The organism is Streptomyces sp. DSM 118878 (genome assembly GCF_052936595.1).
In genome coordinates this window covers 4,256,678-4,711,662 of the sequence record NZ_CP193622.1, presented here as the reverse complement: position 1 = coordinate 4,711,662, position 454,985 = coordinate 4,256,678, and the positions used below count along the sequence as shown (strand labels likewise).

Below are 454,985 nucleotides of genomic sequence, written 5' to 3'. Positions count from 1 at the left end.
TACCCGGGGCCTTACATGGGCATACGGGACCAATGGCCCGCGACTCCGGAGTCGTTCTCCAGGTTCTCCAGGGCGTGCGACGGATGGGCGGCGCCCCGCTCGACGGCACCGCCCGTCACCCCGTCAGGGCCGCCCTCGGCCTGGTCGCGGTCGTGCTCTTCGGCGCCTGGCTCGGCCTGCTGATCGTCGGCAGCGTGCGCGCGCCCGTGGGCCCGATGGACACCCGCATGACGCTGCGGCCCTCCCTGTCCGGCGGCACGAAGATCAACGTCTCGCCGCTCGGCGCCCTGGAACTGCGCTCGCACACCGCGCCGATCCGGCTCGACGTGGACGTGGACCAGCTCGACCCGGTCCGCTCCCAGGCCCTGGTCGACCACCCCGAGCGGCTCGCCGGGCTCCAGGACGAGGTCGCGCGTGACGTCGGCCACGGCACGCTCGACCTGGCCGCGCGCTCCTGCGTCGCCGTCGTCTCGGGGGCCACCGCGCTCGGCCTCGCCGTCTACCGCCGCCCGCGCCGCGCCCTCGCGGCCGGCGGTCTCGCGCTGGCGCTCCTCGCGGCGTCGGGCGGAGCCGCGTACGCCACCTGGAACCCCAAGTCGGTCCTCGAACCGAAGTTCTCCGGGCTGCTCAGCAGCGCCCCCTCGGTGGTGGGCAACGCCCGCAGCATCGTCAGCGAGTTCGACGTCTACCAGCAGGAGCTGGCGCGTCTGGTCACCAACGTGACCAAGCTCTACGACGTCACGTCCACGCTCCCCGCCTATCGGCCGGACCCGACCACGATGCGGGTCCTGCACGTCTCCGACATCCACCTCAACCCGGCGAGCTGGAAGATCATCGCCTCGCTCGTCGAGCAGTACGACATCGACGTCATCGTCGACTCCGGCGACACCATGGACCACGGCTCGGCCGCCGAGAACGCCTTCCTCGACCCGATCGAGGACCTGGGCGCCCCCTACGTCTGGGTCCGCGGCAACCACGACTCGCGCACCACCCAGCGCTACCTGGAGCGCTTCAAGAACGTCCACGTGCTCGACGACGGCCGGGCCGAGACCGTGGCGGGGCTGCGCTTCGCCGGGATCGGCGACCCGCAGTACACCCCCGACCGCTCGGCGAAGAGGTCCGGCTCCGTCCAGCACCTGGCGGGCATCCGGCTCGCCTCGGCCCTGCGCGCCGAGCGTGCGGCGGGCACCCCGGTGGACGTGGCCATCGCGCACGAACCCGAGGCGGCGCGCGAGACGGACGGCGAGGTCCCGCTGGTCCTCGCGGGCCATCTGCACCACCAGGAGATGGAGGTCATGGACGGGGGCACGCGGCTGCGCGTCGAGGGGTCGACGGGCGGCAGCGGGCTGCGCGCCGTCGAGGGCAAGTACCCCGACCCGGTCGAGGCGTCCGTGCTCTATCTGGACCGTACGAGCAAGCGTCTACAGGCCTGGGACGAGATCAGGCTGGGCGGGCTCGGCCTGACGAAGGCGGAGGTCAGCCGCCATCTGCCCAAGGAGAACCGGCCCGGGGCCACCCCGTCGCCGACCGCCCCGAGCCCCTCCGGTTAAACCGTTTTGGCGATAGCTCCCCGCATCCCATATGCTTCTCACGTCCCCGACGCGCTGCAAAGCGCCCAGGCGGGCCCTTAGCCCTCATCGTCTAGTGGCCCAGGACGCCGCCCTTTCAAGGCGGTAGCACGGGTTCGAATCCCGTTGGGGGCACGCAACACCTTGTGCGAGACTAGTGCTCGCACAATGCTTGGTCCTGTGGAGCAGTTTGGAGTGCTCGCCACCCTGTCAAGGTGGAGGCCGCGGGTTCAAATCCCGTCAGGACCGCTTGCGATTCCACGCGGATCGCGTGGCTGGGTAGCTCAGTTGGTACGAGCGATCGCCTGAAAAGCGATAGGTCGCCGGTTCGATCCCGGCCCCAGCCACTCTCACCGAAGGCCCCGTCCACTGGACGGGGCCTTCGTCGTGTCACCGGCAGGATCTCGGGAGTGTCAGGTCCGTACGAGCGTCATCCGTACGAGCGTCAGGGGCTCAGGCGATCGTGGCGCCCGATGCCGCCGCGTGCGCCGGGGCGTGCGCGCGTCCGCCGTTCCTGCCACCCGGATGGCGGTGCCGCCACACCCAGAAGACGGCGCAGGCGAGCAGCGCCCAGCCCCCGAGGACCAAAAACGGGAACGCGTGCTGGTGTCCGCCGAAGTAGACGGCCGTGTGCTGCGCGTTGACCGAGGCCCCCGGCGGCAGCCACTGGCCGATGTGTCCGAGCACCGAGGGGAGCAGCGGCCACGACACGGCTCCGCCGGACGACGGGTTGCCGAGCAGCACCATGAGGCCCCAGGTCGGGAGCATCGCCCACCGCCCGAAGAGGGTGTTGAACATCGTGAAGACCATCCCCGACGTGAACAGCGTCAGCGCCAGGATCAGCCACGACTCCACGAACGGCAGGTCCAGCGCGCCCAGCCACCAGTCCACGACCGCCGCGATGACGAACGCCCCGAGGAGCGCGTAGAGCACCGTGAAGCCGATCCGTTCCGCCGGGTTCAGGCCCCGGGCGTGGACGCTGAGCTGGATCGCGCCCACGAAGCCGATGATCACCGCCGCCAGCGAGATGTAGAAGATCGCGAGGCCCCGCGGGTCGCCCTCCTGGAGCGGCTTGATGTCCTTGACCGTGACCGGGACGCCGGCCTCCTCGCCCACCTTCGGCGCGGTCTCGGCGAGTACCTGGGCGACCGAGGCGCCCGAGGCCCCGGAGAGGTTCAGCGTCACCCCGTCGGCGCCGCCGCGCCTGACGTCCACGATCGCGAACACCCGCTGCTCGTCCACGTCCCCCCGCGCCCCGGTGAAGGAGGCGTACTCCTTCACCTCCAGCGAGGCGTTCAGGGCCTTCTCCATGCCGTCGAGGAAGGCCTTGCCGTGTTCGGACTCCTGGTCGCCGACGACCGCGACGGGTACGTGGTGGGGCGTCGGCTTGGCCATGGAGTACGTGTACGAGCCCGCGAAGAGCCCGGCGGCCGCCGCCAGGATGAAGACCAGCACGAGCGCGGGCAGGAACGGTGACTCCTTGAACGAGGACCACCGCTCTCCGATGGTGGGAACCCGCCCGTGCGCGCCGTGCTGTTCGGACGACTGGGGTGGCTGGGGTGGCTCAGGTGGCTGGGGTGATTCGGGTGCCGGGTGAGACATACGAACCACGCTAAACCACCTAAAACGGACTCACCCCTGCTCAGCCTCGACCGAGCCGGAAGCCGAGCCCGAACGGGAGCCCGAACGGGAGTCCGAGCGGGAGCGGGAGCGTCCCCGCAGCCACCCCCGCACCACGAGCACCGCCGCCACCAGCACCACGACCCCGACGAGCAGCACCGAGTCGGGCACGGCCCTGCCGAGGCCCCCCGCCCACTGCTCCACCGCGAAGGAGTCGTCCACGTCCAGGAGACCGGGCAGGGCGGTCGTCCCGTCGTACGCGAGGAAGAGCGCGCCGAGGCCGATGAAGAAGAGGCCGGACAGCAGCGAGGTCGTGTGCAGCTCGAACCGCCCGAGCCGGAAAGTCCGCCCCCGCAGCCACCGGCGCCGCCCCAGGTCGAAGCGGTCCCAGAGCAGGGCCAGCAGGAAGAGCGGCACGGCCATGCCAAGGGCGTAGACCGCGAGCAGCAGGCCTCCGTAGACCGGGCTGCCGCTGACCGCCGCCACCGTCAGGACACTGCCGAGGATCGGCCCCGCGCAGAAGCCCGCGAGGCCGTAGACCGCCCCCAGCGCGTACACCGAGAACGCGGTGGTCGGCCTGATCCGCCCCGAGAGCTCCGCCATCTTCCGCGAGGCGAAGCCCATGCCGAGGATCTGGAGCAGACCGAGGCCGATGATCAGCCACCCGGCGGCGAGCACGAGCTGGTCGCGGTGGCCGAAGAAGAACCGCCCGGCGACGGACCCGGCCGCGCCGAGCGGCACCAGGGTCGTCGCGAGTCCCGCGTAGAAGATGCCGGTGCGCGCGACGAGGCGGGAGGTGGAGTCGATCGAGTACGCGAAGAAGGCGGGCAGCAGCAGGGCGCTGCACGGGCTGACGAGGGCGAGCAGGCCGCCGAGGAACGCGGCGAAGTACCCGACGTCGGCGGTCACCGCGAGCCGCCCGCGCTCTTCCCGCCGGACTCCGAGGTCTTCGCCGACTTGGCGGCGGCCTCGATCGCCTGGGCGAAGACGTGGTCCGGCTGGGCGCCCGATACGGGCCGCCCGTTGATCACGAACGACGGCGTGGAGGTGGCCCCGAGGCCGTAGGCCTCCTCCTGGTCCTTCTTGACGGCCGCCTCGGCCCCGGCGCTGCCCGCGTCCTTCGCGAAGCGCCCGACGTCCTTGACCCCTGCCTGCCCGGCGAGTTCCTTCAGGCGGTCGTCCCCGAAGCCCTTCTCCTTGCTGCCCTTGGCGTACGCGGCCTGGTGGAACTGCCAGAAGCGGCCCTGGCGCCCCGCGGCCCAGGCGCCGCGCGCGGCGCGCTCGGAGTCCTCGCCGAAGATGGGGAAGTTGCGCCATTCGATGCGCAGGGTGCCCTCATCGACGTACTTCTTGACGAGGGCGGGCTCGGTGTCGCGGGCGAACTTCCCGCAGAAGCCGCACTTGAAGTCGGCGTACTCCACCATCACCACGGGCGCGTCCGCGTCGCCCTGCGCGAGCGGGTCCCCGGCGTCGCGCCTGGCGAGCTTCTCCAGCTCGGGGTAGACGCCGGCCTGCGCGTCCGCCTCGGTGGGCCCGGCGCCCGCGGCCTCCTCGGTCACGGTGCTGCCGGAGGAGTCGTCGGGCTTGGTCGCCGTGTACGAGGCGACGCCGAGCAGCACCGCGGCGACGGCGACGCCCGCGCCGATGGCGATGTTGCGGCTCTTCTTGTTGTCACTACCGGGCTTGGTGCCGTTCTTGGGCATGGCTGTGTTCTCTCGTTCCGTGTACGTCGATGAAGGGCCCCTGGATCAGGGGCCTCCTATACGCGCAGGACCGAGAGGTCGAAGGGGGAGAGCGGTATCGGCTCGGGCGGCCCCCGCACCGGAGTCAGATCGAGAACCGCCTGGTCACCGCCCCAGGAGCCGCTGCCGCCGTGCGCCTCGTGCAGAGCGGGCAGCAGCTCGTGCGAGGTGCTGGGGCGCGGCGGCTGCGCGGGGTCGTCCAGGCCGTCCTGCCCGCCTCGCCCGCAGCCGGGCCGGTCCTGGCCGGACCCGTCGTGGCCGGAACCGGAAACAGAAGCGATAGCCGAAGCAGAATCGGAAGCGGAGAAGGATGCGGACGCGGAAGCGGAGACAGAAGCGGACACGGCGGTCACCGGCGCCGACGCGACCCCGAGCACGGCGAGGAGCAGCACCACCAGGGGGCTCCGGAGCGTGCGTACGCGGGTCGGCATGTCCGGAATCGTAACGGCCGGGCCGCGCCCCGCGGGAAATCGGTTCGCCACCGCCGAGCGGCGGGTGAGATCCTGGGGGCCGTATGTCTACGCAGCCCGCCCTCACCCTCGACACCCTCGCCCCCCGTCTGTCCGAGCTCTCGCTGCGCGACGAGCACCGGATCGGCCGGCGGCTGGAGGGTGCGCGCCGGATCCGTAAGCCCGAGGCTCGCGCCGCCGTCCTCGCCGAGATCTCGGCGGACGTGGAGAAGGGCGAGGCCCGGATGGCCGAGCGCCGCTCCCGCGTGCCGGCGATCACGTACCCCGAACAGCTCCCTGTCAGCCAGAAGAAGGACGAGATCGCCGAGGCGATACGCGACCACCAGGTCGTGATCGTCGCGGGCGAGACCGGCTCGGGCAAGACCACGCAGATCCCCAAGATCTGCCTGGAGCTCGGCCGTGGCGTGCGCGGCATGATCGGCCACACGCAGCCGCGCCGCATCGCCGCGCGCACGGTCGCCGAGCGCGTGGCCGAGGAGATGGACACGCCGCTGGGCGAGGCCGTCGGCTGGAAGGTCCGCTTCACCGATCAGGTGAATCCGGACGGGACGTTCATCAAGCTGATGACGGACGGCATCCTGCTGGCCGAGATCCAGACGGACCGCGAGCTGCGCGCGTACGACACGATCATCATCGACGAGGCCCACGAGCGCTCGCTCAACATCGACTTCCTGCTCGGCTATCTGGCGCAGCTGCTGCCCAAGCGTCCGGATCTGAAGGTCGTCATCACGTCCGCGACCATCGACCCCGAGCGTTTCTCCCGGCACTTCGGGGAAGCGCCGATCGTCGAGGTCAGCGGGCGTACGTATCCGGTGGAGGTCCGTTACCGCCCGCTCCTCGAAGAGGACGGCGACGATACCGACCGGGACCAGATCACCGCGATCACCGACGCCGTCGAGGAGCTCCAGGCCGAGGGCAAGGGCGACATCCTCGTCTTCCTCTCCGGGGAGCGCGAGATCCGCGACACCGCGGACGCGCTGAACAAGAAGAACTACCGGTTCACCGAGGTCCTTCCCCTCTACGCCCGGCTCTCGCACGCCGAGCAGCACCGCGTCTTCCAGCAGCACACGGGCAGACGGATCGTCCTCGCGACGAACGTCGCGGAGACGTCCCTGACCGTCCCCGGCATCAAGTACGTGATCGACCCGGGCATGGCCCGCATCTCCCGCTACAGCCACCGTACGAAGGTCCAGCGGCTGCCCATCGAGGCGATCAGCCAGGCCAGCGCCAACCAGCGCAAGGGCCGCTGCGGGCGTACGTCGGACGGCGTCTGCATCCGCCTCTACAGCGAGGACGACTTCGTCTCGCGCCCGGAGTTCACGGACCCGGAGATCCTCCGCACGAACCTCGCCTCCGTCATCCTCCAGATGACCGCGGCCGGTCTGGGCGACATCGAGAAGTTCCCCTTCCTCGACCCGCCGGACCACCGCAACATCCGCGACGGCGTCCAGCTCCTCCAGGAGCTGGGTGCGCTGGACCCCACCCAGAAGGACCCGAAGAAGCGGCTCACGCAGCAGGGGCGCAAGCTCAGCCAGCTCCCCGTCGACCCGCGCCTGGCCCGCATGGTCCTTGAGGCCGACAAGAACGGCTGCGTGCGCGAGGTCATGGTGATCGCGGCGGCGCTCTCCATCCAGGACCCGCGCGAGCGCCCGGCCGAGAAGCAGGCACAGGCCGACCAGCAGCACGCCCGCTTCAAGGACGAGACGAGCGACTTCCTCGCCTTCCTCAACCTGTGGCGGTACATCCGCGAGCAGCAGAAGGAGCGCGGCTCGTCGTCCTTCCGCCGCATGTGCAAGGCGGAGTACCTCAACTTCCTGCGCATTCGCGAATGGCAGGACATCTACTCGCAGCTCCGTACGGTCGCCAAGCAGATGGGCATCCACCTCAACGAGGAAGACGCCCCCGAGCAGCACGTGCACATCTCCCTCCTCGCGGGTCTGCTGTCCCACATCGGGATGAAGGACGTGAAGGAGTCCAAGGAGTCCAAGCCCGCCAGGGACGGCGACTCCAAGCAGCGCGGCGGCGGGCGCAACGAGTACATCGGCGCGCGCAACGCGAAGTTCGCGGTCTTCCCCGGTTCGGCGCTCTTCAAGAAGCCCCCGCGCTTCCTCATGTCCGCCGAGCTTGTCGAGACGTCCCGCCTCTGGGCGCGGGTCAACGCGCGCATCGAGCCGGAGTGGGTCGAGCCGCTCGCCGAGCACCTCGTGAAGCGCACGTACAGCGAGCCGCACTGGGAGAAGGACCAGGCGGCGGTCATGGCGGTCGAGAAGGTGACGCTGTACGGCGTCCCGATCGTCACCGACCGCAAGGTGAACTACGGCCGCATCGACCCCGAGGTCTCCCGCGACCTGTTCATCCGCAACGCGCTGGTCGAGGGCGACTGGCGCACGCACCACAAGTTCTTCGCCGCGAATCGCAAACTCCTGACCGAGGTCGAGGAGCTCGAACACCGCGCCCGGCGCCGCGACATCCTCGTCGACGACGAGACGCTCTTCGACTTCTACGACCAGCGGGTGCCCGAAGACATCGTCTCCGGGGCGCACTTCGACGCCTGGTGGAAGAAGCGGCAGCGCGAGGAGCCCGAACTGCTCGACTTCGAGCGGTCGATGCTGATCAACGAGAAGGCGGGGGACGTCTCCAAGGACGACTACCCCGACTCGTGGCGGCAGGGCGCGCTGAAGTTCCGGGTGACGTACCAGTTCGAGCCGGGCGCCGACGCGGACGGCGTGACCGTCCACATCCCGCTCCAGGTGCTGAACCAGGTCACGGACGAGGGCTTCGACTGGCAGATCCCCGGCCTGCGCGAGGACGTCGTCATCGAGCTGATCCGCTCCCTGCCGAAGCCGATCCGCCGCAACTACGTGCCGGCGCCGAACTTCGCGAAGGCCTTCCTGGACCGCGCCGTGCCCCTCCAGGAGCCGCTGCACGTCACGCTCGCCCGGGAGCTCCAGCGGATGGTGGGCGTGCCGGTCGCGCCCGGCGACTTCGACCTGACGCGCGTACCGGACCACCTGAAGATCACGTTCCGGATCACCGACGAGCGGCGCAAGAAGCTCGCCGAGGACAAGGACCTGGAGGCGCTCAAGCTCCGCCTGAAGCCGAAGGCCCGTAAAGCCCTCTCCCAGGCGGCCGCCGCGACGGCGGAGCGCTCGGGCGGCGCGGCGGTCGAGCGCTCCGGGCTCACGGACTGGAGCATCGGCTCCCTCTCGCGGGTCTTCGAGACCCGGCGGGCGGGCCAGCCGGTCAAGGCCTATCCGGCGCTCGTGGACGACGGCGACACCGTGTCCGTACGCCTCTTCGACACCGAGGCGGAGCAGCAGCAGGCCATGTGGCGCGGCATGCGGCGCCTCATCCTCCTGAACATCCCGGTCAACCCGGGCAAGTTCGCCTCGGACAAGCTGACGAACCAGCAGAAGATCGCCCTGTCCGCCAATCCGCACGGCTCCATCCAGGCGCTCTTCGACGACTGCGCGATGGCCGCGGCGGACAAGCTGATCGGTGACTTCGGGGGGCCCGTCTGGGACGAGGAGCCCTACCGCAAGCTCTTCGACAAGGTGCGCGCCGACATCGTCGACACGACGGTACGGGCGGTCGGCCAGGTCCAGGAGGTCCTCGCGGCCTGGCAGGCGTGCGAGCGGCGCCTGAAGTCGACGAAGAGCCCGACGCTTCTCGCCAATCTCTCCGATGTGCGGGAGCAGTTGAACTTCCTCATCAAGCCGGGGTTCGTGACGGAGACGGGGCTGCGGCGGCTGCCGGACCTGATGCGGTACATGGTGGCCGCGGACCGGCGGCTCCAGCAGATGCCGACCAATGTCCAGCGGGACACCAGCCGCATGGAGAAGGTCCACGAGATGCGGGACGAATACCTGTGGCTCCTGGAGCAGTTGCCGCAGGGCAGGCCCGTGCCCCGGGAGGTCCTGGACATCCGCTGGATGATCGAGGAGCTCCGCGTCAGCTACTTCGCGCACGCCCTCGGCACGGCGTACCCCGTCTCGGACAAGCGCATCGTCAAGGCCATCGACGCCGCCGCCCCGTGACGGCCCGGCCACCAGGGGTGAGTTCGACCGCCGGGCCTGCACTGCTGTAGAGTCCTGTCTCGCAGCGCAACGCACGAACAAGCACTGCGAGCAAGGTCCTGTGGAGCAGTTTGGAGTGCTCGCCACCCTGTCAAGGTGGAGGCCGCGGGTTCAAATCCCGTCAGGACCGCAGCATCGAAGCGGGTCGCATCCGAAAGGAAGCGGCCCGCTTCTCGCATACCCACCTCCCCAAGGCCGCGCCCACCAAGACCGCGCCCACCGAGGGCCGCGCCCGCCCCCCCCCCGAAGAAGTGCCCGACTCCCCCGAGGCCGCGCCCGCGGCGAAGCCGCAATCAGACACAGCAAATCCCGTCAGGACCGCAGCATCGAAGCGGGCCGCATCCGAAAGGAAGCGGCCCGCTTCTCGCATACCCACCTCCCCAAAGCCGCGCCCACCAAGGCCGCGCCCACCAAGGCCGCGCCCACCGAGGCCGCGCCCGCCTCCCCGAAGAAGTGCCCGCCTCCCCCAGAGGCACCAACAGCCCCTACGGGACGGTGGCCCCGTCATAGGACCGTCGCGGCCCGAAGACGTGCCCGTGGCCGGCCGGCAGGGCCCCCGCATCTTGACTCCGTCACATTCCGCCGGTACCCAGGCAGCAGGGAGCCGCGGGAGGCCCCCACGGAGGTGACGCATGTCCGCTTCTTCTGCGTCCGCTCGGCACGAGACGCGCGCCCTGCTCCGCGCGCACCTCGCGGCAGCCACCGGCTACCGCCACCTGACGCGGCACTGCCCCATCTGCCACCGGCTCCTCAGGCTCGCCCTGGAGCCCTCTCAGGCGGGCTCCGACGGGTGTGAGGCTCCGGGAACCGGTTTCGTCCGCCAGGAGGCCGCACGCGAAGACCAGGGCGAGAAGCAGGGGCAGGGGCAAGGGCAGGAGCAGGAGCCGCCCGCGGAGAAGTCCGGGGAGTCGAGCGGGGAGCCGAGCGGGAAGTCGAGCGGGGACGAAAGTCCTCCCGACGTATGACCAAAGCCGGCGCGCGGCCCACCCGCACGGTGGGAGGCTGGAGGCGGAGGCCTCACCGGACCGCTCAAATCCCTTTAGCGCAGCGGCATCGCGCGCAACAAGACACGCGGTGTGTGACGGGTGTCACCGAACCAGTTTTACCAACACCCGAACTTACACCCTTCATACAACAGGCCAATTTAATATGTGCAATTGCACCATCCGGAGAACCATCCGGAGAGCGGCCCCCGCACCCCCTCCCCAGGGACCCCGGGGGCAACTCCCCCGCGGGCCGGGGAGGCCTCGCCGAAGGCCCCCACAGAGACCAACAAGGCCGCTCACGGCCACGCCGGCCCACACCCCCGGGCGCACAAAAAAGATCGCGCTGGACCCGGCGGAGTCCAGCGCGATCGAACGACTCACCCAAGTTCAGGCGTGGCTCCCGTTGGGGCGGGACCCGCGTCGCGTGTAGCCATATGTCGGACGTACGACCAGGTTGGGGGACCCGGCAGTAGTGGTGCTCTTCGCCCGAGTTGTACGAGTTACTGCTGGTTGAACCTTGGTTCAGGCCTCGCTGCGCTGCTGCGGAATACCCGCGAGCAGTGCGCGGACCTCAGCCTCGCGGTACCGGCGGTGTCCGCCGAGTGTGCGAATCGACGTGAGCTTGCCAGCCTTGGCCCAGCGCGTCACCGTCTTCGGGTCGACGCGGAACATCGTGGCGACCTCAGCCGGGGTCAGCAGCGGCTCGGCATCAGGGGTGCGAGCGGTCATGAGCGGCCTCCTCGGGAGAACCGAACCTTCTCGGTTCATTCCTCTAAATTCTGCACCTTGACCCGCGTTGCCCGAAATGGCGGACGCGAGTCGAGTCGGTTATAGGACGAACGGCTTGTCCTCGGCACTACAACTACACCATCCGTCCAGCCACGTCGGCCAAACCGATGGAATTGCCCTCCCAGGTGTTCATCACCGACGGAAGCCGATGGACCATGCCATAGCGGACAGTCACGCAGCCGTGACGATCAGTCACAGAGCGATCAGGAGTCAACAGGACCCCCCATAGCGTGCAATGCAGAGTAATCCGCCCACACTTGGGCGGATGGAGACCTCCCCGGACTCCTTGTCCTATTTTGGCACGAGGAAGGGTGATCGGCGCAAGAGCCCCGTAAGTGCGGTCCATCACGCTTGAGGCAAAGGCCCGGATCGGGACCTACGTCCCGCGGTCGGGTCCGGCCGAACGGTCAGTTCGCGAACTGGAGGTGCCGGATCGCCCGCCACCGCTCCACGAGCCTCGCATACGCCTCGCCGGCCACCTCCCCGTCGCCCTTGCGCAGCGCCTCGATCCCCTCGGCCACATCGGCCGCCGAGTGGTCCTCGTCCAGCTCGTCGGCGGGGACGGCGTGCACGAGCCCTCCGTAGTCCACCTCGACCAGGGAGCGCGGGTGGAACTCCTCCAGCCACCGGCCCACGTCCATGAGCCCCTCGACGAGCGGCGCGTCGTCCAGGGCGTCCCGCAGCGCCCGCAGGCCGCGGGCGACCCGGCGGCGGGCCTCGACCATCGGGGTGCGGTAGCGGAGCACGGGCGGGCGGCCCTGCCCCGCGCACGGCTCGTAGTCCCGCTCCTCGTCCGCGACGAGGACGAACCAGTGCAGGGGCACCTGCCACGTGGAGGTACGGATCCAGGGCCGGGCGTCGGGGTTGCGGACCCGCCACTCCTCGTAGTCCGCGGCCGTCTGGCGGCGCAGCACCGGGGGCAGCACCGCGTCGAGGACCGGGGTCGGCAACTGATCGGGCAGGTCCCCCATCGCCTGCCAGCCCCGCAGCCGGGTCCGCCACGGGCAGACGCAGACCACCCCGTCGATCTCCAGTACGAACGCGTCGCCGCTCTCGTGCACCGGCACGGGCACGGGCGGCGTGGACACGAGGTCCGCCAGCGAACGGCGGAGTTCGTCCTGGTACGAGGGGCGGTCGGCGCGCCGCGCATAGCGGACCCAGTGGCCGCGTTCCGGTTCGGGGAAGGCGGCCAGTGGCTCATAGACACGCAAGTAGGACGCGTACGGGACCGTCACCGATGACACCTTGGGCACTGCTGCTCTCTCCCCCGCGTACAGGCCGGAAAACCCGGGTGATCGTGCCAACGCCGATCAGGCTCTAGTCTCATGCCCATCGGGCCCCGCCACCCGTCCGGGAGCCCGCCCACCGCCGCTACTCGACCGGGAGTCACCACAGTGACCGATGCAGACAACGGCGTCCTGCGCACCCTGTTCCACTCGGACCAGGGCGGCCATGAGCAAGTAGTGCTCTGCCAGGACCGTGCAAGTGGCCTCAAGGCCGTCATCGCCCTCCACTCCACCGCCCTGGGCCCGGCCCTCGGCGGCACCCGCTTCTACCCGTACGCGAGCGAGGAGGAGGCCGTCGCCGACGCGCTGAACCTCGCCCGCGGCATGTCGTACAAGAACGCCATGGCCGGGCTCGACCACGGCGGCGGCAAGGCAGTGATCATCGGCGACCCCGAGCAGCTCAAGAGCGAGGAGCTGCTCCTCGCCTACGGCCGCTTCGTCGCCTCGCTGGGTGGCCGGTACGTGACGGCCTGCGACGTCGGTACGTACGTCGCGGACATGGACGTCGTCGCCCGTGAGTGCCGCTGGACCACCGGGCGCTCCCCCGAGAACGGCGGCGCCGGCGACTCCTCGGTGCTCACCGCGTTCGGCGTCTTCCAGGGCATGCGCGCCTCGGCCCAGCACGTGTGGGGCGACCCGACCCTGCGCGGCCGCAAGGTCGGCGTCGCGGGCGTCGGCAAGGTCGGGCACCACCTCGTCGAGCACCTCCTGTCGGACGGCGCCGAGGTCGTCGTCACGGACGTGCGCGAGGAGTCGGTGAACCGAATCCTCGACAGGCACCCGTCGGTGACGGCGGTGGCCGACACCGACGCGCTGATCCGCACCGAGGGCCTCGACATCTACGCGCCCTGCGCCCTCGGCGGCGCCCTGAACGACGACTCCGTACCCGTTCTGACCGCGAAGGTGGTGTGCGGCGCGGCCAACAACCAGCTCGCGCACCCGGGCGTCGAGAAGGACCTCGCCGACCGGGCGATCCTCTACGCGCCGGACTACGTGGTGAACGCGGGGGGCGTGATCCAGGTCGCCGACGAGCTGCACGGGTTCGACTTCGACCGGTGCAAGGCGAAGGCATCGAAGATCTTCGACACCACGCTCGCCATATTCGCTCGCGCAAAGAAGGACGGCATTCCGCCGGCCGCCGCGGCCGACAGGATCGCCGAGCAGCGGATGGCTGACGCCCGCTGAGACTGCCCCGCCGACGGGAGCGAGAGACAAGACTCACCCCCGTCGGCGGGTCGCCCGGCAAGAAGAGGTTAAAATCGCAGTTGACCAGCGAGGACGGGGCTCCTCGATGGTTCTGCGCCGAGGCGCGTCCTGCGGGCGACGTACCGTATGGCCGCAGGAGCAGGTACCGTGGAAGCCCTACGGACCGGTCTCTCCGAGGAGAGACCGTTCTAGATCATGAACGCGTGTCAAGACTCTGGGGCCGTCGAGCCCCGTATCCGAGGGGGTCGAGCCATGGGGCGCGGCCGGGCAAAGGCCAAGCAGACGAAGGTCGCCCGCCAGCTGAAGTACAGCAGCGGCGGGACTGACCTCTCGCGTCTGGCCAATGAGCTGGGCGCTTCGACTTCGCAACAGCCGCCGAATGGCGAGCCGTTCGAAGACGACGACGACGAGGAAGACGACCCGTACGCCCAGTACGCGGATCTGTATAACGACGACGCGGACGAGGACGAAGAGTCCGGTCCGTCGTCGCAGCGCCGCGGCGCTTGACCTCGTTGCTCGAAGCAGCAATTGCACAAGCAGTAGTCGCGCAAGCGGCGTTCGCGGTTCGCCTGTAGGCCGTCCGCGCTTCACCCGGTCCGGGGTGGTCACCACACCGGACCGGGTTTTGTGCTGCCTCGGGGGCGACCCGTCCGGGCCGCCCCACCGGCTTACTTCGCGTAGTCACCGATCAGGGCCGCGCCCGTGGTGTGCTCGCCGCGCTCGGTGATCTCACCGGCGACCCAGGCGTCCAGGCCGCGGTCGGCGAGGGTGGTGAGCGCCGCGTCCGCCGACTCCTCGGGGACGATCGCGATCATGCCGACGCCCATGTTCAGCGTCTTCTCCAGCTCCAGGCGCTCCACCCCGCCCGCCTTGCCGACCACGTCGAAGACCGCGCCCGGCGCCCACGTGCCGCGGTCGACGACCGCGTGCAGGCCGTCCGGGATCACGCGGGCGAGGTTCGCCGCGAGGCCGCCGCCGGTGATGTGGCTGAAGGCGTGGACGTCCGTGGTGCGGGTGAGCGCCAGGCAGTCCAGGGAGTAGATCTTGGTGGGCTCCAGGAGCTCCTCGCCGAGCGTGCGGCCGAACTCCTCGACCTCGCGGTCCAGGGTCCAGCCCGCGCGGTCGAAGACCACATGCCGGACGAGCGAGTACCCGTTCGAGTGAAGACCGGAGGCCGCCATGGCGATGACCGCGTCACCCGTACGGATGCGGTCCGCGCCGAGCAGGCGGTCGGCCTCGACCGCGCCCGTGCCGGCGCCCGCGACGTCGAAGTCGTCCGGGCCGAGCAGGCCCGGGTGCTCCGCCGTCTCGCCGCCGACCAGCGAGCAGCCCGCGAGGACGCAGCCCTCGGCGATGCCCTTCACGATGGCGGCGACGCGCTCGGGGTGGACCTTGCCGACGCAGATGTAGTCGGTCATGAAGAGCGGCTCGGCACCGCAGACGACGATGTCGTCCATGACCATCGCGACGAGGTCGTGGCCGATCGTGTCGTAGACACCCATCTGACGGGCGATGTCGACCTTGGTGCCGACGCCGTCGGTGGCGGAGGCCAGGAGGGGGCGCTCGAAGCGCTTGAGGGCGGAGGCGTCGAAGAGCCCGGCGAAGCCGCCGAGGCCGCCGAGGCCCGCGACCTCCGGCCGCTGGGTCTTCTTGACCCACTCCTTCATCAGCTCGACGGCGCGGTCGCCCGCCTCGATGTCTACGCCTGCGGCTGCGTAGCTGGCACCAGTGGTCTCGGGCATGGTGAATGAGAGCTTTCGTGTCGTTACTACGTGGGCTTACGGGCGACGGATCGCGTCGGCCGCTGCCGTGGACGCCGGACCGGCGGCCAGCTCCGTCTCCAGGAGCTGCTTGCCGAGCAGCTCGGGATCGGGCAGGTCCATCGGGTACTCACCGTCGAAGCAGGCACGGCAGAGGTTCGGCTTGTCGATGGTCGTGGCCTCGATCATGCCGTCGATGGAGATGTACGAGAGGGAGTCGGCGCCCATCGACTTGGCGATCTCGTCGATCGTCATGCCGTTGGCGATGAGCTCGGCGCGGGTCGCGAAGTCGATGCCGAAGAAGCAGGGCCACTTCACGGGCGGCGAGGAGATCCGGATGTGGATCTCGGCGGCGCCGGCCTCGCGGAGCATCTTGACCAGGGCGCGCTGGGTGTTGCCGCGGACGATCGAGTCGTCGACGACCACCAGGCGCTTGCCCTTGATGACTTCCTTGAGGGGGTTCAGCTTGAGGCGGATGCCGAGCTGGCGGATCGTCTGCGAGGGCTGGATGAAGGTCCGGCCGACATAGGCGTTCTTCACCAGGCCGACACCGAAGGGGATGCCGGAGGCTTCCGCGTAACCGACCGCGGCGGGGGTGCCGGATTCGGGGGTCGCTATGACCAGGTCGGCGTCGGCGGGGGCCTCGGCGGCGAGCTTGCGGCCCATCTCGACGCGCGAGAGGTAGACGTTCCGGCCGGCGATGTCCGTGTCGGGACGCGCCAGGTAGACGTACTCGAAGACACAGCCCTTGGGCTTCGCTTCCGCGAATCGGGACGTTCGCAGGCCGTTCTCGTCGATCGCGACGAACTCACCGGGCTCGATCTCGCGGACGAAGCTTGCGCCGCAGATGTCGAGCGCGGCGGACTCCGAGGCGACGACCCAGCCGCGCTCCAGGCGGCCGAGGACCAGCGGGCGGATGCCCTGCGGGTCGCGGGCCGCGTACAGCGTGTGCTCGTTCATGAAGACGAGGGAGAAGGCGCCCCGCACGTCCGGGAGGACCTTGGGGGCCGCTTCCTCGATCGTCAGCGGCTTGCCGTCCTCGTCCACCTGGCCCGCGAGGAGAGCCGTCACCAGGTCGGTGTCGTTGGTCGCGGCGACCTGGGTCGCCCGGCCGTTCTCCTTCGGCAGCGCGGCGACCAGCTCGGCGAGCTGGGCCGTGTTGACGAGGTTGCCGTTGTGCCCGAGCGCGATGGAGCCGTGCGCGGTGGCACGGAACGTCGGCTGGGCGTTCTCCCATACGGAGGCTCCGGTGGTCGAGTAGCGGGCGTGACCGACCGCGATATGACCCTGGAGCGAACTGAGAGACGTTTCGTCGAAGACCTGGGAGACGAGCCCCATGTCCTTGAAGACAAGGATCTGGGAGCCGTTGCTGACCGCGATTCCCGCGGACTCCTGGCCTCGATGCTGGAGGGCGTACAGCCCGAAGTAAGTGAGCTTGGCGACCTCTTCACCCGGAGCCCAGACCCCGAAGACGCCACAAGCGTCCTGGGGGCCTTTCTCGCCGGGGAGCAGATCGTGATTGAGTCGACCGTCACCACGTGGCACGTCATCGAGTGTAGGCGAGATCGACCACGGGTCCGAATTGGGGATACGTACCCTGCACGGACCGTAATCACGGTGGCCGCCCCAAGAGCCTGTGTGACACAGGCTCTTACTTCTTCCCGGGCTTGTCCTTCGCGGAGTCGCCGGCGCTCGCGTCGACGACCGTGCCGTCGGCCGCGGTCAGCTTCAGGGTGTCCTGGCTCACCTCGTAGCGCGCCGTGCCGTCGAAGAGCTTCAGCAGCCTGCGCTCGGTCTTCATCGCCTCGCCGGGGCACATCTTGCGCGTGGTCACGGGGGCGCCGAAGGTGATGCGGCCGTCCTTGGCCTCGGCCGTGGCGGAGACGGTGTTGCAGCCGAGGTTGCCGCGGACCTTGCCGTCCTTGCCGAAGGTGAGGTGGACCTTGTCGGTCAGGTCCTTGGGCAGGGACGCCGTCGTACGGCCGTCGCCGACGCCGTTCACCGTCCACTTGGTGCCGGTCAGCGGGGCGTCGGGCTCCTCGGCGCGCGAGGTGAGGTCCACGTGGTCTCCCTTGGCGGAGGTCAGGGTCATCCGGTCGCCGTCGACCTTCGCCGTCAGCTTCTGCTTGCCCAAGGTGTCGGCGAGGCTCTTCTCGAACGCCATGCGGTCGCCGTCCGTGCAGGCCATGTCCGTCATCTGCGTCTCGGAGAAGGCCAACTGGTCGCCGTCGATCTTCACGTCGGCGCCGGCGTGGTTGCAGCCGAAGCTGCCGCCGGCCCGGCCGTCCTTGCCGATCTTGAGGTGGGCGCCGTCCGGTGCCTCGTGCTTCTTGCCGCCCACGGTCACGCTGTCGACGTTCCACCGGATGCCGGTGATGGCCGGCGCGCTCCCCGCGGACCGGTCGGCGGAGCCGCCGTCGGAGCCGGCTCCGGACTCGGTGCCGCATGCGGTGAGCAGCAGCCCGGCGGAGGCCAGCGCGGTCAGGGTCAGGGTCAGACGCTGCGTGTGCATGACGATGTGACGGGACAAGTGGGGGACTTGGTTCCATCCGGCTTCCGCACGGTCCTCGGCCCGTGCCCGGCGGCTCCGGTCTAGCCCATGAGCGGCAGCAGCTCCGAGAGGTCCGCCCGTTCCCCGCTCGCGCTGACCTTCGCCGCGTCCAGCGCCGTCTTCCAGTCGGTACGGCCCGTCGCGAGCCGGATCCAGGTCAGCGGGTCGGTCTCGACGACGTTCGGCGGGGTACCGCGGGTGTGGCGGGGCCCCTGCACGCACTGCACCACCGCGTACGGCGGGACGCGGACCTCGGTCGAGGCGCCGGGGGCCTTCACCGCGAGGGCGTCGGCGAGCAGCCGGGCGCAGGCGGCGAGGGCCTGGCGGTCGTGGGGGACGTCGAGGCCGGGCACCGCGTCGTTGAGGTCGTCCGTGTGGACGGTCAGCTCGACGGTACGGGTGACCAGGAAGTCGCCGAGGGTCATGACGCCGACGCGGGAGGGCACGAGGCGCGCGTCCGGCGCGGCGGCCAGGGACTCCTCGATGCCGGTGAGCGTGCGCGCGAACAGCTCGTCGAGGCCCGCGCCCGTGCGCGCGGCCTCCGCGATGGCGCGGGTGTCCTCGTCGACCTGGGTGGCCTTGCCGACCGTGGCGAAGGGCCAGTCCATGAGCGGCACTTCGTGCCGTGCCGGTTCCGGCAGGCCGAGGTAGCGGTGGACGGTGCCGAGCACCAGGGCGATATGGGCGGCCAGTTCGTGCACGGTCCAGTCGCCGAGGCGGGTCGGCCGGGCGAGCTGGTCGGGGGTGAGGGTGCCCACCGCGTCCCGTACGGCGCCGGACTGCGCGAGCACGGCCTTGCGGATCTTGGCGGAGTCGTACGTACGCGTGCGCTTCTTGGCCGGTGGCATGGTGCTGACTCTAGGCTCTGCCGGGGTAGCCCTGAAGTCCCTTTTCGACCAGGTCGAAGGCGCGCTCGGCGAGGGCCGCGCAGTCGGCCGCCATGGCGTCGGCGCGCTCGCCCGCGAGCAGCCTGCGGTGGTTCTCGATGACCACCGCGTCGCGTGCGGCGACGAGTTGGTGGGCGGCGATGCCCGCCGTCAGCCGGTCGCCCGTCTCCTCGGCCAGCACATCGGTGAGGAGGCCGATGCCGCGCATCTGGAAGAGCATGACGCGGCGGGCCAGCGCGGGCGTATCGCTGATGAGCCGGTGCAGTTGCACCACGGCCGCGTCGTCGCTGAGGCCGATGGAGGGGTCGCGTTCGGCGATCTTGGCCAGGAACTGCCGGCGCAGCGCGGTGACCGCGGACTCGCCGGGGCCGCGGTCGCGCACCGCGTCGGCGGCGTCGGCGACGTGCTCCTCCATCGGGGCGAGGAGCATGTCTTCCTTGGTGCCGAAGTAGTTGAAGACCGTCATCTTCGAGACGTCCGCGGCGTCGGCGATCTCCGCCACGGAGACCTTGTCGAAGCCTCGCTCCAGGAAGAGGTCCAGCGCGGTCCGCCAGATCCGGTGCGCGGTCTGCCGCTTCTTGCGCTCGCGCAGCCCCAGGGATTCCTCAGCCATGGCGGCACTGTACCAGGATGAATATTTGACCAGGTAATTATATTTACTCGGTAACCCTGGCTTCGGCGGCCACCGTGAAGACCTCGCGGTTCGCCGGCACGCCGATCCCTCGCCAGACGAACGGCACGCCGCGCGCCGTGTCCAGGTCGGGGCCGTCCATCAGCTGGAAGTGCACATGCGGTTCGGTGGAGTTGCCGGAGTTCCCGCAGCGGCCGATCCGCTGCCCGGCGACGACCTCGTCCCCCGCCCGGACGTCCAGCGAGCCCCGCTGGACGTGGGCGTACATGGCGTACGTGCCCTCGCCGAGGTCGAGGACGACGTGGTTGCCCACCACGCGGCGGGTGCCGCCGACGCTGCGGCCGACGCCCTCGACCAGCCAGAAGTACAGCACCCCGAGGAGCGAGCTGCGGCTGAGGTGGTCGCGTTGGCCGTCCTCCGCGTGCACGACGGTGGCGTCGGCCACCGCGCGCAGCGGCGCCCCGAAGGCGGGGTAGGCCGCGCCGGGCCGGGCGACGGGCCAGAACCAGACGGGGGCGGGGCGGGTGCCCTCCTCCGGCTCGGCCGTGATGTCGATGGCGTAGGTCTGCCCGAAGCCGTGCGTGCCGTGGCTCGGCACCTTGCTCGCCGGGCTGTTGAGGGCGGACCAGCGGCCGGTGACCGGCGCCTCGACCTCGACGGGCGCCGGGGGCCGCGTCTCGATCCGCCGCCGGGCGGAGCGGGAGTTCACCAGACCGATGGCGATGGCGCCGATCGCCGGCAGCCAGCTCAGCCAGTAGTTGTACGGCAGTTCCACGAAGAACCCGGCGATCACCTGGGCGAAGAAGATCAGCCACAGCAGGCGCTGGGCCAGGGCGGCGAGCTTGCGTTGACGTACGGACACGGCACTTCCCCCTCGTACGGGTGAACGATCACCGAACACCCCCGGTGCTGCTGGTCAGGGGACAACACTGGCCGTCGCCCAGAGAGGAGTGCAACATGACGGTCATGGCAGAACGCACGCCGCAGGCCCAGATGTCGGTCGAGGACTTCGAGGAGCTGGCTCGGCTCACGGAAGCGCGGTTCGAGGGCATCAGGTTGGAGTTCATCGGCGGGCGGATCGGGGTCAAGAACGTGCCGGACGGAGATCACGTCGAGATGGTGACGTGGCTGCAGGAGCAGTGCATGCGGCACAGGCCGGACCTCAGCCTGTACAGCGCGGAGCACGGGCTGACGATCGAGACGTACCACAAAGGCCGGTCCCGCCCGGACGCCTCGCTCGCCCCGCGGGGCTACTTCAGGGGCCGCCGCGACTGGGCCGACGCCAGCGGTGTGCTGATGACGGTCGAGGTCACCTCGTACGACACCGACACGCACAAGCGGGACCGCGAGGAGAAGCCCGCCGCCTACGCGGCCGCCGGCATTCCGGTGTACCTGCTCATCGACCGCGAGTTCGGCAAGATCGTGGTCCACAGCAGGCCGGACGCGGCGACCAGCGCCTACACCGACGTCCACGAGGTACGCCTCGGCGCCGCCGTGGAGCTGCCGGACCCGGTCGCCTTCAAGCTCGACACCGCCGCACTCCTGGACTTCCTGGGCTGAGGACCTGAGGGCCTGACGAAGCCCCCGCCCGGATCGCGTCCGGGCGGGGGCTTCGCGGCGATGGCCGTCAGGCGAAGAGCCCCGGAAGGGTTCCCTCGTGGGCCTCGCGCAGCTCGCTCAGCGGCAGCGTGAACTCGCCCTGGACGTCCACGGCGTCACCGTCGACGACACCGACGCGGGTGACGGGCAGGCCCCGCGCCCCGCACATGTCCGTGAACCGCAGTTCCTCGCTGCGCGGCACGGCGACCACCGCGCGCCCCGCCGACTCCGAGAAGAGGAACGTGAACGCGTCCAGGCCGTCCGGCACGACAAGCCGGGCACCGCGGCCGCCGCGCAGGCAGGACTCGGTGACCGCCTGCACGAGACCGCCGTCGGACAGGTCGTGCGCGGCGTCGATCATGCCGTCGCGGGAGGCGGAGATGAGGATCTCGCCGAGCAGCCTCTCGCGGGCCAGGTCGACCTTGGGCGGCAGCCCGCCGAGGTGGTCGTGGATGACCTGCGACCAGGCCGAGCCGCCGAACTCCTCGCGGGTCTCGCCGAGCAGGTAGAGGAGCTGGCCCTCTTCCGTGAAGGCCATCGGCGTGCGGCGGGCCACGTCGTCGATCACGCCGAGGACGGCGACGACCGGCGTCGGGTGGATGGCCGCCTCGCCCGTCTGGTTGTACAGCGAGACGTTGCCGCCGGTCACCGGGGTGCCCAGCTCCAGGCAGCCGTCCGCGAGGCCGCGGATGGCCTCGGCGAACTGCCACATGACGTCCGGGTCCTCGGGCGAACCGAAGTTCAGGCAGTCCGAGATCGCGAGCGGCTTGGCGCCCGAGGCCGCCACGTTGCGGTACGACTCCGCGAGGGCGAGCTGCGCGCCCGTGTACGGGTCGAGCTTCGCGAAGCGGCCGTTGCCGTCGGTGGCGATGGCGACGCCGAGGCCCGTCTCCTCGTTGATCCGGATCATCCCGGAGTCCTCGGGCATGGCGAGCACGGTGTTGCCCTGCACGAAGTGGTCGTACTGCTCGGTGACCCAGGACTTGGCGGCCTGGTTCGGGGCGGCGACCAGCTTGAGGACCTGCTCGCGCAGCTCGTCGGCGTTCGCCGGGCGGGCCAGCTTGTTCGCGTCGTCGGCCTGGAGGGCGTCCTGCCAGGACGGGCGGGCGTAGGGGCGCTCGTAGACCGGGCCGTCGTGCGCGACCGTGCGCGGGTCGACGTCGACGATCTTCTCGCCGTGCCAGAAGATCTCCAGGCGGTCGCCGTCGGTCACCTCACCGACGACGGTGGCGATGACGTCCCACTTGTCGCAGATCTCCAGGAAGCGGGCGACCTTGTCGGGCTCGACGACCGCGCACATGCGTTCCTGCGACTCACTCATGAGGATTTCCTCGGGCGTGAGCGTGGAGTCGCGCAGCGGTACGTCGTCCAGCTCGACGCGCATACCGCCGGAGCCGTTGGACGCCAGCTCGGAGGTCGCGCAGGAGAGGCCCGCGGCACCGAGGTCCTGGATGCCGACGACGAGCTTCTCGGCGAAGGCCTCCAGGGTGCACTCGATGAGCAGCTTCTCCTGGAAGGGGTCACCGACCTGCACGGCGGGACGCTTCGACGGCTTGGTGTCGTCGAAGGTCTCGGAGGCCAGGATCGAGGCGCCGCCGATGCCGTCGCCGCCGGTGCGGGCCCCGTACAGGATGACCTTGTTGCCGGGTCCCGACGCCTTGGCGAGGTGGATGTCCTCGTGCCGCATGACCCCGATGGCACCGGCGTTGACCAGCGGGTTGCCCTGGTAGCAGGCGTCGAAGACCAGCTCGCCGCCGATGTTGGGCAGGCCCAGGCAGTTGCCGTAGCCACCGATGCCCGCGACGACGCCGGGGAGCACCCGCTTGGTGTCGGGGTGGTGGGCGTCACCCATGCGCAGCGGGTCCACGACCGCGACCGGCCGCGCGCCCATCGCGATGATGTCGCGCACGATGCCGCCCACACCCGTGGCCGCGCCCTGGTAGGGCTCCACGTAGGAGGGGTGGTTGTGCGACTCGACCTTGAAGGTGACCGCGTAGCCCTGGCCGACGTCGACCACACCGGCGTTCTCGCCGATGCCGACGAGCATGGCGTCGTTCTGGGGCACCTTCTCGCCGAACTGGCGCAGGTGGACCTTGCTGCTCTTGTACGAGCAGTGCTCCGACCACATCACCGAGTACATGGCGAGCTCGGCACCGGTCGGACGGCGGCCCAGGATCTCCCTGACGCGCGCGTACTCGTCTTCCTTCAGGCCCAGTTCGGCCCAGGGCAGCTTGACGTCGGGCGTCTGTGCCGCGTGCTTGACGGTGTCCAGAGTCATGCGTTGACCAGCTTCTTCAGGATCGAGGTGAAGAATCCGAGGCCGTCGGTGCGGCCGGTCCCGACGAGCGGCTCCACCGCGTACTCGGGGTGCGGCATCAGACCGACGACGTTGCCCGCCTCGTTCGTGATGCCGGCGATGTCGCGGAGCGAGCCGTTGGGGTTGCCCTCCAGGTACCGGAAGGCGACGCGGCCCTCGGCCTCCAGCATGTCCAGGGTCCGCTCGTCGGCGGTGTACTGCCCGTCGATGTTCTTCAGCGGGATCCGGATCTCCTGGCCGGCCGTGTAGTCGGCGGTCCAGGCGGTCTCCGCGTTCTCCACGCGCAGCTTCTGCTCACGGCAGATGAAGTGCAGGTGGTTGTTGCGCAGCATCGCGCCCGGCAGGAGGTGCGTCTCGGTGAGCACCTGGAAGCCGTTGCAGACGCCGAGCACCGGCATTCCGGCCTTCGCCTGCTCGATGACGGACTCCATCACCGGCGAGAAACGCGCGATGGCGCCGGCCCGCAGATAGTCGCCGTAGGAGAACCCGCCGGGCAGGACCACGGCGTCGACCTGCTTGAGGTCCTTGTCCTTGTGCCACAGCGGCACGGCCTCGGCGCCGGCCACGCGGACGGCGCGCTGGGCGTCGCGGTCGTCGAGCGTTCCGGGGAAAGTGACGACTCCAATTCGAGCGGTCACTTCTCTTCCTCCACCTTTACGACGAAGTCCTCGATCACGGTGTTGGCGAGGAAGGTTTCCGCCATCTCGTGGATACGGGCGAGGGCGGTCTCGTCGACCGGCCCGTCCACCTCGAGTTCGAAGCGCTTTCCCTGACGTACGTCGGAGATGCCCTCGAAACCGAGGCGCGGCAGTGCACGCTGCACCGCCTGGCCCTGGGGGTCGAGGATCTCCGGCTTGAGCATGACGTCGACTACGACGCGTGCCACTGGCACTCCCGGTGTGTGGTGCTGGCGTGTGCTGCTCGCCTGGTGCTGAAGCAGGTTCCTTCAGACTACCGGCACAAAATTTCTACTCGCGTAGATTGGTAGATTCCTACGTGATGACGGTCACGTTCCCCTACCCAAACAGGTTTCGAACGGGGCACCTTCACAGAGAATCCAGGAAAAGATCACCGGTCGGCATTACGCCCGGACACGCGGAGATATTCGGACGGGCTTCACAATGCATTGCCAAGCACTGTACAAAGGAAATGGCAATAGCAGATACTCGCCCCAAAACAGCCGGACAGTCGGCGTCACCGCACGTCAACGCGGTGCGGCCGCACGAAGGGACCGATATTCGTGGCGCAGCGTGTCGTAGTCACTCTCTTTGACGACATGGATGGCGGGGAAGCGGCAGAAACGGTCGCGTTCGGTCTTGACGGCAAGTCGTACGAGATCGACCTCAACCAAACCAATGCCAAGAAACTTCGCACGGCGCTCGCCCCGTACCTGGAGGCGGCCCGCAAGCAGACGAGATCCGGGAAGGCGTTCCGGCACACCGCGGTGACCCCCGCGCCCTCCGCGGTCCGGGCCTGGGCCCGCTCGCGGCATATGGACCTGCCGCCGCGCGGCCGCATCCCGAAGAAGGTCTACGAGGCCTTCGAGGCGTTCGAGGCGGCCAACTGACCTCGGACTCCACGCGGCTCCGGAGCCCCTCGCGGCAACGTCCTCGAACCCCTCGCGGCCACGTTCCCGAAGCCCTCGCGGCAACCGACTTGCGTTGCACCCCTGCTGGTCAGCTAGAGTCTGGAGCACGCCGAGGGGCAAGGCCGAAAAGCCGGGTCCCAAGGAGTCGTGCGGGTGTAGTTCAGTAGTAGAACATCCCCCTTCCAGGGGGAAGGCGCAGTGTGCAATTCCTGTCACCCGCTCCGCATCGCCTACGAACCAGTCTTCTGGTTGCGGTAAGCTGATGCACGCGCCGATCAGTGAGAGCTGGTCGGAGGCAATGCGAACGTAGCTCAGTTGGTAGAGCGCAACCTTGCCAAGGTTGAGGTCGCGAGTTCGAACCTCGTCGTTCGCTCCAGTTGATAAGGCCCCGGTCCATGCGATCGGGGCCTTCTTCGTGTCCCGCCCCACTCACCACCCGGTCACGGCACGGCCCCGCCCCTCCGCTGCTTTCTGACATTTGTCACACGGGCCGGTGACAGCGCGCACTGCCGCCGCATCGCCGCGCGGGAGAGGCTCTGACCATGACTGACCAAGTGATCGACGTGACCGATCTCCGGCGCGTGTACGGGGGCGGTTTCGAGGCGGTGCGGGGGATCTCCTTCAGCGTGGGCCGCGGCGAACTGTTCGCGCTCCTCGGCACCAACGGCGCGGGCAAGACGTCCGCCGTAGAGCTCATCGAAGGCCTCGCCGCGCCCGCCGGCGGGCGCGTACGGGTCCTCGGGCACGACCCGTACACCGAGCGGGCTGCGGTGCGGCCCCGCATCGGCGTCATGTTGCAGGAGGGCGGCTTCCCCGCCGAACTGACGGTCACGGAGACCGTACGGATGTGGGCCGGGTGCACCAGCGGGGCCAGGCCCGTCGCGGAGGCCCTCGATGTCGTCGGCCTCACCAAGCGGGCCGGCGTACGCGTGAAACAGCTCTCCGGCGGCGAGAAACGGCGGCTCGACCTGGCCATGGCGCTCATCGGGCGCCCCGAGGTGCTCTTCCTCGACGAACCCACCACGGGCCTCGACGCCGAGGGGCGCCGCGAGACCTGGGAGCTGGTCCAGGAGCTGCGGGACAACGGCACGACCGTGCTGCTCACCACGCACTACCTCGAAGAGGCCGAAGTGCTCGCCGACCGCCTCGCGATCCTGCACGAGGGCCGGATCGCCGCCGAGGGCAGCGTCGCCGACGTGGTCGCCGCGCAGCCCTCGCACGTCTCCTTCGAGCTGCCCGAGGGGTACCTCGTCGGCGACCTGCCGCCGCTCGCCGAGATCGGCGTGACGGGCCATGAGACCGAGGGGCGCCTGGTGCGGCTGCGGACCAACGAACTCCAGCGGACGGCCACGGAGCTGCTGGTGTGGGCCAGGGACGCACGGATCGGCCTCGGCTCGCTCGACGTACGGGCCGCCTCCCTGGAGGAGGCGTTCCTGCGCATCGCGCGGGAAGCGGGGTCCGGCGGGCACTCCGCCGGGCGCTCCACCGAGAAGGAGGTGGCGGCATGAGCACCGTGACGATGTCGACCCCCGCGGGGCGCATGGGGTCCCTGGCCCGCGCCGAGCTGACGCTGCTCGCGCGGAGCAAGGGCACGCTGTTCGCGGCGCTGTTCGTACCGATGGTCCTGCCGCTCAGCGTCGCGTCGGCGGTGGACGAGGCCGACCTGAAGGAGGCGGGGCTCTCCGTCGGCACCATGCTGCTGCCGTCCTCGGTCGGCTTCTCGCTGATCTTCGCCGTCTACGGCTCGCTGATCGGCGTCTTCGTCGCCCGCCGCGAGGAGCTCGTACTGAAGCGGCTGCGCACCGGTGAGCTGCGGGACCACGAGATCCTGGTCGGCGCATCGCTGCCGGCCGCCGCCATCGGCCTCGCGCAGAGCGTGGTGCTCTGCGTGGGCTGCGTGGCCTTCCTGGACGCGGGCGCGCCCGACGCGGTCGCGTACGCCGTTCTCGGAGTGCTCCTCGGCATCGTGATGTTCGGCGCGCTCGCCGCCGTCACGGCGAGCTTCAGCAGGACCTCGGAGACCGCCCAGGTCATGAGCATGCCGCTGATCTTCGTGTCGATGCTCGGCTCCGGGCTCGTCATACCGTTCGAGGTCATGCCCGACGGCCTCGCCTCGGTCTGTGAGCGCCTGCCGCTCTCCCCCGTCATCCAGCTCGTGCGCGGCGGCTGGACCGGCAGTCTCTCGGCAGGGGACGCGCTCGACGCGGCCATCACCGCGGTGGTCTGGACCCTGCTCGCGGTGTCCGCTGTGCGACGGTGGTTCCGCTGGGAGCCGAGGCGCTGAGAGGGGGGAGCGGGATGGTGGGCCGGATGCGGGGCTGGCAGCGCGGCTGGCACGCGCGGAGCAAGATCGAGAAAGTGGAGTTCCAGAGCGTCGCCATGTGGCACGCCCTGCCGTGGGTCTTCTACCTGAGCTGGGGCTCGCTGCCGCTGGGCCTGAGCCTGCGCTCGGAGCCCGCGGCGCAGTTCACCGGCTGGGCGCTGATCGTGGTGGGCGCGGCGCAGTGCGTGCACACGAACCGCTCGCTGCGGCGGGCGCTCGACCACTTCCTGAAGCGGCGGGAACTGCCACGCCGCGACCTCGCCGTGGCGGGCGCCCTGATGGCCACCGCCTACGCGCTGGCGGTCGCCCTTGAGGCCATGGACGGGGTCGAGGACGGCCTGCTCGCCCTCACCGTCATGTACTTGATGGTGCCGTTCTGCCAGGCCCTGTCCTTCGCCCTGCCCGTACGGACCTACCTGGCCCGCGTCGCCGTCCTGGACGTCGTCCTCGTGGCCGCGTTCGCCGCGGCAGGGGCGCGGGACGGCCGGCTCCTCGCCCTCGCCGGCCTCATCGCCTTCGGCGGGCTCCTTACCCTGCTGTCCTCGCGCTGCGGCGCCTGGACGCTCTCCGTGATGTGGGAGGCCGACCGCGCCCGTGAGGTAGAGGCGCGGCTCGCGGTCGCCGAGGAGCGGCTGCGCTTCGGGCGGGACCTGCACGACGTGCTGGGCCGCAACCTCGCCGTCATCGCCCTCAAGAGCGAACTGGCCGTACAGCTCGCACGGCGCGGGCGCCCCGAAGCCGTGGACCAGATGGTCGAGGTGCAGCGCATCGCGCAGGAGTCGCAGCGCGAGGTGCGCGAGGTCGTCCGCGGCTACCGCGAGGCCGACCTCGGCGTCGAGCTCATCGGCGCCCAAGGGGTGCTCGAAGCCGCCGGGATCACCTGCCGGGTGACCGGGTCGGCGGCGGGGCTCCCGGCCGCCGTGCAGTCCGCGCTGGGCTGGGTCGTCCGCGAGGCGGCCACCAACGTGCTGCGGCACGGCGACGCCGGGCGCTGCGACATCACCCTGGCGGTGACCCCGGACCGTACGACGCTGACCGTGGAGAACGACGGGGCGCCCACCGCGACGGAGCCGGACCCGGCGCCCACCGGCGGCTCCGGGCTCGCCGGACTGCGGGAGCGGCTCGCCGAGGTGGGCGGGACGCTGGATTCGGCCTGCGAGGCGGGCCGGTTCCGCCTCACGGCCCAGGTGCCGTCGCCACTCACCGGAACGGGCAGCTCCACCGCGGTCGCGGACCCGCCCGAGGATGAGGCCCGGGGAGAGGTCCGGGGAGAGGTCGGGAAAGCGATCCGGAAACGGACCGAGGCACAGGAAGAAGCCCTGCTGTGACGCTGCGTGTGCTGCTCGCCGATGACGAGCACCTCATCCGGGGCGCGCTCGCCGCGCTGCTCGCCCTGGAGGACGACCTCGTCGTCGTCGCCGAAGCGGCGACCGGGCCCGAGGCGCTCGCCATGGCACGCGCCCACCGGCCCGACGTGGCCGTGCTCGACCTTCAGATGCCGGGCGCCGACGGTGTGAGCGTGGCCACATCGCTGCGGGACGAACTCCCGCGGTGCCGCACCATGATCGTGACGAGTCACGGCAGACCGGGACATCTCAAACGAGCCCTCGCGGTGGGGGTGCGCGCCTTCGTGCCGAAGACCGTGAGCGCCCAGCGGCTCGCCGAGATCATCCGCTCCGTGCACGCCGGAAACCGTTACGTGGACCCGGAGTTGGCCGCGGACGCGATCTCCGCCGGCGACTCCCCGCTCACCGACCGCGAGGCCGAGGTGCTCGAACTCGCCGCCGACGGCGCCCCCGTCGCGGAGATCGCCGAACGCGCCTCGCTCTCCCAGGGAACCGTACGCAACTACCTCTCCTCCGCGGCCACCAAGATCGGGGCGGAGAACCGTCATGCCGCGGTGCGTCTCGCACGGGAGCGCGGTTGGGTATAGTTGTTCTCGCGCCACGGCGCAGCGCGGACGTAGCTCAGTTGGTAGAGCGCAACCTTGCCAAGGTTGAGGTCGCCAGTTCGAACCTGGTCGTCCGCTCAGAAGAGGTACAGAGAAGAAGGCCCCGCTCCGAGGAGCGGGGCCTTCTTCTCTGTACCGGACCGGCTACCAGGCGGTGCCGGTCAGTCGCTCGTACGCCTCGATGTACTTGGCGCGGGTGGCATCCACCACGTCCTGCGGCAGCGCGGGCGGCGGCTGCTCGCTCTTCCGGTCCCAGCCGGAGGCCGGTGAGGTCAGCCAGTCGCGGACGAACTGCTTGTCGTAGCTGGGCTGGGCGTGGCCCGGCTCCCACTGGTCGGCGGGCCAGAAGCGCGACGAGTCCGGCGTCAGGACCTCGTCGCCGAGGATCAGCGCCTCGCCGTCGAAGCCGAACTCGAACTTCGTGTCGGCGAGGATCAGACCGCGCTCGCGGGCGGTGTCCCGCGCCCTGCTGTAGACGGCGAGGGTCGACTGGCGCAGCTTGGCCGCCGTGTCGGCGCCGACCTGGCGGGCGACCTCCTCGTAGCTCACGTTCTCGTCGTGCTCGCCGACGGCGGCCTTCGCGGCAGGCGTGAAGATCGGCGCGGGCAGCTCGGAGCCGTCGGTGAGGCCCTCGGGCAGCGCGAGGCCGCAGACCGTGCGGGAGTCGTTGTACTCCAGGAGGCCAGAACCGGTGAGGTAGCCGCGGGCGACGCACTCGACCGGGACCATCCGCAGGGACTTGCAGACCAGGGTGCGGCCCGCCCAGTCGGCGGGGGCGCCTTCGGGCACGTCCGTGGAGATGACGTGGTTGGGGACCAGGTCGGCGAGCTGGTCGAACCACCACAGGGAGAGCTGGGTGAGCACGCGGCCCTTGTCGGGGATCTCCGAGGGCAGCACCCAGTCATAGGCGGAGAGCCGGTCGCTCGCGACCATGACGAGCTCGCCCGCCTCGTTCTGGTACAGGTCGCGCACCTTGCCGGTGTGGAGGTGCACCAGGCCCGGCACATCGAGAGGCTCGGGCTTTTCTACGAATCCGGACACGGTTCCTCCCGGTGGTTCTGGCCAAGTGCTGTCGATTCTCCCGTATCGGAACCGTGGTCTCGGCCAGGGGTGGCCCAGGGTGGGGCCAGAGGTCGGCCGTGGTGGGGCCCAGGGTGGGGCCAGGGGGCTCAGTCCCGCTTGCAGATGCGGTCGAGGAGATTGGCCGTGGCGCGCTGCACGCGGGTGTCCACATGGCCCGGCCGGTCGAGCGCCGGGGACCAGGCGAAGGTGCCGGAGGCGAAGACGAGGGCGCCGGAGGGCGCGCGGTAGAGCGACGACTCCTGGTGGCGCTTGGCGCCCTCCGCGTCCGTGTACGGGGAGTGGGCGAGCAGGATGCGGCCCTGGTGCTCGGGGAGCGGCGTCCGCGGGAAGTAGCGGTCGGCCTCGCCCGCGACCAGGCCATCCAGCTCGTCGCCCTCGTGCGCCCCCGTCGCCTCCCAGAGCCAGTGGTCGGCGTTGCGCACGACCAGGGGGTGCGGCTCGGGGACCCGGCCCGCGTACTGGATGCCGATCAGTTGCTGCTCGGCGGTCTTGTCGCCGTCCCGCTCGCGCCAGAGGGCGGGCCTGCCGGGGCCCCGGCGCTTGCGGCAGGTCAGCAGGCGGTCGGGGACGCCGGACGGGGAGGGGGCCAGCTCCACCTGCCAGTACATGGTATTGGCGGAGAGGAAGACCAGGGAGGTGCCGCCGTCGCGGGCCAGCTCCGCGGTGCGGCGCATGGCCGGTGACCAGTACTCGTCGTGGCCGGGGAAGACCAGGCCGCGGTAGCGCGAGGGGTCGACGCGGCCCGCGTGCAGGTCGCGGGCGTCCGCGTACGCGATGTCGTACCCGTACCGCTCGGCCCAGCGGATGAAGTCGTAGGCGTGGCCCACGTGGAGCGGCAGCCCCGCCCCGGCGAACGGCCGGTCGAAGGAGACCGTGACGGCGGCCTCGCTCTCGCCGAGGAGCCGGCCCTGCTCGTCCCACGCGTGGTAGAGACTCGCGCCCGTGCGGCCGTCCTCGGGGTAGAGGTTGTACGCCTGCCACGTGACGTCCGGCAGGAGCAGCAGGAGGTCGGCGGGATGGTGGTCGCGGACCGTGAAGGGGACGTGCGAGCGGTACCCGTCGGCGGTGGTCAGGACCGCCACATACGCCCCGACGCTCCAGAAGCTCGGGATCTGGAGCCGCCAGGAGAGCCACCAGTGGTGGCAGGAGACGGTGCGGTCCGCGGTGAGCGGGGCGGGCTGGACGATGCCGGAGAGGCGGGGGCTTGTGGTGATCTTCGACGCCCCGTCGCCGCCGTAGTGGCCGATGCGGTAGATGTCGACGCTGAACTGCTGGGGCGGGTCGACCGTGACGTGGAAGTCGATGGCCTCGCCGGGGGCGGCGGCTCCGGTGGAGGTGAAACCCTTGATCTGGCGGCGCACGTCGTCGGCGTTCAGGGTGCCGCCGGTGCGGGCCGCGGGGATGTGGACGCCGGGGGCCGACGCGGCCGACGCCGCCGACGCGGGGTCGACGTACCAGGGCACGACCTGGCCCGTGTCGTCGAAGTAGTGCTCTGAGCCGCGGAGCCAGGGCAACGGGCCCTGCCCGAAAGGGTCCGACACGGCGTGCGCGAGCGCCCCCGATTCCCAGCGGCGGATCGGCTCCTGCCCCATGTCTCTCCCTCCCTCGCTCCCCCGAGTCCGGCTCCACCGGTCAGTACGTACGACCGGCACCGGCCCAAGCACATCACATTACGCACTCACCCCGTCACCGTTCGTCGTGAATTGACGGGATCGGAACGCTGTCTTCCGGTTTCTCGCGCTCCGGCGCCACGCTCCGGCGCCGTGGGCGCGTGCGCCGGAGGGGGGCTGGGGCGTGGCTGCGACACGGCTGGGGCGCGGCTGGGGCGTGGCTGGGGCGTGGACGGCTCGCGGCTGGCACTCACGGCTCGCGGCGCGCGCTCGCGGCGTGCTCAGGCCAGGCGGACCGGCTTCTCCGGGCGGATGCCGAGGCGGGTGAGCCAGTCCCGCAGGGGTACGGGGTCGCCCTGCTCCACCAGGCTGCGGACGCTCGGCGTGAGGTCGGCCGCGCGCTCGCCGTCGATCAGCAGGGCGGGGCCGTCGAGCCAGTCGAGGCCGGGGGCGGCTCCCGCGGTGTCCACGGCGGCGCAGCACACCATCGCCGTGACGTGGTCGGCGAGGAGCTCACGTCCGGTGCGGGGCGGCTGGAGCGGGAAGAGGGGCAGGGCCCCGTCGACCCAGAGCGCCTCGTCCGGCCCCTGGCCCGCGGGGGCCGGCCGGGGCGGAGCCTCGGCCTCCTCACGGGCCAACTCAGCAGTGAGCGAGGCGGCGAGCACGCCACGGGGTCCTTCGTCCGGGGCGTCGTCGTCCTCGGGGGCGTCGTGGCGATCGAGGGCTGCCTGCGAGGGGGGCGCGACCGCGGAACCGGGAGCGGGAGCGGGGGCAGCGGCGGCTGCGGGGGCGGTGCCTGGAGCGGGGCCGGGCGACGCCTCCCAGCGGCCCGCAGGCGTCGTAGGTGGAGTCGTAGGAGCCGCAGGAGTCGTAGGACCCGCAGGCGTCATAGGAGGAGTCATAGGACCCGCAGGAGCCGTCAGGTGGGCGAGGACGCGGCCGAGGGTCGGTCCCTCGGGGCCCGCGGCGGCCGGGTCCGCGGAGTCGGAGTGGCCCACGCCGAGGGAGTCCAGGACCCGGTGCAGCCGCGCGGCATCCGTACGCCACTTGCGGTCCACGACCTCGTCCGGATACTCCTGCCACGCCACCGGCGCCCAGTCCGGGCCCGGCTCGGCCGGACCTCCGTGAAAGAGGCGGGCGGCCAGGAGCGACGTGGCCTCGTCCACCACGCCAGGCTCCTCCAGCAGGTCACAGGCGGGGCGCTCGCCCAGACGCGAGGCGAAGCCCTCCGCGAGGCGGTCCCTGCGCGAGAGCTCGGTCAGCGCGGCGACCACGCCCGCGTCCAGCCGGGACGGCCAGCGGCCCATCCGCCAGGCGGGCAGCGCGACCCGCGTGAGCAGGCGGTCCCACCCCGCGTACGCGAGGCCGACCTGCTCCTGGGCGACGATCCGCACGCCGTAGTCCACGGCCTGGGCACGCTCGGCGGCGGCCGCAGCGACGCCGCGCTCCATCTCGGCGGCGTGCACACGGCAGTTGCGCAGCAGCAGCCGGGCGACCCAGCCGACGCCGACGAGCAGAGGGCGGACCAGGGCGCCGCGGCCGGGCGCCGAGGCGTCGGCCACCGCCGCGTCGAGCCCGCGCACGAAGCGCCGGGCGGCGGCTATGTCGGGGTGCGCGGAGGGCCCCGTGCCCGCCACCACGGGGGCGAGCACCGCGCGCAGTTCGCCGACCCGCATCCACCACAGGAACGGGGAGCCGATGACGAGCACGGGCGCGGTGAAGGACGGGCGGTGCGGGGCGCGGGCGCCCCCGGAGGCGGGCTCCTCGGCGGGCGGGCCGTGCGCGGGGTGGGTGCGGTCCTCCAGCCAGCTGTCGCAGTCGGGGGTGAGCGCTATCGCCGAGGGCGCGGGCACGTCGAGCCGGTCGGCGAGGTCGCGGACCAGGCGGTACAGATCGGGGGCGGAGTCCTCGGGCACGGGGACCGTGGGGCTCAGGGCGGGCCTCGCCCTGGCCACGACCAGGGCGACGGCCCCCGCCGCGAGCAGGACGAGCAGGGCGAGGGCCGTGACGACCCAGCGCGCGATGTCCCAGCCCCGGCCGCCCATGTGGCCCGTGACGCCGCCGGCGATGAGTACGACGGCGACGGCCGCGGGCAGCAGGGCGACGGCCAGCGCCCTGCTGCGCAACCGCAGCACGGCGAGAGCCCGTGAACGCGCGGCCTGCGCGCCCAGCTCCACTCCCGAACCTGACACGACCGATGGCACCCCCTGCTGCCTACTGCTCGGCCATCGGCCGGGGCCGGTGGCACACGTCAATGGCGTTGGCCTTGCTCATTCCCCCACTGTTGCACCCGGCGCCGACACCGCAATGCCGGTGGTCTGTTTGGCTCTGGGCGCTTGGAACGCTTTCGCCGCACCCTAGTTGGGGTGCCGGGTGCCGTCAGCCGGATAGGTCAGCGGTCACTCGATGGAATGGCTTTGGCTAAAGGTGGACGCCGCACGGGTGCCGAATGGACACCGAGGGGACTTCGAGGGGACACCGAGGGGACGTCGAAAGGGATACCGGAGGGACACCAGAGCGACACCGAAGAGAACAGGCCCCGGATCCGGGACCGGATCCAGGGCCTGAACTTGGCCGAAAGTCACGTACGACGTGGCACGTTCACGCGATCGAGCGACTTGCAGCGGGGCCTCACGCCTCGGCCGCCGCCTTCGCGGCGATGTCCGTACGGTGCTGTGAGCCGTCGAGACGGATGCGGGACAGCGCGGCGTACGCACGCTGCCGGGCCTCGGTGAGGCCGGTCCCTGTCGCCGTCACGGACAGCACCCGGCCGCCCGCGCTGACCACGGCGTCGCCGTCCCGCCGGGTGCCGGCGTGCAGGACGTACGCGTCGGGGGCGTCCTGGGCCGCCACCTCGTCGAGCCCCTCGATGGGGTCACCGGTGCGCGGCGTGCCGGGGTAGTTGTGCGAGGCGACGACCACGGTCACCGCGGCGTCGTCGCTCCAGCGCAGCGGGGGCAGATCGGCGAGGTTGCCGGTCGCCGCGGCCATCAGGAGTCCGCCGAGCGGCGTCTTCAGGCGGGCGAGGACCACCTGGGTCTCGGGGTCCCCGAAGCGGGCGTTGAACTCGATGACGCGTACGCCGCGGCTCGTGATCGCCAGGCCCGCGTACAGCAGCCCCGCGAACGGGGTGCCCCGGCGGCGCAGTTCGTCGACCGTCGGCTGGAGCACCGTCCGCATGACCTCGTCGACCAGGTTCGGGTCGGCCCAGGGCAGCGGCGAGTAGGCACCCATGCCGCCCGTGTTCGGGCCCTCGTCGCCGTCGAGCGCGCGCTTGAAGTCCTGGGCGGGCTGGAGCGGGACGACCGTCTCGCCGTCGGTGATCGCGAAGAGGGAGACCTCGGGGCCGTCGAGGAACTCCTCGATGACCACGCGGTCGCAGGCGATGGCGTGGGCGCGGGCCGCCTCGATGTCGTCCGTCACGACGACGCCCTTGCCCGCGGCGAGCCCGTCGTCCTTGACGACGTACGGCGCCCCGAAGGCGTCGAGGGCCTTGTCGATCTGATCAGGGGTGGTGCAGACGTAGGAACGGGCGGTCGGCACGCTCGCGCCGGCCATCACGTCCTTGGCGAACGCCTTGGAGCCCTCCAGCTCCGCGGCCTCCTTGGACGGGCCGAAGCAGGGGATGCCCGCGGCGCGCACGGCGTCGGCGACGCCCGCGACGAGCGGGGCCTCCGGGCCCACGATCACCAGGCCCGCGCCGAGCCGCTCGGCGAGGGCGGTCACGGCGGTGCCGTCGTGGGCGTCGACCCGGTGGGTCTCGGCCACCTCTGCGATGCCGGCGTTGCCGGGGGCGCAGTGCAGCTCGGAGACGTCGGGGTCGAGGGACAGAGAGCGGCACAGGGCGTGTTCGCGGGCACCACTGCCGATGACAAGGACCTTCACGGTGGTCAGCCTAGCTGGTGGCTTCGTATGCCTCCCCGAGGTCCGCCTCCCAAGCCTTTTGTACGTTCATCCAGTCCTGCCCGCCTGCGCACGCTCCGCAAGGCCCTGCCCGCCCGGCGGCCCGAGACTCCGACCAGCGCCCCGAAGCCGTCTCCCTGAGTTGTCTCCCTGAGCCATCTCCTTGAGCCGTCTCCCGAGCCGTCTCCCGAGCCGTCTCCCCGACCCGTCTCGCCGCCATCGCCGCCGGACAGCCGGTCAGATGTTGGGGTACTCCTCCACCACCGTCGCGCCCAGCTCCCGCATGATCAGGTCGTGGCCCGAGAGGGCCGATTCGACCAGGTCGGGGTCGTCGTCCTCGGGGGTGTCGTCCTCGGGGGACACGTGTTCCGGGGCCGGGGCCGGGGCCGAGCGGGGCGGAGGTGTCGGCTCCGGGGCCGCGGCGGGGGCCGGGGCCGGCGCGGCCTGCTGGGGCGGGCTCTGCGGCCGCGGGGCCGCGGGGGCACCGCCACCGCCGAAGTTGCCGCCGGAGCCGAAGTTGCCGCCGGAGCCACTGGAGCCTCCGGAATTGCCGGAATTGCCGCCGTAGCCGCCCGTGGCACCGCCGCCGCCGCCGAAGTTGCCCGCGGCCGGCGGGGGCGCGGAGCCGCCCGAGGGGTCGACGATCGCCTCGACCTTCCACTGCACGCCGAACTGCTCGGACAGTGCCTGGCGCAGCACGTCCTCGCTGCCGCTGGTGGCGAAGTTGTCCCGCGCCCCCGCGTTGACGAAGCCGATCTGCAGGGTCGTGCCGTCGAAGCCGGCCACCTGGGCGTTCTGGCTGAGCAGGATCCAGGTGAAGCGGCGGCGGTTCTTCACCGCCTCCAGGATGTTCGGCCACAGGGTGCGGGGGTCGGGACCGCCGCCGCCCGCAGGGGCCTGGGCGGTCGTCGGCGCGGGGGCGGGCGCGGGCGTGGGGGCCGCCGGGGCGGGGGCCTGCGGGGCTCCGCCGGAGGGGGCCGCCGTGGGCCAGCCGCCGGGGCGCGGGGGCGCGGGAGCTTCCGGAGCGGCGGGCGCGGGCGCGGGGCCGCTGCCGGGGGCGGATGCCGTGGGCCAGCCGCCGGGACGCCGCTCACCGGCCGGGGCGGCCGCGGGGGCGGGGGCAGCGGCGGCGGGAGACGGAGTCGGGGCCGCGGGGGGTGCCGTCTGCGGGGCGGGAGCCGGGGCCTCCGGGGCGGCGTCGCCCTGCGGTGCGCCTGACCCTCGTACGGCCGCGCGCGCGGCGGCGGGACCGCCTCCGGGCGCCACGGGCGGGCCCTGCGGAACATGCGGAGGCCCGGCGGGAGACATGGCGGGAGGCATGGCCACGCCCGGCTGCCCCGCGCCCGCGTGGGCCTCGGGGCCGGGGGCGTACCCCATGGCGGGGCCGGGGCCCTGGCCAGCGGGGACGAAGTTCCCGCCGCGCTCCAGGCGGTCGAGGCGGGCCATGACGGAACGCTCGTCGTCATACGCCGCCGGGAGCAGCACGCGCGCGCAGATCAGCTCGAGCTGGAGCCGCGGCGAGGTGGCGCCGCGCATCTCGGTCAGTCCTTCGTTGACCAGGTCGGCGGCGCGGCTGAGCTCGGCGCCGCCGAAGACACCGGCCTGGGCCTGCATGCGCTCCACGACGTCACTGGGGGCGTCGATGAGCCCCTTCTCCGCGGCGTCGGGGACGGCCGCGAGGATGACGAGGTCACGCAGCCGCTCAAGCAGATCGGCGACGAAGCGCCGTGGGTCGTTGCCGCCCTCGATGACGCGGTCCACGACCTCGAAGGCCGCGGCGCCGTCCCCGGAGGCGAAGGCCTCGACCACGGAGTCGAGCAGCGAACCGTCCGTGTACCCGAGCAGGGACGTCGCCATGGCGTATGTCACACCGTCGTCGGCGGCGCTGGCGAGGAGCTGGTCCATCACGGACATGGAGTCACGCACGGAACCGGCGCCGGCCCGCACGACCAGCGGCAGCACCCCCTCTTCGACGGGCATGTTCTCCCGCCCGCATACCTCGCCCAGATAGTCGCGGAGCGTGCCGGGGGGCACGAGACGGAAGGGGTAGTGGTGCGTGCGCGAGCGGATCGTGCCGATGACCTTCTCGGGCTCGGTCGTCGCGAAGATGAACTTGAGGTGCTCCGGCGGCTCCTCGACCACCTTCAGGAGGGCGTTGAAGCCCGCCGAGGTGACCATGTGGGCCTCGTCGATGATGTAGATCTTGTACCGGCTGCTCGCCGGGCCGAAGAATGCCTTCTCGCGCAGGTCACGGGCGTCGTCCACACCACCGTGCGACGCGGCGTCGATCTCGATGACGTCGATCGATCCCGGGCCGTTCCTCGCCAGGTCACGGCAGGACTGGCACTCGCCGCAGGGCGTCGGGGTGGGACCTTGCTCACAGTTGAGACAGCGGGCCAGGATGCGCGCGCTCGTCGTCTTGCCGCAGCCGCGCGGGCCACTGAACAGGTAGGCATGATTGACCCGGTTGTTGCGCAGCGCCTGCTGCAGCGGGTCGGTTACATGCTCCTGCCCGATGACCTCGGCGAACGACTCCGGGCGATAGCGGCGGTACAACGCGAGAGACGACACACATACGAGGTTAATGGCGACCACTGACAACCTGGACCGCCCCAACGCAAAGCGCCCCCCACGCACCCGCCAGAGCCAACCTACCCTTGCTGCCTTCCGGCCCTGGGGGAGTTCAGTCAGATAGCGCCGCGTGAGGGGCTGACGCCCACCCTAGCGGATCCCCGGCCCCGGAAGCGACGCCGGCAACCACCGATCCACCCTCGCGATGCCACCGCCGGGATCGTGTTCGCGAGCACTCCCCAACGTCTTGTATTGTTTGCGGCGGAGGATTCGCCTAGTGGCCTAGGGCGCACGCTTGGAAAGCGTGTTGGGGGCAACCCCTCACGAGTTCGAATCTCGTATCCTCCGCACCCGCCCGCAAGGGCAGACGAAGGCCCCCGCAGCTCGCTGCGGGGGCCTTCGTCGTACGTGCCCAGGAAACGACGGCTGGGGCGGGATTCGGCCGGGTGGTGATCTCGGCGACCACATTGGTGTCGAGTAGATAGATCACTCGCCGTCCGCCGAATCGTCGTAGGACCGTCGCCCGAACTCCAGGCCCTCGAACGGGGCCGCCGTAAGCCGCTCAAGGAATCCGTCGCTGCCCAGGGTCGCCCAGCGGTGAAGCATCTGAGGCAGGGCATCGATGTCGGTGTCCGCCAGCTCGGCATCGAAGTGCCCCAGCTGGTGCTCCGGGAGAGCCTCCCGGATCTCCCGGATCGTTCGTAGCGGGTGCGGCTGAGGATGGGACTGCTCAGGTCTGCGCGGCGGGAGCGGCAGATTCGGTGCAGTGCTCACGATCGGCTCCAACACGCTGTGGTCACGGGCACATACCTCAAGACCACCCTAGGCCGAGCGGCCCTGACGAGGACCGAAACGGCCCGAATTCGAACTTTGACGGGACCGTCCGCCGGGTTGCCGCCAGTTGGTCGGGCAACCGCTGTCTACCAGCCTGCTCCAACACGGTCCGCACCTCCGCCGACAGGCCAGGCCGGCCCCTGAGCCCCACCACCCCGTCCGTAGCGGAGTCGAGCTGCTCCGCCGTGCCGCCCAGGTGCTCGGCACCAGCGGCCACCAGGAGACCTTCATCGCCGGCCTACCGGGACCGTGGCAGGACGGCAGCAGACCGCTTGCCCGGCTGCGAGAGCAGATTTGGGACGCATTGCTGCCATCGCGAGGCAAGCCTTCCAAGGCCGGCGTCACGGAGATTCGCGCCCCGGCACCGACGACGTGCCGTCCGTTGCCGAGGAAAGCTCGTGCGTCGCGTAGTAGGCGTGCAGCGCGGTCTCGCTGCCTGAGCCCATGGCGGTCATGATTCGTTGGAAGCGGGCGGAGCGTAGGTCGCCGGCCACGAGGACGCGGGGGTGCTGGGCGGTCGGCGGGCAGTAGCCGTCGGCGTCCCGGACGAGGTCGCCGGGCGGAGCGGTGGGTGCGTTTCCGATGCTCGAGTACGCGGCGTCCGCGCTGACCGTGTGCCTCCCGCCGTCCCGGCTCACCATGTCGGCCCTCACCGCTCCCCCTTCAGAGGGGGTCAGGGCCACGTGCTCGACGGGCAGGAGCGTGACGCGGGGGTCGTCCCGTACCTCCTCGACCTTGTACGCGTCCGCCTCCGGGTAGGCGACCAGCAGCCGGGTTCCGGTGGCCGGATGGGCGCGGAGGAAGGTGCCGATCGGGCGGTCGCCGCCGAGGACGAGGAGCGTGCGGCCTTCGGTGTCGTCCGCGTCGGCCTGCCAGAGCGGGACCAGGGTGAGGCCGCCGGGAGCGGTGATCCAGGGGGCGTCGCGGGGCTGAAGGGGGCCGACGCCGGTGGCGACGACCGCGTACGGGGAGGTCAGGGAAGCACCGTTGTCCAGGGTGACGGTCACGTGGTCGTCGACTGCCCGGAGTTCGACGACGCGGCGGCCGAGTTCCAGGCGGCACAGTTCCGTGCTCCGCACCTCCGTGGCGATGGCCTCGGCGAGCGCCGTACCGTTGGTGTGACCGCCGAGGACGTTGTTCAGGGCCCCGATGCGGTAGAGATTGCGACACAAGACGTCCGGCTCGATCAGGACCGAGCGCATACCGACACCGGCGGCCATGCGGGCGGCGGCACAGCCGGCCGGTCCGCCTCCGACGACGATCAGGTCGGTGCTGTGGGCCGCGGACGAGCCGGTGCCGGACGAGGTGTCGACCATGGGGCCATTCCAGCACCTCCTGCGGCTCACTACGATCGCCGCCATGGACTGGGTCGAGCGCGCCGCGCGGTTGAGGCAGTGGACGAGGGGCGGGACGCGCGCTCCGCACAAGCCGTTGCTGTTCCTGTACGCGCTCAGCCGGTTTCAGCAGGGCGCCGATGACGAACTCCGGTACAGCGCCGTGGAGGAGGACCTCCGGGGACTGCTCACCGAATACGGTCCCGGTAACCGGACGACGCCCGCCTACCCCTTCCATCACCTCGTGAGTGACGGCGTGTGGGAGGTGCGCACCGAGCGCGGGCCGGGCAGCCCCGGGCCCGGGGTCAGGGAACTGCGCGCGACCGGTGCCGCCGGGCGGCTGTCACCGGAGCTGCGGGCTGCGCTGCGGCGGGAGCCGTCCCTGCTCGGCCGGATAGCGCGGGTGCTGCTCGATCTGAACTTCCCGCCCTCCCTCCACGGCGAGCTGTGCGAAGCCGTCGGCCTGGAGCCGGAGGAGGCCGAGACCGGACTCCTCTCCGCCGCGCGAAGGCAGCGGGACCGGCGGATGCGGGAGATGGTCCTGACGGCGTACGAGTACCAGTGCGCCTTCTGCGGGTACGACGGCAGGATCGGTGCGGCGCCGGTCGGGCTTGAGGCCGCCCATGTGCGCTGGTGGGCGTTCGACGGACCGGATGTCGTCGAGAACGGGCTGTGCCTGTGCTCCTTGCATCACAAGCTGTTCGACAAGGGCGTACTTGGTCTCGGCGAGGGCCACAGTCAGGGTCCGGGTCCGGGCCACGGTCAGGGTCCGGGCCAAGGCAAGGGCCAAGGCCAGGGCGAGAGCCATCGCATCCTTGTCTCGCAGAGCTTCGTCGGGCACAGCGCCGCCGCCCGCGAGCATGTCATCACGCTCGCCGGGCGTCCGCTCATCGGCCCCCAGCCGGGTGTCCGCCCCATCGCCGCCGCCCACCGTTCCTGGCACACCAGCCAGGTCTTTCACGGCAGCCCACGCCCCGCCACGGCGAGCGTCTGATCATCGCCCGGCGCCACCTCCACGGCACCGGTGGCGACCGTCAAGACGTCAGGAAGCCGCGTATGTACCCGGCCACAGTGTCCAGGTGGCTTTCGAGCAGGAAGTGTCCGCCGCCGGGAACCACGTGGATCTCCGCGTCCGGCAGGTCCCGCGTGAAGGCGCGCGCGCCGGCCGGGCCGAAGATCTCGTCGCCCGCGCCCCAGACCGCGAGGAGCGGGACCTGGCGTTCCCGGAAGTAGGCGTGCAGTCGGGGGTAGAGGGGGCGGTTGTTGATGTAGTCGCGGAACAGGGCGAGCTGTACGAGGTCCATGCCCTGCCGGTTGACCTCGCGGTGGTCGGCGGCCCACGTGTCGGGGTCGACCAGCTCGGGCCGGTCCACTCCGTGCAGGTACTGCCACCGGATGGCGTCGAGCGAGAGGGCGGCGCGGGCGGCGGGTTCGGTCTCGGCGCCTGGGTTCTCGCCGTACGCCCACACGGGCTTCCAGAACTCCGGTACGAAGCCGTCCTCGTAGGCGTTGCCGCTCTGCGTGATCACCGCGGTGACCGCGTCCGGGGTGCGCAGGGCCAGCCGCCAGCCGATGGGGGCGCCGTAGTCCTGGACGTACATGGCGTAGCGGGTGACGCCGAGCTGGGTCAGAAGGCCTTCGGTGATGTCGGTCAGGGAGTCGAAGGTATACGTGAACGCGTCCACGGGCGGGGCATCCGAGTTGCCGAAGCCGAGGTGGTCCGGGGCGATGACGTGGAATCGGTCGGCCAGCGCCGGGATGAGGTGGCGGAACATGCGTGAGCTGGACGGGAATCCGTGCAGGAGCACGAGCGTGGGCGCCTCGACGGGCCCTGCCTCGCGGTAGAAGACGCGATGTCCCCGGACTGTCGCGTACTGGTGGCGGACCTCGACCATGACTAACCCCTTCGGAGTGTTATTGCGGTTACCTCGTCGGCGCCAAGTAGACCGGCGCCGGGGTAACCTGTCAAGCCACTTGATAGAGTTAGCGGGGAAGTGATGTCCATGCTCGACGACCAAGCTCTGATGCAGGCGCTGAACAGCACCCCTGTGGTGGATGGCCGACGCCAGGACCTGTGGCGTGAGGACCACGAGGTGGACAAGTGGGCGCTGGAGCACGGGGGTTCCGGCGGCGACGAGGAGCGCCGGTGGCTGCGCACCGCCCGGGACGCGCTCCAGACGGTGGAGTCGGGCCGGTCTGCCGAGGCCTCGGAGAGCGCAGAGGCCTCAGAGACCGCAGAGACCGCAGAGACCGCAGAGGCCCCGGAGGCCACGGAGACCGCCCAAGCCACGGAGGCTGCCAAGACCGCAGAGGCCGCCGAAGCCACGAAGGCTGCCGAGGCCCCGAAGGCCGCAGACGCCACCAAAGCCGCAGACGCCGCCACCACCGCTCTGCGTCAAGTCCTCGCCGGTGTTCACAGAGTCCCCCGGCCCAGCGCGTCGGGCATCGAGTGGCGCATGGAGGTGCCGCCGGAGCGCAGGCTCGCCGTAGAGCTCGTACTCGCGTGGGCGGACGTCAAGGAGCGCATGCCCGGCCGTCTGCGGCCCTGCGGCAACCCCGAATGCCGCCTCTTCCTCCTGGACCGCAGCCGCGCCAACGCCGCCCGGTGGTGCTCGATGAAGACCTGCGGGAACCGCCTCAAAGCCCGTCGGCACCAGGCTCGGGTACGGGCACAGCCACAGCCACAGCCATAGCCATAGCCATAGCCATAGGTACGGGACACCGCGCAGCCCGGGGCCGAGTAGAGGGACGGCCGCCGCCGGGCTCACGGTCCCGGCGGCGGCCATCGGCGAGGACGGCGCGGCTCCCCTCCGGTGCCGGCCTCGCATCTGACGTCCTCATCGGCCCATCCGGGACGAGCGGGAGTACGTCCCGGCCGCTGTACGGGGCCGGAGGACGAGGCACTGGTCAGTGCGTGCTCGGTGCGGTGGCACGGGCCCGGGGACAGGGGGCTCGGTGTGCGCGCGGCCCCGGCGTCGTACGCCGGAAGCGCGGCAGAGGCGGACATGCAGACGGACATGCATTCGGGCATGCATACGGACATGCATACAGGCATGGCCAGATGGACGAGACGGGCAGGTGGATGCCCGTCTCGGTGCCGCCTTCCCCCGCAGTACAGCTCAGTTCACCGGGCCGCGCCAGGGTGCGATTCGGCCGGAGCGGGGCAGCCGCTCGGGGCGCCCGCTCGGGGCACCCGCCGATCCCCCCGGATATGCCCTCTTTCTTCCGTATGCCCCTATGCCCCTATTTCGCTACCTCCCTGGCGAGTGCGGTACGGGAACAGGGGTACCCGGGCGGCCACCTGTTCGCGGCATCGAGCGCTGTTGAGCGCAAGAATCGGAGCGCCATGACAGAGCAGTTCACGGCGGCGGACCTGGTTCTCTCCGCCGCGGCCGACGACGACGAGAATCTGCCGCAGCGCCTGTGCGAGGCGCTGTGCGAGGGGCTGCCGGTCGACGGCGCCAGCCTGTCCTTCCTGACCGACACCCCGTACCGCCAGTTGCTGTGCGCCTCGGGCGTGCTGTCGCTCCGCCTGGAGGAGCTCCAGTTCCTCGCGGCCGAGGGGCCCTGCGTGACGGCCGTCACCAGCGGTGAGCCCGTACTCGTCAGCGACTTCAGCGGGCCGCTGACGCGCTGGCCGCTGTTCGAGGCCGCCATGCAGAGCGAGCTGCGTCAGGTCGGAGCCGTGTACGCCTTTCCGCTCGCCTTCGACGACAAGGTCTTCGGCTCGGTGGAGCTGCTCCGGCACGAGCCGCTGGTCCTGGACGAGGAGACGGCCGAGCAGGCCGAGACGGCCACGCGCGCCATCGCCAAGGTCATGCTTCCCGCCTTCTGGCAGTTGCTCGCCCACGGTGAGCTGCCGCTCTGGGAACCCGCGGAGCAGATCGACACCCACTGGGGGACCACGCACGAGGCCACCGGCAGCCTCGCCCACCGCCTGGACATCACCCCCGAGGAGGCCCTCGCCCACCTGCGGGCCTCCGCCTTCGTGACCGGGCGCCCGCTGCCCGAGATCTCCCAGGAGGTCATCGACCGGCGCTCCTAGAACCTCCGCGGAGCCGGAGCCGGAGCCGGAGCCGGAGCCGAGGCCGGGCCGGAGCCCGAAGCCAGAAGCCCGACCGGCCGCGCTTCGGCCCGGCGGCGGCGTCCGCCTCGTACAACCCTCACGCCCCATCGCGAGTCTCTTGATCGCCGACGTGACGTATTGCCGCGTCCCGGCGCGTGCCCCGGCCCCGTGCCCGCGGCCGCCCGAACGCCCGCACGGCACCCCATTCGCAGCGGAATGCCCGTGCCTGCCCCTGGCTGTCCCTGGCGTCCCGCACCGCCGCAGGAGACCCGCATGCCCAAGAAGTTCCGTACGGCCCTGGCCTGCGCCGCCACGGCCGCCCTGACCGGTTCGCTGCTCGCCGCCGGTTCCGCGCCGGCCGGCGCCGCGCCCGCGGCCGGTGAGGACCGGATACGCGCCGACTTCAACGGGGACGGCTACGGAGACCTCGCCGTAGCCGCCCCGACCGCCAAGGTCTCGGGGAAGTCGGGCGCCGGTTACGTCGCCGTCGTCTACGGCACCGCACGGGGCCTCGACACCGCCAAGCGCACGCTGATCAGCCAGGCGACCTCCGGCATCCCGGGCACCCCCGAGAGCAGCGAGTACTTCGGTGACCAGATGACCACCGGCGACCTCGACGACGACGGCTACACGGACCTGGTCGTCGGTGTGCACGCCGAGCAGATCGGCGACGACATCGACGAGTCCGGCGCGCTCACCGTCATCTGGGGCGGCGCGAGCGGCCTCAAGAAGGCGACGGACGTCACCTCGCCCCTGCCGGAGAACCGTCACGAGCTGGGCTGGTCCGTGGCCACCGGCGACTTCGACGGGGACGGCAGGACGGACCTGGCCGCCGCCAACCTCGCCTCGCCCGAGCTGAACATCTTCAAGGGCCCGGTCTCGCGGACCGGCAAGGCCGTGAAGCGCACGGGCATCGACACGTACGCGGCGACCGGCATCAACACGGACAAGATCATCACCGGCGACGTGAACGGTGACGCCGCCACCGACCTGTTGGTCATGGGCCAGGAGGAGCACGGCGACGGCTACCGCACCCGCAGCGTGCTCTACAAGGGCGGTACGACGCCCAAGCCCGCGGGCAAGGTCGCGGGCGGTTACGCCGCGACGATCGCCGACGTGGACAAGGACGGCTACGGGGACATCGTCACCGGCAACTTCATGGAGAAGTCGGCCGACGAGCCCAACGGCGGCACGGGCGGCGCGGTCACCGTGACGTACGGCGCGGCGGCCGGCCTGAGCACCCGCACCCCCGTGCGCGTCACCCAGGCCACCTCGGGCGTTCCCGGTGCCGCCGAGAAGGGTGACGCCTTCGGCTGGAGCCTCTCCGCGGGTGACACCAACGGCGACGAGTACGCCGACGTCGCGGTCGGCGCGGAGTCGGAGACCATCGGCTCCGCGTCCAAGGCGGGCAGCGTCGTCGTGCTGCGCGGCTCGGCGGGCGGTCTCACCGGCACGGGCGCAAAGGCCTTCTCCCAGAGCACCGCGGGCGTGCCCGGCACGGCGGAGAAGCTGGACAACTTCGGGGGCGCCGTCCAGCTCACGGACGCCGACGGCAACGGCCGCGCCGAACTCGTGGCCGCCGCGCAGAGCGAGAACAAGGGCGCCGGTGCCGTCTGGCTCTTCAAGTCCACCGCTTCGGGGATCACGGCGACGGGCTCGAAGTCGTTCGACGCCGGCACGGTCGGCGGCCCCTCGGGCCTGGCCTACTTCGGCGCGGTGCTGCGGGGTTAGGACATCCGCGGGGGGGGCGACCGCCGGGGGCATCCGTCGGGGCGACCGCCGGGGCCGGGAGGTATCGGTAGGCCGGACAGGGGGCCTGGCACCACCCCCGAGACACCTGGTCACCGTATGCCTTCGGCGGCGCGGATACGCGAGCGTTGGAGGTGCCGGAAGGCACGTCCCCGCGCTCCCCACCGCAACGATCCGAGGCCGCCATGAGCACCGACACCCTGCCGCACACCACCCGCCCGTACGCCGGCCGTCCGCACACGGACGCTCTGCCACCGGGGGTCGCTCCGGGGGTCTCTCCGGGGGCCGCTCCCCTCGGTGCCGAGAGGTCCGTCGGGTTCTGGCGGGCGCCGTTCGCCGCCGGTACGTTCCGGGAGATCGGCCATGTGCTGGTCTCGCTGCCCGTGGCGATCGCGGGGTTCAGCTTCGCCGTCGCCGGATTCGCGTCGGGGGCGGGGCTGCTGGTCACCGTGCTCGGGCTGCCCGTACTGGCCGTGGTCCTCGCGGGGGCGCGTGGGCTCGGGGCCGCCGAGCGTGGCCGGGCGCGCAGGGGGCTCGGGCTGGCCGTCGAAGGCCCGGCCCCGCTCGAAGTGCCCGGAGGCCGGGGCCTGTGGGCGTGGACGCGGGCGCGCCTCGCGGACGCCTCGGGGTGGAAGGCGCTGCTGTTCCAGGCCGTCATGTTCCCCTGGCGGGTGTTCAGCTTCGTCCTGACGGTGACGGTCTTCGCGATCGGCTGGGCGCTCGCGCTCTTCCCGACGTACTCCTGGGTCTTCCACCGTTACGTCGGCTGGCCGGGCTACCGCGTCTACGACTACATGTCCGGCGGCGAGCGGCACCAGTACTACATCACCTCGCCCGCCCAGATCACCGCCGTGGCGCTCATCGGCGCCGCCATCGTCTTCCTCACCCCGAAGCTGGTCCGCGCCCTGACGAACGTCGACCGCTCGGCAGTGCGGTCACTGCTGGGCTGAGGTGCGGTCACTGCCGGGCCGACATGCGGGGTCACCGCTGGGTGGTCGCCAGGGTCAGTCCTCCGAAGGCGCCGCATAGCAGCGCAGGGTGACTCGCTGGCCCGGCTGCCACTCCTGCTCGACGACGTCGAGGAGCTGCCAGCCGAGGCGTTCGTAGAGCGCGGCGGCCGAGGCGTCGGAGGAGACCACGTCCAGTACGGGATGGAGCTCGCGCGCCCGGGCCTCCCTGGTCACGCGCCCCATCAGCAACGCCCCTATCCCGTGGCCGCGGGCGTCCGGCGCGACGAAGAGACGGCTGACCACGGCTGTCGCCGCCACGTCCACGTCCGCACGCGCGCCCCACAGCCCGGGCGCCACGTCCCCCTCCGCGCTGGGGGACAGCGATACGTGACCCACGACCCGCCCGTCGAGCTCGGCCACCCAGGCGCCGAGCGAGGCGGTCCCGGCGAGCCACGCGCCGGGCTCGGCGGGCCAGTTGACGGGGTAGCCGTCGGCCTTGTGCACCTGCGCGAGCGCACCGACGCACGCCTCCAGATCACGCTCACCGTCCCGTTCCCGCACGAGGAGGACAGGGTGGCCGTCGGCCGCGTCTGCGGCATGCTCTCGTCTCATCGGAGCATGGAAACACAGGCCGCCGACCGGCTTCCGGAGACCCCTGGGCCCCCTAGGCCCCTCACACCGCCCGGCACCAGCCCGCGCCGCCGGAACGCTCCGTTCCGGCCGCCGCCCTTGCCACTGGCACAGACCCGTTCGGGGGATTCCCGCTCGCCGATGTGGACGGAATCGGTCGGCTCCAGCCCACTTCGGAGCCTGCTCCCGGTTTGAGACTTCCCGGTTTGACCCGGTTTCCGGTGGCATTTCCCGGAGTCGCACTCGGTCACCATGGCTGCGCCCGGAGAGCCTTGCCCGGTAGGCTTTCCGTGTGATCTTCAAGCGCATCGGAAACGGCCGGCCGTACCCCGACCACGGCCGGGAAAGCACCCGGCAGTGGGCGGACGTCGCGCCGCGCCCGGTCCGCCTCGATCAGCTCGTGACGACCAAGGGGCAGCTCGACCTCGAGACGCTGCTCGCCGAGGACTCCACGTTCTACGGCGACCTCTTCGCGCACGTCGTGAAGTGGCAGGGCGACCTCTATCTGGAGGACGGGCTGCACCGCGCGGTCCGCGCCGCGCTCCAGCAGCGCCAGGTCCTCCACGCCCGCGTACTCGAACTGGGCTGACGCGCCCCAGCCCAAGGCGCCACCGCAGACCCGCGTTGACCCTTTCGGGTTGCCCTGGCGCAAGTGAATGATCATTTAGTAGGCATCGCCGCCACGCCGCACTACGCTGCGCCCATGAGCATGCTCACTCCCCCCGGCATGGGCGGCGAATACCGCATCACGGGGGACAAATACCCTCGAATGCGCCGCACCGGCGGGCACCGCAGGATCGTGCTCGCGGTCGTCGCGTCCGCCGCGACCCTGGCCCTGATCAGCTGGGGCACATTGCAGCTCATCCACGTCTTCTCCGGCGGCGCCAAGGCCTCGGCCGCGGGCGGTGCCGCCGACTGCGACCGGGGGAAGGACTCGTCCGCCGCCCAGGCCAAGAAGGCGAAGGCGAAGGCGCTCCTCAAGCCCGGCCAGATCAAGGTCAACGTCTTCAACGCCACGCCCCGCGGCGGCCTCGCCAAGAAGACCGCCGACGAGCTGAAGAAGCGCGGCTTCACCATCGGCGAGGTCGGCAACGCGACGAAGGCCTACGACAAGAAGGTCAAGGGCACCGGGCTGCTGCTCGGCGCCCCGGCGGCGACGGACACCGCGCTCCCCGTGCTCGGCGCGCAGCTCGCGGGCGCCGAACGGAGGACGGACGCCCGCAAGGGCGGCGAGGTCGATCTGATCATCGGCGCGGAGTTCAAGGACCTCGCCAAGAAAGAGGACGCCGACAAGGCCTTGGCGGCACTCGCCAAACCCGAGCCGACGTCCGATCCGTCAGGCAAGAACTGCTGACCTCAGGCCGCTACTCCGCCGTCCCGTACATGCGGTCCCCGGCGTCGCCGAGGCCCGGCACGATGTAACCCTGCTCGTTGAGCCGCTCGTCGACCGAGGCCGTCACGACCGTCACCGGCGTACCCGCCAGCTCGCGCTCCATGATCTCGACGCCCTCGGGGGCGGCGAGCAGCACCACGGCGGTCACGTCGTCGGCGCCGCGCTTGATGAGCTCCCGGATCGCCGCGACCAGCGTGCCGCCCGTGGCGAGCATCGGGTCGAGCACGTACACCTGACGCCCGGAGAGGTCCTCCGGCATGCGCGTCGCGTACGTGGAGGCCTCCAGGGTCTCCTCGTTGCGGATCATGCCGAGGAAGCCGACCTCGGCGGTCGGCAGCAGCCGGACCATGCCGTCGAGCATGCCGAGACCGGCGCGCAGGATCGGCACCACCAACGGGCGCGGATGCGACAGCTTCACGCCCGTCGTCCCGACCACCGGGGTCTCGATGTCGACCTGCTCGGTGCGCACATCCCGGGTGGCCTCGTACGCGAGCAGGGTGACCAGCTCGTCGGCGAGGCGCCGGAAGGTCGGGGAGTCGGTGCGCTTGTCGCGCAGCGTGGTGAGTTTGTGCGCCACCAGCGGGTGGTCGACGACGTGGATCCGCATGACATCAACAGTAACCGGGGCCCGGCCCCGCCCGGTGCTGGCATCAATACCGCCGACCGGGGGAAGGTGGGGACGTACGACGTGAGGCGGGTGTGGCCATGGCAGAACGCAAAGCGGACGACGAGACCGACGCCGAGCGCCGCAGGCGCCGAGCCCAGTTCCTCCGCGAGCGCGACGAGGCCATCGAGCTCCGCGCCCGCGTGAAGCCGCGCCGCGCCCGGGCGGCACGGATGCGTCAGCAGATGCGCATGCGCACATTCCGCTGGTGACCGGCCCGCCCAGCGCCGGGTGTGAGGGGGTCGGGGAAAAAAACCCGACGCGGACACAGCGGGCGGAAGACCTCTCCTGACGGCGCTGTTTCTGCCACGATTCCGAATGGGCGGGGCTCGGCACCGCAACCCCCGCTCCCCGACCTCGCCGGGGGGACTCCTAACCGCCAACCGGCACCGCTTATGACCAGTGGGAGAGTCACGGTGTACTTCGCCGCACTGCTCGCGCGCACCGAAGACGGGTGGGAAGCGAGCGACACGGAGCTCGACGATGTGGAGACCTTGGCGGACCTGGCCGATCTGGCCCGAGAAGCCATCGCCGACCACGACGACGACACAGTGCTCGTCTTCATCGAACAGGAAGACGCGTGGTTCGGCGTCGTCCGCGTGGACGGCGAGGAGGACCCTCGTATCTACGTCTCGGACGCTGCCGCGGCCGCCCGTAGCTCGTACGGGGAGATCCTGCTCACCGACGAGATGCTCGGCCGCGATCCGGACGCGGCCGACGACCTGGAAGCCCTCGACCTGGACGGAACGGAGGACGGCGAGCCGGAGGACTCCGCCGAGGACGAGGAGGACGACCTGCCCGCCGACGCCGGTGAAGCGATGCCCGCGGGTCCGCTCGGCGACACGGAGATCCTCGCCGACCTCGGAGTGCCGGAGAAGGCACTGCTCGTCCTGGAGGCGGGTGACGCCCTCAGCGACATCGCCGAGACCCTCGGGGCGGCGGAGGTGCTCGAAACGGTCCGCTAGGTTCCCCGTGTGAACGATCCGACCGAACACCGCACCGCCGCCGATCCCGTACGGGACCGCTGGCGGGCCCCCATGCGGCTCGCGCTGGCCGAGGCCGGGCTGGCCGTCGGGGGCGGCGACGTCCCCGTGGGCGCCGTCGTGCTGTCCCCGGACGGCACGACGGTGCTCGCCACGGGCCACAACGAACGCGAGGCGACCGGCGACCCCACCGCGCACGCGGAGGTGCTCGCCATCCGGCGGGCCGCCGTCGAACTGGGCGAGTGGCGCCTCACCGGCTGCACGCTCGTCGTGACGCTGGAGCCCTGCACGATGTGCGCGGGTGCGATCGTGCAGTCCCGTGTCGACCGCGTCGTCTACGGAGCGCGGGACGACAAGGCGGGCGCGGCCGGCTCCCTCTGGGACGTCGTGCGCGACCGCAGACTCAACCACCGCCCCGAAGTCGTCCACGGCGTACTCGCCGAGGAGGCCGCCGGACTTCTCACCGGTTTCTTCCGGGAGGGCCGCCGGGGGCGGTGAACCGGGGCGGAACGGCCCGTTCGAAACCTCTCCCCAAACCGATTTCTGACCACGGCCCATCTTGGGCTAGAGTTCCTCTCGGTAGCGTGTCCGAGCGGCCGAAGGAGCTCGCCTCGAAAGCGAGTGTGGGGAAACTCACCGTGGGTTCAAATCCCACCGCTACCGCTCTTGATGCGAAGGGCCCGTCCGAATGGACGGGCCCTTCGTCGTACGTGCGGGGCCCAGGGGCCTGCGTTCACCGAAGAGGGGCCGTCGTTCATCGAAGATCCGGTGAGTACGGTCCGGGTTAGACTCACCGCCGTCACAGGGGTCGCACGGAGCACGGGTAAGGGGAGACCAGATCGTGGCAGTGCAGTGGAAGAAGCTCAGCCTCTTCGTCGTGGTCGTCTTCGTGCTCTACGTGATCATCACCGACCCCGAAAAGGCCGCGGACTACGTGCAGATAGGCTTCGAAGGTGTTTCGAGCGCCGCTCAGAGCGTCGGCGACTTCATGACGTGGGTGGCCAACGGAGGCAAGGACTGAGCGGCTGTCCGAGCCGTCAGGCCCAAGCCCTCTCCAAGGAGTGCCCGTGATCCGCCATCTGGTCCTCTTCAAGCTCAACGACGGCGTACGGCGCGACGAGCCGCGCGTGGTCGAGGGCGTCAAGGCCTTCCGCGCGCTCGGCGGCCAGATCCCGGAACTGGCGTTCTGGGAATGTGACTGGAACATCACCGACCGCCCCATCGCCTACGACTTCGCGATCAACTCCGCAGTCGAGGACACCGACGCCCTGAAGCGGTACATCGAGCACCCGGCCCACCAGGCGGGCGTCGCGCTCTGGCGCGAGTTCTCCACCTGGGTGATCGCCGACTACGAGTTCTGAGCCGACCGCCGCCCCACAGCTCCTCACGGTTCCTCACAGCCGCCCCGCGACTCCTCGCGACCCCTCGCGGCTCCTCGTGACTCCCCGAACGGCCCTGCACCGCACTGGTGTGGGGCCATTTCGTTACCCAACACGTCGTTATCGGGTGCTTGCACACAGTGCACATGTCTTGTGATGCTATGACCGCTTTTGAGGGATGAGTTGACTGAGGTTGATCGACGTACTGGCCAAGGCCGACTGATCTCGACCGGGCTTGACTGAGAAGGGGTGGCGTTGACCGTGCCGGCCAGTACTGCGCCTGAAGCTCCACCCGCGAGAACCACGTCGAGCGGCGGGAGCTCCCGCGGCGCGGACACCCGGGCCCTCACCCAGGTCCTCTTCGGCCGGCTCAAGGACCTCGAACCCGGCACCGCGGAGCACGGCCGCGTGCGCGGTGCCCTCATCGAGGCCAACCTGCCCCTCGTGCGGTACGCCGCCGCGCGCTTCCGCAGCCGCAACGAGCCGATGGAGGACGTCGTCCAGGTCGGGACCATCGGGCTGATCAACGCCATCGACCGGTTCGACCCCGAGCGCGGGGTGCAGTTCCCCACCTTCGCCATGCCCACCGTCGTCGGTGAGATCAAGCGGTACTTCCGCGACAACGTCCGCACGGTCCATGTCCCGCGCCGGCTGCACGAGCTGTGGGTGCAGGTCACCGGGGCGACCGAGGACCTCACCACCGCCTTCGGGCGCTCTCCGACGACCGCGGAGATCGCCGAGCGGCTGCGCATCACCGAGGACGAGGTGCTCGCCTGCATCGAGGCCGGGCGCTCGTACCACGCGACGTCACTGGAGGCGGCCCAGGAGGGCGACGGGCTGCCGGGGCTGCTCGACCGGCTCGGCTACGAGGACCCCGCGCTCGACGGCGTCGAGCACCGCGACCTCGTACGCCATCTCCTCGTACAACTGCCGGAGCGTGAACAGCGCATCCTGCTTCTGCGCTACTACAGCAATCTGACGCAATCACAGATCAGTGCCGAATTGGGCGTTTCCCAGATGCATGTGTCCCGGCTCCTGGCCCGAAGCTTCGCGCGGCTTCGGTCCGCAAATCGGATCGAGGCGTAACCGTATCGAGTGGAGTGCCGTCGGGGCTGTTCCCGACGGCACTCTTTGCTGAAAAGCCCCAGACCCCCTCTTTCCTGCACGGATGTCACTCTTTTTTGTCGACAAGTAACTACAGCGCGTTGCCGACATGTGACATTCTGCTGGAACCGCGTTTGCCGTAGCCCCACCTCCGGTATTCAGGTGGAGGCTGCGTTCCTCCGACGGGAGCGCCCATCGCGACCGTCCGCGACCTCAAGGGGGTGGCATGTCCGCAGACCAGGGCAGCTCGAAGGTGCTCACGCTCACGCTCACCAAGAGCCCGAGCGAATCCGCGCCCGACGCGCTTCACGGCTCACCGGCTCCGGAAGCCATCGACACCCGGACTCTGTCCCGCTCCCTGTTCCTGCGGCTCGCCGCGCTCGACCAGGACAGCCCGGAGCGCGGCTATGTACGCGACACGCTCATCGAGCTCAACCTCCCCCTCGTGCGGTACGCCGCGGCACGCTTCCGCAGCCGCAACGAACCGATGGAGGACATCGTCCAGGTCGGAACGATCGGCCTGATCAAGGCGATCGACCGTTTCGACTGCGAACGCGGCGTGGAATTCCCGACGTTCGCGATGCCGACGGTCGTCGGTGAGATCAAGCGCTTCTTCCGGGACACCAGTTGGTCGGTGCGCGTCCCGCGCCGCCTCCAGGAGCTGCGGCTCGCGCTGACCAAGACCAGCGACGAGCTCGCCCAGCGGCTCGACCGCTCGCCGACCGTGCCCGAACTGGCCACGGCGCTCGGGGTCTCCGAGGAGGACGTGGTCGACGGGCTCGCGGTGGGCAATGCCTACACCGCCTCCTCCCTCGACTCCGCCGCGCCCGAGGACGACGGCGGCGAGGGCTCCCTCGCGGACCGCCTGGGGTACGAGGACTCGGCCCTGGAAGGCGTGGAGTACCGCGAGTCGCTCAAGCCGCTGCTCGCCAAGCTGCCGCCGCGCGAGCGCCGCATCATCATGCTGCGCTTCTTCGCCAACATGACGCAGTCACAGATCGGCGAGGAGGTCGGCATCTCGCAGATGCACGTCTCGCGGCTCCTCACGAGGACGCTGGCCCAGCTCCGGGACGGCCTCATCTCCGACTGACAAGTACGCGGTGCGTGGCCGGTGTTGCTGACGGGGTTCCTAAATGACGGCCCGTCAGCCACACTGCGGCGATGCGACGTGGTGTGCGTGACGTGCTCGGAGCGTCCGCTGCCGTGCTGTGCCTGGGCGCTCTGTTCGCCTCGTGCGGCGGCGGGAGCGGCGACGGCTACGTGGCCACCGGGGCGGCCGGAGCCTCCCCGGAGCGGGCCCCCGGCAAAGCGGTGGCCCCGACCGGCGACGTGCGCCTGATCCCCCTGGACGGCGACCGCGACACGCGGCGCCCCGCCGGGTCCGCCGGGCCCGCGAAGAACGGCCGAGGTGCCCCTACGGGCCCGCCATCCGGCCCCAAAGCCGCCGCCGACGGTGACTCGGAGGGGAAGTCACCCGGCGGCACAAACGCCCCGCCCCCGGAGGCCTCGCCCTCACCGGGCGGCGGCACGGCCGACCCCCCGCCGAAGCGGTCACCCGGCCCCGCCGAGCTCCGGGTCGGCGAACCGCTCCGCGAGCCCACGGCCAAGCGCTGGTGCGAGAAGGTGACGCTCACCTTCCACAACACCGGGGGCTCCCCGGTCTGCTCCGGCAAGATCACCTTCGGCACCCACATCATCGGTGCCCTGGGCGTCGACTGGGCCACGGCCAACTCCACGAGACCTCTGCCGGCGCCGATAGCCGCGGGCGAGCGCGTAAAGAAGAAATGGCTGATTTGCACAGCCAAGTGGCGAGTCCCCCTGGGCATGCACACAGAAACCCAGGACATCCACACAACCTGGACGTGAGGCCCCCCGGGGACCGGAAAACTTGGGGGGGCCGACAGCGAAGCCCCGTCAGGGGCGCGGGGAACCGCGCGCCCAGCCACGTCCGGCCGGCACCCGAAAAACAGAGGCCAGCCCGGCATCAGGGGCGCGGGGAACCGCGCGACCAGCCACAACCAGCCCGCACAGAGAACAGACGACCAAAGCCCGCCCCCAGGCCAGAGGCCTACGACCAGCCCCGCCCCGCGGTCAAAGCCCCCGGTCAGCCCACCCCGAGGTCAAAGGCCTACGGCCAGCCCCGGCTCACGCCAAGGCCAGCCAAGCCACCCCCGCCACGACGGCGATCGCCAGGATCACGCCGACGATGAGCCCGACCCGCGGCCCGGAAGAGGCCGCGACCTGCTGCCGGGCCCCCGGCGGAGCCTCGTCGACGAACGCCCGGAACATCTGCGTGCTGCCGGCGGGATCGGGGTTGCCCTGGTGACCCTGGGGGTTGTGTGCCATGAGGCAGGACCCTAGCGAATGCACGGCCCCCGGCCCAACCCCCACTGGCCAGGGGCTTTACATTCCGGCCCACATACCTTTGCCGAGACTTTAAGGCGTTGGTCCGGTTTTAGTTTGCCTGCGGCAACCAACTGCTTCTATCGTTGCCCTAAGCAACAAAAAAGGAGGTGCCGTGGCCGCGCAGCGTCAGTACGAGGAGCTGGCCCGTCAGCTCAGTGCCATCGGTGCCGTGAAGCGTGGTCTCGGACGGGGCCTGCCCCACGACTGTCCGGGCGGATCCGCCGCCGTACTCATCCTCCTCGACCGCCACGGCGCGATGCGGATGAGCAGGCTCGCGGAGCTGCTCGCCGTCGACATGTCGGTGACCAGCCGGCACGTCGCCCACGTCGCGGACAAGGAGTGGATCCACCGGGATCCCGACCCCGCCGACAAGCGCTCCCGGATCCTGCGGCTCACGCCCGAGGGCAAGGCCAAGGTCGACGAGCTCACCGAGCTCTCCATCCGGACGCTCACCCACTACTTGAACGACTGGACCGACGACGAAGTCGTCCAGCTCAGCACGTTGCTCGCGCGACTGCGTGACAGCTTCGGGGACTGCCGTGCGGCTTCGGCCCGGCTTCCCCACGACGTGCAGACCCACGACGTGCAGATCACGTCAGAGACCACCCGTACACCCGCGTAAGAAAAGGAATTCCATGGCAACAACCACACCAGCCGGTGTGCGGGGCAGCCATGCCAAGCACGGAGCGCAGCACGACGAGAACGCTCCGATGACGCACCGGCAGATCATGGAAGCGCTGTCCGGGCTGCTGCTCGGCATGTTCGTCGCGATCCTGTCGTCGACGATCGTCTCCAACGCCCTGCCCGAAATCATCGGCGACCTCGGAGGCGGCCAGTCCGCCTACACCTGGGTCGTCACCGCCTCACTCCTCGCGATGACGGCGACCACCCCCCTGTGGGGCAAGCTCTCGGACCTCTTCAGCAAGAAGGCCCTGGTCCAGATAGCCCTGATCATCTACGTCGGCGGTTCCGTCGTCGCCGGTCTCTCGCAGAGCTCCGGCATGCTGATCGCCTGCCGTGTCGTGCAGGGCATCGGCGTCGGCGGTCTCTCCGCCCTGGCGCAGATCGTCATGGCCGCGATGATCTCCCCGCGTGAGCGCGGGCGTTACTCCGGCTACCTCGGCGCCACCTTCGCGGTCGCCACCGTCGGCGGCCCGCTGCTCGGCGGTGTCATCACCGACACGTCCTGGCTCGGCTGGCGCTGGTGCTTCTACGTCGGCGTGCCCTTCGCGATCATCGCGCTGATCGTTCTCCAGAAGACCCTGAAGCTTCCCGTCGTCAAGCGCGACGTGAAGGTCGACTGGACCGGTGCGTTCTTCATCAGCGCCGCCGTCTGCCTGCTGCTCGTCTGGGTCACCTTCGCCGGTGACAAGTACGACTGGATGTCCTGGCAGACCGGCGCCATGGTCGCGGGTTCGATCATCCTCGGCCTGCTCTTCGTGCTCGTCGAGTCCAAGGCCGCCGAGCCGATCATCCCGCTGCGGCTCTTCCGCAACCCCACCATCACGCTCGCCTCGCTCGCCTCGCTCTTCGTGGGTGTCGCGATGTTCGCGGGCACGGTCTTCTTCAGCCAGTACTTCCAGTTGGCGCGGGGCGAGTCCCCGACGATGTCCGGTGTCATGACGATCCCGATGATCGGCGGCCTGTTCGTCTCGTCGACCGTCTCGGGCCAGGTCATCACCAAGACCGGCAAGTGGAAGGCCTGGCTGGTCAGCGGTGGCTTCCTGGTGACGGCGGGCCTCGGCCTGCTCGGCACCATCCGGTACGACACCGAGTACTGGCACATCGCGATCTTCATGGCCCTGATGGGCCTCGGCATCGGCATGATGATGCAGAACCTGGTCCTCTGCACGCAGAACCAGGTCTCCCCCGAGGACCTCGGCTCCGCCAGCTCCACCGTCACCTTCTTCCGCTCCCTGGGCGGTGCGATGGGTGTCTCGGCGCTCGGCGCGATCATGGCCACGCGGATCAGCGACTACGTCAAGGACGGCGTCAACGACCTCGGCCCGAAGGCCGCGGCCCAGTTCGGCCACGGCGGTACCGGTGGCGGCGGCATCCCCGACCTGTCCAAGATCCCCGAGCCGTTCCGCACGGTGACGGAGAGCGCGTACGGGCACGGCATCGCCGACGTCTTCCTGATCGCCGCGCCGCTGGCGCTGATCGCCTTCGTGATCACCATCTTCATCAAGGAGGTCCCGCTGCGTACGTCGGGCGCCCTCGCCCAGGCCGCCGGTGAGACGGCCGGCTCCGCCGACGCGGTGGCTCCGGCCGCGGCGACGGCGACCGCCGAGCAGCCCGTGCTCGCCTCCGTCGCCTCGCACACCGAGGCCGGCCCCGAGGGCACCCAGCGGCTCGCCGCCGTGGCGTCCGCCGCCCGGCCGGGCTCCGGTGAACTCCCGCAGATCACCGGCGGCATCCCGGTCCACGGCTACGTCCGTGGCGCCGAGAGCGCGCCCGTGCCGCAGGCCGCCGTCACGCTGATCTCCCTCGGGGGACGGCAGCTCGGCCGGTCGGTCGCGCAGGGCGACGGCTCGTACGCGGTCGACGCCCCCGGCGCCGGTTCGTACGTGCTCATCGCGTCCGCCGACGGGTTCCAGCCGCAGGCCTCGACGGTCGTCGTGGGCGAGGACGCCCTCGCGTACGACATCCTGCTCAGCGGCACCAGCGGGCTCAGTGGTCTGGTGCGGGACGCGGACAGCAAGCTGCCCGTCTCCGGCGCCATGGTCATCGTGACGGACGTGCGCGGTGACGTCCTGGCCACCGGGCTCTCCGGCGAGCAGGGCGAGTTCACCTTCGCCGAGCTGGTGCCCGGCACCGTGACCATCGCGGTGAACGCCGCGGGTCACCGGCCGATGGCCCTGCCCGTCGAGGTCGGCGGCGCCGGGGTCACCCGGGTCGAGGTCGAGCTCAGCTCCGGCGCCCAGGTGCTCGGCACCGTGCGTGCGGGCGGCTCGGCGCTGAACGACGCCCGCGTCACCCTGGTGGACGCCGCGGGCAACGTCGTCGCCACCGCGACCACGGGGTCCGACGGAGCCTACGGCTTCACCGACCTGGACAGCGGTGAGTACACGGTCATCGCGACCGGCTACCCGCCGGTGGCCACCGGCCTGACGGTGACCGGCAGCGGCGTCGACGGCCACGACATCGAGCTCGCCCACCCGGGCGAGTGACGGCCCCGGCCCGTGGCCGCGCCCCGAGCGGAGGCGCGGCCACGGGCCGGTTGCGGAACGGGCCCCCGGGCCGGTGGTGGCATTCACGGCAGGGGACGGCCGGCCACCACCGGCCCGGGGGCTCTCCGCGAGGGGCCTCACCGATCCGCGGGGGTCGGCCTCGCGAGACTTGATCTTTCTTGATCTTTTTATGGCCTCCTTCGACGGAGGCCCGGCAAGGAGTGAACGGGATGGGACTCAACGCTCGGATCCGGACGCGTGACGGGTGGGCCGTGCCCCACGCCGTCGTCACGGTGACCGACATGACCGGGGCGCAGGTGCTGCGGGCCGCGACGGACGAAGAGGGACTCGTACGGGACGCGACGGCGCTGCCGCCCGGCCCCTACACGGTCATCGTCACCGCCGTCGGCTACGCGCCCGTCGCCTCGACCGCCCTCGTCACCGCCAGTGGGCGGGCCGACGTGGGCAACGTCGTCCTCGCCCGGCAGGGCGGCACCGAGCTGCCGCCGCCCGGACCGTGGACCGTGGACCCCGCGCACTCGACCGTCGCCGCCGTCGCGCAGCACCTGGGGATCACCAGCGTGCACGGGCGGTTCCTGGAGTTCGGCGGGCGGGTCGAGATCGCCGAGGACGTGGAGAAGTCGCGCGTCGAGGCGGTCATCCGCGCGGCCTCGATCGACACGGGCAACGGGATGCGGGACGGGCACCTGAAGTCGGCGGACTTCCTGGACGTCGAGCAGTACCCGGAGATCACCTACCGCTCGACCGGCCTGACGCCCGCGGGCCCGGACCGCTGGACGGTCCAGGGCGAGCTGGGCATGCACGGCGTCGTACGCCCCGTCGACCTGGAGCTCAGCTACCTCGGCACCGGGGCGGACCCGTGGGGCGGCACGCGCGCCGCGTTCCGCGCGACGGCGGAGCTGCGCCGCGAGGACTTCGCCATGAACTACAACCAGGTGGTCCAGGCGGGGATCTCGGCGATCGGCACGACGCTGCGGGTGGAGCTGGACATCCAGGCCGTCCAGGGCGAGGGCCTGCCGCAGGCCTGAGACCCAGGCTCCGACGCGCCGACGCACCTCTTCTCGGGGCCGGCCGGGCAACCGGCTATCCCCGGGAGAGCAGTGCCTCGATCCCGGCGATCATGAGGTCCAGCGCGACCGTGAAGTCCCGGTGCCACATCTCCTGGACGGTGTCACTGCCCCGCGCCTCGATCAGCTCGCTCGCGCTCTCCAGGACCTCGTGCTCCGCCAGCTCGTGGTGGACGGTGCCGATGGCCTCCCGGTAGTACTCGTCCTGCGACATCCCGGCCTCCGCGCACCGCGCGATGTAGTGGCCCTCGATGGTCCCGAAGCCGTACACGAACTGGAAGACCGCCGAGATCGCCCCGTTCTGCGCGTACGCGGGAAGCCCGCTGTTCCGTACGGTCTTCTGGATCGCGACGGCGAAGGCCAGCCAGTTCGGGCCGATGTTGAGGAAGCGGCCGACCAGCGGCGACACCCACGCGTGGCGGATCAGCAGCGCCCGGTACTCCTCCGCGAGGGCCCGCAGTTGGTCCCGCCAGGCGTCGGGGGCCTGCTGCGGGTCGGGGATCCGCATCTCGCCGCACACCGCGTCCAGGGCGAGTTCAAGCAGGTCGTCCTTGGTGTCCACGTACCAGTAGACGGACATCGCCGTGACGTTCAGCTCGGTCGCGAGCCTGCGCATGGAGAACTTCGCGAAGCCCTCCGCGTCCAGGAGCCGCACCGTGGCCCCGGTGATCCGCTCCCGGTCGAGCCCGCTCGGCTGGTCGCCCTTGCGGGTGCCGCCTCGGGATGCCTTGCCCTGCAGCCAGACGCTGGTCCGCGCCGTGCTCGCCGTGCGGCCGGCCGCGTTGACCATGGCGCACCTTCCTGATCGGTTCCGGAGCCCCCACCAGGATGCTATGCCGCCGTCGTCCCCACGGAGTCCGCCTGCTCCCCCCTCTCCCCCTTCTCCCCCTTCTCCGCCTTCTCCGCCCGCTCCGCCCTGCGCAGCAGCGCCGCCGCCAGGACGCCGCCGAGGAACACCGCGACCGCGCCCACCAGCTGGCTCGTCTCAAGGCCCGAGGAGAACGCGTCGGCGATCCGCTGCCGCTCCCCCGCGGACTCCGCCGCGGCCATGGCCGCCGGGAAGGACGCCGCGGAGACCGCCACGAGCGAGGCGAAGCGGGAGTTGAGGACCGCGCCGAGCACGGCGACGCCCAGGCCGTTGCCGAACTCCGCGAGCGTGCCGTTGACGCCCGCGCCCACGCCCGCCTTCTCCACGGGAATCGCGCTCATGATGGCGTTGGCCATGGCGGGCATGGCGATCGCGATGCCCGCGCCCATGATCACGAGCCCCGCCAGCATGCCGTTGTAGGCGTCGCCGCCGAGGAGCGCGACCACCGCGAGTCCGGCCGCGAGGGAGCTCATGCCGGCCAGGATCGTCACGGGCGTGCCCAGCTTCGCGTGGAGCTTCGCGCCGACGCCCGTCAGGTTGAGGGCCACGATGGTCACCGCGAGCGGCGCCGTCCGCAGCCCCGCCTCCAGTGGCTCGTACCCGAGGACGAACTGGAGGTGCTGGGTGAGCAGGAAGAGCGAGCCGCTGAGCCCGAAGGCGACCAGGATCGCGCCCGCCACCGCCCCGATGAAGCGCTGGTTGCGGAAGAAGTGCATGTCCAGCATCGGATACGGGATGCGCAGCTCCCAGAGCGCGAAGGCCCCGAGAACCAGTACGCCGAAGACCGCCGACACCAGGACCTGCGCCGACGTCCAGCCGTGCTCGGGCCCCGAGATGATCGCGTAGACGACCGAGGCCATGCCGATCGTGGAAAGCAGCGCGCCCAGGAGGTCGGGGCGGTCGCCCCGGACGTTCTTCGACTCCGGCACCAGCTTGGCGACCGCGGCCAGGCCGAGCAGCGCCACGGGGATGTTGACCAGGAAGATCGAGCCCCACCAGAAGTGGTTCAGCATGAAGCCGCCGAGCAGCGGCCCCGCCGCGAAGCCGAGGGAGCTGACGGTCGACCAGAGGCCGATCGCCTTCACCCGCTCGGAGTCGTCGAAGATCTGCACGACGACCGCGAGCGTCGTGGTCATCAGGAGCGCCCCGCCGACGCCCATGCCCGCGCGGGCGGCGATGAGCTGCGCCGACGACTGCGCGAACGCCGCGACCAGCGAACCCACGCCGAAGAGCGCGAGGCCCCCCATGAGCATCTTCTTGCGGCCGTAGCGGTCGGCGGAGCTGCCCGCGGTGAGCAGCAGGCCGGACTGCACGAGCGAGTACGCGTTGATCATCCACTGGATGTCGGACGTGGACGCGTCCAGCTCCCGGGTGAGGGAGGGGATGGCGACGCTCAGGACGGTGTTGTCGAGCAGCACGGTGAGCTGGGCGAGGCAGATGACGCCGAGGATCAGCCAGCGCTGCGGGTGCCGGGGCGGGGCGGCCGATGTCTCGGCGGTCGTCGCCGTCATGGGGGCTCCTTCGGGGGACGGGGCAGCGGAGGGGGATCACGACTGCTCTACGGTGTACGGGACCTTTCCCGTACACCGTAGAGCTACTCCCGTACACCGTACAAGGCGTTTGTTTCCCGCGGTCGATCGATCCGCTGCCGTCAGTCCGTTCCCGCGTGCCGTTCCCGCGTGCTACTTCTTCGGCTGCGTCAGGTCGTAGAAGGTCGCGCTGCCCGCCGTCACCTTCTTGAACGTCGACTCCACCCAGGAGGTGATCGCCGAGGACGTGCCCTTGCCGCCGCCCATGCCGCCACCGCCCATGCCGCCGCCCGCGACGAAGTAGTGGACCTCGCCGTCAGCCACGTACTGCTTGAACTGCGCGAGCGTCGGGGACGGGTCGCTTCCGTTGAAGCCGCCGATGGCCATCACCGGCTCGCCGGTGGCGAGTTGGTAGCTCGCCGCGTTCTGCGAACCGATGGCCGCCGCGGCCCAGGTGTACCGCCCCGCGTCCGTCTCCAGGAGCTTCTTCGCCTTGGCGGAGACCTGGGCGCCGTCGAGCAGACCGCCCATGCCGCCGCCCACGACGACCTCGCGCGAGCCGCCACCGGGGAATCCGCCCTGCCTGCCCTGCTGCGCCTGCCCGTTGCCGCCGGGGCTGCCGTTGCCGCCGGGGCCGCCGGGGCTGCCGTTGCCGCCCGTCGGAGGCTGGCCCGTTCCCTGGCCGCCCTGACCGCCCTGACCGCCCTGGCCCGGCATGCGCATGCCGCCGTCGCCGCCGGGTCGGCCGCCGCCGGGGCCGCCGCCCGGTCCCATCCGTCCGGCGGACGCCGGACCTGCCGTGACGATGGAGCCGGTGTGCGCGCTGTCCACCGTCGACAGCGTGTACGCCACCGGGCCCGCCAGGGACGCCGCGAGGCTCACGCCGACCGTGGTGAGGGCGAGGCGGCGGCCGAACCGCCCGGCGAGCAGCAGGCCCACCGCGCCCACGAGGCCCGCGGACAGCACCGCCCAGCGCAGCCACGGCAGGTGGTCGGGGACCCGGCCGAGCAGGACGTATGCCCAGACCGCCGTGGCCGCGACCGTCACGCCGAGCGCCGCGCGCGCCGGCCACGAGGCCCGCTCCTCCCACAGGACCGTGGCGCCCATGCCGATCAGCGCCGCGAGGTAGGGCGCGAGTGCCACCGTGTAGTACTGGTGGAAGATCCCCGCCATGAAGCTGAAGACCGCCGCGGTCATCAGGAGCGAAGCACCCCAGGCCACGAACGCCGCCCGCGCGGTGTCCGTGCGGCGCGCCTTGCGGGTGAGCACGAGACCGGCCACCAGGAGGATCAGCGCGGCGGGCAGCAGCCACGAGATCTGGCTGCCGACCTCGGAGTTGAACATCCGCCCGATGCCGGTCTCACCCCACTGACCGCCACCTCCACCGCCACCGGGACCGCCGCCACCGCCGACGCTGCCGGTCTCCTCACCGTTGATGCGGCCGAGCCCGTTGTAGCCGAAGGTCAGCTCCAGGAAGGAGTTGTTCTGCGAGCCGCCGATGTACGGGCGCGAGGACGCGGGCCAGAGCTGGACGATCGCGACCCACCAGCCGCCGGACACGACCATCGCGACCGCGGAGAGGGCGAGCTGGCCGAAGCGCCTGCGCGGCCGTACCGGCGCGCACACCGCGTACAGGACGGCCAGCGGCGGCAGGATCAGGAACGCCTGGAGCGTCTTCGTCAGGAAGGCGAGGCCCACCGCGACGCCCGCCCACGCCAGCCACTTGGTGCGCCCGTGCTCCAGGGCGCGCAGCACGCAGTACACCGTGACGGTCATCAGGAGGGCGAGCAGCGCGTCGGGGTTGTTGAAGCGGAACATCAGCGCGGCCACGGGCGTGAGCGCCAGGACCGCGCCCGCGATCAGCCCGGCCGCCGGGCTGAACCGCCGCCGCACGGCCGCGTACAGCACGCCGACCGTCGCGACCCCCATCAGCACCTGCGGGGCGAGAATCGCCCAGGAGTTGAGCCCGAAGAGCCGTACGGACAGCGCCATGGGCCAGAGCGAGGCCGGGGGCTTGTCCACGGTGATCGCGTTGCCCGCGTCGAGGGAGCCGAAGAACATGGCCTTCCAGCTCTGGCTGCCCGCCTGGACGGCCGCGGAGTAGAAGGAGTTGGCGTAACCGGACGCGCTGAGGTTGAAGAGGTAGAGGGCCGCCGTGGAGAGGAGCAGGCCGAGCAGCGCGGGGCGCGCCCAGCGGGGGTCGTCGGGGCGCCCGCGCCAGAGGCGGGCGGGCAGGGGCGCCCGAGGTTCGTGCGGACCCGGGTGCGGCGCGGAGTGCGGAGCCGGGTGCGGCACGGCGGCGGGAGTCGGGGCGGTCATCGGGCGTTCCTCGTCTCGGCGGGGGTGTCGGCGGGGGCATTGGCGTCGTACGTGGGCTCCGTCGGCCCCTGGTCGGGGAAGACCCAAGCCCGCAGCAGCAGGAACCGCAGGACCGTCGCCGCGAGGTTCGCCGCGATGAGGACCGCCAGTTCCGTGGAGTGCGCAGGGTCGCCGGATGCCGCGCCGAGCGCCGCGAGCGAGCCGCTGGTCAGGGCGAGGCCGATCGCGAAGACGACGAGGCCCTGGGCCTGGTGGCGCACCGCGCGGTCTCTGCCGCGTACTCCGAAGGTGAGCCTCCGGTTGGCCGCGGTGTTGGCCACGGCCGACACCAGCAGGGCGAGCGCGTTGGCCGCCTGGGACCCCGTGAACGTACGGAAGCCGCTGTAGAGCAACAGGTAGAAGAGGGTCGAAAGGGCGCCGACCACACAGAAGCCGACGAGCTGGCGGGCGAGGCCGCGCGGGACGCCGGCCAGTTCCCGGTCCCTGGGGTCGTCCCCGAAGGGGCGGGCGAGCCGGTCGAGCGGCAGCGCGCCGACCGCGAGCGCACGGCCCACCCGCCACACGCCCTTGAGGTCGTCCGTGGCCGTCTTCACCAGGTGGACCGTGGAGTCCGGGTCGTCGACCCAGTCGACCGGCACCTCGTGGATGCGCAGCCCGGCGCGCTCGGCGAGCACCAGCATCTCGGTGTCGAAGAACCACCCGGTGTCCTCGACCAGCGGCAGCAGCACGCGCGCCACGTCACCGCGGATCGCCTTGAACCCGCACTGGGCGTCGGAGAACCGGGCGTGCAGGGAGCCGCGCAGGATGAGGTTGTAGGCCCGCGAGATGAACTCCCGCTTCGGGCCCCGCACCACCCGTGAGCTGCGCGCGAGGCGCGAACCGATCGCCAGGTCCGAGTGGCCCGAGATCAGCGGGGCGACGAGCGGCAGCAGCGCGTTGAGGTCGGTGGAGAGGTCCACGTCCATGTACGCGAGGACCGGCGCGTCGGAGGCGGACCAGACGGCCCGCAGCGCCCGGCCACGCCCCTTCTGGTCCAGCCGGACGTGGCGCACCTCGGCCATGGAGCCGGCGAGCTCGGCGGCGACCGCAGGGGTGCGGTCCGTGGAGGCGTTGTCGGCGACCGTGATGCGGAAGGGGTAGGGGAAGGTGCGGACGAGGTGGTCGCGGAGCCGCCGGACGCACGGTCCGAGGTCCTTCTGCTCGTTGTGGACGGGGATCACGACATCGAGGACGGGGACCTCGCGCCACGCGGCGGGGAGGTGCTCCCGGGCCGGCAGGACGCCCTGCGCCCGAGCGGGGACGGCTCGCGTGGCCGCCGGGGCGGGCGCGGCCGGGGCGGGCGCGGCCGGGGCGGGCGCGGCCGTTGAAGGGTCGGTTCGCATGCCACCGACGGTCGCCAAGCGGTCTGTCAGGGGTGTGTGGTGAGGCTGTGGTCCGCCTGTGAGGCACGCGGCGGCGAGGGGGGCTCAAGGGCTGGCACGACGCCTGGCCCGGGGGCTGCGGCGGGGGCTGCGGCGGGGGCTGCGGCGGGGAGCTCGATGGTGAAGGCCGTCCGCCCCGGCACGCTCTCCACGGTGACCGTGCCGCCGTGCGCCGTCACGATGGCGCGTACGAGGGCCAGACCGAGGCCCGTGGAACCGGCCTTCCGGGAGCGGGAGGCGTCGCCGCGGGCGAACCGTTCGAAGACGGAGGGCAGCAGCTCGGCGGGGATGCCCGGCCCGTCGTCCCGCACCTCGACGCGGACGCGGGCCCCGGCCGTGCGCACCCGGACGGTGACCTCCGTGCCCGGCGGGGTGTGCGTACGGGCGTTGGCGAGGAGGTTGGCCAAGGCCTGGTGCAGCCGGTCGGTGTCGGCGCGGACCAGGGCGGGCTCGTCGGGGCCCGGAAGTTCGAGCCGCCAGAGGTGGCCGGGTCCTGCGGCACGGGCGTCGCTGACGGCGTCGACGACGAGCGGGGCGAGGTCACCGCTCCGGTACGCCGACGCGCGCACGCCCCCGCCGCCCGCGAGCCCCGCCCCCTCCTGCTGCTCGGCGTCGAGCCGCGCGAGCAGCAGGAGGTCCTCGACGAGCCCGGTCATCCGCTCGGCCTCGGACTCGATCCGCCCGAGGGCGTGCCGTGTGTCGGGCCCGGCGGACTCGCGCCCACGGCGGGTCAGTTCGGCGTAGCCGCGGATGGAGGCGAGCGGCGTACGCAGCTCATGGCTCGCGTCCGCGACGAACTGGCGTACCCGTGTCTCGCTGCGCTGACGGGCGTCGAGCGCGGAGTGGACGTGGTCGAGCATGCGGTTGAGCGCGGCGCCGACCTGGCCGACCTCGGTGTGCGGATCGGCGTACGGGACCCGCTCGGCCAGGTCGACCTCGCCGCTGTGCAGCGGCAGTTCGGAGACGCGGGTGGCGGTGGCGGCGATCCTGCGCAGCGGGCGGAGGGCCACCCCAACCATGGCGGCGCCCGCGAGCGAGGCGGCGGCGAGGCCCGCGACGGTGACGCTGACCTCGACGACGACCAGCGTCCTGAGGGTGTTGGCCACCTTGGCGGTCGGAACGCCGACGACGAAGTCGCCGATGACGCCGGACGCGTACGTGACGCGGTACTCGCCGAGGCCCGCAATGTCGACATTGTGCTCGTCGCCGTCCCGGGGCACGGAGGCGAGCGCGTCGACCTGGTCCGCGTCGAGCCGCGTCGCGTCGGGCAGTTCGCCGACGCTCTCCGCCTCGGTGCTGACCAGCGCGCGCCCGAGGGAACCGCCGTGCACCTCGGCGCCGATCGTGCCGATCTCCTGCGGGCCGCGCGACACGAACTCCAGCGGGTCACGTGACGTCGGGGGGCCGTCCGCGTGCTTGCCGGGAAGGTCGCCGCCGGGCGGCACGGAGGGCCCGGCGGCGCGGGCCGTCACCTGGGCGAGCGCGCCGTCGAGCTGCTCGTACAGGTGCGACTTCAGGGCGATGGTCGTGACAGTACCGATCACCGCGCAGACGACGGCGATCAGCGCGACGGCGGAGAACACGAGCCGCGTGCGCAGGGTGCGCCTCCGGGGCCGTGCCCGTATCCGTGTCCGTATCCGTGCCCGTATCCGTGTCCGTCTCACGTAGGTACGGGCACGGCGGACTTGATCAGATACCCCGCGCCGCGCCGCGTGTGGATCATCGGCTCCCGGCCCGCGTCGATCTTCCTGCGCAGGTACGAGATGTAGAGCTCGACGACGTTGGCCTGGCCCCCGAAGTCGTAGTTCCACACCCGGTCGAGGATCTGTGCCTTGCTGAGCACGCGCCGCGGGTTGCGCATGAGGTAGCGCAGCAGCTCGAACTCGGTGGCGGTGAGGTGGATGGAATCCCCGCCACGCGTCACCTCGTGGCTGTCCTCGTCGAGGGTCAGGTCGCCCACGACCAGCGTCGACTCACTGCGCTTGTCGGCGGCCCCGGCCCGCCGGATGAGCCCGCGCAGCCGGGCCACCACTTCCTCCAGGCTGAAGGGCTTGGTGACGTAGTCGTCGCCGCCGGCCGTGAGCCCGGCGATGCGGTCCTCCACCGCGTCCTTCGCGGTCAGGAACAGCACGGGCACGTCCGGCATCTCGCGGCGCAGTCTGCCGAGGAGGGACAGGCCGTCCATGTCGGGCAGCATCATGTCGAGAACCACGGCATCGGGCCGGAAGGCACGCGCGACCCGCACCGCACCCACCCCGTCGCCCGCGCTGCGGATCTGCCAGCCCTCGTAGCGCAGGGCCATGGACAGCAGCTCGGTGAGCGACACCTCGTCGTCCACCACGAGTACGCGGACGGGGCTCCCGTCCGGCCTGAGCAGTGCGGAGTGCGCGTGCGCCTGGGGCGAGATCGTGGTCATACCCCACACTTTGGGCCGCGCCCGTGAGAGGTCCCTTGCGTGAACCTGTGAAATCCCTGAGAAAGCCACGGCTAGAGACCGCCGGCAGCGAAGGGAAGTGAAGCGAGGCGAGACGAGACGAAGGGAAGTGGAGCGAAGGGAGGCGAAGGGAAGCGGGCCCGCGTCAGAAGAGCCCCTCCTGCTCCGCACCGCCCACCGCCTCCTCACCCCCGACCTCCCGCACCGGCACGCTGACGCCGCCCCCCGCGTCCGCCCGCACCAGGGTCCACCCCACGAGCACCCGCGTATCAACGACCAGGAGGCCGCGCACGCCCGCCACGTCCAGGTGGAGGTCCGGCCCGGCGGCCGCCACGAGCCGCCCCCCGACGCTTCCGTCGGCGACCAGCTCCCGCACCACTCCGGTGGCTTCGCCCTCCAGGGCCGCGAGGCCGAACGCCGGGGCGTGGTCGACCGCCTCGAAGTCCAGCCGCCGCAACGCCTCGGCCCAGCCATCCAGGGCCACGGCCCGCCCGTACAGCTCCTCCAACTCCCTGGCGCGCTCGCCCCACTCAGGCAGTGCCGCCCGTACCGCCCGCTTGCGCGCGTACGGCACCCGGTCCGGCACCCCCAGTGCCGCCCGCAACAACTCCTCCGTCCGCCGAGCCGCCATCAGCGGCCCGTGCCCGAGCCAGCAGAACGCCACGGCACCCTGTTCGAGCAGCCGCACGGAACCCCGTTGCTCCGCGGTGATACCGACCTTGACCAGCCCCGGCCCGAACCACGCCAGGTACACCCGGTACGTACGCGGATCGTCGGGCACCCCGTCCGCGGCCACGGAGAACGCCCGGTCGAGCCGTGCGCACTCCGGGCACCGCGCCTGCGTGGCCCGGCCGGGCACGACGGCCCGCAGCGGGCAGGCGTTCCCCCGCGCCCCCACGCACCGCCGCTCACCCACGGCCCGGAACCCGACCGCCTGCCCGTACGCGAGCGAACTGGTCCGGCCCCCCGCCCACCGCAGCACGGGCACCCCCTCCGGCCACCCGAGCCCCACACAACGCCACTCCACCGCCGCACTCCTTCCACCGAGCGGTACACCCGCCACGCCGACCACAGCGCATGCCGCTCCTCCGGCCACCCCGAACCAGTTATATGCGGACCAGCTAAAGGGCACCGGCCGCCGCGGTGCCGAAAGCCGATCGAGAAGGGCCGCAACGATGCAGTGGAAAATCCACAGGGAACGTCCGATCTACGAGAGCAGTTGGGTGAACCTGTGCTGCCTCACCGACGTCGAGACCCCGGACGGCAGCCGCTGGGAGCACCACGTCGTCAAGCTCCGGCGGCTGGCCGTGGCCGCCGTGGTCAATGAGCGGCGCGAGGTCCTGATGATGTGGCGGCACCGCTTCATCACCGACACCTGGGCATGGGAGCTGCCGATGGGCCTGATCGAGGAGAGCGAGACGCCGGCCGACGCGGCGGCCCGTGAGGTCCTGGAGGGGACCGGCTGGCGTCCCGGTCCCCTCACGCCACTGATCTACGCCGAGCCGGCCAACAGCATCACCGACTCCCGGCACCACATCTTCCGGGCCGACGGAGCGACGTACGAGGGACCGCCGACCGAGCAGAACGAGTCGGACCGGATCGAGTGGATCCCGCTGACCGACGTGCGAGCCATGATCGACCGTCGCTCCATCGTCAGCAGCGGCTCCCTGGTGGGGCTGCTCGACACACTGATGGACGAGGCACCCCACTGACCTGCCGACGTGGCACTGCCGGGTGCGGGATCTAGGCAGCGGGGCGGGCGACCACGTTGATGTTGAACGTGTGAGAACCCAGACCGCCCGCGATGCCCATGAAGAGTAGGGCGAAATGTTCCTGTCCACGTGCGGTGGTGATGCCGCCGATGTCCAGCTGGGACGAGGCGGGCCAGCCGATGTCGGTGAGCAGTCGGCCGGTGGTCCGTTTGGCTTCGGCGTCGTCACCCGAGAGGAAGACGGTGCTCGGGCCCTCCAGACCGTCCGGGGCAGTCATCACGGTGGAGTCCATGGTGCACAGCGTCTTGACGACGGGGGTCAGGGGGAAGGCTTCCTGGATCTGTTCACTCAGGCTGCTGTTGGGGTGCGAGAGCTCGGTGAAGTCGTCGGAGAGGCCGACCCCGACATCGATCAGCAGGGTGCCGGCCAGCGCCGGTGCCCCGATGGAGTGCAGCAGTTCCACGGAGACGGCCCCCGGGGTGGCGTTGACGAGTACCTCCGCGTGGGCGGCTGTCTCGTTCAGGCTCGCCACGGGGAGACCGAGGTCCGTCCGTTCCTCGGGTCGACGTGAACCGAGGAGCACATCGTGGCCCGCGGCGCTCCAGCCGTGGGCCAGTGCTCGGGCGACGTTTCCGGTGCCAAGTAGTCCTAAGCGCATGGTGGCGACGCTAACTGTTGCCGAGGCGCCGCGGATCGGACCTCGGGTCAGGGTGGCCCGGCACCAAAGACCTAGTTCCATGGTCGCGAACAGGGAGCCGAGAGCCGCCGCCCGCATGCCCACGGAAGTCCTCAGCCACCTGAACCGACCCCCGGCAGACAGTTGCCGTCAATCACTGCCGTCAGACGCTGCCGTCAGACGCAAAAGCCAGAGGCCCCGTGGATTCCTCCACAGGGCCTCTGGTCTGCTGTGCACTCGGCAGGATTCGAACCTGCAACCTTCTGATCCGTAGTCAGATGCTCTATCCGTTAAGCTACGAGTGCTTGTGCTTCCGGGGTTTTTTCTGCCCCGTCGGCGTTGCGAGAACAACATTACATGACCTGCGCCGTGAGGCGAAATCCGATTCCCGCAGCCGCCCTGAGCCCGCCCTGAGCTGGGCAGATACCTCCAGGAGCTCTCCCCGGCAGCGCTTCCAGCAGCTCTCCCCGGCAGCCAGCCGTGGGCCACACCCGCCGGCCCCGGGGTCCGGGTCCGGGAACGACCGAAGCCCCGGTCGCGGACGACCGGGGCTTCGGGCTTGCAGCGGAGGCGGAGGGATTTGAACCCTCGATGGGATTTAAGTCCCAAACCGCATTAGCAGTGCGGCGCCATAGACCGGACTAGGCGACGCCTCCAGCTTGCACACCGCCGCGAGCGCGGGGGTGCGTGCAGATGATGACACAGCCAGGCGGCGTGTCACCAATCGCGGCCTCCACGGTACTAGGAGCGCGCCCCGCAGAGCAAAGCGATTCACCCGGTCCCGCGACGTCCCGCGATGTCCCGCAACGTCCCGCGACGGGCGGCGTTAGAAGAAGCGGTAGAGCCACCCGTGTACCTTCCGCCGACCTCCGTGGAGTTCCCATGCTGCGCCGTCTCCTCCTCACCGCCGCCGCCTCCGCCGCCGCGCTGTCCGCCGTGCCGTCCGCGGCGCAGGCCGCCGCGCACCCCGTGGCCCCGACCGACCGGCTCACCGTCACCGTCACCGACTCGGGGAGCGCCGACGGTACGTACGTACTCGACTGTCATCGCACGGGCGGCACGCACGCGGATGCCGGCACGCACCCGAATGCCGAGAAGGCGTGTGCGCGCCTCGACGAGGTCACGGTCCACGGAAAGGACCCGTTCGCCAAGACGCCGCGCGGCGCGATGTGCACCATGCAGTACGGCGGGCCCGCCACCGCGCGCGTGACGGGGACCTGGCAGGGGCGGCCCGTCGACGCGACGTACGACCGCCGCGACGGCTGCGAGATCTCCCGCTGGAACCACCTCGTCCCCGTGCTCCCCGACACCTCCGGGCGGGCGTGACCTCATGACGTACCGGCGCGTCGGCCGCCCGTCGTGCGAGGGCGGCCGACGACCCCTCCGTGACCTGGCGGTACGGAAAACTCACATGTTCTGCGTGCGACCTCCCTCTCATCCGGCGTCGCGCCCGCAACCACTCCCCGTAGACTCCCTCCCGTGACACGCCACGGACCGAGGGGCAAGATGGTCTGAGCGAGTCGGCAAGCAGCGGTAACCAGGGAGGAAGCGTCGTCGTGAGCAGCAGGCCATCCCGAGGCGCTGCTCGCCTCGCAGCCATACTCGACGCGCTCCCGGACGCCCTGGTGCTCGTCAACGCCAACGGCACCGTGGTGAACGCCAACGCGATCGCCCTTGAGGCGTTCGAAACGCCGGGCACGGCCCTGGTGGGCCGCGGACTGCTCGATCTGCTGCCGGAGTTCGACTCCCGGCTCATCCCCGGGTCCATGCGGCGCCCCGACACCATCGACGACCGCGGCAGGACCAAGCCCACCCGGATGACCGCGCGCCGCACCGACGGCGTCGAGTTCCCCGTCGAGGTGACCAGCTCCCCGCTGGAGGACGGCAGGGACGCGTACGACCAGTACGGATACACCGGCGACGAGCTGCTGATGCTCGTCGTACGGGACCTTTCGGGCACCGTGGACACCGAGGCCGAGCTGGCGCGTTCGCAGCGGCAGACCGAGATGATCCTGCGGGCCGCGGCCGAGGGCGTCGTCGGCACGGACACCGAGGGGCGCGTCGTCCTGGTCAACCCGGCCGCCGCGCAGATACTGGGCTTCCGGGCGAGCGATCTCGGCGGGCAGGAACTGCACCCGCTGGTCCTGCACTCGCGCGCCGACGGCGAGCCGTTCCCGTACGAGGAGTCCCCGCTCGCCGACACCCTGCGCTCCGGGCGCAAGCATCGGGTGCGCGGGCAGGTCCTGTGGTCCAAGAGCGGCGCCCAGGTGCCGGTCGACCTGACGACGTCGCCGGTGCGTGACGGGGACCAACTGGTCGGCGCGGTGATGACGTTCACCGACCGCAGGCCCTACGACGAGCTGGCCGAGAAGCACGAGGCCGCCCTCGCCCGGCACGCGGAGGAGCTGCGTGCCGCCGCCGAGGAGCGCGCGGCCGAGATCAAGGCCGCCGAGGAGCAGCGGGCCGAGGAGCTCGCCGCCGAACAGGAGCGGTACGCGGCGCTCGCCGAGCGCGAGAAGGACCGCTTCGAGGAACTGGCCGAACGCGAGAAGGCGCGGTACGAGGCGCTGTCCGCGCGGCACGAGCAACTGCTCGCCGTCCTCGGCTCCTCGCTGCGCGGTCCCCTGGACGAGCTCCGCCAGGAGCTCGCCGCCCTCGCCTCGGACGACGCGGGCCAGCTCTGGCCCGAGGCCAACCAGGTCCTGCACCACCTCTCCGCCGGGTACGCCCGGATGACCACGCTCGTCGACAACGTCCTCGGCTTCCAGCGCCTCGACGCGGGTGACGAGCGGCTTTCCCGTACGCCCGTCATGCTCGACGCGGTCGTCGCCACCGGTGTGGAGGGCGCGGTCGAGCTGATCGGGCCCGGGCGCGCGCAGTTCGCGGTGCACGCGCCGCCGATCGAGATCACGGTCGACGCGGGGCGGCTCGCCACGGCCGTGGCCCATCTCGTCGCGGACGTGGCCGGAATCGACGCCACCGGCAACACGCGCGCGGGTGTCGCCTCCGGCGCGGCCGGTGGCTACGTCGACTCGACCATCGTCGTGGCCGCCGCGCAGCGGGGCGAGGTCGTCCGCATCGAGGTGCGGGGGCCGTACGCCGGTGGCGATCCGGTGCACGAGCCGATCGTGCGGGGCATCGTGCGGGCGCACGGCGGTGTGTTGCAGACGCACGAGGTGCCGGGCATGAGCGGCAGCGCGTACGTACTCGAAGTGCCGATCGGGGCGGGCTCCACGGAGAGGGCCGTTTCCGTTTCCGGGGCGGGCGCCACGGAGACGTCGGTTTCCGTGGCCGGGGCTCCCGGAGCGGCTGCGGCCGCGCCCGGCGGTGCTGTCGCCGTGCCCGAGCAGGCTACGGGCGGCGGGCGTCGGCGGGCTCGGCGTCCCTCCGTGGACTCCTTCCTGGAGAGCGGCGTCCCGGAAACGGCATCCAGTGGTCCTGCGGCCGGGGCGCCCGCCGCGCCGACCGGTACGGGGCGGCGCAGGGGACGGCGTGCCGCGGAGGCCTCGCCGGACACCCTCGGCGGTTCGGTGACGACCGCTACGGGCGCCGGGCCGGTGACCAGGCCGGGCGGAATCGGTGCGCAGACGCGGGCTTCGGAGACGTCCGGCGGGGCTGCCGGTGCCATGGGTGATGTGGCTGACGGCGCTCCCGGTAACGGTGCTCCCGGTGACGGTGCTCCCGGTGAGGGCGCTTCGGGCGGGACCGGGCGGCGACGTGGGCGGCCCAGTGCCGCCGAGATTTCTCAGGGCGGTACGGGGGCCGCGGGGCCTGCGGGGCCTGCGGGGCCTGCGGGGGCCACTGTGCCTTCCGGCTCGGCGGGCTCCGGCGGTGCCGGCGGCCCCATCGGCTCCGGCGGTTCCGTCGGCTCCGTGGTGACCGCGGCCGAGCATGCCGCCGGGTCCGCCGCGCTGGGTCAGGCGGTGCCGCCGCAGGGCGTGCCCGTGCCCGCGGGCGGTACGGGGCGTCGTGCACGGCGGGGCGGTGAGCAGCACGCGCTGCCCGCGCTCGCCTCGGGTCCTTCGGAGGCGTCCGGCGCCCCCGGTACCGAACTCGCCGCGGTGGAGGCCGCGCACGGCGATGCCGCGCGGCCCACGGGGCGTCGGGCACGGCGTGCGCTGGCCGCGGCCAAGGAGCGTGCGGCGGCCGAGGAGACGAACAGCGGGCGTGTCTTCGCCCTGCCGCCCGCCACAGCCGACCGCGCGCCGGGCCAGGAGCCCGGCGGCCAGGATCTCGCCGGTCAGGAAATCACCGGGCAGGAAATCACCGGGCAGGACACCGGCAGGCAGGACATCGGCGGGCAGGGCGTAGCGGGCCACGCGGGCGTGGACCGGCCTGGGGCCGGTCGGACCGGCGTGGGCCATGCCGTGGTGAACCAAGGCGCCGTCGCGGTGAGCCAGGGAGCCCGGAGTGGCGCTGCCCAGGGGGGTGGCGCTGCCCAGGGGAGTGGCGCTGCCCAGGGAAGTGGCGCTGCCCAGGGTGGTGTCGACCCGAGCGGTCTCGGCCACGCCGTGCTGAACCAGGCGGCGGCCGGCCGTGCCGCGGTCGGCGAGGCTCCGCTGCCCGGCGGGTTCGCGGGCGCCGGGGCACCGGGCCCCCAGCGGTATCCGGGCGCCCGGGGTGAAGGCACCGGGCAGCACGCCGCCGCGGGGCACGTCCCGGGCGACGACCACACTCCGCCGCAGCCGCATCCCTCGCAGGTTCCTACGGGGCGTCGGCACTCCCGGCAGGCCCCCTCGGACCCGGGGGCGACCCAGGGCGGTGCCGCGGGGGCGCCGGTTCCTCCGCGGCAGACCGCTCCTCAGGGCCCGGCGGCCCCGGGCAACCCGGCGGCCACAGGCACCCCCACCGCACCGGCAGCCCCTGCCGCCCCCGCGGCCCCCGGCCCGCTCCCCGACCCGCAGCCGTGGCCCGAGGGCGCCACCCCGGCGGCCGGTGTTCCGGCGCAGGGCGACCCGCGCTCCACGGGCACCCCTGCGCAGGGCACCTCGGCGCAGAGCACCCCGGCGCAGGGAACCCCGGCGCAGGGAACCCCGTACCCCACGGCCACGCCCACGCAAGGCGTTCCGCATCCCACGGGCACCCCGGCGCACGGCGTTCCCGCATCCGCCCCCCAGAGCACCGCTCTGCCGCCGGAGCGCGGTACGCAGGCGCGCGCCGCTCAGCCGCTGCCCGCGGAGTCCGCGCCGGCCGACCCCAACTCGACGCAGGGGCGCGCGTTCAGCGTGCGCACGCTCGGGCAGGGCGTGCCGTTCGGCCGGCAGATCGCCGAGCAGCAGCGCGGCCCGCAGGACGAGGCGGCCGTGCCGGCCCAGGACCGCCGCCCGACGCGCAGCCCACGTATCCCGCAGGCGCCGCAGCCTCCCCTGCCGCCCGAGGCAGGCCCTGAGCAGCCGCAAGGACCTGCCCCGCAGCAGCCTTCGAGCGGTTCCGGGCGTCGGCGCAGGCTGGGCACGCCGCCGGACCCCGCCGCCGACGAGCGCCCCGAGGCTTCGGCGCGCCCGCATCCGCACCCGCAGTCCCACACTTCTGCCCCCGCGCTGCCCCAGTCCCGTATCGCCGCCCCGTCGGAGGGCGCAGGACGTTCGTACGCGATCGGCGCCCCGGACCAGGACGCCGACGAGGGCCCGGAGCCGCTGGACGGTCCCGGCGGCGCGGTCGAGGTCTCCAACCGGCCCCAGCCCCAGCCGATGGACGACGAACTGCCGCCCGAGCCGCTGGACAACCCGCGCCGCCTCCTGGTGTGGCCCGCGCCCGACGTCACCACCCAGCAGGCGCTCAGCGACCGGGGCTACCGCCCCGTGATCGTGCACTCCCGCGAGGAGGTCGACGCGCAGATCGCGGCGTTCCCCGCGGCCCTGTTCGTGGACCCGCTGACCGGACCGATCACCCGCACGGCCCTCCAGTCGCTGCGCCAGGCCGCGGTGGCCGCCGAGGTGCCCGTGCTCGTGACGGCCGGCCTCGGCCAGGCGACGCGGGAGGCGGCGTACGGCGCCGATCCCGCCGTACTCCTGAAGGCCCTCGCGCCCCGCGACAGTGAGCAGCACCCGCCGCGGGTCCTGCTCATCGAGGAGCACGAGGAGATCGCGCTCGCCCTGACCGCCACGCTGGAGCGGCGCGGCATGCAGGTGGCGCGGGCCGCGAGCGACGCGGACGCGGTGACGCTGGCGGCGCAGATGCGGCCGAACCTCGTGGTGATGGACCTGCACCAGGTGCGCCGCCGCAGGGCCGGGATCATCGACTGGCTGCGGGCGAACGGGCGGTTGAACCGCACTCCGCTGGTCGTCTACACCGCCGCCGTCGACGAGACGGAGCTGCCGCGTCTCGCCGCCGGTGAGACGGTGCTCTTCCTCGCGGAGCGTTCGACGAGCACCGAGGTGCAGAGCCGCATCGTGGACCTGCTGGCGAAGATCGGTACGAACTGAGCCACCGGGCCACCGGGCCACGGGGCCCGTGGGGTCAGAGCTGGGTGACGTCCAGTTCCCCGTCGGCGTACTGCCTGCGCAGGACCTTCTTGTCGAACTTGCCGACGCTGGTCTTGGGGACGGCGGCGATGGTGGCCCAGCGCTCGGGGAGCTGCCACTTGGCGACGGTGCCGGCGAGGAAGTCGCGGAGAGCGGCGTAGTCGGCGGTGGCGTCCTCCTTCAGGACGACCGTGGCGAGCGGGCGTTCGCCCCACTTGTCGTCGGGGACGGCCACCACGGCGGCCTCCGCGATGTCGGGGTGGGCCATCAGGGCGTTCTCCAGCTCGACCGACGAGATCCACTCGCCGCCCGACTTGATGACGTCCTTCGCCCGGTCGGTGAGGGTGAGGAAGCCGTCGGAGCTGATCACGCCGACGTCACCGGTCTTCAGCCAGCCGTCCTCGCTGAACTTGTCGTCCGGCCTGAGGCTCTCGCCGCCCGCGCCGCCGTAGTAGGCGCCCGCGATCCAGGGGCCGCGCACCTCCAGCTCACCGGCCGACTCGCCGTCCCAGGGGAGGCGTTCACCGCCGGGGCCGACCAGGCGGGCTTCGACGGACGCGGGGAAGCGGCCCTGGGTGAGCCGGTAGCCGAACTCCTCGTCGGTGCCGATCGCGTGGGCCGGCGGCCGGGCGATCGTGCCGAGCGGTGACGTCTCCGTCATGCCCCAGGCGTGGCAGACCCGCATGCCGAGGCCGTCGAAGGCCTCCATCAGGGACGGCGGGCAGGCCGATCCGCCGATGGTGACCTGACGGAGGGAGCTGACGTCGCGCGGCTTCGCGGTGAGCTCGGCGAGCAGGCCCTGCCAGATGGTGGGGACGGCGGCGGCGTGGGTGGGCCGCTCGGCCTCGATCATCTCGGCGAGCGGTGCGGGCTGGAGGAAGCGGTCCGGCATCAGCATGTTGACGCCGGTCATGAGGGTGGCGTGCGGCAGCCCCCAGGCGTTCACGTGGAACTGCGGGACGACGACCAGGGAGGTGTCCGTGTCGGACAGGCCCATCGACTGGGCCATGTTGACCTGCATGGAGTGCAGGTAGATGGAGCGGTGGGAGTAGACGACGCCCTTGGGGTCACCGGTGGTGCCGGAGGTGTAGCACATGGCGGCGGCCGCGCGTTCGTCCAGCTCGGGCCAGTCGTAGCCGGTGGGCTTCCCGGCGAGCAGCTCCTCGTACTCGTGGACCTGGGCCCGCGCGCCCGCCAGGAGGGAGCGGTCGCCGGGCCCGGAGACCACGATGTGCTCGACGCCCGGCATCTGGGGGAGCAGCGGCGCGAGGAGGCCGAGGAGGGAGCCGTTGACGATGATGACGCGGTCCGCGGCGTGGTCGACGATCCACGTGAGCTGGTCCGCGGGCAGCCGCAGATTGAGGGTGTGCAGGACGGCGCCCATGCAGGGCACGGCGTAATAGGCCTCGACGTGCTCGGCGTTGTTCCACATGAACGTCGCCACGCGCTCGTCGTCCGTGACGCCGAGGTCCTCGCGCAGGGCGTGGGCGAGCTGTGCGGTGCGTTCGCCTATCTCGCGGAAGCTGCGGCGCTGCGGGGCGCCGTCGCCGGTCCAGGTGATGACCTGGGACGTCCCGTGCACGGTCGACCCGTGACGGAGGATGCGGGTGACGGTCAGCGGTACGTCCTGCATCGTGCTCAGCACGGCGTCCTCCTGGGGCGACATTGCCTACGCGGCAGTAGGGGCTGCGCTGATTCTGCGCGCATACCGGTCGGTATGTCACTACTCAAGGGAATGATCGATCATCGGCTCGGCCGTGCGGGGTCAGCGGACCGGGGTGAGCTCCGGGTCGTCGCGGAGTTTGCCGAGGGCGCGCGACACCGCGCTCTTCACCGTGCCGATGGAGACGCCGAGCACCTCCGCGGTCTGGGCCTCGCTGAGGTCCTCGTAGTACCTGAGGACGACCATCGCCCGCTGCCGCGTCGGCAGCTTCATGATCGCCTGCCACATCGCGTCGCGGAGCACCTGCTGCTCGGCCGGGTCCCCGACCGGCGTCACATCGGGCTCCGGCAGCTCGTCGCACGCGAACTCGTCGACCTTGCGCTTGCGCCACTGCGAGGTGCGCGTGTTCAGCAGGGCGCGGCGCACGTAACCGTCGAGCGCGCGATGGTCCTCGATCCGGTCCCACGCCACATACGTCTTGGTCAGAGCGGTCTGGAGCAGGTCCTCGGCATCGCTCGGGTTCGCGGTCAGCGAGCGGGCGGTGCGCAGCAGTACGGGCTGGCGGGCCCGTACGTAGGACGCGAACGACGGGTAGGCGAAGGGCCCCGCGGCCCGTGCCGAACCCGTCCCCCGCGCCGCGGCCTTCGATGCGCTGGTGCACACGGACACCATGGATGCGGTCATGGCTCCACGCTAGAAGCGCCCCCTACTTCAGCGGATCGGCCCCAGGTCCCGAAGCGCTGTCCGCCTCAGGTTGTACGAGTGGGGTCTGCCCCACCTCCTACAGGTGGAGGAGGCGGAGCACACCCCTGAGGGTTCACCCCTGAGAGCCGCCCCGGCGCGCGGGCACCGGGGCCGGCGCGGGCGGCTACCGGAAGCGCGCCACGGGGGCGTGCACCAGGTTGCGGTCGATCAACAGCGTGCGCCCGCCGTGCCGCTCCCTGACGTTCCCCGCGTACTGGTGGATGCGGCGCGCGGGCCGCCAGGCGTTGTCCCCGAGAGCCGGCTCACCGTACAGGCGCGGCGTGGTGCGCCAGCGCGCGAACCACATCACCGACGGGAGGTCCTTCTTGCCCGCCCGCCGGGCCACGTCCATGTGCCGCACGCCGGAGTCGGCGCTGCTGTAGAAGCCGGGCAGGTAGCCGCTCGCGCGCACCGCGCGGTTCCAGGCCTGGATGAAGGCGAGCGTGGTGCGGCCGCACGCCTTCTGCTTGTACGCGTACGCCTCCATGTCCAGGTACAGCGCGCTGCCCGCCTGGATGCCGTACGCCTTGGCCCTGCGGACCGCGTCGCGGCCCTCGTTCTTGCCCTGGGTCGTCGGGTACCGGCCGATGGGTACCCCCTTCTTGTTCTTCGCGCTGACGCAGGGCGACTGCGAGCCCACGTACACCGGAAGGACCCGCCACCCGGCGGCGTGCACCGCGCGCATCCAGCTCCGGCTCAGGTTCGGCTGGTTCTTGCAGGCACGGCCGCGGCCCGCGTAGTAGACGCCGACGGCGCGGTACTTGGAGTTCTTCCAGCGGCGCATGGTGTCGACGGTGGGCGCGATGCAGGTGTCGAATGCGTAGCCACGGAAGGTGGACACCTTGGCCGGCGCCTTGACGGGTGCGTTGTCGGGCTCCTTGACGGGCTCCCTGACCGGCTGCTTGACGGGCTCCTTGGCCGGCTCTGTGGCGGGCGTCTTGGCGGGCGTCTTGGCGGGCGCCGCGGTGGAAGCCGTGGTGGGCGCCGCGGGAGGCTCCGTGGTGGGCGCCTCGGCGGCTGCCGTGGTGGGCGCCTTGCCGGGTGCCGTGGCGGATACGGTGCCGGGTGCCGTGCCGGGTGCCGTGGCGGATGCCGTGGTGTCGGACGCCGCGGCCGTCGCGTCGCTGTCGGTGGGGATGGCCGAGGCGCGCGGCGGGGACGCGGTCATGTCGAGGGAGAGTGCGGCAAGGACCAGGACAAGTCCAATGATCATTTTTCGGAAACGCATACGCCGTAGTGAACGGCCCGGGCCCCGCCACGGCCCGAGGACACGCGCGCGTTCAGCCGTCCGACCCCAATATCAGCCCCGATGTGGGGACACCCGTGCCGGCCGTGACCAGCGTGCGCGCGGCACCTTGAATCTGGTTCACGGATGTGCCGCGCACCTGCCGGACGGCCTCGGCTATGCCGTTCATCCCGTGGAGGTACGCCTCGCCGAGCTGGCCGCCGTGGGTGTTGAGCGGCAGCCGCTCCTCGGCGACGAACCCCGCCGCCTCACCCGGGCCGCAGAACCCGAACTCCTCCAGCTGCGTCAGCACGAACGGCGTGAAGTGGTCGTAGAGGATGCCGACGTCGATGTCGGCCGGCCCGAGCCCCGACGTCCGCCAGAGCTGCGCCGCCACGACGCTCATCTCCGGGAGCCCGGTCAGGTCGTCGCGGTAGAAGCTGGTCATCTGCTCCTGAGCCCGGCCCGCGCCCTGCGCCGCCGCCGTGATCACGGCAGGGGGGTGCGGCAGATCGCGGGCCCGTTCGACGCTGGTCACGACGATCGCCTGGCCGCCGTCCGTCTCCTGGCAGCAGTCCAGGAGCCGCAGGGGTTCGACGATCCAGCGGGAGGCGGCGTGGTCCGCGAGGGTGATCGGCTTCCCGTGGAAGTACGCCGCCGGGTTGGTCGCCGCGTACTTCCTGTCCGTCACCGCCACGGGTCCGAAGGCGTCCGGCGTGAGCCCGTACGCGTGGAGATAGCGCTGGGCCGCCATCGCCACCCAGGAGGCGGGGGTCAGCAGGCCGAACGGCAGGGCCCAGCCGAGCGCGGCTCCCTCGGCGGACGCCTCGCGCCGCTGCACCCCGGAGCCGAACCTCCGCCCCGAGCGCTCATTGAACGCCCGGTAGCAGACCACGACTTCGGCCACGCCCGACGCCACCGCGAGCGCCGCCTGCTGCACGGTGGCGCAGGCCGCGCCGCCGCCATAGTGGACGCGGGAGAAGAAGGACAGCTCGCCGATGCCCGCCGCCTGGGCCACCGTGATCTCCGGGCTGGTGTCCATGGTGAAGGTGACCATGCCGTCGACGTCGGCGGGAGCGAGCCCCGCGTCGTCGAGCGCCGCCCGCACGGCCTCCACCGCCAGCTTCAGCTCACTGCGCCCGGAGTCCTTGGAGAACTCCGTCGCCCCGATGCCGGCGATCGCCGCCCTGCCGCCGAGGCTGTCGCGCGTACGGACACTCATGCGGCGCCTCCCGCCGGGGCCGGGACGGTCACGGTCACGGTGCCGGTGACGTGTCTGCCGATGCCGTTGGCCCCGACGACCCTGACGGTGGCCGTCTCGCCCGCGGGCGATGCGTCGACCCGCTCGACGACGCCGGTCAGGACCATGGTGTCGCCGGGGTGATTGGGCGCGCCGAGCCGTATCGCCACCTTGCGCAGGATCGCCGTGGGGCCGAAGTGGTCGGTGATGTAGCGGCCGACGAGACCGTTCGTCGTCAGGATGTTCATGAAGATGTCGGGCGATCCCTTCGCCCGCGCGAGCTCCGCGTCGTGGTGCACGTCCTGGTAGTCGCGGGAGGCGATGGCCCCGGCGACGATCAGGGTGCGCGTGATCGGCACCTTCAGTGGCGGCAGCGCCTCACCTGGCCTCATACGACCCTTCCCGCCGGCGGCTCCACCGGGGTTCATATGCTCGGGGCCCCGTTGCCGCGCGGGGCGCCGCCGTCGACCGGGGTACCGCCGTCACCCGTGGCGCCGCCTTCACCCGTGGCGCAGCCGTCGACCGTGGCGCGGAACACCGGCAGTTCGAGCTCCTCGTCCACCCGCTGGAACTCCAGCCGCACCGGCATCCCGATCCGTACCTCGTCGTACGGCACCCCGACGACGTTGCTGATGATCCGCACGCCTTCCGCCAGTTCGACGAGCCCCACCGCGTAGGGAGGATCGAAGGCAGGGAAGGGCGGATGGTGCATCACGACGTACGAGTAGACCGTGCCCTCGCCGCTCGCCGCCACCGTGTCCCACTCGGCACAGCCGCAGGCGTTGCACCCCGGCGACCAGGGGAAACGCAGCAAACCGCAGCCGCCGCAGCGCTGGATCAGCAGACGGTGGGCGGCGACTCCCTCCCAGAACCCGGCGTTGTCCCGGTTGACCACCGGCCGAGGCCGCTCGGCCCCGGGCCCGACTCCGGCCCCGGGCCCGACTCCGGGCCCGGGCCGCCCGGCCACCGGCCCAGGTCGCTCGGCCACCGGCCCAGGCCGCTCCGCCACCGGCTCCCGGCGCCCGGCGGGGGCGTACTTGAGGATGCGGAAGCGGTGCGTGCCGGCGAGCTCACCGTCCGCCCTGACGTCCATCCGCGTGGTGACGAAGTGGCCCGTGCCGAGCTTGGTCGTCTTGCGCTCGGACACCGACTCGATCACCGCGTCGAAGGTGATCAGGTCACCGGGCCGCAGCGCCCGTACGTACTCCTGCTCGCAGTCGGTGGCGACGACCGAGGTGTAGCCAGCCCCGTCGAGCAGGGCGAGCAACGTGTCGTACGCGTCCGAACGCCCCTCGTGCCCGGAGAGCCCACCCATCGTCCACGCCTGCAACATCGTCGGGGGCGCCACCTGATCCGGGCCCACGTACGCCGGGTTGGCGTCGCCCATGGCCTCGCACCAGTGCCTGATCATGGGCGCGTTGACCGGGTCCTTGCCGCGCCCCGCCACGGCGGCGGCCCGCCCCTCGAACGCCTTCAGCTCCGCGTACGGGACCCCCTCGCCCACCGCCTCCCCACCCCTCACCCGCTCCCCACCCCTCACCGGCTTCCCCTGCGGACTCCTGACGGTTTCTGACTGTCCGTCAGTTATCACATAGCTGTCAAGACATCGCGCCCCCACACACGGCTGTGCGGCGGCACACGCGGCTGCGCGACGGCACACACGACTGTGCGGCGACGCCGAAGCGTCGCCGCACAGGACCCACTACCCCTCACACCCCTGAGCGCTGGTCGCGCCCACCCCGCGGAGCCGTACCGAGCGGCTCCGCGGGGTTCCGGCTCACCAGAGCTCGGTGAAGTTGACGGTGACGTTCGAGTTGGACTGGTAGATCGGGGTCCACGCCGAGTCGTCCACCTGCGCGTTGTTGTTCTGGTTCGAGGCATTGCTGCCGACGGCCTGCTGCTGCGTGGTGGACGAGTTGCCGTGGTTGTTGCCCCCGACGCCACTGCCGTTGACGGTCGCCACCCCGGCGTTCGACCCGTTGCCCGCGATGGCGCCGTTGTCCGCCGTCGCGACGCCCGTGAAGAGGGCGGCGGCCAGGGGCAGCGCCGCGGCGGCGGCGATGACGCGGGCGGTACGGATGCTTGCCATGTCTTATTCCTCCGGAACAGGAGTACGCACCGGCGAAGAGCCGGAGGTACCGAAAAGTACGGCTTGGCCAAAACAGTCGGCCGACGGCCTGAAGTACCGGTCGACCGCCCTGAAGTACCGGCCGACCGCCCTGAGGATCCGGTCGACCGCCTTGAAGTGCTGCACGACGTCGCGGGATCAGAGTCGCCCACCGAATCCCCGTCGAACCACCCCGGGAGCATGGAATCCCCCTCAAGCGTGAGGGCTTGCCGATAAACACCCGGTGCGCACTTCGGGGCGCGGGACTGTCCCAAAACCCCCGCTCACGCGCGGGCGCCCATGCCACCCGCTCCAGGTCTCCCAAGGGGCGAAGCGTTACGGCGACCGCGCGCAGGAGGGGCTTGTTCTGGCGCGCGAAACGCCCCTCCGGACCCGTCCCGGACGGCAACCTCTTCCCTTCTTCGAACGTACGTACGAAACTAATCGCATGGCCATCACCGACCGCCATGCCGCCGCCCTCGCGCTCGCGCACGCCCTGTCCGCCGCCGAGCGCGGGCTCGCGGTGATCCCGCTGTCCCGTACGAAACTGCCGGCGGTGCGCTCTCCGCACCCCCTGTCCCCGGCCGAGCCGATGACCGGCCACCGCCCCTGTCACGGCGAGTGCGGCCGCCCCGGTCACGGGGTGTACGACGCGTCGAGCGACCCGCGGCGCATCCGCGAGCTCTTCGCCGCCGCCCCCCGGGCCACCGGCTACGGCATCGCCTGCGGGCTGCCCCCGCACCATCTGATCGGCATCGACCTGGACACCAAGTCCGGCAACGACGCCTCCGCGGCCCTGCGTGAGATCGCGCTGCGGCACCTCTTCACGATCCCCGAGACCGTCGTCGTCACCACGCCGAGCGGTGGCCGCCACATCTGGCTGGCCGGGCCGCCGGGCACCGTGGTGCCGAACTCGGCGGGGAGGCTGGCCCCCGGCATCGACATCCGAGGCGCCGGCGGCTACCTCGTGGGCCCCGGCTCCCACACCGAACACGGCGTCTACGGCACCGCCCCCGGCACGGCCCACCTGCCGCCCGCGCCCTGCCCGCCGGCCCTGCTGCGCCTGCTCACCCCACCGCCGCGCCCGCCGCACCGCACCAGGCCCCGCGCGAACGGGCCCGGCGGCGCACAACAAGGCCAAGGCCTCGTCCAGTTCGTACTGGCGGCGCACGAGGGACAGCGCAACACCCGCCTCTTCTGGGCCGCATGCCGTGCCTACGAGAACGACTTCGGCGAGGCCCTGGCCCCCCACCTCGTGGCCGCCGCCCTCCGCGTGGGCCTCACGGAACACGAGGCCCACGCGACGATCGCGTCGGCGGCACGGCTGACGGGGCACGCGTAGAGCAACGGGGCCGGAAGCCGGAGCGGCGGAGAGAACGGAATCACCCGTTTGCCCTAATGCCCGCGGTGATCCGCACAGCCCCGGTAAATGGGCGCAGCCGCACTTCAGGAGGGGGTTTTGGGCCCTCCGGAGTTGCGCGGCCCCCCGGCGTCACGCGCCATGGGGTGCGAGACCCCGTCGTGGGTCATGCAAGGAGGAACTATGCGTCGCACGACTATCGGTGCTCTCCTGACCGCCGCTCTCCTCGCGGGACCCGCTGTCGCCACCGCGGAAGCGCAGACTCCGGCGATGGCCCAGGCAACCGTGGCACAGGCCACCGTGGCGCAGGCCGCCCCGGTCCAGGCGCCGGACGACGACGACAAGGATGACGACAACGGAGGATGGGGCCTCTGGGGCCTCGCCGGTCTTCTTGGTCTGCTCGGTCTCATCCCGCGTCGGCGGAAGACACCCGACACGGGCAGCCATCGCGGCACCGGAGCCGGCGCCCACCCCGACGACCGTCTGTGACACGGACGCGGCCCCCGACCGGTCCACCTGGTCAGGGGCCGTTCCCCCACGCGGCCTGAGCCTGCCCCGGACCCGAATCAGCTCAGTCTCAGCCTCAGTCTCAGTCTCAGCCTCAGTCTCAGGAGGGTTTCGGACGAAGGGTGGTGTGGGAGTTCGGCGCCTTCAACAGGAGGTCGGTTCCCCGGGGATCGGTGAGGATCTGCTCGGCGAGAACGGACAACAGCTGCTGACGATGGCGGGCTGTGTCGCGCAGGAGCCTGAAGGCTTCTTCGGGGCCGATGGAGAGGCGGGCCTTCATGAAGCCCTTCGCCTGCTGGATCCGGTGGTGGCTCTCCAGAGCCCGGTGGAGCTGTCCGTTGAGCTTTACGCCCTCCGCGATGGCCCGCTGCTGGAGCAGGCCGATGGCTGCCATGTTCGCCAGACTCTGCGCCAGATACACATCCCGGGCGGATATGGGACGGTCATGGAAGAGGCACAGTCCACCAACCGTCTCCTCGCGCAGCCGCATGGGCAGCGTGGTGATGCGCGGATGCCCCAGCGCCTGAAGGTCTGCCGCCGCGGCGGGCCAGCGGCGCTCCACTTCTTCCCAGCCGGCTGCCAGAACCGGCTGATCGGTACGCAAGCAGTCCAGCCAGGGCCCTTCCTCGTGGTGGCGCAGCATGTCCAGCAGCTCGGCGTTGTCGTCAGAGGCGGCCACCGGTAAGGGCGCGGACCCTTTGCTCTTGAGTACGATTCCGGCCTTCGGCACCTCCAGCAGCACAGCCGTCTGATCCGCCAGGTTCATCAGGAAGTCGACGGGGTCGAAGTCCTCGACGAGGGTGTCCGCCGCGTCGAGGAACAAGCGCAGCAGAATGTGTTCACGGTCCTCGGACACAACCACTCGTTCCCGGACTGACATCAGGACATGCGACGGGTGGAACCCACCCGCGATCGGCCTCCCGGCCCTCAGCCGCTTCTGCCCCCCCCCACCCTGCCACTGATGCCGCCCTTGCGAACCGAAACACCCAAAGTTGGTACGCATGGCACTGGGAAACAGACGACCCGCAACTCCTGCGCTCCATCCACGCGATCGCGATCTCGACCAGCCCCACGCCCCGGCCACCGCGACGGAACCGGCCACGGTGACGTCAAAGACGACGGCCCCGGCGGGAGAAGCCTCAGTTCGTCCCCGGAATGCCGACCGGCGCCAGCTCCGGAGGGGACACCGCGCACTCGAAGTGCGTGCCGATGTGGCAGGCAGCCGATCGATAGGGCGTCAGCGGCGCACCCGTGGTGTGGTTACGTCGTCGAGAGGACATCAGCGCACCGCCAGAAGAACCGACCGAGGAAGCGCCTCTACTCGGCATCCAGAAGGCCGCACTCGTCACGCACATCCGGCGGACGTACTACAGCGACCAGGGACGGCCGGTCGAAACGGCGGACATCATCGTGCCCGCCGCTCACTCCGAGATCGTCTACGAGATTCCGATCAACCGGTAGACGTGGACACGGCGACGGCCCCCGACCGTCTTGCCTGGTCAGGGGCCGTCAATCACTGCGGTGGGTGTGGGATTTGAACCCACGGTGACTCGCGCCACGACGGTTTTCAAGAACGTGCGCGCTTTCGGTGGGGCCGGCACTCTGACCTGCCAAAATCCGGCCTGTCGCCAGTGAGGCGCGCCCCGGTGGTCCACACCTGGTCCACTGGCTCCGGTCCGGCGCTACTCGGCCAGTCCCGAACGCTTGGCCATGGCGAGCAGATCGGGCCGCGCTCGCTGATGAAGCACGAAGAGGACACGGAGAACTTCTCGGCTCATGGGATGGATCTCCGCCATCTGGGGGGCCACCTCGAACGCCTTCTTCAGGGCCTCCTCGGCGCCTTGAATGTCGTTCTTCCCCAGGCGGGCGCGCGCGACGTCGATGAAGAGGCGGCCGAGCCTGTTCGGCGTTAGTGCGGATGGGGGTTCGACCATGAGCGGATCGGACATCGTCACGGCGTCGTCGAGCTTCTCAAGCTCGATATGTGCGGCCAGTTCGTAGAGCGCCGTGTTCCCCTTGCCGAAGGTCAGATTGTGGAGGATCACATCGTTCGAGACCGTTTCGGTGTGACGTTTCGCCCCGCGAAGGTGGTCAGCGGTGGCGTTCTTGTCCCTGTGGCGAGATGCCAGCACGATCCCACGCAAGTGGAGCGAGCCCAGCATTATGGCTGCCTCGCGGCCCTCTCCGGGCGCCTGCTCGTACCGGGAGATTGCTCGCTCGATGATGGCTAGTCCGTCATCGTACTGGCCTGCGGATTGGTAGGTGCCCGCTTCGTTCCAAGCTGCGGCTGCCTCCGCGTCAGGGTTCCAGGTCTGCTGTGCAGCCCACGACTGGCGGGAGACGATCATGTCCGCAAGGTCAGGCTGTCCGAGCCGGTGAGCAACCGCATATGCGCACCCGTACACGTCGGACACGTACCCCCAGGCGGTTGCGTCACCGCCTGCGGTGAAAGCGGTGGCCGTCACCTCTCCTAGCAGCTTGGGGAGAATCCTCAGAAGTTCGAGGTAGCGGGCCTCCTCGCGCAGGTGTGACGCCTTCGCTAGCTGCTCCTGCAAGGTGGTCGGCTCGGGTACGTCCTCGCGCGGGAGGGTGTGACGACGCACCGCCGTGCGAAGGTCATTGAGCCGATCGGACTGCTCCGAGGGGTCACTGAACGGCTGGCCGTAGATGCGCGCCGTCGTGACATGGAGAGCCCTCGCGGCAGCCGCAGCGACAGGCGGAGTGACCGGACGCTGGCACGTCTCGATCTTGGACAAGTACGACAGCGAGATGTTCATCTCTCGGGCCATCTTGGTCTGCCCGATGCCCCGCACCTTGCGCAAGACCGAAATGTTTTCGCCTGCTGAGGGTGTGCTCTCCATGTAGTCACTCTTCCACGGCAAGGTTGACGGCGGCACCAACTCACCCTTGGCGCAATGTAGTTGTGCAGGCTGTGTGCGAACTGATCTTGTCCCTGAGCAGTTTCATCATTACTGACAGCTAGACCACGACGACAGAGGGGCAACTCCCATGACGGCTTGGTGGATTCTCGCAGGCAACCCCCAGGACGACAGTGACAGCGGCAACAAGCACGGCGGCGGCGGCTCGGACGAAGGGGGCAACTCCAGCGACGGTCAGGGCCCGGCGGACGGTAAGTGAACGTGTCGAGCCAAGAGGAAGCCGCGCTTGAAGCCTCCCCGGACACGCTCGCCGTCAAGCTGCTTGAAAGCGGCGTGCTGCCGTCGGACTGGCTTCCCGCATATAGGGCCAACCCTCGAGAGGGATTCGTCCCTGACGACATCTGGCCTGGCAATGCCGGGGGCAACCGTCAGGGGGCGCGGGTCCGACGTTCCAACGACCCGATGGCCTGGTACCGCGTCGTCTACAGCGATGTACCGATCACCACGCAATGGGACGACGGCAGGTATGACGGTCCCGATAAGGGGCGTACTCCGACCTCGTCAATCTCCATGCCGACGATCGTGTTCACCATGCTCGGCGCGCTCGACCTTCAGCACGGCCACAAAGTGCTCGAAATCGGCACCGGGCGGGGATGGAACACCGCGCTCCTCAGCTACCGAGCTGGGGACAAGAACGTGACCAGCATCGAGAAAGACGGCGTCCTCGTCGAGGATGCGCGAGGGCGCCTCAACTGCTCAGGGTTCAGCCCGGATCTGATCATCGGGGACGGTGAGCGCGGCTACGGCACGAACAGTCCTTACGACCGGATCATCGCAACCTGTTCAGTCGGGGCGATCCCTTCGCAGTGGATTGGTCAGGCTCAATCCGGGTCGGTCATCGTCGCCCCCTGGGGACCCCAGTACGGCGGCGAAGCCATCGTGCGTCTGGAGATCGATGAGCGGGGGACCGCGTCCGGGAACTTCGTGGGCTCGTCGGCATTCATGCGGATGTCCGGGCACAGGAAATCGTTCACGGCACCCTGTAGGCGCCTGAACGTTGCGGATTGGCCGGGCGGCGCCCCGCTCACGTCCACGTCGCTCTCACCGGATGACGTGGGGGACTGGATCCACATGTTCGCCATCGGCATCCAGGTACCCGACCTGTATTGCAAGGTCGAGTTCACCGTGAAGGACTCCTACCGGTTCTGGCTGGCAGACACGTCTACGGATAGCTGGGCCTCGGCTGATTACGCCAGCGGCCTGGACGAATACGTGGTTGCCCAGGATGGGCCTCGCCGCCTCTGGGACGAGTTGGAGGCTGCTTGGAGACGAGTTGGAGGCTGCTTGGAGATGGTGGGACAGCCAAGGGCGACCGGGTTTCAACCGGTTCGGAATGACGACCACCGGGGCCGAGAACTACACGATCTGGCTCGACTCCCCCGACAACCCAGTGCCGACACAGGTTGGGACAGAACACGATGCTCGCCACTAGGAGATCAAGCCGGAACGAGCCCACGAGTCTTCCGAAGTGCGCGAACTGCACAGCGATCATCCTGTGGGACGCGCGAGAAGGAAGTGACTGCATCTGGTGCAACAAGCCGATCAATAAGAAAGAGCTCACCCCGACCGACGGAAACCCTGGCAGGTCGATCGATCGGGGCGAGTCCACCCACCCCCAGCAAAGGGAGTAGGCATGTTGAGAGTACAGCCGCTCGCCACCACGCCGCCTTGCCCGCCGAACCCGGACCCGGTCCCACCAGGCGGCCCACTGCGGCTTTCAATCGAGACGCCTCACGGCGCACTGATCGAGTCAGAGAAGCGATGAGTCATCGAGAGAGGCCACAGAGACGAGCCTTGCGAGGCTGGAGGGTCACCTCCGATGGCTGGGGTATGGGCCTGGTGCTCGGCTTCGCGATCTGGGCATCTGTCATGGCGATCCCGCTGTCTCTGGTCTGTGACGCGCGCCCATGAGTTGCGCACCCTCCTACGGGATTTCGTTCCCCTACGGCCCCGTGGGAGGGCTTCCCTCCACCATGAACTCCCGTCCCGTATCGGTGGCTTTCCCCCGTAACCCGGTGCAGGGCGGGCTCTACCCCTCGTAACTCAAGAACGACGTCTGCCCCGGCGGTCTGACCTCGACCAGGTTGGACCGCCGGGGCTTTGCCGTTTGCTGGCCCGGTGAGTCCTCGCCACGGTCACGCCCCGACTGGTCAAGGACAAACGCGGGGCCTGGACGCTGACGGCAAGTGGAACCGTCGCATGGATGTGGTGGAGCCCCCGGAGAACATCACGGCGGCGCTCGACTGGACAGACATCAAGTAGCTGAACTCAAGTGTGTGTACCGCACGGGACGCCGTTCTCAATCGACGGGCGGCGCCCCGCCAGGTCAATCCATGGCCTCCGCCACCACGGTCCATCAACCTGGTCCGCTCAGATGACGTTACCTCGCGCATCCCTTTGTTTACTCGGGCCATCGAGGGTGAGGCCAACGATCCCGAAGAAGACGAAGAAGCCTCCACCTACGGCGAGCCACCATCCGCTATAGACGGCAAAGGCCCAAAACAGGCAGCCCCCAGCGATCAGGAAGAGGCCTCCAAGGACGATGCCGAAGGGGTCACGCCGTTCTGAATCTTCAACCTTGATGATGTGTTGGATAGTCTCATCGATGTGATCACGTAGGTTCTCACGAACTGTGCTGTCCTCGGGCAGGAGGGCCAACAGCTCCAGATCGGCCTTCGCTCGATCACGACCTCGCGCTCTGGTATAGCGGCGCTGCAGCACAACGCCGCCCAATCCCACTAGGCCAACTGCAATAGTGGCAAGTGCGCCCCAGTCCATCCCGTGCCCCTCTCGTGCCCGATCCACCGGGGAACAGCGGGGTCCCCCGGACGCTCGCAGCGAGTTGCGACGCCAACGGCCCCCGACCAATTCTGCTGGTCAAGGGCCGTTCTCACTGGCGGTGGGTGTGGGATTTGAACCCACGGTGACTCGCGCCACGACGGTTTTCAAGACCGTTCCCTTAGGCCGCTCGGGCAACCCACCTACGCACCGCCCACCAGGGACGGAGCGGGTACAGCGTACCGGTCCAGGGCGTCTCGCGGGATTCGTGGTCCACATGGGGCCCGCTGCCGACACCGGCGCTCTGCTCGGGCCTCTCCGGTCGCGCGCCCAAGTGGCTGGCGTCACACTGGAAACGTGGCGGATTTGTCTACCCGCATTCCTGGATGAACGCCGATCGCGGAGGAGCCATGACAGCGACGAGGCGGAGCGATGCTCCCGTGGCGATCGAAGGCGATGGCGTTGAGCTGCGCACGCAGGCGGTCGGGGGAAACATGACCGCCGCGTTCGTGCGGCTTCCTCAAGGCGCGAACCTGGCGCCCGCCCTTGTGGGGCAGCCCGATGATCTGTGCCAGTGCCCTCACTGGGGTTACCTGCTCAAGGGTCGGCTGAAGATGCGGACGAAGGCCGGCGACGAGATCTACGAGGCCGGACAGGCCTTCTACTGGGCGCCCGGCCACGCCCCGGAAGCGGTCGAGGACTGTGAGTACGTGGACTTCTCGCCGTCCAAGGAGTTCGACGAGGTCATCGACCACGTCAAGTCCCACATGGGGTGACGGACTTGGGGTGACGGACTTGGGGTGACGCACCGAGCCCTCTCGCCTCTTCGACCGCCCGTGATTATCCGGATCATCCGGTTCATCCGGTTCATCCGGACCAGCGGGCTCCGCAGACTTTCCCAAGAGGTGTTGGACCATGAGCGGCATAGACGCAACTGCTCTCGACAGCTTGCGCGCGACCCTGCGGGGACGCGTGGTCTCGCCGCGGGATGCCGACTACGACCAGACCCGCAGCATCTACAACGCCATGATCGACCGGCGTCCGGCCGCTGTCGCCCAGTGCATGGGCGCGGCGGACGTGCGGACGACCATCGCCTTCGCCCAAGAGGCAGGAGTCCCCCTGGCGGTTCGCGGTGGCGGTCACAGCGGGCCGGGGCTGTGTCTGATCGACGACGGGCTCACCCTCGACCTGTCCCCGATGCGCTGGGTACGCGTCGACCCCGAGGCCCGAACCGTGCAGGTGGGCGGAGGCAGTCAGCTCGGCGAACTGGACCACGAGACACACGCCTTCGGTCTCGGTGTGCCGGCCGGAATCATGTCGACCACCGGGGTGGGCGGTCTCACCCTCGGCGGCGGACACGGCCACCTGACCCGCAAGTACGGGCTGACGATCGACAGCCTGATCGCCGCGGATGTCGTCCTGGCCGACGGCAGCCTCGTCACGGCCTCGGCGGAGGAACACCCGGATCTCTTCTGGGCGCTGCGGGGCGGCGGCGGCAACTTCGGCGTGGTCACCTCGTTCACCTACCGGCTGCATCCGGTGGACACGGTCGGGGTCGCGGTGACCGTATGGCCGGTCGACCGCACGAGAGACGTGCTGCGGTGGTACAGGCAGTTCCTGCCCGCCGCGCCGGAGGATCTCACCGGCTTCTTCGCAGTCCTGGTCATACCGCCCGGGCCGCCCTTCCCTGAGCCGATCCACGGGCAGAAGATGTGCGGCGTGATCTGGTGTTACACGGGCGACCTGGAGGCCGACCGCCTGGAGGAAGTGCTGTCCGTGGTCAACGACCCGGCGCCGCCGGCCTTCCACTTCACCACGCCCATGCCCTACCCCGCCTTGCAGACCATGTTCGACGAGCTGATCCCCAAAGGGCTCCAGTGGTACTGGCGCGGCGACTTCTTCGACAGCATCTCCGACGACGCCATCGCGGTGCACGAGAGGTACGGGCAGGGCCTCCCCACCGGCTTGTCGACCATGCACCTGTACCCGGTGGACGGGGCGGCCCATCGAGTCGGCGCCGACGAAACGGCCTGGGCCTACCGGGACGCGGTGTGGTCCGGCGTCATCGGCGGCATCGACCCTGATCCGGCGAACGCCGATCTGATCCGGCAGTGGTGCGTCGACTACTGGACCGACCTGCACCCGCTCTCCATGGGCGGTTCGTACGTCAACTTCCTCGGGGAGGCGGAGAGCCCCGAACGGGTCCGGTCCACCTACCGCGGCAACTACGACCGGCTGGCCTCGGTCAAACGCGCCTACGACCCGGACAACTTCTTCAGCGCCAACCAGAACATCCCGCCGGCCGCCGCCTGATCCGCGGGGCGCCCCGTCCGCCGCCTGATCGGCGGGACGCCCGGAAGCGGTGGTTCAGCTGTCGCCCTTGCGCTGGCCCAGGGTGACGTCGACCGTGTGCTCCTTGCCGTCGCGCTCGTACGTGATCTTGACCGTGTCGCCCGGCTTGTGGGTCCAGATCTGGCCGATCAGGGTCGGGCCGCTGTCGATGACCAAGCCGTCCAGCTTCGTGATGACGTCGCCGGGCTTGAGGCCCGCCTTGTCCGCCGGGCCGTTCGGGGTGACCGCCTCGGAACCGCTCGCGCCCTCCTCGGAGATGGTCGCGCCGCCGGCGCCCTCCTGCTGGAGGGAGACCGAGGCGCCGATCACGGGGTAGACGGGCTGACCGGTCTTGATGAGCTGCTGCGCGACGTTCTTCGCCTGGTTGACCGGGATCGCGAAGCCGAGGCCGATGGAGCCCGACTGGCCGGTTCCGCCGAGGCCGCCGCCGCTGTCGGCGGGCTTGATCGCGGAGTTGATGCCGATGACCGCGCCACGGCCGTCCAGGAGCGGGCCGCCGGAGTTGCCGGGGTTGATCGAGGCGTCGGTCTGCAGCGCGCTCATGTACGAGCTCTTGCCGCTCTGCCCGCCGTCGCTGGAGGTGACCGGGCGGTTCTTGGCGCTGATGATGCCCGTCGTGACGGTGTTGGAGAGGCCGAAGGGGGCGCCGATCGCGATCGTCGAGTCGCCGACGGCCACGCGGTCGGAGTTGCCGAGCGGCAGCGGCTTCAGGTTGTCGGGGCGGTTCTTGAGCTTGATGACCGCCACGTCGTAGCCCTCGGCGCGGCCGATGACCTCGGCGGCGTACTTCTTGCCGTTCGAGAACGTCGCCTGGAGCTTGCCGCCCTCGGCGGCCGACGCCACCACGTGGTTGTTGGTGAGGATGTGGCCCTGCGTGTCGTAGACGAAGCCGGTGCCCGTGCCGCCCTCGCCGCTGCCGCTCTGCGCCTCTATGGTGACGACGCTGGGCAGCGCGTCGTTCGCGATCTTGGCGACCGATCCGGGGTCGCGCTTCAGGTCGGCCGGGGTGTCCGCGGCGGCGACCGTCGTCGAGCCCGTGTCGTTGTCGTTCCGCTCCGCGGCCCAGTAGCCGACGCCACCGCCGACGCCGCCCGCGACCAGCGCGGCCGCAAGCACCCCGGCGACGAGACCACCGCGCCGCCTGCCCGGCTTCGGCTCCTGCGGGTGGTACGAGGCGCCCCAGCCGGAACCGGAACCTCCACCACCGGCGTACGGAGGCGCGGCCGGCGGCTGCGGAGGCGGCCACGCCTCGCCCGCAGCGCCCCCGGCGCCCACAGCGGCCCCGGCGCCCACCGCACCGCCGGTACCGCCGGTACCACCCGCACCGACCTCGCCCCCGGCAGCTTGCGGACCACCGGCCACACCAGCACCGCCAGCACTACCGGCACCACCACCAGCACCCGCACTACCGGCACCACCAGCACCCGCACCGGAAGCCGCGCCCGCGGAGTCGGCGGAAACAGTGGGAGCGTCCACCGGCACAGGAGGTGCGGACGGGGCCTGAGGTACAGCGTTGCCCTCGTTCTCGGTGTTCACAGCTCTACTCCTCGGTCCATGCTGTCGTAGCTGTCCTGGCTCGGCGTTCGTTCACGGCCCGGCTGTGCCAACTGTGCAGCTGTCTGCAGACAGCTTTTCCCATGGGCCGTCAGGGCACCATAAGCCGAGCCTGTGTGTCCGGCGCTCCGCGACGCCGCCCTCCGGCGAGCCTTCACGTACCCCGTGATGGCACCATGACGCGGTGACCCTCGCACGACAGCACCAGATCCAGGTCGTCGCCCACCGCGGAGCCTCCGAGGAGGCCCCCGAGCACACGCTGGCCGCGTACAGGAAAGCGGTCGAGGACGGGGCGGACGCCCTCGAATGCGATGTGCGGCTCACCGCGGACGGCCACCTCGTCTGCGTCCACGACCGCCGCGTCAACCGCACCTCGAACGGCAGAGGAGCCGTCTCGGCCCTGGAACTGGCCGACCTCGCCGCCCTCGACTTCGGCTCCTGGAAGCGGAACCACGACGAGGCCCTGGAGGGCGAGGGCCCCGACTGGGAGGGCTCCGCCCTGGAGGGCCGCCGCACGGAGGACACCTCCGTCCTGACCCTTGAGCGCCTCCTCGAACTCGTGGCCGAGAGCAACGCCTCGGGCCGCCGGGTGCGCCTCGCCATCGAGACCAAGCACCCCACGCGCTGGGCGGGCCAGGTGGAGGAGCGCCTCCTGCTGCTCCTCAAGCGCTTCGGCCTCGACACGCCGTCCTCCGACGAGCAGTCGCCGGTACGGGTCATGAGCTTCTCGGCGCGTTCGCTGCTCCGCGTGCGCGCCGCCGCCCCGACGCTGCCGACGGTCTACCTGATGCAGTTCGTCTCGCCCCGCCACCGCGACGGACGCCTCCCCGCGGGCGTACGGGCCGCGGGCCCCTCCCTGCGGATCGTGCGGAGCCACCCCGGGTACGTGGCGAAGCTGAAACGGGCGGGCCACCAGGTGCACGTATGGACCGTGAACGAACCCGAGGACGTCGAGCTCTGCGCCGAGCTCGGCGTGGACGCGATCATCACCAATCGCCCCAAGCAGGTACTGACCCAGCTCGATCGTCTCGGACTGCGGTAATTCCCCTCACAGGGAGTGCACCGGCGCGTTCGGTCCGTATTCGATCGTCACGAGTGCGTCACCGCACACGTATTGGCCGGTTTCCGGTCCAGGCCATTGGGGCATCCACACCGTGGCGTGGGGCAAAGGAGGTCTCGGGGGTGGCGTTGGTGGTGGCACGGGAGGTGCCCACGTCGTCGAGCATGGCCGTACCCCATGGCCCTGCGGGCGTGGGGGAAGCAAGGCACCGGATGCGTGATCAGTTGCGTGTCGGCGGAGTGTCCGAGTCGGTCATCGACGATGCCGTACTGATTCTGTCGGAACTGCTCAGCAATGCCTGCCGGCACGGCAGGCCGCTGGGCCGCGGAATGGTCGGGGACGGTGACGTGCGGGCGGCCTGGCACGTCGACAAGACGGGCCGGCTCACGGTCGAGGTGACGGACGGCGGCGGCCCGACCCGCCCGGTTCCGGCCACACCCTCGGTCACGGCGCACGGCGGCCGCGGGCTCAACATCATCACGGCGCTCGCCGACACCTGGGGCGTGCGCGACGACGTGCACGGCGAGGTCACGGTCTGGGCCGTCGTCCACTCGGGGCACCGCCACGAGGACTTCGCGACGCGCATCGCCGCCCCGTCGGCGGCCGCGCTCTCGGAGCTCGCCTTCGCGGACCCCTACGACGACATGGACTGAGGGGCCCCAGCGGCTAGGCTCGCGCCCGTACGCGAAAGAGCACGAGAGCCGCAGCCGGGAGACACCCAGATGGCCAAGAAGCGCCCCCAGACCAAGGGCAAGCAGCAGCCGCAGCCGAACGGGGACGAGATCCCCGTGGTCGGCGCCCGCGAGCCCTGCCCCTGCGGCTCGGGCCGCCGCTACAAGGCCTGTCACGGCCGTGCGGCGTCCCACGCGGTGACGGAGCTGGTGCAGCGCCCCTTCGAGGGCCTGCCCGGCGAGTGCGACTGGGTCGCGCTGCGCGAGCTGGTGCCCGCGGCCACCGTCGAACTGACGCTCAAGGACGGCCTGCCCGACGGGGTCCCCTCGGTCGCCCTCGCCACCGTCCTGCCGATGGCGTGGCCCGCGCTGCGCCGCGAGGACGGCTCGGTCCTGCTCGGCCTGCAGAACGACACCTCGTCCGGTGACATCAGCCGCGACCTGGCGGACACCCTCGCACGCGCCCTCGACGCCGAGCCGGGTACGCCGGTGCAGGGCCGCAGGGCTCCCGCGGAGGGGCCGCGTCTTCAGGACCTGCTCGCTCCCGAGGGTCCGTTCGAGCCGGCTGTGCACGCGGGCTTCGAATTCTGGGTGCCGGACGCGGAGAACGCGACGGCGGAGGTCTCCGCCTCCCTGGAGCGGGCGAACGCCGCCGCCATCCCGACCGTGCGGCTCACCGGCGTGGACGCCGCGTACTGGTGCGAGACGCCCGAGAAGAACCACCTGCGCTGGGTCATGCCGCACGCCGAGGAGAAGCTTCTGGACGCGCTGGCCCGGCTGCACGCGGCCGGTACGTCGAGCCTCGGCGAGGGCACCCGCCTGGTCGGTTCCTTCCGCGCCCACGGTCTGACCGTGCCGGTGTGGGACCTGCCGAGCGGCGTCGGCGCCGATGACGTGGAGAAGCCCGCCGCGGAGTTCGCCGAGCGGCTGGCGGCGGCGCTCGCCTCGGATGCTCCGCTGACCCCGGACGAGCGCCGGGCGCGCGGCGGCCTCACCAACCGCCAGGTCACTCTGAGCTGACCTCAGGGCTGTGAGCCGACCTCAGGGCTGTGAGCCGACCTCAAGGCCCTGAGTCGACCTCAAGGCCATTTCGTACGAAATGCGTGACTCCTGTCACAACTTCCCGTACCCACAGGTAAATCCCTGTCCGGATAACTGAGATCGAATTTGCCAGGGGCCGATCTCTTGTTACCGTTCAGGTAGCCCGGTTGCTGGTGCATCCCCCGTCGCCAGCAACCGGGCCTTTTGCATGTCCGGGACCGGTTCGGGGCTCAACTGCCCCGAGGTGCGGCGGAGTTGCTGCCCGAGCGCAACATCAGCGCTCCCGACTCCCCCGCGGCGAACTCCGCCACCGCCGAGTAGGCGGCCGGCTCGCCCGCCGAGCGCTCCCGCGGCGTCTCGCACACGCCCGGCTCGTCCCCCGCACCCACCGCGCAGTGCATCTGCACGGTGCGCGCGCGGGGGCCCATCGCCGTGAGTACGGCAGTCAGCTCCTCGCCGGTGACGTTGCGGTAGTACGTCCGCGCCCAGGTCTCGGCGCCCTCGGTGAGGACGCAGGTCTGGGCCTCGACGCCGTCGGGGGAGGAGAGTTCGGGGCCGCACCGAGAGGTCCTGACGGGATCTTCGGCGGGTGCTCCGGCGGGAGCCTCGGCCGGAGCTCCGGCGGGAGCCTCGGCGGGGGAGGAGAGGGGCGACTTCGCGTCACCGTCACCCACCGGGCCCGCCGCGGCGCCGGCGAGGGGCAGGAGAGCCGCGGCGGCCACGGCGCCCAGGAGCACGATGAGGCGGGGTTGCATGGCCCGAAGATAACGACAGTTGACGCGCGGCCCGACCGCCGCGCGCCCATTTCCCCTACATCTCGGGCGCGCTCACACCCGTACGAGTGAGGGCGTCGACGACGGCGTCCACGACGGCCTCGACGTCGGGCACCCAGGGGGCGGCCGAGCCGGGCAGCGGGGCGCGCTCCCAGTGGACCGTGCCCTGGCCCGTCCCGGAGGGGGGCAGGGCGAGATAGCCGCCCTCGCCGTGGAAGCGGAGGGAGCCCGGCACGTAGTCCTGCGCGTGGAGAAGCTCGCCCAGCTGGGCCAGGGAGTAGGGAGCGACGAGGAGGAAGACGCGGCTCTCGGTGGCGACCACCGGGCCGAGCCTGATGCCCGCCTCGTCGAGCGCGGCGAGGGCGCGCTCACCGGCCTCCACGGGGAGGCTGACGGCGCACGGGGCGCGGCCTCCGGTGGCGAGCACCACGGGCGCGGCGGGGCGGTTCGTCCACCACCAGCGCACCATGCGCTCATCGGTGCTCGCGGCCAGGAGGCCGGGGTCGAGGGGGTGCGCGCCCGGCACCACGCATTCGGGGTCGGGGCAGGCGCACCGGCCGCCGCCGCGCCGGTCGAGGCCGACTCCGGGCAGGACGGGCCACCGCCAGGCGGTGGCGAAGGTCAGGGCCGCGCCGAGCTGTCCGGCGCCGCGGCCGGACCTTCTTCCGATTCGCCAGGACAGAAGCCTGCGTCGCCTACCGAGGATCTCGCGCATGAGCGCTCGTTCCTTTCCGTTGCACGCCGGTGTGAGCCGGAAGGACTGCGGGCCACATCGCACCATGGGTGGATCACTTCGCTGAACACACGAGCTGAGCGCACGAGCTGGCACATCTGACCCCAGCCTGCGGCATGGGGGACCACTCTGAACCGAGCGTTGACGTGGCGTGGGGTGGCGGCGCCTGGCGTTTTGCCGTCACGCGATATTGCTGGCCGCCTCCCCCACGGGAGGATGGGGCACGGTCGTCGTCAGTTATGACGTCCGGGTCCTCCGCGAGGTTCCGGAAGGTCTCCAACTGCCCCTTGCCATCACTGAGTACGTACCCAGCCCGACCGATGCAACGCTCTACCGAACGCCCTCAGTCGATCGTAATATGCCCTACCCAGCGCTGTTTTCGGCCAAATTTTCAAGATCAATTCTTGGCCCCAGAATTCCCACGGACACCAGGAATCCCAGCAGGACAATGCTGGACATCTCCTCATCAGTGCGTGTACATCTGGAGACATTGCTAGCGGCGCATAACGACATGGGGGTTTGCGATGCTATTGAGCAATACGCACCGGCCGGAAAGCCGTCAGCCATGAACGCTCCGCATCTTCCGAAAGTGGCCGGAATCGACTCCACAGTTCCGTCACCCGCCCACACTGTCGCGCCGCCCGCACCGACCGCGTCCGCACCGCCGGGCTCCCCCGCCCCCAGCGCCCCCGGCGCCGTGCTCCAGGACCGCCTAGCGGGCTGGGTCTCCGACCTCACCACGCTGCACGAACTCACCGAGCGGCTGTCCCGTACGGACACCCTGGACGACGCCGTGCGCGAGCTGCTGCGCGCCGGCGCCGCCCTGGTCGGCGCCCGGCGTGGACTCGTCGCCCTGGAGCCCGCCGACGGGCTGGGCCCCGACTCCACGACCGGCCTCGGCCTCACGCGCGCGGACCTCGGGCACATCGAGACGGTGCCGCGCGCCGCGACGAGCCACGGGCGCCTCCTGGACGACCCGAAGGCCGGCGTGCCCGGCCGCGAGACCGAGCTCGTCAGGCCCGACCTCCTCGCCGAGGACGGCCTCGACCCCCGGCACCACGAGGTCGCCGCCCGCCTGGGCTGCGCGGCGAGCTACGCACTGCCGCTCGCCACCGAGGCCGGGGGGCTGCTCGGCGCCACCGTCTGGCTGTACGACGAGCCCGCCGAACCGGCCGAGCGCCGCCGCCACCTCACCAAGCTCTACGCGCGCTACGCCTCCGACCACCTGGCCCGCCTGGTCGAACTGCACCGCGCCCGCGTGGCCGCGGCGACCCTGCGCGAGGAGCTGATGCCCTCGCGGCTGCCCCGGATCGCTGGAGTGCGGCTCGCCGTACGGCACCGCACCGGGCCGCGCGGGGGCGGCGACTGGCACGACGCGCTGCCGTTGCCCGAGGCCGCGCTCGGCCTCTCGGTGGGGTCGGTCACCGGGGCGGGGCCCAGCGCCGTCGCCGCGATGGGGCGACTGCGGGCCTCCCTGCGGGCGTACGCCGTGATGGAGGGCGAGGACCCCGTCGCCGTACTCTCCGATCTGGAGCTGCTGCTGCGGCTGACCGAGCCCGCGCGGTCGGCCACGGCTCTCTTCGCGTACTGCGAGCCGGCCCTGCGCAAGATCGTGCTCGCCGGTGCAGGGCACAGCCCGCCGCTGATCATCGGGGAGCGGCGCACGGAGTTCGTCGAGACCACCCTCTCCGCGCCGCTCGGCATGCTCGCCTGCTGGGAGGCGCCAAGCGTGGAGTTCTCGCCGGAGCCCGGAGAAACGGTGCTGCTCTACACCGACGGCCTGCTGCACCGCACCGGAGAGGCGGTGGACCGGGCCTTCGCGCGGCTGCACGCGGCGGCGGCGTGCGTGCCCAAGGGCATCCGCGAGGACCCCGGGGCCATCGCCGACCACATCCTGCGCTCCGTGCTGCCCGAAGGGCCCGAGGACGAGGACAGCGAGGAGGACGTGGTGCTCCTCGCGGCCCGCTTCGAGTGAGACCGCTCGCCATGGGCCACGCGCGCGTGGGTCACGTTCACCACCAGGCACCAGGCACCAGGCACGCACGCGTGGACCATGTTTTCGCGCGAGGCACCGGGCACGCTCGGTAAGAGGTCTTACGGCCCTGGGCCCCCTTCCGTACAGCCGTACGATGGAGGGTGGTCCAGTGTCGTACATAGGAGGCAGATCGTGTCGGACGCTCTCAACGCGGAGATCCCGGAGATCCCGGAGGAGACCGAGGAAGAGCCGATCAAGCAGCGCAAGAACGGCTTGTACCCGGGGGTCTCCGACGAGCTCGCCGAGAACATGAAGTCCGGCTGGGCCGACACGGAGCTGCACGACCTGCGGCCGATCGCCCAGGCCGGCAACACCGCGGCCCGCCGTGCCGCGCTCTCCGCGCGCTTCCCCGGCGAGCGTCTCGTCATTCCCGCGGGCAACCTCAAGACCCGCTCGAACGACACCGAGTACGCCTTCCGCGCCTCCGTCGAGTACGCCTACCTCACCGGCAACCAGACCGAGGACGGCGTCCTGGTCATGGAGCCGACCGACGGCGGCCACGACGCGACGATCTACCTGCTGCCGCGCTCCGACCGCGAGAACGGCGAGTTCTGGCTGAACGGCCAGGGCGAGCTCTGGGTCGGCCGCCGCCACTCCCTCACCGAGGCCGAGAAGCTGTACGGCATCCCCGCCTCCGACGTCCGGAAGCTGGCCGACGCGCTGCGCGAGGCCACAGGACCCGTCCGTGTCGTACGCGGCTACGACGCCGGCATCGAGGCCGCGCTGACCGACAAGGTCACCGCCGAGCGCGACGAGGAGCTGCGGGTCTTCCTCTCCGAGGCCCGCCTCGTCAAGGACGACTTCGAGATCGCCGAGCTGCAGAAGGCCGTCGACTCCACCGCGCGCGGCTTCGAGGACGTCGTCAAGGTCCTCGACAAGGCCGAGGCGACGAGCGAGCGCTACATCGAAGGAACGTTCTTCCTGCGCGCCCGTGTCGAGGGCAACGACATCGGCTACGGCTCGATCTGCGCCGCCGGCCCGCACGCCACCACCCTGCACTGGGTGCGCAACGACGGCGCCGTCCGCTCCGGCGAGCTGCTCCTGCTGGACGCCGGCGTGGAGACGCACACGTACTACACCGCGGACGTCACGCGCACGCTGCCGATCAACGGCCGCTTCAGCGAGCTTCAGAAGAAGATCTACGACGCCGTGTACGAGGCCCAGGAGGCCGGCATCGCGGCGGTGAAGCCGGGTGGCAAGTTCCGCGACTTCCACGACGCGTCGCAGCGCGTGCTCGCCGAGAAGCTGGTGGAGTGGGGCCTCGTCGAGGGCCCGGTCGAGCGCGTCCTGGAGCTCGGCCTCCAGCGCCGCTGGACCCTGCACGGCACCGGCCACATGCTCGGCATGGACGTCCACGACTGCGCCGCCGCGCGCCAGGAGACCTACGTCGACGGCACGCTGGAGCCGGGCATGTGCCTGACCGTCGAGCCGGGCCTGTACTTCCAGGCCGACGACCTGACCGTGCCGGAGGAGTACCGCGGCATCGGCGTCCGGATCGAGGACGACATCCTCGTGACGGAGGACGGCAACCGGAACCTCTCGAAGGCGCTGCCGCGGCGCTCGGACGAGGTCGAGTCCTGGATGGCGGAGCTCAAGGGCTGAGCGGTCCCCCGGGCAGTGACGGCCGGACCCCGCGGTTTCCGCGGGGTCCGGCCGTCGTCGTACGCGCGGACCCCGACCTCAGTGGGCCGTGGGCCGTGCGCTCGTCCTCGCCCGCGGTCTTGCCGGTGCTCAGGGCGATGCGGTTCCAGGTGTTGATGGCGAAGATCAGGGCGAGCAGGCGGGCCAGCTCCGCCTCGTCGAAGTGCGGGACGGCCCGCGCGTAGACGTCGTCGGGGACCCCGCCGCGGGCGACCAGCGTGACCGCCTCGGTCAGCGCGAGTGCCGCCTGCTCCTTCTCCGTGAAGAAGTTCCGTGCCTCGCGCCATACGCCGATCATGTGCAGCCGCGCCTCGTCCTCGCCGGCCTTGCGGGCGTCGGAGGTGTGCATGTGGAGGCAGTAGGCGCAGCCGTTGAGGAGCGAGGCGCGGATCTGGACCAGCTCGACCAGGGCCGGGTCGAGGCCGTCCCTGGCGGCGGCGTCGAAGCCTATGAGGGCCTTGAAGGCCTTGGGGGCGGCCTTGGCGAAGTCGAGCCGAGGGGTGGCGGTCCGCGTCTGCGGGGTGGTCTGAGTCCGGGGCGCGGTCTGAGTCTGCGGGGTGGTCTGAGTCTGCGGGGTGGTCGCGTTGTTCGTCATGACCATGAATCTAGGCACCGAAAAGACCTCGGATAAGGTGCATTCACATGCGGGAATCATGGGTCAATCTGGCGGAGCGCATCGGCAGTGACCTGCACCTGGAGCTGTCCGGAGCGGGCAGCCGCCGGGCTGTGCTGATCCGGGCGCTGCGGGACGCCGTGCGTGAGGGCAGGCTGGCTCCCGGCACCCGCTTGCCGCCCTACCGCTCGCTCGCCGCCGACCTCGGCCTCGCCAGGAACACGGTCGCCGACGCCTACGCCGAGCTGGTCGCCGAGGGCTGGCTGACCGCGCGCCAGGGCTCCGGGACCCGCGTGGCCGAACGGGCGGCGCCGCCCGAGCGCACCCGGGTGCCGAAGCCCGCCCCCGCCAGGCCCGCGGCCCCCGCGCACGATCTGCGCCAGGGCCGGCCGGACCCCGCGTCCTTCCCGCGCGCGGCCTGGCTCACCGCCGCCCGGCGGGCCCTGGCCGCCGCCCCCAACGAGGCCTTCGGGCCGGGCGACCCCCGCGGCCGGATCGAGCTGCGGCGGGCGCTCGCCGACTATCTGGCAAGAGCGCGCGGTGTGCGCGCCGACCCCGAGCGCATCGTGGTCTGCTCCGGCTTCGCGCACGGGCTGCGGCTGCTCTTCGCCGGCTCGGACGGCGCGGGCGGCGCGGTGCTGCGCGGCCCCTTCGCCGTGGAGTCGTACGGGCTCGGCTTCCACCGGGAGATCCTGGAGAGCGCGGGTGTACGGACGGTTCCGCTGGGCCTCGACGAGCAGGGTGCCCGTACCGAGGAGTTGCCGGGGCGCGGCGGACGGGTCAGGGGAGTGCTGCTCACCCCCGCACACCAGTTCCCCACGGGTGGCCCGCTGCATCCGGCGAGGCGCGCCGCGGTCGTCGACTGGGCCCGCTCCAGCGGCGGACTGCTCCTGGAGGACGACTACGACGGGGAGTTCCGCTACGACCGTGAGCCCGTCGGCGCCGTGCAGGGCCTCGATCCCGAACGGGTCGTCCACCTCGGCTCGGTCAGCAAGAGCCTGTCGCCCGCGGTGCGCCTCGGCTGGATGGTGCTTCCGGAGCGGCTCGTCGAGGGCGTACTCGCCGCCAAGGGGGAGCGGGAGGCGTGGGCGAGCGTCCTCGACCAGCTCACGCTCGCCGAGTTCATCGCCTCCGGGCAGTACGACCGGCACATCCGCCGGATGCGGCAGCGCTACCGCCGCCGTCGCGACCAGCTCGTCGCCACTCTCGCCGAGCGGGCCCCGCACATCACCGCCACCGGTATCGCCGCGGGACTGCACGCGGTACTGCGGCTGCCGCCGGGGACCGAGGCCTCCGCGGTGAAGGCGGCGGCCTGGCAGGGGGTCGCGCTCGACGGCCTCGCGGAGTTCCGCCATCCGGGGGCCACGATGCCGGTGGCCGACGGTCTGGTGGTGGGGTACTCGACGCCTGCCGAACACGCGTACGGGGCGGCGGTCGAGGCGCTGGTGCGCGCGTTGCCGCCGGGGGCGGAGTGAGGCCAGGCCCGCCTACGGAGGCCTTCCCGTAGAGGGATGCCTTCCCGTAGAGGGGGGAGGGGGTTCAGGCCGTCGCGAGGGGCGCGTCCTCGCGGGGTGCGTCCTCGCGCCACTTGAGGATCTTGTCGAAGCTGATCACCGCTCCTCTGCCGGGCCTGTTTCCGCAGTGGACGTGGTCGGCCAGCTCCCTGATCAGGTACAGGCCCCGGCCGTGCTCATCGGTGTGTGCGGCCGCCGTCTGCCGTGCCGCCGTACGGCCGCGTGACGCCTTCGGGAAGCCGGGGCCGGAGTCGGCCACCTCGATACGGCACTTCTCGCCGTCCAGATAGGCCGTGACGCGGTACGCGCCGGCCGTGCCCCCGGTCGCCACGGCGGCGCCCCCGTGCTCCACGGCGTTGGCGCACGCCTCGGTGAGGGCGAGCGACAGGTCGAAGGAGACGTCCGGGTCCACGCCCGCTGTCTCCATCGTGCCGATCAACAGGCGGCGGGCGAGCGGAACGCTCGCAGCCTCGCGCCGCAAATGGAGAGACCACCAGATGCTCATGCTCCAGCCTCCTGGCTGCGGCTCGACATACCGATACGTATTGCCGCGAGTGAACACGAATAAGCACCGCGCACACGTGAAGCCGCCCATACGGCGGACGCGCGACCCGCCCCCGTTCCTGTAGCTGGACGGGCCTGTGGCTGGACAGGCCTGTAGCTGGACGGGCCTGTAGCTGGACGGGCCTGTAGCTGGTCGGGCCTCTGGCTGGACGGGCCTGTAGCTGGACGGGCCTCTGGCTGGACGGAACAGGACCTTCCGGACCTGCCGTGTGCGGAGGAGGGGCCCAGTGCGATGATGACCCCGCCATGACTGCCCCCCACCAGCGCCAGCCGCGTGACGGAGTCGATCTCCGGCTGCTCAGGGCCGCGATGTTCGCCGCGGTCTGTGTCGTGCTGTCCGCCGGGGGCCATGTACTCGCCTCCTGCGTCGCCGTCCCGCTGTGGACGCTCGCCGCGGGTTTCGCCGCCGTCCTCGCGGTGGCGCTGCCGCTCGCCGGACGGGCGCGTTCGCTGCCCGGCATCGCGACGCTGCTCGCAGTGGGACAGCTCGGGCTGCACGCCCTGTTCGGGCTCGGCCAGCACGGCACGGCCGCCGTCCAGGGCGCCGGTGACGCCACCCTGGTGGAGCGGGCCGCGCGCCTGGTCTGCGGGGCGGGCGCGGCCACGATCACTCCGGCGCAGGCCCACCGCATCCTCAACACGGCGGGGCTCGGCCCGGGCGGCAGCGGCGGAGCGGGACACTCCGCCATGCATCAGCACGGCCAGTCCGCCGCCTCGGCCGCGAACACCGCGCTCGGCTCCATGCCGACGGGTGCGGCAGGTCCGACGGGTGCGACGGGTGCGACGGATGCGACCGGCTCGATGGGCTCGATGGGCTCGATGGGCAGCGAGGCGCTCCTGCCGTCCCTGCCCATGCTCGTCGCCCACCTCCTCGCGGCCCTCGCCGCCGGCTGGCTGCTGCGGCGCGGCGACCTCGCACTGCTCCGGCTCGTCCGGCTCGCGCACGGGGCCCACGGGGTCGCGGAAGGGGCGCTCGTACGTTCCCTGCGCTCGGCCCTGACCCTCGTACGCGCCCTGCGGGCCGGTCTGCCCGGAGCGCCCGAGACGGCCGGGCCGCCGGTTCCGCGGACCGCCCTCCTGGCACCGCCGAAGCCGCGCACGGTCGCGCTCAAGGACACGGTGATCAGGCGCGGACCGCCGGCCGGCGCCTCCGACGTCGAACTCGCCGCCTGACGCGACGCACTCCACCCATCGGTACGGACCGGTACGGAGAGGGTCGCCCTCAGCGGCACGCACGCGCGCGTGCACATCCTCCGGTCATCCGGGCCGCGCGCTTCCCCTCGTACCGAGTCCTGAGTCCTGAATCCTGAGTCCTGAGTGCCGGATACCGCTCGCCACGTACGGCTGAGCGTGTACCGGTCACCGCTCTCGAAAGTGGAGTGTTCCTCATGAAGATGTCCCGCATCGCCGCCGCCGGCACCGTCGCCGCCTCGGCCGTTCTCGTCCTCTCCGCCCCCGCGTTCGCGCACGTGAGCGTCTCGCCGGAGGGCGCTGCCGCCAAGGGCGGCTACGCGACCGTCAACTTCAAGGTGCCGAACGAGATGGACGACGCCTCGACCAACAAGCTCGAGGTCACGTTCCCCGCCGACCACCCGCTCGCCTCCGTGATGACGCAGCCCGTCCCCGGCTGGAGCGTGAAGGCCACCAAGTCCAAGCTCGACAAGCCGCTGGAGATCCACGGCGAGAAGATCGACGAGGCCATCACCAAGGTCACCTGGACCGCCGACGGCAAGGGCGGCATCAAGCCCGGCACCTTCCAGAAGTTCCCGGTCTCCATGGGCCAGCTCCCCGAGGACGCCGACGAACTCGTCTTCAAGGCCGTCCAGACGTACGACAACAAGGAAGTCGTGCGCTGGATCGAGCCGCAGCAGAAGGGCCAGGAGGAGCCGGAGCACCCCGCGCCCACCCTCGCGCTGACCGCCGCCTCCGACGACCACGGCGGTGGCGCGGCCGACGACGCCAAGGCTGACGCCAAGGACGCCAAGGACGCCAAAACCGAGAGCGCCGCCGACTCCTCGGACAGCAGCGACACCATCGCCCGTGTCCTCGGCATCGTCGGCATCGTCGTCGGCGCCGCGGGCGTCGCGTTCGGCGTGCTCGCGGGCCGCCGCCGCGTCACCGGCTGAGCCACCGGCCGAGCCATCCCTCGGGGTGCGCCGCGACGGCGCCACACCGCCCCCGGTGCACCCCGACCCCCTCACATCTGGGACATTTTCGTATGCGCACCAAGAGTTCGAAGAGCACTGTCAGTTCCATCGGCGCGGGCAAGAAGCTCGCGGCCGCCGCCCTGCTCACCGTGGCCGCGTTCACGCTGACCGCCTGCGGCGGCGGTGACGACGACGGCGGCAAGAAGCCGGTGGCCGACGTCTCCACCGAGGCCGACTCGGGCAAGGCGGCGACCGTCCTGGACAAGGCGTTCGAGAAGCCGAACCTCGTCCTGAAGGACACGCACGGCGCCAAGTACGACCTGCGCGAGGAGACCAAGGGCAAGCCCACGCTGGTCTACTTCGGCTACACGCACTGCCCCGACGTCTGCCCGCTGACGATGAACAACATCGCGGTCGCCAAGAAGGCCCTGCCCAAGGCCGACCAGGACAAGCTCAAGGTCGTCTTCGTCACCACCGACCCCGAGCGGGACACCTCCGCCGAGCTCGGCAAGTGGCTGAAGGGCGTGGACGCCAACTTCACCGGCCTGACCGGCGACTTCGCCACCATCCAGGCCGGCGCACGCCAGCTCGGCATCAGCATCGAGCCGTCCAAGAAGGACAAGAACGGCAAGGTCGTCTCGATGCACGGCACGCAGGTCATCGCCTTCTCGCCGAAGACCGACGGGGGCTACGTCCTCTACGGCGAGGAAGCCACCGCCGCCGACTACACCAAGGACCTCCCCAAGCTCCTCAAGGGAGAGACCCCGTGAACCACCGCACCACCGGCCGACGCCGTACGACCGGCCAACGCCGTACGACCGGCCGACGCCCTACGACCGGACGCCGGCGCGCGCTCGCGGGCGGGGCCCTGGCGCTGGCCGGCACGCTCGCCCTCGCGGGGTGCGGGGACTCCGGTTCGGGTACCGCCGAGACCTCGAAGAAGCCCGAGCTCAACGTCACCGCGGCCTACATCCCCGAGCCGACCGCGGACGACATGGCGGCCGGATTCCTCACGGTCACCAACAAGGGCGGCGCCGCCGACAGCCTCACCTCCGCCACCAGCGACATCGCGGGCTCCGTCACGCTGCACAGCACCAAGGGCGGCGTCATGGAGGAGGAGAAGTCCTTCGACGTACCGGCGGGCGGTGAGCTGAAGTTCGCGAGCGGCGCCAACCACCTGATGCTCGAAAAGCTGAAGCGCAAGCCGAAGCGGGGCGAGAAGGTGGCCATGACGCTGCACTTCCGGACGTCGGACCCGGTCACGATCGAGGTGCCGGTCAAGGAGGCCACGTACAGCCCCGACGGCTCTGACGGCCGTGAGAAGGGCGGCGGTACCGACACCTCGCACGACACCCACATGTCGCACGGCACCCACATGTCGCACACGTCGCACGTGACGCACGCGTCGCACTGACTGACGGACGGACGGACTGTTGACAGAGACCATCGCTCCCCGCTCCAGGAGCACCGCCGCCCTCTGGCGGCTCGTACTCGTGCTCATCGCCGCGACCGGTGCCTTCCTCGCCGGTGCCGCGCCGGCCTCCGCGCACGCCGCGCTGACCGGCAGCGACCCGAAGCAGGGAGCGGTGGTCGACAAGGCTCCCGCCCAGGTGAAGCTCACCTTCTCGGAGAAGGTCGCCATGTCGGACGGCTCGGTGCGGGTGCTCGACCCGGCCGGCAAGCGCGTCGACACGGGGAAGACCACCGACCTGGGCGCCAACACCTACGGCGTGAAACTGCGCCCGGGCCTGCCCGACGGCACCTTCACCGTCGCCTACCAAGTGGTGTCCGCCGACAGCCACCCCGTCGCCGGCGCCTTCACGTTCTCCATCGGCGCGCCCTCGGACACCAAGGCGGCCCTGCCCGACCAGGAGGCGGGCGGCGGCCTGGTCGGCGTGCTCTACGACATCGCGCGCTACTTCTCCTACGCCGGGTTCATCCTGGTCGTCGGCGGTGCCGCCTTCGTACTCGGCTGCTGGCCGCGCGGCGCGGGCGTGCGGCCCGTACAGCGGCTCGTGACGTACGGCTGGGTCACCCTCACCGCCTCCACGCTGGCGCTGCTCCTGCTGCGCGCCCCCTACACCGGCTCCGGGAAGCTCGCCGACGTCTTCGACATGGGCAAGCTCGGCGACGTCCTGAACACCAAGACCGGCGCGGCCCTGGTCTCCAGGCTGCTGCTGCTCGCCGCCGCCGCGCTGTTCATCGCGGTGCTATTCGGGGCGTACGAGAAGCGCGAGGACCCCAGGGAGAAGAAGGACCTCACCTTCGGGCTCGCCATCGGCGGCACGGTCGTCGCCATCGGGATCGCGGCGACCTGGGCCATGGCTGAGCACGCCTCGACCGGCATCCAGGCGGGCATCGCGATGCCCGTCGACGTACTGCACCTGCTGGCCGTCGCCGCCTGGCTCGGCGGGCTCGCGGCCCTGGTCGTGGCGCTCTACCGCACCTCTTCGGTGGAGGCGACGGCCGTGCGGCGGTTCTCGCGCGTGGCGTTCACGAGTGTCGTCGTGCTGGCCGCGACCGGGCTCTACCAATCGTGGCGGCAGGTCGGTTCGTGGTCGGCGCTGACCGACACGCGGTACGGGCAGCTCCTCCTCGTCAAGATCGGCCTGGTCGTCGTCCTGGTGGGCGTCGCGGCGATCTCGCGGCGCTGGACGGGGCGCATCGTCGCCGAAGCGGGCGGCGGCGCGCCGGAGGCCAAGGCGGCCACTGCCGTGGAGCGGCGCGCGGAGCGGAAGGGTGCCAAGGCGGCGGCCGAGGAGACGGCAGGCGCGAAGTCCTCGGAGTCCTCGGAGTCCTCGGAGTCCTCAGAGTTCTCGGAGTTCTCGGAGAAGCAGAAACAGCAGCAGAAACAGCCGGTCACGGTCCCCGCGGGTGCCGCGAGCGCGGACGGCTCCGCCGAGCGCTCCGCCCAGCTCGCGCGCCAGCGGGCTGCCATGGCCACCGCCCGCGAGAAGCGCGTGCGCGACGCCGATCCGCACCGCTCCGGCCTGCGCCGCTCGGTGCTCACCGAGGCGGGCGTCGCCGTCGCCCTGCTGGCCGTCACGACGATCCTGACGACCACCGAGCCCGGCCGCACCGAGGAGGAGGCCGCCAAGGCCACGTCCGCCGCCGCGGCCCAGCGCTCGGGCCCGCTCGTCGTCACGTTGCCCTTCGACACGGGCGCCAAGGACGGCAAGGGCACGGTGCAGCTCGAACTCGACCCGGGCCGCACCGGCAGCAACGACCTCCACGTGTACGTGAAGCGGCCCAACGGCAGCGCCTTCGACATCCCCGAGGTGAAGATCTCCCTGACCCTCAAGGAGAAGGACGTGGGCCCGCTGCCCGTGGCCCCGGACCGCATCGCCACCGGACACTGGACCGCGAGCGGGGTGCAGATCCCGATGGCGGGCGACTGGGAGATCAAGGTGACGGTACGGACCTCCGACATCGACCAGGTCACGGTCGACAAGAACGCGCAGATCGGCTGAACGGAAACACCATGGCGGACAACGGGCCCACGGGCACTGACGGGGCTACGGGTACTTGCAGGGCTATGGGCGCTGACGGGGCTACGGGTACTGGCAGGGCTTCGGATACTGGCGGGACCACAGGCACTGGCGGAGCCGGACGCACTGGCAAAGCCGAAGGCACTGGCAAAGCCGGGGCTCCTGACGGGGCCCCCGGGCCCGGCCGGTTCTCCAGGCGTCGGCTGCTCGGCACGGCAGGCGCGTCCGGCCTCACGATGGGCGCCGCCGGTCTCGCGATCGGCGCGGCCGGCGGCGGCATCGCCGGATACGCGACGGGCTCCTCCTCCGGACCGTCCTCCTCGTCCGGCTCGGCAGGATCGGGGGAGGCCGGTCCGACGGAGCTGGTCTCGATCGGCGCGGAGCAGGTGATGTTTCACGGGAAACATCAGCCCGGCATCACCACGCCCATGCAGTCCCGCGGCCACCTCATCGCCTTCGACCTGAAGGCGGGCGCGCGCCGCAAGGAGGCGGCGGCGCTGCTGCGCCGCTGGTCGAACGCGGCCGAGCGGCTGATGGCCGGCGAACCGGTCGACGGCGACACCGCGGTGGCCCGGGACGCGGGCCCGTCCTCGCTCTCGGTCACCTTCGGCTTCGGCGCCTCCTTCTTCGCCCGTACGGGGCTCGAAAAGCAGCGCCCGGCCGCCCTGGAACCGCTCCCGGACTTCTCCTCGGACCACCTGGACAAGGCACGCGGCAACGGCGACCTGTGGGTGCAGATCGGCGCAAACGACCCGCTGGTGGCGTTCCACGCCCTGCGGGCGCTCCAGCGGGAGGCCTCCGGTGTGGCGCGCGTGCGCTGGCAGATGAACGGCTTCAACCGCTCGCCGGGGGCCACCGCGCACCCGATGACGACCCGCAACCTCATGGGCCAGATCGACGGCACGAACAATCCGAAGCCCTCGGAGAAGGACTTCGACGAGCGGATCTTCGTGCCCGCCGACGGTGACCCCGCCTGGATGGCGGGCGGCTCCTACGTCGTCGTACGCCGTATCCGGATGCTGCTCGACGACTGGGAGAAGCTCGGCCTGAAGGCGCAGGAGGCGGTGATCGGGCGGCGCAAGTCGGATGGTGCGCCGCTGACCGGCGGCACGGAGACGACCGAGCCGAAGCTGGAGAAGACGGGGCCCGACGGCAAGGTCGTCATCCCCGTCAACGCGCACGCCCGCATCACGCGGCCGGATCAGAACGGGGGCGCCGCGATGTTGCGCCGCCCGTTCTCGTACCACGACGGCTTCGACTCCCACGGTGAACCGGACGCGGGCCTGCTCTTCGTCTGCTGGCAGGCGGACCCCATGCGCGGCTTCGTCCCGGTGCAGCGCAAGCTCGACCGGGGCGATGCCCTCTCGGAGTTCATCCGCCACGAGGCGAGCGGGCTCTACGCGGTGCCGGGCGGGGCGGCCGAGGGCGAGTACGTGGGGCAGCGACTGCTGGAGGCGTGACCCGTGCCTTCCGGGGCGAAGCCGCTTCGGTACGCGCGCGCGGCAGGGTCACTCCGAGGCGGCCGCGGGCGTTCGGCCTGGTGAGCGTGAGGGCAGCCACAGGGGCGCGGCAGGGTCACGCCGGGGGCGAGGGTCGGCGCGTGAGACGCGTGAGCCGTGCCACGTACGGCGCATTAGGGTGACGGTATGTCGGCGACGCGCTACACCTATCTCGGCCCCGAGGGCACCTTCACCGAGGCCGCTCTCCGCACGCTGCCCGAAGCGGCCACCCGGGAGCTCGTCCCGATGGTGTCCGTGCCCGCCGCGCTGGACGCGGTCCGCAACGGCGAGGCGGCGGCGGCGCTCGTGCCGATCGAGAACTCGGTCGAGGGCGGCGTCACGACCACCGTCGACGAACTCGCCAAGGGCGAGCCGTTGATGATCTACCGCGAGGTGGTCCTGCCGATCACCTTCGCCCTCCTCGTTCGCCCCGGCACCGCACTCAAGGACATCAAGACGGTGACCGGCCACCCGGTGGCCCAGCCGCAGGTGCGCAACTGGCTCGCGGCCCACCTGCCGGACGCCCTGTGGGAGTCGGCGGCCTCGAACGCGGACGGCGCGCGTCTCGTCCAGGAGGGCCGCTTCGACGCCGCCTTCGCCGGGGAGTTCGCCGCGGCGACGTACGGCCTCGAACCGCTGGTCAGCGAGATCCACGACGCGGCGAACGCCGCCACCCGTTTCGTCCTGACCGGCCGCCCCGCCCGACCGGCCGCGCCGACCGGCGCCGACAAGACCTCGGTCGTCATCTGGCTGGGTGACGACCACCCCGGTGCCCTGCTCGAACTGCTCCAGGAATTCGCCGTACGGGGCGTCAACCTGATGCGCATCGAGTCCCGCCCGACCGGCCAGGGCATCGGCAACTACTGCTTCTCGGTGGACGCCGAGGGGCACATCACCGACCGCCGCGTCGGCGAGGCGCTGATGGGCCTCAAGCGCATCTGCCCCCAGGTGCGCTTCCTCGGCTCGTACCCGCGGGCCGGGATGACCTCGGCGGACGTACGTGAACTGCGGCCCGGGACGTCGGACGTGGAGTTCGCGGCGGCGTCCGACTGGTTGACGCACTGCCAGGACGGCCGTTTTTAGCCACCGACGGCCGGCAGGCGCTCCGGAAACCGTCCCGGACGCCATTCCTACCTGCAGATTTACGTTGTCCACAGAAGTTATCCACAGGCGCGCATCTCGACCTGGGGACAAGTCGACAACGAGGTGCGACATGGTCGACAAATCGGTCCACAGGCCCCAAGTCCAACCCCCGTCCCGCACATCACCCCTCGTCCATCCTTTTCCATTGATCAACTCTTTGGAGCGAACCTTTTCCACTCGAAAGTGGTTGAGAGGGTGGTTTGGGAAGGGATTCCTTCGTCGCACCCGCAGCTTTCGGAATACCTTCTTCCGGCATCCACAGATCTTTCGCACACCCTGTGGATAACTTTCCCGAGGCGCCCATTCCTGTGGACAACCGAGGCGGACGGAGTCCCCAAGTCCCGCTTCCCGCACGGCCGTCAGGTCAAGGCCACGTAAGCGTTCTGCCCCATTTCAGGGAGGGCGCCCCTTTTATTGACCATGCGCCGACGCGCGTACGAGGGCGCGCTCCGGCGAGCTTTTTCGGCCGCTCCCGCCCATCCGAAAACCGGCGAACCCGCAACCGGTAACCGGGGTCGCGCAACCGGTGACCGGGGTCGGCAACCGGGCCGGCGACCGGGCCGGCGACCGGTGTCGACAACCGACAAAGCGGCCATAACGCACGGACGGGAATATGGAGTCGTGGGCCCGAACCGCACGACGGTAGCCTTGAGGGGTGATTGACCTTCGCCTGCTCCGTGAGGACCCCGACCGTGTTCGCGCCTCCCAGCGCGCCCGTGGAGAGGACGTCGCGCTCGTCGACGCCCTGCTCTCCGCCGATGAGCGGCGCAGGTCGTCCGGCGTGCGCTTCGACGAACTGCGCTCCGAGCAGAAGGCGCTCGGCAAGCTGATCCCCAAGGCGTCGCCGGAGGAGAAGCAGGAGCTCCTGAAGAAGGCGGGCGAGCTCTCCGCCGCCGTCAAGGCCGCCGACGCCGCGCAGAACGAGGCCGACGAGGAGACCAAGCGCCTCCTCGGACAGCTCGGCAACATCGTCCACGCGGACGTCCCGGTCGGCGGCGAGGAGGACTTCGTCGTCCTCGACACGATCGGCACCCCGCGTGACTTCGCGGCCGAGGGCTTCGAGCCGAAGGACCACCTGGAGCTCGGCGAGGCGCTCGGCGCCATCGACGTCGAGCGCGGCGCGAAGGTCTCAGGATCGCGCTTCTACTACCTGACGGGTGTCGGCGCGCTGCTCGAACTGGCCCTGGTGAACGCGGCGATCGCGCAGGCGACGGAGGCCGGGTTCATCCCGATGCTGACGCCCGCCCTGGTCCGCCCGCGCGCCATGGAGGGCACGGGCTTCCTCGGCCAGGCCGCCGAGAACGTCTACCACCTGGAGAAGGACGACTACTACCTGGTCGGCACCTCTGAGGTCGCGCTCGCCGGTTACCACATGGACGAGATCATCGACGCCGACAAGCTGCCCCTGCGGTACGCGGGCTTCTCGCCCTGCTTCCGCCGTGAGGCGGGTACGTACGGCAAGGACACCCGCGGCATCTTCCGCGTGCACCAGTTCGACAAGGTCGAGATGTTCTCGTACGTCGACCCGGCCGACGCCGAGAACGAGCACAAGCGCCTCCTGGAGTGGGAGAAGCAGTGGCTGACCGGTCTCGGCCTGCCCTTCCAGGTGATCGACGTGGCGACGGGTGACCTCGGCTCCTCGGCCTCGCGCAAGTTCGACTGTGAGGCCTGGATCCCCACCCAGGGCAAGTACCGCGAGCTGACCTCCGCGTCGAACTGCGACGGCTTCCAGGCCCGCCGCCTCTCGATCCGGTACCGCGACGGCAAGAAGGTCCAGCCGCTCTCGACGCTGAACGGCACGCTCTGCGCCGTCCCGCGCACGATCGTGGCGCTCCTGGAGAACCACCAGCAGGCCGACGGCTCCGTGGTGGTGCCCGAGGTCCTGCGTCCGTACCTCGGGGGCCGAGAGATCCTGGAGCCCGTCGCCAAGTGAGCCAGCCAGCTCCGGTCACGCCGTCCTTCCCGTACAAGCTGGTCGCCACCGACCTCGACGGGACGCTGCTGCGGTCCGATGACACGGTGTCGGACCGCACGCGTGACGCCCTCACCGCCGCCACCGCGGCGGGCGCGGCGCACATCGTCGTCACCGGCCGTGCGGTCCCGTGGACGCGGCACATCCTCGACGACCTCGGTTACGACGGCATAGCGGTGTGCGGGCAGGGCGCGCAGGTCTACCACGCGGGTGAGCACCGGCTGCTCACCTCGGTCACGCTCGACCGGCAGCTCGCGGGGCTGGCGCTGGCGAAGATCGAGGCGGAGATCGGCCCGCTGGCCCTCGCCGCGAGCCGCGACGGCATCGACGGCGAGGTCCTGGCCGGCCCGGGGTACGCGGTCCAGGAGGGCCCCCTCCCCGTCATCTCCCTGACGGACCCGTCCGACCTGTGGTCGGCCCCGCTGAACAAGGTGTACATCCAGCACCCCGGCCTCGGTGACGACGCCCTCGCGGCCGTGGCGCACCAGGTGGCAGGGGATCTCGTCGGCGTGACGATGGCCGGCGAGGGCATCGTCGAACTGCTCCCGCTCGGCCTCACCAAGGCCACCGGCCTCTCCCTCGCGGCCCGCCGCCTGGGCGCGAAGGCCGTGGACACGATCGCCTTCGGCGACATGCCGAACGACATCCCGATGTTCGCCTGGGCGGCCCACGGCGTGGCCATGTCCAACGCCCACGAAGAGCTCAAGGCAGTGGCCGACGAACTGACGACGTCCAACGAGGCGGACGGCATCGCGGTGGTCCTCGAACGGCTGCTCGGCCGATAGGGCCGACAGGGTCGACGATCCCGTCCTGGCCCCTGTCCCGTCTTCCCCTACTCCTCCCCGGCCAGCTTCAGTGACCTGAGCTTCTGGCCCGCGTACCAGGTGGCCGCCGCCGTGACGATCACCAGGAGAGCCGTCGCCGCCGGCAGCCCCACGTCGGACGTGATCAGGTCGCCCTTGCCGACCTTCTGGGCGACCGCGAGGGACCACTGCTGCACGCTGAGCGTGCGCGCACCGGCCACCAGCGACCCGAACAGGGTCTCCCAGACCAGGGCGTAGACGAGCCCGAAGACCACCGCGTGCCGGGTGATCGTGCCGAGGAGCAGGAAGATCGCGGCGTACGTGATGGAGGCGACCAGCGCCGCGATCGTGTAGGCCACGGCGATCTGCTGGCCGTTGCCGTTGAGGATCATGCCCGCGATGAACGTGGGTATCGCGGAGAAGGCCATGGTCACGGCGACGGCGACGATCAGCTTGGTGAAGATGATCGTGGGCCGCTTGACCGGCTTGGAGAGCAGATAGACGACGGAGCCGTCGTCTATCTCGGGGCCGATGGCGCCGGTGCCCGCGATGACACCGATGATCGGCACCATGGTGGCGAGCGCGAAGCCGCCCAGGACGTCGACGGCCACCTGGTCGTCGGCGCCGCTGAAGCCGCGCACCGCGCCGGCGATGACGACCAGCAGGACGGGCAGGGCGAAGAGGATCAGTGCCCGGCGGCGGCCGAGCAGGGCCCGGTAGGTGAGCCGGGCGACAGTGGGGTCATACATGAGGCTCCCTTTCAGGCCGCGACGAGGTAGGAGAAGACCGACTCGAGGGACTCGTCCGATGGCGAGACCGTGAGGAGCCGGATGCCGTGCTCGCGGGCGACGCGCGGCAGCAGCGTGGTGAACCGGCCGAAGTCGACCGCCTGGATGCGCAACGCGCCCTCCTTGAGATCGACTTCGATCCCGGCCGTCGACGGGTCGGAGATCAGCGCGGCGGCCAGGGCGCGGTCGTCGCTGGAGCGGATCAGATAGCGGTGGGGCCGGTCGGTCATCAGGCGGCGGATTTTGCGGAAGTCGCCGCTCGCCGCGTGCCGTCCGGCGACGATCACCTCGATGTGCGAGGCCAGTTGCTCGACCTCTTCCAGGATGTGCGAGGAGAACAGGACGGTGCGGCCCTGGTCGCCCATGGTCCGCAGGAGCTCCATGAGCTGCATGCGCTGACGGGGGTCCATGCCGTTGAACGGCTCGTCGAGCAGCAGCACGGAGGGGTCGTGGACCAGGGCGGAGGCCATCTTCACGCGCTGGCGCATGCCCTTGCTGTACGTGGAGATCTTCCGGTCCTGCGCGTACTCCATGTCGACGGTCGCGAGCGCCTTCTTGGCGGCCCGCTCGTCCAGGCCGTGCAGCTCGGCGTTGGCGACGACGAACTCGCGGCCGGTGAGGAAGTCGTACATCGCCTCGCGCTCGGGGACGATGCCGATGTCCTTGTATATCTGTTCGTTGCGCCAGATCGGCCTGGCGTCGAGCGTGACGCTGCCCGTGGAGGGGGCGAGGAAGCCGCCCATCATGTTGATGAGGGTCGACTTGCCCGCGCCGTTCGGGCCGAGGAGCCCTGTGACTCCCGGACCGACGTTCATGGTGATGTCGTTGACCGCCACCACATTGCCGAACCAGCGGGACGTGTGGTCGATGCTGATGGTGGTCATTAGAGGCCGACCCTTCGGTAGCGGCGCATCAGCGCGCCGTAGCAGCCGGCGATGAGGCCGAGCACGACGAGTACGTAGACGACGCCGACGCCGGACGAGGGTCCGTCCGCGCCGGGGAAGGCGGAGGTCGCGCCGAGGAACGCCGTCTGCACGCCGTCGATGAGCGTGATGGGCGAGAACAGTCCGAGCCAGGCGATGGCGCCCGTGCTGCCCTGCTCGTAGGCGATGGCCTGGACCGTGGAGACCGCTCCATAGGTGATCGTCAGGACGGCGATGACGGCCGCGATGCCGAAGCCGCGGCGGGGCGTGACCGCCGAGACGACGAGGGCGATGCCGGAGAAGAGGAGCGAGAGCAGCGCCACGGAGACCAGTCCCTGGCCGAAGCCCTCCGTCTGGTCCAGGAAGTCGAGCTTGGCCAGCAGCGCCCCTATGTAGAGCACGAGCAGCGGCGCGGCGGTGAGGACGAAGAGGGCGGAGGTCATGGCGGCGAACTTCGCGAGGACGTAGTCACCGCGCTCGATGGGCCGCGAGAAGTACAGGGGCACCGTCTTGAAGCGCAGATCGCGGGAGACCGTCTGCGGCGCCTGGGCGGCGAGGAAGAGGCTGATGACGGCCTGCATCACGATCGCGTAGCGCGTGTAGTCGACGGGGAGGTCATCGGCCTTCGTCGCCACGGCGACGGCCACCATGATCGCGGCCGGCAGGCACATCACCGCGAAGAGGATCATGGGCAGGACCTTGGACTTGGCGGAGCGCCCGAGTCCGTACGCGCCGCGCAGGCTCTGGGAGAAGAGCGAGCGGCGGGCATACGCACGGCCGAGCCGCGGTCCGTCGTAGTCGCGGTAGCCGATGTTGTGGATCTGGGTGGAATCAACGCTCATCGCGCCCGCCTCCTGTCTGCTGTGCGGCCGCGGTGGTGGCCGGGACCGCCACGGGCTCGGGGGCGGGCCCCGGCCGTGCCGCGTCCTGGTCCGTGAAGACCTCCGCGATGTGGTGCCTGCGCTGTTCCATCCGGACCAGGCCGAGGCCGAGGTCGGCGACGAGGTCACGCACGAGGTCGTACGTCTCCTCGCCGTCGGCGGTGAGCAGGATCGTGTGGCCGGCGCCGGGCAGTTCGCCGCCGGCCTCGGTCTCTATGCCGCGCCCGCGCAGGGCTTCGCGCAACGCTCCCGTGCCGTCGGGGCGTTCGTCGGAATCGGTGACCTCGACGGCCAGCGTCGTGGTGGTCTGGGTGAAGTCGGTGGTGGAGCTCGACCGCAGCAGCTTGCCGCCGTCGACGACGACGACGTGGTCACACGTGCGCTCCAGCTCGCCGAGGAGGTGCGAGGTGACGAGGACCGAGATGCCGAAGTCGGTGTGGACGCGGCGGATCAGTCCGAGCATCTCGTCGCGCCCGACCGGGTCGAGGCCGTTGGTCGGCTCGTCGAGGAAGACCAGCTGGGGGTCGTGCACGAGTGCTTGGGCGAGCTTGACGCGCTGCTTCATGCCCGTCGAATAGCCGCCTATCGGGCGGTACCTCTCTTCGTAGAGCCCGACGTGCCGCAGGGTGTCTGCGGTGCGCTCGCGGGCCGCGGTGGGCGGGAGTCCGGACATGCGCGCCATGTGGACGACGAACTCGGTGGCCGAGACGTCGGGCGGCAGGCAGTCGTGCTCGGGCATGTACCCGACGCGCTCGCGGATCTGGCCGCCATGGGTGGCGACATCGAGGCCGAGCACGGCGGCGCGGCCCTCCGTGGCGGGGGACAGACCCAGCAGGATCTTGATCAGTGTGGACTTGCCGGCTCCGTTGGCCCCGACGAGTCCGGTCACACCGGGCCCGATATCCATGGAGAGCCGGTCAAGCGCGGTCACCCTCGGGAACCGCTTGCTCAGGCTTTCTGTCGCGATCACAGTCACGATTCGAAGGTAGTGGCGCGGGCCACACCGGTCGTCAACCCACGGTCTTGCGCTGTCCTCACTCTGGAGTATTACGGGCCCGTAAGGGTCGTCCTGGAGTCGCCCCCTGGGGGAACTTCCGGACCTGTCCCGGAGGCTTCGGCGCAACTCTTGACGTAGCCGCCGCGCATTGTCACATTCGTCAGTGTCAAGTTACGAACACGTACAGCGACGAGGGCGCGTTCTCGCTGGACGATGACGACGATGACCTGCCGCATGTGCGGCGCCGGGCTGAGGAGAGGGCCGCCGCATGACGATCGGAGCAGGCACTGAGGGACTGAAGGGCGCGCGCGAGCGTCGGGTGCGCACGGGCGGCGTGGAGTTGTGCGTCGCGGAGCTGGGCGACCCGGAGCGGCCCACGGTCGTGCTCGTCCATGGTTATCCGGACTCCAAGGAGGTCTGGACCGAGGTCGCCGGGCGCCTCGCGGCCGGCGGCGACTTTCACGTGGTGCTGTACGACGTGCGCGGACACGGCAGGTCGACCGCGCCGAAGCCGCTGCGCGGCGGCTTCACCCTGGAGAAGCTGACCGACGACTTCGTGGCGGTGATCGACGCGGTCAGCCCGGACGGGCCGGTGCATGTCGTCGGGCACGACTGGGGTTCGGTGCAGGCGTGGGAGTTCGTCACGGTGAAGCGCACGGAGGGCCGCATCGCCTCCTTCACGTCGATATCGGGCCCCTCGCTCGACCACTTCGGGCACTGGATCAAGAAGCGCGTGTCCCGGCCGACTCCGCGCAGGGTGGGCCAACTGCTCGGCCAGGGCGCCAAGTCCTGGTACGTGTACATGCTGCACACGCCGGTCCTGCCGGAGCTGGCCTGGCGTGGTCCTCTCGGCAAGCGGTGGCCGAAGATCCTGGAGCGCGTGGAGAAGGTCCCGGCGGGCGACTATCCGACGCCGTCGCTCCCCCAGGACGCCGCGCACGGAGCCTGGCTCTACCGCGACAACGTCCGTGCGAGGCTGCGCAGGCCGCGCGCCGATGCCTATGCCCACGCGCCCGTGCAGCTCATCACGCCCTCGGGGGACATGTTCCTCTCCGAGCGGCTCTACGACGATCTGGGCCTCTGGGCCCCGCGACTGGTCCGCCGCACCCTGTCGGCCAAGCACTGGGTGCCCCGCACCCGCCCGGACCAGCTCTCGGCGTGGATCTCCGAGTTCGTGACGGCCCACGAAGGCGGCGAAGACGGCGGGGCCTCGCGGGACCGCATGGCCACGGGGAAGCATGCCGACCGGTTCAGCGGCCGGCTCGTCCTGGTCACGGGCGCGGGCAGCGGCATCGGGCGGGCCACGGCCTGCGCGTTCGCCGAGGCCGGGGCGCGTGTGGTGGCCGTCGACCGGGACGCGGAGAGCGCGGCCCGTACGGCGGAGCTGGCGCGGCTGGTCGGCGCCCCCGAGGCCTGGGGCGAGACGGTCGACGTCTCCGACGAGCAGGCCATGGAGAAGCTCGCCGAGAAGGTCGCCGGGGAGTACGGCGTCGTCGACGTCCTGGTGAACAACGCGGGCATCGGCCTCTCCGGCTCCATCCTCGACACCAGCACCGAGGACTGGAAGAAGGTCCTCGACGTCAACCTCTGGGGTGTCATCCACGGCTGCCGGCTCTTCGGCCGGCAGATGGCGGAGCGCGGTCAGGGCGGCCACATCGTCAACACGGCGTCGGCGGCCGCGTTCCAGCCCTCCAGGGCGCTGCCCGCCTACAGCACCTCCAAGGCCGCGGTCCTCATGCTCAGCGAGTGCCTGCGCGCGGAGCTGGCGGGCCAGGACATCGGGGTCTCGGCGATCTGCCCCGGCATCGTCGACACCAACATCGCGTCGACCGCGCGCTTCGCCGGTGTCGACGCCGAGGAGGAGAAGCGCCGCCAGAAGCGGAGCTCCCGGCTCTACGGCCTGCGCAACTACCCGCCGGAGAAGGTCGCCGACGCGGTCCTGCGTGCCGTCGCCAAGAACCAGGCGGTGGTGCCGGTCACCCCGGAGGCCCGGGGCGCCCAGCTCCTGTCCCGCTTCGCTCCCAGGGCCCTGCGCGCGATCGCCCGGCTGGAGCCGCCGCTATGAGCACCGAGAAGCATCCGGAACCGACGGAACTCACGGAACTCACGGAACCCGCGGAACCCACAGAACCCGCGGAACCGACGGAGCACCGGGTCGAGTACCGCATAGAGGACCTGGCCCACCACAGCGGGGCGACGGTCCGCACGATCCGTGCCTACCAGGACCGCGGACTGCTCCCCCGCCCGGAGCGCCGCGGCCGGTCCAACGTGTACGGCGATGCCCACCTGGCGCGGCTGCGGCAGATCGCCGGCCTGCTGGACCGCGGGTACACCCTGGCCTCCATCAAGGAGCTTCTGGAGGCCTGGGACGCGGGGCGGGGCCTCGGCGGGGTGCTCGGCCTGGCCGTGGAGGTCGACGGGCCCTGGACGGACGAGAAGGCCGACCGGATCTCCCGTGCCGACCTGTACGCCGCCTTCGGTGGCGTACCGGACGAGGAGGCGGTCGCGGACGCGGTCGCGCTGGGCGTGCTGGAACCGATACCGGGGCGCGAGGACGAGTTTCTGGTGCCGAGCCCGCAAGAGCTGGCGGTGGCCATGGAGTTGCACGCCTCCGGAGTACCATTGTCGGCGATTTCCGCCCATTTGCGGGAGTTGCGGGGGCAGGTCGAGCACATAGCCTCCCGTTTCCTGGAGTTCACGACGGAGCACGTTTTCGCGCGCTACCTCGGCAACCGGCCGCCGACCGAGGCGGACGCGGCCGAAGCCGCCGAGCTCGTACGCCGCCTTCGGCCGCTCGCGCAGCAGTCGGTCGACGCGGAACTGGCGCGGGCCATGCGGTTGTTCGCCACCCGGCACCTCCGGCGGCACCTGGACCCCGGGCAGCCGGTACAGCGGCCGGAGGGGACAGTCGCCGTCAGCCTGCCCGCTGCCACAATGCGGGCCGTCGAGGCGTTGGTTGGCGTTGAACGGGCGGCGGAGTTCATTGGTGCGGCCGCTGAACGGGAGGTTCAGGCGCGGCGCTTGGACTCCTTGGCGGCAACACCGCGACAAGAAGCACAAGTTACTCAAACACCTTAATTGGTGCGGCGGTTATCCACAGAACCGCCAAATTGCCTGTGGATAAGGGGACTTACTTGTGGATCAAACCTTCGGGCAAAAATTCATGGGTGAAAAGTCGGTGGACGGGGGCCGAGCGTGCGGGAAACCACCGTCCCGGGCCTCGCCGAGCACCCGAGCCGCGCCGTACCGTCCGCTCCGACCAGGCATGATCGTCACCATGGAGCACCTGCACAGCACCGAGGCGGCCGTCAACGCCCTGCGCGAGTACCACCGCGAGATCGAGGTCACGCACGACATCGGCGCCGACCGGACGACGCGCCGCTCCGCCGCGGGACTCGGCGTGACGACGGACCCGGACGGATCGCTGCCGCACGAGGCGTTCGCCGAGTTCGGCGGCTCGCCCCGGGTATCGGTGCGGCTCTACCCCGAGGACGACGGTGCCGCCGACGCCCTCATCACCGTCGAGGACGTCGAGTGCCACGACGTCCCGCGCGACCAGGTGCCCGCCTTCGTGCGCTCGGTCTTCGGCGGCCTCGCCCACGTCCGGGCCAAGCGCTTCCCGCCCGGCTACCGCCTGGTCGTGCCGCTGCCCGGCGACAAGACGTACAAGGAGTACATCCCGATGGTGCTGCTCACGCCCTGGCTCAGCTCCCGGGTCCGCTGAGCCGGCGGCCGACGGACGGACTTACGCTCGGACACATGAACCTGCGTCTGAGCACCGTGATCCTCCCCGTCCGCCGCTGGCACGAGGGCGGCAGGGAGCGCTGGCAGCGCGCGGAGGAGCTCGGGTTCCACACCGCGTACACCTACGATCACCTCTCCTGGCGGACCTTCCGTGACGGTCCCTGGTTCGGGGCGGTACCCACGCTGACCGCCGCCGCGGCCGCCACCGAGCGGCTCCGCCTCGGCACCCTCGTCACCTCGCCCAACTTCCGGCACCCCGTGACGCTCGCCAAGGAGCTGATCACCCTCGACGACGTGTCGAACGGCCGGATCACCCTCGGCATCGGCGCGGGCGGCAACGGCTTCGACGCGACGGCGCTGCGGGCGAGCGACGAGGAGCCCTGGACGCCCCGCGAGCGGGCCGACCACTTCGGCGAGTTCCTGCCCCTTCTCGACCGGCTCCTGACCGAGGACGTCGTCTCGTACGAGGGGAAGCACTACTCCGCCACCGAGGTGCGGAACATCCCCGGCTGTGTGCAGCGCCCACGGCTGCCCTTCGCGGTGGCGGCGACCGGGCCGCGCGGGCTGCGGCTCGCCGCGCGCCACGGACAGGCGTGGGTCACCACCGGCGACCCGAAGCTCTTCGAGTCCGGCACCCCGGAGCAGTCACTTCAAGCCATCCGCGGGCAGGCCGAGAAGCTCGCCGCGGCCTGTGACGAGATCGGCCGGGATGTCGCCGAAGTCGACAAGATCCTGCTGACCGGGTTCACTCCCGACCGGCCCCTGGACTCCTTCGACGCCTTCATCGACTTCGCCGGTCATCACGCCGACCTGGGCTTCAACGAGATCGTTCTGCACTGGCCGCTGCCGGACACCTACTTCGCGGCGGACGAGAAGGTCTTCGAGCGGATCGCCCTGGAGGCGCCGGGTCAGTTGAACACGAGCACGATCAAGTCCTGACGGCTCTCAGATGTGCGCCCCAGCGCACGCCCGTGCACGTTTGTGCGGGACAATCGATGGCGTGACCTCAGCTACCCCAGGGCCCGAGACCCCCGCCACGAACGCCCCGGCCACGGACGCCCCCGCCACGAACGCCCCGGCCACGACGGACGGAACCGGCAGGACCGAGCCGTGTCCGAGCCCGCGGCTGATCGCCACGGATCTGGACGGCACGCTTCTGCGTGACGACAAGACGGTCTCCGACCGCACGATCGCCGCGCTCGCCGCGGCCGAGGCCGCCGGGATCGAGGTCTTCTTCGTGACCGGCCGCCCGGCCCGCTGGATGGACGTCGTCAGCGCCCACGTCCACGGTCACGGCCTCGCCATCTGCGGAAACGGCGCGGCGGTGGTCGATCTGCACGGCGGCCCCGGCGCCCACAGCTTCGTCAAGATCCGCGAGCTGGAGCGGGAGCGCGCCCTCGACGTCGTCCGCAGGGTGCGTGCCGCGTCGCCGGGTACGTCCTTCGCGGTGGAGCGGACCGGGGGACTGCACCACGAGGAAACGTATCCGCCGCTGCACATGGAGCCCGGTGAGAGCGTCGCGCCCGCCGAGAAGCTCCTCGCGGAGGCCCCCGCGGACCCCGCGGTGGCCGAGCAGCCCGTACTCAAGATCCTCGCCTACCACCCGGAGCTCGCGCCCGACGACTTCCTGATGGTGGCGAGGGCGGCCGTCGGGGACCGGGCCACGATCACCCGGTCCAGCCCCAGCGCGCTCCTGGAGATCAGCGGCCCCGGTGTCTCCAAGGCCAGCACGCTGGAGCTGTACTGCGCCGAGCGCGGCATCACGTCCGCCGAGGTCGTCGCGTTCGGGGACATGCCCAACGACATAGAGATGCTGACCTGGGCGGGTACGTCGTACGCCATGGGCAACGCCCACCCGGACGTCATCGCCGCCGCCTCCGGCCGCACGGTCGCCAACAACGACGACGGCGTGGCCGTGGTGATCGAACAGATCCTGGCCGAGCGTCGCGAGCCGAGGCCCTAGTACGGAGCCTGCCAGACCACCGTCGTGCCGCTGCCGGCCTCGCCGGTGCCCGGGCCGTACCAGCTGTCGCCGCCCAGGGACTCGGCCCGCCGTTTGAGGTTCCGCAGGCCGCTGCGCCGGCCGCCCTCGGCGATGCCCACACCGTCGTCCGCGACGGTCAGGCGTACGCCCTGCCGCCCGTCCGGCAGGATCACCGTCGCGTCGACGACGACGTCGATACGGGCGGCCCGCGCATGGCGGAACGCGTTGGAGAGGGCCTCACGCAGGGCCGCGATGAGGTTCTTGCCGGTCAGTTCGCCGACCACGGTGTCGACAGGTCCCACGAAGTGGTGCGAGGGCTTGAAGCCGAGCGGCACGGCAGCCATGTTGATCTCCCGCAGCACACGGGTGCGCAACCCCGACGGCGCCTCGGCCGGCCCCTGATGCAGCGCGAAGATCGCCGTACGGATCTCCTGGATGGTCACGTCCAGTTCGTCGACGGCCTTGCCGACGCCGGCCTGCACCTCCGGCACGACCGACCTGCGCTGGGCGCTCTCCAGCATCATGCCGGTGGCGAAGAGCCGCTGGATGACGAGGTCGTGCAGGTCCCTGGCGATCCGGTCGCGGTCCTCGTAGACCGCGAGACGCTCCCGGTCGCGCTGCGCGTCGGCCATCATCAGCGCAAGCGCGGCCTGCGAGGCGAACTGTATGCCGAGCGTCCGCTCGGCCTCGCTGAAAGGGCGTTCCCCACGCGCGCGTGGCGTGACGAGGGTGCCAAGGACACGGCCGTCGCTCTGCAGCGGAAGGAGCATGACGGGGCCGTAGCGGCGGGCCAGTTCCGTCATGACGCGCGGGTCGCCCGCCGCGTCGTCCATGAACACGGGCTCTCCGTCGAGCAGCTGGGCGACGATGCGGCTCTCCGGGGGGACGACCATGCCAAGCGCCCCGGTGGGCTCCTCCGAGGAGACCGCGACGACCTCCATGCCGCCCTCCCTGTCGGGCAGCAGCACGATCCCGGCGTCCGAGTCGGCGAGGTGCCTGGCCTGTTCGGCCACGACGGCGAGCGCCTCGTCCGCGTCGCTGCCGGAGAGCAGGGCCGTGGTGACCGCGACCGAGCCGTCGATCCAGCGTTCGCGCTGCTTGGCGGCCTCGTACAGACGGGCGTTCCCGATGGCGATGCCCGCCTCCGCGGCGAGGACGCGCACGATGTGCACGTCGTCGTCGTTGAACTCGGCCCCGTTCCGCTTCTCCGTCAGGTAGAGGTTGCCGAAGATCTCCCCCTGTACGTGGATGGGGACCCCGAGGAAGGTCCGCATCGGCGGGTGATGGGCCGGGAAACCGCAGGAACGGGGGTCGGCGGAGAGGTCGGACAGACGCAGCGTCCTCGGCTGGTGGATCAGCGCGCCGAGCAGGCCCTTGTGACCGTCGGGCAGGCGTCCGATGCGTTCGGCGGTCTCCTCGTCGATGCCGTGGTGGACGAAGTCGGAGAGCCCTTGGCCGTCCTCGGCGACCACGCCGATCGCCGCGTAGCGGGCGTCCGCGAGCTCGGCTGCGGTCTCGCAGATGCGGTCCAGGGTGACGTGCAGCTCCAGCCCGGTGCCCACCGACCGCATGGCTTCGAGGAGCTGCGGCACCCGCGAGGCCAGCTCGGGCGAGAGCCCCTGGAGGCCGCGCGTCGCCCGCGCCTCCGTCTGCCCCGGGCGGGATGTGCCGCCGGGGGGCGGTGAACCGGCGGAGGCCGGAGGTACGGACATGCCTTCGAGCGTAGTAAGCCCTCTTTGCAGGGGAAAGTCGAAGCCGTTTTCGACGGGGCCGGCGGCCTCGGTGAGGCTGCGGGGGGGCGGCCTCGGTGAGGCTGCCACGGGGGCCGGCCTCGGTGAGGCTGCGGGGTGGGGGCGAGCCGCAGCCCGGGGGTGCCCGCCTCGCACGCTTCACCCCACCGCCAGCAGGTCCGCCGCCCGTTCCACGTCCAGCATGCGCCGGAGTGGGCCCTCCACCGCCGCCAGTTCCGCGTACGTGCCGCGCTGCGCCACCCGGCCCCCGTCGAGGACGATCACCTCGTCCACCGCGTCGAGCCCGGCGAGCCGGTGCGTGATGAGCAGCGTCGTACGTCCCTCCGTCGCGGCCAGCAGGTCGGCGGTGAGGGCGTCCGCGGTCGGCAGGTCGAGGTGCTCGGCCGGCTCGTCGAGGACGAGTACGGGGAAGTCGGCGAGCAGCGCGCGAGCCAGCGCGAGCCGCTGCCGCTGGCCCCCGGAGAGCCGGGCTCCGTGCTCGCCGACCATCGTGTCGAGCCCCCGGGGCAGCGAGTCGGCCCAGCCGTCGAGCCGCGCCCGCGCGAGAGCGGCCCGCAGCTCCGCGTCCGTGGCGTCCTTCTTGGCGAGCAGCAGGTTCTCGCGGACGGAGCTGTCGAAGATGTGCGCGTCCTGGGCGCAGAGCCCGACCATGCGGCGCACGGTGTCGCCGTCCAGCGTCGCCGCGTCCGTACCGCCCAGCGAGTACGTCCCCTCGTACGCGCCGAGGAACCGCAGGAGCACCTGCGCGAGCGTCGTCTTGCCCGAGCCCGAAGGGCCCACGACGGCGATCCGCCGGCCCCGCTCCAGGGTCAGGCTCACGCCCGCGAGCGCGGAGGCGTCCGGCGACTGGCCCGCGTGGCGGGCGTGCAGCGCCTCGACCCGCAGCGGGAAGGGCGACGCCGGGGCCTCGGCGGGGACGGCGGGCTCCGGGACCGGCTCGGCGGCGTCGAGCACCTCGTACACGCGCTCCGCGCTCCTCCTGACCCGCTGCCGGTACTGCACGGCGAGGGGCAGGCCGATGACCGCCTCGAAGGCGGCGAGCGGGGTGAGCACGACGACGGCCAGGGCGATACCGCCGAGCCGCCCGTCCTGCACCGCCTGGACACCGACGAGCGCGGCCGCGGCCACCGTGAGCCCGGTGGCGAGCGCGCCGAGCCCGTTGCCGAGCGCGGTGGCCCCGGCCTGCCGGGAGGCGATACGCGTCAGCTCGGCGTCGGCCTCCCTGGCCTTGGCCGTACGTCGGTTCAGCGCACCGGCGACGGTCAGCTCGGCGGTTCCGGTGAGCAGATCGGCCACGCGCGAGGCGAGCGCCCCGCGTGCGGGCGCCAGCCTCCGCTCGGCGCGCCGCGCCACGGCACCGCTCAGCAGCGGCACCCCGACACCCGCGACGAGCAGCCCGGCGGCGAGCACGGCACCGGCCTCCGGCAGCAGCCAGGCGGTGAACCCGACGGCACCGGTGCCCACGAGCGCCGCGGCGGACACGGGCAGGAGCCAGCGCAGCCAGTAGTCCTGCAAGGCGTCGACGTCGGCGACCAGGCGGGAGAGAAGGTCACCCCGGCGGGCCGTACGCAGGCCGGCGGGCGCCAGCCGTTCGAGGCGCCGGTAGACCGCGACCCGCGTGTCGGCGAGCATGCGGAGCACGGCGTCGTGCGAGACGAGCCGCTCGGCGTAGCGGAAGACGGCACGGCCGATGCCGAAGGCACGGGTCGCCGTCACGGCGATCATCAGGTACATCACGGGCGGCTGCTCCGAGGCACGCGAGATCAGCCACCCCGAGGTCGCCATGAGCCCCACGGCACTGCCGAGCGCGAGGCTGCCGAGCAGCAACGCGAGCCCGAGCTGCGGCCGCCGCTCGTGAGCGGCCTCCCTCACCCGGGCGAGCACCCCACGAGACGCCACCGAACCCGAGCCCGAGCCCCTGCCGGAGCCCTGCCCCTGCCGCTGTGCCTGCGCCTGCCCGTGCCCGTGCCCGTGCCCGTGCCCCGAGGCCAAGCCCAGGCCCAAGCCCTCACCCTCGCCCTCGCCCCTGTCCCTGTCCCGGGCCCGGTCCCGGTCCCGGTCCTGGGCGGCTCGGTCGTCCGCCATCACGTCACCACCGGTGCCCTCGGGCCGCCCGGAGACGGAGGCCCCGCTCACACCCGCCCGCACCTCGGCCGCGGGCAACCGCACCACCCGGTCCGCGAGAGCGAGCAGCGCCGGCCGATGCACGACCAACAACACCGTTCGCCCCACGGCCAGCCGTCGAACCGCCTCCACGACCTCCGCCTCGGTTCCCCCGTCGAGCGCCGCCGTGGGCTCATCGAGGAGCACCACGGGGCGGTCCGCGAGGAACGCCCGCGCCAGCGCGAGCCGCTGCCGCTGCCCCGCCGAGAGCCCGCCCCCGTCCTCCCCGAGGACCGTCTCCGCCCCGAGGGGCAGCGCGTCCACGAAGGACAGGGCACCGGCGGCCCGCAGCGCGTCCCGTAGCTGTTCCGGGGTCGCCGAGGGCTTCGCGAGCCGTACGTTCTCCGCGATGGACCCGGCGAAGAGGTGCGGCCGCTGCGGCACCCACGCGATCCGCTCGCGCCAGAGGTCGGGCGAAACGTCCGCCAGGTCGACGCCCCCGACACGGACCCGGCCCTCGGCGGTGCCCACGAACCCGAGCACCACGTTCAGGAGGGTCGACTTGCCCGCCCCGCTCGGCCCGACGAGGGCCACCGTCTCTCCGTCCCCCACCGTGAAGGACACCCCGGAGACCGCGTCGGCGCCCCGCCCCGGGTACCGCACCGTCACGTCCTCCACGCTCAGCGCCCCCGAGGGAGCCGGCCCGCTCCCGGCGGCCGGCACGGGCGTCTCCAGCACCTCGAAGATCTCCTCGGCGGCTGCCAGGCCCTCCGCCGCCGCGTGGTACTGCGCCCCGACCTGGCGCAGCGGCAGATAGGCCTCGGGCGCCAGGACGAGGATGACCAGACCCACGTACAAATCCATCTCACCGTGGACGAGCCGCATGCCGATGGTCACCGCGACCAGCGCGACCGAGATCGTGGCGAGGAGCTCCAGGGCGAAGGAGGAGAGGAAGGCGATGCGCAGGGTCCGCATCGTCGCCTGCCGGTACTCGCCGGTTATCTTCCTGATCGACTCGGCCTGGGTCTTGGCGCGGCCGAACACCTTCAGGGTGGGCAGGCCCGCGACGACGTCCAGGAAGTGCCCGGAGAGCCGCGAGAGCAGCCGCCACTGACGGTCCATCCGGTTCTGGGTCGCCCAGCCGATGAGGATCATGAAGACCGGGATCAGCGGGAGCGTCACGACGATGATCGCCGCCGACACCCAGTCCTCGGTCACGATGCGGGCGAGCACCGCCACCGGCACGACCACCGCAAGGCCGAGCTGCGGCAGATAACGCGAGAAATAGTCGTCCAGGGCGTCCACGCCCCGCGTCGCGAGCGAGATCAGCGAGCCGGTGCGCTGACCGCTCAGCCAGCCGGGACCCAGCTCGGCCGCCCTTTCGAGGAGACGCCCCCGCAGTTCCGACTTGACCGCCGCACTCGCCCGGTGCGCCGCGAGCTCGGTCAGCCAGGAGACCAGGCCCCGGCCCACCGCGACCAGGGCGAGCAGCAGCAGCGGCGTGCCCAGGTCTGCGGCGGACAAGCCCTTCTGGAAGGCGCCCACCACGATCTCGGCGATGAGCATCGCCTGGCCGATGACCAGCCCCGCCCCCACCAGGCCCAGAACCACGACGGCGACGAGAAAGAAGCGCGTGGCACGGGCGTACCGCAGCAGACGCGGGTCGATTGGTTTCACGTGAAACACACCCTCCGGGGGGCCGGCAGGAAGGCCAGGGGCCAGGGAGCCTCTGATGGATCTCCGCGGCGAGGCGGCTCAGTGCGCGGCATCAGCGATGTGCTGCGTCCCGATCCGCTTGCTGAACACCCAGTAGGTCCAGCCTTGGTAGAGCAGCACGACGGGGGTCGCGATGAGCGCGCACCAGGTCATGATCCGTAGCGTGTACGGGCTCGACGAGGCGTTGGTGACCGTGAGGCTCCACTCCGCGTTCAGCGACGACGGCATGACGTTCGGGAAGAGGGTCAGGAAGAGCATCGCGAAGGACGCCGCGATCGTGACGCCCGACAGTGCGAACGACCAGCCCTCGCGCCCGGCCCCGATGGCACCGATCGCCCCGAGCAGCGCGAGGACCGCCACAATCATCGCGATCAGGCTCTTGCCGTCGCCCTTGTCGGCCTGGGTCCAGAGCAGGAATCCGAGCGCGAGCACCCCCGTGACCAGCCCGAGGCCCAGCGCCATCCTGCGGGCCCGCACCCGGATGTCGCCCACGGTCTTGAGCGAGGCGAACACCGCGCCGTGGAAGGTGAACAGCGTCAGCGTGACGAGGCCGCCCAGGATCGCGTACGGGTTGAGCAGGTCGACGAAGGAACCCACGTACTCCTTGTGGGCGTCGATCTTCACGCCGCGCACGATGTTCCCGAAGGCGACGCCCCACATGACCGCGGGGATCAGCGAGGTCCAGAAGATCGCGTGCTCCCAGTTGGTCTGCCAGCGCTCCTCGGGCCTCTTCGCGCGGTACTCGAAGGCCACGCCGCGCACGATCAGGCAGATCAGGATGAGCAGCAGCGGCAGGTAGAAGCCGGAGAAGAGCGTCGCGTACCACTCGGGGAAGGCGGCGAAGGTCGCGCCGGCCGCCGAGAGCAGCCACACCTCGTTGCCGTCCCAGACGGGGCCGATGGTGTTGATGAGGACCCGCTTCTCCACCCGGTCCCGGGCGAGCAGCTTGGTCAGGACCCCGATCCCGAAGTCGAATCCCTCCAGGAAGAAGTAGCCGATCCACAGGACGGCGATCAGTACGAACCATATGTCGTGAAGTTGCATGGCCTGGTCGCTCCTTCCTTCAGTACGAGAAGGCCATGGGCCGGTCGGCGTCGGCGTCGGAATCCGCGTCCGGGCCCTTGCCGGAGCCGGGTCCCGTGATCTTGGTGGGCGGGTTCAGATCCGCCTCCGTCAGTTCGGGCGGCCCCTGCCTGACGTACTTGAGCAGCAGCTTCACCTCGATCACGGCGAGTACCGCGTAGATGAGCGTGAACCCGATCAGCGAGGTGAGCACCTCGCCCTGGGAGACGCCGGGCGACACCGCGTCCCGGGTGCGCAGGACGCCGTAGACCACCCAGGGCTGGCGGCCCGTCTCGGTGAAGATCCAGCCCCAGGCCGTGCCGATGAGGGGGAAGATCAGCGTCCACTGCGAGAGCCGCCACCACCACTTGCCGAACCTGGGGGCCAGCTCGGTGTTCTTGGTGAGCATCAGCTTGGGCACCTCGTCCGCCCCGGTGCGGTGCTCCGGCGCCAGCCAGAACCTCTTCCGCGTCAGCCAGAGGCCCGCGGTGCACAGGGCCATCGAGACCCCGCCGAAGCCGATCATCCAGCGGTAGGACCAGTAGGCGGTGGGGATGTTGGGCCGGTAGTCGCCGGGCCCGAACTTCTCCTGCGCATCCTTGTTGAGGTCGTTGATGCCGGGGATCTCGGCGTTGAAGTTGTTCTTGGCGAGGAAGGACAGGACGCCGGGGACCTCGATGGCGACATCGTTGTGCCCCTTGGAGACGTCTCCGTACGCGAAGAGCGAGAAGGGCGCCGGCTTCTCCGACTCCCACAGCGCCTCGGCCGCCGACATCTTCATCGGCTGCTGCTCGTACATGACCTTGCCGAGGGTGTCGGCGCTGACCACGGTGAGCAGCGTGCCCGCGAAGGCCGCGACCAGGCCGAGCCGCAGCGACGTGCGCATGGTGCGGATGTGCCGCTTCTTGCGCAGGTGGGAGATGGCGATGCCGGTCATGAAGGCGCCGCCGACCAGGATGGCCGCCGAGATGACGTGGAAGAAGTTGACCAGCGCCGTCTCCTGGAAGAGCACCTTCGCGAAGTCCGTGAGCTCCGCGCGCTTGGTGCCGTCCCGCTCCACGATCCGGTAGCCGACCGGGTGCTGCATAAAGGCGTTGGCGGCCATGATGAAGTACGCCGACAGGATCGTGCCGATGGAGACGATCCAGATGGTGGCGCAGTGCAGCTTCTTGGGGAGCTTGTCCCAGCCGAAGATCCACAGGCCGATGAAGGTCGACTCGAAGAAGAAGGCGATCAGCGCCTCGAAGGCCAGCGGCGCCCCGAAGACGTCACCGACGAAGCGCGAGTAGTCGGACCAGTTCATGCCGAACTGGAACTCCTGGACGATGCCGGTGACGACGCCCATCGCGATGTTGATCAGGAACAGCTTTCCCCAGAACTTGGTCGCCCTGAGGTAGTGCTCCTTGCCCGTGCGCACCCACGCGGTCTCCAGGATCGCCGTGAGTGCGGCGAGGGAGATCGTCAGAGGGACGAACAGAAAGTGGTAGACGGTGGTGATGCCGAACTGCCATCGCGCCAACGTTTCCGGCGCCAGAGCCAGGTCCACTGCGTCATCTCCTTACTCGCCGTGGTCGAAGCGGCAGTTTGCACCCGCTTGTCCCACCGATCTCCGGAAGAACCGGGCGCGCTTGTGAACGCGTTCACATTCACAAGCATTATGTCGTACTGGATTCACGCACCCATAGGGGGGTCCCTGTCTCGCTCGTCACATGGCGGGCCGGCACCGGGACGGGACGCGGAAAAGCCCCGGACCTCGCGAACGAGTCCGGGGCCTTCACCTGCGGCGGAGAGGTACACGTCGACACGGGCGGGCCTCCCTGGTCAGGTGGACACGGGCGGGCCTCCCCGACGACGGCCGGTCAGCTCGGCTAGAACTCCTTGCGGAACTCTTCGGCCGCCCGCAGGAAGATGTCGTTGGCCTCGGTCTCGCCGATCGTGGCCCGCATCCCCTCGCCGGCGAACGGCCGCACCACCACGCCCGCCTTCTCACAGGCGGCGGCGAAGTCGGCCGTACGGTCCCCGAGGCGCAGCCAGACGAAGTTCGCCTGGGTCTCGGGAACCGTCCAGCCCTGGCCGCGCAGCGCCTCGACCACCCGCGTCCGCTCGGTGACCAGCGCACCGACGCGGCCCATCAGCTCGTCCTCGGCCCGCAGCGACGCCACGGCCGCGTCCTGCGCGAGCTGGCTCACGCCAAAGGGCACCGCCGTCTTGCGCAGCGCGGCGGCCACCGGCTCATGGGCCACCGCGAAGCCGACGCGCAGGCCCGCGAGGCCGTACGCCTTGGAGAACGTACGCAGTACGCAGACGTTGGGGCGGTCGCGGTAGATCTCGATGCCGTCCGGCACCTCGGGATCGCGGATGAACTCGCGGTACGCCTCGTCCAGCACCACCAGGACGTCGCTCGGCACCCGGTCGAGGAAGCGCTCCAGCTCGGCCCTGCGGACCACGGTGCCAGTGGGGTTGTTGGGGTTGCAGACGAAGATGAGGCGGGTGCGGTCGGTGATGGCGGCGGCCATCGCGTCCAGATCGTGCACCTCGCCCTCCGTCAGCGGCACCCGAACCGACTTCGCCCCGCTGACCTGCGTGATGATCGGGTACGCCTCGAAGGACCGCCAGGCGTAGATGACCTCGTCACCCGGGCCCGCGGTGGCCTGCAAGAGCTGCTGGGCGACGCCGACGGAACCGGTGCCGGTCGCGATGTGCGACGCGGGCACCCCGAAGCGGTCGGCCAGCTCGCTCATCAGGGCCGTGCAGGCCATGTCGGGGTAGCGGTTGAAGGACGCGGCGGCGGCGAGCGTGCTCTCCATGACGCCGGGGAGCGGGGGGTAGGGGTTCTCGTTGGAGGACAGCTTGTAGGCCGCCGGGCCGTCTGCCGCGGCGGCGGGCTTGCCGGGCTTGTACGTGGGAATACCCTCCAGCTCGGCGCGCAGCCTCGGGCTCGTCTCGCTCACCGCAGTCCTCCTCGTACCGGTGCCAATACAGTTCGAATACTGCTCACCTTATGAGGATTCGGCGCCGCTGCGAATGGCCTGCCCGGATCCGCTTCACGAGCGGCCGTGTCCGCTTCACGAGCGCCCGCGCCGCGGCGCGGGACGGCGGTGGCCACGGGGGCCCAGGAGCGCCCGTGCTCCCCCGTGCGCCGGTGGCTCGCTCCGTGGCGCGCGTCCCCCGTGAAGGTGAGTTGATACCTCCCCGAGACCTGACGCATCGATCAGGGCCAGCGAGACGATCAGCGATAGTCGCCTCTGATCGGTCCAACTGCCTTGCTTTCGCAGGCCATTGGCCAGCAGACGCCTTGCAGAAACGTACCTGTCAACGACTGCATATGCACCCGCGCTACCCATGCCTATGAGCCCTACTATCAGCTCGCCATGACAGCAGCAGGTAAATACCAGGTGAGCCGAGCGGAGACCGCCCGCCGGGGGAACCGGCAGAGCCGCGCGGGCATCAGAGATGTCGCCGCCGCCGCCGGTGTCTCCATCACGACTGTCTCCGATGCCCTCAACGGCAAGGGCCGTCTGCCGGACGCCACCCGACGCCACGTCCGCGAGGTCGCCGAACGGCTGGGCTACCGCCCCTCCGCCGCCGCCCGCACCCTCCGTACCGGCAAGTCCGGCCTCATCGGCCTGACCGTGACCACGTACGGGGATGAACCTTTCACCTTCACCGAGTTCGCCTACTTCGCGGAGATGGCCAGAGCCGCCACCTCCGCCGCCCTCGCCCGGGGCTACGCCCTGGTCATCCTCCCCGCCACCTCCCGCCGCAGCCCCGTGGACGTGTGGTCGAACGTCGCGCTCGACGGGACGGTCGTCGTCGACCCCTCCGACCACGATCCGGTGGTCAGCGAGCTGGTCCGCCAGGGCCTCCCCGTGGTCTCCGACGGCCGCCCGGCCGGCTCCCTGCCGGTCACCGCCTGGGTCGACAACGACCACGAGACGGCGGTCCTGGAGATCCTCGACCACCTCGCGGCCGCCGGCGCCCGCCGGATCGGCCTGCTCACGGGCACCACCACGGATACGTACACCCATCTGTCCACGACCGCCTATCTGAACTGGTGCGAACGCATCGGCCAGGACCCCGTCTACGAGTCCTACCCCGCCCACGACCCATGCGCGGGCGCAGTCGCCGCCGACCGGTTGCTCGCCAGACCCGACCGCCCCGACGCCGTCTACGGCCTCTTCGATCCCAACGGCACCGACCTCCTCGCCGCCGCCAGGCGGTACGGTCTGCGGGTCCCCGACGACCTGCTGCTCGTCTGCTGCAGCGAGTCCACGGTGTACGCCACCACCGAGCCGCCGATCACCACGCTCTCGCTCAAGCCCCGGCGCATCGGGACGGCCGTCGTCCAGCTCCTCATCGACGCCATCGAGGGCCTGGACTCGGGCGGCCCGGTCGAGCAGGTGATACCGACCGAGTTGATCGTGCGGACCTCGTCCGAGCGACGCCCGCCGCGCACGACGATCAGCCCGCCACGCTCGTCGGGCTCGGGCTGACGCGAAGGCTTGTCCGAAGATTCACGAGGGCTTGTCCGAAGATTTACGGGGCAGGGGCGGATGAACGGCCCGCCATCAACACGGAAACCCCTGCCCAATTCGGGAGAAAACCACGGTGATCCCGGGTCAAGGACCGATTCACCACCCCTGGTGCACCACACAGCGGGAGCCGCATTCCTATGATGGGCGGACGACACCGCGGGCCGCTGCGACCAGGCAGTCCGATCTCGGTGCAGATGCGGCGCAATGGTGGTGGAGGGGTCGATGACTCAGGGGGCCGGTCAGGGACCCGATGTGCGGACGGCGACGCTGCGCGACTTCCGCGTACCGGCGTACGTCCATGAGATGACCGGACCCGCCGAGGCGGGCCCCGGAGCACCCGGCGAGCCGGAGGTCGACGGGTACACGCCGACGCAGCGCGACCTGCCCGTCATCAACCGCGGGGACACCGTGCAGGTGCAGGTCATGCCGGAGCCCCCGCAGCCGCGGGCGAGCGAGGAGCACGGCCCGCTGTTCGTGGTGGGTGACGTGCACGGTTATCTCGGCGAGCTGATGGCCGCGCTCCAGGAGCAGGGGCTCGTCGACGCCGAGGGGAGCTGGTCCGCGGGCAACGCGCGCCTGTGGTTCCTCGGCGACTTCACCGACCGGGGGCCCGACGGCATCGGCGTCATCGACCTCGTGATGCGCCTCTCCGCGGAGGCCGCCGCCGCCGGCGGCTACTGCAAGGCCCTCCTCGGCAACCACGAGCTGCTCCTGCTCGGCGCCAAGCGCTTCGGCGACACCCCGGTCAACTCCGGCGCGGGCACCGCCACCTTCCAGGCCGCGTGGCTGCTCAACGGGGGCCAGAAGACGGACATGGAACGCCTGGAGGACCACCATCTGCAGTGGATGGCCCGCCTGGACGCCATGGAGGAGGCAGACGGACATCTCCTCATGCACTCCGACACGACCGCCTACTTGGACTACGGCGACTCGATCGAGGCCGTGAACGACACGGTCCGCGAGACCCTGACGCGCAACGACGCCGACGAGTGCTGGGACCTTTTCCGGAAGTTCACCAAGCGCTTCGCCTTCCGCGACGAGTCGGGCCCCTCCGCCGTGCGCGAACTGCTCGACATGTACGGCGGCACACGCGTCGTCCATGGCCACAGCCCCATCCCGTACCTCTTGGGGGACGTCGGCTCCGAGGACGATTCCGACGGCGCCGGGCCCGTCATCGAGGGCCCGCACGTATACGCCGACGGCCTGGCCATCGCCATGGACGGCGGAGTGACCATGGCAGGAAAACTGCTGGTCCAGCAACTGCCGCTGGCAGCTTAGGGCTTCGACGAGCGCGCCCCCCTCTACAGGATCTCGGTGGGCAGGGGGGCAATTTCCGGAAACCCCCTGTCACCGCGCGCCGTCACGGCTCTACCATCGGCTTATCCGTAGCAGGCTCCCCTCCGTTTCTGCCCAACGGCTCGTAGCCATGCGAGTCTCAGCCCTACGGAGCATCGGGGGATGCACATGAACAGCGCTCCACACCTGCTCAATGAGGACCGCCCCGAGTACGAGCGGATCCTCGACGAGGCGCTGCGCACCGCACCGGACCGTCCGGAACTCGCCGCAGTGGGCCAGCGGCTCAACACCGAACAACTGCGCACCATGGCCCTGAACGCGACGGCCCTGATCACTGCCGCGGCCGCAGCCGAGTACGCGCACTACGTGAAGGTTCGCGAGGAGTTGCGCGAACCTCGCCCCTCTTCCACATCGATACGTGAAGGGAGTGGACACAGCGCCGCGGAGTCGGGCTCCGGCGGCGTCGGGCTCGCCACCACGATGGGCGAGATCGCCGAACCGGCGGCGGTAGGAGCCGGGGCGGGCGCCGTCGTCGCGGTTCTCGCGCCCGTCCTCGCGGGTGCGGCCGCCGCGATCTTCCTGCTCGTCGGCTACATCCTGAAGATGCTCGAACCCGAGCCCGCCTTCGCGGACACCCTGCTCACCGCGGGATGGCTGTTCGGCGCACTCACCGCGGGAGGCATCCTGGTCGCCGCGGGGGGTCTGCTCCTGACCGCCCTGCGCAACGGCTCCACCTCACTCCAGGCGAACCTCCACGGCGAACAGCATCTGGAGATCTCCCAGGCCAGGGAGGTCTGGGGCCGGGCGCTCCTGGAGCGGGGCGTCGTGCCGTTCCTCCGGGAGGCCCTCGCGGAGCCGGGTTCGGCTCCAGCGCCCCGAACGCCGAGGCCCGGGGCGGGCAACAACCGCATGCCGCAACTCGGCTACCACCGGCCGGGGTTCAGCAGCCCGGACGGCGGCTCGACCGCCGGTTCACGTCCGAGCTACTCGAGTCCCGACTTCTCGAGCCCCGACTTCGGCGGGCCCGACCACAAGCCGGAGTAGATCGCGGCACCGCTTTGTGGTCCCGTCGCCGACGAGGGGGCGGCGGGACCACGAGGCTGCTCAGTCGGCGATCGGCAGATAGACCCGGTTGCCCGCCGCGGCGAACTCCTTGGACTTCTGGTCCATGCCCGCCTGGATCTCGTCCTGGCCGGGCTCACCGGCGCCGCCGCCGGCACCGCCATGCCGGCGCCGGATGTCCTGCGAGATCTTCATGGAGCAGAACTTCGGCCCGCACATCGAGCAGAAGTGCGCCGTCTTCGCGGGCTCGGCGGGCAGCGTCTCGTCGTGGAACTCCCGTGCCGTGACCGGGTCGAGCGCCAGGTTGAACTGGTCCTCCCAGCGGAACTCGAAGCGCGCGTCCGACAGCGCGTCGTCCCAGTCCTGCGCGCCCGGGTGCCCCTTGGCGAGGTCCGCCGCGTGCGCCGCGATCTTGTACGTGATGACGCCGGTCTTCACGTCGTCGCGGTTGGGCAGGCCCAGGTGCTCCTTGGGCGTGACGTAGCAGAGCATGGCCGTGCCCCACCAGCCGATCATCGCGGCGCCGATGCCGGAGGTGATGTGGTCGTAGGCGGGTGCGATGTCGGTGGTCAGCGGGCCGAGGGTGTAGAACGGCGCCTCCTCGCAGATCTCCTGCTGGAGGTCGATGTTCTCCTTGATCTTGTGCATCGGGACGTGACCGGGGCCCTCGATCATCGTCTGTACGTTGTGACGCTTGGCGATCGTGTTGAGTTCCCCGAGGGTCCGCAACTCCGCGAACTGCGCCTCGTCGTTGGCGTCCGCGATCGACCCGGGCCGCAGACCGTCGCCGAGCGAGTACGTCACGTCGTACGCCGCGAGGATCTCGCAGAGCTCCTCGAAGTGCTCGTAGAGGAAGCTCTCCTTGTGGTGCGCGAGGCACCAGGCGGCCATGATCGAGCCGCCGCGCGAGACGATGCCGGTCTTGCGGTTGGCGGTCAGCGGTACGTACGGAAGGCGCACGCCCGCGTGCACCGTCATGTAGTCCACGCCTTGTTCGGCCTGTTCGATGACGGTGTCCTTGTAGATCTCCCAGGTCAGCGCCTCGGCCTGGCCGTCGACCTTCTCCAGCGCCTGGTAGAGGGGGACGGTGCCGATCGGCACGGGGGAGTTGCGCAGGACCCATTCGCGCGTGGTGTGGATGTTGCGCCCGGTGGACAGGTCCATGACCGTGTCGGCGCCCCACTTGGTGGCCCAGGTCATCTTGTCCACCTCCTCCTCGATGGAGGAGGTGACCGCGGAGTTGCCGATGTTGGCGTTGACCTTCACCAGGAACTTCTTGCCGATGATCATCGGCTCGATCTCCGGGTGGTTGACGTTGGCGGGGATCACCGCCCGGCCCGCGGCGACCTCGGCGCGCACGACCTCGGGGTCGAGGTTCTCGCGGATCCCGATGAACTCCATCTCCGGCGTGATCTCACCGCGCCGGGCGTACGCGAGCTGCGTCACCGCCTGGCCTTGCCGGCCGCGGCGCGGCTGCCGGGGGCGGCCGGGGAAGACCGCGTCGAGGTTCTTGAGGCCACCGCGCGGCGAGGTGTGCTTGATGCCGTCGTCCTCGGGGCGGGGCGGGCGCCCGGTGTACTCCTCGGTGTCTCCGCGGGCGATGATCCAGTTCTCGCGGAGGGGCGCGAGACCCCTGCGGACGTCGGTGTCGATGGACTCGTCGGTGTACGGCCCCGATGTGTCGTACAGGGTGACGGCCTTGCCGTTGGTCAGGTGCACCTGGCGGACCGGCACGCGCAGGTCGGGGCGTGAGCCCTCGACATACGCCTTGTGCCAGCCGATGGACTTCCCGGCCTCGTCGCTCTGGTTCTGCGTCGAGGCAGGCGTGCGTGCGTCCGATGTGGTCATGAGACCTACTCCCTACGCCGGCATTACCCGGTAACAGGTTCGGCGGTCGACGCAGCGAATCCCGTACGGCTCGTGCACATTTCGTGCCGCTTCGTACGGAGGTCAGCGCCCTCTCAGCCCGGTGCTCCGAGCTCCCGCGATTGCAAAGGTGACACCACGCTAGCGTCACATCGGGCGCGCTGAACAGAGGGCCCCCTCCGTTCTTGCGATGATCGGGCCGTGACCACCACACAGCCGCCGCCCCCGCCGCCGCCCTCACAGCCGCCCGCCTCCGGCCCGCCCCCGGGTGACAACGGCCCTGCGCACAGCCATGGGCACTCGCACAGCCACGGTCCGGCCGCGCCCGTCTCCCAGCATCTGCGCAAGGTCATCGCCGGGGTGCTGATCCCGTTCGCCGTCGCGGTCGTCGTGGGGCTCCTGGTGTACTGGCCGGGAGGCACGCCCTCGCACGAGCGCACCGGCGTCGGCTTCGACCGGCAGACGCAGTCGGCGTCAGTCACGGAGGTGCAGGAGCTCCCCTGCAAGGACCTCAACCCCTCGCAGACCCCGCCGAACGGCGACACCTCCACGGCCGAGGGCCAGTCCGCCCAGTCACGGACGGCCGGCACCTGCAAGAAGGCGACGATCGAGGTGAGCAGCGGCAAGCACAAGGGCCGCACGTTCACCGAGGTCATCCAGCCGGACTCGCCCCGGCAACTGAAGCAGGGGCAAGAGGTGGTGGTCGCCTACGAGCCCAAGGCCCCGGAAGGCCTCCAGTACTCGGTCGCCGACGTGAACCGCAGAATCCCGATGGCGCTGCTCGCCGGCATCTTCGCGCTGGCCGTCGTCGTGGTGGGTCGGCTGCGCGGCGTCATGGCTCTGGTCGCGCTCGCCATCAGTTTCCTGGTGCTCACCTTCTTCATCCTGCCCGCCATCCTGCAAGGCTCGAACCCGCTGGTCGTAGCGGTGATCGGGGCGAGCGCCATCATGCTGATCGCGCTCTATCTCTGCCATGGGCTCACGGCCCGCACCTCCGTCGCCGTACTCGGCACCCTCATCTCACTCCTCCTGATCGGTCTCCTCGGCTCGCTCTTCATCGGCTGGGCCGCGCTGACCGGCAACACGGACGACAACACAGGCCTCATCCATGGCCTGTACCCGTCCATCGACATGAGCGGCCTGCTGCTCGCGGGCGTCATCATCGGCTCCCTCGGCGTCCTGGACGACGTGACGGTCACTCAGACCTCGGCGGTCTGGGAACTGCATCAGGCCAACCCGACGATGGGCTGGCGCGGCCTCTACCGCGCGGGCATCCGCATCGGCCGCGACCACATCGCCTCGGTCGTCAACACCCTCGTCCTCGCCTACGCGGGCGCCGCGCTGCCCCTGCTGCTGCTCTTCTCCATCGCCCAGTCCAGCGTGGGCACGGTCGCCAACAGCGAGCTGGTCGCCGAGGAGATCGTGCGCACCCTCATCGGCTCGATCGGCCTGGTCGCCTCGGTCCCCGTGACGACCGCGCTGGCCGCCCTGGTCGTCTCCGCCGACCGCACGTCCGGCCCGGCCCCCGCGCCGGCGAGCACTCCGGCCCCCCGCTCCTCCCGTGGCGGGAAGGGACGCCGCCGAAAGGCGTGAGCCACCGGCGGGACGAGGAGAGGCGGCGAGGGGCAAGCGGGGCGAGGCGAGGGGGAGAGAGGCGCCGCGGAGCAAGGGAGGGCCAGGGAGGGGCGGGGAGGGCGGCTTGTCGCTCCGCACTCGCCGGAAGCTTCCGGTGCCGCCGCGAAATGCAGCAATCTGCCATTGCCTCTGTCCCCCTGGGGACCAAGGTCAGCCCGCGTTCTGCTCCTCGGCCAGGATGCGGTCGAGCGTCTCGTCGAGGTGTGCGTCGAAGTCGGCGAGCGCCCGCTCCTGACCCAGCGGCACCAACCGGTCCGTCCGGTCGAGGAACGCCAGCAGCGGCGGGATACTCACCCGGAACAGCGCCTGCTCCGGGCCCACCTGAAGCTTGATCAGCGCCTCGTCGAGCACCTCGGGGTCGGTGGGCTCGATGCGCACGTCCCCCACCCCGCACGGCCGACCCACGCCGTCGACGAGCAACTCCCGCCCGAAGGCCCAGGTCACCGGCGCGTCCCCGGGCAGATGGAACGTCAGCCGCACGGCGTACGGATCTTCGCTCTCGTACCGCAGCTCCACCGGAATGCGGAACGACAGATCCTCGGAAACGAGGAAGCTCATCATGACCTCTGCCTGTACCGAGTCGTCCATCGCGCCCTACCCCGTCCCATAGCCCTCGAAGCCGGCCAGGAACCGACTCCCTGACACCCTGGGCATCTTGCTCAAAGTGCATGCCATGTCACAAGGAGTGAGTTTTCAGATGCTGATAGAGAAGGCGAGTGTCCCTAGTAGCTTTCCGATCTCAAGCTGAAGTGTCCGGGCCGCCGGTAACAGCCGGTCTGCCTGATGGGTCGGGACCGAAATGGCCATGGCCGCCGCTGTGTCACCCACAGTGATCGGAATCGCGGCACAGACGGTGCCGAGCGCGTACTCCTGACGCTCCACGACCGGGCGCATCCGATTCACCGCGTCGAGCCTCCGCAGGAACGTGTGGTCGTCCCGCACCGAGTAGCGCGTGATCGACTGCACGGGATAGCGGTCCAGGTGGTCCCTCCTTGCCTCGGTGTCCAGTTGACTCAGCAGGCACTGGCCGATCGCGTGGGCGTGACCTGTCTCGCGGAAGTCCGCCCATTCCTCGACGGCCGGGTTGCCCGGGCTGTCCGCGACGCTCATGAGCTCGATCTCACCCTCGCGGTAGACGGCGAAGTACACGGGCGCCCCGATGACTTCGTGCCAGTGCGCCAGGATGTCGTCGATCGTTCCGCGCCGTTTCTGCCGTGCCCCGCCGGCTGCGAGCCGTTCGGCGGCCTCGCCGAGTACGAGCAGCCCCTTCCTTCGGCGCAGATAGCCCTCGTAGGTCAGCGTGCGCAGCAGGTGATAGGCCGTGGGCAGTGCGAGCCCCGCCTCCCGGGCCAACAGCTTGGCGGGGGCCCCGTCCGGGTGCGAGGCCGCGGCTTCCAGCAATCGCATCGCCCGCTGCACGGAGCCGATGAGGGTCGGCACGGTCGGCACGGTCGTGGCGTGGTCCGGTGGCGTGGCTCGGCGTGGTGGAGTGGCTCCACCAGGTGAGGTACCGGCATCGGCCGCGACCAAGGTTCACTCCCGAAGACGCGAGGGGGGCCGCCCGCGCCCGGAGACCCGCGGGGAGGGAGCAGTGCGCCCGTACGCGAGGGTCGGCCCAGCGGCGGATTCGGACTCTAGCCCTTGACCAACGCTCTAGGACCGCTCATTGCGGAAAATCCCCCGGCCGAGGGACTCCCGGCGCGAAGTCGCGATGAGCAGTGAGTCGGCGCTGGGCCGACATCAGCCGTGCGGTTGCCGGCAGCCCGAGCATCGGTCATCCATCGGTCATCGGTCATCGCTCATCGGTCGGAGAGCGGCACGGTCACCAGTCGGAGCGGGACGAGGAGGAGCCGGATATGAACTTCCGTACGACGTAGATGAGTCCGCCGACCAGGGCGACGAAGAGCAGCGCCTTGAAGAGCAAGCCGATCACGAAGCCGACGACGCTCGCTATCACGCTGCCGAACACGACCAGAGCGATGACGGGCACGGCCACCCACTTCACCCACCACGGCAACCCCGCAAAGACCTCTTTCGCTGCCATCGTCCTACCTCTCTCTGCACTCATCACATCGGTGCTGGTTCCTGAATCTCCGCAGGTCCCCGGCTTCTTGCATTCGATGCTATGGCGCCGAAGGGCTCCGTGGGGGCCTCGGAGCCCTTGTCTCCCCCTGATCCGACCCCTAGGGAACCCCGAGGCCGAAGCCCTGAGTCCGTGAGTCCGTGAGTCCGTGAATCCGTGAATCCGTGAATCCGTGAATCCGTCAGCTCTCGGGCGGTGAGAAGACGACCAGAACACGCAGGTCCTCGCTGATGTGGTGGAACTTGTGTGCCACCCCGGCCGGGACGTAGACGACGCTGCCGCGCGCCACCGACGTGGTCTCCATGCCCACTGTGATCGAGGCACGGCCGCTGACGACCATGTACACCTCGTCCTGTCCGTGCGGCTGCTGCGGATCAGTGTCCCCCGCATCGAGCGCGTAGAGACCGACCGACATGTTCCGCTCCCGCAGAAACTGCAGATACGCGCCGTCGTTCGCCGCGCGCTCCGCCTCCAGATCGTCCAGTCGGAATGCCTTCATCGCCCTCTTACGCCCCTCGCTGATGTCTGCCCCGCGGACACTCTGTCGCGGAGACTCTCCGCCGACCGCGAGCCTGCCTCTCGTGATCCACGTCTGCCACGATCAGACACATGAAGAATTTCGTAGTCAAGACGATCGCCAACGCCGCGGCCCTGGCCGTCGCCGTGTGGCTGCTGGACAAGATCACCCTGACCGGTGACAGCACGGGCAAGAAGATCGGCACACTGGTTGTCGTGGCCCTGCTCTTCGGTCTGGTGAACTTCCTGGTCAAGCCGGTGGTGAAGGTCCTCACCTTCCCGTTGTTCATCCTGACCCTCGGCCTGATCACCCTCGTGGTCAACGCCCTGATGCTGCTGCTCACCTCGTGGATCGCCGACAAACTCGACGTCAGTTTCCACGTGGAGGGCTTCTGGACCGCCGTCCTGGGCGGCCTGATCATCTCCATCGTGTCCTGGGCCATGAATGTCGTACTCCCTGACGACAACGACTGAAGACCTCCGTCTCGCCGGGGGGATCGTCTCCTTTGGCGCCCTGTCCGCCGCCTTCGCGACCCGCTTCGGCGCGCGCACCCCATGAACCGCGTGACCGGCGAGTGCCCGAGAATGGCGAGGGCGGCGGGCGAGGGCCTGCCCGACGCGGTACGGCAAGCGGTGAGAGGCGGGCGACATGACGGATTCGGCAGGCAGGGGCGACGACCGGGCGGATATCGGCGGTGCCCCGGCAGGCATGGGTGACGGCACTCGGGCGGTGCGGGCCGGGCTGCCCGAACCGGTCAAGCACGAGCCGACGCTGCCAGGGCCGGTGTTCGCGGCCCACTTCCACCTGCCCGGCGACCCCACCGGCGGGTACGCCTACGCACGCGACGAGAACCCCACCTGGACGCATCTTGAGCGCGCCATCGGCGAGCTGGAGGCGCCGGACGCCGGCACGGACGTCGAGACGCTCACCTTCGCCTCCGGCATGGCAGCCATCTCGGCGGTGCTGTTCTCGCAGCTGCGCGCCGGCGACGTGGTGGTCCTGCCGGACGACGGCTACCAAGTGCTGCCCCTGGTCCGTGAGCAGCTCGCGGCGTACGGGATCGAGGTGCGGACCGCACCGACCGGCGGTGACGCCCAGCTCGACGTCCTGGAGGGCGCGAAGCTGCTCTGGATCGAGACGCCGTCCAATCCCGGCCTCGACGTGTGTGACGTGCGCAGGCTCGCCGATGCGGCACACGCGCGTGGCGCCCTCGTGGCCGTCGACAACACCCTGGCCACGCCGCTCGGCCAGCGTCCGCTCGAACTGGGTGCCGACTTCGCGGTGGCGAGCGGCACGAAGATGCTCACCGGCCACGGTGACCTCCTCCTGGGGTACGTCTCCTGCCGTGACGCGGAGCTCACCGCTTCCGTGCGGCGCTGGCGCAAGATCGTCGGGGCCATTCCCGGGCCGATGGAGGCCTGGCTCGCACACCGTTCACTGGCCACGCTCCACCTCCGCGCCGACCGGCAGAACGCGAACGCCCTGGCTCTCGCGGAGGCCCTGCGCGAGCGCCCCGAGGTCTCCGGGCTGCGCTATCCCGGCCTGCCCGAGGACCCCTCGTACAAGATCGCATCCCGGCAGATGCGTCGCTTCGGGTGCGTGGTCTCGTTCACGTTGCCCACACGCGCGCGTGCCGAGCGTTTTCTCGACGCGCTGCGTCTGGTGGACGACGCGACGAGCTTCGGAGGGGTGCGTTCCACGGCGGAGCGGCGTCGGCGGTGGGGCGGTGACGATGTCCCGGAGGGCTTCATCCGCTTCTCAGCGGGCGCGGAGGACCCCGCCGACCTGGTGGCCGATGTGCTCCGCGCGCTGGACGAGACGGCTGCCTGAGCGCCGTCAGGGACCATGCCCCGCTCTCCGCCAGGGCCCCGGTCGCGCTCCGGCCGCGCTTCGATCCCACGCCGAGCGCGCTTCTGATGCGCACATCGAACGGTCCGAGCCTCCCCCCTCGTGGCTCGGACCGCTCCGGTTCCACGCGCGAAGAACCGCGTCGACAAGGCTAGTTGACTCTGTGTCAGTGTCCAATCACCGTAGCGACAGCGGCCTATCGACATATTTATAGTTGGGCGCGCCCAAAGGGCACGGAGGGAAGGAACGCCGACATGGACCTGGCCCTGCTGCGCACCTTCGTGACGGTGCACCGGGCCGGTTCCTTCACCCGCGCGGCGGCCCTCCTCGGCCTCTCGCAGCCCGCGGTCACCTCGCAGATAAGGACGCTTGAGCGTCAGTTGGGCCGCCCTCTCTTCCTGCGCCAGGCTCGCGGGGTGACCCCCACGACCATCGGGGACGAGCTCGCCCACAAGGCCGCCCCGCACCTGGACGCCCTCGTGGAGATAGCCGAGACAGGGCTCGACGAGGACTCCTCGGTGCGTACGCTCCATCTCGCGGGGCCGCCCGAGTTCACCGCGGAGCGCGCTCTGCCCGCGCTCACCGCGCTGATCGGCCAGGACGGCCACGGTTACGCCCTGCGCGCGTCGTTCGGCACCGCCGAGGAGGCTCTGGAGGGGCTGGCCGCGGGCCACCATGAGCTGGCCATCAGCACGGTACAGCCGCGCGGCGGGCTGCTCACCGGGACGCCGCTCTGCGACGAGGAGCACGTTCTGGTCGCGGGGGAGCGCTGGGCCGCCCGCATCGGTCCCGGCAAGCTGCGCCGTACAGGGGCGCCACCGCTGGAGAACCTGCCGGTGGTCGAGGTGCACGAGTCGCTGCCGTTCGTCTCCCGCTACTGGGCCGCCGTCTTCGACGCCCGCCCCGCGGCCTCCGGCGCCGTCATCGTGCCGGACCTGCGCGCGGTCCTCGCCTGCGCGGCCTCGGGCGCCGGACTGGCCGTCCTGCCCCGCTATCTGTGCGCCGAAGCCCTCGAACGCGGGGACGTCGTGGCGCTGCTCGACCCCGCGGTGCCACCTCTGCGCACGTACTTCCTGGCGGTGCGGACGGGCACGCTGGCCATGCCGCACATCGCGCGGGCACATGAATGGCTGCTACGGGCTGCGGCCGGCTGGGCTTGATGGCCTCTCCAGCCGGTCGCGATGTTTCACGTGGAACAGTCCGGGCCACATTCCCCCCATGACCGTCCGACCTGTGGTCAAGCGCACCGCACGCGCCGTCCTGCTGGACGGAGACGACCTGATCCTGATCAAGCGGACGAAACCGGGCGTCGATCCCTACTGGCTCACCCCCGGCGGCGGCGTGGAGCCGGAGGACACCACCGTCGTCGACGCCCTGCACCGCGAGCTGGACGAGGAACTCGGGGCCAAGGTCACGGACGTCGTCCCCTGCTTCGTCGACACCGTGGAACACATCGGGGAGGACAGCGGGTCCACGGGCGTGAAGGTGCAGCACTTCTTCGTCTGCCGACTGGAGTCCATGGATCTCAGCCGACGGCACGGCCCGGAGATCGAGGCGCCGTGCGGTGAGTACGAGATCGTGCGCGTGCCCTTCACCCGGGTCGGCATCGCCTCGGTCCATCTCGTACCGCTGTCCCTGCGGCACTACCTGGACGGCAACATCGAGGGCGTACGCGCAATGCACGCCCCTGACCTGGGCTGATGCTCGACAGCTGCGGTCTGGCCAATCCGGCCAATCGTCTGCCGCTCGCGTAGGGACGCCTTCCGCCCACGATCGCCTCAGATATCGCCGCCCCGCACCAATGCGTAGGCCTTGCGAAGGTCCTGGCCGACATAGGTGTGGGTCGCCAGGCTCACCAGCCGCGGATCGGCGTTGACGGCGACCGACACCGGCACCGCGGCGAACAGCTCCAGGTCGGAGAGCGAGTCCCCGTACGCGACACAGTCGCTGATGCTCACTCCGAAGTCCGCACAGAGGCGGTTCGTGATCTCCACCTTGGCGGCCGCGTTGAGAATGCCCGTCGGCTCCACCGGCTCCGTGAACGGTACGGCGGGGAAGCGTGAGCCGTGCGCGGCATGCGCTCCCCACGCGGTGAGCCGTTCGACGAAGAAGGACGGCGAGAGGGACACCACCGCGCAGTAGTCCCCGCCTTCCCGGATCTCGGCCCACGTCTCCCGGATCCCGGACAGCCAGGGCGCGCACTCGAAGGCGGCCGTCACCTGTGCGTCCGTGAGCTCCGCCCACAGGGCGTGCACCCGCACCGCGTACTCCGGCGAGTCGATGTGTCCCGCGACGAATCCACGCTCAAGCGCGGCGATCTCCGCGTCCAGGCCGAGCTGCCGCGAGATCAGTACGGGAGCGGCCGTGCCGTACAGCAGCGTCCCGTCCAGGTCGAAGAGGTGAAGGCGTGCCATGTACGCCGAGGCTAGTACCCACGATTACTTCCGCGGTCAGACGACGGATTCCGCCCCGGTCGGCACGGTGTTTCACGTGAAACTAAGCCGCCCCGCTCGTCGGGCCACCCTGGTCGTCCATGTAGTCGGCGCAGCCGGCTGGCTCGGGCTCACGCTCGGCCTGGCCGCTCTCGCCCTCACCGCGCTCGTGACGGAGTCCCCCGCGGCCACCGAGGCCGCCGTGCGCTCCATGAAGGTCTTCTCCGACTGGCTCGTACTGCCACTCGCTGTGCTCACGCTCCTGAGCGGGTTGCTGCTCTCCGTGGGCACGCCATGGGGCCTCGCCAGGCACCGCTGGGTCTACACGAAGTTCTGGCTGACCCTGATCACCACCGCCGCCTCCGCCTTCGCGCTGCGTCCCGGCATCAACGAGACGGTCACGACCGTGGCCGCGGGCGAGCCGATCACCGACGCGGCCGGTCTGATCGCCGGCCCGCTCGTCTCACTCGCCGCCTATGCGTTCATGACGGTCCTTTCGGTGCTCAAGCCCTGGGGTCTCACCCGGCGTGGGCAGAAGCAACGTGGAAAACAACGTGGTTCTGCCCACAAACGGGTGGACGCCGAGGTCGTACGTCAGACAGCCTGATCCGGGTGTCGACACCTTCCCTCTCCGCTCTGCCCATCCGCCGGCTCACCCCCCGCGATGTGACGTTCTGCGCCGACCTCTCCGAGGACCGGGGCTGGCCTCGCGAAGAACACAAATGGGGCTATCTGTTGTCGGCCGGAACGGGCTACGGCATCGACGACCCCGACGGCAACGGCCTCATCGGTGCCTACGTCGTGACCCGGTACGGCCCCTTGGAGCGACCCGATCTCGCGGCGATCGGCATGGTCCTGGTCGCCGAGCGATACGCCCGCCAAGGCATCGGACGCAGCCTGATGCGGTACGCCGTCGAGGCGGAGGCCACCACACCGCTGACCCTCCACGCGACACCGCACGGGCGGCCGCTCTACGAGCAGCTCGGCTTCAAGGTGATCGGGCGGGCCGAGATGGTCTGCGGCCGCTTCGCCCCCGCGGGCCCACTCCCCGCCGTGGACACCCGCCCTGCCACCGCGGAGGATCTGAGCGCCATCCTGCGGCTCGACACCGAGGTTTTCGGCCACGACCGCACCCATGTGATCACCCGGCTGCCTGCCTTCACCGACCAGTTGCGGGTCGCGGTGTCCGACGGCGAGATCATCGGGTACGCGGGCGCCTGGCCGAACATGGAGACCCATGTCGTCGGCCCGCTCATCGCCCGTGACACCGAGACCGCGAAGTCGCTCATCGCCTCGCTCGGCGCTCACAGCGACCGCCCCCTGCGCACCGACATCGACGTACGGCACGAAGAGCTGCTGGCGTGGGTGAAGGAGAGCGGTCTCGAACACATCGCCTTCAACGCGGTGATGGCCCACGGCATCCCGGAGCTGCCCGGCGACTGGACCCGCCGCTTCGCGCCGCTGACGGTGGCGGCCGGCTGACGCGGCCCGCACGACGCGAGAAGGCCCGCCCTCGACCGCCGGGAATCACCGGCATGCGAGGGCGGGCCTTTCTGTTCGCACCCGTTCGCGGAGTTACACGAGGACTTCCACGGCCGCCGTCGCGAAGCCGTGGTCCTGCTCCGGCGCACCGCCGCCGACACCGATCGCGCCGATCAGCCGACCCTCGCGGTGGACCGGTACGCCGCCCGCGATGAAGAGCAGCGGCCGGTCAAGAGCGGTGGGAAGGGTGTGGAAGAGACCGCCGGGCTGCACCGCGTCGACCAGGTCGGCGGTCGGGGCGTTCAGCTGGAGGGCGGTGTACGCCTTGCGGGTGCTGGTCTCGCCGGAGATCAGCACGGCCCGGTCGTCACGCCGGAAGGCGAGGAGGTGGCCGCCCGCGTCGAGGACGCTGACGCTGACGGTGACGCCGGCCGCCTCGGCCGCGCGACGTGCCGCGCCGACGAGCGCCTCTGCGTCCTCGGTGGTCAGCGGGGCGACAGCGGTGGTGCTCATGGGTGTTTCTCCTTCAGGGATGGCGCTGGTGGGGGGATGGGGTGGTCAGTGGTGGACGGGCGTCGCCTGTTCGACAGGTGCCGCGCCGGTCACGACCAGGCTCGGGAGGGTGACGGCGGAGCGGCGCTCCAGCACGGCCGAGAGGATGGCGAGGAGCAGGGCCGAGCCTGCGAGGGCGGCGCCCACCCAGTTGGGGGCGGTGTATCCGAGGCCCGCGGCGATGACGATGCCGCCGAGCCAGGCCGCCAGGGCGTTGCCGAGGTTGAAGGCGCCGATGTTGACGGCCGAGGCGAGGGTGGGGGCACCGGACGCCTGGTCGAGGACGCGCTTCTGGAGCGGCGGTACGGTCGCGAAGCCCAGGGCGCCGATCAGCGTGATCGTCACGGCTGCGGCGATCTTGTTGTGCGCGGTGAACGTGAACAGCGCCAGCACGACGGTCAGGCCGCTCAGCGAGACGAAGAGCAGGGGCATCAGCGCCCGGTCGGCGAACTTCCCGCCGATCAGGTTGCCGGTGACCATGCCGAGGCCGAAGAGGACGAGCAGCCAGGTCACGGAGGAGTCCGCGTAACCGGCGACGTCCGTCATCATCGGCGCCAGGTAGGTGACGGCCGCGAAGACCCCGCCGAAGCCGAGGACGGTCATCGCCATGGCCAGGAGCACCTGTACGTTGCGGAAGGCCGCCAGTTCGTGGCGGAGCCGCCCGCCTTCGGGCTTGGGCAGGTCCGGGACGAGCTTGGCGATGCCCGCGAGCCCGATGACGCCGAGAGCGGCGACGATCGTGAAGGTGATGCGCCAGCCGAGCGTCTGGCCGACGAGGGTGCCGAGCGGCACACCGACGACGTTGGCCACGGTCAGGCCAGTGAACATCATGGCGATCGCGCCGGCCTTCTTCTCCGGGGCGACCAGCTCGGCCGCGACGACGGAGCCGATGCCGAAGAAGGCGCCGTGGGCGAGAGAGGCCACGACGCGGCCCGCCAGCATCACGCCGAAGACGGGTGCGACGGCGGAGAGGAGGTTGCCGACGACGAACAGGCCCATCAGCAGCATCAGCATCCGCTTGCGCGAGATCTTGGTGCCGAGCACGGTCATCAGCGGGGCGCCGAGGACCACGCCCAGGGCGTAGCCGGTCACGAGGAAGCCGGCGGTCGGGATGGAGACACCGAAGTCGCCCGCGACCTCGGGCAGGAGCCCCATGATCACGAACTCCGTGGTCCCGATCCCAAAGGCCCCGATCGCGAGGGCCAGTAGCGCGAGAGGCATGGATCTACCTTCCAAACGATTGCGGGTGCGCTTAACGAGCGCCCACAATAATTGCAGACGCGGGTTAAATGCAAGCGCCGTATATCGCGCCCGTGGATTACCCTGGGCCGTAGCCACTCCGGGACGGAGGAATGAAGAGCCATGACAGCGACCGACCCCGCACTCACCGGCCTCGCTCAGGGCTGGTGCGCGCTCTCCCTGCTCCACGGGCAGATCGAGACCCACATCGAGCGCGCACTCCAGGCCGAGCACGGGCTGAGCGTGCGCGAGTACTCCCTGCTCGACGTCCTCAGCCGCCAGCACGACGGTGAGGGCGGGCACCTTCAGATGAAGCAGGTCGCGGACGCCGTGGTACTCAGCCAGAGCGCAACCACCCGCCTGGTCACCCGCCTCGAGGACCGCGGGCTCCTCGCCCGCTACCTGTGCCCCACCGACCGTCGCGGCATCTACACGGACGTCAGCGAGTCAGGCATCGCGCTCCTCGCCGAAGCGCGCCCGACCAACGACGCGGCCCTGCGCGAGGCGCTCGACGAGGCGGCGCAGAAGCCGGAGCTCGCCCCGCTGGTCAGGGCCGTCGAGACCCTCCGCGTACCGGCCTAGAGGGGCGGACGGCCAACCCCGAGGAGCCGCCTCGTGCCGGCACGCCTCCCCCTATGCTGCGCCCATGGGAGATCTTGAGATACGCCCAGCCGTCGTCGGCGACCTGTCGGCCATCGTGGCCATGCTCGCCGACGACCCCTTGGGCGCAACGCGTGAATCGCCGGACGACCTCACCCCGTACGTCACGGCATTCGAGCGTCTGGACGTCGACCCGAATCAGCACCTGGTCGTCGCCGTGCGCGAAGGGCGCGTGGTCGGCACACTTCAACTCACGATCGTGCCGGGCCTCTCCCGCAAGGGGGCGACGCGGTCGATCATCGAGGGAGTGCGCGTCCACGCCGACGAGCGAGGCAGCGGGCTCGGCACCCGCTTCATCGAGTGGGCCGTCGACGAATCGCGCCGCCAGGGCTGCCAGTTGGTCCAGCTGACCTCCGACGCCACTCGCACCGATGCCCACCGGTTCTATGAGCGGCTTGGGTTCACCGCGTCACATGTGGGATTCAAGCTGCAGCTCTGAGGCGGCGCCGTACGAGTGCGTTGGATCAGAGTGATGGACTGTTTCACGTGAAACATAGCCTGCGGTTTCGCATGATGCGTGGTCTGCTGTTTCACGTGAAACATGGCCTGGCGTTTCACGTGAAACGCTCCCTCGCCCGGGGCCACCCGGCCTATCCAGGTCGGTCTACGGGGTCAGAAGCCGCGCCACCCCTGCGGATCCACGCCGCCGGGGATCGGCGCCCCCTTGTCGTACGGCTCGCGCGTGAAGACGAACGACCCCAGGTTGAGATGGCTCACCGAACCGTCCGCCGTGCGCACCGCCTGCAACAGCTCCCCCGCGTAGTAGCCGTTGAGCCCCATCCACGTGCCGTCACCGTTGGCGCGGAACCGCGCCTGGCGCCCCGCGCCGGACAGCGGGCCCAGCTCCACGCCACCGTCGGCCGTGAGCCGGAGCGCGAGGACCTGAGTGCCCCAGTACCAGGGCCCGGCCAGCTCCAGGACCTTCTCGTCCACTTCGGACAGAGGCCGCCATGGTGCGGGGATGCGCGGCTCGGCCTCGACGACGATCTTCACCAGGTCCGCGGCGAGCTTGGCCACCAGCGGCCCCGAGGTGCAGTTGGCGAGCGCGACTGCGGTCACGCCGTCCCGCTCGCTCACCCAGAGCCCCGCCAGGAATCCCGGCAGCGAACCCGTATGGCCCGCCAGGTCGATCCCGTCGTACATCAGCAGGTCCAGGCCGAGACCATAGGCCCTCTCCCGGCTCTCCGGCTGCGACGGCGCCGACGGGGTGCGCATTTCACGTACGGACTCGGCGCTCAGGACCCGGTCGTCACCCTTCGCCAGGAAGCTTCCGAAGCGCACCAGGTCAGCCGTCGTGGACCACAGCTGCCCGGCCGGGGCCATCAGCCCGAGGTCCTCCACCGGCTCCGGCATCATCACATCGGCCCACGGGTGCACGGCCCAACCCCCGGCGTGCGGCGCCTCGGCCTGCGCGCTCGTACGGTTCAGACCCAGCGGTACGAGGACCTCGCGCCGCAGCACCTCGGCCCAGGGTGCGCCCCGCACCTCCTCGACCAGAGCTCCCAGCAACGTATAGCCGGGGTTGGAGTAGTGGTGGAGCCGGCCCGCGGGGTGCTTGAAGGGCTGCTCGCCCAGGACGTCGGAGAGCTTCGGACGCGTCGAGCCCGGCGTGCGCTCCCACCACTCACCCGGGGTCTCCGCCGCCAAACCGCCGGTGTGTGCGAGGAGTTCGGCGATCGTGACCTCCCCCACGCCGGTATCGGGCAGGTACTTCTCCAGAGGGTCCCCCAGGCTCAGCAGGCCCTCGTCCCGCAGCCTCATCACGAGCACGGCGGTGAAGGTCTTGGTGATCGAGCCGATGCGGTACTGGACGTTCTCGTCCGGCGCGTGCCCGTCCACCATGCTGCGGCCGCCGCTCCACACCAGCTCGCCGTCCCGGCCCACGGAGGCGACCAGCGAGGGCGCACGACCCTGCGTCTGTTCGGTGGCGATGCGGTGCAGCAGGGCCCGGCGGGTGGCGGGGAGAAGTTCTTCCAGGGGATTCGTCATGGGAACAGTGCACCTGGGAGCCGCTTCCACGTCGAGCGAATTCGGGCGAGGCCCAGAGGCCGACCGCCGTCCCCTCACTCAGATGGCCGCCGTAGGTGACCACCTTGCCGTGGACGCCCTCCGGTCGGCGCCGACCGACCGGAGGACGGCGTCGGCTCAGAGCAGCGCGTGCGGATACTGCTCGGCGCGGTCCTGGAAGGCCAGGACCGCCGGGTTCTGGACCTTGCCGTCGCGGATCTCGATCGCCCGTTGAATCGTGCGGTCACCGTCCCAGCCGGTCGGCCCTTCGAGGACCGGCCGCAGGAACGGGATCAGCGCCTGGCTGTTCTCCCAGGTCGCCGAGTCCCACAGGTACGAAGGGCTGTGGTCCACCGCGTAGTAGTTGATGTGGTCGCCGACGGTGAACATCGGCTCGTTGAAGGTGGTGGGCCGAGCCCAGGCGAAGCCCATGCCCTCGTCGCAGGAGACATCGATGACGAGGGTGCCGGGCGCGAGCTTCGGCAGGTCCTCCTCTATCAGGAACATCAGCGGCGCCGCGGTGTCCTGGAGCACGCAGTTGACGATGATGTCGTGCCCGGCGAGGAACTCGGCCAGTGGCACCGGGCCGTCCTCGGTGAGCGCGTTGCTGCGTCGCGGGTCGAGGGTGTCGTCGGCCACGTCGTGGTCGAATCGCACGATCCTGGCCGAGTGGATCGGTGAGCTCACGGCGGCGACGCCGCGAGCGGTCAGCACGTCCACGTCGTGAACGCCCAGCGCGCTGAGCGCGGTCACCGCGCCGCGCGCGGTGGCGCCGAAGCCCATCACCACCGCACGCCGCCGACGCCCGTAGTCACCGGTCGCCCCGGTCAGCTGCATGGCGTGCAGCACCGACGAGTAGCCGGCCAGCTCGTTGTTCTTGTGGAAGACGTGGAGGCTGAATCCACCCTCCCGGGTCCAGTGGTTCATCGCCTCGAAGGCGATCAGCGTGAGCCTGCGGTCGATGGCGGCCTGCGTGACCTTCTCGTCCTGCACGCAGTGCGGCCACCCCCACAGCACCTGCCCGTCCCGCAGCTCCGCCAAGTCCTCGTGCAGCGGTTTGGCCAGCAGGATGACGTCACACTCCGCGATCAGCTCCTCGCGTGAGCGGAAGCCGGCCACCCACGGTGTGAGCTGGTGGTCCGAGACACCGAAGTGCTCGCCGTAACCGGTCTGCAAGTAGATGCAGGCCTGGAGGTCGGCGTCGATGCGTTCGAAGTGTGCTGGGTGGATCGGCAGACGGTGCTCGTTCTCTTTACGGGTCTGCGACATGATTCCGAGCTTGAGCTGCTGCAAAATACCCCTTTGATTACTGCCTGTGTAACACACCCCGGGGCGCGGGGACTTGGTCGGCAGTGTTTTCTCCGGGCCGACGCCTGGGGTGGGCACCCGATCCCGGTGCGGCAGCACCGCAGACCGGCCGGGGTACTCAGCGGGCGAAACGTGGAGCCGCCGACGGCTCGGACAGTGATCATGGCATGCGGCGTAGGGCCAGCCTGCGACGGTGATCGGGCGTGAGTCGGCCGGGTCGCGGCGGACCTGGATCAGGGCGATCGAGGCCAGGCCGAACAGCAATCCCCACGGGCAGGAACAGCCGCCCGGCGTCCGGACGCCGTGCACCGAGCTGGGTGTCGAGTATCACGACGAACATGCATGGGTTCTGTCTCATCGCCGTGTCATTTCCTCTGCGGGTTCCTCCTGGCCGCAGCGGCCACGCGTTTCCCGACGCGGGTCAGTTTCACCGTCAGGGCAGCAGGACGACCTTGCCGAGGTTGGCACGCGCTTCGATGATCTCGTGCGCTCGCGCCGCGTAAGCCAGCGGAATTTGGGCGTGGACGACCGGTTGCAGCTGCCCGGACAGGGTCAGCTTCCACAGTTCCTCGCCATGCTGGTCATAGAGCTCGCGCTGAGTGTTGGCAAACCTCGCCATGGTGAGACCGGTGATGGTTTTCGATCCTGCCAGGAGGTCGAAAGCGGGAACGGTTCCTCCGCCCGAGTTGAAGAAGACGAGTCGCCCGCCGGGTGCAAGGGCGGAGACCGCACGTGGGAGTAGATCTCCGCCGACTCCGTCCAGGACGACGTCGACTGGCTCCCCCCAGTGCTCGCTGTGGTAGGTCACGATCTCGTCGGCGCCCAGACCGCGGAGGAATTTCCCCTTGGTGTGCGAGCTCACGGCCGCGACAACCCGTTCAATGCCCTGAAGCTTGGCCAGTTGGACCGCGAGATGCCCCACTCCGCTCGCGGCGCCCGTGATGAGGACCGACTCGCTCACGAGGGGGCGGGCCGTGGCGAGGGCGGCGAGGGCGACGTGTCCGCTGCGCACCAGCGCGACGGCTTGGACGGCGCTCGCTCCATCCGGTATACGGCTCGCCATGAAGCCGGGGGTGATTGCCTGTTCGGAATACGAGCCGCCGCTGAAAGTGAGCGACGTGATGCGGTCGCCGACCTCGAAATCCGTCACGGCCGGGCCAAGGGCGATCACCGTTCCGGCGACCTCGCCTCCAAGGACTCCCGGTAGCGGCGTCCTGCCGTCCTCGCCGCGGACCTTGCGCACGGAGGGAAGGGTCACGCCGATGGCTTCCGTGCGGATCAGCAGTTCCCCCGGGCCGGGCTTGGGGGCCTCCGCATCTTCGACGCGGAGCACTTCCGGACCGCCGTACTCATAAAAACGAACCCGACGCATGCACACCTCCATGTCATTGGGAGACCCAACGATAGCGAAAGGTCGTAGGGACCCCCAACGATTTTCTGGTTAGCCTGTCCCCATGTCCGAGACCACCCGCGCTCCCGCCCGTATTCGCTCCCTTCCCAGCTGGCTCCTGGGCCGTGCCGCGGCTCGGGGGCACCGGCTCGTCGCCGAAGCCCTCGCTCAGGTGGGCATGCGGATGATGCACCATGCGGTCCTGTCGGCAGTCGCCGAACTGGGTCCCGTATCTCAGGCCGAGCTGGGCCGCAGCCTGAGCATCGATCCCAAGGACATGGTCGCGATCCTCAACGACCTCCAGAGCGATGGCCTCGTGGCCCGCACGCCGGACGCCAAGGACCGTCGCAAGAACGCCATTGCCCTCTCGCCTAGCGGGAAACGTCGCCTGCTTCAGACGGAGAAACTGGGCCGTGAGGCGAACGATGAGCTGACCGCTGTCTTGACGCCTGCCGAGCGGACCCAGCTCATGGGCCTCCTCGCGCGCATAATCCAGCAGGAAGAGCCCTGCGCTGAAACCGGCCCAGGTGGCGAATAGCAGCTCGTCACGCATGCCGGGAAGACAGCGAGGCAGCCGTCCCACCCTCAGGTCAGGAAGCCTCAGCATGGTGTCCACATTCTCGGCCGGCGCCTTCCATGGTCACGTTCCGGAGCCGGACACTCGCGCCGCTGCGGCAACGCTCCTGCCGAACCGGGTAGGTCTCATCCTGCGGCCGCGTTGGGGTCGGCCCAGGCCTTTCTCCAGGCGGTTGATCTGGGTCACCAGCGTCGCTGGTGAATGCCAAGGGCTCGGGCCGCTTCAATGACGGTGGGGCAGGGCAGGGCGGCGACGAAGCGCTCGAGTCGCTGTCGGCCGTAGAGGCTCGTGAGAGCGTCACGTAGGACGGCAGGGATGCCGGTGGCTTGCTCGCCGGCGCGGAGGGCGGCGTCGTGGCTTGCTCCTCCGCGAGGGCGTCCTGTGGGCCCTCGCGGAGCGGGATGCCGTACTCCTTGGCGAGGTCGGTCAGCACTCTGCGGGAGAAGTCTGCCCGTGCGATGGGCTGAGTGGCCGGTCAAGATCAGTGATGAAAGTTTGCGTCCAGAGCAAATGATGGATGGCAGAACGAACTTGGGTCCCCGGACGGTCCGGCAGGCAGCCCGCGAACCTGCCCCAGGAGGAGCCCGTCAAGGTCAACCTCCCGGAGCTCCTCCAAGACTTGAGAGCGCTGAGCAGCCAGTCTCTGCGGTAGCCCGCCAGGAACCGGATGTTCTCCAGTTCCACGGCCGGAGGCTCGCTCCAGACCTCGTACTTCCATACCCGCGACTCCACCGCCTGGCGGGTCCAGTCGAATGTGAACGCCACCTCGGGCTTGGACAACCGGCGCAACGGCCTGACGTCGACAACCACCGGAACCTGCCCAGCGAGCAGGAGATGGTCCGGGATGTGACGGCAGACCTCCCCTCCAGCATCGTCTTCAGCAGGAAGGGCTGGGCCACGATGCCGCGTACAGACGAATCGAAGTCGGCGAAGAGCAAGCGCGACAGTTCCAGGCGCGACTCATAGATCACGTGGTCGCGCATCGTCGCCGACCAGTAGGTCCCCGAGTAGTGCTTCTGGCCCTTGTACCAACGGAACGTCCGCCATGGACGAACAGGATCAGGTCTGCGCCATGTCCACGAAGCGGGAGTAGTGCCCCTGGAAGGCGACCGTGATCGTCGCCGTCGGGCCGTTACGGTGCTTGCCCACGATGATGTCGGCCTCACCGGCGCGCGGTGATTCCTTCTCGTACGCGTCCTCGCGGTGCAGCAGGATCACCATGTCGGCGTCCTGCTCGATCGAACCGGATTCACGGAGGTCGGAGACCATGGGCTTCTTGTCGGTGCGCTGCTCGGGGCCACGGTTCAGCTGGGAGAGCGCGATCACCGGCAGCTCCAGCTCCTTGGCAAGGAGCTTCAGGTTTCGTGACATGTCCGAAACCTCCTGCTGTCGGCTCTCGGACCGCTTGGATCCGCCGGACTGCATCAGCTGGAGATAGTCGATGACGACGAGCTTCAGGTCATTGCGCTGCTTGAGCCGGCGGCACTTCGCGCGGATCTCCATCATCGACAGGTTCGGGGAGTCGTCGATGTAGAGCGGGGCGGCCGAGACGTCCGGCATGCGGCGGGCCAGCCGGGTCCAGTCCTCGTCCGTCATCGTCCCGGACCGCATGTGGTGCAGCGCCACCCGGGCCTCGGCGGACAGCAGACGCATCGCGATCTCGTTGCGCCCCATTTCGAGCGAGAAGATCACGCTCGGCATGTTGTGCTTGATCGAGCAGGCGCGCGCGAAGTCCAGCGCCAGCGTCGACTTACCCATGGCGGGACGCGCGGCAATGATGATCATCTGGCCCGGGTGCAGGCCGTTGGTGAGCTGATCGAGGTCCGTGAAGCCGGTCGGCACACCGGTCATCTCCCCGGACCGCGAACCGATCGCCTCGATCTCGTCGAGGGCGCCCTCCATGATGTCGCCGAGCGGCAGATAGTCCTCGGCGGTGCGCTGCTCGGTGACCGCGTAGATCTCGGCCTGGGCGCTGTTGACGATCTCGTCGACGTCGCCGTCGGCCGCGTATCCCATCTGGGTGATGCGGGTGCCGGCCTCCACGAGACGGCGCAGGACCGCGCGCTCGTGGACGATCTCCGCGTAGTACTCGGCGTTCGCCGCGGTCGGGACCGTCTGCACCAATGTGTGCAGATACGATGCGCCACCGACCTTGGTGATCTCCCCCCGCTTGGTGAGGTCGGCCGCGACCGTGATGGGGTCGGCCGGCTCGCCCTTCGCGTACAGGTCGAGGATCGAGGCGTAGATCGTCTCGTGCGCGGGGCGGTAGAAGTCATGGCCCTTGAGGACCTCGACGACGTCGGCGATGGCGTCCTTGGAGAGCAGCATGCCGCCGAGCACGGACTGCTCGGCGTCGAGGTCCTGCGGGGGGACGCGCTCGAAGGACGAGCCGCCGTCCCAGCCGCTCTCGCGGCCCCGCTCATGCTGCTCGTCGCGGCCCCGGCCTCCGTCGCGGCGCTGACGGGAGACGGGCAGACGGTCACTGGGACCGCTGTCGGCCCAGGGGTCGTCCAAAGGCTCGGAGATACTCACCGGGCCACCTCCTCCCGTCCGCCGAGCGGACCTCGCCGTGCCCCTCTTTCCTAAGGCACGACACTGACAAATACGGGGGCCCGACTCCGGTTCTGACGCGTTGTTTTCGCGGGGTTTCCGAGGTCGTCCGACGAGGCGGGCGCCGGACCACGGTAGGCCCGCGGGCACCGTCAGCCAATCTGGTTATCCACAGGCGCTGTGGATGACGGGCCCGTTGCTGTGGAGAACTCGGGGAAACCTGTGCACGGCTCGGTGGACAGCCCTGTGAACAAGCACTCAGCTCCGCCAAAAACACCTGGCTGACCTGCGGTTTTCCCGTCCACCGGCTGTGCAGGAGAAAAAGTTTCCCAGTCTGGCGAAGTTCCTTGCGAACGGCCTGCCACGGAGCGTTCACCCGGGGTCAGAGTAAGGGGCCCAAAGACGTTGCATCTCTTACCTGTGGAAGATTAGATTGGTGCTCATGACACAGGCTTCCGCCGCGCCCAAGGCCGACCGACGCAGGCACGACCGAGAGATCATCGCGCTCGCCGTACCCGCCTTCGGCGCGCTGGTCGCCGAACCCCTTTTCGTACTCGCCGACAGCGCCATCGTCGGCCATCTCGGCACCGCGCAACTGGCCGGACTCGGCGTCGCCTCGGCCCTCCTCACGACCGCGGTGAGCATCTTCGTCTTCCTCGCCTACGCCACCACCGCCGCCGTCGCCCGACGCGTGGGTGCCGGAGATCTCCCGGCCGCCATCCGTCAGGGCATGGACGGCATCTGGCTCGCGCTGCTGCTCGGCGCGGCGGTCATCGCCGTCGTACTCCCCAGCGCACCCGCGCTCGTCGACCTCTTCGGCACCTCGGACACCGCGGCCCCGTACGCCGTCACGTATCTGCGGATCTCCTCGCTCGGCATCCCGCCCATGCTCGTGGTGCTCGCCGCCACCGGCGTGCTGCGCGGCCTCCAGGACACCAGGACTCCCTTGTACGTCGCGATCGGCGGCTTCGTCGCCAACGGCGTCCTGAACCTCGGCCTGGTCTATGGAGCGGACCTCGGCATCGCCGGCTCTGCCTGGGGCACCGTCATCGCCCAGTGCGGCATGGCCGCCGTGTACCTCTTCGTCGTCGTACGGGGCGCCCGACGCCACGGTGCCTCGCTGCGCCCCGATGCCGCCGGAATCCGTGCGTGCGCGCAGGCCGGAGCGCCGCTCCTGGTCCGCACGCTCTCCCTGCGGGCCATCCTGATGATCGCGACGGCCGTGGCCGCCCGGCTCGGTGACGCCGACGTGGCCGCCCACCAGATCATTCTGTCCCTGTGGAGCCTGATGGCCTTCGCGCTGGACGCCATCGCCATCGCCGGTCAGGCGATCATCGGACGGTACCTCGGCGCCGACGACCCGGCGGGCGCGCGCGCCGTCTGCCGTCGCATGGTGCAGTGGGGCGTCGCCTCGGGCGTCGTCCTCGGCCTGTTGATCGTCCTCGCCCGGCCGCTGTTCATCCCGCTCTTCACCGGCGATGCCGCCGTCCAGGACGCGGCCCTGCCCGCCTTGGTGGTGGTGGCTCTCGCACAGCCGATCTGCGGCATCGTCTTCGTGCTCGACGGTGTCCTGATGGGCGCGGGCGACGGACCGTATCTCGCGTGGGCCATGCTGATCACCCTCGCGGTCTTCACGCCCGTGGCCCTGCTGGTGCCCACGCTGGGCGGTGGGCTCACCGCCGTGTGGGGGGCGATGTCCCTGATGATGACGGTGCGCATGCTAACCCTGTGGTCGCGCTCCCGCTCCGGCCGCTGGCTCGTCACAGGAGCCACGCGCTGACCGTTTCCCGCTGTTTCACGTGAAACCCGCGGACACGTGAAACCCGCGACACGTGAAACTCCGCGGACACGTGAATCTCCCCGAAAGGAAGGGGCCGCACCCAAACGGGTGCGGCCCCTTCACTCAGTCCTGCCGAGAGCGGTGCTCAGGCGGAGACGACCTCGATGTTGACCTTCGCGTCAACCTCGGGGTGCAGACGCACGGACGTCGCGTGGGCGCCCAGGGTCTTGATCGGCGAGCCCAGCTCGACGCGGCGCTTGTCGATCTTCGGGCCACCGGCAGCCTCGATCGCCGAAGCGACGTCGGCCGGGGTGACGGAACCGAAGAGACGACCGGCGTCGCCGGAGCGGACGGCCAGACGGACCTTGACGCCCTCGAGCTGGGCCTTGACCTCGTTGGCCTGCTCGATGGTCGCGATCTCGTGGATCTTGCGCGCGCGACGGATCTGCGCGACGTCCTTCTCGCCACCCTTGGTCCAGCGGATCGCAAAGTTCCGCGGGATCAGGTAGTTGCGGGCGTAGCCGTCCTTGACGTCTACGACCTCGCCGGCGGCGCCGAGGCCGGAGACCTCGTGGGTGAGGATGATCTTCATTATTCGGTCACCCTTCCCTTATCGCGCGGTGGACGTGTAGGGCAGCAGCGCCATCTCACGGCTGTTCTTCACGGCCGTGGCGACGTCACGCTGGTGCTGCGTGCAGTTGCCGGTCACGCGGCGGGCACGGATCTTGCCGCGGTCGGAAATGAACTTCCGCAGCATGTTCGTGTCCTTGTAGTCCACGTACGTGACCTTGTCCTTGCAGAAAGCGCAGACCTTTTTCTTCGGCTTGCGCACAGGCGGCTTCGCCATGGTGTATCTCCTGTGTGATCAAGAAGTGGGGTTACGGCCCACCCTCGCCCGTGGCCCGAAGGCCCCGAGGCTTAGAAGGGGGGCTCGTCCGAGTAGCCGCCACCGGAGCCGCCGGAGCTTCCGCCCCAGCCGCCACCGCCGCCGCCTTGCTGCTGACCGCCGCCACCGGCCGGCGCACCGGTCGCCCAGGGGTCGTCGGCGGGAGCACCGCCACCGCCACCCTGCTGCTGACCGCCGCCGGAGCTTCCGCCCCAGTTGCCGCCCTGCTGGCCGCCGCCACTGCCGCCGCCGTAACCCCCCTGGCCGCCTCGACCGGTGGTCTTGGTGACCTTGGCCGTGGCGTTCTTCAGGCTGGCGCCGACTTCCTCGACGTCCAGCTCATAGACCGTGCGCTTGATGCCCTCACGGTCCTCGTAGGACCGCTGCTTCAACCGGCCCTGCACGACGACGCGCATGCCTCGCTGGAGCGACTCCGCGACGTTCTCCGCCGCCTGACGCCAGACCGAGCAGGTGAGGAACAGGCCTTCGCCGTCCTTCCACTCATTGGTCTGCTTGTCGAAGATGCGGGGGGTGGACGCGACACGGAACTTCGCGACCGCCGCACCGGAGGGGGTGAAGCGCAGCTCGGGGTCGTCGACAAGATTGCCGACGACCGTGATGACGGTCTCGCCTGCCATGGGGGAACCTCTCGGCGGGTTTGCTGCTGGCTGCTTGTTGCTGCTACTCGATTCCCGGGTGCCGCTGAGCTGGAAGCTCAGTGCATCTCGGGACGGAGGACCTTGGTCCGGAGGACCGACTCGTTCAGGTTCATCTGCCGGTCGAGCTCCTTGACGACCGCAGGCTCGGCCTGAAGGTCGATGACCGAGTAGATGCCCTCGGGCTTCTTCTTGATCTCGTAGGACAGACGACGACGGCCCCAGGTGTCGACCTTCTCGACCTTTCCGTTGCCCTCACGGACGACGGAGAGGAAGTTCTCGATCAACGGGGAGACAGCGCGCTCCTCGAGATCGGGGTCGAGGATGACCATCACTTCGTAGTGACGCATGTGGAACCCACCTCCTTTGGACTCAGCGGCCACGGTCGTTCCGTGGCAGGAGGGTCGTGATGCGTACGCAACGGTATCGGCCGCCACTGACAATCGGCTCCCGCGAGCGGGAGCTCATGCCGTGGGCCAAGGCAGACACCGGTGCAGACGGTACAGACTACCCGCCCCGAGGCTTCCGGTTGAAATCCGGCGGTGAAAGGGGAGAATCTGTACACATCGGGTGTCTATGGCGCTACGATGCGCCGTCTTTCCGCAGGAGGTGCCTCACATGGCACAGGCAATGCGACCCCACGCCGCGACGTCCCTCTTCTCCACGGACGGCAAGCCCCATCCGCTTCAGGACACACTCCTGGCCGTGACCCTGGTGCTCGGAGTGGTCGCCTTCGTGACGGCGATGTTCCACCATCTGCATCTGCTCAGCTCGTGGGCAGGTCTGATCGGTATCGCCACGGGCCTGTACGGCCAGTACATCTCCGAGACGACCCGCGAGCGCTTCGGCCTGATCCTGGGCCTCGGCGCCTCGGCGATGGGCTTCTTCCTCGGCATGGCGCACGGCGGGCTCTTCGGCGGAGTCCTGGGCGTCTGAACGGCCTCGCGGGACCCCCGGTCCGGGCGGGCCGGGGGTCGAGGTCGTGTACAGCCAGACGGGGCGCTCCCGGGGCGCAGTAGGCTTCGGCGCGAGAGCCGGAGCCCCTGAACCCATGGGGACACACCAGCCCGAGGAGCGCCCCGAATGAGTCTGACCCTGAGGACCATCAGTCGCGAGCAGCATCTGGCCTATATCCAGACGCTGCCGTCGGCGAGTCATTGCCAGGTCCCGGCATGGGCTGACGTGAAGAGCGAATGGCGCTCGGAGAACCTGGGCTGGTTCGACGACAGGACCGGCCAGCTGGTCGGCGCAGGCCTGGTGCTCTACCGACAGCTGCCCAAGCTGAAGCGCTACCTCGCGTATCTTCCCGAGGGCCCCGTCATCAACTGGTACGCCCCGAACCTGGACGAGTGGCTCCAGCCGATGCTGGCGCACCTCAAGCAGCAGGGTGCCTTCTCCGTGAAGATGGGCCCGCCCGTCGTGATCCGCCGCTGGGACGCTCCGGCGATCAAGGCGGGCATCCAGAACCCGGACGTGAAGCGCCTGCGCGACACCGAGGCGACGCACATCGAGCCGCGCGCCTTCGAGGTCTCCGACCGGCTGCGCCGCATGGGCTGGCAGCAGGGCGAGGACGGCGGCGCCGGCTTCGGCGACGTGCAGCCCCGCTTCGTCTTCCAGGTGCCGCTGGCCAACCGCTCCCTGGACGAGGTCCAGAAGGGCTTCAACCAGCTCTGGCGACGGAACATCAAGAAGGCCGAGAAGGCCGGCGTCGAGGTCGTCCAGGGCGGCTACCAGGACCTCGCCGAGTGGCAGCGTCTCTACGAGATCACGGCCACCCGCGACAAGTTCCGCCCGCGGCCCCTCGGCTACTTCCAGCAGATGTGGCAGGCCCTCAACTCCGAGGACCCCAACCGCATGCGGCTGTACTTCGCGCGGCACAACGGCGTGAACCTCTCGGCCGCCACGATGCTCGTCGTCGGTGGACACGTCTGGTACTCCTACGGCGCCTCGGACAACATCGGGCGTGAGGTCAGGCCCTCGAACGCGATGCAGTGGCGGATGCTCCGCGACGCGTACGCCATGGGGGCGACGGTCTACGACCTGCGCGGCATCTCCGACTCCCTGGACGAGACGGACCACCTCTTCGGCCTGATCCAGTTCAAGGTGGGCACCGGCGGTGAGGCCGCCGAGTACATCGGCGAGTGGGACTTCCCGCTCAACAAGCTGCTGCACAAGGCGCTCGACATCTACATGTCACGCCGCTGATCCCGCACAATTCCCTTCCACACCTCTGACTAGACCGCAGACACGAGAAAGGTCCGGGATCCAGCCATGGCGCTCACGCTCTATGTCGACACCGCGCGCTGGCGGGCACACCACAAGCACGTGCTGGAGCAGTTTCCGGGCATCGTCCCGGTCTGCAAGGGCAACGGCTACGGCTTCGGGCATGAGCGCCTGGCCGAGGAAGCCACGCGCTTCGGCACCGACATCCTCGCCGTGGGCACCACCTACGAAGCGGCCCGGATCAAGGACTGGTTCGGTGGCGACCTGCTGGTCCTGACGCCGTTCCGGCGGGGCGAGGAGCCTGTTCCGCTGCCCGACCGCGTCATCCGCTCCGTCTCGTCGCTCGACGGCGTGCACGGCCTCGTGGGCGCCCGCGTGGTCATCGAGGTCATGTCCTCGATGAAGCGCCACGGCGTCAGCGAGCAGGACCTGCCGCAGCTGCACGCCGCCATCGAGGACGTACGTCTCGAGGGCTTCGCCCTCCACCTGCCGCTGGACCGCACCGACGGCTCGGACGCCGTCGAGGAGGTCATCGGCTGGATGGACCGCCTGCGCGCGGCGCGTCTTCCGCTGCACACGATGTTCGTCAGCCACCTCAAGGCCGGTGAACTGGTCCGTCTCCAGCAGCAGTTCCCGCAGACACGCTTTCGCGCGCGCATCGGCACGAACCTCTGGCTCGGCGACCACGAGGCCACCGAGTACCGCGGCGCCGTCCTCGACGTCACCACGGTCGCCAAGGGGGATCGCTTCGGCTACCGCCAGCAGAAGGTGGCCTCCGACGGCTGGCTGGTGGTCGTCGCGGGCGGCACCTCGCACGGCGTCGGCCTGGAGGCCCCGAAGGCGCTGCACGGCATGATGCCGCGCGCCAAGGGCGTGGCCCGCGCGGGCCTCGCGACCGTCAACCGCAACCTCTCGCCGTTCGTCTGGGCGGGGAAGCAGCGCTGGTTCGCGGAGCCGCCGCACATGCAGGTGTCCATCCTCTTCGTGCCCTCCGACGCACCGGAGCCGAAGGTCGGTGAGGAGCTGGTGGCCCACCTGCGGCACACCACGACCCAGTTCGACCGGATGGTCGACCGCTGAGGCTCCAGGGCACCCCGTAGGTACGCCGAAGGGGCCGGACACGACTCACGTCGCGTCCGGCCCCTTCGTCCGTGAGCCGTTCAGCGAGGCAGCTCGGTGGCCGTTCCCCACTTCACGGTGGGCCCCGTGGTGGAGTGCACCGTGGTCCGCGCCGGGTAGGCCGCGGCCCCCAGCACGAAGACGTCCTCGGCGGAGTCCAGGACACCGCCCGAGGGATCGTCGTCCCCGCTCCGCCGGACCACGTCCCGCTCCGGCATCAGGATGTCCCGTACGACCACGGCGCACAGGTACAGCGTGCCCAGCAGGTGGACGGCGATCACCGCCTGGTAGCCCTCGGTGGGCAGCCCCTTGTGGGCGTCTCCGCTGGTCGTGTACGCCAGGTACATCCAGATCCCGAGGAAGTACGCGACCTCGCACGCCTGCCAGATCAGGAAGTCGCGCCAGCGTGGCCTGGCGAGCGCGGCGAGGGGGATGAGCCACAGGACGTACTGCGGTGAGTAGACCTTGTTGGTGAGGATGAAGGCGGCCACCAGCAGGAAGGCGAGCTGCGCGAAGCGCGGCCGGCGCGGCGCGGTCAGCCCGAGCGCGCCGACGCCCAGGCAGGCGAGGAGCATCAACGCCATGGCGAGGACGTTGACCGTCTCGGTGCTCAGCGGCGAGTCCATGCGCTGGGAGAGGATCAGCCAGAAGGAGCCGAAGTCGACGGGGCGCTCCTTGCTGAAGGAGTAGAACTTCGACCAGCCGTCGCCCGCGAACAGCATCACCGGCAGGTTGACCACCAGCCAGATCCCCGCCGTACCGAGCAGCGCGGCCCCGAACTCCCGCCACCGTCCCGCACGCCAGCAGAGGATCAGCAGGGGCCCGAGCAGCAGGAAGGGGTACAGCTTGGCGGCCGTGGCGAGCCCGAGCAGCACACCGAAGGCCAGGGCGCGCGAGCGTGACCACATCAGCATCGCCGCGGACGAGAAGGCGACGGCGAGCAGATCCCAGTTGATGGTGGCCGTCAGCGCCAGTGCGGGGGCGAGGGCGACCAGGAGCGCGTCCCAGGGGCGGCGCCGGTGCGTACGCGCGACACAGACGGCGACGACCGCCACGCAGGCCATCAGTATCCCGGCGTTGACCATCCAGTAGATCTTCTCCTGGTGCTGCATGGAGCCGCTGCCGGGCGTCACCCAGGAAGCCACCTCCATGAACACCCCGGTCAGCACCGGGTATTCGAGGTACTCCATGTCACCGGGGAGCTTGTCGAAGTACGGCACGAGGCCGTCTGCGAAGCCGCGTCCCTGGTAGAGATGCGGGATGTCGGAGTAGCACGCGTGCGTGTACTGGGAGCTGGCTCCGACGAACCACGCGCCGTTGTAGCACGGCATCTTCTGGACCATCCCGATCGCGAACATCCCGATCGCGATCAGCGCGATGATGCGTACGGGGGACCACCGGGTCGCCGCGTACAGCACTCTCCGGCCGATGGGGCCGCCGATCAGCTCGCTGCCGGCCCGGGCGACCTCATCCTCCTTCGTCGGCCGTACCGGCTCCGGCTCCTGCGGTCGCACCGGTTCGTACCGGCTCGTGCTCGGTGTCTCTGCGCCGGGGCCGGCGCTGGGGTCTGCACTGGGCATGCCCGACATCCTGCCGTACACGGCTGGGAACGCGGAGAGGACCGCCGCACCGGTCGGTGCGACGGTCCTCGTTTCACGTGAAACATCGACGGGGCGGGCTCGACCCGACGGTCGGCGTCAGCCGAAGATGCCTCCACCGTCCTCTTGGCCCGGCGGATCCTCCGAGGCCGATGGCGACTCGCCGCCCGGACCACCACCCGGACCATTGCCCGGACCGCCACCCGGACCGCCGTTCTGGCCCCCACCGTCCGCGCCACCGTTGTGGTTGCAGTCCCAGTCGAACTGGTCGCAGGTGTCGCTGGGCTCGGGCGACTTCGTGGGCGGTTTCGTCGTCTCGGTCTCCGAGGGTGTCGGCGACGAAGGCTCCTTCGTCTCCTCCTCGGTCGCGGACGGGGACGGCGGCGGAGGCGGCGTCTCGCCGACGATGTCACCGATCGGCTCCGGTACCGGGAAGGGCTTCGGAGGCACGTTCTTGAGCGCCTGCTTCATGTAGTCCTGCCAAATCTGCGCGGGGAACGAGGCGCCGTGGATCTTCGCCTCACCACCCGTGCCGAACATCTCCAGGAACTGGCGCTTCTTGTTGGTCTCGTCGTCGTCGAGCCGGTACATGCTGACCGCCGTCGACAGCTGGGGGGTGTATCCGACGAACCAGGCGGACTTGTTGCCGTCGGTCGTGCCGGTCTTGCCGGCCACCTGCCGGTCGCCGAGCTGGGCCGAGGTTCCGGTGCCCTTCTCCACGACGGTCCTCAGCACGTCGGTGACGTTGTCGGCCACCTCCGGAGAGAAGGCCTGCTCGGTCTTCTTCGGGTGCGTGTAGACCGAGTTGCCCTTGTGCCGGACCTCGGAGACCGAGTACGGATCGTTCTGCTTGCCGCTGGCAGCGAACGTCGAGTACGCCCCGGCCATGCGGATCGCGCTCGGTGACGAGGTGCCGAGCGAGAAGGACGGGTAGTTGGCGCTGGCCATGGAGGTGTCGTCCTGGAGGCCGGCCTCCATGGCCGTCTGCTTGACCTTGTCCAGGCCGACGTCCATGCCGAGCTGCACATACGCCGAGTTGACCGACTCCCGCATCGCCTCACGCAGGTTGATCTGGAAGGTCGGCCGGTTGTACGACTGGTCGCCGTCGTTCTTCTGGTTCCACTGCTTGCCGTCGCGGTCGGTCCAGACGCTCCCGTCGTAGTTCTGGATCTTGAGCTCGTTCTTGCCGCTGTACAGGCTCTTCGGGTTGGCGATCGTTCGCTGGGCGTCGCCCTGCTCCTCGGGGCCCTCGGGGTCGCGCACGCCGTACTTGAAGGCCGCGGCCAGCACGAACGGCTTGTACGTCGAACCGACCTGCGCACCGGTCTGGTCGGCGTTGTTGGTGAAGTGCTTCGTCGCGTCCTCACCGCCGTAGATGGCCTTGATCGCGCCGTCCTCCGGATCCACGGAGGCGCCGCCGAACTGGACGTGCGTGTCCTTGTCCGGACGCTCCTTCGGCTTGATCTTGGCCTTGCGGACCTTGTTCACCGACTTCTCGAGCGCCTTGACCTTCGCCTTGTTGAAGGTCGTGTGGATCTCGTAGCCGCCCTGCCGGAGTTCCTGCTCAGTGATGTCGGTGTTCTTGATGACGTACGCCTTGGCCAGGTCCACGAGATAACCGGTCTGACCGGCCAGGTCGACGTTGGACCGCGGGTTCTGAAGCTTGGGGAACGTCGTGTACTTGTTCCGCCGTTCCTCCGTCAGATGGCCGTCCTTGACCTCTTCGTCGAGGATCCACTTCCACCGCTTCTTGGCGCGCGCGGTGTTGTCTTCCTTGCTGGCCGCGGGGTCGATCTCGGGGGCACCGGCGGGGTCGTAGTACGTGGCGCCCTTGAGCACCGTCGCGAGGAGAGCGCACTCGCTCGGGTTGAGCTCCTTGGCTTCCTTGTCGAAGTACGCCCGGGCTGCCGCCTGGATGCCGTACGCCCCACGCCCGTAATAGGCGGTGTTGAGGTAGCCGGCCATGATGTTTTCCTTGGAGACGGTCCGGCCGACCTTTATGGAGATGAAGAGCTCTTTGAACTTACGGGTGAACGTCTGCGACTGGTCGCCCAGGCGCGCGTTCTTCACGTACTGCTGGGTGATCGTGGAGCCACCCTGGGTCTGCCCGCCCTTGGCCATGTTGACCAGGGCACGCGTGATGCCCATGGGGTCGACGCCCTTGTCGTCCTCGAACGTCTTGTTCTCCGCCGACATGACGGCGTAGCGCATCTCTTCGGGGATGTCGTCGTAGTCGATGATCTGCCGGTTGCGCTCACCGCCCGTCGCGACCATCTGCGTTTTGTCGTCCCAGAAGTAGACGTTGTTCTGAGCCGTGGCGGCCTTGTCGACCTCCGGCACCTCCACCAGGGCGTACGAGATGCCGGCGACCGCCATCAAGCTGCCGAGGAAGCCGAGGAACAGGCCGGAGACCAGACGCCACGACGGCACCCAGCGCCGTGCGCCCCGCCTGCCCGCGCGCGGATAGTCGATGAATCGCTTCTTGCCGGACGGCTGCGGACCACGGCCCCTGCCGCGCCCGGCTCCACCGGCGCCCCCGGCTCCTCCTCCGCCACGACGGCCACCGCCGGCGCCGCGCCCACCACCGGCGCCCTCGGCAGCCCGGCGGCGGCCGACGTTCGCGCCGACCGAGCCGCTGCGCTGGGCGGCGCGCCGGGCCTCGGCCCGGCCGCCGTAGGGACGGTCTCCGCCGTCTTCGGCCCCGGCTCCGTGCGGCTCATGGGAGGAAGAAGGCGATCCGGTGGCATCTCGCGGGGCCGCGCGGCGGCCCGACGGCACTCCTGGGGCGCCACGCCTGGCCGCGGCGCGTCCGCCGCCCTGCGGCTGCGGCGGTTTGCGACGGTGCTCGCTCATCGAACGATTACTCCTCGGGCAGGCGCAGCTGTCCGCGCCTGGAAACGGCGGCTGGTTTCCGGTCCCCCCGAAGTGCGGATGCGCCCGTTCCGGCGCCCACCCGCACTACACCAGGGACGACGACGCTCCCTGGCGTCACATGGTTCCCGGTGGCATACATGGCGCACAGACTACGCACCGTCAAAACCTCCTAGAGCCGAAGTTCACCCCAAATCAGGCAAGTTCCTTCCTACGAATCGGTGATGTGACGCCGTTCACCGTGCCCCCTCTTGTTTCGGCCCGATCACCGTTCTATCGTCTCGATGTATCGAGTCGATACATCAGCTCGGCATAAAGGCCGTACTGAAGGACCGCGGCAGACGGGAGGCGAAGATGAGCAGGCGCTCCGGCATCCTGGAATTCGCCGTCCTCGGACTGCTCCGCGAGTCCCCGATGCACGGCTATGAGCTGCGAAAACGCCTCAATACATCGCTGGGAGTGTTCCGCGCCTTCAGCTACGGGACGCTCTACCCCTGCCTCAAGACGCTGGTCGCCAACGGCTGGTTGATCGAGGAAACGGGGAGCACTCCCGACGACGCCCTCGCCGCTCCACTCACAGGGCGTCGCGCCAAGATCGTCTATCGGTTGACGGCGGAAGGTAAGGAACACTTCGAGGACCTGCTCTCGCAGACCGGCCCCGACGCGTATGAGGACGAGCACTTCGCCGCCCGCTTCGCCTTCTTCGGCCAGACCTCGCGGGACGTACGCATGCGGGTGCTCGAGGGCCGCCGCAGCCGCCTCGAAGAGCGTCTGGAGAAGATGCGCGCCTCCCTGGCCCGTACCCGGGAGCGCCTCGACGACTACACGCTTGAGCTCCAGCGGCACGGCATGGAGTCCGTGGAGCGCGAAGTGCGCTGGCTGAACGAGCTCATCGAGAGCGAACGCGCGGGGCGGGACCAGCAACGGTCCGCCTCCCAGGGTTCCGCTCAGCAGGACAGCACATCCGGGGAGTCGGCGGGCCTGCCCCGGCGGCGGGAGAACGACCCGCCGCCGGATCCGTCCGATGACCCCACCAAGTGAGACCCAGCATTCCGCCGGGTCTCATCCGGAATACCGAGATCACACAGGGAGCAACCGGAATGGGTTCGGTTCGCGTAGCCATCGTCGGCGTGGGCAACTGCGCCGCCTCGCTGGTCCAGGGCGTCGAGTACTACAAGGACGCCGACCCGGACGCCAAGGTCCCGGGCCTGATGCACGTCCAGTTCGGCGAGTACCACGTCGGTGACGTCGAGTTCGTCGCCGCCTTCGACGTCGACGCGAAGAAGGTCGGCCTCGACCTCTCGGATGCCATCGGCGCCAGCGAGAACAACACCATCAAGATCTGCGACGTGCCGAGCAAGGGCGTCACCGTCCAGCGCGGCCACACCCTCGACGGCCTGGGCAAGTACTACCGCCAGACCATCGAGGAGTCCGACGAGGCCCCGGCCGACATCGTCCAGATCCTCAAGGACCGCAAGGTCGACGTCCTCGTCTGCTACCTGCCCGTCGGGTCCGAGGACGCCGCGAAGTTCTACGCGCAGTGCGCCATCGACGCCAAGGTCGCGTTCGTCAACGCTCTGCCGGTCTTCATCGCCGGCACCAAGGAGTGGGCGGACAAGTTCACCGAGGCCGGTGTCCCGATCGTCGGCGACGACATCAAGTCGCAGGTCGGCGCCACCATCACGCACCGTGTGATGGCGAAGCTGTTCGAGGACCGCGGTGTCCGCCTCGAGCGCACCATGCAGCTGAACGTCGGCGGCAACATGGACTTCAAGAACATGTTGGAGCGTGACCGCCTCGAGTCGAAGAAGATCTCGAAGACGCAGGCCGTCACCTCGCAGATCCGCGACCGCGACCTGGGCGAGGACAACGTCCACATCGGCCCGTCGGACTACGTCGCGTGGCTCGACGACCGCAAGTGGGCGTACGTCCGCCTCGAAGGCCGCGCCTTCGGTGACGTCCCGCTGAACCTGGAGTACAAGCTCGAGGTCTGGGACTCCCCGAACTCGGCGGGTGTCATCATCGACGCCCTGCGCGCCGCGAAGATCGCCAAGGACCGCGGTGTCGGCGGCCCGATCCTCTCCGCGTCGTCGTACTTCATGAAGTCCCCGCCGGTCCAGTACTTCGACGACGAGGCGTACGACAACGTCGAGAAGTTCATCAAGGGCGAGGTCGAGCGCTAAGCGCCCCTTCCTTGCCGCGCGTCGAGGGTCCCCGGGCATCGCGCTCGGGGGCCCTCCTCGCATGTCAGTCCCCATACGAGGGTGAGGCCCATGGCTGTCGTCGGTGACCTGCGTGTCCTGCTGCGCCTGCGGGACTTCCGACGTCTGCTCGCCGTACGGCTGGTCTCCCAGAGCGCCGACGGGGTCTACCAGGTCGCGCTCGCCACCTACGTCGTCTTCTCCCCGGAGAAGCAGGCCTCACCAGGGGCGATCGCCTCGGCCATGGCCGTGCTGCTCCTTCCGTACTCGCTCGTCGGACCCTTCGCCGGGGTCCTGCTCGACCGCTGGCAGCGCCGCCAGGTCTTCCTGTACGGCAACCTCCTGCGGGCCGCGCTCGCCGCGCTGACCGCCGTGCTGATGCTCAGCGGCGTACCCGACGGGCTCTTCTACGCCTCCGCGCTCTGCGTCACGGCCGTCAACCGCTTCGTCCTGGCCGGTCTTTCCGCCGCCCTTCCCCGGGTCGTCGACGCGGACCGCCTGGTCATCGCCAATTCCCTCTCGCCGACCGCGGGGACACTCGCCGCGACCGCGGGCGGTGGCCTCGCCTTCGTCGTACGTCTGGTGGCGTCGGACTCCGACGCGGCGGTGGTCCTCCTCGCGGCCGCCCTCTACCTGGGTGCCGCGTTCGCCTCGCTGCGCATGGCCCGCGAACTGCTCGGCCCCGATCCGGGCCCTGACCGGACACGGCTCGCGGCGGCGCTCGCCGGCACGGCCCGCGGGCTCAGCTCGGGCATCCGGCACCTGCGGCAACGCCCGGCGGCCCTGCGCGCGCTCGCCGCCATGACGGTGCTGCGGTTCTGCTACGGCGCGCTGACGGTCATGGTCCTGATGCTGTGCCGGTACGCGTGGTCGTCGTCGGAGTCCGAGGGGCTGGCGCTGCTCGGGCTCGCCCTCGGCGTTTCCGGGGCGGGCTTCTTCGTGGCGGCCGTGGTCACACCGGCCGCGGTGGGACGCTTCGGAGCCGGCGGCTGGATCACCGTCTGCGCGGGCTCGGCAGCGGTCCTGGAGCCGGCACTCGGCCTGTTCTTCGCGCCCGCACCCCTCCTGGTCGCCGCCTTCGCCCTCGGCCTGACGACCCAGGGCGCGAAGATCGCCACGGACACGGTGGTGCAGTCCACGGTGGACGACGGCTTCCGCGGCCGGATCTTCTCCCTCTACGACGTCCTCTTCAACGTCGCCTTCGTGGGAGCGGCCGCGGTGGCGGCGCTGGTCCTGCCCCCGGACGGACGATCGGCCCCGCTGGTCATCGGGGTGGCGCTGCTCTACGCAGCGGTTGCTGCGTCTATGGCCCGGTTTGACGTGCAGTAAGTGTCACATCAGTGCCACAGAGCCTCTCTCGGCTTCAGAGAGGCCACCCCAGCTCGGTAACTTACGGGACGTTCGTATCCGCGCCATCGCGCTCTCGTTCTAGGGGGACCCCCAAAGTGACCACTCCGCCGCCGCCCCAGGGCCAAGCTCCTTACCCGCCCCAGGGTCAGAACCCCTATGGCCAGCCGCAGGGCCAGAACCCCTACGGTCAGCCGCAGGGCGGCGCCCCTTACCCTCCGCAGCAGGGCCAGCCCGGCGTTCCGCAGCAGCCGTATCAGGCCTTCAACCAGGGCGGACCGGTGCCTCCGCCCCAGCCGCAGCGCCGGCCCCTCAAGTTCTACCTGCGGATCGCGGCGGCGGTGGTGGTCGTCATCATGATGGCGATCGGCTACTTCGCCAGCCAGGACGACGCGGACACCGCCGCGGTCGGCGACTGCCTGAAGGCCGCCTCTTCCTCCTCGCAGCGCATGGAGGTCGTGGACTGCTCGTCATCCGAGGCGGAGTCCAAGGTCATCAAGAAGATCGACGGGCACTACACGCAGCTCACCGCGGAGTCCGAGTGCCGCAAGGTGGAAGGCGCCACCGGCTTCTACGCGGAGACCGGCAAGGGCGACGAGTTCCTGCTCTGCACAAAGGGCGCCTGACCGCCTGGCCTGACGCAGAATTCGTAGATTTCATGCCCAGGGGCACTGTTTCACGTGAAACAGTGCCCCTGGGCGCATGTGGGACCGACGGTGTGTTTCACGTGAAACACACCAGCCCGGGTCCCGTTCAGCTCTGCGCGGCCCACCACTCCTTGAGCGCCGCCTCCGCCGTCTCTCGCTCCATCGGCCCGTTCTCCAGCCTCAGCTCCAGCAGGAACTTGTAGGCCTGGCCGATCACCGGACCGGGACGCACGTCCAGGACCTCCATGATCTCGTTGCCGTCGAGATCGGGTCGGATGGAGTCCAGCTCCTCCTGCTCCTGGAGGCGGGCGATGCGCTCCTCCAGACCGTCGTACGCGTGCGACAGCGCGTTCGCCTTGCGCTTGTTGCGCGTCGTGCAGTCCGAGCGGGTCAGCTTGTGCAGGCGCTCCAGGAGCGGCCCGGCGTCGCGCACGTAGCGCCGTACGGCCGAGTCCGTCCATTCGCCGGTGCCGTAACCGTGGAAGCGAAGGTGCAGCTCGACCAGGCGCGAAACGTCCTTGACGAGCTCGTTGGAGTATTTGAGTGCCGTCATGCGCTTCTTGACCATCTTGGCGCCAACCACCTCGTGGTGGTGGAAGGAGACCCGGCCGTCGTCCTCGAAGCGCCGGGTCTTCGGCTTCCCGATGTCATGCAGCAGCGCGGCGAGCCGAAGCGTCAGGTCGGGGCCGTCCGTCTCCAGTGCGATCGCCTGCTCCAGGACGATCAGCGAGTGGTCGTAGACGTCCTTGTGGCGGTGGTGCTCGTCCCGCTCCAGACGGAGCGCGGGCAGCTCCGGCAGAACCCGCTCCGCGAGGCCGGTGTCGACGAGGAGAGCGAGGCCCTGGCGCGGGTGCGCGGAGAGGATCAGCTTGTTGAGCTCGTCCCGCACGCGCTCCGCGGAGACGATGTCGATGCGCTCGGCCATGGCCTTCATCGCGGAGACGACCTCGGGCGCCAGCTCGAAGTCGAGCTGCGCGGCGAAGCGCGCGGCCCGCATCATCCGCAGCGGGTCGTCCGAGAAGGACTCCTCGGGGGTCCCCGGGGTGCGCAGGACACGCTCCGCCAGGTCCTCGAGCCCGCCGTGCGGGTCGACGAACTCCTTCTCGGGCAGCGCCACGGCCATCGCGTTCACGGTGAAGTCGCGGCGGACGAGGTCCTCCTCGATGGAGTCGCCGTAGGACACCTCGGGCTTGCGGGAAGTCCTGTCGTACGCCTCCGACCGGTAGGTCGTGACCTCGATCTCAAAGCTCTGGTCGACGTCTCCGACGCGGGCCTCCTTCTGGCAGCCGACCGTGCCGAAGGCGATCCCGACCTCCCATACGGCGTCGGCCCAGGGCCGCACGATCTTCAGCACGTCCTCGGGGCGGGCGTCCGTCGTGAAGTCCAGGTCGTTGCCGAGCCGGCCCAGGAGCGCGTCCCTGACCGAGCCGCCGACCAGGGCGAGAGAGAACCCGGCCTCCTGGAATCGGCGGGCGAGCTCGTCCGCGACAGGGGACACCCGCAGCAGTTCGCTGACCGCGCGGCGCTGCACCTGGCTCAGTGCGCTGGGATTGTCTTCATTGGCGTTCGGCACAACAGAAAAGGGTACGTGCACCCGGCCACCTGAGCCGACCCGATTCCTGCCCGGCCGACCCGTTTCCCGCCGGGGCCGACCCGATTCCCGCCGGGTCACGCCGGGCGCACCTGGCGCGCTCCGGCACCGGGGCCACCTCTTCCGATCACGTGGAGCAGTCCGCGGCACTTCGTCACAGCGCGCATCGTTACCATGCGTGGACGCACAACCGACGACCACTGACGACGAGGGATAGGCGAACGCGTGGCCGAGGCGGCAGATTTCCCGGGGACAAGCCCCACACCTGCCCGCCGGTGGCTGCGGCGCACCGCAGCACTCCTGGTGGGTACCCCTTTGCTGGCCGGCCTCCTGCAGGCCCCGGTGAGTCCGGCCGCGGATGCCGCGGTGCCGAGCGCGCCGGTGGCCGCCGCCACTGATTCCGGCCCCGTCGACGTCTCGCTGGACGAGCTCACCCCCGCCGCCCCCAGCGAGGGCGACACGGTCACCGTCTCCGGCACGGTCACCAACACCGGCAAGCAGACGGTGACCGGGGGGAAGGTCGGGCTGCGCGTCGGACCGCCCCTCAACGGCCGGAGCGCCATCGACAGCGCCGCCGGGCGCGGGAGCTTCCGGCCGGGGGCCGACGGCACCGAGGTGGGCGGCAAGTACGTCGACAAGATCGCCAAGCTCGTGCCCGGTGTGCGGACGGACTTCAGCATCTCCGTACCGGTCAAGGCGCTCGACCTGGGCGCGGACGGCGTCTACCAGCTCGGTGTGACCCTCACCGGTCAGAGCGCCGCGCAGCCCTACCCCCAGGTGCTCGGCATCCAGCGCACCTTCCTGCCGTGGCAGCCCGATGGCGCCGAGACCAAGACGAAGACGACGTATCTGTGGCCGCTCATCTCCGAGACGCATCTCACCGCGGAGACCGGGTCCGACGAACAGCAGACGCCCGTCTTCAAGAACGATGAACTGGCCGACGAGCTGGCCGCGGGCGGGCGCCTGCAACAGTTGCTCGCGCTCGGCAGTGACCTCGACGTCACGTGGGTGATCGACCCGGACACGCTCGCCTCGGTCGAGGCGATGACGGAGAGCTATCGGATCCGGAACTCCGACGGGAAGACCACCAGGGCGGGCAAGCACCAGGCCGTCGCCAAGCAGTGGCTCAACGACCTCGAAGCCGCCGTCAAGGGCAAGAAGGTCGTCGCCCTCCCCTTCGGCGACCCCGACCTCGCGTCGCTCGCGCACACCGGCAAGACCGTCACCGGCTCCCTCAGCCACCTCAAGGAGGCCACCGAAGCCGGTGTCAGCGCGGTGGAGGGGATTCTGCACACCAAGCCGAGCACGGACTTCGCGTGGCCCGCCGAGGGAGCCATCGACCCGTCGATCGTGGACGTCTCCACCTCGGCGGGCGCCCATACGGTGATCGCCCGCAGCGACAGCCTGCGCGAGAGCACGGCTCTTCCGTACGCGCCGACCGCGGCCAGGCCGATCGGCGGCGGTACGACGGCGGTGGTGGCCGACGCGCGCCTGTCCACCGCGTTCCAGGGCGACATGACGGTGTCCGAGACCTCCACGCTCGCCGTGCAGAAGTTCGTCTCCCAGAGCCTGATGCTCAACCAGCAGGTCCCGGGCAAGCAGCGCAGCATCGTGATCGCTCCGCAGCGCATGCCCACGGCCAGCCAGGCCCAGGCCATGGCCAAGGGCCTCACGGCCCTCCAGGAAGGCACGTGGACGCAGTCCCAGGGGCTGACCGCCGCGGCGAAGGCGACGCCGGACCCGCAGGCCACGACCCGGGTGCCGTCCGCGGCGTCGTACCCGGCCGCGCTGCGCAAGCGGGAGCTGCCGCAGGCGGCCTTCACGACCATCCGTGACACGCAGGGCATGCTGGAACGCTTCCAGGTGATCCTCACCAAGAAGGACCGCGTGGTCACCCCGTTCAGGCGGGCCATAGACCGCGGGATGTCCACGTCCTGGCGCGGCCGCCCGGCGGAGGCCACGACGTACCGCAACGGCGTACAGGACTATCTGGAGGACCTCACCGGACAGGTCTCGCTGATCGCGAGGTCCGACGCGAAACTCTCCGGACGCAGCGCGACGATCCCGGTGTCGGTGCAGAACAACCTGGTGCAGGGCGTGGAGCACCTGACCCTGCGGCTGTACTCGGAGAATCCCACCCGTCTGAAGATCGGTGACGGGCGGTACGAGGAGAAGCAGGTCAAGATCGACGGCGGGCACTCGCAGTCGGTGAAGTTCACCACCACGACCAAGGCCAACGGCCCGGTCCCGGTCTACGCCCAGCTCTACACGGAGGACGGGCAGCCCTACGGCGACGCCGTGCACTTCGAGGTCAATGTCACCGAGTTCACCCTCGCGGTCATGCTGGTCATCGCCGGTGGCCTGCTGCTCCTCGTGCTCGCCGGGTTCCGGATGTACACGCAGCGCAAGCGCGCGGCGCGCAAGCGGGCCGAGGAGGGCCCGGACGCAGGATCCGAGGAAGGTCCGGACGAAGGACCCGAGAAGGGCCCGGACGAGGGGCCCGAGGACGGGAACGGGACCGCGCCCGGAGAGGGCGACCCCGAGCAGCCGAGTGACCCGACACCGGACACCGCTCCGGAAAGCACCGACCCATCGGACACGGGTGAGAGAGTGGACCGTTGAGCGATGTCGTGGCCGGTGGGCCCGGGGACGATGAGGTGGGGTAATCCATGAACGCGCCGTACAACGGTGACCGTGGCCAGGGCTCGGGTGGCTCTGACCCGGCCGGCGGCCCGCCCCCGGGCTCCGGCGACCACGGGCAGCAGATCCCCCCGCAGCCCGCGCCCGACACGTACCTCCAGGACGCCTACGATCAGGACCCCTACCGCGGGCAGGACCTCTCCGCCCAGGACCCGGTGGCCGAAGCGCTCTACGACCGCGCGGCACACCCCCCGCCGCCGCCCGGCACCTACCCTCAGCAGCCGCTCTACGGCCGGCCGCCCGTCTCGGAGCACGCGCCGGACCCCCGTGTCTGGGCGCAGCCCCCGGCCCCCGAGCCGGAGGGCCCGACGCGGCACCTCCCGTACGGCGACGACGCCCGTACGACGCAGTTCGTGGGCGTCGACGACCTGGTCACCCAGGCCGGAGAGGAGTACCACGAGCCGGACGCCTTCGCTCATCTCTACCGCGACCAGCAGCCCAGCGGGTACAACGGCCGACAGGCCGATTACCAGCAGGGCGGGCATCAGCAGGGCGAGTACCAGCAAGGCGGGCACCAGCAGGCCGAGTACCAGCAGGCCGAGTACCAACAGGGCGGGCACCAGCAAGGCGCTTACCAGCAGGCGGGTTACCAGCAGGCCGGTTATCAGCAGGACGGCAACTACCCGCAGGGCCACGGATACCCGCAGGGCCAGGGCCAGGGCTATCCCCAGGGCAACGGATACCAGCAGGGCCACGAGTACCAGCAGGGCAACGGATACCAGGACGGCTACCCCCAGGGCGGCTACCAGCAGCCCCTCGACGGCGGCTACGCACCCGCCGACCAGCCGATCGTCCCCGCCCCCGCGCCGGACCCGGCTCCGGCACCCGCACAGGCACCCGCCGCGAAGTCGGGCGGCCGTGCGTCGAGCCTGCTGAAGTCGAGCGCCCTGATGGCGGCGGGCACGATCGTCTCCCGCCTCACCGGCTTCCTGCGCACGCTCGTCATGGCGGCCGCGATCGGCGTCGCCACGCTCAACGACTCGTACCAGGTCGCGAACACCCTGCCGACGATGATCTACGTCCTGGTCGGCGGCGGCGCCCTGAACGCGGTGTTCATCCCGCAGCTCGTGCGCGCCATGAAGAAGGACGAGGACGGCGGCGAGGGCTACGCCAACCGGCTGCTCACCCTGGTCATGGTGCTGCTCGCCGGTGTCACCGTCATCTGTGTGGTGGCCGCCCCGATGTTCGTGCGGCTGATGTCGCCGACGATCGCGGACAACCCCGTCCGCATGGAAGTCACCGTCACGTTCGCGCGCTTCTGCATCCCGACCATGTTCTTCATGGGCGTGCACGTCGTGCTCGGGCAGATCCTCAACGCCCGCGGCCGCTTCGGCGCCATGATGTGGACCCCGGTCCTCAACAACATCGTCGTCATCACCACCTTCGGCGCCTTCATCTGGGCCTTCGGCAGCTTCACCGACTCGGGCGTCGCCCCCGCCAACATCACGCCGGACGGCGTACGCCTCCTCGGCCTCGGCACGCTGCTCGGCCTCGTCGTGCAGTCGCTGGCCATGCTCCCCTACCTGCGCGAGGCCGGCTTCAAGCTCCGCCTGCGCTTCGACTGGCGCGGGCACGGCCTCGGCAAGGCCGCGCGGCTCGCGAAGTGGACCTTCTTCTTCGTCCTCGCCAACCAGATCGGCATGGTCGTCGTCACCCAGCTCGCCACCAGCGCCGGCACGACCGCATCCGACCAGGGCCACTCCGGCACGGGCATCACCGCGTACAACTACGCGCTGCTCCTGTGGCAGATGCCGCAGGCCATCATCACGGTCTCCGTCATGACCGCCGTCCTGCCGCGCATCTCCCGCTCCGCGAACGACGGCGACCCCGCCGCTGTCCGTGACGACATCTCGTACGGTCTGCGCACCTCGGCGGTGGCGATCGTGCCGTGCGCCTTCGCCTTCCTCGCCCTCGGCGTGCCGATGGCGACGCTGCTGTACGCGGGCTCCGGCTCGGGCGCGCAGAACATCGGCTACACCCTGATGGCCTTCGGGCTCGGCCTTATTCCGTACTCGGTCCAGTACGTCGTCCTGCGCGGCTTCTACGCCTACGAGGACACGCGCACGCCGTTCTACAACACCGTCATCGTGGCCGCGGTCAACGCGGCGGCCTCGGCGCTCTGCTTCTTCGTCCTGCCCGCCCGGTGGGCCGTCGTCGGCATGGGAGCCGCCTACGGCCTCGCCTACGTGGTCGGAGTGGGCGTGGCATGGCGCCGCCTGCGCGTGCGGCTGGGGGGCGATCTGGACGGCGCACAGGTGGCACGTACGTACACCCGGCTCATCGGGGCGTCGCTCCCGGCGGCCCTGGTGGGCGGTGCGGTCGGGTTCGCGATCCTGCGGACGATGGGGACCGGGGCGCTCGGCTCCCTGGTGGCGCTGGTCACGGGTGGCGTCGCGCTCATCGGTGTGTTCTTCGTGGCCGCCCGAAAGATGCGGATTGCGGAGCTCAATTCGATGGTCGGCATGGTTCGCGGGCGTCTCGGACGCTGAGATGAGCGCTACCGCACAACCATCGTTCGCTACCGCGTGTCGTGCATAGCACTGGACTGTGGGCACAATTGGCTTTGGCGTCTGACGAAGCGCAACGGATGGGGAGGCAGGAACGACGGTGGCGGAACGGAGCACGGCTGCCGTCGACGTGGCAGACAACAGTGGTGACGAGCCGCTGACCGCCAAGGCGGAGAAGGCCACGGCCGACGGGGCGGCCCAGACCCGGGAGCGGGACACGGCAGCTGACGATGACGGGGCGGAGACCGACAAGCCCAAGAGCCGAGGGACGACCTCACCCCCAGAGCTGCACAGTGGTCACAAGCTCGCCAGACGCTATCGACTCGAAGAGTGCGTCACCCGTCTGGACGGTTTCAGCAGCTGGCGTGCGGTGGACGAGAAGCTCCGCCGTGCCGTCGGCGTGCACCTGCTGCCCGCGGACCATCCGCGGGCCCGCTCGGTGCTGGCCGCGGCGCGTTCCTCGGCCCTTCTCGGGGACCCGCGCTTCGTGCAGGTCCTGGACGCCGTCGAGGAGAACGACCTCGTCTACGTCGTCCACGAGTGGCTTCCGGACGCCACGGAGCTCACCGCGGTCCTCGCGGCGGGCCCGCTGGAGGCACACGAGGCGTACCAGCTCGTCAGCCAGGTGTCCCAGGCCATGGCCGCGGCACACCGGGAAGGCCTCGCACACCTGCGGCTGACCCCGGGGGCCGTCCTGCGCACCTCCACCGGTCAGTACCGCATCCGCGGTCTCGCGGTGAACGCCGCGCTGCGCGGCATCGAGTCCGAGACGCCGCAGCGCACGGACACGGAAGCGCTCGGCGCTCTTCTGTACGCGGCCCTGACCCAGCGCTGGCCCTACGAGGACGATGCCTACGGCCTCTCCGGCCTGCCCAAGGACGTGGGCCTCATCGCCCCCGACCAGGTGCGCGCCGGAGTCCACCGCGGCCTCTCCGAGCTCGCCATGCGGGCGCTCGTCAACGACGGGGCGACCGCGTCCCGTCAGGACCCGCCCTGCACGACCCCCGAGGAGCTGGTCAAGGCCATCGGCGAGATGCCCCGCATCCGCCCGCCGGAGCCCGCCTTCACCGCGCCCCCCGAGTACCAGCGCACCACGTACCAGCAGGGCTCGTACGGCCGGCCTGCGGCCCACCCCGGCCTCACCCAGCCCATCGCACCCCCGCCGCCCCCGCTGCAGAGCCGTACGGGCAAGGCCCTCAAGTGGGCCGTGTCCGCGCTGCTGATCGCCGCGCTCGGCCTCGGTAGCTGGCAGCTCGCGGACGCCCTGATGGACCGCGAGAACTCCGGGGACTCCGACGGCACGACGCAGACCACCGATGGCGGCGACAAGGACCAGCCCAGGCCCAAGAAGCCGATCGGCGTCCAGGACGCGCGGGAGTACGTCCTGGAGGGCAGGCCCCAGGCCCCGGAGGACGTGCGGAACACCTACGACAAGGACAGCTCCTCGCTGTGGCGGACCAAGTCGTTCAACGACGGTCCTGAGATCGCCCCGTACAAGCCCGGCGTCGGTATCGTCTACGACCTCGGCTCGGCCAAGGACGTCTCGGCCGCGTCGATAGCTCTCAAATACGGCGGTTCCCACACCACGGTCTCGCTTTATGCCACGGACTCCTTGACGCCCTCGGCGCCGATCGATTCGATGAAGAAGATCGGTGGCGCCACCACGTCGGGCACCACCGCGAAGATCTCGGCCAAGAAGCCGGTGAAGTCGCGGTACGTGCTCCTGTGGCTGACCGCCCTGCCGAACTCCGGCCCCGACGGTTACTACAGGGCCGGTTACAAGCAGGCCATCACGGACGTGCAGTTCAAGGGCTGAGGGATCGGCCGGCTCGGCGAGGCTCACTGGGGGGAGGGGGTTCGACGGTGGACGACACCGCGCGCGGCGACATGAGCGACAAGGACCTCCTCGCCCGCCATGTGGCCGGCGACAAGGACGCCTTCGGTGAGATCGTCCGGCGCCATCGCGACCGGCTGTGGGCCGTGGCCCTGCGCACCCTCGGGGACCGCGAGGAGGCGGCCGACGCGGTGCAGGACGCCCTCGTCTCCGCCTACCGGGCGGCGCACACCTTCCGCGGGCAGTCCGCCGTGACGACGTGGCTGCACCGCATCACCGTGAACGCCTGCCTCGACCGTGCCCGCAAGGCGGCCTCCCGCAAGACCTCTCCGATCGACGACACCGAGCGTCTTGAGCAGCTCCTGGAGCCCGAGGAATCCGCGGCCGCTCCGGTCGAGCGCGGCGACCTCCACCGGGAGCTGGTGGAGGCGCTGGGCACCCTCCCGCACGACCAGCGAGCCGCCCTCGTCCTGGTCGACATGCAGGGCTATCCGGTGGCCGAGGCAGCACGGGTCCTCGATGTCCCCAGCGGCACCGTCAAGAGCCGCTGTGCCCGAGGCAGAGCCAGACTTCTGCCGCTCCTCACCCACCTGCGTACGGAGACGCGCGCGCGGGGAGCCGAGAGCGGCGACGGCAGCGGGAGCGAGAAGCCCGCGACGGAAAGGAACCGGACGCAGGGGACATCCGTCCCACCGGCAGCGGGACCACGAGATGCGGGCCCGAGCGACGCAGCACCGCGAGATGCGGGACCGAGCGACGCGGGATCAAGCGATGCAGGACCAAGCGATTCAGCTGCCGTGAAGGGCGGAGGTGGGCGAGCGTGACAGCCACGACCGACTCGGCCGGGCACCCGGAGGTCACCGAGATCTCCGACCTGACCGAGGGTCTCCTTTCTCCGTCGCGCACGAGCGCCGTGCGACGGCATCTGGACGGCTGTGAGCTCTGCGCCGACGTCTACGCCTCGCTGGAGGAGATCCGCGGCACACTCGGCACCCTGCCGGGGCCGTCGCGCATGCCCGCCGACATCGCGGGCCGCATCGATGCCGCGCTGGCCGTCGAGGCGCTGCTGAACTCCACGACGCCCGACGCCCATGGCTCCGGGGACCCGGACACAGCGGCATACGAGCCCGCCGCGGAGTCCTCCGCCCCGCCCTCCGCCGCGCATGTTTCACGTGAAACGTCGCCGGCCTCAAGCACGGGAACACCGGCCGATCGCCCTGCCGGGCGTCCGCGTGCCGCCACCGGCCCCGGACGAGGGAAGCAGCCCCGTCGCTCCCGCCGCCGCACCGCCGTGTTCGGAGCCGTCTTCACCGCGGCCGCCATCGGCCTCGGCTCCCTGCTGATGCAGACCTTGGGCGACGACGGCGGAACATCCGCCAATGCGGGGCGGCACGACTCGGCGGACTCCATCTCCAAGGAAGGGCTCAAGGGGCAGGTGGCCGACCTTCTCGCCAAGAACTCCACCAAGGAGTCGGGCCGCGAGAAGTCGGACGGTTCCCAGCGGTCCTTCGGGCCGCGCTCCAGCCCGGAGTCCCCGGAGGACGCCCCGATGCGCGCGACCGCGGCCCACGTGCCGGAATGCATCCAGCGCGGCATCGGCGACCGGACCCCCCTCGCCGCCGAAGAGGGATCGTACGAAGGCAAGCGCGCCTACCTCGTCGTGGTGCCGCATGACTCCGACGCCACCCAGGTGTCCGCGTACGTCGTCGACGCCGCCTGTGTGGGCAAGTCCTCACCCCCGGCGGGCAAGGTTCTGCTGACGCACTCCTACCCTCAGGGCTGACAGCCGAGGGCTCTTGTGGCCGACCGCACTCTCCCGGCCCCGACTTGCTCCCCTACGCGTGGACACGACCGGGAATGCATGCCCCGTAGGATCCGTTGGGTGGGGTGAGAGTCCTGAGACGGGCCCCCACCAGGAGTACGCAGCAGTCCCCAGAGACGAGGAACCAAGCCGTGACCGACGTCCGTAACGTGATCATCATCGGCTCCGGGCCCGCCGGCTACACGGCGGCGCTCTACACCGCGCGCGCGTCGCTGAAGCCGCTGGTGTTCGAGGGCGCCGTCACCGCCGGCGGTGCGCTGATGAACACCACCGAGGTGGAGAACTTCCCCGGCTTCCAGGACGGGGTCATGGGTCCTGAGCTCATGGACAACATGCGCGCCCAGGCCGAGCGCTTCGGCGCCGAGCTCGTGCCGGACGACATCGTCGCCGTCGACCTCAGCGGCGAGATCAAGACCGTGACGGACACCGCGGGCACCGTGCACCGCGCGAAGGCCGTCATCGTCACGACCGGCTCCCAGCACCGCAAGCTCGGCCTGCCGAACGAGGACGCCCTCTCCGGACGCGGCGTCTCCTGGTGCGCCACCTGTGACGGCTTCTTCTTCAAGGACCAGGACATCGCCGTGATCGGTGGCGGTGACACCGCGATGGAGGAGGCCACCTTCCTCTCCCGCTTCGCCAAGTCCGTGACGATCGTCCACCGTCGCGACAGCCTGCGCGCCTCCAAGGCGATGCAGGAGCGCGCCTTCGCCGACCCGAAGATCAAGTTCATCTGGGACAGCGAGGTCGCCGAGATCAAGGGCGAGCAGAAGCTCTCCGGCCTGACGCTCCGCAACCTCAAGACCGGCGAGACGGCCGAGCTGCCGGTGACCGGCCTCTTCATCGCCATCGGCCATGACCCGCGCACCGAGCTCTTCAAGGGTCAGCTCGACCTGGACGACGAGGGCTACCTGAGGGTCACGGCCCCCTCGACCCGGACGAACCTCACCGGAGTCTTCGGCGCCGGTGACGTCGTCGACCACACCTACCGTCAGGCGATCACGGCCGCCGGCACCGGCTGCTCCGCCGCCCTCGACGCCGAGCGCTACCTCGCTGCTCTCGCCGACAGTGAGACGGCCGCGGCCGCCACCGTCTGACCCTCTCTTCCCACCGCATCAAGTTAAGGAGACTGCCGTGGCCGGCACCCTCAAGAACGTGACCGACGCCTCTTTCGAGGAGGACGTCCTCAAGAGCGACAAGCCCGTACTGGTGGACTTCTGGGCCGCCTGGTGCGGCCCGTGCCGTCAGATCGCCCCGTCCCTCGAGGCGATCGCGGCGGAGCACGGCGACAAGATCGAGATCGTGAAGCTCAACATCGACGAGAACCCCGGGACGGCCGCCAAGTACGGCGTCATGTCCATCCCGACCCTGAACGTGTACCAGGGTGGCGAGGTCGCCAAGACCATCGTCGGCGCCAAGCCGAAGGCCGCGATCGTGCGTGACCTCGAGGACTTCATCGCCGAGTAGTCAGTGGCGATGTTTCACGTGAAACACGAATGGACCAGTCCCTCCGGGGGCTGGTCCATTCGTGCGTTGTGATGCGTCGGGTCGTGCGATGTGATGCGACGGGTCAGAGCGGTCGAAGCACGGGTTCCTTCTGCACCGCGCCCAACAGCCGGTCCAGCGCCATCTCCACGTCCTCTTTCCACGACAGTGTCGTCCGCAGCTCCAGCCGCAGCCGCGGATGGCTGGGGTGCGGGCGGACCGTCTTGAAGCCCACCGCCAGCAGGTGATCCGCGGGCAGCACACACGCCGGCTTCTCCCACCGTGCGTCCCCGAAGGCTTCGATGGCTTTGAAGCCCCTGCGCAGCAAGTCCTTCGCCACCGTCTGGACGATCACGCGTCCGAGCCCCTGCCCCTGATACCCGGGCATGATCCAGGCCGTCATCAACTGCACGGCATCCGAGGAGACCGGGCTCGTGGGGAACGCGGTCGAGCGCGGGACATACGCGGGAGGGGCGTAGAGCACGAATCCCACCGGCAGATCGTCGACATAGACGACTCGGCCGCAGGACCCCCACTCCAGCAGGACGGCGGAGATCCACGACTCCTTCTCCAGCTCCGCGGTCCCGGCCTTTACCGCGGCTTGGCCGCTGACCGGGTCGAGCTCCCAGAAGACACAGGTGCGGCAGCGCGTGGGAAGGTCCGGGAGGTTGTCCAGCGTGAGCGGTACGAGCCGACGCCCCATGAAGGCGAATCCTCACTTTCCACGCCCGCTGCGCCGCGGGCGGCTGTCAGAGCTCCGCGTTCCCTGAGCAGGCTGCCGACGAAGCCGCCGACCGCTCCCAGCCCCAGGCCCGCGGTCATCAGTCCGGTGCGGCTCACCGATCGCATGGCCCCCGCCTCTCCTAAGAGGTGCCGTCAGGTGAATGTGCCATACCTGTACGCATCGTATCCGCGATGAGATTGCATCTAAACCGTAAGAAAGCAAAGAGCGGGCGGCGTTCCGGCACAGACCGGACACCGCCCGCTCTCGCGGTGGCTACCCTGCTGACTCAGTCCTCGTCGTCCCCCGAAGGCTCCTCCGAGTCCTCGGCCGACCCATTCTGGAGGACGGGGCCCTCGCCCGGCGCCAGGGTGCTCAGGATGCGCTCCAGGTCCTCGAGAGAGGCGAAGTCGACGACGATCTTGCCCTTCTTCTGACCCAGGTCGACGCGCACCCGCGTCTCGAAACGGTCGGAGAGCCGCGTGGCCAGCTCGGTGAGGGCCGGCGAGACCCGGGCACCGGCCCGCGGCCCCTTGGCCTTCGGAGCGCTCTGCGGCCGTGAGCCCATGAGGGTCACGATCTCCTCCACGGCACGGACCGACAGCCCCTCGGCCACGATGCGGTGAGCGAGGCGGTCCTGCTCCTCCGAGTCGTCCACCGAGAGCAGGGCCCGGGCGTGACCCGCGGAGAGAACCCCCGCGGCCACCCTGCGCTGCACCGCCGGTGAGAGCTTCAGCAGCCGCAGCGTGTTGGAGACCTGCGGGCGGGAACGGCCGATACGGTCCGCCAACTGATCATGCGTGCAGTTGAAGTCCTTGAGTAGCTGGTCGTAGGCGGCAGCCTCTTCCAGAGGATTCAGCTGTGCTCGGTGAAGGTTCTCCAGGAGGGCGTCCAGGAGGAGCTTCTCGTCGTCCGTGGCACGCACGATCGCCGGGATGCGCTCCAGGCCCGCCTCACGACAGGCCCGCCAGCGCCGCTCGCCCATGATGAGCTCGTAGCGCGTGGGGCCCATCTGGCGTACGACGACCGGCTGGAGAAGCCCGACCTCCTTGATGGAGGTGACGAGCTCGGACAGCGCGTCCTCGTCGAACACCTCGCGCGGCTGCCGAGGGTTGGGGGAGATGAAGTCGATCGGCAGCTCGGCGAAGTACGCGCCCGCGACGGGCGCGGTCTCCGGCGTCGGCTCCGCGGCTTGCTGATGCTGCTCCTCTGTTTCACGTGAAACAGGGTTCTGCTCCGTTTCACGTGAAACGGAGTTCCGCGAAAGCGCGGTCACCTTCGCGGCCGCCACGCCGCGCTCGGCGGTGAGCACGGGCACGGCCGACGGCGAGACCGTGGCTCCCGTCGTGCTCTGTGGAACCTGCTTCTCCGTAGGGGCTGCGGGGATCAGGGCGCCAAGACCCCGACCCAGTCCTCTCCGTCGCTCGCTCACTGCATCCCCTCCGTCATGCTGTGCTGGTCGTTCCGGGTGCCCATCTGTGGGGCGTGCTGGACCTCGTAGCGAACCCCGACTCCGCGCAGCGCGATCTCGCGTGCCGCTTCGAAGTAGGAGAGGGCGCCACTGGATCCCGGGTCGTAGGTGAGCACCGTCTGGCCGTAGCTCGGCGCCTCGGAGATACGGACCGACCGCGGAATGCTCGTCCGCAGGACCTCCTCGCCGAAGTGGCTGCGGACCTCCTCGGCCACCTGCGAGGCGAGGCGGGTTCTGCCGTCGTACATGGTCAGCAGGATCGTCGACACATGCAGGTTCGGATTGAGGTGTCCCCGGACCAGGTCGACGTTGCGCAGAAGCTGTCCGAGTCCTTCCAGCGCGTAGTACTCGCACTGAATGGGGATGAGGACTTCCGCGCCCGCCACCAGAGCGTTGACCGTCAGCAGACCCAGGGACGGCGGGCAGTCGATGAGGATGTAGTCCAGCGGCTGCTCGTACGCCTGGATCGCCCGCTGGAGCCGGCTCTCCCGTGCCACCAGCGACACCAGCTCGATCTCCGCACCGGCGAGATCGATGGTGGCCGGGGCACAGAAGAGCCCCTCGACGTCCACCACCGGCTGGACGACATCGGAGAGCGGCTTGCTCTCGACCAGCACGTCGTAGATGGAGGGCACCTCGGCGTGGTGATCGATGCCGAGGGCTGTGGAGGCGTTGCCCTGAGGGTCGAGGTCCACCACCAGAACGCGTGCGCCGTGCAGAGCGAGCGAGGCGGCGAGATTGACGGTCGTCGTTGTCTTGCCCACCCCGCCCTTCTGGTTGGCGACCACCATGACGCGGGTCTGCTCAGGACGCGGCAGGCCTTCGCCCGCGCGACCCAGGGCTTCTACCGCCAGTTGGGCAGCACGACCGATGGGTGTGTCGTCCATCGGGGGCGGTGTTTCACGTGAAACATCCTCCCCCGCCGATTCGGTACGGGGGCCGGGGACCGGATCGGTCATCGGTCCCGCGATGTTGGCGTCGGACCGCAAGGATTCACTCTCCTCGACATCAGGCTCGCAATGAACAGAGCCTCCCATGCTTTCAGGGTCATGAACCAGCGAGGCCCGGTCTTCTGTGGACGAATCCACCTCTGTGGACAACTCCGTTCCCCTATCGAGGGAGCCGAGTGGTCGGCGGTCGCGAGGTTCCGCAGCGCGGCCGCGATTGATGATGCCATGCAGCAGTGAGCGACGTTTCACGTGAAACACGATGCACGGCAGCCGGGGTGCCGCTGGTGCGACACCCCGGTGTGCGTACGTATGGCGGCGTCGCCGACAGCGCCGACCGCTCCCGACCGTCCCGGCGGTCCCGGCGGTCCCGTCAGCGGCGTCGCCGCACGCGACCGGTCCTGGCCGCCTTGGCGCGCTTCGCGGCGAAGCGCACACCGCCGGGGCTCTCCCCGACCTCGACGCGCACGACGGTGGCCCGCGGGTCCACCACGCCCTCGCCGACGTGGAGGACCGAGGTGTCCACCGCCCCGAGCTTGCTCAGGGCGGACCCTGCCGCCTTGACCTCTTCCTCGGCGGTGTCGCCCTTGAGGAGCAGCATCTCGCCGTACGGCCGCAGCAGGGGCACGCCCCAGGCCGCGAGGCGGTCCAGGGGAGCGACGGCCCGGGCCGTGACGACATGGACCGGCGGCAGCTTGCCGAGGACTTCCTCCGCGCGGCCCCGCACGACCGTCACGTGGTCGAGGCCGAGCAGCTCGACGACCTCGGTGAGGAAGTTCGTGCGCCGCAGCAGGGGCTCAAGGAGCGTGATCTTCAGGTCCGGGCGGACGAGAGCGAGCGGGATACCGGGGAGCCCGGCGCCGGAGCCGACATCGCACACGGTCACGTTCTCGGGCACGACCTCGGACAGCACCGCGCAGTTGAGCAGGTGCCGCTCCCAGAGTCGGGGCACCTCGCGAGGGCCGATCAGGCCACGCCGCACTCCCGCCTCGGCGAGCAGCTCCGCATACCGGACGGCGTCCGGAAAGCGATCGCCGAATACAGTCCGGGCCTCTTCAGGCGCCGGGGGGAGTTCCGCTGCCTCCGTCACGGGGACCGTCCTTCCGTACCGCACTGGGGTGGCTGACTATCGGGCTGACAAAGATCGGCCCCGCCTGCGAACAGACGGGGCCGGAGGGTATGGCGGTGCCGCTCAGGCGGGGAGTACGACGACGAAGCGCTGCGGCTCCTCGCCCTCGGACTCGCTGCGCAGACCGGCGGCCTTGACCGCGTCGTGCACGACCTTGCGCTCGAACGGCGTCATGGCCTTGAGCTTGAGCGACTCACCGGAGCTCTTCACCTCGGCCGCGGCCTCGGCGCCGAGCTCAGTGAGCTCCTCGCGCTTCTTGGCACGGTAGCCCGCGATGTCCAGCATGAGGCGGCTGCGGTCACCGGTCTCGCGGTGCACGGCGAGACGCGTGAGCTCCTGGAGCGCCTCCAGGACCTCCCCGTCCCGGCCGACCAGCTTCTGCAGGTCGCGGGTCGCGGTGTCACTGATGATCGAGACAGCGGCCCGGTCGGCCTCGACGTCCATGTCGATGTCGCCGTCAAGGTCGGCGATGTCGAGCAGACCCTCGAGGTAGTCCGCCGCGATCTCCCCCTCCTGCTCGAGGCGGGTGAGAGTGTCGCCGGCCTCGGCCTCGATCTCGGCCTCGATCTCAGCCTCGGCGGAGGTGGTGGTGCCTTCCGTCACGGGAGGGGCTCCTTCTACTTCTTGGAGGACGGGTGCTTGGGCCGCTGCTGGCCCTTGCGCTGCTGTCCCGACTTGGCTTTGCTGCGGGTACCGGAGCCGGGCTTGTTGCCCGTCGTGCTGCTGCCCGCCGGCGTGGTCTTCGGGGCAGCGTCCTCGGGCTCGTCCTGGGCCTTCTCCAGCGACATCTTGGGCTCCGCCTCGTCGTCCCCCTTGGTGGCGCCCTGCGATGTGGCGGACTGGCGCTTGGCCTTGCTCTGCCGCTTGGGCTGCTGGCGCTTGGGGCCGCCCGCGGGGGTGCCGCCCTCTTCGCTGTCGGCGACGACCGTGGTGTCGCTCTCCACCACGGTGCCGTCGGCCTGGGCCACGAGGCCCGCCTTGGTCAGACCGTTGATGAATTTGCGCTCGAACTCGTTGCGGTCCCGGCCCTTGGCGACGATCGCCTTGATGACGTTCGTGTTGCCGCGCCCCCGCACCTTCTTGTTGTGCGTGATCTGCTTCTGAAGGCGCTCCAGGAACGAGGCCTGAGCCTTGGAGCCCGGCGTCGGGTTCCTGCGGATGACGAACATCTGCTGGCCCATGGTCCACACGTTGGTGGTCAGCCAGTAGACGAGGACACCGACGGGGAAGTTGATGCCGAAGACGGCGAACATGATCGGGAAGACGTACATCAGCATCTTCTGCTGCTGCATGAACGGCGTCTTGACCGTGGTGTCCACGTTCTTCGTCATCAGCTGGCGCTGAGTGAAGAACTGCGAGGCCGACATCAGGATGATCATGATCGCGGTGACCACGCGGACGTCCGTCAGCGTGGCGCTGAGGGAGGCGACCTTGTCGGCGCTGTCGGTGAACTTCGCGGCGAGCGGTGCGCCGATGATGTGCGCCTTACGCGCGCTCTCGAGCAGCTGATCGTCGATGACGCCGATCGTCTTGCCCGTCGCGATGCCGTTCAGCACGTGGTACAGGGCGAAGAAGAACGGAGACTGCGCCAGGATGGGAAGGCACGAGGAGAGCGGGTTGGTACCCGACTCCTTGTACAGCTTCATCATCTCTTCGGACTGGCGCTGCTTGTCGCTCTTGTAGCGCTCCTGGATCTTCTTCATCTCGGGCTGGAGCGTCTGCATCGCCCGAGTGGCCTTGATCTGCTTCACGAAGAGCGGGATCAGACAGATGCGGATCAGGATCACCAGGGACACGATGGAAAGGCCCCAGGCCCAGCCCGTGTCGGGACCGAAGATCTTCCCGTACACCGAGTGGAACTGAACGATGACCCACGAAACTGGTGTCGTGATAAAGCTGAAGAGACTGGCAATCGTGTCCACTAATCAGGCTCCTTGAGCATGGGACGGGGTCTCGGTCTCGGCGGCCGTGTCCGGAGGGAGAACCCCGGTCGGCGCGCCTGCGGCGGAGGTCCCGCCCTTGCGCCCGCGCCATGAGGCGCGCAGCATCTCGTGCCACCGCGGACGCTTGCGCGGCGGCACATGGTCGACACCACCGAGCGACCACGGGTTGCACCGCAGGATGCGCCATGCCGTCAGCGCCGTTCCCTTGAGCGCACCGTGCCGGTCGATGGCCAGGTAGCCGTAGCGGGAACACGACGGGTAGTACTTGCACACCGGGCCCAGCAGCGGACTGATCGTCCACTGATACAGCTTGATCAGGGCCAGCAGCGGGTACTTCATCGCGCGCCCCCTCCCAGCAGCCGCTGCAAGGCGGTGTCCAGGTCTCGGGCCAGCTGTGCATGGTCGGCGTCGCCCGCTCCGGGCAGCGCTCGTACGACTACCAGGCTACCGGGGGGCACGGAGGCCAGCCGGTCGCGCATGAGATGGCGAAGCCTTCGCTTCACCGTGTTCCGTACGACCGCGTTGCCCACGGCCTTGCTGACGACGAAACCCGCACGTGTCGGGGGAAGGGTCTCCCCAGGCACGTGCGGGTCCGTTGCGCCGCTGCGTAGATGGACGACGAGAAGCGGGCGTCCGGCCCGGCGTCCTCGGCGTACCGCGGTCGCGAAGTCTTCGCGCCGCCTCAGCCGATGCTCGGTAGGCAGCACGACGTCATGACCTGACTGTTATCAGGCGGAAAGGCTGGCGCGACCCTTGCCACGACGGTTCGCGAGAATCGCGCGACCGGCACGGGTGCGCATCCGCAGGCGGAAGCCGTGGGTCTTGGCACGACGACGGTTGTTCGGCTGGAAGGTGCGCTTGCTCACTCGGGGGCTCCAGAAATGATCGTTTGGTGGCGGGACATCGCCTGGCTGTCACCGTGCGCCCACGAGAAGCTCGCGTATACGCACCGAGTGCACCGCTTCACAATCACAGATCGTGATCTTTGCCCATCGGAGGCAGGCGGCAGCAGCCATCGACAACTCGACCTGGTCACGGTACGCGGGGCTGCGCCATGCGGTCAAACCGGCCTTTGGGGGGAGACACTGTGCACAGCCTGTGGACAACAACTTGAACCGCAGCCGTCGCCCTGACTACCGTGGCTCAACTCCGATTCGTTCCCTTCCACCTCCCCATCCCGATTTCCATCCCCGGAACCACACCTTCGTGGGACCCCGTGAGAGAGCGTGCCCTGTGGCTGATGTACCTGCCGATCTTGCCGCAGTGTGGCCACGAGTTCTGGATCATCTGCTGGGGGAAGGGCGCGGGCAGGGCGTCGAGGCGAAGGACGAGAGGTGGCTGCGCAGCTGCCAGCCACTGGCCCTGGTCGCCGACACCGCTCTCCTGGCCGTCCCGAACGAATTCGCCAAGGGCGTACTCGAAGGCCGGCTCGCGCCCGTGGTCAGCGAGACACTCAGCCGCGAGTGCGGCCGTCCGATCCGCATCGCGATCACCGTCGACGACTCGGTCGGCGAACCGGCGGGCCCGATGCAGCAGCCCGGCCAGCACCAGCAGCAGCACCACCAGCAGCAGCAGCAGCAGCACTACGACGAGCACGAGCTGCCGGCCTCCGGCCAGGGACGCGACGCGTACGACAGCTACGGGCGCCGCCCCTCGGACGAACACCAGAACGGCCCCCGCTCCGACCAGCAGCTGCCGACCGCACGCCCGGCCTACCCGGACTACCAGCGTCCGGGCCCCGGAGCATGGCCGCAGCACCAGCAGCACCAGCAGCAGAGCGACTACGGCTGGCAGCAGCCCCGCCTCGGCTTCCCCGACCGTGATCCGTACGCGAACCCGGTGCAGCAGCCGCAGCGCGACTACCGCGGCCAGCCGTCGCACGAGCGCTCCCCCTATGAGCAGCAGCGCGAGCAGCAGGACCGGCGTGAGCGCCACGACATGTCCGAACCGCCCGGCGACCACCGCGGCGGCGGGCACGGCGGTGGGCACGGCGGCCACGGCGTGCACCGGGGCGGCCCCGTCGGGCCCACCTCGTCGAGCGGCGCCCCCGGCCCACTGGCCGCGCAGCCGGCGCCCGCGACCGGGCCGGGCGAGCCCACCGCGCGACTGAACCCCAAGTACCTCTTCGACACCTTCGTCATCGGGGCGTCGAACCGCTTCGCGCACGCGGCGGCGGTGGCCGTCGCCGAGGCGCCGGCCAAGGCGTACAACCCCCTCTTCATCTACGGGGAGTCCGGGCTCGGCAAGACGCACCTGCTGCACGCCATCGGGCACTACGCCCGCAGCCTCTATCCCGGCACGCGCGTGCGCTACGTGAGCTCGGAGGAGTTCACCAACGAGTTCATCAACTCCATCCGCGACGGCAAGGGCGACAGCTTCCGCAAGCGCTACCGCGAGATGGACATCCTGCTCGTCGACGACATCCAGTTCCTCGCGGACAAGGAGTCGACGCAGGAGGAGTTCTTCCACACGTTCAACACGCTCCACAACGCGAACAAGCAGATCGTGCTCTCCAGTGACCGGCCGCCCAAGCAGCTCGTCACCCTGGAGGACCGGCTGCGCAACCGCTTCGAGTGGGGTCTGATCACCGACGTCCAACCGCCCGAGCTGGAGACGCGTATCGCGATCCTCCGCAAGAAGGCGGTGCAGGAGCAGCTCAACGCGCCCCCGGAGGTGCTCGAGTTCATCGCGTCGCGGATCTCGCGGAACATCCGTGAGCTGGAGGGCGCGCTGATCCGCGTCACGGCGTTCGCCTCGCTCAACCGTCAGCCGGTGGACCTCGGGCTCACCGAGATCGTGCTCAAGGACCTGATCCCCGGCGGCGAGGACGCGGCCCCGGAGATCACGGCGACGGCCATCATGGCGGCGACCGCCGACTACTTCGGCCTGACGGTGGAAGACCTGTGCGGGTCCTCCCGCAGCCGCGTCCTGGTGACGGCACGCCAGATCGCCATGTACCTGTGCCGGGAGCTGACCGACCTCTCCTTGCCGAAGATCGGCGCACAGTTCGGCGGCCGCGACCACACGACGGTCATGCACGCGGACCGCAAGATCCGCGCGCTGATGGCCGAGCGGCGCTCGATCTACAACCAGGTCACCGAGCTCACCAACCGCATCAAGAACGGCTGACGTACGCGGCGGCACGCCGTCGAGAAGCGCCCCCGGGACGACTCCTGGGGGCGCTTTTCCGTGCGCCGAGCCCCGTCCGACCGCACACCGCCCTCGTACGAGGAGCCCTCGCTGTTCGATTTCCCCAGCTCAGGGCCGGGTTCTCCACAGATGTGCGAACTTTCTCGCTTCCACAGCCTGGGGACCGGGAAGTTGTCCAGACGCTGTCCACAGGCGGCGCGACTGAGAGATCATCAGACCAGGTCAAGTGGTTGGGGATTCGTGGACAAAAGTTCTCCACACCCTGTGGACAGTTTTTTCGTCCACAGGGTGTGCACGACGTTGTCCACCGTCGGCCCACAGGCGCGGGCCGGTTGTCCCCAGCTTTCCCCAGCTTCTCCACACGGCTGTCCACTGTTCGGCAACGCGACGCGCCTTCTCACCGGGTCGAGTGAAAGGCGTCACACCGAGGTGGTCGGTTGCCCTGTGGGGAAGCCGGGTAAAACTGGGGATGACGCTGGGGAGAAGTGGCCCTTGCCTGTGCACCGGTTGTGCAGAACTTTCGCCCGTCCACAGAAACCCCTGGTTATCCACGGGTGCCGCCCACAGGCGCGGTGGATAAAAAACCGGGCCTGACCAGCGCTTTCGCGGTTATCCACGGTTTCCACAGCCCCTACTACTACTGACAACTAGAGAGACCTGGGAAACCGTTTCGAAGTGGGGCCTGTGCACAACTCGCGCTCCGAGGCTCCAAGACCGCTCGGCACGACTTGACCCCGACAGGCACCGACTGTCAGTGCGGTGCGTCAGACTGTTCCCCGGTGTCCTTCCCACGGCATGGCTGAGAGACACCGAGTCAGACGACGAGGGCCACAGGTCCAGCGGGCGAGAGCAGCCAGCAACAGCAGGAGGGCGGCTAACGGTGAAGATCCGGGTTGAACGCGACGTACTCGCGGAGGCGGTGGCCTGGGCGGCACGCAGCCTCCCGGCCCGGCCGCCAGCGCCTGTCCTCGCGGGCCTGCTGCTGAAGGCCGAGGAAGGCGCACTGAGCCTGTCGAGCTTCGACTACGAGGTCTCGGCCCGCGTCTCGGTGGACGCGGAGATCGACGAAGAGGGCACGGTCCTCGTGTCCGGCCGACTGCTCGCGGACATCTGCCGCGCGCTCCCCAACCGCCCGGTGGAGATCTCCACGGACGGCGTGCGGGCGACGGTGGTCTGCGGCTCCTCGCGATTCACACTCCACACGCTTCCCGTGGAGGAGTACCCCGCGCTGCCGCAGATGCCGACCGCGACGGGCACCGTCCCCGGTGAGGTCTTCGCCTCCGCCGCCGCGCAGGTGGCCATCGCCGCGGGCCGCGACGACACGCTGCCCGTGCTGACCGGCGTACGCATCGAGATCGAGGGCGACACGGTCACCCTGGCCTCCACCGACCGCTACCGCTTCGCGGTCCGCGAGTTCCTGTGGAAGCCGGAGAACCCCGACGCGTCCGCTGTGGCGCTCGTGCCCGCCAAGACGCTCCTGGACACCGCCAAGGCCCTCACGAGCGGCGACACGGTCACCCTGGCGCTCTCCGGGTCCGGTGCGGGCGAGGGCCTGATCGGTTTCGAGGGCGCGGGACGGCGCACGACGACGCGTCTGCTCGAGGGCGACCTGCCGAAGTACCGCACGCTGTTCCCCACGGAGTTCAACTCGGTGGCCGTGATCGACACCGCCCCCTTCGTGGAGGCCGTCAAGCGTGTGGCCCTGGTGGCCGAGCGGAACACCCCGGTGCGGCTCAGCTTCGAGCAGGGCGTGCTGATCCTGGAGGCCGGCTCCAGCGACGACGCACAGGCTGTGGAAAGGGTCGACGCGCAGCTCGACGGCGACGACATCTCCATCGCGTTCAACCCGACGTTCCTGCTCGACGGCCTGAGCGCGATCGACTCCCCGGTCGCCCAGCTGTCCTTCACGACCTCCACGAAGCCCGCGCTGCTGAGCGGCAGGCCGGCCGCGGACGCCGAGGCGGACGACGCCTACAAGTACCTGATCATGCCCGTACGTCTGAGCGGCTGAGCCCACAGGTGTGAGCGTGCGTCCGGGCGTAGGCTCGGACGCGGGTACGAAAGTGCCCGTAACGCCACGTCGCTAGTGAAGGAACCTCTGATGGAGCTCGGTCTCGTCGGCCTTGGCAAGATGGGCGGCAACATGCGCGAGCGCATCCGCCGCGCAGGTCACACCGTCATCGGATACGACCGCAATCCGGATCTCGCGGATGTCCACAGCCTGGAAGAGCTTGTGGGCGAACTCAAGGGCCCCCGGGTCGTCTGGGTGATGGTCCCGGCCGGGGCCGCGACCCAGGCCACCATCGACGAGCTCGCCGAGCTCCTCCAGCCCGGGGACGTCGTCGTGGACGGCGGCAACAGCCGCTGGACGGACGACGAGAAGCACGCCGAGGAGCTGAAGGCCAAGGGCATCGGCTTCGTCGACTGCGGCGTCTCCGGCGGCGTCTGGGGCCTGGAGAACGGCTACGCGCTGATGTACGGCGGCGAAGCCGACGACATCGCGAAGGTCCAGCCGGTCTTCGACGCCCTCAAGCCCGAGGGTGACTTCGGCTCCGTGCACGCCGGCAAGGTCGGCGCGGGCCACTTCTCGAAGATGGTCCACAACGGCATCGAGTACGCCATGATGCAGGCCTACGCCGAGGGCTGGGAGCTCCTGGAGAAGGTCGACTCCGTCACGGACGTGCGCGAGGTCTTCCGCTCCTGGCAGGAGGGCACGGTCATCCGTTCCTGGCTGCTCGACCTCGCGGTCAACGCCCTGGACGACGACGAGCACCTGGACAGGCTGCGCGGCTTCGCGCAGGACTCCGGGGAGGGCCGGTGGACGGTGGAGGCCGCCATCGACAACGCCGTGCCGCTGCCAGCGATCACGGCCTCGCTCTTCGCCCGATTCGCCTCGCGCCAGGACGACTCCCCGCAGATGAAGATGATCGCCGCGCTGCGCAACCAGTTCGGCGGCCACGCGGTGGAGTCCAAGAGCGAGCACTGATCCACAGCCTGTGGGGAACTCCAGCGGTTTCCCACAGGCCACGAAGCAAGTGAAGTAGGCCGGGGGAGGTCGGCGAACACCATGCACGTCACGCATCTCTCGCTGGCCGACTTCCGCTCGTACGCCCGGGTCGAGGTCCCTCTCGATCCGGGCGTCACCGCGTTCGTGGGGCCCAACGGCCAGGGCAAGACCAACCTCGTCGAGGCCGTCGGCTACCTCGCCACGCTCGGCAGCCACCGCGTCTCCTCGGACGCGCCGCTCGTCCGCATGGGCGCCGAGCGCGCCGTCGTGCGGGCCGCGGTCCGGCAGGGCGAGCGCCAGCAGCTCATCGAGCTCGAACTCAACCCCGGCAAGGCCAACCGCGCCCGTATCAATAGATCCTCGCAGGTCAGACCGCGTGACGTACTGGGCATCGTGCGTACGGTCCTGTTCGCCCCCGAGGATCTCGCGCTGATCAAGGGCGACCCCGGTGAGCGGCGGCGATTCCTGGACGAGCTGGTCACCGCGCGCTCCCCGCGCATGGCCGGCGTCCGCTCCGACTACGACCGGGTGCTCAAGCAGCGCAACACCCTGCTGAAATCGGCGGCCCTCGCCCGGCGCCACGGCGGGCGGTCCATGGACCTGTCCACGCTCGACGTCTGGGACCAGCACCTCGCGCGCGTGGGCGCCGAGCTGCTCGCCCAGCGGCTCGACCTCATCTCGACGTTGCAGCCGCTCGCCGACAAGGCGTACGAGCAGCTCGCGCCCGGCGGCGGCCCCGTATCCCTGGAGTACAAGCCGTCCGCGCCCGGCGAGGGCCACACGCGCGAGACGCTGTACGAGCAGCTCATCGCCGCCCTCGAAGAGGTCCGCAAGCAGGAGATCGAGCGCGGCGTGACCCTGGTCGGCCCGCACCGCGACGACCTGCTGCTCAAACTGGGCCAGCTCCCCGCCAAGGGTTACGCGAGCCACGGCGAATCCTGGTCGTACGCCCTGGCGCTGCGCCTGGCCTCGTACGACCTGCTCAGGGCCGAGGGCAACGAACCGGTGCTCATCCTGGACGACGTCTTCGCGGAGCTGGACACCCGCCGCAGGGAGCGGCTCGCGGAGCTGGTGGCCCCGGGCGAGCAGGTCCTGGTCACCGCCGCGGTCGACGACGACGTCCCCGGCGTCCTCGCCGGCACGCGGTACGTGGTGTCGGACGGCGCGGTGGACCGCGCATGAGCACCGAGGAGCCCGCCAAGGGCGACGCCGCGGACCCGGGGGCGCCCAAGCCGCCCGAGCCCTCCGGCGTCGACCTCGCCAGGGTCGCCCTGCGGGCGGCGAAGGAACAGGCACGCGCGCGTGGGGACGCCGCCCAGCAGAAGAAGCAGGCGCGCCGCGGCGGTCTGCGCTCCGGGGCCCGGTCCGACGGACGTGACCCGCTGCCGCTCGGCTCCGCCATCAACCGTCTGATCACCGAGCGCGGCTGGGAGACCCCGGCGGCGGTCGGCGGCGTCATGGGCCGCTGGCCGCAGATCGTCGGCGACGACCTGGCCAAGCACTGTGAGCCGCAGAAGTACGACGAGGACGAGCGCGTCCTGACCGTGCAGTGCGACTCGACGGCCTGGGCGACGCAGCTTCGCCTCATGGCCCCGCAGATCGTCGCGCGCCTCAACGAGGACCTGGGCCACGGCACCGTCCGCCTCATCAAGGTGCTCGGTCCCCAGGGCCCCTCGCACCGCTTCGGACCCTTGCGCGCCCCGGGAAGCACGGGCCCCGGGGACACCTACGGCTGAGGCCGCCGGGGGCGGTAGCTGGGGGTTGAAGGACCGAAGCGCTGAGTGCCGCTGTGAGCCCTTTGGAGCCCCGTTCCGTATATGGGGAGTCGGCCGAGTCCCGTTCAGGACGGCACATGCGGACTCAGGTACCGGCAAACCCCCATCACTGTCAGCGCTACCGGTAGACTGGGAGCTAATCCCGCCCCACTTGTGGGTCGCACCGAGCAACGCTGACTATCGCTGAACGACGCAGCCGCTCCGGCCACGGCCGGGAGCTTGGCTTGTGCTGTGCCAGAAAGGGCGCTTCGTGGCCGATTCCGGCAACCCCAACGAGAACATCCCGTCCACCGCCGCCGGCGTCACCAGCGAGGCTCCGCCCTCGTACGACGCCAGCGCGATCACCGTCCTCGAGGGTCTGGACGCGGTCCGCAAGCGACCCGGCATGTACATCGGCTCCACCGGTGAGCGCGGTCTGCACCACCTCGTGCAGGAAGTCGTCGACAACTCCGTGGACGAGGCGCTGGCCGGTCACGCGGACTCGATCGACGTCACGATTCTCGCCGACGGCGCCGTCCGCGTGATCGACAACGGCCGTGGCATCCCGGTGGGCATCCACCCCGTCGAGAAGAAGCCGGCCGTCGAGGTCGTGCTCACCGTGCTGCACGCGGGCGGCAAGTTCGGCGGCGGCGGTTACGCCGTCTCCGGTGGTCTGCACGGCGTCGGTGTCTCCGTCGTGAACGCCCTGTCCACCAAGCTCTCCGTCGAGATCTGGACCGAGGGCTACCGCTGGACGCAGGACTACAAGACGGGTGCCCCGACCGCCCCCCTGGAGCGGCACGAGGCCACCGACCAGACCGGTACCTCGGTCACGTTCTGGGCCGACGGCGACATCTTCGAGACCACCGAGTACTCCTTCGAGACGCTCGCGCGGCGCTTCCAGGAGATGGCCTTCCTCAACAAGGGCCTGACGATCAAGCTCACCGACGAGCGTGAGTCGGCCAAGGCCACGGTGGGCGCCGACTCGGCCGAGGCGAGCGACGACGAGGCCGCCGAGGCCCGCACGGTGACGTACCACTACGAAGGCGGCATCGTCGACTTCGTGAAGTACCTCAACTCCCGCAAGGGCGAGGTCATCCACCCCACCGTCATCGACGTCGAGGCCGAGGACAAGGAGCGCATGCTCTCGGCCGAGATCGCCATGCAGTGGAACTCGCAGTACACCGAGGGCGTGTACTCCTTCGCGAACACCATCCACACGCACGAGGGCGGTACGCACGAGGAGGGCTTCAGGGCCGCGCTGACGGGCCTGGTCAACCGCTACGCGCGCGAGAAGAAGCTGCTGCGCGAGAAGGACGACAACCTCACGGGCGAGGACGTCCGCGAGGGTCTGACGGCGATCATCTCGGTCAAGCTGGGCGAACCCCAGTTCGAGGGCCAGACGAAGACCAAGCTGGGCAACACGGAGGCCAAGACCTTCGTCCAGAAGGTCGTCCACGAGCACCTCACGGACTGGTTCGACCGCAACCCCAACGAGGCCGCGGACATCATCCGCAAGGGCATCCAGGCCGCCACGGCCCGTGTCGCCGCCCGCAAGGCCCGCGACCTGACCCGCCGCAAGGGCCTCCTGGAGACGGCGTCCCTGCCGGGCAAGCTGAGCGACTGCCAGTCGAACGACCCGACCAAGTGCGAGATCTTCATCGTCGAGGGCGACTCGGCCGGTGGCTCCGCGAAGTCCGGCCGTGACCCGCAGTACCAGGCGATTCTGCCCATCCGAGGCAAGATCTTGAACGTCGAGAAGGCGCGCGTCGACAAGATCCTTCAGAACCAGGAAGTGCAGGCGCTGATCTCGGCCTTCGGCACCGGTGTGCACGAGGACTTCGACATCGAGCGACTCCGCTATCACAAGATCATCCTGATGGCGGACGCCGACGTCGACGGCCAGCACATCAACACGCTGCTCCTGACGTTCCTGTTCCGCTTCATGCGGCCGCTCGTCGAGCACGGGCACGTCTACCTGTCGCGTCCGCCGCTCTACAAGATCAAGTGGAGCCGGGACGACTTCCAGTACGCGTACTCCGACCGTGAGCGCGACGCCCTGGTGGAGATCGGCCGCCAGGCCGGAAAGCGCATCAGGGACGACTCGGTCCAGCGGTTCAAGGGCCTCGGCGAGATGAACGCCGAGGAACTGCGCATCACGACGATGGACCAGGAACACCGCGTGCTCGGCCAGGTCACCCTGGACGACGCGGCACAGGCCGACGACCTCTTCTCGGTGCTGATGGGAGAGGACGTCGAGGCACGGCGCTCGTTCATCCAGCGCAATGCCAAGGACGTCCGCTTCCTCGACATCTGAGTCGGCCCGGACAAGCCGCACCTCGAAAGGACTTTGACCAGCAATGGCCGACGAGAACACCCCTGTGACGCCCGTGACGCCCGAAGAGGAACCCGCCGTTCCTGGCGTGGGCATGCGCGTCGAGCCCGTCGGGCTCGAAACGGAGATGCAGCGCTCCTACCTCGACTACGCGATGTCCGTCATCGTGTCGCGTGCGCTGCCCGACGTACGGGACGGCCTGAAGCCCGTGCACCGCCGCGTCCTGTACGCGATGTACGACGGCGGCTACCGCCCCGAGAAGGGCTTCTACAAGTGCGCCCGCGTCGTCGGCGACGTCATGGGCACCTACCACCCGCACGGCGACTCCTCCATCTACGACGCCTTGGTGCGCCTCGCCCAGCCGTGGTCGATGCGGATGCCGCTGGTGGACTCCAACGGCAACTTCGGCTCCCCGGGCAACGACCCGGCGGCCGCCATGCGGTACACCGAGTGCAAGATGGCGCCGCTGGCCATGGAGATGGTCCGTGACATCGACGAGGAGACCGTCGACTTCACGGACAACTACGACGGCCGCAACCAGGAGCCGACGGTCCTGCCCGCCCGCTTCCCGAACCTGCTGATCAACGGCTCGGCGGGCATCGCGGTGGGCATGGCCACCAACATCCCGCCGCACAACCTCCGCGAGGTCGCGGCGGGCGCCCAGTGGGCCCTGGAGCACCCCGAGGCCTCCCACGAGGAGCTGCTCGACGCACTCATCGAGCGCATCAAGGGCCCGGACTTCCCGACGGGCGCCCTGGTAGTGGGCCGCAAGGGCATCGAGGAGGCCTACCGCACGGGCCGTGGCTCCATCACGATGCGCGCCGTCGTCGCGGTCGAGGAGATCCAGAACCGCCAGTGCCTGGTCGTCACCGAGCTGCCGTACCAGACCAACCCGGACAACCTCGCGCAGAAGATCGCCGACCTGGTCAAGGACGGCAAGGTCGGCGGCATCGCCGACGTCCGCGACGAGTCCTCCTCGCGCACCGGCCAGCGCCTCGTCATCGTCCTGAAGCGTGACGCGGTCGCCAAGGTCGTGCTGAACAACCTCTACAAGCACACCGACCTCCAGTCGAACTTCAGCGCCAACATGCTGGCCCTGGTCGACGGCGTGCCGCGCACCCTGTCGCTGGACGCCTTCATCCGGCACTGGGTCACGCACCAGGTCGAGGTCATCGTCCGGCGCACGAAGTACCGGCTGCGCAAGGCCGAGGAGCGGGCGCACATCCTGCGCGGCCTCCTCAAGGCCCTGGACTCCATCGACGAGGTCATCGCGCTCATCCGGGCCAGCCAGACCGTCGACGTCGCGCGCGAGGGCCTGATGGGCCTGCTCTCGATCGACGAGATCCAGGCCAACGCCATCCTCGAGATGCAGCTGCGCCGGCTCGCCGCCCTCGAGCGCCAGAAGATCGTCGCCGAGCACGACGAGCTCCAGGCGAAGATCAACGAGTACAACGCGATCCTGGCGTCGCCCGAGAGGCAGCGCCAGATCATCAGCGACGAGCTCGCGTCGATCGTCGACAAGTTCGGCGAGGACCGCCGCTCGGCGCTCGTGCCCTTCGACGGCGACATGTCCATGGAGGACCTGATCGCCGAAGAGGACATCGTCGTCACCATCACGCGCGGCGGCTACATCAAGCGCACCAAAACCGAGGACTACCGCTCGCAGAAGCGCGGCGGCAAGGGCGTGCGCGGCACGAAGCTGAAGCAGGACGACATCGTCGACCACTTCTTCGTGTCAACGACGCACCACTGGCTGCTGTTCTTCACCAACAAGGGCCGTGTCTACCGCGCCAAGGCGTACGAACTGCCCGACGCCGGCCGCGACGCGCGCGGCCAGCACGTGGCCAACCTCCTCGCCTTCCAGCCGGACGAGCAGATCGCCGAGATCCTCGCGATCCGTGACTACGAAGCGGTGCCCTACCTGGTGCTCGCCACCAAGGGCGGCCTGGTGAAGAAGACCTCGCTCAAGGACTACGACTCGCCCCGCTCGGGCGGTGTCATCGCCATCAACCTCCGTGAGACGGCGGACGGTTCGGACGACGAGCTGATCGGCGCCGAGCTGGTCTCCGCCGAGGACGACATCCTGCTCATCAGCAAGAAGGCCCAGTCGATCAGGTTCACCGCGACGGACGACGCGCTCCGTCCGATGGGCCGCGCCACGTCGGGGGTCAAGGGCATGAGTTTCCGCGACGGCGACGAACTGCTCTCGATGAATGTCGTCCGTCCAGGTACGTTCGTCTTCACCGCCACCGACGGTGGGTACGCGAAGCGCACCAACGTCGACGAGTACCGCGTCCAGGGTCGCGGTGGCCTCGGTATCAAGGCCGCCAAGATCGTGGAGGACCGCGGCGAGCTCGTGGGCGCCCTGGTGGTCGAGGAAACGGACGAAATCCTCGCCATCACGCTGGGCGGCGGTGTGATTCGTACGCGAGTCAACGAGGTCAGGGAGACGGGCCGTGACACGATGGGCGTCCAACTGATCAACCTGGGCAAGCGCGATGCCGTGGTCGGTATCGCTCGTAACGCCGAGGCCGGGCGCGAGGCCGAGGAAGTCGACGGAGACATCGTCGTCGACGACTCGGACGGCGGCGAGCCGGTCGCCGGTACGGACGAGGGCATGGATTCCTCGGCCGAGTAGCGCGAGGAGTGAGTCATCGTGAGTGGAGCCACGGGTGCCGGGGCGAATCGGACCGGTACGACCGGCACAAAGGGTGCCCGTGGCTCCGCCACTGATGCACAGAGCTCCCATGAGTCTCATGGATCCCAGGGGGGAACTGTGACGGACACCCGAGGGTCTGCGAAGGGCGTACAAGGCGTCCAGGACGGCGGAGGTGCGCTCCCCGGGGAGCGGCAGCCGCAGCAGTCGTCCTCCCAGCCGTACCACCCGCCGCAGGCTTACCAGCAGGACGCCAAGGCCGGCGCGGTGCGCAGGCCGCGGACGGGGGCGAGTACGGTGCCGCGCACCCGCAAGGCGCGGCTGCGGGTGGCCAAGGCCGACCCGTGGTCGGTGATGAAGGTCAGCTTCCTGCTCTCCATCGCGCTCGGCATCTGCACGATCGTCGCGGCCGCCGTCCTGTGGATGGTCATGGACGCGATGGGCGTCTTCTCGACCGTCGGCGGCACGATCTCCGAGGCGACGGGCTCGAACGAGTCCAACGGCTTCGACCTCCAGTCCTTCCTGTCGCTGCCGCGCGTCCTGATGTTCACCTCGATCATCGCCGTCATCGACGTCATCCTGGCGACGGCCCTGGCGACGCTCGGCGCCTTCATCTACAACCTCTCCGCGGGCTTCGTGGGCGGGGTTGAGCTGACGCTGGCGGAGGACGAGTAGCGGGGGCTCGGGCCGAGGGCGAGCCGTGGAGGCTTGGGCCGGGGACGAGTAGCAGAGGCTTGGGCCGGGGACGAGTAGCAGAGGCTCGGGTCGGGGACGAGTAGTAGAGGCTCGGGCCGAGGACGAGTAGCAGAGGCTTGGGAAAGGCCGTGCGCGGCGGTTGCGACCGTCCTGCGCGCGGCCTTTTCGTCTGCCTGTACGCCCGGCGTTCTCCCCGCGCGGGTATCGATTTTGGGACTGGCAGGGACGTGCGCTAATCTTCAGAGGTCAGCGCGCGGGACATACACCGCAGGCGCGGCGGGGCTATAGCTCAGTTGGTTAGAGCGCATCCCTGATAAGGATGAGGCCACAGGTTCAAATCCTGTTAGCCCCACCAGCACAAAGGCCCCCAACCGATCTTGGTTGGGGGCCTTTGACATCTATGGCTGACATCAGCCGATGAGCGGATCTTCCAGCAGCTCGGCGAGCAGGCCCACCGCTTCCCTCTCGCTGTCGCCGACGACGTGGGTGTAGACGTCCATCGTCATGCTGATCTGGCTGTGCCGAAGGATCGCCTGAGCGACCTTGGGATGCACCTTCAGAAAGGCCAGCAGGGTCCCGCAGGTGTGCCGGGCAAGGCGGACCGTGATCCGGCGGACATCAGCCCGCTTGACCAGCCGGTCGAAGGTGCGGGAGAAGCCCACCGGGTCGATCATGCCGCCGTGCTCGGAGGAGAAGATCAGGTCATGGTCCGGCTCCTGCGACCAGTGGTCACCGGCGATCTTCCGTTCCAGCTCTTGCAGCTCCCGCCGCTCCTCCAGGACCCGGGCACAGAACTCGGGAAGGGGAAGCACGGCCTGTGAGGACTCCGTCTTGAGGTCCTTGAGGACCAGGCCCACGCCCTTGACCCGCTGCACCTGCTTGACCGGGACGAAGCGGCCCGCCTCGAAGTCGATGTCCTGCCAGCGCAGCCCAAGCACCTCGCTACGCCGCAGGCCGAGGACCAGGACGAGGACGCAGGCCGCGTAGAGCCGGTGGGCGCGGACCGAGCGCAGGAACGCGATTGCCTCCCGGGCGTTCCAGGCCGTACCCCTGTCCTTGCTGACCTTGGGCATGTCGACCAGGAGCGCGACGTTGCGCGTGACCAGCTCCTCACGCATGGCCCGGTTGAGGGCGTTGCGCAGAACACGTAGCACCTCGAAGCGGGCGGAGGCCCCGACCTTCTCGCGGGTGAGCGCGGCCATGAAGGCGCGGATCTGGGCAGGCGTGAGCTTGACCAGCGGCTTCTTGCCCAGATGCGGCAGCAGGTAGAGCCGGACCTTGGACTCGTACTTCACGTACGTGTTGTGCTCGCGCTCCGGGGCGACGATGTGCTCCAGCCAGTAGGCCAGCCACTCCCCGAGCGTCCAGGACCGGGAGGGCACGGGGACACCGTTGCGTTCTTGGTCCTGGAGCTTGCCCAGCTTCTCGTTGGCTTCGTCCCACGTCCGGCCGTACACGTACTTACGGACCCGGTTGCCGTCCGTGTCGGTCACATAGGCAGCGCCCTGGTACCGGCCATCGGACCGCTTGGTGATCGTGCCGCCGCCGTTGGGCCGACGCTTCGCCATCAGGCAGCCTCCCCGATCTGGCCGACGATGAAGTCGCGGACCGCGTGATCCGGGATGCGGCGGCACCCGTCGACCTTGATGGACACCAGACGATGCGTGCGGATCAGGTCGTAGACCTTGGTCCGGCCTACCTTGAGACGCGCCATGACATCGGGCACGGTCAGCAGCTCGGGGGCGGCGGTGGTCACGGGGTCTCTCCTTCCAGGTCGAGGAGAGCGGCTTTCTCCTCGCGGGCCAGTTCGCGGTTCTGCTCGATATCGCGGCGGATATTGGCGGCGAGCCAGGCTTCGCCGGGGGTGTGGCCGTGGCCGGCATAGCTCCAGTGCGCGAGGGTGAGCGTGGTCCCCTCGGGGACGTCGGCCGGGTCGGGCAGGCCGAGGGCGGCGCGGTGCTGGGCGGCGCGGTAGTCGGCGCGGACCTGGCGGAGGGCGCTGAGGGTGGTGGAGTAGCGCCGGGACTTCGAGCTGAAGTGGCCGCGGAAGCCGAGCATGTGCGCCCAGTCGCGGAGCTTGCGGTCCGGGTAGACGTGGTGCAGGTCGAGGCAGGCCTCGATGAGCCGCCGGGGGTGGCCGGGCACGCCGAGCAGGTCGAGGGCTTCCTTATTGCCGATGCGGCGGTCCACGGTGCCGGTGGTTTCGGCGGCTTTGGTCGCGTACTTCGCGACGTAGGAGGCCACGGCCTGTTCCGTGATCTCCGAGCCGTCCCCGAAGGCCTTGATGGGCTGGACGTCGAGCCGGTCGCCCCAGCACAGGACGCGGGCCGGGTGGTCGCCGACAGCGTCCAGGTCGACGCGGACGCGAGCAGCCGCGGCGCGGATGGCGTCGGTCAGGAGCGCGAGGGTCGCCCAGTGCGGGGGCGGTGTGTCGGGTCCTTCCGGGCCGTCGAAGCGGATCACGGCATGGAAGTGGATGGCGCCTCGCTTCTGGTACTCGGCGACCTTGCCGAAGGAGAGCCGGGACTGTTCCTTGGCCGCCTTCTGGGTCAGGCCAGCGCGGGCGGCGATCTCACGGCGCAGGTAGATGGTGAAGAAGCGCCACAGCTCGGAGGCGTGGTTGTTCCACAGCACCGAGCCCGCGTAGTCGTACGTATCCGGGTCGAGCGGGGTGCCCAGCTCGGGGGCGTCTTCCGCGTGCCGGGCGCCACAGCGGCAGGGCCGGGTGCCGGGCCGGTTGTGGACGGGGCCGAAGCTGGGGGCGGTGAGGGTGGCGAAAACGCGGGGGTGCTCCCGGACGGTGGGCGGGGTGCCCTTGGCCGGGTCTCCGACGAGTCCGGCACGGATCAGGTGGTAGGTGTCGCCCGCGTACGTCCAGGCGCAGGACGGGCAGCGCGATGCACGGCGGTTGCCGCAGGCGACACGGAGCTTGCCGCCGGGCTCGGCGTCGGTCGAGTACGAGTAGAGAACCTGGCCGGTGGTGCGGTCACGGGTGACGGTGGTGCCGTTCAGGTGGATGGGGTCGGAGCAGCCGCCGGTACGGCGGATCTGGTCCTGGATGCGGTCGAGGTCCGGAGACCCGGCCACCCTCAGCACGTCGGCGAGGGTGGCCGGGTCCAGGCCCGCCGCGGTGGCGGTGTCGGTCACGAGAACCAACCACGCTTCTTGGGGGTGCTGGCCGAGTCGCAGGACGCCCCGGAGGAGCGGCCGGAGGAACGTTGCGGCGAGCGATTGGCGTCGTGACGCCGGTGAGCGTTGCCTACCTGCTTGGCACGGTCGATGTTGCTGTCCGACTCGTCGGAGAGGGCGCGGTCTACTCCGCGGCTCCAGTAGCGAGGCATTACGCGGTCACCTCCTGCGTGGCCACGAGGCGGACGCGGGCGGTGTCATTGCAGGTGCGGCAGGTGGCCAGAATGGTCGCGCGGGAGCCGTCGCGGTTGCGGAGGCCGGTGGTGATGGCAACGACGGGGAATCCGTCGCAGTCGCGGCAGATGCGCGCGCGGGCAGGGGTGGGCTGCGCCATGATGGGACTTCCCTTTCGGGTCCGTTGGATCTGGAAGTGGTGCAGGCGCCCGGGGCGGCGGAAGTTTGGCGACCGAGGCCGCCCCGGGGGCCGTCAGCGGCGCTTGGCGCCGTCGTTCATGAGCGAGCGGACCACCAGCGCGACGATCGCGAGCGATCCGGCGGTGATGGCGACCGCGAGGAGCATGGAGACCAGCACGGCCCCGATCACGAGCACGGCCGCAGTGCCGCCGCCGATCAGGAGAGCCATTGATCCCGGGGTGAGCTGCACCGTCGGCCGGGCGGACGCGACCGGGGCGGGTGCCGGGGACGGGCAGGAGCAGGCGGCCGAGATGTGCTGGTGGCCGTCCACGGCCATGCCGGGCAGCGGGATGACCTCCCCGGAGGGCTGTTCGTTGACCGGGATCTTGTGCGTGAACACGGCGCTGTCTCCTTAGCTGGTGAGGGTGTCGACGGTGGAGCTGAGGAAGCTGTCGGCGATGAGGTAGCCCCCGAGGAGGAGCAGGGCGACCAGCCACCAAGGCGGCCGGGCGAGCTTGATGCCGAGGACTCCGACGACGAGCGCGGCGAGCCAGAGCGGGACGTCCATGACGAGATCTCCTAAGCGGTGCAGCGGTGGGTACGGGCGGCGAGTTCGGCGGCCGAGCGGTTGTTGTACTCGGCGGAGAAGTCACAGCGCGGCGCGGTGCAGGCGGCGGCGTGGCGTTCGATGCCGCGTCCGTCGTGGAAGGTGGCGACCTTGACCGGGCCGAACTGGCGGATGTCGCGGAAGCGCCGATAGGCGGTCATGAGGGGTTTTCCTCTCAGGTGAGTTGAAGGTGAGCAGCGATCGAGTCGACGACGGGACCCGGCAGTCCGAGCTGGGCGCGCAGATCGGCGACCGGGAGCGGCGCCCCGGTGCTCGCGCGGTGGGAGTCGGCGAGCTTCCGGGCGTGGTCCAGGAGTGCCGGCGGAACACTCACCGGGGCCGATTCCGACTCCGGCTCCGGCTCTGGGAGGGATGACGGTGCGGTGGCGGCCGGAAGCTCGGCGGCCTCCGAAGGCTTCAGGCTCTCGTTCAGATCGGGCCGTGTTTCGGCTCGGCGCAGGTCCACGGCGGGCGCAACCTCGTTCGGCTCGGGCGCCGGGTTGGGAGTGCTCGCAGCAGGGGTGTGGACCAGGAGCGTTCCGCCGAGGAAAGCCAGCGCGGGCCAACCAGCGACGACGATGCGCAGCCAGGCCGGAACGGCGTCCAGGTCGAGCAGTCCGGCGGTGGCGATGTTGGCGCCGAGCGAGGCGAACAGGGCGATCACGAACCACGTCCAGGCCGCACGGTCCCCGCGGGCGGTGCGTAGTCGGCGCCAGGCGGCGACGAGGAGCAGGTCGACGCTGATCGGGTAGGCCCAGGCCTGCCATCCGCTCTGACCGGCAGCTTCGGCCAGGTCGTGAAGGTGGGAGAAGGACAGGGCCCCGGCAATCACGGCCTGGACGAGGACAGCGTCGAGGCGGACTGAGCGCGGCATGGGGTGGTCACTCGCCCTGGTCGGCGTCGGCGTCGGCCGGGTCGCGGATGAAGTCGTCGGCGTGGGCGAGCAGCCACTCTTCGATCTCGCGGTGTTCGTCGCGGGTAGCGGTGCGGAACGCCGCTCCCGCGATCTCGACCGCTTCGACGAGCCGGTTCTTGCGGGTCAGCTCGGCCGAGCACTTCAGGGCCAGGCGGATGTGAGCACGCATGAAGATCACTCCGTTTTCGGCATGCGTCGGGTAAGGACGTGGCGCGAGAGCGGTCACGCCGACCGGTACAGCTGGGGGATTCAGGGAATGGCCGGTGCCGTCGTCGGCATGGGCGGAATCTTCGATGCCGGGAGCGAGGCCGAGGTCGGGGCGACGGCCGGGCGGAAGGGCTCCAGGGCCGGAAGGTCCGGGATCAGGTGCACGGTGGCGCGGCAGACCGCCACGGTGTCGTTCACCGAGGTGAGCGGGGTGCGGATACGTCCCCAGCCACCGGAAGCGTCAGCAGCGACAGCTTGGCCGGGGCGGTCGGCGGGGATCGTGCACGCGGCCGGGACGGACTCCGGGGCCACGTCGTTTAGGCCCATCTCGGCCGTCTGCTTGTCGTTGACCCGGTGCACCACGCGGCCGGTGAGCTGGGCACGGAGCATGGTGGCGCCCTTGCCCAGCTCGGAGCCGAAGCGCTGCCCGCAGATCTCCAGGTAGACGCCGACCGCACGGGAGAGCTGGGCCAGGCGGATCAGGCCGGTGACGATCCGCTCCCGACGCTCCTCATCCTTCTTGGAGGAGATCAGGAACAGCTCGGCGATCTCGTCGACCAGGACCACGACCGGCGCTGGACGTAGCTCCTCGGGCAGTTCCCACAGGTCCGAGACGCCGTGCTTCGCCAGCAGATCGAAGCGGTCTTCCATCTCCGCCACCAGGACATCGATCAGCGAGGCGGCATCGTCGGGGTTCGTGGCCAGGGCCGAGAGCCGCGGTGCGAAGCGGGACTGCTCGACCCCGCGCTTGCAGTCGATGCCGACCAGGGCCACGGGCAGTTGCGCGAGCCCCTTGATCAGGTTGCGCTGGTACATCGACTTGCCCGACTGGTTCGCCCCCAGGGTCAGGGCGTGCGGGATCTCCCGGTAGTTGCGCTCGTACGCCGTGCCGTCATCGCGCAGCGCGACCGGAACGACCAGGTCACGCGGAACGGCCTTGCGCGGCATCCGTACCCGACGCAGCAGGTCATAGCCGGTCATCCGCAGTTCCACGTACCCGGGCTTGGTGGCGAGCACGTGAATCGCGTGAGCACCCCAGGCGTGCCGCAGACGCTCCGAAGCCGCGGCCAGGTCGGCGGGCTCAAGACCGGCGGGCAGCCTCAACATCACCCGGAGCCCGGTCGAGGTACCCCGCACCCGGCGGATCTTCGGGGCAACCGGCCGCACCTCGCTACGGGCGATCCGGCGCGACATGAACGCCCGCAAGCCCGACGGCTGCACCGTCAGCCCGCACACATCCATCGTGTTCCGGTACGAGAGAGCGAACCGCCCCCAGGTGATCGGCAGGCCCACCGTCGCCCAGTACACGCGAGGTGCCCGAACCTTGGCGTAGAGGACACCGCCAGCACCGGCTAAGGCGCCCGACGCCTCGCACCACATGGTCAGGTCAGCCATGACTCAGACCCCCATGACCGCAGCCGCGCGGAACGAGATCCCGTGGCGCTTCTGCCCGTTGAACTCGTTCTCCCAGTCACGCGCCTTGAGTCCGACTACCTTCACCGGCATGCCCGGCGTCAGGCCCTCGGGGAGGCCGGTCTCCAGAACGGTCACCTGGTAGAGGTTTCCCTCCCCCTCATCCGAGATCAGCAGACCCAGCGTCGACAGCGGCGCGTTCGTCTCACGGTCGATCGCCCGCTCACCGGTCTTCTTGTTGGCCATCTTCGGTTCCGGCGCGGTCGCCACGAACACCACGGCGGTCGAAAGGTCGATCTTGAAGGAAGGCATAGCTGTCCCCTTGAGTCGCACTCAGGCCCTTTGGACCTCTTGCTCAACTTGTTGGTACAAGCTGATGTGTAGAGAGTGATCCAACGGAGGGTGAGTCGTCAAGCACTTCGCGCGAACATGTACCAACAAGTTGACCGAGTGCGTCATGATGGAGGTATGAGCAAGCAGCCGAAATACCAGCAGATTGCCGACGCGCTGCGTCGGGAGATCGACAACGGCACCCACGGACCTGGTTCTCGGCTGCCCTCCGAAGCCGAGCTAGCGGCACGGTTCGACGCCTCGCGGAACACCGTGCGGTCCGGGCTGAACGCGCTGGTGAGCCAAGGCCTCATCTCGTCCAGCCAGGGCTTGGGCTACGAGGTGAGCAAGCACGAGGTGTTCGAGCTGAACGCGTCACGCTTCGAGAACCTGACGTTCCCGCAGAACGGGGATGCGTTCTCCACCGACGTCACCAACGCTGGCCGCCACCCGCACCAGACGTTCCGCGTCGAGCTGACCACCACGCCTGAGTACGTGGCGACGCGCCTGAAGATCGAGACAGGGTCCCGATCGGTCTTGCGGTTCTGCCACCGGTTCGTGGACAACGTGCCTTGGTCCACTCAGGCCACGCACTACCCGGACTGGCTTCTGGCCGAGGCCCCGCGACTGGCGGAACCGGGCGACATCGCCGAAGGCACGACGCGCTACCTCAAGAGCCTGGACATCGAGCAAATCGGCTACCGCGACGAGCTCGCGACACGGATGCCCACGCCCGACGAGGCCCGGCTCCTGGAAATCGGAGCTGGCGTACCCGTGATGCTCTGGACTCGGACGGGCTACTCACACGACCGCCCCATCCGATGCACGATCACGACCTTGCGCGGGGACCTGAATCGCATGAACTACGAGATCGGCGACCTGTCCGGCTGGGACGGGAACGAATCCGAGTGAAGATCACCAGTGCCACCCCCGAGGACCTGCAACACCTGCTCGACTTCCGGCAGGAGGCCGCAGCCTGGATCAGCCGTCTCGGCATCGACCAGTGGCGCCGCCCCTACCCCGCCGATCGACTGCTGAAAGCCATCGAGCAAGGCACCGTGTTCATGCTCAGGGACGGGGCAAGGACTGCCGGGACCATTACCCTCACCCCCGAAGCGGAAGAGGGGTTGTGGACGGAGGAGGAGTTGGCGGAGCCGTCGTTGTTCGTGAACAAGCTGACGGTGTCACGCGACTACGCGGGCGAGAACTGGGGCGGCCGGTTGCTGGACTGGGCGAGCAGCCGCGGTTACCGAACAGGCGCCAAGTGGATACGCCTCGACGCGTGGACGACCAACGAGCCGCTACAGCGCTACTACTTGGACCAGGGCTTCCAGCATGTGCGCACTGTCCTACAAGGCAACGCCGTCAACGGCGGCCCACGAGTCTCAGGCTGGCTAGCCCAACGCGCCACATCACCAGCCGAGCACGGCCTCACCGACGAGACGCCCAGCCCTCAGCCCATGAACGCCTGAGCTGTTACAAGTTTCTCTACCTCATCAAGCCCCGGCTGCGCTCCGCTCCGCCGGGCGGGCTCCACGGCTCCGCTCGGGGCGCCGCTCCTGCCTCCGGCCCGCTCCGCCCCGGCTGCGCCGACGCCCGCCCACACATGGATAGGGCCCAGGGCCATGAGGCGAGCACCGCAACCACGGCGGCCCGGGACAAGGACATGCCTCCGGCGGGGGCGCTCTGACTCTGGGATGGCGGGGGCGCCGCTGGCGAGTGCCGGCCGAATGGGGCGAGCGTGGGGAGCTCCCATCCCGTCCGCCATCGACCCAGGCAAAGCCGAGCGGACGCGGCCCAGGGCGTCAAGGTCGTTCGTACAGTGGCGCGCTCCACCTTGACGCCCTGAACCACGCCCGCTCCACGGTGTGTGGGTCGACGGCAGACGGGATGGGAGCTGGGGAGAGTGGGGAGTTGCGGCTGCGGGAAACGTGCTACCCATCACGTGAAACGCCTTACATGTCGTGCCTCTCAGGCGCAACATGCCTATGTGAGTCTGAGAATGACGGAGTCGTACGCAGCTACTGTGGCAGCGGTAGTGCCGGTGATCTTGCTTGTCGCGGTCGTGGAAGTACATCAGATCACCCGGCGATCGGGAGAGCGTAGCGCTGCGTTGGCGACCGCTTATCAGGACGCCGCTGCTAGGTTGAACGCGCGGGATTCGGCAACCTCAGCCCAGAGCCTGCAAGAGATCAACAGTGATGTAAACCGTCTGGCACACGCGCTAGTTGGTAGTTTCGCAGGGCTTAATCGCATCCTCTACTGCGTCTGGGCCTTCACAGGCGTGCTGCTCCTATTGTCCCTATCGACCAGTCTGTACTGGCTCGCCGACGACGCCCGCAGTCCGGATACCTTCTCAGCGACCTTCCACCTCGTTGCTCTTAACTGGGGAGCGTTGGTAGTCCTCAATACCCCCCTGGCGACTTGGATCGCCCAAAGTCGCCAGGAGCTCGCAGCGGCCGAGACCTATCGAGACGCGATGATTCAAGCGGTGAGCGAGGCAGAAGGGGCAGGACCGGTGAATGGCTAACTGCGCGGCACCGTTCTGGTTGGACGTTTTGGGCATTTCGGGCCGCACTCGAACACCTCAATGGACAAGTCATGCGTGTCGGCCCGGCCCTCGGCACGGCCGGCCGACCGGGCACCTTTCCCAAGAAGCTCACCACACCAGCAGCAGTGCCAGCCGAGGTACTGCCAGCCGTTGAGTGTCTTGGCGGGGGGCGGCTCGGGCCGCCAGGTTTCGGTCATGGCCGGTCGGCGAACGGGACCAGGCCGTGCGCCTCGCGGCAGGGGGGACAAGCGAGCTGTACGCCCCCTGGCCCCGAGCCCTGCTCCTGCACGTTGATGACGCGGAGGTAGGCGCCATAGCCGTGGTGCCATGAGCAGTAGCCGTACATAACGGGGTCCGTCGCGGCCGTATTCGAGCTGCTCGGAACGTTCTGATCCTGCGTGCCCTCGTCCACGACATCTCCCTCTCAGCCGTTCCTACCCCGTAGGCATTCGCGGAGCCGCTGGGGTGCTGTGCGTTCACACAGCGTAGCGCTAGCTAGCTAGGGTGGCTAGGCGAGTCAGGCAATCTCGCCTCGCCGATGTGGCCTGGACTGCTTAGTTTCAGATCATGGATTGGAAGCCGGACATCCCTCGCTGGAAGCAGGTGTACGCCGTCTTTGAGCAGCGGATTGCCGACGGCGAGTACCCGCCGGGCAGTCAGCTGCCGGGCGTTCTCGCGATCCAGGGCGAGTTCGGCATCGCGCAGATGACTGCCCGGCGGGTGCTCACTGAACTACGGGACGCGGGTCTTGCGCAGATGCAGCCGGGCATCGGAACCTTCGTGACCGAGTTGCCCAAGCCCTAGCTGTCAAGCGGGCGTTGATGTCTGACATCAACGTCTGACACCAACAACGGCGTACTCCGGCGGACCGAGCCGCACCACGGCGACCAGTGCCAGGCCGCTAAGCAGCCGAGAGCCAAGCTCATTGGAGCCCCATGATCGACCTGATAAGGATGAGGCCACAGGTTCAAATCCTGTTAGCCCCACAGCATCAGAACCCCCAGTCTTCCGAGGCTGGGGGTTCTTGCGTTGCGGGTGAGGCGCTTGGTGCTTGGTGCTCGGCGCTTGTGAGGCGGTACGGGGGCTTCGTGGGGTGCGGTGGGAGGCACGAGGGGCCGGGTCCCGTGGATCGACGGAGGCCCCCAGCCGGGTGGCTGGGGGCCTCGGGGAAGTCGTGTGGGCCTTGGAGGCGGGCGCTTGGCCGTGGATTACGGTTCTGGCGCCAGGCCTGGCCGATGTGTGGTGGTGGTGTCAGCCTCGGCTTCCATGTCCGTGACGGGCAGGTGCCGGCAGCTGGGTGAGGAACCGTGCGCCTCGGCGCGGATCCGCTGCTTCATCGTCGGGGGCAGTGACCGTTCGTACGCCGCCTTCCAGATGGCGGCCATCGCCGGAGTGGGCGCACACACCGTCGCGTTGCGCTCGCTCGTGGCCTCCTGTACCGGCGTCGCCGCCGTGGCCGTCGTGGTGAGTCCCAGCGCGGCGAAGAGCGCGAGGAAGGCGGTGACGATCGTGGTCCACAGCTTCATGGGCTTGTTTCCGGTCATGACCCCTCAATTCGGGTTGGGCGATTTGCGTACTTTCCTCATGATGTGTATGTGGGGTCGATAACGGTGGACCGACGCTCGTGGCGCGTGGATGTTCCGATGAACACCACCCGTATGGACTCATAGAGGAAGAAAAGGCACCAGGAGTGGCGAAAGTCGCATGTGACGCGGCCCGCACGGAGCCCTGAGGTCCACTTGGATCGCTGCCCGCGGTGCGGTAGTTGGGGGTGGATCCAGGTCACCGATCGATATCGATCGGTGTGTATAGTCGGGCGCCAGAAGTCTCCTACGTCAAGGAAAGACGAGGTCGCGCGGTGAAGAAGCTTCTCCTGGTCGCACTGGCCGCCATCGGCGGGCTCCTCGTGTACCGCCAGATCCAGGCGGATCGCGCCGAGCAGGATCTGTGGACGGAGGCGACTGACTCCGTGCCCACGGGTTCTTGAGTCAGCAACAACCGTTACTTCACGAGCCCCGGTCGCTTCTGCGGCCGGGGTTTTGTGTTGCTCCGGGGACTGTGCCGCGGGCTCGATGTTGCGGGCTCGGGGCTTCTGAGGTAGCCGGATTCACTGGCGCGAATTGGTTGGTTGCGTTAGCGAATGGGTGAGTGGCCCGGTTGCGGTGTCGGCGGCCTCGTGGTGGTGTCCGTGCCGGTTCGGGCGGGCAGGACGCTCGGGATGGGTGGGAGAGCTGATGTCGCGACGAGGGGTGGCGCGTGATGGGGCGGGGGCGAGGGCGGGGGCGAGCGCGAGGGCCCGGCGGAGGCCGGGGAGCAGCGACTGAGGGGGGCCGGGGGCGGGCGGAGTCGGCGGGGGCGTCGGCGTCGTCGGTGGCGTCGGCGGGGGGCGTGGCGACGGTCGTGGCGGCGGTCGCCTTGACGGTGGCGATTTCGGGGCAGGCTGTGGCCGCGGGGGCGGTTCTTCCGGGGCGGGCCGTGGCTGCGGGGGTCGTTTCCCCGGGGCGGGCCGTGGCTGTAGGGGCGGTTCCTCCGGGACAGGCCCCCGCTGCGGGGGCGGCGGTTTCAGGGCGGTCCTTGGCCACGGGGGCGGTTCCTCCGGGGCAGGCCCCCGTTGCGGGGGCGGCGGTTTCAGGGGGGTCCTTGGCCACGGGGGCGGCGCTTCCGGGGCAGGCCTTGGCCGTGGGGAAGCCCAGTCCGTACGTCTTCGCCGAGGGCGCGGAGACGGTCGACGGTGCGAGCAGCAACGTCGAGGGGCACCGGCTGCGCCCAGGGAGTACGTACAGAAGCTCCCTCCCGCGCGCGGGACAGCTCTATTACCGCCTGGACCTCAAGGCCAGGGAGAGCGCGTACGTCTCGGCGACCGCGGTGCCACGGCTCGGCACCCGCGTCTCGTACGCCGACGGCGTCAAAGTGTCCGTACAGGACGCCGACGGCAACAACTGCAACCCCGTGGAGGCGCAGAGGGCACGTTTCGGGGCCTCGGAGAGCCCGCGCCCCATCACGGCCACGGCGGCGCGCCGGACCGGGCCCGATGAGCCGAGCTGTGCGGGAGGCGGCACCTACTACGTGCTCGTCGAGCGGACCGGCGCTCCGGAGTCCTCCCGGGAGGACTGGGACCTGGAGCTGCGCGTCGCGTCGGAACCCGCGCTGCGAACGCCGGGCGCGACGGTGCCACCGCGGGTCTGGAACTCCGCGACCCCCGTGCCGCCGTCCGGCGAGCGGAAACGGCGTGTGGGCGGCACCAGTTACAACACGGCACGCGCGCTGGAGAACGGCGTATGGGGGGACAGCGTCACGCCGGGCCAGACCCTCTACTACCGCGTGCCGGTCGACTGGGGACAGCAACTCTCCGTCGGCGCGGAGCTGGGCACATCGGACGGCGGCGGCGGTCGGCGCGGCACAGCGGGTGCCGAGAGCAGCCCTCGCGGGAGGGGGTTCGTCTCGCCCGGGCTCGTCATGACGCTGGCCAATCCGGTGCGCGCCGAGGTCGAGGACGCGGACACGGCGTACGACGGAAAACAGAAGTCGGCGGCTTTGGAGCCGTTGCCGCCGGTCGCCTACGAGAACCGCTTCGCCACGGAGGACGCGGTGTCCGCGATGCGGTTCGCGGGCTGGTACTACGTGTCGATCCACCTCAGTCCGGAGGTGGCGGAGAAGTTCGGCGAGGCCCCGCTGGAGCTCACACTGCGTGTGGACGTCGCCGGAGACCCGCTGCCGGGCCCTTCCTACGCGGGTTCGCCGCTGCCCGCGGAGGAGTTCGGCGTCACGGAGCGGGACACGGAGGCCGCGAGGCGGGGGGAGACGGCTTCGGGGGGTGATGCGGGCACGGGTGGCGGTGACGACCCGGTCATGGCGGCCGTCGCGGCCGGGGGCATCGGAACCGGCGTGGCGCTGCTCGCCGTACTCGGGGTGTGGACGCTGACGGCTCGCCGCAGAGCCGCCGGTGCCGCCGCGTCGGCAGCCGCGTCGGCCCCTACTTCGGACGCGCCGGTCAGAGCCGCGTCAGGGCCCAGACACCGACGGTGAGGCATACCAGCGCGGCGAGCAGCATCGGAACCGCGACCTTCGCGGGCGGTCCCGGGCGGCGACGCGGGGCGGGGGCGTAGGGCGCGCCTGGGTGGGGGGCCCGGGGGGCGGGCACGTACGTGGGTTCGGGCGCCGGCGCGGGCGCGGGCGCGGGCGCCGGGGCGGGTGCGGAGAGGGGCAGCGGGGTGGGGGGAGTGGCCGGCTGCGGGGAGTACTGAGGGGGTTGGTGAACAGGCTGCCTAGGGGGCTGGAGGGGCGGAGGCAGACGAAAGCTGCCCGTCTCGGAGCCGACGGAGCCGGCGGAGCCGACCGGGCCGACGGAGCTGGCGGAGCCGACCGGGCCGACCGGGCCGACCGGGCCGACCGGGCCGACCGGGCCGACCGGTGACGCCGGCTGCGCCGGAAACGCCGGGGGAGCCGAAGCCGCTGGGGACGCGGGGGACGCTGCGGGCGCGGGGGGCGTAGTAGGGGGTGTAGGGGGCGCCTGGCTATGAGCGGGACCCGGCGCCGGACCGTGACCGGCAGCCGAAGCCGCGCCGGAGCCGGCAGCCGAAGCCGAGCCATGACTGCCAGCCGCAGCCGCCCCGGAGCCATCAGCCGCAGCCGTGCCATGGCCGTCAGCCCCCGCAGGGCCCCAAGGCGGCGGTGGTGTTGGTGGGGTGGTCGGGGGTGTGGTGGGGGTCTCGTGTGCGTGGTGAGCACGCAGGGGGTCGGGCGTGGCCTCCGACTGGCGTGGAGCGGAGGTCAGAGGGCCGTCGGGGCCGAATCCCGCGGGCAGCGGGCCGAGCTGATCGAAGATCTCGACGAGTTCGTCGTCCGGGCCCGGCTCCGGCAGCATCTCGGCGGCCGACGCGAGGGCTTTGCGGGCCCCGGTGGCGGTGCGGAAGCGGGTCCCCGGGTCCGGCTGGAGCAGCGTGGCGAGGACTTGCCACAGCGGCTCCGGGACGCCCCGTGGGGCACTCGGAGTCCCCTGCTCGACAAAGCGTTCGATCAGCGCCTTGGCGTCCGGCTTGCCCCCCTCCAGGAGGTACAGGGCGACAAGGCCCACGGCGAAGAGATCCGCCGTGAAGTCCGGTTCGGCGCCCAGCATCTGCTCGGGGGCGAAATAGCCGGGTGTCCCCACGACGTAGTCGGTCTCGGTCAGCCGCGGCTCGCCCTTGCGCATCGATATGCCGAAGTCCGACAGGCGCAGATGCGGGCGCCCGGTGCCGGTGGCTTCGAGCAGGACGTTGGCCGGTTTGATGTCACGGTGCACGACCCCCTCGGCGTGGACGGCCGCGAGCCCCGAGAGGAGCTGGTCGAGGAGCGCGCAGGCGAAGCGGAGCGGCAACGGGCCGTAGTCCCCGATGACGTGCGCCAGCGAGCCACCGGCGACCAGGTCCATGGTGAACAGGACCTTGTCGTCGTCGGCGGCCCAACTGGCGGGCGCGAGCACATGCGGATGGTCGATCCGCATCGCCTGCTCCCGGACGAACCGCAACAGGGAGTGCGCGTCGCTCTGTCGCAGGACCTTGGCGGCCACGTAGCGGCGGCGCCGGTGGTCCCAGGCGCGCCAGACCGATCCGACTCCCCCGTGTCCGATCGGATCGACCAGTTCGTACCGGCCGGCGAAGACCTCACCCATGGTCGCGTTCCGCTCCCCTTCCGGGCCGCGCGGCGGCCCGGTCGACGGATCAGCTCTGATGCGCCTCGTAGTGGGCCACCGCGTCCGCGGTGCGCCCGGCGCCGTACACCCTGAGGAACTCTGCCAGCTCCGGGTGGGTGGGGGCGAGGGAGTCCGCAGCATCGATGATGTCACCGGCAGCCGACACCGAGCGCAGCAGTGACTGGATCTCGCGCACCACGCGCTTGACCGTGGGCGCGCCCGAACTGGCCGCCGTCTGCGAGGTGTTGGTCAGCACCGAACCGCCCTGGGACTTCTTGATCTCGTCCATGCGGTCGGTGGCCTCGGCGGCGCTCACGCTGCCGTCCGCCACCTGGCCCGACAGCTCCTGGAGGAGCTGCACGCGCTGGACGACCGCGGGGTTGCCGATCTTGGCCCGCTGACCGCTCATCAGCTGGGACAGCATGGGTGCGGAGAGACCGAGCACTCCGGCGAGACGCGCCTGATTCAGGCCCAGATCATCGATGAGTCGACGGAAGAGCGCCCCCAGCGGCTCCCCGTACCAGTTCCGCTGGAGCTCCCGTGCTCTCGCGGTGGTGTCCTGCTGTGCGGCGTCCATTGCGTCTCCCCATCGCTTCCCCTAAGACCGTGCTTCGCTGCCGCGAACCACGTCGAGCATCTTACGGAGCGTGGTCGTTGACCGGGAGCCCCAATCCTTTTGCGGGATCAGGGGGGAGACCCGGTACTCTGGTCCCCGGTGCACGCCGGGGAAGTGATTCTTCCGGTGATCGCGTCGTTGACGGGGCCTTAGCTCAGTTGGTAGAGCGCTGTCTTTGCATGGCAGATGTCAGGGGTTCGACTCCCCTAGGCTCCACTTATCAAATGCCCTCCGACCTGCGGAAACGCGGTTTCGGAGGGCATTTTTCATGCCCACTCGTGGGCACGTCGCACGACGTACGACGCGTGTCGCATGTCGTACGTCGCACCTCGCACGTCGGGGGCCACCAGGAGCCCCTGGGCAGCCTCACGATCACTCCCATTGCGTTTGGTAATCGCTCAGGCACTGTCCGTCGCCCGTGGGGCCAGGTCGAGCCCCGGCTGTCCGAGGGGGTGGCTTCAGGCGTGGGGTACGGCGCCAAGGTTCCGGCGAATGTGCCTGCCGTCCGGATGCGTTCCGCGCCATGCCGCGGCGAATTCCGCTGTGATCTGCGATACATGCCTATCGCAGGTACGTATCGCAAGTTTCTGTCGCAGGTTTCTGTCGGAGGTGCCTATTCGGGGCGGGTGCTGCAATCGCGGTGTCGCAGGGTGGCATGCCGTGGCGACTCCTCCGCATTGGAGGGTATATGCAGCGTATATATAGCAATGTTGCTGAGCTATTGCTCTCGCCTTGCTGTCCTGCCCTGTCCTGTCCCATGAAGTGACATGGAACCGAGGTCGAGACCGAGGCCGAGACCGAGACCGAGGCTGGGCCTGGGCCGGGAGCGTGAGGCCATCGGTCGGGGCGCGCACCGTGCGGTACACGGCTAGAGGGGAAAGTGTATGTGCTCATCTGGGGCGGTCCGGGGGTCTGTTGACTCCTCCCTCTGCCCTGAACTAGCGTCAAGGTGCCCGTGATTTTCTTCTTGTTATTGTGAAATGGATATCCGGAAGAGGTTATTCCATTTTCATGGGTGTACGGGGGAGTTATGTCGGAGTCTAAGTCGGAGTCGTTCACAGAAGAGGATTCCAGGAATGGGGCGTCGGAAGCGGTCGTGGGTGACGCCGCCCGTGTAGAACAGGCGCTGCTCCAGGCCGGTGCCCTGATCGAGAGCACCGTCTCGCTGCACCGGCGCCGGTCGGTGGCGTCCTTATCGGCCGGGCGCCCAGAGGGCATGCCGTTCTCGCGGGTGCTGGAGTCCCTCATCGCCACGGCCCGGTACACGGTGTGCGCGGCGCTGCCCGCCGTCGATGAGTTCACCGACACGACGGTGCGCTCGCTGGCCCGGCTTCCCTCGGCGGTGACCGTCCGGGTGCTGTGCGGCGTCGAGGTGGCCGAGTCCGCGCTCGCGCCGCTGACCGCTGCCGGGGACGGCCATGCCGAGATCCGGGTGTCCGGGAGGGAACTGCGCGCCGTCGTGCTGGTCGACGGCACCTCGGCTCTGGTGCGGGCCAGGGAAGGCTCCTCCGGACAGGTCGTCGTCGTGCACGACACCGCCACCATCCGCGCACTCGAACTGTTCGGCGCGAGCGCCTGGTCCCGGGGCCGGAGCCTCGCCGACCACCTCCAGTTGAGCCCCTTGCTCCGCAGCGAACTCGCCAGGAATGTCCTGGAGCTGCTGCGCGCGGGCCGCACCGACGAGGCGGCGGCACGCGAACTGGACGTGTCCTTACGGACGTACCGGCGCTATGTGGCGAAGTTTCTGCGCGAACTGGACGCCGGCTCCCGCTTCCAGGCGGGGGCCAGAGCCGTGGAGCTCGGACTGCTGTCGGAGTGACGCGCCGCAGGAGCACGCCTCCCCGGTACCGGCAGGGGCCGGCCCGCGCCAAGACACCGCAAGAGAGTGGACATTCGCGTGACCGACAGGAGAGATGACGAGCTGGAGCGCTCCCTGCTCGACATCCAGTCGCTGATCGAGACGATCGTGGCCCTGCACCGGTCCCGTGGCAGCCAGGAGCAGCTGATCACCACCCTGGACGAGGACTACGACGGCGTGCTCGCCCGGGCACGGCGACTGGTCGAGGGCGCCGCCCACACCATCGACATCGTCCACGCTCACGAGCGTGGCCCCGGTGAACAGGCCCCGCGCCCCGAGCGGGAGCTCATCCACGGCGCGCGCGAGGGCGTGGAGGTACGGCTGCTGACGAGGGCCGGTCCGGTCGACGAGGGCTTCGTGCGCGAACAACTGGACAGGGAGCGGCCGGTGGCGGTCCGTGTCACCCGCATCCCGCAGTTGCAGGTGATGATCGTCGACGGCCGCATCGCCCTGGTGGTGGCCTACTCGGCGGGCGGCCACCGTGCGTCGCTGATCCGCGTTCCCGAGGTGCTGCACACCCTGGCCGCCCTTTTCGACCATGCGTGGGCCCATGCCGTACCCGCCGGGGAGCGCGTCGTCTTCGAGAGCCGCAGCCGGGCGGTGCTTGCCGCACGTATCCTCCGGGCGCTGCACGGTGGTGTCACGGACGAGGTCGCGGCGCGCGGACTGGGCATGTCCGTACGCACCTACCGGCGCCACGTCGCGGACATCATGGCGCTGCTCGGCGCCGGCTCCCGCTTCCAGGCCGGGGTGCGCGCCGCCGAACTGGGGCTGCTGCCACCCGCGGCCGGGCCGGAGCTGCCATACGAGAGCTCACTGGCAGCTTCCTGAAATCCCTGTTGCCGCCCGTTCGCGAGGGCCAGTTGTATGGGGATGCAGGACCGGGGATCCGGCCGGCCCGAGCGGGCCCCGTCCCCGGCCGCCGGTGCCCCCCTCTGACGAGCCGTCGGCACACGGAGGCCCGGGTTGCTCCGGGTTGCTCCGGGTTGCTCCGGGCTGCCCCGGGCGGGAGGCCCTGCCCTCAGTTCCCACCGATAGTGCCTACCGGTGAGTGCCTACCGGTGAGTGTCCACCGGTGAGTGTCCCACCGATGAGTGTCGTGCCGATGAGTGTCGTGCGGAAGGCGAGTCCATGAATCGAGTACCGGTCGGCTTGGTGTTCCCCGGTCAGGGGACGCAGAAGCAGGGGATGGGCGGGCCCTGGCGGGACACTCCGTCCTGGGAGCTCACCGCCGAGGTCTCCGCCGCCACCGGGGAGGACCTCGCGGAGCTGCTCCTCACCACCCCCGATGACCAGCTTCGACGTACCGACCTCGCGCAGCTCGCCGTCTTCACGGTCGCGTTGATGGCACATGCCGAGGCCGTACGGGCCGACAGGATCGGCGGCCCGGTGGTCGCCTGCGCCGGGCACAGCCTCGGCGAGTACGTCGCCCTCACCGCGGCCGGCGCCCTCTCCATCGGCGGGGCGGCCACACTGGTGGGCGTCCGCGGCAGGGCCATGCGAGAGGCGGCCCTGGCCCGCGAGGGAACCATGGGCGTCCTGGTGGCCGCGCCGCTCGACCAGGCCGAGGCGCTGGTCGACGAGGTCCGCGGCGAGGGCGCGGAGGTGTGGGTGGCCAACGTCAACGCCCCGGGCCAGACCGTGGTCTCCGGTTCGACGCAGGGCGTCGCGGAGGTCGGTGTGCGCGCCCCCTCGATCGGCGCCAAGATGCTCCGCCTCGGCGTCGGCGGAGCCTTCCACAGCCCTTACATGGCACCGGCGGCCGAGGCCCTGGGCCGAGCGCTGCGGGAGGCGGAGTTCACCCCGGCGCGTCTGCCGGTGGTGGCCAACGTCGACGCCGCGCCGTACACCGACGGTGAGGCCTGGCGGGTCCTCGGCGTCCGCCAGCTCACCTCGCCGGTGCTGTGGGAGCAGAGCGTGGCGACCCTCACCGGGGAGCTGGGCTGCCGCCGGCTCGTCGAGCTGGGCCCCGGCCGCACCCTGTCCGGCCTCATCCGTCGTATCGTCCCGGAGACCGAGGTCGTCTCCGTGGACGGTCCCGCCGCGCTCGCCGCCCCGTCGGCGGCCCACCGGTGAGCGTCGCGGTCCGGGAGCCCGAGAGGATCAGCGGGATCGGGGTCCTCGACAAGGCCTCGGCGCTGCTCGCCGTGGTGGAACAGGGCCCGGCGTCCCTGCCCAAGCTGGTCGCCGTCAGCGGCTTCGCCCGCCCGACCGTGCACCGGATCGCCCAGGGCCTGGAGCGGCTCGGGCTGCTCGCCAGGGACTTCAAGGGCCGGTACGTGGTCGGCCCCCGGTTCGGGAACATCGCCGTCGAGGTACGGCGCGACCAGCTCGCCGGGGCGGCCGTGCCCGTCCTCGACGACCTGTACGCGCTGACCGGCCTGCACGCCCGGCTCTTCCGGCGCCACGAGGCCAAGCAGGTCTGCATCAGCACCTCCGGCGAGACGGCCGAGGGCGGCAGCCTGCTGCCCATCGGTACCGCCCGCCCGGCCACGGAGGGCCCCGTCGCCCAGGTGCTGCTCGCTTGGGAGGAGCCCGAGAGTCTGTACGAGGGGTTGCGCCGCGCCCGGTTCACCGCCGCGCAGCTCTCCCTGGTGCGGCGGCGCGGCTGGGCGCACGGCCCCGACCCGATGGTCCCGGGCTCCGTCTCCACGAGCGTGCCGGTGCGGGCCCCGGGGAACCAGGTGGTGGCCGCGCTCGTCCTCACGGGGCGCACGTCCCGGATATCCGTGGGACCCAGCCGGCTGCTGCTCGGCGCGGTGACGGACGCGGCCGATGAGCTCAGCGTCGGACTCCGTAGATCACGAACGGCCTGACAGGGCCGGACCCGATGCGTGCACCAGGGCCGGAATCGGCCACCCACACACATCGGTCATGGACAAGGCGGGTTCTCCCGGCCACTGAGCGGTCGGGATATTCATTGAATGCGGTACGAGTTGTGTATTGCGTGCCGAGCCGCGAATGGCAATAACAGGTCATCGAATCAAGCAGGGGGAGCGGTCCCGGCGCCGCACCGGCCGATTGGTGCCATCTGGCCGATTTACGCGGCAAGGTCCGCCTCGGAGGCGCGCAGCTTGCTGCCATTGCGGGCCGCTGTACAGCGCTCCTGTTGTGTCAGGGGGCGCTCGGCAAGCGAATTTGATCAAGCGTCGACCAGTCGCTCGTTGACTGGTAAGTGAGGGGGAGGCTAGCGTCTCGAACTGATTGCGACTGCCTGGATGGTCACTTCGAGTGGCCGAATCCTGCGGTTTCGCCAAACGTTAGCAGAGGGTTGCTTGCCGTTAAGCGTCGCAGTTGACGTGGGAATGGAAAGGGCCCCGGAGCGTTGGGTGGCCTGCACCGACAGACATGTGGTGGTCGGGCAGGGCTCGTTTCGCGCCGTTTTGGCCATACGGGGGAAGTGGTGAAGTGGTGAACCGACCGTCTGCTGGGTCCACCTTGCGAAGAAGTGAAGAGGTAACGGAATTTGTAATTCCGAAAAGATTTGTCGCCAGGGGTGGGAGCGACGACGTGGAGGGCGCACTCCTGCGCGCTTCCAAGCTCATTGAGTCGACCGTGACCAGCCATCGCCGACAGACGGCGCAGCGCTCCGTGCTGTCCCGGGGCGTTGAGCCGAAGACCTTCGGCGACGTGGTGGAGCAACTGATCAGTGGCGCCCGGCGCTCCATCGGCGCCGTCCTCACGGAGGACGAGGGGCAGCCGGAGGCCGTGTGCGCCGCCCTGGAGCGCCTGGGCGCCGCGCGCCGAGAGGGGCTCGCCGTCCGGCTGTTGTGCACCCCGCGCGCCCTGGGCTCCGACGCCGTGCGCGCCCTGGGACGCCATGGCCCGCTGCCCGAGATCCGCGTCGCGGTGGGGCCGGTGCAGGGAACGCTGATCGTGGACGGGCGCATGGCCCTCGTACCGGTGGAGGGGCAGCCCGCCGGCGGCCGGGGTTCGGCGGTCCAGGACCCGGCCGTGGTGCGGGCCATCGAGTCGCTCTTCGCCGGCGTCTGGTCGTCGGCCCTCTCCCCCGATGAGTACAACCGCCTGGGCAGCCGGGCCCGTACGGGCTTCACACGCCGCATACTCCAGCACCTGAGCGCCGGACTCACCGACGACATAGCCGCGCGCGAGATGGGGGTGTCGCTGCGCACCTACCGGCGCCACGTGGCCGAGATCATGCGCGCCCTCGGGGCGAACTCCCGCTTTCAGGCGGGTGCGAGAGCCGTTGAGCTGGGCCTGATGTCCGGCACCGACTGATCTGGGGGCGGGCGAGCGGTCCAGCACCGCTGCGGCCCACAGATCATTCTCATGAGTACTGCTGAGTCGCCCCGGGGGGAGCAAGAGCGTCGATGAGTACTGTCGAAACAGGGATGCCCGCGCATGCCGAGAAAAGTGATGACCGGAATGACACCGGTACGCGGGAGGACGAGATCGAGCGGGCGCTCCTTGAGGTCCACGCCCTGATCGAGGACACCGTCGCCAAGTACCGGAACCAGGAGTCCACGCAGCCGCTGGTCACCTCGGTGGAGCCGGACGAGGGGACGGTCCTCGCGCAGGCCGAGAAGATGATCGGTCAGGCGAAGCGCTGGGTCGACGTGGTCCTGGCCACCGACGCGGCCCGCTCGCGCCGCATGGACGGGCTGCTGCGCGGCCTCGCCGAGGCCCGCGGCGACGAGGTGGAGATCAGGGTGCTGCGCACCCGGGCCACCTTCGGCCGGGAGGCCGCGCGCGACTACCGCGCCATGACCGGCAACTTCGACGTGCGGATCGCGCGTAGTCCGGTGCTCGACTCCGTGGTCGTCGACGGCAACGTCGCCCTGGTGTTCGCGGACTCCGCCATCGGCCCGAGGGCCTCGGTGACCGGCGCGACCGGTGTGATCCGGATCCTGCGCACCCTGTTCACCGGGGTGTGGCGCAACGCCGTCTCGGTCACCGACCGGATCGACTTCGGGGACCGCACCCGTACGGAGTTCGCGCGGCGGATACTCGGCTGTCTGCACGCCGGGGTGACCGACGAGGTGGCGGCCAGGGAGCTGTCGGTGTCGGTGCGCACCTATCGGCGCTACGTCGCCGAGATCATGGAACTGGTGGGCGCGAACTCCCGTTTCCAGGCGGGGGTGTACGCCGCCGAGCTCGGGTTGCTGCCGGCTCTCGCGGACCGCTGCCCCGATCGTGGGCCATAGCGGCGGCCCCGTGCCGGGACTCGTTTCGGAGTCCTGCCGTTTCGGAGTCCTGACTTTCTGTCTTCGGTCTTTCTTTGGCACCTTCCTGAAGTGCTCGTTGCGGGGGTCGTCCCGCCGGGCTGAAAATGTTTCTGACGCTCACCGCTGCCTTTCGTCGGCGGTCGCGTCGCTGGCAGCTTCCTGACGGGAGAGGGCGGCCGGAAATTGCTTTGAGTGCCGCCCTCACCTGCGACGATGCCATGGAATTAGCTCCTGCGGAACGGAACCAACAGCCTTGCGGGGCCACGGAGTTGGATCTAATGTTCTGCGGGAGCGGCTCGAATACCATGGAAAAGCCGCCGAATTCTTATATCTCGTTCCTGACGCCTGTTGCCGCCTCCGGCCCGCGTCATTGCGACGAATCCCGTGTACGACAAAAATCGTGAGAGGTTACGTCATCATGGCTACTCTGACCGCTGAGCGCGCGGCGACCATCAAAGAAATGGTCTGCGAGATTCTGGAGCTCGAGGAGGACGAGGTGACCGACACCAGCCTCTTCCGCGAGGACCACGACGCCGACTCGCTCCGTGCCATCGAGATCCTCGCCTCGCTCGAGAAGGAGTTCAAGGTCGTCATCGACCAGTCCGAGCTGGCACGCATGGTGAACCTGAAGGGCGTCTACGAAGTCGTCTCCGAGTCAGCCGGCTGGTAATCGGGCTTCGCCGAGAAAACCGAGACTGGTTGGAGGAATCGATGACGACTCTCGCGCATGACGGTTCGGCCACCGCGGCCCACCGAGTGGTTCTCACTGGATTCGGGGTCTTCTCCAGCATTGGAGTGGGCGCCGCAGAGTTCGCCGAAGGGCTCCGTTCCGGCCGCAGCGGAGCGAAGCCGATCACGGCCTTCGACACCCAAGGGTTCGCCCACGCCAACGGGTGCGAGATCGTCGACTTCGAGCCCGGGAAGTGGATCCGCAACCTCGATGTGGACGAGCTCGGGCGGGCCAGCCAGTTCTCGGTGGCGGCGGCCCGGATGGCCATCGAGGACGCGGACCTCGATGTGGCGGCCCTCCAGCGGCAGCGGGGCCTGATCTCCATCGGGACGACCGACGGGGAATCCTTCGACCTGGACCATCTGGTGGAGAGCCAGCTCCAGCACGGCCCCGAGCAGATGGACTCCACCATCGCCCGCCGGGTGCGGGCCGGGCGGCTGTCCGCGGCCATCGCCCACGAACTCGAACTCACCGACGTCGAGGCGGTGACGATCCCGACCGCCTGTGCCGCGGGAAACTACGCGATCGGCTACGGCTTCGACGCGGTGCGCACCGGCGAGGTCGACTTCGCGCTCTGCGGTGGCGCGGACGCCATGTGCCGCAAGACCTTCGCCGGCTTCTACCGCCTCGGCACCATCGCGCCGGAGCTGTGCCAACCCTTCGACACCGACCGCAAGGGCATCCTCACCGGCGAGGGCGCCGGGGTCCTCGTACTGGAGAGCCTGGAGTCCGCGCTCGCCCGCGGCGCCCGGATCTATGCCGAGGTGCTCGGCTACGGCCTCAACTGCGACGCGTACCACCAGGTCGCGCCCAATGAGGCCAGCGTCGGGCGGTGCATGGAGATCGCCCTGGAGAACGCCGGGGTCAAGCCGCACGAGGTCGACCTGATCTCGGCACACGGCACCGGCACCAAGGCCAACGACGTCACCGAGGCCCGCGCCATCCGCCAGGTGTACGGCGAGGACGCCCCCCGCACCATTTCGATCAAGTCGATGCTCGGCCACACCATGGGCGCGGCCAGCGCCCTCGCGGCCATCGCCTGCTCGCTCGCGATCGTGCACCGGTTCATCCCGCCGACGATCAACCACGTCACCACCGACCCGGAGTGCGAGGTCGACTGCGTGCCGAACGAGGCGGTCGAGGCGGATCTGCGGATCGTGCAGAACAACGGCCTGGCCTTCGGCGGCAACAACGCGATCGTCATCCTCGGCAAATACGAGGGGGAGCAGTGAGCCGCTGGCCGGTCACCGGAGTCGGTTCGGTCGCCAGCGTGGGCGCCGACGCGGACGAGGTCTTCCGTAACCTGTGCGCGGGTCGCAGCGGCATCGGCACGCTGCGCGGCTTCAACCGCGACTGGTACAACGCGGACTTCCTGTACGAGGTCGACAACCGCGAGGCGCCCGGCGTCGACACCGTCGGCCGGGCCTCCGCGCTGCTGGCCGACGCGATCGGACAGGCGCTGCGGGACGCGGGCCTGCCCGAGGACCTGCGGGGCGTACCCGTGCTCATCGGCACCGGCCTGCGCGAGCTGCGCTCCGTCGAGCTGTGGTGGCGCGACGACGCCGGCTTCGACGCCGCGCGGCTGCACTTCGGCACCGCGCTGCGTGAGCGGTTCGGCGCCGATGACACCCACACGATCTCCAACGCCTGCTCCGCCTCGCTGTACGCCCTCGCGCTCGGCGTCGACCTCCTTGAGTACCAGGACGCCGACACCGTGGTCGTGGCCGGCGTGGACGTCATCACCGAAAGCATGTTCGGCCTCTCCGATCGGCTCCAGCTCGACCCGCCGGACCGGCTCCGCCCCTTCGACCGGGACCGCAAGGGCACGGTGATGGGAGAGGGGGCCGCGGCGATCGTGCTGCGCCGCAGCCCCGGCCCGGGGCCGGACCCGTCGTACGGCTGGGTCCGTGGCGTCGGCGTCAACTGCGACGCCTTCCACGCCACCGCGCCGGACGCGGCCGGTATCGCGGGCGCCATCCGGGAGGCGCACACCCGGTCCGGGGTCAAGCCGGAGGACATCGGCCTGGTGATGATGCACGGCACCGGCACCCCGCTCAATGACGCCGCCGAGGCCACCGCGCTCGCCGAAGTGTATGGATCGCACATCGCCGGTCCCCTGATGAGCGGCATCAAGTCGATGACCGGGCACACCTCGGGCGCTTCCGGGCTGCTCGGCCTGATCGTGGCCCTGAAGGCGATGCGCGAGCAACGCGTCCCGCCCCACACGGGCCTCGACCACCCGGCGTCCGAGACCGAGGGCTTCCGCCTGGTGCGGGACGAGGCGGTGGCCGCGCAGGTGAAGCTCGCCCAGGTCGACGCCTTCGGTTTCGGCGGCATCAACGCGGTGGCAGTGCTGGAGGCGGCCGAATGAACGTACAGGTGACCGGAGTGGGCCTGGCGCTTCCGGGCGTCCGCTCCCCCGAGGAACTGCTCGGCGAGCTTCCGCGAGCCGCCGAGCCCGTGGACCCGGCCGCGCGGATCGGCAAGAAGGGCCTCAAGTATAAGGACCGGGCGACCCAGTTGGCGCTGTGCTGCGCCGACGAGGCGCTGCGGGACGCCGGGCTGCTCGGCGCGGACGGCCTGACCGTGCCCGGCGAGACGGTCGCGGTGCTCGTGGCGTCCAACTATGGGAACGTCGACACCGTCTGCTCGGTGGTGGAGACCATCGCCGCCGACGGCGCGGCGAGCGGGATCAGCCCGATGGACACGCCCAACGCGTCCAGCAACGTGATCGCCTCCACCCTGGCGATCAAGTACGGGCTCCGCGGCCCCAACCTCATGATCTGCAACGGCGCGACCTCCGGCCTCGATGCCGTCCGCTGGGCGCACGGTCTGATCAGCGCCGAGCGGGCGGGCCGCGCGCTCGTCCTGGGCGTCGAGCCCGACAACGAGATCGTCCGCGGGCTGACCGGGGCGGACCGGATCATCGACGGCGCGGCCGCGGTCGTCCTCGAACATCCCCGGGCGGCCGCCGAGCGCGGCGCCACCGGGCGCGCCGTGGTGGGCACGAGCGTGCGCACCGCGGGCGTGCAGGACTGCCTGGAGCGGCTTGCCGGTCCCCGAGGGGACGTGCCCGCCGCGTGGTTCGGCCCCGGTGCCGGAGAGGGCCTCGGCTCGGCGGTGCTCGGCTCCGGGACCCGGCACCACGAACTCGCCGGAGCGTGGGGCGAGGCGTCGGCCGTCCTCGGCGTACTGCAATGTGCCGGAGCGGTCGGCTGGTTCGCGGGCGGTGGCACGGGACCGGTCTTCGCCCTGTCCGGGCGCGACCACGACGACGCCACCGCGGGCCTCGCACTCCTGCGGCCGGAACCCGTCTGATGGGCGGCACGACGGCGCCGGGGCGGCAGGCGGCGGAGCCCGTCCCGCTGTTCGTACGCCACCGCCCGGCGACCGGCGGGCCGGGCGCCACCGCCCGGCGGGCGCTGCTGCTGCACGGCCTGGCCAGCAGCCCGGCGGTCTGGGACCGGCTGCTCGACAGGGCGCCGTACGGCCTGGAGACCTGGACCGCCGCACTGCCCTGGCGCGCCGACCACGTGCAGCCGTGGAGCCGGCAGGAGGGGTACGAGGATCGGCGGGGGCGCACCGACTGGATCGCTGCCGCCCTCGACGAGGTGCCCGGCGGCCCCGACCTGGTGGTCGCGCACTCCTACTCGGCCAACCTCCTGCTCGACTTCCTGAGCCGGGAGGCGGCGATGGGCCGCGACCCGCTCGGCCGGTACGGGATCGGCGCGGTCGTCCTGGTCTCGCCGTTCTACCGGCGCTCCGCCGATGACTTCGCGTGGGACGCGATCGCGGGCATGCAGCGTGACTTCCTCGACATCATGGAGGAGGGGCTCGGGTCCCACCCCGGCCGTCCCGTCGACCCGGAGATCCGGCTCCACATGGCGCGCCGGGTGTGCGAGCGGGTCGGCCCCTACGGCTGGATGCGGTTCTTCGAGGCCTATCTGCGCACGCCCTGGCTCCGTACCGAACTGATCGACCTGCCCGTCGTGGTCGTCACCGGCCGGCGGGACGTCGCCGTCGCCGAGAGCGAGCTGCTCGTGGCCGACCTGCCCCGGGCCGAACTGCACGTCATCCCCGAGTGCGGCCACTACCCGATGGCCGAACACCCCGAGCTTTTCTCCGCCCTGGTCGGCGGAGCCCTCAACCAGATCCCGGTCCGGCTGCCGGACGCGGTGCGTGAACGAGCTAGGAGCGCGTGATGTCAGAAACCACCGTGAAGTCGCTGCTGAACGAGTCGACCACGGTCGTCCTCAGCCCCGGCTACGAGGGTGCCAACATCGGCACCATCATCGGCTTCAAGCATGTCAACTACCTGGTCGAGAAGGCGGTCATCGAGCACTTCCGGCACAGCGGGCTGCCGGTCGGACGGCTCTACGAGGAGCAGGGGCTCGGTTTCGACATCGTCGACATCGACGCCCGGTTGCAGACCGCCCTGGTCGTCGACGACCAGGCCACGATCGAGGTGACACCGAACACCAAGGACGGCGCCGCCGAGCTCTCGTTCAAGGTCACCGTCAAAGTCGAGCGCGACGGCGAGCCGAAGAAGGCCGTCGCGGCCAAGGTGAAGGCCGTGCTGCGGTACGACGAGAACGACGTGCGGATGGTCCGCAGGCTGCCGGTGCCCGAGGGCCTGGAGCAGTTCGTGACCCCGCGGATCGGCGGCTCCGAGCCGGGGGCCGCCGTGCCCGCCGTCGACGACCGGCTGATCTCCGGCGGCTCGGCCGAGACCGACGCGGTCCTGGAGCAGCTTCTCGCCGGCGAGAACGCCTACGGCTGGAAGTTCCGCATCCCCTACCCCTTCGTGCACTTCTTCGAGCGGCTGCAGATGTCCGGCTACCTGCGTCTCATGGAGGAGGCCAAGCACCGTTTCGTGGACGCCCGCGGCCTGTCCATCCGCAAGCTGCTCGCCGAGCAGAACTGGATCCCGGCCGTCACCCACTCCCGGGTGACCCTCCTCGACGAGGCGCTCCTCGAAGAGGACCTCTATGTCGTCTACACGGTCGACGACATCTTCAAGAACCTGCTCTACACCTCCCGCCTCGACACCTATGTGGTCCGCGACGGGCATCTGGTGCAGACCTCGACGGGCACCATCACGCACGCCTACGGCGTGGTCGAGAACGGCAAGGAAGGCCGCCTGGTCACCTTCGACGAGCGTGTCCTGAGCGCCTTCAACAACGAGCAGGCGTGACCGGGATGGCCACTGAGGTACGCGGCCCCGTCGTCTCGGGGTGGTCGGCGGTGTCGCCGTACGGCATCGGACGGCAGGCCTTCGCCGAGGGCGCGCGGTCGGGCCGTACGACGGTGGCGCCACTGGACTCCGAGCGGTGGCACGGGCCGGACGAACAGGCGTGTCTGGTCCCGGACTTCGTCATCAAGGACGTGCTCGGCCGCAAGGGCACCCGGTCCATGGACCGGGTGACGGGGCTCGCCGTCACGACCGTGCGCGAACTGCTCGCGGAGGCCGGCGACACGGCGGAGCACGGCGCCGACGTCGGCCTGGTGCTCGGCACCACCACCGGCAGCGCCCAGAGCATGATGGACATCACCCGCGACACCCTCGTCCACGAGAAGCCGTTCTACATCGACCCCTCGCACATCCCCAACGCGATCATGAACTGTCCCGCGGGCCAGTGCGCGATCTGGTACGGCCTCAAGGGGCCCAACACCACGGTGGCGGCGGGGCGTTCGTCGGGGCTGCTCGCCCTGAACTACGCACGGCGGCTGCTCGCGGCGGGCCGGGCGCGCACCGTGCTGTGCGGCGCGGCCGAGGAGTACTCGGCGGCCCGCTCCTGGCTGGAGTGGCACACCCGGGGCGAGGACGAGACGGACGTGGTCCTCGGGGAGGGCTGCGCGATGCTGCGGCTGCGGCCCGCCGACGCCGTGGCAGAGGGCGAGGGACTCGCCGAGGTGCTGGCCGTGGAGTCGGGGGTGGCACCGCCCGGCGGAGCCGCGGCGGCGCTCACGGCCACCGTGCGGCGCGCCCTCACGCGGGCCGGGGTCGGCCCCGACGACGTCTGGGCGGTGTCGCCGTCCGGGCCCGCCGGAGACCTCGGCGAGCAGGAGCGGGCGGGGCTCGCATCACTGTGGAGCGACTCCGGAGTGCGGTGGGTGCCCCAGTTGGGGCTCATCGGTGACACCGCGGCGGCGACGGCGGCGTTCCAGGTGGTGTCGGTGCTCACGGCCGCACCGGACACGCCGGGCTCCCGCGGCCGGGTCGCGGTGGTGACATCGGTCGACCGCGACGGCGCGCTCGCCTGCGCACTCCTGCGCATCCTCTGACCCACCATCGACAGACGCTGAAAGGAAGGCCCATGGCCCTCTCGTATTCGGAAGCCGCCGTGCCCGCGGAGCTGGACAAGGACGAACTCCGCCACACGGTGGCGGACATCCTCGACGTGGAAGCCGCGGACGTCGTGGACGACGCGAACTTCATGGAGGACCTGGCGGTCGACTCGCTGATGGCCCTTGAGGTCGTCGTGGTCCTGGAGAAGCGGTACGCCGTCAAGTTCACGGAGGCCGAGCTGCGCCAGGTCGTCTCGCTCCAGCAGGCGTACGACCTGCTGGCGGGGAAGCTGCGGGCGCAGTGACGGACACCGCCGCGGCGAGCCCCGTACGGGCCGCGCCCCAGGTGCTGCGGGCGCCTGCCGAGGGCGGCGGCGAGGCCCTCTCCTCGCGCGTCGGCTTCCGTATCGAGCCGGACGAACCGGTCTTCGCCGGGCACTACCCGGACTTCCCGATATTCCCCGGGGTGTGCGTGGTCGAGTGCGTGCACCGGGCGGCCCTCGCTACCGCGCCCGGCGCCCCGCTGTCCCTCGCCGCCCTGGAGACCGCCCGCTTCGTCGGCGCGGTCTTCCCCGGCGACGTCCTCACCGTCGACGGCACCTGGAAGGCGCTGGAGGGCGGTTGGACGTACGCGGCGACCGCCTCGACCGAACGCGGTACGGCGGCCAAGGTGCGCCTGCGCTATGCCACGGAGGGAACGCGATGATCGACGCCGCAGGCATCAAGCGGATGCTGCCGCACCGGTATCCCATGCTCCTCGTCGACCGGGTGCTGGAACTGGTGCCCGGCGAGCGGCTCGTGGCGCTCAAGGCGGTGACCTGCAACGAGCCCTGGTACGAGCACATCGGCGAGGGCGCGGACCTCGACCGGTTCGCCTACCCCCAGAGCCTGTTGGTGGAGTCGTGGGGGCAGGCCGCCGGAATCCTCGCGGTCCACGGCGGCTCCGGCACCGAGGAGACCACGGACCAGGTCATGCTGGCCGGCGCCATGTCGGACGTCGCGTTCCTGCGGCCGGTGTACCCGGGCGATCTCCTCGAACACCGGGTGCGGGTCTTCCGCGCTCTCACCGACACCGTGATCTTCGACGGCGAAACGCTCGTCGACGGCGAGGTCGCCATGACCTTCTCCCGCATGGTCATGGCGTTCCGGCCCGCGGACCAGCTCCGCCCGCCGACCGGGACCACGGCCACCGCCCGATAGCGGAGCGCGGCAGCAGCGAACCAGCCCACACCAGGAGAGAAGAACGATGGCAGAGAACAGCGGATCGAAGGTCGCCCTGGTCAGCGGCGGGTCACGCGGAATCGGCCGGGAAGTCGTGCTGCGCCTCGCGAGCGACGGCTTCGACGTCGGCTTCTGCTACCAGTCCAACGAGCAGGCGGCCAGGAACCTGGAGAAGGAGGCCGCCGAGCTCGGCGGCAGGGTCGTGGCGTTCCAGGCCGACGTCGCCCAGGGGGACTCGGTGCGAGCGTTCGTCGCGGAGACCGAGAACACCCTGGGAGCGGTGGACGTCGCGGTCACCTCGGCCGGCATCACCAAGGACAACCCGCTTCTGATGATGCCGGACGAGGACTGGCACAAGGTCATCCAGGTGAACCTGGACGGCGTCTACAACGTCTGCCGGTCGGTCATCTTCGAAATGATGAAGCGCAAGTCGGGCTCCATCGTGAACATTTCGTCGGTGGCCGGGGTGTACGGCAACGCCACCCAGTCCAACTACGCCGCCTCCAAGGCCGGCATCATCGGCTTCTCCCGTTCCCTCGCGAAGGAAGTCGGCCGGTACGGAATCCGGGCCAATGTGGTGGCCCCCGGATTCATCGAGACCGACATGACCGCGGTCCTCGGCGAACAGGTCACGAAGAAGGCGCTCCAGCAGATTCCGCTCAAGCGCCTCGGCCGCGCCGAAGAGGTCGCGGACCTGGTGTCCTACCTGGCCTCGGAGCGCGCCTCCTACATCACGGGTGCCGTGTTCCAGATCGACGGCGGCATCACCATCTGACCCATCCGACCCGCAGCAACCGAAAAGGCGGAACACTTCACCATGGCCAAGACGAAGAAGCCACCGCGGTGGTATTTCTCGCTGCGCAGCCCCTATTCGTGGTTTGCCTGGCTCGACCTGATGGAGCGGTACCCGGACGTGGCCGACGGAATGGAGTGGATTCCGTTCTGGGAGCCCGACGAGATCACTCAGCAGATGCTGGACGAGGCCGATGTGGAACTTCCCATCGTGGCCATGTCCCGGGCCAAGAACTTCTACATCCTTCAGGACCTCTCCCGCCTCTCCAAGGCCCGCGGCCTGAAGATGACCGTGCCGATCGACAGGGAGCCCAACTGGGAGGTGTCCCACCTGGCCTATCTCGCGGCGGCGGAGGAGGGGCGCGGGCGCGACTTCGTCGCGGCGGCGTACCGGGCCCGCTGGCAGGAGGGCCGGGACATCACGAGCCGGCAGACGATCGGTGAGATCGCCTCCGAGCTCGGCCTGGACGCCGCACGGTTCGAGGGCGCCGCCGACGATCCGGCGCTGCGCAAGAAGGGTTTCGACTGCCTGGTCTCCTCCTATAAGGACGGCCTGTTCGGGGTGCCGTTCTTCGTGTACGGGCGGGAGAAGTTCTGGGGAGCGGACCGGCTCACGTCCTATGTCGCGGCTTTCCGGAATGAGCCCGTCCAGGACGTCGAGAAATCCTGGCAGGATCATGCAGAGCTGCCGCGCTTCGCCGAGTCCGCCGGAGATGCTGGACACGCAGGCGGCTGCGGTTAGGGCCTGTCGTTCGGATCAGGCGGCTGCCCTCGCGGCCCATTGAGCCGGCCGTGAGGCCGCTGCCGAATTCCGTCGTCCCGATGACCGCCGCGTCTCTCCGAATTTTCCCGAGCGATGTCCACTTGAGGTGTACAGCCATGTCCGATCAGGTTCACACGGTGATGCTGCCTGAGCTGTTTGAGGCACAGGTGGCACGTACCCCGGATAACACCGCATTGCTCTTCGAGGACGAGACGCTCAGTTACGCGGAACTGAACTCCCGGGCGAACCGGCTCGCGAGGCTGCTCGTCGCCCGGGACATGGGACCGGAGCGGGTGGTGGCGCTGGCTCTGCCGCGTTCGGTGGACCTGGTGGTGGCGTTGCTCGCCGTGGTGAAGGCCGGGGCGGCGTATCTGCCGCTCGACCCCGACTATCCGGCGGAGCGCATCGCGTTCATGCTGCGGGACGCGGACCCCGCCCTCGTCCTCACCGTGGCCGGGACCGGGGTCGAGAGGGCGGCGGACGTGCTGTGCCTCGACGACCCGGCGGTCGCCAGCGGCATCGCGGCGTACGCGGACACGGATGTCCGCGACGCCGAGCGGACCCGGCCGCTGGACCTCCGGCACCCCGTGTACGTCATCTACACCTCGGGCTCCACCGGCACCCCCAAGGGCGTGGTCGTCCCCCACGGTGGGCTCGCCAACCAGATCCCCTGGATGCGCGCGGAGTGGGAGCTCACCCCGCGGGACGTGGTGCTCGCCCGGCACTCGGTCAGCTTCGACGCGGCCGGGGTCGAGCTGTGGACGCCACTGGCGGCCGGCGCGGCGATGGCCATGGTCTCCGGCGAGGCGACCCGCGACCCCGAGCTGCTCCTCGACCGCATCCAGCGGCACGGCGTCACCGCCATGGACATGATCCCCTCGTTGCTCGCCGCGATGCCCCACGACGAGCGCGGCCGCAGCGTCAGGGTGATGTTCTCGGGCGGGGAGGCACTCACCCCCGCCCTGGCCCGGCAGCTCATCGACGCCTGGGACCTGCGCCTCATCAACACCTACGGCCCGACCGAGGCCACCATCCAGGCCACCGCGGGCGACTGCGCGGGCCTCACCGACGACGCGGTGTCCGTGCCGATCGGGCTGCCGGTCTGGAACACCACCGTGCACGTCCTGGACGAGAAGCTGCACCCGGTCCCCGCGGGCACCGACGGTGACCTCTACATAGCCGGCGTCCAGCTCGCCCGCGGCTACCTCAACCGCCCCTCCCTGACCGCCGAACGGTTCGTCGCCGATCCGTACGGCCCCGCGGGCACCCGGATGTACCGCACGGGCGACATCGCCCGCATCCTGGAGAACGGCGCGCTCGACTACGTCGGTCGCGCCGACGACCAGGTGAAGCTGCGCGGCTTCCGGATCGAGCTGGGCGAGATCGAGGCCGTACTCGCCGCGCACCCCGATGTGGGGCACGCCGCGGCGGTGCTGCGCGAGGACCGGCCCGGCCGCAAGCAGCTCGTCGGCTATGTGGTCCCGGCGGCCACGGAGCTCCCGCTGGACCCGGCCGAGCTGCGCGAGCACGCGGGGCGCGCGCTGCCCGACCACATGGTGCCCAGCGCGGTCGTCGTCCTCGACGAACTCCCGCTGATGCTGAACGGGAAGCTGGACCGCAAGGCGCTGCCCGTCCCGGAGTTCCGGGCGACCGAGTCGGCCCACGGCCCGCGCACCGTACAGGAGGAGATCCTGTGCGGCCTCTTCGCCGAGGTCCTCGACGTCCCCCGAGTCGGATCCCTCGACAGCTTCTTCGACCTGGGCGGCCATTCCCTGCTCGCGACCCGTCTGGTGTCGCGCGTGCGCGGCGTGCTGGGCGTGGAGCTGCCGATCCGTTCGCTGTTCGAGGCGCCGACGCCGGCGCGTCTCGCGGCGGAGCTGGTGTCGGCGGGTGACGCCCGGCCGGGCATACGTCCCTTCGCCCGCCCCGAGGCGGTGCCGCTCTCCTATGCCCAGCGCGGCCAGTGGTTCCTCAACCGCTACGAACAAGACGGCTCTGCCTACAACCTGGCCTTCGAGGTCCGTCTCTCCGGTGCGTTGGATCGGGAGGCGTTGCGGTCGGCGTTGGGTGATGTGGTGGGGCGGCACGAGAGTCTGCGGACGGTGTTCGCGCAGGTGGGTGGTGAGCCTCGGCAGGTGGTTCTGGGCGATGTCGAGGTGGGGTGGTCGGTGTGTGAGGTGGCGGAGGACGAGCTGTCGGGACTGCTGGCGGCGGAGGCGGGCCGGGGTTTTGATCTGTCGGTCGAGGTTCCGGTGCGTGCGGCGCTGTTCGTGGTGGGTGAGGGCGAGTCCGTCCTCTTGCTGACCGTGCACCACATTGCCGCGGACGGCTGGTCGTTGGGGCCGTTGATGCGGGATGTGTCGGTGGCGTATGGGGCGCGGGTGGCTGGGTCGGCTCCTTTGTGGCCGGCTCTTGCGGTGCAGTACGCGGATTTCGCGTTGTGGCAGCGTGAGGTGCTGGGTGAGGAGAGCGACCCGGGCAGTGAGATCGCCCGGCAGTTGTCGTTCTGGGCGGGTGAGTTGAGGGGTCTGCCGGCGGAGTTGGTGTTGCCGGTGGATCGGTCGCGGCCGGTGGAGGGGTCGGGGCGTGGCGGGGTGGTGGAGTTCGAGCTGGGTGCGGGGTTGCATCGGGCTCTGGTGGGGTTGGCGCGCTCGGAGCGGGCGAGTGTGTTCATGGTGTTGCAGGCGGGGCTTGCGGTGTTGTTGTCGCGGTTGGGTGCGGGTGATGACGTGCCGGTGGGGACGCCTGTGGCGGGGCGTACTGATGAGGCGCTGGATGAGCTCGTCGGGTTCTTTGTGAATACGTTGGTGTTGCGGACGGATGTGTCGGGGGATCCGTCGTTCGTCGAGCTTTTGGGGCGGGTGCGGGAGCTGGATCTGGCGGCGTTCGCGCATCAGGATGTGCCGTTCGAGCGGGTCGTGGAGGCGGTGGGGCCGGAGCGTTCGGCTGCCCGGCATCCGTTGTTCCAGGTGATGCTCGCCCTCCAGAACAACGCCGAGCCGCAGCTCGACCTCCCGGGCGTGACCGCCCGCGTCCGTGAACTCCGTACGGGCGGAGCCAAGTTCGACCTGGTCTTCGACCTGACCGAGCGGTACGGCGACACCGGCACTCCCGATGGTGTGGAGGGGGCGGTCGAGTACAGCGCGGATTTGTTCGACCGGGGGACGGTTGAGGTGTTGGTCGGGCGTTTCGTGCGGGTTCTGGAGGCGGTGGTGGCGGCTCCGGAGGCGCGTGTCGGGACGGTCGAGGTGCTGTCCGGTGCGGAGCGTGAGCTGTTGTCGGGAGGGTGGAACGGCTCCGGTGATGCCGGGGTGGACCCGGCGACGTTTGGGGCGTTGTTCGAGGCGCAGGTGGTGCGGTCGCCGGGTGCTGTGGCGTTGGTGTGCGGCGAGGAGCACCTCTCGTACGCGGAGCTGAATGCGCGGGTGAATCGGCTGGCGCGTGTGCTGATCGGTCGTGGGGTGGGCCCTGAGGGGTTCGTGGCGGTGGCGTTGCCGCGGTCGGTGGACCTGGTGGTGGCGTTGCTGGCCGTGGTGAAGGCGGGGGCGGCGTATCTGCCGGTGGATCCGGATTATCCGGCGGAGCGCATCGCGTACATGCTGCGGGACGCCGCTCCGGCTGTGCTGGTCAGTGTGGAGGGCAGCGGCGTCGGGGCGGGCTCGGGTGTGCCCGAGGTGGTGCTGCTGGATGATCCGCTGGTGATGCGGGAGCTGGCGCAGTGCCCTGCTGGCGATGTGAAGGATGCCGAGCGGGCGGCGGCTTTGTCGGTGTGGCATCCGGCGTATCTGATCTACACCTCGGGCTCGACCGGGCTGCCCAAGGGCGTCGTCGTCACCCACCACGGCCTCGCGAGCTTCTCCGCCACGGAGATCGACCGCTTCTCGGTCACCCCGCAGAGCCGCATCCTTCAGTTCTCCTCGCCGAGTTTCGACGCCGCGGTCCTCGAAATATGCATGGCACTCCCGGCCGGCGCCGCCCTCGTCGTACCGCCGCCCGGCCCTCTCGCCGGTGACGTCCTCGCCAGTGTGCTCGCGGAGCACTCCGTGACCCACGCCCTCATTCCGCCGGCCGCACTCGCCAGTGTTCCGCCGGTCGAGCTGCCTGATTTCCGCACGTTGGTCGTGGGGGGTGAGGCGTGTTCGGCGGAGTTGGTGGACCGGTGGTCTGTGGGTCGGGTGATGGTGAACGCGTATGGGCCGACGGAGTCGACGGTGGCGGCGACGATGAGTGGCCCGTTGGTCGCGGGTGGTGGTGTGCCGCCTATTGGGCGTCCGGTGCTGGGCACGGAGGTGTTCGTGCTGGATGAGGCGTTGCGGTTGGTGCCGCCTGGGGTGCCGGGTGAGTTGTATATCGCGGGTGCTGGTCTGGCGCGGGGGTATTGGCGGCGTTCGGCGTTGACGGCGGAGCGGTTTGTGGCCTGTCCGTTTGGTGGGCCGGGTGCGCGGATGTATCGCACGGGGGATGTGGTTGCTTGGACGGGTGAGGGGGAGCTGCGGTATTTGGGGCGCTCGGATGACCAGGTGAAGGTCCGGGGTTTCCGGATCGAGCTGGGTGAGGTGGGTTCCGTGCTGGCCGGGCATGCGCTGGTGGAGCATGCCGTGGTGGTGGTCCGTGAGGACCGTCCGGGGCGTCGGCAGTTGGTGGCGTATGTGGTGGGGGTTTCCGGTGCGGTGGTGCCGGAGCAGGGTGTGTTGCGCAGGTGGGTGGGTGAGCGGCTGCCGGAGTACATGGTGCCCGCGGCGGTGGTGGTCGTCGACAGCTTGCCGTTGACGCCGAACGGCAAGCTGGACCTGAAGGCCCTGCCCGTGCCCGAGTTCACTGTCGCTGCCGGCCGTGCGCCTCGCACCGAGCGGGAGAAGGCTCTCTGCGGCCTGTTCGCCGAGGTTCTGGGCGTGCTCGAAGTCGGCATCGACGACAACTTCTTCGACCTCGGCGGCGACAGCATCGTCTCCATCCAGCTCGTCAGCAACGCCCGTGCCGCCGGATTCGTGATCACGCCGCGGGACGTCTTCCGGCACCGCACCGTAGAAGCGCTCGCCGCCGCATCCGAGAGCCGCCCCCCGGCGGCGGCCGGCGCGGCCGAGACGGAGGCGGCCGACGCCGGGATCGGCGAGCTGACGGCCACCCCGATCATCGAATGGCAGCGCCGGCGGGGCGGCTCCGTGCGCCGGTTCAGCCAGACCACGCTGATCCGCGTACCGGCTGACCTCGGGAGGGAGCGGCTGGTGAGCGCCCTGCAAACGGTGCTCGACCACCACGACGCCCTGCGGCTCACACTCCGTACGGGCCAGGACTCCTGGTCCCTCACCATCCGCCCGAAGGGCGCCGCCGACGCCGCCGAGTGCGTCCGCACGGTCGACGTGACCGGGCTGACCGACGGCGGCCTGCGGGAGCTCATCGCCGAGGAGACCGAACGGGCCACGAGCAGCCTCGACCCGGAGACCGGCGCCGTGGTCCGTGCCGTCTGGCTCGACTCCGGGCCCGGCCGCCCCGGCCGGCTGCTGCTCGTCCTGCACCACCTGGTCGTCGACGGCGTCTCCTGGCGCATCCTGCTGCCCGACCTGGCGCAGGCCTGGGAAGCGGCACGGGACGGCACGCCGGCCCGGCTGCGCCCGGTGGGCACCTCACTCAGGCGCTGGTCCGAGCGGCTGGCCGCCGCCGCGTCCGAACCGGCCAGGGTGGCCGAGCTCCCGCTCTGGCAGCGGATGCTGTCCGGCGGCGACAAGCCGCTCGGCAGCCGTCCCCTCGACCCCGCACGCGACACCGTGGCCACCGCCCGCTCCGTCACTCTGACGCTGCCGTCCGAACAGACCGAACCGCTGCTCACCACGGTGCCGGCGGCCTTCAACGCGGGCGTCGGCGATGTGCTGCTCACCGCGCTCGCGCTGGCCGTCGGCGACTGGCGGCGGCGCCGCGAGGGCGGCACGGAGCCCGCCCTCCTGGTGGACCTGGAGGGGCACGGCCGCGAAGAGTTCATCGACGGCGTCGACCTGTCCCGAACGGTCGGCTGGTTCACCAGCATCCACCCCGTCCGGCTCGACCTCGGCCGCATCGACCGGGCCGCGGCCCGGGCCGGCGAGGCCGCGGCAGCCGAGGCGCTCAAGCGGGTCAAGGAGCGGCTGCGGGAGCTGCCCGACAGCGGCATCGGCTACGGCATGCTGCGCTACCTCAACCCCCGTACCGCCGCAGGACTCGCGGACCTGTCGGCGCCGCAGATCTCGTTCAACTACCTCGGCCGCTTCGCCACCCCGTCGGACGGTGAGGTGGCGGCGTGGAGCGCCGACCCGCTGGCCGAAGTGGTCGGCGCCGGGGCCGACGCGGACCTGCCGCTGGCTCACTGCCTGGCGATCGACGCGCACACCGAGGACGGCGCGGAGGGTCCGCGCCTGGTGGCCACCTGGACCTGGCCGGACGGCGTGCTGCCCGAGCCAGGCGTACGCGACCTCGCAGGTGCCTGGTTCGCGGCACTGAACGCGCTTTCGGCCCATGTGGAACGGGCCGACGCCCTTGCCTTCACTCCTTCGGATCTTCCGCTGGTGTCGTTGTCACAGGCAGAAATCGAACTTTTGGAATCCGAGTGGAGGAACTCATGACCAAGCCGGGACTCGCCGATGTTCTGCCGCTGTCGCCCCTTCAGGAGGGCATGCTCTTCCTCGCGCTGTACGACGAGCAGGCCGTCGACGCCTACACCTTCCAGCTCGCCTTCGAGCTGGAGGGCGACCTGGACGCGGCCGGCCTGCGCGCCGCGGGAGACGCGCTGCTGCGCCGCTACCCCAACCTGCGCGCCGGTTTCCGGCACGAGAAGCTCAGCAGGCCGGTGCAGGTGATCCCGCACCAGGCCGAGATGCCCTGGCGCGAGGTGGACCTGCGGGGCGAGTCCGCCGATGGCCGCGCGGCCGCGCTGGCCCGGCTCGCCGACGAGGACCGCACCCACCGCTTCGACCTGAGCCGCCCGCCGCTGCTGCGCTTCACCCTGGTCCGCCTCGCGGACGAGCAGTACCGCCTACAGATCGTGCTGCACCACATCCTGCTCGACGGCTGGTCCTTCCCGCTCCTCGTGAACGACCTGTTCGAGCTCTACGCCCGGCGCGGCGACGAGACCGGGCTGCCCCGGGTGACCCCGTACAGGGAGTACCTGGCCTGGCTCGCCCGGCAGGACAAGGCCGGGGCCGAGGCCGCCTGGCGCGGTGTGCTCGACGGCGTCACCGAGCCGACCCTGCTGGCTCCGGCCGCCGCGGGCAACGCGGTACGGGTAGCACCCGAGGAGTTCACGGTCGACCTCTCCACGGAGCTCACCGCTGCCCTCGACTCCCTGGCCCGCGCCCGCGGCCTGACCATGAACACCCTGGTCCAGGGCGCCTGGGGGCTGCTGCTCGGGTCCGCCACCGGCCGCTCCGACGTGCTCTTCGGCGCCACGGTCTCCGGCCGGCCGGCGGAGCTGCCCGGCGTCCAGTCGATGGTGGGCCTGTTCATCAACACGATCCCGGTGCGCGTCGGCATCGACCCCGCCGAGTCGGTCGCGGGCCTGTTCGGCCGGATCCAGGACCAGCAGACCGAGCTGATGGACCACCACCACGTCGGCCTGACCGAGATCCAGCGGCTCACCGGCCAGAGCGTGCTCTTCGACACCCTCGCCGTCTTCGAGAACTACCCGCTCGACTCCGGCGAGCTGGAGAAGTCGGTCGCCGGAGTCCGCGTCCGTGGCCTGACCGCGCGCGATGCCACGCACTACCCGCTGAGCCTCATCGCCTACCCCGGCGAGCACATGGTCCTGAGGGTGGGGCACCGCCCCGACCTGGTGGAACGGGCGACCGCTGAGACGCTGGTCGCACGCCTCGTCCGGATCCTCGAAGCGGTCGCCGCGGACCCGGATCGCAGCGTCGCCTCACTCGACATGCTCTCGGCGGGTGAGCGGGGGTTGGTGCTCGGGGAGTGGGCCGGTGCGGGTGGGGTGGTTCCCGGGGATGTGACGTTGCCGGGGTTGTTCGAGGCTCAGGTGGTGCGGGCTCCGGACAGTACGGCTCTGGTGTTCGGTGAGGAGTCGGTTTCGTATGGGGAGCTGAATGCGCGGGCGAATCGGCTTGCGCGTTTTCTGATCGCTCGTGGGGTGGGTCCTGAGCGGTTTGTCGCGGTGTCGTTGCCTCGGTCGGTGGATCTGGTGGTGGCGGTGCTCGCGGTGCTCAAGGCGGGTGGCGCGTATGTGCCGGTGGATCCGGATTATCCGGCTGAGCGGGTGGCGTATCTCCTCGAGGATTCGGCGCCGTCGTTTGTTCTGGATGGGGAGGCGTTCGCGGGGGCGGACGTGAGTGGTTTTGCTGATGTGGATGTGAGGGACGGGGAGCGGTTGGGTGCGCTGTCCGGGCTTTCGGCGGCGTATGTGATTTATACGTCGGGTTCGACGGGGCGGCCGAAGGGTGTGGTGGTTCCGCACGGGAATGTGGTGCGTCTGTTCTCGGCGACGGACCGGTGGTTTGATTTCGGTCCGGATGATGTGTGGACGCTGTTCCATTCTTTTGCTTTTGATTTCTCGGTGTGGGAGATCTGGGGTCCGCTGTTGCATGGTGGGCGTCTGGTGGTGGTGCCGTTCGCGGTGAGCCGTTCTCCGCAAGAGTTTCGGGCTCTGTTGGTGCGTGAGGGTGTCACGGTGCTGAGTCAGACGCCGTCGGCGTTCTATCAGCTGATGGCCGCGGACGGGGAGTGTGGTCCGGGGGACGGTGAGCTGGTGCTGCGCCGGGTGGTGTTCGGTGGTGAGGCGCTTGATCTGTGGCGTCTTGGGGACTGGTATGCGCGGCATGGGGATGCGGCGCCGGTCTTGGTGAATATGTATGGGATCACTGAGACGACGGTGCATGTGAGTTATGTGGCGTTGGATTCGGGCCGGGTGGCGGAGAATGCCGGCAGTGTGGTGGGCCGGGGTATCGCGGATCTTCGGGTGTATGTCCTTGACGGGGCGTTGCGGCCGGTTCCGGTGGGGGCGTCGGGTGAGTTGTATGTGGCGGGTGCGGGTCTGGCGCGGGGTTATCTGAACCGTGCGGGTCTTACCGGGGAACGGTTTGTGGCTGATCCGTTCGGGGTTCCGGGTACGCGGATGTACCGGACGGGTGATGTGGCGCGTTGGACGGCGCGGGGTGAGCTGGAGTTTCTGGGCCGGGCTGATGATCAGGTGAAGGTCCGGGGTTTCCGGATCGAGCTGGGTGAGGTCGAGTCGGTGCTGGCCGGTGCCGGTGGGGTGGGTCAGGCCGTGGTGGTGGTCCGTGAGGACAAGCCCGGTGACCGGCGTCTGGTGGCTTATGCGGTGCCGGCCAAGGGTGTGGTGCTCGATCCGGCGGTGCTGCGTGCTCATGTCGCGGGCGCGGTGCCGGAGTACATGGTGCCCTCGGCGTTCGTGAGCCTGGACGCCCTGCCGCTGACCGGCAACGGAAAACTCGACCGCAAGGCACTCCCCGCTCCCGAGGCTCCTTCGGGCGGTATGGGGCGAGCCGCCCGTACCCCGCAGGAGGAGATCCTGTGCGGGCTGTTCGCCGAGGTACTCGACGTCACCCGCGTCGGCATCGACGACAACTTCTTCGACCTGGGCGGCCACTCACTCCTGGCAACCCGGCTCGTCTCGCGGGTGCGGTCCGCACTCGGCGCCGAGCTCGCGATCCGCACCCTCTTCGAGGCCCCCACAGTGGCGCGGCTCGCGGCGGAGCTGGCGGGCGCGGGCGGGGCCCGCGCAGGCATACGCCCGTACGCCAGGCCCGACATCGTTCCGCTCTCGGTCGGCCAGCGCGGACAGTGGTTCCTCAACCGTTTCGACGACGGCAGCGGCGCCTACAACATCCTCCACGCCCTGCGGCTCTCGGGAGCCCTCGACCGGGAGGCGCTGCGGCTCGCCCTGGACGACGTGGTCGCCCGGCACGAGAGCCTGCGGACGATCTACCCCGAGATCGACGGCATGTCCCGCCAGGTGATCCTCGACGAGGCCGAGGTCGACTGGACGGTGCGCGAGATGCCCGAAGAGCAGCTCGCCGGGGCGCTCGCCGCCGAGGCGGCGGAGGGCTTCGACCTCTCCCTCGACATCCCGGTCCGGGCCGCCCTCTTCGTGCTTGGCGAGAGCGAGTCCGTACTGCTCCTTTCCATGCACCACATCGCGTCGGACGGCTGGTCCCTCGCGCCACTGTCGCGGGACTTGTCGGACGCCTACCGGGCCAGGATCGCCGGCGCGGCTCCCTCCTGGGCCGATCTTCCGGTGCAGTACGCGGACTTCGCGCTCTGGCAGCGCGAGGTCCTGGGCGACGAGGCGGACCCCGAGAGCGAGATCCGCCGGCAGCTGTCCTACTGGACCGACCAACTGGAAGGACTGCCGCAGGAGCTGACGCTGCCCGCGGACCGGCAGCGGCCCACCGAATCCTCCGGCCGCGGCGGCCTGGTCGAATTCACCCTGGAGCCCGGCCTCCACCAAGGGCTCGTGGACCTCGCCCGCTCCGGCCGGGCCAGTGTGTTCATGGTGCTCCAGGCCGGTGTCGCGGCGCTCCTCTCACGGCTCGGCGCGGGCTCCGACATTCCGATCGGCACGCCGGTCGCGGGCCGTACCGACGAGGCGCTCGACGACCTCGTCGGGTTCTTCCTGAACACGCTGGTGCTGCGCACGGACACCTCCGGCGACCCGGCCTTCGACGAACTCGTCGGACGCGTACGGGAGGTCAACCTGGCGGCCTACGCCCACCAAGACGTGCCGTTCGAGCGCCTCGTGGAAGCGCTCAAGCCGGAGCGGTCCACCGCCCGGCACCCGCTCTTCCAGGTGATGCTCGCCCTCCAGAACCAGGCCGAGGCCCGCCTCGACCTGCCCGGCCTCCAGGCCGTCACGGAGCCGGTGGACATCGCCACGAGCAAGTTCGACCTGGCCCTCGACCTCACCGAGCGCTTCGCCGCCGACGGCACGCCGGAGGGTGTCGACGGCTTCCTCCAGTACAGCGCCGACCTGTTCGACCGGGAGACGGCCGAGGCACTGGTGGCCCGGTTCTCCCGCTTCCTGGGGTCGGTGGTCGAGGAGCCCGGGCAGCGCATCGGAGCCGTGGAGGTGCTCGCGCCGGCCGAGCGCGAGCGGGTCCTCGTGGAGTGGAACGCCTCCGCGCACGAGCTCGCCCCGGCCACCCTGGCGGACCTGTTCGAGGCCCAGGCGGCCCACACCCCGGCCGGCACCGCCCTCGTACACGGCGAGGAGTCCCTCTCGTACGGAGAGCTGAACGCCCGGGCCAACCGCCTCGCGCGGCTGCTGACCGGCCGGGGGGTCGGTCCGGAGCAGGTGGTGGCCCTCGCCCTGCCCCGCTCCCCCGACCTCGTGGTGGCCCTGCTCGCGACCGTCAAGGCGGGCGCGGCCTACCTGCCGGTCGACCCGGAGTACCCGGCCGAGCGCATCGCCTTCATGCTGAAGGACGCCGCCCCCGCCCTGGTGCTGACCACGAGCGGCTCCGGGATCGAGACCAAGGCCCCGGCCCTGCCGCTCGACGCCCCGGAGACCGTCGCGGCCCTCACGGCCCACTCCGGCGCCGACCTGACGGACGAGGACCGGACCACCCCGCTCACCGACCGGCACCCGGTGTACGTCATCTACACCTCGGGCTCCACCGGCACCCCCAAGGGCGTCGTCGTCACCCATAGCGCCTTGACGAACCAACTGCGCTGGCTCGCGGCGGAGACGGAGCTGACGCCGCGGGACGTGGTGCTCGCCCGCACCCCGGTCAGCTTCGACGCGGCCGGCGCCGAACTGTGGCAGCCGCTGGTCGCCGGTGCCGCCGTGGCCCTGGCGTCGGCCGAGGTGAGCCGCGACCCCGAGCAACTGCTCGCGTTCATCGGGCGCCACGGCGTCACCGTCGCCCAGTTCGTGCCCTCCCTGCTTGCCGCGATGCCGCTGGACGAACGCGGCCGGTGCGTCCGGGCACTGCTCATGGGCGGTGAGGCGCTGCCCGCGGCCCTGGCCAGGAAGGCCGCGGAGGCCTGGGACGCCCAGGTGATCAATGTGTACGGCCCGACCGAGGTCACCATCCAGGCGACGTCCGGGCGCCTCGAAGGCCTCACCGACGGCGCCACGACCGTCCCGATCGGCCGTCCGGTGTGGAACACCCGGGTGTACGTCCTGGACGAGCAGCTCCGCCCGGTGCCGGACGGCGTCGCGGGCGAGGTCTACCTCGCGGGCGCGCAACTGGCCCGCGGCTACCTCAACCGGCCCGGCCTGACCGCCGAGCGCTTCGTCGCCGACCCGTACGGGCCGGCCGGCGGCCGGCTCTACCGGACCGGCGACGTGGCACGCCGCACGGCAGCCGGAGAGCTGGAGTACGTCGGCCGCACCGACGACCAGGTGAAGCTGCGCGGCTTCAGGATCGAGCTCGGCGAGATCGAGTCCGCCTTGGCCGCGCACCCCGAGGTGGGCCGGGCCGCGGCCGCCGTCCGCGAGGACAAGCCGGGCCAGCGGCAGCTCATCGGCTACGTGGTGCCCGCGACGGCGGGGAACCTGCCGGACCAGGCCGTGCTGCGCAAGCACGTGGGCGCCGTGGTGCCCGAGTACATGGTGCCCGCCGCGGTCGTCGTGCTCGACGCCCTGCCGCTCACCCCGAACGGCAAGCTCGACCGCAGAGCCCTGCCCGCGCCGGACTTCCGGCCGGAGCAGGCCATGACGGCGCCGCGTACCCCGCAGGAGGAGATCCTCTGTGCGCTCTTCGCGGAGCTGCTCGGCCTGGAACAGGTCGGCGTCGAAGGCGACTTCTTCGACCTCGGCGGCGACAGCATCGTCTCCATCCAGTTGGTGAGCCGGGCCCGCAAGGAGGGCCTGTCGATCACACCCCGCGCGGTGTTCCAGCACAAGACCGTCGAAGCCCTCGCCGCGGCCGCCGGCTCGGTGGCGGGCAACGTCGGCAAGGGGGCCCATACCGGTGTCGGTAAGGTGCCGCTCACCCCGATCATCCACGAGCTGCGCGAACGAGGCGGCCCCATCGGCCGGTTCAGCCTGTCGAGCCTGCTCAGGGCGCCCGCGGACCTGGACCAGAAGACGCTGCTCCAGGCTGTGCAGGCGGTCCTCGACCACCACGACGCGCTGCGGATGCGGCTCGACCGCCCCGCCGCCGGAGTCGGTGAGTGGGTCCTGGAGATCGCCGCCCAGGGCGCGGTGCGCGCCGAGGACTGCGTGCGGCGGGTGGCGGTGGAGGGCCTGGACGAGCAGGCGATGAACGTTCTCCTGGCCGCGGAGACCCAGGCCGCGGGCGACCGGATCGTCCCCAAGGACGGGAGGATGTTCCAGGTCGTGTGGTTCGACGCCGGGGCCGGCCGGCCGGGCCGACTGCTGCTCGTCGGCCACCACCTCGTCGCCGACGGAGTTTCCTGGCGCATTCTGGAGACTGATCTGGCCGAGGCCTGGGCGGCGGCCGCCGCCGGGAAGAAGCCGGAGCTCCAGCCCGTCGGCACCGCGTTCCGCACCTGGGCCGAGCACTTGGTGTCCGGGGCCTACAAGGCGGAGCGGGTCAAGGAACTCGACCTGTGGAGCGAGCTCCTGGAGACGCCCGACATGCTCCTGAGCGACCGGCCGCTCGACCCGACGATGGATGTGGCGAGCACCCTGCGCTACGTCAAGCACGCGCTGTCCATCGAGTGCACGACCGCGATCCTGAGGACCGTGCCCGCGGCGTTCAACGCCGGTGTCAACGACGTGCTGCTCGCCGCGCTCGCGCTGGCCGTCGCGGACTGGCGCCGCCGGCAGGGGGAGACCGAGCACACCGGTGTGCTCGTGGACCTGGAGGGCCACGGCCGCGAGGAGTTCGTCGACGGCGTCGACCTCTCCCGTACGGTCGGCTGGTTCACCAGCATCTTCCCGGTCCGGCTCGACCCCGGACAGATCGACTGGGACGACCTGTGGGCGGGCGGCCCCACCGCAGGCGACGTGATCAAGCGGATCAAGGAGCAGCTGCGGGCGCTGCCGGACAACGGCCTCGGCTACGGCATGCTCCGCCACCTCAACCTCGACACCAAGCCCGTCCTGGCCGACGCCCTGCCGCGGCAGCTCGGCTTCAACTACCTCGGCCGGTTCTCCGGGGCCTCCGAGACCTTCGCCGACTGGACGACCGCGCCCGAGCCCACCCCCGGCATCAGGGACGACAACGCTCCGATGGCACACGCCCTGGAGCTCAACGCCCTGACCGAGGAGGAGGCCGAAGGGCCGCGCCTCGCCGCGGCCTGGTCCTGGCCGCAGGTGCTGTTCTCCGAGCGCGACGTGCGGCAGCTCAGCGAGACCTGGGAGCGGGTCCTGGAAGCGTTCGTCACCCACGTCGAGCGGGGCGGAGCGGGCGGACACACCCCGTCCGACCTGGGCCTTGTCTCCCTCACCCAGGAGCAGATCGACGAGCTGGAGAACGAGCTGGACGACGAGTTCGACGACGAAGACGGCGTGTGAGGGAGACCAGGCAGTGAAGCAGTCGCGTATCGAGGACGTCCTTCCGCTGACACCGTTGCAGGAAGGGCTGTTGTTCCACGCCTCCTACGACGCGGACGCGGTGGACCTCTACACCGTGCAGTCGGTCTACGAGCTGGAGGGGCCACTGGACGGCGAGGCAATGCGGCTCGCCGCCGGTGCTCTGCTCCAGCGCCACGCGGTGCTGCGGGCCGGGTTCCGGCAGAAGGACAACGCGCCGTCGGTGCAGGTGGTGCGGCGCCAGGTCCGGCTGCCGTGGACCGACCTCGACCTGAGCGGCCTGGACGCCGCCGAGCGCGATGCCGAGCTGGCCCGGTTCCTCGACGAGGACCAGGTGCGCGGCTTCGACATGGCACGCCCCCCACTGGTGCGGTTCGCGCTCATCAGGACCGGGCCCGACCGGCACCACCTGGTGATGACCAACCACCACATCCTGATGGACGGCTGGTCGGCGCCGGTGGTGGCGGGCGACCTGTTCGAGCTGTACCGGCGCCGGGGCGACGCGAGCGGCATGCCGAAGGTGACCCCGTTCCGGGACTATCTGTCCTGGCTGGGCCGCCAGGACCGGAGCGCGTCACTCGCGGCCTGGCGCCGGGCCCTGAACGGGGTCACGGGACCCACCCTGCTCGCGCCCGGCCGGGCCGAAGCGGCCGGCAGCGGAGTCCCGGACCACGTCGACCTGGAGCTGCCCAAGGAGCTCTCGGCGGACCTGACCGCCCTCGCACGCCGCCGCGGGTGGACCATGAACACCCTGATCCAGGGGGCGTGGGGGCTCCTCCTCGGCTCGCTGACCGGGCGGGACGACGTGGTGTTCGGCACCACCGTCTCCGGCCGCCCGCCGGAGGTGGCGGGCGTGGAGAGCATGGTGGGTCTCTTCATCAACACCCTGCCGGTCCGGGTGCGGATCGACCCCGCGGAGACGCTCGCGGAGCTGTTCACCCGGGTCCAGGAGCAGCAGATCGAGCTGATGGACCACCAGTACCTGGGTCTCACCGAGATCCAGGCGCAGACCGGGGTGGGCCCGCTCTTCGACACCCTGGTCGTCTTCGAGAACTATCCGGTCGACGAGGAGTCCCTGGAGGCCTCCTTCGACGGCGTGCGGATCTCCGGCGTCGGCGGCCGGGACGCCACGCACTTCCCGCTGTTCCTCTCGGCCGCGTCCGACGACGGGATCCTGCTGCGCCTGAGCTACCGGCCCGACCTCTTCGACCGGGACCTGGTGACGGGTCTGATCGGGCGGCTGGAGCGGATCCTCGCAGCGGTCACGGCCGACCCGGGGCGGCGGGCCGGAGCGGTCGATCTGCTCGACCCCGCCGAGCGCCGGCGGATCCTCGTGGAGTGGAACGACACCTCGCGCGAGGTCCCCCCGGCGACGCTGCCCGCGCTCTTCGAAGCGCAGGTGGCCCGCACGCCCGGGCACACCGCGCTGGTCTTCGGGGACGTCGAGCTGTCGTACGCGGAGCTCAACGAGCGGGCCAACCGGCTCGCGCACCACCTGATCGCCCGGGGCGCGGGCCCCGAACGGCTGGTGGCGCTCTCGCTGCCGCGCTCCGAGCTGCTTCTCGTGGCGCTGCTCGCCGTCCTGAAGGCCGGTGCGGGATATCTGCCCGTCGACCCGAAGTACCCGGCGGACCGGATCGCGTACATCCTCCAGGACTCGCCTCCGGCCCTGGTGCTCACCACCGAGGCGGTGGCCGCCGGGCTCCCCGCCACCACGAGCCCCGTGCTCGCCCTCGACGCCCCGGAAACGGCCGCCGCGCTCGCGGGCCACCCGGCGGACGACCCGACCGACGCCGGACGCACCGCGCCGCTGCGCCCCGGGCACCCGGCGTACGTCATCTACACCTCCGGCTCCACGGGACGGCCCAAGGGCGTGCTCGTCGCGCACGAGAACGCCGTCAACCTCGCGGCCTGGGCCAAGGGCGAGATCGGCGCCGAGCGGCTGCGCCACGTGCTGTTCACCACCTCGCTCAACTTCGACGTCTCCGTCTTCGAGATGTTCGGCCCGCTGCTCCTCGGCGGCACCCTCGAAGTACTCGACGACCTGCTCGCCCTCGCCGAGCGACCGGCGGCGAGCGGGGTCGGAACGCTGGTCAGCGCGGTGCCGTCGGCACTGGCCCAGTTGGTGTCCCAGGGCGACGTCACGGTGGCCGCCGACACCGTCGTCCTCGCCGGCGAACCGCTCGGCGGCCAGGCCGCCAACGCCATCCGAGAAGCCCTTTCGGCCGACCGGCTCGCCAACGTCTACGGCCCCACCGAGGCGACCGTGTACGCGACGATGTGGGCCACCGACGGCGAAGTACCCGCCAGGCCCCCGATCGGACGTCCGCTCTACAACACCCGGGCCCATGTGCTCGACGCCCAGCTCCGGCCGGTGCCCGCGGGCGTGACCGGGGAGCTGTATCTGGCGGGGGCCGGGGTGGCGCGCGGCTACGTGAACCGCCCGGCGCTGACCGCGGAACGCTTCGTCGCCGATCCCTTCGGACCGGCGGGCTCCCGGATGTACCGCACCGGCGACCTGGCGCGCCGGCACCCCGACGGCACGATCGACTGTGTCGGTCGCGCCGACGACCAGGTGAAGCTGCGCGGCTTCCGCATCGAGCTGGGCGAGATCGAGGCCGTGCTCGCCGCGCACCCGACGGTGGGCCAGGCGGCCGCCGTCGTCCGGGAGGACCGGCCCGGCGACCGGCGCCTGGTCGCCTATGCCACACCGGCCCGTGGCGCCACCGTGGACGTGGCGGGGCTGCGTGGGCTCGCGGCGGACCGGCTGCCCGAGTACATGGTCCCCTCGGCCTTCGTGACCCTTGACGCCCTGCCCATGACGTCCAACGGGAAGCTGGACCGCAAGGTGCTGCCCGCGCCGGAGGGCGCGGCGGGCGGTGCGGGGCGCGCCGCCCGTACCCCGCAGGAGGAGATCCTGTGCGGCCTCTTCGCCGAGGTCCTCGACGTCCCCCGGGTCGGTGTCGACGACAGTTTCTTCGACCTGGGCGGTCATTCGCTGCTCGCGACCCGTCTGGTGTCGCGTGTGCGCGGCGTGCTGGGCGTGGAGCTGTCGATCCGTTCGCTGTTCGAGGCGCCGACGCCGGCGCGTCTCGCGGCGGAGCTGGTGTCGGCGGGCGACGCCCGGCCTGGCATACGTCCCTTCGCGCGCCCCGAGGCGGTGCCGCTCTCCTATGCCCAGCGTCGCCTGTGGTTCCTCAACCGCTTCGACACGGGCAGTGCCGCCTACAACCTCTCGTTCGGCCTCCGTCTCTCCGGTGTGCTGGATCGGGAGGCGTTGCGGTCGGCGTTGGGTGATGTGGTGGGGCGGCACGAGAGTCTGCGGACGGTGTTCGCGCAGGTGGGCGGTGAGCCTCGGCAGGTTGTTCTTGAGGACGTCGAGGTCGGGTGGTCAGCGTGTGAGGTGGCGGAGGAGCGCTTGCCTGAGCTGCTGGCGGCGGAGGCGGGCCGGGGGTTCGATCTGTCGGTCGAGGTTCCGGTGCGTGCGGCGCTGTTCGTGGTGGGTGAGGGCGAGTCCGTCCTGTTGCTGACCGTGCACCACATTGCCGCTGACGGCTGGTCGCTGGGTCCGCTGATGCGGGATGTGTCGGTGGCGTATGGGGCGCGGGTGGCTGGGTCGGCTCCTTTGTGGCCGGCTCTTGCGGTGCAGTACGCGGATTTCGCGTTGTGGCAGCGTGAGGTGCTGGGTGAGGAGAGCGACCCGGGCAGTGAGATCGCCCGGCAGTTGTCGTTCTGGACGGGTGAGCTGAAGGGTCTGCCGGCGGAGTTGGTGTTGCCGGTGGATCGGTCGCGGCCGGTGGAGGGGTCGGGGCGTGGCGGGGTGGTGGAGTTCGAGTTGGATGCGGGGTTGCATCGGGCTCTGGTGGGGTTGGCGCGCTCGGAGCGGGCGAGTGTGTTCATGGTGTTGCAGGCAGGCCTTGCGGTGTTGTTGTCGCGGTTGGGTGCGGGCGATGACGTGCCGGTGGGGACGCCTGTGGCGGGGCGTACGGATGAGGCGCTGGATGAGCTCATCGGGTTCTTTGTGAATACGTTGGTGTTGCGGACGGATGTGTCGGGGGATCCGTCGTTCGTCGAGCTTTTGGGGCGGGTGCGGGAGCTGGATCTGGCGGCGTTCGCGCATCAGGATGTGCCGTTCGAGCGGGTCGTGGAGGCGGTCAGGCCGGAGCGGTCGGCTGCCCGGCATCCGTTGTTCCAGGTGATGCTCGCCCTCCAGAACAACGCCGAGGGAAGCCTGTCGCTCCCCGGCCTGGACATCACGCCCGAACCCGTCCGCCGCAGCGGGGTCGCCTTCGACCTCTCCTTCGAGCTGGCGGAGCGCCGCACCGAGGACGGATCTCCCGATGGTGTGGAGGGAGTGGTCGAGTACAGCGCGGATTTGTTCGACCGGGGGACGGTTGAGGCGTTGGTCGGGCGTTTCGTGCGGGTTCTGGAGTCGGTGGTGGCGGCTCCGGAGGCGCGTGTCGGGACGGTCGAGGTGTTGTCGGGTGCGGAGCGGGAGCTGTTGTCGGGAGGGTGGAACGGCTCCGGTGATGCCGGGGTGGCCCCGGCGACGTTTGGGGCGTTGTTCGAGGCGCAGGTGGTGCGGTCGCCGGGTGCTGTGGCGTTGGTGTGTGGCGAGGTGCACATCTCGTACGCGGAGTTGAACGCGCGGGTGAATCGGCTGGCGCGTGTGCTGATCGGGCGTGGGGTGGGCCCGGAGGGGTTCGTGGCGGTGGCGTTGCCGCGGTCGGTGGACCTGGTGGTGGCGTTGCTGGCCGTGGTGAAGGCGGGGGCGGCGTATCTGCCGGTGGACCCGGATTATCCGGCGGAGCGCATCGCGTACATGCTGCGGGACGCCGCTCCGGCTGTGCTGGTGAGTGTGGAGGGCAGCGGGGTCGGGGCGGGTTCGGGTGTGCCCGAGGTGGTGCTGCTGGACGACCCGCTGGTGATGCGGGAGCTGGCGCAGTGCCCTGCTGGCGATGTGAAGGATGCCGAGCGGTCGGCGGCTTTGTCGGTGTGGCATCCGGCGTATTTGATCTATACCTCGGGCTCGACCGGGCTGCCCAAGGGCGTCGTCGTCACCCACCACGGCCTCGCCTCGATGGCCGCGCAGTACCGGGAGCGGCTGCGGATCGACGCCGGCACCCGGCTGCTCCAGCTCCTCTCGCCGAACTTCGACCCCTCGGTCGCCGACGTCGCGATGACCCTGCTGTCGGGGGCTTCCCTGGTGCTCTCGGCCGGGCGGCGCAAGGTGATGAGCGAGGAGCTCGCGGAGCTCATCCGCGAGACCCGGGCCACCCACGTACATCTGGTGCCCTCGATGCTCGCCGGTGTTCCGACGGCTGATCTGCCTGATTTCCGCACGTTGGTCGTGGGGGGTGAGGCGTGTTCGGCGGAGTTGGTGGACCGGTGGTCTGCGGGCCGGGTGATGGTGAACGCGTATGGGCCGACGGAGTCAACGGTGGCGGCCACGATGAGTGGCCCGTTGGTCGCGGGTGGTGGTGTGCCGCCGATCGGGCGTCCGGTGCTGGGCACGGAGGTGTTCGTGCTGGATGAGGCGTTGCGGTTGGTGCCGCCCGGGGTGCCGGGTGAGTTGTATATCGCGGGTGCTGGTCTGGCGCGGGGGTATTGGCGGCGTTCGGCGTTGACGGCGGAGCGGTTTGTGGCCTGTCCGTTCGGTGGGCCGGGTGCGCGGATGTATCGCACGGGGGATGTCGTTGCTTGGACGGGTGAGGGGGAGCTGCGGTATTTGGGGCGCTCGGATGACCAGGTGAAGGTCCGGGGTTTCCGGATCGAGCTGGGTGAGGTGGGTTCCGTGCTGGCCGGGCATGCGCTGGTGGAGCATGCCGTGGTGGTGGTCCGTGAGGACCGTCCGGGGCGTCGGCAGTTGGTGGCGTATGTGGTGGGGGTTTCCGGTGCGGTGGTGCCGGAGCAGGGTGTGCTGCGTACGTGGGTGGGTGAGCGGCTGCCGGAGTACATGGTGCCCGCGGCGGTGGTGGTCGTCGACGCGCTGCCGTTGACGCCCAACGGCAAGCTGGACCTGAAGGCCCTGCCCGTGCCCGAGTTCACTGTCGCTGCCGGCCGTGCGCCTCGCACCGAGCGGGAGAAGGCTCTCTGCGGCCTGTTCGCCGAGGTTCTGGGCGTGCCCGAAGTCGGCATCGACGACAACTTCTTCGACCTCGGCGGGCACTCCCTGCTCATCGTCGACCTGGCGGACCGGATCCGGGAAGCCTTCGGCGTGGAGGTGACGATCCGCGGCGTCTTCGAGGCGCCGACGGCCGCCGGGCTCGCGGAGCTCCTGGACGCCGGGGAGAGCGGGGACCCACGGGATGCCCTGCTGCCCCTGCTGCCTCTGCGGCGCCACGGCGAACGGCCGCCGCTGTTCTGTGTCCACCCCGGCATGGGCATCGGATGGCCCTACTCCGGGCTGCTGCGCGCGGTGGACACGGACCGGCCGGTCTACGCCCTCCAGGCCAAGGGCCTCGTCGACCCCGCCGACCTCCCGCACAGCTTCGCCGAGCTGGTCGACGACTACGTCGACCGGATACGCACCGTGCAGCCCACCGGTCCCTACCACCTCCTCGGCTGGTCGTACGGCGGCGTGATCGCTCAGGCGATGGCCGCACGGCTCCAGGAGCAGGGAGAGCGGATCGCCCTGCTGAGCCTGCTCGACGCATATCCGCTGGACGTGAACCCGGGGGTCGAGGAGCCCAGCCGGGACCAGTTCCTGCGCGAACTCCTCGAATCAGCGGGGCTGGTGGCCGGCGAGGCCCCGCTCGACGGCGAACAGGTGACCGCGGCGCTACGGGCCGCGGGATCGCCGCTCGCCGTACTCGAAGGCCGGCAGCTCGACCATGTCTACGAGGTGTTCCGCAACCTCATCCGGATCGGCGGGGGCGCCGCCCCCGGACGGTTCGACGGCGACCTCCTCTTCTTCCGTGCCGCGGTCGGAGCCGAGCAGCTCGGCATCGAGGCCGGGACCTGGAAGCGATACGTCGACGGCGAGGTCGAGGTGCACGACATCGACTGCCACCACGGCGAGATGACCCAGCCGCACGCGGTGGAGCAGATCGCGGAAGTGCTGCGCAAGGTCCTGTCCGGCACCCCGTAAGGACCGCAAGAACCGCAAGAACCGTCCGCGGACACACGAGCCCCCGTCCCCACGAACCGTTCCCACGAACCGTCGAAAGACCCCTACCGGGCGAGACACGCCCAGAAGCAGGAGTACGTCACCATGAGCAACCCCTTCGAGAACCCGGACGCCAGCTACTTCGTGCTCGTCAACGACGAGGGGCAGCACTCCCTCTGGCCCTCCTTCGTGGAGATCCCCGCCGGCTGGAGCACGGTGCACGGCGCGGACAACCGCCAGGCCTGCGTCGACTACATCGAGACGCACTGGACCGACCTGCGGCCGAAGAGCCTGGTGGAGGCCGCCGGCGGGGCGTGAGCCGCACCCCTCGGCACCGCCGGTGGCGGTACGGAGCCGTGCCGCGGCACGGCTCCGTACCGCCCTGCCCACACATCGAACACGATCGAGGATGAGTAGCCATGTCTGTCCCCCAGGCCGTCCGTCTGCCACTGACGGCTGCCCAGTCCGGTATGTGGTTCGCGCAGAGCCTGGCCCCGGATAACCCCATCTACACCGGCGGTCAGTTCCTGGACATCCACGGCCCCGTGGACCAGGAGCGGTTCGAGGCCGCGCTGCGGCAGGTGGTCCGGGAGACCGATGCGCTACGGGTCCGGTTCACCGAGGACGCCGACGGACCGTGGCAGCTCCTCGCCCCGGACCCCGACTGGCCCCTGCACACCCTTGACGTCAGCGGGGACCCCGACCCCCTGGCCGCCGCCGAGCGGTGGATGCACGCCGACCTGAGCCGGCGGTCCGATCTCACCCAGGACCTGCCGTTCTCCTTCGCCCTCATCAAGACGGCCCCCAACCGCCACCTGTGGTACCTCCGCTGCCACCACATCGCGCTCGACGGCTTCGGCGCCGCGCTCGTCGTGCAGCGGGTCGCCGAGCTCTATTCGGCTCTGGCCCGCGGCGAACAGCCCGGCGAGAGCCCGTTCGGACCGCTGCGCGCGCTGGTGGAAGGGGACGCCGCCTACCGGGCGTCGGAGAACTTCACCAAGGACAAGGAGTTCTGGTCCGGGCACGGCACCGACCGCCCCGAGCCGGTGAGCCTGGCCGCGGGGCAGCCCGCGATGCCGAGTCGGCTCATCCGCCGGACGGCCGAACTGAGCCCGGAGGCCACCCGGCTGCTGCGTGACGCCGCCGACGCCGCCGCGGTGACCTGGCCTGCGGCCGTCACCGCCGTCTTCGCCGCCTACTTGGGCAGCCTGACCGGCGCCCCCGAGGTGACGCTCGGCCTGCCCGTCACCGCCCGCCTCGGCAAGGCCGCCCGCAGCACCCCCGGCATGGTCTCCAACGTGCTGCCGCTGTGCCTGGCGGTACGCCCCGAGGCGCCCCTGTCCGAGCTGCTCGCTCACACCGCGGACGCGATGCGCCGGGCCATGCGGCACCAGCGCTACCGGTACGAGGACATCCGTCGCGATCTCGGCCTGCTCGCCGACGACCAGCACCTGGTCGGCCCGCAGGTCAACATCATGATGTTCGACGCCGAGCTGCGGTTCGCCGGGCACCCCGCCGTCCCGCACACCCTCAACCTGGGCCCGGTGGACGACCTCTCCGTGGTGGTGCGCGACCGGGCCGACGGCGGCCTGCGGATCGACTTCGAGGCCAACCCCGACCTCTACACCGCCGCTGAACTCGCCGCTCACCAGGACCGGTTCCGCACCTACGTGACGGCGCTCGCCGCCGCGGGCCCGGAGCGGCCCGTGGGCGGTGTCGAGTTGCTTTCGGCGGGTGAGCGGGGGTTGGTGCTCGGGGAGTGGGCTGGTGCGGGTGGGGTGGTTCCTGGGGATGTGACGTTGCCGGGGTTGTTCGAGGCTCAGGTGGTGCGGGCTCCGGACAGTACGGCTCTGGTGTTCGGGGAGGAGTCGGTTACGTATGGAGAGCTGAATGCGCGGGCGAATCGGCTTGCGCGTTTTCTGATCGCTCGTGGGGTGGGTCCTGAGCGGTTTGTCGCGGTGTCGTTGCCTCGTTCGGTGGATCTGGTGGTGGCGGTGCTCGCGGTGCTCAAGGCGGGTGGCGCGTATGTGCCGGTGGATCCGGATTATCCGGCTGAGCGGGTGGCGTATCTGCTCAAGGATTCGGCGCCGTCGTTTGTTCTGGATGGGGAGGCGTTCGCGGGGGCGGACGTGAGTGGTTTTGCTGATGTGGATGTGAGGGACGGGGAGCGGTTGGGTGCGCTGTCCGGGCTTTCGGCGGCGTATGTGATTTATACGTCGGGTTCGACGGGGCGGCCGAAGGGTGTGGTGGTTCCGCACGGGAATGTGGTGCGTCTGTTCTCGGCGACGGACCGGTGGTTTGATTTCGGTCCGGATGATGTGTGGACGCTGTTCCATTCTTTTGCTTTTGATTTCTCTGTGTGGGAGATCTGGGGTCCGCTGTTGCATGGTGGGCGTCTGGTGGTGGTGCCGTTCGCGGTGAGCCGTTCTCCGCAAGAGTTTCGGGCTTTGCTGGTGCGTGAGGGTGTCACGGTGCTGAGTCAGACGCCGTCGGCGTTCTATCAGCTGATGGCCGCGGACGGGGAGTGTGGTCCGGGGGACGGTGAGCTGGTGCTGCGCCGGGTGGTGTTCGGTGGTGAGGCGCTTGATCTGTGGCGTCTTGGGGACTGGTATGCGCGGCATGGGGATGCGGCGCCGGTCTTGGTGAATATGTATGGGATCACTGAGACGACGGTGCATGTGAGTTATGTGGCGTTGGATTCGGGCCGGGTGGCGGAGAATGCCGGCAGTGTGGTGGGCCGGGGTATCGCGGATCTTCGGGTGTATGTCCTTGACGGGGCGTTGCGGCCGGTTCCGGTGGGGGCGTCGGGTGAGTTGTATGTGGCGGGTGCGGGTCTGGCGCGGGGTTATTTGAACCGTGCGGGGCTTACCGGGGAACGGTTTGTGGCTGATCCGTTCGGGGTTCCGGGTACGCGGATGTACCGCACGGGTGATGTGGCGCGTTGGACGGCGCGGGGTGAGCTGGAGTTTCTGGGCCGGGCTGATGATCAGGTGAAGGTCCGGGGTTTCCGGATCGAGCTGGGTGAGGTCGAGTCGGTGCTGGCCGGTGCCGGTGGGGTGGGTCAGGCCGTGGTGGTGGTCCGTGAGGACAAGCCCGGTGACCGGCGTCTGGTGGCTTACGCGGTGCCGGACAAGGGTGTGGTGCTCGACCCGGCGGTGCTGCGTGCTCACGTCGCGGGCGCGGTGCCGGAGTACATGGTGCCCTCGGCGTTCGTGAGCCTGGACGCCCTGCCGCTGACCGGCAACGGAAAACTCGACCGCAAGGCACTCCCCGCCCCCGAGACCCCGGCGCCGACGGCCGGGCGCGGCCCGCGCACCCTTCAGGAGGAGATCCTGTGCGGGCTGTTCGCCGAGGTGCTCGACGTCACCCGCGTCGGCATCGACGACAACTTCTTCGACCTGGGCGGCCACTCGGTCCTGGCAACCCGGCTGCTGAAGCGGATCCAGAGCGTCCTGGGCGCGGAACCGACCATCCGCACCCTCTTCGAGGCCCCCACAGTGGCGCGGCTCGCGGCGCGCCTCGACGACGACGGCAGCCAGGGCGGCCCGCACGACGTTCTCCTCCCGCTGCGGCCCTTCGGCAGCAGAACCCCGGTCTTCTGCGTGCACCCCGCGGGCGGCCAGGCCTGGTGCTACTCGGGGCTCATCAAGCACCTGGGCCACGAGTACCCGCTCTACGGCCTCCAGGCACGCGGCCTCGACCGGCAGGAGGACCTGCCCCGCACCATCGAGGAGATGGCCGAGGACTACATCGCCCACATCCGCACGGTCCAGGCGGCCGGCCCCTACCGGGTGCTGGGCTACTCGGCGGGCGGCGTGATCGCCCACGCCATCGCGACCCGGCTCCAGCAGGACGGCGAGACGGTCGACCTGCTGGGCATCCTCGACACCTACCCCAACCAGCGGATGCCCCCCATCACCGAGCAGGACGTCCTCGCCGACATGCTCGACTGGGTCGGCTACGACCGCAGATACCTGGGCAAGGCGCCCCTGACCCACGCCCGCGTCACCCAGGTCCTGCACAAGATGGGCAGCGCTCTCGCCACCCTGGAGGAGCGGCACGTCGCGGCCATCGGAAAGGTGTACGCGAACATCAGCGACCTGTTCAACGCGTTCGAGCCCGGCTTCTTCGACGGCGACGCCCTGCTGGTCGTGGCAACCCTGGACAAGATCGACATCTCTCCGACCCCCGAGACCTGGAAGCCGCACGTCGGCGGCGAGATCCGGGTCCGCGAGGTCGACCACAGACACCAGGACCTGGTGAAGCCCGCGCCGCTCGCGGAGGTCGGCCGCATCCTCGCGGAGCGCCTCGCCGAGCTCGACGGCACGGCGGACCAGGCATGACGGCAACAGCGATGACGGCCCGGATCACGGACGTACCCCCGAGGGCCAGGAGAAAGGAATGCCGATGAGAGCCGACGACGTTGCGGGCGGTGCCGTGCGGGAAGAGCCGAACGCCGACTTCTATGCCTGGCTGCGGAAGATGAGGGAGACCGAGCCGGTCAGCTTCGACCCGACGAACGGCCTCTGGTCCGTCTTCGGGCACGCCGAGTCCGTACAGGTCATGGGCAGCCCGGACATCTTCGTCAATGACCTCTCCGAGATCACTCCGCCGCAGGAGGACTACGACGTCTTCTTCAAGGGGAACATCGCGGCGATGGACGACCCGCGCCACCGCAAGTTCCGGCAACTGGTCAGCAAGGTCTTCAGCGCCCGGTACATCGCCGGCCTGGAGGACAAGCTGACGGCCATCGCCATCGAACTCCTCGACCGGGTCGGGAGCCGCAAGCGGTTCGACCTGGCCAAGGAATTCGCCACCCCCTTCCCGGTCACGGTGATCGCCGACATCCTGGGCGCGCCCCGGCAGGACGGGCCCCGGCTCGCCGCGTGGGCCGACACCCTGCACGCGGGCGAGAACACCGGCGTGGAGGGCCTCATGCAGTCCGCCGAGGGGATCCGGCTGCTCAACGCCTACCTCTTCGACCTCATCGCACAGCGCCGCGCCGAGCCCGAGGACGACCTCGTCAGCCTGCTGATCGGGGCCGAGGTCGAAGGGCGCAGACTCGCCGACGACGAGATCGTCGGCTTCATCGGGGTCCTGCTCATGGGCGGGATCAGCACCACGGCCGCGCTGATCACCAACATCGTCCTGACCTTCGACCGGTTCCCCCAGCAGTGGGCCGAGGTACGCGCGGACCGCGCACTCGTACCGAAGGCCATCGAGGAGGTCGTCCGGCTCAACCCCTCGTTCAGCCAGTTCGTACGGATGGCCAAGACCGACACGGAGCTGGGCGGTGAACTCATCCCCGCCCACTCGATGGTGCGGGTCTGGGTCACGTCGGCGAACCGCGACGCGACGGTCTTCCCCGACGCGGAAAGCTTCGACCTGCACCGCGAGGGACCGCGCCACGTCGGATTCGGCCAGGGCCCGCACTACTGCATCGGTGCGCCGCTGGCCCGCCTGGAGGGCCGCATCGCCTTCAACCTGCTGCTCGACCGCTACCCCGAGTTCCGGGTCCTGCACGAGGCCGGGGTGGGCCTCCTGGACACCGCGGACATGATCGGCGCCTCGCGGCTCCCGGTGGCGGTCACCCGGACCGGCGGAGAGTGAGACAGCCATGCACATAGCCCTCTTCAACATCCCGGCGTACGGGCATGTCACCCCGACCCTCACCGTCGTCGCCGAGCTGGTGCGGCGCGGCCACCGGGTCAGCTACGCCGTCACCGAGGAGTTCGCCCCGCAGGTACACGCCACCGGGGCGCGCCTGGTGCCGTACACCACCACCCTGCCCTCGGCGACGAGGGCCGAGGACTGGCCCTGGGACGACCCGGTCGCCATGGCCGCCCTCGCCCTGGACGAGGCGATCGCCATCAGCCCCGGGCTCCAGGCGGCCTTCGACGCGGACCGGCCCGACCTGGTGCTGTACGACTTCGGGGCGCTCACCGCGCGGCGGCTGGCCCACCGCTGGAACGTGCCCGCCATCTGCCTGGCCTCGACCCACGTCTCCGACGCCGGCCCCGAGGAACGGGCGCAGGACCTGGCGAACATGGAGATCTGGCTCGCCGACGACCCCCGGTGGGCCGAACACCGCCGCCGGTTCCGGGAGTTCCTCGACGAGGGCGGCATGGACCTGCCGATCGACGACTACCTGGGGCTGCCGGAACGCTGCCTGGTCCCCATCCCCCGCGAGTTCCAGATCAACGGCGCGGCCGTGGACGCGCGCTACACCTTCGTCGGGCCGTGCATCGGAGGCCGGGAGTTCCAGGGCGAGTGGGCGGAGCCCGCCGCCGACGTGCCGGTGCTCCTCGTCGCCCTCGGCTCCGCGGGGAGCGAGCGGCCCGACTTCTACCGGCAGTGCGTGCGGGCCTTCGGCAACACGCCCTGGCAGGTCGTGATGTCGACCGGCGGGCTGGCCCCCGAGGCGCTCGGGCCGCTGCCCGCGAACGTCGAGGCGTACCCGTCGGTCCCGCAACTGCGGGTGCTGGCCCGCGCCGACGCCTTCATCACCCACGCGGGCATGGGGTCCGCCCTGGAGGCGATGTACCACGAGGTCCCGATGGTCGCCGTACCCCAGGTGAACGACCAGCTCGTCAACGCCGTACAGATCGAGGAACTCGGCCTCGGCGTGCGCGTGCCGCCCGAGGAGGTCACCCCCGAGCGACTGCGCAAGGCGGTCGACGACATCACCGCCGATACGGGAATCGCGGATCGCCTGGCCGCGATGCACCGGGCGATGGTGGCGGCCGGCGGAACACAGGCCGCCGCCGATTTCATCGAGCGCCACCTTCCCTGACCGGCCCCGGGGAATATTGGCAGGACCTTGCAGCGCGCCTGGAGTTCGCCGCGGAGCCTCGTGATGCTGTTCCTGTCGCGGAAATCCCATTCGGCCGAGTGAAGGTGTTCTGTATTCATGGCGAACGCGAAGGCGGGGAAATTCTGCTATCTCCTCGTGGAGAGCAAAGGACCCTGGGCAGGACCCTCCTGCGCCGGATTTCTCCGGGACGCTCATGAGCTGGCCGGAACCGGACAGGACGTGCGGCTGCTGCTGATCCAGGACGGTGTCGCGGCCGCGGTGGACGGGGCCCTCCCCGAGGCGCGGGAGCTGGCGGAGGCCGGTGCCGAACTGTGGGTGGACCGCTTCTCGCTCGGCCAGCGGGGCATCGCCGAGACGGCGCTGCTGCCGAAGGCCCGGCCCGTGGAGATGGCGGACATCTCCGCCCACCTCCTCGAACCGGACGTGAGGGTGGTGTGGCACTGAGATGCCGATCAAAGTCCCGCACACCGACGTCCTGCTGACCGTGATGGGCGCACCGCACGAGAGCGACCTCCTCACCACGGTTCTCCGCCTGTCCCAGTCCCTTCTCGACCAGAACGCGAAGGTCCAGATCTGGGCCTGTGGCTACGCGACGATGCTGACCCAGGTGGGCCTCGGCGAGAGCAAGCCACGCAACCTTGCCGCCTGGTCCACCGAATACCCCTCGCCGGCCGCCCTGGTCAGGGAGCTGATCGGCTCCTTCCCCGAGCACTTCCACTGGTACGCCTGCCGGTTCTGCAGCGACGACAGGGGCGCCGTCGCGCACCTCCCCGAGGTGCCGGTACGGGCCCCGGCCAAATTCGCCGAGCACGTCGCCGCCGCCGACAAGACGCTGTTCATGGGGGTGATGTGACAGTGACGAAGCCCCCGAGCGAGACCGTCGCGCACCCCGGTGCCGTGCCCTGCACACCAGTGCCCTACACGCCAGATGCCCGGCGGGCGCTCGCCATCATCGAACGGGCCCATCGGGGCGCCCTGGAGACCCAGTTCTCCGACGCCCTGTACTGCGCCTTCCTCTTCCACCGCCACCTCGGCGGCCTCGACGTACTGCTGCGCGGCCCCGCCGTCACCTATGCGTCACGCACCGCCCGGACGCCTCGGCTGCGCCTCGGCGACAGGGTGGTGGACACCCTCACCGAACCGCGCGGCGGCCTCGGCGTGCTCCTCGAAGCCGGGGTGAGGATCTGGGCCGAGGAACCCGGCCTGCGGGCCCACGGCCTCGATGGGGACGGCCCCGACGGGGACGGCCCGCTGCTCCCCGGCGTGGGGAGCGTCGCGGCGGGCGCCATGGCGGCCCGCTGGCCCGACTACCGCGCGGTGTTCTACCTGTGAACGGGGCCGTCGGCCTGCCCCGCCTGCCCGGATACGGAGTTCAAGGAGTGAATCGACGGTGAGCGCGATGGTCACTGAGGCGCGAGGCCCGGTCATCTCGGGGTGGTCCGCGGTGTCGCCGTACGGCATAGGCCGCGACGCCTTCGTCGAGGGCGCGAGGTCGGGCCGTACGACGGCCGTGACCCTGGACCCCGGCGAGTGGACAGGACCCGACGAACGGGCGTGCCTGGTCCCGGACTTCGACGTCCGCAGCGAGCTCGGCCGCAAGGGCACCCGCTCCATGGACCGGGTCACCGGCCTCGCCGTCACGGCGGTCGGCCGGCTGCTCGGCGACGCCGGGAACCTGGCCGGGGACGGGGGTGACGACGGCGCGGCGCTGGTGCTCGGCACCAACACCGGAAGCGCCCAGAGCATGATGGACTTCACCCGCGACACCTTCGTCCAGGACAAGCCCTACCTCGTCGACCCGGCCCGGTTCCCGAACACGGTGATGAACTGCGCGAGCGGGCAGTGCGCCATCCGCTACGGCCTCAAGGGCCCCAACGCGACGGTCGCGGCCGGACGGTCGTCCGGGCTGCTCGCGCTGAACTACGCGCGCCGACTGCTCGCGTCGGGCCGGGCGCGCACCGTGCTGTGCGGCGCGGTGGAGGAGTACTCGTCGGCCCGCTCCTGGCTGGAGCACCACACGCGGGAAGAGGGCGAGCCCGGCGCCGTCCTCGGTGAGGGCTGCGCGATGCTGCGGCTCAGCCCCGCGGACACGGTGGCCGAGGGCGAGGGTCTCGCCGAAGTGCTCGCCGTGGAAGCCGGCGTCATGGGCCCCGACGGGCCTGCGAGCGCCCTGGCGACGGGAGTCGAACGAGCCCTGCGGCGGGTCGGAGCCGATATGCGGGAGGTGGCGGCGGTGTCGCCGTCGGCTCCGGCGGGCGTGCTCGGCCAGCAGGAGAAGGCGGCGCTGACCACGCTGTTCGGCGGGACCGAGGTGCGCAGGCTGCCCCAGCCGAGCCTGATCGGGGACACCGCGGCGGCGACGGCGGCCTTCCAGGTGGTCTCGGTCCTCACGGCCGCGCAGGACGAGCCGGAGCTGCGCGGACGCATCGCGGTGATCACCTCCGTCGACCGCGACGGCACGGTCGCCTGCGCCCTGCTGCGGCTGCTCTGAGAACGCGCCCCCGCCATGGACTTGAGAGGACAGGACGAGGAATGGACAGCTTGAATGCCTAACGAGGACGAGTGGGATGCCATAGTCGTCGGCTCCGGACTCGGCGGCCTGGTGTGCGCCGCCTATCTGGCCGTCGGCGGACACCGGGTGCTGGTCCTCGAACAGCACGACGTCGCGGGCGGCAACAGCCATGTGTTCCGCAGGCGCCGCGCCTACGAGTTCGACGTGGGCGTCCACTACCTGGGCGACTGCGGACCGGACGGGGTGCTGCCGGCCATCTTCGGCGGCCTCGGCCTGGAGAAGCGCGTCACCTACCGGGAGATGGACCAGAACGGTTTCGACCGCATCGTGGTCCCCGGCCTCACGGTGGACATGCCGGCCGGCTGGGAGAACTACCGGCGGCGGCTGAAGGAGGCGCTGCCCCAGGACGCGGCGGGCATCGACACCTTCATCGACATCAACGCGAGCCTGGGCGCCGAGATGCGCGCGGCCCTGCTGTCGGCCGAGGAGCTCACCATCAACGAGCTGGTGCGCCGGACCCCGACCACCGTGCAGTGGGGACGGCGGCCGCTCGCCGAACTCTTCGCCCACTGCGGCCTGTCCGCGCGGGCCAGAACCGTCCTCGCGGCCCAGTCGCCGAACTACGGCATGGGCCCCGCCCAGGCCGGCGTCTCCATGCACGCGACCGTCACCGACCACTACGTGCGCGGCGCGTACTACCCCGAGGGAGGCGGCCAGATGCTGGCGGCCTCCCTGGTCGAGGTCCTCGAATCGCACGGCGGCGAGCTGCGCACCAAGAGCCGGGTGGAACGCATCGTCGTGGAGGACGGCAAGGTCACCGGCGTCGGCCTGACGGGCGGCGGGCTCCTCAAGGCCCCGCTGGTCGTCTCCAACGCCGACTACCGCAGGACCGTGCTCGACCTCGTCGGCGCCGAACACTTCCGGCGCAAGCTGGTCACCAAGACGCGTGACGCGAAGATGGGCCTGCCCTTCGCCACCCTCTACATCGCGCTCGACAAGGAACTCCCGGAACGCCCGAACGCCAACCTGTGGTGGTACCGGGACGACAACATCGACCGCTACTACGAGCAGTTGGCGAGCGGGGACGTCGACCCGGTGCCGTTCCTGTTCATGTCCTTCGCCTCCCTGAAGGACCCGGGCTCGCGCCACGTATGCCCGCCCGGGCACACCAACCTCCAGGTGATGACGCTCTGCCCGCCCGACTACGAGCGCTGGGGCGTCGAGACCGGTCCGGCCGACGGCGAGCGCTACCGGCGAAAGAGTGTCTACAAGGACCGCAAGGCCCAGCTCACCGAGGCGATGCTCGCAGCGGCGGAGGAGGCGATCGGCCCCTTCCGGGACAGCATCGTGCACCTGGAAGCGGCGACCCCGCTCACCCACGAGCGGTACACGCTCTCCACCGGCGGCACGCCCTTCGGCCTCGCGGAGTGGGGCGGCGCCGGCGCCCGCCCCGACACCCGGACCTCCGTCGAAGGACTGCACGTGGTGGGGGCCAACACCCGCTATGGAAGCGGGATCACCGGCGTCGCCGTCGGCGGCATCGCCTGCGCCGCACAGATCCTCGACCGCCGGCTGATGCACGAGGTGCACTCGGGCACGGTCCTGGCCGACACGGGCCTGCTGCCCGAGCGGCCGGAGGGCTGGGACCCGCTGGCGGTCTCCCGGGGCACGGCGCGCCGCACGGCGCGAGGCCTGGCCCGGATCGGCTGAACGGCATGCGGGCGCGACGGGCGCTTCGGGCCGAAACGGCGCCCGAGCCCCGAACGGAACGTGAAAGGCCCGCCACTGAGCGGGCGGCAGCCAAGCAGGAGTCTCATCTAGGGGCGGTGGATCGGTGAACAAGGACATGGCGATCGAGGCAGAGGGGCTGTACAAGCGGTACGGCGACCGAGAGGCGCTGAGCGGTCTCGACCTCGCGGTGCCGACCGGCACGGTGCTCGGCGTGCTCGGGCCCAACGGGGCGGGCAAGACGACCGCCGTGCGCATCCTGGCCACCCTGCTCGCCCCCGACGGCGGCCGGGCCAGGGTGGCGGGGTACGACGTGGCGGAGCAGCCCGCGGGGGTGCGCAGGCGCATCGGCCTTGCCGGGCAGTACGCAGCGGTGGACGAGCGGCTGACCGGCATGGAGAACCTGACGCTGATCGGCCGCCTCTACCGGCTCGGGCGCAAGAACGCCAAGAGCCGGGCCGCGGAGCTCCTGGAGCGGTTCGAGCTGACGTACGCCGCCGACCAGGAGACCAAGACGTACTCCGGCGGCATGCGCAGGCGTCTGGACCTGGCGGCCAGCCTGCTCGCCGACCCCGAGGTGCTCTTCCTCGACGAACCCACCACCGGCCTCGACCTGAACAGCCGGATGACGCTGTGGGCGATGGTCCGCGACCAGGTCGCCGCCGGGGTCACGGTGCTGCTCACGACGCAGTACCTGGAGGAGGCCGACCACCTCGCCGACCGGATCGCGGTGATCGACGAGGGACGGGTCATCGCCGATGGCACGCCCGACGAGCTCAAGCGCAAGGTGGGCGGCGAGCGGCTGGACATCAGCCTGTCCGACCCGGCCGACGCGCCCGAGGTGGCCCGGATCCTGGCCAAGGTCACCACGGGGGAGCCCGCCGTGACGGACGAGGACCGCAACGTGTCGGTGCCCGTGGTGGCCGGTATGGACACCATCGCCGACGCCGCGGCGGCCCTGCGCGACGCGGGCGTGCAGGTCTCCGACTTCGCCCTGCGCCGACCGTCCCTCGACGACGTGTTCCTCAGCCTGACGGGACGCGGGAACAGCCACGGGAAAAGCAAGGAGGAGGCGACATCATGACCGAGCTGGTCAGCGACACAATCGCCCTGACGGGCCGGCACATGCGGCACATCGCCCGGGTGCCGGAGAAGCTCATCGGCGTGACCATCGGACCCGTGGTCCTCGTCCTGATCTTCGGCTATCTCTTCGGCAGTGCGATGAACGCACCCGGCGGCAACTACCGTGAGTACATCATGGCCGGCATCTTCACCCAGGTGATGTTCTCCGCACTGGGGACCAGCGCCGCGGGTGTCGCCGACGACCTCCACAACGGTCTGGTCGACCGCTTCAGGTCGCTGCCCATGTCGCGGTACGCGGTCCTGCTCGGCCGTACCGTCTCGGACCTGACGATGACCGCGCTGAGCTGTGTGGTCATGGCGATCGTCGGCTCCCTCATCGGCTGGCGGGCCCACAACGGCATCCTCCAGACCGCCGCGGGCTTCGGGCTGCTGCTGCTCCTGGGCTTCACCATGTGCTGGATGGGCGCGCTCCTCGGCCTCCTCGTGCGCAGCCCGGAGGCGGTCAACTCGATCGCCATGCTGATGAGCATGCCGTTCACGTTCCTCTCCAACGCCTTCGTACCGCTCGACGGCCTGCCGCGCTGGCTACAGCTGATCGCCGAGTGGAATCCGATCAGCTCGGTGGTGAGTTCCTGCCGCCAGCTGTGGGGCAACCCGGGGACCTCGGTCAGCAACGCCCTTCCGGCGCAGTACCCCGTGCCCACCGCCCTGGTGGTGCTCGGCGTGATGCTCGCGATCGTGGCCCCGCTGGCCGCCCGCGCCTACCACCGGGCCGCCGCCCGCTGACAGCGGCGCACCCCGTACACGAGAGCGCCTCCCGGTCTTCGTCGACCGGGAGGCGCTCTTGTGTGCTCTCGTGCGCGGAACAGGACCTCGGCGCGCCGGCGTCAGTGCCGTGCGGCCGCCGTCGCGAGGGAGCGGCGGTAGCGGAGCGCGGCGATGGTGAAGAGGACACCGCCGATGACGAAGTAGAGGTCGGTGGCGGTGGTCGACCACTCCGTGTACGCGGTCGGGTCGGCGTCGCCGGAGACCTGCTCCTCGGAGAGGCCGGTGAGCCCGTCCTCCATCAGGCCGGTGTGGCGGACCACGCTGTCGAGGACCCCCGCCACGCCGCGCACGAGGAGCAGGACGGCCCCCGTCCAGGTGCAGCAGTGCAGGATCCAGCGGGGGACGACGCGGCCCCAGGGCCGGTGGAGCGCGAACGGGACGACGGCGCCGACCAGGAACATGACGCTGATCACCGCCGCGAAGATCCAGTCGCCGACGGTCTTGGTCTGCGGCACGGTGGCGCTCGCGTCACCGAAGCCGAACGTGCCGCCGAAGTACCAGTAGACGTGGAAGGCGGTGAAGACGATCACCCAGGTGAACGTCGCGTGGCAGATCGTGCGCAGTGCGTCCGGTGAGGCCGCCGGGTCGGTGCCGGCCGTCCGGGTCTTCTGTGCCGCGGTCATCAGTGAGCACCCTTCTGGGTTGCCGGAGCTGTCCGTGTCCGGCGGGCGTAGGAGCGGGTCGTGGGGACCAGGAACAGCGCGCCGACGAAGAAGAACGAGTTGACCGCCAACGTGCTCCAGAACTCGCCCGCCGACATCTTCGGGACCGACGAGTCGAAGACGCCGACCACACCCCGCGGGGTGATCTGGGTGGCGACCAGGAAGTTCTCGACCATCCCCGGGGCCCCGCGGACGACCAGGAGCACACAGCCGACGGTGAGCGGGAAGAGGATCAGGCGGCGGGGCAGGCCCTGTCCCCAGGGGCTGACCGTGGCCAGGGCGAACACCGCGCCGACCACGGACATGAAGATGATCAACGAGTCGTAGATGATGAACGCGGTGTAGCCCCAGGGGCCGGCGGTCTCCACGTCCGAGCCGGGGAAGATCGCCATCCAGATGTGCCAGACGGCCGAGGCCGACATCCAGACGAAGGTGGCCTGCGGGGCGTGGCGGGCCCAGGAACGGCCCTTGGCGTCACTCATGACGCTCATCCTCTCCGCGGGCCGGAGAGCGGACATCGATCCCCAGGACGATCCGCCTCCGCCCGGCGGGTTAGGACGGTGCGGCCCTGGGCTGACCCGGCCTCCCGCTCGGAGCCTGTGTCATGCCGCATGTGCGCCATCGGCCAGCGTCTTCTCGATCAGGTCCGCGGCCTCGGCGGCGCCCCCGGTCGCCCGTATCCGCAGCTTGAGCGCGGCCAGACGCTCGGCCGCGCTCGCGTCGTCGACCAGGCCGAGGACCTCCGCGCGCAGCCGCTGCGGGGTCACTTCGTCGGGCGGCAGGTGCCGGCCGATGCCGCGGGCGGCGAGGATTGCGGCGTTGTCGAGCTGATCGAACCCCTGGGGCACGGCCACCATGGGGACGCCGAAGTACAGGCCCTCAAGGGTGGAGCCCATGCCGCCGTGGGTGAGGAACGCGTTCGCCCGGGCGAGGACCTGCAACTGGGGGACGGCGCTGTGGAGTTCCACGTTGAGAGGGAGAGGGCCGAGGTCCTGCGGGCGGATGTGCGCGCCGGTCACCATCACCACATGCCACTCGGTCCCGCCGAACGCCTCCACACAGCTCCGGTAGAAGGGCAGTGAGTTGTTGTAGACGGTGCCGAGGGAGGCGAGGAGAACCGGACGGTCGTCGTCCGGCGCGGTCCAGTCGCCCTGGAATCTCCGCTCGTCGAGACAGGGCCCGACGAAGTCGTACCGGTCGTCGAGCGTCTCGGCGTCCTTCTGGAACTCGCGGGGCAAGGTGACGAGACAGCGGTTCGCCCGGCCACGGTAGATGAACTCGTCGATCGGGATCCCGATGCCGTTCGTGTCCAGGAACTCCTGGAATCGGCGCCGGTGGTCGGTCCAGTCGGGGTCGTCGGCCAGGAATTCATAGTAGGGCGCCAGTTCCTCGACGACGTCGGGCCCCATGACGTGCGTCGGTGAGGTCCGCACCGAGGGCACCCCCCACCGGTGGGCCAGAATCTGTCCGGCGAAGGAGGCGTAGTCGAAGAGCACCAGATCCGGGCGGTCCGCCTCGAACGCCGCCGCCAGGACGGGAAGGGCGGCGACCGAGTCGTTCAGGAACACGTCGGACATCGCCACGGCGTCGTCGAGGGGAAAGCGCTCACCGCGTTCCGGCGCGGGGAAGGTGGACGGGCACAGGACGGGGGTGGCCCCCGCCGCGGCCACCCGGGGGGCGAACTCCGCACTCGTCGCGTAGCTGACCCGGTGGCCGCGCCGGACCAGATCGGCCACGATCGCCAGGGTCGGATTGATGTGTCCGGCGGCCGGAATGCTGAAAACCGCGACATGGGCGGCAGGGGAGGGCATCGAAAGGCTTCTTCCGTCGAGCTGGCAGGTTGCTGCCAGGGCCGCAGGCGGCATGCGCTGCTCGGCGTGCGGATTCCGCTCGGGCCCTGCCATGTCCCGCGTGGGTACGGAAGAACAGTTACGGGCCCGCTCCGGCACTGTCCAGACGCCGGACAGCTTGCTGCCACAGCGCTGCGGGCAGGCGCGAGAGATGCCTACGTTGGACCCTCTGATCGCTTCGTGGAGCAGGTCTCACTGAGAAATGAAAGTCGCCGAGTACGTAACTGGCAGTGTCGTTTTCGTTGTCTTTCTCATGGCGTTCGCTAAAGGGGCGGGCCGTCTTCTCGGACTGCGGGTCGGTTTTATCAGGGCGTTTTTCGCCGGGATGGTGGGCATAGCGGCGCTCGGGCTCTTCAGCCTCGTGATGCAGCGCCCGGAACAGGGCGGGTTTCTGACCAGCGTCCAGTTCGGCAGCACCTTCGTCGTCGCCATGGGCTTCCTGGCCGTCACGGAGATCTTCCTGCCCGGCGACACGGGCCGCCCGCTGGGGTGGCTGCGCGGGCTGCGGGCCCGGCTCGCCCGGACGCGCCGCTACTCCCACATCAGCTCCATCGCCATACGGCACGGCCTCCGGCCCTATCTGCGCGGGCGGCGCGGCGCCGCCGACGACGCCAGGCCGGGCCGCTACGACCGCCTCGCCCGGCCGCTGCGGCTCGCGTTCGAAGAGGGCGGCGTGACCTTCGTCAAGCTGGGCCAGATGCTCTCCACCCGCGACGACCTGCTGCCACCGGCGTTCGTCCTGGAGCTCAGCAGGCTCCAGTACCAGGTGCCGCCGCAGCCCTGGCCCGAGGTCGAGGCGGTGCTCGTCCAGGAGTACGGCAGGCCGGTCGACGAGGTCTTCGCGGAGTTCGACCCGGAGCCGCTGGCCGCCGCGTCCGTCGCCCAGGTCCACCTGGCCCGCCTGAAGTGCGGCAGCGAAGTGGTGGTCAAGGTCCAGCGGCGCGGGATCCGGGCCATGGTGGAACGCGACCTGGAGATCGTCTGCCGGATGTCCGCGATGCTGGAGGTGCGCACCCGCTGGGCCCACACCCTCGGGCTCGGGGAACTCGCCGACGGGTTCGCCCGGTCCGTGACCGAGGAGCTCGACTTCCGGATCGAGGCGCGCAACCTGGCGACGGTCACGGCCGCCTGGGCCCGGCGCTCCGGGGGCGCGGGCACGGGCAAGGGCGCGGCCGTCCGGCTGCCGATGGCGTACGAGGAACTCTCCAGCGAACGCGTACTGGTACTGGAGCGGTTGCCGGGAAGCCCCATCAGCTCGGCCTACGAGCAGTTCGACACCTTGGCCGTGGACCGGCACGGCCTCGCCTGCGGCCTGCTGGACAGCACCCTCCAGCAGGTCCTGGTCGACGGCACGTTCCACGCCGACCCGCACCCCGGGAACATCCTGCTGCTCGACGACGGCAGCCTCGGGCTGATCGACTTCGGCTCGGTCGGCAGGCTCGACGAGCGGCTGAAGTCCGGGCTGCGCAGCCTGCTGCTCGCCGTGAAGCAGGGAGACGCCGGAATGCTGTGCGACGCCCTGCTCGGTGTGGTGTCCCGCCCCGAGGACATCGACGAACAGCGCCTCGAACGCGACCTCGGCCGCTTCATCGCCCGCCACCTGGCGCCCGGCATCGCCCTGGACCTCCAGGTCTTCACGCAGCTGCTGCGCCTGGTGTCGGACCACGGCCTCGCGGTGCCACCGGAAGTCGCCACGGTCTTCCGGGCGTTCGGCACCCTGGAGGGCACCCTGACCAGGATCTCACCGGGGTTCGACATGATGGCCGAGTCCCAGGTCCTGGTCGGCGAGGGGCTCTCCGTGACCAGCGCCGATTCGGTGGGCGAGGCGGTGGGCGGTGAGCTGTTCGACGTACTGGCTCTGATGCGGCGGATGCCGCGCCGCCTCGACCGGGTCACCAGCGCCCTGGAGCAGGGCCGGCTCACCGTCGGCGTCAGACTGTTCGCCGACGCGCGCGACCGCCACTACGTCAAGTCGCTGGTCCACGACGTCCTGCTCACCTTCGTCGGCGCGACGACCGGCATCCTGGGGGCGATCCTGCTGAGCATCCGGCGCGGCCCGATGCTCACCGACGACCTGGGGCTCTTCGAGCTCTTCGGCTACAACCTGTTCGTGGTCTCGGCGATGCTCCTGATGAGAGTCCTGTTCGACATCTCCCGGCCGCACCGCTGAGCGCCGGCCCGTACCCCGTCCTGTCTGTCAGTGTCCGCCCGGCCGCACCGGCCAGAACAGCTCCGCCCGTACGCCGCCGGAGGCGTGGCCCGCGGCGTGCCGGTCGAAGGACGGCCGGAAGTCCTCCCCCGACGGCCAGAGCATGGAGTGCTGGGAGCGGTACTCCTCGATCGCCCGGTACTTGGCCTCCCAGGCGGCGTCCGACGCCGGTTCGGCCACCGGGGCGGCGAACCCGCCCGCGCTCAGCAGCTCGGGCCGCTCCTCCGTCTGGTGCGCGTACGGCAGGTCCTCCCAGCACTGGACCGGCACCGCGGCACCGACCGCCGAAAGGACGGCGTCCCGGGTGCGGCGGTGGTCGATGTGCTCACCCACCGCCGCGCAGGTCAGCACCAGATCGGGCCGCTCCTGCGCCACCTGGTCCACGACCGCGTCGGCGAGGCGGGCGATCAGGTCCGGCTCGTCGTCGGCGTCGTACTCCTGGGACGTGCCGCCGATGTCCATCAGCCATGAACCGTCCCTCCCGGTCCGGTAGATGACGTCGAGGAAGGGGCCGTGCACCGGCTCGACGCCCAGCAGCCCGAGAGCTCTGCGGTCCTCCAGATGACGCTGCGGCACGGGGTCGTCGCCAAGCTGCCACTCCGCGTGGAACAGCTCGGCCAGCGTCGAGTGGGGCGGAGCGGGCGCTCCGGCGAACAGGGTGACGACGGTCACGGTCGCGCCCTGCCGGGCCAGTTCGAAGAGGCGGGCGCCGGCGGACAGGACGGCGTCGTCGAGATGGGGTGATATCGCGAGTACGTGGGACACGCATGCCTCCGGACAGGGCATAGGGGACGGGGAGGGGTGAAGAGCTCGGAACGGGGATCGGCGAGGGGGTAGCGAGCCGCCCGCCGCCGGACGGTCGTCCGGCGACGGGCGGGGGAAACCGCGAGGTGCGGTGGTGGGATCTAGGTGGTGCCAGGTGCGGCAGGCGCCGTCAGGATTGGCTGCCGGTGGTCACCGGCTCCTTGTCGGTCTCGGCGGCGGGCCGCTGTGCCACCGGCTGCCGACGGTTGCCGGGCCACCAGGCCTTCGGACCGATCAGCACGGTCACCGTCGGCACCAGGAGCAGCGCCATCACGAACGCGGTCAGCATGATGCCGAACGCCACGGCGAACCCGAGCTGTTGGAGCATCGTGTTGCCGGCCAGCATCAGCACACCGAAGGTGCCGGCCAGGATGACGGCCGCGGAGCCGATCGTCGGCGCCGACTGGGAGACGGCGAGTCGCACGGCCTCGGCCGGGGCCCTGCCGTTCTGGATCTCCTCCCGCAGCCGCGCCACCATGAGGATGTTGTAGTCGGTGCCGATCGCGACCACGAAGAGATACACGATGATCGGCAGCATGAAGAGCAGTCCGTGCTCGCCCTTGATGTCCTGGAAGAGCCAGACGGTCGAGCCGAGCGTGGCGGCGAAGCCGAGACCGACGGCGGCCATCAGATAGAGCGGGGCGATGACGCTGCGCAGCAGCAGGCCCAGGATGATCATGATGGCGAGTCCGGCGACCGGGAAGACGAGCTTGTAGTCGTGCTCGACCGCGGTCTCGATGTCGGCGAGCACCGCCGTCTGCCCGCCCACCAGCGCCCTGGTGCCGTCCGGGGCGCTCTGGTGCGCCGCGTCCCGCAGGTCGCCGGAGACCAGGTCGATCGCCTGCTCCGACGCGGGCCGGTACTTCAGGACCACGCTGAACAGGGCCACGTCGCCCTTGGGGCTGAGCTGGGCGGGCGCGACCTCGCCGACGCCCTCGACCTCGGCGAGCGACTTCTTGACCGCGTCGAGGCCGGCCTGCTCCAGCTTCGCCCCGCCGCGGGACTCGACGTACACCTGGCTGGGGTCGCTCTCACCGGCGGCGAAACTCTGCTGGAGATCCTTCATCGCCTGCACCGACTCAAGGTTCTCGGGCAGCGAACTCTCCTGGTCCCACTCCGACTTGAAGCTCAGCGCGCCCACGGCGAGCGCGGCGAGCAGCGCGGTGGAGAGGACGGCGACCGCCGCGGGGCGCCGGGAGACCAGCCGGCCGAGGCCGTTGGACAGCTTGTTCTTGGGCGTGCGCTGCCAGGCCTTGGAGGGCCAGAACGCCTTGGTGCCGAGCAGCGAGAAGACCGCGGGCACCAGGGTCAGCGCGGCGACGAGCGTGACGGCGACCGAGATGGCGAGCGAGGGGCCCATGGACCGCAGGCTGCCCAAGGTGGACAGGGCCAGGGCGAGGAAGGCGACCATCACCGCGCCGGCGGCGGAAGCGATGGTCTCGCCGACCCGGGTGACGGCGTCGATCAGGGCCTGCTTGGGCTCCTGGCCGGCGCGCAGGTGCTCGCGGTACCGGAAGAGCAGGAACAGGATGTAGTCGGTGCCGACACCGAAGAGCACGACGATCAGGATCGCGGTGTTGCCGCTGTCGGCCTCCAGCCCGAAGACCTTGCTGGCCGTGGCGATCAGGGCGGTGGCCATCATGAACATCACCATGATCATGAAGACCGGCAGCACGGCGATCAGCGGGCTGCGGAAGATGGCGCCGAGCAGCACGACGATCAGTACGAGAGTGGCCATCATGATCATGGCGTCGGTGTCGCCGGCCGACTCCGTGGCGTCCAGGTTGGTCGCCGCGGGGCCGGTGACGCCCATCTTCAGGGAAGTGCCCTCAAGGAGCTCCTCGCTGTCCGCGCGCATGCTCTTGACCGACTCGCCGGCCTCGTCGCCGGGTTCCTTCTCGGTGGAGAGGACGTTGGCGAGCGCGATCCTGCCGTCCTTGGAGACGGCCTCGGGGCCGGTCCGTACCGCCTTGAAGGTCTCGTACTTCTTGGCGTCGAGAGCGCCGGCGATCTCCTTGATCTCGGCCTTGTCGGCCTTGGAGAGCGGTGCTCCGTCGGTCCGCTGGAAGACCACGATGGCCGCCGCGGTGTCCTGCTCCGGGAAGGCGCGCTCCTGGATCTCGCCGACCTGGACCGACTCGTAGTGCGAGGGGAGGAAGTCGGCCTGGTCGGTGCTGGATTTGAGTTCGGGGGCCAGGCCGGTGAGGGCGACCGCCGCGACAATCCAGGCCGCGATGGTCAGCCAGGGCCGTTTGACGGAAAACCGTCCTATCCGTCCGAACATGACGCTCCTTTTGAATGGCGTTGACGAGCCGCACGTCTCACCCCGCCGAACCCCGTGGCGAATGTGGGGAAGTCCGGGAAAGGGCTCCAGGTGAAGCGACCGCGAACGCCGCGGAGGCCACTCCGTGCGACGCGCGGCACAGTGCCCGCCAAGTCTCGGGCATCACCCGCAGGCGGTCCCTCCGGACGGCTGGCTCTGTCAGCTTGTTGACAGAGATCACGGGCCGCTCGGGCGGTTTTGCTCGGAATCCACCGGTCCGGTGTCCTCTTGCGGACAGACGGGACCGCATTCCTGGGCCGCCCCGCCCGGCGTTTCTACGCTCTGGAGCGGAGTGTCACGGCCGTAGGAGAAGCGGCCCGGAGGAGGGTCGGATGGCCACACTGACGGCACATGTGCGAGGGCACTCGTTCTTTTCCCGGCTCGCCGTGCGGGAGAAGAGACTGGGGCGCCGGCTGCTCCGCGACGCGGACCTGGTGGAGGCGCGCCTGGAGGAGTGCGCCGCGCAGGCGACGGACCCCCGGGTCACCGCGGTCGTCGGCCATCTCGTCGCGGCGGGCGGCAAGCGGATGCGTCCGCTGCTCACCCTGCTGGCGGCCGAGTTCGGCACCCCATCGGCCCCGGGCGTCATCGACGCCGCCGTGGTCGCCGAGTTGGTGCACACCGCCTCGCTCTACCACGACGACGTGATGGACCGGGCCGTCGTCCGGCACGGGGTGCCCAGCGTCAACGCGCAGTGGGGCAACGCCGTCGCCGTCAAGGCGGGCAACTGGCTCCTGGCCCGGGCCGCCCGGATCTCCGCGGGCCTGGACTACACGGCGGTCACGCTCCAGGCCGAGGTCTCGGAGCGGCTGATACGCGGCCAGATGCAGGAACTCGTGGGACCGGCCTGCCCCGATGACCGGCTCTCCCACTACTTCGGCGTGATCTCCGACAAGTCGGCGGCCCTGCTCGCCTTCTCGCTGCGCCTCGGGGCGCTCCAGGCCGGTGCGCCCGCGCACATCGGCGACGCCCTCGGAGAGTACGGGGAGCAGCTCGGCATCGCGTTCCAGATCTCCGACGACCTGATCGACATCACCTCGTCCTCCTCGCTCCTGGGCAAGGAGCAGGGTCAGGACCTCGCGCTCGGTGTCTGTAGCCTCCCGGTCCTGCTCGTCCTGACCGACACCGACCCGCGCAACGACGAGCTGCGCGCCCTCCTCTCCGATGTGGCGGGCGTGCGGGGCGAGAACCACCGCAGGGCTCTGGCCCTGCTCCGCGAGTCACCGGTCCTGGACCGGGTGCGCTCGATCATGGACGAGCACCTGGACAAGGCTCGTTCGGCCCTCGCCGAACTGCCGGCCGGCCCGCCCCGCCGGGCCCTCGACGCGCTCTGTGACTTCGTGGCCGCACGGCAGCAGTGACCGACACCGGACACGGAGAGGCGCAGGATGGGGAACGACTCATGACGCAGGACACCGGCACCATGCGTGAACGCACGGCCGAGCTGCGGGAGATCAAGGACGGGGCGGCACGCGGCAGCGAGAAGGCCACCCGCCAGCAGCACGCCAAGGGGAAACTGACGGCCCGGGAACGCATCGCGCTGCTCTTCGACGAGGGCTCGTTCCAGGAGGTCGAGGCGCTGCGCAGACACCGGGCGACCGGCTTCGGCCTGGAGGACAAGCGGCCGCACACGGACGGCGTCGTGACCGGTTGGGGCACGGTGGAGGGCCGTACCGTCTTCACCTACGCCCACGACTTCCGGATCTTCGGTGGCGCCCTGGGCGAGGCGCACGCCACCAAGATCCACAAGATCATGGACATGGCCATCGCGGCCGGCGCGCCGCTGGTCTCCCTCAATGACGGCGCGGGCGCTCGCATCCAGGAGGGCGTCTCGGCCCTGGCCGGGTACGGCGGCATCTTCGAGCGCAACACCCGGGCGTCGGGTGTCATCCCGCAGATCAGCGTGATGCTGGGCCCGTGCGCGGGCGGCGCCGCGTACAGCCCGGCGCTCACGGACTTCGTCTTCATGGTCCGCGAGACCTCGCAGATGTTCATCACCGGACCCGACGTGGTCCGCGCGGTGACCGGCGAGGAGATCTCCCAGAACGGTCTGGGCGGCGCCGACGTGCACGCCGAGACCTCGGGCGTCGCGCACTTCGCGTACGACGACGAGGAGACCTGCCTGGCCGAGGTCCGCTATCTGCTCTCGCTGCTGCCGGACAACAACCGGCAGACCCCGCCCACCGTTCCCGCGGGCGACCCGGCGGACCGGCGCTGCGAGGCCCTCCACGACCTGGTGCCCACCGACGGCAACCGCCCCTATGACATGCGCCGGGTCATCGAGGAGCTCGTGGACGACGGCGAGCACATGGAGGTCCACGAACGGTGGGCGATCAGCGTCATCTGTACGCTGGCCCGGCTCGACGGGCAGGTGGTCGGCATCGTCGCCAACCAGCCGCAGTCGCTCGCCGGGGTCCTGGACATCCACTCGTCGGAAAAGGCGGCACGCTTCGTCCGGTTCTGCGACGCCTTCAGTATTCCGCTGGTCACGCTCGTGGATGTGCCCGGCTTCCTGCCGGGCGTCGGCCAGGAGCACGGCGGGATCATCCGGCACGGCGCCAAACTCCTCTACGCCTACTGCGACGCGACGGTGCCGCGGATCTCGGTCGTGCTGCGCAAGGCCTACGGCGGCGCGTACATCGTCATGGACTCCCGCTCGATCGGCGCCGACCTCTCCTACGCCTGGCCCGCCAACGAGATCGCGGTGATGGGCGCGGAGGGCGCCGCCAACGTCGTGTTCCGCCGGCAGATCGCCGCGTCGGACGACCCCGAGACCACCCGCGCCCAACTGGTCAAGGAGTACAAGGCCGAGCTGATGCACCCGTACTACGCCGCCGAGCGGGGTCTGGTCGACGACGTGATCGACCCGGCCGAGACCCGGCAGATCCTCATTCGCTCGCTGAAGATGCTGCGGGAGAAGCACGCCCCCCTGCCGGTGCGCAAGCACGGCAACCAGCCCGCCTGACGGGCGAGGAGGGCCTTCTTGCCCTTCTTTTCACGTGGTGAGGTGGAGAACGCCGTGGGGCGGGAGACCGGTAGAAGTCTCCCGCCCCACGGCGTCGTACTGGGTGAACGGGCTGGGCGGCCCCGCGCGTCAGCCCCGCTTGTCGCGGTCCGCCGCCTCGGCCTCGGCTTCGGCCTGCTTGGCCTGGACCTCGGGGTCGAGGGCGTCCTGTGCGCTGCCGTCGACGGAGGTCAGCGTGGTGGTGGCGGGGACCTCGGTGGCCTCGGGCGGCTCGACGAGCCAGTCCGGATTGGCCTGCTTGTCCCACCACTTCCAGGCGGCCACGGCTCCGCCGGCGAGCAGGCCGAGCAGAATGACCTTCTTGGCGACGCGTCCGTTCCTGGCCCGGCGCTGCTGCTTGCGCACCAGACGCTGGACGTCCTTGGGCGACACCTGACCGCGCAGCGCGGCCATGGCCGCCGTGCTGCGGGCCGCGGCCTCTTCCCGTACGGGCTGCGCCGCGGCCACCGCGTGCTCGATGCGGGGCTTGGAGTAGTCGGCGGCCTGGCGCGCGGCCTTGCGGGTGCGGGCGGCGGCCTCGTGTGCGGCGTGGTCGACCTTCGGCGGCACGTGCGTGCGCGCCTGCTCGATCCGGGGGGCGACATGGGCGCCGTACTGGACACGGGCCTGCTCGGCCGCCAGTGACACCTTGGGCCCGAGCCGTACGCGCGCCTCATGGGCGTACTGCGTGGCTCGGTCCTTGGCCGTGTCGGCGTATGGTGCCACCGCGTCCGCGGCGTGCCGCACGCTGTCCTTGGCCGAGCCGGTCGCGGCGCACACGCTGTCGATGCGGGTCACGTGATCCTCCTCCTCGGTGGCGTATACGTATGTCACCTTTCCACCCTTTCAAGGATCATGCCTTCTGGCTCGCCATCGGGCACAAGAGGGCGGGCATCCGGGTCATCCCTGACCCCGGCCAATCGGTGGTGTGGGGCAGCAGTGATCAATTCGTTTGATTCGGTGCAAGATGAGCTCTTCGCCGACAATGCCACGGATCGCTGCGGCGCGCGCCCACTCGGCGGCTACTCGTCCCAATCCGGTCCGTGGCAGGATCGGGGTGTCACAGAAGACAACGGAAGGCAGATCGTGGCTGAGCAGCTTTACGCCACCCTGAAGACCAACAACGGCGACATCGAGGTGCGGCTGCTGCCGAATCACGCGCCGAAGACGGTCAAGAACTTTGTGGAGCTCGCCCAGGGCGAGCGCGAGTGGACCCACCCGCAGACCGGCAAGAAGACCAAGGACCGTCTCTACGACGGCACTGTCTTCCACCGTGTCATCAGCGGTTTCATGATCCAGGGCGGCGACCCGCTGGGCAACGGCACCGGCGGCCCGGGCTACGAGTTCGAGGACGAGTTCCACCCGGACCTCGCCTTCAACAAGCCGTACCTCCTCGCCATGGCCAACGCCGGCCCGGGCACCAATGGCTCGCAGTTCTTCGTGACTGTGTCGCCGACCGCCTGGCTGACCGGCAAGCACACGATCTTCGGCGAGGTCACCGGAGAGGCCGGCAAGAAGGTCGTGGACGCCATCGCGGCGGCCCAGACCAACCCGCGCACCGACCGCCCGGTCAACGACGTGGTCATCGAGTCCGTGGTCATCGAGACCCGCGACGCCTGATCGACGCGTTGTCAGCGCATCCCGAGCGCTTGCCCGCGAGGGAACCAAACCGCCCCGCCCGTCCGTAAGGAAGGGCGGGGCGGTGCGTTGCCACGTGTGCCGTCGCACTGCCTTCGTACGGAGATTGAGGGGACCCCATGGACCAGGCGCCAGGCAGCCCGCAGGAGCCGCAGGGGGCATCGGGCCCGCTCGGCTGCTACCGGCATCCCGACCGCGAGACCGGCATAACGTGCACCCGCTGCGAGCGTCCCATCTGCCCCGAGTGCATGATCAGCGCCTCGGTCGGCTTCCAGTGCCCGGACTGCGTCCGCGGTGGCTCGGGCACGGGGCACGCGCCGCGGGCCAACCAGCCGCGCACGGTCGCCGGCGGCACGGTCGCCGCCGACCCGCGTCTGGTCACCAAGATCCTCGTCGGTCTCAACGTCGTGCTGTTCCTGGCGCAGATGGCGGTCGGGGACCGCTTCACCGATCAGTACGACCTGATCGGGCGGGCCTTCGTGCCCGACCTGGGCTCCATCGAGGGCGTGGCCGAGGGGCAGTACTACCGCCTGGTCACGGCGATGTTCCTGCACGGCAGCGTCATGCACGTCGTCTTCAACATGCTGAGCCTGTGGTGGATCGGCGGCCCGCTCGAAGCGGCGCTCGGCCGCGTCCGTTATGTCGCGCTGTATCTGGCGTCGGGTCTGGCGGGCAGCGCCCTGACCTACCTGCTGGCCGCGCAGAACCAGCCGTCGCTCGGGGCGTCCGGCGCCGTCTTCGGTCTCTTCGGCGCCACCGCCATCCTGATGCGGCGGCTGAACTACGACATGCGGCCGGTCCTCGCCCTGCTGGCGATCAACCTGCTCATCACGGCGTTCTGGCCCAACATCGCGTGGCAGGCGCACGTGGGCGGGCTCGTCGGCGGCCTGATCGTCGGCTACGCCATGGTGCACGCGCCGCGCGAGCGGCGGAACCTCATCCAGTACGGAAGCTGTGCTCTGGTACTGGTCGTGGCTGTGGTCATGGTAGTCGTCCGGACCGGCCAGCTCATCTGAGGTGCCCCGTTGTCCACAGCGTGTACCGGATCTTGTGCAAGCTGTGGGGAACAACAGTGCCCCTTGTCGCTGACCTGGGTTTCCCCAGGAAGGACAAGGGGCGTGCGGGAGGACGGAGAGCCGGTGGGTCAGTCACACCGGCGTCAACCGGCCGAGAGTTATCCACAGATCTTCAGACCTTTTCCCCATGTGGACAGCGCTGTGGATAACTATGGCCATGCCTGGTGTGTGAGGCGCGGACGCGCCTCACACGGCACGACCTACTTCCACTGCGTGGAGACGCCGAAACCGGCGGCGATGAAGCCGAAGCCGACCACGATGTTCCAGTTGCCGAGCGGATCGATCGGCAGCTTGCCGTCGGTGACGTAGAAAACGACGATCCAGGCGAGGCCGATGAGGAACATCGCCAGCATCACCGGAGCCACCCAGCTGCGATTCGTCAGCTTGATGCTCGTCGCCTGCTTCGCGGGCGGAGGCGTGTAGTCGTCAGCCTTCTTGCGGATACGTGACTTCGGCACGAGGGTCTCTCCTGTCGATGCGCTGCGTGGCCGCGCAGGTAACTGTCATAGGGCGCCGGGCGGGAACTCCACGGGAAGCCGAGGCCTCCCCCAGGCGTCCGTTAGCGTAGTGCTTCCGCGGCGCTGAAGGAGATAAGGGTACGTTGAGCAATTCTGCCGACCCCCCGAACAGTGCCGGTCGCCGCCCCCGGTGGCGTCCGGTTCGGGTGCTTACGGGCGCCGTTTTCGCCCTCGCCGGGCTAATTTTCGTCACCAGTTTCAACACGGCCAAGGGCACCAACATCCGTACCGATGCCTCCCTGCTGAAACTCTCCGACCTCATCCAGGAGCGCAGCCACAAGAACGGCGCGCTCGACGAGTCCAACGGGTCCCTGCGCGACGACGTCGAGGCGCTGGCCCAGCGCGACAGCGGCGGCACCAAGGCCGACGACGCCCGCCTCAAGGCGCTGGAGGAGAACGCGGGGACCAAGAAGCTCAGCGGCCGGGCCGTCACCGTCACCCTCGCCGACGCCCCGCCCGACGCCGGCCCCAAGTTGCCCGGCTACCCCGAGCCCCAGCCGAACGACCTGGTCATCCACCAGCAGGACCTGCAAGCCGTGGTGAACGCCCTCTGGCAGGGCGGCGCCAAGGGCATCAAGGTCATGGACCAGCGGCTGATCTCGACGAGCGCCGTGCGCTGCGTGGGCAACACGCTCATCCTCCAGGGCCGCGTCTACTCCCCGCCCTACAAGGTGACCGCCGTGGGCGACCCCGACAAGCTCAAGAGCGCCCTCACCGCCTCCCCCGAGATCCAGAACTACATGCTGTACGTGAACGCGTACGGGCTCGGCTGGAAAGTCGACGACGACTCGGCGGTGACTCTTCCCGGCTACTCGGGCACAGTGGATCTCCACTACGCGAAGCCCGTGGAGTAGCCGCCCCTGGGGGAGCCCGTGTCCGTGCGCGTGCTGGTCAGGACGTTCAGCGAGCTGTGCATCACCGTCGGCGCCGTCATCGTGCTCTTCGTGGCGTACGTCGTCTACTGGACCGGTGTGAAGGCCGACAGCGCCATGGACGGCCAGATCGACGAGCTGCACGACCGGTGGGCGCGGAGCCAGGCCCCCGCGGGCACCCGGGGCGACGACGGCCCCGCCGCCGGGTCCCCGGCAGAGCCCGCCCCGTACAAGGACGGCAAGGCCTTCGCCGTCATGTACATCCCGCGGTTCGGTTTCACGTGGAACAAGCCCGTGCTCCAGGGCACCGGCACCGACGTGCTGAAGAAGGGCCTCGGCCACTACGCCTCCACCGCCCGGCTCGGGCAGAAGGGCAACTTCTCCGTGGCCGGCCACCGCCGCACCTACGGCGACCCCTTCAAGGACTTCCCGAAGCTGCGGCCGGACGACCCCGTCGTCCTCACCGACGGCACCACGTGGTTCACGTACCGCGTCGACAGGAAGCCCTACAGGACGCTCCCGGGCGACATCGGGGTCATCGACGCCGTGCCGCGCAAGTCCGGCTTCGACGGCCCCGGCCGCTACCTCACCCTCACCACCTGCGAACCGGAGTGGGGCCACAGCCACCGGCTGATCGTCTGGGCGCATCTGGACGCGACCCAGCCCGTGGAGGCCGGGAAACCGGAGGCACTGCGCCGTTAGTCTGGTGCCGTACGGCAAGGGAGGACTGGTGCCGTACGCGACGGAAGGGACGGCATGTACGGCTGGATCTGGCGGCATCTGCCGGGAAACGCATGGCTGAGGGCAGTGATTTCGCTGATGCTCGTCCTCGCCGTGGTCTATGTGCTGTTCCAGTACGTCTTCCCCTGGGCCGAGCCGCTGCTGCCCTTCAACGACGTCACCGTGGACGGCCAGTGAGCACCGCGGGCGGCACCCGCAGCCGCATCCTCGTCGTCGACAACTACGACAGCTTCGTCTTCAACCTCGTCCAGTACCTGTACCAGCTCGGTGCCGAGTGCGAGGTCCTGCGCAACGACGAGGTCGAGCTCCGGCACGCGCAGGACGGCTTCGACGGCGTCCTGCTCTCGCCGGGCCCCGGCACCCCCGAGCAGGCGGGCGTCTGCGTGGAGATGGTGCGGCACTGCGCCACCACCGGCGTGCCGGTCTTCGGGGTCTGCCTCGGCATGCAGTCGATGGCCGTGGCGTACGGCGGCGTGGTCGGCCGCGCCCCGGAGCTGCTGCACGGCAAGACCTCGCTCGTACGCCACGAGGGCAAGGGCGTCTTCGCGGGCCTGCCGACGCCGTTCACCGCGACCCGCTACCACTCGCTCGCCGCGGAGCCCGCCACCGTCCCGGCCGAGCTCGAGGTCACGGCGCGCACCGAGGACGGCATCATCATGGGCGTGCGCCACCGGGAGTTCCCCGTCGAAGGCGTGCAGTTCCACCCGGAGTCCGTGCTGACCGAGCACGGCCACCTCATGCTGGCCAACTGGCTGGCGGAGTGCGGCGACACCGGTGCCGTCGGGCGATCGAGCGGGCTCGCCCCGGTGGTGGGCAGGGCCACGGCGTGACCGAGCTGCGCCCCGAGCGCGACTCCTCCGGAGATCCGTACGACGCGAACGCCGCGTACGGGGACGCCGGTGGTGCGCGAGGGGGCGCCGCGGCTGCCGCGCAGGGCGACGAGGCTCTCGAAGCCGCCGTCGGGGACCTCGCCGATCCGCTGAGCGACCCGCTGCCGGGGCAGCACCCTTCCCCGTGGTTCCGCAGCGGCTCTGCGGAGCCGCAGCCCCGCGAGCCGCAGCCCGCCGAGCCGGCCCGGGAGGGGCAGGAGCCGCGGGAACCGCAGGGCACGCCCGAACCGACGTACGAGCAGCTCTACGGCGCCTACGCCCCGCACCAGTCCTCCCCGGCCGCCGCCACGCCACCCTCGGCCTCGCCCCGGCCCGCGCGGACGGCCTCGTACGATCCGATACCTGCCGACGACGAGACGGTGGGCCTGCGCACCGCCGACACGCGCCGAGCGGCGGCCCAGCCGGCGAGCGACCGCCCCACGGGAGGCCGGGCGGCGCGCCGTAAGGCTGCCAAGAAGGGCGGTGGACGGCCCGTACAGGCCGGTTCGAGCCCCGCCGCTCCCCTTTCCCGCGTGGAGGCCCGACGCGCCGAGCGGGCCCGCAGGCCCTCGGCCGGCACGGTGATCAGCCGAGGGCTCGGTGAGGTCTTCATCACCTTGGGCGTGCTGATGCTGCTCTTCGTCACCTACCAGCTCTGGTGGACGAACATCCGGGCCCATGAGCAGGCCGACGGTGCGGCCCGGGACCTCCAGAACGAGTGGGCCAAGGGCAAGGGCAAGCCGGGCACCTTCGAACCGGGCCAGGGCTTCGCCCTGCTGCACATCCCGAAGCTGGACGTCGTCGTGCCGGTCGCCGAGGGCATCGACAAGCACGGGGTCCTCGACCGCGGCATGGTCGGCCACTACAACGAGGGCGCCACGAAGACGGCGATGCCGGACGCCGAGCGGGGCAACTTCGCGGTGGCGGGCCACCGCAACACCCACGGCGAACCGTTCCGCTACATCAACCGCCTCGAACCCGGCGACCCCATCGTCGTCGAGACGCAGGACAAGTACTTCGTCTACAAGATGGCGAGCATCCTGCCGCAGACGAGCCCGGGAAACATCGGGGTGATCGCCCCCGTGCCGCCCGGATCGGGCTTCACGAAACCCGGCCGCTACATCACACTGACCACTTGCACCCCGGAGTTCACCAGTAAGTACCGGATGATCGTCTGGGGCAAGATGGCCGAGGAACGGCCGCGCAGCAAGGGCAAGCCGAGCGCGCTCGTCAACTAGAAGTGTGAGAACGGGGCAGAACCAGTGGCAGCCACGACCGACGACGACGAGAAGCAGGCCGAGGCGCCCGCACCGGAAACCGCTCCGGAAACCGCTCCGGAACCCGCTCCCGCGCCCGCGCCACGACGCCGGGGCCGCGGTCGCCTGGCCCTGGCGGTCAGCGTCTTCGGTGAACTCCTCATCACCGCGGGCCTGATCCTCGGTCTCTTCGTCGTCTACTCCCTGTGGTGGACCAACGTCGTCGCCGACCGCGAGGCGAACAAGCAGGGCGAGCGGGTCCGCGACCGCTGGGCGGGCGGTCCCGGCAGCATCGACACCAAGGACGGCATCGGCTTCCTCCACGTACCCGCGATGGGCGGCGGGGAGGTGCTGGTCAAGGAGGGCACCAGCCACAAGGTGCTCAACGACGGCGTCGCCGGCTACTACAAGGACCCGATCAAGTCCGCTCTCCCCGAGGACAAGGAGGGCAACTTCACGCTGGCCGCGCACCGCGACGGGCACGGCGCGAAGTTCCACGAGATAGACAAGATCAAGAAGGGCGACGCGATCATCTACGAGTCGCGGGACAAGTGGTACGTGTACAAGGTGTACGCGACGCTGCCCGAGACCTCGAAGTACAACGTGAAGGTCCTCAAGCCCGTTCCCGAGGAGTCGGGCGCGAAGAAGCCGGGCCGCTACATCACGCTGACGACGTGCACGCCGGTCTACACCTCGAACTACCGCTACGTCGTCTGGGGCGAGCTGGAGCGGATCGAGAAGGTCGACAACAAGCGGACGCCGCCGGCGGAGCTGCGGTAACGAGCTCCCGAGCCGCCGGCGGACCCCCCCTCGTACGACGAAGCCCCGGTGATCGCCGCTGAAGCGGTCACCGGGGCTTCGTCGTGCTCACGGGGCTGTGCCCGTGTTCAGCGGGGGTTCGTCAGTCGTCCCAGCCGTGGTCGTCGCGGGGGTGGTCGCGGTTCGATATGCCGCCGATGAAGCCGCCGCCCCCGTCGTCTCCGCCGCCACCGTTGTCGCCGTTGCCACCATTGCCGTTGCCGTTGCCGCCCGCGGTGGTCAGGTTGACCGCGCTGCCCGGGTCGACCTTCTCGCCCACGTTGGGCTGGGGAATGAGCACGATGGCGTTGTCGTCCTGGGGCCCGGTGATGTTGCCGACGGTCAGACCGGCGTCCTCGATGGCCTTGCGGGCGTCCTTCAGCTTCTGCCCGGCGACGGGCGGGACGGTGGCCTCCTCCGGCTCCTTGGCCACCTGGACGGTCACGGTGGAACCGGGGTCGACCGACGAGCCGGCGGCGGGCGTCGTCTGGATGACCTTGCCCTCCTCGACGTCACCACTGGCGACGTCCTCGCGGCTCGGCACGAGGTTGCTGTCCTCGATCTGCTGCTTGGCCTCTTCCCAGGTCTTGCCGGTGACGCTGGGAACGACGGACTGCGCCTTCTCCTTGGCGACGAAGAGCGTGATCGAGCTGCCCTTCTCGACCTCGGCACCGAACTCCGGGTCCGTCTCGAGCACCGTGCCCTTTTCCTCGGTGGACTCCCGGGACTTGGTCACGACGTTGAACTGGTACTTGTCGCCCTCAAGCTTCTCGGTGGCCTCGGCGACCGGCGTGTTGAGCACGTTCGGCACCGCCACCTTGGGCGCGCCGGTCGACACCGTCACCGTGATGGTGTCGCCCTTGTCGACCTTCGTGTCCGCTCCCGGGTCCTGCTCGCAGATCTCGCCCTTCGGGTACTTCTCGCAGGGCTCGCGCTGGCCGACCTCGATCTTGACGCCGACGTTGTTCGCCGACTCCTTGGCCTCCTTCACCGTCTCACCGACGAAGTTGGGGGCCTTGAGCGTTTTGTCGCCACCGCCGTCGCCGCTGAACGCGTACTGCCCGATGAGGATCGCGCCGACCAGGACGAGGATGCCCGCGACGATCAGCAGCCACGTCGACATGTTGCTCTTCTTCTGGCGGCGGCCCCGGCCGTTCTCGTCGTAGCCGTAGCCCCCGTCGTCCGGGTTGACCGGCGGCAGCATGGACGTCGGGGCGCCGCCGCCCTGCTGGCGCAGCATCGCCGTCTGCTGGTCGTCCCCGTGGCCGCCGTAGCCGACCGCGCCCATGGCGGCGGTGGCGGCGACCGGCTGGCCGTCCAGGCAGGCCTCGATGTCGGCGCGCATCTCGTCGGCCGACTGGTAGCGGTAGTCCGGGTCCTTGGTGAGGGCCTTCAGGACGATGGCGTCCATCTCCGGAGTGATCTCTCCGTCGAAGACGCTGGGGGCCTGCGGCTCCTCGCGTACGTGCTGGTAGGCGACCGCGACCGGGGAGTCCCCGACGAACGGCGGCCGCACGGTGAGCAGCTCGTAGAGGAGACAGCCCGTGGAGTAGAGGTCGGAGCGGGCGTCGACCTGCTCGCCCTTGGCCTGCTCGGGCGAGAGGTACTGCGCCGTGCCGATGACCGCGGCCGTCTGCGTCATGGTCATGCCGGAATCACCCATGGCGCGGGCGATGCCGAAGTCCATGACCTTGACCTGGCCGTTGCGCGTCAGCATGACGTTCGCGGGCTTGATGTCACGGTGGACGATGCCGCTGCGGTGGGAGTACTCCAGGGCCTGGAGGATGCCGATCGTCATCTCCATGGCCCGCTCCGGCAGCAGCTTGCGGCCGGAGTGCAGCAGCTCACGCAGGGTCGAGCCGTCGACGTACTCCATCACGATGTACGGGATGGAGACCCCGTCCACGTAGTCCTCGCCGGTGTCGTAGACCGCGACGATCGCCGGGTGGTTGAGTGAGGCGGCAGACTGGGCCTCACGGCGGAACCGGGCCTGGAACGACGGATCGCGGGCGAGGTCGACTCGCAGCGTCTTCACCGCCACGGTGCGGCCGAGGCGGGTGTCGTGCGCGAGGTAAACCTCCGCCATCCCACCGCGGCCGAGCACCTGACCCAGCTCGTACCGGCCGCCGAGGCGACGCGGCTCTTCCATAGCTAATCCAGCCCTCTCCGTCGGTCCCGACCGCACCGTTGTGTGGTCCGGCGGTGTGCTGTCCGGGCATACGGTACCCGGCTCGACTTACGTGACCCGGACACCACCGTCAGCCGATACCGGACCGGTACCGCAACGTGCACCGATGGGGAGTCGCCGTGACAGGGGTCACTTCTTGCTGTCGATGACTGCCTTCATCACGTCCCTGGCGATGGGCGCGGCGAGGCCACCACCGGAGATGTCGTCACGGCTGGCCTTGCTGTCCTCGACGACCACGGCGACGGCGACCGGCGAACCGGAATCCGTCTTGGCATACGAGATGAACCAGGCGTAGGGGTTCTTGCTGTTGGCGACGCCGTGCTGCGCCGTACCGGTCTTGCCTCCGACAGTGACGTTCGGGATCTTGGCGTTGGTTCCCGTGCCTTCGTTGACGACCGTCTCCATCATGTCCTGGAGCTTCTGGGCGTTCTCCTTCGACAGCGGCTCGCTCATCTCCTTGGGCGAGTGCTTCTCGATGGTGTCCAGGTTCCGGGCCTGGAGCTCATCGACCATGTACGGCTCCATGAGCGTGCCGTCGTTGGCGATCGCGGAGGCGACCATGGCCATTTGCAGCGGCGTCGCGGCCGTCTCGAACTGGCCGATGGAGGACAGCGCGGTCTGCGGCTTGTCCATGTCCTCGGGGAAGTGGGACGCGTTGGAGCGGACCGGCACGAACTGCTCGGAGTTGAAGCCGAACTCCTTCGCGGTCTCCAGCATCTTGTCCTTGCCGAGATCGGAGCCGATCTTGCCGAAGACGGTGTTGCAGGACACCCGCAGCGCCTCACGCAGCGAGGCGTTCTTGCAGGGGATGTTGCCCTCGTTCGGCAGCGGAGTCGTGGTGTTCGGCATCGTCCAGGGCAGCGGCGAGTCCGTCTTGCCGTCGATGTCGTCGTACAGATCGTGCTCAAGGGCGGCCGCCGCCGTGACCACCTTGAAGGTGGAACCGGGCGGGTAGGTCTCGCGCAGCGCGCGGTTGACCAGCGGCTTGTCCTTGTCCTTGTCCAGGTCGAGGAACTTCTGGGCCTCGTCATTGGTGTTGCCGGCGAAGTCCCCCGGGTCGTACGAAGGGGTGGAGGCCAGCGCCAGGATCGCGCCCGTGGTCGGGTCGATCGCGGCGACGGCACCCTTGCCGCGGCCCTTCAGACCGTCGTACGCCGCCTTCTGCGCGGCGCCGTTGAGCGTGGTGACGACATTGCCGCCCTCCTTCTTCTCGCCGGTCAGCATGTCGAGCGTGCGGCGGAAGAAGAGCCGGTCGTCGTTGCCGGTGAGGATGCCGTCGTCGATGTACTCCAGCTGGTTGGCGCCTATGCGCTGCGAGGAGTAACCGGTGACGGGGGCCCACATGGGCCCGTCCTTCCAGGTGCGCTTGTACTCCAGGTCGCTGCCCGGTGTCGCCTTGGAGCCGGTGATCGGCTTGCCGTCGACGATGATGTCGCCGCGCGGCTGGGAGTAGCGCTCGATGGTGACGCGGCGGTTCTTCTTGTGCTTGGCCAGGCTGTCGGCCTGGACGTACTGGAGCCAGTTGTCCCGGGCGAGCAGGGCGAAGACGAGCAGCCCGCAGAAGATCGCGATCCGGCGCAGGGGCTTGTTCACGGTCGGACCACCTGGGTCATCTCAGCATCGGGGCTCGGGGCGGGGGACGGGGCGGGACGGCGTGCGGTGTCACTGATCCGGAGCAGGATGCCGATCAGCGCCCAGTTGGCGATCACGGAGGAACCGCCGTACGCCAGGAAGGGCATGGTCATACCGGTCAGCGGGATCAGGCCCATGACGCCGCCGGAGACGACGAAGACCTGGATGGCGAAGGCTCCGGAGAGGCCGATCGCGAGGAGCTTGCCGAACGGGTCGCGGGCGGCGAGGGCCGTGCGGACACCGCGCTCGACGATCAGACCGTAGATCAGCAGGATCGCCATGACACCGGCCAGACCCATCTCCTCACCGAACGTGGCGAGGATGAAGTCGGAGTTGGCGGCGAAGCCGATGAGGTCGGAGTTGCCCTGGCCGAGGCCGGTGCCGAGGACACCGCCGGAGCCGAAGGCCATCAGGGACTGGGCGATCTGGTCACTGTTGTTCTGGATCACCGTGTCCGAGAACGGGTTCAGCCAGGCGTCCACACGCTGCTGCACGTGCGGCTCGAAGGAGGCCACACTCACCGCACCGACGGCGGACATCACGAGACCGAAGACGATCCAGCTCGTGCGCTCCGTGGCTACATACAGCATCACGACGAACATGCCGAAGAACAGCAGTGACGTACCGAGGTCGGTCTCGAAGACCAGGATCAGGATCGACATCGCCCACACGACGATGATCGGGCCGAGGTCGCGCCCGCGCGGCAGGTAGAGCCCCATGAAACGGCGGCTGGCCAGAGCGAGCGCGTCGCGCTTCACCATCAGATAGCCGGCGAAGAAGATCGCGATGACGATCTTCGCGAACTCACCGGGCTGGATGGAGAAACCGCCGACCCGGATCCAGATCTTCGCGCCGAACACGTTCATACCGAGGCCCGGCACGAGCGGCAGGAGCAGCAGGACGATCGCGCCGACCATGGAGATGTACGTGTACCGCTGTAGGACGCGGTGGTCCTTCAGGAAGATCAGCACGGCCACGAAGAGCGCGATGCCGATCGCCGAGTACATGAGCTGGTTCGGCGCCGCCTGGACGAAGTTGTCGCGCTGCTGCAACCTCTCCGACTGGTCGAGCCGCCAGATCACCACGAGGCCGAGGCCGTTGAGCACGGTGGCCAGCGGCAGCAGCAGCGGGTCCGCGTACGCGGCGAACTTGCGTACGACGATGTGGCCGACGCCTGCGAGCAGGCCGAGACCCATCCCGTACCCGAGCATGCCGGACGGCAGCTTGCCATCAAGAGCGAGGCCTACGTTGATGTAGGCGAACAGCGGGATGACGACCGCGAACGCGAGCAGCGCGAGCTCGGTGTTGCGCCGGCTCGGCGCCCCGATCGCGCCGATCGTCGACGTGTGTGTAGTACTGCTCATGGCGTGCAGAGGCCCCCAACGGCTGCTTACTGCTTACCGCACAGCGGGACCAGCTTCTGCTCATCCTCGGAGAGGCTGGGGCCGGGTGTGGGAGTCGGTGCGGTCTTGGACTTGTTCTTGTCGGTCGTGCTGTTCTTGTCGTCCTTGTTCGTGCCGGACGACGGGACGGTCGGGTCCGGGGTCGGCGCCGTGCGCAGCCCGGTCGAGCCACCCGCCTCACCCTCGCCCGTCTTGGCGTTGTTCTCGCGCTCGACCTCGCGGCGCTCGGCGTCCTTCTTGCACGCCGACGCCTGCAGACCCAGCTCGTCGATCTTGTCCTGCGCCCCGCTCAGGTCGCCCCCGGGAATGGTGGCCTCGACCTGCTTGCGCTGGTAGGGCGGCAGGTACTTGAGTTCGATCTCGGGGTGGTCCTTCTCGACCTTCGAGAGACTGACCCAGGCCAGGTCCTGGTCGATGCCCCGGTAGAGCGCGATGTGCTCGTCCTTCGTGCCCACGTAGTACTGGGTCTGCGTCCAGCGATAGCCGCCGTAGAGACCACCGCCGATGACGGCAAGGGCAAGGACTGCGTAGAGCGATCTCTTGAGCCATTTGCGGCCGCCGCGGGGCTTCACGAAATCGTCGTCGTCGTACGCCCCGAAGCTGCCCTCGGGGACATACCCCGCGGGGTCGCCGCTTCCGGGCGGCCCGAAGCCGCCTCCTCCGGAGGGCTGCGGCGGCACTGGACGGCCGAGCCCGGACGCGCGGCCCGCCGGCGTCTGCATGGCGCCGTCGTCCTGCGACTGGAGCTGGTTCTCGGCGACCGCGCCGACCACCACCGGAGTGTCGGAGAGCTGGCCCGCGAGGGTGTCGCCACTGTCGATGTCCAGGACATCGGCGACGATCACAGTGATGTTGTCGGGGCCGCCGCCGCGCAGCGCGAGCTGGATCAGCTCCTGCACGGTCTCCTGCGGGCCCTGGTAGGACGCGAGGGTGTCCTCCATGGTCTGGTGCGAGACGACCCCGGAGAGGCCGTCCGAACAGATCAGGTACCGGTCGCCGGCGCGGACCTCACGGATGGAGAGATCGGGCTCGACGTGATCACCGCTGCCCAGCGCGCGCATCAGCAAGGAGCGCTGCGGGTGGGTCGTGGCCTCTTCCTCGGTGATACGGCCCTCGTCGACCAGACGCTGCACCCAGGTGTGGTCCTGGGTGATCTGCGTGAGCACCCCGTCCCGCAGCAGATACGCGCGCGAGTCACCGACGTGTACGAGGCCCAGCCGCTGCCCCGTCCACAGGAGGGCGGTCAGGGTCGTCCCCATGCCCTCGAGCTGCGGGTCCTCCTCGACCATCAACCGCAACTGGTCGTTGGCCCGCTGCACGGCCGTGCCGAGGGACGTCAGGATGTCCGAGCCCGGTACGTCGTCGTCGAGCGTGACGAGCGTCGAGATCACCTCGGAGCTGGCCACCTCACCGGCGGCCTGGCCCCCCATGCCGTCGGCAATGGCGAGGAGACGAGGGCCGGCGTAACCGGAATCCTCGTTCCCCTCCCGGATCATGCCTTTGTGCGATCCGGCGGCGAAGCGCAAAGACAGACTCATGCGCACCTCGCCCGTCGGCTCCGGGTACATCCGCACGGTGCCCACCCTCCGGTCGGGAGCGCGCCGGCGTCCAGTGCCTGGACAGCCGCTTCGGCTCGCTCGCTCCGCTCGCTCATTGTCGTACTACTTCCGCAGCTCGATGACGGTCTTGCCGATGCGGATCGGCGCGCCCAGCGGAACGGGCGTCGGGGTGGTGAGTCGGGTCCGGTCCAGATACGTGCCATTGGTGGACCCGAGATCCTCGACGATCCACTGGCCGTCACGGTCCGGATAGATCCTGGCATGCCTGCTGGAGGCGTAGTCGTCGTCCAGCACGATCGTGGAGTCGTGCGCGCGGCCCAGCGTGATGGTCTGCCCCTGCAGCGCGACCGTCGTCCCGGCGAGGATGCCCTCGGAGACGACGAGCTTGCTGGGGGCGCCACGACGCTGGCGGCCGCCACCGCTCTGCTGCTGGCGCTGCGGCGGTGCTGCCGCTTGCTGCTGTTGGCGAGCGGCCTGCTGCGGCCGCTCCCGGCGCGAACCGCGCTGTGTGACACGCGTTCCGAACAGATCGCTGCGAATGACCTGGACGGCCACGATCACGAACAGCCACAGAACGGCCAGGAAACCTAGCCGCATGACCGTCAGGGTCAGCTCTGACATTGCCCCCGCTTCACCCTTCGGCTTGCCGATAAACGATGGTGGTTTGGCCCACGACGATCCGCGAGCCGTCGCGGAGCGTAGCGCGGGTGGTGTGCTGCCCGTCTACCACGATGCCGTTGGTAGACCCGAGATCCTGGATCGTCGAGGGCGTTCCGGTCCGGATCTCACAGTGCCGACGCGATACGCCGGGGTCGTCGATCCGCACATCGGCGTCGGTGCTGCGTCCCAGCACCAGCGTCGGGCGGGAGATCTGATGGCGGTTGCCGTTGATCTCGATCCAGCGCCGCACCTGGGCGCCCGGAAGAGGACCGGCTCCGGGGCCCGCGGGCCTGCTCGGAACCGGGGACTGGCCGCCGGGGCGGCCCCCGCCGGGCGGCGGTGCCGCCGGCATGGGAGGAGCACCGGCGCCGGGAGCGCCAGGAGCCCCGGGAGTGCCGGGAGCACCGGAAGGCGGCTGCGGATAGCCATAGCCGCCGCCTGCGCCGCCCGCGCCGCCACCGGCACCGCGGCCGGGGGCCGCGGCGCCGCCGGGCACGGGGCCCGCGGGGCTCTCGGGAGTCTGGGAGGAGCTGGAGGCGAGCGTCCGGCTCCGCACGCGGTACAGACCGGTGTCGAGGTCGTCGGCCTTCTCCAGGTGGACCTTGATGGGCCCCATGAAGCTGTAGCGCTGCTGCTTGGCGTAGTCGCGCACCATGCTGGAGAGCTCGTCGCCGAGCTGCCCGGAGTAGGGGCTGAGACGCTCGAAGTCGGGTGCGCTGAGCTCCACGATGAAATCGTTGGGGACGACGGTCCGCTCGCGGTTCCAGATCGTGGCGTTGTTGTCGCACTCCCGCTGGAGGGCGCCGGCGATCTCGACGGGCTGGACCTCGGACTTGAACACCTTGGCGAAGGTGCCGTTGACCAGACCTTCAAGTCGCTGTTCGAACTTCTTCAGGACTCCCATGGGGCACCTCCTCCGTCGTAGTCATCCTGGTACTGCTTACTGATCGTATCCACGCGCCGGGAAATCGGCTGGTTCCCCCTGTCCGCACGGTCGACGAGTGTCGCCTCTCACAAGAACTCCCCGCACCTGCCCCGAAGATCCTCCCAGGACCCTGACGGAACCCTGATTTTCGGGCCCCGGAACCCTTCCGGGCAGCTACTCGGTACGCCTGCTCGAACTTCCTCTTACCCGGGATCGTAGAGGGGGCTCAGAGTCAGTGTCCCGCACCTGGCCGTGGAGCCGGTCCCGCGCCCTTCCGCCGGCCTTGACTCGTGCCGCCCCGAGGCCTTGCCGTGGCCGGAGGGGCGTGGGATGCGGGTGCGGGGCTGGAGAGCTATGGGGCGAGGGGGCGAGGCAGGGGCGGATGTGGCTCTGGATGTGGCTGTGGATGTGGCTGTGATCGGGGGCGGGGTCGGGGGCTGGATCCCTCACACATTCTTCGACGCGTGCGGACCGTCGGGCGTGGTCGGAGCCGCATCTCCGCTGGGCCGCGGCCGAACCCTTGATGCAGGTGCCCGCCCTGAACGGAGGTGAATCCACCCGGAGCAGCGTGCTAATCTTCTGGATGTCGGAAGGCGCTCGCAGCACACCGCGAGAGAGCCCAAAGACAACACCCATGCGCGGGTGGCGGAATAGGCAGACGCGCTGGATTCAGGTTCCAGTGCCCGAAAGGGCGTGGGGGTTCAACTCCCCCCTCGCGCACCATGAGGAAGCGGTCCTCCTCCGGATGAAGATCCGGAGGAGGACCGCTTCTTTTGTGTCTATGGGCGGTCATTCGATGGGGTCGGGGCGCCCCGATGACTTCCCTCCGATAGTGCCGTGATGTATGTCACCCGGGTTATCCACAGGCTCTGACGGCCGCCGGAGCCCGGCGGTACCTTCGAAGCCAGGTCGACGGGCGACCAGCGGGGGGCGATGGCATGGCGAAGCAGGGTGGGACCGGGTCGGGCGGGGCCGGGGCGGGCAGGGCGGTGCCCGGTCCGCGGGGGCGGCGAGCCGGACGGCTGCCGAGCGTGCCGGGGTTCGCGCAGTGGCCCGCACAGTCGGCACCCGGGGCCGGGTCGCCGAAGAGCGAGGGCAAGACGATTCGAGCACGGGTGCCCCGCGACGCGCACGCGGAGTTCAAGATCCGTGACGGACGGCCCGACCCCGTGACCGCGGTGCAGAAGACCAACCGCGGCAGGCTCCCCGAGCTCACACCGATCAGGACCGGCAGGATGGCCGCCTCTCCCTTCGCCTTCCTGCGCGGCTCCGCCGGTCTCATGGCGTACGACCTGGTGTCCACGCCCCACACCGGCATAGGCGCGCAGATATGCGGAGACGCGCACGCCGGGAACTTCGGGCTCTACGGAGACGCGCGCGGCGGCCTCATCATCGACCTGAACGACTTCGACGAGACGGCGCACGGCCCCTGGGAATGGGACCTCAAGCGCCTCGCCGTCTCACTGGTCCTGGCCGGGCGCGAGGCGGGCGCGGGCGACGACGTCTGTGAGGCCGCCGCACGGGACGCCGTCGGCGCCTACCGCCGCACCATGCGACTGCTCGCGAAGCTGCCGGCCCTCGACGCGTGGAACGCCATCGCCGACGAGGAGTTGGTCTCGCACACTGACGCTCGTGACCTGCTCGGCACCCTGGAGAAGGTCGCAGAAAAGGCCAGGCAGAACACGAGCGCCCGGTTCGCGGCCAAAGCGACCGAGCGGGTCGAAGGCCCCGACGGTTTTGAGGGGCGGCGTTTCATCGACGCCCCGCCCGTGCTGCGACGCGTCCCGGACGCGGAGGCCGCCGCCGTGGCCGGCTCGCTCGGGGAGTATCTGCGCACGCTGACGGAGGACCGGCTTCCGCTGCTCGCTCGGTACGCGATACAGGACGTGGCATTCCGCGTCGTGGGCACAGGCAGCGTCGGCCTGCGGTCCTACGTGGTCCTGCTGCTCGACCACCGGGGCGAGCCGCTGGTGCTCCAGGTCAAGGAGGCGCGGACATCAGCACTGGCCCCGCATCTGCCCGAGGCCGGCTTCAAGGCGCCCGAGGCGATGCACGAGGGGCACCGCGTGGTGCTCGGCCAGAAGCGGATGCAGGTCGTCAGCGACTTCCTGCTCGGCTGGACGACAGTGGACGGCCTTCCCTACCAGGTACGGCAGTTCAGGAACCGCAAGGGCAGCGTCGACCCGGCGGCCCTGTCCGCCGACCAGGTGGACGACTACGGCCGCATGACAGGAGCCCTGCTGGCCCGCGCCCACGCGCACAGCGCGGACCCACGGCTCATAGCCGGCTACTGCGGCAAGAACGACGAACTGGACGAGGCGATGACCCGCTTCGCCACGGCATACGCGGACCGCACGGAGAAGGACCACACGCTGCTCGTGCGCGCGGTCAAGGAGGGGCGGGTGGCGGCTGAGGCGGGAGTGTGAGGGTGCGATGGCGAAGGGGGACGGGGCGCCGCGTGGCCTAGGCTGGACGAGTGACGACGCCGGAAGCCGAGCCTACGCAGCCCGAGACGCCTGAGACGCCCGAGACCTCCACCGAGGGAGCGCGGCAGTTGGGCGCCGATGGGCGGCTCAAGGACCAGCTCAAGGACCAGCTCAAGGAACGGCTCAGGGCACGCTCCGAGGAGCGCCGGGAGCAGGCCGCCGCGCCCGGGGCCGAGGCTGCGGAGGAGCCCGTCGAGCGGCCCGAGGCGCGGCTGGAGCGGGCCGTGCGCGCCGCTGAGCAGGCGTTGATCGAGTACGAGATCGCGCTGGAGACCTTCCGCGTGGAGGTCGAGAACTTCTCCCGCCTGCACCACCAGAAGCTCGGCCCGATGTACGCGCGCCTCGACGAGCTGGACGCACGGATCGCCGAGGCGACCGCGGAGCGCACCGGCGACCCCGAGGACGTGGCCAAGGCGGAGGAGGCGCGGGCGAGGGTGATGCCCATGCCGGGCGTCGAGGAGCTGTTCCACGGCTGGATGGACGGCGAGGGGCTCTACCCCGAGGCCGCCGCGATGCTCACCGACCAGTCCGTGCGGCCGCCGCAGCGGGTGCGCCCCGGCGAGGAGGCCCGCAAGCTCTACCGCGAGCTGGTCCGCAAGGCCCACCCCGACCTGGCGCAGGAGGAGGATGAGCGGCAGCGGCGCGAGGAGTTCATCACCCGCGTCAACGCCGCGTACGCCCGCGGTGACGCCGAGCTGCTGCGGGAGCTGTCCGAGGAGTGGGCCGCGGGGCCCGTTCCGGAGGAGATGCGGCTCACTCACAGCGAGGAGCTGTACGCGCGCCTGGAGTGGCTCTCCCAGCGCAAGGAACTGCTCTCCGTCCTCGCCAAGGAGCTGGAGGAGAGTGCGATCGGCGGGATGCTGCGGCTGGCTCCGGATGACCCGGACGCGCTGCTCGATGAGATCGCCGAGCAGCTCCTCGCTCAGGTCGCCGAGCGCGAGACCGAGCTGGAGCGGCTGACCGCATAGCGGGGCGCTCGTACGTTTCTTCGGGCGCAGTGCTGCCCGGGGCTCGCCTTTGGTCGGGTAGCGTCGGGGTATGGCTTTTGGATCAGATGTGCCCACGGTCGGTGTCGACGATCTCGCGGACGGCGACTTTCTGCTGGATGTCCGTGAGGACGACGAATGGCGGGCGGGTCACGCCGCGGGCGCGCTGCACATTCCGATGAGCGACTTCGTGTCCCGCTACGGCGAGTTGACCGAGGCCGCCCCGCAGGACGGCAGGGTCCATGTGATCTGCCGGTCCGGTGGCCGCTCCGCCCAGGTCACGATGTATCTGGCGCAGCAGGGCATCGACGCCGCGAATGTCGCGGGCGGCATGGAGGCCTGGGCCGCCGCGGGCCGCCCGGTCGTCGATGCCAAGGGCGAGCCGGGTTCGGTCGTCTAGTCGGCTGCTGCCCATCTGCTGTTCAGCTGAGTGGGTGGGCGGCGAGCAGGTCGCCCAGGGCTTCTTCGTGGGCTGCCGCGGGGCCGAGGGACAGCTCAAGCTGTTTGGCCCAGGCGTGGTAGCGGTGCAGGGGGTAGTCGGTGTCGGCGCCGAAGCCTCCGTGCAGGTGTTGCGCCGTCTGTACGACTCTTCGTACGCCGTCCGACGCCCAGATCTTGGCGACCGCCACATCTCCGGCGGTGGGCAGGGCGCCGTCCGCTCCGGTACTGATGCGCCAGGCGGCCTGCCAGAGGGTGGCTTCCATGGCCCGTAGGTCGATGTAGCGGTCGGCGGCCTGCACTGCCACTGCTTGGAACGTGGCGATGGGGTGGCCGAACTGTTCGCGCTTGCTGGTGTAGGCGCTGGTCATGCCGAGTACGCCTTCGCCGAGGCCCAGCGCGAGCGCGCAGGTGCCCGTGGCGAGCAGGTCGCGCAGCCGGTCCCAGGCTCCTTCCGCCTCGATGACGTCGGCGGGGCCGAGGCGTACGGCGTCCAGATGGAGTTCGCCGAGGCGCTCGCCACTGGTCGAGATCTGTTCGCCGAGTGTGAGGCCTTCGCGGTCGCGGGGGATGAGCGCGACGACGGTGCGGCCGTCGGGCGTGTGGGCGGGGGCGGCGATGAAGTCGGCGTTGTGTGCCCAGGGCACGCCTGTCTGTAGTCCGTTCAGGGTCCAGGTGTCGCCGTCGCGCTGGGCGGTGGTGGCGAGTTCTGCCCGGTCGTGGCCCGTCCTGCCGTTGGCCGCGACGGTCAGGACGATTTCGCCGCGGGCGGCCCGGGGCAGGATCCGCTGCCGCAATTCGGCGTTGCCGTGTGCTTGTACGGTCGCCGCGGCGGCGCTGCTCTCCAGCAGCGGAACCCGTGCCAGTACTTTCGCCGATTCGCGGAGTACGAGGCACAGGGCGATGGCGTCGAGGTCCACGCCGCCGTGGTCGGAGCCGATGAGCAGGCCGAGCAGGTCGGAGTCGGCGAGCTTGGCCCACAGGGCGCGGTCGAAGTCCTCGGCGACGGCGCCGGGGGTGAGGGCCGGGCTTGGCACCGTGTCCGGCGCGACGTCGGCGAAGACCGCTTTGGCCGCTTCGACCACGGCCTGCTGTTCCTCGGTGAAGGTGAAGTCCACAGCCTGTCACTGTCCTTCCGCGCACCGGCCTCTAACTGACGGGTCGTCAAGATAGAACAGGTTCTAGAGGAAGGGAACAGTGCTGCCCCGGTGGTTCGGGATGGGCCCCGGTGGTTCGGGATGGGGCGTGGCGGGGTCAGCGGTCGAAGTCCAGCTCCACGGTGTCCGTGGTCGGACGGGACTGGCAGGCCAGTACGTACCCGGCTTCTGTCTCCTCCGGTTCCAGTGCGTAGTTGTGGTCCATCCGGACCTCACCGGAGACCCGGAAGGCGCGGCAGGTCCCGCAGACTCCGCCCTTGCAGGCGTAGGGCGCGTCGGCGCGGTTGCGCAGCACCGTTTCGAGCAGGGTCTCGCCGCCCTGGACGGGCCAGGTGCCCGAGCGGCCGTCGAGGGTCACGGTCACCGTGCTGTGCGCGGGTGCGGTGGTCAGCGATGTGGCGGGGGACGCGGTGGCCACGCCTCCGTCCACGTGGAATATCTCCTCGTGGATGCGTCGGCGGGCCACGCCGAGGTCGCGCAGAGCGTGCTCCGCGCCCTGCACCAGGCCGAGCGGGCCGCACAGGAACCAGCCGTCGACCTCCGCCACGGCCAGCAGGGCCGGCAGGAGCCGCGCAAGGCGCTGCTCATCGAGCCGACCGGAGTCGAGACCCGCCTGTTGTTCCTCGCGGGACAGCACGGTCACCAGTTGGAACCGTCCTGGCCAGCGGTCCTTGAGGTCGGCCACCTCCTCGAGGAACATCGTCGAGGCGGCGGTGCGGTCGCTGCGGATGAGACAGAACTGGGCCTGCGGCTCGCGCTCCAGGAGCGTCGTGACGATGGAGAGCACGGGGGTGATGCCGCTGCCGCCGACTATCGCCGCATAGCGGCCGGGAGCCGGGTCGAGCGTGAACCGGCCGGCGGGGGTCATCACGTCCAGCTCGTCGCCGACGCCGAGCTCCTTGAAGGCGTACGTGGAGAAGGCGCCGTCCTCGACGAGCCGCACCCCGACCTTCAGTGTCCCGGGACCGGGGGCGTCGGCGCGTGGGGCGGGGGAACAGATCGAGTACGTACGCCGGATCTCCGTGCCGTCGGCGAGGCGGCGCAGGGCGAGGTGCTGGCCCGGCGTGAAGCGGAACTCCTCGCGCAGCGATGGCGGCACGTCGAAGGTCAGCGTCACGGAGTCGTCGGTGAGCCGGTCGACGGCCGCTACCCGCAGCGGGTGGAAGCGGGCCATCACAGCTCCTTGAAGTGGTCGAAGGGTTCGCGGCAGGAGGTGCAGCGGCGCAGCGCCTTGCAGGCGGTGGAGGAGAAGCGGCTGAGCAGCTCGGTGTCGGTCGAGCCGCAGTGCGGGCAGCGGATCGAGAGGCTGAGCGGCACGGGGCCGTCCGCCGCGTGCGAGCGGGGAGGCGCTATGCCGAACTCCGCGAGTTTGCGGCGGCCTTCGGCGCTGATGTCGTCCGTCGACCAGGCGGGGGAGAGCACGGTGCGCACCGTGACCTCGGCCATGCCGTGCTCGTGCAGTACGTGCTCGATGTCGGAGGACATGACTTCGATCGCCGGGCAGCCGGTGTACGTCGGGGTCAGCTCGACGTCGACCTTGCCGGGCGCGACGATTCGCACTCCGCGCACCACGCCGAGGTCGGCGAGGGACAGCACGGGCAGCTCCGGGTCGGGCACCGATCCCGCGAGGGCGAAGAGCTCCGCCTCCAGGGCGGTGGGCGTGGTCGTCACCATGACGCCCCCGGGTGGCTGCGGTGCAGGTGCTGCATCTCGGCGAGCATGCGTCCGAACGGCTCGGTGTGCAGGCCTTGGCGTCCGGCGCCGGCCGTCCATGCGCCGCTCTGCGGCCCGGGGGGCACGGTGAGCGTCGCCCGCTCGATGACCGCTGTGACCGAAGCCGTCCAGCTCTCGCGCAGCGCCGCGCTGTCGACGTCCAGGCCGGCTATGGGCTGGAACATCTCGCCGGTGAACCGCCACAGGGCATCGAGGCCGCGCTGCATGCGGGCGTGGCTCTCGGCGGTGCCGTCGCCGAGGCGCAGGGTCCACTGCTCGGCGTGGTCCTGGTGGTAGGCCACTTCTTTGACGGCCTTCGCGGCCAGGGGTGCCAGCTCGCCGTCCGAAGCCGCCAACTGCCCGTACAGCAGTGTTTGGTAGGTGGAGAAGTAGAGCTGGCGGGCGATGGTGTGGGCGAAGTCGCCGTTCGGCTGTTCGACGAGCTGGAGGTTGCGGAAGGCGCGCTCCTCGCGGAGATACGCCAGCTCGTCCTCGTCGCCGGCCGAGGAGAGCAGGATGCGGGCCTGGCCCAGGAGGTCCAGGGCGATGTTCGCCAGGGCGACCTCTTCTTCGAGGACGGGGGCGTGTCCCGCCCACTCCCCCAGACGGTGCGAGAGCACCAGGGCGTCGTCTCCCAGGGCGAGGGCTGCGGCCTCGGCCTGGCTGTCCGTCGGAGTCGATGTGGTGGTCACAGGTGCTTCACTCCCTCCGGGATGTCGTAGAACGTCGGGTGGCGGTAGGGCTTGTCGCCCGCCGGCTCGAAGAAGGAGTCCTTCTCGTCGGGCGAGGAGGCGGTGATCGCGGTGGAGGGCACGACCCACAGGGAGACGCCTTCGCTCCTGCGGGTGTAGAGGTCGCGGGCGTTGCGCAGAGCCATCTCGGCGTCCGGCGCGTGCAGGCTGCCCGCGTGGGTGTGGGAGAGGCCTCGGCGGGAGCGGACGAAGACTTCCCACAGTGGCCAGTCGGTCGAGCTGTTCATGCTGTCGCCTCTCCGTGCGTGATGACGGCTGCGGTCGCACTCGCGGCGCTCGCTTGCTTCGTGGCGTACGCGGCCGCGGCCTCCCTGACCCAGGCGCCTTCCTCATGGGCCTGCCTGCGCTGGGTGATGCGCTGGTCGTTGCAGGGGCCGTTGCCCTTGAGGACGTCCCAGAACTCGGTCCAGTCGATGGGGCCGAAGTCGTGGTGTCCCCGCGCCTCGTTCCACGCCAGGTCAGGGTCGGGGAGGGTCAGGCCGAGCGATTCGGCCTGGGGGACGCATATGTCCACGAAGCGCTGGCGCAGCTCGTCGTTCGAGTGGCGTTTGATCTTCCATGTCATCGACTGCTCGGAGTGCGACGACTCGTCGTCGGGCGGGCCGAACATCATCAGCGAGGGCCACCACCAGCGGTTCACCGCGTCCTGCGCCATCTCGTGCTGGGCCTGGGTGCCGCGGCTGAGGGCGAGCAGCGACTCGTACCCCTGGCGCTGGTGGAAGGACTCCTCCTTGCAGACGCGGACCATCGCGCGTGCGTAGGGGCCGTACGAACAGCGGCACAGGGGGACCTGGTTGGTGATCGCGGCGCCGTCCACGAGCCAGCCGATCGCGCCTACGTCGGCCCAGGTCAGGGTGGGGTAGTTGAAGATCGAGGAGTACTTCTGGCGGCCCGAGTGGAGCTTGTCCAGCAGCTCGTCGCGGCTGGTGCCGAGGGTCTCCGCCGCGCTGTAGAGATACAGGCCGTGTCCGGCCTCGTCCTGCACCTTGGCCATGAGGATCGCCTTGCGCCGCAAGGAAGGCGCGCGCGTGATCCAGTTCGCCTCCGGCTGCATGCCGATGATCTCTGAGTGTGCGTGCTGCGCGATCTGCCTGACCAGGGACGCGCGGTAGGCATCCGGCATCCAGTCGCGCGGCTCGATGCGCTCTTCGGCGGCGACCGCCTCGTCGAAGGCGGCCTGCTGCGCCGCCGTGCGCGCGGCCGTCGACCCGGCCCCGGCGGGCTCCGTCTCGGCCGCTTTCTGTGCGGCTGCTGTGGCCATTTCGGTCCCCCTCGACCTGAGCGAACCGCCCGACCGATCGTTCGGTTCGTTGGATTCAATGGTGCGGCGCGGCGCCATAGGGTGTCAACCCTGTGGATAACTTCACGGACGCTGTGCGCCGCGGGCAGGCCTGAGTACCGTTCCGGCGGCAGGGTGTGGAGCGGATTCGGGGAACGGGGCGGAATGAGCGGGTACGACAAGGACTCCGGCGGTGGGTCCGCCGGACCTGACGGGCCCGGTTCGGCGCATGAGCCACGACGGGCTGCCACGCCGAGCGCGTCCGCCGAACGGGTGGCGGTGGAGGGCTCGAACCCGGAACCTGAATCGGGCCCCCCGCCCCGCACAGGCATCGCCGACCTCAAGCTCGGCTATCAGATCGCCGCCGCCTGTGCCCTCGCGTTGGTCGCCGTGGCCGCGTGCGTCCACGTGGCGATGCTCTTCCTCCACGTCGCCCCCTCGAACACCGCGACCAAGCAGCACGGCGATGTGATCGACGAGTGGATCTATCCCGAGTTCGAGCAGAACTGGAAGCTGTTCGCCCCCAACCCGCTCCAGCAGAACGTCGCCGTGCAGGTCAGGGCGGAGCTCGACACGGAGAAGGGGACGGTGGCGACCACCGACTGGTACGACCTCTCGGCGCAGGACGGCGCCGCCATCGACGGCAATCTGCTGCCCAGCCACACGCAGCAGAACGAGCTGCGCCGCGCCTGGGACTTCTACGTCGGTTCGCACGACGCGCAGAATCGTCCCCTTGGCCTGCGCGGGCAGCTCTCGGAGGACTACGTCCGCCGGATCGCGTACATGCGGCTCGACCGGGAAAGCCCGGGCGGCGAGGGCGACGAGATCGTGCGCGTGCAGGTGCGCTCCAGGACGACGAACGTGCGGCCCCCGCGGTGGAGCGAGGAGAAGGTGTCCACGAAGCCGGTCTACCGCCAGCTTCCGTGGTGGACGGTGACCCCGGACGACCTGCCGCTCACCGGTGGGGCAGGCGACAGGGACGCCGCTGACGGTGAGCGCGCGGGTGCGAAGGGAGCCGGCCGGTGACCCGTATCGAGCGCCCCTTCGCGCGCGGACTCGGCCATGTCACCGGGTTCGCCCTGGGGCCGTACCAGACGGCGATCGTGCGCATCGGCTTCGCCGCCACCTGGCTCTTCTTCCTGCTGCGCGAACTCCCCCACCGCCATGAGCTGTACGGGCCCGACAGCCCCTGGAAATGGGACATGGCGCAGCAGCTCATCGCGGGCAATGGTGCCTTCACCGCGCTGATGTGGTCGGACGGGCGTGTCTGGTTCGAGATCGTCTACGCGGTCGCGGTGCTGAGCAGTGCGCTGCTGATGCTCGGCTGGCGCACGCGCGCCATGTCCGTGCTCTTCATGGTCGGTGTGCTGTCGCTGCAGAACCGCAGCATCTTCATCGGTGACGGCGGTGACAACGTCATCCACCTCATGGCCACCTACCTGGTGCTCACCCGGTGCGGCCAGGTCTGGTCACTGGACGCGCGGCGTGCTGCACGCGCGCGTGCACGCGTACATGTACGTATACGGGACGCGGGCGACGCCAGGGACGCGGGGGACGCCAGGGAGGCGGGGGACACGGGGGACGCCAGGGAGGCGGAAGCGGCGGCGGTCGGGCCGGTCTCCGGAGTGCCGGTCGACCGGGTGGGGCCCGTTCTGTGGTCGGTGCTGGGCCTCATGCTGGTGGCCGTGACCTTCATGGGCGAGCTGAGCGGCCGCTGGCTGGTCATCTTCTGGGGGATCCTCGCGGTGCACGGCCTGTGGTGGGCCGTGGGGCGGCGCGCCCCGCACAGTGAACTCCGCAAGCTCCTCGACGTCGTCGCCAACCTCGTCCACAACGCGGGGCTGCTCATCATCATGGTCGAGGCCTGCCTCATCTACGCGACGGCCGGCTGGTACAAGGTCCAGGGCAGCCGCTGGCAGGACGGCACGGCCGTCTACTACCCGCTGAAACTCGACTACTTCTCCCCGTGGCCCGCCCTGTCCGAGCTGCTCGCCTCCCACGGCTTGATCCTGCTGGCCGTGACATACGGGACGGTCATCGTGCAGGTGGCCTTCCCCTTCACCCTCTTCAACCGCCGGGTCAAGAACGTCCTGCTCACGGCGATGATGTTCGAACACGCCGTCATCGCGGTCGTCCTCGGGCTGCCGTTCTTCTCCCTCGCGATGATCACCGCCGACGCGGTGTTCCTGCCGACGTCGTTCCTGCGGCGTCTGGGCGGCCGGGTGGCACGCGCGCGTGACGGGGCGAAGGCCCTCGTCGCCGCCCGTCTTCCACTTCCGCGCCATGACGCCATGCCCGAGCAGCGGGCCGGGGGCCGGTCACAGGACACGGAAACGGCTGAGCACGCGCGCGTAGGCTTCACTCCATGAACAGCACTTCCGGGGCGGACCCGGGCGACGCCGTGCGTACCTGGCGCGGGCTCGCGGACACCTGCGTGCTGCTCGACGGCTTCCACGCGATCAAGCACGCCCTGCGCTTCGGCGCACGGATTCCGGCCGCGCTGACCAGCGACAGGGCCGGTGTGCTGGCCCTCGCGGACGAGCTGGCGCCGGATGTGCGGCAGGCGCTGGAGACCCTGGTGGTGCCGGTCGAGGACGAGCGGCTGCGGGCGCTGGTGCCGCGTCTGCACCCCACGGCGGTCGCCGCCCTCGCCGAGCGCCCGCCGCGTGCCGACAACCTGGAGGCGCTGGGGCACCTGCCGAGGGCCGCGCCGGTCATCGTGCTCGACGACCCCCGCAACCTCGGCAACGCGGGCGCCGTGATCCGGCTCGCCGCCGGATTCGGGGCGACCGGTGTCGTCACCACCGGAACGCTCGACCCCTGGCACCCGACCGTCGTACGCGGTGGCGCGGGTCTGCACTTCGCGACGGCCGTGGAGCGGATGGAGGCCACCGCGCTGCCGCCGGGGCCGGTGTTCGCGCTCGACGCCGAAGGGCAGGACATCCGGGGACTGAAGCTCCCCGACGACGCCCTGCTCGCCTTCGGCTCCGAACGCAGCGGCCTTTCCGCGGCGCTGCGCGAGCGTGCGGACCACCTGGTGTCGCTGCCGATGCGTCCGCAGGTCTCCAGCTACAACCTGGCGACGAGCGTGGGCATGACGCTCTTCCACTGGTCGGCGGGCAGGCCCCCCGGCTCGGAGGCCTGAACCCGCCGCCGGCCGGGCCTGCCGATCGCCGGCCCGGACGGTCCCAACGTCACGCGTCCTTGCGGATCTCCACCACGCGGAAGCGGTTGGCCACGAACGCGCTGTCGCACAGGGCGGCGTTCGCCGCCGGGTTGCCGCCCGAGCCGTGGAAGTCCGAGAACGCCGCCGTCTGGTTCACATAGACGCCGCCCGTGAGGTTCAGCGACAACTGGGCGCACTCCTCCAGACAGGTCTCCTCCACGGCCGAAGCCACCTCTTCCGACGTGGTGTACGCGCCCACGGTCATCGCTCCCTTGGTGCGCACCGTCCGGCCGAGCAGCCGCACCGCGTCCGCCGCCGAGTCGACGGCGACCGCGAAGGAGACCGGGCCGAAGCACTCGCTGAGGTAGGCCGCCTCGGCGTCGGGCTTCGCACCGTCCAGCTTGACGATCACCGGGGTGCGCACCACGGCGTCCGGGAAGTCGGGGTTGGTGATCTCCTTGGAGGAGAGGGCCACCTCGCCGAGTCCCGAGGCCGCTTCGAGGCGGGCCTTCACGTCCGGATTGACCAGGGCGCCGAGGATGCCGTTCGCCCGGGCGTCGTCGCCGAGCAGGCCGCTGACCGAGGCGGCCAGGTCGGACACCACCGCGTCATAGGACTTGGCCCCGGCGTCCGTCTGGATGCCGTCGCGCGGGATCAGGAGGTTCTGCGGGGTGGTGCACATCTGACCGCTGTACAGCGACAGGGAGAAGGCGAGGTTCGCCAGCATCCCCTTGTAGTCGTCGGTCGACTCGACGACGACCGTGTTGACCCCGGCCTTCTCGGTGTAGACCTGCGCCTGGCGGGCGTTGGCCTCCAGCCAGTCGCCGAAGGCCGACGACCCGGTGTAGTCGATGATCTTGATCTCGGGGCGGGTGGCGAGCGTCTTGGCGATGCCCTCGTCCCGCCGCTCCGCGGCCAGGCACACGAGGTTCGCGTCGAAACCGGCCTCGGCGAGGACCTCGCGGGCGATCCGCACCGTGAGGGCGAGCGGCAGTACCGCGCGCGGGTGCGGCTTGACCAGGACGGGGTTGCCGGTCGAGAGCGAGGCGAAGAGACCGGGGTAGCCATTCCACGTCGGGAAGGTGTTGCAGCCGATCAGGAGCGAGATGCCGCGCGCCACGGGCGTGAACCGCTTCGTCATCGCGAGAGGGTCCCGCTTGCCCTGCGGCTTGTTCCACTCGGCGGTGCCGGGGGTGCGGGCCTGCTCGGCATACGCGTACGCCACCGCTTCGAGGCCGCGGTCCTGGGCGTGCGGGCCGCCCGCCTGGAAGGCCATCATGAAGGCCTGGCCGCTGGTGTGCATGACCGCGTGCGCGAACTCGTGGGTGCGGGCGCTGATCCGCGCCAGGATCTCCAGGCAGACCACCGCGCGCGTCTCCGCGCCCGCGTCCCGCCAGGCGCGCATTCCGGCGCGCATCGCCGGCAGCAGCGTGTCGATGTCCGGGTGGGGGTACGTGATGCCCAGCTCCGGTCCGTACGGCGAGACTTCGCCGCCCACCCAGTCGTCGGTGCCGGGCTGGTCGAGCTCGAAGCGAGCACCCTGGAGGGCGTCGAAGGCGGCCTTGCCCTCGGGCAGACTCAGGCTGCCGTCCTCGCCGTAGGCCTTGGGGTGCTCGGGGTGGGGGGACCAGTACGCGCGCGTGCGGATGGTCTCCAGCGCCTGATCGAGCGTGGGCCGGTGCTTCGCGATGAGCTGTTGCGCGGTGAGTTCGACGGCCATGGCAGGACCAACTCCTCGTCGGTCAGCTCTCCATCGAGCTGGCGAGCTGGGGCAGGAACGGTGGGCAGGAACAGTGGGCAGGGACTGTCTGACAGAGCTAGAGTAACCGAACGATCGGTCGGGACAAGAGGGTCCGCCAAACCTGTGGACAACTTCTCCACGCCACCCCAGGAACGCCGGCCGGCGGACCGTGCGGGAGGATCGCGAGCATGACAGCACTCGAGCTCAGCAGCGCCGTTGCCGTGGTCGGCACCGGAACCATGGGGCAGGGCATCGCACAGGTCGCCCTGGTGGCGGGCCACCCCGTGCGGCTGTACGACGCCGCGCCGGGCCGCGCCCGAGCGGCGGCCGACGCGATCGGCGCCCGCCTCGACCGCCTCGTCGAGAAGGGCAGGCTCACGGCCGAGGACCGCGCCGCCGCGGGCGCCCGGCTCACCCCTGCCGGTGGCCTCGCGGAGCTCGCCGACTGCGGCCTGGTCGTCGAGGCGGTACTGGAACGGCTGGACGTCAAGCAACAGCTGTTCCGGGAACTCGAAGACGTCGTCGCCGAGGACTGCCTGCTGGCCACCAACACCTCCTCCCTCTCCGTGACCGCCATCGCCGGCGCCCTGCGGGAACCCGGCCGCTTCGTGGGGCTGCACTTCTTCAACCCGGCGCCCCTACTTCCCCTCGTCGAGGTCGTCAGCGGCTTCGCGACCGAACAGGAGGCGGCCACGCGCGCGTATGCGACGGCGCAGGCATGGGGCAAGACTCCGGTGCGCTGCGCGGACACCCCCGGCTTCATCGTGAACCGCGTCGCCAGGCCCTTCTACGCCGAGGCGCTGCGCCTGTACGAGGAGCGGGTCGCGGACCCCGCCACGATCGACGCGGTCCTGCGCGAGTGCGGCGGCTTCAAGATGGGCCCCTTCGAGCTCACCGACCTCATCGGGCAGGACGTCAACGAAGCCGTCACGCGCTCCGTGTGGGAGTCGTTCTTCCAGGACCCCAAGTTCACCCCCTCCCTCGCCCAGCGGCGCCTGGTCGAGTCGCGGCGCCTGGGACGCAAGTCGGGCCGGGGCTGGTACGCGTACGGGGACGACGCCCCGCGCGCTGAGCCGCACACCGCGGCGCCCGCCGAGGCCCCCCGCTCCATCACCGTGCACGGCGACCTCTTTCCCGCGGACGCCCTGGTCGACCTCGCCGAGAAGGCGGGCATCCAGGTCCGGCACGGCCAGGACGTGCCGAGCCGCCACCCCGGTCACATCGAGCTGCCCAGCGGTGTGCGGCTCGCCCTGGCGGATGGTTCCGGCGCGGACACCGAGGCGGAACCGACCATCCACTTCGACCTCGCCCTCGACTACCGGGAAGCGACCCGCATCGCGCTCTCCCCGTCGAGCAGGGTGGGCCAACAGGGCCTGGGGGAGGCGATCGGCCTCTTCCAGGCGCTCGGCAAGAAGGTCAGCGTCATCGGGTACGCCCCGGGGATGATCGTGGCCCGCACCGTATGGATGCTCGTGGACTTCGCCATGGACGCCGTCGGGCGCGGCGTGGCGGACGCCGAGGACGTCGACACCGCCATGCGCCTCGGAGTGAACTACCCGCTCGGCCCGGTCGAATGGGGCCGCAGACTCACCACGTACCGAGTGGCCGGGGCGCTGGAGCTGCTGCACGAGGAGTACCCCACAGGGCGCTACGCCCCGTCCCAGGCCCTGCGGCGCCAGGCCGTGCGAGAGGAACACTCATGACCACCGCCCGGCGGGACACCTACACCCCGGAGACGCTGCTGAACGTGGCCGTCCGGGTCTTCAACGAGCGCGGTTACGACGGCACGTCCATGGAGCACCTCTCCAAGGCGGCCGGCATCTCCAAGTCCTCCATCTACCACCACGTGTCGGGCAAGGAAGAGCTGCTGCGCCGTGCGGTGAGCCGGGCGATCGACGGCCTCTTCGGCATCCTCGCCGAGGAGCACGCGCGCGTGGGCAGTGCGGTCGAGCGCCTGGAGTACGTCACGCGCCGCACCGTGGAGGTCCTCGTCGCCGAACTGCCGTACGTGACCCTGCTGCTGCGGGTGCGCGGCAACACGGACACCGAGCGGTGGGCCCTAGAGCGGCGGCGGGACTTCGACCAGCAGGTGGCCGAGCTCCTGAAGGAAGCCGTCGCGGACGGGGACCTGCGCTCCGACGTCGAGCTGCGCCTGGCCACCAGGCTGCTCTTCGGAATGATCAACTCCATCGTGGAGTGGTACCGGCCGGAGAGCCGGGGTGCGGCGAACGGCCAACAGATCGCCGACGCCGTGGTGCAACTGGCCTTCGCGGGCCTGCGCACCGTCCGCTGACAGACGGCGCGCCGACGGGCCTAGTTCTCCGCCTCCAGGTCGTCCTCCTCGAAGACCAGCAACGTACGCGTGCTGAGGACTTCGGGGATGGACTGGAGCCGGGTGAGCACCAGCTCCCGCAGGGCGCGGTTGTCCGGCGTGTGCACCAGGAGCAGTACGTCGAAGTCGCCGCTGACCAGTGCGATATGGGACGCACCGGGAAGTGCGCGCAACTGCTCGCGCACCGTGCGCCAGGTGTTCTGGACGATCTTGAGCGTGATGTACGCGGACGCGCCCTGCCCGGCGCGCTCGTGGTTGATGCGCGCCCCGAAGCCCCGGATGACGCCGTCGTCGATGAGGCGGTTGATGCGCGCGTAGGCGTTGGCGCGGGAGACGTGGACACGCTCGGCCACGGAACGTATCGACGCGCGACCGTCCGTATGCAGGATCTGGAGGATGTCCCGGTCGATGGCGTCCAGGGGCCGGGGTTCCGGCGGCTGCGGTTCCGGGCGATCGCTCTCGGGCCGGTCGGCCATTCGTTCAGATGCCATGTCCCCCCGCCTCCCTACCATGGACGTACTGCATCCATCCCAGGCTGTGGAGAACCGTTTGTCCACAGCCTGGGGGTGCCTGTAGCCAAAATGTGCCGACGACCGAACAATCGGTAGGTGAGGCGCGTCACAGCTCTGCGCCTCATTGCCGCTCCCACGAGGAGACGCTTCCCCCCAGGAGGTGCCGTCATGACGGTCATGGAGCAGCGGGGCGCCTACCGGCCGACCCCGCCCCCAGCTTGGCGACCGAGGACCGACCCCGTGCCGCTGCTGCCGGACCCGGAGCCGTACCGCGTGCTGGGCACCGAGGCCGCCGCGAAGGCCGATCCCGATCTGCTGCGCCGCCTGTACGCGGAGCTGGTACGCGGCCGCCGGTACAACACGCAGGCCACGGCTCTGACGAAGCAGGGCAGGCTCGCGGTCTACCCCTCCAGCACCGGCCAGGAGGCCTGCGAGGTGGCCGCCGCGCTGGCCCTGGAGGAGCGGGACTGGCTCTTTCCCAGCTACCGGGACACGCTCGCCGTGGTCGCCCGAGGCCTGGATCCCGTACGCGCCCTGACGCTTCTCCGCGGCGACTGGCACACCGGGTACGACCCCCATGAGCACCGGATAGCGCCGCTGAGCACGCCTCTCGCCACCCAGCTCCCGCATGCCGTGGGCCTCGCGCACGCCGCGCGTCTCAAGGGCGACGACGTGGTGGCGCTGGCCATGGTCGGCGACGGCGGCACCAGCGAGGGCGACTTCCACGAGGCGCTGAACTTCGCCGCCGTGTGGCAGGCGCCCGTGGTCTTCCTCGTGCAGAACAACGGCTTCGCGATCTCCGTGCCGCTCGCCAAGCAGACCGCGGCCCCTTCCCTGGCCCACAAGGCCGTCGGGTACGGGATGCCGGGACGCCTGGTCGACGGCAACGACGCGGCGGCGATGCACGAGGTGCTGAGCGAAGCGGTGTCCCGCGCGCGGCGGGGCGGCGGCCCGACCCTCGTCGAGGCGGTCACCTACCGCATGGAGGCGCACACGAACGCCGACGACGCCACGCGGTACCGCCACGACGCGGAGGTCGACACCTGGCGCGACCACGACCCGATCACGCTCCTGGAGCGGGAGGTGACGGAGCGGGGGCTCCTGGACGACGACGCGAAGCGCCAGGTGGGCGAGGACGCCGAGGCCATGGCGGCCGACCTGCGCGCGGGCATGAACCAGGACCCCGTGCTCGACCCCATGGACCTCTTCTCGCACGTGTACGCCGAGCAGACCTCGCAACTGCGCGAGCAGGCGGAACAGTTGCGGGCCGAGCTGGAAGCGGCCTCCGAAGAGGCCGGGGAGGAAGCCTGATGACCACGGTCGCGGCGAAGCCGGTCACCAAACCGGCCACCATGGCCCAGGCGCTCGGACGCGCCCTGCGCGACTCCATGGCCGAGGACCCTTCCGTCCATGTCCTGGGGGAGGACGTCGGCGCGCTCGGCGGTGTCTTCCGGGTCACCGACGGACTCACCGCGGAGTTCGGCGAGGACCGCTGTACGGACACACCGCTCGCCGAGGCGGGCATCCTCGGGGCGGCCGTGGGCATGGCGATGTACGGCCTGCGGCCCGTCGTCGAGATGCAGTTCGACGCGTTCGCCTACCCGGCCTTCGAGCAGTTGCTCTCGCACGTGGCGAAGATGCGCAACCGCACCCGTGGCGCGATGCCGCTGCCCATCACCGTCCGTGTGCCCTACGGCGGTGGGATCGGCGGCGTCGAGCACCACAGCGACTCCTCCGAGGCGTACTACATGGCGACCCCGGGCCTGCACGTCGTCACGCCGGCCACGGTCGCCGATGCCTACGGCCTGCTGCGGGCCTCCATCGCCTCCGACGACCCCGTCGTCTTCCTGGAGCCGAAGAGGTTGTACTGGTCGAAGGCCGACTGGAACCCCGAGAGCCCCGCGACCGTTGAACCGATAGGACGCGCGGTGGTGCGGCGCTCCGGCCGCAGCGCCACGCTGATCACGTACGGTCCCTCCCTGCCCGTCTGCCTGGAGGCCGCCGAGGCCGCGCGTGCCGAGGGCTGGGACCTCGAAGTGGTCGATCTGCGCTCCCTGGTGCCTTTCGACGACGAGACGGTCGCCGCGTCCGTCCGGCGCACGGGCCGGGCGGTCGTCGTGCACGAGTCGAACGGCTTCGGCGGTCCCGGGGGAGAGATCGCCGCGCGGGTCACCGAGCGGTGCTTCCACCACCTGGAGGCGCCGGTGCTGCGGGTCGCGGGCTTCGACATCCCGTATCCCCCGCCGATGCTCGAGAAGCACCACCTCCCGGGCGTCGACCGGATCCTCGACACGGTGGCGCGATTGCAGTGGGAGGCGGAGAGCTGATGGCGCAGGTCCTTGAGTTCAAGCTGCCCGACCTCGGCGAGGGACTGACCGAGGCCGAGATCGTCCGCTGGCTCGTCCGGGTCGGTGACGTCGTGGCGGTGGACCAGCCGGTCGTCGAGGTCGAGACGGCCAAGGCGATGGTGGAGGTGCCCTGCCCCTACGGCGGCGTGGTGACGGCCCGGTTCGGCGAGGAAGGCAGTGAGATGCCCGTCGGGGCGCCTCTCCTGACCGTCGCCGTGGGCGCTCCCGCCGAGGCACCCGCCCCGGAGGAGCCGGCCGAGCGTGCGCTGCGGACGGCGGCAGCGGACTCCTCCGGCAACGTCCTGGTCGGATACGGCACGGCAGCCGCTCCGGCCCGCCGCAGGAGGCTGCGGCCCGAGCGGGCCACGGTTCAGCGGCAGCAGGGGCCTGCCGTGGCGTCCACCGCTTTCGGCACGGCGCGGGCGACCGGGCAAGTCCCGACCGGGCAAGCCCCTGCGGCCGACGTGCCCGCACGCGGGGACGGCCCGGTTCCGGTGATCTCTCCGCTGGTACGCAAGCTGGCCCGTGAGCACGGCGTGGAGCTGCGCGAGCTCCTCGGCTCGGGACCGGACGGGCTGATCACGCGGGCCGACGTGGAGTCCGCCATCGCGGCGGGGCAGGCGCCCGTGGCGGGGAGCGAACGCGTCGGCGGCGGTTCGGTCACGCGCCAGGCCGGCCCGGCATCGAGCCGGATGAGCGAGGCCGCGGCCGAAACGGGCAGGGCCGAAACAGGCAGGGCCGGAACGCACCGGGTCGAGACGCACCGGGTCGAGACAGGCAGGGACGAGACACGCAGGGCCGCGGCGCTCGGTGCGGCGGCCCGCGAGGACGACGAGCTGATCCGCCTGCGGCAGGCCGAGGCGCGCCGTCAGGTGGCGGCCGGAGAGGAGCCCACGCGCGCGGGCGGTGAGTCCCGGCACGCGTTGACCGGTATCCGGGGCCTCGTCGCGGACAAGATGTCCCGCAGCAGGCGCGAGATACCGGAGGCCACCTGCTGGGTCGACGCGGACGCCACCGAACTGCTCGCCGCGCGCACCGCCATGAACGCGGCGATGACGGGCCACGAAGGCCACGGCCAGAAGGTGTCGCTGCTCGCGCTGTTCGCCCGCATCACCGTGGCCGCCCTCGCGCGCTACCCGATGCTGAACTCCAGCGTGGACATGGAGGAGCGGGAGGTGCGGTGCTTCGCCGACATCCACCTCGGGTTCGCCGCGCAGACCGAGCGGGGGCTCGTCGTCCCCGTGGTGCGGCACACACAGTCGCGGACGACCGCCTCGATCAACGCCGAGCTGATCCGGCTCACGGAGGAGGCGCGCGCCGGGACGCTCACGCCCGCCGAGCTCACCGGAGGCACGTTCACGCTGAACAACTACGGGGTGTTCGGGGTCGACGGATCCACGCCGATCATCAACCACCCCGAGGCCGCGATGCTGGGCGTGGGCCGGATCGTGCCCAAGCCGTGGGTGTACCAGGGCGAGTTGGCGGTGCGGCACGTGGTCCAGCTGTCGCTCACCTTCGACCACCGGGTGTGCGACGGCGGTACGGCGGGCGGGTTCCTGCGCTACGTGGCGGACTGCGTCGAACAGCCGGCGGTGCTCCTGCGGTCGGTGTGAAAGGAGTCGGGTGACGTAAGTCCCTCGTCGGAAGCGCCCTCCGCGGGGTGGCAATGATCCCCCGTACGCCCATACTCGGGGGGTGACCGCGAACGAGGGTGCTGCGTACGACGTCGTCGTGCTCGCCGGGGGCGGTGCCGCGCGGCTCGGCGGCGCCGACAAGCCCGGCGTGCGCGTGGGCGGGCGTGCGCTGCTCGAACGGGTCCTTGCCGCCTGTTCCGGCGCCGGGACCACGGTCGTGGTGGCCGAACCGAGACCGACCGCGCGACCCGTGGTGTGGGCGCGCGAGGAGCCGCCGGGTGGCGGGCCGCTGGCCGCGCTGGACGCGGGGCTGCGGTGTACGGCGGCCGAGTACGTGGTGGTGCTCTCCGCCGACCTGCCGTTCCTCGGCGAGCGGACGGTACGTCAGCTGCTGGCCGCCGCACGCGAGGGCGCGGTGGACGGGGCCGTACTCGTCGACGCCGGGGGGCGCGAGCAGCCGCTGGTCGCGGCCTACCGGAGCGGGGCGCTGCGGCGGGAGATCGCGGTGCTTGCGGGGGCGGGCGAGGGCGCCGGGGCGGGTTCGGGCGAGGCTGCTGGTGCGGAAGAGGGGCGTGGGCCTGCTGGTGTGGAGGCGGGGCGTGGGCTCTCCGGGTTGCCGCTTCGGTTGCTCACCGCGCGGCTCGATCTGGCCAGGGTGGCGGACCCTGTCGCGGGCTTCGACTGCGACACCTGGGACGACATCGCCGCCGCGCGGGCGCGGATCAGGGAGCATGGGCACGTGTTGGATGAATGGATTTCCGCAGTCAAGGACGAACTGGGCATCGATCTCGACGTCGATACCGGCACCCTCCTCGACCTCGCTCGCGACGCCGCGCACGGCGTGGCCAGGCCCGCGGCACCGCTGACCACCTTCCTCGTCGGCTACGCGGCGGCGCAGGCGGCCATGCGGGGCGGCCCCGCGGCCGGCCCCGAAGCCGTGGCCGAGGCGGCGCGCAAGGCCGCGGCGCTGGCGGCCCGCTGGGCGGACGAGGACCAGCAGGACACGAAGCCGGGCTCCGCCGACCTTCAGGCACAGGCACCGCAGGCACCGCAGGCGCAGCGAGACCCTGAAGCGCCACGGGGCCCTCAGGCACCGCAGGCACCGCAGGCGCAGCGTGACCCTCAAGCGCCACGTGGCCCCCAGGGGTCGTCGGCGCCCCAGGCGCAGCGTGACCCTGAAGCGCCACGTGGCCCTCAGGCACCGCAGGCACCGCAGGCGCAGCGTGACCCTGAAGCGCCACGGGGCCCTCAGGCGCCTTCGGCCCCCCAGGCGTCACAAGGCCCCCAGACCTCCCAGGCCCCCCAGACCCCCCAGACCCCTTCGGACGTCGAATGAGTGGGCAGTCGGCGGCGGATGCCGAGCTTGATCAGGCTCTCGCCCTGGTGAACGAGGGGCGGAAGTTGGACCGGGGGCCCGGAGGGCAGGGAGAGGGTCGCGGGAGCATTCCGCATGCCACGGCTGCGGGCGGATCGGCGGGCGGACCGGCGGGCGGACCGGCGTCCGCGGTAGCCCCCGCGCCGCTGGGAGCCGTGCCCCACGCCCCCGGCGAGGACAAGCACCGCGACATCACCCCCTGGGACGTGGCCCGGGCGCGGGCCGCGCGAGCCACTCGGGCGCCCGAGGGAGAGGCCGCTTCAGTTCCTCTGGTCCAGGCGCTCGGGATGGTCCTGGCCACCCCGCTCACCGCCCTCACCGACCTTCCCTCCTTCGACACCTCCGCCATGGACGGCTGGGCCGTGGCGGGCCCGGGCCCCTGGGACGTACGCGCCGACGGGGTGCTCGCCGGGGACGGCCAGTCGGTGCCGCTCGGCGACGGCGAGGCGGTGCGCATCGCGACGGGTGCCGGTATCCCGAGGGACGCCACCGCGGTCCTGCGCAGCGAGCACGGCCACGTCGACGGCAAGAACAGGCTGTTCGCACGGCGTGACCTGGTCCAGGGCCAGGACATCCGCCCGCGCGGCCAGGAGTGCCGTTCCGGCGACCATCTGCTGCCGTCCGGGGCCCTGGTCACGCCCGCCGTGCTCGGCCTGGCGGCGGCCGCCGGGTACGACGCGCTCGCCACCGTCCGCCGGCCCCGCGCCGAAGTACTCGTACTCGGTGACGAGCTGCTGACCGAGGGGCTGCCGCACGAAGGGCTCATCCGGGACGCGCTCGGCCCGATGCTGCCGCCGTGGCTGCGGGCGCTCGGCGCCGAGGTCACCGAGGTCCGGCGGCTCGGCGATGACGCCGAGGCGCTGTACGAGGCGATCACGAAATCCACGGCCGACCTCATCGTCACGACGGGCGGCACCGCGGCCGGCCCCGTCGACCACGTCCACCCCACGCTGAGCCGTATCGGTGCCGAGCTGCTCGTGGACGGTGTGGCGGTACGCCCCGGGCACCCCATGCTGCTCGCCCGTATCAGCACGGACCAGCACCTTGTCGGGCTGCCGGGCAACCCGCTCGCCGCGGTCTCCGGTCTGCTCACGCTGGCCGAACCCCTGCTGCGTACGCTGACCGGGCGGGCGTCCGGGCATGGCGGCCCCTCGATGTACACCGCACCGGTGCGTGAAGCCGTGCAGGGGCACCCGTACGACACCCGGCTCGTGCCCGTCACGCTGCGCGGCGAGGTCGCCGTACCGCTGCGCTTCCATGGTCCTGCCATGCTGCGGGGCATCGCGGCGGCCGACGGGCTCGCGGTGGTTCCGTCCGGTGGGGCGCGGCAGGGGCAGGAACTGGAGATCCTGGACCTGCCGTGGGCCGTGACCGGAGAGCTCGGCGCGGAGTGTTTCACGTGAAACTTCCCGGACACGACGCCATCGCCCGCGACCCCGCAGAGCACCACACGACGCATCGGATCAAGTTGCCGCAGCGTGTGGTCGAGCGGCCGTTGCGGCAGGTCACGCGGCGTCTGGCGATGGCCTTGCTGGTGCTCGCCCTGACGACGTTCATAGTGTGGGTCGACCGCAGCGGATACCACGACAACTCCGACGGGAGCGTCGACTTCCTCGACGCCGCCTACTACGCGACGGTCACGCTCTCCACCACGGGCTACGGCGACATCGTCCCGTACAGCGACAGCGCGCGGCTCACCAACATTCTGCTGATCACGCCGCTGCGCGTGCTCTTCCTGATCATTCTGGTCGGCACCACCCTCGAAGTGCTGACGGAACGGACGCGCGAGGAATGGCGTCTGTCCCGCTGGAGGTCCAACTTGCGTGAACACACTGTTGTCGTCGGCTTCGGCACGAAGGGCCGGTCGGCGATCCAGACCGTCTGCGCGACCGGCCTGAAGCCGGAGCAGATCGTGGTGGTCGACCCGAGCGCGAAGGTGATCGACGCGGCTACGGCGGAGGGGTTCGCCGGGGTCCTCGGCGACGCGACGCGCAGTGATGTGCTGCTCCGGGCCGAGGTGCAGCGCGCCCGGCAGATCATCATCGCGACGCAGCGGGATGACACGGCGGTGCTCGTCGCGCTCACCGCGCGGCAGTTGAACCGTGGCGCGAAGATCGTGGCGGCGGTGCGGGAGGAAGAGAACGCGCCGCTGCTTCGGCAGAGCGGGGCCGACGCCGTCATCACCAGTGCGAGTGCGGCTGGGCGGTTGCTCGGGCTTTCCGTGCTCAGTCCCAGTGCGGGCATGGTCATGGAGGACCTCATTCAGCAGGGCACGGGGCTCGATCTTGTTGAGCGGCCGGTCATAAAGGCTGAGGCGGGGCGCGGGGTCCGGGAGACGGAGGACCTCGTCGTGAGTGTGGTGCGGGGGCATCGGGTGCTCGGGTACGACGATCCGGCCGTCGGGAAGTTGCAGCTGACCGACCGGCTGATCACGATCGTCAGGGCGACGCCCACGGCTGTGATCGCGCCGGACGTCAAGCCGTTGCGGGGGGACTGAGGGGACTGAGGGGGCTGTGGGGGCTTTGGGGGCCCCGTCCCTCCCGGCACTCGCCCGGAGTCGTGGCTCTGTGCGCGGTTCCTCGCGCCCCTGAACCGTCCTGAACCGTCCTGGGCCTTCCTGGCTCGCCTCGGCTCGCCTCGGCCCGCCCTCCCGGGTTTCCGGCTCCGGAGTAGCCTCGAAGCTATGTATGCGATCACGATCCCCGAACCCGGTGGGCCCGAAGCGCTGGTGTGGGCGGAGGTGCCTGATCCCGTGCCCGGTGAGGGCGAGGTGCTGGTCGAGGTGGTGGCCGGCGCCGTGAACCGCGCCGATCTGATGCAACGGCAGGGCTTCTACAACCCGCCGCCCGGCGCGTCCCCCTACCCCGGCCTCGAATGCTCCGGCCGGATCACCGCGCTCGGCCCCGGCGTCTCCGGCTGGGCGGTGGGCGACGAGGTGTGCGCGCTGCTCTCCGGCGGTGGCTACGCCGAGCAGGTCGCCGTGCCGGCAGGCCAGCTGCTTCCCGTGCCCGAGGGCGTCGACCTCGTGACGGCGGCCGCGCTGCCCGAGGTCACGTCGACCGTATGGTCCAACGTCTTCATGATTTCTCACCTGCGGCCCGGCGAGACGCTGCTCGCGCACGGCGGTTCCAGCGGCATCGGCACCATGGCCATCCAGTTGGGCAAGGCCGTCGGCGCGAAGGTCGCCGTCACGGCGGGCAGCAAGGAGAAGCTGGCGTACTGCGCGGAGCTGGGCGCCGACATCCTCATCAACTACCGCGAGCAGGACTTCGTCGAGGAGATCGGGCGGGCCACGGACGGGGCCGGCGCGGACGTCATCCTCGACAACATGGGCGCCAAGTACCTGGACCGCAACGTGACGGCCCTCGCCGTCAACGGCCGGCTCGCCATCATCGGCATGCAGGGCGGAACCAAGGGCGAGCTGAACATCGGCGCGCTGCTCAGCAAGCGTGCCGCCGTCACCGCCACCTCCCTCCGCGCCCGCCCCACCGCCGAGAAGGCATCGATCGTCGCGGCGGTACGGGAACACGTATGGCCGCTGATCAGCGCGGGGCATGTACGGCCGATCGTCGACCGTACGATGCCGATGCGTGACGCGGCGGCCGCGCACCGGATCCTTGAGGAGAGCAGCCACATCGGAAAGGTCCTGCTCCAGCGCTAGCGGAGCGCCTGTCGCCACTGGCGCCGGCCCCCTCGGCCGCCCGCCCCGGGTCGTCCCGCCACACACACGGCCGCACCCCTCCCGCGCCCGCCCATATCGACGGACCAAGATGCCGGTTTCATCCCGCCATGTGAGGCTTGATTCCAGCATGCGGCCCATGCGATCCATCAGCGGGAGGGGGCCGGCGCGATGCGCTACGCCAGGGGCTCGTCCGTGGCGACAGCCATGCTGCTCGCCGTGCTCGCGTCCACCGCGCTTGAACCGGTCGCCCAGGCGGCCGAGCGGCCGGCCGGGTACGCGGCCGGGCAGGCGGTCGCGCCCACCCCCGTCGGTCCGCTCACGATCGTCGACGAGACGGCCCGCGCGGGCAGCCGCCCCGGCGAGGGCCGTGAACGGCCGGGCGGCGTGAACCCGCGGCTCCCGGATCCGCCGCCACCGCCCCCCGAACCGTCCCCGTACGTACCCCCGCACGAGATGCCGCCGGCCGCGGCGGCGCACCGGGACGCCGTCCCCGGCGGCACGGAACGGGCGCCGTCCGGGCCCGTACTGCCCGGTCTCCGTGTCCTGCCGCTCGGCGGCGGCCTGTTCCTCATCGGCCTCGGCCTCGGCTTCCTGGGGCTGCGGCTGCGGCGCGGCTGAGGGTGGATCACCTTCGTATGGGGGCACCACCCGTAAGTGAGGGACGGGTACGAGAGAATGGCGGCATGGAGATGCCGAGGAGCGAACGGTCGTCGGAGAGCCCCCAGGTCCTGGTCGTGGGCCAGGACGGGATGGCGCTCGGTGGCGGCGGAGACGACGAATCCCGCGAGGTTCCGGTGACGGAGATGGTCGAACAACCGGCCAAGGTCATGCGCATCGGGAGCATGATCAAGCAGCTTCTCGAGGAGGTGCGGGCGGCCCCTCTCGACGAGGCGAGCAGGGTCCGCCTCAAGGAGATCCACGCCAGCTCGGTCAAGGAGCTGGAGGACGGTTTGGCCCCCGAGCTCGTCGAGGAGCTGGAGCGGCTCTCGCTGCCGTTCACCGACGAATCGACGCCGAGCGACGCGGAACTGCGGATCGCGCAGGCACAGTTGGTCGGCTGGCTGGAGGGCCTCTTCCACGGAATCCAGACGACGCTGTTCGCCCAGCAGATGGCCGCGCGGGCCCAGCTGGAGTCGATGCGCCGCGCGCTGCCGCCCGGCGTGGGCGGCGGCGAGGACGACGACGAGGGCGGCCTCGCGGGCCGCACGGGCGGTCCCTACCTGTAGGTCTTGGGTACGTGGAGGGGCCCGGCACGCGTGGCGCGTGCCGGGCCCCTCTGGCGTGGGACGGCTTAGTCCGGGTTGCCCGTGGACACGTCGAACTGGATGTCCAGACCCTTGGGGTCGACCTCCGTGCCTTCCTTCGGGGTCTGCCGCATCACGGTGTCCTTGCCGTAGGCGTTCTCATCGACATTGCGCTTGTCGTAGTTCCACCCGGCGGCCTGGAGACAGGACAGCACCGACTTCCAGTCCCTGAAGGTGAAGTCAGGGACCTTGATCTTGTCCTCGTCGTTGTAGCCCACGTCGGGCTCGGTGCACTTTTCCTTCTCGATCTGCATGTTCCGGTTCGGCCCCTTGTGCCCCGCCACCGGCTGCTTCGACTTGTTGTCGGAGGGGTCCTTGCCGTCGTCGCCGTTCAGGGAGATCGCTGTGATCAGGCCGCCCACGGCCAGGAGGGCGACGACGATCGAGCCGATGATCACCGGCATGTTCTTCTTGCCCGAGCCGGATGAGCCGGAAGACCCGCCCGAACCGCCCGACGGGGACGCCGCCGTGACGGGCTGGGGCGAGAGGTTGTACGGCGGCGGGGTGTGCGCGCCCTGCTGAGGGGCGTACGCGTTGACCGGCGCCGGGGTCTGGTAGCCGCTCTGCTGCGGGTAGCCGTAGCCCGGGGTCGGGGCCGGTGTCGACGGGCCGCCGTAAGGGTTCGGCTGGTTCGGCTGGTACGGGGTCTGGACCGAGCCGCCCTGCTGCGGGAGCGAGGAGTCGACCGGCGGGAAGACCGCGGAGCCGACGCCCGCGCCGCTCGCCGTCGGCGCTCCCGGCACGATGCTGGGGGCCGCGGCCTGGAAGGACTGGGCGACCCGCAGACACTCGTCGCGCATGGCCACGGCGGTCGGGAAACGCTCGTTCGGGTTCTTCTTGAGCGCGCGGGCGACGATCGCGTCGACCGCCGGGGGCAGCGAACGGTTGATCGAGGAGGGAGCGACCGGCTCCTCCTGCACGTGCGCGTACGCGATGGCCAGCGGCGAGTCCGCCTCGAACGGGAGCCGTCCCGTGACCAGTTGGAAGAGCATGATGCCGACCGAGTAGAGGTCGGAGCGCGCGTCGACGCCGCGGCCGAGCGCCTGTTCGGGCGAGAGGTACTGCGGGGTGCCGACGACCATGCCGGTCTGCGTCATCGACGTGACGCCCGACTGCATGGCGCGGGCGATGCCAAAGTCCATGACCTTCACGACGTTGCGCTTGGTCATCATGACGTTGCCGGGCTTGATGTCGCGGTGGACCAGGCCCATTTCGTGGCTGATCTCCAGCGCCGCGAGCACATCCGCGGTGATCTTCAGCGCCTGGTCGGTCGGCATCGCGCCCTGCTGACGGACCGCCGCGTCGAGCACCGAGCCGAGCGGCTGCCCCTCGACGTACTCCATGACGATGTACGGCATCGGGCCGCCGTCCGCCTCGCCGGAGCCGTCGGACAGCGTGTCCTCGCCCGTGTCGAAGACCGACACGATGTTCGTGTGAGTGAGCTTCGCCACCGACTGGGCCTCGCGGCGGAAGCGTTCACGGAAGGACTGTTCGCGGCCGAGTTCGGTGTGAAGCGTCTTGATCGCGACTTGGCGATCGAGAACGGCGTCGTACGCCAGGTGCACCGAGGCCATGCCGCCCTCGCCGAGCAGGTCGCGCAGTTGGTAGCGGCCACCGGCCAGCGAACGCCCCGCGTACCGCCCCTGTGCGCCGTCCTGGCTGCTCATCTCGTGCGTCCCCCATCGGCGCGGGTGCCGGACGGCTCCGCGGCTGGTGATCGATTACCGCTATTCCTGGCCAAGTCTGCCCGAGGGCGATGCCACGTCAAGCTCGGTGCCCGTTCCGTGACCGTACGCGCAAGAAGCGTCTCGGAAGCGTTACAAGTTTGCGCATGAGCCCCCGGGAAGGCTTTGATGTCCGGTCCACCTCGAATCAGGGGGTGGTGAGAAGGCTGTAGCGTGGCCGACGGAGTACCCCGTATCGCGATGTACCCGGTACCTAGTACCACGACCAGAAACGACGGCGAGGACTGATGGCACAGACGCAGCGCGCTCAGGGCCCGTCCGACCCCGAGGCGACTGGCGGCGGTATGTCTGACGCGCCTGAGTTGTGGGGTAATGGCGGGCTCGTCGGCGACGGCCGGTACCGACTGACCCACAGGCTCGGCCGGGGCGGCATGGCCGAGGTGTTCGCGGCCGAGGACGTACGTCTGGGACGTACGGTCGCGGTCAAACTGCTCCGCTCCGACCTTGCCGAGGACCCGGTCTCCAAGGCCCGCTTCACCCGTGAGGCGCAGTCCGTGGCCGGTCTCAACCACCACGCTGTGGTGGCCGTGTACGACTCCGGTGAAGACCAGGTCGGGCCGAACGTCGTCCCGTACATCGTCATGGAGATCGTCGAGGGCCGGACGATCCGCGATCTGCTGATCAACGCGGAGGCGCCGGGCCCCGAGCAGGCCCTGATCATCGTGTCGGGCGTGCTCGAAGCGCTCGCCTACTCGCACCAGCACGGCATCGTGCACCGCGACATCAAGCCGGCGAACGTCATCATCACCCACGCCGGTGCGGTGAAGGTGATGGACTTCGGCATCGCGCGCGCCCTGCACGGCGCGCAGTCGACGATGACGCAGACCGGCATGGTCATGGGCACGCCCCAGTACCTGTCGCCCGAGCAGGCGCTCGGCAAGGCCGTCGACCACCGCTCCGACCTGTACGCGACCGGCTGCCTGCTCTACGAACTGCTCGCCCTGCGGCCGCCGTTCACCGGCGAGACGCCGCTCTCCGTGGTCTACCAGCACGTCCAGGACCAGGCGGTACCGCCCTCCGAGGTCTCGGACGCGGCGCCGCCGGAGCTGGACGGGCTCGTCATGCGCTCCCTGGCCAAGGACCCGGACGACCGGTTCCAGACCGCCGAGGAGATGCGCGGTCTCATCCAGTACGCGCTACAGATGCTGCACGAGCAGGGCAGCCACACGGGCACCTGGAACACCGGGCCCGTCGACATGCACGACGGCGGCAACACGCCGGCGATGGGCGTCGCGGGGGCGGGCGCGATGGCGCACCCGGACTCCGGGACCGCGCAGATCCCCGGCCCCATGCTGCGTCCGCCGGGCGGCGACGACGGCGGCTTCGACGGCTCGCACCCCCACGGGGGCAGGGGCAGGGGCGGCGGCCGGAGCAAGATCTGGATTGTCGTCGTGCTCGCGATCATCGCGATCGCGGCGGGGGTCGCGATCGCGCTGAACGCGGCCGACAAGAAGGAAAAGAAGGACCCGCCGGTCTCTCCCTCGACCAAGCAGTCGCAGGAGAAGAAGCCCAGCAAGAGCGCGGACGACGAGGCGACGGACGAGGAGACGGAGCCGGAGGAGGGGACCGGGGAACAGACGGACTATCCGCCGCAGACGAATCAGCCGACGGGGCCGTCACGGCCGACCACCGGTCCGACTCAGCCGACCCAGGACCCGACGCAGCCTACGCAGGATCCGACCACGACGGACCCCACGGACGAGCCGACCACTGAGCCCACGGACGATCCGCCGGACACCTCGGACCCGCTCGGCGGCAACGATCAGGTCGGCGGCACCGGGGGCGAGCCCGAGGAGTGAGCCCGCGGCGAACCGGGCGCACGGCGCGGCGGGCCTGAGCCGGCCCGAGCCGGCCTGAGCTACGAGGTCGCGAGCTCGCGGGCGTGGCCGGTGCAGAAGGCGTGGCCGGCGCAGAAGGTGTGGACCTTGGTGACCTGGGGCTCTATCCGCAGGTACACGGGGGCGAAGAGCTCGCCGTCGGCCAGGTGGGGCGTGGGGCCGAAGCGCTCAAGGGCCGTGTTCGTCGGCTCGACCGCCGTGCAGAGGCCGATGAGCTGCACGGTCCAGTGGCCGTCGCGGGCCGAGGCCGACGCCTCGTTCAGATTGTCGGCGCCGTACGCGACGACGCTGCCGACGCACGCCTGGTGGTAGTCGTATCCGCGGTGCATCCGCAGCAGCAGCCTGCCGTCGACGACGATGTGCCGGGCCGCCGCCAGGAAGGGCAGGGCGCGCATGCTGGTCGCCACCTGGCCGTAGTCGGTGCGGCTGAGCAGTTCGAAGGCGAGCTGTTCGTCGGTGGGCATGGCATCCACCTTCAGGCACGCACGCGGTGCCGGAAAAGGGGCCCCGGCCCCCTCACGCAGGGACCTAAGTCCCTTACGCACTTGCCTGTCGCGCGTATGCACTGGCCCTGTCGCGCGTCAGCGCCGCTCCGCCTGGAGGCGGGCCACGTACGCCGCCGCCTGGGAGCGCCGCTCCATGCCGAGCTTCGAGAGCAGGCTGGAGACGTAGTTCTTGATGGTCTTCTCGGCGAGGTGCAGCCGCTCGCCGATGACGCGGTTGGTCAGGCCCTCGCCGATCAGGTCCAGGATCTTCCGCTCCTGGTCGGTGAGGCCGGCGAGGCGGTCGTCGCCCTTGGGGTTGTTGCCGTCGCGCAGGCGCTCCAGGACGCGGGCCGTGGCGACGGGGTCCAGGAGGGACTTTCCGGCGGCGACGTCACGTACGGCGGTCAGGAGTTCGTTGCCGCGGATGGCCTTGAGGACATAACCCGACGCACCGGCCATGATCGCGTCGAAGAGCGCCTCGTCGTCGGCGAACGACGTGAGCATCAGGCACTTGATGTCCTCGTCGTGCGAACGGATCTCGCGGCACACCTCGACACCGCTGCCGTCCGGCAGGCGCACATCGAGCACGGCGACGTCAGGCCGGGTCGCGGGGATCCTGACCAGGGCATCTGCCGCGGTGCCCGCCTCGCCGACGACCTCGATGTCGGCTTCCACGGAGAGCAGCTCATGGACTCCACGGCGCACCACTTCATGGTCGTCGAGGAGAAAAACCGTAATTTTTCCGTCTTCGCGCACGGAGTCAGTCTCACACACGATCTCTTTCGGCGCCGGAGCGGAACCCTTCCCGTTCCCGGAGCGGAACCCTTCCCGTTCCCGGGGTGGCCGGGATAACGTGCCCCGTGTTCCGGCCACCCTGCCAGGCTGTGATCAGTGCTGTGACCAGCAAGTGTTCCCGATTCTCTCGGTTTACTCGGAAATCCAAGCAATCGGCGTGTGGCCGTTTACTTGGAAATCCAAGCAAATACGCAGGTCAGATGGGGTTTCACAGAATTGGTGAGCACTGGGTAACGTGCATTGTGCAGGGCGCTCGCCGGGGCACCTGTCACGCCTGTTCCCGGCCGAGCGCACCCACCCCGTGCGCGGGCACGGATCAGGCGAGCCGCACTGGCCTACCCGGTAACCCCCGGGGGCCGGACCGACGGAGGAGCACACGTGACCGTGGAGAGCACCGCCGCGCGCAAACCGCGCCGCAGCAGTACCGGCGGCGGCAAGCGCGCCGGCGCGAAGAAGGCCGCGCCGCAGCAAGGCACGGAGCCCGAGCTCGTACAGCTCCTGACCCCCGAGGGCAAGCGGGTCAAGAGCGCGAGGACGGCCGAGTACGACACCTATGTCGCCGACATCACCGCCGAGGAGCTGCGCGGTCTGTACCGCGACATGGTCCTCACCCGGCGCTTCGACGCCGAGGCCACCTCGCTCCAGCGCCAGGGCGAGCTGGGCCTGTGGGCGTCGCTGCTCGGCCAGGAGGCCGCCCAGATCGGTTCCGGGCGGGCCACCCGCGACGACGACTACGTGTTCCCCACGTACCGCGAGCACGGCGTCGCATGGTGCCGCGGGGTCGACCCGACGAACCTGCTCGGCATGTTCCGCGGCGTGAACAACGGCGGCTGGGACCCGAACACCAACAACTTCCACCTGTACACGATCGTCATCGGCTCGCAGACGCTGCACGCCACCGGCTACGCCATGGGCGTCGCCAAGGACGGTGCCGACTCGGCCGTGATCGCGTACTTCGGTGACGGTGCCTCCAGCCAGGGCGACGTGGCCGAGGCGTTCACGTTCTCCGCGGTCTACAACGCGCCGGTCGTGTTCTTCTGCCAGAACAACCAGTGGGCCATCTCCGAGCCGACCGAGAAGCAGACCCGCGTGCCGCTCTACCAGCGCGCGCAGGGCTACGGCTTCCCGGGTGTGCGGGTCGACGGCAACGACGTCCTCGCCGTCCTCGCGGTGACGAAGTGGGCCCTGGAGCGGGCCAGGAACGGCGAGGGCCCGGCGCTGATCGAGGCGTTCACGTACCGCATGGGCGCGCACACGACCTCCGACGACCCGAGCAAGTACCGCAACGACGACGAGCGGGTGGCCTGGGAGGCCAAGGACCCGATCCTGCGGCTGCGGGCGTACCTGGAGTCCGAGGGCCACGCGGACGAGGCGTTCTTCGCGGAACTCGACGACGAGAGCGAAACGTTGGGCAAGCGAGTGCGAGAGGTGGTGCGGGCGATGCCGGACCCTGACCTGATGGCCATCTTCGAGAACGCGTACGCCGACGGGCACGCCCTCGTCGACGAGGAGCGCGCCCAGTTCGCCGCCTATCAGGCGTCGTTCGCGGACGCCCCCGCGGCCGGGGAGGACAAGTAACCATGGCTGTCCAGAAACTGCCGATCGCCAAGGCGATCAACGAATCGCTGCGCACGGCGCTGGAGAACGACCCCAAGGTCCTCATCATGGGCGAGGACGTCGGCAAGCTCGGCGGCGTCTTCCGCGTGACCGACGGACTCCAGAAGGACTTCGGCGACGACCGGGTCATCGACACCCCGCTCGCCGAGTCCGGCATCGTGGGCACGGCCATCGGCCTGGCGCTGCGCGGGTACCGCCCGGTGGTGGAGATCCAGTTCGACGGCTTCGTCTTCCCGGCGTACGACCAGATCGTCACGCAGCTCGCGAAGATGCACGCCCGCGCGCTCGGCAAGATCAAGATGCCGGTCGTCATCCGCATTCCCTACGGCGGCGGCATCGGCGCCGTCGAGCACCACAGCGAGTCGCCCGAGGCGCTGTTCGCGCACGTGGCGGGCCTGAAGGTGGTCTCCCCGTCGAATTCGGCGGATGCCTACTGGATGATGCAGCAGGCCATCCAGAGCGACGACCCGGTGATCTTCTTCGAGCCGAAGAGGCGGTACTGGGACAAGGGCGAGGTCGACAAGGAGTCGATCCCCGGCCCCCTGCACAAGGCCGTCGTCGCCCGCGAGGGCAGCGACCTCACGCTCGTCGCGTACGGCCCGATGGTGAAGGTGTGCCTGGAGGCGGCAGCGGCGGCCGCGGAGGAGGGCAAGTCCCTGGAGGTCGTGGACCTGCGCTCCATGTCGCCGCTCGACTTCGACACCGTGCAGGCCTCGGTCGAGAAGACGCGGCGGCTCGTCGTCGTCCACGAGGCCCCGGTCTTCCTGGGTACGGGCGCGGAGATCGCGGCCCGCATCACCGAGCGGTGCTTCTACCACCTGGAGGCCCCGGTGCTGAGGGTCGGCGGCTATCACGCCCCGTATCCGCCGGCGCGGCTCGAAGAGGAGTACCTGCCGGGCCTCGACAGGGTGCTCGACACCGTCGACCGCTCGCTGGCGTACTGAGGGAGAGGGTCGTGACGACGATGACAGACACTGCTCTTGCAGAGTTCAAGATGCCGGACGTGGGCGAGGGGCTCACCGAGGCGGAGATCCTGAAGTGGTTCGTGGCGCCCGGTGACACCGTCACCGACGGCCAGGTCGTGTGCGAGGTCGAGACGGCGAAGGCGGCCGTGGAGCTGCCCATCCCGTTCAACGGCGTCGTACGCGAGCTGCGCTTCCCCGAGGGCACGACGGTCGACGTCGGCCAGGTGATCATCGCGGTGGACGTGTCGGGCGGCGCGGACGCCCCGGCTCCCGCCGGCCCGGCCGCCGCCGCGCAGACCGCCGCGCAGACCACCGCCCCGGCCGAGGCCAGTGCCCCCGCCCAGGCCGCCCAGGCCGCCGAGCCCGCGGAGGAGGCCGCCCCCGAGGGACGGCAGCCCGTGCTCGTGGGGTACGGGGTGGCCGCGTCCTCGACCAAGCGGCGGGCCCGCAAGACCGAGGCGACCGGTGTCAGGGGCAAGGCGGAGGCCCCGGCCGCCGCCCCCGTGGCGGAGCCCGCGCCGCGGCCGGCCGCCGCTCGCCCCGACCTGAACGGCCACGCCCCGCGCCCGCTCGCCAAGCCCCCCGTGCGCAAGCTCGCCAAGGACCTCGGCGTCGACCTCGCGACGGTCACGCCGTCCGGGCCCGACGGGATCATCACCAGGGAGGACGTCCACGCGGCGGTCGCCCCGGCGGCGCGCCCCGAGGCCCCGGCACCGCAGGCCACGCCCGCCCCGGCGGAGGCCGCCTCCACGCAGGCAGCCTCCGCGCAGGCCCCCGTGGTGAGCGCGGACGCCCGTGAGACCCGTATCCCCGTCAAGGGCGTCCGCAAGGCCACCGCGCAGGCGATGGTCGGCTCGGCGTTCAGCGCGCCGCACGTCACGGAGTTCGTGACGGTCGACGTGACGCGGACGATGAAGCTGGTCGAGGAGCTGAAGCAGGACAAGGCGTTCGAGGGGCTGCGGGCCAATCCGCTGCTGCTGATCTCCAAGGCCCTGCTGGTGGCGATCAAGCGGAACCCCGAGGTGAACGCCGCGTGGGACGAGGCCAACCAGGAGATCGTCCAGAAGCACTATGTGAACCTGGGCATCGCCGCGGCCACCCCGCGCGGTCTGATCGTGCCGAACATCAAGGACGCGCACGCCAAGACCCTGCCGGAACTGGCCGCTGCCCTCGGTGAGCTGGTCACCACGGCCCGCGCGGGCAAGACCTCGCCGGGCGCCATGCAGGGCGGCACGGTCACGATCACGAACGTCGGCGTCTTCGGCGTCGACACGGGCACGCCGATCCTGAACCCCGGCGAGTCCGCGATCCTCGCGATCGGCTCGATCAAGCTCCAGCCGTGGGTCCACAAGGGCAAGGTCAAGCCGCGCCAGGTGACGACCCTCGCGCTCTCCTTCGACCACCGCCTGGTGGACGGGGAGCTCGGCTCCAAGGTGCTCGCCGATGTGGCGGCCATCCTTGAGCGGCCGAAGAGGCTGCTGACCTGGGCGTGACACCGGGAAAGGCGTGACGCCAGGGACGAAAAGAGGGGGCCTGCTGCGATGCCGCGGCAGGCCCCCTCTCTCGTTCCGTGTGACCGGACGTCACGCCACCTTGAAGCCGTAGTCGAGCAGCTTCTTCGCGTCCGAGACGCGGGCGTCCCCCGAGGAAGAGGTCAGGACGGTGCCGACGACCGTCTTGCCGTTCCGGGTGGCGGCGAAGACGAGGCAGTACTTCGCCTCCGGGCCGGAGCCCGTCTTCACGCCGATGGCGCCGCGGTAGGAGCCGAGGAGCTTGTTGGTGTTCTTCCACGACATGTAGCGGTAGCCGCCGGACTTCGTGACGACCTTCTGCTTCGTCGACGCCGTCTTCACGACCGTGCGGAACGTGGAGTACTTCATCGCGCTGCGGGCGAGCTTCGTCAGGTCGCGCGGCGTCGAGTAGTTCTGGCCGCGGCCGATCCCGTCGAACGAGTCGAAGTGCGTGTTCTTGAGGTCCAGGTTCTTGGCCGTGGTGTTCATCTGGCCGATGAAGCTCTGCACGCGGGCCTTGCGCGTCGAGCCCTTGCCGAACTTGTCGGCGAGCGCGTACGCGGCGTCACAGCCCGAGGGCAGCATCAGCCCGTAGAGGAGCTGGCGGACCGTGACCTTGTCGCCGACGATCAGGCGGGCCGAGGAGGCGTAGTTGTTGTCGACGATGTAGTCGCCGTACGCCTTCTCGATCTTGACCTTGGAATCCAGGTTGAGGTTCGGCTGGCCGAGCACCACGCGCGCCGTCATGATCTTCGTCGTGGAGCCGGTGGACCGGCGGGTGTCGGCGGACTTGGTGAAAAGGGTCTTGCCGGTGCCGCTGTTCATCGCGTAGCCGCCCTTGGCGACGATCGACGGCTTCGGAGGTGCGGCCGCTTGGGCCGGGGTGGTGAGGGCGCCGCCGGCCAGCATCGCGCTCGCGGTGATGGTAACGGCTGATACGCGACGTACGCCCTTGATGCCGGTTTTCAAGTTCTTCGCTCCAAATGCCCCTGGGCTGCGGCCACATGAGGGGGCCGCTCACCTCTAAGACGAGCGAGGCGCCTGAATGGATGTACGGGAAACGACGCCAGTTGCCGGTGTTCCGGGATTCCGGCATATGGACCCGGACTCCCGGTGTATACGTGTTGTATCTATGCTGTGCGCATGCCAGCCAGAGCCCTGACAACCGCCACCAAGAGCACCTTGAGCACCGCCGTCAAGCAGCCGCCCGCCGCGGAACGTGTCTACGCCCACGTCAAGCAGGCCGTCCTCGAACGCCGCTACGAGGGCGGCACCCTCCTCACCGAGGGCGAGCTCGCCGAGGCCGTGGGGGTCTCCCGCACCCCGGTGCGCGAGGCGCTGCTGAAGCTGGAGGTGGAGGGGCTGCTGCGGCTCTACCCGAAGAAGGGGGCCCTCGTGCTGCCCGTCTCCGCGCAGGAGATCGCGGACGTCGTCGAGACACGGCTGCTGGTGGAGACGCACTCGGTGCGCAAGGCCGTGCCCGCGCCCGCCGCGCTCCTCGCCCGCCTCGCGGAACTCCTCGACCGGCAGCGGGCGCAGGCCGCCGTGGGGGACTTCACCGCCGCGGCCGTCACGGACCGCTGCTTCCACGCGGAGATCGTGCGCAGCGGCGGCAACGAGATCCTCTCCCGGCTCTACGACCAGCTCCGCGACCGGCAGCTCAGGATGGGCGTGGCCGTGATGCACTCCCACCCCGACCGGATCGCCAAGACGCTGGCGGAGCACGAGGAGATCCTCGCCGCCCTTGTGGCGGGCGACGCCGACGCGGCGGTCGCGGTCGTCACGCGGCACGTCGGCTGGTTCCAGAACCTGGCGCGGGGTGAGGTCCGATGAGCTCGGGCTCCTCCCCCGTCCCGCCGCCCGGCGGTCCTTCCCCGAGCCCTGAAGGAGCCGGGGGAGACCCCGTCGGCGGCAGGAAGGCCGTCCTCGTCTGGTCGATCGGCGTCTCCGTCTACTTCGTCGCCGTCATCTTCCGGACCTCGCTCGGCGTCGCCGGGCTCGACGCCGCCGACCGCTTCCACGTCAACGCCTCGGCCCTGTCGACGTTCTCCATCCTCCAGCTCCTCGTCTACGCGGGCATGCAGATACCCGTCGGCCTGATGGTCGACCGGCTCGGCACCAAGAAGGTGCTGACCATCGGCGTGGTGCTGTTCACGGTGGGACAGCTCGGCTTCGCGTTCTCGCCCTCGTACGCGATGGCGCTCGCCTCACGCGCCCTGCTCGGCTGCGGTGACGCGCTGACCTTCATCAGCGTGCTGCGGCTCGGCACCCGCTGGTTCCCCGCCCGGCGCGGACCGCAGGTCGCCCAGCTCGCGGGCCTCGTCGGCATGGCGGGCAACCTCGTCTCGACGCTGGTCCTGGCCCGGCTGCTGCACTCCGTCGGCTGGACCGCGGCCTTCGCGGGCAGCGCGCTCTGCGGCGTCGTCGTCCTCGTCCTGACGTCGCTGTTCCTGAAGGACCACCCCGAGGGCCACGCGCCGGAGCCGGTGGCCCACACCGGGGGCGCCTACGTCCGCCACCAGATAGCCCTGTCCTGGCGCGAGCCCGGCACCCGGCTCGGGATGTGGGTGCACTTCACCACGCAGTTCCCCGCGATGGTCTTCCTGCTGCTCTGGGGCCTGCCGTTCCTCGTCGAGGCGCAGGGCCTCTCCCGGGCGACCGCCGGCGAGCTGCTCACCCTCGTCGTGCTCTCCAACATGGCCATCGGCCTCGTCTACGGGCAGATCGTCGCCCGGCACCACACGGCACGGCTCCCGCTGGCGCTGGGCACGATCGGGGCCACGGCGACCGCCTGGGCGGCCACGCTGGCCTACCCGGGGGACCACGCCCCGATGTGGCTCCTGATCGTGCTGTGCGCCGTGCTCGGCGCCTGCGGGCCCGCGTCGATGATCGGCTTCGACTTCGCGCGGCCCGCGAACCCGCCGGAGCGGCAGGGCACGGCCTCGGGCATCACCAACATGGGCGGCTTCGTCGCCTCCATGACGACGCTGCTCGCGGTCGGCGTGCTGCTCGACGCCACCGGTCAGGACTATCGCGTGGCGTTCTCCGCGGTGTTCGTCCTGGAGGCGGTGGGGCTGAGCCAGATCCTGCGGCTCCGGCGGCGGGCGGACCGCCGGGAGCGCGAGCAGCTCGTCGCCAGCCGCGTGGAGGCCGTGCACGTACCGGCGTGAGGTGCGGGGGCCGGGGCGTCACCGCATACGGGCTACGGCGTCACCGCGAAGTTGCGCAGGATCGCCTCCGCGAGGTCCTGGTCGCCCTCGGCCTTGATGTCGTCGGCCACGGACGCGTACGTCACGCGTCCGCAGGCGAGTCTGAAGTAGGTCTCCCAGCCGAGGCCGATGGTGACGAGCGGGCCCAGCGACGGGGCGCTGTCCACCGTTCCCTTGCCCTCCGCGTCCACGCGGACCGTGCGCAGGAACTCGAGGGGGCCGCTCACGTCGAAGACCACCGCCGAGTTCGCGGGGGCGCCCGCCAGCTTGGCGACGACCTTCGGGAGGCCCTGGAGGAGGAGGTCCCGGGCGACGTACGCGCCGGGGGAGTCGAGGCTGCCGGGTCGGCGCAGCGTCGTCCGCAGGTCCTGCTCGTGCACCCACACGTCGAAAGCCCGCATCCGCATGGCCAGTTCGAGGGTCTGCTCGGTGCCGAGGGGGCCGCGGATCTTCGTCGAGGGGTCCCGGGACTCGTTCCGTAGCTGACGCGTGCGGCGGATGATCGTGTACTCCAGCTCGGAGGTCATCTCCGGTGCGGTGTGGTGGCGCCGCACGTCGACCTGCATCTCCATGTACCGCTGGCCCTCGGTCTGTACGTGGTACAGGTCGCGGGGGAGGGTGTGGATGGGGCGCGGGTCGCCCAGCATCTCGCAGTCGAGGCCTATGACGTGCGAGACGATGTCCCGCACCGACCAGCCTGGGCAGGGTGTGGCCCAGTTCCACTCCCCCTCGGCGAGCGGCGACACCAGTTCGGATATCGCTTCCACTGAGTGTGTCCAGGCGTCGGCGTAGTTTTGCAGGCTGGGATGGAGACTCACGGGACCCCTCGGCGGTCGTACGCGGGCGGTGGGTGTCTGAGTGGCGTCGTGGGGGTCCGGGGGGGTCCCCCGGAAAATCACAGTACGCTGCCCATAGGCACCCCGGCAGTGCTTTCGTGTGACGATCGTAGGCTGTGCCTGACGGTGATGACGGATCCGAATGCCAGGACGGTGGTACTGTGCGCGCCTCTCTCATCCAGATCGCCGTAGACGAGGGCGAACCGGTCAATTCCCGCCGGGAGCGCGTCTCTTCGCTCGTGCGCGACGTCGTCGCGAGGGAGCGTCCCGATCTTGTCGTGCTGCCGGAGCTGTGGACCACCGGCGCCTTCGCCTACGACTCCTTCGCGGCCGAGGCCGAGCCGCTCGAAGGACCCACGTATCAAGCCATGGCGAAGGCGGCGGGCGACGCGGGTGTGTGGCTGCACGCCGGGTCCGTCCCGGAGCGGGACCCGGACGGCTCCCTCTACAACACGTCCCTGGTCTTCTCCCCCGACGGCCGGTCGGCCGCCACGTACCGGAAGATCCACCGCTTCGGCTTCGACAAGGGCGAGGCGGTGCTGATGGGCGCGGGCTCCGAACTGGTGACGGTACGCACACCGGACGCCACCCTCGGCCTCGCCACCTGCTACGACCTGCGTTTCCCCGAGCTGTTCCGGGGTCTGGTGGACGCGGGCGCCGCGATGTTCGTCGTACCGGCGGGCTGGCCCGCGCGGCGGCGCGAGCACTGGACGCTGCTCGCCAGGGCGCGCGCGGTCGAGGACCAGGTGTACGTCCTGGCGTGCGGCACCGGCGGCACGCACGCGGGCGTGGACCAGGCCGGGCACAGCGTCGTGGTCGACCCGTGGGGCGAGGTGCTCGCGGAGGCGGGCGACGGCGAGGAGGTCCTGACCGTGGACCTGGACCCCGCCGAGGTCGCCGCCGTCCGGGAACAGTTCCCGGCCCTGAAGGACCGGCTCCTGGGTATGCCCGCGCCCGGCCGCTGAGGCGGGCGGCGGGGAGAGCCGCTTGCGCCGGCCGGTGGCGAGCGGGTGTCAGTAACCCCTGCGCTCACGCTCGGGGTCGACGACCGTGGTCGGCGTGACCGGCGGCACGACCGCCCGCTTGCGCCGGGCGATGCTGGTGAACGCGGCGACGCCGATGAGCCCCACCGCCATCATGACGAGACCGGCGACGGTGACGTTGAAGCCCTCCATCTTCCAGTCGGTCGCGAACGTGAGAATGGCGCCCACGGCGATGAGAATGATGCATCCGCCCAGGCCCATATGGACCGCCTCCCTGTGTCGTGGCTGCGCCGATCGTGTACCCGGCTCCGCCACTGCCACACGGGACAGCGCAGCCCCGGCCGTACAACGGCCGGGGCTGCGCTGCGAGGAGATGCCGCGTCAGCTCTCCAGGAACGCCACGAGCGCGTTGGCCAGGAGGTACGGGTCGTCGGCGCCGCACAGCTCGCGCACGCTGTGCATGGACAGGATCGCGACGCCGATGTCGACGGTCTTGATGCCGTGCCGGGCCGCCGTGATGGGGCCGATCGTCGTGCCGCACGGCATCGCGTTGTTGGAGACGAACGACTGGAACGGCACGCCCGCCTTCTCGCACGCGGCGGCGAACACCGAGCGCCCCGCGCCGTCCGTGGCGTAGCGGTTGTTGACGTTCACCTTGAGGATCGGGCCGCCGTTGGCGCGCGGGTGGTGCGTGGGGTCGTGCCGCTCGGCGTAGTTGGGGTGCACGGCGTGACCGGTGTCGGAGGAGAGGCAGACGGTGCCGGCGAAGGCCCGCGCCCGGTCCTCGTACGAGCCGCCGCGGGCGAACACCGACCGCTCCAGGACGGAGCCGAGGAGCGGGCCGTCGGCGCCGGTGTCCGACTGCGAGCCGTTCTCCTCGTGGTCGAAGGCGGCGAACACGGGGATGTACGGCAGGTCCTCGCGGCCGGTGACGGCGGTGAGGGCGGCCGTCGCCGCGTGCACGGACAGGAGGTTGTCCATGCGGGGGCCCGCGACGAGCTCGCGGTCGCGGCCGAGGAAGGCGGGCGGCTCGATGGAGTACGTCATGAGGTCCCAGCCCGTGACGTCACCCTCGCCGAGGCCGGTCTCCTCCTCCAGGAAGCGGATGAGGTCGCCCTCGTGGACGTCGTCGCCGAGGCCCCAGATGGGCTGCATGTGCCGCTGCTTGTCGAGCTTGAGCCCGTCGGTGTGGACGGAGCGGTCCATGTGGATGGCGAGTTGCGGCACGCGCAGCAGCGGCCGGTCGATGTTCACGAGCCGAGTGGTGCCGTCGCGCAGCGAGAGGCGTCCGGCGAGGCCGAGGTCGCGGTCCAGCCAGGAGTTGAGCAGCGGCCCGCCGTAGATCTCCACGGCGACCTGGCGCCAGCCGTGGCCGCCCGTGTCGGGCTGCGGCTTCACGCGGAGATTGGGGGAGTCGGTGTGCGCGCCGACGATGCGGAAGGGGGTGTGGGCCGCGGCGCCCTCGGGGACGTACCAGGCGACGATGGCGCCGCCCCGGAGCACGTACTTGCCGCCGGTCGTGCCGTCCCAGGCCTCGGTCTCCTCGACCTGCCGGAAACCGGCCTTCTCGAGCCGCTCGGCGGCGCTCGCCACCGCGTGGTAGGGCGTGGGGCTCGCCGCGAGGAAGGTCATGAGGTCTTCGGTGTGGCCGCGGTCGAAGGGGCCGGAGGGTGTACGCATGGCCGCCAGCCTAATGGGGGCACCGGCCGTGCGGCGGGGCGATCAGAGGCGTGGTGGATGCCTGCGGTCGCGTACGTGCCGCCACCCGAAATGATCAGGTGGCGGCATCGTGCTGACGTGCGAGAGGAATCTGGTCGAACCAGGTCGGACTAGAAGGCGGCCTCGTCCAGCTCCATCAGGTCCAGCTCCACGCCCTCGGCCAGCTTCCGCTCGCCCGCGACGCCCGGCAGGACGTTGGTGGCGAAGAACTTGGCCGCAGCGATCTTGCCCTCGTAGAAGGCCTTGTCCTTGGCGGAGGCGGTCGGGAGCTTCTCGGCGGCGACCGCGGCACCGCGCAGCAGCAGGTAGCCGACGACGACGTCACCCGAGGCCATGAGCAGGCGCGTGGTGTTCAGGCCCACCTTGTAGATGGACTTCACGTCCTGCTCGGTGGCCGCGAGGTCGGTCAGCATGACGCCGACGATGGCCTCAAGCTCGACCGCGGCCTTGGCCAGCTCCTCGCGGGCGCCGGCCAGGGCCTCGCCGCCGGTGCCGACCGCGAGGAACTTCTTGATCTCCTCGGCCAGGCCGTTCAGCGCCGCGCCCTGGTTGCGGACGATCTTCCGGAAGAAGAAGTCCTGGCCCTGGATCGCGGTGGTGCCCTCGTAGAGGGTGTCGATCTTGGCGTCCCGGATGTACTGCTCGATCGGGTACTCCTGGAGGTACCCGGAGCCGCCGAACGTCTGGAGCGACTGCGCGAGCTGCTCGTAGGACTTCTCCGAGCCGTAGCCCTTCACTATGGGCAGGAGCAGGTCGTTCAGGGCGTGCAGCGCCGAGGCGTCCTCGCCCGCGGCCTCCTTGACCTGGATGTCGTCCTGGACGGCCGCGGTGTGCAGCACCAGGGCGCGCATGCCCTCCGCGTACGCCTTCTGCGTCATGAGGGCGCGGCGCACGTCCGGGTGGTGGGTGATCGTCACCTTGGGCGCGGTCTTGTCCATGAACTGCGCGAGGTCGGGGCCCTGCACGCGCTCCTTGGCGTACTCCAGGGCGTTGAGGTAGCCCGTGGAGAGCGTCGCGATGGCCTTCGTGCCGACCATCATGCGGGCGAACTCGATGATGCGGAACATCTGGCGGATGCCGTCGTGCTTGTCGCCGATCAGCCAGCCCTTGGCGGGGTGCTGGTCGCCGAACGTCATCTCGCAGGTGTTGGAGGCCTTGAGGCCCATCTTGTGCTCGACGTTCGTGGCGTAGACGCCGTTGCGCTCGCCCAGCTCGCCGGTCTCCCAGTCGAACTCGTACTTCGGTACGAGGAAGAGCGAGAGGCCCTTGGTGCCGGGGCCGTTGCCCTCGGGGCGGGCGAGGACGTAGTGGAGGATGTTCTCCGACATGTCGTGCTCGCCGGACGTGATGAAGCGCTTCACGCCCTCGATGTGCCAGGAGCCGTCCTCCTGCTGCACGGCCTTCGTGCGGCCCGCGCCCACGTCCGAGCCCGCGTCGGGCTCGGTCAGGACCATCGTCGAGCCCCACTGCTTCTCGACGGCGATGGAGGCGACCTTCTTCTGCGCCTCGTTGCCCTCCTCGAAGAGGATGCCGGCGAAGGCGGGGCCCGAGGAGTACATCCACACGGCCGGGTTCGCGCCGAGCAGCAGCTCCGCGTAGCCCCAGATGAGGGAGCGGGGCGCGGTCGTGCCGCCGATCTCCTCGGGCAGGCCGAGCCGCCAGTACTCGGAGTCCATGAAGGCCTGGTAGCTCTTCTTGAAGGACGCGGGGACGGGCGCGGTGCTGGTCTCGGGGTCGAAGACCGGCGGGTTGCGGTCGGCGTCCGTGAAGGACTCGGCCAGCTCGTTCTCGGCGAGGCGGCGCAGCTCGTCCAGGATGGTCTTGGCGGTGTCGACGTCCATCTCCGCGAACGGGCCGGTGCCGTACAGCTGATCGCGGCCGAGCACCTCGAAGAGGTTGAACTCGATGTCGCGGAGATTCGACTTGTAGTGGCCCATGGCGAAAGGCTCCGTAAGCAGGAAAGGGATGAGTACCAGTAAGTAGCTACGATGATGCTACCCGTCGGTAATAAGAAGCAACCCCTAATCGCCCACTTGTGACTCAGTACGCTTACGCGCATGTACGGCTACGACCAGAATCCCGGCGCCCAGCAGCAGTACGCACCGCCGGGCGCGCAGCCACCGCCGCAGCAGCAGGGCATGCCCGGCGCCGGCTACGGCCAGCAGCCCCCGCTCTACCCCGAGCCCTCGCCGCCCTCCCTCGCGGACGCGGTGCGGGCCTTCACCACGGGTTCGATGTCCGCCGAGGACTTCCAGCAGGCCTTCGCCACGTCGAAGGTCTACTGCCCGCGCGGCGACAACCCCGGCTTCCTCGCGCTGCACAACACCCAGCAGCCGGTGATCCCGATGTTCACCTCCCTCAAGGAGCTGCGGAGGTACGCGGGCAAGGACTCCAAGTACTTCGTGATCACCGGCGCGGAGGTCATCGACCTGCTCCCCACCGGCTACGGCTTCGTCCTGGACATGGAGGGGGAGCACCGCATGGTCTTCGACGCCAAGGCCGTGGAGCAGATGGTCGACTTCGCGATGCGCCGCATGTATGGCTGAGGCCTGACCAGTTCCCCGCGCCCCTGACGGGGCGCTTCCCGGAGCCCGGAGGGAATTCCCTCCGGGCTCCCTTCGTTCTGGGTGGCAGAAAGTTCTACGTTCAACTAAAGTGTGATCACGAGGAGGTACCGACCATGCCTGCAGTGACTGTCGAGAACCCGCTGACCCTGCCCCGAGTGGTGGCGCCGGCCGGAGCCCAGGCGCGCCCTGTGCTCACGGTGACGACCGCCCCGAGCGGTTTCGAGGGCGAGGGCTTCCCGGTGCGCCGGGCCTTCGCGGGAATCAATTACCAGCACCTCGACCCGTTCATCATGATGGACCAGATGGGAGAGGTGGAGTACGAGGCCGGCGAGCCCAAGGGAACGCCCTGGCACCCCCACCGCGGCTTCGAGACGGTCACGTACCTGATCGACGGCAGCTTCATCCACCAGGACTCCAACGGTGGCGGCGGCACCATCCAGAACGGCGACACCCAGTGGATGACGGCGGGCTCCGGCCTGCTGCACATCGAGGCGCCGCCGGAGTCCCTCGTCATGTCCGGCGGCCTCTTCCACGGCCTCCAGTTGTGGGTGAACCTGCCCGCCAAGGACAAGATGATGAACCCCCGCTACCAGGACATCCGCGGCGGCCAGGTCCAGCTCCTCAGCACCCCCGACGGCGGCGCGCTGCTCCGCGTCATCGCCGGTGAGCTCGACGGGCACCAGGGCCCCGGCATCACGCACACGCCGATCTCGATGATCCACGCGACCGTGCGCCCCGGCGCCGAGGTGACGCTGCCCTGGCGCGAGGACTTCAACGGCCTGGCGTACGTACTGGCCGGGCAGGGCACCGTCGGTACCGAGCGCCGTCCCGTGCGCCTGGGGCAGACCGCTGTCTTCGGCGCCGGGTCCTCGCTGACCGTCCGCGCGGACGAGAAGCAGGACGGGAACGCCCCCGACCTGGAGGTCGTGCTGCTCGGCGGGCAGCCGATCCGGGAGCCCATGGCGCACTACGGCCCGTTCGTGATGAACACCCGGGCCGAGCTCCAGCAGGCCTTCGAGGACTTCCAGAAGGGCCTGCTCGGGACGGTGCCCGCCGTGCACGGCATGTAGCCGGCAGCCCTGCCGGAGCGGCGTGCAGGCGTACATCCGGAGCGGCGTGCAGGCGTACATAACGTGCGCGGCCCGTGGCGGCGTGCTCGGGTGGAAGGGTGCACACCCTCCTCCCCGAGCCCGCCCGCCGGATCGCCGCGTGGTGCGTCGTCGTCCTGCTCGTCGTCGGCGTGGCCGCCGTCGCCGTCTGGCTCTGCGTCCACCTGCGGACCGCCGTGACACCGGTCCTGCTGGCGCTCCTCGGCACGGCGCTGCTCGGGCCGCTGTACCGCCGCCTGCTCGCGATGAAGGTGCAGCGCTCGCTGGCCGCCGGCCTCACCTGCGCGGCCGTCGTCGCCGTCGTCGGCGGCGTCACGTACATCGTGGTCGCCGCCCTGATCGACACGGGCGACCAGATCATCGCGTCCCTGAAGACCGCGGCGACCGACCTCTCGAAGCACTTCGGGGCCGCGGGCACCTCGCTCGACGACATGGCGTCCAACGCCAAGGAGCTGCTCGGCAAGTTCGGCGGCACCGCGGCGTCGGGCGTGCTCAGCGGGCTGAGCGTCGTCGGCGAGGTGGCCGCCATGGCCGTGCTCGCGCTGCTCCTCGTCTTCTTCTTCCTGCGCGACTCCGGCCGCGCGATGGCCGCCCTGCGCTCGCTCTCGCCCGGCAGCTCCGCCGACGCGGTCGAGGCCATGGCGCGGCGGGCCTTCAGGGCCATCGAGGGCTTCATGCGGGGCACGACGATCATCGCGTTCATCGACGCCCTCTGCATCACCGTGGGGCTGCTGATCCTCCAGGTGCCCGGGGCCGTCGGCCTCGGCGCGCTCGTCTTCGTGGGCGCCTACATCCCGTATCTCGGCGCCTTCCTGTCCGGCGCCATCGCCGTCCTCGTCGCCCTCGCCGACCGCGGCTTCGCCATCGCCCTGTGGGCGCTCGGCGTGGTCCTCGCCGTGCAGGTCCTGGAGGGGCACATCCTCCAGCCGGTCATCCAGAGCCGTACGGTGCAGATGCACCCGGCGGTGGTGATGCTGGCGATCACCGCGGGGGCGTCCGTGGCGGGCATCATCGGGATGCTGCTCGCGGTGCCCCTGACGGCGGCGGCCTTCGGTATCCTGGCCGAGCTGCGCTCCCGCTACTCCGACGGGGCCGACGGGCCGCCCGGCACGTCCGCGACATCGACATCGACGTCCGCGACGTCGACACCGCCCGCGCCCCCCGCTTCGTCGCCCGGGGAGCCCGCGTCCTCGTAGAGCTCGAACCAGATGCTCTTGCCGTCGCCGCGCGGGTCCACGCCCCACGCCCCCGCGAGCAGCTCCATCAGGACCAGGCCACGCCCGGAGGAGGCCAGCTCCCCGGGGCGCCGCTTGTGCGGCAGGTCGTCGCTGCCGTCGGCCACCTCGGCCCGCAGCCTGCGCCTGCCGGGCTCGCCGCTGACCTGCGCGACGAGCAGGGCGTCGCCGTCGGTGTGCACCAGGACGTTGGTGAGCATCTCCGAGACCATCAGGACCGCCGAGTCGACCTGGTCGTCGTCCGCCCAGTCGTGCAGCAGCTCCCGCAGATGGCGGCGGGCGCCCCCGATGCGCTCCGGCTCGGCCTGCGCGACGGTCAGGACGGTGCGCCGGGCGTCCGCGTGCTGCTCGGGACGGCCCGTACGGCTCAGGAGCAGCACCGCTATGTCGTCCTCGCGGCGGTCCGCCAGCGGCCCGGTGGTGTGGTGCGAGGAGGGCCCGTGGACGGCCTGCACGAGCCGGTCGGCGAGCAGTTCGAGGCCGTCCTGCTCGTCGCCCTCGCCCAGGTACCCCTCAAGGGTGGACCTGATCCGCGACCAGCCGCTGTCCAGGTCGTGGCCGCCGGTCTCGATGAGGCCGTCGGTGCAGATCAGCATGGTCTCGCCGGGTTCGAGGACCAGGCGGGTGGTGGGGTAGTCCGCGTCGGGGTCGATGCCCAGCGGCAGCCCGCCCGCTACGGGCCTCTGCACGACCGTCCCGTCACTCATCCGTATCGCCGGTTCCGGATGGCCGGCGCGGGCGATCTCCAGGACGCCGGTCGCCGGGTCGGCCTCGACGTACAGGCAGGTCGCGAAGCGCGGGTCGTACTCGGTGGCCTCGTCGGTGCCCGAGCCGCTCGACCCGTAGGTGGCGGACTCCGTGATCCCCGAGAGGAAGCGGGTCGCGCGCGAGAGCACCGCGTCGGGGCGGTGCCCCTCCGAGGCGTACGCGCGCAGGGCGATGCGGAGCTGCCCCATCAGGCCCGCCGCGCGTACGTCGTGTCCCTGGACGTCGCCGATGGCGAAGGCGATGCGGCCGCTGGGCAGCGGAATCATGTCGTACCAGTCGCCGCCGACCTGGAGGCCGCCGCCGGTCGGCACATAGCGGGCGGCCACGCTCATCCCGTCGATCTTCGGGCCGAGCATCGGCAGCATCGAGCGCTGGAGGCCGTCCGTCAGCTCCCGCTCGGAGTCCGTGACCCCGGCCCGCGACAGCGCCTGCGCCAGCATCCGCGCGACCGTCGTCAGGACCGAGCGCTCGTCGGGCGTGAACGACACGGGGTAGGTGAAGGCCGCCAGCCAGGCGCCCATCGTGCGGCCCGCGACCGTCAGCGGCAGGAACGCCCACGACTGCCGCTCGAAGCGCCGCACCAGCGGCCAGGCCGCCGGATAGCGGCGGCGGTACTCCTCGGGCGACGAGAGGTAGACGGCCCGGCCGGTGCGCACCACCTCGGCCGCCGGATAGTCGGTGTCCAGCGGCATCGCCGAGAAGGGGCCGTCGTCGCCCGGCTCGTGGCCGTGGTGCCCGATGACCGTCAGCCGGTCGCCCGCCACGCCGAACACCGCGAGCCCGTCCGGCGAGAACCCCGGCATGGAGAGCCCCGCGGCGACCCGCAGGACCTCCTCCGTGGAGCGCGCCTCGGCGAGCGCGCGGCCCGCGTCGAGCAGGAACGCCTCGCGGGAGCGGCGCCAGTCGCCCGTCACGGGGGTGCGGGCGGCGGTGCCCGGCGCGGGCTCCGTGACCTCTTGCAGGGTGCCGATCAGCTCGTACGCCTCGGTAACGCCGTGCATCACCGGCTTGGAGCGGCTGCGCACGATGCGCAGCACCCGCCGCCCCGTCTCGTCCATGATCCGCAGCCGGGCCTCGGCGAGGGTGCCCTCGGCGACGGCGAGCTGGACGGTTCCGTAGATCTCGTTCCAGTCGACCGGGTGGAAGCGGGAGCGCACGGCCGCCTCGGTGAGCGTCTGGGCGCGCGCGGGCAGCCCGAGGAGTCTGGAGGCCTCGGCGTCGAGGGTGACGGTCCCCGCGGCGTTGTCCCAGCGCCACAGTCCGGTGGCGATCGCGGTGAGGACGTCCCGTACGGGAGGCAGGGCTTCGTCCCCCACCCGCGCGAGGGGATCGTCGGTGCGCATTGACCCACTTTAGGAAGATGTACGGGCCCACCGCCACCGAGCCCCCGCCCCACGGGCCACCGGAGAGTGGTCCGGCGGCCGATATCCGGAAAGCGATCTTCGCCCGGACGGTAGCCTGGGAAGCGTCCGCTCCCTCCCTCAATCGCGAAGACTGGATGAACGACGATGCATCGGTACAGGTCCCACACCTGCGGCGAGCTCCGCGCCTCTGACGTCGGCACCGACGTCCGGCTGAGCGGCTGGCTGCACAATCGCCGAGACCTGGGCGGCATTCTCTTCATCGATCTCCGTGATCACTACGGCATCACGCAGCTCGTGGCCCGCCCCGGCACCAAGGCGGCCGAGGTCCTGGACAAGCTGTCCAAGGAAACGGTCGTCCGCGTCGACGGCAAGGTCGTCTCGCGCGGCACGGACAACGTGAACGCGGAGCTGCCGACGGGTGAGGTCGAGATCGAGGCGAGCGAGGTCGAGGTGCTCGGCGCCGCCGCCCCCCTCCCCTTCACGATCAACGCCGAGGACGGCGTGAACGAGGAGCGCCGCCTGGAGTACCGCTTCCTGGACCTGCGCCGCGAGCGCATGCACCGGAACATCATGCTGCGGTCGGCCGTGATCGCCTCCATCCGCTCCAAGATGGTCGCCCTCGGCTTCAACGAGATGGCGACGCCGATCCTCACGGCGACCTCCCCCGAGGGCGCCCGCGACTTCGTCGTCCCCTCCCGCCTGAACCCCGGCAAGTTCTACGCGCTGCCGCAGGCCCCGCAGCAGTTCAAGCAGCTCCTGATGGTCTCGGGCTTCGACCGCTACTTCCAGATCGCGCCCTGCTTCCGCGACGAGGACGCGCGCGCGGACCGCTCGCCGGGCGAGTTCTACCAGCTCGACGTCGAGATGAGCTTCGTGGAGCAGGAAGACGTCTTCCGCCCCATCGAGAAGCTGATGACGGAGATCTTCACGGAGTTCGGCAACGGCCGCGAGGTCACGTCCCCGTTCCCGCGCATCCCGTTCCGCGAGTCGATGCTGAAGTACGGCAACGACAAGCCGGACCTGCGCGCGAAGCTCGAACTGCACGACATCACGGACATCTTCGCGGACTCGGAGTTCAAGGCGTTCGCAGGCAAGCACGTCCGGGCACTCCCGGTTCCGGACACGGCCTCGCAGTCCCGCAAGTTCTTCGACGGCCTCGGTGACTACGCCGTCGAGCAGGGCGCCAAGGGCCTCGCCTGGGTGCGCGTCGCCGAGGACGGCTCGCTGACGGGCCCGATCGCGAAGTTCCTGACGGAGGCGAACGTGGAGGAGCTGACGAAGCGCCTCTCCCTGGCCCCCGGCCACGCGGTCTTCTTCGGCGCCGGCGAGTTCGACGAGGTCTCGAAGATCATGTCGGCTGTCCGCGTCGAGGCCGCCAAGCGCGCGGGCCGCTTCGAGGAGGGCGTCTTCCGCTTCTGCTGGATCGTCGACTTCCCGATGTACGAGAAGGACGAGGAGACGGGCAGGATCGACTTCTCGCACAACCCCTTCTCGATGCCGCAGGGCGGCATGAAGGACCTGGAGGAGAAGGACCCGCTCGACATCCTCGCGTGGCAGTACGACATCGTCTGCAACGGCGTCGAGCTCTCCTCCGGCGCCATCCGGAACCACGAGCCCGAGGTCATGCTCAAGGCGTTCGAGATCGCGGGTTACGACGCGGAGACCGTCGAGCACGAGTTCGCGGGCATGCTGCGCGCGTTCCGCCTCGGCGCCCCGCCGCACGGCGGCATCGCCCCGGGCGTCGACCGCATGGTCATGCTCCTCGCGGACGAGCCGAACCTCCGCGAGACGATCGCGTTCCCGCTGAACGGCAACGCGCAGGACCTGATGATGGGCGCGCCGACGGTGCTCGACGAGGCGCGGCTCCGCGAGCTGAACATCTCGCTGCGCAAGCCCGCGGGTCAGTAGCGGCAGGTAGCGACAGGTAGCGACAGCAGTGCCCCGGCGGCGTGACAGCCGCCGGGGGCACGGTGAAGACCCCCGGAACCTTTGGTTCCGGGGGTCTTCGTCATGTCATGTCGTGTCGGTCGTGGCTGCGGTCTCAGGCGGCGTGGGTCGGCGAGGAGTCCGCTGCGGCCTTGGCGGCGGCCTCCGCCTTGCCGGCGGTCTCTGCCTTTGCTTCGGCCTCTGCCCACTCGGTCACGAGCTGCTCGTACACGAGCCGCTCGTCGGGGCGAAGCCGGCCGCCCGCGCTCAGCCACAGCGCACGGATCTCCTGGTTGACCTCGTCGGCGGTGCGTCGCCGGTCGGGGGAGGGAGTCGTGGCCATGCGGTGAAGCTTACGTAGGGGAATGTGAAGACGGCGTCAGTTCAAGCCGTCTTCGAACATGAGTTAGCTCACCGTGACCCCCGCCACACTCCCCCCAACGGGCCCCGCGCCGGGGGGAGCTGGCTCCGGATCAGCGGCCTCGCTCAGGGGCGCATCAGTTTTACCGCACTGCTGAAGCTGTCCTGTGCGTGGCCCGCGGCTACGACGCGGCGGAAGAGGTCCTGCACCGCCTCGGGGAACGCCGTGTCCACGCCCGCGTCCGCCGTCGTGTGGACGACGTGTTCCATGCTGGCCAGGCCCATCGACGTACGGTCCACGTCGCCCGCGTGGTTGTCCGCGTCGATGCGGGACGAGTAGAAGTCGATGAAGTGGCTCATCCCCGCGAAGTTCTCCGAGGCGTACGGGGCGATTTCCGTGGCCTTGATGCCATGGGCGGCGGCCAGGGCCACGGTGTGCCAGTAGGCGATCATCGACGGCCAGAAGATGGCCATGTTCAGTTGGTACATGAGCGCGGCCAGGCCCGGATCGTCCCCCCGGTAGTCGGTCTTGCCGGTGATGACTTCGAGGGCCGCCCGGTGATTCTCGTACGCCTCGCGGGGGCCGCTGTAGAACGTCGACGCGTCCGGCGTCCCGATCAGCGGCGGCGGGCACAGGACACCCCCGGTGAGGTGCGTACCCCCGAGCTCGGACACCCAGCGGGCGCCGGCCCGCGCCTTCTCCGGGGTGTCGGAGCTGAGGTTGACCAGGGTGCGGCCCGCGACGGCGGCCTTGGCGGGACCGAGAACCGTGTACATCGCGTCGAGGTCGATGAGGCTGAGGACCACCAACTCGTTGGCGAGCAGCGCCTCCTCGACGGTGGCCGCCAGGGTCGCGCCGCGCTCGACCAGGGCGTCGGCGCGGGACGGGGTGCGGTTCCAGAGGGTGACGCGGTAGCCGCGGTCGAGATAGGCGCCGGCCATGGCCTGCCCCATGGGGCCAAGGCCGATGACGGTGACGGAAGCGGCGGGCTTGGCGGACGCGACGGACGCGACGGACGCGACGGACGCGGCGGACTGCGACGAGGAAGACATGCGGGACTCCAAAATGGTTACGCCGAGCGGCTAAAACGATCGCTCTATCCAGAGCACGGCATGAACGTACCACGCCTCTAGAACGAACGCTCTACTTAGTGTCGGGTTAAGGTGTGTCCATGACCCAGAACAGCGCAGTCCGTACCGCGCCCCTCGGCACCCGCGACCGGATCGTCGCCGTCTCCGCCCGCCTCATCCAGCGGCAGGGCTACGTGGGCACGGGCATCAAGCAGATCGCCAAGGAGGCGGAGGCCACGCTCGGCTCCGTGTACCACTTCTTCCCGGGCGGCAAGGTGACGGTCGCGGTGGCCGCCATCACGTACAGCGCGGAAGAGTTCGCGGAGATGCTGCGAGCGGGCCTGGCCGGCGAGGGCGATCCGGCGTCCGCCATCGAGCGCTGCGCGGTGGAACTGGCGGTGGCCCTGGAGGAGTCGGGCTGGGTCGACGGCTGCCCGGTCACGGCCGCCGCCCTGGAGACCCTCGGCACGGACTCGGAGATCCAGGGGGTGTGCGCGGAGGCGCTGCGCGGCTGGGAGCGGATCGTCGAGGAGCGGCTGCTGGGCGCGGGCCTCGACGCCGAGGCGGCGCGGGACCTGGCCACCACGGTGATCAGCACGCTGGAGGGGGCCGAGGTGACGGCCCAGGTCACCCGCAGCCAGGCCCCACTGCGCGCCGCCGGCCGCCAACTGTCCCGCCTGGTGGCGACGTACCTAGGGGGCTAGGGGACGGGCCGGTACCGTTTATCGCCGGCGCGCTTTGATGCTGTCCAGGAGGTACGCCAAGGCCGTACGGGCGGGCCGCAGTTCGGTGGCCGGGGCGTCGCTTTCACGGAGATGGACGCGGGTGGGGGTGGCGGCCAGTTCTATGCAGGTGTCACCGTCGCCGCCACCGGAGAAGGATGACTTCTGCCAGCGGATCGTCTGGGCCATGCGGGAGCCTCACAGTTCCTTGCTCATGCGGTGAATGAAGTCTCGCGATTGTGCGGGGTCGAGTGCTGACTTTTCCACCTGGCCGAGCAGAGTGCGAAGCCGCAGAAGATGAGGCTCGGCGTCGATGATCGCCGTTCCGGTGGGTGAATCTTGTAGCCCGGTGTCGAGCCGGGTCAGTGGCCCGCCGAGGTACATCATCGTGGCCCCTGCTCCGGCGAAGTTGTCCTGCTCGAACGGGATGACGCGCACGCTGACGTGCTCGCGGTCCGTTTGCTGAACGATCGCCTCCAGTTGCCTACGGGCAACTTTGCGGTCCGCCACGCGGATGCGCAGGGCGGCCTCGTGGATGATCGCCTCATACGGAGCGGGGTTCTCCCTTTCAAGGATCGCTCGCCGCCTGATGCGGTGCTCCAGCCGTGGCTCCAGCTGGCTGTCCGGTGCCCCAGGCATCACGTACGAATAGACCGCGCGGGCGTAATCCGGTAGCTGGAACAGCCCCGGTACGTAAGCGATGACGACCTCTCGCAGGAAGGTCGCGTGGTGTTCCAGCTCGGCGGTATTCAGAAATGGCGGCGGGAGGACGCCCTTGAACTCCTCCCACCAGCCACGTGTGCGGTCGGTGGCCATGGCGACCAGAGCCTCGATGAAGGCCTCGTCAGTGCATGCGTAACGCGCTGCGAGGTTCCGCACGCGTTCCTCGCTCACTCCTGCCAGGCCTGCCTCGACCTGGCTGATCTGTGCGGAGGTCGACTTGAGCAGCGCCGCCACCTCGCGAGCCTTGAGCCCGGTGCTCTCCCGTAGCCTGCGCAGCTCAGTCCCCAGGCGCACCTGCCGCGCGCTGGGTTGGCTTCTCGGCGCCACGGCCCCTCCTGCTCTCAACTGGCGTGCTGCCACGACTCATTCGGGTGTCAGATTACTCCACCGGCTTGCGGCAGGAAAAATTTTTGCTCTACCGTCAGTGACGCACCGCAACGCTGCGAGACCGGGATTCCGGAAGCGCACCACCCCGTCATGCCGTGACGGCGGTGACACTGCCACCGCCCTGCGCCCGCCGCGCCCCGTAACCTCCCCACGCCCCCTGGAGCTCTCGCATGCCCGCAGACGACACCGACGTCGCCGCCGAACCCTGGGAGTACACCCTGTACATCCCCCATGACCCCCGCGCGGTCACGCTCTGCCGCCACAGCCTCCGGCTCATCCTCACGCTGCACTGCCTGCCGCAATTGCTGGACATGGCGGAGTTGATGGCCACAGAGCTGGTCTCCAACGCCGTACGGCATACCAAGGGCCCCGCCGCCCTCCGCGTCCGCTACCGCGCCGGAGTCCTCCGTATCGGGGCGTGGGACGCCGACCCCACGCCTCCGGCTCCGCCTCCACGCACCGCCGCCCCGGGCGACGAGCGGGGCCGTGGCCTCGACCTCGTACGGGCATGCGCCGACGCATGGGGCTGGTACCCCGTGGCCACCGATTCGGGCAAGTACGTCTGGTGCGAACTCCTGGGCGCCTAGCTGCCACGGGACATCCGATCCTCAACGCGGCAGGCCTGGTCGACCCCCAGGCGAAGCAACTCTGGAGGGACCTGATGACGACGATCAACTACTTCTTCCGGCACGAGGTCGCCGAGAAGGTTCGCGATGAGGGTCGCGAAGAGGGCCGCGAAGAGGCGCGGGCCCAGGAGCGTGGGCAGGCCGTCCTGCGCACGCTCGACTGGCGCGGCATCGCGCTGTCGGACGCGGACCGGGAGCGGGTGCGGGCCTGTGGGGATCTGGAGCGGCTGGCTGATTGGCTGGACCGGTCCTACGAGGTGTCCTCCGCAGCCGAACTGTTCGCGGAGTGAACCGGGCCCGCCTGGTGGTCGGGTGCGGCATTGCATGAAAATCCCGGCGACACGCCGTGTGGTGTGGCGTGTCGCCGGGATTTTTCTGCGATGCCCGCCGCGGGCCCCGCTGAGCGTGGCGCTACGCGGTCGGCTTTTCCTCCAGGCGGGGGAACAGGACCGCGCCCTTCGTCACCGTCACGCCCGCGGGGAGCGTGCCCCACGTGGCCGCATCCTGGACCCGCTGGTCGGACAGGGGGCCCAGGGCGGGCTCCGCGCCCAGCGAGTCCCAGAGCTTCTGGGACGTCTCCGGCATGACGGGATTCAGGAGGACCGCCACGGCGCGGAGCGATTCGGCCGCCGTGTACAGGATCGTCGCCAGGCGGGCCTTGCCCTTGTCGGAGGTGTCCTTGGCCACCTTCCACGGCTCCTGCTCCGTGATGTAGCCGTTGACCTGCTTCACGAAGTCGAAGATCGCCAGGATGCCGCCCTGGAAGTCCAGCTCCTCGCCGATCTTCCGGTCGGCCTCGGCGACCGCCTTCGTCAGGCCGTCCCGGACCGCCTGCTCGGCGTCACCGGAGGCCGTCGCCTCGGGCAGCGCGCCGCCGAAGTACTTGCCGACCATCGCCGCGACACGGGACGCGAGGTTGCCGTAGTCGTTCGCCAGCTCGGACGTGTAGCGGGCGGAGAAGTCCTCCCACGAGAACGAGCCGTCGCTGCCGAACGCGATCGCGCGCAGGAAGTACCAGCGGTACGCGTCCACGCCGAAGTGGGACGTCAGGTCCTGCGGCTTGATGCCCGTCAGGTTCGACTTGGACATCTTCTCGCCGCCGACCATCAGCCAGCCGTTGGCCGCGACCTTGCCGGGGACCGGCAGGCCCTGCGCCAGCAGCATCGCGGGCCAGATCACCGCGTGGAAGCGGAGGATGTCCTTGCCGACCAGGTGGACGTCGGCCGGGAACGTCCGGTCGAACTTCTCCTGGTTCGCGCCGTAGCCGACGGCCGTGGCGTAGTTCAGGAGGGCGTCGATCCAGACGTAGATGACGTGCTTGTCGTCCCACGGGACCTCCACGCCCCAGTCGAACGTCGAGCGGGAGATCGAGAGGTCCTGGAGGCCCTGCTTGACGAAGTTCACGACCTCGTTGCGGGCCGACTCGGGCTGGATGAAGCCCGGGTTCGCCTCGTACAGGGCGAGGAGCTTGTCGCCGTACTCGCTGAGCTTGAAGAAGTAGTTCTCCTCCTTGAGGAGCTCCACCGGCTTCTTGTGGATCGGGCAGAGCTTCTGGCCCGCGAAGGGGCCGTCGGCATCGCCGTCGATCAGGTCGCCGGGGAGTTTGTACTCCTCGCAGCCCACGCAGTACGGGCCTTCGTAGCCGCCCTTGTAGATCTCTCCCTTGTCGAAGAGATCCTGGACGAACTCCTGCACACGGTCGGTGTGACGCTTCTCCGTCGTACGGATGAAGTCGTCGTTCGCGATGTTCAGGTGCTCCCAGAGGGGCTTCCAGGCCTCGGTGACGAGCTTGTCGCACCACTCCTGGGGGGTGACGTCGTTCGCCTCGGCCGTGCGCATGATCTTCTGACCGTGCTCGTCCGTGCCGGTGAGGTACCACACCTTCTCGCCGCGCTGACGGTGCCAGCGCGTGAGCACGTCCCCTGCAACGGTCGTGTAGGCGTGGCCCAGGTGAGGAGCGTCGTTTACGTAGTAGATGGGGGTCGAGACGTAGTACGCCTTCGCGTCTTCGCTCGTCCCCTGCTTCTCGGATCCAGTGGCCGCCATGGTCGAAATCCTAACGGCCCCGTGCAGATCCACTCACCTCGATTCCAGGGGGTGGACCGGGTGCCTCCGGTACGTGTCCCCTGGAACCGCCGGGTTCGTCGGTTGTGGGTTCGTTACGGGCGCCAGTTCGCCAGTAGGCCCTCGTACAGCTCCTTGTCCGTGAGCTCGCGCGGGGTCGGGCCCGCGTGGAAGAAGGCGGCGTTGTCCGCGGTGAGCTTGCGGAGATAGTCGAAGGCCTTCGCGTCGTGCTCCCCGAACGCGATGAACTGGAAGAACAGCGGGTGCTTCGTGGCGTCCGCCAGGGCCTGGGTGGCCGGGCCCTTGGTGTCGGGGGCGCCGTCCGTCTGGAAGATCACGAGGGCGGGTGTGTTCGAGAGGGCGTGGTCGGACTTCTCGTAGTGGGCCACTACCTCTTCGATCGCCCGGTGGTAGCTCGTGCGGCCCATGCGGCCGGCCGCCGCGTGCAGCTCGTCCACGCGGTTCTCGTGGTCGGAGAGGGTGAGGGTGCCGGTGCCGTCGATGTCCGTCGAGAAGAAGACGACGTGGACGGTGGCTTCGGGGTCCGTGTGGGCGGCCAGGGCGAGGACCTGTTCGCCGAGGCTCTGGGCGGAGCCGTCCTTGTAGTACGGGCGCATGCTGCCGCTGCGGTCCAGTACGAGGTAGATGGGGGCCCGCACTCCTGTGAGGTCCCGCTTCTTCAGGGCGGCGCCGGCGGCTTTGTACGGGGCTGCCAGGGCCGGAGCCTTGGCCCGCACCTTGGCCGCGGAGAGGGCGGGCTTGCCTTCGGCCTGCCCCACGGCAGCCTCCGGCTCGGGCTCGGCGGGGGCCTGCGGCTGTGCTGCTGCTTCGGGCTCGGTGGGGGCCTGCGGCTGTGCTGCCGCTTCGGGCTCGGCAGGGGTCTCCGGTTGTGCTGCTGCTTCGGGCTCGGCGGGGGCCTGCGGTTGTGCTGCCGCTTCGGGCTCGGCGGGGGCCTGCGGTTGTGCTGCTGCTTCGGGCTCGGCGGGGGCCTGCGGCTGTGCTGCCGCTTCGGGCTCGGCAGGGATCTCCGGCTGTGCCGCCGCTTCCGGCTCCGCCGGGGTTGCCGTTGCTTCATCGCTCGCGGCGGCTTCGGGCTGTGCCCACCCGTCCCGCCCAGCGGGACGACTGCCCACAGCGGCAGCGGCTTCGGCAGTGGCTTCTGCCTTCGTCTCCGCAGGGGCGGCAACCGGCTCGGCCTCGGGTTCGGCTTCCGCCGCCGGGGTGGGCTCGGGCTCGGCCTCCGCCTTCGGGGCGGGCTCCGCCTCCGCTGCCGGGGCGGGTTCAGGCTCGGGCTCGGCTTCCGCCTTCGGGGCAGGCTCCGCCTCCGGGGCCGGCTCCGGCTCCGGCTCCGGGGCCCTCGTCGAGGGCACCGTCACGTTGTCGAAGGCCGCTGCCACGAGGTCGTCCGCCGGGTACGGGGACGGCTCCGGGCTCGGGGAGGGGATGGTGGCCTCGGGCCGTGGGGACGGCTCCGGGCTGGGGGAAGGGATGGCGGGCTCGGGCCGCGGGGACGGCTCCGGGCTCGGGGAGGGGATGGCGGCCTCGGCCCGCGCAGGCGGCTCCGGAGACGGTGACGGCACGCTCACAGGCTGGGAAGCCTCCGCGGTATCCGTCGCACCATCGGACGCCGGTTCCAGCTTGCGTGACCGTCCGAACGCGTTCCGCAGGCGGTTCAGAATGCCCATGTGCGCAACCCTTCGCGTGAGTTGATTCCCGAAAATCCCTGGCCAGGGCGGACACGTAAGGTTAGCCGCCGCCCGTGGCGATCTTGGGCAGGGTCACCCGACGTCACCCGCCCGGTCCGCCCCGCCGGAGCCCCGCGCCAACTTCTCCCCGTGCGCCATGGATTCACCCGCCGTTCACCCTCCGGCCGCCGCCCTGCCGATCTCCACACATACCGTCACGGCGGAATCAAGCCACAGACGTACCAGAGACGTACCAGAGACGTCAGTGACACTACGACGGAGGACCCGTGCCGAAACTGCTGCCGATCGTCACCTCGCATCAGGGGAGCGGCGGCCGTTCCGCCCTGACCTGCCGTTTCCGTTGCGGCGACGCCTGCTTCCAAGAGGTGCCCAACACCAGCGACAACGCCTATGTCGGTGATGTCATCGCCGGTGCCCTCAGCCGCCGTTCGATGATGCGCGCCACCGCCGTCGTCACGGTCGCCGCCGCCGCGGGCGGTGCGGTCATAGCCGACCCGGGGGCCGGCCAGGCCGCTGCCGCCGTGCCGGCCGGACGTACGGGGAAGGGTGGGTCCAAGGCGGCCCGCGGCCTCCGCTTCGCGCCCGTCGCGCCGAACACCGCCGACACCGTCACCATCCCCGGCGGATACGAGCAGAACGTCGTCATCCGCTGGGGCGAGCCCATCCTGCGCGGTGCCCCCGCCTTCGACCCGGACCGGCAGAGCGCCAAGGCGCAGGCCGGGCAGTTCGGCTACAACAACGACTTCCTGAGCCTGCTGCCGCTGCGCCGCGAGCACAACCGCCAGGTCCTCGTGGCCAACCACGAGTACACGGACGAGATCCTGATGTTCAAGGGGTACGACCCCGAGAACCCCACCCGCGAGCAGGTCGAGATCGCCTGGGCGGCCCACGGCCTCTCCGTCGTCGTGGTCGAGGAGGAGCGGAGGAAGGGCAGGCTGTCCGCCGTGCCCCGGCACCACCTCAACCGGCGGCTCACCGCCACCAGCCGGTTCCGGCTCTCCGGGCCCGTCGCGGGCAGCCCGCTCGTCCGCACCAAGGCCGACCCGCGCGGCACCACCGTCCTCGGCACGCTGAACAACTGCGCCGGCGGCACCACCCCGTGGGGCACCACGCTGCACGGCGAGGAGAACTTCAACCAGTACTTCGCCAACGCCGAGAAGGTCAGCGACCCGACCACCGCCGAGCGCCTCAAGCGCTACGGCGTCGTCGGCGGTGTCTCCGAGCGCAAGTGGGAGCGGTTCGACGACCGCTTCGACCTCGCCAAGGAGCCCAACGAGGCCAACCGCTTCGGCTGGGTCGTCGAGCTGGACCCGTACGACCCCGACTCGACCCCGCGCAAGCGCACCGCGCTCGGCCGCTTCAAGCACGAGGCCGCGCAGCCGCGGCTCACGCACGACGGCCGCCCGGTCATCTACATGGGTGACGACGAGAAGTTCGACTACTTCTACAAGTTCGTCAGCAGCAAGCGCGTCGCCAAGGGCACGTCCCGCGCCGCCCACGAGCACAACCTCGGCCTGCTGGACGAGGGAACGCTGTACGTCGCCAAGCTGACCGGCGACTCCCCGGCGGACGAGATCGACGGGGAGGGCACCCTCCCCGAGGACGGCGAGTTCGACGGCAGCGGTACGTGGATTCCGCTCGCCACCGCCGGGCCCGGCGGCAAGGCCGTCAGCCACGTCAAGGGCATGACCGCCGACGAGGTCTACCTCTTCACGCGCATCGCCGGTGACAAGGTCGGGGCGACCAAGATGGACCGCCCCGAGGACATCGAGCCCTCGCCGCACACCGGCAAGGTCTACGTGGCCCTGACGAACAACTCCGACCGCGGCAAGGCGGGCAAGCCCGGTGCCGACGAGGCCAACCCGCGCAACCTGAACAAGCACGGGCAGGTCCTGGAGCTGACCGAGCGCCGCAACCGCGCGGACGCGCTGACCTTCGGCTGGTCGCTGTTCCTCGTCGCCGGTGACCCGGAGGACCCCTCGACGTACTTCGCGGGCTTCCCCAAGGACCGGGTCTCCCCCATCTCCTGCCCGGACAACATCGCCTTCGACCCGCACGGCAACCTGTGGCTCTCCACCGACGGCAACAAGCTCGGCTCCCACGACGGCCTCTTCGGCGTCGCGACGCGCGGCAGCCGGCGCGGTGAGCTCAAGCAGTTCATGACGATGCCGACCGGTGCGGAGACCTGCGGGCCGCTCATCCAGGACCGGCGCGTGCTGGTCTCCGTGCAGCACCCGGGCGAGGTGGACGGGGCGTCCGTCGAGAAGCCCGCGAGCGTCTGGCCCGACGGACCCGGCACGATCGTCCGTCCGTCGGTCGTCTCGGTCTGGCGCGAGGACGGCCGCGACATCGGCGTCTGAGCATGCCGGTGACGGGGGGTCGGTGACGGGGGGCGTCAGGCGGAGGCCGGCAGGTGGGCGGTCACCGAGGTGCGGGGGATCAAGGCCTCGGTGACCGCCGCCCGCGTCTCGCCGGCCCGCAGGAGCCACTCGGCGTAGGCGGGGGACTGCCGGGCGGCCTCCCAGTACGCGGACTCAAGCTCGGCGTAGACCGCGTCCAGCGCGTCGTCGGCGCGCGCGGTCACCAGGAGACGTACGCCCAGGGGGTCACCGTCGAGGGGGCGTACGGCCATGTCGGCGCGGCCCCGCGAGGTGGGCTGGCAGAGGGTGACGACCTCGCCGGAGGCGACGAGGGAGGCGGCGGTGAGGTAGTCGCCGTGCAGGACGGGGGGGTTCAGGCCGGCCGCGGTCAGGACGCGGCGCAGGCCGTCCCACTCGCCGTCCACCGTGGGGTCCACCATCCAGCGGTCGTCCGCGAGGTCGCTGAGGCCGACGACCGGTAGCTCCGCCGCCGGGTGGTCCGCGGCGAGGGAGACGAACTGCGGCTCGCGGTCGAGGAGCACGCGTCTTCGGAGCGTCTGCGGCAGCCGCAGCGGGCTGCCCTCCACCTCGTGCACGAACGCGACGTCGAGCTGGCCGTCGGCCACCCTGCGCAGCAGCGCGTTGGCCGAGACGTCCATCTGGAGCGAGATCTCGGTGTCCGGCAGCCGCACGCGCAGCCTGCGCAGCCAGCCGGGTATGGCCCGGCTCGCCGTGGAACCTATGCGCAGGCGTGGCCCTTCGGCGGCGTGGGCGGCCGCGGCCATGGTCTCGGTGACCAGGGCGTCCATCTCCGTGACCAGGGGGCGGGCGCGGCTGAGGAGCACGCGGCCGAGCGGTGTCGGGCGGCAGCCGGTGCGCTCGCGGGCGAAGAGCTGGCCGCCGAGCGCGTGCTCGATGCGGCGCAACTGGGTCGTCAACGACGGCTGGCTCATGCCGAGCTGACGGGCGGCCTTGTGCAGGCTGCCGCTGTCGGCGATGGCGCACAGCGCACGGAGGTGCCGGACCTCGAGCTCCATGGTCGATGAGCGTAGAGGCGCTACGGCCGCCGCACCAGACGCCCAAACCCCACGAGAACGAGCCGTTCCGGGCAGGCCGGGGCGGGGTGATAGCCCCGGGCTATCGGGTATTGCCATCATCCCCGTGCGCCACATGCTCCCCGAGACTCACAGCCACCGAACCGTTCACCTTTCACCGACCCCCCACGGTCGTGGAACGAGTAGGGAGCCCCCCACACATGAACAAGCGTTACCTGTCCGTCGCCGCCGTCCTCGGTCTCTCCGTCGCCGGTCTCGGCGTGACCTCGGCGACCGCCGCGCCCGCCGCCCCCACGGCCTCCGCGCCCGCCGCCGCCTCGTCCTGGGCCGCGTACGAGGGTTCGAAGGCCGAGGCCAAGAACAACGCCGCGTTCTTCGAGGCCGTCGTGCGGGCGGTCGCCGAGAAGCGCGCGGCCAACCCCGGCGCGAAGTCCGTGACCGTCGTCTACGACGCCTCCGGAGCTCCGACCTTCGCCTCGCAGATAGCCAGCAGCACCTCGATCTGGAACAGCGCCGTCTCCAACGTGAAGCTCCAGGCGGGCACCTCCGGCGCCAGCTTCGAGTACCGCGAGGGCAACGACCCGCGCGGCTCGTACGCGAGCAGCGACGGCCACGGCAACGGCTACGTCTTTCTGGACTACGCGCAGAACCAGGAGTACGACGCGACGCGCGTCACCACCCACGAGACCGGGCACGTGCTCGGCCTGCCCGACACCTACGACGGCCCGTGCAGCCAGCTCATGTCGGGCGGCGGCCCCGGCCCGTCCTGCACCAACGCGCAGCCGGACGCCACCGAGCGGGCCAAGGTCGACCAGCTCTGGGCGAACGGCCTCACCAAGGCCTTGCACAAGGTCAACGCCGACCGCTGAGCAAGGCCAACGTCGGCCACTGAGTGACCAGTCGGTAGAGCTCTAGGGCTCTCGGGGGCCGTGCGGGCCGCTTCCGTCACGTCGTCTTCGGCGACGCGATGGCCCGCGCGGCCCCCACCTCCTGCCGCAGGGGTTCGAGGACGCTCTCCTTGGGCCCCACGGTGAAACCGGTCCGCACCTCCATGAGGTGCGCCGAGGCGCGCAGCCCCTTCGCGAGCTCCCGCAGCTCCGCGACGACCTCGGCGATCTCCTCGGCGGCGGGCTCGTCCGCGCCGTGCCGGATGCGGACGCGCGCGGCGGTCGTGGCGTCCAGGATCCGTTCCACGGCGACGACCAGGGGCCACCAGGCGGCGGCGCGCGTACCGGTCGGCGGCGGCTCGGTCAGGGCGCGCTGGAACTCGGAGCGGATGGTGGACAGGTCGCGGTAGAGGCGGCGGCGCATCCGGGCCCTGGCGGCCGGGTCCTCGTGGGCGCCGAAGACGCACTCCACGTACTGGGCCGTGTCGGCGACGGCGTCCGCGAGCCGGTCGCCGATCCGGGTGCCCCAGCTCTCCGGCCAGAGCAGATAGCCGGCGACGAGCGCGATGGCGCAGCCGATCAGGCTGTCGACGAGCCGCGGCACGACCAGGCCGAGGCCCTGGTGGTTGAGGATGTCGGAGAGCAGCAGGATGACGGGGGTGATGGCCGCCGTCTGGTGGCCGTAGCCGCGGGTGGTCAGGGCCGGGATGAGCGGGGCGAGCAGCAGCATCACCGGCACGTCCCACCAGCCGTGCGGCACCTCGGCGAGGACGGCGGCGGCGACGACCAGGCCCGCGGCCGTGCCGATGGCGCGCAGGACCGCGCGCGAGAAGACCGAGCCGAAGTCGGGCTTGAGGACGAACGTGACGGTGAGCGCCACCCAGTACGACCGGGGTACGTCGACCAGCGAGACCAGGGACTGCGCGATGCCGATGCAGAGCGCGAGCCGCAGTCCGTAGCGCCAGGACGCCCCGGAGAGGATGACGTTACGGGCGGCGCGGCGGGCGCGGACGCGCAGCGCGGCGGGGCGGCCGAGGCGGTCGTCGGCCTCGATGACGCCGAGGGGGTCGGGGTCGCTGAGCGTCTCCGCCGCGTGCCGTACGGCGTGGTCGAGGGCCCGGGACGCGTGGTCCAGCGGCTCGGCGAGGTCCGGTGGGGCCGGGGCGCCGTCTCTGTCCGGACCCTCACCGCCGCCGCGCCACACCGCCTCCGCGAGGGCGCGTACGGCCGCCGGTACCTCGGCTGGCAGGCGTACGCGGGCGTGGCGGGCCCACTGGTGGGAGGCGGGGGCGGCCTCGACGACCGGGGTGAGGGCGTTCAACTGGGCGACGAGCCGCACCAGGTCCGCGTTGCGGCCGTGGTCGAGGGCGCGGCGGGCGAGGACGAGGTCGTAGCTCTGGTTGAGGGAGATGGTGACGGCGCTTCGGGCGTCGTCGTAGGCGTCGGTGCCCGCCGCTTCGAGGAGCGCGGCCACGGAGAGGTAGGAGTCGGCGACCGCGGCGCGTTCGGGGACGCCGGAGCGCAGCGGCCACGCGAGCAGGGCGAGGAGCAGGACGAGGAGGCCCCCACCGGTCATCAGGGCAGGGGCGAGCCACCACTCGCCGGGCATCGGCAGCCCGGCGCCGACCACGGAGTTGAGCAGCAGGAGCAGCCCGGACACGGAGGCGACGGCGCCGATCGTCGACATCATCCCGGAGACGAGCGCGACGAGGGTGACCGCGCCGACGGCGACCCAGCCGTGGCCGAAGACGAGCGAGCCGAGGGTGACGCCGAGGGCGCCGAAGAGCTGCGGCACGGCGATGTTGAGGACGCGCATGCGGTAGGCGTCGGCGGTGTCGCCGATGACGCCCGAGAGCGCGCCCATGGAGGCGAGCGCCCCGTACGTGGGCTGTCCCGCGACGATGCCGACGGCGAGCGGCAGCGACATCGCCAGGGAGGCGCGGGCGACAGCCGCCCAGGGGATGGGCGCGGACTGCGGCTTGAGCGACCTGACCAGCCAGTCGGGCGGGGAGAGCGGGCGCTGGAGGCCGCGTGAGGTGCGCGAGGTGCGCGGTGTGCGCGATCCGCGTGATTCCGGTGGGGCGGCGGGGGTCTCACGTGGCATGCGTCCAGTATCACGGCCGCGCGGGTCAGTCCGCGGCTTCGGTGGCTCCGGCGTCATCGGCGTCATCGGCGGCTTCGGTTTCGGGGCGGTGCAGCGTCAGGGTCACCACCAGGGCCCGGTGGTCCGTGCCGCCGATCTCCAGGAAGCGGGCGTCACGGGCCGAGAAGTCCGGGGTCGCGAGTACGTGATCGATCTGGGCGCCCAGCGGTGCGGGCGCGGCGGTGGGCCAGCTCGGGGCGCGCGACGTTCCGTCGAGGCGGGCGGCGTCGCGCAGGCCCGCGTCCAGGACGGAGCGGAAGGCGGCGTGGTCCTGCGTGGCGTTGAAGTCGCCCGCGATGATGGTGGACCGGCCGTCGCCCGCGGCGGCGTAGTCCCTGATCCTGCCGAGCTCCTCGCGCCACAGGCCCACTCCCTTGGCCAGCGGTGGCATCGGGTGGACGAGCTGGACCCGTACCTCGTGGCCCTCCACGTCGGCCACGGCTCCCGGCATGCCGAGGGTGCCGGGGATGCCCTTCGCCGGTTTCAGCGGGACCTTGGCGAGGATGACGGAACCTTCCGCGCCGTACGCCTTCACCGACTCGCGGTAGGGGTAGTCGGCGCGGGGCAGCTCCTTGTGGAGCAGGGCGGAGCACGCCGGGTCGCACTCCTCCACGAAGAGGAGGTCGGGGTCTTCGGCGCGGACCGCCTTGACCAGGCCGGGGGTGCCCTGGCCGAACTCCACGTTCGACGTCAGGACGCGCAGCTCCGCGACGGCGGGGCCCTTGGGGGCGTCCGTGTGGCCGTACGGCTCCATGTACCAGGCGACTCCGGCGAGCGTCGCGACCGCCCACACCATGCCGGTCCGCCATCTGGCCAGGGCGGTCAGGAGCAGGGCCGCGGCCGCGGGGGCAAGGAGCCAGGGGAGGAAGGCGAGGGTCTGGGGAACGGGGGTGAAGCCGTCGGAGTCCGCCGCGCGGAAGGCGAGGACCGTGGTGACGGCGGCGAGCAGCAGGGCGGCGAGGACGGCCTTGCCCCGCGCCGGCGGCCTCCGGCCGGGCTCGTCGGCCTCTTCCGGCTCGGCGTCTCGGGTGACGGTCTCGCTGTCCAAGGCCGGCCTCTCGGGTCGGTTGTTGCTGCCGGTGTCCTCTCTCAGTAACGGTTGCTCGCCGGGGGGCGGTTCCTTCGGACCGCGCCGACTTTCCTCGGACGGTGTTTTTCTGCGGGCCCTGGCCGGGGGCTCGGGCGGCGCGTTCTGCGGGCCGGTTGTGGCTGGTCGCGCAGTTCCCCGCGCCCCTTGTGGGGGTCTGGGTCGTCGTTTTGCCGCGTCATCGTTGTGGTTGGTCGCGCGGTTCCCCGCGCCCCTCGCGGCCCGGTGCCGTGAGGGGGCGGTCAGGTTTGCTCGTGGTGGTGTCTGCTCAGCCACCAGGTTGCCGCGGCCACCGCCGTGCCCGTTGCCATGATGATCCATGAGGTCACCCAGAGGGATTCCGTCAAGGCGTCGTAGACCGCGCCCGCCGCGTCGGGGGAGATGTCCGAGGGGAGGTCCCTCAACGTGAGGCTTCGGGTGATGGCGATCGCCGCGGCCAGCGCCGCCGCCGCGAGGGCCGCGCCCACCGCCGTGGCGATGACCGCCCTGCGGCGGTGGAGGGACAGGAGGATGCCCGCCGCCGCGAGGATCACCGCCGCCAGGGGGAGCCAGAGGCCTGCTGTCTGGAGCATGTGGAAGCCCTCCCGTATCGGGCCGAGGTCCTTGGAGTCGAGGATGGTGACCTCGGTGTGCCGCACCGGGATTTTCGACGCGAACGGCACGCCGTCATCGGCCAGTTGCTGCTTGACCCGCTGTGTGATGGGCGCGAGGTCGATGGAGACCTCGCCGTCGGAGTCGTCGTCGAGGGCGCGCTCCACGGCGTCGTGCGCCGCACGGTTCGCCGCGTTCCAGGCGGTCTTGTACGCCTCCGTCTCGGTGAACGAACCCGCCGCGTCGCGTACGAAGGCCTCGACCGTGCCCTGCAACGGGCCCACGTCGATCTCCTTCATCACCGCGTCGGTGACCGCGTCCCCCACGGCCGTGCGCACCGCGGGGTCGGCGGAGAGCGGCGCCATGGTCGCGACGTAGCTGCCCTCGTCCCCGATCTCGTACTTCGACCAGGTCGAGAGCGCGCCGAGGGGAACGAGGAGGCAGGCCGCCACGAGGAGGACTGCGGACAGGGCGCTGCGGACGCTGCGGGGCACGCATACCAGGCAAGGCCCCCCTCAGGCCCGGCGCGAGCGGGACGACTGCATATGGGGCAAGGCAGGGGCGCGATTCCCCGGGCCGGCGGGGCTTCCGGTGGAGGGCTCGGCCGAACGGGTGTTACCTGGATGAGGGGACGAGGAGGCCGATCATGGGAATCGCATCGACTCTGGGCGCGGTGGGCGCCGCGGCCCTGCTGACCGTGGGCACCGCCGCCACAGCGACAGCCTCAGCCACCGCCGCGACCCCCGCGCACAACGACGACGGCGTCATCTGGGGAACCGTCGTCTCCGGCCCGGACCTGAAGATCAGGGACGAGCCGAGCACCGAGGGCAGGATCGTCGCGAAGCTGCCCAAGGGCAGTGAGGACCGCGTCGAGTGCGCCACACACGGGACCGTCGTCCACGGTGACTCCGTCTGGTACTGGCTGACCGGCGTCGGCGGCTGGGCGAGCGCCGCGTACGTCGACACCCACGGATGGCACGTGCCGAGCTGCTCCTCCGAGGACCCGTGCCCGAAGTGGAAGGACCGGGACTGCCACGAACCGTGCGCCTACAGCAGGCGCTGACCCCCGGCAACCCCACCGGAACCGCCGAGCCCCCGCGCGCGCCGCGTCGGCGAGGCCGTCGAGAAGGGAACCGTCATGGCACATGCCGCCCCCGTCCACCACGCGCCCGCCGCGCGGTCCACCGCGACCTCGGCCTGGGCCCTGCCACTGCTCCTCGGCATCGCGTACGGCTTCTGGACCGCGACCAACCGCATCCACGGCGGACCGGTCACCGCGGGGAAGGTCCTTCTCGGCGTCGTGTCGGGGCTCGTGCTCGCCGTCCTGGTCATGGCCCTGCACCGGGTGGGGAAGAAGCTGCCCGTCGGGCTGCGCGCCCTGTCGTGGGCGGTGCTCGCCGGGGTGTCACTGGGCTTCCTGTACAACCAGAGCGGCAAGGGCGTGCTGGCCTGCGCCGTGGTGTCGCTCGCGGTCGCGGCGGGAACGTTCGTGATGACCTACTACCGCTTCTGCGCGGCCGGCGACGAGAAATGCCCCTGACAGCGCTCACAGCGCGTCGAGCTCGACCGCGTCGGCCATGGCCCGGTAGCCGGCGTCGTTCGGGTGCAGGTGGTCACCGCTGTCGTACGCGGGGGCGAGCCGCTCCGGGTTCTCGGGGTCGGCGAGCGCCTTGTCGAAGTCGACGTAGGCGTCGTACTCGCCCGAGGTGCGGACCCAGTCGTTGAACTCGTCGCTGACCGCGGCGGCGTGCTTCCCGTAGTGGTCGGAGCCGCCCAGCGGCAGCAGCGTGGCGCCGACGACCTTGACGCCCTCGGCCCGGGCGAGCCGGATCAGCTTCCGGTGGCCGTCGATGAGTTCGCGCGCCGACACGATCGGGGCGGGCTTGTAGGTCGGTGTGTCGCTCTCGCTGAAGCCGATGTCGTTGAGGCCTTCGAGGACGACGACCGTGCCGACGCCGGGCAGGTTCAGGGCGTCCCTGGCGAACCGGTTGGCGCTCTTCTCCCCGTACCAGGCCGAGTCGTTGAGCACCAGGTTGCCGCCGATGCCGGCGTTGAGCACGGGCCGCTGGTCACCCGCCTCGTCGAGCCGTTCGGCGAGGGCGTCCGGCCAGCGGCGGTCGCGGTCGGTGGTGGAGGCGAAGCCGTCGGTGATGGAGTCCCCGAAGAGGGCGATGCCGTCCCGCTTCGCGGGCTCGGGGCCGCTCACGTCGACGCCGGAGAGGTAGTACCAGGACTCCGTGGAGTCGCCGAAGGCCGTGGCCCCGGTGTCGGCGGTGTGCTCGCCGTCCGCGCGGTAGCTGGTGGCGAAGGACTGGGCGTGGAAGGTGGCGGGCCCGGTCGTGCCCGCCAGGTGCAGGGTGACCGTGACGGACTCGAAGGGGTCGAGCCGCAGCCCGGCGGCGTCGCTGGAGAGCTGCCCGTGCGCCGGGACCGTCACCGACCGCTTGCCGCCGAAGGTGAGCCGCCGCACCGAGCCCTTCTGGACCGACGCCCCCTTGCCCGTACGCGCGACGGTGGCGCCCTCGATGCGGAGCGGCGAGGCCCCGTAGGCGTTGGAGAGCCGGATGCGGGCTCTGTCACCGCCCTCGGTGACGCGTATGACCTGGCGCAGGGTCTGGCCGCTGAAGCCGTCCTCCGACCAGTTGGGCTTGAACCCGGTGCTGGGCCGCTGCGGCGACGCGGCCCAGGCGGCGGTCCAGGCGGGCCCCTCGACCGCGCGGCCGTCGGTGGCGGCATGGGCACCGCTAGTGGCATGGGCACCGGTGGCGGCATGGGCACCGGTGAGGGCGAGTCCGGCGGTCAGGGCGAGGGCCGACGCGGTGGCGAGGACGGTGGTGCGGGCACGCGACATCATCGTGGGGCTCCGGGGAGTCGAGGGAGGCGGTGCCGGATTCGGCGGCTGCCGTCCCGACTCCTCAAAGATCCGCCGAACGCGCGGGGGCATCAACGGCGATCCATGCAACGATCAACGCACTGACGCTTATCGATGCAGGTCACAGGGGGTACGTGGTGGAACGCCAGGAGCTGGAGACGTTCGTGACGCTGGCCGAGGAGCTGCATTTCGGACGTACGGCCGAGCGGCTGCTGCTCTCCCAGGCGCGGGTCAGCCAGACCGTGAAGAAGCTGGAGCGCAAGATCGGCGCCCCGCTCTTCGAGCGCACCAGCCGGGTGGTCCGCCTCTCACCGCTGGGGCGGCGGCTGTACGAGGACGTCGCGCCGCTGCACAAGGAGATGGAGGCGGCGGTGGCCCGCGCCAGGGACGCCGCGCGGGGCGTCGAGGGCGAGCTGTCCGTCGGCTTCCTCGGCTCGGGCGCGGGTTCGCTGACCGGGGCGATCCTCGCGGCGTTCCGTGAGCGGTGCCCCGGGTGCGAGGTGCGGATGCGCGAGACGCAGTTCGAGGACCCGCTGGGCGCGCTGCGCGGCGGCGACATCGACCTGCTCTTCACGTGCCTGCCGGTCGAGGAGCCGGACCTGACGGTCGGCCCCGTCGTCATCAACGAACCCCGCCTGCTGGCCATGCCGGTGGGCCACCCCCTCGCCGGGCGCACGTCGGTCGCCCTGGAGGAGCTGGCGGGCGAGACGTTCTTCGGCGTGGTGAACGGCGCCCCCGCGTACTGGTGGGACTTCCACGTGCCGCCCCGCACACCGAGCGGCCGCGAGATCCACCGGGGGCAGGCGGTGGCCAGCTTCCAGGAGCTGATGACGCTGGTCGCCGCGGGCCGGGGGATCTCCCCGGTGGTGGCCTCGGTGGAGCGCTACTACGCCCGCCCGGACGTCACGTTCGTACCGCTGCGGGACGTGGCGTCCGCCGACGTGGCCCTGCTCTGGCGCACGGCGGGCACGAACGCCCGCTCGGAGGCGTTCGCCGCGGCGGTCCGCGACGTGGTGGCGGCGAACGGGGGCCCCGCGGCGTTCTGAGCCCCTCCGCCCGCGCGCCTTCGCCCGAGCCTCCGCACGTCCCTCCGCCCGCGTCAGGGCCCGGCGGTCTGTCCGAAGGCGTCCGTGCAGAGCGCCCAGATGACGAAGACGCCGATCGCGATGGAGATGACCGCCCAGACCGGCGTGTACGGCAGCCACAGGAACTGCGCCACGATGCCGAGCGCGGCCAGCGCGACGCCGGTCGCCTTCGCCCAGCTCGCGCCCCTGAGGATGCCCCAGCCGGCGGCGGCGATGATGAGGCCGAGGATCAGGTGGATCCAGCCCCAGGTGGTGAGGTTGAACTTGTAGACGTAGTCGCCGATGCGTTCGTAGACGTCGTCCTTGGCGATGCCGGCGATGCCTTCGAACACGCCGAGTACGCCGTTCACCAGCATCAGGACCCCGGCGAACATGGTCCCGCCCGCGGCCCACAGACTGGCGTCGCTCCCCGGCTCGTGCGGGTGCTCGTGGCTGTGGCCGTGGCCGTGGCCGTGTCCGTGGCCGTGTCCGTGGCTCGGCGTGTCGTCGTGCGCCGTGGCGCTGCTCATGGCCGTCCCTCGCTCTCTGTCGGGCATCCACAGCGTGTGACGGCCCACGGGGTGCGGCGAGCGGGCTTAGCCGGAACGGGTGACGGGCGCCTGCCCGCGCGGCGGTGTCACGACACCTTCGCCACCGCGCTGGTGACCGCCGCGGTGACGCGTCGTATGCCCGGCGAACGTTTCGGGCACGGCCGGGACTTGGCCGTGGTCGGGGCCAGGCAGAAGTGGAGGGGGTCGTCGCTCCGGTGGAGGGCGGTGCGGCCCCGGCCCGGGTCGGTGCAGAACCCGGGGGTGCGCCTCTCGTACGGCGTGCACGGCAGCGTCTCGGTCCAGGTGTAGCGGGACGACGCCGGGGCGACCGCGCGGCCCGCGTCGGCGGTGAGGCCGCCCGAGGCGCGGGCTCGGGCCTCGTAGATGCCGTTCACGCGGCGGACGCGGTCCGGTGTCATGGGGTCGGGCCCTTGCAGCACCCAGACGACGCGCGTACGCCCCGCCCCGGCGGCGCCCTCGATCTGCGCGGTGAGCTTCGCCGCGTCGGCGCTGTAGCGGGCGAAGTACTTCGCCCGCTGTTCGTCGTACGTGATGCCGTCCATGCACGGCGTGTAGCCCCACGCGTTGCCCCAGAACTGGAGCACCACGTAGTCCGGCCGCTCCTCGCGCACCAGCGCGGCGGCCTTGTCCTTCTCGGGGACCAGGGAGTCCTTGCCGGTGCCTTCGAGGTAGTCGCAGAGGGTGGTGCCGGAGTAGGGCGCGCTGCGGTAGCGCGCCCCGAGGCGATTCTTCAGCTGGTCGCGGAGGTCGCTCTGGTTCTCCATTGCAAGGGAGTCCCCGAGATAGAGGACATTTGGGGGCTTTGTCCGGGACTTTTGTGCAACCCGCTGCCGCGCCGCGGGCGACGGGGACCGGCGTGACGGGGTGGCCGTAGCCCTCGGGGCGTCGGCGGCCGGGACGTCCGAGGCGTCCGGTGCCTCCGGTGCGTCCGGGAGGGTGGGGGCCGGTGGGGTGTCGCCTCCCGAACCCGGGTCCCCGCACCCCCCGAGCAACAGCGCACCCACCAGCGCGCCGGCCACCGCCCCCGTGCTCCACAGCTTGCGCATGCGGCAACTCCCGCCCCAGACCGCCGAAATGCCCCCCAGGCAAGCACAGCCACGCGGGCGGCGGAAGACATCCGTCTGCCGATACGGTCACCCCGTGGCTGAATGGCCGGACTTCAGTGCCGCCGCGCCGCTCGCTCGAAGTGCCGTGCGAGGGCGTGGAAGGCCTCCTTCGGCTCCCCGCGCAGGCCGGCCGCCGGGTCGTCGGGCCGCTTCCACACCGTCCTGGTGATGCCGTAGCTCGCCATGTCCAGGTCGTGGCGCGGGTCGTGGGGGCGGTGCGGCTCGTCGGGCGTGACGAACTGGTAGACCAGCGCGGCGTGCAGGTCCATGGACTCGAAGGCGCCGAAGACGTCCATGAGGTACGTCGCCTGCGTGCGCTCGCTGCGGCGGAGGCCCGCGACGATCTCCGGGGGGTCCTTGGTGTAGTCCACGGCCTCGCGCCAGCCCATGCCGCCGTCCTGGGGCGCGCCCTCGTACGTACAGGACCCGCACTCGGTGATCGCCACCGGCTTGCCGTGGCGGCGGTACGGGGCGAGGTCCGCGACGTAACCGGCCCGGTCGCGGTGGTAGCCGTAGTAGTTGACGCTCACGAGGTCGAAGAGGGTCCAGTCGACGTCGTCGCCGTCGGCCGCGCCGTAGGTGAGCGGGCCGTGGAAGACGGAACGGCCGGTGCGTGCCGCCCGCTCGATGAAGTCACGGAGCCGGCGGACCATCTTCTCGGGGTCGAAGTTGCCCTTGAGGAGGTTCTCGACCCGCTCGACGGCGTTGGCGCCCGGCACGATGCCGGGGACGAACAGCACGAACTCGCACCCCACGCTGAGGTACACGCTCGCCCCCCGCCGCCGCAGCCGCTCCGCCTGCCGTCCGGTCTCCGCGAGGTGGTCGAGGATGTCCCGGTGCGGGACGTCGGCGAGGCGCGGCTGGAGCCAGACGTGCAGGCCGCGCCCGGCGGCCTCGGAGGCGGTGGCGGCGAGGCGTTCGACTCCGACGCCGAAGACGGAGACGGAGCTCGCGTGGAGGTCCTCGCGGATGGTCCGCATGTCCGCGCGCATACGGCGGGCGGACCAGCCGGTCGCGGGGTGCTCACCGTCGCCGACCTCGTAACAGACGCCGCGGTGGGTGAGACCGGGGCGGCCCTTCGCCGCATCTCCCCCCGCCGCGGCGGGAGCTGCACCGGCCAGCGCCCCCGCGGCCGCCACCGCCCCCGCACCCGCGATGAACCTGGCCCTGCTGATCGCCTCGCCGCGCACTGCGCCTCCCGCTGGTGGTGTGGTGTCGGAACACCAGAGTGGCGGGGAGCGGGCGGCGGAACGACGGCCGAAGGTCTACGGGCGCCGGCCGAAGGGCGCGCCACACATGGCCGGTCGGGGGATCGGCTCCCGTGGCCGGTCGGGTGCTCGGCGACCGCTGTCCGCTAGCGGGCGACGAACTGGGTCAGGATCGCCTGCACCTCGTAGATGTTGACGCCCTTGGTGAACGTCTTCTGCAGCGGCGTCGCGTTGCCGGAGATCCAGATCTTCAGCTCGGCGTCGAGGTCGAAGTGTCCGGCCGTCTCCACCGCGAAGTGCGTGATGCTGCGGTAGGGGATCGAGTGGTACTCGACCTTCTTGCCGGTGATGCCCTGCTTGTCGACCAGGATCAGCCGGCGGTCGGTGAACAGCATGGTGTCGCGTATCAGCAGGTAAGCGGCGTGCACCTGCTCGCCGTGCCCGAGCAGCCGGCCGTACTCCTGCTGCGCGCGGGACGGATCGATGGTGTGAGCGTTGCCGAACAGTGCCATGTGGGCCCCCCTGGGACGTCAGTACGTCGTACGACCCTAACCGGGGAGGTCGGCGTCGGCCGCGCCGAGCATCCCCGCGCCCGCGGGGATGGCAGGGCCGCGCGTTCGGCGTCCGCCGGGCCGCCGCCGAGGACGGCCGCGCCCGCGAGTCCCTCCAGGGACAGGGCGAGGGCGCGTGGCTCGTCGAGGCGGCGGGCGATGTCCAGGCCGTGCAGGTGGTGGGCCTCGGCGAGGCCGACGGGTGGCGTGACGGGTGACATGAGGGGTGGCGCGATGGCCGCGTACGGGTGGCGCGTTGACCGCGCGACGGGTGAAGCCCTGCCCAGGGGTCTGCAAGAATCGGGGCCCCGTACGAAGGGCCCGCGAGGGCCCTGTACCAGTGGGGTGGGATGACGATGATGGTGCTGCTGCTCGGCATCGGGGTGCTGATAGCCGCGGCGGGCCTGGGTGCCGTCATATGGGCGGCGCGGGGCGGCCCACGCTGGGTCAGGGGGGTGGCCAAGGCCACCACGGTCGCGGCGGAGATCGCGGCGTCGGCCGCGAAGTCCGGTGGCCGCCGGAGCAGCGGCAAGAACGCGGCCGACGGCTGAACCGACCGGGGCGGGAGCGGGCGGGAGCGGGCGGGAGCGGGCGGGAGCGGGCGGGAGCGGCGCCATGCCCGGCCCCGGTCCGAGAACGCCGTCGCGCGGGCGCGGCGCACGTCACGACCCGGGTACCGAGGAGTCGAACGCCCTCGCCCGCCTCTCCCGCCTCAGCGTTCAGAAGTCGTCGGCGTCGTCGCGCAGTTCGTACGTCCAGTAGCCGGTCTTCCAGGCCGCCGGGTCCACGGCGACGCCGCCCCGGCCCGGAGCCTTGACGGCCGCCGTGCCCCCGCCGCCCCGCAGCGTGACGGAGAAGCCGCTGACGGGCTCGTTCGGCTCGTCGACGCCGCCGTTCGAGAGGCGGACCAGGGCGTACGCGGGGGCGCCGGCCTTGAGGACGACGGGCGCGGCGGGCCTGCTCTTGGCGACCGGCGGCACGTTCTCGCGGTGGCCCTCCAGGAACTGGATCTCCGGGTGGCCGGTCATCCGGCAGGAGTGGCCCGAGGTGTTCCTCGCGGTGAGGACGATGTGGGTGTAGGGCGGACCGCTGTGGCGGGCGGCGCTGATTCGCACGTCCTTGGTGGTGCAGGCGGGGGTGGCGGTCGCGGGATTCTCGGCGCGGGAGACGGCGGTCGTCTCGTCGGCCGCGCCGCCGGTCTTCACGTCCGCCGCGCCGCCGGTCTTCCCCTCCCCGGCCGGATCGGACTGCTCGGGCTGCTCGGACACGTCCGTCACGACAGTCGTCTCCGCCACCCCGGCCGTCCTCACGCCGGAGCCGTCCCCGCCGCAGGCGGTCAGGGACAGGGCGAGCGCGGCGGTGCCCGCGGCGGCGAGGGCGATGGTGCGGCTGCGGGACGTACGCATGGGAGTTCCCCGGTGAGTGGAGGCCGCGAGGCCGAAGAGACGTGAGGCCGAAGAGACGTGAGCCCGAGTCTCCTGCCCACCGCTCACGTCCCACTGCCGCGCCGCTCACGTGCGGCTGCCGACCGCGTGTCCGGTCAGCGCGCCAGGTCTGCCAGGCCCCGCAGCCCTTCGAGGACCTCGGCGGCGGTGGGTGCCGCGGACGGATCGCTCAGGTGCTGGATCATCACGCCCGACATCAGGGCGAGCTGGACGCTGCCCAGTGAACGCAGGGTGGCCTCGGGGACCTCGTCCTCGGGGACGCCCGCCAGGATCGCCGCCATGCCGCGCCGGCCCTCGGCCGTGCCCTGAGCGAGCGTGTCCCGCAGCTCGGGGTTGCGGCGGGCCTGCATGAACAGCTCCATCGAGGCGAGCCACAGGTCGGGGTGGGCGGTGAACTCCGCGATGAGGCTGTCCCACATCTGCTCGAAGTGCCGCTTCGACGAGCCGCCCGCGTCGGGCGCGAGCGCCCGGCCCACCGAGTCCCCCCAGGCGTCCAGGAGTTCGAACAGGGCCTTGGTGAGCAGCGCTTCCCTTGAGCCGTAGTGGTAGCCGATGGCGGCCATGCTCACGCCGGCCGCGGTGGCGATGTCCCGGACGCTGGTGCGGTCGTACCCGTTCTCGCGCAGGCACGTCTTGGCGGCGTCGAGAAGGGCTTCACGGTTCCCCATGCCGGGCAGCGTACCAAGCTGACGGACGGTTGTATGAGGCGCTCGATCTATACGGGTGTATTGCGCGAACGCCCAACTGTGCTCTACGTTCCTCGCCATGAGACGAACGAGGCACATGAGCCGCGCAAGCCGCAGGAGCGTTTCCCGGTGGTCCGTCACCGCGCTGGCGCTGGCGCTGGCCGCGACGGCCTTCACCACGGCGGCGACCCCGACCACCAAGGCCCAGGCCCAGGCCCGAGCCCAGGTCCAAGCCCAAGCCCAGGCCCCCGCCCCGTACGAGCGCCCCGCCGGCACCGGCACGGTCGTCACCACGACCGGCGGCAAGGTCCGCGGCACCGCCGGCAAGGGCCTGCGCAGCTTCGAGGGCATCCCGTACGCGGCTGCGCCGGTCGGGGAACGCCGCTGGGTCCCGCCGAAGCCCGCCGAGCGCTGGTCGGGGGTCCGCGACGCGACCCGCCCGGGCGCCGCCTGCGCCCAGCCGAAGGGCCTGCCGGTCGGCGTGCCGAGCGAGAGCGAGGACTGCCTCTACCTCAACGTCACGGCGCCCACCGCTCCCGGCAAACGCCCCGTGATCGTGTGGATCCACGGCGGCAGCCTCATGTACGGCACCGGCGACATGTACGGGCCGAAGCGGCTGGCCGCCGAGGGCGCGGTCGTCGTGTCGATGAACTACCGGCTCGGCATCATGGGCTTCCAGGGCTCACCCGCCCTCAAGGGCGCGGCGGGCCTCGGCCTGGAGGACCAGCAGGCGGCCCTGCGCTGGGTCCGCGCGAACGCCGCCGCCTTCGGCGGGGACGCGGGCAACGTGACGCTGATGGGCCAGTCGGGCGGCGGCTACAGCGTCTGCGGCCACCTCGCGTCACCGAAGTCCGCGGGCCTCTTCGACCGGGCCGTCCTACAGAGCGCGCCCTGCGCCACCGGCGGCTCCCGCACCAGGGCCGAGGCGCGGGCCGAGGCGGAGCGGGTCACCGAGGCGGTCGGCTGCGAGAGGCACACCGCGGCCTGCCTGCGCCGCAAGCCGGTGGCCGAACTCCTCGCGGCGTACGGCCCGTTCAACGAGCCCCGGCCGGTCGCGGGCACCGACCTGATGCCGCTCGCGCCCGCCGAGGCCCTGCGCACCGGACGGTTCAACCGGGTGCCGGTGCTCATCGGCGTCAACCGCGACGAGGAGCGCGGCAGGGTCCTCGGCCAGGAGCTGGCGCCCGGGGGCGCGCCGATGAAGCCCGCGGAGTACGGGCCCGCCGTACGCGAGGAGTTCGGCGCCGACGCCGACGCCGTACTGAAGCGCTACCCCCTGAGCGCCCACGACTCGGCGGGCGAGGCCTTCGCGGCGGCCCTGACCGACGCCAAGTGGGCGGCGCCGACACTGGACACCGCGCGGCTCCTGGCGAAGTGGACGCCGACGCGGATGTACGAGTTCGCCGAGGGTGACACGCCCTGGTTCAACGGCTACCCGAAGCCCAGCTTCGCCCCGCGCGCCCAGCACATGTCGGAGCTGGCCTACTTCTTCGACATGGCGCTCTTCGAGGGCGTACGGCCGGAACAGGAGCCGTTCCGCGACCGGCTGCTGCACACCTGGGTCGGCTTCGCCGCGTCGGGCCGTACGGACTGGCCGCGGTTCCGCGAGGGCGACGGGTACGTGCAGTCGCTGTCGGCGGCGCACTGGCGGCGCGCGGACTTCGCGCGCGACCACCGGTACGCGTTCTGGAAGAGCGTCGGCTGACGGGTCACGACGGCCAGGGAGACCTGGAGACCTGCACCCGAGGTGAGCGACCTGTAACCAGGTCAGAGACCTGCACCCGAGGTGAGCGACCTGCACCCCAGGTAAGAGGCCTGCACCCCAGGTAAGAGACGCGAATCCCCCTTGGGCCGGAGAGGGACGGCCCAAGGGCGCCCATAGCCTGATCAGGTCATGAAACGAACCGACGACCGGCTGCTCCCGGTCCTGCTGCTCTGCGTCCAGGCCCTTGTGTGGCCCGGGGCGCAGCTCGTACGTGGAACCGTGCCGTCCGGGGCGGCACTCCTCGTATGGGCCCTGGTCGCGGGCATGGTGACGGCCGCGCTTGCCCTGCGCCGGACCCGGCCGGTGCTCGCCCTGGTGGTGACCGCCGCCGCCTGCGCGCTCGGCGCCGGCCCGCTGCCCAACGGGGCGATGGCGGTGCTCGGCACGGCGGGTGTCGCGGCGGCCCTCTTCGGCGTGGCGGTCGCGCGGGACACGTTCACCACCGTGCTCTGCGGGGCGGCGCTCGCCGGCTGGCAGCTCCTGCAAGACATCAGCCTGCACGGACTCGGCGACCGCGACCACGACCACGACGGCCTCGGCCTCGGAGCCGGCGTCGGCGTCGGTCTCGGTCTCGTCCTCACCGTCCTGCTGTACGCCGCTTCGTGCGGCGCCGGAATCCTCGTACGGCGCACCCGTGCCGCGAGGCGGGCCGCCGAGCGGCGGCTGCGGCGGGCCGAGTCCGAACGCCACCGGCTGCCGGCCGCCGAACGCCGCCGCATGGAGCGGGAGCTGCACGACGTCAGCGCCCACCACCTGACGGCCGTGGTGGTCACGGCGGGCGCGGCGCTCGGGCTGCGCGAGCGCCGCCCGGAGATGGCCGACGAGGCGCTGAGGTTCGCGGCGGAGACCGGCCGCGAGGTCACCCGCGCGCTCGGCGCGGTACGGGGCCCCGCGCCCTCGCGGGAGGACCGGCCTTCCCCGGACGAACGGCTTCGCGACCTGGTCGCGGGCTTCCGCCGCCTCGGCCACGAGGTGGACTGCGAGATCGATCCGCTGCCGGAGGGCACCATCGCGGACGCGGCGTACGGCATCGTGCGCGAGGCGCTGACCAACGTGGCGCGGCACGCACCCGGCGCCCGTACGCAGGTGGTGTGCCGGTACGGGGACACCCGGACGGAGGCCGTGGTGACCAGCGCGGCACCCCCCGCCGGTTCGGCGGCGCACGGCACGGGTCTCGGCGGCGGCCGGGGCACGGGCTTCCTGCGGTCCCGGGCGCGGGAGGCGGGCGGCACGCTGTCCAGCGGTCCCACGGAGGCGGGCGGCTGGGAGGTGCGCGCGGTCCTGCCCGGCAGGACGGCGTCCGCGGCCGAGAGCTCCGAGCCGCGCGCCTACCGCGTGGCGCAGTTGGTGGCCGCAGCGGGCCTGGTCCTGCAACCGCTGCTGCCCGCTTTGATCATCCGGGCGGAGCCCACGTCGGGCGGCGCGGACGTCTCGGCGGGCGTCCTGTTCGCGCTCCTCGCGGCGGCCCAGGCCGTGGCGCTGCTCTGGTTGCGCGGGGCGCCGTTCGCCGCGATGGGCGCGCTGCTCGGCCTCGCCCCGCTCTGGCCGGTGGCGATGGCCGTGGGCGACTACACGGGCCCGGCGGTCCTGCCACCCGCGCTGAGCCTGGTGGCCACGTGCGCGGCGGCCGCTTCGGCGCACACTCGCGCACGGCTGCCGCTCGCCTTCCCCCTCGCGGCGGTGGTGGTGCACGCGGGGGCCGCGACCGCCGCCGTCCTCGACCGGGGATCGGCCGCTCCCGCCTGGCTGGTCGGCGCCTGCGCGACGGGCGGTGCGGCCCTCGCGGTCGGCGCGGCCAGGTGGGGCGGGGCCCTGCGCGGCAGGCGGGAACTGGCCGACCGGGGCGCGCGGGAGCAGCGCATCGCCGCCTGGACCGAGGAGGCCGTACGCGACGCGTGGGCCGAGCGGCGCCGGGTCGCGGCCGGCCTTGAGACCACCGTGCTGGCCCGTACCGCGGACGTGGTCGCGGAGGCGGAGGCGGGCGAACTCGAAGCCACGGCCGAACGCGCCCGCGAGGCCCTGGCCGCGATGCGTGCCCTGCTCGACACCGTCCGGGAGGGCGAGGCGGAACCGCGCCTGCGCCCGCAGCCGACCCTCCAGGCCCTGGACCTCCTGGCCCACCAGTGCGGGGCCACGGGCCGTGACGTGGAGATCCACCTGACCGACCGTGTACCGCGACGCCTGCCCGACGCGGTGGACCTGGCCGCGTACAGCGCGGCCGAGACGCTGCTCACCACGGAGGACGAGACTCCGGCGCGGATCGAACTGGACGCTTCGGACGCCGACTTGCTGCTCTCGGCCACGGGGGTGACACGGGCGGCCCGCTCCCCGGCCGTACGCGCGCGCCTTTCGGCGCGGATCGAGACGCTGGGCGGCACCGTGACGGTGGCCCCGAACGGCACGGTCCTTGTAACCCTGCCGCTGCGCACCGACGGCCACGATGGAGAGGTGGGCGACCGATGACCCTCAAAGTGCTGGTGGCCGACGACCAAGGAGTGGTCCGCACGGGCTTCGCGGCCGTGATCGACGCCGAGGACGACATGACGGTCGTGGGCGAGGCGGCGGACGGCGTCACGGCGGTACGCCTCACCGAGGAGCTGGCGCCCGACGTGGTCGTCATGGACGTCCGTATGCCCGAACTGGACGGCATCGCCGCCACCCGCGTCATCACCGGCCGCCAGGACGCGCCGCGCGTCCTGGTCCTGACCACCTTCGACCTGGACGCGTACGTCTTCGACGCCCTGCGAGCCGGGGCCTCCGGCTTCCTCCTCAAGGACGTACGGGTACCGGAACTCCTGGACGGCATACGGGTGGTGGCGACGGGCGAGAGCGTTCTGTCCCCCTCCGCGACGAGCCGCCTGATCGCCCACTACGCGTCGGCGGCGAGACCCGGGACCGCCACGAGCACGACCCCCGGTGCCCCCCTCAACGCCTTGACGGCCCGCGAACGCCACGTACTGGCCCTGGTGGCGCAGGGCCTGAACAACGCGGAGATCGCCGAGGAGGCGCGCATCACGGTGGGGACGGTGAAGTCCCACGTCACCGCGGTCCTGCGGAAGCTGGGCCTACGGGACCGGGTGCAGGCGACGATCCTGGCGTACGACCTGGGCCTGACCCACCCGAACCCCCACCCCTGACCCCCCTCAGCTGAGGCGCCCGCCCCACCTGCCCACCCTGTCTGACCAACAAATGCACACCACAACAAAAGGAGCCCCCTGTGACGACGACCGGTCCCAGCCGCATCCGCCGCTTCTCACCCGCCGACCTCACCGCCCTCGCCTACGCGGTGGTCTGCGCGGGGCTGCTGATCTGGGCCGTGGTGGTGACCGCCTTGGACACCACGGACGAGTCGATGGCGGGAGTGATCCCCATCCTGGCCACGGCCCCCACGAGCCTGCTGTTCCTGGCCCTGCCGGACGGCCCCGGCTACTTCATCGCCGCGGTCGTCGTCGGCACCCTGGTCAACGCCGCGGTCATCAGGTGGTGCGGACGGGCGCTGAGCCGAGGAGCGAAGCGGAGCACCGGAAAGTGACACCGCGCCTCGGGCCGGCGCAGACCGAGTGGATCTGGTCGGACGGCCATGAGGGTCACTCGGCCCGATCAGAGAAGTGGTGCAGCAGGGCGAAGGGTGAGGACAACGCGGTGCCGCCCAGGGTCAGGACATCGGTGTCCACAGCCTCCAGCACGATGGCGATCGCCAGATCCACGGCGTCGACCGGCCCGGTGGCCGAGCCCGCTCTCATGGTCCCGGCAGCGGGAACAAATTGCCCCGGCTCCACCGCGACCCGGACGCCCGCTCTCTCCAGGACCTTCGCCTTGCCCAGGCCCTCCGCGGAGTAGACGTACTCCCGGCCCTCGTACGAGATGCGCAGCGCCCGGTCCTCCTTCCGCAGGGCCCGAGAGTTGAACCGAAGCTCCGCGGGACGACCGTCGAGGGTGAGCTCCGCCTTGGACAGCGAAGGCTGCCCCGTTCGCCGCTTCCCACGGAAGATCGCCTCCGGGAGGGCGGGCCCGCTCAGCCGGGCGGCGCTCATTCCCTTTTCGAGCGGCAGATAGAGGGGGCAGTACTCCACGGTGACGGAACCGAAGCGCCCCAGATCCCCCGTGAGCCCGGCCTTGGGCAATTCTTTCTTGCTACCGGTGCCGGAGCCGGCGCCGTAGGGAATCAGCTCGAATTCCAGGGAACGGGACTCACTGCTCGACTCGATCGTCTCCATGGCGACGGCGGCTCCTCTCACATCTCACGTGCATCGCGGATCAATCAAACGGGTTGAGGGCACTGCCCAGCTTCTTGGCGCCGCCGGCGAAGTCGTCCCCGAGGTCACTCGCCTTGTCGCCGACCCAGTCGGCCGCCTGACCGGCGCCCTTCTCGATGTCGTCCCAGTGCTCGACGACCTTCAGCCCCCCGTAGACGATGCCGGTTCCCACGGCGGCACCGATGGTGAACGGAGTGGGCGCGACCATCGCCGCGGTCAAGGAGGCGTTGAAGCCGACCTCCGCGTAATTGGCGAGGTAGCCGGCCTTGCTCTTCTTCCACTCCTTGCCGTGGTCCATGGTGGCGATGTTGGCCACCGAGAATGCCGTGGCGCCCGCCGACCCGACAATGCCCGCCCCGCGCCACAGACCCGCGGTCTTCGCCGCCGCGCCGAATCCACCGGCCTTCCCGACCGTCAGGAGGCTCGCTTGCCCCGCGCGCGTGACCGGCTGCCCGGAGTGAGTCAGCCCGCCGTACGCGCGGGCCATGTCGTCCGATCCGGCGAAGAAGTTGATGGCCTGGTTGGGAGTGAAGCCGATGACCTTGGAATTCATGAAACCGCGTGAGCGCAGCTTGTCCCACCCGCCGCCCCAGCGGTCGCCCAGGAATCCGGAGCTCAGGGGCACGTTGGCGACCCTTTGGTACCTCGGACTCCGGGAGGCCACGTTGCCGAGCTGCCCGGGGAACCAGCTGCCGGGCGCGGCCAACGAGCGTATCGGCGGGTTGTAGTTGCCGAGCTTCGTGCCCGCCCAACGGAGGATGGGGCTGCTGCCCGGCGCGGTCCACCGCGTGGCGAGCGCGTCCTTCATGGGCCCGAGCTTTCCGGTCTTCACCGCGTTGCCCAGCAGCACCTTGGTTCCCGACATGCCGCTCGCCGCCACGACCTGGGTGGCGGCCGCGACGTTGAACGCGTCGGAGCCGAACTTGATCATCCCGGTGAGGGACTCTTCGTGCGGCTCAAGACCCGGGATCTTCGCGAGCGCGTGCGCCTCCAGCCGTGCGACGTAGTCGCCGAGCTTCTCCCCGGGCTGCCGCGTCAGATCCTTCGCGTTCGGATCCTCACTCGCCGCCACCGAGTTGGCCAGCAGCAGCGTCTCCGGCTTGATCTGATCGCCCTTGTACTGCTCCAGATCCTTCACCGAGAACCCCGCCCACAGCAGCCCGGCCATCGGATCGCCGTTCTCCAGGCGCAGAATGGTGGCGCGTTTGCGCAGATCCGGGCCCTGGCGGTGGGGCCAGGTCCGCATCGGTTTCAACGGCGAAAGCTGCCCGGTGGCACCAAGTTGCGCGGCCCGGGTGAAGGCCTCATCGAGACGCTCCTTCAGCCCTCCGGGCCCATCCATGAGCTTCGCCAGCTGCTCCAGATCCTCCGCATTTGCCCCCCGTACCGACATCCCCGCCCCGTTTCCCAGAACCCGGCTCCGCCTCCGCCAACAGGCGCCACAGAATATGCTGCCAGCCCAGAACCCAAAAAGCCCTCGGGTCCATGACCTGGGGGCTCGCGCGGCGCGGCCGACGAGACTCGAACTCGCACTCTCAGCTCGGGAAGCGACGCCGCTCCGGTGGTCGCCATGATGGTGTGCTTCTTCGGTACATGATCCTGTTGACCGTAGTCGTCCGGGAGTCTGCCGGGCGCACCACTGCGAGGGCTGAGCAACCCCTCTGACTTCCTTGCGACCGGTTCAGATCTGGCCGAGGTCGATCTCCGCGGCGAAGGGAGCGGTGATCTTCAGGACGCCGGTGTACACGTCCCCTTCGCGGTACGTCCTCGTCGCGGGGTCGAGCAGGTAGGTATACACCAGCGGTGTGCCCGTCGCTGCCTGCTCGATCCGCCAGTAGAAGCCGATCCCGGCCTTGGCGTACTGGGCCGCCTTCACGATCCGATCGGTGGTCTCCGAGCCCGGCGACACCACCTCGGCCACCAGCAGTACGTGCTCGGGCCGAGTGGGCGTGATGTCGATCGTGTCCGCACGGTAGACGATGACGTCGGGGCGGCGATTGGTCAGCGGGACGTCCTGAAGCCGGACGTCGAAATCCGTGTCGGCGTTCCAATCGGGGCCGGCTGCCGCGTCCAGGGCGTTCGCCAGAAGCCGGGCCAGCCGATTGTGCCGCTTGGAGGCGCTAGGGCTCACGACGACCATTCCGTCCACGATCTCGATGCCGGCGCACTGCTCCTCGGACCACGACTCGTACTCTTCGGCCGTGATCTGCTGGTGCATCCACGCCGGGGCCACCATCTCGGCAGTCATGACACGCCTCCCGGACACTGTGCGGCGGGCCCGATCCCGCTGCACTCAGCGTACTGACTCCCACGCGCCGGGGCGGTACGGACCTCGATCCGGTCCTGCCGGATCGGGCCGGCCAGCGCAGTCGAAGAGGGAGAGTAGGTGGTGACCAAGTGCACCGAGGGGGACCCTGCGCCCTCCGCCTGCCCTGTCTCGGGGCGTGTCGAGGGCGCGAGGGTCGACAAAAGGCCTGGACAACACACAAGCCCCAGGCTGCTGACCTGGGGCTTCAATAAGAGCGGGTGACGAGAATCGAACTCGCGCTCTGAGCTTGGGAAGCTCAGTTGTTCCAGGCGCGATCAGTCTCCTGACCTGCGGCGGAGCGGCCTCGGGATCCAGCGGACTACGGCTGGTCCTCCGTGATTCCCCGTGGTTCCCCGCTCAACCTGGCACGGATGTGGCACGACCAACCTGCCGGGCAAGCCCAGCTTCAACAACGCTAGTAGCGGAAGCTGGCCCGGGTGCCTCTTACATGGATGAAGAAGTCGTCGATCGGCTCTTTGCCGTCTGCTGGCACCAGAGCCAGGCCTAGAGCGTCCACGGCTCTCAGAGCTTCCTCCGCCCTAGGTGAGTCGGGCTCCCCTGCTTCTATCGAGTGAGTCCACTCCTCAAGGATGGGACGCACGTCCTCCCATGCTGGCGTCGCGGTGAAGTGGCAGCAGAACCAGGGCTGGTCGATCTCGTCGAGCGCGAGTGTTCCGAGCAGGGTATGCGCCTGCATAAGCTGCCAGGATCGGTCGGTCATCAGTTCCCCTCAAGAGCCATGCACCGGCACAGTAGCCTGCCGATGCATCTGCCCCTGTGACCGTCTGATCCGTAGCTTTGGAGAGATCGGCCATTGGAGGGCAACCAGGCCATGGGGAGGGGCGTGGCGGCCAGTGGTGGCCGTTGATATTTGCTCGGGTTGCTGTACAGCAGGAGCCCGACCTGGGGTGAGGCCATGGGGCGGGAACAGCTCGAACGGCTACTGAGCAGTGGCGACGAGACGTCGTCGGCCGCCCTGTCCGCCCTCCGCGCCGGCGCCTCTCACGTTGTCTGGGACGGAACGACGTCAGCCAAGTCACTCGCGACGATCTACGGACGCCGACTCCGTCACTCGCTTCGGAGAAGCATCGAGACCTCCGGCTTGGCGCGGGCCGTGCAACGCCTCGACCGGCACGGCCGACCGGTACGGCTGGGCCAGATCAGGACTGCGGACGGATCATGGGTCTTCATGCTGTTCCTCGATCAAGACGCCACCACGCTGGTGGCGTGCACCGGAGTCCGGCCGACCAAACCGGGGCCGCCACGACCAGAGACCTGCTGAAGCTCAGTACTGGCAACACGCTTTCCAACTGTGTTGGGGCGAGGTGCGCCGGGTGCGGGTGCGTTCATCTGCGTTCGTGGAGGACCTGCTGTCAGCCTGCGAACCGTTCAGGGCCTTCCCTGAACGGCCTTGAACGGGTCTGAATGAGACGGAGACTGAGACGGGGGCTCGGAGGAGTCCGTCTGCGCGGGAGGGCCCTCCTGCCTGCCGTGGCACGAGAGCCGCACATCGCACGGTGTTGCCCGTCAGTTGTCCTTGGCCGTCATGGCGATGCACCGCATGGGGCCATGCCACCGAAGCGCGACGCCACAAAAACCTTGTTTGCCTCACACGGCAACAGCCGTGAGATCTAGCATGTATGGCACCAGCAGGAGCACCTGTCTCACTGAGTGAGTCGTATCAACGGCTCATCAAGTCACCGCCTCGGAGCCATGATTGACCGACCCAACTTGGAAGCAGCCCCCCGATGAAGATGGCGGATGTGACGCCATCAAGGGGTTCGCTTACCAGTTCGACGCAACTCTGCTTGAGGTGTTTGAGAATCCTCGATCAAGCTTTGAAGTCGAGGGTGTTCAAGATCTAAGTGGCGAAAATTATCACATTCAAATCAAAAATCGTTCCGGAAACTTCTATCTATCAGTAATTGCCAGGGCCGTCAGGCTTATGTTCAAGCAGTATCTGTTGAGCGATGAAAACGTAAGTTTTATTCTCCATTGCCATTTTCCTGATCAGGTACCAGGGGCAGTGCGCCAGCTTGCTCCGGATGAGTTTGAGAAGCTGCTTACCGATGATCTCGCGGCTGTGGATGAAGTAGTTAAGAATCAGTTTCTGAAATCCTTCTCTGTTAAGTTTTCGAGTGACTATGAGACTCAATTCAAGAAAGTCTTGAAAGTCATCTCCGTGGAGCTCTCTGCAAAAGATCAACTGGAAGCTGTTTCGTACCATGCAATCTTGCATGCGCATCTCCGCAACCTTGTATTGAGCAATCCACCTGGTATGCGGAGAGTTGGTGTCGCCGACCTCCGTAAGGCCATTCGGTCGGCGCAGAGTGTAATATTCTCCTCAACATACGCAGATCACTGCGGTTATGCTAACTACCTGAAGATGATCAGGCGTAGTTACACCTCACGGCGAGTAAACGTTCGGAATCTCGAACGAATCTTCTCCTTCGAATGCGGCGAGGAGACGGACCCGGAGGAGATTGTTGTTGCGGCCCTCGCAATTCGTGAACGCTACTACATTCCGGAGAACTCACCCCCGCCGTATCTCACCTTCCGAGGCTCTTTCGATGGTGATGTAATCAGGCGGGCCCTCTGGGAGTCCGAAGGTTACTTCAACGATGGTTGCGGCTATCACGGGGGAAATTTCAACCTTGACTACCTGGTCGATCCCCCCATCAGAGGGTTCGGTTTGAAGATCGTAGATCAAGCGAAACTCCCTGAGTTGGTTTCCCGTGCGCGAGTCAAAGAGTTTCATGACCTATATTCTGTCAGCAAGTGTGACCTCCGCTGAAGTTCCGGTTGCGAATCACGTATACCTGCGCGCGTATGGCGATTTCTTTGATGTCGTGAAGTGAGGGGTGGACTATGTCCAGTGCTGAAGTCGTTGCCGTGTATCCGAACCGTATTAAAATCGCCGTGCATGACGTCACGGAATTGTCTAATGGCGACCCCGTTGAGGTCGGGTCCTACCTGAAAATCTTCGACAGCACGCATGGATCGATTATTGCCATTATCGAGAACTATTCAATTGAGCTTCGACCCGGAAAGGATGCTGGGGCAGATCGAGAGAAGATCTATCTGATTGAAGCTATCCCACTAGGCTTCATTAATAATGATGGGAGCTTTTCTCGGGGCGGAGGCGGAGTCGCAATCCCTCCGAAGAAGGTCTCTGTGGCCGTTAAGGATGAAGTGCAGGAAATCTATAACACGATTAGTGGTGATCGTAGATTCCATTTCGCGCAACTTGCCCAAGATATCTCAGTAGACGTCCCGGTGGACGGTGACAAGTTCTTCAGTCGACACATTGCGGTGGTTGGATCGACTGGATCCGGAAAGTCGCATGCCATGGCCCGCATTATTCAGAATGCGACTCGAATGCGAGATGACGGCACGTACGGTGAGTATCAACTGAATAATGCGCATATTGTGATCTTCGATATTCACTCAGAATATCGAACGGCATTCCCTGGGGGCTAATCATTTGGGTGTTGACAGCCTCATTCTTCCGTACTGGCTACTAAACGCGGAAGAGTTGCAGGACCTCTTTATTGAGAGCAACGAGGAGCAGTCGCATAACCAGGTTGCTACTCTGAAGAAATCTATCACTGAAAGTAAGAAAAGTAGCTTCAGTGGATCTGAAGAGCGCCGCGAAACTATCCATTATGAGTCGCCGGTTTTCTTCGAAATAAATGAAGTTCTCGCTGCGATCAAGGCGAAGAATGAAGAGCGGGTTCCCACGAAAACGGGCGACCGTGCGGGACCTCTGTTTGGCAAGCTGGATAATTTCTTGACGCGACTAGAGAATCGTGTGACTGACAGAAGGCTTGACTTCCTGCTTGGGGGCCGTGCCAAGAGCGTTGAACTTGAGGATGTTCTCCGCCAATTCACAGGGTATGATCCGAATTCGCTGGCGAACGTCACTGTGATTGACCTCAGCGGTGTTCCTTTCGAGGTTTTGAGCATCACAGTATCTCTGGTCTCACGGCTCTTGTTTGACTACTCTTACTACTTCAAGAAGATAAATTCTGCTTCCGTCGATACGCCGCTTCTCCTTGTTTATGAGGAGGCTCACAAGTATGTACCGAAAAGTGGTCTTGCGAAATTCAGTTCTTCGCGTAACGCAATTGAGCGGATCGCTAAGGAAGGGAGGAAGTATGGAATTACCGCTGCCATTGTCAGTCAGCGTCCTGCGGAAATCTCCGAAACCATCTTCTCTCAGTGCAGCAACTTCCTAGCAATGCGGCTCACTAATCCGGAAGATCAGAACTATGTGAAGCGTCTGATCCCTGATTCTCTAGGGCCGTTGACGGAGTCGCTGCCGGTATTGAGCTCGGGAGAGGCTCTTCTCCTTGGGGACGCTGTAGTAATGCCGTCCCGCGTAATCATGGATCAGGCTGTGCCTGCGCCGTCTTCCAGCGATGTTCGTTACATGCAGGAATGGATTCGTCCCTGGCGTGATGTGAATTTTTCAACTGTCGTCGACGACTGGCAGAAGTGAGGAGAATCCCGTTCAAGAAGTGCGTGAGCGCTGGGGAAGTACGCGAAGTACCCAACGACGCGGTCGGCGTAGCGGCTTTGGGCTGGAGCTGCTTTGGGGCGAGTGATCATGGCCCCGTAAGCTCATGGCGAGTCGGGCGGTCTGTGGACCTTCCCGTAAAGCACGACGTTGGGGCCATGATCTTAGAGGCTCGCCCCAAAGTGGCTGCGTAAAGCCGTGGAGCCGACCGCCCCAGCCACGATGTACCCATTCTCTGAGTTCAGTTGGCCGCCGGCTCTTGTCGCGCGGCCTGGTGGACCGGGCCGGAGCGGGGCGGAGACAGGAGCGGCGGCCCAGGGAGCCGGGCCGCGCGCGGGGAGCGGAGCGAGCCGCCTTGAACCAGTAGAGAAAGTTGTAACTCAGTCCGTCTGCTGCGGCTTGAAGTCGTGTGCGCATGCCGGGAGTTCTGCTGCCTGGCGGTGTGCGAGGAACAGGAAGAGGACTGGGCGGATCGTCCAGGTGATGCGTGTGTCGGTGTGGGTTACCGAGACCGTGCAGGGTTGCATCTGGAGGAGTGCTCTGCGGGTGTGGACGCGGCCCTCGTACAGCCATTGCCGGGCTTCGTCTGATGCGTCGGCGTCGAGTGCTGGGGAGATCGTGCGGAGTGCGACCGCCACCCATCGGTCCGCCTGGGGTGCCGAGTAGGCGTCGAAGGACGCTCGTAGGTGTGGTTCGGACTGGCCGTCCGTCGGCGTGGGTTCCGTCCAGCACTCGCACCAGTAGCCGCGTCGGGGCCTGCTCATTGGCATAGTTGGGCTCCCTGGCCGGCCTTGGTGTAGAGGGCCGCGGTGACCGTGAGGCCGTAGTCGTTGTCGTGGACGAGGACTCGGTGGGCGAGGGCGCTGACCATGTCCAGGCCCCGGCCGTGTTCGGCCTCCGCGTCCTGGTGCTCGGCCTTGGGGACGGTTCCCGTGGCTCCGCCGTCCGTGACCGACAGGGCGACCATCTCGGGTGAGACCTCGATCAGCAGGTGGAAGCTGCCGGACTTCTGTCCGCTGGCCGTGTGCAGGATCGCGTTCGCGCTCAGCTCGCTCACGATCAGTTCGGCGTCGTCCGCCAGCGGCGAGCCCCGCAGGATGTCCCGTGTCCAGCGTCGGGCCCGGCTGACCTCTTCGGGGAATCCTGGGCAAGTGAGGCCCCAGACTCGGATCGTGCTCGTATACTCGTGCATACAAGTTCCTTCGTGCTGGTAGGCCGCCATGTGCAGCGGGTTCGAGCTAGACGAGTTTCACGCCGTCATGGGCGCGAATGGCCGGCGGGGATGCCGCGTCGAGTGCGTCCAGGACGCGGATCGCATAGGCCTCGTCGGCGAGTTCGGTGACTTCTTCGCGGGTGGCCCAGCGCAGTGCTCGGGTCTCGTCGCCGGTGGTGGGCGTACCGTCGACGGCTTCACAGCGGAAGACCATGGAGACGATCAAGCCCGTCATGTTCTTGTAGATGCCGGTGAGGGTCGCGGGAAGCGCGATCTTCAGGCCGGTTTCTTCCAGGACTTCGCGTTGCAGGGCCTCGGGGATGGTTTCCTCACGTTCGAGGATGCCGCCCGGGGGCTCCCACTGGCCGTTGTCCCGGCGCTTGATCAAGAGGGCTCGGCCCTGGTCGTCGACGATGACTCCAGCAACGCTCACGGAGTGCGGACGGTCAGTGCTCAAGGTCCTCGGCCCTCTCGAATAGCTAGGCTCTCCACCGTAGCAACAACACTCGCCCACTCGTCTAGATGCCTAAAGGAGTACACGTGACGTCCCTTCCCGGTCTGCTCGGCGCCATCGACCCTACGAGTGACCGTGCGGTCTTCCGGCAGATCGCTGACCAGCTCCGCGAGTCCATCGACCGCGGGCGCTTCAAGGAGGGCGAGAAGCTGCCTTCGGAGGCGGAACTCGTCGAGCATTACGGCGTATCCCGGATGACCGTTCGGAACTCCTTCTCCGTTCTCCAGGGTGAGGGCCTGGTCCACGCCGAACACGGCAAGGGCGTCTTCGTGCGACCACGGCCACCGGTCCGACGCCTAGCCTCTGACCGCTTCGCCCGGCGCCACCGCGAACAAGGTAAGTCCGCCTTCATCGTCGAGGCCGACGCTGCGGGCAGTCACCCCCAGGTGGACAGCCTGGAGGTCAAGGAGGAGAAGGCCACGCAGGACATCGCCACCCGGCTCGGGTCGGTGCGGCGGGTGCTTGCTCGTCGCCGCCGGTATCTGCTGGATGGCCGACCGGTCGAGTTCGCCACGTCGTATCTACCCCTCGACATCGCACGCGGTACACAGATCGCCGAGCCCAACCCCGGCCCTGGCGGCATCTACGCCCGTCTCGAAGAGCTGGGCCACCACCTCGACCACTTCGAGGAGGAGATTCGGGCCCGGATGCCCGCGCCGTCCGAGGTGAAGACGCTTCGGCTGGCCTCCGGTGTGCCCGTGATCCATCTGATCCGCACCGCGTACGACACCGCCGGTCGGGCCGTCGAGGTCTGCGACACCGTGATGGCGGCGGACGCCTACGTCCTGTCGTACCAGCTCCCGGCCACGTGAGGGCCTGACCGCCGGTGGTTCGCGCTGTGACACACCCTCAGTCCGCGACCGTCAGACCGGAGAGATTGCGAAGGACGTCGATAGTGGGGAAGTGCTGATGACAATCGGCGTCTCCGACGGGCTGGCGCTCGGGGCGCCGGACTCGCTCCCGGGACTCGTCGCCCGGCCGTGGGAAAGGGTCTTCAATGGCTCCGTGAGCTCGGCGAGGACAGCAAAAAGGCCCGGGTTGTTGACCTGGGCCTTAACTGTGGAGCGGGTGACGAGAATCGAACTCGCACTCTCAGCTTGGGAAGCTGATGTTCTACCACTAAACTACACCCGCGAGAAGACGCCGCCAGAAGCGGTGTCGTAACGTCGCACACTGTACCCCATACCGGGCCCCGGGCGCTGTCGCCATGGGGTCCGAGTGCTGTCCGGGGGGTGGATGCGCCGTGCGGCGTGAGGGAGTTGGGCGTACCGTGGCCGGTGGTCGTGGCGCCTGGAGGGGCGCACCTTTCGTACCGTAATGTGGGGTTTCGGCGCCGGCCCGGGAACGGGACCGAGGCGCGTGAGTGCCGCGTGATCAGCAGCGGTACGGGTCCGATTACGGCTTTGGGGAAGGGACTCGAGGACTTGATGGAGCGCACCGTCGTCCGATGTGCCGAAGGGCATGTATTCAGTACCGCGTCGTTCCCGATGCAGAAGGCGGACCGGCTCGGTCCCGGCCGGCTCATCCGGTGTCCGCGCTGCGCCCGCCTCCGGCACTCCGTGCCGGTCACCGCGCAGAAGCGGTAGCCCCAGCGGCAGCCGGCCCTAGCGGGGCCCCAGCGGCAGCCAGCCCTAGTGGGAGCCCCCGGCGGCAGCCAGCCCCAGCGGGAGCCCCCAGCGGCAGTCCCACTGGGGCCCCAGCGGGCCCCAGCGGCAGCGCCGAGCGGCAGAGGGGCGCGGCGCGGAGCGTGCGGGGCGGTGGGAGTGATTGTGGTCGGCCCGCGCGCTCTGCGTATCCTCGGTGCGTGCTTCTCTCAGACAAGGACATCCGGGCCGAGATCGACTCCGGACGAGTGCGGATCGACCCGTACGACGAATCCATGGTGCAGCCCTCGAGCATCGACGTGCGGCTGGACCGCTACTTCCGGGTGTTCGAGAATCACCGCTACCCCCACATCGACCCCTCCGTCGAGCAGGCCGACCTGACGCGGCTCGTGGAGCCCGAGGGCGACGAGCCGTTCATCCTGCACCCGGGCGAGTTCGTGCTCGCCTCGACGTACGAGGTCATCGGGCTTCCCGACGACCTTGCCAGTCGGCTTGAGGGCAAGTCCAGCCTCGGGCGGCTCGGCCTCGTCACGCACTCCACCGCCGGGTTCATCGACCCGGGGTTCTCGGGGCACGTGACCCTGGAGCTGTCGAATCTGGCGACCCTGCCGATCAAGCTCTGGCCGGGGATGAAGATCGGGCAGCTCTGTCTTTTCCGGCTGACCTCGTCCGCCGAGGAGCCCTACGGCTCGGCGCGGTACGAGTCGCGTTATCAGGGGCAGCGCGGGCCGACCGCCTCGCGGTCCTTCCTCAATTTCCATCGGACACAGGTGTGAGCAGCGGTATGAGTGACGTGCGCGAGAATCTTACGTACGAGAAGTTCGGCGGCGCTGTGCGTGAGCTCGCGCAGACCATCGCCGACGACGGGTACCAGCCCGATGTCGTCCTCTCCATCGCCCGTGGTGGTGTCTTCGTCGCCGGCGGCCTCGCCTACGCGCTCGACTGCAAGAACATCCACCTGGTGAACGTGGAGTTCTACACGGGCGTCGGGACGACGCTGGAAATGCCCGTGATGCTCGCGCCCGTTCCCAACGCCATCGACTTCACCGACAAGAAGGTGCTCATCGCCGATGACGTCGCCGACACCGGGAAGACGCTGAAGCTCGTCCACGACTTCTGCCTCGACCACGTCGCCGAGGTGCGCTCCGCCGTCATCTATGAGAAGTCGCACTCGCTCGTGAAGTGCGAGTACGTGTGGCAGCGGACCGATCAGTGGATCAACTTCCCCTGGAGCGTCGAGCCGCCCGTCGTGCAGCGCTCCGGTCAGGTCCTCGACGCCTGAGCGAGCCGCGACAAGGGCCCGGTGGACAACTGTCCGCCGGGCCCTTGTCGCTACGTCTTACGTACGTACGCGTGCCGCCGCTAGAACGTGCCCAGCTTGATGATCGACAGGATCGCCAGGAGCTGGATCGAGGCCGCTCCCAGCGCCTTCGGCCACGGGAGGTCGTGGGACTTGCTCACCATCAGGGTGAGCAGCGCGCCCGCCGCGAGCCAGGTCGCCCAGCCGAGGATCTGGACGAAGGGCTGGCCGCCGCCCAGGAACAGGGCCACGATCACGCGGGGCGCGTCCGTGAGGGACATGATCAGCATGGAGAGGCCGACCGTCGGCTGCCAGGCGCCGTCGCCGCCGAGCTGGCGCGCCAGGGTGTGGGTGACCACGCCCAGGACGAACGCGCTGATGGTGATCGCGACGCCCGTGGTGAGGACGTACGGGACCACTGACGAGAGCGTGGCGTTGATCGCGTCCGAGCGGGCGTCGTCGAAGCCGAAGATCGCCAGCAGGCCGTAGAGGAACGTGACGACGGCGGCCGGGGCCCACATCGCGTAGTCCCGCATCTGGAGGAAGGTCGGCGCCGGGCGCAGCACGATGCCGCGCAGCAGGTCCTTCCAGTGCAGGCGGGGGCCCAGGGGCGCCGCCGGGGCCTGGCCCGTGCGGTAGGTGTCTCCCTGGGTGTAGGCGTCCTCGCCGATGGAGAAGGCCTGGGTGTGACCCGGGTTGTTGGCCGCGTACGGGTCGTAGCCGCCCTGGGGGCCCTGGCCCGGGGCGCCGCCGAAGTACTCCGGCTCGCCGTGGCCGCCGCCGGCCTGGGGCCACTGCTGGCCGCCACCGCCGTACTGCGGGCCGCCACCGCCACCTCCCCCGTACTGAGGGCCACCGCCGCCCTGGGGGCCGCCCCCGTACTGGGGGCCACCGCCCTGCTGCGGGTTCGGCGGCGCGGGTGGGTAGCCGTACGGCTGCTGCCCCTGGGGGGCCTGCTGTCCGTACGGCTGCTGCCGCGGTTGTTGTTGCGGTCGCGATTGCGGGGAGCGGTTGTCCCGGCCGCGTCCGATCCTGAATCCAGCCACGAATCGAACGTACCTGGTCTTCGGGGCCGGGGTCGTCCCTCCTTGGGAGGAGACAGGGTTTGCTGCCGACCTGTGACAACCCTTAGGGGCTCCCTGTCGGGGGCCCCGACAGGGAGCCCCTAGGGGAACCCCGCCTAGGGGAACCCCGACAGGTCAGCCGCCGATCACCGCTCCGTACGCGTACGGGTGTGCTGACGCGGGCAGTCCGATGGACTTGGGCGTGACGGCCGTGCTGCCGGCGGTGGCGCCGCCGGGCAGGTTCCAGACGCCGCCCGCGGAGGCGTTCTCGCCGGGGGCCGCGACGGAGACGTCGGGGCGGCCGTCGCCGTTGTAGTCGGTGTCGGCGAGGGTCGTGCCGAAGGCGTCGCCCTTCTCGGCCGTGCCCGGGACGCCGGGGGAGTTCTGCTGGTACGCGATCGCGTCCGCCTTGCCCGAGGCGTCGAGGATGCCCTTCTTGCCGCCCTTGAGCACGGTGACGGCGCCCGCGCGGGCAGCGCTGCCGATCGCTTCGCCGGGGGCGCCCGCGATCAGGTCGTCCTTGCCGTCGCCGTCGAGGTCGGCGGCGGTGAGGGCGTTGCCGAAGTCGTCGCCCGTCTCGGCGACGCCGGGGACGCCGGGGGTGTCCTGGTTGAGGGTCTGGCCCTCCCAGATGAGGCCGTCGGGGCCGCCGTGGTGGATGTGGATGCCGCCGCCCTCGGCGAGCTTCTCGGGGCCGCACGGGTCGTCGATGTTCTCGTCGGCGATCTCACGGCAGTTGCCGAGGGCGAGGTCGTCGCGGCCGTCGCCGTTGAAGTCACCGGCGGCGAGGGCGTTCGCGGCGCTGTTGTCGCTGCTCCAGGTCAGGCCGAAGGTGCCCTCGGCCTTGTCGTACGTGCGGACCTGTACGTGCGACTGCGTGTAGGGCTGGTTCTTCGTGTAGTAGGCGACGGCCAGGTCGTCGCGGCCGTCGGAGTCGAAGTCGCCGGTGGTCATGACGGGGGCACGGCCGCCCATGCGGTCGCCCATGAGGGGCCCGGTGCGGGCGGCGAGGGGGTTGAGGTTGGCGACGACCTTGTCCTTGCCGCCGACCGCCAGGTCCACGTCGCCGTCACCGGTGAAGTCGGCGGCGGCCAGGGCGTTCCCGTACACGTCGCCGGTCTTCGTGCCGCGGGCGGCGGTGTTGGCCAGGGCGAAGCCGTCGCCGGTGCCGTACAGGACGGTGACGGAGCCGGCGTCGGTCTTGGCGCCCAGGTCTTCCCCCGGGGCGCCGACGACGAGGTCGGCGTACCGGTCGTCGTCCACGTATGCCGTGGTCACCGCCCCGCCGAAGCGGTCACCGGCCTCCGGGGTGCCGGGGACCTCGACGGTGGCCTGCGTGATGCGGCGCACGTTGCTCGAACCGGGCCCACCGGGGCCGCCGAAGACGACGCTCACGTAGCCGGCCCTGGCCTTGCCGTCGACGGTGCCGCTGGGCACGCCGACGGCGAGGTCGGCGTAGCCGTCCCCGTCGAAGTCGCTCCGCACGGGCTTGTCGGGGGCGGCGCTCGCCGTGGCCGCGAGGGGCACGGTGAGACCGGTGGCGGCCAGCGCGGTGGCCGCGGCGAGGGCGAGGGTGCGTATGCGCACGGGGTCTCCAGCTCTTCGGGGTACGAGTGGGTCTCAGGCCGATGGATCGAGGGACCGATGGATCGAGGGACCGGTGGGCCGCCGGACCGACGGCGACCGGCGGCGACCGGCGGGGCTGCGCTTCCGCAACCCCGCCGTAGCCACCGGTGGTTGCCGCTACCGCGAGGCGGATGAACTGCGTCAGTCGGCGAAGTTGGAGCCCAGGCGCGGCGTGCCCGAGTCGGACATGCCGAGCGTGGACGTGTAGACGCCGGACGTGCCGGTGAGCGCGCCGCTCGGCTTGGAGCCCAGGAGGTACAGCGCGCCGTTGGCACCGTTCTCGCCGAACGCGCCGATGGAGACGTCGGAGCGGCCGTCACCGTTCAGGTCGTCCACGTGGACGTCCGAGCCGAAGAAGTCGTTCTTCTCGTTGGTGTTGGGGACGCCCGAGGTGTTCTGGCTGAGCAGGACCGAGCCGGCCGTGGAGAGGCCGGAGCCGTCGGCCGCGCCGAGCACGACGGTGACCGAGCCCGTGTCGGCGACGCCGTCCAGGTCCTCGCCGGGGCTGCCCACGACCAGGTCGAGGTGGCCGTCGCCGTTGATGTCGCCGAGGTCCAGCTCGGTGCCGAACGAGTCGCCCTTCTCGCCGCTGCCGGGCACGCCCGGGCTGTCCTGCGTGATGACGTCGCTGCCGCCGTAGGGGCCGTTGGCGTTGCCCTTCACCACGTGCACGCTGCCGCCCTTGTGGGCGCCCGCGATGCCGTCGTCCCAGGTCAGGCCGATGATGATGTCACCGTAGCCATCGCCGTCCGTGTCGCCGACGTCGGTGATGTGGCCGCCGGGCAGCCGCTGCACGCCGGTCGTGGTGACGCCGCGCGAGCTGCCGGGCAGCCAGAGGTTGGCGTTGTAGTCGTCGGCGGTGGAGAACCCGTCGACGATCAGGTCGTCCTTGCCGTCGCCGTTGACGTCACCGGAGTGCAGGTTGAGGGGGCCCGCGTCCTCACCGCTGTGGATGGGCGGCAGGACGGTGTAGTGGCCGCCGGTGCCGCCGCCGCGGGTGAAGCCGCCCTTGTAGATGTCGATGGTGGCGGCGCCCGAACTGGCGCCGATGGCGAGGTCGTCCTTGCCGTCACCGTTGAAGTCGCCGGCCTGCATGGGCCCGCCGAAGAAGTCGTGCTTGGTGGGGCGCGGGTCCTTCAGCGTGGTGCCGCCGGAGAGGCCGTTCTTCGAGCCCCACAGGATCTGTGCGGTGCCGCCGTCGGCGTCGGAGCCGACGTCCTCGCCGATCGCGGCGACCGCGAGGTCGTCGAATCCGTCGTGGTCGAAGTCGCCGTACGCGGTGTCGGAGCCGAAGAAGTCGCCCTTCTCGGCGCTGCCGGGCACCCCGGAGCTGTTCTGGCTGTACGTGACGTGGCGCCGCTGCGTACCGCCGTACGTCACGACGACCTGCCCCGCGCTGTCCTTGCCGCCGACGAAGGCGCGGCTGGCGGAGGTGGCGAGGTCCGCGTAGCCGTCACCGTTGAAGTCGGCGTCGTCGGGCTGGACGGCGGCGGGCGGCTCGGCGGCCGACGCGGGGGCGGCCGTGACGGTGAGCAGCCCGCCGGTCAGGGCGGCGGCTACGGCCGTCGCCGCGGCGAGGCGGATGCGTCTGCGGGTGGCGGTGGTGCGCTGGTGCTGGGTCATACGGTTCTCCTGCGGCGTGCGGGGATGCCTGGCGGGCATCCGCGGCGGATGTCGACGGGGTGCGTAACGGCGTTACCGCGTTACGGGATTACGAGAGCTACGGGATTACGGGCGTTCCGGGCGCGTTCAGTCGGAGTCGTCCGGGAAGTGGCCGGGAGTTGTCCGGGAGTTGGCGCCGCGGTAGGCGCAAAGGAGACCGTCGGCGCGAGCCAAGGGTTGTATGGGGTTGTGGAGAACTTCTGGGCCGCGCGTGAGGGACGGACCCATCCCAACCCGCGCGGCCCGCCCCCTAGTTACCGCTACGCCCCAGTACCGCCCCGTACCCCTTGGCGCCCGTGAGCCCCAGCTTGCCCGGCGTCACCGACGTGACCGGCGGGTTGGGGCCGTCCTTCGGGGTCGCGGCGTACCAGACGCCGCCCTTGCCGTCCTCGCCGGGCGCGCCCACCGCGATGTCCGGGTAGGTGTCGCCGTTGTAGTCGCCGGTGGCGACGGCCGCGCCGAAGCGGTCGCCCGCCTCCGCCGTGCCCGCGACGCCCGTGGAGTTCTGGCTGTGGGCCGGGCCCATGAGGTTCCCGCCGGTGCCGCGCGAGGCGAGGACCCAGTACGTGCCCGCGTTCTTGGCCGTCCCGACCGCCTCGGCGTCCGCGCCGACGATCAGTTCGTCCTTGCTGTCCTTGTCGACGTCGGCGACGGCGAGGTGCGCTCCGAAGTTGTCCTCGTCCTCCTCGGTGCCGCCGACCTGCCGGCTGCCCTGGGTGGTGCAGGAGTAGCCGCCGTCGCCGAAGTCGTGGCCCTTCTTGCCGTAGTTGGTGAAGATCGCGCCGCCCACGCTCCACTCGCAATTCATCTCCGGGCCGTCGTGGCGGGGCGTGACGTCACCGATCGCGAGGTCGTCGGTGCCGTCACCGTCGAAGTCGCCCGCCGCCAGGCCGGCCTTGGTGAAGACCTCCGTGTACCAGAGCTGCTTCCAGTCGCCGGAGGCGGTGCTGTGGATCGTCGTACCGGATTTCCTCACGCCGTCGTATGACATCGCCAGGTCGTCGCGGCCGTCCGCGTCGAAGTCGCCGCTGGTCAGCGCGGTGGGCGCACTGGAGGCCCAGCCCTGGACCGTGGTGAGCGCCGAGGGCGAACCGGCGGTGAACGGGCCCTGGCGCACGGCGCCCCGGCCGGTCCCGGTCTCGTCGGAGTAGGTGTTGAGGGCGATGTCCCGGTCGCCGTCCTTGTCGAAGTCGCCGGTCGCCAGGACCGCGCCGTAGTCCTTGTCGGTCTCGGTCCCGTTGGCGGCGGTGAAGCCGCCCTTGAAGCCGTGCGCGGCGCCCCACACGACGGTGACGGTCCCCCGGGACGGGCCCGCCGAGGTGTCCTCGCCGGGCGTGCCGACGATCAGGTCGCTGTAGCCGTCGCCGTTCATGTCGTCGGAGGTGACGGCCTTGCCGAACCCGTCGCCGGCCTCGGCGGTGCCGGGCACGCCGGACGTGGCCTGGCTGACGGTGGCCGAGCCGTACTTGCCGAGGCCGCGGGAGCCGCCCCAGACGACGTTGACGTACCCGGCCTTGGCCTTGCCGCCGACCGTCGCGCCCGGCACGCCGACGGCGAGGTCCACGTAACCGTCGCCGTTGTAGTCGGCCCGCAGCTTCGAGGGCTGGGCGGCGGACGCGGCGCCCGCGGTCAGGCCCGTGACGCCGAGCGCGGTGGCGACGCAGAGCGCGCCCGCCGCGATGAGCTTGTTGCGCGCGGACTTCTGCGCGGAGTTCCGCACGTATGCGACCACTGAGTATCTCCAACTCGCCTACGGAATAAGGGGGTCCGGGTATAGCTGTACAGCCGGTGCGGGCCAGGGCAGGCCTAGCGCACCGTGTGACCGAAGGCCGCGTCCGCGCCGCCGACGCCGAAGTCGGAGCCGTTGAAGGAGGCGGCGTGGGACGAGGTCAGACCCGTCGCCGTGCCCCGCAGCACCCATACGGCGCCGACGTCCTTCGTCGTGCCGATGTCCTCGCCGGTCGCGCCGGTGGACAGGTCCGCCTTGCCGTTCTTGTTGATGTCCTTGAGCCGTACGGACGTACCGAAGTGGTCGCCCGCCTCGGCGACGCCGGGCACGCCGGCCTTCTCCTGGTGCCAGGCCCTGCCTGCGGCGAACGTGCCGTCGGCCGAGGTGAGGAGCGTGACGCTGCCGGTGCCTTCGACGGTGCCGACCGTCTCGCCGGGCGCGCCCACCGCGAGGTCGGCGAGGCCGTCACCGGTCACGTCACCCGCGGAGACGGCGGAGCCGAAGGCGTCGCCCGCCTCGTCGGTGCCGGGTACGCCCGCACTGGCCTGGCTGTACGTCACGGGGTCGCCGAACTTCCGGTCGCCGCCGAGCCGCACGGTGACCGAGCCGCCGCGCCCGTCGCGGGGATTGCCGGTGATCAGGTCGGCGTAGCCGTCGCCGTTGACGTCACCGGCCGTGGCCGCCTCGCGGGTGGCCGTGCGGTCGTCGCCCTCGCCGAGGATCTCGGCCCCGTAGCCGTAGTCACCGGCGCCGCCGTTCATGTGGGCGGTCCAGGCGCCGCCGTCCGCGCGCTCGCCGTACAGGACGAGGCCGATGCCGTCCTTGCGCTTGAAGTTGCCCGCGACCAGGCCGTCAAGGCGGACGCCTTCGGGGATGAAGTCGACCTCAAGGCCCCAGGCGCGCCCGTCCTCGCCCGCGTGGGAGAAGTACCACCAGTTGTCGCCGCTGACCACAGCGAGCTGGGCCCCGCCGTCGTCGTCGAAGTCGGTCCAGACGGTGGCCTCGCCGAAGCGGCCCGCCGTGTCGCTCGGCGCGTTGACGACGTGGCCGCCGGAGGTGAAGCCGTTCTTGCCGCCCTTGATGACGGTGACGGAGCCGGAGGGCTTGCCCGTGACCTTCTCGCCGGGGGCGCCGACGATCAGATCGGCGTAGCCGTCCCTGTTCACGTCGCCGCTGGTGACGTTCTCGCCGAACTCGTCCTCGGCCTCCTTCACCCCGGGCACCCCCGCGGTGTCCTGTGTGACGGTGACCGCGCGGCCCTCGGAGACGCCGGACGCCGAGCCGTACGTGACCGTCACGGAGTTGGTGACGGGCGAGCCGACCACGAGGTCACGGTAGCCGTCACCGTTGAAGTCGTCCTTGAGGGCGGAGGCCGCGCTCGCGGTACCGGCGAGCGGCAGCGTGAGCCCCGCGGCCGCGAGGGCGGCGACGGAGGCGGTGACGGCCAGGTTGCGTACGCGCACGTGGGGCTCCCGGAAGTGGCGGATGGATCGGTGCTTCCGGTGGTGTGACGGGTGAGGCGTACGAAGGGTTGTGCGACCGCCCCTGACGCCTCACGCCTCATGCCTCACGCCTCACCACTCCTCACTCCTCACTCTCCGCTGAGCGCGAGGAACTCCGCGGTCGAGAAGGTCAAGGACGGCTTGCGCGCGACGAGACCGTCCCGTGCACCGCCCGGGTAGACGCCCACGGTGTCCTCGCTGTCCCCCCGGTAGGTCCGCAGGACGAGGTCGGCGTGCTTGTCGCCGTCGAAGTCGGCGACCTGGAGGACCTGGGTGGTCCCCTCGGCCGAGGGGGCGACCGTGGCGGTGGCGTTGGCCGCGAGCCCCGCCGTACGGCCGCGGAAGACGCGCACGTCGCCCGCGCCGCCCCCGGAGCCGCTGCCGGCCCCGCTCACCACGAGCTCGCTCAGGCCGTCCCCGTCGAGGTCCCCCGCGTCCACGGCGACGTCCTTGGCCTCCAGGGCGCCCCGCAGGGTGCCGGGCACCTCGTAGCGCAGGGCGACGCCCTTCGGCGTGGCGATGGCCGCGTCCATGCCCTTGCCCTTGCCGAAGCGGCCGAACGCGAGGTCCTTGCCCGCGGGGAAGAGCACCCCCGTCTCGTCGGGCCCCTGCGGGCCGCCCAGGACGAGGGCACTGGCGGCGGCGCCCGACGCGCCCGCGGCCTTGCGTACGAGCAGGTCGTCGTAGCCGTCGCCGTCGACGTCCGTGGCGCGGCCGCTCACGAGGTTGTTGCCGGGCGCGGTGACCGGCCGGGTGACGGCACGCGGCGCGCCGGTCCGCTTGAACGGGCCGCGCAGGTACGACAGCCGGGCCCCGCTGGCGTGCAGCACGAGGTCGTCGGCGCCGTCCCCGTCGAAGTCGCCGCACACCGGCTGGTCGGGCCAGTCATTGCCGAAACGTGCCTGCTCCGGCACGCGCAGCTTCACGGCCTTGCCGACCAGACCCTTGGGCGAGCCGAAGAGGATCTGGAGCGGCACGGGTGGGCGGCCCAGCCCGTCGTACGGCGGATCGGTGGAGACCAGCAGATCGCTGAAGCCGTCCCTGTCCAGGTCGCAGGAGGCCTCGGACTCGAAGGCCGCGGGCAGCTCGCCCTTCGTACGGGCGCCGTTGGCGTGCGCGCTGAGCAACTGCCGGGCGCCGGGGTCGAGCCCGCGCCGGCCCCCGTAGACGACGCCGATGCCCGCGTCGTCGCCGTGGTCGCGGTGCACGAGGTCGTCGAGTACGAGGTCACGGGCGCCGTCACCGTTGAAGTCGTCGTCCACCGTGCTGCCCTTGCCGCGGGGGACGGGCTGCTGCGGGGCGCCCTTGCCGGCCATGCTGACGGGCTTGTGCGAGGCGTCACCGCCGCTCCCGCCGCCGCTCGCGCCGCCGTCACCGCTGCCGCAGCCCGCGAGGAGCAGCGCGCAGCTCACGGCGAGGGCACCCCCGACGAGCCCGCCGCGCCGTACGCCCCGCCCCACGCCCCGCCCCACGCCCGGTCTCGCACCCCGTACCCCGGCACTCCGCATGCCCCTCACCCGCCCCGAACGCCACAGCCGACAACAACCAGCCCATGATGCTCCGGGTGGGCCGATAGGCCGGGGTCTTGCACGAAAGTCCCGCAGAGGCGTCCGATATCACCCGGTATCGGCGGTACTTTTCAGCGACACCGGCTGCCGCGACGGCCTGACAAAGCGCGACAGGCCGGTCCCGCCCCGGAGGGTGGGACCGGCCTGGGCGGTGAATCGGCCTGGGCGGTGGAAGGGCGGGCCGGTTACTTCACCGGCTCCGGTGTCGGTGCGTCCGCCGCTTCCTCGTCGCCCGCCGGGTCGACCGGCGTCTTGACGGAGTCGAGCAGGAGCTGCGCCACGTCCACGACCTGGACGGACTCCTTCGCCTTGCCGTCGTTCTTCTTGCCGTTGACCGAGTCGGTCAGCATGACCAGGCAGAACGGGCAGGCGGTGGAGACGATGTCCGGGTCGAGGGAGAGCGCCTCGTCGACGCGCTCGTTGTTGACGCGCTTGCCGATGCGCTCTTCCATCCACATCCGGGCGCCACCGGCGCCACAGCAGAAGCCGCGCTCCTTGTGGCGGTGCATCTCCTCGTTGCGCAGGCCCGGCACCGACGCGATGATCTCGCGCGGCGGCGTGTAGATCTTGTTGTGACGGCCCAGGTAGCACGGGTCGTGGTACGTGATGAGGCCCTCGACCGGCGTGACCGGGACGAGCTTGCCCTCGTCCACGAGGTGCTGGAGAAGCTGCGTGTGGTGGATGACTTCGTAGTCGCCGCCGAGCTGCGGGTATTCGTTGCCGATCGTGTTCAGGCAGTGCGGGCAGGTGGCGACGATCTTCTTCGCCGTCCTGGGCTTCGCCGATTCCGGCGTCACCTTGCCGTCGTCGTCGAGCTCTTCGCCGAACGCCATGTTCAGCGCCATGACGTTCTCCTGGCCGAGCTGCTGGAACAGCGGCTCGTTGCCGAGGCGGCGGGCGGAGTCACCGGTGCACTTCTCGTCGCCGCCCATGATCGCGAACTTGACGCCCGCGATGTGCAGCAGCTCCGCGAAGGCCTTCGTCGTCTTCTTGGCGCGGTCTTCGAGGGCGCCGGCGCAGCCGACCCAGTACAGGTACTCGACCTCGGTGAGGTCCTCGATGTCCTTGCCGACGACCGGCACCTCGAAGTCGAGCTCCTTGAGCCACTCCAGGCGCTGCTTCTTGGCGAGGCCCCAGGGGTTGCCCTTCTTCTCCAGGTTCTTGAGCATCGTGCCCGCCTCGGAGGGGAACGCGCTCTCGATCATCACCTGGTAGCGGCGCATGTCGACGATGTGGTCGATGTGCTCGATGTCGACCGGGCACTGCTCGACGCAGGCGCCGCAGGTGGTGCAGGACCACAGGACGTCCGGGTCGATGACGCCGTTCTCCTCGGCCGTGCCGATGAGGGGGCGCTCGGCCTCGGCGAGGGCGGCGGCGGGCACGTCGGCAAGCTGCTCGGGCGTGGCCTTCTCGTCGCCCTCCATGGTCTTGCCGCCGCCCGCGAGCAGGTACGGGGCCTTGGCGTGCGCGTGGTCGCGCAGCGACATGATCAGGAGCTTGGGGGAGAGGGGCTTGCCCGTGTTCCACGCGGGGCACTGCGACTGGCATCGGCCGCACTCGGTGCAGGTGGAGAAGTCGAGCAGGCCCTTCCAGGAGAACTGCTCGACCTGGGAGACGCCGAAGACGGCGTCCTCGGCCGGGTCCTCCCAGTCGATCGGCTTGCCGCCGGACGTCATCGGCTGGAGCTCGCCGAGAGCGGTCCCGCCGGTCGCCTCGCGCTTGAACCAGATGTTCGGGAAGGCCAGGAAGCGGTGCCAGGCCACGCCCATGTTGGTGTTGAGGCTCACCGTGATCATCCAGATCATGGTGGTGCCCAGCTTGATCATGGCGGTGAAGTAGACCAGGGTCTGAAGCGTCGCGAGGCTGAGACCCTTGAAGGCCAGGATCAGCGGGTACGAGGCGAAGTACGCGGCTTCGTAGTGGTCCACGTGATGCAGCGCGCCTTCGAGGCCGCGCAGGACGTAGATCGCCAGGCCGATGGTGAGGATGACGTACTCGACGAAGTACGCCTGACCCATCTTGGAGCCCGTGAAGCGGGACTTGCGCCCGGGGCGCGAGGGCAGGTTCAGCAGCCGGATGACCATCAGCGTGACGATGCCGACCGTGGTCATGGCGGCGATGAACTCGATGTAGAGCTCGTACGGCAGGAAGCCGCCGATGACCGGAAGCATCCAGTCGGCCTGGAAGAGCTGGCCGTACGCGGTGATGATCGTCGGCGGCAGCGTCAGGAAGCCGATGGCGACGAACCAGTGGGCGAATCCGACGATGCCCCAGCGGTTCATCCGCGTGTGCCCGAGGAACTCCCGGACGAGCGTCACGCTGCGCTGGTATGGATTGTCGGTCCGGGTTCCCGCGGGTACGGGCTGTCCGAGTTTGAAGTACCGGACGAACTGGCCGATGGCGCGTGCGAGCAGCGCTACGCCGACCACGGTCAGAACCAGCGACACGATGATCGCGGCGAGTTGCATTCGGGGGCTCCTCGGGCCTGCGAGGCGGACTATTACTAAGCGGTAACTTATGCAGTCCGTCTGAGACTACCCATTTACCCGGTCGCACTGTAGCCAGCGAGGCGGTGATCTGCGTCGCTCAGGCCACCCTTTGCCGCGCCCCGTCAGGGAAGCATTGCGCGTAAGCCTGGGATAAGAGTTGAGCCCCCTAGGCTCACTTCTGTTGACGCAAGCGCAGCGACCGTGCATCCTTGAGTCAGATCCACTCAAGAAGTACATCTGGAGGAACCGAAATGGCACGTGCGGTCGGCATCGACCTGGGCACGACTAATTCCGTCGTCAGCGTTCTCGAAGGCGGCGAGCCCACCGTCATCACCAACGCCGAAGGCGCCAGGACCACGCCGTCCGTCGTCGCCTTCGCGAAGAACGGCGAGGTGCTCGTCGGCGAGGTCGCCAAGCGCCAGGCGGTCACCAACGTCGACAGGACCATCCGGTCGGTCAAGCGCCACATGGGCACCGACTGGAAGGTGGACATCGACGACAAGGCGTTCAACCCCCAGCAGATCTCGGCGTTCATCCTGCAGAAGCTGAAGCGCGACGCCGAGTCGTACCTGGGCGAGAAGGTCGCGGACGCGGTCATCACCGTCCCGGCGTACTTCAACGACTCCGAGCGCCAGGCCACCAAGGAGGCCGGTGAGATCGCGGGCCTGAACGTCCTGCGCATCGTCAACGAGCCGACCGCCGCCGCTCTCGCCTACGGCCTCGACAAGGACGACCAGACCATTCTGGTCTTCGACCTCGGTGGCGGCACCTTCGACGTCTCGCTCCTTGAGATCGGCGACGGCGTCGTCGAGGTGAAGGCCACGAACGGCGACAACCACCTCGGTGGTGACGACTGGGACCAGCGCGTCGTCGACTACCTGGTCAAGCAGTTCAACAACGGCCACGGCGTGGACCTGGGCAAGGACAAGATGGCGCTCCAGCGCCTGCGCGAGGCGGCCGAGAAGGCCAAGATCGAGCTGTCCTCCTCCACGGAGACCACGATCAACCTGCCCTACATCACGGCCTCCGCCGAGGGCCCGCTGCACCTGGACGAGAAGCTCACGCGCGCCCAGTTCCAGCAGCTCACGTCCGACCTCCTGGAGCGCTGCAAGACGCCGTTCCACAACGTCATCAAGGACGCGGGCATCCAGCTCTCCGAGATCGACCACGTCGTTCTCGTCGGTGGCTCGACCCGCATGCCCGCCGTCGCGGAGCTCGTCAAGGAGCTGACCGGCGGCCAGGACGCCAACAAGGGTGTGAACCCGGACGAGGTCGTCGCCATCGGCGCCGCCCTCCAGGCCGGTGTCCTCAAGGGCGAGGTCAAGGACGTCCTGCTCCTCGACGTGACCCCGCTGTCCCTCGGCATCGAGACCAAGGGGGGGATCATGACGAAGCTCATCGAGCGGAACACCACGATCCCGACCAAGCGCTCCGAGATCTTCACGACGGCCGAGGACAACCAGCCGTCCGTCCAGATCCAGGTCTACCAGGGCGAGCGCGAGATCGCGGCGTACAACAAGAAGCTCGGCATGTTCGAGCTGACGGGCCTGCCGCCGGCCCCGCGCGGTGTCCCGCAGATCGAGGTCGCCTTCGACATCGACGCCAACGGCATCATGCACGTGACCGCGAAGGACCTGGGCACGGGCAAGGAGCAGAAGATGACCGTCACCGGTGGCTCCTCGCTGCCGAAGGACGAGGTCAACCGGATGCGCGAAGAGGCCGAGAAGTACGCGGACGAGGACCACGCCCGCCGCGAGGCCGCCGAGTCCCGCAACCAGGGCGAGCAGCTCGTCTACCAGACGGAGAAGTTCCTCAGCGACAACGCCGAGAAGGTCCCCGCTGACGTCAAGACCGAGGTCGAGGAAGCCGTCGGCGAGCTGAAGGAGAAGCTCAAGGGCGAGGACTCGGCCGAGATCCGCACCGCCACCGAGAAGGTCGCCGCCGTCTCGCAGAAGCTGGGCCAGGCCATGTACGCCGACGCCCAGGGCGCGCAGGCCGCGGGCGGCGCCGAGGGCGCGGCCCCCGGCGGCGAGCAGCCCAAGGACGACGACGGCGTCGTCGACGCCGAGATCGTCGACGACGAGAAGGACCAGAAGGGCGGCGCCGCCTGATGACCGAGGAGACCCCGGGCTTCGGCGAGAACGCCGACCAGTCTGACGTCCCCTCCGGCGCCACCTCTGACGACGCGGCGCCGAAGGCCGCCGAGCCCTCCAGCGAGGAGGGCCCGGCGGCCCCGGCCGGGGACACGGAGAGCAAGACGTCCGCCCAGGACGTGGGCCTGACCGCCCAACTGGACCAGGTGCGCACCGCGCTCAACGAGCGCACCGCGGACCTCCAGCGGTTGCAGGCCGAGTATCAGAACTACCGCCGTCGGGTGGAGCGGGACAAGGTGTCGGTCAAGGAGATCGCCTCGGCGAACCTCCTGTCCGAGCTCCTGCCGACCCTCGACGACATCGGCCGCGCGCGGGACCACGGCGAGCTGGTCGGCGGCTTCAAGTCGGTCGCCGAATCGCTGGAGACCGTCGTCGCCAAGCTGGGCCTCCAGCAGTTCGGCAAGGAGGGCGAGCCCTTCGACCCGACGATCCACGAGGCCCTGATGCACAGCTACGCCCCGGACGTCACCGAGACGACGTGCGTCGCGATCCTGCAGCCGGGGTATCGCTTCGGCGAGCGCACCATCCGCCCCGCGCGGGTGGCCGTCGCCGAGCCGCAGCCCGGCGCGCAGACCGTGAAGGGCGACGAGGCCGAGGGCTCCGCCGCCGCGGAGAAGGCGGACGAGAAGGAGACCGGTGGCCCGGAAGAGGGCTGACGGTCACGAGACGAGTGAGGAGGGACGTCGGGGATGAGCACCAAGGACTTCATCGAGAAGGACTACTACAAGGTCCTCGGCGTCCCCAAGGACGCCACCGAGGCCGAGATCAAGAAGGCGTACCGGAAGCTCGCACGCGAGAACCACCCGGACGCCAACAAGGGAAACGTCAAGGCGGAGGAGCGCTTCAAGGAGATCTCCGAGGCGAACGACGTCCTCGGTGACCCCAAGAAGCGCAAGGAGTACGACGAAGCGCGTGCTCTCTTCGGCAACGGCGGGTTCCGGCAGGGCCCCGGGGCCGGCGGCGGATCGTTCAACTTCGACCTGGGCGACCTCTTCGGAGGCGGCGCCCCGGGTCAGGGCGGTGGCGGTGCGGCCGGCGGCTTCGGGGGCGGCCTCGGTGACGTCTTCGGGGGCCTGTTCAACCGCGGCGGCGCGGGTGCCGGAGCCGGCACGCGTACGCAGCCGAGGCGCGGCCAGGACATCGAGTCCGAGGTCACGCTGAGCTTCACGGAGGCGGTGGACGGCGCGACGGTGCCGCTGCGCATGTCCTCCCAGGCGGCCTGCAAGGCCTGTTCCGGCACCGGCGACAAGAACGGCACGCCCCGCGTGTGCCCGACCTGCGTCGGCACGGGCCAGGTCTCGCGGGGCGGCGGCGGCGGTTTCTCGCTGACCGACCCGTGCGTGGACTGCAAGGGCCGGGGCCTGATCGCCCAGGACCCCTGCGACGTCTGCGGCGGCTCGGGCCGCGCGAAGTCGTCCCGCACCATGCAGGTGCGCATCCCCGCGGGTGTCTCCGACGGCCAGCGGATCAGGCTGCGCGGCAAGGGCGCTCCCGGCGAGCGCGGCGGCCCCGCCGGTGACCTGTATGTCGTGGTGCACGTCGACAGCCACCCGGTCTTCGGCCGCAAGGGCGACAACCTGACGGTGACGGTGCCGGTGACGTATCCGGAGGCGGCACTGGGCGGCGAGGTGAAGGTGCCGACACTCGGCGGCCCTCCCGTCACGCTGAAACTCCCGCCGGGCACGCCCAATGGACGTACGATGCGCGCCCGTGGCAAGGGCGCGGTCCGCAAGGACGGCACCCGGGGCGATCTGCTCGTGACGGTGGAGGTGTCGGTCCCGACCGACCTGTCCGACGCCGCGAAGGAAGCCCTGGAGTCCTACCGCGAGGCGACCGCGGGCGACGACCCGCGGGCAGACCTGTTCAAGGCCGCGAAGGGAGCATGAGATGGACGGCCGTCGTCGACAGTCCGGTTTCAGTAGGGCGTATCAACTCACCGACGAGACGCCGGTGTACGTCATCTCGGTGGCCGCCCAGCTCAGCGGCCTCCACCCGCAGACCCTGCGCCAGTACGACCGCCTCGGCCTGGTCTCCCCGGACCGCACGGCGGGCCGGGGCCGGCGTTACTCCGCCCGCGACATCGAACTGCTCCGCACGGTGCAGCAGTTGTCGCAGGAGGAGGGCATCAACCTCGCCGGCATCAAGCGGATCATCGAGCTGGAGAACCAGGTCGCCGCGCTCCAGTCGCGCATCGCGGAGCTCTCCGCGGCCGTGGACGGAGCGGCCGCCGCCATGCAGCAGCGCGAGGCGGCGGTGCACGCCTCGTACCGCCGTGACCTCGTCCCGTACCAGGACGTGCAGCAGGCGAGCGCGCTGGTGGTCTGGCGTCCGAAGCGGGCCACGGACTGAGGTCCGCGGGTAGTTCCGTACGCGCGCCGGGGCCAGGAGGTGGGAACCTCCTGGCCCCGGCGCGCGTTTGCGTTCTCGACCTGAAGTTGACCGTTGATCGCTGATCGTTGTGTGCCGGGGGAAGTGGGTAGTTCGGCATGGCCATGGTGGGACTGTTCTGGATCGCCGAGGGTGATGTGTACGTGGGGGCGAAGCCGTCCGGCCTCGCCGAAGGGGTGCGGCTGACCCCGGAGGGTGTGCTCCCGCTCGGGGACGGACGGCCCGGCCTGCTGCTCTGGGAGGACGTGCGGTCGCTGACCATCGACCACGTCCCCGTCAAGACGCTGAAGCGGCACGTGGGCGCGGCGGTCGACATGGTCCTGTCGCTGGGCCTCGGGGGCGACGACGTGGCCCCGATGATGACGGTCCGGGTCGGCGGCGCCGAGGGCGACACGGAGCTGATGGCGTACACCGCGGCGGCGGTCGGCTACTCCCAGCGGGAGTTCGACCTCTCCCGCATGCTCCTCGCCCGCATGACGGAGGGCGCGGCCACCCTGCACACGACGCTCGCGGTGATGGCGGAGTGGGGCCGCCGCCACGAGGGCGGCACCCCGCGCACGGCGGAGCGGGAGGCGCTGCTCACGGAGTGGGCGGGGGTGTGACGCGGAGCCGCGAGCGGGCCTCGGCGGAGGCGCCGGACGCAAGCCGGGCCGGGCCCGGCATGAGTGCCGGGCCGGGCCCCGTCATGAGTGCCGCGCCGACCCGTCATGAGTGCCGGGCGTCCAGGAGGCCCGAGCGGCCGATGAGGTAGCCGAGCTGGGCCCGGCTGCCGCTGCCGAGCACGGCGGCCAGCTTGGCGATGTGCACGCGGGCCGTGCGGATGTTCATGCCGAGCCGCGTGGCGATCTCGGCGTCGGTGAGCCCCTCGACGAGGAGGCCCGCTATGGCGTGCTGGCGGGCCGTGACGCCGTCCTTGGGCGGCTGGGGCGCGGCCTGCGGCCACATCGGCGTGGCGAGCCGCCACAGCCGCCAGAAGGTGGTGGCGAAGTGCTCGACCAGGGCGGGGTGGCGCACCTCCAGGGCGACGCTGCGGTCCTTGCTCGCCGGGATGAACGCCACGGTCCTGTCGAGGACGAAGAGCCGCTCGGTGACCTCGTCCATCGTCCGCGCCTCGGCGTCGCCCTCCAGGTGCTCGAAGTGGGCGAGCACGGGAAGGGAGTAGCGCGTGGGGTGCTGGTAGAGCGTCCGCATCCGGCAGCCGCGGCGGAGGACGGCCTGGTCACGGGGGAAGACTTCGGCCAAGATCTCCGGCGGCCGGGCCCCGCCGGGCTGGACCGCGAGGAACTCCTCGGTGATGTCCTCCATGGCCCGCTCGATCGCGGAGTTGATGCGGTCGAGCCCGTCGAGGACGGTGATCGCGGGGGCCTTGGGCGTCACCGGGGGCGGCCCTGGTCGAGAATCCCCGACTGGGCGATGAGGTAGCCGAGCTGGGCGCGGCTGCCGCTGCCGAGGGCGGCGGCGATCTTGGCTATGTGGGCGCGGCAGGTGCGCACGTTCATGCCGAGTCGGCGCGCGATGGCCTCGTCGACGTGGCCTTCGATGAGGAGCTTGGCGATGGAGCGCTGGACGCCGGTGATCCCGTCGGTGGACGGGGCGTACGGAACCTCGTCGAGCAGGGGCGTCGCCTTGTGCCACTGATGCTCGAAGACCTTGGCGAGGTACTCCACGATGCCCGGGTGCCGGAGCTCCAGGGCGACCTGGCGGTCCTCCCGCGCGGGGATGAGTGCCACCGTGCGGTCGAAGATCATCAGCCGGTCGATGAGTTCTTCCAGGGTCCTGATGTGCACGTTGCCGTTGGCCATGCGTGCCGCGTACGCCAGCGTTCCCTGGCTGTGCCGGACCGTGTGCTGGTAGAGGGTGCGCATGGTGATGCCGCGGTCGAGCACGGTCTGGCCGCGTTGCAGGGCCACCGTGAGCGAGTCCTCGCTGCGGCCGCCGCCGGGCTGGGCCGTGAGGATCTCGTGGCGGCATTCGGCCGTGGCCCGCTCGATGGCGGCGTCGATGTGACCGTCGTTCTCCAGCACCGTTATCGAGTGACCCGTCGGTTCGGTGCGCGCGGTGATGGCCATGAATGGCTCAAACAGATCGGTCAGCTGTACGGCGAGCCGCCGTCGGTCCTGTATTTCCCGTTCGATCGGATTGAGGCGTTGTGCGAGCGCCGCCGACGGCGGGATCGGGCGCAGCCAGTCGTTGTCGTCCGGGTCGGGGCGCAGCAGGTTGGTTTCGAGCAGGCAGGGCGCGTTCTCGGCCTCCAGTCGCGACAGGCGTCCACTGCTGAGCGCGCTGGCGTAAAGCCTCGCACCCTCATCACAGAGGGCGGTCGAGGGGTGGGGATGTGCCGGTTTAGTGCTTGTTGTGATCAAATCTCCACCCCCCAGGGTCCTGAACGTGCAGGAACATGATGCATCGACCCTGTGGCTTTGACGTGCTCAATTGAGACATCGTCTTGTTGTGCCGGGGGAGAGGAACCTACCAAGTGAGGACGAAGCCGATCATGTTTAAGCGCATGCTTCGCTCGGTGCTTGTCACCACCTTCTCCGCAGGGCTGGCTTTGGGCGGGGTAACCATTCTCGATCTCTCCTGGAACAGCCAGCCGGCGGACGTCGCGACGGTGGCCGCACCGGGCTCGGATCTGTCGTGGAATGTGCTCCCGAAGGGGGGCGGCCGGGCGTGAGCACTCCCCCCGACGACCGCACCTTCCGACGCGAGATGGCCACGGCCTACCGCTCGGGCTGGCACTTCATCGATCTTGTCACCGCGATCCCCCACCACGGTGACTCCTTGATGGTGACCCTGCTGGGTGAGCCGATCGTCGTCACCCGTGACGACGAGGAGGAGATCCGCGCCTACCGGTGCCTGCGGCGCCCGCGAGGGGCACCCCAGCCCGTGCGGTGTGCCGTCCGGTACGGCATGGTCTTCGTCAATCTGGACCGACGCGACCACCGGATCATAGGAGAACAGGGCCCGGACGCGGCCGACGTGTCCGACAGCATCACAGCCACCCCCCGCAGTGCCTGACGCGATTCCCCCGTCGTTGTAAATCGCGCAGGCACTTCCCCCAGCAGCGGCGTCACCGTGGACCTGAACACGGTGGCGCCGCTGTGGCGTTCACGCACGGCCCCGGCGCGTCCCTGAGCGCACGTCCTCAGCGCACGCCCTCGCGCGGCCTCACGCCTTGCCCATCGCCCGCGTCACCCGGATCTCGATCAGTACGCGGTCGGGGTTCGGGGACGGCCTGCGTTCGTAGCGCTCCTCGTAGCGCAGTTCCGCCGCCGCGATCAGCGCCGGCTCCGTCCTGACCGTCGCGATGCCCTCCAGCGTGGCCCAGCGCCGGCCCGCGTGCTGGCAGACCGCCACCCGCGCCCCCGGCCCGCCCTCGGCGTCCGCCGCCGCGAGGACGTGCGCGACCTTCCGGCTCGTCCTGCGGGCGAGCACCCGCGCGACGCCCTCGACCGGGTCGTACGTCACGCCGACCGGCACCACGTGCGGGGTGCCGTCCGGGCGCGGTGTCGTCAACGTGCACAGGTGCCGTTCGCGCCAGAAGCTGAGGTAGGGCTCGGGCGGGTCGCGCGGGTCGACCTGTCTGCTGGGTGGCTTGGTGTTCATGGCCCGGAACATAGCCGCCCTGCCTTACCCCGCTCGCCTTGAGTGGAATAGACTCAACTTTGTGCACGTTGACGTAGTCAGTGTGGACGGGCGGTACGGGGTACTCGGCGATACGGGTGCGCGTGGGCCCGGGTGAGTGGTTGGACCGTAAGGAGGAGAAGCGCACGTGGACGCAGAGCTGACCAACAGGAGCCGGGACGCGATCAACGCGGCCGGTGACCGTGCCGTGCACGACGGGCACGCCGACCTGACCCCGGCGCACCTGCTGCTGGCGCTGCTGGAGGGCCGGGAGAACGAGAACATCACCGACCTGCTCGCCGCGGTCGACGCCGACCAGGCGGCCGTGCGCGCCGACACCGAGCGGATTCTCGCCGCGCTGCCCAGCGTGACCGGGTCCACCGTGGCCCCGCCGCAGCCCGACCGCGAGCTGCTCGCCGTCATCGCCGACGCCTCGCGGCGCGCCAAGGAGCTGGGCGACGAGTACCTCTCGACCGAGCACCTGCTCATCGGCGTCGCCGCCAAGGGCGGCCGGGCCGGGGAGGCGCTGGCCAAGCGCGGAGCCACCGACAAGAAGCTTCTCGGCGCGTTCGAGACGACAAGGGGAGGGCGCCGGGTGACCACACCCGACCCCGAGGGCCAGTACAAGGCCCTGGAGAAGTTCGGCACCGATTTCACCGCCGCGGCCCGCGAGGGCCGGCTCGACCCGGTCATCGGGCGGGACCAGGAGATCCGGCGGGTGGTCCAGGTGCTGTCACGCCGTACGAAGAACAACCCCGTGCTCATCGGCGAGCCCGGCGTCGGCAAGACCGCCGTCGTCGAGGGGCTCGCGCAGCGGATCGTGAAGGGGGACGTGCCGGAGTCGCTGAAGAACAAGCGGCTCGTCTCCCTCGACCTGGGCGCGATGGTCGCGGGTGCGAAGTACCGCGGCGAGTTCGAGGAGCGGCTCAAGACCGTCCTCTCCGAGATCAAGGGGAGCGACGGACAGATCATCACCTTCATCGACGAGCTGCACACCGTCGTCGGCGCGGGTGCGGGCGGTGACTCCGCGATGGACGCGGGGAACATGCTCAAGCCGATGCTGGCCCGCGGTGAGCTGCGCATGGTCGGCGCGACCACCCTCGACGAGTACCGCGAGCGGATCGAGAAGGACCCCGCCCTGGAGCGCCGCTTCCAGCAGGTCCTGGTCGCCGAGCCGTCCGTCGAGGACTCCATCGCGATCCTGCGCGGGCTCAAGGGGCGGTACGAGGCGCACCACAAGGTGCAGATCGCCGACAGCGCCCTGGTGGCCGCGGCGGCGCTCTCCGACCGGTACATCACCTCGCGCTTCCTGCCCGACAAGGCCATCGACCTGGTGGACGAGGCGGCGTCCCGCCTCCGCATGGAGATCGACTCCTCGCCCGTGGAGATCGACGAGCTCCAGCGCGCCGTCGACCGGCTGCGCATGGAGGAGCTGGCGCTCAGCAAGGAGACCGACCCGGCGAGCAAGCAGCGCCTGGAGAAGCTGCGGCGCGACCTCGCCGACAAGGAGGAGGAGCTGCGCGGGCTCACGGCACGCTGGGAGAAGGAGAAGCAGTCCCTCAACCGCGTCGGTGCCCTGAAGGAGAAGCTCGACGAGCTGCGCGGCCAGGCCGAGCGTGCCCAGCGCGACGGCGACTTCGACACCGCCTCCAAGCTGCTCTACGGAGAGATCCCGTCCCTGGAGCGCGATCTCGAAGCCGCGTCCGAGGCCGAGGAGGAGGCCGCGCAGGCCAAGGACACCATGGTCAAGGAGGAGGTCGGCCCGGACGACATCGCCGACGTCGTCGGGGCCTGGACCGGCATCCCCGCCGGACGCCTCCTCGAAGGGGAGACGCACAAGCTCCTGCGCATGGAGGACGAGCTCGGCAAGCGGCTCATCGGGCAGCGCGAGGCGGTGACGGCGGTCTCCGACGCGGTGCGGCGCACCCGCGCGGGCATCGCCGACCCCGACCGGCCCACCGGTTCCTTCCTCTTCCTCGGCCCGACGGGCGTCGGCAAGACGGAGCTGGCCAAGGCCCTCGCGGACTTCCTCTTCGACGACGAGCGGGCCATGGTCCGCATCGACATGAGCGAGTACGGCGAGAAGCACAGCGTGGCCAGGCTGGTCGGCGCTCCCCCCGGCTACGTGGGGTACGAGGAGGGCGGCCAGCTCACCGAGGCGGTGCGGCGCCGCCCGTACAGCGTCGTGCTGCTCGACGAGGTCGAGAAGGCCCACCCGGAGGTCTTCGACGTCCTGCTCCAGGTGCTCGACGACGGGCGCCTCACCGACGGGCAGGGACGGACGGTGGACTTCCGCAACACCATCCTGGTCCTGACGTCCAACCTGGGCAGCCAGTACCTGGTGGAGCCGCTCACCTCGGAGGAGGAGAAGAAGCAGCAGGTCCTTGAGGTGGTGCGGGCGTCCTTCAAGCCGGAGTTCCTCAACCGGCTCGACGACCTGGTGGTCTTCTCGGCGCTCGGCAAGGACGAGCTCGCCCACATCGCCCGGCTCCAGGTCGACCGCCTCGCCGACCGCCTCGCCGAGCGGCGCCTCACCCTGGACGTCACCCCCGACGCGCTCGCCTGGCTGGCGGACGAGGGCAACGACCCGGCGTACGGTGCGCGCCCCCTGCGCCGCCTCATCCAGACGGCGATCGGCGACCGTCTCGCGAAGGAGATCCTCGCGGGCGAGGTCAAGGACGGCGACACGGTCCGGGTGGACCGGTTCGAGGACGGCCTGATCGTGGGCCCGGCGACGGGGTCCCCCACGGGCAAGTCGCTGTAGCGGCGTCCCGTCCACGACTCGGAGGAGCCGGGCTTGCCCCCGGGGCCCCATCTTGGGAGAGGATGGGGCCCATCCATACGAAGGGACCACGCACGTGAGCATCGACCCGTCCTCGATTCCGAATTTCGGGGGCCAGCCCGAACCGCAGCAGGGAGCAGGACCGGCGGGCCCCGTCGTCCCCGACCAGGATCTGGTCAAGCAGCTCCTGGACCAGATGGAGCTCAAGCACGTCGTCGACGACGAGGGTGACCTCGCGGCGCCGTGGGAGGACTTCCGCACGTACTTCATGTTCCGTGGCGAGGACGACCAGCAGGTCTTCTCGGTGCGGACGTTCTACGACCGGCCCCACCAGATCGAGCAGAAGCAGCAGCTTCTGGAGTCGATCGACGACTGGAACCGCCGGACGCTGTGGCCGAAGGTCTACAGCCACACGCACGACGACGGCACGGTCCGCCTGATCGGCGAGGCCCAGATGCTGATCGGCACCGGAGTCTCCCTGGAGCACTTCGTGTCCTCGACCGTCAGCTGGGTGCGCGCCGCGATCGAGTTCGACCGCTGGCTCGTCGAGCAGCTCGGCCTGGAGTCCGAGGTGGATTCCGCCGAGGACGAGAAGCCGGGCGGCGACGAGGCCTGAGGGCCCGTACCTCCTGTACGGCCGGAGCCCGGCCGGGGCGCACAGCACCCCGGCCGGGCTCTCGTCGTACCGCGGCCGGGCTCCCGTCGTGCCGCGCCGGGCGTTCTCAGCCCGCCAGCGACTTGAGGCGGGCGACCGCCTCCTCCAGGACCGGGATCCGCTTGCAGAAGGCGAAGCGGACGAAGGGGGCGCCGGCGTCGCGGTGGTCGTAGAAGACGGCGTTCGGGATGGCCACGACGCCCGCCCGCTCCGGCAGTGAGCGGCAGAAGGCGAAGCCGTCGCCCCCGTGGGAGAGGCCGTCGCCCAGCGGGCGGATGTCCGTCGTCACGAAGTAGGTGCCCGCCGGGCGGTAGACGCCGAAGCCCGCGGCCGCCAGGCCCTCGCTGAGCAGGTCCCGCTTGGCCCGCATGTCCGCCCGGAAGTCGGCGAAGAAGGAGTCGGGCAGCGCGAGCGCCTCGGCGACGGCGTACTGGAAGGGCCCCGCGGACACGAAGGTGAGGTACTGCTTCGCCGAGCGGACCGCCGTGACCAGCTCGGGCGACGACGTCAGCCAGCCGACCTTCCAGCCGGTGAACGAGAACGTCTTGCCGGCGGACCCGATGGTGACCGTGCGCTCGCGCATGCCGGGGAAGGAGGCGAGCGGGATGTGCTCGGCGTCGTCGAAGACGAGGTGTTCGTAGACCTCGTCGGTGACGACGAGCAGGTCGCGCTCGACGGCGAGCTTCGCGATCTCCGCCAGCTCGGCCCGGCAGAGGACCGTGCCGGTCGGGTTGTGCGGGGTGTTGAGCAGCAGCAGCCGGGTGCGGGGCGTGACCGCGTCGCGCAGCTCGTCCAGGTCGAGGTGGAAGCGGCCGTCCCGCGGGCGCAGGGTGACCGGGACGCGGGTGCCGCCGGCGAGGGCGATGGCGGCGGCGTACGAGTCGTAGTAGGGCTCCAGGGCGATGACCTCGTCGCCCGGCTCGACCAGGGCGAGCAGGGACGCCGCGATGGCCTCGGTCGCGCCCGCCGTCACGAGGACCTCGCGGTCGGGGTCGTACGAGAGGGAGTAGCGGGAGAGCTGGTGCCCGGCGATGGCCGCGCGCAGCTCCGGTACGCCGGGGCCCGGCGGGTACTGGTTGCCGCGGCCGTCGCGCAGCGCCCGTACCGCCGCCTCCCGGACGGCCTCGGGGCCGTCGGTGTCCGGGAAGCCCTGGCCCAGGTTGATCGCACCCGTGGTCACCGCGAGGGCGGACATCTCGGCGAAGATCGTCGTACCGAACTCGGTCAGGCGGCGGTTGAGCAGCGGGCGCCCGCTCCCGGATGTGGAGGTCATGGCCGCCATCCTGCGCCGAACCTCTGGACTTCCTCAACTCTGCTTTGGGGCGCCGCGGGCCCGGGCATCCCCCTGTCACGCGAGAAGGCGAGGGCCCACGGGGGACCCCGCTGCGGGGAACGGGAAGGGGTGTGGTCGCCGTGAACGGTGCCTTCATCTTCATCGGAGTGCTGGTCTTCTTCGTGCTGGTCTCGGTGGTCGGGCGGCGATGGAGCAGCGGGCAGGGCTCGCACGCGGGCGTCGGCTCGGGCAGCTCGTCGGGCGGTGTGGGGGGCGGGAGCTGGTGGACCGGCGACTCCGGCGGTAGTGGCGGATCCTCGTGCGGGGGCGGTTCCTCATGCGGGGGCGGTTCCTCGTGCGGGGGTGGCGGGGGCGGCGGGGGAGGATGCGGCGGAGGCAGCTGACACGGGGCAGCTGGTCCACCGGTCCAAGGAGCGTCCGGCGGGAAGGCAACTTCCGCCGGGCGCTTCGACGTTGGCGGGGCCGCGCCGGGTGGCCGCGTCAACTGGTGTGGCCGGGGGGCGTGTTCCAGGTGCCGCACGGCGCGAGGCGCATTGAACAGTTGAACCGGGCATCCCCCAGGGGTGGAAAGTGCATGAAGTTGGGTAAAAGTGCTGTGGAGTGTCGCCGACCATGATTACCTCGTCAGTCAGCACGCCCTCAGAGGTCCGTCACAGGTTTCAGGGTCCGATACCGGGACATCCGTACGTGACGTGCTCGTGGGCACGAGCCGGTATTTCGGCGTCCCGGGTCCGATCCGGTGCGCCGGTCCCCCCTCCATTGCGTGTTAGCGGAGCCGACCCATGCTCACGACCTTGAAGACTGTCTATACCGACACGCGCGCCGAGGACCTCGCATGGGCCCTTGGCCGCGGCCCTCTGCCCGCTCTGGCCACCCTGGACCTCGAACTGGCCGGGGCGAAAATGGAGTTGAGGCTGCTCGGCGCCTCGCACCAGGTCCTCCTCGAGCAGGAGCGCGGCACGTGCTCCGAGACCGTGGCCTGCATCCCCGGCAGCAGCACACCGCTCCCGCTGGGCGTCTCCAAGCGTGTGGGCGAGTGGGAGTACGAGTTCGCCGCGCGCGTCGAGACGCTCTCACGCGGCCAGTTCGCGGGCCGCGCCCAGGAGTTGCTCGCCCTGGTCGCCGAGCACCCGCACGGCCTGGCCGGGGTCTTCCCCGGCAGCCCGCACGCCTTCACCGCCCTGCTCGCGCAGCGGCACGAGGGCTCGGTGATGTGGCGGACATGGCACGCCTACCCGCAGGAGGGCCAGTTGGTGGCCACGCGGACCCGGGTCGGCGTGCGGATGCCGCTGCCCGCCGCGCTCTGAACCCGCGACGGCGCGTCTACACATCCGCCGGGTCATTTACACCCTTGTGGGTGACTTGGCGGCAGACTGGGGTGTCGTAGCGTTCCTGGCGTGATCGAGCCGTCGGTACCGTTGCCGGTCTCGCCCCGGGCGGGACGTTTCTTCGTCCTCGTGGGCGTGTTCGTCTGCGCCGCCTGCGGACTCGTGTACGAACTCGAACTGGTCGCCCTCGCCGCGTACTTGATCGGCGATTCGGTCACCCAGGCCTCGGTCGTGCTCTCCGTGATGGTCTTCGCGATGGGCATCGGCTCGCTGCTCGCCAAGCGGCTGCGGTGCCGCGCCTCCGCCTCGTTCGGCTTCCTGGAGGCGACCCTCGCCCTGGTCGGCGGATGCAGCGCCATGGCGGTGTACGCGGCGTTCGCGTGGACCGGCGACGAGGGCGAGGCGTGGGCGGGCGGCTCGCGGCTGCTGCTCGTCGCGTTCTCCCTGGTCATCGGCATCCTCATCGGCGCCGAGGTACCGCTCCTGATGGTGCTCATCCAGCGCGTCCGGCGCCAGGAGGCGAGCGGCGCCGTCGCCGACCTCTTCGCCGCCGACTACGTGGGCGCGCTGGCCGGCGGCCTCGCCTTCCCGTTCCTGCTGCTCCCGGTGTTCGGCCAGCTCACCGGTGCCCTGTTCACCGGGGCCGTCAACACCCTCGCGGGCGGCGCGCTCGTCCTCGGCCTCTTCTGGCGCGACCTGAGCCGGCGTGCCCGCTGGGTGCTGCTCACGGTCAACGTCCTGGTCCTCTCCCTGCTCGCCACGGCCGCCGTCCTCGTCGACGACTTCGAGCGGGCCGCGCGACGGGCGGTGTACGGCGCCGATGTGCGCGTGGCCGTCCAGACGGACGTGCAGGAGATCGTCCTCACCGGCGGCGACCGGCGCTCCCTCGACCTCTACCTCGACGGACGGCTGCGGATCAGCGGCCGCGACGAGCACCGCTACCACGAGGGGCTCGTCCACCCGGCGATGAGCGGCCCCCACCGGCGGGTGGTGGTCCTCGGCGGCGGCGACGGTCTCGCCGTGCGCGAGGTGCTGCGCCACCGCGGGGTGCGCCGCGTCGACGTCGTCGAGCTGGACGCGGGCGTCGTCGACCTGGCGCGGCACGACCCGGCCCTGAGCGCGCTCAACGGCCACGCGTACCGCGACCGCCGGGTGCGGGTGGTGATCGCTGACGCCTTCCGCTGGCTGCGTGCCGCGCGCGGCTCGTACGACGTGGTGATCTCCGATCTGCCGGACCCGGGCATCACGGCGAGCACGAAGCTGTACTCCCAGGAGTTCTACGGCCTCGCCACCCGTGTCCTGGCCCCCGGTGGCCGGATCTCCGTGCACGCGGGGCCCGTGACGACCCGGCCGCGGGTCTTCTGGACGGTGGAGACGACGCTGCGGGCGGCGGGTCTGCGGACCGTGCCGTACCAGGTGGGAGGCCGCCGGTCGGGGTTTGCCGCGGGCCCCGACCGCACCTCGGAGGGGGTGCGGGCGGCGCGCGACTGGGGCTTCGTGCTCGCCTCGCGGGCGTGCCCCGCGCCGGCCGGCGCCGAGCGGACGGCGGTGGTGCGCGCGGGCGCCCGCGAGGTGCGGCGGACCAGGGTGCCGGACCTGGTGGCGTCCACCCTGGTGCGTCCGCGTTACGCGAACTGACGTATCCGCTGCGCCGAACCGGCGCACATAGGGGCGGGTGCGTGGGTAGGCTCGATTGTCATGGAGCATGAGGTGTTCGTTCCGGTTCCGGCGACGCGTCTCCGGCAGGTCCTCGCAGACCCCGAACGGGTCGCCGGGGCGGTGCCCGGGCTTCAGCGCGACGCCGACGACGCGGCGGGTCCGCTCTCCGGACGCCTGAAGGTGCGCGTCGGCGGCCACTCGATCACGTACCGCGGGTCGGCGAGCATCCACACCCGCGGCGACGGGACGTACGCCATCGAGGGCGAGGCGACCGAGGCGCGCGGTTCCGGTTCCGTCCGGCTCTCCCTGACCGTACGGATCGAACCGGCCACGGCCGGGGCGAACCTCGTCTTCGGCGGGACGGCCGGCGCGGACGGGCGCATCATCGAGGAGAACACCCCCCAGGCGGTCGAGTCGGCCGTGCTGCGGCTCCTCGACCGGTTCGCCGAGGGGCTCGCGGCGGCGGCGCCCGCGGACTCGGGGCCGCCGCGGGACGCCGCGGCAACCGGCGCCGACGCGGGCGGGGAGACGGACCGGGACGAGGGTCTGGACGACGCGCTGGACGCGCATGACGCCGACGACGCGCACGACGCGGACGACGTGCTCGACCTCGCCGACGCGCTCGACCTCGACGACCTGGACGAACTGACCGAGCTGGACGACGCGGACGGGCCCGAGCGGCTCGCCGAGATGGGTGACGTCGAGGACATCGACGTACCGCCCGCCGAGGCCGCGCACGCCCGCCGCACCATGATCGGCCGCAGCGCCGAGGAGGTCGACCACGCCCCGCCCCGCGGCCGGTACGCCCCCGCGCCCGCCCCCGAGGCGCTGTCGGCGGGCGCCACGCTCCGCTGGGCGGCGCCCGCGGCGGCCCTGGCGGTGGCTTCGGCGATCGTGGTCGGAAGGGCCCTGCGCCGCCGCCGCTGAGCCCGCACGCCGTAGGGTCGCCACCGTGAGTACCAAAGACGTGACCCTGACCGCGGGAGACGCGGAAGTGACGGTGCAGCCGGGCAACGGCTGCCGCATCGGAAGCCTGCGCATCGGCGGCGTCGAGCTGCTGCGGCAGGGGCAGAAGTACGGCTCCTTCCCCATGGTGCCCTGGTGCGGCCGGATCAGGGACGGCCGGTTCCGCGACGGGGCGGTGGTCCACCAGATGCCGCTGAACTCCCCGCCGCACGCCATCCACGGCTTCGCGCGGGACGCCGAGTGGCGCACGGCCCGCGTGTCGGACACCGAGGCCGTCTTCACCTACGACCTCGCCGACCCCTGGCCCTACCCGGGGCGCGTCACGCAGATCGTGGAGCTCGCCGAGGAGTCGCTGACGCTGCGCCTCGGCATCGAGACGTACGGCGACTCCTTCCCCGCGCAGGCGGGCTGGCACCCGTGGTTCAACCGCTCCCTGGAGGGCGGCGGCGGTCCCGTACGCATCGACTTCACCCCTGCCTGGCAGGAGGAGCGCGGCGCCGACCACCTGCCGACCGGCCGGCGGATCGACCCGGAGCCCGGCCCCTGGGACGACTGCTTCGGCATGCCCGACGGCGTCGACGTCACGCTGACCTGGCCCGAACGGCTCGAAGTCAACGTCACGAGCCGTGAGCAGTGGGTCGTCGTCTACGACGAGCAGGCCGCCGCGGTGTGCGTGGAACCGCAGACCGGTCCGCCGGACGGGCTCAACACCACGCCCCGCCTGGTGACCCCGATCGAGCCCCTGGAGACGTCCACCACGTGGACCTGGCGACGGCTTTAAGCTCTTAGGCATGACTGACGTACGCGGCGAGCTGCTGCAGCAGATCAAGGACAAGGCCGTCGTGCACGGCAAGGTGACGCTCTCCTCCGGCCTGGAGGCCGACTACTACATCGACCTCCGCCGGATCACCCTCGACGGGGAGGCCGCCCCGCTGGTCGGCCAGGTCCTGCTGGACCTCACCGCGGACCTCGACTTCGACGCGGTGGGCGGCCTGACCATGGGCGCCGACCCCGTCGCGGGGGCGATGCTGCACGCCTCCGCCGCGCGCGGCAGGCGCCTGGACGCCTTCGTGGTCCGCAAGGCCGCCAAGGCGCACGGCATGCAGCGCCGCGTCGAGGGCCCCGACATCAAGGGCCGCCGCGTCCTGGTCGTCGAGGACACCTCCACCACCGGCGGCTCACCGCTGACCGCCGTCGAGGCCGTCCGCGAGGCGGGCGCCGAGGTCGTCGGCGTCGCCACGATCGTGGACCGCGCCACCGGCGCCGGCGAGAAGATCACCGAGGGCGCGGGGGTGCCGTACCTGTTCGCGTACTCCAAGGACGACCTGGGCCTGGACTGACGACGGCCTGGGTCCGGACTGACGTCCGAGTCCGGTCCGGCGGCCGAGTCTGGAAGGATGGGGGCGACAATGTCGTCGCCCCCAGGTCAGGGTCAAGCAGCACAGCACCCACCCGCACATCACAAGGAGCGGACACATGCCCATCGCAACTCCCGAGGTCTACAACGAGATGCTCGACCGGGCGAAGGCAGGCAAGTTCGCCTACCCGGCCATCAACGTGACGTCCTCGCAGACCCTGCACGCCGCGCTGCGCGGGTTCGCGGAGGCCGAGAGCGACGGCATCATCCAGATCTCCACGGGTGGTGCGGAGTTCCTGGGCGGCCAGTACAGCAAGGACATGGTGACCGGCGCGGTCGCGCTCGCCGAGTTCGCGCACATCGTCGCCGCGAAGTACGACGTGACGGTCGCGCTGCACACCGACCACTGCCCCAAGGACAAGCTGGACACGTACGTCCGTCCGCTGATCGACGTCTCCGCCGAGCGCGTCGCGCAGGGCCGCAACCCGCTCTTCCAGTCGCACATGTGGGACGGCTCCGCCGAGACCCTCGCCGACAACCTGGCCATCGGCCAGGAGCTGCTCGCCAAGGCCGCCGCCGCGAAGATCATCCTTGAGGTCGAGATCACCCCGACCGGTGGCGAGGAGGACGGCGTCACCCACGAGATCAACGACGAGCTGTACACCACCGTCGACGACGCGATCCGCACCGCCGAGGCCCTGGGCCTGGGCGAGAAGGGCCGCTACCTCCTGGCCGCCTCCTTCGGCAACGTGCACGGCGTCTACAAGCCGGGCAACGTCGTGCTGCGTCCGGAGCTCCTGAAGGACCTCCAGGAGGGCGTCGGCTCGAAGTACGGCAAGACCTCACCGTTCGACTTCGTCTTCCACGGCGGCTCCGGCTCGACCGCCGAGGAGATCGCGACCGCCCTGGAGAACGGCGTCGTGAAGATGAACCTCGACACCGACACCCAGTACGCGTTCACGCGGCCCGTCGCCGACCACATGTTCAGCAACTACGACGGCGTCCTGAAGGTCGACGGCGAGGTCGGCTCGAAGAAGACGTACGACCCGCGCACCTGGGGCAAGCTGGCCGAGGCCGGCATGGCCAAGCGCGTCACCGAGGCCTGCGCGAACCTGCGCTCCACGGGTACGAAGCTGAAGTAACCCCGCGCTGCGCGGGTGCGCGGCTGAAGCGGTACCCCGCGTTCCACGCGTGCGAAGGCCCCGGGTCGGTGACCCGGGGCCTTCGTCGTACGGGCATGCCGCAGACTTGGTCCCATGGCCATTCACAAGGATCTCCTCGGGGGACCGCCCCCGACCCATCTGCCCGACGACCCGGAGCCGCGCGAGCTCCTCGCGAACGGCGCCGACCCCGCCGACGTCGCCGCGAAGTACCCGACGTCCTCGCTCGCCTGGGCGCAGCTCGCCGACGCGGCGTTCGAGCGGGGCAGCGTCGTCGAGTCGTACGCGTACGCCCGTACGGGATACCACCGGGGGCTCGACTCCCTGCGCCGCAGCGGCTGGAAGGGCCACGGGCCCGTGCCGTGGGAGCACGAGCCCAACCGCGGCTTCCTGCGGGCCCTGCACGGCCTCGCGCGGGCCGCGCAGTCCATCGGCGAGCAGGAGGAGTACGAGCGCTGCGCCGGCTTCCTGCGCGACTCCTCGCAGACGGCGGCGGAGACGCTGGGTTAGTTCCAGCGCTCGGGCGGGCCCGCGGCAGCACACCGCGGGCCCGCGGGCCGTGACTAGTGCAGCGTGCCGAGCAGCCCGGCGTCGTACGGCGCCGCCTCGGCCAAGCGGCCGGAGACCGCCTTGTCGGCCCACTCGGGGTCGCTGATCAGCGAACGGCCCACCGCGATCACGTCGAACTCCTCCCGCTCCATGCGGTCGAGGAGCAGGTCGATGCCGGTGGACACGGACTCCCTGGCGAAGCCCTGCGGGCCCACGAACTCCTTGTCGAGGCCGACCGAGCCGACGGACAGCGTGGCCTTGCCGGTGAGCTTCTTGACCCAGCCCGCGAGGTTGAGGTCGTCGCCATCGAACTCGGGGAGCCAGTAGCGGCGCGTGGAGGCGTGGAAGGCGTCGACGCCCGCGGCGGCCAGCGGGGCGAGCAGGGCGTCGAGTTCGGCCGGGTCCTCCGCCAGCTTCGCGTCGAAGGCGTTCGCCTTCCACTGGGAGAGGCGGAAGATCACCGGGAACGTCGGCGAGACCGCCGCGCGCACCGCCTCGACGATCTCCCGGGCGAAGCGGGTGCGGGAGGCGAGGCCGCCGCCGTAGCCGTCGGTGCGGCGGTTGGTGCGGCCCCAGAGGAACTGGTCGATGAGGTAGCCGTGGGCGCCGTGCAGTTCGACGCCGTCGAAGCCGATCCGCTCGGCGGCGGCCGCGCTGTCGGCGAAGGCGCCGATCACCGCGTCGAGGTCCGCGCCCGTCATCGCGTGGCCCTTGGCCTCGCCGTCGAGGCCGAGGCCGGAGGGGCCCGCCGGGGGTGCGGAGGGGATCGGGCCCTGGCCCTCGTCGCGGGTGGCGCCCACGTGCCAGAGCTGCGGGACGATGCGGCCGCCGGCCGCGTGCACGGCCTCGGCGACCCCGCGCCAGCCCGCGAGCGCCGCGTCGCCGTAGAAGTGCGGGACGCGGTGGCTGCTGCCGGCCGAGGGGTGGTCGACGTACGTGCCCTCGGTGACGATCAGGCCGACGCCGCCGGCCGCGCGGCGGGCGTAGTACCGCGCGACGTCCTCGCCGGGCACGCCCCCCGGCGAGAACTCGCGGGTCATGGGGGCCATGGCGATGCGGTTGCGCAGGGTGAGGCCGTTGATGTCGAAGGGGCGGCCGAGGACGCGGGCGGCCCGCTGGGCGGCTCCGGCCGTCGCTGCCGTCGCTGCTTCCGTCGCGGCTTCCGCTGTCGCTTCCGTGGCTTCCGTCGCTTCCGTGGCTTCCATGCGGCCCTCCAGGGCTCTGGTGCGAAGGTCTTCGTGGTCATTCTTCGATCGGCACTGACAGCACCGTAACGTCTTTGGCCATGTTGATGCGAAGGCGGGTACCGTGAAGGGCATGAACCGGCCCGCGTCCGAGCGTTACTGCCTGACCCCCGCGCCCGGCGGCCTCGTCCTCGTCCAGGAGCTCCTGAACACCGCGCCCGCCGACCGCTTCGCCCTCGCCGATCTGCCCGACCTGCTGGCCGACGGCTCGCTCGGCGTGGCCCAGGAGTGGGCCGACCAGGCGATGCGCGACTGGGCAAGGGAGACGGGCAGGGCCGGCGTACAGCTCGTGCTGACCGATGACGACCTGCCCCAGCTGCGGTGCCTGCGGGACCAGGTGCGGCGCGCGCTCGCCGCGGGTGGTGGCGGTGAAGGCGCGGCCGGTGGCGGCGAAGGGGCGGTGCGCTTCGCCTCCGCGCCGGTCGTCGTCGGGCTCGCGGGCGACGGCACCCTCACCGTGGAGCCGGAGGGCGCGGGCGCCCGCTGGCTGGCCTCCGCGGTCCTCGCCGAGGCGCTGCTCGCGCAGGCCTCGGACGTCTGGCGCCGGCTGAAGATCTGCCGCAACGCGCCCTGTTCCGCCGCGTTCTACGACCGCTCCCGCAACAACAGCGGCGTCTGGCACTCGGTCCGCGGCTGCGGCAACGCCGCCCACCTGCGTGCCTGCCGGGAGCGCCGCCGCAGCCGGGCGTGAGTACCTCCGCGATCCGAGGAAAGCGGCGTAGGGCGTTAGGTGCTGTCCGGCAGGGATCGCCTTGCCGATTCGGGGAAAGTTACGGAGGATTCCGGTGGGGACCGGGGCCCCCGTGTCGGTAACGGCAGGGGCGGACCGCTACCCGGAGTACGTATCGAGGAGACAGCGATGTCCCCAGAGACGCATGAGACGTCCAACGAGACGCAGGCGTCCATCCAGGTGCAGGCGTCCACTGAGCCGCACGAGGCCGAGGCGCACGAGGCCGAGAGCCCGAACCTCGACTTCGCGGGTACCACCCCGTACGAGGACTACGTCCAGGCGGACGTCCTCACCCACCTCCAGCACCTGCGCTCGGACGACCCCGGCGAGATGGTCTTCCTGGTCACCACCCAGGTCATGGAGCTGTGGTTCACCGTGATCGTCCACGAGTGGGAGACCGCCGCGCAGGCGCTGCGCCGGGACGACGTACCGGTGGCCGTCGCCGCGCTGAAGCGCAGCATCCGCGAGCTGGAGGCCCTGAACCACTCCTGGACCCCGCTCGCCCAGCTCACGCCCGCGCAGTTCAATTCCTACCGCGGCGCGCTCGGCGAGGGCTCGGGATTCCAGTCCGCGATGTACCGCCGCATGGAGTTCCTGCTCGGCGACAAGTCGGCGTCCATGCTGGTCCCGCACCGGGGCGCGCCGCGCGTGCACGCCGAGCTGGAGAAGGCGCTGCACGAGCCGAGCCTGTACGACGAGGTGCTCAGGCTGCTCGCCCACCGCGGCCACGCCATCCCCGCCTCGGTCCTGAAGCGCGACCTCTCCCAGAGGTACGAGCCTTCGGCCGAGGTCGAGGCCGTGTGGACCGAGCTCTACTCCGGCGACGAGAGCAGTGACCTCGCCCGGCTCGGTGAGACGCTGACGGACGTCGCGGAGCTGGTCTGGCGCTGGCGCAACGACCACCTGGTGGCCACCCGCCGCGCGATGGGCTCCAAGACGGGCACGGGCGGCTCGGCCGGTGTGGCCTGGCTGGAGAAGCGCGCCACGAAGAACGTTTTCCCCGAGTTGTGGACGGCGAGGAGCCATGTCTGATCTGCGGAGCCAGGCCGAGACCCTGGACGCCGAGGACCCACTGGCCGACAAGCGGAGGGCCTTCGTCCTTGACGACTCGGTCTATCTGGACGGCAATTCGCTGGGCGCCCTGCCCGCGCACGTCCCGGCCCGTGTCGCCGACGTCATCGAGCGGCAGTGGGGCGAGCTGCGCATCCGCTCCTGGGACGAGAGCGGCTGGTGGAGCGCGCCCGAGCGTATCGGCGACCGCATCGCCCCGCTGGTCGGCGCCGCGCCCGGGCAGATCGTGGTCGGCGACTCCACCAGCGTGAACGTCTTCAAGGCGCTGGTCGCTGCGGTACGCATGGCGCGCGACACGGACGGGGGCGCGTCGGACCGCGACACGGACGGGGACGCGTCGGACCGCGACACGGACGGGGGCGCGCCGGACGGGGGGCGCGACGAGATCCTCGTTGACGCCACGACGTTCCCCACGGACGGCTACATCGCGCAGTCGGCGGCCCGCCTCACCGGCTGCCGCGTGATCCCGCTCGCCCCGGCCGAGGTGCCCGCGGCGCTCGGCCCGCGCACCGCCGCCGTGCTGCTCAACCACGCCGACTACCGCACCGGGCGCCTGCACGACCTGCCCGGTCTCACGGCGGCGGCACACGCGGCGGGCGCCCTCGTCGTCTGGGACCTCTGCCACACGGCGGGCGCGCTGCCGGTCGGCCTGGACGAGCACGGCGTGGACCTCGCGGTGGGCTGCACCTACAAGTATCTGAACGGCGGCCCCGGTTCACCCGCGTACCTCTATGTCCGCCAGGAGCTCCAAGAGCGCTTCGACTCGCCGCTGCCCGGCTGGAACTCGCATGCCGAGCCCTTCGGGATGCGGCCCGGCTTCGAGGCGGCGGACGGCGTCACGCGCGGGCGCGTCGGCACCCCCGACATCCTGTCGATGCTCGCCCTGGAGGCGGCCCTCGACGTCTGGGACGGCGTCCCGGTCGAGTCGGTGCGGGCCAAGTCGCTGGCCCTGACCGACTTCTTCCTGAGGTGCGTCGAGGCGTACGTGCCCAAGGGCCTCGTGGAGTCGCTGACGCCCGAGGCGCACGCCGAGCGCGGCAGCCAGGTCGCGCTGCGCTGCCAGGCGGCGGGGGACGTCATGAAGCGCCTGATCGAGCAGGGCGTGGTCGGCGACTTCCGCGCGCCCGACGTGCTGCGCTTCGGCTTCACCCCGCTGTACGTCTCCTTCGCCGACGCCGAGCGGGCGGCCCGCGTCCTCGCGCTGACCTTGGAGACGCGACAGACGTGACAGACGTGACTGACGTGACACCGGGGCTCGTGACACCGGGGCCCGGGCCGGGCTGATAACGTCCGGCGGATCTTGCTCCCGTCCCTCCGCGCCCTGGAGGGACGGGGGCGCCCCCGCAAGACGTACTGCTGTGGAGAGGTTGCCGCCATGCCGGACGACGCCGCCGTGGCCCGCGATGCCGCCGAGACCGAAGCCGCCTTCTCGCACCCCGCCGTGGAGCCGGACGCCACCGCCGCGTACGGCGAACACCCGGACCAGGTCATCGACTTCTACGCGCCCAGGGGCGACATGCCCCGCCCCGCGCCGCTCGTCGTCGTCCTGCACGGCGGTGCCTGGCGCTCGCCCTACGACCGCAAACACCTCACGCCGTTCGCGGACTTCCTCGCACGCAGGGGCTTCGCCGTCGCCAACGTCGAATACCGCAGGGGCAGCCCCATCCCCGCCCAGGGCGGTACGGGGCCCGTGGCCGGGCGCTGGCCGGAGACCTTCGACGACGTGGCCGCCGCCCTCGACGCCCTGCCCGCGCTCGTCCGCCGGACGATGCCGTCGGCCGACCCGCGCCGCATGGTCCTCACCGGGCACTCGGCGGGCGGCCACCTGGCGCTCTGGGCCGCCGCACGGCACGTGCTGCCCGCCGACGCGCGGTGGCGCACCGAACGCCCTGCCCCGCTGCGCGGCGTCGTGGCGCTCGCCCCGATCGCGGACTTCCGCACGGCCGAGGAGCTCGACGTCTGCGGGGGCGCTGCCGCGCAACTCCTCGGCGGCAAGGACCGGTTCGAGGAGCGCCTGCCCTACGCCGACCCGGCGGCGCTCCTGCCGACCGGCATCGCCACCACCGTCGTGCAGGGCCGCACCGACATCACCGTGCCGCACGCGGTGGCCGAGGCGTACGCGGACGCGGCGGCCGGGGCGGGCGAGGTCGTGGGCCTGACGCTGCTGGAGGACGTCGGTCACTTCCCGCTGATCGACCCGGCGGCGGACGCGTGCGCGGTGGTGGCGGAGGAGATCGCCCAACTGGCCTTCTGAGGGCTTCTGAGGTCTTCTGAGGCCTTGTGGTGTACGCCCCGGGGTGGCGGCGCGGGCCCTGGGGGAGAACCCGAGGGATACCCGTAATACCTGAGAGCTACGCGGTAGCTGTATACCCCAGTGTGATGTGGGCGACGGCACCTGATCAATAACTTCCCTGCCATGGACGCGAGTCGGAAACCGGCCCGCGCTGCGGAAGGGAATCGACCGATGAGTATCCGGACCGGGCGGCTGCGCCGCACCCTGCTGGCCGTGGGCGTCGCGGCGGCCGTGGTGTTCCCGCTCTCGGCAGCCGCGCGCCCGGAGATCCCGGCGCCCGAGCCGGCCGCCCTCGGCCACGTCACGGCCGATGAACTGCCGCGGGTGTACGCGGCGAACCGGGCGAACGCCGCGGAGGCCGCCCGCATGGCCGGGCGGTACGGAGCGAAGGACCGGGCCGGGGTGCTGCGCGCCATGGCCTCGCCCGGCCGGCGGTTCCTCACCTTCGACGGGCGGGGCGCGGGGCGTACCGCGGAGGTCTTCGGCGACCTGGCGGGCGCGCGGAGCGTCGCCGTCCTGGTGCCGGGCTCGGACACGTCCCTGGACTCGTACGGCAGACTCCGTTCCGGAGCCCGTGCGCTCCATGACGAGCTGGGCGCGGGCACGGCCGTCGTGGCCTGGCTCGGGTACGAGACGCCGGGCACGGTCAGCCCGGCCGTGCTGACCACGGGGCGGGCGGAGGGGGCGGCGCCGGACCTGCGGTCCTTCGTGGCCACACTGCACGGCATCAACGCCCACGCGCGCGTGTCCCTGCTCTGCCATTCGTACGGCTCGGTGGTGTGCGCCGGTGCCGCCTCGGGGCCGCGCGGTCTCGACGCCGCCGACATCGTGTTCTACGGCAGTCCGGGCACGGGCGCCGACAAGGCCTCCGACCTGCGCACCCCGGCCCGGATCTGGGCGGGCAGAGGCGCGGACGACTGGATCGCCGACGTGCCGCATGCCGACGCCGGCCTCTTCGGCACGACCTTCGGCTTCGGCACCGACCCGGTCTCCGACGACTTCGGCGCACGCGTCTTCGCGGCGGGACCCGGCGGCCACAGCGACTACCTCGCACCCGGTTCCGTCCCGCTCGGCAACCTCGCCCGCATCGTGCGCGGCGAAGCCCCGGAGGCCCCCCATGCGTGATCTCGTACGCGGCCCGCTGCACCGCCTCTCCCGGTCCTTCGGGGACATCGACGCCGCGACACCACCCGGCAGGGACCGTGCCGTCGACGCCCTGCGGGCCATCGCGATCCTCGGGGTCGTGGGCGGGCACTGGCTGGTCACCGCCCTGGTCTCGGAGGGCGGGGTGCTGCACGCGGCGAGCCCCCTGGGGCCCATGCCGTGGCTCGCGCCGATCTCCTGGGTCTTCCAGACGCTCGCCGTGTTCTTCCTGGTCGGCGGGCATGTGGCGGCAAGGAGTCACGCGGCGGCACGAGAGCGCGGCACCGGTTATCGGCAGTGGCTCGCGGCGCGGCTCGGGCGCCTCTTCCGGCCGGTGGCGGCGGTGCTCGCGCTATGGACGGCGGTCGCGGCGGGCCTCGTCCTGACGGGCTCGGACCCGGACACCGTGCACACGCTGGTGAAGCTGGCGCTGTCGCCGCTCTGGTTCCTGCTGGTCTTCGCGGTGCTCACGGCGCTGACCCCGCTGGTGGCGCGGCTCAACCCGCTGTGGCCGCTGGCCGTCGTCCTCCACGTGGACCTCGTCCGGTTCGGTCTCGGCGGGCCCGCCTGGCTCGGCTGGATCAACCTCGCGGCGGGCTGGCTCGTGCCCTACACCCTGGGCGCGGCCTGGACGCGGGGCGAGCTGTCGCGGCGCTCCGGGTGGGTGCTGCTCGTGGGCGGGGCGGCGGCGACGGCGGGTCTCGTCCTCCTCGGCGGATACCCCGCCTCGATGGTCGGCGTCCCCGGCGAGGCGCTGTCCAACCTCAACCCGCCCACCCTGGCGGCCGTCACCTTCGGCCTCGCCCAGTGCGGCCTGGCGCTGCTGCTCCGTGAGCCGCTGCGCCGCCGGCTGCGCGCGCCGGCGGCCTGGGCGGCGGTGGCCCTGGTGAACGTCTCCGCGATGACGATATTCCTCTGGCACCAGACGGCTCTGATGGCGGTCACCGCGCTCGGCCTGCTCGCCGGCGCCCCACTGCCGGGCCTGCACACGGTGCCGGACGGCGCGGCGTGGGTGGTGGCGCGGCTCGCCTGGCTGCCGGTGTTCGCGGTGGGGCTCGGGGTGTGCTGGGTGGCGTTCCGTGCGCATGAGCAAGAGGACCGGAAGGGCGGGAAGCGCGGGGGCCGTTCGCGGATCGTGGCCGCCCACGGCGGGGGCCGCGCCGGGGCACGGGAGAGCGAGGCGGTGCGACGTGCCTAGGGTTGGCGTCGTGGACGGTGGCGGGGACGGTGTGGACCGTGGCGGGGGCGTCGTGGACGGTGGTGGGGACCTCGTGGACAGTGGCGGGGGCAGGGAAGGCTTCGGCGGGCTCGTGCTGAGCGGCGTGCGCTCGCTGTGCGACCCGAGGCGGCTGCCGCTGCCGCCGCTGACGACGCCACGGTGGCTGCGCTGGGCCCCGCACCTGCTCGTCGTGTGGCTGGCGGTCGGGGTGACCGTCGGCAACTCCGACCAGTTCAACCAGCGGTACGGCCTCGGCCACGCGCTCGGCTCCGTGGTGACGCTCGCCCAGGGCGTGGCCGTGGTGCTCGCCCTGTGGCGGCCGGTCCCCGCCTGGTGGCTGTCGCTCGCGGCGACCGAGACGGCGGCCCTCTGCTCGACGGGGAGCCTGCCGCACGGCGACGGGAACGAACCATGGCCCTGGGCCCCGCCGGGCCTCGTCGCGCACGCGGTGATCACGCTGCTGCTCGCCCTGCGCCTGCCCACCCGCGTGGCCATGACGGCGCTCGTGGTCGGCGTGGGTCTCCCCCCGCTGCTCCAGGAGGCGCGGGTCCCGCGTCAGTACGACAGCACGGTGTTCCTGTCGGTGGTCGTCCTCGGCGCCGCCACGCTGATCGGCACGCTGCTGCGCGGCCGGCGCGAGGCGCGGTCCCAGCTCGTCCGGCAGGAGACGCTCACCGCCGAGGAGCGGGCCCGGCGCACCCTCCTGGAGGAGCGCGGCCGCATCGCCCGCGAGCTGCATGACGTGGTCGCCCACCACATGTCCGTGATCTCGATCCAGGCGCAGGTCACCCCGCACCTGGTCGAGAACCCGTCGGAGGAGCTGAAGGAGAACCTCGCGGGCATCAGGGACAACGCCCTGGAGGCACTCACCGAACTGCGCCGGGTCCTCGGCGTCCTGCGCGCGGAGCACCCCGGGGACCCCGAGGCCGCCCCGCAGGCGCCGCTGCCCACCCTGGAGCGCCTCGACGCGCTGGTGGACAACGCCCGCCTGGCCGGTCTCACCGTGCACTGCGAGAGAACCGGGGAGCGGCTTCCGCTGCCGCCGGGCGTCGACCTGTCGGCGTACCGCATCGTGCAGGAGGCGCTGAGCAACGCGCTGCGGCACGCGCCCGGCTCGACGGTCCGCGTCGAGCTCGCGCGGACCGGGGCGGGGCTGCGCGTCCGCGTCGCGAACACCGCGCCCCGCACCAAGGCCCCGCCCTCGCCGGGCGCGGGCCACGGACTGCTCGGGATGCGGGAGCGCACGGCGATGCTGGGCGGTGACCTCGCCGTGGGGGCCACGGCGGACGGCGGCTATGAGGTCTCCGCCTTCCTCCCGGCCCACCGGCCACTCTGAGTCTGTGTCATCACCCACCCACCTACGAACGGGGACAGCACGTCATGACGATCCGGGTTCTGGTCGCCGACGACCAGGTCATGGTCAGGCAGGGCTTCTCGGTCCTGCTGAACGCGGAGCCGGACATCGAAGTGGTCGGCCAGGCCGTGGACGGACGGGACGCGGTCGCCAGGGTGGCCGAGCTGACGCCCGACGTGGTCCTCATGGACATCCGCATGCCCGAGATGAGCGGCATCGAGGCCACCCGCCGCGTCACGGCCGACCTGCCGGAGATGCGTGTCCTCGTCCTGACCACCTTCGACCTGGACGAGTACGTGTACGAGGCGCTGCGCGCGGGTGCCTCGGGTTTCCTGCTGAAGGACGCGTCGGCGGCCCAGCTCGCCGAGGCCGTCCGTGTCGTGGCCGCCGGTGACGCGCTGCTCGCGCCCGGCATCACCCGACGTCTCATCGCGGAGTTCTCGCGCATGGACGGGGGTCCGCGCGGCCCGTTGAAGGCCCGCGTCGGCGAGCTCACCGAGCGTGAGACGGAGGTGCTGGCGCTGATCGCGGGGGGCCTGTCGAACGCGGAGATGGCGGGGCGGCTCGTGGTCGCCGAGCAGACCGTGAAGACACACGTGGGCCGCATCCTGGCGAAGCTGGGCCTGCGGGACCGCACGCAGGCCGCGGTGTACGCGTACGAGACGGGGGTCGTCAGACCTTCGGGGTACTGACGGGGTGACGGGGTGCCGACGGCGTGACGGAAAGCACGTCCTCCCTGGCGGCGCCCGCGTAGTACCTGCGACGGACCCCGCAGAACCCCTCTCGCTGTGGACGACCCCATGACGCCGTCCCCGTACCTTCGTAGGCGTGACCGAGATGAATGATCCGCTCAAGGCCAGAGGCCGGCGCAGCCCCGAGTACCGCCTCGTGTTGGAGGCCGTCGGCGGCATGCGACAGGCGTTGTTCCAGGATGCCTTCGACTACCGCCCGCTGCCGCCGAAGAAGGCGGCCGGGCTGCTCAGCAGGCGCCTCCCGAAGCGGATGCGCGGGTACGCGGTCTGGACCCGGCACGGCCTGGTGGCGCTCGCGGCCGCGATCACCGTGCTCGTCGCCTACCAGCGGGACCTGGGCGGCAACGGCGCCATGTACATGCTGACCGGCTTCATTCCCGCCGTCGCCGTCCTGATGACCCTGATCAGGCCGGTCGGCGCCTTCTGGGTCTCGCTGGTCTCCACCCCCTTCACGGGCGCGCTCGCCAACAGCTGGGACGGCCTGCCGTGGACACCGCCCGCCTTCTTCGCGCACATCGTGGTGATGGTCGTGGTGGCCGCGCGGACCGGCCCGCGCACCGCGCTGTGGATGTGGATCGGGACGGCGGCGTACTCCCTGGCCTATGAGGGCGTCTGGGGCCTGGGGAGTTCCAACTCCGTGCCGATGCTGTTCTTCTCCGGGGTCGCCCTGCTGATCACCACGATGATCCACGTGCGCCGCGAGGCCCAGCGCGAGGTGACGGTGCAGCGGACCGTCACCGCCATCGAGCGCGACAAGCGCACGCTCCTGGAGGAGCGCACCAACATCGCCCGCGAGCTGCACGACGTGGTCGCGCACCACATGTCGGTGGTCGCCATCCAGGCCGAGGCCGCGCCCTACCGGGTGGAGAATCCGCCGCCCGAGCTGGAGCAGGCGTTCGTGACGATCCGGGAGAACGCGGTGTCGGCCCTGACCGAGCTGCGGCGCGTCCTCGGCGTCGTGCGCGCCGAGGACTACGAGGCCCCGGACGCCCCGCAGCCCACCCTCGCCGACCTCGACCGGCTCCTGGACAACGTGCGGGACGCGGGCCTTGAGGTCGAGAAGGTGATCACCGGGGCGGCGCGTGAGCTGCCGCAGGGCGTGGAGCTCTCGGCGTACCGGATCGTGCAGGAGGCGCTGAGCAACAGCCTGCGGCACGCGCCCGGCGCGGCGGCCCGCGTGGAGATCGGCCACGTCCTGGGCGGCCTGGGCCTGCGCATCGTCAATGGCCCGGCGAAGGGCCTGGTCAAGCCGTCCCCCGGGGCCGGCCACGGCATCACGGGCATGCGTGAGCGTGTCACGATGCTGGACGGCGAGATGACGGCGGAGGCGACGGCGGACGGTGGCTATGAGGTCACGGTCTTCCTGCCGGTCGCGCTCGCGGACCGAATGGACCCGGCGGGAGCGGACTCGTGACGATCAAGGTGCTCATCGCCGACGACCAGATGATGGTGCGGGAGGGGTTCTCCGTCCTCCTCAACGCCATGCCCGACATCGAGGTCATCGGCGAGGCGGTCAACGGCCGGGAGGCGGTCGACCGGGTCCGCGAACTCGCGCCCGACGTCGTCCTCATGGACATCCGCATGCCCGAGCTGAACGGCATCGAGGCGACCCGCGAGATCGTCGCCTCCGAGGGGACGGCGAAGGTGCTGGTCCTGACCACGTTCGACCTCGATGAGTACGTGTACCAGGCGCTGCGCGCGGGCGCCTCCGGGTTCCTCCTCAAGGACGCCTCCGCCCGCCAGCTCGCGGACGGGGTACGGGTGGTGGCCTCCGGTGAGGCGCTGCTCGCGCCGTCGGTGACGCGCCGGCTCATCACGGAGTTCTCGAAGCTGGCGGACACGCCCCGGCTCTCCGCGTCGTTCCACGCCCAGCAGTACGGCGAGCTGACCGAGCGCGAGACAGAGGTCCTCGTGCTGATCGCGCAGGGCCTGTCGAACGCGGAGATCGCCTCCCGCCTGGTGGTCGCGGAGTCCACCATCAAGACGCACGTCAGCAGGGTCCTGGTGAAGCTGGGGCTGCGGGACCGCACGCAGGCGGCGGTGTTCGCGTACGAGGCACGACTGGTCACGCCGGGCTGACCCTGGCCGTAGCCCTCCGGCGCCGCTAGCGTCGCGGCATGGACGCAGCCTTCGAGGCCTCCGCGGTCTTCGCCCCCTCGTCACCGGAGTTCGTCGCCGATCCGTATCCCGCCTACGCCCGGCTGCGCGAGGCCGGGCGGGTGCATCACTACGCCCCCACCGACCAGTGGCTGGTCCCGCACCACGCGGACGTGTCGGCGCTGCTGCGGGACCGGCGGCTGGGGCGGACGTATCTCCACCGGTTCACGCACGAGGAGTTCGGCCGCGCGGCCCCGCCGCCCGAGCACGAGCCGTTCCACACGCTCAACGACCACGGCATGCTCGACCTGGAGGCGCCCGCGCACACCCGCATCCGCCGCCTGGTGGCCAAGGCGTTCACGCCCCGCACGGTCGAGCGGCTGCGGCCGTACGTCGAGGAGTTGGCGGACACCTTGGTGCGTGACCTGGTGGCGGACGGCGGCGGGGACCTCGTCGCGCGGATCGCCGAACCGCTCCCGGTGGCGGTGATCGCCGAGATGCTGGGTGTCCCCGAGTCCGACCGGCATCTGCTCCGGCCCTGGTCGGCGGCGATCTGCGGCATGTACGAGCTGAACCCGGGCGAGGAGACGGCGGCCCGCGCGGTCCGGGCCTCGGTGGAGTTCTCGGCGTATCTGCGGGAGTTGATCGAGGCCCGCCGCGCGGAGCCGGGCGACGATCTGGTCTCGGGCCTGATCGAGGCGTACGAGGACGGGGAGCGGCTCAGCGAGCAGGAGATGATCTCCACCTGCGCGCTGCTGCTCAACGCGGGGCACGAGGCGACCGTCAACGCCACGGTCAACGGCTGGCACGCGCTGTTCCGCCACCCCGGGCAACTGGCCGCCCTGCGCGCCGACCCCGGGCGGCTGATCCCCACGGCGGTGGAGGAGCTGATGCGCTTCGACACCCCGCTCCAGCTCTTCGAACGCTGGGTGCTCGACGACATCGAGATCGACGGCACGACGATTCCGCGCGGCGCCGAACTGGCGCTCCTCTTCGGCTCCGCCAACCACGACCCGGCCGTCTTCACCCGCCCCGCCGAACTCGACCTGGCCCGGCGCGACAACCCCCATGTCTCCTTCAGCGCGGGCATCCACTACTGCATCGGCGCACCGCTGGCCCGCATCGAACTGGCGGCGTCCCTGGCCGCGCTCCTGCGCAGGGCCCCGAAGCTCCGGCTCGCGGCCGAACCCGACCGCAAGCCGAACTTCGTGATCCGGGGCCTGCGGGAACTCCTGGTCGAGACCTAGAGATACCCCGTGGCCCCGTGGGCTTCCCGGGCTTCCCGGGCTTCCGGCGGAGCTTTGCCCGGGCGCCGCCCCTAACCGGTCATGTCCCGCCTCCGCAGCCCCGCGAGCCCCGCGGCGACGAGCACCGCCGCGATCAGGGTGAGGAGCAGCAGCGGCGGCCAGTCCATCGCGGCCCCGGGCAGCTTCGGCAGGTGCCCGAAGGGGGAGAGGTCCATGACCGCCCCGGGGAGGTCGAGCGCCGGGCCGATCCAGCCGATCGCCAGGCAGCTCCCGACGACGGCCCAGGCGGCGACGGCCGCCTTCGGGTACGCCCCGACGAGCAGTACCGCGAGGCCGCCGAGCGCCCAGATCGCCGGGAGCTGCGCCAGGCTCGCGCCGACCAGGGCCGCCGCGTCCTGCCCATGGCCGACTGCCATGCCGAGGCCGCAGACGACCATGAGGACCACCGTCCCGCCGAACGCGATCACCAGATGCCCGGCGGCCCACCGCAGCCGTCCTACCGCGCCCGCGAGTACCGGCTCGGCGCGCTGCGAGGTCTCCTCGCCGTTCAGCCGCAGCACGGACGCCACGACGTAGAGGGCGGCGACCATGCCGAAAAGCCCGGTGATGGTGGCCAGGAAGGCGTCCGTCAGCCCGGCCTGGCCGCCCATGCGCTCGATGATGTCGCGGGTGCTCCGGTTCTCCCCCACGAGATCGGCCGCACCGGAGGCCATGCCTCCGAACACGATCCCTGCCAGCAGGAACCCGGCCGTCCAGCCGATCACGCTGCCCCGCTGGAGACGCAGGGCGAGCGCGCCCGGGGTGGCGATCCGGCCCCGCGCGGGCCCCGGCCGTGTCGGCAGGAAACTCATGCCGAGGTCGCGGCGCCCCGCGAGCGCGTACGCGACGAAGCACTGCGCCACGATCGCGCCGCCGATGAGCGCGAGCACCCACCAGCGCTCACCCGCGTAGGACCGCAGATTCTCCTGCCAGCCGAGCGGCGAGAGCCAGGTCAGCGGGGACGAGCCGTCCGCCGTGCCCGCGTCACCCGCGGCCCGCAGGACGAACGCCGTGCCGAGGACGGCCGCCGTGAGGCCCTTGGCGAGCCGCGCGCTCTCGGTGAGCTGCGCGGCGACGGCCGCCACGCCGGCGAAGAGCATGCCGGTGCCCGCGACCCCGACGCCGAGCGCGAACGCCCCCGCGGCGCCGCGCCCCGCCATGCCGAGGACGATCAGCAGCCCGGCGCACGCGTTGGCCGCGAACGCCGCGAGGAGCGCGGCGCTGAGCGGCGCCCGCCGCCCGACCACGGCCGCGGAGAGCAACTCCTGCCGCCCGGTCTCCTCCTCGTCACGGGTGTGCCGTACGACGATGACGAGGCTCATGACGGCGGCGAGCACCCCCGCGTAGCAGCCGATGCGCCAGGCGGAGAGGGCGCCGAGGGAGTCGCCGAAGACGGGCCCGTACATGGCCCGCATCGAGGAGTTGGCGTTCATCGACTCCATGGCGTCGGACCGTTCGGCGGCGGTCGCGTACACGCTCTCCAAGGAGCCCGGCATCGCGAGGACGATCCCGGAGACGACGAGCACCCAGACCGGCATCATCACCCGGTCGCGCCGCAGGGCGAGCCGCAACAGTGGTCCCGTTCCGGCGAGTTGGCGGTGGCCCGCGGTAGGGGGCACGGAGGCGGTACCGAGACCGACGGCGGCGGTCATCGCGTCATCGCCCCTTCCCGTACGCCGGTACCGGTACCGGTACCGGCCTCCGTGCCGTCCCGCACGTCGTCCTGGTAGTGCCGCAGGAACAGCTCCTCCAGGGTGGGCGGGGTGCTGGTCAGCGACCGGATGCCCGAGTCCGCGAGCGAGGTGAGCACCGCGCCGAGTTTGTCGGTGTCGACCTGGAGTTTCACCCGATGGCCGGGCCCGCCCTCGACCGACTTCTGGGTGGCGACGGCGAGGTCGTGGACGCCGGGGAGCGAGGACAGTCCGTCGGGCGGGCCGGTGAGTTCGGCGGTGACGCTGGTCCGCGTCAGATGGCGCAGTTCGGCCAGAGTGCCGCTCTCCACCGTCCGCCCTTTTCGGATGATGCTGACGCGGTCGCAGAGCGCCTCGACCTCGCTGAGGATGTGCGAGGAGAGCAGGATGGTCCGCCCGGCGCCGCGCGCCTCCTCCACGCACCCCTGGAAGACCTCCTCCATGAGCGGGTCGAGCCCGGAGGTCGGCTCGTCGAGGATCAGCAGGTCGACGTCGGACGCGAAGGCGGCGACGAGGGCGACCTTCTGGCGGTTTCCCTTGGAGTACGTGCGGCCCTTCTTCGTGGGGTCGAGCTCGAACCGCTCGATGAGCTGGTCACGCCGGGCCCGGTCGAGCCCGCCGCGCAGCTTTCCGTAGAGGTCGATGACCTCGCCCCCGGAGAGGTTGCGCCACAGGGTGACGTCGCCGGGGACGTACGCGATGCGGCGGTGCAGGGCCACCGCGTCGGCCCACGGATCACCGCCGAGCAGGCGCGTGGTGCCGGAGTCGGCGCGGAGCAGCCCGAGCAGGACGCGGATGGTGGTGGATTTCCCGGACCCGTTGGGCCCGAGGAAGCCGTGCACCTCGCCGGGTTCGACGTGCAGGTCGAGACCGTCGAGGGCGTGGGTGGGGCCGAACGACTTGTGCAGGCCGGACACGTCGACGGCCTGAGATGCCTTCGTCATGGTGCGAAAATACGCGCGCTTCACAAATTTGTGAAGTTAAGGAAGCGTATAAACTCACCCTGAACTTGCTCATGAGGGCGGCGGCAATGGTGACGGTGGCGACGAGGGTGGCGATGGTGGCCGGGGGAGCGCGGGAGATGATCGGCGGATGACCAAGGACGACGACGGGACGCGGGACGGAACGCGGGACGGAACGCGGGACGGGACGCGGGACGGTAAGGCGGAGGTCGTGTCGCGGTTCGTGGAGCAGTTCGCCGCGCAGCTCGTCGAGGCGGGCATGCCCCGGATGCCCGCCCGTATCTTCGCCGCCCTGCTCGCCTCCGACTCGGGCGCGCTCACCTCGGCCGAGCTGGGCGAACGGCTGCGGGTGAGCCCCGCCGCGGTGTCGGGCGCCGTGCGGTACCTCACCCAGCAGCACATGGTCACGCGGGAGCGCGAGCCCGGGACCCGGCGGGACATCTTCCGGGTGCACGACAACCAGTGGTACGAGGCGCTGGGCAACCGTGACGGGGTGCTCAAGCGCTGGGAGGCCGCGCTGCGGGACGGCGTCGCCAACCTCGGCCCGGACACCCCGGCCGGCCGCCGCCTCTCCGAGACGCTGGCGTTCTTCGAGTTCATCGAGGCCGAGCTGGCAGGCATGATGGCCCGCTGGCGAGTCCACCGCGAGACGCTTTTCGGCAAGAACCGCGAGAACTGAGGGCGGGGCGAGGCGCGCCGGCGGGGGGGCGGGGGAAGCCGCTGGTCAGGCGGCCCGCTGAGGCACCGCCTCAAGCCCGGCCTCAAGCCCGGCCTCAAGCCCGGCCTCAAGTCCGGCCTCAAGCCCGGTCTCAAGCCCGGCCGGCCCCGTGGTGGCCCCGGCCCCCTCACCGAGGCAGCGTCAGCCCCCACGCCTCCGGGCGTACCGTCCACGTCCGCGTGCGTACCGGGCCCGTGACCACCGCGTCCGCGCGGTAGCGGAAGTCGGCCCCCGACACCGTCACCGTCCGTGCCCGCACCCGCAGTGGCGCCGCCTCCGCGCCCACCGAGGACGGCCGCACCTCCACCTGGGCGAGCCCGCCGCCCCCGGCGGTGACGTGGATACCGGCGACCGGCTGGCCCAGGTCGACCAGGGTGACGCCGTCCGCCTCCACCCGCAGCCGCGCGGGCCCCGGCACCGGCGCCGTAGCCACCCGCGAGGGCCGCGCGGCCAGGGTCCGTACGAAGGACTGGCAGGTCCGCAGCCAGGCGTGCCCCTCCACGGTGGTCGTGGCACCGCCGGGCGCCTCCGGTGACCCGGCGGCGGAATCCGTCGCCCCCACCGGAGGAATCCGCAGGTCACCGAGGACGACCCCGTCGCTCTCGTCCACCAGCAGATCGAATCTCCGTACGCCCCCTTCGAGGACCGCGCGGGCCGCCGCGACCGCCCCCGCGGGCACTCCGAGGGCCCGCGCCAACGTCTGCGCGGGCCCCACCGGCACCAGCGAGAGCGCGGCGTCACCGAGCCCCCGCTCCCGGTGCAGGGCGGCCACGGCGCGCAGCAGGGCCCGGTCGTCACCCACCACCACGAGGCGTCTCGCACCCCGTCTGGCCAGGGCTTTCGTGAAGTCCTCGGGACTCTCGGGCAGACAGGTACGGATCGCCGCGCCCGCCCCGAGTACGTCCTTCGCGATCCGTACCGACTCGCCGTCCATGCGGCGGGCGACCGGGTCGATGACGACTAACAGGTGGTCGCGAGCCGACACGTCCGTCCTTCCTCGGGTAGCATCTTTGTGCAAGAGCCCCTTGCGCTATTGCGCCAGGGGCTTCGTCTATTCCGGGGCAGCATCCAAGGCACACCCATACGGCGGCTACGGCCCCCAGACCTTGGACATGCCCCGCCCGGAAGGGGTGTACGCCTGTGCCCGCACTTGTGCTGCTCGGTGCTCAGTGGGGTGACGAAGGCAAGGGAAAGGCCACTGACCTGCTCGGTGGCTCGGTGGACTATGTAGTGCGCTACCAGGGCGGCAACAACGCCGGCCACACGGTCGTCGTAGGCGACCAGAAGTACGCGCTGCATCTCCTCCCTTCCGGGATTCTCTCCCCGGACTGTGTGCCTGTCATCGGCAACGGAGTCGTCGTCGACCCGTCGGTCCTGCTCTCCGAGCTGAGCGGTCTGAACGAGCGCGGCGTCGACACGTCGAAGCTGCTGATCAGCGGAAACGCTCACATCATCACGCCGTACAACGTGACTGTCGACAAGGTGACGGAACGGTTCCTCGGCAAGCGCAAGATCGGCACCACGGGTCGCGGCATCGGCCCGACCTACGCCGACAAGATCAACCGCACCGGCATCCGCGTGCAGGACCTCTACGACGAGTCGATCCTCCAGCAGAAGGTCGAAGCGGCGCTGGAGATCAAGAACCAGCTCCTCACCAAGCTCTACAACCGCCGCGCGATCGAGGCGGAGCAGATCGTGGAGCAGCTCCTGGAGCACGGCGAGAACATCAAGCAGTACGTCGCCGACACGACCCTGATCCTCAACAACGCGCTCGACGAGGACAAGGTCGTCCTCTTCGAGGGCGGTCAGGGCACGCTCCTGGACGTGGACCACGGCACGTATCCCTTCGTCACCTCCTCGAACCCGACCGCGGGCGGCGCCTGCACGGGTACGGGCGTGGGCCCGACGAAGATCAGCCGTGTCATCGGCATCCTGAAGGCGTACACGACCCGCGTCGGCGCGGGCCCGTTCCCGACGGAACTGTTCGACAAGGACGGCGAGGCCCTCCGCACGATCGGCGGCGAGCGCGGCGTCACGACCGGCCGTGACCGGCGCTGCGGCTGGTTCGACGCGCCGATCGCCCGCTACGCGACCCGCGTGAACGGCCTGACGGACTTCTTCCTCACGAAGCTGGACGTCCTGACCGGCTGGGAGCAGATCCCGGTCTGCGTCGCGTACGAGATCGACGGCAAGCGCGTCGAGGAACTCCCGTACAACCAGACGGACTTCCACCACGCGAAGCCCGTCTACGAGTACCTCCCCGGCTGGTCCGAGGACATCACCAAGGCCCAGACCTTCTCCGACCTGCCGAAGAACGCGCAGGGCTACGTGAAGGCCCTGGAGGAGATGTCCGGCGCCCCGATCTCCGCGATCGGCGTGGGCCCGGGCCGCACGGAGACGATCGAGATCAACTCGTTCGTCTAGACAGCCGCTCAAAGGGGTGGGTCGCACCGAAGTGTGACCCACCCCTTCGGCATGTCCGGCAACCTGAGGCCATGACAGCTGACTTATTGCCGCACGAGTGAAATAAACTGCCAGGTCAGAACGGCGTGCACGAGAATGCACGTGCCCCATGCCGCAGGCCCGTGCTTTCCGCGACGGAAAACCGTCGCCCAGCCGACTGCCACCAGAACGATGGACAGGGAGAACAGCCCCCAGCAAATGGTGAGCCATGGCGTGGAGGAGTCCGCGAGGAGTTTGATGGCGGCCAGCGGCGCGAGGGCCAGAAGAGGAAGCGCCCACGTACCTTCGGTGGCTGCGCGCGGGGACGTGGTGTCAGTCATCCTTGATGCTGCTTTCCCCCGATTACAGGACTGTTCCCGCACGCCTCACGGTCAATGAGGAATCCGGTGCTCGGCAACTCAGCCTTCAGCGCCGGACATGCGCGCAGATTACCTGCGAAGCGAACACGTGACTACCATGTTGATCGCTCGACGCCATGGAATTGGCCAGCGGGTGGCCCGGGCTTTTTTGAAACCGGTACTTTCTCCCGCTACCGATAGCGGGAGAGGAATGTGGACCAGGCGTCCGCCGTGACCGTGAGGGTGGGGCCCTCGGGGTTCTTGGAGTCGCGGATGTGGGTGGTGGGGGTGTGGGGGCAGGGCGCGGCTTCGAGGCAGTTGCCACCGCCGCTGTCGCTGCGGCTCGCCTTGTGCCAGCCGTGGGCGACTTCGAGGCATTGGCCGCCACTGTCGTTGCTGTAGCTGGATTTGAACCACCGCAGTGCGCTGCTGCTCATGACCGTTCTTCTCCTGCCAGCCGCTCGATGAGGCTCAGCGAGTCGTCCGGGCTCAGAGCCTGTGTTCGGATCTTCGCATAACGGTGGGACAGTTGTGCCACCTTGGCGGGTTCGCTTACGAGGTGACTCTCGTCCTCGATCTCCATGTAGACCACGTGGTGGTGCTCCCCGGTCTCCACCAGGATCATGTCGCCGCGAGCGCCCGCATGAGCGCCGCGCAACCCGCGGTCCAGCGGCACTACCTGGATGCTGACATTGTCCCGTCCGGCGTCCTCGACGAGCGAGCGAAGCTGACCACGCAGAATGTCCCAGCTCCCGAACGGCCGACGTAGTACCGCCTCGTCGAGGATCAGCTCGATCATCGCCGTCGGATTACGATCGAAGAGCGCCTTGCGGGCCATGCGGGCCTCGACCAGTTCCTCCACCTTGGGCTCGGGCAGCTTCGGATAGCCGCCTCCGATCAGAGCCCTCGCGTAATCCTCGCTCTGGAAGAGCCCGTCCACCACGTACGTCTGGTACGAGGACAGCGTCACCGCCTGCGCCTCCATCAGGGAGAAGTCCTTGAACTGCGGTGGGTACTTGTCCATCAGGACGTACTTGCGGGCCTTCTCGAAGATGCCCAGGCCCGCTCCGATCACCTCCTCCAACTGGACCAGCATCTGGTCGCTCGCCGGCTGCGCGCACGTCTCCATCGCGCTGATCGCCGAGCCCGTGTAGCCGATCAACTCGCCCAACTTGTCCTGGGAGAGCTGCTGCTGCTCCCGCAGGGCCTTCGCCAAGGCGGCGACGAGGTGCGTGACGCCGCCTGCTTCGTCCTTGTTCCCGGACCGCGCCATTGCGGTCACCTCCGAGCTAGTACGGGATCGAACCGAACTCAAGTGTTCTCAACCGGTCTCAACCAGGCCTCGCCGAATCCTGACCGTGTGCGGTGGTCGACACAGAGTTATGGAAGACGCTATCCCCGTCCCGCTTAGCTGGTCCCATGAACACGCGAAACACGCAGGTCGGCTGGGTTCCTGCCGCCGGTTTCCAACTCCGTAAAGCAGGCGTCCGGTTCGACGCCGTCCGGGTCGACGGCGACGCGGGCCGCGCCCTCGCGGACGAGCTCGCCCGGCACACGGGCGGTGACCCCGGGCCGGTCGTCGAGGAGGCCAACGGCTGTCGCGCCGTGTACTTCTTCGTGCCGGTCGGCAGTACGTCGCACCGGGCGTGGCCGGACGGGGTCACCCGGCTGACGGCCGGGCCGGGGCGCGTCTCGTACATCCCGGTGCCCGCGCTCGACGGCTGGACCTGGCCCCTGAGTTGGCGCTACCGGCCCACCGGCGAGGGGCGGCTCGTCCATACGTTGCTGCTGCACGGCGCGCTTAGCTCGCACGGGTGAAGATTGCGAACGCCACCTGCACAAACGGGAGTTCCGGCTTGCGGTCGTCACTTTGCGTGGGCATAGAGTCACGCCGACAGCGCGGCCGGTCTCGGCGGCGCATAAAAATACCCCCGCGGTGCAACAAACACCCGGGGGCTCGACACCAGGAGCCACAACTCCGGATGCGCATCCATCGTACGACGCCCACCCGGGCGTTCTCCAGTTTCGCCAACTCTCTTCTCCGCGACAGGTCCATCTCCTGGTGCGCGGCAGGCGTACTGATGTACCTCCTCAGCCTTCCGAACGGCGCTCGCGCCACCGTTCGTTCACTCGCCGATCAGCGCAAGGAAGGGCGGATGCGGGTCGCCGCAGCCCTTCGTGAGCTGGAGGAATCCCGGTATCTGCGGCGCGTCGTCTACCACGACAAGGAGACCGGGCAACTCGGCACCGTTTACGAGGTGTTCGACGCGCCGTACGACGAGGCGCCCCCGGCGGGTGACGGAGAAAAAGTTCAGAACCTGGCCTCCGGCGAGTCGCCGGTCGGCGGGGCGGTGGCGAGGAGCGCGCTGCGGGGCGGGCCCGTACCGCAGCTCGCCTGAGCGGGCGGCCTGAGCGGGTTGAAGCCGCAGGCCCGCGAACCGTGGGGCCCGCGAACCGTGGGGTTCGCCAAGTACAGACTCCCGGCTCACATCCGTGCCGCCGGGCCTTCGAAGCAAACGGAGTGCCGTGACCATCACACTCGAACGCCCGGAGACGGTATACCGCCGGTATACTGTCACCATGGCTGACACCACGATCAAGGTCGACCCCGCCGTCCGTGACCGCCTCATGGAGCTCGCCCGCGAGCGGGGGATGACCATGCGCGATCTGGTCGCACAGCTCGCGGACGCCACCCCCACCAAGGAGGAGCAGCGGCGGAGGTACGAGGAGACGAAGGCGTACGTCGAGGAGCACTTCCTCGGCGGGCCCTACACCGAAGCGGACGAGAAGGCGGGCGAACAGCTCTGGGCCGATCTTGAGGCCGGACGCATCGGGGAGGTCCAGTGACCGAGAAGAAGACGTACCCGCTGCCGCGCGCCGTCATCTTCGACGACACCGCCGCGCTGGCACTCGGAGCGGGGAACAGGATGGCGTCCCGGCTCGTGGTCGAGGCCGAGAAGGACCCGGCCCTCAGGGTCTACGTACCCGCCCTTGCCCTCGCGGCCGCCGAACAGGACCGGGCCGGAGTGGCCGAACACGTCGGCTCGTTGCCGTCCGTCGACATCACGGAGCTGGACTTCGCGGCGGCGGCGGCCGTCGGCAAACAGCTGCGGACCAGTGGCACGGCGGGCTGGGGCGGGGCGCATGCGCTGCATCTCGCGCTGCCGTCGGCCGAGTGGCCGCGTGGCCGCCCGGTGCTGACCAGGGCGCCGGAACGCTACCGGGGCACAGGCATCCGGGCCCTCCGGATCGAGGCCTGACGCGGGGAGCGGGGCGGTGCCCGTAGGTGGTTCCCCCCCGCTCAGCCCGCGCCCGCGGTGGTGTCGCCGCAGATGCGTAGGCCCTCCGGCGTCGCGCACGGCAGGTGCCCATGGGTGCGGATGACGTCCAGGCCGTTGCCGCGTGCGTACGCGAGGAAGCTGGAGGCCAGGGAGTCGGCGGGGGGCTGGCCGTAGGTGTAGGCGTACTCGATCTCGCGGTACGGGTAGCCGCTCTTCTCCAGGTTCTCGGCGGACGGCGCGTGGCCCTCCAGGTTCAGGCGGTGCAGGCCCTTCAGGCCCTCCGCCGCGCGGAGTTCGCTGTAGCCGATGGCACCCGGGATGCGGCCGACGGCGTCGAGCACCTGCTCCGTGGAGTCCAGCTCGCAGCGGGTGACGGGCACCGACCGGTCGTCCTTGCCGAGGCAGTCGTTGGACGAGGCCTTGATCTCGAAGGCGCCGTCCAGGACGCGGCGCTGGAGGGTGTCACGGGTCCCCGAGCTCGAACCCCGGCTGACGAGGACCACCGGCAGGTTGGGGCCGCCGAGCTCCTCCCAGTTGCGTACGTCGCCCCGGTAGACGCGGCGCACCTGCGGCAACGTCAGGTTCGTCAGCCGTACGCGGTCGTTGAGGACCAGCGCGAAGACGGAGACGGCGACCCGGGTCTCCGCGAGGCGCGGGAAGCCGTCGGACTTCGGGCCGTCGGAGAAGCTGAGCAGGGGCGGCGAACCCTTGCCCCGGCTTCCGGCACCGGTATCGGCACCGGCACCGGCATCGGAACCGCCGCCGTCGTCGTCGTTTGCGCCGCTGAACCGCTTGCCCTCGTCGTTCAGTTCGCGTACGCCCGCCGCGCTGCCGTGCGCGGCGACCGTGATGTCGGAGCCCGGGCAGTCCTTCTCGTACTTGTCCGCCATCTCCTCGGCGACCGGCGCGAACGCGGTCGAGCCGAGCACGGTCAGCTCCCCCGTCGCGCACTCGATCGGCGGCGGGTCGTCGTCGCGCAGCACGATGATCGTGGCCAGCGTGATGACGGACAGGGTGAGCAGTACGGTCAGGAACCGCGCGGGCCGGGAGAGGACCGGCGGCTTGTCGTCGAGCGTGGTCGACCTGTTGGGCTGGACCTCGCCCGCCTGGATGCCGCCGGACACGATGACCTCGCCGCCGACGGGGCCGCCGGTGAGCAGGACCAGGAGCTTGTAGTGCTGGCCCCGGTTGAGCGGGACGCGCGGGATGTGCAGGGTGCTGCCCTCGTAGCGCAGGCCCGCGCCCGACGTGAAGTGCTCCATGAGGTGGTCGGCGCCGGCCGGCGCGGTCACCGCGAGGCCCCGGACGGTACGGCCCGAGAAGACGGCGGTCAGGCCGTGCAGGGCGCGGCCGGTGTAGTCGGCGTCGGAGACGGACTGCGAGCCGTCGTTCTCGACGCGGAGCAGGACGAGGGTGGCGTCGGACATCTCGGGCGTCTCGTCGAACAGCCCGAGGCGGGCGTTGGCGCCCCCCGTACGGACGTTGTCGCCTATGGCGGTGTCCAGCTGCACCCGGTAGCCGATGCGCTTCCGGCGCGGCACCCGGCGTTCGTACCAGAGTGCCCCGACGGTGGCGGCCAGGCCCAGGACCGCCGTGAGCACGGCGATGGTGTTTTCGGTGCTCAACCACTCCATGAGCGGTGACCGTAGGCGCCCGGCGGCCGGCGCGGGCCGCCATCGCCGTCCCGTCGGCGACTGTTCGCCGACGGTTCAGCTCGTACGTACGGTTCAGCTCGTACGTGCGGTTCGGCGGGCCGAGGCGGTGTCCCGCGCGCTCAGCCCGCCTTGTCGTAGGTCATCTCGCCCGTGCCGTCCGTGTTGGCGCGGCGCAGCTTGCCGTTGCCGAGGATCGTGACGACGCTCGGTTTGCCCGGGGTGCACGCCTCCATGGGCTCGCCCACCGTGATCTCGGTGCCGCTGAAGTGCAGCCGCTCGTCGGAGGCGGACTCCAGCTTGCCCTGGAAGACGCAGCGGTAGGGGGTGCCGTCCTTCATCGGGCCCTCCGCGACCAGGGACAGCGAGGTGTCCCCGGTCTCGCCCTGCTGGAGGGTGAGGCGGCGGGTGTGGTGTCCCGCCTCGTTGTCGAGGCCGCCGGCCCAGGTGCCGAGGTACTTGTCGGGCACCGCGCCCTCGTCGTCGTCCTGGGTGGTGGGCGTGGGGTCAGGAGTGCTCGGCCCCGGGGTGGGGGAGGACGGGCCGGGTGTCCGTGGGCCGCTGCTCACGGAGTCCTTGGCGTCGTCGTCCTTCTTGTCGTTGCCCTCGCCGTTCATCACGGCGTAGACCGTGCCGCCCGCGCCGATGGCCACTATCAGCGCCACGGCGATCAGCGCCGCCGTCG

General features: G+C 70.4%; 393 protein-coding genes, 16 tRNA genes, 1 other RNA gene and 6 pseudogenes (1 of these 416 cut by a window edge). 237 read left to right on the top strand and 179 right to left on the bottom strand.

From position 1 onward, the window contains the following. The first annotated feature begins 83 nt into the window (after nt 1-83). From ACRAKF_RS20975 to ACRAKF_RS20960, 4 genes are all read left to right on the top strand, one after another. The gene (locus tag ACRAKF_RS20975) at nt 84-1,550 is read left to right on the top strand and encodes a metallophosphoesterase family protein (protein WP_447042082.1); all 1,467 of its coding nucleotides are present in this window, start codon (nt 84-86) and stop codon (nt 1,548-1,550) included. A gap of 80 nt (nt 1,551-1,630) precedes the next feature. Beyond that, nucleotides 1,631-1,703, top strand: a tRNA-Glu gene (locus ACRAKF_RS20970). Between the two features lie 39 nt (nt 1,704-1,742). Then, nucleotides 1,743-1,817, top strand: a tRNA-Asp gene (locus ACRAKF_RS20965). Nucleotides 1,818-1,841: 24 nt separating this feature from the next. Beyond that, nucleotides 1,842-1,915, top strand: a tRNA-Phe gene (locus ACRAKF_RS20960). A 106-nt stretch (nt 1,916-2,021) separates the two neighbouring features. Here ACRAKF_RS20960 and ACRAKF_RS20955 read toward each other — a convergent pair. The 4 genes from ACRAKF_RS20955 to ACRAKF_RS20940 are packed head-to-tail and all read right to left on the bottom strand — an operon-like array spanning nt 2,022 to nt 5,361. Then, entirely contained in the window at nt 2,022-3,170 is a 1,149-nt protein-coding gene (locus ACRAKF_RS20955) for an ABC transporter permease (protein ID WP_447038750.1), read from the bottom strand. Nucleotides 3,171-3,200: 30 nt separating this feature from the next. Further along, nucleotides 3,201-4,097: a cytochrome c biogenesis CcdA family protein gene (locus tag ACRAKF_RS20950; protein WP_447038749.1), complete on the bottom strand. Its 897-nt coding sequence runs from the start codon at nt 4,095-4,097 to the stop codon at nt 3,201-3,203. Then, complete coding sequence (locus tag ACRAKF_RS20945; RefSeq protein ID WP_447038747.1) at nt 4,094-4,891, bottom strand: DsbA family protein; 798 nt, start codon at nt 4,889-4,891, stop codon at nt 4,094-4,096. The genes ACRAKF_RS20950 and ACRAKF_RS20945 overlap by 4 nt, the downstream gene beginning before the upstream one ends. A 56-nt stretch (nt 4,892-4,947) precedes the next feature. After that, complete coding sequence (locus ACRAKF_RS20940; RefSeq protein ID WP_447038746.1) at nt 4,948-5,361, bottom strand: hypothetical protein; 414 nt, start codon at nt 5,359-5,361, stop codon at nt 4,948-4,950. Between the two features lie 83 nt (nt 5,362-5,444). Here ACRAKF_RS20940 and hrpA point away from each other — a divergent pair, with 83 nt between their 5' ends. From hrpA to ACRAKF_RS20925, 3 genes are all read left to right on the top strand, one after another. Continuing rightward, nucleotides 5,445-9,437 carry an ATP-dependent RNA helicase HrpA gene (gene hrpA / locus ACRAKF_RS20935; RefSeq protein ID WP_447038745.1) on the top strand — a complete coding sequence of 1,331 codons (3,993 nt, stop codon included), beginning with the start codon at nt 5,445-5,447 and terminating at the stop codon, nt 9,435-9,437. A 94-nt stretch (nt 9,438-9,531) separates the two neighbouring features. After that, a tRNA-Asp gene (locus ACRAKF_RS20930) sits at nt 9,532-9,606 on the top strand. Nucleotides 9,607-10,108: 502 nt separating this feature from the next. Next, the gene (locus ACRAKF_RS20925) at nt 10,109-10,441 is read left to right on the top strand and encodes a DUF6274 family protein (RefSeq protein ID WP_447038744.1); all 333 of its coding nucleotides are present in this window, start codon (nt 10,109-10,111) and stop codon (nt 10,439-10,441) included. Nucleotides 10,442-10,984: 543 nt separating this feature from the next. Here the strand turns inward: ACRAKF_RS20925 and bldC are convergent. After that, entirely contained in the window at nt 10,985-11,191 is a 207-nt protein-coding gene (gene bldC, locus ACRAKF_RS20920; RefSeq protein ID WP_003949541.1) for a developmental transcriptional regulator BldC, read from the bottom strand. A gap of 467 nt (nt 11,192-11,658) precedes the next feature. Next, nucleotides 11,659-12,504: a hypothetical protein gene (locus tag ACRAKF_RS20915; RefSeq protein WP_447038742.1), complete on the bottom strand. Its 846-nt coding sequence runs from the start codon at nt 12,502-12,504 to the stop codon at nt 11,659-11,661. A gap of 141 nt (nt 12,505-12,645) precedes the next feature. Here ACRAKF_RS20915 and ACRAKF_RS20910 point away from each other — a divergent pair, with 141 nt between their 5' ends. Continuing rightward, nucleotides 12,646-13,722 (top strand): Leu/Phe/Val dehydrogenase, encoded by a 1,077-nt coding sequence (locus ACRAKF_RS20910; protein ID WP_447038741.1) that lies wholly within the window; start codon nt 12,646-12,648, stop codon nt 13,720-13,722. 273 nt (nt 13,723-13,995) lie between these two features. Continuing rightward, entirely contained in the window at nt 13,996-14,250 is a 255-nt protein-coding gene (locus ACRAKF_RS20905; protein WP_447038740.1) for a DUF3073 domain-containing protein, read from the top strand. 161 nt (nt 14,251-14,411) lie between these two features. Here the strand turns inward: ACRAKF_RS20905 and purM are convergent, their stop codons facing one another. The 6 genes from purM to ACRAKF_RS20875 form a co-directional block, all read right to left on the bottom strand. Beyond that, nucleotides 14,412-15,485: a phosphoribosylformylglycinamidine cyclo-ligase gene (purM, locus tag ACRAKF_RS20900; RefSeq protein ID WP_447038738.1), complete on the bottom strand. Its 1,074-nt coding sequence runs from the start codon at nt 15,483-15,485 to the stop codon at nt 14,412-14,414. 36 nt (nt 15,486-15,521) lie between these two features. After that, a complete protein-coding gene (gene purF / locus ACRAKF_RS20895; RefSeq protein WP_447038737.1) occupies nt 15,522-17,048 on the bottom strand; it encodes an amidophosphoribosyltransferase in 1,527 nt (508 codons plus the stop codon). A gap of 106 nt (nt 17,049-17,154) precedes the next feature. Beyond that, nucleotides 17,155-18,015, bottom strand: a complete 861-nt coding sequence (locus ACRAKF_RS20890) for an META domain-containing protein (RefSeq protein WP_447038736.1) — start codon at nt 18,013-18,015, stop codon at nt 17,155-17,157. A gap of 80 nt (nt 18,016-18,095) precedes the next feature. Beyond that, the gene (locus ACRAKF_RS20885) at nt 18,096-18,902 is read right to left on the bottom strand and encodes a sterol carrier family protein (RefSeq protein ID WP_447038734.1); all 807 of its coding nucleotides are present in this window, start codon (nt 18,900-18,902) and stop codon (nt 18,096-18,098) included. 10 nt (nt 18,903-18,912) lie between these two features. Next, a complete protein-coding gene (locus tag ACRAKF_RS20880; protein ID WP_447038733.1) occupies nt 18,913-19,554 on the bottom strand; it encodes a TetR/AcrR family transcriptional regulator in 642 nt (213 codons plus the stop codon). A 43-nt stretch (nt 19,555-19,597) separates the two neighbouring features. Then, the gene (locus tag ACRAKF_RS20875; RefSeq protein ID WP_447038731.1) at nt 19,598-20,434 is read right to left on the bottom strand and encodes a M23 family metallopeptidase; all 837 of its coding nucleotides are present in this window, start codon (nt 20,432-20,434) and stop codon (nt 19,598-19,600) included. A gap of 95 nt (nt 20,435-20,529) precedes the next feature. Here ACRAKF_RS20875 and ACRAKF_RS20870 point away from each other — a divergent pair, with 95 nt between their 5' ends. Then, a complete protein-coding gene (locus ACRAKF_RS20870) occupies nt 20,530-21,132 on the top strand; it encodes a Uma2 family endonuclease (RefSeq protein ID WP_447038729.1) in 603 nt (200 codons plus the stop codon). Nucleotides 21,133-21,199: 67 nt separating this feature from the next. On the opposite strand, the gene purL is transcribed toward ACRAKF_RS20870, so the two are convergent. From purL to purS, 3 genes are read right to left on the bottom strand one after another with little or no spacing between them, the layout of a single operon-like run. After that, complete coding sequence (purL, locus tag ACRAKF_RS20865; RefSeq protein WP_447038728.1) at nt 21,200-23,449, bottom strand: phosphoribosylformylglycinamidine synthase subunit PurL; 2,250 nt, start codon at nt 23,447-23,449, stop codon at nt 21,200-21,202. Next, the gene (purQ, locus tag ACRAKF_RS20860) at nt 23,446-24,126 is read right to left on the bottom strand and encodes a phosphoribosylformylglycinamidine synthase subunit PurQ (RefSeq protein WP_447038726.1); all 681 of its coding nucleotides are present in this window, start codon (nt 24,124-24,126) and stop codon (nt 23,446-23,448) included. The genes purL and purQ overlap by 4 nt, the downstream gene beginning before the upstream one ends. Further along, nucleotides 24,123-24,374: a phosphoribosylformylglycinamidine synthase subunit PurS gene (purS, locus tag ACRAKF_RS20855; RefSeq protein WP_447038725.1), complete on the bottom strand. Its 252-nt coding sequence runs from the start codon at nt 24,372-24,374 to the stop codon at nt 24,123-24,125. Before purS ends, purQ begins: the two co-directional genes overlap by 4 nt. A gap of 354 nt (nt 24,375-24,728) precedes the next feature. Here purS and ACRAKF_RS20850 point away from each other — a divergent pair, with 354 nt between their 5' ends. The 8 genes from ACRAKF_RS20850 to ACRAKF_RS20815 all read left to right on the top strand — a co-directional run bounded on the left by ACRAKF_RS20850 (nt 24,729) and on the right by ACRAKF_RS20815 (nt 29,428). After that, a complete protein-coding gene (locus tag ACRAKF_RS20850; RefSeq protein ID WP_447038723.1) occupies nt 24,729-25,055 on the top strand; it encodes a histone-like nucleoid-structuring protein Lsr2 in 327 nt (108 codons plus the stop codon). Nucleotides 25,056-25,225: 170 nt separating this feature from the next. Then, nucleotides 25,226-25,297: transfer RNA gene (locus ACRAKF_RS20845), tRNA-Gly, on the top strand. 79 nt (nt 25,298-25,376) lie between these two features. Continuing rightward, nucleotides 25,377-25,452: transfer RNA gene (locus tag ACRAKF_RS20840), tRNA-Gly, on the top strand. Nucleotides 25,453-25,618: 166 nt separating this feature from the next. Then, a complete protein-coding gene (locus ACRAKF_RS20835) occupies nt 25,619-26,584 on the top strand; it encodes an ABC transporter ATP-binding protein (RefSeq protein ID WP_447038721.1) in 966 nt (321 codons plus the stop codon). Further along, nucleotides 26,581-27,360 carry an ABC transporter permease gene (locus tag ACRAKF_RS20830; protein ID WP_447038720.1) on the top strand — a complete coding sequence of 260 codons (780 nt, stop codon included), beginning with the start codon at nt 26,581-26,583 and terminating at the stop codon, nt 27,358-27,360. Before ACRAKF_RS20835 ends, ACRAKF_RS20830 begins: the two co-directional genes overlap by 4 nt. A 14-nt stretch (nt 27,361-27,374) precedes the next feature. Next, the gene (locus ACRAKF_RS20825) at nt 27,375-28,727 is read left to right on the top strand and encodes a sensor histidine kinase (RefSeq protein WP_447038719.1); all 1,353 of its coding nucleotides are present in this window, start codon (nt 27,375-27,377) and stop codon (nt 28,725-28,727) included. Further along, nucleotides 28,724-29,332, top strand: coding sequence for a response regulator (locus tag ACRAKF_RS20820; protein WP_447038718.1), 609 nt, complete (start codon nt 28,724-28,726; stop codon nt 29,330-29,332). Before ACRAKF_RS20825 ends, ACRAKF_RS20820 begins: the two co-directional genes overlap by 4 nt. A gap of 23 nt (nt 29,333-29,355) precedes the next feature. Beyond that, nucleotides 29,356-29,428, top strand: a tRNA-Gly gene (locus ACRAKF_RS20815). A gap of 66 nt (nt 29,429-29,494) precedes the next feature. On the opposite strand, the gene ACRAKF_RS20810 is transcribed toward ACRAKF_RS20815, so the two are convergent. The 6 genes from ACRAKF_RS20810 to ffs all read right to left on the bottom strand — a co-directional run bounded on the left by ACRAKF_RS20810 (nt 29,495) and on the right by ffs (nt 38,660). Next, on the bottom strand, nt 29,495-30,391 hold the full coding sequence (locus ACRAKF_RS20810) for a phosphoribosylaminoimidazolesuccinocarboxamide synthase (RefSeq protein WP_447038716.1): 897 nt from the start codon (nt 30,389-30,391) through the stop codon (nt 29,495-29,497). 128 nt (nt 30,392-30,519) lie between these two features. Continuing rightward, entirely contained in the window at nt 30,520-32,025 is a 1,506-nt protein-coding gene (locus tag ACRAKF_RS20805; RefSeq protein ID WP_447038715.1) for a N,N-dimethylformamidase beta subunit family domain-containing protein, read from the bottom strand. A 299-nt stretch (nt 32,026-32,324) separates the two neighbouring features. Beyond that, the gene (locus ACRAKF_RS20800) at nt 32,325-34,235 is read right to left on the bottom strand and encodes a hypothetical protein (RefSeq protein ID WP_447038714.1); all 1,911 of its coding nucleotides are present in this window, start codon (nt 34,233-34,235) and stop codon (nt 32,325-32,327) included. Nucleotides 34,236-34,674: 439 nt separating this feature from the next. After that, a complete protein-coding gene (purD, locus tag ACRAKF_RS20795; protein WP_447038713.1) occupies nt 34,675-35,928 on the bottom strand; it encodes a phosphoribosylamine--glycine ligase in 1,254 nt (417 codons plus the stop codon). Nucleotides 35,929-36,183: 255 nt separating this feature from the next. Further along, a complete protein-coding gene (locus ACRAKF_RS20790) occupies nt 36,184-38,517 on the bottom strand; it encodes a DNA polymerase III subunit gamma and tau (protein WP_447038711.1) in 2,334 nt (777 codons plus the stop codon). 44 nt (nt 38,518-38,561) lie between these two features. Next, an RNA gene (gene ffs, locus ACRAKF_RS20785) (signal recognition particle sRNA small type) lies at nt 38,562-38,660 on the bottom strand. A 120-nt stretch (nt 38,661-38,780) separates the two neighbouring features. Here ffs and ACRAKF_RS20780 point away from each other — a divergent pair. After that, nucleotides 38,781-38,865: transfer RNA gene (locus ACRAKF_RS20780), tRNA-Ser, on the top strand. A 138-nt stretch (nt 38,866-39,003) separates the two neighbouring features. Here the strand turns inward: ACRAKF_RS20780 and ACRAKF_RS20775 are convergent. Then, a complete protein-coding gene (locus tag ACRAKF_RS20775; protein ID WP_447038709.1) occupies nt 39,004-39,291 on the bottom strand; it encodes a hypothetical protein in 288 nt (95 codons plus the stop codon). Nucleotides 39,292-39,692: 401 nt separating this feature from the next. Beyond that, nucleotides 39,693-40,667 carry an FAD-dependent oxidoreductase gene (locus ACRAKF_RS20770; protein ID WP_447038708.1) on the bottom strand — a complete coding sequence of 325 codons (975 nt, stop codon included), beginning with the start codon at nt 40,665-40,667 and terminating at the stop codon, nt 39,693-39,695. Nucleotides 40,668-40,710: 43 nt separating this feature from the next. On the opposite strand from ACRAKF_RS20770, the gene ACRAKF_RS20765 reads away from it, so the two are divergent. Then, the gene (locus tag ACRAKF_RS20765) at nt 40,711-41,679 is read left to right on the top strand and encodes a phosphorothioated DNA-binding restriction endonuclease (protein ID WP_447042080.1); all 969 of its coding nucleotides are present in this window, start codon (nt 40,711-40,713) and stop codon (nt 41,677-41,679) included. Between the two features lie 40 nt (nt 41,680-41,719). On the opposite strand, the gene ACRAKF_RS20760 is transcribed toward ACRAKF_RS20765, so the two are convergent. Next, complete coding sequence (locus ACRAKF_RS20760; RefSeq protein WP_447038707.1) at nt 41,720-42,580, bottom strand: alpha/beta fold hydrolase; 861 nt, start codon at nt 42,578-42,580, stop codon at nt 41,720-41,722. Nucleotides 42,581-43,033: 453 nt separating this feature from the next. Here ACRAKF_RS20760 and ACRAKF_RS20755 point away from each other — a divergent pair. The 4 genes and pseudogenes from ACRAKF_RS20755 to ACRAKF_RS20740 form a co-directional block, all read left to right on the top strand. Continuing rightward, nucleotides 43,034-43,378, top strand: a pseudogene (locus ACRAKF_RS20755) (CGNR zinc finger domain-containing protein); the annotation flags it as partial. 653 nt (nt 43,379-44,031) lie between these two features. Then, nucleotides 44,032-44,730, top strand: a complete 699-nt coding sequence (locus ACRAKF_RS20750; RefSeq protein ID WP_447038706.1) for a GAF and ANTAR domain-containing protein — start codon at nt 44,032-44,034, stop codon at nt 44,728-44,730. A 294-nt stretch (nt 44,731-45,024) separates the two neighbouring features. Next, nucleotides 45,025-46,482 carry an FG-GAP-like repeat-containing protein gene (locus tag ACRAKF_RS20745; RefSeq protein ID WP_447038704.1) on the top strand — a complete coding sequence of 486 codons (1,458 nt, stop codon included), beginning with the start codon at nt 45,025-45,027 and terminating at the stop codon, nt 46,480-46,482. Between the two features lie 203 nt (nt 46,483-46,685). Continuing rightward, nucleotides 46,686-47,450 (top strand): sensor domain-containing protein, encoded by a 765-nt coding sequence (locus tag ACRAKF_RS20740; protein ID WP_447038702.1) that lies wholly within the window; start codon nt 46,686-46,688, stop codon nt 47,448-47,450. A 54-nt stretch (nt 47,451-47,504) separates the two neighbouring features. Here the strand turns inward: ACRAKF_RS20740 and ACRAKF_RS20735 are convergent, their stop codons facing one another. Then, on the bottom strand, nt 47,505-48,062 hold the full coding sequence (locus ACRAKF_RS20735; protein ID WP_447038700.1) for a GNAT family N-acetyltransferase: 558 nt from the start codon (nt 48,060-48,062) through the stop codon (nt 47,505-47,507). 310 nt (nt 48,063-48,372) lie between these two features. Between ACRAKF_RS20735 and ACRAKF_RS20730 the strand changes: the two genes are divergently transcribed. After that, complete coding sequence (locus ACRAKF_RS20730) at nt 48,373-48,669, top strand: type II toxin-antitoxin system VapB family antitoxin (RefSeq protein ID WP_003955420.1); 297 nt, start codon at nt 48,373-48,375, stop codon at nt 48,667-48,669. 114 nt (nt 48,670-48,783) lie between these two features. After that, on the top strand, nt 48,784-49,434 hold the full coding sequence (locus ACRAKF_RS20725; RefSeq protein WP_447038697.1) for a LytR C-terminal domain-containing protein: 651 nt from the start codon (nt 48,784-48,786) through the stop codon (nt 49,432-49,434). Nucleotides 49,435-49,444: 10 nt separating this feature from the next. Here the strand turns inward: ACRAKF_RS20725 and upp are convergent, their stop codons facing one another. After that, nucleotides 49,445-50,080, bottom strand: a complete 636-nt coding sequence (upp, locus tag ACRAKF_RS20720) for a uracil phosphoribosyltransferase (RefSeq protein WP_447038695.1) — start codon at nt 50,078-50,080, stop codon at nt 49,445-49,447. A gap of 98 nt (nt 50,081-50,178) precedes the next feature. On the opposite strand from upp, the gene ACRAKF_RS20715 reads away from it, so the two are divergent. From ACRAKF_RS20715 to ACRAKF_RS20675, 9 genes are all read left to right on the top strand, one after another. Next, nucleotides 50,179-50,349 carry a hypothetical protein gene (locus tag ACRAKF_RS20715; RefSeq protein ID WP_447038693.1) on the top strand — a complete coding sequence of 57 codons (171 nt, stop codon included), beginning with the start codon at nt 50,179-50,181 and terminating at the stop codon, nt 50,347-50,349. Between the two features lie 204 nt (nt 50,350-50,553). Beyond that, on the top strand, nt 50,554-51,102 hold the full coding sequence (locus ACRAKF_RS20710; protein ID WP_447038691.1) for a tRNA adenosine deaminase-associated protein: 549 nt from the start codon (nt 50,554-50,556) through the stop codon (nt 51,100-51,102). A 72-nt stretch (nt 51,103-51,174) separates the two neighbouring features. Continuing rightward, nucleotides 51,175-51,618: a tRNA adenosine(34) deaminase TadA gene (gene tadA, locus ACRAKF_RS20705; RefSeq protein WP_447042079.1), complete on the top strand. Its 444-nt coding sequence runs from the start codon at nt 51,175-51,177 to the stop codon at nt 51,616-51,618. An 80-nt stretch (nt 51,619-51,698) separates the two neighbouring features. Next, a tRNA-Ser gene (locus tag ACRAKF_RS20700) sits at nt 51,699-51,783 on the top strand. 178 nt (nt 51,784-51,961) lie between these two features. Beyond that, the gene (locus ACRAKF_RS20695; RefSeq protein ID WP_447038689.1) at nt 51,962-52,141 is read left to right on the top strand and encodes a hypothetical protein; all 180 of its coding nucleotides are present in this window, start codon (nt 51,962-51,964) and stop codon (nt 52,139-52,141) included. A 46-nt stretch (nt 52,142-52,187) separates the two neighbouring features. Further along, nucleotides 52,188-52,481: a Dabb family protein gene (locus tag ACRAKF_RS20690; protein ID WP_447038687.1), complete on the top strand. Its 294-nt coding sequence runs from the start codon at nt 52,188-52,190 to the stop codon at nt 52,479-52,481. 267 nt (nt 52,482-52,748) lie between these two features. Next, nucleotides 52,749-53,585 (top strand): RNA polymerase sigma factor SigF, encoded by an 837-nt coding sequence (locus ACRAKF_RS20685; RefSeq protein ID WP_447038685.1) that lies wholly within the window; start codon nt 52,749-52,751, stop codon nt 53,583-53,585. Nucleotides 53,586-53,829: 244 nt separating this feature from the next. Next, nucleotides 53,830-54,693 carry an RNA polymerase sigma factor SigF gene (locus ACRAKF_RS20680; protein ID WP_447038684.1) on the top strand — a complete coding sequence of 288 codons (864 nt, stop codon included), beginning with the start codon at nt 53,830-53,832 and terminating at the stop codon, nt 54,691-54,693. Nucleotides 54,694-54,764: 71 nt separating this feature from the next. Further along, the gene (locus ACRAKF_RS20675) at nt 54,765-55,469 is read left to right on the top strand and encodes a hypothetical protein (RefSeq protein WP_447038682.1); all 705 of its coding nucleotides are present in this window, start codon (nt 54,765-54,767) and stop codon (nt 55,467-55,469) included. Between the two features lie 279 nt (nt 55,470-55,748). On the opposite strand, the gene ACRAKF_RS20670 is transcribed toward ACRAKF_RS20675, so the two are convergent. Further along, nucleotides 55,749-55,949, bottom strand: coding sequence for a hypothetical protein (locus tag ACRAKF_RS20670; RefSeq protein WP_447038680.1), 201 nt, complete (start codon nt 55,947-55,949; stop codon nt 55,749-55,751). Between the two features lie 172 nt (nt 55,950-56,121). Between ACRAKF_RS20670 and ACRAKF_RS20665 the strand changes: the two genes are divergently transcribed. The 3 genes from ACRAKF_RS20665 to ACRAKF_RS20655 all read left to right on the top strand — a co-directional run bounded on the left by ACRAKF_RS20665 (nt 56,122) and on the right by ACRAKF_RS20655 (nt 60,228). Beyond that, nucleotides 56,122-56,631 carry a MarR family winged helix-turn-helix transcriptional regulator gene (locus tag ACRAKF_RS20665; protein ID WP_447038678.1) on the top strand — a complete coding sequence of 170 codons (510 nt, stop codon included), beginning with the start codon at nt 56,122-56,124 and terminating at the stop codon, nt 56,629-56,631. A 13-nt stretch (nt 56,632-56,644) separates the two neighbouring features. Beyond that, the gene (locus ACRAKF_RS20660) at nt 56,645-59,179 is read left to right on the top strand and encodes an MFS transporter (protein WP_447038676.1); all 2,535 of its coding nucleotides are present in this window, start codon (nt 56,645-56,647) and stop codon (nt 59,177-59,179) included. Between the two features lie 230 nt (nt 59,180-59,409). Continuing rightward, on the top strand, nt 59,410-60,228 hold the full coding sequence (locus ACRAKF_RS20655) for a YceI family protein (protein ID WP_447038674.1): 819 nt from the start codon (nt 59,410-59,412) through the stop codon (nt 60,226-60,228). 55 nt (nt 60,229-60,283) lie between these two features. Here the strand turns inward: ACRAKF_RS20655 and ACRAKF_RS20650 are convergent, their stop codons facing one another. From ACRAKF_RS20650 to ACRAKF_RS20620, 7 genes are all read right to left on the bottom strand, one after another. Then, entirely contained in the window at nt 60,284-61,057 is a 774-nt protein-coding gene (locus ACRAKF_RS20650; RefSeq protein WP_447038672.1) for a TetR/AcrR family transcriptional regulator, read from the bottom strand. Nucleotides 61,058-61,098: 41 nt separating this feature from the next. Then, nucleotides 61,099-62,646: an MFS transporter gene (locus ACRAKF_RS20645; RefSeq protein WP_447038670.1), complete on the bottom strand. Its 1,548-nt coding sequence runs from the start codon at nt 62,644-62,646 to the stop codon at nt 61,099-61,101. A gap of 171 nt (nt 62,647-62,817) precedes the next feature. Beyond that, entirely contained in the window at nt 62,818-64,983 is a 2,166-nt protein-coding gene (locus tag ACRAKF_RS20640) for an ArnT family glycosyltransferase (protein WP_447038668.1), read from the bottom strand. Next, complete coding sequence (locus ACRAKF_RS20635) at nt 64,980-66,365, bottom strand: glycosyltransferase (RefSeq protein ID WP_447038666.1); 1,386 nt, start codon at nt 66,363-66,365, stop codon at nt 64,980-64,982. Before ACRAKF_RS20635 ends, ACRAKF_RS20640 begins: the two co-directional genes overlap by 4 nt. Nucleotides 66,366-66,391: 26 nt before the next feature. Further along, nucleotides 66,392-68,053: a sensor histidine kinase gene (locus ACRAKF_RS20630; protein ID WP_447042077.1), complete on the bottom strand. Its 1,662-nt coding sequence runs from the start codon at nt 68,051-68,053 to the stop codon at nt 66,392-66,394. A gap of 11 nt (nt 68,054-68,064) precedes the next feature. Beyond that, entirely contained in the window at nt 68,065-68,820 is a 756-nt protein-coding gene (locus ACRAKF_RS20625) for a response regulator transcription factor (protein WP_447038664.1), read from the bottom strand. Between the two features lie 163 nt (nt 68,821-68,983). Next, a complete protein-coding gene (locus ACRAKF_RS20620) occupies nt 68,984-69,865 on the bottom strand; it encodes a DUF2797 domain-containing protein (RefSeq protein ID WP_447038663.1) in 882 nt (293 codons plus the stop codon). A gap of 148 nt (nt 69,866-70,013) precedes the next feature. On the opposite strand from ACRAKF_RS20620, the gene ACRAKF_RS20615 reads away from it, so the two are divergent. Further along, nucleotides 70,014-70,550: an NUDIX hydrolase gene (locus tag ACRAKF_RS20615; protein WP_447038662.1), complete on the top strand. Its 537-nt coding sequence runs from the start codon at nt 70,014-70,016 to the stop codon at nt 70,548-70,550. Between the two features lie 31 nt (nt 70,551-70,581). On the opposite strand, the gene ACRAKF_RS20610 is transcribed toward ACRAKF_RS20615, so the two are convergent. From ACRAKF_RS20610 to ACRAKF_RS20600, 3 genes are all read right to left on the bottom strand, one after another. Beyond that, nucleotides 70,582-71,289 carry an NADPH-dependent F420 reductase gene (locus ACRAKF_RS20610; RefSeq protein ID WP_447042076.1) on the bottom strand — a complete coding sequence of 236 codons (708 nt, stop codon included), beginning with the start codon at nt 71,287-71,289 and terminating at the stop codon, nt 70,582-70,584. A 169-nt stretch (nt 71,290-71,458) separates the two neighbouring features. After that, nucleotides 71,459-71,531 (bottom strand) — tRNA-Arg (locus tag ACRAKF_RS20605). A gap of 260 nt (nt 71,532-71,791) precedes the next feature. Further along, a tRNA-Ser gene (locus ACRAKF_RS20600) sits at nt 71,792-71,882 on the bottom strand. Between the two features lie 226 nt (nt 71,883-72,108). Between ACRAKF_RS20600 and ACRAKF_RS20595 the strand changes: the two genes are divergently transcribed. Then, nucleotides 72,109-72,552 carry an SSI family serine proteinase inhibitor gene (locus ACRAKF_RS20595; RefSeq protein ID WP_447038660.1) on the top strand — a complete coding sequence of 148 codons (444 nt, stop codon included), beginning with the start codon at nt 72,109-72,111 and terminating at the stop codon, nt 72,550-72,552. Nucleotides 72,553-72,782: 230 nt separating this feature from the next. Next, nucleotides 72,783-77,651, top strand: coding sequence for a PAS domain-containing protein (locus tag ACRAKF_RS20590; RefSeq protein ID WP_447038658.1), 4,869 nt, complete (start codon nt 72,783-72,785; stop codon nt 77,649-77,651). Between the two features lie 34 nt (nt 77,652-77,685). Here ACRAKF_RS20590 and ACRAKF_RS20585 read toward each other — a convergent pair whose 3' ends face one another. The 7 genes from ACRAKF_RS20585 to ACRAKF_RS20555 all read right to left on the bottom strand — a co-directional run bounded on the left by ACRAKF_RS20585 (nt 77,686) and on the right by ACRAKF_RS20555 (nt 84,651). Beyond that, entirely contained in the window at nt 77,686-79,356 is a 1,671-nt protein-coding gene (locus ACRAKF_RS20585; RefSeq protein WP_447038656.1) for a long-chain fatty acid--CoA ligase, read from the bottom strand. Nucleotides 79,357-79,455: 99 nt separating this feature from the next. After that, nucleotides 79,456-80,037 carry a SigE family RNA polymerase sigma factor gene (locus tag ACRAKF_RS20580; protein WP_447038655.1) on the bottom strand — a complete coding sequence of 194 codons (582 nt, stop codon included), beginning with the start codon at nt 80,035-80,037 and terminating at the stop codon, nt 79,456-79,458. Between the two features lie 184 nt (nt 80,038-80,221). Then, entirely contained in the window at nt 80,222-81,310 is a 1,089-nt protein-coding gene (locus ACRAKF_RS20575; protein ID WP_447038653.1) for a DUF1906 domain-containing protein, read from the bottom strand. 67 nt (nt 81,311-81,377) lie between these two features. After that, nucleotides 81,378-82,544, bottom strand: a complete 1,167-nt coding sequence (locus ACRAKF_RS20570; protein ID WP_447038651.1) for a lipid-transfer protein — start codon at nt 82,542-82,544, stop codon at nt 81,378-81,380. After that, the gene (locus tag ACRAKF_RS20565; RefSeq protein ID WP_447038650.1) at nt 82,541-82,954 is read right to left on the bottom strand and encodes an acyl dehydratase; all 414 of its coding nucleotides are present in this window, start codon (nt 82,952-82,954) and stop codon (nt 82,541-82,543) included. The genes ACRAKF_RS20570 and ACRAKF_RS20565 overlap by 4 nt, the downstream gene beginning before the upstream one ends. 32 nt (nt 82,955-82,986) lie before the next feature. Beyond that, nucleotides 82,987-84,066, bottom strand: coding sequence for a bifunctional MaoC family dehydratase N-terminal/OB-fold nucleic acid binding domain-containing protein (locus ACRAKF_RS20560; RefSeq protein ID WP_447038648.1), 1,080 nt, complete (start codon nt 84,064-84,066; stop codon nt 82,987-82,989). Nucleotides 84,067-84,339: 273 nt separating this feature from the next. Beyond that, nucleotides 84,340-84,651: a hypothetical protein gene (locus ACRAKF_RS20555; RefSeq protein ID WP_447038646.1), complete on the bottom strand. Its 312-nt coding sequence runs from the start codon at nt 84,649-84,651 to the stop codon at nt 84,340-84,342. 466 nt (nt 84,652-85,117) lie between these two features. Here ACRAKF_RS20555 and ACRAKF_RS20550 point away from each other — a divergent pair, with 466 nt between their 5' ends. Further along, complete coding sequence (locus ACRAKF_RS20550; RefSeq protein ID WP_447038645.1) at nt 85,118-86,011, top strand: bifunctional DNA primase/polymerase; 894 nt, start codon at nt 85,118-85,120, stop codon at nt 86,009-86,011. Nucleotides 86,012-86,212: 201 nt separating this feature from the next. Continuing rightward, a complete protein-coding gene (locus ACRAKF_RS20545; protein ID WP_447038643.1) occupies nt 86,213-86,518 on the top strand; it encodes a WGxxGxxG family protein in 306 nt (101 codons plus the stop codon). A gap of 118 nt (nt 86,519-86,636) precedes the next feature. On the opposite strand, the gene ACRAKF_RS20540 is transcribed toward ACRAKF_RS20545, so the two are convergent. Further along, nucleotides 86,637-87,392: a GAF and ANTAR domain-containing protein gene (locus ACRAKF_RS20540; protein WP_447038641.1), complete on the bottom strand. Its 756-nt coding sequence runs from the start codon at nt 87,390-87,392 to the stop codon at nt 86,637-86,639. Between the two features lie 446 nt (nt 87,393-87,838). On the opposite strand from ACRAKF_RS20540, the pseudogene ACRAKF_RS20535 reads away from it, so the two are divergent. Continuing rightward, nucleotides 87,839-87,997: pseudogene (locus ACRAKF_RS20535) on the top strand (GntR family transcriptional regulator); the annotation flags it as partial. Between the two features lie 221 nt (nt 87,998-88,218). On the opposite strand, the gene ACRAKF_RS20530 reads toward ACRAKF_RS20535, so the two are convergent. Then, nucleotides 88,219-89,397: a helix-turn-helix domain-containing protein gene (locus ACRAKF_RS20530; protein WP_447038639.1), complete on the bottom strand. Its 1,179-nt coding sequence runs from the start codon at nt 89,395-89,397 to the stop codon at nt 88,219-88,221. Nucleotides 89,398-89,545: 148 nt separating this feature from the next. Between ACRAKF_RS20530 and ACRAKF_RS20525 the strand changes: the two genes are divergently transcribed. Beyond that, entirely contained in the window at nt 89,546-89,674 is a 129-nt protein-coding gene (locus ACRAKF_RS20525) for a hypothetical protein (RefSeq protein WP_447038637.1), read from the top strand. A gap of 203 nt (nt 89,675-89,877) precedes the next feature. Next, a complete protein-coding gene (locus tag ACRAKF_RS20520) occupies nt 89,878-91,386 on the top strand; it encodes an rRNA adenine N-6-methyltransferase family protein (protein WP_447042075.1) in 1,509 nt (502 codons plus the stop codon). Between the two features lie 459 nt (nt 91,387-91,845). Here ACRAKF_RS20520 and ACRAKF_RS20515 read toward each other — a convergent pair whose 3' ends face one another. Both ACRAKF_RS20515 and ACRAKF_RS20510 read right to left on the bottom strand, forming a co-directional pair. After that, a complete protein-coding gene (locus tag ACRAKF_RS20515) occupies nt 91,846-92,253 on the bottom strand; it encodes a hypothetical protein (RefSeq protein ID WP_447038636.1) in 408 nt (135 codons plus the stop codon). 116 nt (nt 92,254-92,369) lie between these two features. After that, nucleotides 92,370-92,457: transfer RNA gene (locus ACRAKF_RS20510), tRNA-Ser, on the bottom strand. A gap of 206 nt (nt 92,458-92,663) precedes the next feature. Here ACRAKF_RS20510 and ACRAKF_RS20505 point away from each other — a divergent pair. Together ACRAKF_RS20505 and ACRAKF_RS20500 are read left to right on the top strand one after the other, a co-directional pair. Beyond that, nucleotides 92,664-93,029: a hypothetical protein gene (locus ACRAKF_RS20505; protein ID WP_447038635.1), complete on the top strand. Its 366-nt coding sequence runs from the start codon at nt 92,664-92,666 to the stop codon at nt 93,027-93,029. Between the two features lie 139 nt (nt 93,030-93,168). Continuing rightward, the gene (locus ACRAKF_RS20500) at nt 93,169-94,566 is read left to right on the top strand and encodes an FAD-binding oxidoreductase (protein ID WP_447038634.1); all 1,398 of its coding nucleotides are present in this window, start codon (nt 93,169-93,171) and stop codon (nt 94,564-94,566) included. Nucleotides 94,567-94,620: 54 nt separating this feature from the next. Here the strand turns inward: ACRAKF_RS20500 and ACRAKF_RS20495 are convergent, their stop codons facing one another. Then, a complete protein-coding gene (locus ACRAKF_RS20495; protein WP_447038633.1) occupies nt 94,621-96,141 on the bottom strand; it encodes a S1C family serine protease in 1,521 nt (506 codons plus the stop codon). Between the two features lie 202 nt (nt 96,142-96,343). On the opposite strand from ACRAKF_RS20495, the gene ACRAKF_RS20490 reads away from it, so the two are divergent. The 3 genes from ACRAKF_RS20490 to ACRAKF_RS20480 all read left to right on the top strand — a co-directional run bounded on the left by ACRAKF_RS20490 (nt 96,344) and on the right by ACRAKF_RS20480 (nt 98,910). After that, nucleotides 96,344-97,201: a glycerophosphodiester phosphodiesterase gene (locus ACRAKF_RS20490; RefSeq protein ID WP_447038632.1), complete on the top strand. Its 858-nt coding sequence runs from the start codon at nt 96,344-96,346 to the stop codon at nt 97,199-97,201. 53 nt (nt 97,202-97,254) lie between these two features. Next, nucleotides 97,255-97,872, top strand: a complete 618-nt coding sequence (locus ACRAKF_RS20485; protein WP_447038631.1) for an ATP-binding protein — start codon at nt 97,255-97,257, stop codon at nt 97,870-97,872. Nucleotides 97,873-97,941: 69 nt separating this feature from the next. Beyond that, the gene (locus ACRAKF_RS20480) at nt 97,942-98,910 is read left to right on the top strand and encodes a DUF5926 family protein (protein ID WP_447038630.1); all 969 of its coding nucleotides are present in this window, start codon (nt 97,942-97,944) and stop codon (nt 98,908-98,910) included. Nucleotides 98,911-99,161: 251 nt separating this feature from the next. Here ACRAKF_RS20480 and ACRAKF_RS20475 read toward each other — a convergent pair whose 3' ends face one another. Together ACRAKF_RS20475 and ACRAKF_RS20470 are read right to left on the bottom strand one after the other, a co-directional pair. Next, on the bottom strand, nt 99,162-99,686 hold the full coding sequence (locus ACRAKF_RS20475) for a hypothetical protein (protein WP_447038629.1): 525 nt from the start codon (nt 99,684-99,686) through the stop codon (nt 99,162-99,164). 55 nt (nt 99,687-99,741) lie between these two features. Next, nucleotides 99,742-100,419, bottom strand: coding sequence for a bifunctional DNA primase/polymerase (locus ACRAKF_RS20470; RefSeq protein ID WP_447038628.1), 678 nt, complete (start codon nt 100,417-100,419; stop codon nt 99,742-99,744). A 466-nt stretch (nt 100,420-100,885) separates the two neighbouring features. Between ACRAKF_RS20470 and ACRAKF_RS20465 the strand changes: the two genes are divergently transcribed. Both ACRAKF_RS20465 and ACRAKF_RS20460 read left to right on the top strand, forming a co-directional pair. Then, complete coding sequence (locus ACRAKF_RS20465) at nt 100,886-102,412, top strand: PP2C family protein-serine/threonine phosphatase (protein WP_447038627.1); 1,527 nt, start codon at nt 100,886-100,888, stop codon at nt 102,410-102,412. A gap of 192 nt (nt 102,413-102,604) precedes the next feature. Further along, the gene (locus ACRAKF_RS20460; RefSeq protein ID WP_447038626.1) at nt 102,605-104,074 is read left to right on the top strand and encodes an aminopeptidase P family protein; all 1,470 of its coding nucleotides are present in this window, start codon (nt 102,605-102,607) and stop codon (nt 104,072-104,074) included. Nucleotides 104,075-104,171: 97 nt separating this feature from the next. Here ACRAKF_RS20460 and ACRAKF_RS20455 read toward each other — a convergent pair. Next, nucleotides 104,172-104,714, bottom strand: a pseudogene (locus tag ACRAKF_RS20455) (carboxymuconolactone decarboxylase family protein); the annotation flags it as partial. Nucleotides 104,715-104,755: 41 nt separating this feature from the next. Here ACRAKF_RS20455 and pdxR point away from each other — a divergent pair. Then, nucleotides 104,756-106,201: a MocR-like pyridoxine biosynthesis transcription factor PdxR gene (gene pdxR / locus ACRAKF_RS20450; protein ID WP_447038625.1), complete on the top strand. Its 1,446-nt coding sequence runs from the start codon at nt 104,756-104,758 to the stop codon at nt 106,199-106,201. Between the two features lie 64 nt (nt 106,202-106,265). On the opposite strand, the gene ACRAKF_RS20445 is transcribed toward pdxR, so the two are convergent. After that, entirely contained in the window at nt 106,266-106,745 is a 480-nt protein-coding gene (locus tag ACRAKF_RS20445) for an ATP-binding protein (RefSeq protein ID WP_447038624.1), read from the bottom strand. Nucleotides 106,746-107,050: 305 nt separating this feature from the next. Here ACRAKF_RS20445 and ACRAKF_RS20440 point away from each other — a divergent pair, with 305 nt between their 5' ends. The 9 genes from ACRAKF_RS20440 to ACRAKF_RS20400 all read left to right on the top strand — a co-directional run bounded on the left by ACRAKF_RS20440 (nt 107,051) and on the right by ACRAKF_RS20400 (nt 117,838). Then, nucleotides 107,051-107,977: a hypothetical protein gene (locus ACRAKF_RS20440; protein ID WP_447038623.1), complete on the top strand. Its 927-nt coding sequence runs from the start codon at nt 107,051-107,053 to the stop codon at nt 107,975-107,977. Between the two features lie 215 nt (nt 107,978-108,192). After that, nucleotides 108,193-108,930, top strand: a complete 738-nt coding sequence (locus tag ACRAKF_RS20435) for a YcnI family copper-binding membrane protein (RefSeq protein WP_447038622.1) — start codon at nt 108,193-108,195, stop codon at nt 108,928-108,930. Nucleotides 108,931-109,022: 92 nt separating this feature from the next. Beyond that, a complete protein-coding gene (locus ACRAKF_RS20430; RefSeq protein WP_447038621.1) occupies nt 109,023-109,721 on the top strand; it encodes an SCO family protein in 699 nt (232 codons plus the stop codon). Continuing rightward, a complete protein-coding gene (locus ACRAKF_RS20425) occupies nt 109,718-110,365 on the top strand; it encodes a copper chaperone PCu(A)C (RefSeq protein WP_447038620.1) in 648 nt (215 codons plus the stop codon). The genes ACRAKF_RS20430 and ACRAKF_RS20425 overlap by 4 nt, the downstream gene beginning before the upstream one ends. A 19-nt stretch (nt 110,366-110,384) precedes the next feature. Next, a complete protein-coding gene (locus tag ACRAKF_RS20420) occupies nt 110,385-112,421 on the top strand; it encodes a copper resistance CopC/CopD family protein (protein WP_447038619.1) in 2,037 nt (678 codons plus the stop codon). 65 nt (nt 112,422-112,486) lie between these two features. Further along, nucleotides 112,487-113,899, top strand: a complete 1,413-nt coding sequence (gene efeB, locus ACRAKF_RS20415) for an iron uptake transporter deferrochelatase/peroxidase subunit (RefSeq protein WP_447038618.1) — start codon at nt 112,487-112,489, stop codon at nt 113,897-113,899. 186 nt (nt 113,900-114,085) lie between these two features. Then, nucleotides 114,086-115,021 (top strand): prephenate dehydratase, encoded by a 936-nt coding sequence (gene pheA / locus ACRAKF_RS20410; protein ID WP_447038617.1) that lies wholly within the window; start codon nt 114,086-114,088, stop codon nt 115,019-115,021. Between the two features lie 715 nt (nt 115,022-115,736). Beyond that, entirely contained in the window at nt 115,737-117,014 is a 1,278-nt protein-coding gene (gene serS / locus ACRAKF_RS20405) for a serine--tRNA ligase (protein WP_447038616.1), read from the top strand. Next, on the top strand, nt 117,011-117,838 hold the full coding sequence (locus ACRAKF_RS20400) for an HAD family hydrolase (protein WP_447038615.1): 828 nt from the start codon (nt 117,011-117,013) through the stop codon (nt 117,836-117,838). The genes serS and ACRAKF_RS20400 overlap by 4 nt, the downstream gene beginning before the upstream one ends. A gap of 47 nt (nt 117,839-117,885) precedes the next feature. Here ACRAKF_RS20400 and ACRAKF_RS20395 read toward each other — a convergent pair whose 3' ends face one another. The 4 genes from ACRAKF_RS20395 to ACRAKF_RS20380 are packed head-to-tail and all read right to left on the bottom strand — an operon-like array spanning nt 117,886 to nt 121,418. Further along, nucleotides 117,886-118,605: an ABC transporter permease gene (locus ACRAKF_RS20395; protein WP_447038614.1), complete on the bottom strand. Its 720-nt coding sequence runs from the start codon at nt 118,603-118,605 to the stop codon at nt 117,886-117,888. 11 nt (nt 118,606-118,616) lie between these two features. Continuing rightward, complete coding sequence (locus tag ACRAKF_RS20390) at nt 118,617-119,528, bottom strand: ABC transporter ATP-binding protein (RefSeq protein WP_447038613.1); 912 nt, start codon at nt 119,526-119,528, stop codon at nt 118,617-118,619. After that, nucleotides 119,528-120,409: an ABC transporter permease subunit gene (locus ACRAKF_RS20385; protein WP_447038612.1), complete on the bottom strand. Its 882-nt coding sequence runs from the start codon at nt 120,407-120,409 to the stop codon at nt 119,528-119,530. The genes ACRAKF_RS20390 and ACRAKF_RS20385 overlap by 1 nt, the downstream gene beginning before the upstream one ends. Beyond that, a complete protein-coding gene (locus ACRAKF_RS20380; protein WP_447042074.1) occupies nt 120,399-121,418 on the bottom strand; it encodes an ABC transporter ATP-binding protein in 1,020 nt (339 codons plus the stop codon). Before ACRAKF_RS20380 ends, ACRAKF_RS20385 begins: the two co-directional genes overlap by 11 nt. A gap of 295 nt (nt 121,419-121,713) precedes the next feature. Here ACRAKF_RS20380 and ACRAKF_RS20375 point away from each other — a divergent pair, with 295 nt between their 5' ends. The 5 genes from ACRAKF_RS20375 (at nt 121,714) to ACRAKF_RS20355 (ending at nt 127,152) form a co-directional block, all read left to right on the top strand. Continuing rightward, nucleotides 121,714-123,510: an SDR family oxidoreductase gene (locus ACRAKF_RS20375; RefSeq protein WP_447038611.1), complete on the top strand. Its 1,797-nt coding sequence runs from the start codon at nt 121,714-121,716 to the stop codon at nt 123,508-123,510. Further along, complete coding sequence (locus ACRAKF_RS20370) at nt 123,507-124,523, top strand: MerR family transcriptional regulator (protein WP_447038610.1); 1,017 nt, start codon at nt 123,507-123,509, stop codon at nt 124,521-124,523. The genes ACRAKF_RS20375 and ACRAKF_RS20370 overlap by 4 nt, the downstream gene beginning before the upstream one ends. 187 nt (nt 124,524-124,710) lie before the next feature. Beyond that, the gene (locus ACRAKF_RS20365; protein WP_447038609.1) at nt 124,711-125,169 is read left to right on the top strand and encodes a hypothetical protein; all 459 of its coding nucleotides are present in this window, start codon (nt 124,711-124,713) and stop codon (nt 125,167-125,169) included. A 35-nt stretch (nt 125,170-125,204) separates the two neighbouring features. Beyond that, nucleotides 125,205-126,128: an LLM class flavin-dependent oxidoreductase gene (locus ACRAKF_RS20360; RefSeq protein ID WP_447038608.1), complete on the top strand. Its 924-nt coding sequence runs from the start codon at nt 125,205-125,207 to the stop codon at nt 126,126-126,128. A 61-nt stretch (nt 126,129-126,189) separates the two neighbouring features. Next, the gene (locus ACRAKF_RS20355) at nt 126,190-127,152 is read left to right on the top strand and encodes a Cof-type HAD-IIB family hydrolase (protein WP_447038607.1); all 963 of its coding nucleotides are present in this window, start codon (nt 126,190-126,192) and stop codon (nt 127,150-127,152) included. Here ACRAKF_RS20355 and ACRAKF_RS20350 read toward each other — a convergent pair. The 5 genes from ACRAKF_RS20350 to hisC form a co-directional block, all read right to left on the bottom strand. Beyond that, nucleotides 127,149-128,885: a GAF domain-containing sensor histidine kinase gene (locus ACRAKF_RS20350; RefSeq protein WP_447038606.1), complete on the bottom strand. Its 1,737-nt coding sequence runs from the start codon at nt 128,883-128,885 to the stop codon at nt 127,149-127,151. The genes ACRAKF_RS20355 and ACRAKF_RS20350 overlap by 4 nt on opposite strands. Nucleotides 128,886-129,062: 177 nt before the next feature. Next, nucleotides 129,063-132,704 (bottom strand): thiol reductant ABC exporter subunit CydD, encoded by a 3,642-nt coding sequence (cydD, locus tag ACRAKF_RS20345; RefSeq protein WP_447038605.1) that lies wholly within the window; start codon nt 132,702-132,704, stop codon nt 129,063-129,065. Nucleotides 132,705-132,782: 78 nt separating this feature from the next. Then, nucleotides 132,783-133,787 carry a cytochrome d ubiquinol oxidase subunit II gene (gene cydB, locus ACRAKF_RS20340; RefSeq protein ID WP_447038604.1) on the bottom strand — a complete coding sequence of 335 codons (1,005 nt, stop codon included), beginning with the start codon at nt 133,785-133,787 and terminating at the stop codon, nt 132,783-132,785. Nucleotides 133,788-133,806: 19 nt separating this feature from the next. Continuing rightward, nucleotides 133,807-135,351, bottom strand: a complete 1,545-nt coding sequence (locus tag ACRAKF_RS20335; RefSeq protein WP_447038603.1) for a cytochrome ubiquinol oxidase subunit I — start codon at nt 135,349-135,351, stop codon at nt 133,807-133,809. Between the two features lie 322 nt (nt 135,352-135,673). Beyond that, nucleotides 135,674-136,756 (bottom strand): histidinol-phosphate transaminase, encoded by a 1,083-nt coding sequence (gene hisC, locus ACRAKF_RS20330; RefSeq protein ID WP_447038602.1) that lies wholly within the window; start codon nt 136,754-136,756, stop codon nt 135,674-135,676. A 420-nt stretch (nt 136,757-137,176) separates the two neighbouring features. On the opposite strand from hisC, the gene ACRAKF_RS20325 reads away from it, so the two are divergent. From ACRAKF_RS20325 to ACRAKF_RS20315, 3 genes are all read left to right on the top strand, one after another. Next, complete coding sequence (locus tag ACRAKF_RS20325; protein ID WP_447038601.1) at nt 137,177-138,298, top strand: LacI family DNA-binding transcriptional regulator; 1,122 nt, start codon at nt 137,177-137,179, stop codon at nt 138,296-138,298. Between the two features lie 264 nt (nt 138,299-138,562). Continuing rightward, a complete protein-coding gene (locus ACRAKF_RS20320) occupies nt 138,563-139,618 on the top strand; it encodes a metallophosphoesterase (RefSeq protein ID WP_447038600.1) in 1,056 nt (351 codons plus the stop codon). Nucleotides 139,619-139,798: 180 nt separating this feature from the next. Continuing rightward, nucleotides 139,799-140,680 carry a hypothetical protein gene (locus ACRAKF_RS20315; RefSeq protein ID WP_447038599.1) on the top strand — a complete coding sequence of 294 codons (882 nt, stop codon included), beginning with the start codon at nt 139,799-139,801 and terminating at the stop codon, nt 140,678-140,680. Nucleotides 140,681-140,740: 60 nt separating this feature from the next. On the opposite strand, the gene thiC is transcribed toward ACRAKF_RS20315, so the two are convergent. Further along, entirely contained in the window at nt 140,741-142,546 is a 1,806-nt protein-coding gene (thiC, locus tag ACRAKF_RS20310) for a phosphomethylpyrimidine synthase ThiC (protein WP_447038598.1), read from the bottom strand. A gap of 219 nt (nt 142,547-142,765) precedes the next feature. Here thiC and ACRAKF_RS20305 point away from each other — a divergent pair, with 219 nt between their 5' ends. Then, nucleotides 142,766-144,157 (top strand): YibE/F family protein, encoded by a 1,392-nt coding sequence (locus ACRAKF_RS20305; RefSeq protein WP_447038597.1) that lies wholly within the window; start codon nt 142,766-142,768, stop codon nt 144,155-144,157. Nucleotides 144,158-144,349: 192 nt separating this feature from the next. Here ACRAKF_RS20305 and ACRAKF_RS20300 read toward each other — a convergent pair whose 3' ends face one another. The 4 genes from ACRAKF_RS20300 to ACRAKF_RS20285 all read right to left on the bottom strand — a co-directional run bounded on the left by ACRAKF_RS20300 (nt 144,350) and on the right by ACRAKF_RS20285 (nt 146,781). Then, nucleotides 144,350-144,787: an SsgA family sporulation/cell division regulator gene (locus tag ACRAKF_RS20300; RefSeq protein WP_447038596.1), complete on the bottom strand. Its 438-nt coding sequence runs from the start codon at nt 144,785-144,787 to the stop codon at nt 144,350-144,352. A gap of 105 nt (nt 144,788-144,892) precedes the next feature. After that, nucleotides 144,893-145,639, bottom strand: coding sequence for an IclR family transcriptional regulator (locus ACRAKF_RS20295; protein ID WP_447038595.1), 747 nt, complete (start codon nt 145,637-145,639; stop codon nt 144,893-144,895). 382 nt (nt 145,640-146,021) lie between these two features. Continuing rightward, on the bottom strand, nt 146,022-146,243 hold the full coding sequence (locus tag ACRAKF_RS20290; protein WP_447038594.1) for a DUF5326 family protein: 222 nt from the start codon (nt 146,241-146,243) through the stop codon (nt 146,022-146,024). A gap of 220 nt (nt 146,244-146,463) precedes the next feature. Next, complete coding sequence (locus ACRAKF_RS20285; protein WP_447038593.1) at nt 146,464-146,781, bottom strand: cupin domain-containing protein; 318 nt, start codon at nt 146,779-146,781, stop codon at nt 146,464-146,466. A 110-nt stretch (nt 146,782-146,891) separates the two neighbouring features. On the opposite strand from ACRAKF_RS20285, the gene ACRAKF_RS20280 reads away from it, so the two are divergent. The 4 genes from ACRAKF_RS20280 (at nt 146,892) to ACRAKF_RS20265 (ending at nt 150,348) form a co-directional block, all read left to right on the top strand. Continuing rightward, nucleotides 146,892-147,272, top strand: coding sequence for a phage holin family protein (locus ACRAKF_RS20280; RefSeq protein ID WP_447038592.1), 381 nt, complete (start codon nt 146,892-146,894; stop codon nt 147,270-147,272). A gap of 175 nt (nt 147,273-147,447) precedes the next feature. After that, entirely contained in the window at nt 147,448-148,629 is a 1,182-nt protein-coding gene (locus ACRAKF_RS20275) for a cystathionine gamma-lyase (RefSeq protein WP_447038591.1), read from the top strand. Between the two features lie 272 nt (nt 148,630-148,901). Further along, nucleotides 148,902-149,807, top strand: coding sequence for a LysR family transcriptional regulator (locus tag ACRAKF_RS20270; RefSeq protein ID WP_447038590.1), 906 nt, complete (start codon nt 148,902-148,904; stop codon nt 149,805-149,807). Between the two features lie 58 nt (nt 149,808-149,865). After that, entirely contained in the window at nt 149,866-150,348 is a 483-nt protein-coding gene (locus ACRAKF_RS20265; protein ID WP_447038589.1) for an NUDIX domain-containing protein, read from the top strand. Between the two features lie 77 nt (nt 150,349-150,425). Here the strand turns inward: ACRAKF_RS20265 and ACRAKF_RS20260 are convergent, their stop codons facing one another. Beyond that, nucleotides 150,426-151,061, bottom strand: coding sequence for an HAD family hydrolase (locus tag ACRAKF_RS20260; RefSeq protein WP_447038588.1), 636 nt, complete (start codon nt 151,059-151,061; stop codon nt 150,426-150,428). A gap of 76 nt (nt 151,062-151,137) precedes the next feature. On the opposite strand from ACRAKF_RS20260, the gene ACRAKF_RS20255 reads away from it, so the two are divergent. Further along, complete coding sequence (locus ACRAKF_RS20255) at nt 151,138-151,686, top strand: DUF2269 family protein (RefSeq protein WP_447038587.1); 549 nt, start codon at nt 151,138-151,140, stop codon at nt 151,684-151,686. 5 nt (nt 151,687-151,691) lie between these two features. Next, complete coding sequence (locus ACRAKF_RS20250) at nt 151,692-152,561, top strand: GNAT family N-acetyltransferase (RefSeq protein ID WP_447038586.1); 870 nt, start codon at nt 151,692-151,694, stop codon at nt 152,559-152,561. 93 nt (nt 152,562-152,654) lie between these two features. Here the strand turns inward: ACRAKF_RS20250 and ACRAKF_RS20245 are convergent, their stop codons facing one another. Together ACRAKF_RS20245 and ACRAKF_RS20240 are read right to left on the bottom strand one after the other, a co-directional pair. Continuing rightward, entirely contained in the window at nt 152,655-153,074 is a 420-nt protein-coding gene (locus tag ACRAKF_RS20245) for a GlcG/HbpS family heme-binding protein (protein WP_447038585.1), read from the bottom strand. 45 nt (nt 153,075-153,119) lie between these two features. Continuing rightward, entirely contained in the window at nt 153,120-154,334 is a 1,215-nt protein-coding gene (locus tag ACRAKF_RS20240) for an MFS transporter (RefSeq protein WP_447038584.1), read from the bottom strand. A gap of 141 nt (nt 154,335-154,475) precedes the next feature. Here ACRAKF_RS20240 and ACRAKF_RS20235 point away from each other — a divergent pair, with 141 nt between their 5' ends. Further along, nucleotides 154,476-154,934, top strand: coding sequence for a MarR family winged helix-turn-helix transcriptional regulator (locus ACRAKF_RS20235; protein WP_447038583.1), 459 nt, complete (start codon nt 154,476-154,478; stop codon nt 154,932-154,934). A gap of 64 nt (nt 154,935-154,998) precedes the next feature. Continuing rightward, nucleotides 154,999-155,451, top strand: a complete 453-nt coding sequence (locus ACRAKF_RS20230) for an N-acetyltransferase family protein (protein ID WP_447038582.1) — start codon at nt 154,999-155,001, stop codon at nt 155,449-155,451. 173 nt (nt 155,452-155,624) lie between these two features. Here ACRAKF_RS20230 and ACRAKF_RS20225 read toward each other — a convergent pair whose 3' ends face one another. The 3 genes from ACRAKF_RS20225 to ACRAKF_RS20215 all read right to left on the bottom strand — a co-directional run bounded on the left by ACRAKF_RS20225 (nt 155,625) and on the right by ACRAKF_RS20215 (nt 159,699). Next, nucleotides 155,625-157,001: a serine hydrolase domain-containing protein gene (locus ACRAKF_RS20225; RefSeq protein WP_447038581.1), complete on the bottom strand. Its 1,377-nt coding sequence runs from the start codon at nt 156,999-157,001 to the stop codon at nt 155,625-155,627. A gap of 156 nt (nt 157,002-157,157) precedes the next feature. Continuing rightward, nucleotides 157,158-158,312, bottom strand: coding sequence for a N(5)-(carboxyethyl)ornithine synthase (locus ACRAKF_RS20220; RefSeq protein ID WP_447038580.1), 1,155 nt, complete (start codon nt 158,310-158,312; stop codon nt 157,158-157,160). Nucleotides 158,313-158,760: 448 nt separating this feature from the next. Further along, nucleotides 158,761-159,699: a quinone oxidoreductase family protein gene (locus ACRAKF_RS20215; protein ID WP_447038579.1), complete on the bottom strand. Its 939-nt coding sequence runs from the start codon at nt 159,697-159,699 to the stop codon at nt 158,761-158,763. 82 nt (nt 159,700-159,781) lie between these two features. Between ACRAKF_RS20215 and ACRAKF_RS20210 the strand changes: the two genes are divergently transcribed. Then, on the top strand, nt 159,782-160,255 hold the full coding sequence (locus tag ACRAKF_RS20210; RefSeq protein WP_447038578.1) for a MarR family winged helix-turn-helix transcriptional regulator: 474 nt from the start codon (nt 159,782-159,784) through the stop codon (nt 160,253-160,255). A 1,098-nt stretch (nt 160,256-161,353) separates the two neighbouring features. Here ACRAKF_RS20210 and dnaB read toward each other — a convergent pair. Continuing rightward, a complete protein-coding gene (gene dnaB, locus ACRAKF_RS20205) occupies nt 161,354-162,826 on the bottom strand; it encodes a replicative DNA helicase (protein WP_447038577.1) in 1,473 nt (490 codons plus the stop codon). Nucleotides 162,827-163,286: 460 nt separating this feature from the next. Between dnaB and ACRAKF_RS20200 the strand changes: the two genes are divergently transcribed. Then, nucleotides 163,287-164,624 (top strand): MATE family efflux transporter, encoded by a 1,338-nt coding sequence (locus tag ACRAKF_RS20200; RefSeq protein WP_447038576.1) that lies wholly within the window; start codon nt 163,287-163,289, stop codon nt 164,622-164,624. Nucleotides 164,625-164,769: 145 nt separating this feature from the next. Here the strand turns inward: ACRAKF_RS20200 and rplI are convergent, their stop codons facing one another. The 4 genes from rplI to rpsF form a co-directional block, all read right to left on the bottom strand. After that, the gene (gene rplI, locus ACRAKF_RS20195) at nt 164,770-165,216 is read right to left on the bottom strand and encodes a 50S ribosomal protein L9 (RefSeq protein ID WP_447038575.1); all 447 of its coding nucleotides are present in this window, start codon (nt 165,214-165,216) and stop codon (nt 164,770-164,772) included. Between the two features lie 18 nt (nt 165,217-165,234). Further along, nucleotides 165,235-165,471: a 30S ribosomal protein S18 gene (gene rpsR / locus ACRAKF_RS20190; RefSeq protein ID WP_003949403.1), complete on the bottom strand. Its 237-nt coding sequence runs from the start codon at nt 165,469-165,471 to the stop codon at nt 165,235-165,237. 71 nt (nt 165,472-165,542) lie between these two features. After that, nucleotides 165,543-166,148, bottom strand: coding sequence for a single-stranded DNA-binding protein (locus ACRAKF_RS20185; protein WP_447038574.1), 606 nt, complete (start codon nt 166,146-166,148; stop codon nt 165,543-165,545). Nucleotides 166,149-166,225: 77 nt separating this feature from the next. After that, entirely contained in the window at nt 166,226-166,516 is a 291-nt protein-coding gene (rpsF, locus tag ACRAKF_RS20180) for a 30S ribosomal protein S6 (protein ID WP_016644628.1), read from the bottom strand. Nucleotides 166,517-166,784: 268 nt separating this feature from the next. Here rpsF and ACRAKF_RS20175 point away from each other — a divergent pair, with 268 nt between their 5' ends. The 3 genes from ACRAKF_RS20175 (at nt 166,785) to ACRAKF_RS20165 (ending at nt 169,469) form a co-directional block, all read left to right on the top strand. Then, entirely contained in the window at nt 166,785-167,102 is a 318-nt protein-coding gene (locus ACRAKF_RS20175) for a hypothetical protein (RefSeq protein WP_447038573.1), read from the top strand. 147 nt (nt 167,103-167,249) lie between these two features. Then, nucleotides 167,250-168,371 (top strand): lipid II:glycine glycyltransferase FemX, encoded by a 1,122-nt coding sequence (locus ACRAKF_RS20170; RefSeq protein ID WP_447038572.1) that lies wholly within the window; start codon nt 167,250-167,252, stop codon nt 168,369-168,371. A gap of 66 nt (nt 168,372-168,437) precedes the next feature. Next, nucleotides 168,438-169,469, top strand: a complete 1,032-nt coding sequence (locus ACRAKF_RS20165; protein ID WP_447038571.1) for an alanine racemase — start codon at nt 168,438-168,440, stop codon at nt 169,467-169,469. A gap of 80 nt (nt 169,470-169,549) precedes the next feature. Here the strand turns inward: ACRAKF_RS20165 and ACRAKF_RS20160 are convergent, their stop codons facing one another. Both ACRAKF_RS20160 and ACRAKF_RS20155 read right to left on the bottom strand, forming a co-directional pair. Then, nucleotides 169,550-171,097 carry a glycosyltransferase family 87 protein gene (locus tag ACRAKF_RS20160; protein WP_447038570.1) on the bottom strand — a complete coding sequence of 516 codons (1,548 nt, stop codon included), beginning with the start codon at nt 171,095-171,097 and terminating at the stop codon, nt 169,550-169,552. Nucleotides 171,098-171,205: 108 nt separating this feature from the next. Then, nucleotides 171,206-173,959, bottom strand: coding sequence for a transglycosylase domain-containing protein (locus tag ACRAKF_RS20155; RefSeq protein WP_447038569.1), 2,754 nt, complete (start codon nt 173,957-173,959; stop codon nt 171,206-171,208). A gap of 372 nt (nt 173,960-174,331) precedes the next feature. Here ACRAKF_RS20155 and ACRAKF_RS20150 point away from each other — a divergent pair, with 372 nt between their 5' ends. The 4 genes from ACRAKF_RS20150 to ACRAKF_RS20135 all read left to right on the top strand — a co-directional run bounded on the left by ACRAKF_RS20150 (nt 174,332) and on the right by ACRAKF_RS20135 (nt 178,151). Beyond that, nucleotides 174,332-175,018, top strand: coding sequence for a helix-turn-helix transcriptional regulator (locus tag ACRAKF_RS20150; protein ID WP_447038568.1), 687 nt, complete (start codon nt 174,332-174,334; stop codon nt 175,016-175,018). A 59-nt stretch (nt 175,019-175,077) separates the two neighbouring features. Continuing rightward, nucleotides 175,078-176,160 carry an inositol-3-phosphate synthase gene (locus tag ACRAKF_RS20145; protein ID WP_447038567.1) on the top strand — a complete coding sequence of 361 codons (1,083 nt, stop codon included), beginning with the start codon at nt 175,078-175,080 and terminating at the stop codon, nt 176,158-176,160. A gap of 90 nt (nt 176,161-176,250) precedes the next feature. Beyond that, nucleotides 176,251-177,507: an MFS transporter gene (locus tag ACRAKF_RS20140; RefSeq protein WP_447038566.1), complete on the top strand. Its 1,257-nt coding sequence runs from the start codon at nt 176,251-176,253 to the stop codon at nt 177,505-177,507. Nucleotides 177,508-177,806: 299 nt separating this feature from the next. Then, a complete protein-coding gene (locus tag ACRAKF_RS20135) occupies nt 177,807-178,151 on the top strand; it encodes an LppU/SCO3897 family protein (RefSeq protein WP_447038565.1) in 345 nt (114 codons plus the stop codon). Between the two features lie 127 nt (nt 178,152-178,278). On the opposite strand, the gene ACRAKF_RS20130 is transcribed toward ACRAKF_RS20135, so the two are convergent. Further along, complete coding sequence (locus ACRAKF_RS20130; RefSeq protein ID WP_447038564.1) at nt 178,279-179,745, bottom strand: CCA tRNA nucleotidyltransferase; 1,467 nt, start codon at nt 179,743-179,745, stop codon at nt 178,279-178,281. 243 nt (nt 179,746-179,988) lie between these two features. Between ACRAKF_RS20130 and ACRAKF_RS20125 the strand changes: the two genes are divergently transcribed. The 7 genes from ACRAKF_RS20125 to trxA all read left to right on the top strand — a co-directional run bounded on the left by ACRAKF_RS20125 (nt 179,989) and on the right by trxA (nt 190,090). Then, complete coding sequence (locus ACRAKF_RS20125) at nt 179,989-182,385, top strand: DUF6049 family protein (protein ID WP_447038563.1); 2,397 nt, start codon at nt 179,989-179,991, stop codon at nt 182,383-182,385. Nucleotides 182,386-182,432: 47 nt separating this feature from the next. Beyond that, nucleotides 182,433-184,952, top strand: coding sequence for a murein biosynthesis integral membrane protein MurJ (murJ, locus tag ACRAKF_RS20120; RefSeq protein WP_447038562.1), 2,520 nt, complete (start codon nt 182,433-182,435; stop codon nt 184,950-184,952). Nucleotides 184,953-185,070: 118 nt separating this feature from the next. Continuing rightward, nucleotides 185,071-186,786, top strand: a complete 1,716-nt coding sequence (locus ACRAKF_RS20115) for a protein kinase family protein (protein ID WP_447038561.1) — start codon at nt 185,071-185,073, stop codon at nt 186,784-186,786. Between the two features lie 71 nt (nt 186,787-186,857). Continuing rightward, entirely contained in the window at nt 186,858-187,628 is a 771-nt protein-coding gene (gene sigM / locus ACRAKF_RS20110; RefSeq protein ID WP_447042073.1) for an RNA polymerase sigma factor SigM, read from the top strand. Next, nucleotides 187,625-188,587, top strand: coding sequence for an anti-sigma factor family protein (locus ACRAKF_RS20105; protein ID WP_447038560.1), 963 nt, complete (start codon nt 187,625-187,627; stop codon nt 188,585-188,587). Before sigM ends, ACRAKF_RS20105 begins: the two co-directional genes overlap by 4 nt. A 170-nt stretch (nt 188,588-188,757) precedes the next feature. Beyond that, nucleotides 188,758-189,720, top strand: coding sequence for a thioredoxin-disulfide reductase (gene trxB / locus ACRAKF_RS20100; protein WP_447038559.1), 963 nt, complete (start codon nt 188,758-188,760; stop codon nt 189,718-189,720). A gap of 37 nt (nt 189,721-189,757) precedes the next feature. Beyond that, nucleotides 189,758-190,090, top strand: coding sequence for a thioredoxin (trxA, locus tag ACRAKF_RS20095; RefSeq protein ID WP_447038558.1), 333 nt, complete (start codon nt 189,758-189,760; stop codon nt 190,088-190,090). A gap of 103 nt (nt 190,091-190,193) precedes the next feature. Here the strand turns inward: trxA and ACRAKF_RS20090 are convergent, their stop codons facing one another. The 9 genes from ACRAKF_RS20090 to rpmH form a co-directional block, all read right to left on the bottom strand. After that, nucleotides 190,194-190,811, bottom strand: coding sequence for a GNAT family N-acetyltransferase (locus tag ACRAKF_RS20090; protein ID WP_447038557.1), 618 nt, complete (start codon nt 190,809-190,811; stop codon nt 190,194-190,196). A 307-nt stretch (nt 190,812-191,118) separates the two neighbouring features. Beyond that, entirely contained in the window at nt 191,119-192,261 is a 1,143-nt protein-coding gene (locus tag ACRAKF_RS20085; RefSeq protein ID WP_447038556.1) for a ParB/RepB/Spo0J family partition protein, read from the bottom strand. Continuing rightward, nucleotides 192,258-193,337, bottom strand: coding sequence for a ParA family protein (locus ACRAKF_RS20080; protein ID WP_447038555.1), 1,080 nt, complete (start codon nt 193,335-193,337; stop codon nt 192,258-192,260). Before ACRAKF_RS20080 ends, ACRAKF_RS20085 begins: the two co-directional genes overlap by 4 nt. A 283-nt stretch (nt 193,338-193,620) precedes the next feature. Then, nucleotides 193,621-194,337, bottom strand: coding sequence for a 16S rRNA (guanine(527)-N(7))-methyltransferase RsmG (gene rsmG, locus ACRAKF_RS20075; RefSeq protein WP_447038554.1), 717 nt, complete (start codon nt 194,335-194,337; stop codon nt 193,621-193,623). 102 nt (nt 194,338-194,439) lie between these two features. Continuing rightward, on the bottom strand, nt 194,440-194,979 hold the full coding sequence (locus ACRAKF_RS20070; RefSeq protein ID WP_447038553.1) for a Jag family protein: 540 nt from the start codon (nt 194,977-194,979) through the stop codon (nt 194,440-194,442). A 14-nt stretch (nt 194,980-194,993) separates the two neighbouring features. After that, the gene (yidC, locus tag ACRAKF_RS20065; RefSeq protein WP_447038552.1) at nt 194,994-196,298 is read right to left on the bottom strand and encodes a membrane protein insertase YidC; all 1,305 of its coding nucleotides are present in this window, start codon (nt 196,296-196,298) and stop codon (nt 194,994-194,996) included. A gap of 3 nt (nt 196,299-196,301) precedes the next feature. Further along, the gene (gene yidD, locus ACRAKF_RS20060) at nt 196,302-196,658 is read right to left on the bottom strand and encodes a membrane protein insertion efficiency factor YidD (protein WP_447038551.1); all 357 of its coding nucleotides are present in this window, start codon (nt 196,656-196,658) and stop codon (nt 196,302-196,304) included. Beyond that, nucleotides 196,655-197,026, bottom strand: coding sequence for a ribonuclease P protein component (gene rnpA, locus ACRAKF_RS20055; protein ID WP_447038550.1), 372 nt, complete (start codon nt 197,024-197,026; stop codon nt 196,655-196,657). The genes yidD and rnpA overlap by 4 nt, the downstream gene beginning before the upstream one ends. Before the next feature lie 21 nt (nt 197,027-197,047). Beyond that, a complete protein-coding gene (gene rpmH / locus ACRAKF_RS20050; RefSeq protein WP_006381191.1) occupies nt 197,048-197,185 on the bottom strand; it encodes a 50S ribosomal protein L34 in 138 nt (45 codons plus the stop codon). 367 nt (nt 197,186-197,552) lie between these two features. Here rpmH and dnaA point away from each other — a divergent pair, with 367 nt between their 5' ends. From dnaA to ACRAKF_RS20005, 9 genes are all read left to right on the top strand, one after another. Further along, complete coding sequence (gene dnaA, locus ACRAKF_RS20045; RefSeq protein ID WP_447038549.1) at nt 197,553-199,448, top strand: chromosomal replication initiator protein DnaA; 1,896 nt, start codon at nt 197,553-197,555, stop codon at nt 199,446-199,448. A 901-nt stretch (nt 199,449-200,349) separates the two neighbouring features. Next, the gene (dnaN, locus tag ACRAKF_RS20040) at nt 200,350-201,480 is read left to right on the top strand and encodes a DNA polymerase III subunit beta (RefSeq protein ID WP_447038548.1); all 1,131 of its coding nucleotides are present in this window, start codon (nt 200,350-200,352) and stop codon (nt 201,478-201,480) included. Nucleotides 201,481-201,570: 90 nt separating this feature from the next. Beyond that, nucleotides 201,571-202,455, top strand: a complete 885-nt coding sequence (gene gnd / locus ACRAKF_RS20035) for a phosphogluconate dehydrogenase (NAD(+)-dependent, decarboxylating) (protein WP_447038547.1) — start codon at nt 201,571-201,573, stop codon at nt 202,453-202,455. An 81-nt stretch (nt 202,456-202,536) separates the two neighbouring features. Beyond that, the gene (recF, locus tag ACRAKF_RS20030) at nt 202,537-203,658 is read left to right on the top strand and encodes a DNA replication/repair protein RecF (protein ID WP_447038546.1); all 1,122 of its coding nucleotides are present in this window, start codon (nt 202,537-202,539) and stop codon (nt 203,656-203,658) included. Continuing rightward, nucleotides 203,655-204,212, top strand: coding sequence for a DUF721 domain-containing protein (locus ACRAKF_RS20025; RefSeq protein ID WP_447038545.1), 558 nt, complete (start codon nt 203,655-203,657; stop codon nt 204,210-204,212). The genes recF and ACRAKF_RS20025 overlap by 4 nt, the downstream gene beginning before the upstream one ends. A 265-nt stretch (nt 204,213-204,477) precedes the next feature. Next, the gene (gene gyrB, locus ACRAKF_RS20020; RefSeq protein WP_447038544.1) at nt 204,478-206,547 is read left to right on the top strand and encodes a DNA topoisomerase (ATP-hydrolyzing) subunit B; all 2,070 of its coding nucleotides are present in this window, start codon (nt 204,478-204,480) and stop codon (nt 206,545-206,547) included. A gap of 43 nt (nt 206,548-206,590) precedes the next feature. After that, nucleotides 206,591-209,203, top strand: coding sequence for a DNA gyrase subunit A (gene gyrA, locus ACRAKF_RS20015; RefSeq protein ID WP_447038543.1), 2,613 nt, complete (start codon nt 206,591-206,593; stop codon nt 209,201-209,203). A gap of 18 nt (nt 209,204-209,221) precedes the next feature. Continuing rightward, nucleotides 209,222-209,896 (top strand): DUF3566 domain-containing protein, encoded by a 675-nt coding sequence (locus ACRAKF_RS20010; RefSeq protein ID WP_447038542.1) that lies wholly within the window; start codon nt 209,222-209,224, stop codon nt 209,894-209,896. 299 nt (nt 209,897-210,195) lie between these two features. Then, a tRNA-Ile gene (locus tag ACRAKF_RS20005) sits at nt 210,196-210,272 on the top strand. A gap of 55 nt (nt 210,273-210,327) precedes the next feature. Here ACRAKF_RS20005 and ACRAKF_RS20000 read toward each other — a convergent pair. From ACRAKF_RS20000 to ACRAKF_RS19950, 11 genes are all read right to left on the bottom strand, one after another. After that, nucleotides 210,328-211,485 (bottom strand): tyrosine-type recombinase/integrase, encoded by a 1,158-nt coding sequence (locus tag ACRAKF_RS20000; RefSeq protein ID WP_447038541.1) that lies wholly within the window; start codon nt 211,483-211,485, stop codon nt 210,328-210,330. Beyond that, the gene (locus ACRAKF_RS19995) at nt 211,485-211,673 is read right to left on the bottom strand and encodes a helix-turn-helix domain-containing protein (protein WP_447038540.1); all 189 of its coding nucleotides are present in this window, start codon (nt 211,671-211,673) and stop codon (nt 211,485-211,487) included. The genes ACRAKF_RS20000 and ACRAKF_RS19995 overlap by 1 nt, the downstream gene beginning before the upstream one ends. Continuing rightward, nucleotides 211,670-213,064 carry a replication initiator protein RepSA gene (repSA, locus tag ACRAKF_RS19990; protein WP_447038539.1) on the bottom strand — a complete coding sequence of 465 codons (1,395 nt, stop codon included), beginning with the start codon at nt 213,062-213,064 and terminating at the stop codon, nt 211,670-211,672. The genes ACRAKF_RS19995 and repSA overlap by 4 nt, the downstream gene beginning before the upstream one ends. 193 nt (nt 213,065-213,257) lie before the next feature. After that, nucleotides 213,258-213,440 (bottom strand): hypothetical protein, encoded by a 183-nt coding sequence (locus ACRAKF_RS19985; protein WP_447038538.1) that lies wholly within the window; start codon nt 213,438-213,440, stop codon nt 213,258-213,260. Between the two features lie 93 nt (nt 213,441-213,533). Beyond that, on the bottom strand, nt 213,534-213,860 hold the full coding sequence (locus ACRAKF_RS19980) for a SpdD-like protein (RefSeq protein WP_447038537.1): 327 nt from the start codon (nt 213,858-213,860) through the stop codon (nt 213,534-213,536). 12 nt (nt 213,861-213,872) lie between these two features. Next, the gene (locus tag ACRAKF_RS19975) at nt 213,873-214,028 is read right to left on the bottom strand and encodes a hypothetical protein (RefSeq protein WP_447038536.1); all 156 of its coding nucleotides are present in this window, start codon (nt 214,026-214,028) and stop codon (nt 213,873-213,875) included. Nucleotides 214,029-214,039: 11 nt separating this feature from the next. Then, nucleotides 214,040-214,228, bottom strand: coding sequence for a mobile element transfer protein (locus tag ACRAKF_RS19970; RefSeq protein ID WP_447038535.1), 189 nt, complete (start codon nt 214,226-214,228; stop codon nt 214,040-214,042). Between the two features lie 14 nt (nt 214,229-214,242). Then, on the bottom strand, nt 214,243-214,941 hold the full coding sequence (locus ACRAKF_RS19965; protein ID WP_447038534.1) for a DUF2637 domain-containing protein: 699 nt from the start codon (nt 214,939-214,941) through the stop codon (nt 214,243-214,245). Nucleotides 214,942-214,948: 7 nt separating this feature from the next. Next, a complete protein-coding gene (locus ACRAKF_RS19960) occupies nt 214,949-215,152 on the bottom strand; it encodes a hypothetical protein (RefSeq protein WP_447038533.1) in 204 nt (67 codons plus the stop codon). A gap of 80 nt (nt 215,153-215,232) precedes the next feature. Further along, nucleotides 215,233-216,585 carry an FtsK/SpoIIIE domain-containing protein gene (locus ACRAKF_RS19955; RefSeq protein ID WP_447038532.1) on the bottom strand — a complete coding sequence of 451 codons (1,353 nt, stop codon included), beginning with the start codon at nt 216,583-216,585 and terminating at the stop codon, nt 215,233-215,235. 3 nt (nt 216,586-216,588) lie between these two features. Continuing rightward, entirely contained in the window at nt 216,589-216,915 is a 327-nt protein-coding gene (locus ACRAKF_RS19950) for an SCO3933 family regulatory protein (RefSeq protein ID WP_447038531.1), read from the bottom strand. 156 nt (nt 216,916-217,071) lie between these two features. Between ACRAKF_RS19950 and ACRAKF_RS19945 the strand changes: the two genes are divergently transcribed. From ACRAKF_RS19945 to ACRAKF_RS19930, 4 genes are all read left to right on the top strand, one after another. Then, a complete protein-coding gene (locus ACRAKF_RS19945) occupies nt 217,072-217,845 on the top strand; it encodes a GntR family transcriptional regulator (RefSeq protein WP_447038530.1) in 774 nt (257 codons plus the stop codon). Beyond that, nucleotides 217,842-218,405: a GNAT family N-acetyltransferase gene (locus ACRAKF_RS19940; RefSeq protein WP_447038529.1), complete on the top strand. Its 564-nt coding sequence runs from the start codon at nt 217,842-217,844 to the stop codon at nt 218,403-218,405. The genes ACRAKF_RS19945 and ACRAKF_RS19940 overlap by 4 nt, the downstream gene beginning before the upstream one ends. Before the next feature lie 554 nt (nt 218,406-218,959). Then, entirely contained in the window at nt 218,960-219,463 is a 504-nt protein-coding gene (locus ACRAKF_RS19935) for a hypothetical protein (RefSeq protein ID WP_447038528.1), read from the top strand. A gap of 588 nt (nt 219,464-220,051) precedes the next feature. Next, nucleotides 220,052-220,288: a GntR family transcriptional regulator gene (locus ACRAKF_RS19930; protein WP_447038527.1), complete on the top strand. Its 237-nt coding sequence runs from the start codon at nt 220,052-220,054 to the stop codon at nt 220,286-220,288. A gap of 404 nt (nt 220,289-220,692) precedes the next feature. Here the strand turns inward: ACRAKF_RS19930 and ACRAKF_RS19925 are convergent, their stop codons facing one another. After that, a complete protein-coding gene (locus ACRAKF_RS19925; RefSeq protein WP_447038526.1) occupies nt 220,693-221,028 on the bottom strand; it encodes a DUF6344 domain-containing protein in 336 nt (111 codons plus the stop codon). Nucleotides 221,029-221,342: 314 nt separating this feature from the next. On the opposite strand from ACRAKF_RS19925, the gene ACRAKF_RS19920 reads away from it, so the two are divergent. Together ACRAKF_RS19920 and ACRAKF_RS19915 are read left to right on the top strand one after the other, a co-directional pair. Beyond that, complete coding sequence (locus ACRAKF_RS19920; protein ID WP_003999697.1) at nt 221,343-221,471, top strand: DLW-39 family protein; 129 nt, start codon at nt 221,343-221,345, stop codon at nt 221,469-221,471. A gap of 692 nt (nt 221,472-222,163) precedes the next feature. Beyond that, complete coding sequence (locus tag ACRAKF_RS19915; protein ID WP_447038525.1) at nt 222,164-223,510, top strand: hypothetical protein; 1,347 nt, start codon at nt 222,164-222,166, stop codon at nt 223,508-223,510. Here ACRAKF_RS19915 and ACRAKF_RS19910 read toward each other — a convergent pair. Both ACRAKF_RS19910 and ACRAKF_RS19905 read right to left on the bottom strand, forming a co-directional pair. Then, nucleotides 223,476-225,134, bottom strand: coding sequence for a serine/threonine-protein kinase (locus tag ACRAKF_RS19910; RefSeq protein ID WP_447038524.1), 1,659 nt, complete (start codon nt 225,132-225,134; stop codon nt 223,476-223,478). The two genes, ACRAKF_RS19915 and ACRAKF_RS19910, sit on opposite strands and share 35 nt — an antisense overlap. Nucleotides 225,135-225,183: 49 nt before the next feature. Continuing rightward, nucleotides 225,184-225,732 carry a helix-turn-helix domain-containing protein gene (locus ACRAKF_RS19905; protein ID WP_447038523.1) on the bottom strand — a complete coding sequence of 183 codons (549 nt, stop codon included), beginning with the start codon at nt 225,730-225,732 and terminating at the stop codon, nt 225,184-225,186. A 182-nt stretch (nt 225,733-225,914) separates the two neighbouring features. Here ACRAKF_RS19905 and ACRAKF_RS19900 point away from each other — a divergent pair. The 33 genes from ACRAKF_RS19900 to ACRAKF_RS19740 all read left to right on the top strand — a co-directional run bounded on the left by ACRAKF_RS19900 (nt 225,915) and on the right by ACRAKF_RS19740 (nt 277,080). After that, nucleotides 225,915-225,987 (top strand) — tRNA-Ala (locus tag ACRAKF_RS19900). Between the two features lie 880 nt (nt 225,988-226,867). Continuing rightward, nucleotides 226,868-227,590, top strand: coding sequence for a DNA-binding response regulator (locus tag ACRAKF_RS19895; protein ID WP_447038522.1), 723 nt, complete (start codon nt 226,868-226,870; stop codon nt 227,588-227,590). A 78-nt stretch (nt 227,591-227,668) separates the two neighbouring features. Further along, complete coding sequence (locus ACRAKF_RS19890) at nt 227,669-228,460, top strand: LuxR family transcriptional regulator (protein ID WP_447038521.1); 792 nt, start codon at nt 227,669-227,671, stop codon at nt 228,458-228,460. Nucleotides 228,461-228,760: 300 nt separating this feature from the next. After that, nucleotides 228,761-229,705: an ACP S-malonyltransferase gene (locus ACRAKF_RS19885; RefSeq protein WP_447038520.1), complete on the top strand. Its 945-nt coding sequence runs from the start codon at nt 228,761-228,763 to the stop codon at nt 229,703-229,705. Beyond that, nucleotides 229,702-230,445, top strand: coding sequence for an IclR family transcriptional regulator (locus tag ACRAKF_RS19880; RefSeq protein WP_447038519.1), 744 nt, complete (start codon nt 229,702-229,704; stop codon nt 230,443-230,445). Before ACRAKF_RS19885 ends, ACRAKF_RS19880 begins: the two co-directional genes overlap by 4 nt. 739 nt (nt 230,446-231,184) lie before the next feature. Further along, nucleotides 231,185-231,868: a helix-turn-helix transcriptional regulator gene (locus tag ACRAKF_RS19875; protein ID WP_447038518.1), complete on the top strand. Its 684-nt coding sequence runs from the start codon at nt 231,185-231,187 to the stop codon at nt 231,866-231,868. A 92-nt stretch (nt 231,869-231,960) separates the two neighbouring features. After that, nucleotides 231,961-232,794, top strand: coding sequence for a LuxR family transcriptional regulator (locus ACRAKF_RS19870; RefSeq protein ID WP_447038517.1), 834 nt, complete (start codon nt 231,961-231,963; stop codon nt 232,792-232,794). A 439-nt stretch (nt 232,795-233,233) separates the two neighbouring features. Continuing rightward, on the top strand, nt 233,234-233,485 hold the full coding sequence (locus ACRAKF_RS19865) for an acyl carrier protein (RefSeq protein ID WP_447038516.1): 252 nt from the start codon (nt 233,234-233,236) through the stop codon (nt 233,483-233,485). Nucleotides 233,486-233,526: 41 nt separating this feature from the next. Then, a complete protein-coding gene (locus ACRAKF_RS19860) occupies nt 233,527-234,777 on the top strand; it encodes a beta-ketoacyl-[acyl-carrier-protein] synthase family protein (protein ID WP_447038515.1) in 1,251 nt (416 codons plus the stop codon). Further along, nucleotides 234,774-235,916: a beta-ketoacyl synthase N-terminal-like domain-containing protein gene (locus ACRAKF_RS19855; RefSeq protein WP_447038514.1), complete on the top strand. Its 1,143-nt coding sequence runs from the start codon at nt 234,774-234,776 to the stop codon at nt 235,914-235,916. Before ACRAKF_RS19860 ends, ACRAKF_RS19855 begins: the two co-directional genes overlap by 4 nt. After that, nucleotides 235,913-236,863, top strand: a complete 951-nt coding sequence (locus ACRAKF_RS19850; RefSeq protein ID WP_447038513.1) for a beta-ketoacyl synthase N-terminal-like domain-containing protein — start codon at nt 235,913-235,915, stop codon at nt 236,861-236,863. Before ACRAKF_RS19855 ends, ACRAKF_RS19850 begins: the two co-directional genes overlap by 4 nt. Continuing rightward, entirely contained in the window at nt 236,863-237,747 is an 885-nt protein-coding gene (locus ACRAKF_RS19845; RefSeq protein WP_447038512.1) for an alpha/beta fold hydrolase, read from the top strand. Before ACRAKF_RS19850 ends, ACRAKF_RS19845 begins: the two co-directional genes overlap by 1 nt. Beyond that, nucleotides 237,747-238,739, top strand: a complete 993-nt coding sequence (locus ACRAKF_RS19840; protein WP_447038511.1) for a hypothetical protein — start codon at nt 237,747-237,749, stop codon at nt 238,737-238,739. Before ACRAKF_RS19845 ends, ACRAKF_RS19840 begins: the two co-directional genes overlap by 1 nt. Before the next feature lie 5 nt (nt 238,740-238,744). Then, complete coding sequence (locus ACRAKF_RS19835) at nt 238,745-239,830, top strand: beta-ketoacyl synthase N-terminal-like domain-containing protein (protein ID WP_447038510.1); 1,086 nt, start codon at nt 238,745-238,747, stop codon at nt 239,828-239,830. A gap of 32 nt (nt 239,831-239,862) precedes the next feature. Continuing rightward, the gene (locus ACRAKF_RS19830; protein ID WP_447038509.1) at nt 239,863-240,138 is read left to right on the top strand and encodes an acyl carrier protein; all 276 of its coding nucleotides are present in this window, start codon (nt 239,863-239,865) and stop codon (nt 240,136-240,138) included. Further along, on the top strand, nt 240,135-240,539 hold the full coding sequence (locus ACRAKF_RS19825) for a 3-hydroxyacyl-ACP dehydratase FabZ family protein (RefSeq protein WP_447038508.1): 405 nt from the start codon (nt 240,135-240,137) through the stop codon (nt 240,537-240,539). The genes ACRAKF_RS19830 and ACRAKF_RS19825 overlap by 4 nt, the downstream gene beginning before the upstream one ends. Further along, a complete protein-coding gene (locus ACRAKF_RS19820; protein WP_447038507.1) occupies nt 240,536-241,033 on the top strand; it encodes a 3-hydroxyacyl-ACP dehydratase FabZ family protein in 498 nt (165 codons plus the stop codon). The genes ACRAKF_RS19825 and ACRAKF_RS19820 overlap by 4 nt, the downstream gene beginning before the upstream one ends. A gap of 46 nt (nt 241,034-241,079) precedes the next feature. Beyond that, nucleotides 241,080-241,829 (top strand): 3-oxoacyl-[acyl-carrier-protein] reductase, encoded by a 750-nt coding sequence (fabG, locus tag ACRAKF_RS19815; protein ID WP_447038506.1) that lies wholly within the window; start codon nt 241,080-241,082, stop codon nt 241,827-241,829. 42 nt (nt 241,830-241,871) lie between these two features. Beyond that, a complete protein-coding gene (locus tag ACRAKF_RS19810) occupies nt 241,872-242,588 on the top strand; it encodes a DsbA family protein (RefSeq protein WP_447038505.1) in 717 nt (238 codons plus the stop codon). 137 nt (nt 242,589-242,725) lie between these two features. After that, nucleotides 242,726-249,202, top strand: coding sequence for an amino acid adenylation domain-containing protein (locus ACRAKF_RS19805; protein ID WP_447038504.1), 6,477 nt, complete (start codon nt 242,726-242,728; stop codon nt 249,200-249,202). Further along, nucleotides 249,199-257,031, top strand: coding sequence for an amino acid adenylation domain-containing protein (locus ACRAKF_RS19800; RefSeq protein WP_447038503.1), 7,833 nt, complete (start codon nt 249,199-249,201; stop codon nt 257,029-257,031). The genes ACRAKF_RS19805 and ACRAKF_RS19800 overlap by 4 nt, the downstream gene beginning before the upstream one ends. 13 nt (nt 257,032-257,044) lie before the next feature. Beyond that, complete coding sequence (locus ACRAKF_RS19795; RefSeq protein ID WP_447038502.1) at nt 257,045-264,139, top strand: amino acid adenylation domain-containing protein; 7,095 nt, start codon at nt 257,045-257,047, stop codon at nt 264,137-264,139. Nucleotides 264,140-264,262: 123 nt separating this feature from the next. Next, nucleotides 264,263-264,475, top strand: coding sequence for an MbtH family protein (locus tag ACRAKF_RS19790; protein ID WP_447038501.1), 213 nt, complete (start codon nt 264,263-264,265; stop codon nt 264,473-264,475). Nucleotides 264,476-264,576: 101 nt separating this feature from the next. Beyond that, nucleotides 264,577-268,500 carry an amino acid adenylation domain-containing protein gene (locus tag ACRAKF_RS19785; protein ID WP_447038500.1) on the top strand — a complete coding sequence of 1,308 codons (3,924 nt, stop codon included), beginning with the start codon at nt 264,577-264,579 and terminating at the stop codon, nt 268,498-268,500. A 64-nt stretch (nt 268,501-268,564) separates the two neighbouring features. Further along, nucleotides 268,565-269,767 (top strand): cytochrome P450, encoded by a 1,203-nt coding sequence (locus ACRAKF_RS19780; protein WP_447038499.1) that lies wholly within the window; start codon nt 268,565-268,567, stop codon nt 269,765-269,767. Nucleotides 269,768-269,774: 7 nt separating this feature from the next. Continuing rightward, entirely contained in the window at nt 269,775-270,950 is a 1,176-nt protein-coding gene (locus ACRAKF_RS19775; protein WP_447038498.1) for a macrolide family glycosyltransferase, read from the top strand. 117 nt (nt 270,951-271,067) lie between these two features. Next, nucleotides 271,068-271,415, top strand: coding sequence for a DsrE family protein (locus ACRAKF_RS19770; protein ID WP_447038497.1), 348 nt, complete (start codon nt 271,068-271,070; stop codon nt 271,413-271,415). 1 nt (nt 271,416) lies between these two features. Next, nucleotides 271,417-271,824, top strand: a complete 408-nt coding sequence (locus ACRAKF_RS19765) for a hypothetical protein (protein WP_447038496.1) — start codon at nt 271,417-271,419, stop codon at nt 271,822-271,824. A gap of 2 nt (nt 271,825-271,826) precedes the next feature. Then, a complete protein-coding gene (locus tag ACRAKF_RS19760; protein WP_447038495.1) occupies nt 271,827-272,303 on the top strand; it encodes a hypothetical protein in 477 nt (158 codons plus the stop codon). Between the two features lie 67 nt (nt 272,304-272,370). Further along, on the top strand, nt 272,371-273,462 hold the full coding sequence (locus tag ACRAKF_RS19755; RefSeq protein WP_447042071.1) for a beta-ketoacyl synthase N-terminal-like domain-containing protein: 1,092 nt from the start codon (nt 272,371-272,373) through the stop codon (nt 273,460-273,462). Between the two features lie 54 nt (nt 273,463-273,516). Continuing rightward, nucleotides 273,517-275,193 carry a phytoene desaturase family protein gene (locus ACRAKF_RS19750; protein ID WP_447038494.1) on the top strand — a complete coding sequence of 559 codons (1,677 nt, stop codon included), beginning with the start codon at nt 273,517-273,519 and terminating at the stop codon, nt 275,191-275,193. A gap of 136 nt (nt 275,194-275,329) precedes the next feature. Next, the gene (locus ACRAKF_RS19745) at nt 275,330-276,295 is read left to right on the top strand and encodes an ATP-binding cassette domain-containing protein (protein WP_447038493.1); all 966 of its coding nucleotides are present in this window, start codon (nt 275,330-275,332) and stop codon (nt 276,293-276,295) included. Further along, nucleotides 276,292-277,080: an ABC transporter permease gene (locus ACRAKF_RS19740; RefSeq protein WP_447038492.1), complete on the top strand. Its 789-nt coding sequence runs from the start codon at nt 276,292-276,294 to the stop codon at nt 277,078-277,080. Before ACRAKF_RS19745 ends, ACRAKF_RS19740 begins: the two co-directional genes overlap by 4 nt. Nucleotides 277,081-277,181: 101 nt before the next feature. Here the strand turns inward: ACRAKF_RS19740 and ACRAKF_RS19735 are convergent, their stop codons facing one another. The 3 genes from ACRAKF_RS19735 to ACRAKF_RS19725 all read right to left on the bottom strand — a co-directional run bounded on the left by ACRAKF_RS19735 (nt 277,182) and on the right by ACRAKF_RS19725 (nt 279,595). Further along, nucleotides 277,182-277,745, bottom strand: a complete 564-nt coding sequence (locus ACRAKF_RS19735; RefSeq protein WP_447038491.1) for a DUF3995 domain-containing protein — start codon at nt 277,743-277,745, stop codon at nt 277,182-277,184. Further along, on the bottom strand, nt 277,745-278,266 hold the full coding sequence (locus ACRAKF_RS19730; RefSeq protein WP_447038490.1) for a hypothetical protein: 522 nt from the start codon (nt 278,264-278,266) through the stop codon (nt 277,745-277,747). Before ACRAKF_RS19730 ends, ACRAKF_RS19735 begins: the two co-directional genes overlap by 1 nt. A gap of 120 nt (nt 278,267-278,386) precedes the next feature. After that, the gene (locus ACRAKF_RS19725; protein WP_447038489.1) at nt 278,387-279,595 is read right to left on the bottom strand and encodes a macrolide family glycosyltransferase; all 1,209 of its coding nucleotides are present in this window, start codon (nt 279,593-279,595) and stop codon (nt 278,387-278,389) included. 364 nt (nt 279,596-279,959) lie between these two features. Between ACRAKF_RS19725 and ACRAKF_RS19720 the strand changes: the two genes are divergently transcribed. Then, the gene (locus tag ACRAKF_RS19720; protein ID WP_447038488.1) at nt 279,960-281,804 is read left to right on the top strand and encodes an ABC1 kinase family protein; all 1,845 of its coding nucleotides are present in this window, start codon (nt 279,960-279,962) and stop codon (nt 281,802-281,804) included. Nucleotides 281,805-281,831: 27 nt separating this feature from the next. Here the strand turns inward: ACRAKF_RS19720 and ACRAKF_RS19715 are convergent, their stop codons facing one another. Further along, nucleotides 281,832-282,608, bottom strand: coding sequence for a PIG-L deacetylase family protein (locus tag ACRAKF_RS19715; RefSeq protein WP_447038487.1), 777 nt, complete (start codon nt 282,606-282,608; stop codon nt 281,832-281,834). A gap of 169 nt (nt 282,609-282,777) precedes the next feature. Then, nucleotides 282,778-284,931 (bottom strand): MMPL family transporter, encoded by a 2,154-nt coding sequence (locus ACRAKF_RS19710; protein ID WP_447038486.1) that lies wholly within the window; start codon nt 284,929-284,931, stop codon nt 282,778-282,780. Nucleotides 284,932-285,302: 371 nt separating this feature from the next. Between ACRAKF_RS19710 and ACRAKF_RS19705 the strand changes: the two genes are divergently transcribed. Beyond that, complete coding sequence (locus ACRAKF_RS19705) at nt 285,303-286,331, top strand: polyprenyl synthetase family protein (protein WP_447038485.1); 1,029 nt, start codon at nt 285,303-285,305, stop codon at nt 286,329-286,331. A gap of 41 nt (nt 286,332-286,372) precedes the next feature. Continuing rightward, complete coding sequence (locus ACRAKF_RS19700) at nt 286,373-287,935, top strand: acyl-CoA carboxylase subunit beta (RefSeq protein WP_447038484.1); 1,563 nt, start codon at nt 286,373-286,375, stop codon at nt 287,933-287,935. 129 nt (nt 287,936-288,064) lie between these two features. Here the strand turns inward: ACRAKF_RS19700 and ACRAKF_RS19695 are convergent, their stop codons facing one another. Beyond that, the gene (locus ACRAKF_RS19695; RefSeq protein WP_447042069.1) at nt 288,065-288,772 is read right to left on the bottom strand and encodes a DUF5324 family protein; all 708 of its coding nucleotides are present in this window, start codon (nt 288,770-288,772) and stop codon (nt 288,065-288,067) included. 288 nt (nt 288,773-289,060) lie between these two features. On the opposite strand from ACRAKF_RS19695, the gene ACRAKF_RS19690 reads away from it, so the two are divergent. Then, nucleotides 289,061-289,594: a peptidylprolyl isomerase gene (locus ACRAKF_RS19690; protein ID WP_447038483.1), complete on the top strand. Its 534-nt coding sequence runs from the start codon at nt 289,061-289,063 to the stop codon at nt 289,592-289,594. A gap of 137 nt (nt 289,595-289,731) precedes the next feature. Continuing rightward, a complete protein-coding gene (locus tag ACRAKF_RS19685; RefSeq protein ID WP_447038482.1) occupies nt 289,732-290,628 on the top strand; it encodes a rhomboid family intramembrane serine protease in 897 nt (298 codons plus the stop codon). 260 nt (nt 290,629-290,888) lie between these two features. On the opposite strand, the gene crgA is transcribed toward ACRAKF_RS19685, so the two are convergent. Further along, the gene (gene crgA / locus ACRAKF_RS19680; RefSeq protein WP_447038481.1) at nt 290,889-291,146 is read right to left on the bottom strand and encodes a cell division protein CrgA; all 258 of its coding nucleotides are present in this window, start codon (nt 291,144-291,146) and stop codon (nt 290,889-290,891) included. A 143-nt stretch (nt 291,147-291,289) separates the two neighbouring features. Here crgA and ACRAKF_RS19675 point away from each other — a divergent pair, with 143 nt between their 5' ends. Genes ACRAKF_RS19675 through ACRAKF_RS19650 form a run of 6 tightly spaced genes read left to right on the top strand, consistent with a single transcriptional unit; the run spans nt 291,290 to nt 295,724 of the window. Beyond that, nucleotides 291,290-292,060 carry a DUF881 domain-containing protein gene (locus tag ACRAKF_RS19675; protein WP_447038480.1) on the top strand — a complete coding sequence of 257 codons (771 nt, stop codon included), beginning with the start codon at nt 291,290-291,292 and terminating at the stop codon, nt 292,058-292,060. Between the two features lie 24 nt (nt 292,061-292,084). After that, complete coding sequence (locus ACRAKF_RS19670) at nt 292,085-292,780, top strand: class E sortase (RefSeq protein ID WP_447038479.1); 696 nt, start codon at nt 292,085-292,087, stop codon at nt 292,778-292,780. Between the two features lie 54 nt (nt 292,781-292,834). Continuing rightward, complete coding sequence (locus ACRAKF_RS19665) at nt 292,835-292,996, top strand: hypothetical protein (RefSeq protein WP_447038478.1); 162 nt, start codon at nt 292,835-292,837, stop codon at nt 292,994-292,996. Further along, entirely contained in the window at nt 292,993-293,649 is a 657-nt protein-coding gene (locus tag ACRAKF_RS19660; RefSeq protein WP_447038477.1) for an aminodeoxychorismate/anthranilate synthase component II, read from the top strand. Before ACRAKF_RS19665 ends, ACRAKF_RS19660 begins: the two co-directional genes overlap by 4 nt. Then, nucleotides 293,646-294,926: a class E sortase gene (locus ACRAKF_RS19655; protein WP_447038476.1), complete on the top strand. Its 1,281-nt coding sequence runs from the start codon at nt 293,646-293,648 to the stop codon at nt 294,924-294,926. The genes ACRAKF_RS19660 and ACRAKF_RS19655 overlap by 4 nt, the downstream gene beginning before the upstream one ends. A 24-nt stretch (nt 294,927-294,950) precedes the next feature. Further along, the gene (locus ACRAKF_RS19650) at nt 294,951-295,724 is read left to right on the top strand and encodes a class E sortase (protein WP_447038475.1); all 774 of its coding nucleotides are present in this window, start codon (nt 294,951-294,953) and stop codon (nt 295,722-295,724) included. Between the two features lie 121 nt (nt 295,725-295,845). Here the strand turns inward: ACRAKF_RS19650 and pknB are convergent, their stop codons facing one another. The 6 genes from pknB to ACRAKF_RS19620 form a co-directional block, all read right to left on the bottom strand. Then, nucleotides 295,846-297,891: a Stk1 family PASTA domain-containing Ser/Thr kinase gene (gene pknB, locus ACRAKF_RS19645; protein WP_447038474.1), complete on the bottom strand. Its 2,046-nt coding sequence runs from the start codon at nt 297,889-297,891 to the stop codon at nt 295,846-295,848. A gap of 168 nt (nt 297,892-298,059) precedes the next feature. Continuing rightward, the gene (locus ACRAKF_RS19640) at nt 298,060-299,523 is read right to left on the bottom strand and encodes a peptidoglycan D,D-transpeptidase FtsI family protein (RefSeq protein WP_447038473.1); all 1,464 of its coding nucleotides are present in this window, start codon (nt 299,521-299,523) and stop codon (nt 298,060-298,062) included. Beyond that, nucleotides 299,520-300,926 carry an FtsW/RodA/SpoVE family cell cycle protein gene (locus ACRAKF_RS19635; RefSeq protein WP_447038472.1) on the bottom strand — a complete coding sequence of 469 codons (1,407 nt, stop codon included), beginning with the start codon at nt 300,924-300,926 and terminating at the stop codon, nt 299,520-299,522. Before ACRAKF_RS19635 ends, ACRAKF_RS19640 begins: the two co-directional genes overlap by 4 nt. 26 nt (nt 300,927-300,952) lie before the next feature. After that, complete coding sequence (locus ACRAKF_RS19630; RefSeq protein ID WP_447038471.1) at nt 300,953-302,503, bottom strand: Stp1/IreP family PP2C-type Ser/Thr phosphatase; 1,551 nt, start codon at nt 302,501-302,503, stop codon at nt 300,953-300,955. 123 nt (nt 302,504-302,626) lie between these two features. Continuing rightward, a complete protein-coding gene (locus tag ACRAKF_RS19625) occupies nt 302,627-303,145 on the bottom strand; it encodes an FHA domain-containing protein FhaB/FipA (RefSeq protein WP_447038470.1) in 519 nt (172 codons plus the stop codon). Nucleotides 303,146-303,155: 10 nt separating this feature from the next. Further along, on the bottom strand, nt 303,156-304,088 hold the full coding sequence (locus ACRAKF_RS19620) for an FhaA domain-containing protein (protein WP_447038469.1): 933 nt from the start codon (nt 304,086-304,088) through the stop codon (nt 303,156-303,158). 657 nt (nt 304,089-304,745) lie between these two features. On the opposite strand from ACRAKF_RS19620, the gene ACRAKF_RS19615 reads away from it, so the two are divergent. The 4 genes from ACRAKF_RS19615 to ACRAKF_RS19600 all read left to right on the top strand — a co-directional run bounded on the left by ACRAKF_RS19615 (nt 304,746) and on the right by ACRAKF_RS19600 (nt 307,981). Further along, nucleotides 304,746-304,832: transfer RNA gene (locus ACRAKF_RS19615), tRNA-Leu, on the top strand. Between the two features lie 215 nt (nt 304,833-305,047). Then, nucleotides 305,048-306,535 carry a DUF2252 domain-containing protein gene (locus ACRAKF_RS19610; RefSeq protein WP_447038468.1) on the top strand — a complete coding sequence of 496 codons (1,488 nt, stop codon included), beginning with the start codon at nt 305,048-305,050 and terminating at the stop codon, nt 306,533-306,535. Nucleotides 306,536-306,585: 50 nt separating this feature from the next. Beyond that, nucleotides 306,586-307,563 (top strand): hypothetical protein, encoded by a 978-nt coding sequence (locus ACRAKF_RS19605; protein ID WP_447038467.1) that lies wholly within the window; start codon nt 306,586-306,588, stop codon nt 307,561-307,563. A gap of 70 nt (nt 307,564-307,633) precedes the next feature. Next, nucleotides 307,634-307,981, top strand: coding sequence for a rhodanese-like domain-containing protein (locus ACRAKF_RS19600; RefSeq protein WP_447038466.1), 348 nt, complete (start codon nt 307,634-307,636; stop codon nt 307,979-307,981). A 22-nt stretch (nt 307,982-308,003) separates the two neighbouring features. On the opposite strand, the gene ACRAKF_RS19595 is transcribed toward ACRAKF_RS19600, so the two are convergent. From ACRAKF_RS19595 to paaA, 6 genes are all read right to left on the bottom strand, one after another. After that, complete coding sequence (locus ACRAKF_RS19595; RefSeq protein ID WP_447038465.1) at nt 308,004-309,137, bottom strand: acyl-CoA dehydrogenase family protein; 1,134 nt, start codon at nt 309,135-309,137, stop codon at nt 308,004-308,006. Between the two features lie 136 nt (nt 309,138-309,273). After that, nucleotides 309,274-310,350, bottom strand: a complete 1,077-nt coding sequence (locus ACRAKF_RS19590; RefSeq protein ID WP_447038464.1) for a 2Fe-2S iron-sulfur cluster-binding protein — start codon at nt 310,348-310,350, stop codon at nt 309,274-309,276. Next, a complete protein-coding gene (gene paaD, locus ACRAKF_RS19585) occupies nt 310,350-310,850 on the bottom strand; it encodes a 1,2-phenylacetyl-CoA epoxidase subunit PaaD (RefSeq protein ID WP_447038463.1) in 501 nt (166 codons plus the stop codon). Before paaD ends, ACRAKF_RS19590 begins: the two co-directional genes overlap by 1 nt. Then, nucleotides 310,844-311,581: a 1,2-phenylacetyl-CoA epoxidase subunit PaaC gene (gene paaC, locus ACRAKF_RS19580; protein WP_447038462.1), complete on the bottom strand. Its 738-nt coding sequence runs from the start codon at nt 311,579-311,581 to the stop codon at nt 310,844-310,846. Before paaC ends, paaD begins: the two co-directional genes overlap by 7 nt. After that, a complete protein-coding gene (paaB, locus tag ACRAKF_RS19575; protein WP_447038461.1) occupies nt 311,578-311,868 on the bottom strand; it encodes a 1,2-phenylacetyl-CoA epoxidase subunit PaaB in 291 nt (96 codons plus the stop codon). Before paaB ends, paaC begins: the two co-directional genes overlap by 4 nt. Further along, nucleotides 311,865-312,902 carry a 1,2-phenylacetyl-CoA epoxidase subunit PaaA gene (gene paaA, locus ACRAKF_RS19570; RefSeq protein ID WP_447038460.1) on the bottom strand — a complete coding sequence of 346 codons (1,038 nt, stop codon included), beginning with the start codon at nt 312,900-312,902 and terminating at the stop codon, nt 311,865-311,867. Before paaA ends, paaB begins: the two co-directional genes overlap by 4 nt. 183 nt (nt 312,903-313,085) lie before the next feature. Here paaA and ACRAKF_RS19565 point away from each other — a divergent pair, with 183 nt between their 5' ends. Genes ACRAKF_RS19565 through ACRAKF_RS19555 form a run of 3 tightly spaced genes read left to right on the top strand, consistent with a single transcriptional unit; the run spans nt 313,086 to nt 316,065 of the window. Then, the gene (locus ACRAKF_RS19565) at nt 313,086-313,946 is read left to right on the top strand and encodes a DUF5819 family protein (RefSeq protein ID WP_447038459.1); all 861 of its coding nucleotides are present in this window, start codon (nt 313,086-313,088) and stop codon (nt 313,944-313,946) included. Further along, on the top strand, nt 313,943-315,289 hold the full coding sequence (locus ACRAKF_RS19560; protein WP_447038458.1) for an HTTM domain-containing protein: 1,347 nt from the start codon (nt 313,943-313,945) through the stop codon (nt 315,287-315,289). The genes ACRAKF_RS19565 and ACRAKF_RS19560 overlap by 4 nt, the downstream gene beginning before the upstream one ends. Next, nucleotides 315,286-316,065, top strand: a complete 780-nt coding sequence (locus tag ACRAKF_RS19555) for a TrmH family RNA methyltransferase (protein WP_447038457.1) — start codon at nt 315,286-315,288, stop codon at nt 316,063-316,065. The genes ACRAKF_RS19560 and ACRAKF_RS19555 overlap by 4 nt, the downstream gene beginning before the upstream one ends. Nucleotides 316,066-316,114: 49 nt before the next feature. Here the strand turns inward: ACRAKF_RS19555 and paaN are convergent, their stop codons facing one another. Then, nucleotides 316,115-317,806: a phenylacetic acid degradation protein PaaN gene (gene paaN / locus ACRAKF_RS19550; protein ID WP_447038456.1), complete on the bottom strand. Its 1,692-nt coding sequence runs from the start codon at nt 317,804-317,806 to the stop codon at nt 316,115-316,117. A 209-nt stretch (nt 317,807-318,015) separates the two neighbouring features. Between paaN and ACRAKF_RS19545 the strand changes: the two genes are divergently transcribed. Continuing rightward, the gene (locus tag ACRAKF_RS19545) at nt 318,016-319,530 is read left to right on the top strand and encodes a 3-hydroxyacyl-CoA dehydrogenase (RefSeq protein ID WP_447038455.1); all 1,515 of its coding nucleotides are present in this window, start codon (nt 318,016-318,018) and stop codon (nt 319,528-319,530) included. Further along, nucleotides 319,527-320,120, top strand: a complete 594-nt coding sequence (locus tag ACRAKF_RS19540) for a TetR/AcrR family transcriptional regulator (RefSeq protein WP_447038454.1) — start codon at nt 319,527-319,529, stop codon at nt 320,118-320,120. Before ACRAKF_RS19545 ends, ACRAKF_RS19540 begins: the two co-directional genes overlap by 4 nt. 20 nt (nt 320,121-320,140) lie before the next feature. Here ACRAKF_RS19540 and ACRAKF_RS19535 read toward each other — a convergent pair whose 3' ends face one another. Next, a complete protein-coding gene (locus ACRAKF_RS19535; RefSeq protein WP_447038453.1) occupies nt 320,141-320,650 on the bottom strand; it encodes an Lrp/AsnC family transcriptional regulator in 510 nt (169 codons plus the stop codon). 189 nt (nt 320,651-320,839) lie between these two features. On the opposite strand from ACRAKF_RS19535, the gene pdhA (ACRAKF_RS19530) reads away from it, so the two are divergent. The 9 genes and pseudogenes from pdhA (ACRAKF_RS19530) (at nt 320,840) to ACRAKF_RS19490 (ending at nt 330,936) form a co-directional block, all read left to right on the top strand. After that, nucleotides 320,840-321,982: a pyruvate dehydrogenase (acetyl-transferring) E1 component subunit alpha gene (pdhA, locus tag ACRAKF_RS19530; RefSeq protein ID WP_447038452.1), complete on the top strand. Its 1,143-nt coding sequence runs from the start codon at nt 320,840-320,842 to the stop codon at nt 321,980-321,982. Beyond that, nucleotides 321,982-322,998, top strand: coding sequence for an alpha-ketoacid dehydrogenase subunit beta (locus tag ACRAKF_RS19525; RefSeq protein ID WP_447038451.1), 1,017 nt, complete (start codon nt 321,982-321,984; stop codon nt 322,996-322,998). The genes pdhA (ACRAKF_RS19530) and ACRAKF_RS19525 overlap by 1 nt, the downstream gene beginning before the upstream one ends. After that, on the top strand, nt 322,998-324,632 hold the full coding sequence (locus tag ACRAKF_RS19520) for a dihydrolipoamide acetyltransferase family protein (protein ID WP_447038450.1): 1,635 nt from the start codon (nt 322,998-323,000) through the stop codon (nt 324,630-324,632). Before ACRAKF_RS19525 ends, ACRAKF_RS19520 begins: the two co-directional genes overlap by 1 nt. Before the next feature lie 82 nt (nt 324,633-324,714). Then, a pseudogene (locus ACRAKF_RS19515) lies at nt 324,715-325,713 on the top strand (NTP transferase domain-containing protein); the annotation flags it as partial. A 272-nt stretch (nt 325,714-325,985) separates the two neighbouring features. Beyond that, on the top strand, nt 325,986-327,431 hold the full coding sequence (locus ACRAKF_RS19510; RefSeq protein ID WP_447038449.1) for a molybdopterin molybdotransferase MoeA: 1,446 nt from the start codon (nt 325,986-325,988) through the stop codon (nt 327,429-327,431). Then, nucleotides 327,428-328,525 carry a potassium channel family protein gene (locus tag ACRAKF_RS19505; protein WP_447042067.1) on the top strand — a complete coding sequence of 366 codons (1,098 nt, stop codon included), beginning with the start codon at nt 327,428-327,430 and terminating at the stop codon, nt 328,523-328,525. Before ACRAKF_RS19510 ends, ACRAKF_RS19505 begins: the two co-directional genes overlap by 4 nt. Nucleotides 328,526-328,711: 186 nt before the next feature. Then, nucleotides 328,712-329,689 (top strand): NAD(P)H-quinone oxidoreductase, encoded by a 978-nt coding sequence (locus ACRAKF_RS19500; RefSeq protein WP_447038448.1) that lies wholly within the window; start codon nt 328,712-328,714, stop codon nt 329,687-329,689. 189 nt (nt 329,690-329,878) lie between these two features. After that, a complete protein-coding gene (locus ACRAKF_RS19495) occupies nt 329,879-330,328 on the top strand; it encodes a hypothetical protein (protein ID WP_447038447.1) in 450 nt (149 codons plus the stop codon). Between the two features lie 65 nt (nt 330,329-330,393). Then, nucleotides 330,394-330,936 (top strand): bacterial proteasome activator family protein, encoded by a 543-nt coding sequence (locus ACRAKF_RS19490; protein ID WP_447038446.1) that lies wholly within the window; start codon nt 330,394-330,396, stop codon nt 330,934-330,936. Nucleotides 330,937-331,001: 65 nt separating this feature from the next. Here the strand turns inward: ACRAKF_RS19490 and ACRAKF_RS19485 are convergent, their stop codons facing one another. Then, a complete protein-coding gene (locus tag ACRAKF_RS19485) occupies nt 331,002-332,681 on the bottom strand; it encodes a protein kinase domain-containing protein (protein WP_447038445.1) in 1,680 nt (559 codons plus the stop codon). Between the two features lie 305 nt (nt 332,682-332,986). Between ACRAKF_RS19485 and ACRAKF_RS19480 the strand changes: the two genes are divergently transcribed. Continuing rightward, a complete protein-coding gene (locus tag ACRAKF_RS19480) occupies nt 332,987-334,558 on the top strand; it encodes a protein kinase domain-containing protein (protein WP_447038444.1) in 1,572 nt (523 codons plus the stop codon). Between the two features lie 59 nt (nt 334,559-334,617). Here ACRAKF_RS19480 and ACRAKF_RS19475 read toward each other — a convergent pair whose 3' ends face one another. Together ACRAKF_RS19475 and ACRAKF_RS19470 are read right to left on the bottom strand one after the other, a co-directional pair. Further along, a complete protein-coding gene (locus ACRAKF_RS19475; RefSeq protein WP_447038443.1) occupies nt 334,618-335,061 on the bottom strand; it encodes a pyridoxamine 5'-phosphate oxidase family protein in 444 nt (147 codons plus the stop codon). A gap of 117 nt (nt 335,062-335,178) precedes the next feature. Beyond that, nucleotides 335,179-335,838, bottom strand: a complete 660-nt coding sequence (locus tag ACRAKF_RS19470) for a response regulator (protein ID WP_447038442.1) — start codon at nt 335,836-335,838, stop codon at nt 335,179-335,181. 417 nt (nt 335,839-336,255) lie between these two features. On the opposite strand from ACRAKF_RS19470, the gene pdhA (ACRAKF_RS19465) reads away from it, so the two are divergent. The 3 genes from pdhA (ACRAKF_RS19465) to ACRAKF_RS19455 are packed head-to-tail and all read left to right on the top strand — an operon-like array spanning nt 336,256 to nt 339,952. Beyond that, nucleotides 336,256-337,455: a pyruvate dehydrogenase (acetyl-transferring) E1 component subunit alpha gene (gene pdhA / locus ACRAKF_RS19465; protein WP_447038441.1), complete on the top strand. Its 1,200-nt coding sequence runs from the start codon at nt 336,256-336,258 to the stop codon at nt 337,453-337,455. Between the two features lie 2 nt (nt 337,456-337,457). Continuing rightward, the gene (locus ACRAKF_RS19460) at nt 337,458-338,438 is read left to right on the top strand and encodes an alpha-ketoacid dehydrogenase subunit beta (RefSeq protein WP_447038440.1); all 981 of its coding nucleotides are present in this window, start codon (nt 337,458-337,460) and stop codon (nt 338,436-338,438) included. An 11-nt stretch (nt 338,439-338,449) separates the two neighbouring features. Beyond that, nucleotides 338,450-339,952: a dihydrolipoamide acetyltransferase family protein gene (locus ACRAKF_RS19455; RefSeq protein WP_447038439.1), complete on the top strand. Its 1,503-nt coding sequence runs from the start codon at nt 338,450-338,452 to the stop codon at nt 339,950-339,952. 90 nt (nt 339,953-340,042) lie between these two features. Here the strand turns inward: ACRAKF_RS19455 and ACRAKF_RS19450 are convergent, their stop codons facing one another. Beyond that, complete coding sequence (locus ACRAKF_RS19450) at nt 340,043-340,879, bottom strand: D-alanyl-D-alanine carboxypeptidase family protein (protein ID WP_447038438.1); 837 nt, start codon at nt 340,877-340,879, stop codon at nt 340,043-340,045. Nucleotides 340,880-341,113: 234 nt separating this feature from the next. Between ACRAKF_RS19450 and ACRAKF_RS19445 the strand changes: the two genes are divergently transcribed. Next, nucleotides 341,114-341,803 (top strand): GntR family transcriptional regulator, encoded by a 690-nt coding sequence (locus tag ACRAKF_RS19445; protein ID WP_447038437.1) that lies wholly within the window; start codon nt 341,114-341,116, stop codon nt 341,801-341,803. Further along, complete coding sequence (locus tag ACRAKF_RS19440) at nt 341,800-343,140, top strand: MFS transporter (RefSeq protein ID WP_447038436.1); 1,341 nt, start codon at nt 341,800-341,802, stop codon at nt 343,138-343,140. The genes ACRAKF_RS19445 and ACRAKF_RS19440 overlap by 4 nt, the downstream gene beginning before the upstream one ends. Nucleotides 343,141-343,172: 32 nt before the next feature. Here the strand turns inward: ACRAKF_RS19440 and ACRAKF_RS19435 are convergent, their stop codons facing one another. After that, nucleotides 343,173-343,997 carry a maleylpyruvate isomerase family mycothiol-dependent enzyme gene (locus ACRAKF_RS19435; protein ID WP_447038435.1) on the bottom strand — a complete coding sequence of 275 codons (825 nt, stop codon included), beginning with the start codon at nt 343,995-343,997 and terminating at the stop codon, nt 343,173-343,175. Between the two features lie 179 nt (nt 343,998-344,176). On the opposite strand from ACRAKF_RS19435, the gene ACRAKF_RS19430 reads away from it, so the two are divergent. Next, nucleotides 344,177-344,980 (top strand): carbon-nitrogen family hydrolase, encoded by an 804-nt coding sequence (locus ACRAKF_RS19430; protein WP_447038434.1) that lies wholly within the window; start codon nt 344,177-344,179, stop codon nt 344,978-344,980. A gap of 48 nt (nt 344,981-345,028) precedes the next feature. On the opposite strand, the gene ACRAKF_RS19425 is transcribed toward ACRAKF_RS19430, so the two are convergent. The 3 genes from ACRAKF_RS19425 to ACRAKF_RS19415 all read right to left on the bottom strand — a co-directional run bounded on the left by ACRAKF_RS19425 (nt 345,029) and on the right by ACRAKF_RS19415 (nt 348,654). Beyond that, nucleotides 345,029-345,259 (bottom strand): hypothetical protein, encoded by a 231-nt coding sequence (locus ACRAKF_RS19425; protein ID WP_447038433.1) that lies wholly within the window; start codon nt 345,257-345,259, stop codon nt 345,029-345,031. A 120-nt stretch (nt 345,260-345,379) separates the two neighbouring features. After that, complete coding sequence (locus tag ACRAKF_RS19420; protein ID WP_447038432.1) at nt 345,380-346,678, bottom strand: M18 family aminopeptidase; 1,299 nt, start codon at nt 346,676-346,678, stop codon at nt 345,380-345,382. Nucleotides 346,679-346,827: 149 nt separating this feature from the next. Next, nucleotides 346,828-348,654: an acyl-CoA dehydrogenase gene (locus ACRAKF_RS19415; RefSeq protein ID WP_447038431.1), complete on the bottom strand. Its 1,827-nt coding sequence runs from the start codon at nt 348,652-348,654 to the stop codon at nt 346,828-346,830. Between the two features lie 120 nt (nt 348,655-348,774). Here ACRAKF_RS19415 and ACRAKF_RS19410 point away from each other — a divergent pair, with 120 nt between their 5' ends. The 3 genes from ACRAKF_RS19410 (at nt 348,775) to ACRAKF_RS19400 (ending at nt 351,589) form a co-directional block, all read left to right on the top strand. Then, nucleotides 348,775-349,263 carry an SseB family protein gene (locus tag ACRAKF_RS19410; RefSeq protein WP_447038430.1) on the top strand — a complete coding sequence of 163 codons (489 nt, stop codon included), beginning with the start codon at nt 348,775-348,777 and terminating at the stop codon, nt 349,261-349,263. A 134-nt stretch (nt 349,264-349,397) separates the two neighbouring features. Then, nucleotides 349,398-350,354: a pirin family protein gene (locus ACRAKF_RS19405; protein WP_447038429.1), complete on the top strand. Its 957-nt coding sequence runs from the start codon at nt 349,398-349,400 to the stop codon at nt 350,352-350,354. Nucleotides 350,355-350,452: 98 nt separating this feature from the next. Beyond that, nucleotides 350,453-351,589 (top strand): AI-2E family transporter, encoded by a 1,137-nt coding sequence (locus ACRAKF_RS19400; protein WP_447038428.1) that lies wholly within the window; start codon nt 350,453-350,455, stop codon nt 351,587-351,589. Here ACRAKF_RS19400 and ACRAKF_RS19395 read toward each other — a convergent pair. Then, nucleotides 351,472-353,739 (bottom strand): ATP-binding SpoIIE family protein phosphatase, encoded by a 2,268-nt coding sequence (locus tag ACRAKF_RS19395; RefSeq protein ID WP_447038427.1) that lies wholly within the window; start codon nt 353,737-353,739, stop codon nt 351,472-351,474. The genes ACRAKF_RS19400 and ACRAKF_RS19395 overlap by 118 nt on opposite strands. Nucleotides 353,740-353,904: 165 nt before the next feature. Here ACRAKF_RS19395 and aspS point away from each other — a divergent pair, with 165 nt between their 5' ends. Then, the gene (aspS, locus tag ACRAKF_RS19390) at nt 353,905-355,668 is read left to right on the top strand and encodes an aspartate--tRNA ligase (protein ID WP_447038426.1); all 1,764 of its coding nucleotides are present in this window, start codon (nt 353,905-353,907) and stop codon (nt 355,666-355,668) included. Nucleotides 355,669-355,801: 133 nt separating this feature from the next. On the opposite strand, the gene ACRAKF_RS19385 is transcribed toward aspS, so the two are convergent. Further along, on the bottom strand, nt 355,802-356,029 hold the full coding sequence (locus ACRAKF_RS19385; RefSeq protein WP_447038425.1) for a hypothetical protein: 228 nt from the start codon (nt 356,027-356,029) through the stop codon (nt 355,802-355,804). Between the two features lie 143 nt (nt 356,030-356,172). After that, nucleotides 356,173-357,099, bottom strand: a complete 927-nt coding sequence (locus ACRAKF_RS19380) for an NAD(P)-dependent oxidoreductase (protein WP_447038424.1) — start codon at nt 357,097-357,099, stop codon at nt 356,173-356,175. Nucleotides 357,100-357,218: 119 nt separating this feature from the next. Here ACRAKF_RS19380 and ACRAKF_RS19375 point away from each other — a divergent pair, with 119 nt between their 5' ends. Continuing rightward, nucleotides 357,219-357,821, top strand: a complete 603-nt coding sequence (locus ACRAKF_RS19375) for a TetR/AcrR family transcriptional regulator (protein ID WP_447038423.1) — start codon at nt 357,219-357,221, stop codon at nt 357,819-357,821. A gap of 18 nt (nt 357,822-357,839) precedes the next feature. On the opposite strand, the gene ACRAKF_RS19370 is transcribed toward ACRAKF_RS19375, so the two are convergent. Together ACRAKF_RS19370 and ACRAKF_RS19365 are read right to left on the bottom strand one after the other, a co-directional pair. Beyond that, nucleotides 357,840-358,028: a DUF397 domain-containing protein gene (locus ACRAKF_RS19370; RefSeq protein WP_447038422.1), complete on the bottom strand. Its 189-nt coding sequence runs from the start codon at nt 358,026-358,028 to the stop codon at nt 357,840-357,842. 9 nt (nt 358,029-358,037) lie between these two features. Then, nucleotides 358,038-358,889, bottom strand: a complete 852-nt coding sequence (locus ACRAKF_RS19365; protein WP_447038421.1) for a helix-turn-helix domain-containing protein — start codon at nt 358,887-358,889, stop codon at nt 358,038-358,040. Between the two features lie 230 nt (nt 358,890-359,119). On the opposite strand from ACRAKF_RS19365, the gene ACRAKF_RS19360 reads away from it, so the two are divergent. Both ACRAKF_RS19360 and ACRAKF_RS19355 read left to right on the top strand, forming a co-directional pair. Continuing rightward, complete coding sequence (locus ACRAKF_RS19360) at nt 359,120-359,536, top strand: ATP-binding protein (RefSeq protein ID WP_447038420.1); 417 nt, start codon at nt 359,120-359,122, stop codon at nt 359,534-359,536. A gap of 74 nt (nt 359,537-359,610) precedes the next feature. After that, nucleotides 359,611-359,865 carry a hypothetical protein gene (locus ACRAKF_RS19355; RefSeq protein WP_447038419.1) on the top strand — a complete coding sequence of 85 codons (255 nt, stop codon included), beginning with the start codon at nt 359,611-359,613 and terminating at the stop codon, nt 359,863-359,865. 121 nt (nt 359,866-359,986) lie between these two features. Here ACRAKF_RS19355 and metG read toward each other — a convergent pair whose 3' ends face one another. Next, complete coding sequence (gene metG / locus ACRAKF_RS19350; protein ID WP_447038418.1) at nt 359,987-361,621, bottom strand: methionine--tRNA ligase; 1,635 nt, start codon at nt 361,619-361,621, stop codon at nt 359,987-359,989. A gap of 113 nt (nt 361,622-361,734) precedes the next feature. After that, the gene (locus ACRAKF_RS19345; protein ID WP_447038417.1) at nt 361,735-363,324 is read right to left on the bottom strand and encodes a VWA domain-containing protein; all 1,590 of its coding nucleotides are present in this window, start codon (nt 363,322-363,324) and stop codon (nt 361,735-361,737) included. Between the two features lie 287 nt (nt 363,325-363,611). Between ACRAKF_RS19345 and ACRAKF_RS19340 the strand changes: the two genes are divergently transcribed. Beyond that, a complete protein-coding gene (locus tag ACRAKF_RS19340) occupies nt 363,612-365,705 on the top strand; it encodes a PhoX family protein (RefSeq protein ID WP_447038416.1) in 2,094 nt (697 codons plus the stop codon). A gap of 35 nt (nt 365,706-365,740) precedes the next feature. On the opposite strand, the gene ACRAKF_RS19335 is transcribed toward ACRAKF_RS19340, so the two are convergent. After that, nucleotides 365,741-366,742 carry a LysR substrate-binding domain-containing protein gene (locus tag ACRAKF_RS19335; RefSeq protein ID WP_447038415.1) on the bottom strand — a complete coding sequence of 334 codons (1,002 nt, stop codon included), beginning with the start codon at nt 366,740-366,742 and terminating at the stop codon, nt 365,741-365,743. A gap of 218 nt (nt 366,743-366,960) precedes the next feature. On the opposite strand from ACRAKF_RS19335, the gene snpA reads away from it, so the two are divergent. After that, on the top strand, nt 366,961-367,629 hold the full coding sequence (snpA, locus tag ACRAKF_RS19330) for a snapalysin (protein WP_447038414.1): 669 nt from the start codon (nt 366,961-366,963) through the stop codon (nt 367,627-367,629). Between the two features lie 76 nt (nt 367,630-367,705). On the opposite strand, the gene ACRAKF_RS19325 is transcribed toward snpA, so the two are convergent. The 3 genes from ACRAKF_RS19325 to ACRAKF_RS19315 form a co-directional block, all read right to left on the bottom strand. Next, on the bottom strand, nt 367,706-369,751 hold the full coding sequence (locus ACRAKF_RS19325; RefSeq protein ID WP_447038413.1) for an FUSC family protein: 2,046 nt from the start codon (nt 369,749-369,751) through the stop codon (nt 367,706-367,708). A gap of 25 nt (nt 369,752-369,776) precedes the next feature. Then, nucleotides 369,777-370,838: an endonuclease/exonuclease/phosphatase family protein gene (locus ACRAKF_RS19320; RefSeq protein WP_447038412.1), complete on the bottom strand. Its 1,062-nt coding sequence runs from the start codon at nt 370,836-370,838 to the stop codon at nt 369,777-369,779. 281 nt (nt 370,839-371,119) lie between these two features. After that, a complete protein-coding gene (locus tag ACRAKF_RS19315) occupies nt 371,120-371,962 on the bottom strand; it encodes a hypothetical protein (protein WP_447038411.1) in 843 nt (280 codons plus the stop codon). Between the two features lie 152 nt (nt 371,963-372,114). Here ACRAKF_RS19315 and ACRAKF_RS19310 point away from each other — a divergent pair, with 152 nt between their 5' ends. Both ACRAKF_RS19310 and ACRAKF_RS19305 read left to right on the top strand, forming a co-directional pair. Further along, nucleotides 372,115-372,531 (top strand): SH3 domain-containing protein, encoded by a 417-nt coding sequence (locus ACRAKF_RS19310; RefSeq protein ID WP_447038410.1) that lies wholly within the window; start codon nt 372,115-372,117, stop codon nt 372,529-372,531. A 75-nt stretch (nt 372,532-372,606) separates the two neighbouring features. Continuing rightward, complete coding sequence (locus ACRAKF_RS19305; protein WP_447038409.1) at nt 372,607-373,008, top strand: hypothetical protein; 402 nt, start codon at nt 372,607-372,609, stop codon at nt 373,006-373,008. A 6-nt stretch (nt 373,009-373,014) separates the two neighbouring features. Here the strand turns inward: ACRAKF_RS19305 and ACRAKF_RS19300 are convergent, their stop codons facing one another. Continuing rightward, nucleotides 373,015-374,319, bottom strand: a complete 1,305-nt coding sequence (locus ACRAKF_RS19300; protein WP_447042065.1) for an SGNH/GDSL hydrolase family protein — start codon at nt 374,317-374,319, stop codon at nt 373,015-373,017. Between the two features lie 158 nt (nt 374,320-374,477). Here ACRAKF_RS19300 and ACRAKF_RS19295 point away from each other — a divergent pair, with 158 nt between their 5' ends. After that, on the top strand, nt 374,478-375,386 hold the full coding sequence (locus ACRAKF_RS19295) for a LysR family transcriptional regulator (RefSeq protein ID WP_447038408.1): 909 nt from the start codon (nt 374,478-374,480) through the stop codon (nt 375,384-375,386). A 53-nt stretch (nt 375,387-375,439) separates the two neighbouring features. On the opposite strand, the gene ACRAKF_RS19290 is transcribed toward ACRAKF_RS19295, so the two are convergent. The 4 genes from ACRAKF_RS19290 to ACRAKF_RS19275 form a co-directional block, all read right to left on the bottom strand. After that, nucleotides 375,440-375,799, bottom strand: a complete 360-nt coding sequence (locus tag ACRAKF_RS19290; RefSeq protein ID WP_447042063.1) for a DUF7144 family membrane protein — start codon at nt 375,797-375,799, stop codon at nt 375,440-375,442. A 242-nt stretch (nt 375,800-376,041) separates the two neighbouring features. Then, nucleotides 376,042-377,022, bottom strand: coding sequence for an SGNH/GDSL hydrolase family protein (locus ACRAKF_RS19285; RefSeq protein WP_447038407.1), 981 nt, complete (start codon nt 377,020-377,022; stop codon nt 376,042-376,044). Nucleotides 377,023-377,135: 113 nt separating this feature from the next. After that, a complete protein-coding gene (locus tag ACRAKF_RS19280) occupies nt 377,136-378,272 on the bottom strand; it encodes an abortive phage infection protein (RefSeq protein WP_447038406.1) in 1,137 nt (378 codons plus the stop codon). Between the two features lie 164 nt (nt 378,273-378,436). Further along, nucleotides 378,437-378,802, bottom strand: a complete 366-nt coding sequence (locus tag ACRAKF_RS19275) for a PH domain-containing protein (RefSeq protein ID WP_447038405.1) — start codon at nt 378,800-378,802, stop codon at nt 378,437-378,439. A 389-nt stretch (nt 378,803-379,191) separates the two neighbouring features. Here ACRAKF_RS19275 and ACRAKF_RS19270 point away from each other — a divergent pair, with 389 nt between their 5' ends. After that, nucleotides 379,192-379,392 carry a hypothetical protein gene (locus ACRAKF_RS19270; RefSeq protein ID WP_447038404.1) on the top strand — a complete coding sequence of 67 codons (201 nt, stop codon included), beginning with the start codon at nt 379,192-379,194 and terminating at the stop codon, nt 379,390-379,392. A 168-nt stretch (nt 379,393-379,560) separates the two neighbouring features. On the opposite strand, the gene ACRAKF_RS19265 is transcribed toward ACRAKF_RS19270, so the two are convergent. Next, entirely contained in the window at nt 379,561-380,247 is a 687-nt protein-coding gene (locus ACRAKF_RS19265; protein WP_447038403.1) for a DUF4232 domain-containing protein, read from the bottom strand. A 134-nt stretch (nt 380,248-380,381) separates the two neighbouring features. Then, the gene (locus ACRAKF_RS19260) at nt 380,382-380,954 is read right to left on the bottom strand and encodes a TetR/AcrR family transcriptional regulator (RefSeq protein WP_447038402.1); all 573 of its coding nucleotides are present in this window, start codon (nt 380,952-380,954) and stop codon (nt 380,382-380,384) included. A gap of 115 nt (nt 380,955-381,069) precedes the next feature. Between ACRAKF_RS19260 and ACRAKF_RS19255 the strand changes: the two genes are divergently transcribed. The 4 genes from ACRAKF_RS19255 to ACRAKF_RS19240 all read left to right on the top strand — a co-directional run bounded on the left by ACRAKF_RS19255 (nt 381,070) and on the right by ACRAKF_RS19240 (nt 386,269). Continuing rightward, the gene (locus ACRAKF_RS19255) at nt 381,070-382,677 is read left to right on the top strand and encodes a carboxylesterase/lipase family protein (protein ID WP_447038401.1); all 1,608 of its coding nucleotides are present in this window, start codon (nt 381,070-381,072) and stop codon (nt 382,675-382,677) included. A 189-nt stretch (nt 382,678-382,866) separates the two neighbouring features. After that, on the top strand, nt 382,867-385,200 hold the full coding sequence (locus ACRAKF_RS19250) for a sensor histidine kinase (RefSeq protein ID WP_447038400.1): 2,334 nt from the start codon (nt 382,867-382,869) through the stop codon (nt 385,198-385,200). Next, nucleotides 385,197-385,874: a response regulator gene (locus ACRAKF_RS19245; RefSeq protein ID WP_447038399.1), complete on the top strand. Its 678-nt coding sequence runs from the start codon at nt 385,197-385,199 to the stop codon at nt 385,872-385,874. The genes ACRAKF_RS19250 and ACRAKF_RS19245 overlap by 4 nt, the downstream gene beginning before the upstream one ends. An 80-nt stretch (nt 385,875-385,954) precedes the next feature. After that, nucleotides 385,955-386,269: an SCO4225 family membrane protein gene (locus ACRAKF_RS19240; protein WP_447038398.1), complete on the top strand. Its 315-nt coding sequence runs from the start codon at nt 385,955-385,957 to the stop codon at nt 386,267-386,269. A 55-nt stretch (nt 386,270-386,324) separates the two neighbouring features. Here the strand turns inward: ACRAKF_RS19240 and ACRAKF_RS19235 are convergent, their stop codons facing one another. The 4 genes from ACRAKF_RS19235 to ACRAKF_RS19220 all read right to left on the bottom strand — a co-directional run bounded on the left by ACRAKF_RS19235 (nt 386,325) and on the right by ACRAKF_RS19220 (nt 390,022). Further along, on the bottom strand, nt 386,325-386,954 hold the full coding sequence (locus ACRAKF_RS19235) for a hypothetical protein (RefSeq protein ID WP_447038397.1): 630 nt from the start codon (nt 386,952-386,954) through the stop codon (nt 386,325-386,327). Nucleotides 386,955-386,994: 40 nt separating this feature from the next. Beyond that, on the bottom strand, nt 386,995-388,386 hold the full coding sequence (locus ACRAKF_RS19230) for a PE-PGRS family protein (RefSeq protein ID WP_447038396.1): 1,392 nt from the start codon (nt 388,384-388,386) through the stop codon (nt 386,995-386,997). A gap of 288 nt (nt 388,387-388,674) precedes the next feature. Continuing rightward, entirely contained in the window at nt 388,675-389,241 is a 567-nt protein-coding gene (locus ACRAKF_RS19225; RefSeq protein ID WP_447038395.1) for a Uma2 family endonuclease, read from the bottom strand. 475 nt (nt 389,242-389,716) lie between these two features. Continuing rightward, nucleotides 389,717-390,022, bottom strand: a complete 306-nt coding sequence (locus ACRAKF_RS19220) for a hypothetical protein (protein ID WP_447038394.1) — start codon at nt 390,020-390,022, stop codon at nt 389,717-389,719. A 996-nt stretch (nt 390,023-391,018) separates the two neighbouring features. Between ACRAKF_RS19220 and ACRAKF_RS19215 the strand changes: the two genes are divergently transcribed. From ACRAKF_RS19215 to ACRAKF_RS19205, 3 genes are all read left to right on the top strand, one after another. Further along, on the top strand, nt 391,019-392,095 hold the full coding sequence (locus ACRAKF_RS19215) for a hypothetical protein (protein WP_447038393.1): 1,077 nt from the start codon (nt 391,019-391,021) through the stop codon (nt 392,093-392,095). Between the two features lie 74 nt (nt 392,096-392,169). After that, the gene (locus ACRAKF_RS19210) at nt 392,170-392,781 is read left to right on the top strand and encodes a helicase HerA domain-containing protein (RefSeq protein WP_447038392.1); all 612 of its coding nucleotides are present in this window, start codon (nt 392,170-392,172) and stop codon (nt 392,779-392,781) included. 4 nt (nt 392,782-392,785) lie between these two features. Next, a complete protein-coding gene (locus ACRAKF_RS19205; RefSeq protein WP_447038391.1) occupies nt 392,786-393,802 on the top strand; it encodes an ATP-binding protein in 1,017 nt (338 codons plus the stop codon). A 398-nt stretch (nt 393,803-394,200) separates the two neighbouring features. Here ACRAKF_RS19205 and ACRAKF_RS19200 read toward each other — a convergent pair whose 3' ends face one another. Genes ACRAKF_RS19200 through ACRAKF_RS19190 form a run of 3 tightly spaced genes read right to left on the bottom strand, consistent with a single transcriptional unit; the run spans nt 394,201 to nt 395,466 of the window. Further along, nucleotides 394,201-394,584: a hypothetical protein gene (locus tag ACRAKF_RS19200; RefSeq protein ID WP_447038390.1), complete on the bottom strand. Its 384-nt coding sequence runs from the start codon at nt 394,582-394,584 to the stop codon at nt 394,201-394,203. Beyond that, nucleotides 394,581-395,012, bottom strand: a complete 432-nt coding sequence (locus ACRAKF_RS19195; protein ID WP_447038389.1) for an ATP-binding protein — start codon at nt 395,010-395,012, stop codon at nt 394,581-394,583. Before ACRAKF_RS19195 ends, ACRAKF_RS19200 begins: the two co-directional genes overlap by 4 nt. Nucleotides 395,013-395,058: 46 nt before the next feature. Continuing rightward, nucleotides 395,059-395,466, bottom strand: coding sequence for an NUDIX hydrolase (locus ACRAKF_RS19190; protein ID WP_447038388.1), 408 nt, complete (start codon nt 395,464-395,466; stop codon nt 395,059-395,061). A gap of 107 nt (nt 395,467-395,573) precedes the next feature. Here ACRAKF_RS19190 and ACRAKF_RS19185 point away from each other — a divergent pair, with 107 nt between their 5' ends. Both ACRAKF_RS19185 and ACRAKF_RS19180 read left to right on the top strand, forming a co-directional pair. Beyond that, the gene (locus tag ACRAKF_RS19185) at nt 395,574-396,359 is read left to right on the top strand and encodes a GntR family transcriptional regulator (RefSeq protein ID WP_447038387.1); all 786 of its coding nucleotides are present in this window, start codon (nt 395,574-395,576) and stop codon (nt 396,357-396,359) included. 4 nt (nt 396,360-396,363) lie between these two features. Further along, nucleotides 396,364-396,549: pseudogene (locus ACRAKF_RS19180) on the top strand (hypothetical protein); the annotation flags it as partial. Between the two features lie 58 nt (nt 396,550-396,607). Here ACRAKF_RS19180 and ACRAKF_RS19175 read toward each other — a convergent pair. After that, nucleotides 396,608-396,681, bottom strand: a tRNA-Gly gene (locus ACRAKF_RS19175). A gap of 670 nt (nt 396,682-397,351) precedes the next feature. On the opposite strand from ACRAKF_RS19175, the gene dcd reads away from it, so the two are divergent. Next, nucleotides 397,352-397,927 (top strand): dCTP deaminase, encoded by a 576-nt coding sequence (gene dcd, locus ACRAKF_RS19170; protein WP_447038386.1) that lies wholly within the window; start codon nt 397,352-397,354, stop codon nt 397,925-397,927. A gap of 8 nt (nt 397,928-397,935) precedes the next feature. Then, the gene (locus ACRAKF_RS19165) at nt 397,936-398,433 is read left to right on the top strand and encodes a phosphoribosyltransferase (RefSeq protein ID WP_447038385.1); all 498 of its coding nucleotides are present in this window, start codon (nt 397,936-397,938) and stop codon (nt 398,431-398,433) included. Between the two features lie 80 nt (nt 398,434-398,513). On the opposite strand, the gene ACRAKF_RS19160 is transcribed toward ACRAKF_RS19165, so the two are convergent. The 7 genes from ACRAKF_RS19160 to ACRAKF_RS19130 all read right to left on the bottom strand — a co-directional run bounded on the left by ACRAKF_RS19160 (nt 398,514) and on the right by ACRAKF_RS19130 (nt 410,070). After that, nucleotides 398,514-399,497: a Yip1 family protein gene (locus ACRAKF_RS19160; RefSeq protein ID WP_447038384.1), complete on the bottom strand. Its 984-nt coding sequence runs from the start codon at nt 399,495-399,497 to the stop codon at nt 398,514-398,516. 153 nt (nt 399,498-399,650) lie between these two features. Further along, entirely contained in the window at nt 399,651-401,102 is a 1,452-nt protein-coding gene (locus tag ACRAKF_RS19155) for an FG-GAP-like repeat-containing protein (RefSeq protein WP_447038383.1), read from the bottom strand. A gap of 180 nt (nt 401,103-401,282) precedes the next feature. Next, a complete protein-coding gene (locus ACRAKF_RS19150; protein WP_447038382.1) occupies nt 401,283-402,764 on the bottom strand; it encodes an FG-GAP and VCBS repeat-containing protein in 1,482 nt (493 codons plus the stop codon). Between the two features lie 289 nt (nt 402,765-403,053). Further along, complete coding sequence (locus tag ACRAKF_RS19145; protein WP_447038381.1) at nt 403,054-404,535, bottom strand: FG-GAP repeat protein; 1,482 nt, start codon at nt 404,533-404,535, stop codon at nt 403,054-403,056. 74 nt (nt 404,536-404,609) lie between these two features. Continuing rightward, the gene (locus ACRAKF_RS19140; RefSeq protein WP_447038380.1) at nt 404,610-405,995 is read right to left on the bottom strand and encodes an FG-GAP repeat protein; all 1,386 of its coding nucleotides are present in this window, start codon (nt 405,993-405,995) and stop codon (nt 404,610-404,612) included. Nucleotides 405,996-406,123: 128 nt separating this feature from the next. Beyond that, nucleotides 406,124-407,542, bottom strand: coding sequence for an FG-GAP repeat domain-containing protein (locus ACRAKF_RS19135; protein WP_447038379.1), 1,419 nt, complete (start codon nt 407,540-407,542; stop codon nt 406,124-406,126). Between the two features lie 245 nt (nt 407,543-407,787). Further along, nucleotides 407,788-410,070, bottom strand: a complete 2,283-nt coding sequence (locus tag ACRAKF_RS19130) for a heterodisulfide reductase-related iron-sulfur binding cluster (protein ID WP_447038378.1) — start codon at nt 410,068-410,070, stop codon at nt 407,788-407,790. Nucleotides 410,071-410,342: 272 nt separating this feature from the next. On the opposite strand from ACRAKF_RS19130, the gene dnaK reads away from it, so the two are divergent. From dnaK to ACRAKF_RS19105, 5 genes are all read left to right on the top strand, one after another. After that, nucleotides 410,343-412,202 (top strand): molecular chaperone DnaK, encoded by a 1,860-nt coding sequence (gene dnaK, locus ACRAKF_RS19125; protein WP_447038377.1) that lies wholly within the window; start codon nt 410,343-410,345, stop codon nt 412,200-412,202. Next, entirely contained in the window at nt 412,202-412,900 is a 699-nt protein-coding gene (gene grpE, locus ACRAKF_RS19120; RefSeq protein ID WP_447038376.1) for a nucleotide exchange factor GrpE, read from the top strand. The genes dnaK and grpE overlap by 1 nt, the downstream gene beginning before the upstream one ends. A gap of 33 nt (nt 412,901-412,933) precedes the next feature. Beyond that, nucleotides 412,934-414,130 carry a molecular chaperone DnaJ gene (gene dnaJ / locus ACRAKF_RS19115; RefSeq protein WP_447038375.1) on the top strand — a complete coding sequence of 399 codons (1,197 nt, stop codon included), beginning with the start codon at nt 412,934-412,936 and terminating at the stop codon, nt 414,128-414,130. 1 nt (nt 414,131) lies between these two features. Beyond that, complete coding sequence (locus tag ACRAKF_RS19110; protein ID WP_447038374.1) at nt 414,132-414,593, top strand: heat shock protein transcriptional repressor HspR; 462 nt, start codon at nt 414,132-414,134, stop codon at nt 414,591-414,593. A gap of 137 nt (nt 414,594-414,730) precedes the next feature. Beyond that, complete coding sequence (locus tag ACRAKF_RS19105) at nt 414,731-415,234, top strand: hypothetical protein (RefSeq protein WP_447038373.1); 504 nt, start codon at nt 414,731-414,733, stop codon at nt 415,232-415,234. 103 nt (nt 415,235-415,337) lie between these two features. On the opposite strand, the pseudogene ACRAKF_RS19100 reads toward ACRAKF_RS19105, so the two are convergent. Next, nucleotides 415,338-416,006: pseudogene (locus tag ACRAKF_RS19100) on the bottom strand (helix-turn-helix transcriptional regulator); the annotation flags it as partial. Next, the gene (locus tag ACRAKF_RS19095; protein WP_447038372.1) at nt 416,006-416,995 is read right to left on the bottom strand and encodes a helix-turn-helix transcriptional regulator; all 990 of its coding nucleotides are present in this window, start codon (nt 416,993-416,995) and stop codon (nt 416,006-416,008) included. The pseudogene ACRAKF_RS19100 and the gene ACRAKF_RS19095, both read right to left, overlap by 1 nt. 131 nt (nt 416,996-417,126) lie before the next feature. On the opposite strand from ACRAKF_RS19095, the gene ACRAKF_RS19090 reads away from it, so the two are divergent. Both ACRAKF_RS19090 and ACRAKF_RS19085 read left to right on the top strand, forming a co-directional pair. Beyond that, nucleotides 417,127-417,306, top strand: coding sequence for a hypothetical protein (locus ACRAKF_RS19090; RefSeq protein WP_447038371.1), 180 nt, complete (start codon nt 417,127-417,129; stop codon nt 417,304-417,306). Further along, nucleotides 417,303-417,650 carry a hypothetical protein gene (locus ACRAKF_RS19085; protein ID WP_447038370.1) on the top strand — a complete coding sequence of 116 codons (348 nt, stop codon included), beginning with the start codon at nt 417,303-417,305 and terminating at the stop codon, nt 417,648-417,650. Before ACRAKF_RS19090 ends, ACRAKF_RS19085 begins: the two co-directional genes overlap by 4 nt. Nucleotides 417,651-417,800: 150 nt before the next feature. On the opposite strand, the gene ACRAKF_RS19080 is transcribed toward ACRAKF_RS19085, so the two are convergent. Continuing rightward, a complete protein-coding gene (locus ACRAKF_RS19080) occupies nt 417,801-418,238 on the bottom strand; it encodes a pyridoxamine 5'-phosphate oxidase family protein (RefSeq protein WP_447038369.1) in 438 nt (145 codons plus the stop codon). 166 nt (nt 418,239-418,404) lie between these two features. On the opposite strand from ACRAKF_RS19080, the gene clpB reads away from it, so the two are divergent. Together clpB and ACRAKF_RS19070 are read left to right on the top strand one after the other, a co-directional pair. Further along, nucleotides 418,405-421,020 carry an ATP-dependent chaperone ClpB gene (gene clpB / locus ACRAKF_RS19075; protein WP_447038368.1) on the top strand — a complete coding sequence of 872 codons (2,616 nt, stop codon included), beginning with the start codon at nt 418,405-418,407 and terminating at the stop codon, nt 421,018-421,020. 94 nt (nt 421,021-421,114) lie between these two features. Beyond that, a complete protein-coding gene (locus ACRAKF_RS19070) occupies nt 421,115-421,654 on the top strand; it encodes a YbjN domain-containing protein (RefSeq protein ID WP_447038367.1) in 540 nt (179 codons plus the stop codon). Between the two features lie 106 nt (nt 421,655-421,760). Here the strand turns inward: ACRAKF_RS19070 and ACRAKF_RS19065 are convergent, their stop codons facing one another. Further along, nucleotides 421,761-422,966 carry a pyridoxal phosphate-dependent aminotransferase gene (locus ACRAKF_RS19065; RefSeq protein WP_447038366.1) on the bottom strand — a complete coding sequence of 402 codons (1,206 nt, stop codon included), beginning with the start codon at nt 422,964-422,966 and terminating at the stop codon, nt 421,761-421,763. An 803-nt stretch (nt 422,967-423,769) separates the two neighbouring features. Between ACRAKF_RS19065 and ACRAKF_RS19060 the strand changes: the two genes are divergently transcribed. The 7 genes from ACRAKF_RS19060 (at nt 423,770) to ACRAKF_RS19030 (ending at nt 429,967) form a co-directional block, all read left to right on the top strand. Next, the gene (locus ACRAKF_RS19060) at nt 423,770-424,294 is read left to right on the top strand and encodes a DUF2617 family protein (protein ID WP_447038365.1); all 525 of its coding nucleotides are present in this window, start codon (nt 423,770-423,772) and stop codon (nt 424,292-424,294) included. A 90-nt stretch (nt 424,295-424,384) separates the two neighbouring features. Then, the gene (locus ACRAKF_RS19055; RefSeq protein ID WP_447038364.1) at nt 424,385-425,953 is read left to right on the top strand and encodes a polyamine aminopropyltransferase; all 1,569 of its coding nucleotides are present in this window, start codon (nt 424,385-424,387) and stop codon (nt 425,951-425,953) included. A 60-nt stretch (nt 425,954-426,013) separates the two neighbouring features. Next, nucleotides 426,014-426,901, top strand: coding sequence for a carbon monoxide dehydrogenase subunit G (locus ACRAKF_RS19050; protein WP_447038363.1), 888 nt, complete (start codon nt 426,014-426,016; stop codon nt 426,899-426,901). Between the two features lie 25 nt (nt 426,902-426,926). Next, on the top strand, nt 426,927-427,721 hold the full coding sequence (locus tag ACRAKF_RS19045; protein ID WP_447038362.1) for an aldose epimerase family protein: 795 nt from the start codon (nt 426,927-426,929) through the stop codon (nt 427,719-427,721). Between the two features lie 10 nt (nt 427,722-427,731). Continuing rightward, on the top strand, nt 427,732-428,280 hold the full coding sequence (pyrE, locus tag ACRAKF_RS19040) for an orotate phosphoribosyltransferase (protein ID WP_358709961.1): 549 nt from the start codon (nt 427,732-427,734) through the stop codon (nt 428,278-428,280). A gap of 136 nt (nt 428,281-428,416) precedes the next feature. Then, nucleotides 428,417-429,439, top strand: coding sequence for a class II fructose-bisphosphate aldolase (gene fbaA, locus ACRAKF_RS19035; protein ID WP_447038361.1), 1,023 nt, complete (start codon nt 428,417-428,419; stop codon nt 429,437-429,439). A gap of 114 nt (nt 429,440-429,553) precedes the next feature. After that, nucleotides 429,554-429,967 (top strand): DUF3151 domain-containing protein, encoded by a 414-nt coding sequence (locus ACRAKF_RS19030; RefSeq protein WP_447038360.1) that lies wholly within the window; start codon nt 429,554-429,556, stop codon nt 429,965-429,967. Between the two features lie 53 nt (nt 429,968-430,020). Here ACRAKF_RS19030 and ACRAKF_RS19025 read toward each other — a convergent pair whose 3' ends face one another. After that, nucleotides 430,021-431,211, bottom strand: a complete 1,191-nt coding sequence (locus ACRAKF_RS19025; protein ID WP_447038359.1) for an NADH:flavin oxidoreductase — start codon at nt 431,209-431,211, stop codon at nt 430,021-430,023. A gap of 112 nt (nt 431,212-431,323) precedes the next feature. Between ACRAKF_RS19025 and ACRAKF_RS19020 the strand changes: the two genes are divergently transcribed. The 11 genes from ACRAKF_RS19020 (at nt 431,324) to ACRAKF_RS18970 (ending at nt 443,156) form a co-directional block, all read left to right on the top strand. After that, nucleotides 431,324-431,941 (top strand): CGNR zinc finger domain-containing protein, encoded by a 618-nt coding sequence (locus tag ACRAKF_RS19020; RefSeq protein ID WP_447038358.1) that lies wholly within the window; start codon nt 431,324-431,326, stop codon nt 431,939-431,941. A 168-nt stretch (nt 431,942-432,109) separates the two neighbouring features. Then, a complete protein-coding gene (locus ACRAKF_RS19015) occupies nt 432,110-433,012 on the top strand; it encodes a tryptophan 2,3-dioxygenase family protein (RefSeq protein WP_447038357.1) in 903 nt (300 codons plus the stop codon). Then, a complete protein-coding gene (locus tag ACRAKF_RS19010; RefSeq protein WP_447038356.1) occupies nt 433,005-434,279 on the top strand; it encodes a kynureninase in 1,275 nt (424 codons plus the stop codon). Before ACRAKF_RS19015 ends, ACRAKF_RS19010 begins: the two co-directional genes overlap by 8 nt. A gap of 147 nt (nt 434,280-434,426) precedes the next feature. Next, complete coding sequence (locus ACRAKF_RS19005; RefSeq protein ID WP_447038355.1) at nt 434,427-435,305, top strand: alpha/beta hydrolase family protein; 879 nt, start codon at nt 434,427-434,429, stop codon at nt 435,303-435,305. A gap of 210 nt (nt 435,306-435,515) precedes the next feature. Beyond that, nucleotides 435,516-436,469 (top strand): alpha/beta hydrolase, encoded by a 954-nt coding sequence (locus ACRAKF_RS19000; protein ID WP_447038354.1) that lies wholly within the window; start codon nt 435,516-435,518, stop codon nt 436,467-436,469. Continuing rightward, nucleotides 436,462-437,685 (top strand): acyltransferase family protein, encoded by a 1,224-nt coding sequence (locus ACRAKF_RS18995; RefSeq protein WP_447038353.1) that lies wholly within the window; start codon nt 436,462-436,464, stop codon nt 437,683-437,685. Before ACRAKF_RS19000 ends, ACRAKF_RS18995 begins: the two co-directional genes overlap by 8 nt. 10 nt (nt 437,686-437,695) lie before the next feature. Next, nucleotides 437,696-439,042 carry a sensor histidine kinase gene (locus ACRAKF_RS18990; RefSeq protein WP_447038352.1) on the top strand — a complete coding sequence of 449 codons (1,347 nt, stop codon included), beginning with the start codon at nt 437,696-437,698 and terminating at the stop codon, nt 439,040-439,042. A 44-nt stretch (nt 439,043-439,086) separates the two neighbouring features. After that, nucleotides 439,087-439,752 carry a response regulator gene (locus tag ACRAKF_RS18985; protein WP_447038351.1) on the top strand — a complete coding sequence of 222 codons (666 nt, stop codon included), beginning with the start codon at nt 439,087-439,089 and terminating at the stop codon, nt 439,750-439,752. 145 nt (nt 439,753-439,897) lie between these two features. Next, on the top strand, nt 439,898-441,226 hold the full coding sequence (locus tag ACRAKF_RS18980; RefSeq protein WP_447042061.1) for a sensor histidine kinase: 1,329 nt from the start codon (nt 439,898-439,900) through the stop codon (nt 441,224-441,226). Continuing rightward, nucleotides 441,223-441,891 (top strand): response regulator, encoded by a 669-nt coding sequence (locus ACRAKF_RS18975; RefSeq protein ID WP_447038350.1) that lies wholly within the window; start codon nt 441,223-441,225, stop codon nt 441,889-441,891. The genes ACRAKF_RS18980 and ACRAKF_RS18975 overlap by 4 nt, the downstream gene beginning before the upstream one ends. A 38-nt stretch (nt 441,892-441,929) precedes the next feature. Next, nucleotides 441,930-443,156: a cytochrome P450 gene (locus tag ACRAKF_RS18970; protein WP_447038349.1), complete on the top strand. Its 1,227-nt coding sequence runs from the start codon at nt 441,930-441,932 to the stop codon at nt 443,154-443,156. Nucleotides 443,157-443,227: 71 nt separating this feature from the next. On the opposite strand, the gene ACRAKF_RS18965 is transcribed toward ACRAKF_RS18970, so the two are convergent. Further along, on the bottom strand, nt 443,228-444,847 hold the full coding sequence (locus tag ACRAKF_RS18965) for an ABC transporter permease (protein ID WP_447038348.1): 1,620 nt from the start codon (nt 444,845-444,847) through the stop codon (nt 443,228-443,230). Next, complete coding sequence (locus ACRAKF_RS18960; RefSeq protein WP_447038347.1) at nt 444,844-445,830, bottom strand: ATP-binding cassette domain-containing protein; 987 nt, start codon at nt 445,828-445,830, stop codon at nt 444,844-444,846. Before ACRAKF_RS18960 ends, ACRAKF_RS18965 begins: the two co-directional genes overlap by 4 nt. Nucleotides 445,831-445,978: 148 nt before the next feature. Here ACRAKF_RS18960 and ACRAKF_RS18955 point away from each other — a divergent pair, with 148 nt between their 5' ends. Then, entirely contained in the window at nt 445,979-446,527 is a 549-nt protein-coding gene (locus ACRAKF_RS18955; RefSeq protein WP_447038346.1) for a GbsR/MarR family transcriptional regulator, read from the top strand. Between the two features lie 166 nt (nt 446,528-446,693). On the opposite strand, the gene ACRAKF_RS18950 is transcribed toward ACRAKF_RS18955, so the two are convergent. Beyond that, complete coding sequence (locus ACRAKF_RS18950) at nt 446,694-447,500, bottom strand: diacylglycerol kinase family protein (RefSeq protein WP_447042059.1); 807 nt, start codon at nt 447,498-447,500, stop codon at nt 446,694-446,696. 206 nt (nt 447,501-447,706) lie between these two features. On the opposite strand from ACRAKF_RS18950, the gene ACRAKF_RS18945 reads away from it, so the two are divergent. Further along, nucleotides 447,707-448,990: an adenylosuccinate synthase gene (locus ACRAKF_RS18945; RefSeq protein WP_447038345.1), complete on the top strand. Its 1,284-nt coding sequence runs from the start codon at nt 447,707-447,709 to the stop codon at nt 448,988-448,990. 83 nt (nt 448,991-449,073) lie between these two features. Here ACRAKF_RS18945 and ACRAKF_RS18940 read toward each other — a convergent pair whose 3' ends face one another. The 3 genes from ACRAKF_RS18940 to ACRAKF_RS18930 all read right to left on the bottom strand — a co-directional run bounded on the left by ACRAKF_RS18940 (nt 449,074) and on the right by ACRAKF_RS18930 (nt 450,640). Further along, nucleotides 449,074-449,349: a hypothetical protein gene (locus ACRAKF_RS18940; protein ID WP_447038344.1), complete on the bottom strand. Its 276-nt coding sequence runs from the start codon at nt 449,347-449,349 to the stop codon at nt 449,074-449,076. Nucleotides 449,350-449,558: 209 nt separating this feature from the next. Then, nucleotides 449,559-449,804 (bottom strand): DUF397 domain-containing protein, encoded by a 246-nt coding sequence (locus ACRAKF_RS18935; RefSeq protein ID WP_447038343.1) that lies wholly within the window; start codon nt 449,802-449,804, stop codon nt 449,559-449,561. After that, the gene (locus ACRAKF_RS18930; RefSeq protein ID WP_447038342.1) at nt 449,801-450,640 is read right to left on the bottom strand and encodes a helix-turn-helix domain-containing protein; all 840 of its coding nucleotides are present in this window, start codon (nt 450,638-450,640) and stop codon (nt 449,801-449,803) included. The genes ACRAKF_RS18935 and ACRAKF_RS18930 overlap by 4 nt, the downstream gene beginning before the upstream one ends. A 146-nt stretch (nt 450,641-450,786) precedes the next feature. Here ACRAKF_RS18930 and ACRAKF_RS18925 point away from each other — a divergent pair, with 146 nt between their 5' ends. The 4 genes from ACRAKF_RS18925 to ACRAKF_RS18910 all read left to right on the top strand — a co-directional run bounded on the left by ACRAKF_RS18925 (nt 450,787) and on the right by ACRAKF_RS18910 (nt 452,627). Then, the gene (locus ACRAKF_RS18925) at nt 450,787-451,185 is read left to right on the top strand and encodes a hypothetical protein (protein ID WP_447038341.1); all 399 of its coding nucleotides are present in this window, start codon (nt 450,787-450,789) and stop codon (nt 451,183-451,185) included. 164 nt (nt 451,186-451,349) lie between these two features. Further along, nucleotides 451,350-451,766, top strand: a complete 417-nt coding sequence (locus tag ACRAKF_RS18920; RefSeq protein ID WP_447038340.1) for a hypothetical protein — start codon at nt 451,350-451,352, stop codon at nt 451,764-451,766. A gap of 181 nt (nt 451,767-451,947) precedes the next feature. Next, on the top strand, nt 451,948-452,214 hold the full coding sequence (locus tag ACRAKF_RS18915) for a hypothetical protein (RefSeq protein ID WP_447038339.1): 267 nt from the start codon (nt 451,948-451,950) through the stop codon (nt 452,212-452,214). Beyond that, nucleotides 452,211-452,627 (top strand): hypothetical protein, encoded by a 417-nt coding sequence (locus ACRAKF_RS18910; RefSeq protein WP_447038338.1) that lies wholly within the window; start codon nt 452,211-452,213, stop codon nt 452,625-452,627. Before ACRAKF_RS18915 ends, ACRAKF_RS18910 begins: the two co-directional genes overlap by 4 nt. Nucleotides 452,628-452,668: 41 nt before the next feature. On the opposite strand, the gene ACRAKF_RS18905 is transcribed toward ACRAKF_RS18910, so the two are convergent. Together ACRAKF_RS18905 and ACRAKF_RS18900 are read right to left on the bottom strand one after the other, a co-directional pair. Continuing rightward, complete coding sequence (locus tag ACRAKF_RS18905) at nt 452,669-454,282, bottom strand: PstS family phosphate ABC transporter substrate-binding protein (RefSeq protein WP_447038337.1); 1,614 nt, start codon at nt 454,280-454,282, stop codon at nt 452,669-452,671. Nucleotides 454,283-454,422: 140 nt separating this feature from the next. Further along, a protein-coding gene (locus tag ACRAKF_RS18900) for a serine/threonine-protein kinase (protein ID WP_447038336.1) crosses the window boundary here: on the bottom strand, nt 454,423-454,985 show its 3' portion. It continues 1,447 nt past the right edge of the window; only the last 563 of its 2,010 coding nucleotides appear in the window; its start codon lies beyond the right edge, outside the window — the gene reads right to left on this strand; its stop codon occupies nt 454,423-454,425.

Bases quoted from the DNA above. Each gene is read 5' to 3' on its own strand.
- ACRAKF_RS20975 (WP_447042082.1), top strand. From the start codon at position 84: ATGGGCGGCGCCCCGCTCGACGGCACCGCCCGTCACCCCGTCAGGGCC.
- ACRAKF_RS20955 (WP_447038750.1), bottom strand. From the start codon at position 3,170: ATGTCTCACCCGGCACCCGAATCACCCCAGCCACCTGAGCCACCCCAG.
- ACRAKF_RS20945 (WP_447038747.1), bottom strand. From the start codon at position 4,891: ATGCCCAAGAACGGCACCAAGCCCGGTAGTGACAACAAGAAGAGCCGC.
- ACRAKF_RS20940 (WP_447038746.1), bottom strand. From the start codon at position 5,361: ATGCCGACCCGCGTACGCACGCTCCGGAGCCCCCTGGTGGTGCTGCTC.
- hrpA (WP_447038745.1), top strand. From the start codon at position 5,445: ATGTCTACGCAGCCCGCCCTCACCCTCGACACCCTCGCCCCCCGTCTG.
- ACRAKF_RS20925 (WP_447038744.1), top strand. From the start codon at position 10,109: ATGTCCGCTTCTTCTGCGTCCGCTCGGCACGAGACGCGCGCCCTGCTC.
- bldC (WP_003949541.1), bottom strand. From the start codon at position 11,191: ATGACCGCTCGCACCCCTGATGCCGAGCCGCTGCTGACCCCGGCTGAG.
- ACRAKF_RS20905 (WP_447038740.1), top strand. From the start codon at position 13,996: ATGGGGCGCGGCCGGGCAAAGGCCAAGCAGACGAAGGTCGCCCGCCAG.
- purM (WP_447038738.1), bottom strand. From the start codon at position 15,485: ATGCCCGAGACCACTGGTGCCAGCTACGCAGCCGCAGGCGTAGACATC.
- ACRAKF_RS20890 (WP_447038736.1), bottom strand. From the start codon at position 18,015: ATGCACACGCAGCGTCTGACCCTGACCCTGACCGCGCTGGCCTCCGCC.
- ACRAKF_RS20885 (WP_447038734.1), bottom strand. From the start codon at position 18,902: ATGCCACCGGCCAAGAAGCGCACGCGTACGTACGACTCCGCCAAGATC.
- ACRAKF_RS20880 (WP_447038733.1), bottom strand. From the start codon at position 19,554: ATGGCTGAGGAATCCCTGGGGCTGCGCGAGCGCAAGAAGCGGCAGACC.
- ACRAKF_RS20870 (WP_447038729.1), top strand. From the start codon at position 20,530: ATGACGGTCATGGCAGAACGCACGCCGCAGGCCCAGATGTCGGTCGAG.
- purL (WP_447038728.1), bottom strand. From the start codon at position 23,449: ATGACTCTGGACACCGTCAAGCACGCGGCACAGACGCCCGACGTCAAG.
- ACRAKF_RS20835 (WP_447038721.1), top strand. From the start codon at position 25,619: ATGACTGACCAAGTGATCGACGTGACCGATCTCCGGCGCGTGTACGGG.
- ACRAKF_RS20830 (WP_447038720.1), top strand. From the start codon at position 26,581: ATGAGCACCGTGACGATGTCGACCCCCGCGGGGCGCATGGGGTCCCTG.
- ACRAKF_RS20825 (WP_447038719.1), top strand. From the start codon at position 27,375: ATGGTGGGCCGGATGCGGGGCTGGCAGCGCGGCTGGCACGCGCGGAGC.
- ACRAKF_RS20805 (WP_447038715.1), bottom strand. From the start codon at position 32,025: ATGGGGCAGGAGCCGATCCGCCGCTGGGAATCGGGGGCGCTCGCGCAC.
- ACRAKF_RS20770 (WP_447038708.1), bottom strand. From the start codon at position 40,667: ATGGTCGACACCTCGTCCGGCACCGGCTCGTCCGCGGCCCACAGCACC.
- ACRAKF_RS20765 (WP_447042080.1), top strand. From the start codon at position 40,711: ATGGACTGGGTCGAGCGCGCCGCGCGGTTGAGGCAGTGGACGAGGGGC.
- ACRAKF_RS20760 (WP_447038707.1), bottom strand. From the start codon at position 42,580: ATGGTCGAGGTCCGCCACCAGTACGCGACAGTCCGGGGACATCGCGTC.
- ACRAKF_RS20750 (WP_447038706.1), top strand. From the start codon at position 44,032: ATGACAGAGCAGTTCACGGCGGCGGACCTGGTTCTCTCCGCCGCGGCC.
- ACRAKF_RS20745 (WP_447038704.1), top strand. From the start codon at position 45,025: ATGCCCAAGAAGTTCCGTACGGCCCTGGCCTGCGCCGCCACGGCCGCC.
- ACRAKF_RS20740 (WP_447038702.1), top strand. From the start codon at position 46,686: ATGAGCACCGACACCCTGCCGCACACCACCCGCCCGTACGCCGGCCGT.
- ACRAKF_RS20735 (WP_447038700.1), bottom strand. From the start codon at position 48,062: ATGAGACGAGAGCATGCCGCAGACGCGGCCGACGGCCACCCTGTCCTC.
- ACRAKF_RS20725 (WP_447038697.1), top strand. From the start codon at position 48,784: ATGAGCATGCTCACTCCCCCCGGCATGGGCGGCGAATACCGCATCACG.
- upp (WP_447038695.1), bottom strand. From the start codon at position 50,080: ATGCGGATCCACGTCGTCGACCACCCGCTGGTGGCGCACAAACTCACC.
- ACRAKF_RS20715 (WP_447038693.1), top strand. From the start codon at position 50,179: ATGGCAGAACGCAAAGCGGACGACGAGACCGACGCCGAGCGCCGCAGG.
- tadA (WP_447042079.1), top strand. From the start codon at position 51,175: ATGCGGCTCGCGCTGGCCGAGGCCGGGCTGGCCGTCGGGGGCGGCGAC.
- ACRAKF_RS20680 (WP_447038684.1), top strand. From the start codon at position 53,830: ATGTCCGCAGACCAGGGCAGCTCGAAGGTGCTCACGCTCACGCTCACC.
- ACRAKF_RS20675 (WP_447038682.1), top strand. From the start codon at position 54,765: ATGCGACGTGGTGTGCGTGACGTGCTCGGAGCGTCCGCTGCCGTGCTG.
- ACRAKF_RS20670 (WP_447038680.1), bottom strand. From the start codon at position 55,949: ATGGCACACAACCCCCAGGGTCACCAGGGCAACCCCGATCCCGCCGGC.
- ACRAKF_RS20660 (WP_447038676.1), top strand. From the start codon at position 56,645: ATGGCAACAACCACACCAGCCGGTGTGCGGGGCAGCCATGCCAAGCAC.
- ACRAKF_RS20655 (WP_447038674.1), top strand. From the start codon at position 59,410: ATGGGACTCAACGCTCGGATCCGGACGCGTGACGGGTGGGCCGTGCCC.
- ACRAKF_RS20650 (WP_447038672.1), bottom strand. From the start codon at position 61,057: ATGGTCAACGCGGCCGGCCGCACGGCGAGCACGGCGCGGACCAGCGTC.
- ACRAKF_RS20645 (WP_447038670.1), bottom strand. From the start codon at position 62,646: ATGACGGCGACGACCGCCGAGACATCGGCCGCCCCGCCCCGGCACCCG.
- ACRAKF_RS20640 (WP_447038668.1), bottom strand. From the start codon at position 64,983: ATGACCGCCCCGACTCCCGCCGCCGTGCCGCACCCGGCTCCGCACTCC.
- ACRAKF_RS20635 (WP_447038666.1), bottom strand. From the start codon at position 66,365: ATGCGAACCGACCCTTCAACGGCCGCGCCCGCCCCGGCCGCGCCCGCC.
- ACRAKF_RS20625 (WP_447038664.1), bottom strand. From the start codon at position 68,820: ATGACCACGATCTCGCCCCAGGCGCACGCGCACTCCGCACTGCTCAGG.
- ACRAKF_RS20615 (WP_447038662.1), top strand. From the start codon at position 70,014: ATGCAGTGGAAAATCCACAGGGAACGTCCGATCTACGAGAGCAGTTGG.
- ACRAKF_RS20610 (WP_447042076.1), bottom strand. From the start codon at position 71,289: ATGGAACTAGGTCTTTGGTGCCGGGCCACCCTGACCCGAGGTCCGATC.
- ACRAKF_RS20595 (WP_447038660.1), top strand. From the start codon at position 72,109: ATGCTGCGCCGTCTCCTCCTCACCGCCGCCGCCTCCGCCGCCGCGCTG.
- ACRAKF_RS20585 (WP_447038656.1), bottom strand. From the start codon at position 79,356: ATGTCGCCCCAGGAGGACGCCGTGCTGAGCACGATGCAGGACGTACCG.
- ACRAKF_RS20580 (WP_447038655.1), bottom strand. From the start codon at position 80,037: ATGACCGCATCCATGGTGTCCGTGTGCACCAGCGCATCGAAGGCCGCG.
- ACRAKF_RS20575 (WP_447038653.1), bottom strand. From the start codon at position 81,310: ATGATCATTGGACTTGTCCTGGTCCTTGCCGCACTCTCCCTCGACATG.
- ACRAKF_RS20570 (WP_447038651.1), bottom strand. From the start codon at position 82,544: ATGAGTGTCCGTACGCGCGACAGCCTCGGCGGCAGGGCGGCGATCGCC.
- ACRAKF_RS20565 (WP_447038650.1), bottom strand. From the start codon at position 82,954: ATGAGGCCAGGTGAGGCGCTGCCGCCACTGAAGGTGCCGATCACGCGC.
- ACRAKF_RS20555 (WP_447038646.1), bottom strand. From the start codon at position 84,651: ATGGCAAGCATCCGTACCGCCCGCGTCATCGCCGCCGCCGCGGCGCTG.
- ACRAKF_RS20550 (WP_447038645.1), top strand. From the start codon at position 85,118: ATGGCCATCACCGACCGCCATGCCGCCGCCCTCGCGCTCGCGCACGCC.
- ACRAKF_RS20545 (WP_447038643.1), top strand. From the start codon at position 86,213: ATGCGTCGCACGACTATCGGTGCTCTCCTGACCGCCGCTCTCCTCGCG.
- ACRAKF_RS20530 (WP_447038639.1), bottom strand. From the start codon at position 89,397: ATGGAGAGCACACCCTCAGCAGGCGAAAACATTTCGGTCTTGCGCAAG.
- ACRAKF_RS20525 (WP_447038637.1), top strand. From the start codon at position 89,546: ATGACGGCTTGGTGGATTCTCGCAGGCAACCCCCAGGACGACAGTGAC.
- ACRAKF_RS20520 (WP_447042075.1), top strand. From the start codon at position 89,878: ATGGCCTGGTACCGCGTCGTCTACAGCGATGTACCGATCACCACGCAA.
- ACRAKF_RS20515 (WP_447038636.1), bottom strand. From the start codon at position 92,253: ATGGACTGGGGCGCACTTGCCACTATTGCAGTTGGCCTAGTGGGATTG.
- ACRAKF_RS20505 (WP_447038635.1), top strand. From the start codon at position 92,664: ATGACAGCGACGAGGCGGAGCGATGCTCCCGTGGCGATCGAAGGCGAT.
- ACRAKF_RS20500 (WP_447038634.1), top strand. From the start codon at position 93,169: ATGAGCGGCATAGACGCAACTGCTCTCGACAGCTTGCGCGCGACCCTG.
- ACRAKF_RS20480 (WP_447038630.1), top strand. From the start codon at position 97,942: ATGGCCAAGAAGCGCCCCCAGACCAAGGGCAAGCAGCAGCCGCAGCCG.
- ACRAKF_RS20475 (WP_447038629.1), bottom strand. From the start codon at position 99,686: ATGCAACCCCGCCTCATCGTGCTCCTGGGCGCCGTGGCCGCCGCGGCT.
- ACRAKF_RS20470 (WP_447038628.1), bottom strand. From the start codon at position 100,419: ATGCGCGAGATCCTCGGTAGGCGACGCAGGCTTCTGTCCTGGCGAATC.
- ACRAKF_RS20465 (WP_447038627.1), top strand. From the start codon at position 100,886: ATGCTGGACATCTCCTCATCAGTGCGTGTACATCTGGAGACATTGCTA.
- pdxR (WP_447038625.1), top strand. From the start codon at position 104,756: ATGCGGGAATCATGGGTCAATCTGGCGGAGCGCATCGGCAGTGACCTG.
- ACRAKF_RS20445 (WP_447038624.1), bottom strand. From the start codon at position 106,745: ATGAGCATCTGGTGGTCTCTCCATTTGCGGCGCGAGGCTGCGAGCGTT.
- ACRAKF_RS20440 (WP_447038623.1), top strand. From the start codon at position 107,051: ATGACTGCCCCCCACCAGCGCCAGCCGCGTGACGGAGTCGATCTCCGG.
- ACRAKF_RS20435 (WP_447038622.1), top strand. From the start codon at position 108,193: ATGAAGATGTCCCGCATCGCCGCCGCCGGCACCGTCGCCGCCTCGGCC.
- ACRAKF_RS20430 (WP_447038621.1), top strand. From the start codon at position 109,023: ATGCGCACCAAGAGTTCGAAGAGCACTGTCAGTTCCATCGGCGCGGGC.
- efeB (WP_447038618.1), top strand. From the start codon at position 112,487: ATGGGCGCTGACGGGGCTACGGGTACTGGCAGGGCTTCGGATACTGGC.
- pheA (WP_447038617.1), top strand. From the start codon at position 114,086: ATGTCGGCGACGCGCTACACCTATCTCGGCCCCGAGGGCACCTTCACC.
- ACRAKF_RS20395 (WP_447038614.1), bottom strand. From the start codon at position 118,605: ATGTATGACCCCACTGTCGCCCGGCTCACCTACCGGGCCCTGCTCGGC.
- ACRAKF_RS20390 (WP_447038613.1), bottom strand. From the start codon at position 119,528: ATGACCACCATCAGCATCGACCACACGTCCCGCTGGTTCGGCAATGTG.
- ACRAKF_RS20385 (WP_447038612.1), bottom strand. From the start codon at position 120,409: ATGAGCGTTGATTCCACCCAGATCCACAACATCGGCTACCGCGACTAC.
- ACRAKF_RS20375 (WP_447038611.1), top strand. From the start codon at position 121,714: ATGACGATCGGAGCAGGCACTGAGGGACTGAAGGGCGCGCGCGAGCGT.
- ACRAKF_RS20370 (WP_447038610.1), top strand. From the start codon at position 123,507: ATGAGCACCGAGAAGCATCCGGAACCGACGGAACTCACGGAACTCACG.
- ACRAKF_RS20365 (WP_447038609.1), top strand. From the start codon at position 124,711: ATGATCGTCACCATGGAGCACCTGCACAGCACCGAGGCGGCCGTCAAC.
- ACRAKF_RS20360 (WP_447038608.1), top strand. From the start codon at position 125,205: ATGAACCTGCGTCTGAGCACCGTGATCCTCCCCGTCCGCCGCTGGCAC.
- ACRAKF_RS20350 (WP_447038606.1), bottom strand. From the start codon at position 128,885: ATGTCCGTACCTCCGGCCTCCGCCGGTTCACCGCCCCCCGGCGGCACA.
- cydB (WP_447038604.1), bottom strand. From the start codon at position 133,787: ATGCAACTTCACGACATATGGTTCGTACTGATCGCCGTCCTGTGGATC.
- ACRAKF_RS20325 (WP_447038601.1), top strand. From the start codon at position 137,177: ATGACAGCAGCAGGTAAATACCAGGTGAGCCGAGCGGAGACCGCCCGC.
- ACRAKF_RS20320 (WP_447038600.1), top strand. From the start codon at position 138,563: ATGACTCAGGGGGCCGGTCAGGGACCCGATGTGCGGACGGCGACGCTG.
- ACRAKF_RS20315 (WP_447038599.1), top strand. From the start codon at position 139,799: ATGCACATGAACAGCGCTCCACACCTGCTCAATGAGGACCGCCCCGAG.
- thiC (WP_447038598.1), bottom strand. From the start codon at position 142,546: ATGACCACATCGGACGCACGCACGCCTGCCTCGACGCAGAACCAGAGC.
- ACRAKF_RS20300 (WP_447038596.1), bottom strand. From the start codon at position 144,787: ATGGACGACTCGGTACAGGCAGAGGTCATGATGAGCTTCCTCGTTTCC.
- ACRAKF_RS20290 (WP_447038594.1), bottom strand. From the start codon at position 146,243: ATGGCAGCGAAAGAGGTCTTTGCGGGGTTGCCGTGGTGGGTGAAGTGG.
- ACRAKF_RS20285 (WP_447038593.1), bottom strand. From the start codon at position 146,781: ATGAAGGCATTCCGACTGGACGATCTGGAGGCGGAGCGCGCGGCGAAC.
- ACRAKF_RS20280 (WP_447038592.1), top strand. From the start codon at position 146,892: ATGAAGAATTTCGTAGTCAAGACGATCGCCAACGCCGCGGCCCTGGCC.
- ACRAKF_RS20275 (WP_447038591.1), top strand. From the start codon at position 147,448: ATGACGGATTCGGCAGGCAGGGGCGACGACCGGGCGGATATCGGCGGT.
- ACRAKF_RS20270 (WP_447038590.1), top strand. From the start codon at position 148,902: ATGGACCTGGCCCTGCTGCGCACCTTCGTGACGGTGCACCGGGCCGGT.
- ACRAKF_RS20265 (WP_447038589.1), top strand. From the start codon at position 149,866: ATGACCGTCCGACCTGTGGTCAAGCGCACCGCACGCGCCGTCCTGCTG.
- ACRAKF_RS20260 (WP_447038588.1), bottom strand. From the start codon at position 151,061: ATGGCACGCCTTCACCTCTTCGACCTGGACGGGACGCTGCTGTACGGC.
- ACRAKF_RS20245 (WP_447038585.1), bottom strand. From the start codon at position 153,074: ATGAGCACCACCGCTGTCGCCCCGCTGACCACCGAGGACGCAGAGGCG.
- ACRAKF_RS20240 (WP_447038584.1), bottom strand. From the start codon at position 154,334: ATGCCTCTCGCGCTACTGGCCCTCGCGATCGGGGCCTTTGGGATCGGG.
- ACRAKF_RS20235 (WP_447038583.1), top strand. From the start codon at position 154,476: ATGACAGCGACCGACCCCGCACTCACCGGCCTCGCTCAGGGCTGGTGC.
- ACRAKF_RS20230 (WP_447038582.1), top strand. From the start codon at position 154,999: ATGGGAGATCTTGAGATACGCCCAGCCGTCGTCGGCGACCTGTCGGCC.
- ACRAKF_RS20225 (WP_447038581.1), bottom strand. From the start codon at position 157,001: ATGACGAATCCCCTGGAAGAACTTCTCCCCGCCACCCGCCGGGCCCTG.
- ACRAKF_RS20215 (WP_447038579.1), bottom strand. From the start codon at position 159,699: ATGCGTCGGGTTCGTTTTTATGAGTACGGCGGTCCGGAAGTGCTCCGC.
- ACRAKF_RS20210 (WP_447038578.1), top strand. From the start codon at position 159,782: ATGTCCGAGACCACCCGCGCTCCCGCCCGTATTCGCTCCCTTCCCAGC.
- ACRAKF_RS20200 (WP_447038576.1), top strand. From the start codon at position 163,287: ATGACACAGGCTTCCGCCGCGCCCAAGGCCGACCGACGCAGGCACGAC.
- rplI (WP_447038575.1), bottom strand. From the start codon at position 165,216: ATGAAGATCATCCTCACCCACGAGGTCTCCGGCCTCGGCGCCGCCGGC.
- rpsR (WP_003949403.1), bottom strand. From the start codon at position 165,471: ATGGCGAAGCCGCCTGTGCGCAAGCCGAAGAAAAAGGTCTGCGCTTTC.
- ACRAKF_RS20185 (WP_447038574.1), bottom strand. From the start codon at position 166,148: ATGGCAGGCGAGACCGTCATCACGGTCGTCGGCAATCTTGTCGACGAC.
- rpsF (WP_016644628.1), bottom strand. From the start codon at position 166,516: ATGCGTCACTACGAAGTGATGGTCATCCTCGACCCCGATCTCGAGGAG.
- ACRAKF_RS20175 (WP_447038573.1), top strand. From the start codon at position 166,785: ATGGCACAGGCAATGCGACCCCACGCCGCGACGTCCCTCTTCTCCACG.
- ACRAKF_RS20170 (WP_447038572.1), top strand. From the start codon at position 167,250: ATGAGTCTGACCCTGAGGACCATCAGTCGCGAGCAGCATCTGGCCTAT.
- ACRAKF_RS20165 (WP_447038571.1), top strand. From the start codon at position 168,438: ATGGCGCTCACGCTCTATGTCGACACCGCGCGCTGGCGGGCACACCAC.
- ACRAKF_RS20160 (WP_447038570.1), bottom strand. From the start codon at position 171,097: ATGTCGGGCATGCCCAGTGCAGACCCCAGCGCCGGCCCCGGCGCAGAG.
- ACRAKF_RS20155 (WP_447038569.1), bottom strand. From the start codon at position 173,959: ATGAGCGAGCACCGTCGCAAACCGCCGCAGCCGCAGGGCGGCGGACGC.
- ACRAKF_RS20150 (WP_447038568.1), top strand. From the start codon at position 174,332: ATGAGCAGGCGCTCCGGCATCCTGGAATTCGCCGTCCTCGGACTGCTC.
- ACRAKF_RS20145 (WP_447038567.1), top strand. From the start codon at position 175,078: ATGGGTTCGGTTCGCGTAGCCATCGTCGGCGTGGGCAACTGCGCCGCC.
- ACRAKF_RS20140 (WP_447038566.1), top strand. From the start codon at position 176,251: ATGGCTGTCGTCGGTGACCTGCGTGTCCTGCTGCGCCTGCGGGACTTC.
- murJ (WP_447038562.1), top strand. From the start codon at position 182,433: ATGAACGCGCCGTACAACGGTGACCGTGGCCAGGGCTCGGGTGGCTCT.
- sigM (WP_447042073.1), top strand. From the start codon at position 186,858: ATGAGCGACAAGGACCTCCTCGCCCGCCATGTGGCCGGCGACAAGGAC.
- ACRAKF_RS20090 (WP_447038557.1), bottom strand. From the start codon at position 190,811: ATGGGGCGTCGGCTCGTACCGCTCACGCTGGACAACCTCCCGGACCTT.
- ACRAKF_RS20080 (WP_447038555.1), bottom strand. From the start codon at position 193,337: ATGGGAGGCTCTGTTCATTGCGAGCCTGATGTCGAGGAGAGTGAATCC.
- yidD (WP_447038551.1), bottom strand. From the start codon at position 196,658: ATGAAGTACCCGCTGCTGGCCCTGATCAAGCTGTATCAGTGGACGATC.
- gnd (WP_447038547.1), top strand. From the start codon at position 201,571: ATGGAGCTCGGTCTCGTCGGCCTTGGCAAGATGGGCGGCAACATGCGC.
- recF (WP_447038546.1), top strand. From the start codon at position 202,537: ATGCACGTCACGCATCTCTCGCTGGCCGACTTCCGCTCGTACGCCCGG.
- ACRAKF_RS20025 (WP_447038545.1), top strand. From the start codon at position 203,655: ATGAGCACCGAGGAGCCCGCCAAGGGCGACGCCGCGGACCCGGGGGCG.
- gyrA (WP_447038543.1), top strand. From the start codon at position 206,591: ATGGCCGACGAGAACACCCCTGTGACGCCCGTGACGCCCGAAGAGGAA.
- ACRAKF_RS20000 (WP_447038541.1), bottom strand. From the start codon at position 211,485: ATGGCGAAGCGTCGGCCCAACGGCGGCGGCACGATCACCAAGCGGTCC.
- ACRAKF_RS19985 (WP_447038538.1), bottom strand. From the start codon at position 213,440: ATGGCGCAGCCCACCCCTGCCCGCGCGCGCATCTGCCGCGACTGCGAC.
- ACRAKF_RS19975 (WP_447038536.1), bottom strand. From the start codon at position 214,028: ATGGACGTCCCGCTCTGGCTCGCCGCGCTCGTCGTCGGAGTCCTCGGC.
- ACRAKF_RS19970 (WP_447038535.1), bottom strand. From the start codon at position 214,228: ATGACCGCCTATCGGCGCTTCCGCGACATCCGCCAGTTCGGCCCGGTC.
- ACRAKF_RS19965 (WP_447038534.1), bottom strand. From the start codon at position 214,941: ATGCCGCGCTCAGTCCGCCTCGACGCTGTCCTCGTCCAGGCCGTGATT.
- ACRAKF_RS19960 (WP_447038533.1), bottom strand. From the start codon at position 215,152: ATGCGTGCTCACATCCGCCTGGCCCTGAAGTGCTCGGCCGAGCTGACC.
- ACRAKF_RS19955 (WP_447038532.1), bottom strand. From the start codon at position 216,585: ATGGCTGACCTGACCATGTGGTGCGAGGCGTCGGGCGCCTTAGCCGGT.
- ACRAKF_RS19950 (WP_447038531.1), bottom strand. From the start codon at position 216,915: ATGCCTTCCTTCAAGATCGACCTTTCGACCGCCGTGGTGTTCGTGGCG.
- ACRAKF_RS19945 (WP_447038530.1), top strand. From the start codon at position 217,072: ATGAGCAAGCAGCCGAAATACCAGCAGATTGCCGACGCGCTGCGTCGG.
- ACRAKF_RS19930 (WP_447038527.1), top strand. From the start codon at position 220,052: ATGGATTGGAAGCCGGACATCCCTCGCTGGAAGCAGGTGTACGCCGTC.
- ACRAKF_RS19925 (WP_447038526.1), bottom strand. From the start codon at position 221,028: ATGACCGGAAACAAGCCCATGAAGCTGTGGACCACGATCGTCACCGCC.
- ACRAKF_RS19910 (WP_447038524.1), bottom strand. From the start codon at position 225,134: ATGGGTGAGGTCTTCGCCGGCCGGTACGAACTGGTCGATCCGATCGGA.
- ACRAKF_RS19905 (WP_447038523.1), bottom strand. From the start codon at position 225,732: ATGGACGCCGCACAGCAGGACACCACCGCGAGAGCACGGGAGCTCCAG.
- ACRAKF_RS19885 (WP_447038520.1), top strand. From the start codon at position 228,761: ATGAATCGAGTACCGGTCGGCTTGGTGTTCCCCGGTCAGGGGACGCAG.
- ACRAKF_RS19870 (WP_447038517.1), top strand. From the start codon at position 231,961: ATGAGTACTGTCGAAACAGGGATGCCCGCGCATGCCGAGAAAAGTGAT.
- ACRAKF_RS19865 (WP_447038516.1), top strand. From the start codon at position 233,234: ATGGCTACTCTGACCGCTGAGCGCGCGGCGACCATCAAAGAAATGGTC.
- ACRAKF_RS19860 (WP_447038515.1), top strand. From the start codon at position 233,527: ATGACGACTCTCGCGCATGACGGTTCGGCCACCGCGGCCCACCGAGTG.
- ACRAKF_RS19850 (WP_447038513.1), top strand. From the start codon at position 235,913: ATGAACGTACAGGTGACCGGAGTGGGCCTGGCGCTTCCGGGCGTCCGC.
- ACRAKF_RS19845 (WP_447038512.1), top strand. From the start codon at position 236,863: ATGGGCGGCACGACGGCGCCGGGGCGGCAGGCGGCGGAGCCCGTCCCG.
- ACRAKF_RS19840 (WP_447038511.1), top strand. From the start codon at position 237,747: ATGTCAGAAACCACCGTGAAGTCGCTGCTGAACGAGTCGACCACGGTC.
- ACRAKF_RS19835 (WP_447038510.1), top strand. From the start codon at position 238,745: ATGGCCACTGAGGTACGCGGCCCCGTCGTCTCGGGGTGGTCGGCGGTG.
- ACRAKF_RS19830 (WP_447038509.1), top strand. From the start codon at position 239,863: ATGGCCCTCTCGTATTCGGAAGCCGCCGTGCCCGCGGAGCTGGACAAG.
- ACRAKF_RS19820 (WP_447038507.1), top strand. From the start codon at position 240,536: ATGATCGACGCCGCAGGCATCAAGCGGATGCTGCCGCACCGGTATCCC.
- fabG (WP_447038506.1), top strand. From the start codon at position 241,080: ATGGCAGAGAACAGCGGATCGAAGGTCGCCCTGGTCAGCGGCGGGTCA.
- ACRAKF_RS19810 (WP_447038505.1), top strand. From the start codon at position 241,872: ATGGCCAAGACGAAGAAGCCACCGCGGTGGTATTTCTCGCTGCGCAGC.
- ACRAKF_RS19805 (WP_447038504.1), top strand. From the start codon at position 242,726: ATGTCCGATCAGGTTCACACGGTGATGCTGCCTGAGCTGTTTGAGGCA.
- ACRAKF_RS19800 (WP_447038503.1), top strand. From the start codon at position 249,199: ATGACCAAGCCGGGACTCGCCGATGTTCTGCCGCTGTCGCCCCTTCAG.
- ACRAKF_RS19790 (WP_447038501.1), top strand. From the start codon at position 264,263: ATGAGCAACCCCTTCGAGAACCCGGACGCCAGCTACTTCGTGCTCGTC.
- ACRAKF_RS19785 (WP_447038500.1), top strand. From the start codon at position 264,577: ATGTCTGTCCCCCAGGCCGTCCGTCTGCCACTGACGGCTGCCCAGTCC.
- ACRAKF_RS19780 (WP_447038499.1), top strand. From the start codon at position 268,565: ATGAGAGCCGACGACGTTGCGGGCGGTGCCGTGCGGGAAGAGCCGAAC.
- ACRAKF_RS19775 (WP_447038498.1), top strand. From the start codon at position 269,775: ATGCACATAGCCCTCTTCAACATCCCGGCGTACGGGCATGTCACCCCG.
- ACRAKF_RS19770 (WP_447038497.1), top strand. From the start codon at position 271,068: ATGGCGAACGCGAAGGCGGGGAAATTCTGCTATCTCCTCGTGGAGAGC.
- ACRAKF_RS19765 (WP_447038496.1), top strand. From the start codon at position 271,417: ATGCCGATCAAAGTCCCGCACACCGACGTCCTGCTGACCGTGATGGGC.
- ACRAKF_RS19755 (WP_447042071.1), top strand. From the start codon at position 272,371: ATGGTCACTGAGGCGCGAGGCCCGGTCATCTCGGGGTGGTCCGCGGTG.
- ACRAKF_RS19750 (WP_447038494.1), top strand. From the start codon at position 273,517: ATGCCTAACGAGGACGAGTGGGATGCCATAGTCGTCGGCTCCGGACTC.
- ACRAKF_RS19745 (WP_447038493.1), top strand. From the start codon at position 275,330: ATGGCGATCGAGGCAGAGGGGCTGTACAAGCGGTACGGCGACCGAGAG.
- ACRAKF_RS19740 (WP_447038492.1), top strand. From the start codon at position 276,292: ATGACCGAGCTGGTCAGCGACACAATCGCCCTGACGGGCCGGCACATG.
- ACRAKF_RS19735 (WP_447038491.1), bottom strand. From the start codon at position 277,745: ATGACCGCGGCACAGAAGACCCGGACGGCCGGCACCGACCCGGCGGCC.
- ACRAKF_RS19730 (WP_447038490.1), bottom strand. From the start codon at position 278,266: ATGAGTGACGCCAAGGGCCGTTCCTGGGCCCGCCACGCCCCGCAGGCC.
- ACRAKF_RS19725 (WP_447038489.1), bottom strand. From the start codon at position 279,595: ATGCCCTCCCCTGCCGCCCATGTCGCGGTTTTCAGCATTCCGGCCGCC.
- ACRAKF_RS19720 (WP_447038488.1), top strand. From the start codon at position 279,960: ATGGTGGGCATAGCGGCGCTCGGGCTCTTCAGCCTCGTGATGCAGCGC.
- ACRAKF_RS19710 (WP_447038486.1), bottom strand. From the start codon at position 284,931: ATGTTCGGACGGATAGGACGGTTTTCCGTCAAACGGCCCTGGCTGACC.
- ACRAKF_RS19705 (WP_447038485.1), top strand. From the start codon at position 285,303: ATGGCCACACTGACGGCACATGTGCGAGGGCACTCGTTCTTTTCCCGG.
- ACRAKF_RS19700 (WP_447038484.1), top strand. From the start codon at position 286,373: ATGACGCAGGACACCGGCACCATGCGTGAACGCACGGCCGAGCTGCGG.
- ACRAKF_RS19685 (WP_447038482.1), top strand. From the start codon at position 289,732: ATGGACCAGGCGCCAGGCAGCCCGCAGGAGCCGCAGGGGGCATCGGGC.
- ACRAKF_RS19665 (WP_447038478.1), top strand. From the start codon at position 292,835: ATGTACGGCTGGATCTGGCGGCATCTGCCGGGAAACGCATGGCTGAGG.
- pknB (WP_447038474.1), bottom strand. From the start codon at position 297,891: ATGGAAGAGCCGCGTCGCCTCGGCGGCCGGTACGAGCTGGGTCAGGTG.
- ACRAKF_RS19635 (WP_447038472.1), bottom strand. From the start codon at position 300,926: ATGAGCAGTACTACACACACGTCGACGATCGGCGCGATCGGGGCGCCG.
- ACRAKF_RS19630 (WP_447038471.1), bottom strand. From the start codon at position 302,503: ATGAGTCTGTCTTTGCGCTTCGCCGCCGGATCGCACAAAGGCATGATC.
- ACRAKF_RS19625 (WP_447038470.1), bottom strand. From the start codon at position 303,145: ATGTCAGAGCTGACCCTGACGGTCATGCGGCTAGGTTTCCTGGCCGTT.
- ACRAKF_RS19620 (WP_447038469.1), bottom strand. From the start codon at position 304,088: ATGGGAGTCCTGAAGAAGTTCGAACAGCGACTTGAAGGTCTGGTCAAC.
- ACRAKF_RS19610 (WP_447038468.1), top strand. From the start codon at position 305,048: ATGGCGAAGCAGGGTGGGACCGGGTCGGGCGGGGCCGGGGCGGGCAGG.
- ACRAKF_RS19600 (WP_447038466.1), top strand. From the start codon at position 307,634: ATGGCTTTTGGATCAGATGTGCCCACGGTCGGTGTCGACGATCTCGCG.
- ACRAKF_RS19590 (WP_447038464.1), bottom strand. From the start codon at position 310,350: ATGGCCCGCTTCCACCCGCTGCGGGTAGCGGCCGTCGACCGGCTCACC.
- paaD (WP_447038463.1), bottom strand. From the start codon at position 310,850: ATGGTGACGACCACGCCCACCGCCCTGGAGGCGGAGCTCTTCGCCCTC.
- paaB (WP_447038461.1), bottom strand. From the start codon at position 311,868: ATGAACAGCTCGACCGACTGGCCACTGTGGGAAGTCTTCGTCCGCTCC.
- paaA (WP_447038460.1), bottom strand. From the start codon at position 312,902: ATGGCCACAGCAGCCGCACAGAAAGCGGCCGAGACGGAGCCCGCCGGG.
- ACRAKF_RS19565 (WP_447038459.1), top strand. From the start codon at position 313,086: ATGAGCGGGTACGACAAGGACTCCGGCGGTGGGTCCGCCGGACCTGAC.
- ACRAKF_RS19555 (WP_447038457.1), top strand. From the start codon at position 315,286: ATGAACAGCACTTCCGGGGCGGACCCGGGCGACGCCGTGCGTACCTGG.
- paaN (WP_447038456.1), bottom strand. From the start codon at position 317,806: ATGGCCGTCGAACTCACCGCGCAACAGCTCATCGCGAAGCACCGGCCC.
- ACRAKF_RS19545 (WP_447038455.1), top strand. From the start codon at position 318,016: ATGACAGCACTCGAGCTCAGCAGCGCCGTTGCCGTGGTCGGCACCGGA.
- ACRAKF_RS19540 (WP_447038454.1), top strand. From the start codon at position 319,527: ATGACCACCGCCCGGCGGGACACCTACACCCCGGAGACGCTGCTGAAC.
- ACRAKF_RS19535 (WP_447038453.1), bottom strand. From the start codon at position 320,650: ATGGCATCTGAACGAATGGCCGACCGGCCCGAGAGCGATCGCCCGGAA.
- pdhA (WP_447038452.1), top strand. From the start codon at position 320,840: ATGACGGTCATGGAGCAGCGGGGCGCCTACCGGCCGACCCCGCCCCCA.
- ACRAKF_RS19525 (WP_447038451.1), top strand. From the start codon at position 321,982: ATGACCACGGTCGCGGCGAAGCCGGTCACCAAACCGGCCACCATGGCC.
- ACRAKF_RS19520 (WP_447038450.1), top strand. From the start codon at position 322,998: ATGGCGCAGGTCCTTGAGTTCAAGCTGCCCGACCTCGGCGAGGGACTG.
- ACRAKF_RS19510 (WP_447038449.1), top strand. From the start codon at position 325,986: ATGAGTGGGCAGTCGGCGGCGGATGCCGAGCTTGATCAGGCTCTCGCC.
- ACRAKF_RS19500 (WP_447038448.1), top strand. From the start codon at position 328,712: ATGTATGCGATCACGATCCCCGAACCCGGTGGGCCCGAAGCGCTGGTG.
- ACRAKF_RS19495 (WP_447038447.1), top strand. From the start codon at position 329,879: ATGCGCTACGCCAGGGGCTCGTCCGTGGCGACAGCCATGCTGCTCGCC.
- ACRAKF_RS19490 (WP_447038446.1), top strand. From the start codon at position 330,394: ATGGAGATGCCGAGGAGCGAACGGTCGTCGGAGAGCCCCCAGGTCCTG.
- ACRAKF_RS19485 (WP_447038445.1), bottom strand. From the start codon at position 332,681: ATGAGCAGCCAGGACGGCGCACAGGGGCGGTACGCGGGGCGTTCGCTG.
- ACRAKF_RS19480 (WP_447038444.1), top strand. From the start codon at position 332,987: ATGGCACAGACGCAGCGCGCTCAGGGCCCGTCCGACCCCGAGGCGACT.
- ACRAKF_RS19475 (WP_447038443.1), bottom strand. From the start codon at position 335,061: ATGCCCACCGACGAACAGCTCGCCTTCGAACTGCTCAGCCGCACCGAC.
- ACRAKF_RS19460 (WP_447038440.1), top strand. From the start codon at position 337,458: ATGGCTGTCCAGAAACTGCCGATCGCCAAGGCGATCAACGAATCGCTG.
- ACRAKF_RS19450 (WP_447038438.1), bottom strand. From the start codon at position 340,879: ATGCTGGCCGGCGGCGCCCTCACCACCCCGGCCCAAGCGGCCGCACCT.
- ACRAKF_RS19445 (WP_447038437.1), top strand. From the start codon at position 341,114: ATGCCAGCCAGAGCCCTGACAACCGCCACCAAGAGCACCTTGAGCACC.
- ACRAKF_RS19440 (WP_447038436.1), top strand. From the start codon at position 341,800: ATGAGCTCGGGCTCCTCCCCCGTCCCGCCGCCCGGCGGTCCTTCCCCG.
- ACRAKF_RS19425 (WP_447038433.1), bottom strand. From the start codon at position 345,259: ATGGGCCTGGGCGGATGCATCATTCTCATCGCCGTGGGCGCCATTCTC.
- ACRAKF_RS19420 (WP_447038432.1), bottom strand. From the start codon at position 346,678: ATGCGTACACCCTCCGGCCCCTTCGACCGCGGCCACACCGAAGACCTC.
- ACRAKF_RS19415 (WP_447038431.1), bottom strand. From the start codon at position 348,654: ATGGGCCACTACAAGTCGAATCTCCGCGACATCGAGTTCAACCTCTTC.
- ACRAKF_RS19410 (WP_447038430.1), top strand. From the start codon at position 348,775: ATGTACGGCTACGACCAGAATCCCGGCGCCCAGCAGCAGTACGCACCG.
- ACRAKF_RS19405 (WP_447038429.1), top strand. From the start codon at position 349,398: ATGCCTGCAGTGACTGTCGAGAACCCGCTGACCCTGCCCCGAGTGGTG.
- ACRAKF_RS19395 (WP_447038427.1), bottom strand. From the start codon at position 353,739: ATGCGCACCGACGATCCCCTCGCGCGGGTGGGGGACGAAGCCCTGCCT.
- aspS (WP_447038426.1), top strand. From the start codon at position 353,905: ATGCATCGGTACAGGTCCCACACCTGCGGCGAGCTCCGCGCCTCTGAC.
- ACRAKF_RS19385 (WP_447038425.1), bottom strand. From the start codon at position 356,029: ATGGCCACGACTCCCTCCCCCGACCGGCGACGCACCGCCGACGAGGTC.
- ACRAKF_RS19380 (WP_447038424.1), bottom strand. From the start codon at position 357,099: ATGTCTTCCTCGTCGCAGTCCGCCGCGTCCGTCGCGTCCGTCGCGTCC.
- ACRAKF_RS19375 (WP_447038423.1), top strand. From the start codon at position 357,219: ATGACCCAGAACAGCGCAGTCCGTACCGCGCCCCTCGGCACCCGCGAC.
- ACRAKF_RS19370 (WP_447038422.1), bottom strand. From the start codon at position 358,028: ATGGCCCAGACGATCCGCTGGCAGAAGTCATCCTTCTCCGGTGGCGGC.
- ACRAKF_RS19360 (WP_447038420.1), top strand. From the start codon at position 359,120: ATGCCCGCAGACGACACCGACGTCGCCGCCGAACCCTGGGAGTACACC.
- ACRAKF_RS19355 (WP_447038419.1), top strand. From the start codon at position 359,611: ATGACGACGATCAACTACTTCTTCCGGCACGAGGTCGCCGAGAAGGTT.
- metG (WP_447038418.1), bottom strand. From the start codon at position 361,621: ATGGCGGCCACTGGATCCGAGAAGCAGGGGACGAGCGAAGACGCGAAG.
- ACRAKF_RS19345 (WP_447038417.1), bottom strand. From the start codon at position 363,324: ATGGGCATTCTGAACCGCCTGCGGAACGCGTTCGGACGGTCACGCAAG.
- ACRAKF_RS19335 (WP_447038415.1), bottom strand. From the start codon at position 366,742: ATGGAGCTCGAGGTCCGGCACCTCCGTGCGCTGTGCGCCATCGCCGAC.
- snpA (WP_447038414.1), top strand. From the start codon at position 366,961: ATGAACAAGCGTTACCTGTCCGTCGCCGCCGTCCTCGGTCTCTCCGTC.
- ACRAKF_RS19325 (WP_447038413.1), bottom strand. From the start codon at position 369,751: ATGCCACGTGAGACCCCCGCCGCCCCACCGGAATCACGCGGATCGCGC.
- ACRAKF_RS19310 (WP_447038410.1), top strand. From the start codon at position 372,115: ATGGGAATCGCATCGACTCTGGGCGCGGTGGGCGCCGCGGCCCTGCTG.
- ACRAKF_RS19305 (WP_447038409.1), top strand. From the start codon at position 372,607: ATGGCACATGCCGCCCCCGTCCACCACGCGCCCGCCGCGCGGTCCACC.
- ACRAKF_RS19300 (WP_447042065.1), bottom strand. From the start codon at position 374,319: ATGTCGCGTGCCCGCACCACCGTCCTCGCCACCGCGTCGGCCCTCGCC.
- ACRAKF_RS19290 (WP_447042063.1), bottom strand. From the start codon at position 375,799: ATGTTCGCCGGGGTCCTGATGCTGGTGAACGGCGTACTCGGCGTGTTC.
- ACRAKF_RS19285 (WP_447038407.1), bottom strand. From the start codon at position 377,022: ATGCGCAAGCTGTGGAGCACGGGGGCGGTGGCCGGCGCGCTGGTGGGT.
- ACRAKF_RS19275 (WP_447038405.1), bottom strand. From the start codon at position 378,802: ATGGCACTGTTCGGCAACGCTCACACCATCGATCCGTCCCGCGCGCAG.
- ACRAKF_RS19270 (WP_447038404.1), top strand. From the start codon at position 379,192: ATGACGATGATGGTGCTGCTGCTCGGCATCGGGGTGCTGATAGCCGCG.
- ACRAKF_RS19265 (WP_447038403.1), bottom strand. From the start codon at position 380,247: ATGCGTACGTCCCGCAGCCGCACCATCGCCCTCGCCGCCGCGGGCACC.
- ACRAKF_RS19260 (WP_447038402.1), bottom strand. From the start codon at position 380,954: ATGGGGAACCGTGAAGCCCTTCTCGACGCCGCCAAGACGTGCCTGCGC.
- ACRAKF_RS19255 (WP_447038401.1), top strand. From the start codon at position 381,070: ATGAGCCGCGCAAGCCGCAGGAGCGTTTCCCGGTGGTCCGTCACCGCG.
- ACRAKF_RS19250 (WP_447038400.1), top strand. From the start codon at position 382,867: ATGAAACGAACCGACGACCGGCTGCTCCCGGTCCTGCTGCTCTGCGTC.
- ACRAKF_RS19245 (WP_447038399.1), top strand. From the start codon at position 385,197: ATGACCCTCAAAGTGCTGGTGGCCGACGACCAAGGAGTGGTCCGCACG.
- ACRAKF_RS19235 (WP_447038397.1), bottom strand. From the start codon at position 386,954: ATGGAGACGATCGAGTCGAGCAGTGAGTCCCGTTCCCTGGAATTCGAG.
- ACRAKF_RS19230 (WP_447038396.1), bottom strand. From the start codon at position 388,386: ATGTCGGTACGGGGGGCAAATGCGGAGGATCTGGAGCAGCTGGCGAAG.
- ACRAKF_RS19225 (WP_447038395.1), bottom strand. From the start codon at position 389,241: ATGACTGCCGAGATGGTGGCCCCGGCGTGGATGCACCAGCAGATCACG.
- ACRAKF_RS19220 (WP_447038394.1), bottom strand. From the start codon at position 390,022: ATGACCGACCGATCCTGGCAGCTTATGCAGGCGCATACCCTGCTCGGA.
- ACRAKF_RS19210 (WP_447038392.1), top strand. From the start codon at position 392,170: ATGTCCAGTGCTGAAGTCGTTGCCGTGTATCCGAACCGTATTAAAATC.
- ACRAKF_RS19200 (WP_447038390.1), bottom strand. From the start codon at position 394,584: ATGAGCAGGCCCCGACGCGGCTACTGGTGCGAGTGCTGGACGGAACCC.
- ACRAKF_RS19195 (WP_447038389.1), bottom strand. From the start codon at position 395,012: ATGCACGAGTATACGAGCACGATCCGAGTCTGGGGCCTCACTTGCCCA.
- ACRAKF_RS19165 (WP_447038385.1), top strand. From the start codon at position 397,936: ATGAGTGACGTGCGCGAGAATCTTACGTACGAGAAGTTCGGCGGCGCT.
- ACRAKF_RS19150 (WP_447038382.1), bottom strand. From the start codon at position 402,764: ATGACCCAGCACCAGCGCACCACCGCCACCCGCAGACGCATCCGCCTC.
- ACRAKF_RS19135 (WP_447038379.1), bottom strand. From the start codon at position 407,542: ATGCGGAGTGCCGGGGTACGGGGTGCGAGACCGGGCGTGGGGCGGGGC.
- ACRAKF_RS19130 (WP_447038378.1), bottom strand. From the start codon at position 410,070: ATGCAACTCGCCGCGATCATCGTGTCGCTGGTTCTGACCGTGGTCGGC.
- dnaK (WP_447038377.1), top strand. From the start codon at position 410,343: ATGGCACGTGCGGTCGGCATCGACCTGGGCACGACTAATTCCGTCGTC.
- grpE (WP_447038376.1), top strand. From the start codon at position 412,202: ATGACCGAGGAGACCCCGGGCTTCGGCGAGAACGCCGACCAGTCTGAC.
- dnaJ (WP_447038375.1), top strand. From the start codon at position 412,934: ATGAGCACCAAGGACTTCATCGAGAAGGACTACTACAAGGTCCTCGGC.
- ACRAKF_RS19110 (WP_447038374.1), top strand. From the start codon at position 414,132: ATGGACGGCCGTCGTCGACAGTCCGGTTTCAGTAGGGCGTATCAACTC.
- ACRAKF_RS19105 (WP_447038373.1), top strand. From the start codon at position 414,731: ATGGCCATGGTGGGACTGTTCTGGATCGCCGAGGGTGATGTGTACGTG.
- ACRAKF_RS19090 (WP_447038371.1), top strand. From the start codon at position 417,127: ATGTTTAAGCGCATGCTTCGCTCGGTGCTTGTCACCACCTTCTCCGCA.
- ACRAKF_RS19080 (WP_447038369.1), bottom strand. From the start codon at position 418,238: ATGAACACCAAGCCACCCAGCAGACAGGTCGACCCGCGCGACCCGCCC.
- ACRAKF_RS19065 (WP_447038366.1), bottom strand. From the start codon at position 422,966: ATGACCTCCACATCCGGGAGCGGGCGCCCGCTGCTCAACCGCCGCCTG.
- ACRAKF_RS19060 (WP_447038365.1), top strand. From the start codon at position 423,770: ATGCTCACGACCTTGAAGACTGTCTATACCGACACGCGCGCCGAGGAC.
- ACRAKF_RS19050 (WP_447038363.1), top strand. From the start codon at position 426,014: ATGGAGCATGAGGTGTTCGTTCCGGTTCCGGCGACGCGTCTCCGGCAG.
- pyrE (WP_358709961.1), top strand. From the start codon at position 427,732: ATGACTGACGTACGCGGCGAGCTGCTGCAGCAGATCAAGGACAAGGCC.
- fbaA (WP_447038361.1), top strand. From the start codon at position 428,417: ATGCCCATCGCAACTCCCGAGGTCTACAACGAGATGCTCGACCGGGCG.
- ACRAKF_RS19030 (WP_447038360.1), top strand. From the start codon at position 429,554: ATGGCCATTCACAAGGATCTCCTCGGGGGACCGCCCCCGACCCATCTG.
- ACRAKF_RS19025 (WP_447038359.1), bottom strand. From the start codon at position 431,211: ATGGAAGCCACGGAAGCGACGGAAGCCACGGAAGCGACAGCGGAAGCC.
- ACRAKF_RS19020 (WP_447038358.1), top strand. From the start codon at position 431,324: ATGAACCGGCCCGCGTCCGAGCGTTACTGCCTGACCCCCGCGCCCGGC.
- ACRAKF_RS19015 (WP_447038357.1), top strand. From the start codon at position 432,110: ATGTCCCCAGAGACGCATGAGACGTCCAACGAGACGCAGGCGTCCATC.
- ACRAKF_RS19010 (WP_447038356.1), top strand. From the start codon at position 433,005: ATGTCTGATCTGCGGAGCCAGGCCGAGACCCTGGACGCCGAGGACCCA.
- ACRAKF_RS19005 (WP_447038355.1), top strand. From the start codon at position 434,427: ATGCCGGACGACGCCGCCGTGGCCCGCGATGCCGCCGAGACCGAAGCC.
- ACRAKF_RS19000 (WP_447038354.1), top strand. From the start codon at position 435,516: ATGAGTATCCGGACCGGGCGGCTGCGCCGCACCCTGCTGGCCGTGGGC.
- ACRAKF_RS18995 (WP_447038353.1), top strand. From the start codon at position 436,462: ATGCGTGATCTCGTACGCGGCCCGCTGCACCGCCTCTCCCGGTCCTTC.
- ACRAKF_RS18985 (WP_447038351.1), top strand. From the start codon at position 439,087: ATGACGATCCGGGTTCTGGTCGCCGACGACCAGGTCATGGTCAGGCAG.
- ACRAKF_RS18980 (WP_447042061.1), top strand. From the start codon at position 439,898: ATGAATGATCCGCTCAAGGCCAGAGGCCGGCGCAGCCCCGAGTACCGC.
- ACRAKF_RS18970 (WP_447038349.1), top strand. From the start codon at position 441,930: ATGGACGCAGCCTTCGAGGCCTCCGCGGTCTTCGCCCCCTCGTCACCG.
- ACRAKF_RS18965 (WP_447038348.1), bottom strand. From the start codon at position 444,847: ATGACCGCCGCCGTCGGTCTCGGTACCGCCTCCGTGCCCCCTACCGCG.
- ACRAKF_RS18960 (WP_447038347.1), bottom strand. From the start codon at position 445,830: ATGACGAAGGCATCTCAGGCCGTCGACGTGTCCGGCCTGCACAAGTCG.
- ACRAKF_RS18955 (WP_447038346.1), top strand. From the start codon at position 445,979: ATGACCAAGGACGACGACGGGACGCGGGACGGAACGCGGGACGGAACG.
- ACRAKF_RS18950 (WP_447042059.1), bottom strand. From the start codon at position 447,500: ATGGACGGCGAGTCGGTACGGATCGCGAAGGACGTACTCGGGGCGGGC.
- ACRAKF_RS18940 (WP_447038344.1), bottom strand. From the start codon at position 449,349: ATGACTGACACCACGTCCCCGCGCGCAGCCACCGAAGGTACGTGGGCG.
- ACRAKF_RS18935 (WP_447038343.1), bottom strand. From the start codon at position 449,804: ATGAGCAGCAGCGCACTGCGGTGGTTCAAATCCAGCTACAGCAACGAC.
- ACRAKF_RS18930 (WP_447038342.1), bottom strand. From the start codon at position 450,640: ATGGCGCGGTCCGGGAACAAGGACGAAGCAGGCGGCGTCACGCACCTC.
- ACRAKF_RS18925 (WP_447038341.1), top strand. From the start codon at position 450,787: ATGAACACGCGAAACACGCAGGTCGGCTGGGTTCCTGCCGCCGGTTTC.
- ACRAKF_RS18920 (WP_447038340.1), top strand. From the start codon at position 451,350: ATGCGCATCCATCGTACGACGCCCACCCGGGCGTTCTCCAGTTTCGCC.
- ACRAKF_RS18915 (WP_447038339.1), top strand. From the start codon at position 451,948: ATGGCTGACACCACGATCAAGGTCGACCCCGCCGTCCGTGACCGCCTC.
- ACRAKF_RS18905 (WP_447038337.1), bottom strand. From the start codon at position 454,282: ATGGAGTGGTTGAGCACCGAAAACACCATCGCCGTGCTCACGGCGGTC.